Source organism: Vibrio sp. Of7-15 (assembly GCF_022347565.1).
Taxonomy (GTDB): domain Bacteria; phylum Pseudomonadota; class Gammaproteobacteria; order Enterobacterales; family Vibrionaceae; genus NORP241.
The window spans coordinates 1-461,373 of the sequence record NZ_JAKRGH010000002.1; the positions used below are offsets into that span (position 1 = coordinate 1).

General features: G+C 42.4%; 415 protein-coding genes, 15 tRNA genes, 2 pseudogenes, 3 riboswitches and 1 other annotated feature (1 of these 436 only partly in view). Of the genes and pseudogenes, 235 read left to right on the forward strand and 197 right to left on the reverse strand.

Going from position 1 to position 461,373, the window contains the following annotated elements; genetic code table 11:
• Positions 1–14: 14 nt before the first annotated feature.
• From MHO82_RS02495 to lolB, 10 genes are all read right to left on the reverse strand, one after another.
• A tRNA-Leu gene (locus MHO82_RS02495) sits at positions 15–99 on the reverse strand.
• A 67-nt stretch (positions 100–166) separates the two neighbouring features.
• Positions 167–243: transfer RNA gene (locus MHO82_RS02500), tRNA-Met, on the reverse strand.
• Between the two features lie 35 nt (positions 244–278).
• A tRNA-Gln gene (locus MHO82_RS02505) sits at positions 279–353 on the reverse strand.
• A gap of 37 nt (positions 354–390) precedes the next feature.
• Positions 391–475: transfer RNA gene (locus MHO82_RS02510), tRNA-Leu, on the reverse strand.
• A gap of 48 nt (positions 476–523) precedes the next feature.
• Positions 524–600, reverse strand: a tRNA-Met gene (locus MHO82_RS02515).
• A gap of 257 nt (positions 601–857) precedes the next feature.
• Complete coding sequence (gene ychF, locus MHO82_RS02520; RefSeq protein ID WP_239182281.1) at positions 858–1,949, reverse strand: redox-regulated ATPase YchF; 1,092 nt, start codon at positions 1,947–1,949, stop codon at positions 858–860.
• A 22-nt stretch (positions 1,950–1,971) separates the two neighbouring features.
• On the reverse strand, positions 1,972–2,562 hold the full coding sequence (pth, locus tag MHO82_RS02525; RefSeq protein ID WP_239182282.1) for an aminoacyl-tRNA hydrolase: 591 nt from the start codon (positions 2,560–2,562) through the stop codon (positions 1,972–1,974).
• Positions 2,563–2,723: 161 nt separating this feature from the next.
• Complete coding sequence (locus MHO82_RS02530; protein ID WP_239182283.1) at positions 2,724–3,671, reverse strand: ribose-phosphate pyrophosphokinase; 948 nt, start codon at positions 3,669–3,671, stop codon at positions 2,724–2,726.
• Between the two features lie 37 nt (positions 3,672–3,708).
• The gene (gene ispE, locus MHO82_RS02535) at positions 3,709–4,590 is read right to left on the reverse strand and encodes a 4-(cytidine 5'-diphospho)-2-C-methyl-D-erythritol kinase (RefSeq protein WP_239182689.1); all 882 of its coding nucleotides are present in this window, start codon (positions 4,588–4,590) and stop codon (positions 3,709–3,711) included.
• A 14-nt stretch (positions 4,591–4,604) separates the two neighbouring features.
• Positions 4,605–5,204, reverse strand: a complete 600-nt coding sequence (lolB, locus tag MHO82_RS02540; protein WP_239182284.1) for a lipoprotein insertase outer membrane protein LolB — start codon at positions 5,202–5,204, stop codon at positions 4,605–4,607.
• A gap of 261 nt (positions 5,205–5,465) precedes the next feature.
• Between lolB and hemA the strand changes: the two genes are divergently transcribed.
• The 6 genes from hemA to kdsA are packed head-to-tail and all read left to right on the forward strand — an operon-like array spanning position 5,466 to position 10,752.
• Positions 5,466–6,719, forward strand: coding sequence for a glutamyl-tRNA reductase (hemA, locus tag MHO82_RS02545; RefSeq protein ID WP_239182285.1), 1,254 nt, complete (start codon positions 5,466–5,468; stop codon positions 6,717–6,719).
• Between the two features lie 21 nt (positions 6,720–6,740).
• Positions 6,741–7,829 (forward strand): peptide chain release factor 1, encoded by a 1,089-nt coding sequence (gene prfA, locus MHO82_RS02550; RefSeq protein ID WP_239182286.1) that lies wholly within the window; start codon positions 6,741–6,743, stop codon positions 7,827–7,829.
• Positions 7,829–8,674, forward strand: coding sequence for a peptide chain release factor N(5)-glutamine methyltransferase (gene prmC, locus MHO82_RS02555; RefSeq protein ID WP_239182287.1), 846 nt, complete (start codon positions 7,829–7,831; stop codon positions 8,672–8,674). Before prfA ends, prmC begins: the two co-directional genes overlap by 1 nt.
• Positions 8,675–8,684: 10 nt before the next feature.
• On the forward strand, positions 8,685–9,068 hold the full coding sequence (locus tag MHO82_RS02560; RefSeq protein ID WP_239182288.1) for a SirB2 family protein: 384 nt from the start codon (positions 8,685–8,687) through the stop codon (positions 9,066–9,068).
• Between the two features lie 2 nt (positions 9,069–9,070).
• Positions 9,071–9,880 carry a SirB1 family protein gene (locus MHO82_RS02565; RefSeq protein ID WP_239182289.1) on the forward strand — a complete coding sequence of 270 codons (810 nt, stop codon included), beginning with the start codon at positions 9,071–9,073 and terminating at the stop codon, positions 9,878–9,880.
• A 17-nt stretch (positions 9,881–9,897) separates the two neighbouring features.
• Positions 9,898–10,752, forward strand: coding sequence for a 3-deoxy-8-phosphooctulonate synthase (kdsA, locus tag MHO82_RS02570; RefSeq protein ID WP_239182290.1), 855 nt, complete (start codon positions 9,898–9,900; stop codon positions 10,750–10,752).
• Positions 10,753–10,850: 98 nt separating this feature from the next.
• On the opposite strand, the gene MHO82_RS02575 is transcribed toward kdsA, so the two are convergent.
• Positions 10,851–12,731 (reverse strand): methyl-accepting chemotaxis protein, encoded by a 1,881-nt coding sequence (locus MHO82_RS02575; RefSeq protein ID WP_239182291.1) that lies wholly within the window; start codon positions 12,729–12,731, stop codon positions 10,851–10,853.
• A gap of 388 nt (positions 12,732–13,119) precedes the next feature.
• Here MHO82_RS02575 and ushA point away from each other — a divergent pair, with 388 nt between their 5' ends.
• From ushA to MHO82_RS02600, 5 genes are all read left to right on the forward strand, one after another.
• Entirely contained in the window at positions 13,120–14,784 is a 1,665-nt protein-coding gene (gene ushA, locus MHO82_RS02580) for a bifunctional UDP-sugar hydrolase/5'-nucleotidase UshA (protein WP_239182292.1), read from the forward strand.
• 154 nt (positions 14,785–14,938) lie between these two features.
• On the forward strand, positions 14,939–15,412 hold the full coding sequence (gene ybaK / locus MHO82_RS02585) for a Cys-tRNA(Pro) deacylase (RefSeq protein WP_239182293.1): 474 nt from the start codon (positions 14,939–14,941) through the stop codon (positions 15,410–15,412).
• 28 nt (positions 15,413–15,440) lie between these two features.
• The gene (locus MHO82_RS02590; protein WP_239182294.1) at positions 15,441–16,379 is read left to right on the forward strand and encodes a LysR family transcriptional regulator; all 939 of its coding nucleotides are present in this window, start codon (positions 15,441–15,443) and stop codon (positions 16,377–16,379) included.
• 81 nt (positions 16,380–16,460) lie between these two features.
• Entirely contained in the window at positions 16,461–17,084 is a 624-nt protein-coding gene (locus tag MHO82_RS02595; RefSeq protein ID WP_239182295.1) for a LysE family translocator, read from the forward strand.
• A gap of 112 nt (positions 17,085–17,196) precedes the next feature.
• Complete coding sequence (locus tag MHO82_RS02600; RefSeq protein ID WP_239182296.1) at positions 17,197–17,766, forward strand: hypothetical protein; 570 nt, start codon at positions 17,197–17,199, stop codon at positions 17,764–17,766.
• Positions 17,767–17,792: 26 nt separating this feature from the next.
• Here MHO82_RS02600 and smrA read toward each other — a convergent pair whose 3' ends face one another.
• The gene (gene smrA, locus MHO82_RS02605) at positions 17,793–18,377 is read right to left on the reverse strand and encodes a DNA endonuclease SmrA (protein ID WP_239182297.1); all 585 of its coding nucleotides are present in this window, start codon (positions 18,375–18,377) and stop codon (positions 17,793–17,795) included.
• A gap of 173 nt (positions 18,378–18,550) precedes the next feature.
• Positions 18,551–18,691 carry a DUF3149 domain-containing protein gene (locus MHO82_RS02610; RefSeq protein WP_239182298.1) on the reverse strand — a complete coding sequence of 47 codons (141 nt, stop codon included), beginning with the start codon at positions 18,689–18,691 and terminating at the stop codon, positions 18,551–18,553.
• A gap of 270 nt (positions 18,692–18,961) precedes the next feature.
• Here MHO82_RS02610 and MHO82_RS02615 point away from each other — a divergent pair.
• The 3 genes from MHO82_RS02615 to MHO82_RS02625 all read left to right on the forward strand — a co-directional run bounded on the left by MHO82_RS02615 (position 18,962) and on the right by MHO82_RS02625 (position 19,284).
• Positions 18,962–19,038, forward strand: a tRNA-Pro gene (locus MHO82_RS02615).
• Between the two features lie 46 nt (positions 19,039–19,084).
• Positions 19,085–19,161 (forward strand) — tRNA-Pro (locus MHO82_RS02620).
• A 46-nt stretch (positions 19,162–19,207) separates the two neighbouring features.
• Positions 19,208–19,284: transfer RNA gene (locus MHO82_RS02625), tRNA-Pro, on the forward strand.
• Positions 19,285–19,358: 74 nt separating this feature from the next.
• On the opposite strand, the gene MHO82_RS02630 is transcribed toward MHO82_RS02625, so the two are convergent.
• From MHO82_RS02630 to MHO82_RS02645, 4 genes are all read right to left on the reverse strand, one after another.
• Entirely contained in the window at positions 19,359–20,237 is an 879-nt protein-coding gene (locus tag MHO82_RS02630; protein WP_239182299.1) for a TraB/GumN family protein, read from the reverse strand.
• A gap of 77 nt (positions 20,238–20,314) precedes the next feature.
• Entirely contained in the window at positions 20,315–20,749 is a 435-nt protein-coding gene (locus MHO82_RS02635; RefSeq protein WP_239182300.1) for a DUF411 domain-containing protein, read from the reverse strand.
• Positions 20,750–20,844: 95 nt separating this feature from the next.
• On the reverse strand, positions 20,845–23,742 hold the full coding sequence (locus MHO82_RS02640; RefSeq protein WP_239182301.1) for a copper-translocating P-type ATPase: 2,898 nt from the start codon (positions 23,740–23,742) through the stop codon (positions 20,845–20,847).
• A 151-nt stretch (positions 23,743–23,893) separates the two neighbouring features.
• Positions 23,894–24,094, reverse strand: a complete 201-nt coding sequence (locus tag MHO82_RS02645; protein WP_239182302.1) for a DUF2986 domain-containing protein — start codon at positions 24,092–24,094, stop codon at positions 23,894–23,896.
• A gap of 130 nt (positions 24,095–24,224) precedes the next feature.
• On the opposite strand from MHO82_RS02645, the gene cueR reads away from it, so the two are divergent.
• A complete protein-coding gene (cueR, locus tag MHO82_RS02650) occupies positions 24,225–24,626 on the forward strand; it encodes a Cu(I)-responsive transcriptional regulator (protein WP_239182303.1) in 402 nt (133 codons plus the stop codon).
• Positions 24,627–24,679: 53 nt separating this feature from the next.
• Here cueR and MHO82_RS02655 read toward each other — a convergent pair whose 3' ends face one another.
• The 5 genes from MHO82_RS02655 to MHO82_RS02675 all read right to left on the reverse strand — a co-directional run bounded on the left by MHO82_RS02655 (position 24,680) and on the right by MHO82_RS02675 (position 29,361).
• Positions 24,680–25,132, reverse strand: a complete 453-nt coding sequence (locus tag MHO82_RS02655; protein WP_239182304.1) for an NfeD family protein — start codon at positions 25,130–25,132, stop codon at positions 24,680–24,682.
• 9 nt (positions 25,133–25,141) lie between these two features.
• A complete protein-coding gene (locus MHO82_RS02660) occupies positions 25,142–26,089 on the reverse strand; it encodes an SPFH domain-containing protein (RefSeq protein WP_239182305.1) in 948 nt (315 codons plus the stop codon).
• A 218-nt stretch (positions 26,090–26,307) separates the two neighbouring features.
• A complete protein-coding gene (locus tag MHO82_RS02665; protein WP_239182306.1) occupies positions 26,308–27,162 on the reverse strand; it encodes a co-chaperone YbbN in 855 nt (284 codons plus the stop codon).
• 401 nt (positions 27,163–27,563) lie between these two features.
• Entirely contained in the window at positions 27,564–28,391 is an 828-nt protein-coding gene (locus MHO82_RS02670; RefSeq protein ID WP_239182307.1) for an SDR family oxidoreductase, read from the reverse strand.
• A 55-nt stretch (positions 28,392–28,446) separates the two neighbouring features.
• Complete coding sequence (locus MHO82_RS02675; protein WP_239182308.1) at positions 28,447–29,361, reverse strand: TIGR01777 family oxidoreductase; 915 nt, start codon at positions 29,359–29,361, stop codon at positions 28,447–28,449.
• Positions 29,362–29,656: 295 nt separating this feature from the next.
• Between MHO82_RS02675 and yfcE the strand changes: the two genes are divergently transcribed.
• Positions 29,657–30,205, forward strand: coding sequence for a phosphodiesterase (yfcE, locus tag MHO82_RS02680; protein WP_239182309.1), 549 nt, complete (start codon positions 29,657–29,659; stop codon positions 30,203–30,205).
• 44 nt (positions 30,206–30,249) lie between these two features.
• Here the strand turns inward: yfcE and MHO82_RS02685 are convergent, their stop codons facing one another.
• From MHO82_RS02685 to MHO82_RS02700, 4 genes are all read right to left on the reverse strand, one after another.
• The gene (locus MHO82_RS02685; protein ID WP_239182310.1) at positions 30,250–30,528 is read right to left on the reverse strand and encodes a SelT/SelW/SelH family protein; all 279 of its coding nucleotides are present in this window, start codon (positions 30,526–30,528) and stop codon (positions 30,250–30,252) included.
• A gap of 14 nt (positions 30,529–30,542) precedes the next feature.
• On the reverse strand, positions 30,543–31,304 hold the full coding sequence (locus MHO82_RS02690) for a sulfite exporter TauE/SafE family protein (RefSeq protein WP_239182311.1): 762 nt from the start codon (positions 31,302–31,304) through the stop codon (positions 30,543–30,545).
• A gap of 127 nt (positions 31,305–31,431) precedes the next feature.
• Positions 31,432–31,974, reverse strand: a complete 543-nt coding sequence (locus MHO82_RS02695) for a regulatory protein ToxS (protein WP_239182312.1) — start codon at positions 31,972–31,974, stop codon at positions 31,432–31,434.
• On the reverse strand, positions 31,965–32,870 hold the full coding sequence (locus tag MHO82_RS02700; RefSeq protein ID WP_239182313.1) for a transcriptional regulator: 906 nt from the start codon (positions 32,868–32,870) through the stop codon (positions 31,965–31,967). The genes MHO82_RS02695 and MHO82_RS02700 overlap by 10 nt, the downstream gene beginning before the upstream one ends.
• A 207-nt stretch (positions 32,871–33,077) precedes the next feature.
• Between MHO82_RS02700 and htpG the strand changes: the two genes are divergently transcribed.
• From htpG to hemH, 3 genes are all read left to right on the forward strand, one after another.
• Positions 33,078–34,982 (forward strand): molecular chaperone HtpG, encoded by a 1,905-nt coding sequence (gene htpG, locus MHO82_RS02705; RefSeq protein ID WP_239182314.1) that lies wholly within the window; start codon positions 33,078–33,080, stop codon positions 34,980–34,982.
• A gap of 181 nt (positions 34,983–35,163) precedes the next feature.
• The gene (gene adk / locus MHO82_RS02710; protein ID WP_239182315.1) at positions 35,164–35,808 is read left to right on the forward strand and encodes an adenylate kinase; all 645 of its coding nucleotides are present in this window, start codon (positions 35,164–35,166) and stop codon (positions 35,806–35,808) included.
• Positions 35,809–35,911: 103 nt separating this feature from the next.
• A complete protein-coding gene (hemH, locus tag MHO82_RS02715) occupies positions 35,912–36,886 on the forward strand; it encodes a ferrochelatase (RefSeq protein ID WP_239182316.1) in 975 nt (324 codons plus the stop codon).
• Between the two features lie 69 nt (positions 36,887–36,955).
• On the opposite strand, the gene MHO82_RS02720 is transcribed toward hemH, so the two are convergent.
• Positions 36,956–38,344, reverse strand: a complete 1,389-nt coding sequence (locus MHO82_RS02720) for a peptide MFS transporter (RefSeq protein WP_239182317.1) — start codon at positions 38,342–38,344, stop codon at positions 36,956–36,958.
• A 417-nt stretch (positions 38,345–38,761) separates the two neighbouring features.
• Here MHO82_RS02720 and rfaH point away from each other — a divergent pair, with 417 nt between their 5' ends.
• Positions 38,762–39,256, forward strand: a complete 495-nt coding sequence (gene rfaH / locus MHO82_RS02725) for a transcription/translation regulatory transformer protein RfaH (protein ID WP_239182318.1) — start codon at positions 38,762–38,764, stop codon at positions 39,254–39,256.
• Between the two features lie 68 nt (positions 39,257–39,324).
• On the opposite strand, the gene asnB is transcribed toward rfaH, so the two are convergent.
• The 5 genes from asnB to nagB form a co-directional block, all read right to left on the reverse strand.
• Complete coding sequence (asnB, locus tag MHO82_RS02730; RefSeq protein WP_239182319.1) at positions 39,325–40,992, reverse strand: asparagine synthase B; 1,668 nt, start codon at positions 40,990–40,992, stop codon at positions 39,325–39,327.
• A gap of 222 nt (positions 40,993–41,214) precedes the next feature.
• Complete coding sequence (locus tag MHO82_RS02735; RefSeq protein ID WP_239182320.1) at positions 41,215–42,792, reverse strand: cation:proton antiporter family protein; 1,578 nt, start codon at positions 42,790–42,792, stop codon at positions 41,215–41,217.
• Between the two features lie 112 nt (positions 42,793–42,904).
• Positions 42,905–44,119, reverse strand: coding sequence for an ROK family protein (locus MHO82_RS02740; RefSeq protein WP_239182321.1), 1,215 nt, complete (start codon positions 44,117–44,119; stop codon positions 42,905–42,907).
• A gap of 2 nt (positions 44,120–44,121) precedes the next feature.
• On the reverse strand, positions 44,122–45,258 hold the full coding sequence (gene nagA / locus MHO82_RS02745) for an N-acetylglucosamine-6-phosphate deacetylase (protein WP_239182322.1): 1,137 nt from the start codon (positions 45,256–45,258) through the stop codon (positions 44,122–44,124).
• Between the two features lie 18 nt (positions 45,259–45,276).
• On the reverse strand, positions 45,277–46,077 hold the full coding sequence (nagB, locus tag MHO82_RS02750) for a glucosamine-6-phosphate deaminase (protein ID WP_239182323.1): 801 nt from the start codon (positions 46,075–46,077) through the stop codon (positions 45,277–45,279).
• 260 nt (positions 46,078–46,337) lie between these two features.
• Between nagB and nagE the strand changes: the two genes are divergently transcribed.
• Both nagE and glnS read left to right on the forward strand, forming a co-directional pair.
• Complete coding sequence (gene nagE, locus MHO82_RS02755) at positions 46,338–47,894, forward strand: N-acetylglucosamine-specific PTS transporter subunit IIBC (RefSeq protein ID WP_239182324.1); 1,557 nt, start codon at positions 46,338–46,340, stop codon at positions 47,892–47,894.
• A 164-nt stretch (positions 47,895–48,058) separates the two neighbouring features.
• A complete protein-coding gene (gene glnS, locus MHO82_RS02760; protein ID WP_239182325.1) occupies positions 48,059–49,723 on the forward strand; it encodes a glutamine--tRNA ligase in 1,665 nt (554 codons plus the stop codon).
• 86 nt (positions 49,724–49,809) lie between these two features.
• On the opposite strand, the gene fur is transcribed toward glnS, so the two are convergent.
• A complete protein-coding gene (gene fur, locus MHO82_RS02765; RefSeq protein ID WP_239182326.1) occupies positions 49,810–50,259 on the reverse strand; it encodes a ferric iron uptake transcriptional regulator in 450 nt (149 codons plus the stop codon).
• 219 nt (positions 50,260–50,478) lie between these two features.
• On the opposite strand from fur, the gene MHO82_RS02770 reads away from it, so the two are divergent.
• Positions 50,479–50,931, forward strand: a complete 453-nt coding sequence (locus tag MHO82_RS02770) for a DUF4442 domain-containing protein (RefSeq protein ID WP_239182690.1) — start codon at positions 50,479–50,481, stop codon at positions 50,929–50,931.
• A 75-nt stretch (positions 50,932–51,006) separates the two neighbouring features.
• Here the strand turns inward: MHO82_RS02770 and fldA are convergent, their stop codons facing one another.
• The 3 genes from fldA to MHO82_RS02785 form a co-directional block, all read right to left on the reverse strand.
• On the reverse strand, positions 51,007–51,534 hold the full coding sequence (fldA, locus tag MHO82_RS02775; protein WP_239182327.1) for a flavodoxin FldA: 528 nt from the start codon (positions 51,532–51,534) through the stop codon (positions 51,007–51,009).
• A 135-nt stretch (positions 51,535–51,669) separates the two neighbouring features.
• Positions 51,670–51,891, reverse strand: coding sequence for a DUF2788 domain-containing protein (locus MHO82_RS02780; RefSeq protein ID WP_239182328.1), 222 nt, complete (start codon positions 51,889–51,891; stop codon positions 51,670–51,672).
• Between the two features lie 60 nt (positions 51,892–51,951).
• Positions 51,952–52,722, reverse strand: coding sequence for an alpha/beta fold hydrolase (locus MHO82_RS02785; protein ID WP_239182329.1), 771 nt, complete (start codon positions 52,720–52,722; stop codon positions 51,952–51,954).
• A 101-nt stretch (positions 52,723–52,823) separates the two neighbouring features.
• Here MHO82_RS02785 and seqA point away from each other — a divergent pair, with 101 nt between their 5' ends.
• Positions 52,824–53,387 carry a replication initiation negative regulator SeqA gene (seqA, locus tag MHO82_RS02790; protein WP_239182330.1) on the forward strand — a complete coding sequence of 188 codons (564 nt, stop codon included), beginning with the start codon at positions 52,824–52,826 and terminating at the stop codon, positions 53,385–53,387.
• A 35-nt stretch (positions 53,388–53,422) separates the two neighbouring features.
• A complete protein-coding gene (pgm, locus tag MHO82_RS02795; RefSeq protein WP_239182331.1) occupies positions 53,423–55,069 on the forward strand; it encodes a phosphoglucomutase (alpha-D-glucose-1,6-bisphosphate-dependent) in 1,647 nt (548 codons plus the stop codon).
• Positions 55,070–55,136: 67 nt separating this feature from the next.
• Here the strand turns inward: pgm and MHO82_RS02800 are convergent, their stop codons facing one another.
• Positions 55,137–55,967: a DUF1853 family protein gene (locus MHO82_RS02800; RefSeq protein ID WP_239182332.1), complete on the reverse strand. Its 831-nt coding sequence runs from the start codon at positions 55,965–55,967 to the stop codon at positions 55,137–55,139.
• Between the two features lie 120 nt (positions 55,968–56,087).
• Here MHO82_RS02800 and MHO82_RS02805 point away from each other — a divergent pair, with 120 nt between their 5' ends.
• Together MHO82_RS02805 and MHO82_RS02810 are read left to right on the forward strand one after the other, a co-directional pair.
• On the forward strand, positions 56,088–56,288 hold the full coding sequence (locus tag MHO82_RS02805) for a DUF2517 family protein (protein ID WP_239182333.1): 201 nt from the start codon (positions 56,088–56,090) through the stop codon (positions 56,286–56,288).
• Between the two features lie 201 nt (positions 56,289–56,489).
• Positions 56,490–57,245, forward strand: coding sequence for a Nif3-like dinuclear metal center hexameric protein (locus tag MHO82_RS02810; RefSeq protein ID WP_239182334.1), 756 nt, complete (start codon positions 56,490–56,492; stop codon positions 57,243–57,245).
• Between the two features lie 58 nt (positions 57,246–57,303).
• On the opposite strand, the gene MHO82_RS02815 is transcribed toward MHO82_RS02810, so the two are convergent.
• The gene (locus MHO82_RS02815; RefSeq protein WP_239182335.1) at positions 57,304–58,593 is read right to left on the reverse strand and encodes a citrate synthase; all 1,290 of its coding nucleotides are present in this window, start codon (positions 58,591–58,593) and stop codon (positions 57,304–57,306) included.
• Between the two features lie 389 nt (positions 58,594–58,982).
• Between MHO82_RS02815 and sdhC the strand changes: the two genes are divergently transcribed.
• The 8 genes from sdhC (at position 58,983) to sucD (ending at position 68,536) form a co-directional block, all read left to right on the forward strand.
• Positions 58,983–59,384: a succinate dehydrogenase cytochrome b556 subunit gene (sdhC, locus tag MHO82_RS02820; RefSeq protein WP_239182691.1), complete on the forward strand. Its 402-nt coding sequence runs from the start codon at positions 58,983–58,985 to the stop codon at positions 59,382–59,384.
• Positions 59,378–59,725 carry a succinate dehydrogenase, hydrophobic membrane anchor protein gene (gene sdhD, locus MHO82_RS02825; protein WP_239182336.1) on the forward strand — a complete coding sequence of 116 codons (348 nt, stop codon included), beginning with the start codon at positions 59,378–59,380 and terminating at the stop codon, positions 59,723–59,725. Before sdhC ends, sdhD begins: the two co-directional genes overlap by 7 nt.
• Positions 59,726–61,492 carry a succinate dehydrogenase flavoprotein subunit gene (gene sdhA, locus MHO82_RS02830; protein ID WP_239182337.1) on the forward strand — a complete coding sequence of 589 codons (1,767 nt, stop codon included), beginning with the start codon at positions 59,726–59,728 and terminating at the stop codon, positions 61,490–61,492.
• 14 nt (positions 61,493–61,506) lie between these two features.
• Positions 61,507–62,220, forward strand: coding sequence for a succinate dehydrogenase iron-sulfur subunit (locus MHO82_RS02835; protein ID WP_239182338.1), 714 nt, complete (start codon positions 61,507–61,509; stop codon positions 62,218–62,220).
• 96 nt (positions 62,221–62,316) lie between these two features.
• Positions 62,317–65,127 carry a 2-oxoglutarate dehydrogenase E1 component gene (gene sucA, locus MHO82_RS02840; RefSeq protein WP_239182339.1) on the forward strand — a complete coding sequence of 937 codons (2,811 nt, stop codon included), beginning with the start codon at positions 62,317–62,319 and terminating at the stop codon, positions 65,125–65,127.
• Between the two features lie 27 nt (positions 65,128–65,154).
• The gene (odhB, locus tag MHO82_RS02845) at positions 65,155–66,354 is read left to right on the forward strand and encodes a 2-oxoglutarate dehydrogenase complex dihydrolipoyllysine-residue succinyltransferase (RefSeq protein ID WP_239182340.1); all 1,200 of its coding nucleotides are present in this window, start codon (positions 65,155–65,157) and stop codon (positions 66,352–66,354) included.
• Between the two features lie 143 nt (positions 66,355–66,497).
• Positions 66,498–67,664, forward strand: a complete 1,167-nt coding sequence (sucC, locus tag MHO82_RS02850; RefSeq protein WP_239182341.1) for an ADP-forming succinate--CoA ligase subunit beta — start codon at positions 66,498–66,500, stop codon at positions 67,662–67,664.
• Complete coding sequence (gene sucD, locus MHO82_RS02855) at positions 67,664–68,536, forward strand: succinate--CoA ligase subunit alpha (RefSeq protein WP_239182342.1); 873 nt, start codon at positions 67,664–67,666, stop codon at positions 68,534–68,536. The genes sucC and sucD overlap by 1 nt, the downstream gene beginning before the upstream one ends.
• Before the next feature lie 61 nt (positions 68,537–68,597).
• Here the strand turns inward: sucD and znuB are convergent, their stop codons facing one another.
• Both znuB and znuC read right to left on the reverse strand, forming a co-directional pair.
• Positions 68,598–69,383 (reverse strand): zinc ABC transporter permease subunit ZnuB, encoded by a 786-nt coding sequence (znuB, locus tag MHO82_RS02860; protein ID WP_239182343.1) that lies wholly within the window; start codon positions 69,381–69,383, stop codon positions 68,598–68,600.
• On the reverse strand, positions 69,376–70,143 hold the full coding sequence (znuC, locus tag MHO82_RS02865) for a zinc ABC transporter ATP-binding protein ZnuC (RefSeq protein WP_239182344.1): 768 nt from the start codon (positions 70,141–70,143) through the stop codon (positions 69,376–69,378). Before znuC ends, znuB begins: the two co-directional genes overlap by 8 nt.
• Before the next feature lie 88 nt (positions 70,144–70,231).
• Here znuC and znuA point away from each other — a divergent pair, with 88 nt between their 5' ends.
• From znuA to MHO82_RS02895, 6 genes are all read left to right on the forward strand, one after another.
• Positions 70,232–71,119, forward strand: a complete 888-nt coding sequence (gene znuA, locus MHO82_RS02870) for a zinc ABC transporter substrate-binding protein ZnuA (RefSeq protein WP_239182345.1) — start codon at positions 70,232–70,234, stop codon at positions 71,117–71,119.
• On the forward strand, positions 71,116–72,459 hold the full coding sequence (gene mepM, locus MHO82_RS02875) for a murein DD-endopeptidase MepM (RefSeq protein ID WP_239182346.1): 1,344 nt from the start codon (positions 71,116–71,118) through the stop codon (positions 72,457–72,459). The genes znuA and mepM overlap by 4 nt, the downstream gene beginning before the upstream one ends.
• A 399-nt stretch (positions 72,460–72,858) precedes the next feature.
• Positions 72,859–76,140 (forward strand): helix-turn-helix domain-containing protein, encoded by a 3,282-nt coding sequence (locus MHO82_RS02880; protein ID WP_239182347.1) that lies wholly within the window; start codon positions 72,859–72,861, stop codon positions 76,138–76,140.
• A 564-nt stretch (positions 76,141–76,704) separates the two neighbouring features.
• The gene (locus MHO82_RS02885) at positions 76,705–76,935 is read left to right on the forward strand and encodes a FeoA family protein (RefSeq protein WP_239182348.1); all 231 of its coding nucleotides are present in this window, start codon (positions 76,705–76,707) and stop codon (positions 76,933–76,935) included.
• Positions 76,932–79,214: a Fe(2+) transporter permease subunit FeoB gene (gene feoB / locus MHO82_RS02890; RefSeq protein ID WP_239182349.1), complete on the forward strand. Its 2,283-nt coding sequence runs from the start codon at positions 76,932–76,934 to the stop codon at positions 79,212–79,214. Before MHO82_RS02885 ends, feoB begins: the two co-directional genes overlap by 4 nt.
• The gene (locus tag MHO82_RS02895) at positions 79,211–79,453 is read left to right on the forward strand and encodes a FeoC-like transcriptional regulator (protein WP_239182350.1); all 243 of its coding nucleotides are present in this window, start codon (positions 79,211–79,213) and stop codon (positions 79,451–79,453) included. The genes feoB and MHO82_RS02895 overlap by 4 nt, the downstream gene beginning before the upstream one ends.
• A gap of 64 nt (positions 79,454–79,517) precedes the next feature.
• On the opposite strand, the gene MHO82_RS02900 is transcribed toward MHO82_RS02895, so the two are convergent.
• Positions 79,518–79,946, reverse strand: a complete 429-nt coding sequence (locus tag MHO82_RS02900; protein ID WP_239182351.1) for an HIT domain-containing protein — start codon at positions 79,944–79,946, stop codon at positions 79,518–79,520.
• Positions 79,947–80,119: 173 nt separating this feature from the next.
• Between MHO82_RS02900 and lpxM the strand changes: the two genes are divergently transcribed.
• On the forward strand, positions 80,120–81,061 hold the full coding sequence (gene lpxM / locus MHO82_RS02905) for a lauroyl-Kdo(2)-lipid IV(A) myristoyltransferase (RefSeq protein WP_239182352.1): 942 nt from the start codon (positions 80,120–80,122) through the stop codon (positions 81,059–81,061).
• Here the strand turns inward: lpxM and MHO82_RS02910 are convergent.
• Complete coding sequence (locus MHO82_RS02910; protein ID WP_239182353.1) at positions 81,058–82,077, reverse strand: GGDEF domain-containing protein; 1,020 nt, start codon at positions 82,075–82,077, stop codon at positions 81,058–81,060. The two genes, lpxM and MHO82_RS02910, sit on opposite strands and share 4 nt — an antisense overlap.
• 112 nt (positions 82,078–82,189) lie before the next feature.
• The gene (gene argS, locus MHO82_RS02915) at positions 82,190–83,923 is read right to left on the reverse strand and encodes an arginine--tRNA ligase (protein ID WP_239182354.1); all 1,734 of its coding nucleotides are present in this window, start codon (positions 83,921–83,923) and stop codon (positions 82,190–82,192) included.
• A gap of 375 nt (positions 83,924–84,298) precedes the next feature.
• Here argS and MHO82_RS02920 point away from each other — a divergent pair, with 375 nt between their 5' ends.
• Positions 84,299–84,889: a VOC family protein gene (locus tag MHO82_RS02920; protein WP_239182355.1), complete on the forward strand. Its 591-nt coding sequence runs from the start codon at positions 84,299–84,301 to the stop codon at positions 84,887–84,889.
• A 70-nt stretch (positions 84,890–84,959) separates the two neighbouring features.
• Here the strand turns inward: MHO82_RS02920 and purU are convergent, their stop codons facing one another.
• Positions 84,960–85,793: a formyltetrahydrofolate deformylase gene (gene purU, locus MHO82_RS02925; protein ID WP_239182356.1), complete on the reverse strand. Its 834-nt coding sequence runs from the start codon at positions 85,791–85,793 to the stop codon at positions 84,960–84,962.
• Between the two features lie 161 nt (positions 85,794–85,954).
• Between purU and MHO82_RS02930 the strand changes: the two genes are divergently transcribed.
• The 8 genes from MHO82_RS02930 to rnd all read left to right on the forward strand — a co-directional run bounded on the left by MHO82_RS02930 (position 85,955) and on the right by rnd (position 93,811).
• On the forward strand, positions 85,955–86,182 hold the full coding sequence (locus MHO82_RS02930) for a hypothetical protein (RefSeq protein ID WP_239182357.1): 228 nt from the start codon (positions 85,955–85,957) through the stop codon (positions 86,180–86,182).
• Positions 86,183–86,297: 115 nt separating this feature from the next.
• A complete protein-coding gene (locus MHO82_RS02935) occupies positions 86,298–88,214 on the forward strand; it encodes an ATP-dependent DNA helicase (RefSeq protein WP_239182358.1) in 1,917 nt (638 codons plus the stop codon).
• 45 nt (positions 88,215–88,259) lie between these two features.
• Positions 88,260–88,961 (forward strand): tRNA (adenosine(37)-N6)-threonylcarbamoyltransferase complex dimerization subunit type 1 TsaB, encoded by a 702-nt coding sequence (gene tsaB, locus MHO82_RS02940; RefSeq protein ID WP_239182359.1) that lies wholly within the window; start codon positions 88,260–88,262, stop codon positions 88,959–88,961.
• A 52-nt stretch (positions 88,962–89,013) separates the two neighbouring features.
• Positions 89,014–89,313 (forward strand): chromosome partitioning protein ParA, encoded by a 300-nt coding sequence (locus tag MHO82_RS02945; RefSeq protein ID WP_239182360.1) that lies wholly within the window; start codon positions 89,014–89,016, stop codon positions 89,311–89,313.
• Positions 89,314–89,331: 18 nt separating this feature from the next.
• Positions 89,332–89,895 carry a Slp family lipoprotein gene (locus tag MHO82_RS02950; protein WP_239182361.1) on the forward strand — a complete coding sequence of 188 codons (564 nt, stop codon included), beginning with the start codon at positions 89,332–89,334 and terminating at the stop codon, positions 89,893–89,895.
• A 17-nt stretch (positions 89,896–89,912) separates the two neighbouring features.
• Positions 89,913–90,767 (forward strand): alpha/beta hydrolase, encoded by an 855-nt coding sequence (locus MHO82_RS02955; protein ID WP_239182362.1) that lies wholly within the window; start codon positions 89,913–89,915, stop codon positions 90,765–90,767.
• A gap of 129 nt (positions 90,768–90,896) precedes the next feature.
• Positions 90,897–92,606: a long-chain-fatty-acid--CoA ligase FadD gene (gene fadD / locus MHO82_RS02960; protein WP_239182363.1), complete on the forward strand. Its 1,710-nt coding sequence runs from the start codon at positions 90,897–90,899 to the stop codon at positions 92,604–92,606.
• Positions 92,607–92,683: 77 nt separating this feature from the next.
• The gene (rnd, locus tag MHO82_RS02965) at positions 92,684–93,811 is read left to right on the forward strand and encodes a ribonuclease D (protein ID WP_239182364.1); all 1,128 of its coding nucleotides are present in this window, start codon (positions 92,684–92,686) and stop codon (positions 93,809–93,811) included.
• Between the two features lie 80 nt (positions 93,812–93,891).
• Here rnd and minE read toward each other — a convergent pair whose 3' ends face one another.
• From minE to minC, 3 genes are read right to left on the reverse strand one after another with little or no spacing between them, the layout of a single operon-like run.
• Positions 93,892–94,155 carry a cell division topological specificity factor MinE gene (gene minE / locus MHO82_RS02970; protein WP_239182365.1) on the reverse strand — a complete coding sequence of 88 codons (264 nt, stop codon included), beginning with the start codon at positions 94,153–94,155 and terminating at the stop codon, positions 93,892–93,894.
• A 3-nt stretch (positions 94,156–94,158) separates the two neighbouring features.
• The gene (gene minD / locus MHO82_RS02975) at positions 94,159–94,971 is read right to left on the reverse strand and encodes a septum site-determining protein MinD (RefSeq protein WP_239182366.1); all 813 of its coding nucleotides are present in this window, start codon (positions 94,969–94,971) and stop codon (positions 94,159–94,161) included.
• Positions 94,972–94,993: 22 nt separating this feature from the next.
• Positions 94,994–95,656, reverse strand: a complete 663-nt coding sequence (gene minC / locus MHO82_RS02980) for a septum site-determining protein MinC (protein WP_239182367.1) — start codon at positions 95,654–95,656, stop codon at positions 94,994–94,996.
• 193 nt (positions 95,657–95,849) lie between these two features.
• Here minC and MHO82_RS02985 point away from each other — a divergent pair, with 193 nt between their 5' ends.
• Positions 95,850–96,158 carry a YcgL domain-containing protein gene (locus MHO82_RS02985; protein WP_239182368.1) on the forward strand — a complete coding sequence of 103 codons (309 nt, stop codon included), beginning with the start codon at positions 95,850–95,852 and terminating at the stop codon, positions 96,156–96,158.
• A gap of 3 nt (positions 96,159–96,161) precedes the next feature.
• A complete protein-coding gene (locus MHO82_RS02990; RefSeq protein WP_239182369.1) occupies positions 96,162–97,133 on the forward strand; it encodes a lytic murein transglycosylase in 972 nt (323 codons plus the stop codon).
• 65 nt (positions 97,134–97,198) lie between these two features.
• Here MHO82_RS02990 and folD read toward each other — a convergent pair whose 3' ends face one another.
• Positions 97,199–98,056: a bifunctional methylenetetrahydrofolate dehydrogenase/methenyltetrahydrofolate cyclohydrolase FolD gene (gene folD / locus MHO82_RS02995; RefSeq protein ID WP_239182370.1), complete on the reverse strand. Its 858-nt coding sequence runs from the start codon at positions 98,054–98,056 to the stop codon at positions 97,199–97,201.
• Positions 98,057–98,324: 268 nt separating this feature from the next.
• On the opposite strand from folD, the gene MHO82_RS03000 reads away from it, so the two are divergent.
• Positions 98,325–98,401: transfer RNA gene (locus tag MHO82_RS03000), tRNA-Arg, on the forward strand.
• A gap of 326 nt (positions 98,402–98,727) precedes the next feature.
• On the opposite strand, the gene MHO82_RS03005 is transcribed toward MHO82_RS03000, so the two are convergent.
• Positions 98,728–99,327: a thiol:disulfide interchange protein DsbA/DsbL gene (locus MHO82_RS03005; protein ID WP_239182371.1), complete on the reverse strand. Its 600-nt coding sequence runs from the start codon at positions 99,325–99,327 to the stop codon at positions 98,728–98,730.
• A gap of 89 nt (positions 99,328–99,416) precedes the next feature.
• Entirely contained in the window at positions 99,417–99,770 is a 354-nt protein-coding gene (locus tag MHO82_RS03010) for a hypothetical protein (RefSeq protein WP_239182372.1), read from the reverse strand.
• A gap of 731 nt (positions 99,771–100,501) precedes the next feature.
• Between MHO82_RS03010 and tig the strand changes: the two genes are divergently transcribed.
• From tig to MHO82_RS03045, 7 genes are all read left to right on the forward strand, one after another.
• A complete protein-coding gene (gene tig / locus MHO82_RS03015; protein ID WP_239182373.1) occupies positions 100,502–101,806 on the forward strand; it encodes a trigger factor in 1,305 nt (434 codons plus the stop codon).
• Positions 101,807–101,911: 105 nt separating this feature from the next.
• Complete coding sequence (gene clpP, locus MHO82_RS03020) at positions 101,912–102,535, forward strand: ATP-dependent Clp endopeptidase proteolytic subunit ClpP (RefSeq protein WP_239182374.1); 624 nt, start codon at positions 101,912–101,914, stop codon at positions 102,533–102,535.
• A gap of 88 nt (positions 102,536–102,623) precedes the next feature.
• Complete coding sequence (clpX, locus tag MHO82_RS03025; RefSeq protein ID WP_239182375.1) at positions 102,624–103,904, forward strand: ATP-dependent protease ATP-binding subunit ClpX; 1,281 nt, start codon at positions 102,624–102,626, stop codon at positions 103,902–103,904.
• 136 nt (positions 103,905–104,040) lie between these two features.
• Positions 104,041–106,413: an endopeptidase La gene (gene lon / locus MHO82_RS03030; RefSeq protein WP_239182376.1), complete on the forward strand. Its 2,373-nt coding sequence runs from the start codon at positions 104,041–104,043 to the stop codon at positions 106,411–106,413.
• A 164-nt stretch (positions 106,414–106,577) separates the two neighbouring features.
• Positions 106,578–106,865 carry a nucleoid-associated protein HU-beta gene (hupB, locus tag MHO82_RS03035; protein WP_343299945.1) on the forward strand — a complete coding sequence of 96 codons (288 nt, stop codon included), beginning with the start codon at positions 106,578–106,580 and terminating at the stop codon, positions 106,863–106,865.
• Between the two features lie 206 nt (positions 106,866–107,071).
• On the forward strand, positions 107,072–108,943 hold the full coding sequence (ppiD, locus tag MHO82_RS03040; RefSeq protein WP_239182378.1) for a peptidylprolyl isomerase: 1,872 nt from the start codon (positions 107,072–107,074) through the stop codon (positions 108,941–108,943).
• 137 nt (positions 108,944–109,080) lie between these two features.
• Complete coding sequence (locus tag MHO82_RS03045; protein ID WP_239182379.1) at positions 109,081–109,401, forward strand: ComEA family DNA-binding protein; 321 nt, start codon at positions 109,081–109,083, stop codon at positions 109,399–109,401.
• Here MHO82_RS03045 and rrtA read toward each other — a convergent pair.
• Positions 109,398–109,955 (reverse strand): rhombosortase, encoded by a 558-nt coding sequence (rrtA, locus tag MHO82_RS03050; protein WP_239182380.1) that lies wholly within the window; start codon positions 109,953–109,955, stop codon positions 109,398–109,400. The two genes, MHO82_RS03045 and rrtA, sit on opposite strands and share 4 nt — an antisense overlap.
• A 12-nt stretch (positions 109,956–109,967) precedes the next feature.
• On the opposite strand from rrtA, the gene MHO82_RS03055 reads away from it, so the two are divergent.
• Positions 109,968–110,579 (forward strand): DTW domain-containing protein, encoded by a 612-nt coding sequence (locus MHO82_RS03055; RefSeq protein WP_239182381.1) that lies wholly within the window; start codon positions 109,968–109,970, stop codon positions 110,577–110,579.
• A gap of 15 nt (positions 110,580–110,594) precedes the next feature.
• Here MHO82_RS03055 and MHO82_RS03060 read toward each other — a convergent pair whose 3' ends face one another.
• The 3 genes from MHO82_RS03060 to MHO82_RS03070 form a co-directional block, all read right to left on the reverse strand.
• Entirely contained in the window at positions 110,595–111,962 is a 1,368-nt protein-coding gene (locus MHO82_RS03060; RefSeq protein WP_239182692.1) for an anti-phage deoxyguanosine triphosphatase, read from the reverse strand.
• A 29-nt stretch (positions 111,963–111,991) separates the two neighbouring features.
• Complete coding sequence (gene yfbR / locus MHO82_RS03065) at positions 111,992–112,576, reverse strand: 5'-deoxynucleotidase (RefSeq protein ID WP_239182382.1); 585 nt, start codon at positions 112,574–112,576, stop codon at positions 111,992–111,994.
• Between the two features lie 147 nt (positions 112,577–112,723).
• Positions 112,724–113,938, reverse strand: coding sequence for a pyridoxal phosphate-dependent aminotransferase (locus MHO82_RS03070; protein WP_239182383.1), 1,215 nt, complete (start codon positions 113,936–113,938; stop codon positions 112,724–112,726).
• 269 nt (positions 113,939–114,207) lie between these two features.
• On the opposite strand from MHO82_RS03070, the gene MHO82_RS03075 reads away from it, so the two are divergent.
• From MHO82_RS03075 to menE, 6 genes are read left to right on the forward strand one after another with little or no spacing between them, the layout of a single operon-like run.
• Positions 114,208–115,539 (forward strand): isochorismate synthase, encoded by a 1,332-nt coding sequence (locus tag MHO82_RS03075; protein WP_239182384.1) that lies wholly within the window; start codon positions 114,208–114,210, stop codon positions 115,537–115,539.
• Positions 115,540–115,550: 11 nt separating this feature from the next.
• Positions 115,551–117,278: a 2-succinyl-5-enolpyruvyl-6-hydroxy-3-cyclohexene-1-carboxylic-acid synthase gene (menD, locus tag MHO82_RS03080; protein WP_239182385.1), complete on the forward strand. Its 1,728-nt coding sequence runs from the start codon at positions 115,551–115,553 to the stop codon at positions 117,276–117,278.
• On the forward strand, positions 117,262–118,050 hold the full coding sequence (gene menH / locus MHO82_RS03085) for a 2-succinyl-6-hydroxy-2,4-cyclohexadiene-1-carboxylate synthase (protein ID WP_239182386.1): 789 nt from the start codon (positions 117,262–117,264) through the stop codon (positions 118,048–118,050). The genes menD and menH overlap by 17 nt, the downstream gene beginning before the upstream one ends.
• A 3-nt stretch (positions 118,051–118,053) precedes the next feature.
• Entirely contained in the window at positions 118,054–118,920 is an 867-nt protein-coding gene (gene menB, locus MHO82_RS03090) for a 1,4-dihydroxy-2-naphthoyl-CoA synthase (protein ID WP_239182387.1), read from the forward strand.
• Positions 118,921–118,935: 15 nt separating this feature from the next.
• Positions 118,936–119,910, forward strand: a complete 975-nt coding sequence (gene menC, locus MHO82_RS03095) for an o-succinylbenzoate synthase (protein ID WP_239182388.1) — start codon at positions 118,936–118,938, stop codon at positions 119,908–119,910.
• Positions 119,898–121,313 carry an o-succinylbenzoate--CoA ligase gene (gene menE, locus MHO82_RS03100; protein ID WP_239182389.1) on the forward strand — a complete coding sequence of 472 codons (1,416 nt, stop codon included), beginning with the start codon at positions 119,898–119,900 and terminating at the stop codon, positions 121,311–121,313. Before menC ends, menE begins: the two co-directional genes overlap by 13 nt.
• A gap of 17 nt (positions 121,314–121,330) precedes the next feature.
• Here the strand turns inward: menE and MHO82_RS03105 are convergent, their stop codons facing one another.
• From MHO82_RS03105 to MHO82_RS03115, 3 genes are all read right to left on the reverse strand, one after another.
• Positions 121,331–123,205 carry an MFS transporter gene (locus MHO82_RS03105; protein ID WP_239182390.1) on the reverse strand — a complete coding sequence of 625 codons (1,875 nt, stop codon included), beginning with the start codon at positions 123,203–123,205 and terminating at the stop codon, positions 121,331–121,333.
• A 341-nt stretch (positions 123,206–123,546) separates the two neighbouring features.
• Complete coding sequence (locus tag MHO82_RS03110; protein ID WP_239182391.1) at positions 123,547–124,143, reverse strand: TetR-like C-terminal domain-containing protein; 597 nt, start codon at positions 124,141–124,143, stop codon at positions 123,547–123,549.
• 150 nt (positions 124,144–124,293) lie between these two features.
• A complete protein-coding gene (locus MHO82_RS03115) occupies positions 124,294–124,689 on the reverse strand; it encodes a TM2 domain-containing protein (RefSeq protein WP_239182693.1) in 396 nt (131 codons plus the stop codon).
• Positions 124,690–125,024: 335 nt separating this feature from the next.
• On the opposite strand from MHO82_RS03115, the gene MHO82_RS03120 reads away from it, so the two are divergent.
• On the forward strand, positions 125,025–125,876 hold the full coding sequence (locus MHO82_RS03120; protein WP_239182392.1) for a TIM44-like domain-containing protein: 852 nt from the start codon (positions 125,025–125,027) through the stop codon (positions 125,874–125,876).
• Between the two features lie 219 nt (positions 125,877–126,095).
• A complete protein-coding gene (locus MHO82_RS03125; protein WP_239182393.1) occupies positions 126,096–126,353 on the forward strand; it encodes a TIGR02647 family protein in 258 nt (85 codons plus the stop codon).
• On the opposite strand, the gene MHO82_RS03130 is transcribed toward MHO82_RS03125, so the two are convergent.
• Positions 126,346–126,594 (reverse strand): YkgJ family cysteine cluster protein, encoded by a 249-nt coding sequence (locus MHO82_RS03130; protein WP_239182394.1) that lies wholly within the window; start codon positions 126,592–126,594, stop codon positions 126,346–126,348. The two genes, MHO82_RS03125 and MHO82_RS03130, sit on opposite strands and share 8 nt — an antisense overlap.
• Positions 126,595–126,791: 197 nt before the next feature.
• On the opposite strand from MHO82_RS03130, the gene MHO82_RS03135 reads away from it, so the two are divergent.
• Complete coding sequence (locus tag MHO82_RS03135; RefSeq protein ID WP_239182395.1) at positions 126,792–127,229, forward strand: YcgN family cysteine cluster protein; 438 nt, start codon at positions 126,792–126,794, stop codon at positions 127,227–127,229.
• A 51-nt stretch (positions 127,230–127,280) separates the two neighbouring features.
• Here MHO82_RS03135 and dusC read toward each other — a convergent pair whose 3' ends face one another.
• Together dusC and MHO82_RS03145 are read right to left on the reverse strand one after the other, a co-directional pair.
• Positions 127,281–128,231, reverse strand: a complete 951-nt coding sequence (dusC, locus tag MHO82_RS03140; RefSeq protein ID WP_239182396.1) for a tRNA dihydrouridine(16) synthase DusC — start codon at positions 128,229–128,231, stop codon at positions 127,281–127,283.
• 54 nt (positions 128,232–128,285) lie between these two features.
• Positions 128,286–128,984: an NAD(P)H-binding protein gene (locus tag MHO82_RS03145; protein WP_239182397.1), complete on the reverse strand. Its 699-nt coding sequence runs from the start codon at positions 128,982–128,984 to the stop codon at positions 128,286–128,288.
• A gap of 160 nt (positions 128,985–129,144) precedes the next feature.
• On the opposite strand from MHO82_RS03145, the gene MHO82_RS03150 reads away from it, so the two are divergent.
• Together MHO82_RS03150 and MHO82_RS03155 are read left to right on the forward strand one after the other, a co-directional pair.
• Positions 129,145–129,780, forward strand: a complete 636-nt coding sequence (locus tag MHO82_RS03150) for a YecA family protein (RefSeq protein WP_239182398.1) — start codon at positions 129,145–129,147, stop codon at positions 129,778–129,780.
• 1 nt (position 129,781) lies between these two features.
• Positions 129,782–130,192: a (deoxy)nucleoside triphosphate pyrophosphohydrolase gene (locus MHO82_RS03155; protein WP_239182399.1), complete on the forward strand. Its 411-nt coding sequence runs from the start codon at positions 129,782–129,784 to the stop codon at positions 130,190–130,192.
• A 57-nt stretch (positions 130,193–130,249) separates the two neighbouring features.
• Here the strand turns inward: MHO82_RS03155 and dsbB are convergent, their stop codons facing one another.
• A complete protein-coding gene (gene dsbB / locus MHO82_RS03160; RefSeq protein WP_239182400.1) occupies positions 130,250–130,762 on the reverse strand; it encodes a disulfide bond formation protein DsbB in 513 nt (170 codons plus the stop codon).
• Positions 130,763–130,934: 172 nt separating this feature from the next.
• Entirely contained in the window at positions 130,935–132,527 is a 1,593-nt protein-coding gene (nhaB, locus tag MHO82_RS03165; RefSeq protein WP_239182401.1) for a Na(+)/H(+) antiporter NhaB, read from the reverse strand.
• Between the two features lie 452 nt (positions 132,528–132,979).
• Here nhaB and fadR point away from each other — a divergent pair, with 452 nt between their 5' ends.
• A complete protein-coding gene (fadR, locus tag MHO82_RS03170) occupies positions 132,980–133,819 on the forward strand; it encodes a fatty acid metabolism transcriptional regulator FadR (RefSeq protein WP_239182402.1) in 840 nt (279 codons plus the stop codon).
• A gap of 81 nt (positions 133,820–133,900) precedes the next feature.
• On the opposite strand, the gene MHO82_RS03175 is transcribed toward fadR, so the two are convergent.
• From MHO82_RS03175 to MHO82_RS03185, 3 genes are read right to left on the reverse strand one after another with little or no spacing between them, the layout of a single operon-like run.
• Positions 133,901–135,427 (reverse strand): SpoVR family protein, encoded by a 1,527-nt coding sequence (locus tag MHO82_RS03175; RefSeq protein ID WP_239182403.1) that lies wholly within the window; start codon positions 135,425–135,427, stop codon positions 133,901–133,903.
• Between the two features lie 26 nt (positions 135,428–135,453).
• Entirely contained in the window at positions 135,454–136,725 is a 1,272-nt protein-coding gene (locus tag MHO82_RS03180; protein WP_239182404.1) for a YeaH/YhbH family protein, read from the reverse strand.
• 32 nt (positions 136,726–136,757) lie between these two features.
• The gene (locus MHO82_RS03185; protein WP_239182405.1) at positions 136,758–138,692 is read right to left on the reverse strand and encodes a PrkA family serine protein kinase; all 1,935 of its coding nucleotides are present in this window, start codon (positions 138,690–138,692) and stop codon (positions 136,758–136,760) included.
• A 461-nt stretch (positions 138,693–139,153) separates the two neighbouring features.
• Here MHO82_RS03185 and MHO82_RS03190 point away from each other — a divergent pair, with 461 nt between their 5' ends.
• Complete coding sequence (locus MHO82_RS03190) at positions 139,154–139,897, forward strand: MipA/OmpV family protein (protein WP_239182694.1); 744 nt, start codon at positions 139,154–139,156, stop codon at positions 139,895–139,897.
• Positions 139,898–140,020: 123 nt separating this feature from the next.
• A complete protein-coding gene (locus MHO82_RS03195; RefSeq protein WP_239182406.1) occupies positions 140,021–140,389 on the forward strand; it encodes a VOC family protein in 369 nt (122 codons plus the stop codon).
• Positions 140,390–140,407: 18 nt separating this feature from the next.
• Here MHO82_RS03195 and MHO82_RS03200 read toward each other — a convergent pair whose 3' ends face one another.
• On the reverse strand, positions 140,408–141,292 hold the full coding sequence (locus MHO82_RS03200; RefSeq protein WP_239182407.1) for a D-hexose-6-phosphate mutarotase: 885 nt from the start codon (positions 141,290–141,292) through the stop codon (positions 140,408–140,410).
• A gap of 144 nt (positions 141,293–141,436) precedes the next feature.
• A complete protein-coding gene (gap, locus tag MHO82_RS03205) occupies positions 141,437–142,432 on the reverse strand; it encodes a type I glyceraldehyde-3-phosphate dehydrogenase (RefSeq protein ID WP_239182408.1) in 996 nt (331 codons plus the stop codon).
• 334 nt (positions 142,433–142,766) lie between these two features.
• Between gap and msrB the strand changes: the two genes are divergently transcribed.
• Complete coding sequence (msrB, locus tag MHO82_RS03210) at positions 142,767–143,201, forward strand: peptide-methionine (R)-S-oxide reductase MsrB (protein ID WP_239182409.1); 435 nt, start codon at positions 142,767–142,769, stop codon at positions 143,199–143,201.
• 87 nt (positions 143,202–143,288) lie between these two features.
• Here msrB and MHO82_RS03215 read toward each other — a convergent pair whose 3' ends face one another.
• The gene (locus MHO82_RS03215) at positions 143,289–144,125 is read right to left on the reverse strand and encodes a DUF2989 domain-containing protein (protein WP_239182410.1); all 837 of its coding nucleotides are present in this window, start codon (positions 144,123–144,125) and stop codon (positions 143,289–143,291) included.
• Between the two features lie 199 nt (positions 144,126–144,324).
• Here MHO82_RS03215 and MHO82_RS03220 point away from each other — a divergent pair, with 199 nt between their 5' ends.
• A complete protein-coding gene (locus tag MHO82_RS03220) occupies positions 144,325–144,609 on the forward strand; it encodes a DUF1315 family protein (RefSeq protein WP_239182411.1) in 285 nt (94 codons plus the stop codon).
• 69 nt (positions 144,610–144,678) lie between these two features.
• On the opposite strand, the gene ansA is transcribed toward MHO82_RS03220, so the two are convergent.
• Entirely contained in the window at positions 144,679–145,689 is a 1,011-nt protein-coding gene (ansA, locus tag MHO82_RS03225) for an asparaginase (RefSeq protein WP_239182412.1), read from the reverse strand.
• A 90-nt stretch (positions 145,690–145,779) separates the two neighbouring features.
• Positions 145,780–147,627 (reverse strand): signal peptide peptidase SppA, encoded by a 1,848-nt coding sequence (sppA, locus tag MHO82_RS03230; protein ID WP_239182413.1) that lies wholly within the window; start codon positions 147,625–147,627, stop codon positions 145,780–145,782.
• A 160-nt stretch (positions 147,628–147,787) separates the two neighbouring features.
• On the opposite strand from sppA, the gene MHO82_RS03235 reads away from it, so the two are divergent.
• From MHO82_RS03235 to MHO82_RS03245, 3 genes are all read left to right on the forward strand, one after another.
• A complete protein-coding gene (locus tag MHO82_RS03235) occupies positions 147,788–149,797 on the forward strand; it encodes an NADPH-dependent 2,4-dienoyl-CoA reductase (RefSeq protein ID WP_239182414.1) in 2,010 nt (669 codons plus the stop codon).
• A gap of 114 nt (positions 149,798–149,911) precedes the next feature.
• Positions 149,912–150,460 carry an NAD(P)H nitroreductase gene (locus MHO82_RS03240; protein ID WP_239182415.1) on the forward strand — a complete coding sequence of 183 codons (549 nt, stop codon included), beginning with the start codon at positions 149,912–149,914 and terminating at the stop codon, positions 150,458–150,460.
• 100 nt (positions 150,461–150,560) lie between these two features.
• A complete protein-coding gene (locus MHO82_RS03245; protein WP_239182416.1) occupies positions 150,561–152,537 on the forward strand; it encodes a DNA topoisomerase III in 1,977 nt (658 codons plus the stop codon).
• 25 nt (positions 152,538–152,562) lie between these two features.
• Here the strand turns inward: MHO82_RS03245 and MHO82_RS03250 are convergent, their stop codons facing one another.
• On the reverse strand, positions 152,563–153,255 hold the full coding sequence (locus MHO82_RS03250; protein ID WP_239182417.1) for an SDR family oxidoreductase: 693 nt from the start codon (positions 153,253–153,255) through the stop codon (positions 152,563–152,565).
• Between the two features lie 64 nt (positions 153,256–153,319).
• On the reverse strand, positions 153,320–153,442 hold the full coding sequence (locus tag MHO82_RS25740; protein WP_275440480.1) for a hypothetical protein: 123 nt from the start codon (positions 153,440–153,442) through the stop codon (positions 153,320–153,322).
• A 158-nt stretch (positions 153,443–153,600) separates the two neighbouring features.
• Between MHO82_RS25740 and MHO82_RS03255 the strand changes: the two genes are divergently transcribed.
• Entirely contained in the window at positions 153,601–154,110 is a 510-nt protein-coding gene (locus MHO82_RS03255; protein ID WP_239182418.1) for a hypothetical protein, read from the forward strand.
• Positions 154,111–154,158: 48 nt separating this feature from the next.
• Here MHO82_RS03255 and MHO82_RS03260 read toward each other — a convergent pair.
• The 4 genes from MHO82_RS03260 to MHO82_RS03275 form a co-directional block, all read right to left on the reverse strand.
• Positions 154,159–154,249 (reverse strand) — tRNA-Ser (locus MHO82_RS03260).
• Between the two features lie 149 nt (positions 154,250–154,398).
• A tRNA-Pro gene (locus MHO82_RS03265) sits at positions 154,399–154,475 on the reverse strand.
• Positions 154,476–154,609: 134 nt separating this feature from the next.
• Positions 154,610–156,445: a DUF3413 domain-containing protein gene (locus MHO82_RS03270; protein WP_239182419.1), complete on the reverse strand. Its 1,836-nt coding sequence runs from the start codon at positions 156,443–156,445 to the stop codon at positions 154,610–154,612.
• Between the two features lie 40 nt (positions 156,446–156,485).
• Positions 156,486–156,713: a YejL family protein gene (locus tag MHO82_RS03275; protein ID WP_239182420.1), complete on the reverse strand. Its 228-nt coding sequence runs from the start codon at positions 156,711–156,713 to the stop codon at positions 156,486–156,488.
• A gap of 77 nt (positions 156,714–156,790) precedes the next feature.
• Here MHO82_RS03275 and yejK point away from each other — a divergent pair, with 77 nt between their 5' ends.
• The 4 genes from yejK to MHO82_RS03295 all read left to right on the forward strand — a co-directional run bounded on the left by yejK (position 156,791) and on the right by MHO82_RS03295 (position 162,536).
• Positions 156,791–157,804, forward strand: a complete 1,014-nt coding sequence (yejK, locus tag MHO82_RS03280) for a nucleoid-associated protein YejK (protein ID WP_239182421.1) — start codon at positions 156,791–156,793, stop codon at positions 157,802–157,804.
• A 136-nt stretch (positions 157,805–157,940) separates the two neighbouring features.
• Entirely contained in the window at positions 157,941–159,539 is a 1,599-nt protein-coding gene (locus MHO82_RS03285; RefSeq protein WP_239182422.1) for an Hpt domain-containing protein, read from the forward strand.
• A 16-nt stretch (positions 159,540–159,555) separates the two neighbouring features.
• Entirely contained in the window at positions 159,556–162,063 is a 2,508-nt protein-coding gene (locus MHO82_RS25850; RefSeq protein WP_239182423.1) for an ATP-binding protein, read from the forward strand.
• 122 nt (positions 162,064–162,185) lie between these two features.
• Positions 162,186–162,536: a nitrous oxide-stimulated promoter family protein gene (locus MHO82_RS03295; RefSeq protein ID WP_239182424.1), complete on the forward strand. Its 351-nt coding sequence runs from the start codon at positions 162,186–162,188 to the stop codon at positions 162,534–162,536.
• Between the two features lie 85 nt (positions 162,537–162,621).
• On the opposite strand, the gene nhaC is transcribed toward MHO82_RS03295, so the two are convergent.
• Positions 162,622–164,058, reverse strand: a complete 1,437-nt coding sequence (nhaC, locus tag MHO82_RS03300; protein ID WP_239182425.1) for a Na+/H+ antiporter NhaC — start codon at positions 164,056–164,058, stop codon at positions 162,622–162,624.
• A 706-nt stretch (positions 164,059–164,764) separates the two neighbouring features.
• Here nhaC and asd point away from each other — a divergent pair.
• The gene (gene asd / locus MHO82_RS03305; RefSeq protein ID WP_239182695.1) at positions 164,765–165,880 is read left to right on the forward strand and encodes an aspartate-semialdehyde dehydrogenase; all 1,116 of its coding nucleotides are present in this window, start codon (positions 164,765–164,767) and stop codon (positions 165,878–165,880) included.
• Between the two features lie 232 nt (positions 165,881–166,112).
• Positions 166,113–166,619, forward strand: a complete 507-nt coding sequence (locus MHO82_RS03310) for a hypothetical protein (protein WP_239182426.1) — start codon at positions 166,113–166,115, stop codon at positions 166,617–166,619.
• Between the two features lie 68 nt (positions 166,620–166,687).
• Here MHO82_RS03310 and MHO82_RS03315 read toward each other — a convergent pair whose 3' ends face one another.
• Together MHO82_RS03315 and MHO82_RS03320 are read right to left on the reverse strand one after the other, a co-directional pair.
• On the reverse strand, positions 166,688–167,542 hold the full coding sequence (locus MHO82_RS03315) for an ion transporter (protein WP_239182427.1): 855 nt from the start codon (positions 167,540–167,542) through the stop codon (positions 166,688–166,690).
• A gap of 95 nt (positions 167,543–167,637) precedes the next feature.
• Positions 167,638–168,276 carry a YchE family NAAT transporter gene (locus MHO82_RS03320; RefSeq protein WP_239182428.1) on the reverse strand — a complete coding sequence of 213 codons (639 nt, stop codon included), beginning with the start codon at positions 168,274–168,276 and terminating at the stop codon, positions 167,638–167,640.
• A 595-nt stretch (positions 168,277–168,871) separates the two neighbouring features.
• On the opposite strand from MHO82_RS03320, the gene adhE reads away from it, so the two are divergent.
• On the forward strand, positions 168,872–171,559 hold the full coding sequence (gene adhE, locus MHO82_RS03325; protein WP_239182429.1) for a bifunctional acetaldehyde-CoA/alcohol dehydrogenase: 2,688 nt from the start codon (positions 168,872–168,874) through the stop codon (positions 171,557–171,559).
• 130 nt (positions 171,560–171,689) lie between these two features.
• Here the strand turns inward: adhE and MHO82_RS03330 are convergent, their stop codons facing one another.
• From MHO82_RS03330 to sodB, 5 genes are all read right to left on the reverse strand, one after another.
• Complete coding sequence (locus MHO82_RS03330) at positions 171,690–172,373, reverse strand: SDR family oxidoreductase (RefSeq protein ID WP_239182430.1); 684 nt, start codon at positions 172,371–172,373, stop codon at positions 171,690–171,692.
• A gap of 430 nt (positions 172,374–172,803) precedes the next feature.
• Positions 172,804–173,313: a VC2046/SO_2500 family protein gene (locus MHO82_RS03335; RefSeq protein ID WP_239182431.1), complete on the reverse strand. Its 510-nt coding sequence runs from the start codon at positions 173,311–173,313 to the stop codon at positions 172,804–172,806.
• 175 nt (positions 173,314–173,488) lie between these two features.
• The gene (locus tag MHO82_RS03340) at positions 173,489–176,563 is read right to left on the reverse strand and encodes an efflux RND transporter permease subunit (protein ID WP_239182432.1); all 3,075 of its coding nucleotides are present in this window, start codon (positions 176,561–176,563) and stop codon (positions 173,489–173,491) included.
• Between the two features lie 41 nt (positions 176,564–176,604).
• Positions 176,605–177,708, reverse strand: coding sequence for an efflux RND transporter periplasmic adaptor subunit (locus MHO82_RS03345; protein WP_239182433.1), 1,104 nt, complete (start codon positions 177,706–177,708; stop codon positions 176,605–176,607).
• A 165-nt stretch (positions 177,709–177,873) separates the two neighbouring features.
• Positions 177,874–178,458, reverse strand: a complete 585-nt coding sequence (gene sodB, locus MHO82_RS03350; protein ID WP_239182434.1) for a superoxide dismutase [Fe] — start codon at positions 178,456–178,458, stop codon at positions 177,874–177,876.
• Between the two features lie 247 nt (positions 178,459–178,705).
• Here sodB and MHO82_RS03355 point away from each other — a divergent pair, with 247 nt between their 5' ends.
• From MHO82_RS03355 to MHO82_RS03365, 3 genes are all read left to right on the forward strand, one after another.
• Complete coding sequence (locus MHO82_RS03355) at positions 178,706–179,044, forward strand: Grx4 family monothiol glutaredoxin (RefSeq protein ID WP_239182435.1); 339 nt, start codon at positions 178,706–178,708, stop codon at positions 179,042–179,044.
• Positions 179,045–179,235: 191 nt separating this feature from the next.
• Positions 179,236–180,873 (forward strand): LruC domain-containing protein, encoded by a 1,638-nt coding sequence (locus tag MHO82_RS03360; protein ID WP_239182436.1) that lies wholly within the window; start codon positions 179,236–179,238, stop codon positions 180,871–180,873.
• Positions 180,874–180,881: 8 nt separating this feature from the next.
• Positions 180,882–181,340, forward strand: coding sequence for a hypothetical protein (locus MHO82_RS03365; RefSeq protein ID WP_239182437.1), 459 nt, complete (start codon positions 180,882–180,884; stop codon positions 181,338–181,340).
• A 13-nt stretch (positions 181,341–181,353) separates the two neighbouring features.
• Here MHO82_RS03365 and MHO82_RS03370 read toward each other — a convergent pair whose 3' ends face one another.
• The 6 genes from MHO82_RS03370 to rnt all read right to left on the reverse strand — a co-directional run bounded on the left by MHO82_RS03370 (position 181,354) and on the right by rnt (position 190,894).
• Entirely contained in the window at positions 181,354–182,823 is a 1,470-nt protein-coding gene (locus MHO82_RS03370) for a PAS domain-containing protein (protein WP_239182438.1), read from the reverse strand.
• An 85-nt stretch (positions 182,824–182,908) separates the two neighbouring features.
• Positions 182,909–184,204: a response regulator gene (locus MHO82_RS03375; RefSeq protein ID WP_239182439.1), complete on the reverse strand. Its 1,296-nt coding sequence runs from the start codon at positions 184,202–184,204 to the stop codon at positions 182,909–182,911.
• A gap of 158 nt (positions 184,205–184,362) precedes the next feature.
• On the reverse strand, positions 184,363–185,685 hold the full coding sequence (locus MHO82_RS03380; RefSeq protein ID WP_239182440.1) for a Na+/H+ antiporter family protein: 1,323 nt from the start codon (positions 185,683–185,685) through the stop codon (positions 184,363–184,365).
• A gap of 348 nt (positions 185,686–186,033) precedes the next feature.
• Positions 186,034–188,469 (reverse strand): VolA/Pla-1 family phospholipase, encoded by a 2,436-nt coding sequence (locus MHO82_RS03385; RefSeq protein WP_239182441.1) that lies wholly within the window; start codon positions 188,467–188,469, stop codon positions 186,034–186,036.
• 30 nt (positions 188,470–188,499) lie between these two features.
• Positions 188,500–189,756: an outer membrane protein transport protein gene (locus MHO82_RS03390; RefSeq protein ID WP_239182442.1), complete on the reverse strand. Its 1,257-nt coding sequence runs from the start codon at positions 189,754–189,756 to the stop codon at positions 188,500–188,502.
• Between the two features lie 454 nt (positions 189,757–190,210).
• On the reverse strand, positions 190,211–190,894 hold the full coding sequence (gene rnt, locus MHO82_RS03395) for a ribonuclease T (RefSeq protein WP_239182443.1): 684 nt from the start codon (positions 190,892–190,894) through the stop codon (positions 190,211–190,213).
• 222 nt (positions 190,895–191,116) lie between these two features.
• Here rnt and MHO82_RS03400 point away from each other — a divergent pair, with 222 nt between their 5' ends.
• Positions 191,117–191,998, forward strand: a complete 882-nt coding sequence (locus MHO82_RS03400; protein ID WP_239182444.1) for an OmpA family protein — start codon at positions 191,117–191,119, stop codon at positions 191,996–191,998.
• A gap of 79 nt (positions 191,999–192,077) precedes the next feature.
• On the opposite strand, the gene MHO82_RS03405 is transcribed toward MHO82_RS03400, so the two are convergent.
• Together MHO82_RS03405 and MHO82_RS03410 are read right to left on the reverse strand one after the other, a co-directional pair.
• Positions 192,078–192,533 (reverse strand): RNA methyltransferase, encoded by a 456-nt coding sequence (locus tag MHO82_RS03405; protein WP_239182445.1) that lies wholly within the window; start codon positions 192,531–192,533, stop codon positions 192,078–192,080.
• 391 nt (positions 192,534–192,924) lie between these two features.
• The gene (locus MHO82_RS03410; protein ID WP_239182446.1) at positions 192,925–193,368 is read right to left on the reverse strand and encodes a DUF2753 family protein; all 444 of its coding nucleotides are present in this window, start codon (positions 193,366–193,368) and stop codon (positions 192,925–192,927) included.
• Positions 193,369–193,542: 174 nt separating this feature from the next.
• Here MHO82_RS03410 and MHO82_RS03415 point away from each other — a divergent pair, with 174 nt between their 5' ends.
• Positions 193,543–193,992, forward strand: a complete 450-nt coding sequence (locus MHO82_RS03415) for a GNAT family N-acetyltransferase (RefSeq protein WP_239182447.1) — start codon at positions 193,543–193,545, stop codon at positions 193,990–193,992.
• Between the two features lie 55 nt (positions 193,993–194,047).
• On the opposite strand, the gene gloA is transcribed toward MHO82_RS03415, so the two are convergent.
• The gene (gene gloA, locus MHO82_RS03420; protein WP_239182448.1) at positions 194,048–194,464 is read right to left on the reverse strand and encodes a lactoylglutathione lyase; all 417 of its coding nucleotides are present in this window, start codon (positions 194,462–194,464) and stop codon (positions 194,048–194,050) included.
• A 31-nt stretch (positions 194,465–194,495) separates the two neighbouring features.
• Positions 194,496–195,422 (reverse strand): LysR substrate-binding domain-containing protein, encoded by a 927-nt coding sequence (locus MHO82_RS03425; RefSeq protein WP_239182449.1) that lies wholly within the window; start codon positions 195,420–195,422, stop codon positions 194,496–194,498.
• 96 nt (positions 195,423–195,518) lie between these two features.
• On the opposite strand from MHO82_RS03425, the gene MHO82_RS03430 reads away from it, so the two are divergent.
• Positions 195,519–195,713, forward strand: coding sequence for a hypothetical protein (locus MHO82_RS03430; RefSeq protein ID WP_239182450.1), 195 nt, complete (start codon positions 195,519–195,521; stop codon positions 195,711–195,713).
• Between the two features lie 63 nt (positions 195,714–195,776).
• On the opposite strand, the gene nth is transcribed toward MHO82_RS03430, so the two are convergent.
• From nth to MHO82_RS03475, 9 genes are all read right to left on the reverse strand, one after another.
• A complete protein-coding gene (gene nth / locus MHO82_RS03435; RefSeq protein WP_239182451.1) occupies positions 195,777–196,418 on the reverse strand; it encodes an endonuclease III in 642 nt (213 codons plus the stop codon).
• 74 nt (positions 196,419–196,492) lie between these two features.
• A complete protein-coding gene (locus MHO82_RS03440) occupies positions 196,493–197,182 on the reverse strand; it encodes an electron transport complex subunit E (RefSeq protein ID WP_239182452.1) in 690 nt (229 codons plus the stop codon).
• Positions 197,179–197,814, reverse strand: a complete 636-nt coding sequence (gene rsxG, locus MHO82_RS03445; RefSeq protein ID WP_239182453.1) for an electron transport complex subunit RsxG — start codon at positions 197,812–197,814, stop codon at positions 197,179–197,181. Before rsxG ends, MHO82_RS03440 begins: the two co-directional genes overlap by 4 nt.
• Positions 197,811–198,872, reverse strand: a complete 1,062-nt coding sequence (gene rsxD, locus MHO82_RS03450) for an electron transport complex subunit RsxD (protein WP_239182454.1) — start codon at positions 198,870–198,872, stop codon at positions 197,811–197,813. Before rsxD ends, rsxG begins: the two co-directional genes overlap by 4 nt.
• Before the next feature lie 2 nt (positions 198,873–198,874).
• The gene (rsxC, locus tag MHO82_RS03455) at positions 198,875–201,781 is read right to left on the reverse strand and encodes an electron transport complex subunit RsxC (RefSeq protein ID WP_239182455.1); all 2,907 of its coding nucleotides are present in this window, start codon (positions 201,779–201,781) and stop codon (positions 198,875–198,877) included.
• A gap of 8 nt (positions 201,782–201,789) precedes the next feature.
• Positions 201,790–202,371 (reverse strand): electron transport complex subunit RsxB, encoded by a 582-nt coding sequence (rsxB, locus tag MHO82_RS03460; RefSeq protein ID WP_239182456.1) that lies wholly within the window; start codon positions 202,369–202,371, stop codon positions 201,790–201,792.
• Between the two features lies 1 nt (position 202,372).
• Positions 202,373–202,954, reverse strand: coding sequence for an electron transport complex subunit RsxA (gene rsxA, locus MHO82_RS03465; protein WP_239182457.1), 582 nt, complete (start codon positions 202,952–202,954; stop codon positions 202,373–202,375).
• Between the two features lie 270 nt (positions 202,955–203,224).
• Positions 203,225–203,300, reverse strand: a tRNA-Asn gene (locus tag MHO82_RS03470).
• A 38-nt stretch (positions 203,301–203,338) separates the two neighbouring features.
• Positions 203,339–203,414: transfer RNA gene (locus tag MHO82_RS03475), tRNA-Asn, on the reverse strand.
• A gap of 685 nt (positions 203,415–204,099) precedes the next feature.
• On the opposite strand from MHO82_RS03475, the gene uvrB reads away from it, so the two are divergent.
• The 3 genes from uvrB to MHO82_RS03490 all read left to right on the forward strand — a co-directional run bounded on the left by uvrB (position 204,100) and on the right by MHO82_RS03490 (position 208,317).
• Complete coding sequence (uvrB, locus tag MHO82_RS03480) at positions 204,100–206,130, forward strand: excinuclease ABC subunit UvrB (RefSeq protein WP_239182458.1); 2,031 nt, start codon at positions 204,100–204,102, stop codon at positions 206,128–206,130.
• 365 nt (positions 206,131–206,495) lie between these two features.
• Positions 206,496–207,947 (forward strand): quorum-sensing sigma-54 dependent transcriptional regulator LuxO, encoded by a 1,452-nt coding sequence (gene luxO / locus MHO82_RS03485; RefSeq protein WP_239182459.1) that lies wholly within the window; start codon positions 206,496–206,498, stop codon positions 207,945–207,947.
• A gap of 10 nt (positions 207,948–207,957) precedes the next feature.
• Positions 207,958–208,317 carry an Hpt domain-containing protein gene (locus tag MHO82_RS03490; RefSeq protein WP_239182460.1) on the forward strand — a complete coding sequence of 120 codons (360 nt, stop codon included), beginning with the start codon at positions 207,958–207,960 and terminating at the stop codon, positions 208,315–208,317.
• On the opposite strand, the gene MHO82_RS03495 is transcribed toward MHO82_RS03490, so the two are convergent.
• The 3 genes from MHO82_RS03495 to MHO82_RS03505 all read right to left on the reverse strand — a co-directional run bounded on the left by MHO82_RS03495 (position 208,279) and on the right by MHO82_RS03505 (position 210,248).
• Positions 208,279–209,187, reverse strand: coding sequence for a YvcK family protein (locus MHO82_RS03495; RefSeq protein WP_239182461.1), 909 nt, complete (start codon positions 209,185–209,187; stop codon positions 208,279–208,281). The two genes, MHO82_RS03490 and MHO82_RS03495, sit on opposite strands and share 39 nt — an antisense overlap.
• A 114-nt stretch (positions 209,188–209,301) precedes the next feature.
• Entirely contained in the window at positions 209,302–209,874 is a 573-nt protein-coding gene (locus MHO82_RS03500) for an LON peptidase substrate-binding domain-containing protein (protein WP_239182462.1), read from the reverse strand.
• 155 nt (positions 209,875–210,029) lie between these two features.
• Positions 210,030–210,248 carry a hypothetical protein gene (locus MHO82_RS03505; protein ID WP_239182463.1) on the reverse strand — a complete coding sequence of 73 codons (219 nt, stop codon included), beginning with the start codon at positions 210,246–210,248 and terminating at the stop codon, positions 210,030–210,032.
• Between the two features lie 148 nt (positions 210,249–210,396).
• Positions 210,397–210,550: riboswitch (molybdenum cofactor riboswitch) on the forward strand.
• Between MHO82_RS03505 and moaA the strand changes: the two genes are divergently transcribed.
• From moaA to MHO82_RS03535, 6 genes are all read left to right on the forward strand, one after another.
• Positions 210,539–211,528 (forward strand): GTP 3',8-cyclase MoaA, encoded by a 990-nt coding sequence (gene moaA / locus MHO82_RS03510; RefSeq protein WP_239182464.1) that lies wholly within the window; start codon positions 210,539–210,541, stop codon positions 211,526–211,528. It overlaps the preceding riboswitch by 12 nt.
• A 66-nt stretch (positions 211,529–211,594) precedes the next feature.
• Complete coding sequence (moaB, locus tag MHO82_RS03515) at positions 211,595–212,107, forward strand: molybdenum cofactor biosynthesis protein B (protein WP_239182465.1); 513 nt, start codon at positions 211,595–211,597, stop codon at positions 212,105–212,107.
• Between the two features lie 8 nt (positions 212,108–212,115).
• A complete protein-coding gene (moaC, locus tag MHO82_RS03520; protein WP_239182466.1) occupies positions 212,116–212,595 on the forward strand; it encodes a cyclic pyranopterin monophosphate synthase MoaC in 480 nt (159 codons plus the stop codon).
• The gene (moaD, locus tag MHO82_RS03525) at positions 212,592–212,837 is read left to right on the forward strand and encodes a molybdopterin synthase sulfur carrier subunit (RefSeq protein WP_239182467.1); all 246 of its coding nucleotides are present in this window, start codon (positions 212,592–212,594) and stop codon (positions 212,835–212,837) included. The genes moaC and moaD overlap by 4 nt, the downstream gene beginning before the upstream one ends.
• Complete coding sequence (gene moaE / locus MHO82_RS03530) at positions 212,830–213,291, forward strand: molybdopterin synthase catalytic subunit MoaE (protein WP_239182696.1); 462 nt, start codon at positions 212,830–212,832, stop codon at positions 213,289–213,291. The genes moaD and moaE overlap by 8 nt, the downstream gene beginning before the upstream one ends.
• A 217-nt stretch (positions 213,292–213,508) precedes the next feature.
• The gene (locus tag MHO82_RS03535; RefSeq protein WP_239182468.1) at positions 213,509–214,045 is read left to right on the forward strand and encodes a hypothetical protein; all 537 of its coding nucleotides are present in this window, start codon (positions 213,509–213,511) and stop codon (positions 214,043–214,045) included.
• Between the two features lie 85 nt (positions 214,046–214,130).
• Here MHO82_RS03535 and MHO82_RS03540 read toward each other — a convergent pair whose 3' ends face one another.
• Positions 214,131–216,653 (reverse strand): glycosyl hydrolase family 18 protein, encoded by a 2,523-nt coding sequence (locus MHO82_RS03540; protein WP_239182469.1) that lies wholly within the window; start codon positions 216,651–216,653, stop codon positions 214,131–214,133.
• Between the two features lie 884 nt (positions 216,654–217,537).
• On the opposite strand from MHO82_RS03540, the gene MHO82_RS03545 reads away from it, so the two are divergent.
• The 6 genes from MHO82_RS03545 (at position 217,538) to MHO82_RS03570 (ending at position 225,480) form a co-directional block, all read left to right on the forward strand.
• Positions 217,538–219,169 carry an ABC transporter substrate-binding protein gene (locus tag MHO82_RS03545; RefSeq protein WP_239182470.1) on the forward strand — a complete coding sequence of 544 codons (1,632 nt, stop codon included), beginning with the start codon at positions 217,538–217,540 and terminating at the stop codon, positions 219,167–219,169.
• A 104-nt stretch (positions 219,170–219,273) separates the two neighbouring features.
• Positions 219,274–220,194, forward strand: a complete 921-nt coding sequence (gene oppB / locus MHO82_RS03550) for an oligopeptide ABC transporter permease OppB (protein ID WP_239182471.1) — start codon at positions 219,274–219,276, stop codon at positions 220,192–220,194.
• 18 nt (positions 220,195–220,212) lie between these two features.
• Positions 220,213–221,115: an oligopeptide ABC transporter permease OppC gene (gene oppC / locus MHO82_RS03555; protein WP_239182472.1), complete on the forward strand. Its 903-nt coding sequence runs from the start codon at positions 220,213–220,215 to the stop codon at positions 221,113–221,115.
• A 23-nt stretch (positions 221,116–221,138) separates the two neighbouring features.
• The gene (locus MHO82_RS03560; RefSeq protein WP_239182697.1) at positions 221,139–222,104 is read left to right on the forward strand and encodes an ABC transporter ATP-binding protein; all 966 of its coding nucleotides are present in this window, start codon (positions 221,139–221,141) and stop codon (positions 222,102–222,104) included.
• Positions 222,104–223,093, forward strand: coding sequence for a murein tripeptide/oligopeptide ABC transporter ATP binding protein OppF (gene oppF / locus MHO82_RS03565; protein ID WP_275440487.1), 990 nt, complete (start codon positions 222,104–222,106; stop codon positions 223,091–223,093). Before MHO82_RS03560 ends, oppF begins: the two co-directional genes overlap by 1 nt.
• A gap of 248 nt (positions 223,094–223,341) precedes the next feature.
• Positions 223,342–225,480: a methyl-accepting chemotaxis protein gene (locus MHO82_RS03570; RefSeq protein WP_239182474.1), complete on the forward strand. Its 2,139-nt coding sequence runs from the start codon at positions 223,342–223,344 to the stop codon at positions 225,478–225,480.
• Between the two features lie 72 nt (positions 225,481–225,552).
• Here the strand turns inward: MHO82_RS03570 and MHO82_RS03575 are convergent, their stop codons facing one another.
• From MHO82_RS03575 to MHO82_RS03595, 5 genes are all read right to left on the reverse strand, one after another.
• A complete protein-coding gene (locus MHO82_RS03575) occupies positions 225,553–226,701 on the reverse strand; it encodes a cupin domain-containing protein (RefSeq protein ID WP_239182475.1) in 1,149 nt (382 codons plus the stop codon).
• Between the two features lie 119 nt (positions 226,702–226,820).
• Positions 226,821–228,191 carry an adenylosuccinate lyase gene (purB, locus tag MHO82_RS03580; protein ID WP_239182476.1) on the reverse strand — a complete coding sequence of 457 codons (1,371 nt, stop codon included), beginning with the start codon at positions 228,189–228,191 and terminating at the stop codon, positions 226,821–226,823.
• A gap of 25 nt (positions 228,192–228,216) precedes the next feature.
• On the reverse strand, positions 228,217–228,834 hold the full coding sequence (gene hflD / locus MHO82_RS03585; protein WP_239182477.1) for a high frequency lysogenization protein HflD: 618 nt from the start codon (positions 228,832–228,834) through the stop codon (positions 228,217–228,219).
• Positions 228,835–228,846: 12 nt separating this feature from the next.
• The gene (gene mnmA / locus MHO82_RS03590; RefSeq protein ID WP_343299946.1) at positions 228,847–229,977 is read right to left on the reverse strand and encodes a tRNA 2-thiouridine(34) synthase MnmA; all 1,131 of its coding nucleotides are present in this window, start codon (positions 229,975–229,977) and stop codon (positions 228,847–228,849) included.
• A 112-nt stretch (positions 229,978–230,089) separates the two neighbouring features.
• Positions 230,090–230,722 carry a pseudouridine synthase gene (locus MHO82_RS03595; protein ID WP_239182479.1) on the reverse strand — a complete coding sequence of 211 codons (633 nt, stop codon included), beginning with the start codon at positions 230,720–230,722 and terminating at the stop codon, positions 230,090–230,092.
• Between the two features lie 143 nt (positions 230,723–230,865).
• On the opposite strand from MHO82_RS03595, the gene icd reads away from it, so the two are divergent.
• A complete protein-coding gene (icd, locus tag MHO82_RS03600; protein ID WP_239182480.1) occupies positions 230,866–232,119 on the forward strand; it encodes an NADP-dependent isocitrate dehydrogenase in 1,254 nt (417 codons plus the stop codon).
• Positions 232,120–232,277: 158 nt separating this feature from the next.
• Here the strand turns inward: icd and cspD are convergent, their stop codons facing one another.
• Positions 232,278–232,499: a cold shock domain-containing protein CspD gene (cspD, locus tag MHO82_RS03605; RefSeq protein ID WP_239182481.1), complete on the reverse strand. Its 222-nt coding sequence runs from the start codon at positions 232,497–232,499 to the stop codon at positions 232,278–232,280.
• Between the two features lie 454 nt (positions 232,500–232,953).
• Between cspD and clpS the strand changes: the two genes are divergently transcribed.
• Entirely contained in the window at positions 232,954–233,274 is a 321-nt protein-coding gene (gene clpS / locus MHO82_RS03610) for an ATP-dependent Clp protease adapter ClpS (protein WP_239182482.1), read from the forward strand.
• A 46-nt stretch (positions 233,275–233,320) separates the two neighbouring features.
• The gene (clpA, locus tag MHO82_RS03615) at positions 233,321–235,585 is read left to right on the forward strand and encodes an ATP-dependent Clp protease ATP-binding subunit ClpA (protein ID WP_239182483.1); all 2,265 of its coding nucleotides are present in this window, start codon (positions 233,321–233,323) and stop codon (positions 235,583–235,585) included.
• 78 nt (positions 235,586–235,663) lie between these two features.
• Here clpA and infA read toward each other — a convergent pair whose 3' ends face one another.
• The 3 genes from infA to aat all read right to left on the reverse strand — a co-directional run bounded on the left by infA (position 235,664) and on the right by aat (position 237,437).
• On the reverse strand, positions 235,664–235,882 hold the full coding sequence (infA, locus tag MHO82_RS03620) for a translation initiation factor IF-1 (RefSeq protein ID WP_001040192.1): 219 nt from the start codon (positions 235,880–235,882) through the stop codon (positions 235,664–235,666).
• Between the two features lie 84 nt (positions 235,883–235,966).
• Complete coding sequence (locus MHO82_RS03625; RefSeq protein WP_239182484.1) at positions 235,967–236,659, reverse strand: arginyltransferase; 693 nt, start codon at positions 236,657–236,659, stop codon at positions 235,967–235,969.
• A gap of 76 nt (positions 236,660–236,735) precedes the next feature.
• Positions 236,736–237,437, reverse strand: a complete 702-nt coding sequence (aat, locus tag MHO82_RS03630; protein ID WP_239182485.1) for a leucyl/phenylalanyl-tRNA--protein transferase — start codon at positions 237,435–237,437, stop codon at positions 236,736–236,738.
• A 36-nt stretch (positions 237,438–237,473) separates the two neighbouring features.
• Here aat and MHO82_RS03635 point away from each other — a divergent pair, with 36 nt between their 5' ends.
• The 3 genes from MHO82_RS03635 (at position 237,474) to aroA (ending at position 240,559) form a co-directional block, all read left to right on the forward strand.
• Positions 237,474–237,929, forward strand: coding sequence for a glycine zipper 2TM domain-containing protein (locus MHO82_RS03635; protein ID WP_239182486.1), 456 nt, complete (start codon positions 237,474–237,476; stop codon positions 237,927–237,929).
• Positions 237,930–238,054: 125 nt separating this feature from the next.
• Entirely contained in the window at positions 238,055–239,086 is a 1,032-nt protein-coding gene (locus MHO82_RS03640; RefSeq protein WP_239182487.1) for a pentapeptide repeat-containing protein, read from the forward strand.
• Between the two features lie 192 nt (positions 239,087–239,278).
• Positions 239,279–240,559 carry a 3-phosphoshikimate 1-carboxyvinyltransferase gene (gene aroA, locus MHO82_RS03645; protein WP_239182488.1) on the forward strand — a complete coding sequence of 427 codons (1,281 nt, stop codon included), beginning with the start codon at positions 239,279–239,281 and terminating at the stop codon, positions 240,557–240,559.
• 68 nt (positions 240,560–240,627) lie between these two features.
• Here the strand turns inward: aroA and MHO82_RS03650 are convergent, their stop codons facing one another.
• Positions 240,628–241,134, reverse strand: coding sequence for a M48 family metallopeptidase (locus MHO82_RS03650; protein WP_239182489.1), 507 nt, complete (start codon positions 241,132–241,134; stop codon positions 240,628–240,630).
• A 372-nt stretch (positions 241,135–241,506) separates the two neighbouring features.
• Here MHO82_RS03650 and cmk point away from each other — a divergent pair, with 372 nt between their 5' ends.
• The 6 genes from cmk (at position 241,507) to pyrF (ending at position 246,661) form a co-directional block, all read left to right on the forward strand.
• Positions 241,507–242,184: a (d)CMP kinase gene (cmk, locus tag MHO82_RS03655; protein ID WP_239182490.1), complete on the forward strand. Its 678-nt coding sequence runs from the start codon at positions 241,507–241,509 to the stop codon at positions 242,182–242,184.
• Between the two features lie 100 nt (positions 242,185–242,284).
• Positions 242,285–243,958, forward strand: a complete 1,674-nt coding sequence (rpsA, locus tag MHO82_RS03660; protein WP_239182491.1) for a 30S ribosomal protein S1 — start codon at positions 242,285–242,287, stop codon at positions 243,956–243,958.
• A gap of 70 nt (positions 243,959–244,028) precedes the next feature.
• Positions 244,029–244,313 (forward strand): integration host factor subunit beta, encoded by a 285-nt coding sequence (ihfB, locus tag MHO82_RS03665; RefSeq protein WP_239182492.1) that lies wholly within the window; start codon positions 244,029–244,031, stop codon positions 244,311–244,313.
• Between the two features lie 152 nt (positions 244,314–244,465).
• Positions 244,466–244,750 carry a lipopolysaccharide assembly protein LapA domain-containing protein gene (locus tag MHO82_RS03670; protein ID WP_239182493.1) on the forward strand — a complete coding sequence of 95 codons (285 nt, stop codon included), beginning with the start codon at positions 244,466–244,468 and terminating at the stop codon, positions 244,748–244,750.
• A gap of 6 nt (positions 244,751–244,756) precedes the next feature.
• Positions 244,757–245,926, forward strand: coding sequence for a lipopolysaccharide assembly protein LapB (gene lapB, locus MHO82_RS03675; RefSeq protein WP_239182494.1), 1,170 nt, complete (start codon positions 244,757–244,759; stop codon positions 245,924–245,926).
• A gap of 39 nt (positions 245,927–245,965) precedes the next feature.
• Positions 245,966–246,661, forward strand: coding sequence for an orotidine-5'-phosphate decarboxylase (pyrF, locus tag MHO82_RS03680; protein WP_239182495.1), 696 nt, complete (start codon positions 245,966–245,968; stop codon positions 246,659–246,661).
• A 99-nt stretch (positions 246,662–246,760) separates the two neighbouring features.
• Here pyrF and metG read toward each other — a convergent pair whose 3' ends face one another.
• Positions 246,761–248,821 carry a methionine--tRNA ligase gene (gene metG / locus MHO82_RS03685; RefSeq protein WP_239182496.1) on the reverse strand — a complete coding sequence of 687 codons (2,061 nt, stop codon included), beginning with the start codon at positions 248,819–248,821 and terminating at the stop codon, positions 246,761–246,763.
• A 147-nt stretch (positions 248,822–248,968) separates the two neighbouring features.
• Between metG and apbC the strand changes: the two genes are divergently transcribed.
• The 4 genes from apbC to MHO82_RS03705 all read left to right on the forward strand — a co-directional run bounded on the left by apbC (position 248,969) and on the right by MHO82_RS03705 (position 253,737).
• Positions 248,969–250,039 carry an iron-sulfur cluster carrier protein ApbC gene (apbC, locus tag MHO82_RS03690; RefSeq protein ID WP_239182497.1) on the forward strand — a complete coding sequence of 357 codons (1,071 nt, stop codon included), beginning with the start codon at positions 248,969–248,971 and terminating at the stop codon, positions 250,037–250,039.
• A 155-nt stretch (positions 250,040–250,194) separates the two neighbouring features.
• On the forward strand, positions 250,195–250,839 hold the full coding sequence (udk, locus tag MHO82_RS03695) for a uridine kinase (RefSeq protein ID WP_239182498.1): 645 nt from the start codon (positions 250,195–250,197) through the stop codon (positions 250,837–250,839).
• Between the two features lie 70 nt (positions 250,840–250,909).
• On the forward strand, positions 250,910–251,491 hold the full coding sequence (dcd, locus tag MHO82_RS03700) for a dCTP deaminase (RefSeq protein WP_239182499.1): 582 nt from the start codon (positions 250,910–250,912) through the stop codon (positions 251,489–251,491).
• Between the two features lie 113 nt (positions 251,492–251,604).
• Positions 251,605–253,737, forward strand: a complete 2,133-nt coding sequence (locus MHO82_RS03705; protein ID WP_239182500.1) for an AsmA family protein — start codon at positions 251,605–251,607, stop codon at positions 253,735–253,737.
• 62 nt (positions 253,738–253,799) lie between these two features.
• Here MHO82_RS03705 and MHO82_RS03710 read toward each other — a convergent pair whose 3' ends face one another.
• Positions 253,800–254,246: a CBS domain-containing protein gene (locus MHO82_RS03710; protein WP_239182501.1), complete on the reverse strand. Its 447-nt coding sequence runs from the start codon at positions 254,244–254,246 to the stop codon at positions 253,800–253,802.
• A gap of 137 nt (positions 254,247–254,383) precedes the next feature.
• Between MHO82_RS03710 and MHO82_RS03715 the strand changes: the two genes are divergently transcribed.
• A complete protein-coding gene (locus MHO82_RS03715) occupies positions 254,384–255,412 on the forward strand; it encodes a metal-dependent hydrolase (RefSeq protein ID WP_239182502.1) in 1,029 nt (342 codons plus the stop codon).
• Between the two features lie 2 nt (positions 255,413–255,414).
• Here MHO82_RS03715 and MHO82_RS03720 read toward each other — a convergent pair whose 3' ends face one another.
• Genes MHO82_RS03720 through dinG form a run of 3 tightly spaced genes read right to left on the reverse strand, consistent with a single transcriptional unit; the run spans position 255,415 to position 258,900 of the window.
• Positions 255,415–255,966 carry a primosomal replication protein gene (locus MHO82_RS03720; RefSeq protein ID WP_239182503.1) on the reverse strand — a complete coding sequence of 184 codons (552 nt, stop codon included), beginning with the start codon at positions 255,964–255,966 and terminating at the stop codon, positions 255,415–255,417.
• A gap of 37 nt (positions 255,967–256,003) precedes the next feature.
• A complete protein-coding gene (locus tag MHO82_RS03725; RefSeq protein WP_239182504.1) occupies positions 256,004–256,777 on the reverse strand; it encodes a TSUP family transporter in 774 nt (257 codons plus the stop codon).
• 44 nt (positions 256,778–256,821) lie between these two features.
• Positions 256,822–258,900 carry an ATP-dependent DNA helicase DinG gene (gene dinG / locus MHO82_RS03730; RefSeq protein WP_239182505.1) on the reverse strand — a complete coding sequence of 693 codons (2,079 nt, stop codon included), beginning with the start codon at positions 258,898–258,900 and terminating at the stop codon, positions 256,822–256,824.
• A gap of 522 nt (positions 258,901–259,422) precedes the next feature.
• Here dinG and MHO82_RS03735 point away from each other — a divergent pair.
• The 5 genes and pseudogenes from MHO82_RS03735 to MHO82_RS03755 form a co-directional block, all read left to right on the forward strand.
• Positions 259,423–260,409 (forward strand): porin, encoded by a 987-nt coding sequence (locus tag MHO82_RS03735; protein ID WP_239182506.1) that lies wholly within the window; start codon positions 259,423–259,425, stop codon positions 260,407–260,409.
• Positions 260,410–260,488: 79 nt separating this feature from the next.
• Positions 260,489–261,115 (forward strand): DUF2057 domain-containing protein, encoded by a 627-nt coding sequence (locus tag MHO82_RS03740; protein WP_239182507.1) that lies wholly within the window; start codon positions 260,489–260,491, stop codon positions 261,113–261,115.
• 177 nt (positions 261,116–261,292) lie between these two features.
• Positions 261,293–262,597, forward strand: coding sequence for an inosine/guanosine kinase (locus tag MHO82_RS03745; protein ID WP_239182508.1), 1,305 nt, complete (start codon positions 261,293–261,295; stop codon positions 262,595–262,597).
• Between the two features lie 161 nt (positions 262,598–262,758).
• Positions 262,759–264,171, forward strand: coding sequence for a mannose-1-phosphate guanylyltransferase/mannose-6-phosphate isomerase (locus MHO82_RS03750; RefSeq protein ID WP_239182509.1), 1,413 nt, complete (start codon positions 262,759–262,761; stop codon positions 264,169–264,171).
• A gap of 46 nt (positions 264,172–264,217) precedes the next feature.
• Positions 264,218–264,592: pseudogene (locus MHO82_RS03755) on the forward strand (phosphomannomutase CpsG); the annotation flags it as partial.
• 801 nt (positions 264,593–265,393) lie between these two features.
• Here MHO82_RS03755 and MHO82_RS03760 read toward each other — a convergent pair.
• Entirely contained in the window at positions 265,394–265,795 is a 402-nt protein-coding gene (locus MHO82_RS03760; RefSeq protein ID WP_239182510.1) for an H-NS family nucleoid-associated regulatory protein, read from the reverse strand.
• A 422-nt stretch (positions 265,796–266,217) separates the two neighbouring features.
• Positions 266,218–266,403, forward strand: a riboswitch (Lysine riboswitch).
• A 95-nt stretch (positions 266,404–266,498) separates the two neighbouring features.
• On the opposite strand from MHO82_RS03760, the gene MHO82_RS03765 reads away from it, so the two are divergent.
• The 10 genes from MHO82_RS03765 (at position 266,499) to hisIE (ending at position 276,833) form a co-directional block, all read left to right on the forward strand.
• A complete protein-coding gene (locus MHO82_RS03765; protein ID WP_239182511.1) occupies positions 266,499–268,097 on the forward strand; it encodes a Na+/H+ antiporter NhaC family protein in 1,599 nt (532 codons plus the stop codon).
• A gap of 137 nt (positions 268,098–268,234) precedes the next feature.
• Positions 268,235–268,813: a thymidine kinase gene (locus tag MHO82_RS03770; RefSeq protein WP_239182512.1), complete on the forward strand. Its 579-nt coding sequence runs from the start codon at positions 268,235–268,237 to the stop codon at positions 268,811–268,813.
• 606 nt (positions 268,814–269,419) lie between these two features.
• Positions 269,420–269,557 (forward strand) — a sequence feature (His leader region).
• Between the two features lie 55 nt (positions 269,558–269,612).
• Positions 269,613–270,509 (forward strand): ATP phosphoribosyltransferase, encoded by an 897-nt coding sequence (hisG, locus tag MHO82_RS03775; protein WP_239182513.1) that lies wholly within the window; start codon positions 269,613–269,615, stop codon positions 270,507–270,509.
• A 5-nt stretch (positions 270,510–270,514) separates the two neighbouring features.
• Entirely contained in the window at positions 270,515–271,810 is a 1,296-nt protein-coding gene (gene hisD / locus MHO82_RS03780; RefSeq protein WP_239182514.1) for a histidinol dehydrogenase, read from the forward strand.
• 9 nt (positions 271,811–271,819) lie between these two features.
• On the forward strand, positions 271,820–272,872 hold the full coding sequence (hisC, locus tag MHO82_RS03785; RefSeq protein ID WP_239182515.1) for a histidinol-phosphate transaminase: 1,053 nt from the start codon (positions 271,820–271,822) through the stop codon (positions 272,870–272,872).
• A gap of 40 nt (positions 272,873–272,912) precedes the next feature.
• Positions 272,913–273,989: a bifunctional histidinol-phosphatase/imidazoleglycerol-phosphate dehydratase HisB gene (gene hisB / locus MHO82_RS03790; protein WP_239182516.1), complete on the forward strand. Its 1,077-nt coding sequence runs from the start codon at positions 272,913–272,915 to the stop codon at positions 273,987–273,989.
• A complete protein-coding gene (gene hisH, locus MHO82_RS03795; RefSeq protein WP_239182517.1) occupies positions 273,989–274,612 on the forward strand; it encodes an imidazole glycerol phosphate synthase subunit HisH in 624 nt (207 codons plus the stop codon). The genes hisB and hisH overlap by 1 nt, the downstream gene beginning before the upstream one ends.
• 90 nt (positions 274,613–274,702) lie before the next feature.
• Positions 274,703–275,440, forward strand: a complete 738-nt coding sequence (hisA, locus tag MHO82_RS03800; protein WP_239182518.1) for a 1-(5-phosphoribosyl)-5-[(5-phosphoribosylamino)methylideneamino]imidazole-4-carboxamide isomerase — start codon at positions 274,703–274,705, stop codon at positions 275,438–275,440.
• Complete coding sequence (hisF, locus tag MHO82_RS03805) at positions 275,422–276,195, forward strand: imidazole glycerol phosphate synthase subunit HisF (protein ID WP_239182519.1); 774 nt, start codon at positions 275,422–275,424, stop codon at positions 276,193–276,195. The genes hisA and hisF overlap by 19 nt, the downstream gene beginning before the upstream one ends.
• Positions 276,192–276,833, forward strand: coding sequence for a bifunctional phosphoribosyl-AMP cyclohydrolase/phosphoribosyl-ATP diphosphatase HisIE (gene hisIE, locus MHO82_RS03810; RefSeq protein WP_239182520.1), 642 nt, complete (start codon positions 276,192–276,194; stop codon positions 276,831–276,833). The genes hisF and hisIE overlap by 4 nt, the downstream gene beginning before the upstream one ends.
• A gap of 82 nt (positions 276,834–276,915) precedes the next feature.
• Here hisIE and MHO82_RS03815 read toward each other — a convergent pair whose 3' ends face one another.
• From MHO82_RS03815 to MHO82_RS03830, 4 genes are all read right to left on the reverse strand, one after another.
• Positions 276,916–277,431 (reverse strand): YchJ family metal-binding protein, encoded by a 516-nt coding sequence (locus tag MHO82_RS03815; RefSeq protein ID WP_239182521.1) that lies wholly within the window; start codon positions 277,429–277,431, stop codon positions 276,916–276,918.
• 7 nt (positions 277,432–277,438) lie between these two features.
• A complete protein-coding gene (locus MHO82_RS03820) occupies positions 277,439–278,650 on the reverse strand; it encodes an EAL domain-containing protein (protein WP_239182522.1) in 1,212 nt (403 codons plus the stop codon).
• A 140-nt stretch (positions 278,651–278,790) separates the two neighbouring features.
• Positions 278,791–279,519 carry a UDP-2,3-diacylglucosamine diphosphatase gene (gene lpxH, locus MHO82_RS03825; protein WP_239182523.1) on the reverse strand — a complete coding sequence of 243 codons (729 nt, stop codon included), beginning with the start codon at positions 279,517–279,519 and terminating at the stop codon, positions 278,791–278,793.
• 41 nt (positions 279,520–279,560) lie between these two features.
• On the reverse strand, positions 279,561–280,055 hold the full coding sequence (locus MHO82_RS03830; protein WP_239182524.1) for a peptidylprolyl isomerase: 495 nt from the start codon (positions 280,053–280,055) through the stop codon (positions 279,561–279,563).
• 163 nt (positions 280,056–280,218) lie between these two features.
• Here MHO82_RS03830 and cysS point away from each other — a divergent pair, with 163 nt between their 5' ends.
• Complete coding sequence (gene cysS, locus MHO82_RS03835; RefSeq protein WP_239182525.1) at positions 280,219–281,601, forward strand: cysteine--tRNA ligase; 1,383 nt, start codon at positions 280,219–280,221, stop codon at positions 281,599–281,601.
• Between the two features lie 109 nt (positions 281,602–281,710).
• Here the strand turns inward: cysS and MHO82_RS03840 are convergent, their stop codons facing one another.
• From MHO82_RS03840 to MHO82_RS03865, 6 genes are all read right to left on the reverse strand, one after another.
• Positions 281,711–282,676, reverse strand: coding sequence for an alpha-L-glutamate ligase-like protein (locus MHO82_RS03840; protein ID WP_239182526.1), 966 nt, complete (start codon positions 282,674–282,676; stop codon positions 281,711–281,713).
• A gap of 5 nt (positions 282,677–282,681) precedes the next feature.
• Positions 282,682–284,190, reverse strand: a complete 1,509-nt coding sequence (locus MHO82_RS03845; protein ID WP_239182527.1) for an inactive transglutaminase family protein — start codon at positions 284,188–284,190, stop codon at positions 282,682–282,684.
• A gap of 41 nt (positions 284,191–284,231) precedes the next feature.
• Entirely contained in the window at positions 284,232–284,975 is a 744-nt protein-coding gene (locus MHO82_RS03850) for an ATP-dependent zinc protease (protein ID WP_239182528.1), read from the reverse strand.
• Between the two features lie 89 nt (positions 284,976–285,064).
• Positions 285,065–286,036 (reverse strand): tRNA 5-methoxyuridine(34)/uridine 5-oxyacetic acid(34) synthase CmoB, encoded by a 972-nt coding sequence (gene cmoB / locus MHO82_RS03855; protein WP_239182529.1) that lies wholly within the window; start codon positions 286,034–286,036, stop codon positions 285,065–285,067.
• Positions 286,037–286,116: 80 nt separating this feature from the next.
• A complete protein-coding gene (gene cmoA, locus MHO82_RS03860) occupies positions 286,117–286,845 on the reverse strand; it encodes a carboxy-S-adenosyl-L-methionine synthase CmoA (protein ID WP_239182530.1) in 729 nt (242 codons plus the stop codon).
• Between the two features lie 166 nt (positions 286,846–287,011).
• Positions 287,012–287,881 carry a DUF72 domain-containing protein gene (locus tag MHO82_RS03865; RefSeq protein WP_239182531.1) on the reverse strand — a complete coding sequence of 290 codons (870 nt, stop codon included), beginning with the start codon at positions 287,879–287,881 and terminating at the stop codon, positions 287,012–287,014.
• 242 nt (positions 287,882–288,123) lie between these two features.
• Between MHO82_RS03865 and aspS the strand changes: the two genes are divergently transcribed.
• The 3 genes from aspS (at position 288,124) to MHO82_RS03880 (ending at position 291,851) form a co-directional block, all read left to right on the forward strand.
• Complete coding sequence (aspS, locus tag MHO82_RS03870) at positions 288,124–289,902, forward strand: aspartate--tRNA ligase (RefSeq protein ID WP_239182532.1); 1,779 nt, start codon at positions 288,124–288,126, stop codon at positions 289,900–289,902.
• 109 nt (positions 289,903–290,011) lie between these two features.
• A complete protein-coding gene (locus tag MHO82_RS03875) occupies positions 290,012–291,037 on the forward strand; it encodes a GGDEF domain-containing protein (protein WP_239182533.1) in 1,026 nt (341 codons plus the stop codon).
• Between the two features lie 79 nt (positions 291,038–291,116).
• Positions 291,117–291,851, forward strand: a complete 735-nt coding sequence (locus MHO82_RS03880) for an RNA methyltransferase (protein ID WP_239182534.1) — start codon at positions 291,117–291,119, stop codon at positions 291,849–291,851.
• A 97-nt stretch (positions 291,852–291,948) separates the two neighbouring features.
• Here the strand turns inward: MHO82_RS03880 and fdxA are convergent, their stop codons facing one another.
• Positions 291,949–292,272: a ferredoxin FdxA gene (gene fdxA, locus MHO82_RS03885; protein WP_239182535.1), complete on the reverse strand. Its 324-nt coding sequence runs from the start codon at positions 292,270–292,272 to the stop codon at positions 291,949–291,951.
• A gap of 255 nt (positions 292,273–292,527) precedes the next feature.
• Between fdxA and MHO82_RS03890 the strand changes: the two genes are divergently transcribed.
• From MHO82_RS03890 to nadA, 16 genes are all read left to right on the forward strand, one after another.
• Positions 292,528–294,159 (forward strand): NAD(P)/FAD-dependent oxidoreductase, encoded by a 1,632-nt coding sequence (locus tag MHO82_RS03890; RefSeq protein ID WP_239182536.1) that lies wholly within the window; start codon positions 292,528–292,530, stop codon positions 294,157–294,159.
• A 213-nt stretch (positions 294,160–294,372) separates the two neighbouring features.
• The gene (ruvC, locus tag MHO82_RS03895; RefSeq protein ID WP_239182537.1) at positions 294,373–294,894 is read left to right on the forward strand and encodes a crossover junction endodeoxyribonuclease RuvC; all 522 of its coding nucleotides are present in this window, start codon (positions 294,373–294,375) and stop codon (positions 294,892–294,894) included.
• A 68-nt stretch (positions 294,895–294,962) separates the two neighbouring features.
• A complete protein-coding gene (ruvA, locus tag MHO82_RS03900) occupies positions 294,963–295,589 on the forward strand; it encodes a Holliday junction branch migration protein RuvA (protein ID WP_239182538.1) in 627 nt (208 codons plus the stop codon).
• Positions 295,590–295,603: 14 nt separating this feature from the next.
• Positions 295,604–296,608: a Holliday junction branch migration DNA helicase RuvB gene (ruvB, locus tag MHO82_RS03905; protein WP_239182539.1), complete on the forward strand. Its 1,005-nt coding sequence runs from the start codon at positions 295,604–295,606 to the stop codon at positions 296,606–296,608.
• Positions 296,609–297,081: 473 nt separating this feature from the next.
• A complete protein-coding gene (cydA, locus tag MHO82_RS03910) occupies positions 297,082–298,668 on the forward strand; it encodes a cytochrome ubiquinol oxidase subunit I (RefSeq protein WP_239182698.1) in 1,587 nt (528 codons plus the stop codon).
• A gap of 17 nt (positions 298,669–298,685) precedes the next feature.
• The gene (gene cydB, locus MHO82_RS03915; protein WP_239182540.1) at positions 298,686–299,822 is read left to right on the forward strand and encodes a cytochrome d ubiquinol oxidase subunit II; all 1,137 of its coding nucleotides are present in this window, start codon (positions 298,686–298,688) and stop codon (positions 299,820–299,822) included.
• Between the two features lie 12 nt (positions 299,823–299,834).
• Positions 299,835–299,942 carry a cytochrome bd-I oxidase subunit CydX gene (cydX, locus tag MHO82_RS03920; RefSeq protein WP_239182541.1) on the forward strand — a complete coding sequence of 36 codons (108 nt, stop codon included), beginning with the start codon at positions 299,835–299,837 and terminating at the stop codon, positions 299,940–299,942.
• Positions 299,935–300,240, forward strand: a complete 306-nt coding sequence (gene ybgE / locus MHO82_RS03925; protein WP_239182542.1) for a cyd operon protein YbgE — start codon at positions 299,935–299,937, stop codon at positions 300,238–300,240. Before cydX ends, ybgE begins: the two co-directional genes overlap by 8 nt.
• Positions 300,241–300,415: 175 nt before the next feature.
• Positions 300,416–300,841 (forward strand): tol-pal system-associated acyl-CoA thioesterase, encoded by a 426-nt coding sequence (gene ybgC, locus MHO82_RS03930; protein WP_239182543.1) that lies wholly within the window; start codon positions 300,416–300,418, stop codon positions 300,839–300,841.
• The gene (tolQ, locus tag MHO82_RS03935) at positions 300,831–301,514 is read left to right on the forward strand and encodes a protein TolQ (RefSeq protein ID WP_239182544.1); all 684 of its coding nucleotides are present in this window, start codon (positions 300,831–300,833) and stop codon (positions 301,512–301,514) included. Before ybgC ends, tolQ begins: the two co-directional genes overlap by 11 nt.
• A gap of 2 nt (positions 301,515–301,516) precedes the next feature.
• Positions 301,517–301,963 (forward strand): protein TolR, encoded by a 447-nt coding sequence (gene tolR / locus MHO82_RS03940; protein ID WP_239182545.1) that lies wholly within the window; start codon positions 301,517–301,519, stop codon positions 301,961–301,963.
• 19 nt (positions 301,964–301,982) lie between these two features.
• Positions 301,983–303,029: a cell envelope integrity protein TolA gene (gene tolA / locus MHO82_RS03945; protein ID WP_239182546.1), complete on the forward strand. Its 1,047-nt coding sequence runs from the start codon at positions 301,983–301,985 to the stop codon at positions 303,027–303,029.
• Positions 303,030–303,040: 11 nt separating this feature from the next.
• A complete protein-coding gene (tolB, locus tag MHO82_RS03950) occupies positions 303,041–304,393 on the forward strand; it encodes a Tol-Pal system beta propeller repeat protein TolB (protein ID WP_239182547.1) in 1,353 nt (450 codons plus the stop codon).
• 37 nt (positions 304,394–304,430) lie between these two features.
• Entirely contained in the window at positions 304,431–304,967 is a 537-nt protein-coding gene (pal, locus tag MHO82_RS03955; RefSeq protein ID WP_239182548.1) for a peptidoglycan-associated lipoprotein Pal, read from the forward strand.
• A 15-nt stretch (positions 304,968–304,982) separates the two neighbouring features.
• Positions 304,983–305,756, forward strand: coding sequence for a tol-pal system protein YbgF (gene ybgF, locus MHO82_RS03960; RefSeq protein WP_239182549.1), 774 nt, complete (start codon positions 304,983–304,985; stop codon positions 305,754–305,756).
• Between the two features lie 239 nt (positions 305,757–305,995).
• Entirely contained in the window at positions 305,996–307,057 is a 1,062-nt protein-coding gene (nadA, locus tag MHO82_RS03965) for a quinolinate synthase NadA (RefSeq protein ID WP_239182550.1), read from the forward strand.
• 75 nt (positions 307,058–307,132) lie between these two features.
• Here nadA and MHO82_RS03970 read toward each other — a convergent pair whose 3' ends face one another.
• Positions 307,133–307,726 (reverse strand): UPF0149 family protein, encoded by a 594-nt coding sequence (locus MHO82_RS03970; RefSeq protein ID WP_239182551.1) that lies wholly within the window; start codon positions 307,724–307,726, stop codon positions 307,133–307,135.
• Between the two features lie 347 nt (positions 307,727–308,073).
• Here MHO82_RS03970 and MHO82_RS03975 point away from each other — a divergent pair.
• Positions 308,074–308,161: transfer RNA gene (locus MHO82_RS03975), tRNA-Ser, on the forward strand.
• Positions 308,162–308,265: 104 nt separating this feature from the next.
• Here MHO82_RS03975 and MHO82_RS03980 read toward each other — a convergent pair.
• Genes MHO82_RS03980 through MHO82_RS03990 form a run of 3 tightly spaced genes read right to left on the reverse strand, consistent with a single transcriptional unit; the run spans position 308,266 to position 311,011 of the window.
• On the reverse strand, positions 308,266–309,285 hold the full coding sequence (locus tag MHO82_RS03980) for an iron ABC transporter permease (protein WP_239182552.1): 1,020 nt from the start codon (positions 309,283–309,285) through the stop codon (positions 308,266–308,268).
• Positions 309,285–310,223, reverse strand: coding sequence for an ABC transporter substrate-binding protein (locus MHO82_RS03985; RefSeq protein WP_239182553.1), 939 nt, complete (start codon positions 310,221–310,223; stop codon positions 309,285–309,287). Before MHO82_RS03985 ends, MHO82_RS03980 begins: the two co-directional genes overlap by 1 nt.
• 20 nt (positions 310,224–310,243) lie before the next feature.
• A complete protein-coding gene (locus MHO82_RS03990; RefSeq protein ID WP_239182554.1) occupies positions 310,244–311,011 on the reverse strand; it encodes an ABC transporter ATP-binding protein in 768 nt (255 codons plus the stop codon).
• 65 nt (positions 311,012–311,076) lie between these two features.
• Positions 311,077–311,257: riboswitch (cobalamin riboswitch) on the reverse strand.
• Between the two features lie 211 nt (positions 311,258–311,468).
• Between MHO82_RS03990 and MHO82_RS03995 the strand changes: the two genes are divergently transcribed.
• The 14 genes from MHO82_RS03995 (at position 311,469) to MHO82_RS04060 (ending at position 326,706) form a co-directional block, all read left to right on the forward strand.
• Positions 311,469–312,581: a GTPase gene (locus MHO82_RS03995; protein WP_239182555.1), complete on the forward strand. Its 1,113-nt coding sequence runs from the start codon at positions 311,469–311,471 to the stop codon at positions 312,579–312,581.
• Entirely contained in the window at positions 312,562–314,100 is a 1,539-nt protein-coding gene (locus MHO82_RS04000) for a GTPase (RefSeq protein ID WP_239182556.1), read from the forward strand. Before MHO82_RS03995 ends, MHO82_RS04000 begins: the two co-directional genes overlap by 20 nt.
• A 180-nt stretch (positions 314,101–314,280) precedes the next feature.
• Complete coding sequence (locus MHO82_RS04005) at positions 314,281–314,943, forward strand: response regulator transcription factor (protein ID WP_239182557.1); 663 nt, start codon at positions 314,281–314,283, stop codon at positions 314,941–314,943.
• Between the two features lie 9 nt (positions 314,944–314,952).
• Entirely contained in the window at positions 314,953–316,326 is a 1,374-nt protein-coding gene (locus MHO82_RS04010; protein WP_239182558.1) for a sensor histidine kinase, read from the forward strand.
• A gap of 183 nt (positions 316,327–316,509) precedes the next feature.
• Positions 316,510–318,600, forward strand: coding sequence for a TonB-dependent siderophore receptor (locus tag MHO82_RS04015; protein ID WP_239182559.1), 2,091 nt, complete (start codon positions 316,510–316,512; stop codon positions 318,598–318,600).
• A gap of 97 nt (positions 318,601–318,697) precedes the next feature.
• Complete coding sequence (locus MHO82_RS04020) at positions 318,698–319,501, forward strand: DUF3450 domain-containing protein (RefSeq protein WP_239182560.1); 804 nt, start codon at positions 318,698–318,700, stop codon at positions 319,499–319,501.
• Positions 319,501–320,919 carry a MotA/TolQ/ExbB proton channel family protein gene (locus tag MHO82_RS04025; protein ID WP_239182561.1) on the forward strand — a complete coding sequence of 473 codons (1,419 nt, stop codon included), beginning with the start codon at positions 319,501–319,503 and terminating at the stop codon, positions 320,917–320,919. Before MHO82_RS04020 ends, MHO82_RS04025 begins: the two co-directional genes overlap by 1 nt.
• Positions 320,916–321,455 carry a MotA/TolQ/ExbB proton channel family protein gene (locus tag MHO82_RS04030; RefSeq protein ID WP_239182562.1) on the forward strand — a complete coding sequence of 180 codons (540 nt, stop codon included), beginning with the start codon at positions 320,916–320,918 and terminating at the stop codon, positions 321,453–321,455. The genes MHO82_RS04025 and MHO82_RS04030 overlap by 4 nt, the downstream gene beginning before the upstream one ends.
• On the forward strand, positions 321,446–321,853 hold the full coding sequence (locus MHO82_RS04035) for a biopolymer transporter ExbD (RefSeq protein ID WP_239182563.1): 408 nt from the start codon (positions 321,446–321,448) through the stop codon (positions 321,851–321,853). The genes MHO82_RS04030 and MHO82_RS04035 overlap by 10 nt, the downstream gene beginning before the upstream one ends.
• Complete coding sequence (locus MHO82_RS04040) at positions 321,850–322,464, forward strand: energy transducer TonB (protein ID WP_239182564.1); 615 nt, start codon at positions 321,850–321,852, stop codon at positions 322,462–322,464. Before MHO82_RS04035 ends, MHO82_RS04040 begins: the two co-directional genes overlap by 4 nt.
• Positions 322,461–323,663 (forward strand): tetratricopeptide repeat protein, encoded by a 1,203-nt coding sequence (locus tag MHO82_RS04045; protein ID WP_239182565.1) that lies wholly within the window; start codon positions 322,461–322,463, stop codon positions 323,661–323,663. The genes MHO82_RS04040 and MHO82_RS04045 overlap by 4 nt, the downstream gene beginning before the upstream one ends.
• 459 nt (positions 323,664–324,122) lie before the next feature.
• Positions 324,123–325,040, forward strand: coding sequence for a leukocidin family pore-forming toxin (locus MHO82_RS04050; RefSeq protein WP_239182566.1), 918 nt, complete (start codon positions 324,123–324,125; stop codon positions 325,038–325,040).
• A gap of 74 nt (positions 325,041–325,114) precedes the next feature.
• Entirely contained in the window at positions 325,115–325,807 is a 693-nt protein-coding gene (locus tag MHO82_RS04055) for a topoisomerase I (RefSeq protein ID WP_239182567.1), read from the forward strand.
• 413 nt (positions 325,808–326,220) lie between these two features.
• The gene (locus MHO82_RS04060; protein WP_239182568.1) at positions 326,221–326,706 is read left to right on the forward strand and encodes a VOC family protein; all 486 of its coding nucleotides are present in this window, start codon (positions 326,221–326,223) and stop codon (positions 326,704–326,706) included.
• A gap of 93 nt (positions 326,707–326,799) precedes the next feature.
• Here the strand turns inward: MHO82_RS04060 and MHO82_RS04065 are convergent, their stop codons facing one another.
• Complete coding sequence (locus tag MHO82_RS04065) at positions 326,800–327,993, reverse strand: DEAD/DEAH box helicase (RefSeq protein ID WP_239182569.1); 1,194 nt, start codon at positions 327,991–327,993, stop codon at positions 326,800–326,802.
• 474 nt (positions 327,994–328,467) lie between these two features.
• Here MHO82_RS04065 and MHO82_RS04070 point away from each other — a divergent pair, with 474 nt between their 5' ends.
• The 3 genes from MHO82_RS04070 (at position 328,468) to MHO82_RS04080 (ending at position 332,172) form a co-directional block, all read left to right on the forward strand.
• Positions 328,468–330,093 carry a methyl-accepting chemotaxis protein gene (locus MHO82_RS04070; protein WP_239182570.1) on the forward strand — a complete coding sequence of 542 codons (1,626 nt, stop codon included), beginning with the start codon at positions 328,468–328,470 and terminating at the stop codon, positions 330,091–330,093.
• A gap of 45 nt (positions 330,094–330,138) precedes the next feature.
• Positions 330,139–331,359: an alanine racemase gene (gene alr, locus MHO82_RS04075; RefSeq protein ID WP_239182571.1), complete on the forward strand. Its 1,221-nt coding sequence runs from the start codon at positions 330,139–330,141 to the stop codon at positions 331,357–331,359.
• A 354-nt stretch (positions 331,360–331,713) separates the two neighbouring features.
• Positions 331,714–332,172, forward strand: coding sequence for a cupin domain-containing protein (locus MHO82_RS04080; RefSeq protein WP_239182572.1), 459 nt, complete (start codon positions 331,714–331,716; stop codon positions 332,170–332,172).
• A 123-nt stretch (positions 332,173–332,295) separates the two neighbouring features.
• On the opposite strand, the gene MHO82_RS04085 is transcribed toward MHO82_RS04080, so the two are convergent.
• Positions 332,296–333,405 carry a DSD1 family PLP-dependent enzyme gene (locus MHO82_RS04085; RefSeq protein ID WP_239182573.1) on the reverse strand — a complete coding sequence of 370 codons (1,110 nt, stop codon included), beginning with the start codon at positions 333,403–333,405 and terminating at the stop codon, positions 332,296–332,298.
• 287 nt (positions 333,406–333,692) lie between these two features.
• Here MHO82_RS04085 and MHO82_RS04090 point away from each other — a divergent pair, with 287 nt between their 5' ends.
• From MHO82_RS04090 to MHO82_RS04140, 11 genes are all read left to right on the forward strand, one after another.
• Entirely contained in the window at positions 333,693–334,316 is a 624-nt protein-coding gene (locus MHO82_RS04090) for a PepSY-associated TM helix domain-containing protein (RefSeq protein ID WP_239182574.1), read from the forward strand.
• A gap of 85 nt (positions 334,317–334,401) precedes the next feature.
• Positions 334,402–334,923, forward strand: a complete 522-nt coding sequence (locus MHO82_RS04095; protein ID WP_275440490.1) for a DUF2271 domain-containing protein — start codon at positions 334,402–334,404, stop codon at positions 334,921–334,923.
• A gap of 23 nt (positions 334,924–334,946) precedes the next feature.
• Positions 334,947–335,780, forward strand: a complete 834-nt coding sequence (locus tag MHO82_RS04100) for a DUF4198 domain-containing protein (RefSeq protein WP_239182575.1) — start codon at positions 334,947–334,949, stop codon at positions 335,778–335,780.
• An 80-nt stretch (positions 335,781–335,860) separates the two neighbouring features.
• Entirely contained in the window at positions 335,861–336,166 is a 306-nt protein-coding gene (locus tag MHO82_RS04105) for a hypothetical protein (protein ID WP_239182576.1), read from the forward strand.
• On the forward strand, positions 336,156–336,752 hold the full coding sequence (locus MHO82_RS04110) for a hypothetical protein (protein ID WP_239182577.1): 597 nt from the start codon (positions 336,156–336,158) through the stop codon (positions 336,750–336,752). The genes MHO82_RS04105 and MHO82_RS04110 overlap by 11 nt, the downstream gene beginning before the upstream one ends.
• Before the next feature lie 11 nt (positions 336,753–336,763).
• Complete coding sequence (locus tag MHO82_RS04115) at positions 336,764–337,717, forward strand: zinc ABC transporter substrate-binding protein (protein WP_239182578.1); 954 nt, start codon at positions 336,764–336,766, stop codon at positions 337,715–337,717.
• Positions 337,714–338,526 carry a metal ABC transporter ATP-binding protein gene (locus MHO82_RS04120; protein WP_239182579.1) on the forward strand — a complete coding sequence of 271 codons (813 nt, stop codon included), beginning with the start codon at positions 337,714–337,716 and terminating at the stop codon, positions 338,524–338,526. The genes MHO82_RS04115 and MHO82_RS04120 overlap by 4 nt, the downstream gene beginning before the upstream one ends.
• Positions 338,526–339,401, forward strand: coding sequence for a metal ABC transporter permease (locus MHO82_RS04125; RefSeq protein WP_239182580.1), 876 nt, complete (start codon positions 338,526–338,528; stop codon positions 339,399–339,401). Before MHO82_RS04120 ends, MHO82_RS04125 begins: the two co-directional genes overlap by 1 nt.
• Before the next feature lie 6 nt (positions 339,402–339,407).
• On the forward strand, positions 339,408–340,292 hold the full coding sequence (locus tag MHO82_RS04130; RefSeq protein WP_239182581.1) for a zinc ABC transporter substrate-binding protein: 885 nt from the start codon (positions 339,408–339,410) through the stop codon (positions 340,290–340,292).
• 397 nt (positions 340,293–340,689) lie between these two features.
• Positions 340,690–341,139 (forward strand): L-alanine exporter AlaE, encoded by a 450-nt coding sequence (locus MHO82_RS04135; protein WP_239182582.1) that lies wholly within the window; start codon positions 340,690–340,692, stop codon positions 341,137–341,139.
• 143 nt (positions 341,140–341,282) lie between these two features.
• Positions 341,283–341,370: transfer RNA gene (locus tag MHO82_RS04140), tRNA-Ser, on the forward strand.
• Positions 341,371–341,634: 264 nt separating this feature from the next.
• Here the strand turns inward: MHO82_RS04140 and MHO82_RS04145 are convergent.
• Entirely contained in the window at positions 341,635–341,991 is a 357-nt protein-coding gene (locus tag MHO82_RS04145) for a YibL family ribosome-associated protein (RefSeq protein WP_239182583.1), read from the reverse strand.
• Between the two features lie 462 nt (positions 341,992–342,453).
• Between MHO82_RS04145 and MHO82_RS04150 the strand changes: the two genes are divergently transcribed.
• Entirely contained in the window at positions 342,454–342,663 is a 210-nt protein-coding gene (locus MHO82_RS04150) for a cold-shock protein (RefSeq protein ID WP_239182584.1), read from the forward strand.
• A 289-nt stretch (positions 342,664–342,952) separates the two neighbouring features.
• A complete protein-coding gene (locus MHO82_RS04155; RefSeq protein ID WP_239182585.1) occupies positions 342,953–344,086 on the forward strand; it encodes a flagellin in 1,134 nt (377 codons plus the stop codon).
• 60 nt (positions 344,087–344,146) lie between these two features.
• On the opposite strand, the gene MHO82_RS04160 is transcribed toward MHO82_RS04155, so the two are convergent.
• The 7 genes from MHO82_RS04160 to MHO82_RS04190 all read right to left on the reverse strand — a co-directional run bounded on the left by MHO82_RS04160 (position 344,147) and on the right by MHO82_RS04190 (position 351,726).
• A complete protein-coding gene (locus tag MHO82_RS04160; RefSeq protein ID WP_239182586.1) occupies positions 344,147–345,163 on the reverse strand; it encodes a substrate-binding domain-containing protein in 1,017 nt (338 codons plus the stop codon).
• Between the two features lie 26 nt (positions 345,164–345,189).
• Positions 345,190–346,110, reverse strand: a complete 921-nt coding sequence (gene rbsK, locus MHO82_RS04165; RefSeq protein ID WP_239182587.1) for a ribokinase — start codon at positions 346,108–346,110, stop codon at positions 345,190–345,192.
• A 165-nt stretch (positions 346,111–346,275) separates the two neighbouring features.
• Entirely contained in the window at positions 346,276–347,154 is an 879-nt protein-coding gene (rbsB, locus tag MHO82_RS04170; RefSeq protein WP_239182588.1) for a ribose ABC transporter substrate-binding protein RbsB, read from the reverse strand.
• A gap of 37 nt (positions 347,155–347,191) precedes the next feature.
• Positions 347,192–348,181: a ribose ABC transporter permease gene (gene rbsC, locus MHO82_RS04175; RefSeq protein ID WP_239182589.1), complete on the reverse strand. Its 990-nt coding sequence runs from the start codon at positions 348,179–348,181 to the stop codon at positions 347,192–347,194.
• Positions 348,178–349,686, reverse strand: coding sequence for a ribose ABC transporter ATP-binding protein RbsA (rbsA, locus tag MHO82_RS04180; RefSeq protein WP_239182590.1), 1,509 nt, complete (start codon positions 349,684–349,686; stop codon positions 348,178–348,180). Before rbsA ends, rbsC begins: the two co-directional genes overlap by 4 nt.
• 61 nt (positions 349,687–349,747) lie before the next feature.
• On the reverse strand, positions 349,748–350,167 hold the full coding sequence (gene rbsD, locus MHO82_RS04185; RefSeq protein WP_239182591.1) for a D-ribose pyranase: 420 nt from the start codon (positions 350,165–350,167) through the stop codon (positions 349,748–349,750).
• A 365-nt stretch (positions 350,168–350,532) separates the two neighbouring features.
• Positions 350,533–351,726 carry a cystathionine beta-lyase gene (locus MHO82_RS04190; RefSeq protein WP_239182592.1) on the reverse strand — a complete coding sequence of 398 codons (1,194 nt, stop codon included), beginning with the start codon at positions 351,724–351,726 and terminating at the stop codon, positions 350,533–350,535.
• Positions 351,727–351,973: 247 nt separating this feature from the next.
• Between MHO82_RS04190 and MHO82_RS04195 the strand changes: the two genes are divergently transcribed.
• A complete protein-coding gene (locus MHO82_RS04195) occupies positions 351,974–352,327 on the forward strand; it encodes a hypothetical protein (RefSeq protein ID WP_239182593.1) in 354 nt (117 codons plus the stop codon).
• A 31-nt stretch (positions 352,328–352,358) separates the two neighbouring features.
• Here the strand turns inward: MHO82_RS04195 and MHO82_RS04200 are convergent, their stop codons facing one another.
• The gene (locus tag MHO82_RS04200; protein ID WP_239182594.1) at positions 352,359–354,125 is read right to left on the reverse strand and encodes an EAL domain-containing protein; all 1,767 of its coding nucleotides are present in this window, start codon (positions 354,123–354,125) and stop codon (positions 352,359–352,361) included.
• 170 nt (positions 354,126–354,295) lie between these two features.
• Positions 354,296–354,775 (reverse strand): hypothetical protein, encoded by a 480-nt coding sequence (locus MHO82_RS04205; protein ID WP_239182595.1) that lies wholly within the window; start codon positions 354,773–354,775, stop codon positions 354,296–354,298.
• A gap of 308 nt (positions 354,776–355,083) precedes the next feature.
• Here MHO82_RS04205 and yiaY point away from each other — a divergent pair, with 308 nt between their 5' ends.
• Positions 355,084–356,232: an L-threonine dehydrogenase gene (gene yiaY / locus MHO82_RS04210; protein WP_239182596.1), complete on the forward strand. Its 1,149-nt coding sequence runs from the start codon at positions 355,084–355,086 to the stop codon at positions 356,230–356,232.
• A gap of 69 nt (positions 356,233–356,301) precedes the next feature.
• Here the strand turns inward: yiaY and MHO82_RS04215 are convergent, their stop codons facing one another.
• Together MHO82_RS04215 and cls are read right to left on the reverse strand one after the other, a co-directional pair.
• Positions 356,302–357,927 (reverse strand): methyl-accepting chemotaxis protein, encoded by a 1,626-nt coding sequence (locus MHO82_RS04215; protein ID WP_239182597.1) that lies wholly within the window; start codon positions 357,925–357,927, stop codon positions 356,302–356,304.
• 80 nt (positions 357,928–358,007) lie between these two features.
• Positions 358,008–359,465 (reverse strand): cardiolipin synthase, encoded by a 1,458-nt coding sequence (gene cls, locus MHO82_RS04220; protein ID WP_239182598.1) that lies wholly within the window; start codon positions 359,463–359,465, stop codon positions 358,008–358,010.
• A 418-nt stretch (positions 359,466–359,883) separates the two neighbouring features.
• Here cls and MHO82_RS04225 point away from each other — a divergent pair, with 418 nt between their 5' ends.
• The 5 genes from MHO82_RS04225 (at position 359,884) to MHO82_RS04245 (ending at position 365,214) form a co-directional block, all read left to right on the forward strand.
• Positions 359,884–361,218 carry a sodium-dependent transporter gene (locus MHO82_RS04225; protein ID WP_239182599.1) on the forward strand — a complete coding sequence of 445 codons (1,335 nt, stop codon included), beginning with the start codon at positions 359,884–359,886 and terminating at the stop codon, positions 361,216–361,218.
• 236 nt (positions 361,219–361,454) lie between these two features.
• Positions 361,455–363,074, forward strand: a complete 1,620-nt coding sequence (locus MHO82_RS04230; RefSeq protein ID WP_239182600.1) for a methyl-accepting chemotaxis protein — start codon at positions 361,455–361,457, stop codon at positions 363,072–363,074.
• A 95-nt stretch (positions 363,075–363,169) separates the two neighbouring features.
• Positions 363,170–363,856: a TIGR01621 family pseudouridine synthase gene (locus MHO82_RS04235; RefSeq protein WP_239182601.1), complete on the forward strand. Its 687-nt coding sequence runs from the start codon at positions 363,170–363,172 to the stop codon at positions 363,854–363,856.
• Positions 363,857–363,942: 86 nt separating this feature from the next.
• On the forward strand, positions 363,943–364,173 hold the full coding sequence (locus MHO82_RS04240; protein ID WP_239182602.1) for a hypothetical protein: 231 nt from the start codon (positions 363,943–363,945) through the stop codon (positions 364,171–364,173).
• A gap of 96 nt (positions 364,174–364,269) precedes the next feature.
• Positions 364,270–365,214 carry a class I SAM-dependent methyltransferase gene (locus MHO82_RS04245; protein WP_239182603.1) on the forward strand — a complete coding sequence of 315 codons (945 nt, stop codon included), beginning with the start codon at positions 364,270–364,272 and terminating at the stop codon, positions 365,212–365,214.
• A 133-nt stretch (positions 365,215–365,347) separates the two neighbouring features.
• Here the strand turns inward: MHO82_RS04245 and MHO82_RS04250 are convergent, their stop codons facing one another.
• The 12 genes from MHO82_RS04250 to MHO82_RS04305 all read right to left on the reverse strand — a co-directional run bounded on the left by MHO82_RS04250 (position 365,348) and on the right by MHO82_RS04305 (position 376,681).
• Positions 365,348–365,737, reverse strand: coding sequence for a GspS/AspS pilotin family protein (locus MHO82_RS04250; RefSeq protein ID WP_239182604.1), 390 nt, complete (start codon positions 365,735–365,737; stop codon positions 365,348–365,350).
• Between the two features lie 71 nt (positions 365,738–365,808).
• Entirely contained in the window at positions 365,809–366,108 is a 300-nt protein-coding gene (locus MHO82_RS04255; RefSeq protein WP_239182605.1) for a YciI family protein, read from the reverse strand.
• 149 nt (positions 366,109–366,257) lie between these two features.
• Positions 366,258–366,662, reverse strand: coding sequence for an acyl-CoA thioester hydrolase YciA (gene yciA / locus MHO82_RS04260; protein WP_239182606.1), 405 nt, complete (start codon positions 366,660–366,662; stop codon positions 366,258–366,260).
• A gap of 9 nt (positions 366,663–366,671) precedes the next feature.
• Entirely contained in the window at positions 366,672–367,217 is a 546-nt protein-coding gene (locus MHO82_RS04265) for a septation protein A (RefSeq protein WP_239182607.1), read from the reverse strand.
• Between the two features lie 165 nt (positions 367,218–367,382).
• Entirely contained in the window at positions 367,383–368,639 is a 1,257-nt protein-coding gene (locus tag MHO82_RS04270) for a dicarboxylate/amino acid:cation symporter (protein ID WP_343299942.1), read from the reverse strand.
• Between the two features lie 448 nt (positions 368,640–369,087).
• The gene (trpA, locus tag MHO82_RS04275) at positions 369,088–369,894 is read right to left on the reverse strand and encodes a tryptophan synthase subunit alpha (protein WP_239182608.1); all 807 of its coding nucleotides are present in this window, start codon (positions 369,892–369,894) and stop codon (positions 369,088–369,090) included.
• On the reverse strand, positions 369,894–371,084 hold the full coding sequence (trpB, locus tag MHO82_RS04280; protein ID WP_239182609.1) for a tryptophan synthase subunit beta: 1,191 nt from the start codon (positions 371,082–371,084) through the stop codon (positions 369,894–369,896). The genes trpA and trpB overlap by 1 nt, the downstream gene beginning before the upstream one ends.
• Positions 371,085–371,094: 10 nt before the next feature.
• Positions 371,095–372,459 (reverse strand): bifunctional indole-3-glycerol-phosphate synthase TrpC/phosphoribosylanthranilate isomerase TrpF, encoded by a 1,365-nt coding sequence (trpCF, locus tag MHO82_RS04285; protein WP_239182610.1) that lies wholly within the window; start codon positions 372,457–372,459, stop codon positions 371,095–371,097.
• 2 nt (positions 372,460–372,461) lie between these two features.
• Positions 372,462–373,460 carry an anthranilate phosphoribosyltransferase gene (gene trpD, locus MHO82_RS04290; protein ID WP_239182611.1) on the reverse strand — a complete coding sequence of 333 codons (999 nt, stop codon included), beginning with the start codon at positions 373,458–373,460 and terminating at the stop codon, positions 372,462–372,464.
• Positions 373,461–373,473: 13 nt separating this feature from the next.
• The gene (locus MHO82_RS04295) at positions 373,474–374,073 is read right to left on the reverse strand and encodes an aminodeoxychorismate/anthranilate synthase component II (RefSeq protein ID WP_239182612.1); all 600 of its coding nucleotides are present in this window, start codon (positions 374,071–374,073) and stop codon (positions 373,474–373,476) included.
• Positions 374,073–375,671, reverse strand: coding sequence for an anthranilate synthase component 1 (locus MHO82_RS04300; protein ID WP_239182613.1), 1,599 nt, complete (start codon positions 375,669–375,671; stop codon positions 374,073–374,075). Before MHO82_RS04300 ends, MHO82_RS04295 begins: the two co-directional genes overlap by 1 nt.
• Complete coding sequence (locus MHO82_RS04305) at positions 375,668–376,681, reverse strand: bifunctional 3-deoxy-7-phosphoheptulonate synthase/chorismate mutase (protein WP_239182614.1); 1,014 nt, start codon at positions 376,679–376,681, stop codon at positions 375,668–375,670. The genes MHO82_RS04300 and MHO82_RS04305 overlap by 4 nt, the downstream gene beginning before the upstream one ends.
• 626 nt (positions 376,682–377,307) lie before the next feature.
• On the opposite strand from MHO82_RS04305, the gene MHO82_RS04310 reads away from it, so the two are divergent.
• The 5 genes from MHO82_RS04310 (at position 377,308) to rluB (ending at position 383,742) form a co-directional block, all read left to right on the forward strand.
• Positions 377,308–379,890: a VCBS repeat-containing protein gene (locus MHO82_RS04310; RefSeq protein WP_239182615.1), complete on the forward strand. Its 2,583-nt coding sequence runs from the start codon at positions 377,308–377,310 to the stop codon at positions 379,888–379,890.
• 226 nt (positions 379,891–380,116) lie between these two features.
• On the forward strand, positions 380,117–380,878 hold the full coding sequence (locus MHO82_RS04315) for an alpha/beta hydrolase (RefSeq protein ID WP_239182616.1): 762 nt from the start codon (positions 380,117–380,119) through the stop codon (positions 380,876–380,878).
• A 169-nt stretch (positions 380,879–381,047) separates the two neighbouring features.
• Complete coding sequence (locus MHO82_RS04320) at positions 381,048–381,932, forward strand: PHP domain-containing protein (protein ID WP_239182617.1); 885 nt, start codon at positions 381,048–381,050, stop codon at positions 381,930–381,932.
• Complete coding sequence (locus MHO82_RS04325; protein WP_239182618.1) at positions 381,929–382,549, forward strand: L-threonylcarbamoyladenylate synthase; 621 nt, start codon at positions 381,929–381,931, stop codon at positions 382,547–382,549. The genes MHO82_RS04320 and MHO82_RS04325 overlap by 4 nt, the downstream gene beginning before the upstream one ends.
• Before the next feature lie 170 nt (positions 382,550–382,719).
• A complete protein-coding gene (rluB, locus tag MHO82_RS04330) occupies positions 382,720–383,742 on the forward strand; it encodes a 23S rRNA pseudouridine(2605) synthase RluB (protein ID WP_239182619.1) in 1,023 nt (340 codons plus the stop codon).
• A gap of 80 nt (positions 383,743–383,822) precedes the next feature.
• Here the strand turns inward: rluB and MHO82_RS04335 are convergent, their stop codons facing one another.
• Complete coding sequence (locus tag MHO82_RS04335; RefSeq protein WP_239182620.1) at positions 383,823–384,566, reverse strand: YciK family oxidoreductase; 744 nt, start codon at positions 384,564–384,566, stop codon at positions 383,823–383,825.
• A 103-nt stretch (positions 384,567–384,669) separates the two neighbouring features.
• On the opposite strand from MHO82_RS04335, the gene sohB reads away from it, so the two are divergent.
• Entirely contained in the window at positions 384,670–385,731 is a 1,062-nt protein-coding gene (sohB, locus tag MHO82_RS04340; RefSeq protein ID WP_239182701.1) for a protease SohB, read from the forward strand.
• 63 nt (positions 385,732–385,794) lie between these two features.
• Here the strand turns inward: sohB and MHO82_RS04345 are convergent, their stop codons facing one another.
• Positions 385,795–386,040 (reverse strand): YciN family protein, encoded by a 246-nt coding sequence (locus MHO82_RS04345; protein ID WP_239182621.1) that lies wholly within the window; start codon positions 386,038–386,040, stop codon positions 385,795–385,797.
• A gap of 436 nt (positions 386,041–386,476) precedes the next feature.
• Between MHO82_RS04345 and topA the strand changes: the two genes are divergently transcribed.
• The gene (gene topA / locus MHO82_RS04350) at positions 386,477–389,119 is read left to right on the forward strand and encodes a type I DNA topoisomerase (RefSeq protein ID WP_239182622.1); all 2,643 of its coding nucleotides are present in this window, start codon (positions 386,477–386,479) and stop codon (positions 389,117–389,119) included.
• A gap of 87 nt (positions 389,120–389,206) precedes the next feature.
• Here the strand turns inward: topA and miaE are convergent, their stop codons facing one another.
• Both miaE and MHO82_RS04360 read right to left on the reverse strand, forming a co-directional pair.
• The gene (gene miaE, locus MHO82_RS04355) at positions 389,207–389,986 is read right to left on the reverse strand and encodes a tRNA isopentenyl-2-thiomethyl-A-37 hydroxylase MiaE (protein ID WP_239182623.1); all 780 of its coding nucleotides are present in this window, start codon (positions 389,984–389,986) and stop codon (positions 389,207–389,209) included.
• Between the two features lie 77 nt (positions 389,987–390,063).
• Positions 390,064–390,828 carry a DNA repair protein gene (locus MHO82_RS04360; RefSeq protein WP_239182624.1) on the reverse strand — a complete coding sequence of 255 codons (765 nt, stop codon included), beginning with the start codon at positions 390,826–390,828 and terminating at the stop codon, positions 390,064–390,066.
• Positions 390,829–391,225: 397 nt separating this feature from the next.
• On the opposite strand from MHO82_RS04360, the gene cysB reads away from it, so the two are divergent.
• Positions 391,226–392,200: an HTH-type transcriptional regulator CysB gene (gene cysB, locus MHO82_RS04365; RefSeq protein ID WP_239182625.1), complete on the forward strand. Its 975-nt coding sequence runs from the start codon at positions 391,226–391,228 to the stop codon at positions 392,198–392,200.
• A 62-nt stretch (positions 392,201–392,262) separates the two neighbouring features.
• On the forward strand, positions 392,263–393,453 hold the full coding sequence (locus tag MHO82_RS04370) for a methyltransferase (RefSeq protein ID WP_239182626.1): 1,191 nt from the start codon (positions 392,263–392,265) through the stop codon (positions 393,451–393,453).
• Positions 393,454–393,477: 24 nt separating this feature from the next.
• Here MHO82_RS04370 and MHO82_RS04375 read toward each other — a convergent pair whose 3' ends face one another.
• Positions 393,478–395,421: an EAL domain-containing protein gene (locus tag MHO82_RS04375; RefSeq protein WP_239182627.1), complete on the reverse strand. Its 1,944-nt coding sequence runs from the start codon at positions 395,419–395,421 to the stop codon at positions 393,478–393,480.
• Positions 395,422–395,523: 102 nt separating this feature from the next.
• On the opposite strand from MHO82_RS04375, the gene MHO82_RS25750 reads away from it, so the two are divergent.
• A complete protein-coding gene (locus tag MHO82_RS25750) occupies positions 395,524–395,649 on the forward strand; it encodes a hypothetical protein (protein WP_275440492.1) in 126 nt (41 codons plus the stop codon).
• Here the strand turns inward: MHO82_RS25750 and MHO82_RS04380 are convergent.
• A complete protein-coding gene (locus tag MHO82_RS04380; RefSeq protein ID WP_239182628.1) occupies positions 395,638–396,540 on the reverse strand; it encodes a DUF3943 domain-containing protein in 903 nt (300 codons plus the stop codon). The genes MHO82_RS25750 and MHO82_RS04380 overlap by 12 nt on opposite strands.
• A gap of 190 nt (positions 396,541–396,730) precedes the next feature.
• On the reverse strand, positions 396,731–397,939 hold the full coding sequence (locus MHO82_RS04385) for an aromatic amino acid transport family protein (RefSeq protein WP_239182629.1): 1,209 nt from the start codon (positions 397,937–397,939) through the stop codon (positions 396,731–396,733).
• Positions 397,940–398,266: 327 nt separating this feature from the next.
• Between MHO82_RS04385 and MHO82_RS04390 the strand changes: the two genes are divergently transcribed.
• Positions 398,267–399,499, forward strand: a complete 1,233-nt coding sequence (locus MHO82_RS04390) for a CinA family nicotinamide mononucleotide deamidase-related protein (protein WP_239182630.1) — start codon at positions 398,267–398,269, stop codon at positions 399,497–399,499.
• 236 nt (positions 399,500–399,735) lie between these two features.
• On the opposite strand, the gene yfaE is transcribed toward MHO82_RS04390, so the two are convergent.
• The 4 genes from yfaE to ubiG form a co-directional block, all read right to left on the reverse strand.
• Complete coding sequence (gene yfaE, locus MHO82_RS04395; protein WP_239182631.1) at positions 399,736–400,011, reverse strand: class I ribonucleotide reductase maintenance protein YfaE; 276 nt, start codon at positions 400,009–400,011, stop codon at positions 399,736–399,738.
• Positions 400,011–401,144: a class Ia ribonucleoside-diphosphate reductase subunit beta gene (nrdB, locus tag MHO82_RS04400; protein WP_239182632.1), complete on the reverse strand. Its 1,134-nt coding sequence runs from the start codon at positions 401,142–401,144 to the stop codon at positions 400,011–400,013. Before nrdB ends, yfaE begins: the two co-directional genes overlap by 1 nt.
• Positions 401,145–401,198: 54 nt before the next feature.
• Entirely contained in the window at positions 401,199–403,478 is a 2,280-nt protein-coding gene (gene nrdA / locus MHO82_RS04405) for a class 1a ribonucleoside-diphosphate reductase subunit alpha (protein ID WP_239182633.1), read from the reverse strand.
• 488 nt (positions 403,479–403,966) lie between these two features.
• Positions 403,967–404,677: a bifunctional 2-polyprenyl-6-hydroxyphenol methylase/3-demethylubiquinol 3-O-methyltransferase UbiG gene (ubiG, locus tag MHO82_RS04410; protein WP_239182634.1), complete on the reverse strand. Its 711-nt coding sequence runs from the start codon at positions 404,675–404,677 to the stop codon at positions 403,967–403,969.
• 314 nt (positions 404,678–404,991) lie between these two features.
• On the opposite strand from ubiG, the gene gyrA reads away from it, so the two are divergent.
• Positions 404,992–407,628, forward strand: coding sequence for a DNA topoisomerase (ATP-hydrolyzing) subunit A (gene gyrA, locus MHO82_RS04415; protein ID WP_239182635.1), 2,637 nt, complete (start codon positions 404,992–404,994; stop codon positions 407,626–407,628).
• A gap of 210 nt (positions 407,629–407,838) precedes the next feature.
• Entirely contained in the window at positions 407,839–408,921 is a 1,083-nt protein-coding gene (serC, locus tag MHO82_RS04420) for a 3-phosphoserine/phosphohydroxythreonine transaminase (RefSeq protein ID WP_239182636.1), read from the forward strand.
• Positions 408,922–409,000: 79 nt separating this feature from the next.
• Here serC and cydC read toward each other — a convergent pair whose 3' ends face one another.
• The 5 genes from cydC to ald all read right to left on the reverse strand — a co-directional run bounded on the left by cydC (position 409,001) and on the right by ald (position 416,305).
• Positions 409,001–410,722 carry a cysteine/glutathione ABC transporter ATP-binding protein/permease CydC gene (cydC, locus tag MHO82_RS04425; protein ID WP_239182637.1) on the reverse strand — a complete coding sequence of 574 codons (1,722 nt, stop codon included), beginning with the start codon at positions 410,720–410,722 and terminating at the stop codon, positions 409,001–409,003.
• Positions 410,715–412,499, reverse strand: coding sequence for a cysteine/glutathione ABC transporter permease/ATP-binding protein CydD (gene cydD, locus MHO82_RS04430; RefSeq protein ID WP_239182638.1), 1,785 nt, complete (start codon positions 412,497–412,499; stop codon positions 410,715–410,717). The genes cydC and cydD overlap by 8 nt, the downstream gene beginning before the upstream one ends.
• A gap of 153 nt (positions 412,500–412,652) precedes the next feature.
• Positions 412,653–413,615, reverse strand: a complete 963-nt coding sequence (gene trxB / locus MHO82_RS04435) for a thioredoxin-disulfide reductase (protein ID WP_239182639.1) — start codon at positions 413,613–413,615, stop codon at positions 412,653–412,655.
• A gap of 214 nt (positions 413,616–413,829) precedes the next feature.
• Complete coding sequence (locus MHO82_RS04440) at positions 413,830–414,990, reverse strand: patatin-like phospholipase family protein (RefSeq protein WP_239182640.1); 1,161 nt, start codon at positions 414,988–414,990, stop codon at positions 413,830–413,832.
• A 196-nt stretch (positions 414,991–415,186) separates the two neighbouring features.
• Positions 415,187–416,305, reverse strand: a complete 1,119-nt coding sequence (gene ald / locus MHO82_RS04445; protein ID WP_239182641.1) for an alanine dehydrogenase — start codon at positions 416,303–416,305, stop codon at positions 415,187–415,189.
• A 156-nt stretch (positions 416,306–416,461) separates the two neighbouring features.
• On the opposite strand from ald, the gene lrp reads away from it, so the two are divergent.
• The 5 genes and pseudogenes from lrp to serS all read left to right on the forward strand — a co-directional run bounded on the left by lrp (position 416,462) and on the right by serS (position 424,052).
• Entirely contained in the window at positions 416,462–416,956 is a 495-nt protein-coding gene (lrp, locus tag MHO82_RS04450; RefSeq protein WP_239182642.1) for a leucine-responsive transcriptional regulator Lrp, read from the forward strand.
• A 188-nt stretch (positions 416,957–417,144) separates the two neighbouring features.
• Positions 417,145–420,681: pseudogene (locus tag MHO82_RS04455) on the forward strand (DNA translocase FtsK 4TM domain-containing protein); the annotation flags it as partial.
• Positions 420,681–421,277: an outer membrane lipoprotein chaperone LolA gene (lolA, locus tag MHO82_RS04460; RefSeq protein ID WP_239182644.1), complete on the forward strand. Its 597-nt coding sequence runs from the start codon at positions 420,681–420,683 to the stop codon at positions 421,275–421,277. The pseudogene MHO82_RS04455 and the gene lolA, both read left to right, overlap by 1 nt.
• Positions 421,278–421,289: 12 nt before the next feature.
• A complete protein-coding gene (locus MHO82_RS04465; RefSeq protein WP_239182645.1) occupies positions 421,290–422,639 on the forward strand; it encodes a replication-associated recombination protein A in 1,350 nt (449 codons plus the stop codon).
• A gap of 105 nt (positions 422,640–422,744) precedes the next feature.
• Positions 422,745–424,052: a serine--tRNA ligase gene (gene serS / locus MHO82_RS04470; protein WP_239182646.1), complete on the forward strand. Its 1,308-nt coding sequence runs from the start codon at positions 422,745–422,747 to the stop codon at positions 424,050–424,052.
• 95 nt (positions 424,053–424,147) lie between these two features.
• Here the strand turns inward: serS and MHO82_RS04475 are convergent, their stop codons facing one another.
• From MHO82_RS04475 to pspF, 6 genes are all read right to left on the reverse strand, one after another.
• On the reverse strand, positions 424,148–424,972 hold the full coding sequence (locus MHO82_RS04475; RefSeq protein WP_239182647.1) for an ATP-binding cassette domain-containing protein: 825 nt from the start codon (positions 424,970–424,972) through the stop codon (positions 424,148–424,150).
• Positions 424,956–425,966: an oligopeptide/dipeptide ABC transporter ATP-binding protein gene (locus MHO82_RS04480; RefSeq protein WP_239182648.1), complete on the reverse strand. Its 1,011-nt coding sequence runs from the start codon at positions 425,964–425,966 to the stop codon at positions 424,956–424,958. Before MHO82_RS04480 ends, MHO82_RS04475 begins: the two co-directional genes overlap by 17 nt.
• On the reverse strand, positions 425,966–426,853 hold the full coding sequence (gene sapC, locus MHO82_RS04485; protein WP_239182649.1) for a putrescine export ABC transporter permease SapC: 888 nt from the start codon (positions 426,851–426,853) through the stop codon (positions 425,966–425,968). Before sapC ends, MHO82_RS04480 begins: the two co-directional genes overlap by 1 nt.
• Positions 426,840–427,805: an ABC transporter permease subunit gene (locus tag MHO82_RS04490; protein WP_239182650.1), complete on the reverse strand. Its 966-nt coding sequence runs from the start codon at positions 427,803–427,805 to the stop codon at positions 426,840–426,842. Before MHO82_RS04490 ends, sapC begins: the two co-directional genes overlap by 14 nt.
• On the reverse strand, positions 427,806–429,425 hold the full coding sequence (gene sapA, locus MHO82_RS04495; RefSeq protein WP_239182651.1) for an ABC transporter substrate-binding protein SapA: 1,620 nt from the start codon (positions 429,423–429,425) through the stop codon (positions 427,806–427,808). It abuts the gene before it with no gap.
• 132 nt (positions 429,426–429,557) lie between these two features.
• The gene (gene pspF, locus MHO82_RS04500) at positions 429,558–430,592 is read right to left on the reverse strand and encodes a phage shock protein operon transcriptional activator (protein ID WP_239182652.1); all 1,035 of its coding nucleotides are present in this window, start codon (positions 430,590–430,592) and stop codon (positions 429,558–429,560) included.
• Between the two features lie 169 nt (positions 430,593–430,761).
• Here pspF and pspA point away from each other — a divergent pair, with 169 nt between their 5' ends.
• The 8 genes from pspA (at position 430,762) to MHO82_RS04540 (ending at position 437,732) form a co-directional block, all read left to right on the forward strand.
• The gene (gene pspA, locus MHO82_RS04505) at positions 430,762–431,427 is read left to right on the forward strand and encodes a phage shock protein PspA (RefSeq protein WP_239182653.1); all 666 of its coding nucleotides are present in this window, start codon (positions 430,762–430,764) and stop codon (positions 431,425–431,427) included.
• A gap of 38 nt (positions 431,428–431,465) precedes the next feature.
• A complete protein-coding gene (pspB, locus tag MHO82_RS04510) occupies positions 431,466–431,693 on the forward strand; it encodes an envelope stress response membrane protein PspB (RefSeq protein ID WP_239182654.1) in 228 nt (75 codons plus the stop codon).
• Positions 431,693–432,079, forward strand: coding sequence for an envelope stress response membrane protein PspC (gene pspC / locus MHO82_RS04515; protein ID WP_239182655.1), 387 nt, complete (start codon positions 431,693–431,695; stop codon positions 432,077–432,079). The genes pspB and pspC overlap by 1 nt, the downstream gene beginning before the upstream one ends.
• Positions 432,080–432,262: 183 nt before the next feature.
• Positions 432,263–433,660, forward strand: a complete 1,398-nt coding sequence (locus MHO82_RS04520) for a YcjX family protein (RefSeq protein WP_239182656.1) — start codon at positions 432,263–432,265, stop codon at positions 433,658–433,660.
• Positions 433,657–434,694 (forward strand): TIGR01620 family protein, encoded by a 1,038-nt coding sequence (locus MHO82_RS04525; RefSeq protein ID WP_239182657.1) that lies wholly within the window; start codon positions 433,657–433,659, stop codon positions 434,692–434,694. Before MHO82_RS04520 ends, MHO82_RS04525 begins: the two co-directional genes overlap by 4 nt.
• Before the next feature lie 210 nt (positions 434,695–434,904).
• Positions 434,905–436,446: a transcriptional regulator TyrR gene (gene tyrR / locus MHO82_RS04530; protein WP_239182658.1), complete on the forward strand. Its 1,542-nt coding sequence runs from the start codon at positions 434,905–434,907 to the stop codon at positions 436,444–436,446.
• 97 nt (positions 436,447–436,543) lie between these two features.
• Positions 436,544–437,104 (forward strand): ribosomal protein S5-alanine N-acetyltransferase, encoded by a 561-nt coding sequence (gene rimJ, locus MHO82_RS04535; RefSeq protein WP_239182659.1) that lies wholly within the window; start codon positions 436,544–436,546, stop codon positions 437,102–437,104.
• Between the two features lie 40 nt (positions 437,105–437,144).
• Positions 437,145–437,732 (forward strand): HD domain-containing protein, encoded by a 588-nt coding sequence (locus MHO82_RS04540; protein WP_239182660.1) that lies wholly within the window; start codon positions 437,145–437,147, stop codon positions 437,730–437,732.
• 82 nt (positions 437,733–437,814) lie between these two features.
• Here the strand turns inward: MHO82_RS04540 and pyk are convergent, their stop codons facing one another.
• A complete protein-coding gene (pyk, locus tag MHO82_RS04545) occupies positions 437,815–439,260 on the reverse strand; it encodes a pyruvate kinase (protein ID WP_239182661.1) in 1,446 nt (481 codons plus the stop codon).
• Positions 439,261–439,599: 339 nt separating this feature from the next.
• The gene (queE, locus tag MHO82_RS04550; RefSeq protein WP_239182662.1) at positions 439,600–440,268 is read right to left on the reverse strand and encodes a 7-carboxy-7-deazaguanine synthase QueE; all 669 of its coding nucleotides are present in this window, start codon (positions 440,266–440,268) and stop codon (positions 439,600–439,602) included.
• Positions 440,269–440,483: 215 nt separating this feature from the next.
• Between queE and MHO82_RS04555 the strand changes: the two genes are divergently transcribed.
• A complete protein-coding gene (locus MHO82_RS04555; RefSeq protein WP_239182663.1) occupies positions 440,484–441,698 on the forward strand; it encodes an ROK family protein in 1,215 nt (404 codons plus the stop codon).
• A gap of 75 nt (positions 441,699–441,773) precedes the next feature.
• Here the strand turns inward: MHO82_RS04555 and MHO82_RS04560 are convergent, their stop codons facing one another.
• The 4 genes from MHO82_RS04560 to MHO82_RS04575 all read right to left on the reverse strand — a co-directional run bounded on the left by MHO82_RS04560 (position 441,774) and on the right by MHO82_RS04575 (position 446,838).
• The gene (locus MHO82_RS04560) at positions 441,774–442,712 is read right to left on the reverse strand and encodes an alpha/beta hydrolase (RefSeq protein WP_239182664.1); all 939 of its coding nucleotides are present in this window, start codon (positions 442,710–442,712) and stop codon (positions 441,774–441,776) included.
• A gap of 10 nt (positions 442,713–442,722) precedes the next feature.
• On the reverse strand, positions 442,723–443,925 hold the full coding sequence (locus MHO82_RS04565; RefSeq protein ID WP_239182665.1) for an MFS transporter: 1,203 nt from the start codon (positions 443,923–443,925) through the stop codon (positions 442,723–442,725).
• Positions 443,926–444,146: 221 nt separating this feature from the next.
• Complete coding sequence (locus tag MHO82_RS04570) at positions 444,147–445,727, reverse strand: CoA-transferase (RefSeq protein WP_239182666.1); 1,581 nt, start codon at positions 445,725–445,727, stop codon at positions 444,147–444,149.
• Positions 445,728–445,899: 172 nt separating this feature from the next.
• Positions 445,900–446,838 carry a LysR family transcriptional regulator gene (locus tag MHO82_RS04575; protein WP_239182667.1) on the reverse strand — a complete coding sequence of 313 codons (939 nt, stop codon included), beginning with the start codon at positions 446,836–446,838 and terminating at the stop codon, positions 445,900–445,902.
• Positions 446,839–447,197: 359 nt separating this feature from the next.
• Between MHO82_RS04575 and fabG the strand changes: the two genes are divergently transcribed.
• Positions 447,198–447,932 (forward strand): 3-oxoacyl-ACP reductase FabG, encoded by a 735-nt coding sequence (gene fabG / locus MHO82_RS04580; RefSeq protein WP_239182702.1) that lies wholly within the window; start codon positions 447,198–447,200, stop codon positions 447,930–447,932.
• A 278-nt stretch (positions 447,933–448,210) separates the two neighbouring features.
• Positions 448,211–449,725, forward strand: coding sequence for a trypsin-like serine protease (locus tag MHO82_RS04585; protein ID WP_343299947.1), 1,515 nt, complete (start codon positions 448,211–448,213; stop codon positions 449,723–449,725).
• Positions 449,726–449,810: 85 nt separating this feature from the next.
• On the opposite strand, the gene MHO82_RS04590 is transcribed toward MHO82_RS04585, so the two are convergent.
• Positions 449,811–451,358, reverse strand: a complete 1,548-nt coding sequence (locus tag MHO82_RS04590; protein ID WP_239182669.1) for a glutamate synthase-related protein — start codon at positions 451,356–451,358, stop codon at positions 449,811–449,813.
• Positions 451,359–451,527: 169 nt separating this feature from the next.
• Positions 451,528–452,775 carry a serine/threonine transporter SstT gene (gene sstT, locus MHO82_RS04595; protein WP_239182670.1) on the reverse strand — a complete coding sequence of 416 codons (1,248 nt, stop codon included), beginning with the start codon at positions 452,773–452,775 and terminating at the stop codon, positions 451,528–451,530.
• A 225-nt stretch (positions 452,776–453,000) separates the two neighbouring features.
• Between sstT and MHO82_RS04600 the strand changes: the two genes are divergently transcribed.
• Positions 453,001–453,948, forward strand: a complete 948-nt coding sequence (locus MHO82_RS04600; RefSeq protein ID WP_239182671.1) for a chemotaxis protein CheV — start codon at positions 453,001–453,003, stop codon at positions 453,946–453,948.
• A 15-nt stretch (positions 453,949–453,963) separates the two neighbouring features.
• Here the strand turns inward: MHO82_RS04600 and MHO82_RS04605 are convergent, their stop codons facing one another.
• Both MHO82_RS04605 and bioA read right to left on the reverse strand, forming a co-directional pair.
• The gene (locus MHO82_RS04605; RefSeq protein WP_239182672.1) at positions 453,964–454,548 is read right to left on the reverse strand and encodes an LON peptidase substrate-binding domain-containing protein; all 585 of its coding nucleotides are present in this window, start codon (positions 454,546–454,548) and stop codon (positions 453,964–453,966) included.
• Between the two features lie 334 nt (positions 454,549–454,882).
• On the reverse strand, positions 454,883–456,163 hold the full coding sequence (gene bioA, locus MHO82_RS04610; RefSeq protein ID WP_239182673.1) for an adenosylmethionine--8-amino-7-oxononanoate transaminase: 1,281 nt from the start codon (positions 456,161–456,163) through the stop codon (positions 454,883–454,885).
• Between the two features lie 104 nt (positions 456,164–456,267).
• On the opposite strand from bioA, the gene bioB reads away from it, so the two are divergent.
• Genes bioB through bioD form a run of 4 tightly spaced genes read left to right on the forward strand, consistent with a single transcriptional unit; the run spans position 456,268 to position 459,951 of the window.
• Positions 456,268–457,320, forward strand: coding sequence for a biotin synthase BioB (bioB, locus tag MHO82_RS04615; protein ID WP_239182674.1), 1,053 nt, complete (start codon positions 456,268–456,270; stop codon positions 457,318–457,320).
• Entirely contained in the window at positions 457,304–458,476 is a 1,173-nt protein-coding gene (gene bioF / locus MHO82_RS04620) for an 8-amino-7-oxononanoate synthase (protein WP_239182675.1), read from the forward strand. The genes bioB and bioF overlap by 17 nt, the downstream gene beginning before the upstream one ends.
• Positions 458,469–459,278, forward strand: a complete 810-nt coding sequence (gene bioC, locus MHO82_RS04625; protein ID WP_239182676.1) for a malonyl-ACP O-methyltransferase BioC — start codon at positions 458,469–458,471, stop codon at positions 459,276–459,278. Before bioF ends, bioC begins: the two co-directional genes overlap by 8 nt.
• Positions 459,271–459,951 (forward strand): dethiobiotin synthase, encoded by a 681-nt coding sequence (gene bioD / locus MHO82_RS04630; protein WP_239182677.1) that lies wholly within the window; start codon positions 459,271–459,273, stop codon positions 459,949–459,951. Before bioC ends, bioD begins: the two co-directional genes overlap by 8 nt.
• A gap of 91 nt (positions 459,952–460,042) precedes the next feature.
• On the opposite strand, the gene MHO82_RS04635 is transcribed toward bioD, so the two are convergent.
• On the reverse strand, positions 460,043–460,207 hold the full coding sequence (locus tag MHO82_RS04635) for a hypothetical protein (RefSeq protein ID WP_239182678.1): 165 nt from the start codon (positions 460,205–460,207) through the stop codon (positions 460,043–460,045).
• 486 nt (positions 460,208–460,693) lie between these two features.
• Between MHO82_RS04635 and htpX the strand changes: the two genes are divergently transcribed.
• Positions 460,694–461,373, forward strand: partial view of a protease HtpX gene (htpX, locus tag MHO82_RS04640; protein ID WP_239182679.1) — the 5' portion only. Its footprint extends 196 nt past the window's final position; 680 of the gene's 876 nt are visible here — the first part of the coding sequence; its start codon is at positions 460,694–460,696; the stop codon falls past the right edge of the window.

Consider the following 461,373-nt stretch of genomic DNA (forward strand, 5'->3'; position numbering starts at 1 on the left):
GAGTAATCTGAATATGGTGCGGAAGGAGAGACTTGAACTCTCACACCTTGCGGCGCCAGAACCTAAATCTGGTGCGTCTACCAATTCCGCCACTTCCGCGCTCTGTTTTTATAACAGAAATTCTTTTTAGTTACACTGAAAATTGGTTATTCAATGTAACGTTGTATGGTGGCTACGACGGGATTTGAACCTGTGACCCCATCATTATGAGTGATGTGCTCTAACCAGCTGAGCTACGTAGCCAAACAACAATGATCTTCATCAATGTGTTTAAATTTTGGCAGGGTTACCTGGATTCGAACCAGGGAATGACGAGATCAAAACCCGTTGCCTTACCACTTGGCGATAACCCTACAGCGATTAATCAGTTAATACTGAGTAATCTAAATATGGTGCGGAAGGAGAGACTTGAACTCTCACACCTTGCGGCGCCAGAACCTAAATCTGGTGCGTCTACCAATTCCGCCACTTCCGCATTTTATTCTTTCTAAATTCCCTAACTAAATAGGACACTTAGAAAGAATGGTGGCTACGACGGGATTTGAACCTGTGACCCCATCATTATGAGTGATGTGCTCTAACCAGCTGAGCTACGTAGCCATTTTTAACTGTTTTCTTCGCTTTGGAATTTCTTCCTCTGCGTTGAGAACGGAGCGCATTATGCTTATCTCCGTGAGATGCGTCAACCCTTTTTTTGAATAAATCACTAATCTTGACTCGTTCGGGTGTAATTTAAACAAAGTGCCTGATTTGTGATCACAAACTGGGAAGAAACCGGAAAAAAGCACGATTTCTCTGATAAAGAAAAGCCAGCGACAAAGGCTGGCTTTTAGATGCAATAACTTTTTGTTGGTTTTTTATACGTTAAAGCGGAAGTGAACTACATCGCCATCTTTAACGATGTAATCTTTACCTTCTAGACGCCACTTACCTGCTTCTTTTGCTCCGCTTTCGCCGCGGTGCTCAATGAAGGCATCGTAACCAACAACTTCTGCACGAATGAAGCCTTTTTCGAAGTCGGTATGGATCTTACCAGCCGCTTGTGGTGCAGTAGCTCCAACAGGGATTGTCCAAGCACGTACTTCTTTAACACCCGCTGTAAAGTAGGTTTGCAGTGTTAGCAGCTCGTAACCAGAGCGGATCACACGATTTAGACCTGGTTCTTCAATCCCCATGTCTGCTAGGAACTCTTCACGATCTTCATCGTCAAGCTCAGACAGCTCGGATTCAATTGCAGCACATACAGCAACAACCACGTTATTTTCTGCAGCTGCGTACTCACGCACTTGATCTAGGTACGGGTTATCTTCAAAACCGTCTTCATTTACATTAGCAATGTACATGGTTGGTTTAAGAGTTAGGAAGTTTAAGTAGCCGATAGCTGCTGATTCTTCTTTCGTTAACTCAACCGTACGTGCCATGCCACCTTCTGTTAATACAGGAAGTAGTTTTTCTAGGACCGTAATTTCAAATTTAGCGTCTTTATCGCCGCCTTTTGCTTTTTTCGCATTACGTTGCAGCGCACGTTCACACGAATCCAGGTCTGCTAGAGCAAGTTCTAGGTTGATCACTTCAATATCTTCGATTGGTGATACTTTACCTGATACGTGAACGATGTTTTCATTTTCAAAACAGCGAACAACGTGGCCAATGGCATCTGTTTCACGGATGTTGGCTAGGAACTTGTTACCTAAACCTTCACCTTTAGATGCGCCAGCAACTAGGCCTGCGATGTCTACGAATTCCATCGTAGTTGGTAGGATTTTTTGTGGGTTAACGATTTCTGCCAGTGCATCTAGACGAAGATCTGGCACAGGTACGATCCCTGTGTTTGGTTCGATAGTACAGAACGGGAAGTTTGCTGCTTCGATACCCGCTTTAGTTAGTGCATTGAAAAGTGTTGATTTACCTACGTTTGGTAAGCCAACGATACCGCATTTAAAACCCATGGTGGAAAACCTTTTAAGTCGTTTATTCTGCTTTGAATGAATGTAAGCGATTTTGCGCTTTGTTTAAGCCGTCTTTTAGTAAGATATCAAGACAACGGACCGACTCATCTACAGTGGCATCAATGTTTTCTTGTTCTTTCTGTGGGGCTTTATTGAGTACAAAACCGGCTACTTTGTCTTTGTGGCCAGGGTGACCAATACCTATACGTAGGCGGTAAAAGTCTTTGTTGTTGGCCATTTTACTGATGATGTCTTTTAATCCGTTATGTCCACCATGGCCACCGCCTTTTTTAAACTTAGCAATGCCCGGAGGTAGATCAAGCTCATCATGAGCAACCAGGATCTCTTCTGGTTTTATCTGGTAAAACTTCGCCAGTGCAGCAAGCGCTTTACCAGATAAGTTCATATAAGTAGTTGGGATCAGTAAACGTAGATCATGACCGTTAGCTTGAATTCTTCCGGTTAATCCAAAAAATTTACTTTCTTCTTTGAGAGAAACGTTATGTACGCGAGCTAACTCTTCTACAACCCATGCTCCGGCGTTGTGACGAGTTTTAGCATATTCTTGCCCTGGGTTTGCTAGCCCAACAAGAAGTCGAATTTGATTACTCAAGGTAGTGATCTCTGTAGTTGACTGGGAGCCCAAACAGGGTTTGGAAACCGAAAAAGCGCGCTATGTTACCATTAACTGGCTACAGCGCTCAAATAATGTCATCCGTTACCTACAAAAACGCCCCGCATATGCAGGGCGTTTTAGCTAAATTAAGGGAGTAATTAGCTTTCGAACATTGCTGAGATAGACTCTTCGTTGCTAATACGACGAATGGCTTCGCCTAGCATGCCAGATAGTGTTAGCTGAGTAACTTTACCTGTTGCAATCATCTCTTCAGACAGTGGGATGGAATCGGTTACGATCACTTCATCTAATACTGACTCGCTGATGTTTTGGGCTGCGTTACCAGAGAATACAGCGTGAGTCGCGTAAGCAAATACACGTTTCGCGCCACGTTCTTTAAGGGCTTCAGCGGCTTTACACAGTGTGCCGCCTGTGTCGATCATGTCATCAACGATGATGCAATCGCGGCCTTCAACGTCACCGATAAGGTGCATTACTTGAGAAACGTTAGCACGAGGGCGACGCTTATCAATGATTGCAATGTCAGTGTCATCTAACAGTTTAGCTGTAGCACGTGCACGTACAACGCCACCGATATCTGGAGACACAACCACTGGATCTTCAAGGTTTCTTGCTGCCATGTCTTCAAGAAGAACAGGGGTACCGAAGATGTTATCTACAGGTACGTCGAAGAAGCCTTGGATTTGCTCAGCATGTAGGTCAACAGTAAGTACACGGTCAACACCAACATTTGAAAGGAAATCAGCAATTACTTTTGCAGTAATTGGCACACGAGCAGAACGTACACGACGATCTTGACGTGCATAACCAAAGTAAGGAATTACAGCGGTAATACGACCAGCAGAAGCACGACGAAGTGCATCGATCATAACAACCAATTCCATTAGGTTGTCATTCGTTGGAGCACAAGTAGACTGGATGATGAAAACATCACTACCACGAACATTTTCGTTGATCTGTACTGCAACTTCTCCGTCAGAAAAACGGGAAACAGTTGCATCACCAAGTGAAATATATAGTCGATCAGCAATGCGTTGGGCTAGTTCAGGTGTGGCGTTACCAGCAAATAGCTTCATATCAGGCACGGTGGAAACCTCAGGGTTGCGTCCAAGTGATGTAAGTTTAGTTGTTTGTCTTGATTTTGTAGCTCTCTAATGTTTCAGTAAGAGGTGAGGTGTTTAAACCTTTTGCTACAAATCCAGCAATATTGTCAGGCAGACGGTTTAAAATTGCATTGGCTTCATTTTCACTGTTAAATTCAGCAAAAATACAAGCGCCAGTGCCAGTTAACCTCGACGGCGCGTATTCTAACAGCCATGAAAGTTGCTTATCAACCTCTGGGTACACACTTCTTACGATTTTTTCGCAATCGTTTCCGTAAGGCTGGCGTAACAGTGCTTCCAAATCTCTTTTTGGGGTATTTCTGGTCAACTCTGGATGAGTGAATACGTCTACAGTTGCAATACTGACTGATGGTTTTATAACCAAATACCATTTCTCTTGTGGTTGAGCAGGCTGTAATTTTTCACCAACACCTTCGGCAAAAGCGGCGAAACCACGAACAAAAACGGGAACATCAGCCCCCAGTTGCAGCCCTAAGTCGGCGAGTGTATCTAGGTTTAGGTTAAGCTGCCATAAATGGTTTAATGCGACCAGTGTGGTTGCAGCATCAGACGAACCTCCACCAAGACCTCCTCCCATTGGCAGGACTTTCTCTATATGTATCTGGGCGCCAAAAGGGCAATTGCAGTGCTCTTTTAAAATTTGAGCAGCTTTCCAAATTAAATTATCTTCGGTTTTTACCCCTTCAATGGCAGGAGATAAAGTGACGTTTCCCGATTCATTGGCTGTGATGGTGAGTTGATCACTGCGGTCAATAAACTGAAATAAGGTTTGAAGCTCATGATAGCCGTTGTCTTTTCTTCCTGTAATGTAAAGAAATAAGTTGAGCTTTGCCGGTGCTGGCCAGGTGGTGGTATCGGCTATGGGAGTATTTTTTTGCATGGTATTTACGTTGCTCATGGATTCGTTGTCCAGTTGGAAATCACAATCTTAAGAGAAGTGGCGCCTTGATGAAGCTGCATCTTATTGGGAAGCGGTAGTTGTTGGGTTTGTTCGTAAGCTTGGTAGTTTAATTGCCATTGTTGAGAATTGATGGACTTAAACAATTGCGCGACGGTTTGTTCTGGGTTTAAAGTGAAATCGTCAGCATTGGTTGGTAAGCCTTTTAACCAGTCACTGAGGTTACGAAAGGGAATGTTTAGCCCGGTGAGTTGGTAAACCAATTGCTCAGCACTAGCATGATGGTAAGTTTTATCATCACGAGTCACCACTTTTGCACCATGCTCATCAATGTCCATTTTTAAAACGGTCTGCCCGAGAAAGGTGGTGAGAATCAGTTGGCTGTTTTGTGTGTTTTGCTTCCATAAGAAGTTTAGGCTTTGGCGTTGCTTGTCGTCTTTATAACCAAGCTTTCCTCTGACTTGATAGTTTTGAAGTTTTTCTAAAGCTTGTTGATGCTGTTGCCAATCGACACTAAGTGGTGTGGTGGGCGTTGTGCTGCACCCCACAAGAGAAAGGAAAAAGAAGACACAGAAGCTTCTGATTGTGATGTTCATTTTGCTAAGTTTTACCTTTATCTGCATGTGATGCCTATTTACGTTCAATTTGATGGCTTGATCGTCACAAAAGCGGCGCTAGAGTGCAAGTTTTTCCATTGAACGTAAATCTTTCTCAATAATTGCCGGTTTTTCGCTATTTTATAGGCTTGTCAACGAGGAGTGGATCAAAACATAACGGCTATCGGCTTTCATTACTTGGGAGCATAAAGTAAACTTCGGGTCTTAATTGTTTATGTATGATCCTGGTAACGCCTTTCAATGTCCTTGCTTGCAATCGGAATAAATCACAATACAGCTTCAGTTGATCTTCGTGAAAAAGTGGCTTTCTCTCCTGAGAAACTCACCAGTGCGTTAGAGGAACTCAATCGAGATGCCAATATTCAAAGTGGTGTGATCATCTCAACCTGCAACCGCACTGAGATCTATTGTGATGTAGTTGGGGCTGGAACAGGAACCGTGGTTGATTGGTTAACAGCATTTCACCATGTTTCGGCGGAAGAGCTAATGCCTAGTCTGTACACTTATGAAGAGCAAGCGGCGGTGAAACATCTGATGCGTGTCTCTTGTGGGTTAGACTCTTTGGTTCTCGGTGAGCCACAAATCTTAGGGCAAGTAAAACAATCTTATGCGTCAGCACGTGAGCACGATGCGGTTGATGGTACGGTTGAGAAGTTATTTCAAAAAGCCTTTTCGGTTGCTAAGCGAGTCCGTACTGAAACGGACATTGGTGGTAATGCCGTTTCGGTCGCGTATGCCGCTTGTACATTAGCAAAACAGATCTTTGAGTCTATGGCGGATGCGACTGTTTTATTGGTAGGCGCAGGAGAAACCATTGAACTGGTTGCGAAACACTTAGTAGACAATGGTAGCTCAAATCTGATTGTGGCTAACCGAACTAGAGAACGAGCTCAAGGCTTAGCAGAACAGTTTGGTGCAGAAGTGATCAGCTTGGAAGAAATTCCTGAACATTTACCACGAGCAGATATAGTGATCAGCTCCACCGCAAGTCCGTTACCAATAATAGGCAAAGGCATGGTAGAAAGCGCGTTAAAGGCCCGTAAACATCAACCCATGTTATTGATTGATATTGCCGTTCCTCGTGATATTGAAAATGAGGTCGGTGAATTAAGTGATGCCTATCTTTATAGCGTTGATGATCTGCAAAACATTATTGATCGTAATATAGAACAACGAAAAGTTGAGGCTATCCAAGCGGAAGCCATTGTCAGTGAAGAAAGTGCTGCGTTTATGAGCTGGCTTCGTTCTTTGCAAGCGGTTGATAGCATTCGTCAGTATCGCGAACAGTCAAATAATGTACGAACTGAGTTGCTCAATCGTAGCCTTCAGGCTTTATCTGCTGGTGTTGCGCCAGAGAAAGTACTGCTTGAGCTGAGCAACAAGCTAACCAACAAATTAATACATGCCCCAACTCATGCCATGCAACAAGCGGCGAAAAATGGGGAACCTGAAAAACTATCAGTGATCCGTGCTAGCATTGGATTAGATAATTAAATACAAGTCTTAAAAACACCTATGAAACCATCGATTCGAATTAAGTTAGAAGCGCTTGTTGAGCGTTACGAAGAAGTTCAGCATTTACTTGGCGATCCTGAAATTATTGGCGATCAAGACAAATTCCGTGCTCTTTCACGTGAGTACTCCCAGCTGGAAGAAGTGACAAATTGCTTCCAAGCGTATCAGCAAGCACAAGAAGATCTGGAAGCGGCTCAGGAAATGGCCAATGAAGACGATCCAGAAATGCGTGAAATGGCGCAAGAAGAAGTAAAAGAAGCAAAAGAAGCCATTGAAAACCTAAATGAAGAGCTTCAAGTTCTGTTGCTACCTAAAGATCCGAATGATGAACGTAACTGTTTCCTAGAGATTCGTGCTGGTGCTGGTGGTGATGAGGCTGGTATTTTTGCGGGTGATTTGTTCCGTATGTACAGCAAATACGCAGAAAAGCGCGGTTGGCGTATTGAAGTGATGAGTGCAAATAACTCAGAGCAAGGCGGTTATAAAGAAATGATCGCAAAAGTAACTGGTGAAGGTGCTTATGGTGTACTGAAGTTTGAATCTGGTGGTCACCGTGTTCAACGTGTACCAGCGACTGAATCACAAGGTCGTGTTCATACATCGGCGTGTACATTAGCGGTAATGGCAGAAATTCCAGAAGCGGAAATCCCAGAAATTAAAGCCAGCGATCTAAAAATTGATACGTTCCGTGCCTCGGGCGCAGGTGGTCAGCACGTAAACACCACTGATTCTGCTATTCGTATTACGCACATCCCAACAGGCACGGTGGTAGAGTGTCAGGATGAGCGTTCACAGCATAAGAACAAAGCCAAAGCGATGGCGGTTCTTGCGGCTCGTATTATTAAAGCGGAAGAAGAGCGACGTGCCGCGGCTGAGTCTGATACTCGTCGTAACCTACTGGGCTCTGGTGACCGTTCAGACCGTATTCGTACTTACAACTACCCTCAGGGGCGCGTTTCAGACCACCGCATCAACCTAACCGTGTATCGCTTAAATGAAGTGATGGAAGGGGATCTGGACTGCTTAGTTGAGCCTGTGATTCAGGAACACCAAGCGGATCAGCTAGCGGCGCTTTCTGAGCAAAACTAATGAACCATTGCATTCAAGATTTATTACAGAATGCAATGGAACGTCTTAGCGAGTCGGGGAGTGAATCTCCCCAACTTGATGCTGCTGTTTTGTTGTGTCATGCCTTAGATAAACCACGTAGCTACTTGTTAACTTGGCCTGAAAAAATACCAGAGCCTGAACAAATAGATCTTTTTGAAAAGGTATTAGCTCGTCGTTTACAAGGAGAACCTGTTGCTTACATTTTAGGTGAGCGAGAGTTTTGGTCTCTTTCGTTAAAAGTTTCCCCATCCACGTTAATCCCTCGTCCTGATACTGAACGACTGGTTGAGCTTGCGCTTGATAAATTGTCGGTAGTATCAGGCGATGTTTTGGACTTAGGAACGGGAACAGGTGCTATTGCTTTGGCGATTGCTTCTGAATGCCCAACTTTAAATGTCATGGGCGTTGATATCCGAGAAGAGGCAAAAGCGCTGGCGACGGAAAATGCTGCGCGTTTACAAATTGCAAATGCCCACTTTCAAGCGGGTAGCTGGTTTGAACCTATTGCCGATGATCATAAGTTTGCCGTGATCGTCAGTAATCCCCCTTATATTGATGAAACGGATCCTCACTTATCCCAAGGTGATGTGCGTTTTGAACCCGCCTCGGCACTGGTTGCGCCTAACAAGGGGCTAGCGGATCTGGATTACATCAGTGAACACGCAAGAGAATTTCTACAAGCTGGTGGCTGGCTGTTAATGGAGCATGGCTTTGAGCAAGGCCCAGCTGTCAGAGATATTTTAATAAAACTTGGCTATGACCAAGTAAGTACAGCCCAAGACTACGCCGGTAATGATCGGGTGACGTTAGGCTGTTGGACTTAAGAGAGGAACTATGTACGCTGCAGTGAAGCACATTCATTTATTATCGATTGTCTTAAGCATATCGTTATTTGTTTTCCGTTATATATTGGTCATGCGTGCATCACCAATGTTAGAAAAACCGTTGCTGAAAAAAATGCCACACATGGTAGATACCGTTTTACTGGCCACGGGTATAGGCTTGGTGCTGATTACGGGTTTTACGCCATTTACACCTGCGGGGTTATGGCTAACTGAAAAGCTTACCTGTGTTATGGTCTACATTGCTCTAGGGTTTGTTACCTTGCATTATGGCAAAAACAAAGTATTTAAAACGTTCGCTTTTTTAGGTGCGTTAGGTTGGCTAATGGTTGCAGCGAAATTGGCCGTTACTAAAGTTCCAACATTCTTGGGGTAACCATGTTTCATTTCTTTGATGAAGATTTAGATAATATGGAGTTAGTTGAAGGTGCATTGGCATTAAATGCGGCCATTAACCCTTCAACATCCGTTAAGTGGGCTGAACTTAAGCTAGATAAATTAGTAGAAGAAGCTGAATTAGCGCTGATCAGTGAACGTGAGCCAAAACAACGATTTGATGCGTTATTGCGTTTATTTTATAACGAGTGGGAATTTAAAGGGGATGAAGAGCAGTACTTCTCATCGTCTAATGTCTTCGTTGATAAAGTAATTGAACGTCGTACTGGAAGCCCTGTGAGTCTAGGGGCTATTTTATTATTTCTGGCTCATAAACTTGATTTACCTGTATCGGGTGTGAGTTTTCCAACTCAGTTTATTTTACGAGTGGACTGGCCAGGAGAAGAGGCACTGTATTTAAATCCGTTTAATGGCGAATTTGTCGGAAAAAGCACCTTACAAGCGTGGCTGATTGGGCAAGATGGACCATTGGCGACGCTTAAACCTGAGCATTTAGCGGTATCGGATAATCCGACCATTATTGGTCGCTGGCTCGCGGTGATCAAAAGTGCTTTGCTGCGAGAAGAGCACTATTCTTTAGCATTGCGCTGTACGGATTTGGCATTGACGTTCTCGCCGGACGATCCTTACGAAATTCGCGATCGCGGTTTTATTTATCAGCAGTTAGAGTGCCATCAGATTGCGGCAAGCGACTATGAGTTTTTTATTGAAAACTGCCCGGAAGACCCTGCCGCGGAATTATTAAAAGCACAAGTCAAAGCTTTAAATGAGCGACCAACAACGCTTCACTAAATAGAAGAGTGATAAAAATGATAGAACAAAAAACAGTTAAAGTTGGTGATATCGATGTAGCCAACGATAAGCCATTTGTCTTATTCGCTGGTATGAACGTATTAGAGTCTCGTGATCTTGCGATGCAAATCTGTGAGCATTACGTAGAAGTGACCAACAAGCTTGGTATTCCTTACGTATTTAAAGCTTCTTTTGATAAAGCAAATCGTTCATCTGTGCACTCTTACCGTGGCCCTGGTATGGAAGAAGGTTTAAAGATCTTCCAAGAGCTAAAAGACACATTTGGCGTGAAAATTATTACGGATATCCACGAAATTGAGCAAGCTAAGCCAGTTTCTGATGTGGTTGATGTGATTCAACTTCCTGCTTTCCTAGCTCGCCAAACCGACTTAGTAGAAGCCATGGCAAAAACAGGTTCTGTGATTAATGTGAAAAAACCACAGTTCATGAGCCCAGGCCAAGTGGGGAACATCGTTGATAAGTTTGCAGAGTGTGGTAATGAAAATATCATTCTTTGTGAACGTGGTACCTGTATGGGTTACGACAATTTAGTGGTTGATATGCTAGGTTTTGGCGTCATGAAAAAAGCATCAAACGGCAGCCCAATCATTTTTGATGTGACCCATGCTCTGCAAAATCGCGATCCAAGTGGTGCTGCTTCTGGTGGTCGCCGTGAGCAAACAGTAGAGCTTGCTAAAGCTGGTCTTGCAACAGGCATCGCAGGCTTGTTTATTGAAGCGCATCCAAACCCAGACAAAGCACTGTGTGATGGCCCATCAGCATTACCGTTGGACAAGCTAGAGCCATTCTTAACGCAAATGAAAGCATTGGATGATGTGATCAAAGGTTTTGAGCATATCGAAATCAAATAGGCGCGAATAGTCATAGGGCGTTGATTGCTCCTTGCATGAAATGAAAAAGGGCTGCCATCATCGGCAGCCCTTTTTAGTACGTGCTATTTCATGGTAGCTTAAAGTTTAAAGCGATTAATTTCTTGTTTTAACTCTTCAGAGAGTTCAGACAGCTGACCCGCCTGTACCGCAGCTTGCTGAGTCTCGTCGGTTAATTCATTCGAAACATCACGCACCGCTTCAGTATTACGTGTGATTTCTGCGGTTACAGAAGATTGCTCTTCTGCTGCGGCAGCAATCTGAGTGGCCATATCATTAATTTGATTAACTGACGCTGTGATCTGCTCAAGGCTGGCAGAAGCGGATTGAGCATCACTGACGCTGGTATCAGCAAGGTGGCGGCTGTCTTCCATAATACCAACGGCTTTTTGGGTTGTACCTTGTAAGCCTTCAATCATTTGTTGAATCTCTTGAGTAGAGGCATGAGTACGTTGGCTAAGAACGCGCACTTCATCGGCAACTACGGCAAAACCACGGCCTTGCTCACCTGCACGGGCTGCTTCAATGGCTGCATTAAGTGCTAATAGGTTAGTTTGCTCAGCAATGTTTTGAATAGTAGAAAGAATAGTATTAATGCTTTGCGCATTGGTATGTAACTCTGTAATCACCGTTGTAGCGGTTTCAACTTCAGTGGCTAGATTACCGATAGACGCTTGGCTTTGGTGTACTTGCTGAGCACCGTGATTAGATACGGTAACGGTTTGCTCGGCAGTGCCTGCGGTATTATCTGCATTACCTGCGATCTCTTGAGTTGCTGCTGCCATCTCATTAATTGCAGTCGCTACCATGTTGATTTCATCCATTTGATGTTGGATGCGTTGGTTACGCTCTTCTGCACCCTGCGCTGTGGCTGTTGCCTGAGTCGCCAAAGTTTGTGAAATGTCACGTAAGCGGCACACCATTGCATGCATGTTGCCAACAAACTGGTTGAAATTGATAGCCAATTGGCCCACTTCATCGTCACTGTGTGGTTCAAGGCGCTGGGTTAAATCACCTTCACCTGTGGCGATCTCTTCTAATGCTTTTGATACGCGCAGTAGATCTTTAAATAAGAAGTTAACCAGAAGGGTCAGAGCAACGGCTATCAAGGCAGTTAAACCAGCACTAATGAGGAGTTCTTCTTTTAGTAGAGCACGGTGTGCCGCTTCCTCAGTACGCTTGGTCATCTCAACGGCGAAGATCCAGTTAGTGTTTGGCACATTGGCAAAATATACTAACTTTTCCACCCCATTAATCGTAAATACTTCGATGCGTTTTTGCTGAATAGCTTGTTTGATACGTTGTGGTGTTAGGTCATTTGAGTAGCGGCTAACTGGCTCTAAGAGCAGAGAAGAGTCAGGGTGTGCGAGGAAAGTTCCATCACCATCAATCAGGGTAGTAATGGCGTCTTTACCTGCATCTAAGCTGATCACATCACTGATGAGTTGATCGATAAGTACATCCGCACCAATGACACCTACAAGCTGGCCATTTTTATAAACTGGTTCCGCAATGGTTACCAATAGAGAATTAGTAATGGCATCTTGGTAGGCAGAAGTAATGATTTGTTTACCAGCACTGAGTGCTTCTTTATACCAAGGGCGCTGACGAGGATCGTAATCGGCACGGTTACGTTCAGGATGAGATCGGTACATTTCACCCTGTGGAGTACCTAAGAAAACATCATCAAAACCACCCGACTTGCGGGCTAGCTGCAAGTAAGAAACGATGTCTTCTTCTTTGCTGTAATCACCAGTTGCGTGAGCAATTTGAGATCGTATGCCTATCCAGCCTGATATGCCGACTGTTGCTGATGATGCCATACTTTCTGCTCTGGCATACACTCCATTTCGAGTTTGTTGAAATAACTGGCTTGATGATAGCCAAGTGAGAATGGAAGCAGTAATGATGACGGCGAGCAAACTGGCGCCGATCAGTTTTTGTTTTAAGGTCAATTTCATAGCAGCTTTTTGGTGATAGAGTCAGAGGGGTGAGTATTCTATGAATAGTGCTGTTTAATTGCACGTATAAATAGCCTGAATAGTCTATAAAAAGTGAAAAACGGAATTAGTGTTTCAAAATGTAAGCCTAAATGACGAGAGTAAACGTTTGCTTGTGATCTATCTGGTTTAATCGTGTTCAATGCGAGGAAAACTTGCACACCAAGCCTGTTGTAAAGGTGATCTAACCAGCAGATTCATGAAAGTCATATGATTGTGTCATATATTTCTTTTAAACTTCCTCATGTTTTCAACGCTACGCAGGGGATTAGCTCAATGATTAGTGCTAGTTCAACGGCCTCGCCGTAGCTTGACCTCCCTCGAAATATTTTAAGACAAGGTGATAAAAATGAAGGAACGCTTATCCGTTAAAGCCGCTGTTAGTGCTGCGTTAATTGCGACTCTTGCTGGTTGTGCATCTCAACCTGCTGAGCCTACGTGGGAGCAAGATACGACCTACAAATTAACGGTACTTCACACTAATGACCACCATGGTCGCTTCTGGCAGAACAAATACGGTGAGTACGGCATGGCTGCGCGCAAAACGTTGCTTGATGAGCTTCGTACAGAAGTCCGTGCAGAAGGTGGTAGTGTGTTGCTTCTGTCTGGTGGTGATATCAACACTGGCGTTCCTGAGTCTGATCTACAAGATGCAGAACCAGATTTTAAAGGCATGAATCTGCTAGGTTACGATGCAATGGCTCTAGGTAACCATGAATTCGATAATCCGCTTGAAGTTCTAGCTAAACAGCAAGATTGGGCAAACTTCCCAATGCTTTCTGCAAATATCTACGATAAGAAAACTGGTGAGCGTATGTTCCAGCCTTACCAGATCTTCAATAAGCAAGGCATTAAAATTGCGGTTATCGGTCTAACAACTGAAGATACAGCAAAAATCGGTAACCCAGAATACATCGGTGGCATCGATTTCCGTGACCCTAAAGCGGAAGCGAAAAAAGTGATTGCTGAGTTACGTGAAACGGAAAAGCCTGACTTAATCTTTGCTGCGACTCACATGGGACATTATGAAAATGGTAACCGTGGCGTGAATGCTCCTGGTGATGTGGCTCTTGCTCGTTACTTAGATGAAGGCGACCTAGACATGATCATTGGTGGTCACTCTCAAGAGCCTGTGTGTATGGAAGGCCCGAACCTAGTTAAGAAAAACTTCAAGCCAGGTGATGAGTGTAAGCCAGATTTCCAAAACGGCACTTGGTTAGTTCAAGCGCACGAATGGGGTAAGTATGTTGGTAAAGCTGACTACGAATTCCGTAACGGTGAGCTAGAGCTAGTAAGCTACGATTTAATCCCAGTTAACCTGAAGAAAAAGATTAAAGTTAACGGTGAGAAAAAACGTGTATTCATCCAAGATGAGATTGCACAAGACCAAGCGGTTCTTGATTTCTTAACGCCTTACCAAGAAAAAGGCCAAGCGCAGCTTAACTTTAAGATCTCTGAAAGCAACGGCAAACTGGAAGGCGATCGTAACGTTGTTCGTTTCAAGCAGACTAACTTAGGCCGTTTAATTGCAACTTCTCATATGGAGCGTGCTAAAGCTGACTTCGCTGTAATGAACTCTGGTGGTGTACGTGATTCAATTGCCGCTGGCGACATTACTTACAAAGACGTTCTGAAAGTACAACCATTTGGCAATATCCTTACTTACACAGACATGACTGGTGCTGAAGTGATGGATTACCTAAACGTGGTTGCAACTAAGCCGATTGATTCAGGTGCCTATGCACAGTTTGCTGGTATTTCAATGACTGTTGCTAACGGTAAAGTAAGCAATGTTAAAGTTGGTGGTAAAGCGCTGGATACCAACAAGACTTACCGCTTCACTGTACCAAGCTTCAACGCTGCTGGTGGCGACGGTTACCCTAAATTAACAGGTCACCCTGGTTACGTGAACACAGGTTTTGTTGACGCTGAGGTTCTTAAAGAGTACCTAGAAGTGAACAGCCCAATTGATGTAAACGCATACGCACCAAAAGGTGAGATGGTTTACAAATAATCTGAATAGTAGCAAGTGATTCAGTATGACAACGGCGCTTAATCAGCGCCGTTTTTTATTGGCTTTTTTATTTGACGAAGGGGGCGTGTGAGTTGGTCTTTGCCTTAGCTTGTAGTAACTTGTTATTTCGAAATAAAACGAAGAAGAAGATCCAATGACACCTGCCATCAATTTAGCCAAGAAGAAGAAAATAAAACATAGCGTCCATCAGTATCATCATGATCCTAGTGTTGAAAGTTACGGTACAGAAGCGGTTGCTGTATTAGGTCAAAATCCTCAGCAAGTATTTAAAACACTTTTATTTTCCATGAATGGTGATCCGAAAAAGTTGGGCGTAGCCGTTGTGCCTGTGGCCAATATGCTGGACTTAAAAGCCATCGCAAAAGCAGCAAAAGCCAAAAAGTCTGAAATGGCGGATCCGAGTATTGCTGAAAAAACGACAGGGTATGTTGTGGGTGGCATCAGTCCTCTTGGTCAGAAGAAAGCGCTGCCGACTTTTATTGATGATTCCGCACAGCAGTTTGAATCTATTTTTGTGAGTGCAGGCCGAAGAGGGTTAGAGATCGAGCTATCACCTCAAGATTTAGCAGGTCTGACTCGCGGCCAGTTTGCTGTTATTGCTAAATAATCTGAGTCTAGGGTGAATAGGCCATCGAATGAATCACTCTTTATCGAGCTTGAATTTAAATTTACTGGTGACTTTGCAAGTGTTACTCCGTTGCTGCCACGTAAGTCAGGCGGCAAACGAATTGAATATTACACAGTCGGCGGTGAGTAAGCAGCTTGCTCAATTGCGGGAGTGTTTTGATGATCCCCTTTTGGTGCGTGAAGGTAATACCTTATTGATGACGCCAAGGGCAAAAACGCTGTTAGCGGAATTGGATGTGTTACTGGGGCAAATTCAACATTTTATTGAACCCATGGAATTCTCGCCAAGCAAATTAACGGGCACATACACACTGGCGTCGTCAGATTATGTGGCTCAATTTTTATTGCCTGAGATTGTTAGCGAGTTGGTTGATAAAGCACCAAATTTAGCCATTAATTACCAGCTTTGGTCACCAGAGAAATTAGAGCTCCTAGCCGAATTAGACGTCGAGTTGGTGTCGACCATGTTACCGGATGTGCCTGCGGGATTACATGGCCAGTTGATGGGGAGCGATCAGCCTTGTTGTGTCATGAGTGCTCATCACCCGTTAGCGGAAAACGCATCGCTGACGTTGCCTGAATTGTTGGGGTTCCCTTTTGCTTCCGTCAGTGGCGGCGGTGATAAAGACAGCTTTTTTGATAAAGAGCTTTCTTCTTTGGGCTTAAAGCGTAATGTGCAGTTCAATGTGCCATTTTTTACATCGGCACTCACCACTGTCGCCTCTAGTGAAATGTTGTTGATCATCCCTGAGCACATAGCAGTGACCATGACGTCATTTTTTGATGTGGTTTATAAGCCCTTGCCAATGAAAGCGCCCACTTATAAGTATTGGTTGATTTGGCATCCCAAATACCACACAGATCCTAGTCACCGTTGGTTCCGAGAGCAAGTGATGGGGGTGATAAGAAGCTCTTCGTTTTCTATTGGCTATTCCTATAAGTCATAGCTTGTATGATAATTGATAATTTCAAATCATCACCTTCTGTTGTTACTGTGGCGATAACGTCATTAATCATGAGAAACATCAATGGAATTGGGAATTTGGTTATCGCTATTAACCGTTTGTTTATTAGGTGCAATGTCACCGGGGCCGAGTTTAGCGGTAGTCGTAAAGCACACATTAGGTGGTGGAAGAAGCCATGGTTTAACGACGGCATGGGCACACGCATTAGGTGTGGGTTTTTATGCGTTACTAACGATTCTGGGCTTGGCGGTATTGTTAGAGCAGTTTCCGGTTGCCTTTAAAGTCATTGCCTTATTGGGGGCAGCTTACCTTGCGTGGCTAGGTGTGAATGCACTGCGTTCTAAAGGGGGCATTGCGGCTAAATTGGCAGCAGGGAAATCCAGTACCTTTAGTGAGGCGGCACGTGATGGTGCAATGATTTCGTTATTAAACCCGAAACTTGCGTTATTCTTCGTAGCTTTGTTTAGCCAGTTTGTTGCTGTTGGCACAGGGCTGACAAGCCAAGCGATTATTGTGGCAACTCCTTTGTTGGTTGATGGTTTATGGTATACCTTGATTGCATTTATACTGTCTAACCCGAAGGTATTGGAAAGACTAAAAAGTAATGCCATTTGGATCGATAAATTATCGGGTGTTGTGCTTATTTTGTTAGCGCTTCGAGTTGTATGGCAATTATCCGTGATGTAGTGGGATAGCAGTAAGGTTTTTTCATAAGCACCAAGATTAATATTTGGTGCTTTTTTTTATTTTGTCTACCGTTAATAGAGGAACAGTGCTGGCTTCATTAAGGAGAAAGCTTATGGTAGACAAACGGATTCTTGTCTTAATTTTCACTGTGTTACTGTCTGGTTTTTCTTTTGCAGAAGAAAAAGTTGAAAAAGACATCAGTGTGAAGTTTGGTGGTTGGTCTCATCATTTTAAAGCGGCAGGTCCGCATAACGTGTACGAGCGAGAGGGCTATAACGAAAATCACCAAGGTTTGGGTATTGAATATAATCAACAGTTGTCTGAAGGGGGGCATCACCGTATTTCTACGGGATATTTTTACATGAAAGACAGCTTTACTCACCCAATGCACGTATTGAGTGTTGGCTACAAATACCGTTGGCGGTGGTCGAGTATTTATGGCTTAGATTTTTCTTTAAATTCCGGGTTAATCAATCGTACTTACCGTTCTTTTCGTATCACTGGCAATGATTATGAAGTCTCTTATCGTCGTGATACCCAAATGTTTATTCTTCCTTCATTAACCGTTCATTTTACTAAAAACTTTCACGCCGATGTGTCATACATCATGGAAAATAGTATTTCAGGCCAAGATAGCCCAGCTATTGCATTTTTTCGGCTAGGCTATGTGTTTTCTCTTTAAGTAAGAGAGAGGGCTGAAAAACGGCATTAAGACGAGCGCTTTTGGTGTATCTCTCTGTTTTCTAATTTCTTTGCTGGGCTTTTCTTAAGCATGACGTACAAAGCGCCAGTGCCACCATGAAAGCGTTGAGCTGAGTGAAAACACATGACTTCTTGAATGTGCTCTAACCAGTGGGCGACAAAACTTTTTAGTAAGGCTGGGCGCGTGGAATGTGCCGCGCGTCCATGAGCGATAACAACGGTACGGACATCCATGGCTTGGCATTTTCTTAAAAAGCTCAGTAACTCGTCTCGGGCTTCTTTTACCGTCTTTCTGTTCAAATCCAGTCGAGCTTGAATGTCATATTTGCCCAATCGGAGCTTTTTATAGACGCCTTCTTGCACACCGTCTCGTTTGAATTCAATGACATCATCAGGCTTGACCATGGGTGCATGCTCAATGGATAAGTAATCTGGATCATTGTGATTTAAGCTTTGCGCTGCAATTCTACGTGCTAATTGAGCTTCAGTGGCTTTATGTTTAGTAGGAGTTGGAAGTGTGGTGTCTTGCGTTAATGGCTTAACGTCTTCCATCATTTTTTGAAAAAGGCTGAAATCATCACTATTTGGCATAGGAAACAACAATAAATAAGCGGGATGATGGCCAGTATTATAGAAATGTTCCGGATGGAAATTAAGTTTTTTAACTATTTTTGAGAAAGGAAGCGAAAATATGAAGGGAGAAAATGAAAAAAACCAGAGTCAGGAACGAATTGACTCTGGTGCAAAACTAATCTGCAAGGGCTCTAGTGAGGAGATTTTGCCGTGATGACTTTATAGATAAAGAAACCGCCATAAAACAACATTAATCCAAGCGCGCCAAAAATAACAAGCATGGATGAGAGTCCTACCGCGTTACCAAATAAGAGATCTAACCAGAAATCCATAATATGTTTACCTATAAAGTTTTACGATAACTAGAGGTTACTCATGTTACGAAGTGATGGTTCTGATCTGGATCAATCGCGCTTCTTATGTTGACAATATGTTGAAAATGGTGAGATTCAGATCACATCCTATATAGAAGTGGTGAACTTATAGGCAAAAGAACGGAAATTCTTTAAAAAGAGTAATTAAGACTTGTGAATTTATTTGGGCTGAGTATTATAAGCGTCCGCTAAGGGCAATAGCTTCTAGCAATATTAGTTTCATACAGTCGGTGAATAGCGCAGCTTGGTAGCGCATCTGGTTTGGGACCAGAGGGTCGGGGGTTCGAATCCCTCTTCACCGACCACTTTCTCTTTGAAAGCAGAAAGTGTAAAATGAAGTAATAACACAGTCGGTGAATAGCGCAGCTTGGTAGCGCATCTGGTTTGGGACCAGAGGGTCGGGGGTTCGAATCCCTCTTCACCGACCACTTTCTCTTTAAAAGCAGAAAGTATAAAATGAAGTAACAACACAGTCGGTGAATAGCGCAGCTTGGTAGCGCATCTGGTTTGGGACCAGAGGGTCGGGGGTTCGAATCCCTCTTCACCGACCACTATTTAGAAGCCTCGTCTTAGGACGAGGCTTTGTTGTATCTAGTGCTTTGATTTTAGCTCCAAACTTATTTGTTTAGGAGCGTGATGAAAATAGGTCTGGGCATAAGGCTTTTTTACCTTGGGTGAGTGGTTTTATCGTGAACCCTTGTTGTGTTAACAGCTCTAGCACATTATCACTACCTACTAAGTGTAATGCACCCACTACAGCAAAGTAGTGGCCTTTTGGAAGCTCAAACTCGTTTTCTCCTAAGATCTTAGCCCATTCTTGATTGCGCTTAACCAGCAGTGCTTCATTAAATTCATCGCTAAGTTGACTTGAAGTTAAGATACTTTCGAGTTTCTGGGTATCACCGTAAAACCAAGATTCTACTAAGCATTGCATTTCACTATTGGCGGCTTCCCATTCTTCTATGGTGGGTTTTAATAGTTCATACCCATCATTTTTTAGGGATTTAAGCAGTTGGATTTGTGTTTCCATTCCTTCCAATTCATAGACAGGTAACTTTTTCTGGTGAGCTTGGGTTAGAAAGTGGTTATCAATGCCAAGTTGTGGTGTTAATCCTGCATTGGTTGCTTGTCCCATTTGCAAGGTAACAGCAGTCATCCAAGGTGGTGCTTGAATAAGGGCGTCGTAGGGTAATGCTAGCTCATTAGTGATTTTGATGAGCTGTTTTGACTGAGCTTGAGAGAGGTAATCTTGGGTTGTTTTGTAATCGGAGCCTAAGTCTAGATTAAAAGGCTGCTGGATATCTGCTTCAACAATAAGCCCTTGGCTGTTTTTAAAGGCGTTGGTTATAGGGGAAGGTAGAGGGTAAAAGCTTTGTTTACCTGCATGAATAGAGCCTAAAATTGTATAGCTGAGCCCCGCTTTTTCAGCTTGCCAGGCTAGCGGCGCTGAAACACTAAAAAAGCTGACAAGAGGGAGCAGTAAGCTCACTAACCATCGATTCATTGGATTCATTTCCGAGCAATTACAGTGTTTACTATATTGCCCGGAATTGAACGTTATTCAAAACTGTTTTTGCATAATTATTGATTGTAGCTGTTATAAACCGTGGTCATGCCATTTTTGGTAAACCCGATCACGTGGTACGGATCTTTTTCATTTCCATATTCCATGCCCGGTGAGCCCATTGGCATACCAGGGACTGCTAAGCCAGCTAAGCTCGGTTTTTCAGTAAGAAAGCGTTTGATGTCTTTTGCGGGTATATGCCCTTCAAAAACATAGCCATCAATGACCGCAGTATGGCAAGAAGCCAATTGTGGGGTTAATCCAAGCTTTTGTTTAATTGGGTTCATGTTTTCATGGTTTTCAACTTTAACGGTAAAACCTGCGTCTTCCATATGCTCTACCCATTCAGTGCAGCAGCCACAGTACGGTGATTTATAAGTTAGCACTTCTGTTGCAAAAGCAGAGGCAGAAAAAAAAGCTGCACCAGTGATCAGGAATTTTGATAGTTTCATGGAAGTGATCCCTATTTGTTTTTTGAATTTGGTATCACCCAGAACCAATATACGATGGCAATAATTAATATCAGGCCAATAAGATTTACCATGGTTTATTCCTCTGAGTGGTTTGCTGAAGTCGGTTGAAAGAGTCTTAAGCGGTTTGCATTGGAGACGACGGTAATGGATGACAGCGCCATCGCAGCTCCAGCAACGACAGGGCTTAATAACGAACCAGTAAGCGGGTAGAGTATGCCTGCGGCAATGGGAATACCCAGCACGTTATAAATAAAGGCCCCAAATAAATTTTGTTTCATGTTCTTTAATGTTGCTTTAGACAATTCAATGGCATCCGTTACTGTGACTAAAGAATGGCGGATCAATGTTATTTGGGCACTTTCAATGGCAACGTCGCTGCCACTGCCCATTGCGATCCCCACATCTGCTTGTGCGAGTGCAGGTGCATCGTTGATACCATCACCTACCATGGCCACTTTTTTTCCTTGTTGTTGAAGCTGTTCAATTTGGGCGGCTTTACCATCAGGTAAAACTTGAGCGATAACTTCTGTGATCCCTAGCTGTGTGGCGATGGCGTTAGCTGTTGCTTGGGTATCTCCGGTTAACATGACAACGTTCAGGCCTTGTTTTTGTAATTGTTTAACGGCGTGCTTTGAATCTTCACGTAGGGGATCACTGACCAAAAATAGCCCTGCTAATTTATGGTTAATCGCAACGATAAGTGGTGTCATTGCATTGTTTGAGGCTGCATTTAGATCGGCTTGTGCTTCAGTGATATCGATCGCCAGCTGCTCCATGAACGCAGAGTTACCAATAGCTATATTCTGATGGTTAATCGTTGCCTGGGCTCCTAATCCTAAATGTGCTTTGAAATCACTGTTAGCAAGTAAATCAACGGTGTGTTGTTGGGCATAATTTACAATTGCTTTAGCGAGTGGGTGCTCTGAGCTGGTTTCTGCGCTGGCACTGAGTTGGATTAGATCTGACTCTTTTACATTTGAGTACGTAATCAGCTGTTGTACTGAGGGCTTGCCTTGGGTAAGGGTGCCCGTTTTATCGAGAACAATGGTATCAATGTGGCTGGCTTGTTGAAGGACATCCGCATCTTTAATTAATAACCCAAGCTCTGCGGCTTTACCTACTCCTACAGTTACCGACATCGGAGTTGCTAGCCCAAGCGCACATGGGCAGGCAATGATCAACACGGTAGTTGCTGCGATAAGCATATAAATGAGAGTCGGTTCAGGACCAATGTTGTACCAAACTAAGGCAGACAAGACGGCGATGATCATGACCACTGGAACAAAAATGGCAGAGACTTTATCGGCTAATTTTGCCAGTGCAGGTTTGCTGCTTTGAGCTTGCCTTACCATAGTAATGATACGGGCCAGCATGGTGTTTTCGCCGATGTTATCAGCCGTAAATGTTAAGCTGCCTTGTTGGTTGATGGTGCCAGCATTGACAGTATCTCCCACCTGTTTTAAAGCGGGAATAGGTTCGCCTGTTAGCATGGACTCATCAATGTAGCTTTGCCCTTGGGTGATGGTGCCATCGACGGGAATTTTGCTGCCTGGCTTTAAGCGTAATGACATACCCGCTTTAACCTCTTCAAGAGGAAGTTCTTTTTCTTCTCCGTTGATTAAAACAATGGCGGTTTGTGGTTGTAAATCGAGGAGCTTCTCTAATGCTTGAGACGTGCGGCTACGGGCTTTGGTTTCAATGGCGTGACCCAAAGTGATTAACCCCAAAATCATTGCACTGGCTTCAAAATACACATGCCGAGCTTCTACAGGAAACAGGGTGGGGGCAAGAAGCACGAGCATGGAATATAACCAAGCAGAGCCTGTACCTAGGGCAACAAGAGTATCCATACTAGCGCGATGGTGAGTAAACGCTTTCCATGCATTTACATAAAAATGACGCCCAGCGGTGCAGAGCAGAGCAAGACAAAGAATACCGACGATACCCCAGCCTATTTGATCTTGTGGGGATTGGATCATCATGCTCCCCCCAGCTAAGCCCCATAACATTAGGGGAGCACCAAGCAGTAAGGCTAGGAAAGTGTTTTTCTTATGGCTTGCATATTGCCCTTGCTGCTGCGCTTTTTGTTGTTCACGACGCTGATGCTCACTCAGACTTACTTGAGCGCCATATCCTGCATCCTCGACGGCTTTGATAAGATCGTGTGCGCTGGCTTGCCCTGATACTAATGCGGTTCTTTCCGCAAGGTTAACTCTTGCCGATTGTACATGCTCAACAGAAAAAAGTGCTTTTTCAACAGAAGCAACACAGCTAGCACAGGTGATCCCTGAAAGGATTAGCTGAATGCTCTCGGTTTCTGTGGCGACTGCTTCTTCGGTAAGTGGTGTGTTTGCCTGTACAGTTGGCTGCTCAGTTTCTGGCTCAGATATTGGGGGCAGCGTCGTTGCACCAAAGCCTAATGATTCAATAAGCTCAATGATATCTTCACTGGAGCTGGTGGTCGTGATGATTGCTTGTTCTTTTGAAGTGTCGTAGTGAGAGATGCATGATTCCGCATCTAAAGCAGCATTCAGCTTTTCTACGCACTTTTGGCAAGATAAGCCAGTAAGGTACAGAGTGTAGTTGGTGGTTTCTGGAACTTGATAGCCAAGTTTCTCAATCAGAGCAACGAGTTCACTCTTGCTGATGGTACCTTGCACACTAAGTTGATGTTTTTCTACTTGGTGGCTGGTGATTGTACTTTGTTTGGCTAATGCAGCTTCTACTTTCGCTACGCATCGGCCACAGCTTAAGCCTGCAAGAGGCAAGTGATGTGTCTCTCCGGCTTGGTAGCCTAGTTCTTCAATGGCATTAAACGCATCTGTCAGTAAGAAGTTGCCAGATATTGTTGCAGTGTTGGTATCGACGGTGGCTTCTGTAACCCCATCTAGGGAGGTAAGGGCGTTGGATATTTTTTTTGCACACCCCATGCAACGAACTTTTTGTAGTGGGATCACAATACCATTGTCCATAATTACCTCCTGATAAAAGTCAATAAAGTGCAGTCCACCTGCCACTAATATTGAATACTAAACCTTCCATCAAGTGGAAGGTCAAGTGTCTAATTCACGAGGAGCTAAGTAAAGCTAATGGAATGAGAATAAAGCGATCAGAGTAGAGGTATTATGCGTTGTCTTCTGAAGGTGTTTCTTGGGCAGGAGCTACATCACTAGTGGCTTGATTCTCTGCATTCTGAGCTTCGAGTTCCATTTTTGCACGTTCTGCCTTTGAGATGTAACGGGGCTTATTGCTCTTGTGCAGTTTCGCATTCGCTTTTTTCATGCGCTTTTTTAAAATCTGGTTTACTTTCTTTTTACGGTTCATGGTGTCATTCCAATGGTGTTGATGGGCTGTGATTGTAAGGGCTTTTGACTGAATAACAAGTGTATTGACGTTCTAGCTACTGGAAGGTATACATTCGTCATCATGAGCCGATTTAGATCTAGGTGATAGAATGAACATTAGTGAAGTCGCAAAACTGACTGGATTAACAGCCAAAACCATACGTTTTTATGAAGGAAAAGGGCTGCTTACTGAGCCAAAGCGTGGGAATAATGGTTATCGATTATACAGTAATAAACACGTTGATGAGTTGGTATTGATACGTCGTTCCCGTTTAGTGGGGTTTAGCTTAGATGAATGCCAAGGGCTCTTGATGCTCGCGAAAAATCCAAACCGACGCAGTGCGGATGTAAAAAGCAAAACCTTAGATAAGGTGGCTGAGATTGACATTAAGATAAAAGAGCTTACAGAAATGAAGCAGACTTTACTTTCTTTAGCGGAAAGTTGCCCTGGTGATGAGGGGGCTGAGTGTCCGATTATTAATGGTTTATCGTGTTGCGATCCAAAGAAATAGAGCACCAATCGATGGTGCTCTATGTTATGAGGTGTGGCTATTGATTGCTAAGCCTAGGAGACAGGCTTGATGATAAGAATAATTCCCTCAACATCCACGACTTCGACTAAGGTACCGGCATCAATTTTTGTGTCGGTGCGAGCTGACCAACAGCTGTCACCTAATTGTATTCTGCAGTTACCTTTTTCAATGGTTTCTTCTAACCGTGTTGTTTGGCCTATCATTTGGCGATCTCGTTGGTTTAACACACGGTTCTTGTCTTCTGATTTATCTTTGCCGTGCTGGTATCGCCACCATAGCCAAGTTGTGATCAGAGAGAAGCTTGCAAAAGACATCCATTGCATTTGCCAGCTAAGTGGCATCAAAGAGATGATTAAGCCAACAAGCATGGCAGAGATCCCTAGCCAGAGTAAGTAGCCAGCAGTACCTAATAATTCCAGTAGCAATAACCCGAGGCCAAATGCTAGCCAGTGCCAGTAATTCGCTTGTTCAAGTAACTCAATCATATTTCCCCCTTAGCTTGAACGGTGTTGCTGGGTATCGTTAGCGCTGTCTTTGCTTGCTGTAAACATTTCTGCGATACCTGCAACCGAGCCCATTAAGCCAGTTGCTTCGAGTGGTAACATAATAATTTTACCATTTTCTGCTTGGCCGATAGATTTAAGTGCTTCGGTGTAGCCTTGTGCAATAAAGTAATTTACCGCTTGCATGTCACCTTGAGCAATTGCGTCCGATACCATGCTAGTTGCACGAGCTTCGGCTTCTGCAGCGCGCTCACGAGCTTCGGCTTGTAAAATAGCAGCTTGTTTATCACCTTCTGCTTTTAAGATCTCCGATTGTTTATGACCTTCTGCTTTAAGGATTTCAGCCTGACGTACACCTTCAGCTTCTAGAATGTCGGCACGCTTGTTACGCTCTGCTTTCATTTGTGCGTTCATGGCTGCGGTTAGATCCGCTGGTGGCTGAACATCTTTGATCTCAATACGAGTAACTTTAATACCCCAAGGGTTGGTGGCACCATCTACAATCGTCAGCAATCGGCTATTGATGTTGTCACGTTGACTCAGCATTTCGTCAAGTTCCATAGAGCCAAGTACTGTACGAATGTTCGTTAAAGTCAGGTTACGGATGGCATGCTCTAGATCGTTAACTTCATAAGCGGCTTTAGAAGCTTCAATAACTTGAATGAAACACACAGCATCGATGGTGACGTTGGCGTTATCTTTTGAGATGACTTCTTGAGCAGGGATGTCGAGCACCTGCTCCATCATATTGATCTTTTGACCAATAGAGTCGATGAAAGGAATAATAATATTTAGGCCTGGCTGTAGAGTTTTGGTGTAACGACCAAAACGTTCAACTGTCCAGTTATGTCCTTGAGGAACGGTTTTTACACCTGCTGCAATAATAACAATAGCGACAAGTATAAACACACCAAGGGTAATGAGAGTATCGTAAGGCATAGTATCTTCCTGATTTGTAAATAAATGGAACAAAACGTGGCTAATCAGAGGATACGCACTTATATGCTACTAATAAATAGTAATACCAATAATATTATAAAAAGTCTAACTATTTGTGTTTGTTGATATTTTTGTTACTTGCCTTGCTTTAAGAAAGTGAATTGATGAAAAATAAGCAGCCGACTTAAAAGTGGCTGCTTAGAGTTTGAATTAGGAGGTTAGTACAGTAATGAATACAGCTGTCGGCGGTACTTAGCTGCTATGGCATTCCCTTGTCCAAGAGCGGAAAGAATATCCAACATAGTTTTTTTAGCACTACCATCATTCGCATTTAAATCTTTTCGTAAGACTGTAATGAGTAACTCAAGCGCCTCTTCTTGGCGATTTACTTGGCTGTATTGTACTGCCAGTTCAAAAGCCACATCGTGATTGTTTGGATCGGCATGGTACGCATCTTCTAATGAACGAATTTCAGGTGTGTCTGCCGCTTGTTTATGAAGTTCTAATTTAGCAATTAAACCTTTGAACTTTGCGTCTTGATCTTGCATTGGGATCGTAGTTAATAACGTTTCTGCATCATCAAACTGCTGAGTTTCGACTAAACACTCGGCTATGGCCAATTTAACAATGCTGTTGCCTTGAAAGTGATCTAACAAGCTTTTTAGAGTAGGGAGAGCTTCGGTGTATTTCCCTGCATCGACTTGTTCTAGAGCAGCCTTTAGTTGCATTTCTTCTTGGCTAGGTAAATGTTTGTTTAACATTGCCTGAATAGCCTCAATTGGCTGAGGGCCGCCTAACCCATCAACGGGTTGACCATTTTTAAATAGTGCGATGGTTGGCAGTGCTTGAACGCCAAATTGTGAGGCGATCATTTGTTCTTGTTCGCAGTTTAAGAGCGCGAGTGTAAATTGACCTGAATATTGGTGTGCTAACTGTTGTAGGGCTGGGATGAGATCGGCGCTTTCTTGGCTCATTGGCGCCCAGAAATGGATCAAAACAGGGGCTTGGCGCGATCCTTCTAAAACTTGCTGGAAATTTTGTTCATTGAGCTCAACGATGTAATTCGGCTGCATGTAAATACCCTAAATGATTCAGTCTTTACATTGAATCTGAGGGTAAGTGGTCGTTTTTTCAAGGTTTGTGATTCTTTTTCGCTGTAGAAAGCACAAAACCGCTCTGAGTTGAGCGGCTTTGGGCTTAATGCAAGCAAAGGTGTGTTAGAAAATTAACACGACGGCCAGTGTAATACTGACACAAATCCAGTTTATATGGCGAAGCGTCATTTGACCTCCCACAGTTGTATGCCGTTTGTTTATTAGGCTTATTTTTGCTTTTTTTGGTCTATTTCATGGAAGCAAGTGTGGGCCTTGTTGATGATGAAATAGACTAAACTGTTTTTGTGACACTAATATGACTAAATGTAGATTTTCTCATTGTTTAGATTATTTTTTTACCTGTTGCCTGTTTTTGGTAGTTAATCACTCTTTGAAAGTAAATAATCGAGCTGTTTAGTCGGTAAAATACGACGAAGGAATGCAAAGACCTTTGTTGGTGTTGTGACTCGATAGCGTGGTTTTGCTCGTTTTGCCATCAATGCGTGAAGCAGAGGAGGAACGATTGAACTTGCGGGTAGGGTGAAGGCATTATTGGATTCTTTCTTTTCTAAGCGCGCTATTTGTTGCTGATATTTCAGGCGATGCTCACTGTTATCGATATTGACCCATTTTGTAAAAGCATTTAACGCATTGGCTCTAAATTGAGTTTCAATAGGGCCAGGTTCGATAAGGCTAATTTGAATGCCAGAACCTTGTAGTTCAAGCCTGAGAGTGTCTGTCCAGCCTTCTAAGGCAAATTTAGATGCGTTATAAGCACCGCGATACTTCATCGCAACAATACCGAGCACAGAGCTATTTTGAATAATTCGTCCTTCCCCTGCTTGGCGCATTATTGGTAATACTTCAGCTACGAGCTGGTGCCAGCCAAATAAATTTACTTCAAATTGTTCACGCAATGCTTGTCTAGGTAAGTCTTCCAAAGCACCAGGTTGACCATAAGCGCCATTATTGAATAAGGCATAAAGTTGGCCATTAGTGAGTTCTAACGTTTTTTGTACAGCTTGAGTGATACTTTCTGGGCTTTGTAAATCAAGCTGAAGACAGGTAAGTCCTTCTTGTTGCAATCGCTCTACGTCGGCTACTTTCCTGCATGAGGCGATCACTTGAAACCCTTGTTTATGCAGTGCGTGGGCACATTCATAGCCAATACCACTGGAACAGCCAGTGATCAAAATGGAACGAGTCATTGTTCTTCCTTAACATTACCAAATACAGAGTGTTTGCAAAGGCATCATAGAACTTTTAATTCTTTGATTGAAGTAAGTTCTCTAAGGCAGGGGGAAGGTAGGAATATTTAAATTCGAAGCCAATGTCCGTTAAGTTTTTGGGTTTAGCGCGCTGGCTATCAAGTAATAAAGAGGCAGACTCACCAAGCAGTAACTTTATCGCCCAGGTTGGTGTGAACAGCAGGTGTGGGCGATGCAGGGTTTTGGCAAGCATTTGGCTAAATTCTTTATTTGTAACTGGGTGTGGGGCACAGAGGTTAAAGGGGCCCTTGGCGTGAGGTGTATTTAACAAATGTAGGATGGCGTGAACCATGTCGTGCAGGTGTATCCACGGCATGTATTGTTGGCCATGACCAATTGGGCCTCCTAAGCCGAGTTGATAGGGCAAAAGCATTTTAGAAAGGGCCCCCCCGCACCTTCCCAGTACAATTCCGGTTCTGAGCAAGCATACTCGAGTATTTTCTGATTCGGCGTGCTTTGCGATTTCCTCCCATTTTGCACAAATATGATGAGCAAAACCGTGATGGTGAACAACGAGAGATTCATCAAAAGGATGAGCTTGTTGATCGGCGTAATAACCTACGGCTGAACCACTAATAAAGGTATGAGGTGGAATACTGCTGGCGTGGCATTTGGCAACGAGTTGTTCCGTGATCTTCCAGCGACTGTCGCAGATGACTTTTTTTTGTTGATTACTCCAGCGTTTATCTACGATGGGTTCGCCAGCTAAATTAATAATGGCATCAATATGGTTAAAGTCGCTCAGTTCATCTAATGCGTTAATGTAGTCAATATGGCCGATGTCGAGGTGGGCAAGGGTGTCTTTGGCCTTTTCTGTTGAGCGGGTTAACAGGGTTATTTGATGTTTCGCAAGATGAGCCAGTAATGCTTTGCCGATAAATCCTGTGCCACCTGTCACCAAAATATGCATGAGCTACCTCTGTCATTTGTGCATCTAAGTATAGATGAATCCTTGAATAAATTGTAAATCACTATAGCAAACAGTTGCATTTATCATCAGTGAAATATTTTTTATCTTGTGTGATAGCGGCTTTTCATCACGGTTTCTAAAAACTGTTCGATCTCTTCGCATTTATCTTATGGGGAAGGGAAGCTCAGGGTCAGCCACCGTTACTACGCTAAAAGTCATAGGAGGAAGTTTATTTCGCACTTGATGTTAACAGGCGTACAATTCCTTTTTTGTTTTATATTTATTGGAGTGCGTCTTGAAACTTTTTTTTGCTTCCGATCTTCATGGATGTTTACCAGCTGCGCACAAGGCAGTTGAACTGTTTTTGGCTTCAGGAGCTGAGCATTTTGTGGTTTTAGGAGATACGTTAAATCACGGCCCTCGTAACCCAGTACCTGAAGGGTATAATCCACCGGCGGTCGCTGAACTATTGAATCAGTACGCAAAACAGATTGTGTCAGTTCGTGGTAACTGCGATAGTGAAGTTGATCAGATGTTATTGTCATTTCCGATGATGTCGGATTATGTCTTAGTGCTGTTAGAGAATGGGCGTAAACTTTTTTTAACCCATGGTCATCTCTATAACCAAAATAAACGACCAGTGTTGAATGAAGGGGATGTGATTGCGCATGGACACACTCATGTTCCTGTGGCTGAGCGTAACGGCGAGCATTATATTTTTAACCCTGGTTCACTAACATTTCCACGTGATGGGTATGCGCCAAGTTATGGCCTGTTAGATAATAATGCGCTGTCAGTGATTGATGTAAATGGCAACGTTATTGTTACGACTCATCTAGAATAAGAATCACTACCGAGCTGTTGTTGCTCGGTAGAGCCAAGGTAATATTACTTACTATCAGAGTGGCCGAGATCCCGTTCAGGGTCGATAAGATCTCTCACTTTTTGCTTTAACACTTTGGCCTCTGGAAAACCGCCGTCTTTTTTTCGTTCCCAAATTTGCTGACTATTACAGTGGATCTCAAAACGGCCTCCGGTATCAGGGTGCAAAGAGATTGTTTCAATTTCTTCGCTGAAAGTATGTAGCAGCTCTTGGCTTAGCCATGTTGATCTCAGCATCCAGTTACATTGTCGGCAGTAATAAATATCGATGATGGCTTTATCCATGATGTTTCCTGTAGTTACATTCCAATAATGAGTTTTAGACCGACAGCAAAAGTCAGTATTTCAAAGCAGCGTTTAATGAGTTTATTGCTTCCTTTGTTTGCCAAAATAGCACCAAGATAGCCACCACAAAAAGAACCCAGTAATAAAACGGGTATCCAAGGCCAATGTATAGGGGCTCCAGCTTGATACATGGCCAAGCCGCCTAAGCCATTCCAGAATAGACCGACACTGACAAGGGTGAGAGCCACCGCTTGCTTGTAATCTAAACCAAACCATCGAACTAAAAATAGGGTGACAAACAATCCGGAGCCTGCAGTGAGGGAGCCGTTTAAAACGCCGATTAACCCTAATCCGATAACACCAATAGCAACCCCACTTTTATGTCGGTTTTTAGGTTCATTTAGCTGGCCGAGATCTTTTTTAATATAAGAATATAAACCTAAACCAATGATTAACAAGCCAAGGGCTGTTTCTGCAATTTGGTTGGGGACAAATAGGATCAAATTTGCGCCTATAACGACGCCTAAACTGCCCGCTAACGTTAAGTAAAACGTCAATTTCCAATCTAACGAGCCTGAACGGATGTGTTTTGCTGCTGCACCAATACCGAGTGCGACGCTGGCGACTTTATGCGTCGCGAGTGCCGTTGAAAAAGGAAGCCCTAAAAAGATCAATAAAGGAAATTGTAGCAAACCTGCACCGCCGCCAGAGAGAGAAGCAAGAGTATTGGCGACCAAAGAGCCAATGAATAGCCCGGTTGTATTAATGATATCCATATCGTTAACTAACTGATAAAACGAAGGGCTCAATGTAGCACAACTGGAAATGGTGATGGGTTTAGATTGAGGAGTATTTAGAATAATAAGTAGTAATCATAGGGAGGATGGCTCCTCCCTTAGGACATTAGTGAGAAAACAACACAGAAGAGCCGTGGTTTAGGCTTGTTAATAAAAGTGTTTTATCATTAATAACATCAATGCGGCGACTTTGCTGGGCATCCATTTTATAAACGCGCTTGATGATGCTCAGTTGAGCTTTGGTAAAGTCTTGATTCACATTAGATGTGATGTCTTTAAACTCTATTGGGTTACTTAATAAATAGCCACCGCTGACATCCCAAGTGCCGGATTCAGAAATGTGAATGTTCATAGGCAGCCCTTTTGTTGTTTCACTGTACAAGCTAAGAACAGTCACTTTCGAGTACGTTTTATTCGGTAAATACACGACGTTTGAGGTCATGTCTGAACGTTTTAGTGGACCCACATTGTCGATTTCTGCCTCAATACGTGTAACGGAATTAGACTGCCATTCACGAGACGTCAAGATTTGTTCCGTTTTAAAGTCACTGCCCCAATAAAACCAGCTGCTAGTCAGTAAAGAAATAGCTAAAAGAAGAAAAGGAAGGTATTTCTTATATGCTAAAAGTTGTTCTTTGTTTAACCACATACGTTCGTAACCTCTTTTTGGTTAATCAAAAGACGTACTGTGATATTTTCTTCTAAATGCTCTGTTGAGTGAATATAGTTCAGTACAAGTAATTGATTTTTTTGCCCACCAGTTGCAATAACTTCAACAGGGCCTTTATTACCTTCATGATGTTGTTGGTAGTTATTCACGCATTTCTCGATCAGTGGCTGCCAGCGGCTAATGTCTGGGTGGTTAGTTGGAACCATGACAGGTACGTTGTTATACACTGCGACTTGTTCAAAAGCGGACGATTTTGGGGTGAGCTGAGTAAACGCCAAAATCGGTAAGATGATGGCAATACAGATTAAGAACCACCCTAATGGGGTTATCTTATTTTGCACTTTTTTCGGTGTTTCTTCTGAGACTGTTTTGTCTGTATCAGCCGTGTTTTTATGGGCGATGTTAGCATCTGGACTGGCTGAAAAAGAAGGTGCATTGCTCACTTGGACAGAAGTGCTTGATACATTCTCAGCCACAAGGCTGCTGGCGCTATGGATGGATTCGAGTTTATTTTCGGTGGTGTGTTTTGGTTCTAGGGAGACCGCCGTTGAAATAAACTGATAACCACGTTTAGGCACGGTTTTGATAAATTCAGGGGATTTTGTAGGATCTTTTAGCAGCTTTCTTAAAGTAGAAATAGCTTGAGTTAGGCTTGAATCATCCACTTCAAAACCTTGTTCTCTCCATACATACTCATGCAGTTGTTGACGGCTAACGACACTTCCTGGTTCTTCGATTAGCAAGCACAAGACGCGACTTTCATTACTGCCTAGACGGATCACATCATCATCGCTATGTTGGTCGACTAGGCTGTTATCTTTGGGATCAAAGAGAAAGCGTTGTCCTATCATGATTTTTGTTGTAAATGCTGTCATTGATTGCTTACTCGGTAAATGAAACTAAATTTTTATACCACATTAAACTGAATGCTCTCTGAATATGTCTTGGAAATGTAAAAGAGCTAAGAAAATATCAAAAAAAGATAAAAAAGAGCATTTTTGAGCTAAGAAGGCCTTGAAAATAATTTATAGCCCCTTATCTAAGTTGATAATTATAGACAATCGAATTTATGCGGAGTTCTGATGAGCGAGCAAGTAATCAACAATAAAGAAACTCGTGGTTTCCAATCTGAAGTGAAGCAGCTACTTCATTTAATGATCCATTCTTTATATTCAAACAAAGAAATTTTTCTACGTGAGCTGATTTCTAATGCATCTGATGCTGCAGATAAATTACGCTTTCAAGCGCTATCAAACGCTGATTTATATCAAGGTGATGCAGAGTTAGGTGTAAAACTGTCTTTTAATGCAGAGGCAAACACACTAACGATCTCTGATAACGGCATCGGTATGAGCCGTGATGATGTGATTGAACACCTAGGTACGATTGCGAAATCAGGTACAGCGGATTTCTTCTCAAAATTATCTGATGATCAAACAAAAGACTCACAGCTAATTGGCCAGTTTGGTGTTGGTTTCTACTCTGCATTTATCGTTGCAGATGCGGTAACAGTACGTACCCGTGCTGCTGATCTAAAAGCAGATGAAGCGGTTGAATGGCACTCTGAAGGTGAAGGTGAATACAGCATTGAAACCATTACGAAAGAAGGCCGTGGTACTGAAATCGTGCTTCACATGCGCGAAGAAGGCAAAGAGTTCTTAAACGAGTGGCGTCTAAAAGAAGTGATCAGCAAATACTCTGATCACATTGGTATTCCTGTGTCTATCTTAACTCAAGTTAAAGATGAGGAAGGTAAAGAGACAGAAGAAACCAAGTGGGAGCAAATTAACAAAGCTCAAGCACTTTGGACTCGCAATAAGTCTGATATTAAAGAAGAAGAATACCAAGAGTTTTACAAGCACGTTTCTCACGACTTCGCTGATCCACTAGTATGGAGCCACAATCGCGTAGAAGGTAAAAACGACTACACAAGTCTTCTTTATATTCCGGCAAAAGCACCATGGGATATGATGAACCGCGATCATAAAAGCGGCCTGAAGCTATACGTTCAACGTGTTTTCATTATGGATGACGCTGAGCAGTTCATGCCGAGCTACATGCGTTTCGTTCGTGGCTTGATTGACTCAAACGATTTACCACTGAATGTATCTCGTGAAATTTTACAAGATAACAAAGTGACTCAGTCTCTTCGTAGTGCATGTACTAAGCGTGTACTAACTATGCTTGAGCGCATGGCGAAAAATGATGCTGAGAAATACCAGTCTTTCTGGCAAGAATTTGGTCAAGTACTAAAAGAAGGCCCTGCTGAAGATTTCTCTAACAAAGAGAAAATCGCCAACCTACTTCGTTTTGCATCAACAGAAACAGAGACTTCAGAGCAAACTGTTGGTTTAGCACAATACGTTGAGCGCATGAAAGAAGGCCAAGATAAGATTTATTATCTAACGGCTGATAGCTATGCAGCGGCGAAGAACAGCCCACACCTTGAGCAATTTAAAGCGAAAGGCATTGAAGTTGTTCTAATGTACGATCGCATCGACGAATGGCTGATGAACTACTTAACTGATTTTGATGGTAAGCAGTTCCAAGCGATCACAAAAGCGGGTCTTGATCTAAGTAACTTCGAAAACGAAGAAGACAAAGAAAAGCAAAAAGAAGCTGAAGAGCAATTTGCTTCTGTTGTAGAACGCACAAAATCCTACCTTGGCGATCGTGTGAAAGAAGTTCGTACAACGTTCAAGCTAGCAACGACACCAGCAGTTGTTGTGACGGATGAGAATGAAATGGGCACGCAAATGGCTAAATTATTAGCGGCTGCTGGCCAAGAAGTTCCAGAAGTTCAGTACATTTTTGAGCTGAACCCAGAGCACACTTTAGTTAAGCAAATGGCAGATGAAGCTGACGAAGAAGCATTTGGCCGTTGGGTTGAAGTTTTACTTGGTCAAGCGATGTTGGCTGAGCGCGGCGCGATGGAAGATCCATCACAGTTCCTAGGCGCAATCAACCAATTGTTGACTAAGGTATAATCGACAACGTTTGCGATTCTCGCTAACAATAATAGCCAAGCCCAGTAAATACGAATAGTGTGCTGGGCTTGATTGCTTTCACTAATCCGTGTATTTTGCACGTTTTTGTTATACCGAAGCTTATAGGCTTAACCTCTGTGAGGTTCGGTATAAATTTCAAATTAACTTTAAGGGGATTACAATGCGCATCATCCTTCTAGGCGCACCAGGCGCTGGTAAAGGTACACAAGCTCAATTCATCATGGAAAAATATGGTATTCCACAAATTTCTACTGGTGACATGCTTCGCGCAGCCATTAAAGCGGGCACTGAACTTGGTAAGCAAGCTAAATCAGTAATCGATGCTGGCCAACTGGTTTCTGACGACATCATTCTTGGTCTAGTAAAAGAGCGTATTGCTGAAGACGATTGTGCTAAAGGTTTCCTACTAGATGGTTTCCCTCGTACACTTCCTCAAGCTGATGGTCTTAAAGAGATCGGTGTTGAAGTAGATTACGTTCTTGAGTTTGACGTTGCAGATGATGTGATTGTTGAGCGTATGGCTGGTCGTCGTGCTCACCTTCCTTCTGGTCGTACTTACCACGTTACTTTCAATCCGCCACAAGTGGAAGGTAAAGATGACGTAACAGGTGAAGCGCTTGTTGTTCGTGATGACGACAAAGAAGAGACAGTACGTGCACGTTTAGGTGTTTACCACGAGCAAACTGCGCCTCTTATCGAGTACTACGGTAAAGAAGCTGAAGTGGGTAACACTAAGTACCTGAAGTTTGATGGTACTAAACCTGTTTCTGAAGTAAGTGCAGATTTAGAAAAAGCATTAGCATAAGTGAAGTTTCACTTGTAAATGATATAGTAACGGGGTGGCCAATAGGTCACCCCGTTTTTTATGTCTGAGTTTTTACTTCTTCTTTTTATAGGTTTTATCATCCATGAGCGACAAAAATAATAATTATGGAGTTCTGCTGGTTAACTTGGGTACGCCCGATGAGCCGACACCAGCAGGGGTTAGGCGTTTTTTAGGTGAGTTTCTTTACGATAAACGAGTGGTGGCTTTATCTCGTTGGTTATGGACACCTATTTTATTTGGGGCGATTTTACCCATTCGCTCTCCAAAGGTAGCGAAACTTTATCAATCGATTTGGATGGAAGAAGGCTCTCCTTTAATGGTGTATTCCAAGCGCCAAGTGAGTAAACTGAAGAACATACTTTCAGTGCCTGTTGAATTAGGGATGACGTATGGCACTCCGACGATCCGCTCAGGGGTTGATGCTCTAGAGGCTCAGGGGTGTAAAAAAATCGTTATTTTACCTCTATACCCACAGTATTCGGGGACAACAACAGCCGCAGTTTTTGATCGATTCGCCAAAGACCTGAAATTGAGTTCAGTGATCCCTGAATTTTCATTTATTCGAGATTATTATGATCACCCTAGTTATATTAAAGCGTTAGCTGCGTCAGTAAGGCAGTATTGGGAAGAAAATGGCAAAGGTGAGTATTTGCTGTGTTCTTACCATGGAATACCTAAGCGTTTGGCGGATCAAGGCGACATTTATCCGCAACACTGTGAGAAAACCACAGAGTTACTGGCTAAAGAGCTCGGATTAGATGAATCAAAAATTGGAATGAGTTATCAGTCTCGTTTTGGTCGGGAAGAGTGGTTGAAGCCCTACACGGATGAAACACTAGAAGGCTTACCAAAACAAGGGATCAAAAACTTAGATATCATCAGTCCTGCTTTTTCGGTTGATTGTTTGGAAACGTTGGAAGAGATCTCTGAGGAGTGTAAAGAGTTATATTTAGAGGCGGGTGGTGAGCAATACCAGTTTATCCCATGTCTTAATGATAACGATGAGCATATTGAGATGATGGCCCAATTAGTGAAAGGGCATTTACCTTCCGTATAGCTACTGTTGGGATTTAAAAAAGCCGAGTCATAAAGAGCTCGGCTTTTTTATGAAGCTAACTTTACTGAATTAAGCCGTTTGTGCCTGTGTTGGTTGTTGAGGCTCAGGCTTAGATTGCCCTTCAGCACCATGCATCCAATAGATTAATTTATTGGCACATAGAAGTAAGATAACACCAGCAATAGAAGCGGTGATGGCGATGCCGCCGAAGATAGCCAGAGCACCATAATTACCCACGTGTGCGCCAATGTAGCCAGCAACATAGTTTGCAATAGCATTAAAGCCGAACCATGCTCCCATCATTAAAGACGCTAAACGAAGCGGCGCTAGTTTGGTGATCATTGATAGGCCAATTGGCGATAGACATAGTTCTCCTAGAGTGTGAAAGAAGAAAGCGGCGATTAACCAAAACATAGAGGTTTTAACGGTCACATCTCCACCTTGTTCCATCACTGCGCCAACCATGAACACAAAACCGATGGCTAGGAAGAATAAAGCTAAAGCAAACTTCACTGGAGAACTTGGCTCTCTTGGCCCCATTTTTACCCAAATAGCAGCAATGACAGGGGCTAGGGTAATAATGAAAAATGGGTTTAATGACTGGAACCATGCAGCAGGGACTTCAAAGTTGCCGATCATACGATCAGTGTATTGCTGAGAGTATAAATTCATTAAACCGCCAGCTTGTTCAAAGCCAGCCCAAAAGATGATCACAAACAGTCCCATGATCATGATAACGCGCATGCGATCGACTTCTTCACGAGTCAGTGGAGCGTTGTTTTTGGATGAAGTGAGTTTTTTGGCACGCTGTGCTGCTGGAACTTTACCAATATCGCCTAGTAACTTTTCTGCAAAGAGAAATTGCATGCAAAGGCTCAGTAGCATACCAACACCTGCTGCGACAAACCCTGCTTTCCAGCCCATATCTTCGGTAATAAGGCCTGCTATGACACCAGCCATGAGTGCGCCAATGTTAATGCCCATATAGAAAATAGTGAAAGCGCCATCACGACGATTATCCCCTTCCGTGTAGAGATCACCGACCATAGTTGAAATATTTGGTTTGAATAAGCCGTTACCAATAATGAGTAAGGCTAGGCCAAGATAAAATACAATCTCTGGGCTTAGAGAAGTGAATCCATTAGGAAGCGCGAGGGTAAATTGACCAATTGCCATGAAGAGGCCACCAATCAGAATGGATTTTCGTTGGCCTAAATAGTTATCGGCAAGCCAGCCACCGATCAGCGGTGTAATGTACACAAAACCAGTATAGATTCCATAGAGTTTCAAGGCTTCTTCAGTGGTCCAGCCCATTCCTCCGTTGATGGTTTGATCTGTGAGGTAAAGGACCAGAATTGCTCTCATTGCATAATAGGAGAAGCGTTCCCAAAGCTCTGTTCCAAATAATAGAAACAGCCCTTTTGGGTGCCCTAATAGTGTGTTATTAATATTTTGCATATTATTCTCTGTATTTATAGCTATATTCTTATATTTAAAGCTGAATTATTTATACTATCTGGTTTTATATTCCGCAAATGTTAAATATTTCGATATTATTTTTTAACAATGTAAGGTGTTGAAAAATAAGGAATTGATATATCTTCATTTGATTGCTGAATATTCTTTAATTTTAGAGTTTGAATTGATGTCACAGGTTGTGGTATTGTTTATTTCTAATTTAACAGTGTTTTATTTTTGTTTTTTCCTTTTGTGTGGAATAGTGTGAATGAGAAATGGCTTTGTTCATGTTTTTTACAATTTAACGCGCAAGGCTGATATGGTGATTGAATAGTCATTTAACACTGTGCTTATTTTTATCAGTTCACTAAGCTGATAGGATGGAAGAGACAATAAGAGTTGGCTTAGGGTAGAAGTATGAAGCGTTGGTATTTGTTGTATTGCAAGCGCAGTGAGCAGCAACGAGCGGTAACTCATTTGGAACGTCAGGGAGTTGAGTGTTATTTCCCTGAGATCGACATTGAGAAAATGTCCCGAGGAAAAAGAACCAAAGCAAAAGAGCCTCTGTTCCCATGTTATGTGTTTGTCCGTTTTGACTATGAAGTTGGACCAACATTTACCACAATTCGTTCTACTCGCGGTGTCAGTGATTTTGTGCGTTTAGGTCCACATCCGAAAGAGTTAGAAGGCGATCTTATTTATTCGCTAAAAACTCTTTCAGGCGATGACGTCACTGAGTGCGCTGAAAGCCTTCCAGAGCCAGGGCAGAAAGTCGCGATTAAAGAAGGCCCATTTGTAGGGGTAGAAGCGATTTATCAAGAGCCAGATGGTGAGAAGCGTTCAATTTTACTGATTCAGTTGATCGGGAAAACAGTCAAGAAAGTAGTAGAGAATAAAGATCTAGAGTTTTAACGTATTACTCTTTTCTAAAAAATAAAGGCACCTTAGTAGGTGCCTTTGTGTTTTGAATTGAATGAAAATTAATCGTAAGCTTCGTTGTGTACTGCCTGAACTGCACGGCCTGATGGGTCTACGCAGTTTTGGAAAGACTCATCCCATTCAATGGCTTTAGCAGAAGAACAAGCAACAGAAGGGCCGCCCGGTACGCATTTTGCGGCGTCTTCTAGTGGGAATAGTTCCTCAAAGATTTCTCGGTATACGTAACCTTCTTTTGTTGTTGGGGTGTTGTATGGGAAACGATACTGCGCCGTTTCCATCTGCTGATCCGTTACTTTGGCTTCAGCTGTCTCTTTTAATGTATCAATCCAGTTGTAGCCTACACCATCTGAGAACTGCTCTTTTTGACGCCATGCAATAGATTCTGGTAGATAATGTTCGAAACACTCACGAAGGATGTGTTTTTCCATTTTTCCGTTACCACACATCTTATCTTGTGGGTTTAGTCGCATGGCTACATCAATAAACTCTTTGTCTAGGAATGGTACTCGGCCTTCGACGCCCCATGCCGCAAGAGATTTGTTAGCACGAGCGCAATCAAACATATTTAGAGCAAGGAGCTTACGTACTGTTTCTTCATGGAACTCTTTAGCATTTGGTGCTTTGTGGAAGTATAAGTAACCACCAAAAATTTCATCGGCACCTTCACCAGACAATACCATTTTTATGCCCATTGCTTTGATTTTGCGGGCAAGAAGGAACATTGGCGTAGAAGCGCGGATTGTCGTGACATCATACGTTTCAATGTGATAAATCACATCACGAATAGCGTCTAACCCTTCTTGAATGGTATAGGTCATTTCATGGTGGACTGTGCCAAGTTTATCGGCAACATCGCGTGCCGCTACTAGATCGGGAGCACCTTCTAAACCAATGGCAAATGAGTGTAATTGTGGCCACCAAGCTTCTGATTTTTCGTCATCTTCAATACGCATTGCAGCAAAACGTTTTGCAACGGCAGAGGTAATAGATGAATCTAGGCCACCAGACAGTAATACACCGTAAGGAACGTCGGTCATGAGTTGTCGTTTAACGGCGTCTTCAAGGGCTTGGGTTAAATCTTCTTTGCTTGTTAGGTTGTCTTTAACTGTGTTGTATTCCATCCAGTCTCGTACGTAATAACGTGTCGGCTCTGCTTGTTTGCTCGAATAAAAGTGGCCAGGAGGGAATTCACTGATGGTTTTACAAACCGGTACTAAGGCTTTCATTTCTGAGGCTACGTAGTAGTTACCGTGTTCGTCGTAGCCGTGGTAAAGAGGAATAATACCAATATGATCTCGACCGACTAAAAATTCATCGTTTTCCTCATCATATAGGGCAAAGGCAAAGATACCGTTGAGATCTTCAAGTAACGCGGAGCCTTTTTCACGGTATAGCGCTAAGATAACTTCACAATCAGAATCTGTTTGGAATTCATAGTTAGATGACAGATCTGCTTCTAGATCTTTATGGTTGTAGATCTCACCATTTACGGCTAGTACGTGCTTTTTATCTTTGCTATAGAGAGGTTGAGCACCGCTGTTTAGACCCACAATAGCTAAACGTTCATGAGCGAGAATCGCTTTATCTGATGAATAAATACCAGACCAATCTGGACCACGGTGGCGCAGTCTTTTAGACATTTCTAGTGCTACAGTTCTTAGTGGTTTTGGATCACTTTTTATATCTAGAATGCCAAATATTGAACACATAATTCCCTCTCTAATCTTTCCATAAACGTATTTGTAATGTGATGTAAATCAATTTGCCATTGTCGCTAAAAAAAGCAACCCATTAATACAAAATAAATTACAAATAGGTACTAGGTGTGGATTTTTTTTAATAAAAGGTAGGTTTTGTTGTTATTTATCTATGTGTGGTTCAAATAACATACAAAAAAGGTGGCCTGAGCCACCTTTTAAATAGAAAGTGAATTAGAATTTAGGTTTCAATTTATCGCATACATGGCGTGCAAACCCGCTGCCTGCCTCGTTATAAATATTAAATGCAGCATCCACACCTTGTTCGCGCAATATTTCAAGTTGATCACTATATGCAGCAATGGCGGCAACTTGACCTTGATAGTTTCTTGATTGTAATTGTTCTAAAGCAAATTGGTTTCCTTGGTGGTGAGGCATAGCAAGTAGAACTAGTTTTACTTTACCTGTATCTAAAATGCGCTCCCAAAAATCGGGGTCGGTGGCATCACCAGTAATGACATTCCGCCCTTCATTACGGTGTTCTTCTGCGGCTTCAGAGCGAAGCTCAATACCTAAAATAATATCGCCATAGCGTTGGCGTAACTCATCATATGCACCACTACCAATGCGGCCCATACCTAGGATGAGTATTTGTGCTTCTCCCGGGTTAATTAATCGATCTTTAGTGTGAAGATCTTCAGGTGCTTGTTCTTTTAACCATGCTGCTGATTGTTGGTAGATTTGATGGCCAAAGCGGTTTAATGGGGCGGCGATCAGGAAAGAGAGTGAGACAGCAATAGCAATTGACACTAATAAATCACCTGGTAGCCAACCCATTTTAAATGCTAACCCACCAACGATTAAGCCGAATTCGCTGTAATTGAATAGAGATAAGCTGGTCAGAAGTGAGGTACGAATTCGGAAATTAAACTTATTGATGATGATGAAATATAAAGCGCCTTTAATCGGCAACAAGAGGATTAAGACAATAGCCATCATTAACCCAGACAATGTTGGCTGCTCTGATAAACCAATGTTTAAGAAAAAGCAGACTAAGAAGAGTTCTTTTAGATTAAACAGAGATTTTGAGAGTTCTGAGGATTTTTTATGACCAGCGAGCAACATACCTAAGATTAGCGCGCCTAGATCAGGTTTCATTCCAACCAGTTCAAATAGGCCTGCACCTGCAACCAAAGCCAAGAATATACCGTATAAAACTAACATTTCACCATGGCCTGCCCAATCTAGAACCTTATAGAAGATAGGGCGAAGAAGTGGCAGAGCAAATAGGGCAAAGGCGGTTATTTCAGGGATTTTTCCAGTTGATGCAGTTAAAAAGATAACAGCAAAGATGTCTTGCATTACCAGAATACCAATAGCAAGCGTGCCATAGGTTGCGTTCATTTCGCCTTTTTCTTGGAGAGCTTTTACTGCAAACACAGTACTAGAGAATGAGAGAGCAAAGCTGAGTAGGACTAATTGGCCTAAATCCAATCCTTCTAGCATGCCAATACCAAGTGTTTTAAGCCCAAGTAGCGCAATCGTAAAAAAGGCGGTAGAAAGCAGGTTGTGAGCTGTAGCACCAAACCAAATTTCTTTGGCAAGTAGGGTCTTTATATCCAGCTTTAGGCCAATAGTGAACAGGAGTAATGTGACGCCCAAATCTGCGAGTAGTTGTAATGAATCATTGGATTGATAGCCCATGGCATGTAAGCCAAATCCAGCAAGCAAAAAGCCCACTAGGGGAGGGAGGTTACATTTGAGTGCAATAAAGCCCGCTATGAAGGCGGTGATGATGAGCATCAATTCCATAGAGCATTACGTCCTTACTAAGGCATGTTATTTAAATAGTGATAGATACAAGAACGGGCTGCACTTATTGAAGTGCAGCCCGCTGTATATTGTAACGTATTTTAGCGGCTAATTATTCTTCTAATAATTTTTGTAACAAAACACCGTTAAGCATGGCACGTTTGATCATTGCAAAGGCTCCCATCGTTGGCTGTTGATAAAGTTCTGAAGCAACAATAGGGAGATTGTTATGGAATGTTTTGAGTGATTGGTTTTCAATACAACGGCGAATTGCGTGAAATAGGATCTCTTGAGCTAGTGTAACATCACCTGCGATAACAATTTTTTGTGGGTTAAATAAGTTAATGGTCATGGCAATGGCTTTACCTAACTGGTTACCTACTCGCAGTAAAGTTTGGGTTGCGAGTTCATCACCATTGTTTGCGGCTTCACAAATAGCGGCCATTGTGACACTTTCTACGTTTGCCAGTGAAGTGGGGTAGCCTTGTGAGATTAAGTTGTTTACACGCGTGATAATGGCTGGGTTTGACGCTACCGTTTCTAGGCAACCAAAATTACCGCATTGGCATTTGTCACCAATAGGGTCAATTTGAACATGGCCGATTTCACCGACATTGCGGTTATAGCCTAAAAAGACTTGTCCGTTAACAATAATGCCTGCGCCAGTACCTCGATGGACACTGACTAGGATAGAATCTTTGCAATCACGACTGGCGCCAAAGTAATGTTCTGCTAGTGCCATACCTCGAACATCATTGCCGACAAAACATTCAACACCAAAGTTGTCTCGAATAGCATCAGAAAGAGCCAGTTTGTCGATGTCAGTGTTTGGCATGTATTCAACGACCCCTGTTTCAGGGTTGACAAGGCCAGGGAGGGTAATGCCAAAAGCAATAAGTTCTTTTAATTTGGCTTGGTTAGCGGCTAAGAATTGTCGGATATGTGCAATGATACCATCAAGTAATTGTTGCTGATTTTGATAGATAAACGGTTGGTATTCGCTTGCGAGTTCTTTACCGCTTAAATCGTATAGGCTCGTTTGAATGTAATCTCTGCCCAAACGAATAGCGATAGAGTGGAATGGATCAGTTTCTGTGGTTAAGGAGATGGCGCGTCGGCCTCCCGTAGAGGCTTGTTGCGCGACCTCTTTAATCAGGCCGCGCTCTAAGAGTTGGCGGGTAATTTTGGTAACGCTTGCTGGAGCTAGCTGGCTAACATCCGCAACTTGTATCCGTGATATCGGACCTTGCAAGTCAATAAGTCGGTATACAGCAGCACTATTTAGCTGCTTTACTAGATCTACATTACCAATTTGTCCGCCAGTCATAGTTAATTTTGCTCGTATTGTCCGTTAACAACAGTCGCTCGAACATTGAAGTCTCGGTCAAAGATAGCTAGGTTTGCAACCATGCCTTTTTTGATTAGGCCTAGTTTGTTATCTACACCAATAGCGCGTGCAGGGTATAACGTAGCCATACGTAGAGCTTCGTCCAAAGCGATTCCAACGTGCTCAACAGTATTTTGAACTGCCTCGATCATTGTGAGTGCTGAGCCGCCTAGTGTGCCATTTTCATCAACACACTTGCCATCTCGGTAATATACTTTCTTACCAACAAAAATAAAGTAATCCATGTCAGCACCTGCTGGAGCTGTGGCATCGGTCACTAATACGAGCTTTTCACCCTTGATTTTGTGAGCAATTCTGATGTTTGCGTAGTCAACATGAAAGCCATCTGCAATGATGCCAGCGTAAACTTCAGGAGTATCGTAAATAGCACCAACCACGCCTGGCTCGCGGCCTACCATTGGGGTCATGGCATTGAAGAGGTGTGTCGCGAAACTGATGCCAGCTTCAAACCCTTTACGTGCTTCTTTGTACGTAGCGTTAGTGTGGCCAATTGCTACAACCACACCTGCTTTATTCAAGCGTTCAATGTGCTCTGGGTCGTTTTGTTCTGGCGCTAACGTTACTTTGGTAACCAGATCTTTATTTTCACAGATCAAATCGATCATCGAGTCATCCGATGGGCGGATGTAATCGACGCTGTGAATGCCTTTTTTCATGACATTTAGGTATGGACCTTCAAGGTGTAGACCTAGAGATTGGTTTTCATACTTAGCGTGGTATTCACGAGCCGCCTCAATAGACTGGCGCATGTTTTCATCTGAAGACGTGATTAATGTTGGTAAGAAGCTTGTACAACCGGATTTTAGGTTGGCTTCGTGCATGATTTGCATTGTCTCAGCGGTGATTTCATCGTTTAGCATCACGCCACCACAGCCATTTAGCTGCAGGTCAATAAAACCAGGGCTTAGGTTTGCACCATCAAGGTTACGTATTTCAATACCAGTTGGCAGCTCAGATTCCGGGCAAATTGAGTGGATTGTCACGCCATCAATGATGACGGCGTGATTTTCCAGCACATCGCTACCGGTATAAATTTTACAGTTGGTCAGCGCGTACATCGTAGGAAGATTCCTTAATTATAGGTTTTTAATGTTTTCAGCTTCTAGCTCTTGGAAGTACTTCACGGTCTTCACTTTTAATTCTTGTGTCGCTGGTTCATCACAAACGATTACTGATTTTGGATGCAGCTGTAGAGCAGAAACAGTCCATAGGTGATTTACAGAACCTTCAACAGCAGCTTCAAGAGCAAGTGCTTTGTTGTGGCCTGTAATTAGGATCATGATTTCTTCAGAGTCAAGTAGAGTGCCTACGCCGATTGTTAGTGCGTATTTTGGCACTTGGTTCATGTCGCCATCAAAGAAACGAGAGTTCGCGATACGAGTATCTTCTGTCAGAGTTTTGATACGAGTGCGAGAAGATAGGGAGGATGCAGGCTCATTAAATGCGATGTGGCCATCGTTGCCTACGCCACCCATGAATAAATTGATTTTGCCGTAAGATTTGATTTTGTCTTCGTAACGTTGGCATTCCGCTGCATGATCGACAGTATTTCCGTCCAGAAGGTTGATGTTTTCTGCTGGAATATCAATGTGGTTGAAGAAGTTTTCATGCATGAAAGTGCGGTAAGATTCAGGGTGATCTGAAGGGATACCAATGTACTCATCCATGTTAAAAGTCACTACGTGTTTGAAGCTTACTTCGCCAGCTTTATAAAGCTCGATAAGACGCTTGTATGTGTTTAGCGGAGTACCACCAGTAGGTAGGCCAAGAACGAATGGGCGATCCGCAGTTGGCTTGAATTCATTGATGCGGTTAACGATATGACGCGCCGACCACAAACCTACTTCGTTAGCTTTATTAAGTGGAATCAGTCTCACAGTACACCTCTGTATAATTATCAAAATCTATGTGAATTTTATCGCTACGCGACCATTTTTTCGAATGATAAAATAAGTTTTATGATCTAGCTAGCAAAATAGTTCAAATATCATCCTATCGGGTGATTATGATCACAAATGATAAGGTTTTAATTTGCGGGGCGAAATTAATTACATAAACTGAGCTGGACTAAATCGAGTAGCGAAAAAAGTTACTTAGACAGAAAGATTCTAAGAAATCCTATAGGGGGAACATACTGGTGAATATTCTTGGATATGCGCAAAAATTAGGTAAAGCATTAATGCTTCCTATCGCAACATTACCTGTTGCGGCGCTTTTACTACGCTTAGGTCAAGGTGACCTATTAGACATTCCATTCATGGCTCAGGCTGGTGGTGCTATCTTCGGTCAGCTACCACTGCTATTTGGCCTAGGTATCGCAATCGGTCTTGCTAAAGACGGTTCTGGTGCAGCCGGTCTTGCTGGTGCAGTAGCTTATTTCGTACTTGATGCAACCGCGAAAACAATCAATGCTGACGTTAATATGTCATTCTTTGGTGGTATTATCGCTGGTATTATTGCTGGTCACTCTTACAACCGTTTCCACGCAACTCGTCTTCCTGAGTGGTTAGCGTTCTTCGCTGGTAAACGCCTAGTACCGATTATGTCTGGTATTTTTGCTCTAGTCGCGGGTGCGGTAGCTGGCGTTGTATGGCCATCAATCCAATCTGGTCTTGATGCATTTGCTCACGCAGTATCTAACTCTGGCGCAATTGGTCAGTTTGTTTATGGTACTCTTAACCGTGGCCTTATCCCTGTTGGTCTTCACCACGTATTGAACTCTTACTTCTGGTTCGGCATGGGTACTTGTCAGGTAATCAATGTTGAAGCTATCGCAGTTCTAAACGGCGCGACACAGCTTTGTGTTGACCCTACTCTTGCGAAAACGCTTGTTGCTGGTCAAGCTCATACTTTTGAGTTCGCTAACTCTGTTAACCCTGAAATTACGACAGTTGTTAAAGAAGTTACTGAAACAGTTAAGTCTGGTGACCTACACCGCTTCTTCGGTGGTGACAAAGGTGCAGGCGTATTCATGAACGGCTTCTTCCCTGTAATGATGTTCGGTCTACCAGGTGCTGCTCTTGCTATGTACCTTGCAGCTCCTGCAAACAAACGCGCTCAAGTTGGTGGTGCATTATTCTCAGTTGCATTCTGTTCTTTCCTAACAGGTATTACAGAGCCACTAGAGTTCATGTTCGTGTTCCTTGCTCCTGCTCTATACGCAATGCATGCAGTATTTACTGGTCTGTCTCTAGTTGTTGCTAACATGTTTGGTACTCTACATGGCTTCGGTTTCTCTGCAGGTCTTATCGACTTTGTATTGAACTGGGGTCTAGCGACTAAGCCACTAACTCTACTTCTAATCGGTCTAGCTTTCGGTGCTCTATACTTCTTCACATTCAGCTTCGCAATCCGCGCTTTCAACCTGAAGTCGCCTGGTCGTGAAGATGACGATGAAGCTGCTGGTGACGCAAATGCAGAAAGTGGTGACCTAGCTCGCCAATACCTAAAAGCACTTGGTGGTCACGGTAACCTAACAACAATCGACGCTTGTATTACTCGTCTACGTCTAACGCTGAAAGACCGCTCTGTTGCAAACGAAGCTGTTCTTAAGAAGTTAGGTGCTAAAGGTGTTGTTAAACTAGGTGAAAATAACCTACAGGTTATCCTTGGTCCTCTAGCTGAAATCATTGCGGGTGAAATGAAAAACATCCCTGCATCAGATGACCTTTCAGATGTGAATCTTCCAAAGTAATTTGATTACTTAAGGCATCAGAATAGAAACCGCTCCTTCAAGGGGCGGTTTTTTTTTGTTCATATAAAAAACTATTTGATTCTACTGGTTGAGTCTATGGTCATAATCGTGGATCATGTAAAGTTATCATTCTTGACAATACTAAAATGTATGAGGTGCTATTGATGAGTGAGTCTGAGGCTCGTCCGTCCAACTTTATCCGTCAGATCATAGATAAAGATCTTGCTGATGGTAAACATACCAGCGTGCACACCCGTTTTCCGCCAGAGCCGAATGGTTACTTGCATATCGGTCACGCTAAATCTATCTGCCTAAACTTTGGTATTGCTCAGGACTATCAGGGGCAGTGTAATCTTCGTTTTGATGATACTAACCCAGAAAAAGAAGACATTGAGTACGTAGAATCTATTAAGAACGATGTTAGCTGGTTAGGTTTTGAGTGGAGTGGTGATATTCATTACTCTTCTAACTACTTCGACAAGTTACATGGCTTTGCTATAGAGCTGATTTCTAAAGGTTTAGCGTATGTTGAAGAGCTAAGTCCTGAGCAGATCCGTGAATATCGTGGCACACTTACTGAGGCGGGTAAACACAGCCCGTATCGTGAGCGTAGCGTAGAAGAGAACCTTGAATTATTCGCTAAAATGAAAAATGGCGAATTTGAAGAGGGAACGGCTTGTTTGCGTGCCAAGATCGACATGGCTTCACCGTTTATGGTGCTGCGTGATCCTGTTTTATATCGTGTACGTTTTGCCCATCACCATCAAACGGGTGATAAGTGGTGTATATACCCAATGTACGATTTTACACACTGTATTTCAGATGCCTTAGAGGGAATCACTCACTCTATTTGTACTCTTGAATTCCAGGATAATCGTCGCTTATACGATTGGGTTTTAGATAATATTACGATTGATTGTCAGCCGCGTCAGTATGAATTTAGTCGTTTAAACCTTGAATATACGGTGATGTCTAAGCGTAAGCTTAACCAATTGGTAACTGAGAACTTAGTTAACGGTTGGGATGACCCTCGTATGCCAACTATCTCTGGTTTACGCCGTCGTGGTTTTACTTCTGCGTCTATTCGTGAGTTTTGTAAGCGTATTGGTGTAACTAAGCAAGAAAATACCATTGAGATGGGCTCGCTAGAATCATGTATTCGTGATGACCTTAATGACAATGCACCACGTGCAATGGCTGTACTTGATCCAATCAAAGTAGTGATTGAAAACTTTGACGGTGAAACAGAAACACTGAGCGTTAAGAATCACCCAAATAAACCAGAGATGGGTGAACGTGATGTTCCATTCTCGCGTGAACTTTGGATTGAGCGTGAAGATTTCCGTGAAGAAGCAAATAAGAAGTACAAGCGTCTTGTTCTTGGTAAAGAAGTTCGACTGCGTGGCGCGTATGTAATTAAAGCTGAACGTGTAGAAAAAGATGAAGAAGGTAACATCACGACTATTTTCTGTAGTTATGATGCAGAAACATTAGGTAAGAACCCTGCTGATGGCCGTAAGGTCAAAGGTGTAATTCACTGGGTGTCTGCTGAAAAAGGTGTGCCTGCTGAAATCCGTTTATACGATCGTTTATTTACGGTAGCTAACCCGGGTGCTGCTGATGATTTCTCGGCAACGTTAAACCCTGAATCACTCACTGTGGTTCGTGGTGTGGTAGAGCCAAGTCTACAAGAAGCAAAAGCCGAGGTGGGGTATCAGTTTGAGCGTACAGGCTACTTCTGTGCTGATAATAAAGATTCGTCCGCTGAGTCACTAGTATTTAACCGTACTGTTGGACTTCGTGATACATGGGCAAAAATTGGTGATTAAATAAATTGGCCGCTAATTAATGGGCCTGTTTATTTGGATGTAAAAAAACCAGCGTAATTGCTGGTTTTTTATTATTAGTTTAAATATTAGCTTTTTAGAACATGAGCTTGTTTATTACTTTCACAATCTTCAGTAATACAGTGTCCGTATAAATATAAGCTGTGGTTAGTTAGTCGAACATTATAGTTCTCAGCTACAATTTTTTGGCGTTCTTCGATGATGTCATCAGAAAACTCAATTACTTTGCCACAATCAAGACACACTAAGTGATCATGATGATGTTGTGTGGCCAGTTCAAAGACTGATTTACCACCTTCGAAGTGATGGCGAGTTACAATGCCTGCATCGTCAAATTGGTTTAAGACACGGTAAACGGTCGCAAGGCCAATTTCCTCACCGATATCAATCAGTTTTTTATACAGATCTTCTGCACTAATATGTTGGCAATCTGGGTGTTGTAAAATCTCAAGTATTTTTAAGCGAGGTAACGTTACTTTTAGTCCAGCTTGCTTTAGCGCCTGATTGTTATCTGACATTAGGTATTCCTGTTTGGCTATCCGCACCGCATAAGTGCGGCAGTCTGCATGTATTATTTTATTATAAGTTACCAATAGCAAACAATAAACCTTGAAATCAAAATGGTTATTAAAAAGTAAGTGTTGTTAAAATGTTAACTTATTGTGTTATATTAAGGTCTGACCAGTTTGCAAGGAGGCAGTGTGTTTAATAAATTCTATACGCCAAAGATCGTCAAAATGGCACTTAATCTATGGCCACCATTTTGGGGAGCAGGCATCGCAATTACCGAGATTGGTCCTAATTTTACTTATGTAAATGTGAGGCTTAAATTGCGTTGGTGGAATAAAAATGCAAACAGGACTCAATATGGCGGCAGTATTTTTTCAATGACTGATCCTATTTATGCCTTAATGCTAATGGGAATTTTAGGGAAAGAATATTACGTTTGGGATAAGCAGGCTGGGATTAACTTTATCAAACCTGGCAGTTCTGAATTAACAGCACGGTTTTGTCTTTCGGAAGAGACTATCGAATCAATTTATCGGGAAACTGAATCTGGTGAGAAGTACTTTCCAGAGTTTGTTACAGCTATTGTAGATACAAATGGGGAAGTGGTCGCGGAAGTGAAACGTACTTTATATATTAGAAAGAAACCAAAGTTTCGTGAGGCTGTTGTTTCTCAAGTTTGAATCATTTAGTAACAAAAACGCACCGAAGCAAAGTTAATATTTTGCTTTCGGTGCGCTTTTGTATGATGAAATGGATTAGTCTTCTAATTCAGCTAAGCACATTTCTTCATGGATTTGATTTACCCACGTAGTTACACGTTGATCAGTTAGCTCTGGCTGACGATCTTCATCAATACATAGGCCAACAAAGTTTGCATCGTCTACAAGTGCTTTTGATGCTTCAAACTCATAGCTTTCAGTTGGCCAGTGACCAACGATAGTACCGCCTTTTGCTTCAACGATATCGCGTACATTACCCATCGCATCACAGAAATATTCAGCGTAATCTTCTTGGTCACCACAACCAAAGATTGCAACTAGCTTAGTTGAGAAGTCTATACCTTCAAGCTCAGGGAAGAAGTCATCCCAGTCACATTGTGCTTCGCCGTAGTACCATGTTGGAATACCAATCAGCAGAAGATCGAAGTTATCGATGTCTTCTTTACTACTTTTTGCAATGTCTTGAACATGAACTAGTTTTTTACCTAGTTGTTTTTGAATCATCTTTGCGACTGCTTCAGTATTACCTGTGTCGCTGCCAAAGAAGAGTCCTACGCTCGCCATATGAAGATTACCTGTATATTAGTTCGTACTGTGACGTACGGTGTCAAATTGTCTAGGGCAAAGCCCACATCTACAATAATTAAATACTCGATAATAAAGGCTATCTGCCACTATTATGCTCTAATTGTATGGGGTTTATCCAATCCCTGCGCCTTCCCAGCTTAATTGAATTAAGCCTTTTGTGATAAAGCCTGCGCATCCTAAGAACAAGACAAGCCAAACAATACGTTGGCCGAAAATAGGGACGTTTCCTTGTTTTAAAACATCTTTTATCGCCATACCAATAAAGAAGAAGACAGAAGCAAATAACAGATCGAGGCCTATCGACTCTATCAATGCGAAATTTTCATACAGCATGGCGGTTCCTGAACTTAGTGGTTAATGGTCGGGCACTATAACATAGGTTTCAGGCTAAAGTTAATGTGCAGCTGTAACTAAGAAGCGTTCAATCACACGGTTAACGGCTTCCGGTTTTTCTGCATGTAGCCAATGGCCTGTATTGGCTACCATATGTGCTTTTGCATTCGGAAATTGTTTCATGATGGCTTCTTTATGATCAGCTTGGATGTAATCTGAATTCTGGCCTTTTACAAACAGGGTTGGCCCAAGGTATGGGGGGCATTCTTTCCAACCTGTAATTTGTTCGTATTGTGCTATTAATCCAGCGACATTAAAGCGCCATTCTAGCGTTTGTTCATTTTTAAACAGTGATTTACTTAAAAATTGTCTAACCCCGGGTTCTTGTATGTGCTGAGCCATGAGTGTGTCCGCATCGGAACGTTTCTCTGGTTGGCCTTGAATTACGGCATTCAAACCCGCAAATACATTATCATGACGTCGAACAAGGTATGGTACGGGTGCCATGTCTAAAATAGCAAGCTGAGTGATACGCTCAGGGTAAAGGGCTGCTAAGGTCATGGCGACTTTTCCTCCCATGGAATGACCCACAACTGAAAACTGCTGTATATTCAGGTGTTCCATTACGTGGAAAATATCGTTTGCCATTAGCTCGTAGCTGATTTCTTCTGAATGAAAAGAACGGCCATGGTTGCGTAAGTCAACACTAATGACATGGTGATCTTTTTCTAAATGGCGTGCGAGCAGACCAAGGTTATCTAAACTGCCAAATAAACCATGGATTAATAGGACAGTAGAGCCATTGCCCTGTTGCTTGAAGTTTAAAAGCACTGACTTTTCTCTTGCTTGTTATTGGTTTGACGTAGAGTATAACGAGATATCACGGTATAATCGTGTGCAGATTGACAAAATAGAAGAAAATGAACGATACGATGAAGACTATTGAGGTAGACGAAGAGCTATATTTATATATTGCTAGTCAAACCCAGCATATCGGTGAAAGTGCATCTGACATTTTACGCCGCTTACTAATGGAACCAACCACCCAAGAACCTAAAAAAGCAGCTATTTTACCGCCTGTAGTAAATTCACAAACTCCAGAGCCTAAAGGTATTGTTGTAAGTAAAGATGCGGGCATGGAGATCCAGTTAGATCGAGTAAAAGAGGTTCGCTCATTACTGATTTCGGATGAATTTGCAGCGCAAGATAAAGCGATTGGTCGTTTTATGACTGTATTATCGTCTCTTTATCGTATTGATCCTCAGGGCTTTTCTGAGGCAACAGCACTAAAAGGTCGTACTCGAGTGTATTTTGCAAATGACGCAGATACCTTACTTGCAAGTGGTAAAACGACCAAACCTAAAGCGATTCCTAATACGCCATTTTGGGTGATCACAAATACGAATACTGGTCGCAAACGTCAAATGATCGATCAACTAATGATAAAAATGGGTTTTAACTCAGACTTGATCGAGAAGGTTTGCGGCGCAATTTAACTTGGCATCGCGCCTCTTTTTACAAGGACACGTTAATGGCTAGTCATCCTCGCGCTGGGCAAAAGGCTCAGCAAGAAGATTTATACAATATCCCTTCTCTTGTTGCTAACTACTTCCAGGTTCAGCCTAGTGCAAGTAATGTTGAACATAAGGTGTTGTTCGGTACTTCTGGGCACCGTGGTAGTGCAGATAAAAGCACATTTAATCAGCATCATATTTGGGCAATTGCACAGGCTGTTGCTGAAGTTCGTGCTCAGCATGGTGTAAAAGGTCCTTTATTTTTAGGTAAAGATACTCACGCACTGTCTGAGCCAGCTTTCAGTTCAACCATTGAAGTGCTAGTTGCTAATGGTGTTGAAGTTATCATCCAACAAGACCAAGGCTATACGCCGACTCCGGGTATTTCTCACGCTATTCTTTGTCATAATCGAACAAGTGAAGCGAAAGCTGATGGCATTGTGATTACACCATCGCATAATCCACCTCAAGATGGCGGTATTAAATATAACCCGACTCATGGTGGGCCTGCCGAAGCGGAATTAACTCAAGCGATTGAAGATCGTGCTAATGAATTAATTGTGAATCATTTAGTTGATGTGAAACGTGTCTCGATTACAGAAGCACTAGCCAGTGATTTTGTTAAAGAGGTCGATTTAGTTAAGCCATATGTTGATGATCTAGTGAATGTCATTGATATGGAAGCGATTCAAAAAGCTAATTTGAAGCTCGGTGTTGATCCGCTCGGTGGTTCAGGGATTGAATACTGGCGTCAAATAGCTTCACGGTACGAATTAAATTTAACACTTGTGAATGAAGCCGTTGATCCTTCTTTCCAATTCATGTCGTTAGATAAAGACGGTGTAGTCCGTATGGATTGTTCATCTCCTTATGCGATGGCAGGTCTTCTTGCTTTAAAAGATGACTATGATTTAGCATTTGGTAATGATCCAGACTATGATCGACATGGTATCGTGACTCCTGCGGGCTTAATGAACCCAAACCATTTCTTAGCGGTATGTATTGATTACCTTTACCGCCATCGCCCTGACTGGAACGAATCTGTTGCTGTGGGTAAAACTCTGGTATCAAGTGCGTTAATTGATAAAGTTGTTGCTGATTTAGGTCGAGAACTGTGTGAAGTTCCAGTTGGCTTCAAATGGTTTGTTGATGGCCTATATAGTGGTGAGCTGGGCTTTGGGGGCGAAGAGAGTGCCGGGGCTTCTTTTTTACGTAAAGATGGCACACCTTGGTCAACAGATAAAGATGGTATTTTACTGTGTTTGTTAGCCGCTGAAATTACGGCTGTAACGGGAATGAACCCACAAGAGTACTATGAAAAATTAGCCACTCAGCATGGCGCTTCTCAGTATAATCGCTTACAAGCAGTGGCGAACTCTGAGCAGAAAAATATTCTTAAAAAGCTTTCACCAGAGATGGTTGCGGCAGATACATTAGCAGGTGATGCAATCACTGCGCGCCTGACACATGCTTCAGGCAATGGTGCTGCTATCGGTGGGTTGAAAGTTACTACAGAGAATGGCTGGTTTGCGGCTCGTCCTTCTGGTACTGAAGATATTTACAAAATTTACTGTGAGAGCTTTAAAGGTTCAGAGCACTTAAAAGCGATAGAACAAGAAGCACAAGAAATTGTAAGTAAAGTTTTTTTAGATGCAGGTCTGTAATTTTGTAAAATGTTGATAAGAGGCTGTGGGAAACTACAGCCTTTTTTGTTTATTCCCTCATTTATCACTATGTGATGTTTTGTGTATTACACATTTCCTCCCAATTATTTGGCACGATAAACCAAAAGTGCCCATGTTCGCTTTGCGCATGCACACTTCTTTCAATTGTTCCTATGCCGCTTTTAGGGGAAACATCAAGATGTTCTGTTTTCTCTAGATCTCCATTTAACCACTGTGCTCTTTCCAAGAGATAAAGTGGCTCAGTAATTAAGTGGGCTTGATTAGCAAAGCACCAAGAACCTAGTTCAAGTGCTGGGTTCAACTGATGATTCATGCAATGTGTCGGTACAGAGTCTTCTTCAAAAGGGTTGAGATACAGCCGTCCTTGCATGATCAGCCTAGGTAAAATGGACTGTGGATCTATTGGAAACTTGTCTTTAAACGCTGGGTGCTTCGTTAGTTTTAGCTGATGGTTAAGCATTCGACTTAGTTTTATATCTAAGCGGTCATTTCCATTAGGACCATGCCATAATCCTTTGTGTAGAAGATAAAATTTTACCGCTACCTCCCAATGCTCAATTTGATTGTTGTGTGTGTCTTCAACTAAAAAGTCTAATGCACCAATAGTCTTCGTTTTATCGTTAAGTTGTATCTCTTCCGCAATAAGTTGGTATCGACTTGATTGCTGAATTAAGTGGAGCCACAACCATTGGTAATAAAACCCGATTCTATTTGGTCCAGAATAGAGGTGATCTATGTTGCTGTGCTTAAACTCTTGTATCCAATCTATTTCACAAAAGGGGAGTGGTGGTGAAAATAGTGTAGGTGTTTTAATTACCCATTTTAAATTTTGGGAGTCTTGAGTGTTGTTTGTAAATATTTTGTTATTAAATGACATCTATAACCTTACATAGAGACTTTTGGCAAACTTTAGCTAAATATGTGTATGAAAACCGAGCAGGTGTAGTATTATTACCAAATTGGCTCGTGGTTGTTTTTCTTCGGTTGAGGTTTCAGTATGTATAAAACGTTTCCTTTATATACCATCATTTTTCGTCGTATTTTAGTGGTTCTTGCAGGGGTATTGGCTTTTCCTGTTATGGCGTGTTTACAATCACGTTCTCAGTTTTATAGCTATTTGCATCGTTCATGGCATAAAACCAGTACTAAACCAGTATGGTTGAAACAGACAGAAAAAGGCTCAAAAGAGTTATTCTGAGATGTTTTTTGAATAAAGCACCAGTTACCTGTAAATGGTGCTTTAAGTCGTTATGTTATATCACTTCACTATTCCCGTTCGGACTTTGCCGCTTTATTTCTGCCTTTTTAGTTAGTGCAATTTATCTATAGTAAATGAAACCTCGCCGAATTGTGTGTTTTGAGGTAGCTTAATAGCATCACTATATACACAGTAAACACGATGAATAACTTACAATTTGAATCAATATTAAACGAGCTCCTTTCTCCCCATACAATTAAAGACTATTGCCCAAATGGCTTACAGGTTGAGGGAAAAACTGATATTCGAAAGGTGATTACAGGTGTCACTGCTTCGCAAGATTTAATTGAGCAAGCTATTGAACATAAAGCGGATGCGTTACTTGTACACCACGGATTCTTTTGGAAAGGGGAGCCTTCTGAGCTCCGAGGGATGAAATTTCGTCGCATCAAGGCATTGATAGAAAATGGCATTAATTTATATGCTTACCACTTACCTTTAGATATTCATCCTGAACTTGGCAATAATGCTCAGTTGGCTAACCTGTTGGATCTTAAGACGATAGGGGGCTTGGAACCTGGTGATAATTCAGTTGCGATGTGGGGTGAGCTCAGCTTAGCCATGCCTTCTGAGGATTTTGCGGCAATAATAGAAAAGGTGCTTAACCGAAAACCTTTACATATTACTCATTCAGGATCTAATCTTATCAAAACAGTCGGTTGGTGTACTGGTGGTGGACAAGATTATATTGATCTAGCGGCTCAAAAAGGGCTAGATGCTTTTATTTCTGGTGAAATTTCAGAAAGAACAGTGCACTCAGCACGAGAGTTAGGTATCCACTACTTTAGTGCAGGGCACCATGCAACGGAGAGGTATGGTGTAAAAGCACTGGGTGAGTGGTTAGCTAAAGAGCATAATCTTGATGTGACTTTTATCGATATAGATAATCCAGTTTAGTGTGATTTCAATAAAAAAGCCGCGTTATGCGGCTTTTTTAGTTTTAGTTGTTTATTTCTTATTCACGATCGTGAAGAGGTTTAAAATCGCGTTGTTGCTTACCAGTGTATAGCTGACGAGGGCGACCAATACGGTTTAGTGGATCACTGTGCATTTCGCTCCAATGTGCAATCCAGCCAACAGTACGAGACATCGCGAAAATAACGGTAAACATAGAAATAGGGATACCAATCGCTTTTAGAATAATACCTGAGTAGAAATCCACGTTCGGGTAGAGCTTCTTCTCAACAAAGTATTCATCAGAAAGGGCAATACGTTCTAGCTCCATTGCTACATCAAGAAGTGGATCTTGAATGTTCAGCTCTTCTAGAACTTCATGGCATGCTTCACGCATTACCGTAGCGCGAGGATCGTAGTTTTTGTAAACACGGTGACCAAAGCCCATTAGACGGAATGGATCATCTTTGTCCTTGGCTTTCGCTACGTATTCAGGAATGTTGTCTACTGAACCAATTTCTTCAAGCATACGTAGACATGCTTCGTTTGCACCACCGTGAGCTGGGCCCCAAAGTGAAGCAATACCCGCAGCGATACATGCAAATGGGTTCGCGCCAGAAGAGCCAGCTAGACGTACCGTAGATGTTGATGCATTTTGCTCATGGTCAGCGTGCAGAGTAAAGATTTTGTCCATTGCACGAGCGACCACAGGGTTTACATTATATTCTTCACATGGGTTTGCAAACATCATGTGTAAGAAGTTTTCTGCGTAGCTTAGATCATTTCTTGGGTAGATAAATGGTTGACCAATCGAATACTTATAACACATTGCCGAAAGGGTCGGCATTTTCGATAGCAAACGGAATGCTGCAATTTCACGGTGGCTATCATTATTGACATCTAAAGAGTCATGATAGAAAGCGGCAAGAGCGCCCACTACACCACACATTACGGCCATTGGGTGAGCATCACGACGGAAGCCGTGGAAGAAGCTCGCAATTTGCTCGTGCACCATGGTGTGACGAGTTACCGTTGTTTTAAAAGATTCGTATTGTTCACGAGTTGGGGTTTCGCCATACAACAAAATGTAGCAAACTTCTAAGTAGTCTGCGTTGTTGGCTAATTGGTCGATAGGGAAGCCTCGGTGTAGTAGAACACCTTTTTCGCCATCAATAAAAGTGATTTGAGATTCACAAGAAGCTGTGGCAAGAAAACCCGGATCAAAAGTAAAGTAGCCATTTGCTCCAAGTTTACGAACATCAATGACTTCCGGCCCAATTGTGCCGCCAATGATCGGGAACTCAATTGGTGCTTTACCTTCAACATGAAGGGTTGCTTTCTTATCCGCCATAACATTCTCCTTTGTTTATTATTATCCTAATCCCGGATACTAGAGTTGCCAACGTTGTACCCATGATAGGCACTATTGTCAATTTTAGTGCGTTTTTGTGTGCACTTGTTAGGGTTTTTAATGAAAGAAAAGTTAAAAGTCTGTTCTGTGTTCTAGATTGTGTTACTGCAATTGTAATTGTATGTTACGCGGCGTATACTTTTGACGGGTCTCTGGACATGTCCCTATGTTTATAAGGGCTTGGAACAAATATCTAACTCGTATTTGGTAGAGAATGTTACTGCTTATCACAGTCTTCGATTAGTAGGATAAATGGTAAAAGTTAAAGTAATGTTAAAATCCAGCCCGAAATGGGAATTTCAGAGAGTTCAATAACAATAATAGGCTCAATGGAGCTGAGTGAGCAATCCGTGAACGTTAAAAAGCCAAGACCTGTTAATCTGGACCTACAGACGATTCGCTTTCCTATGGCAGCGATATCATCGATCTTACACCGTATCTCAGGTGTTATTACTTTTGTGTCGGTCGGCATCCTTTTATGGTTGTTAGGCCTATCACTATCCTCTCCTGAAGGGTATGCCCAAGCTGTCGATATTGTCGACGGTTTTTTTGTGACATTTATCCTATGGGGAGTTCTAACTGCCCTTGCTTACCATATCTGTGGTGGTATTCGCCATTTGCTGATGGATTTAGGCTATTTTGAAGAGCTTGAATCAGGTCAACAAAGCGCGAAAGTAACCTTTATCGCTACAGCAGTTCTTTCTCTTCTTGCAGGAGTTTTAGTATGGTAAACAATGTTTCCTCTTTTGGTCGCAATGGCGTACATGATTTTATCTTGCTACGCGCAACTGCGATTATTCTTACGCTTTACACCCTTTACATGGTCGGCTACTTCGCCTTTGGCGCAGAGCTAACTTACCAGCTATGGACTGAGTTTTTTAGCCAGACATCAACCAAAGTATTTACCATGCTGGCACTGATCTCTGTTCTCATCCATGCCTGGATTGGTCTGTGGCAAGTGTTAACTGATTACATTAAGCCTGCGGGTCTTCGTGGCTTACTTCAGTTTGGTGTTGTTGCCGCTCTTTTATCATACTTTTTCTCTGGCCTATTTATTTTGTGGGGTGCGTAAGTGAGCATTGCAGTTCGAGAGTTCGATGCCGTCGTTATCGGTGCAGGTGGTGCGGGCATGCGCGCCGCATTACAAATTTCTGAGCAAGGTCTATCGTGTGCTTTGCTTTCTAAAGTGTTTCCAACTCGTTCACACACAGTGTCTGCTCAAGGTGGTATTACGGTTGCGTTAGGTAACGCACATGATGATCACTGGGAACAGCATATGTACGACACAGTGAAAGGTTCTGATTATATTGGTGATCAGAACGCCATTGAGTATATGTGTAAAACGGGTCCTGAGTCTGTTATCGAACTTGAAAGAATGGGATTACCATTTTCTCGTTTTGATAATGGTAAAATTTATCAGCGCCCATTTGGTGGTCAGTCTAAGAATTTTGGTGGTGAGCAGGCTGCTCGTACTGCAGCAGCGGCTGACCGTACCGGACATGCACTTCTTCATACCCTTTATCAGCAAAATATTAAGCACAAAACCACCATCTTTTCTGAATGGTATGCCCTTGATTTAGTGAAAAACCAGGATGGTGCGATTTTAGGTTGTACCGCACTCTGTATGGAAACGGGTGAGATTTGTTACTTCAAATCAAAAGCTACCATTCTTGCAACTGGCGGTGCTGGTCGTATTTATGCCTCAACAACAAATGCTCATATTAATACGGGCGATGGTGTTGGTATGGCACTACGTGCTGGCGTTCCAATGCAAGACATGGAAATGTGGCAATTCCATCCTACAGGTATCGCTGGAGCCGGTGTTTTGGTGACAGAAGGCTGTCGTGGTGAAGGTGGTTACCTTCTAAATAAAGATGGTGAGCGTTTCATGGAGCGTTATGCTCCGAATGCGAAAGACTTGGCTGGACGTGATGTTGTTGCGCGTTCAATGATGGTTGAGATCCGTGAAGGTCGTGGTTGTGACGGCCCGTGGGGACCACATATCAAGTTAAAACTTGATCATTTAGGTAAGGAAGTTCTTGAATCTCGCTTGCCAGGTGTATGTGAATTATCTCGTACCTTTGCTCATGTAGATCCAGTGAAAGAACCAATTCCAGTTATTCCTACTTGTCACTACATGATGGGTGGTGTGCCGACTCAAGTTTCAGGCCAAGCGATTAAGCAAAATAGTGCAGGTCATGACGAAGAGATCCAAGGCTTGTTTGCTTGTGGTGAGATTGCTTCTGTATCTGTACATGGTGCGAACCGTCTAGGCGGTAATTCACTACTTGACTTAGTGGTATTTGGTCGTGCGACTGGCTTACATCTAGGTGAGACATTAGCAGCTCAAACGGAGGCTCGCCCTGCTTCTGAATCTGACATTGAGGCTTCACTTGAGCGTGTTAATCGTTGGAATAACACACAAACAGGTGAAGATCCTGTACAGATCAGAAAAGATCTACAAAGCTGTATGCAGAACAATTTCTCGGTATTCCGTGAAGGTGAAGCAATGGCGAAAGGTCTAGATGAGCTTAAAGTCATCCGTGAACGCTTAAAAGAAGCTCGCTTAGACGATAATTCATCAGAATTTAATACGCAACGTATTGAGTGTTTAGAGCTTGATAACTTAATGGAAACGGCGTTTGCTACGGCTGTTGCGGCTAACTACCGTACAGAAAGTCGCGGTGCTCATGCTCGATTCGACTTCCCTGAACGCGATGATGAGAATTGGTTATGCCATTCTATTTACACCCCTGAGACTGAAGAAATGTCTAAGCGTGATGTAAATATGGAACCAACTCATCGTGATGCTTTCCCACCGAAAGCTCGTACATACTAGGGGGAAGAAGAAAAATGAAACTATCATTTTCGATTTATCGTTATAACCCAGACGTAGATAACGCTCCTCACATGAAAGAGTACACGTTAGAGGTAGAAGAAGGCTCAGATATGATGGTGCTGGATGCACTAATCCTATTAAAAGAGCAAGACTCTACGCTGTCATTCCGTCGTTCATGTCGTGAAGGTGTCTGTGGTTCTGATGGCCTAAATATGAACGGCAAAAATGGTTTAGCGTGTATTACACCTTTGTCTGATTTAACAGATCAGGCACAGATTGTTATTCGCCCTCTACCAGGCTTACCTGTGATTCGTGATTTGATCGTGGATATGGCTCAGTTCTATGAAAATTACGAGCGCGTGAAGCCGTATTTAGTTAACGATGCTGCTGTACCACCGTCTCGTGAAAACCTTCAGTCACCTGATGAGCGTGTTCATCTTGATGGTCTGTATGAATGTATTATGTGTGCATGCTGTACAACATCATGCCCATCTTTCTGGTGGAACCCAGATAAATTCATCGGACCAGCAGGCTTACTGGCTGCGTATCGTTGGTTAATTGATAGCCGAGATACTGCAACAGAGGAACGATTATCTGATCTAGACGACGCTTTTAGTGTTTTCCGTTGTCATGGCATCATGAATTGTGTAAGTGTTTGTCCTAAGGGACTAAACCCAACAAAAGCAATTGGACATATTAAATCTATGCTGCTGAAACGAGCAGTGTAAATTATTAATATTGTCAATATATATCCGGCTCTTCGGAGCCGGCAGAAGTCCGGCAGAAGACCGGTACAAACGTGAAACTACTGGTAAGGGAACATAATGCAGAACGGCGTGATGAAGGCATGGCTCGAGTCTTCACACTTGGCTGGCGCCAATGCAACTTACGTGGAAGAACTCTACGAACTCTACCTCAGCGACCCAGATCTAGTGGGAGAGGAATGGAAGCAAGTTTTTGATGGTTTACCGATCAAGAATGACACTGTGGTTGAACAGCCACATTCGCGTGTCCGTGACTATTTCCGACGCTTAGCGAAAGAGACCAAGCAAGTTAGCGCACAAGTTAGTGATCCAGATGTAGATGCCAAACAGGTTAAAGTCCTACAGTTAATTAATGCGTATCGTTTCCGTGGACACCAAAGTGCAAATCTAGACCCACTAGGTTTGTGGCAGCGTGAAGCTGTAGCGGAATTAGATCCAGCATTCCATAACCTCACTGAAGATGATTTCGAAGAGACGTTCAACGTCGGTTCATTTGCAATCGGCCAAGAAACGATGAAGTTATCTGATCTCTATGATGCACTAAAAGCGACTTACTGTGGCTCTGTTGGTGCGGAATACATGCATATTACTAACACAGATGAGAAACGTTGGATTCAGCAACGTTTAGAATCTGTCGTTGGTCAACCAGCCTTCACTAAAGAAGAAAAGCAGACTTTCCTAGAAGAATTGACCGCAGCTGAAGGGCTAGAGCGCTATCTTGGTGCTAAATTCCCAGGTGCGAAGCGATTCTCTCTAGAAGGTGGCGATGCACTGATCCCTATGATGAAAGAGATCATTCGTCATTCAGGTGCAAATGGTGGCCGTGAAGTTGTTGTGGGGATGGCTCACCGTGGTCGTCTTAACATGTTGGTTAACGTATTAGGTAAAAAGCCCCAAGACTTATTTGATGAGTTTGCTGGCCGCCATGATGATACATGGGGTACCGGTGATGTGAAATATCACCAAGGTTTCTCAGCAGACTTTGCAACACCAGGTGGTGATGTTCATCTTGTTTTAGCATTTAACCCATCACACCTTGAAATTGTTAACCCTGTAGTTATTGGTTCAGTTCGAGCTCGTCAAGATCGTTTGCAAGATATCGATGGCTCTAAAGTACTACCAGTAACGATTCATGGTGATTCAGCTATTGCAGGTCAAGGCGTTGTTGCTGAAACCTTCAATATGTCTCAAGCACGTGGCTATAAAGTGGGTGGTACGGTTCGTATTGTTGTTAATAACCAGGTTGGTTTTACAACATCTAATCCACAAGACATGCGTTCAACACAGTACTGTACTGACATTGCGAAAATGGTACAGGCTCCGATTTTCCATGTAAATGCGGATGATCCTGAAGCAGTGGCATTTGTTAGCCGAATTGCATTGGATTATCGCAACACGTTTAAGCGTGATGTGTTGATCGACTTAGTGTGTTACCGCCGCCATGGTCATAACGAAGCGGATGAGCCAAATGCGACTCAGCCTCTTATGTACCAAAAAATCAAGAAGCACCCGACTCCTCGTAAGATCTATGCTGATGCATTGACTGATAAGAATGAGATGGACCTTGAAAACGCAACTCAAATGGTGAACGAATATCGTGATGCTTTAGATCACGGTGAAGTTGTTGTTAAAGAGTGGCGTCCGATGGCACTACATTCTGTTGACTGGTCACCATACATTGGCCATGACTGGACAGTAGAGTGGGCAAGTAAATTCAGTAAAGAACGTCTAGTTGAGCTAGGTGGCCGTTTGTGCCATCACCCTGAAAGTCACAAACTTCAAAGCCGAGTGAACAAGCTGTATAACGACCGTCGCTCTATGTTGACAGGTGAAAAAGCGGTTGACTGGGGCATGGCTGAAAACTTGGCTTATGCAACGTTAGTTGATGAAGGTAGCCGAATTCGTATTACGGGGCAAGATTCTGGTCGTGGTACGTTCTTCCATCGTCATGCTGTTTTGCATAACCAAACGGATGCAAGTACTTATGTTCCTCTGAGCAACTTGCATGATAAGCAAGGCCCATTTGAAGTTTATGACTCAGTGTTATCAGAAGAAGCTGTTTTGGCTTTTGAATATGGTTACGCAACGGCTGAGCCAAGTGGCTTAACTGTATGGGAAGCACAGTTTGGTGATTTTGCAAATGGTGCACAGGTTGTAATTGACCAATTCATCTCATCTGGTGAGCAAAAGTGGGGACGCATGTGTGGCCTGACAATGCTGTTACCGCATGGCTATGAAGGTCAAGGACCAGAGCATTCATCTGCTCGTTTAGAGCGTTATTTACAGTTATGTGCTGAACAAAACATGCAGGTTGTTGTTCCATCAACTCCCGCACAGGTTTATCACATGATTCGTCGCCAAGTTGTACGCCCAATGCGTCGTCCATTAGTGGTGATGTCACCGAAGTCTTTGCTTCGTCATCCGCTATGTACGTCGTCATTAGATGAACTTGCGGAAGGAAACTTCCAGCCTGCAATTGGTGAAATTGATAACTTAGATCCAGCCCAAGTTAAACGCGTTGTGTTCTGTTCAGGTAAAGTCTACTTTGACCTGTTAGAACAGCGTCGTAAGAATGAACAAACGGATGTTGCGATTGTTCGTATCGAGCAGCTGTACCCATTCCCGAAAGAGGATGTAGAAGCCGCGATTGCACAATACTCACATGTAACTGATTTTGTATGGTGTCAGGAAGAGCCTCAAAACCAAGGTGCATGGTATTGTAGCCAGCATAACTTCAGAGCCGCTCTGCCGCAAGGCGCTGGTTTGACGTACGCTGGTCGTCCTGCATCTGCATCGCCGGCTGTAGGTTATATGTCGGTACATATGAAACAACAAAAAGCGTTGATAGAAAGCGCTCTTACCCTCGATTAAGAACTAGAAAGAATAGGATAAACCGATATGACAATCGAAATTCTGGTTCCAGATTTACCTGAATCTGTTGCTGATGCCACTGTAGCTACTTGGCATAAAAAACCTGGCGAAGCCGTTGCACGTGACGAAGTTATTGTAGACATTGAAACGGATAAAGTGGTACTTGAAGTTCCGGCACCTGATGCTGGTGTACTGGAAGCTATTGTTGAAGAAGAAGGTGCTACGGTTCTTTCTAAGCAGCTTATTGCTAAGCTAAAGCCTGGTGCTGTAGCTGGTGAACCAACAAAAGATGTGCCTGCAGAAGCGGAAGCATCACCTGATAAGCGTCACACAGCATCTCTGTCTGAAGAGTCAAACGATGCTTTAAGCCCAGCAGTTCGTCGCCTTCTAAGTGAGCACGACATTCAGCCTAGCCAAGTAAAAGGCACAGGTGTTGGCGGTCGTATTACACGTGAAGATGTGGATGCGCACATTAAAGCAGCACAAGCTGCACCAAGCCCTGCTGTTGCTGAAGCGCCATTAGCACACCGTAGTGAGAAGCGTGTACCAATGACACGTCTACGTAAAACTGTGGCAAATCGTCTTCTAGAAGCGAAGAACAGCACAGCGATGCTGACGACGTTTAACGAAGTGAACATGAAGCCAATCATGGACCTTCGTAAGCAGTACAAAGATCAGTTTGAAGAGCGTCACGGCACTCGTCTAGGGTTTATGTCTTTCTACGTGAAAGCGGTAACGGAAGCTCTAAAACGATATCCAGAAGTGAACGCATCAATTGATGGTGATGATATTGTTTACCACAACTATTTTGACATCAGTATGGCGGTATCAACGCCACGTGGTCTAGTGACGCCAGTTCTAAAAGACTGTGACACACTAGGTTTTGCTGATATCGAAAAAGGCATCAAAGAGTTAGCGATTAAAGGCCGCGATGGCAAGCTAACTGTTGATGAGTTAATGGGTGGTAATTTTACTATCACTAATGGCGGTGTGTTTGGCTCTCTGATGTCAACGCCGATCATCAACCCACCACAAGCGGCTATTCTTGGTATGCATAAGATCCAAGAACGCCCAATGGCAGTTGATGGTAAGGTTGAAATCTTACCAATGATGTACCTAGCGTTATCTTATGACCACCGTTTAATCGATGGTCGTGAATCTGTCGGTTTCCTTGTAACTATTAAAGAGTTACTTGAAGATCCAACACGTCTGTTACTGGATGTGTAACCCCTGATTATTGAGCCGGAATGCTCAACATCCGGCTCATTATCAGTAGGCTTTTAGCCCGAAAAATGACGAAGGGGCAACAAAGAATGCCCTATGGATATAATAAATCCCATCGATGGGATTAGATAAATGGATAGAACATCATGAATCTGCATGAATATCAGGCAAAGCAGCTTTTCGCTGATTTTGGTCTGCCAGTACCTGAAGGTTTCGCATGTGATACAGCTCAAGAAGCTTTTGAAGCTGCTGGTCGTATTAGCACTGCAAAGAAAGTTGTTAAATGTCAGGTTCACGCTGGTGGCCGTGGTAAAGCGGGCGGTGTTGAACTGCATGACACTAAAGAAGGTGTTAAAGAATTTGCTCAAAAGTGGTTAGGTAAAAACCTTGTTACTTACCAAACAGATGCAAATGGTCAACCGGTTACTAAAATCTTGGTTGAAGAAGCATCTAACATTGCTAACGAATTATATCTTGGTGCGGTTGTAGACCGTGCAAGCCGTAAAATTGTATTCATGGCATCGACTGAAGGTGGTGTGGATATCGAGAAGATCGCGGAAGAAACACCAGAGCTAATCCATCAAGCAGCAATTGATCCTTTAGTTGGTCCTCAAGCATATCAAGGTCGTGAGCTTGCGTTCAAACTTGGCCTTGAAGGTGACCAAATTAAACAGTTTGTTAAGATCTTCATGGGTCTTGGCAATATGTTCTCTCAGTACGATCTAGCGCTACTAGAGATCAACCCTCTTGTTATTACTGGCGAAGGTAATCTACTTTGTCTAGATGGCAAGATCAACATCGACTCTAATGCACTTTATCGTCAGCCTAAGCTTCGTGAAATGCATGATCCTTCACAAGAAGATGAGCGTGAAGCACATGCAGCACAGTGGGAGCTAAACTACGTTGCACTAGATGGTAACGTTGGCTGTATGGTGAACGGTGCAGGTCTTGCTATGGGTACGATGGACATCGTAAACCTACATGGTGGTAAGCCAGCGAACTTCCTAGATGTAGGTGGTGGCGCAACAAAAGAGCGTGTAGCTGAAGCATTTAAGATCATCCTTTCTGATGACAATGTAAAAGCAGTACTTGTTAACATTTTTGGCGGTATCGTTCGCTGTGACATGATCGCAGAAGGTATTATTGGTGCGGTTAAAGAGGTAGGTGTGAACGTACCTGTTGTTGTTCGTTTAGAAGGTACTAACGCAGACCTAGGTCGTGAAGTACTTGCTAATTCTGATGTTGATATCATTGCTGCTGAATCGTTAACTGATGCTGCTCAAAAAGTTGTTGCTGCTACGGAGGGCAAATAATGTCTGTACTAATTAATAAGGACACGAAAGTAATTTGTCAGGGCTTTACTGGCGGTCAAGGTACTTTCCACTCTGAGCAAGCTATCTCATACGGCACCCAAATGGTTGGTGGTGTATCTCCTGGTAAAGGTGGTCAAACTCATCTAGGTTTACCTGTATTTAATACTGTACGCGAAGCGGTAGAAGCAACAGGTGCAACGGCAACTGTTATCTACGTACCAGCACCTTTCTGTAAAGATGCAATCCTTGAAGCGATTGACGCGGGTATTGAATTGATCGTAACGATCACTGAAGGTATTCCAACAACAGACATGATCGACGTAAAAGTGAAGCTAGAAGAAACTGGCGTTCGCATGATCGGTCCTAACTGTCCGGGTCTTATCACTCCTGATGAGTGTAAGATTGGTATCATGCCTGGTCATATCCACAAGAAAGGTAAAGTAGGTATTGTTTCTCGCTCTGGTACTCTAACGTATGAAGCGGTTAAGCAGACTACTGATGAAGGCTTCGGTCAGTCTACTTGTGTTGGTATCGGCGGTGACCCAATCCCAGGTTCAAACTTCATTGATATCCTAAAATTATTCCAAGAAGATCCTGAAACTGAAGCAATCGTAATGATTGGTGAAATCGGTGGTACAGCGGAAGAAGAAGCAGCAGCATTCATTAAAGAGAATGTAACTAAGCCAGTTGTTTCTTACATTGCAGGTGTTACTGCTCCTCCAGGTAAACGTATGGGCCATGCTGGCGCTATCATCTCTGGTGGTAAGGGTACAGCGGAAGATAAGTTTGCTGCACTAGAAGCAGCAGGCGTTAAGACTGTTAAGTCTCTTGCCGATATTGGCAAAGGTCTTCGTGAAATTACAGGCTGGTAACAGTCTAGTTTTTCAAAAAGCCAGTCGATTTTCGGCTGGCTTTTTTATTGCGTTGGCTTTATTAACTGGTTTGCTTTTTTAATTGGCTTAGCATAAATAAAGCTGCGCTACTGACAACAACGGAAGGGCCAGCAGGTGTGTCGTAATGCCATGACATCAGTAGCCCTGATACAACGGAAATACAACCAAGTAAGGAAGCTATTCCAGCCATCTGTTCAGGGCTTTTGGCAAATTTTCGTGCCGTAGCTGCTGGAATAATTAATAAAGAAGTGATGATTAATGCGCCAACAAACTTCATTGCCACAGCAATAACAAGACCAACCATAAGCATTAAGATCAATCGCATTAATCCTACGTTGACCCCTTCTACTTGAGCCAATTCTTCACTTACTGTCGTTGCAAGAAGAGGTCGCCAAAAAATAGCAAGCAGGAGTAGTGCAGAAATAACACCAGCATAAATATAGAGTAAATCAGTGTTATTTACAGCCAGTAAGTCCCCAAAAAGATAAGCCATAAGATCAACACGTACATTGTCTAAGAAACTCACTGCTACAAGACCAAGTGATAAGGAGCTATGAGCTAAAATACCCAATAAAGTGTCTGTGGCAACAAGTTTTTGCTGTTGTAAAGTCACCAGTAATACTGCAATAGCTAAACAGCAAACAATAAGAGCCAAGTTAAGGTTGATATCGAATAGAAAACCGAGTGATAAGCCAAGTAGAGATGCATGAGCGAGAGTATCACCAAAATAGGCCATTTTACGCCAGACAACAAAAGAGCCAAGCGGCCCTGCTAGTGTTGCAATACCAATACCGGCAAGAAAAGCGGGAAATAAAAACTCAATCATGTTGGTGGCCTTGGTTACAGCAAGAGTCGTCGACAGGTTTACCTGATAAATCATGTTCATGCTGATGTTGATGTTGATAAAATGCTAATTGCTCGCGCTCTTGCTGGCCAAAAAGGGCTAAATAAGAAGGGTGCTTTGTGATGGCTGCAGGAGCACCTGAACAACAAATATGGCGGTGTAAACAAATTACTTCGTCGGTTTTTGCCATCACAAGGTGTAGATCATGAGAGACCATAAAAATAGCACACTCGAAACGATGCCTTAAAGACTCAATTAAGCTATACAGCTCTATTTGGCCTTGCACATCTACTCCTTGTGCAGGCTCATCAAGTACCAATAAATCTGGGCGCTGTAATAAAGCTCTTGCTAGAAGAATACGTTGGTTTTCGCCACCAGATAAACTGTGCATATTGGCTAATTTTAGGTGCTCAGCACCAACCAGCTTTAATGCTTCTAATCGTTCTTGAGTACTGAACTTGCCAGCTAGTTTCATGAATCGGTCTACATTGAGAGGTAGCGTATCGTTTAAAGTTAGCTTTTGAGGAACGTAGCCAATACGGAGTTTTTGGGATTTTTTGATATTTCCGTGGCTTGGCTTTTGTAAACCTAAAATCGTTTTGACTAACGTAGACTTACCTGCACCATTTGGCCCTATCAGTGTGATAATTTGGCGTTTATGAATGCTGAAAGAAATGTTATCTAGAATGTTTTTATTACCAATCTTAACGGAAATATTGTCAAGTTGAATGAGCTGAGTCATAAATGTAACTAAGAGTCGTTTGCAATTTTGTATTGTTATAATGTAACATTTTGCACTATTCTATGCATTACATTTTTAGAAGGCTCGCATGCGTTTCTCATTTCCCAAGTTACTTAGTGTTTGTTCTGCTGCATTTTTGTTTACTCCGTCGGTTCAAGCCATTGAAGTCTTATCCACAGTAAAGCCGCTTCATTTGATTGTGAACGATCTAACGGATGGTATCGCAGACTCTGATTACTTGCTACCACCAGGAACTTCCCCACACGATTACGCTTTACGTCCTTCTGATGTAAAAAAAGTAAAAAATGCGGATGTATTAATTTGGTTTGGCCCAGATCTTGAGCGATTTTTAGAAAGTTTTACTCGAGATAAAGAAAATGTCGTAACGATCAGTGAGAGTAAAACGGTACAATTTCGTGAATTTGGGGATCATCATGATCACCATGGGCACGATCATGGTAGCATTGATGCGCATTTTTGGTTAGGTCCAGAACAAGCGGTTGCGGTTGCTCGTGATATTACGGTGGCACTTAGTCAGTATGATAAATTGAATAGTCAGGCGTATCAGGCTAACCTTGAGCGGTTTGAAGCAAATGTACAGAGCACGACTGCAAAACTGAAGACGGATCTCGCGCCTTATAAAGACAAAGGCTATTTTGTGTTTCATGATGCTTATGGGTATTTTGAAGAAACATTTAATTTAAATAATTTAGGCTCGTTCACCGTGAGTCCTGATCGTAAGCCAGGCGCTAAAACACTTATTAATATTAGAAAGTCATTACAGGCTAAAAATGCTGAATGTGTGTTTTCTGAACCACAATTTCAGCCTGCTGTTATCGAATCGGTAACGAGAAATACCTCAGTGAAGCGAGGAGAGCTTGACCCACTTGCTTCTAATATCGATGTTCAATTAGGTTCTTATTCTTTATTTCTTAAAGGGTTAGGCGATGAATTTATACGTTGTTTGAGTAAATGAAAAAAATAAAGGTAGCGATTTCGTCATTACGACGTCTTCCTAGATATCACCGCATTGCATTAATTTCCTTATCTTTGGCGACATTAGCCATATTTATATGGCAGCCAAATTTACATAAAAGTGGTGCGATCAGTAACCACAGTCGCATTGAAGTCGACATAGCTAACGATTTGCTTCAGCCATTGGCGGATCTTCACAGTGAGCCCCTTGGAGCAACGATTGATGCAAGTGACCCTGAGTTTGTCTCTCCGCAAGATGAGTTAGAAAAACAGCTGACAGCCGATGTGGATGCAGTGCATTCTCACCGGGTTGGGAGTGGTGAAACGCTAGGTGCTATTTTTGAGCAGTACGGTTTGCCTATTACGAATATGTATCAGTTATTAGCAAGTAACAAATCGGCTAGTAACTTACACATTGGCCAGACTTTAGAGTGGCGGCAGAATGAAGAAAACCGTTTAACAGAATTGCGAATCGATCGTAGTGCAAAGTTAACGGACATCTATCTTTGGAATGGTGAAAAATACCAATTTAAGCAATCGGAGGAGCAAGGTGAAATTAAACCGATTGTACTATCGGGGCGAGTTTCCAGCAATTTTTACAACTCCTCCCGTGCTGCTGGGCTAACACCGGGTCAGATCCAAACCTTGGCGCAAGCTTTACAGTGGAAGTTTGATTTTGGTAGAGAAGCTCGTAAAGGAGATAAGTTTGCCGTTGAAATTGAAAGAGAGTTTATTGACGGAAAAGCAGTGGGTCGTGGTGAAGTTACCGCTATTTTGTATTTAAATGGTAATCGAGAAATTACAGCAGTTAAGCATAGTGATGGTCGTTTTTATGATGAGGAAGGGAAAAGTTTAAATAGAGCATTAAATCGATATCCATTAGCAAAAAAATATCGAATTAGCTCTTCATTTAATCCTCGGCGTAAGCATCCAGTTACTGGGCGTATTTCACCACACAATGGAACCGACTTTGCGACGCCGATTGGTACTCCAGTGCTGGCTTCTGGTGATGGTGTGGTTGTAAAAGCAAGAAAGCACTCGTTGGCAGGCAACTATTTAGTGATTAAACACGGTAGGGAATACAGCACCCGTTACCTACATTTGCATAAGTTGCTCGTTAAGGCTGGAGATAAAGTTTCCATGGGGCAAAAAATAGCGTTAAGTGGCAATACTGGCCGTTCGACAGGGCCGCATCTACATTATGAATTGTTAAAAAACAATCGTCCTGTGAATGCAATGAAAGTTCCTTTACCACAGGCTGATCCCATCGTTAGTCGTGAACGTTCTGCGTTTAAATCTAAGGCGAAGCAATCTATTTCAGCATTAAGAGAGCAAATTTAGAAAGTATATAAGGCACGTTTACGTGCCTTTTTCATTTTAACGTTTCTAATTTTTTAGAATTAAGCCTACTAAAACTGAGAGCAGTTCTTGCCTAGTACTAATAAAGTAACGAATTAAGAATATGTTATTAGATTTTAATAAATAACATTTGTGGATTTTTAACTCTAATTATATGAATAAATGGCCTTTTATGAGTTATGATTCGGTCGGTTATTATTATAAGGGAATATAATTCACGTGCTTTCTCGGCTTAACTTCTTAATTTCATTTCTATTTTTGTGGCCATCCTTCGTTTTTTCGTTTGATTTTAAACCTATCTTTTACCCTGTTCCGTATCAAGCTCAAGGGAAGTATATTACGGCTAAAAAGTTGTTTCCAAGCCAGAGCAGTGGGTTTTGGATGCAAGATATTAAAGGGTTTCTTCACTTTTTTGATGGTAAACACTTACTGCCTTTTACGGATCAAAACGTGTCATTTCCTATTGATAAGCTAGCAAAATCAGGCTCCTATTTTTGGTATTTTAAAGATGAGCAATTAGTGCGAGTTCATTCGATGACTGCTGAAAGTGACGTTGTGGATAAAGCTGGTTTACCGACAATAGTGGATCGTGTGGGTAGTGAGCATGATTTTATTTGGTTAAGTAATAATGAGGCTTTTTATACTTATCATCGGGTGACTCAGCAGCTAATCGAGTATTCATTCCCTAACGCCAATACTGTGTTTCCTCCTTTTGTTGTTAATGATGCCAAACAAGTTAATGGCGTATGGTTTATAGCTACAAATCAGGGGGTATTCACTTCCTCTGATGATGATCAATTATTGCAAGATAATCCGTTTGGTGAAGAGCTAATTGAGCACTTGTACTATTCAGTATCGAGGAACGAGTTAGTCCTTGGTGGTATGAAAGGCGCGTGGGTTTTAGATCTTAAGTCAGAAGACATTGTTCAGCTACCTTTAAACCAACAACACGTTCTTACCATTGCAGAAACGCCTGCTGAGTACTGGTTTGGTACTGATAATGGTCTTTATAAATATCCTTTTTTGTCTGGCGATATGATTGAGCTCAATGCGAACTTTCGGGATAGCTATTCAATCGAAGGCAATCGAGTTTATGATCTTTTTACCGACGGGCAAGGGGGGATGTGGATCTCGACTGATAACGGTATCAGTTACTATTCAGTCATGAGCTCTTTATTTTCTAGAGTTCGATATGGTGTTGATCATGATAATTTACAAACTAATCAACTGAATGCTATTTTGCAAACGCCTAATCAAGTGGTTTGGGCTGCCACAGATACTGGGTTAAGTAAACTTAAGCTTGATCCCATTAAGGTTGAAACTTCTGTTATTGGGGAAGATGAAATCTTTGATTTTGCCATGGTTGGCGATCGGTTATGGCTAGGTGTTAGCACGGGGCTAAAAGTATTTAACTGGCGAACGGAGTTTTTTGAATCGGTCGAGCTTCCAATGGTTCTGCAAGGTAAAAAAATCACTCATGTCGCTTCCGATCAGCATGGTTCATTGTGGTTAAGCTCGGAAAATGGGGTAATGCGTTATTGGCCTGAGAATAATAAAGTCATTGAATTTGGCTTTTATTGGCAGATAGATAAAAACTCTTCATCTCGGATTACTCATCTTTATGCTGATTCATATGGCACAGTATGGTTTGGCACAGATCATGGTTTGTACGCATATCGCAATGGCAAAATTGTTTATGAAACGAGCAAAGCATCGTATCAAGGAAGTATGGTGGATATGGCGAGTGCAAACCAAGAGTTCTTATGGTTTGTTAAAAATCATGGGCTACAAATCGCGAAAGGTAGGAATACTGAAAATAAATCGAATATTGATTTAGTTGAAGAAAATATAACACCGCAATGTGTGGTGCCAACTCATCGTGGCGTATGGCTTAGTTCTTCAAAGGGGTTAAGTTTTTATCAAGCTGATGGAACGTTTGTTAAACATTTTGGGGCTCCGTTTGGCTTAGTGAATAATGAGTTTATTCCTGACCTATGTGTTAAAGGAGATGGTGATACGCTTATTTTTGGTAGCCAATTTGGTTTATTAATAGTCAATGAGGTGGATTTACTGGTAGCCAAAACACCTGCGTCTAATGTGATCATTAGTGAGGTAAGAATTAACCATAAGCTGAAAAAGCTAGCGGTTCACCAAGAGAAAAAAACACTTATTCCTTATAAAGCGTCGTTAAGTTTTCAGTTTGGTGTTTTGCCTGAGTTTGATTTTGACGTTTTAGAGTATCGTCTATTGGGCAGCAATGATGAAGAGTGGTCAAGCTTTCAAGGTGGTTTCTTAGTTTTTGAGTATTTGGCCCCAGGAAATTATACGTTAGAAGTGAAAGATCAAGATATTGGCCAGCAATCACGCCCTATTAGTCAGTTTCGCTTCTATGTTGCTCAGCCGTGGTATATGGCTCCGTGGTTTATTGTGCTGGTGGTCTTAATTTTCTTGAGTGTTTTATTTGTCATTATATCTTGGCGGTCTCGTTATATTCGTAAGGCCAATGTGGTTCTAAAAGAAGCTGTTACATTGAAAACGCATCAATTAAACCGACAAAGTAAAGCATTGGTATCAAGTAACAGTCAGCTACAAAAATTACTGACAATAAGGCAACACGTGATAAATCAATTTGCGGATGATATCACGACACCTATCGTTGAGCTTAAAGAGCAGATCAGTGCGCATGCAGCGCTTTCCGGCCATAAAGCCATGATATTGCAGAACACAGATTATGTGCTGCAAATGATTGAGCAGTTTAAATTACTGGAACCAGGTCCTGTTGCGGTTGAAGCGGAGCAAAGAGATGCGTTGTTAAGTCCTATTGTGCAAGCTACGGTAAAAGGTTGGCAGGCGGATGCTGAAAGTAAAGGGGCAAAAATTATGGTTGATGATCAAGCTAAGGGATTTAGCGTGTTGGCTCAGCCATACAGTCTGGATGTGATCATCAACAATTTGATTGCGGGTGCGTTAAAGCGGGTAACAGCACCAGAGAGCACGATTGAGCTTTCCGTTAAGGTGTCTGGAGAGTTTATTGATCTATCTATTCAAGACTTTGGCTCTCTTCTTAGCGAGCAATATTGTTTGGAGCTTGAGTCGGTAACTTCGAGTTCAGCGAATCAGCAGTCTGTCTTACTTGGTATTGGTCTTCTTAATGCCAAGCAGTTGGTACTACAAAATCAAGGTGTGTTCCGCTTAGCTTCCAATGATACCGTGTCAGGAGTTCGTATTGTTATTCGTTGGCCAGTGGCAAATTACGTTAATAGTTATGAGCAAAATACAGCGTTAGAAGATATTAGGCTAGAGCAACCTGTAGCCGATGTAACCACAGCAAAACTCGTGCATGAGGATCCATGGTTAACAAAAGTGTATGAGTTGGTTGAACAGCATTATCACTTACCTGAATTTGGAACCAGTGCAGCGGCCAAGCTGTTATTTATTTCTGAGCGTAGCTTGCAGAGAAAGTTCAAGCAGGTGACAGGGCGATCATTTAAAGACTATGTAATCGAAGTGAGATTAGAGCAGGCATGTAATCGGCTAATGAAAGGAGACAAAGTCTCGGACGTTGCTTTTGATTGTGGCTTCAATGATCCTTCGTATTTCAGTCAGCGTTTCAAGCTGCACTATGGGTTATCGCCAACGAAGTTTATGGAAAGCAGTGACTAACAATATCTCTTTAATAGAGATGCTCGTAGGAAAACATGATAGGGAGAAGGGTTAAAAAAAAGAGCGTGGTATAGCCGGGGGGACCATACCACGGGTGCCAACGACACCTTCGCTTGCTGCCGGGGTAGCATAACGTTTGCTATGCTACCTCTGGAATTTTTGGTGATAGGGAGATTTCCCTGTCGATGTAATATTTATACTTCAGACTAATTATTTTCTTTATAAAAATAACGACAACATTAGGTGACTAACCCGACATTCGCTATTTTTTAATTATAAGTTATTGTTATTGTTTGATTTGTTGTTTTTGTTTATTTTCGTGCAATGATTAACTTATTTCTAATGAAAATTCAGTTTTAACGTAATTAACGATAGAAAATTGACGTTGATTGCGAAACTTTGACACTTTTCGACTTATTCACCCAGTCTATTTCTCTTCACCCTCTTTTAAAGCTATGAAAATAGCGGATCTCTATAAAATTGATTTCGCTCAATTTGTCATATAAATTGCGGCGGTAAAATTAAAACAAATAAAAATAGTTATCATTTTATATAGGTTTGCGTATGAAATTGGCTCAATTACAGAGTGGCGTTGATGCCACCATTACCGATATGTCGGCCTTGCCAGCTGACACTAGAAAAAAATTGATGGTGATGGGCGTTCTCCCTAACACCCAGCTACAGCTTATTCGCCGAGCACCATTAGGAGATCCACTACAAGTGATGGTACGTGGAGTTGCTATTGCACTTCGTAAGCAATTGGCTGAACAAATTGATGTAAAGGTAGCAGTATGAAGTACCAGGTTTTAACTGTAGGTAATCCAAATAGTGGAAAGACAACGCTATTTAATGGCTTGACTGGCGCAAAACAGCAAGTCGGTAACTGGGCTGGTGTAACTGTTGAGAAAAAAACAGGTAGCTATGAATGCTCAGGAGATCAGTTTTCTTTAACGGATTTACCAGGCATCTATGCTCTTGATAGCGGTAATGATGTTAATAGCTTAGATGAAACGATTGCTTCTCGTGCTGTGTTAACCTACCCATCTGATTTGATCATTAATGTCGTTGATGCGTCTTGTTTAGAGCGTAGTTTGTACATGACGCTACAACTGCGTGAATTAGGCCGCCCAATGGTGGTTGTGCTTAATAAAATGGATGTTTTAAAAAGGCATAGACAAAGTTTAAATGTCAAAGGGCTAGAAGAGGTGTTGGGTTGTCCTGTTATCTCGTTATCAGCGAATGATAAAGGGCAAGTTAAACGCTTTAAGCAGAAATTACATAAATTGATTGTGCAAGGTGTTCAAAGTAAAAAGCTAGATTTGAACTACGGTGAAGATTTTGAACAAGCGATTGAAAAAGTACAGCCTTATTTCACTCATGAAACTGCAACCCCTCGTTCATTAGCGATCAGGGCTTTAGAAAGCGATGCGCTAGTGCTTAATAGTTTAGAAGAGAAAGCACTGAATACAGTGAGCCAGATTCGCAATCAATTGAATGTGAATACTGAGTCTGATCTGCATGTGGCAGATACTCGTTACACTTACTTGCATGATCTGTGTCAGCAATTACGTAGCCAAGATGGAAAGTTAAGTCATTCAATGAGTGACAAAATTGATCAAGTTGTCCTGCATAAATTTATTGGCGTGCCATTTTTCTTTTTAGTCATGTACTTGATGTTCATGTTCTCTATCAACATTGGCGGTGCGTTCATCGATTTCTTCGATATTGGTGTTGGAGCGTTATTGGTTGATGGAGCACATTACCTACTTGATGATCATATTCCCGTTTGGTTAGCAACATTGATCGCTGATGGTGTGGGTGGTGGTATTCAAACCGTTGCGACATTTATCCCTGTTATCGCCTGTTTATACCTTTTCTTAGCGGTACTAGAAAGTTCGGGTTATATGGCTCGTGCGGCTTTTGTGCTTGATAAAGTCATGCAAAAAATTGGCTTGCCAGGTAAAGCTTTTGTCCCTCTTGTTTTAGGATTTGGCTGTAATGTTCCTTCTATCATGGCAACTCGTACTTTAGAGCAGGAACGTGAGCGCAAGTTAGCAGCTGCCATGGCTCCATTCATGTCTTGTGGTGCTCGTTTGCCAGTTTATGCTCTTTTTGCTGCCGCGTTCTTCCCTCAAGATGGCCAGAATGTTGTTTTTGGTTTGTATGTACTTGGGATTTTTGCCGCCGTTCTTACAGGTATGTTATTACGTAATACACTCTATCCGGGGCGTAGTGACAGCTTTATTATGGAGATGCCAGACTACGAACTACCAACAGTTCAGAACGTTGTGATTAAAACATGGCAAAAACTGAAGCGTTTTGTATTAGGTGCCGGTAAAACTATTGTTATTGTGGTAACCATTTTAAGTTTTGTGAACTCTTTAGGTGTAGATGGTACTTTTGGTAATGAAGACAGTGAAAATTCTGTTTTATCTAAAGCTGCTCAAATCGCAACACCGCTACTTGCCCCTATTGGTGTTCAAGAAGATAACTGGCCTGCAACCGTTGGTATTATTACCGGAATTTTTGCAAAAGAAGCCGTTGTTGGTACATTAAATAACCTTTATTCTTCTCCAGATGCAGAGGAAGCTGAGTTTGATTTAATGGCAAGTTTAGAAGAAGCGGTAATGTCGATTCCAGATAACTTGATGGGGCTAAGCTATTCAGACCCATTGGGCGTAGATGTTGGTGATTTAACGGACTCATCCGCTGTAGCAGAAGAGCAGGAAGTTGATGCTTCTATCTTCGGGAACCTAAAAAGCCATTTTATGAGCAGTTCAGCGGCTTTCGCTTATCTTATCTTTATCTTACTGTACACACCGTGTGTTGCTGCCATGGGGGCTTACGTTCGTGAGTTTGGTAAAAAATATGCCGTGTTTATTGGTGCTTGGACCATGTTACTTGCCTATGTATTTGCGACTCTGTTCTACCAAGTTGCTCACTTCTCTGATCACCCAACAACCAGTGTCGGATGGATCAGTTTCTTCATTGCTCTGATGGGAGCGACGTTGATGATGTTAAAAATGCAAGGCAGAAAAAAAACGGATGAACAAGCTGAGGCTCTGTTGGTATGATTTTAACTCAGTTAAAAGAGTACATTGTAAAACATGGCCGAACCAGCCGCTCGGTATTGGCAAAACACTTTAGCATTAGTGAAGATGGGGTTGATGCTATGTTAGATGTTTGGCTTCGTAGGGGAATGCTAAGCCGGGAACTTGTTGGGTGTCGTCAAGAAACGTCTTGTCAAACAGCGAAAGAAGTTTGGTATCGTTGGCATACAGGCCCTGAATTGTCGATCACAGTCATTCGATAAACATATCCTTTTTATTTTATAGGGTATTTCATAGCAAGCGCAGTCATTACTGCGCTTGTTTTATTTAAGCAGCTTGAAATCCATCAATAGACTGAAGTTTCTTTTGTAACTCGTCGATGAGTGATTGTTGGGCTATGTCATTACGAATCTCACCGCTAGTATTTCCCCAAATTGGTCCCGGCCAAGCAATGTCAGACTTAAAGCGAGCAACATGGTGGATATGTAGTTGAGGAACTAGGTTGCCTAAAGCACCCACGTTAATTTTATCTGGTTGGTATGTGTTTTCTAGTATGGTTGAAAGCGCACTAGATTCAGTAATAAGTTGAATTTGTTGCTCATGAGGTAGGTGGTGGATTTCCACTAGGTCTTCTATTTTAGGCACCAATATTAGCCATGGGCCTATATTTTCTTTACTTAATAACACAGTGCAAAGTGGGAAATCACCGATATGTAATGTATCGGCCTTTAATCGAGGGTGAAGAGCAAAACTCATTGGTTACTTTCCTGTATTAAGACATTCATGCGATATGATCTACTAATAATAAACAATCGCAACTCTGTTTTTTATTAATGGATAAGTGAGTGGCATTTCTTAATAATTTTGATTGTTATACCATAGCCAGTCGTAGATTTTTCTAATGCAATTTCTGAGAGTAATAAACCTCTATGAGTAATGAAAAAGACAACGCTTTATATGAGCCAAAATTTCAGTGGTCATTTTTGCATCCTAAATATTGGCCAACGTGGTTAGGCATTGGAGTTGCGCTTTTATTGGCTTTTTTACCATTTAGGTGGCGTGATGCACTGGCTAATCGGTTATCTAAATACTTTGCTTCTGCAAATAACCGTGCTAAGCGTCGTGCAGTGATAAATATAGATAAGTGTTTTCCTGAGAAGTCTGAGCAGGAAAAGCAGACTATTTTAGAGCAATGTTACGCAACAGCCGCACAAGTTTTATTAGGTTTTGCTGAATTAACGGCAAGAAGCAGTAAGCGACTAGAAAGCCGCAGTAAGATCATCGGTGAAGAAAATTTATTCCCTTTATTAGAAAAAGGGGAGAAAGTCATCATGCTTGTGCCTCACTGTTGGGCTATTGATTTACCCGCGATGCTGTTTGCTTCACGTGGTATCAAGGTGGTTATTATGATCCGCCCACAAGCTAACCCGATTGGCGATTGGTTGATGTATGTTCAGCGAATGAAGTACGGTGGCCGAATTTACCCTCGTGATGCTGGCGTAAGGCCTTTTATTAAGTCTATCCGAGAAGGCTATCTAGCTTATTATTTACCTGATGAAGATCATGGCTTTGATCAGAGTGTTTTTGTTCCATTCTTAGGAACTGAAAAAGCGACATTAAAAGGGTTTGGTAAGTTAGCACGCCTATCGGGGGCGAAAGTCGTGCCTATGATGCCAAGTTATAATGCCGAATCGGGGCAGTTTGAAATTGAGATCAAGCCTGCACTTGAAAATATGCCTAGTGGAGACGAAGTCGCTGATGCTGTTGCGATGAATCAGGCTATCGAAGGCTTTATTCGTGAAAAACCAGAGCAGTACATGTGGATTTTGAATTTATTGCGTTCTCAGCCTGATGGCAGTCAACTGTACTAGCGAACGGGCATAACTCTATTTCGGCCGACCTCTTTCGCTTGATAAAGCAATTGGTCGGCTCTATCGACTAGAGCTAGTGGGAGCTCTTGGTTTTCTTGTTCAGCAACACCAAATGAAGCGGTTATATGGTCAATTTTTCTATTCTGCTTCTTATCTAGTACTGAGACTTTCTCAATAGTACGGCGAATGCCTTCTGCAAGCTGGAGTGTAACCGGGAAAGATTCTCCAGTGACAATGACAGCGAATTCTTCTCCGCCATAGCGATAAACTTGGGCTATTCTGCGGCATTTTTGTCGGATACGTTGAGCCACCACTTTGAGCACTTGATCCCCTAGTTGATGTCCATATTGATCGTTAAGTAATTTAAAATGATCAATATCGGCCATAATTAGGCAAACATTCTGCTTATCATTAATGGCGGCACGTAAATCTAAATCGAAGGCCCTTCGGTTCCAAAGCCCAGTCAGGCTGTCTTCATTCACTTCTCTTTGTGCTTTTTCTAGCTGCACTTTTAAGCATTGAATTTCTTTTTCAGTATGTACTAAATAATCAACAAAAAGCTGGGTTGAGCTTTGGATTTGGTCCGAACTTGAAATAAAGGAGGAGACGGCTTCTTTGAGTTCATTAATGCTATTGCCATTTGTATTATGTCGTTTTAGCTGGGAGACACTATTATCAATGGAATTTTGAAAGTCACCTGTGCTGGTGATCGTTTCTTTGAGTGCAGTATCCAGCTCAAGAACCATGGACGCCATGCTGCTTTTAGCAAGGTGTAAGTTGTTTTCTTCTTCAGAGGATAAGTACTGATAGTACAGAGTGTCGCATACCGCTTCACTGCAAAAACCTTGGGTCTCAATGTAGTTATTCATTGTGCTGGCCAAGTCTGAATCTGGCTCAGAAACATAGGCATACCATAATGAGTAATTATTAGGCGTTGGCGGGATCTTATATTTGATCATTAGCGCAATCGTCTGTTTAAAAATATCAGTAGGTTGCTCACTCTGAGTGTTGGGCATATTGGAGTCTCATCATCCTTTGATAGAATCAGTATAATTCATTGTCTGAAAAATAAAAAAGCCTTGTAACTAATTTAGCTACAAGGCCTTTTACATTAATTCATTAAATGAATCACATGCGTTCTAAAGTTTCAATACCTAATAAATCAAGGCCTTGTTTAATTGTTTTCGCAGTCAGTGCTGCCAGCTTTAAACGGCTTTGTTTAATAGCGTCATCTTCGTTATTTAGAATTGGGCACGCTTCATAGAAGCTAGAGAACTGACCTGCTAATTCAAATAGGTAACCACACATGATGTGAGGTTGGCCTTCACGAGCAACAGATTGAACCGCTTCTTCAAATTGCAGCAGTTTTGCAATTAAGGCTTTTTCTTTTTCTTCCGTTACTTTGATTTCACCTTCTAGCGAATCCATTGCAACGCCCGCTTTTGCAAAAATAGAGGCAACACGAGTGTAAGCGTATTGCATGTAAGGCGCTGTATTGCCTTCAAATGCAAGCATGTTGTCCCAATCAAAAATGTAATCGGTGGTACGGTGTTTAGAAAGATCCGCATACTTAACTGCTGCCATTGCTACTGTATTTGCAATTTTCGCTTTTTCTTCTGAATCTAAATTCGGGTTTTTGGATTCAATTAGTTTTTCAGCACGTTGCTCTGCTTCGTCTAGTAGGTCTTTTAGTTTTACAGAGCCACCAGTACGAGTTTTGAATGGACGGCCATCTTTACCTAGCATCATGCCGAATGCGTGGTGTTCCAGAGACACTTCTTCAGGAATGTAACCCGCTTTACGTACGATCGTCCATGCTTGCATTAAGTGCTGATGCTGACGTGAATCGATGAAGTAAAGTACACGATCTGCGCCAAGTTTTTCAAAACGATATTTAGCACATGCAATATCGGTTGTGGTGTAAAGGAAGCCGCCATCGCGCTTTTGTACGATAACGCCCATAGGCTCGCCATCTTTGTTTTTGTATTCGTCTAGGAAAACAACTTGAGCACCATCATCTTCTTGTGCCAGACCTTGTTCTTTTAGATCAGCTACAATTTCTGGCAGCATGTTGTTATACATGCTTTCGCCCATCACATCGTTTAATGATAGTGAAACGTTCAAACGATCGTAGTTACGCTGGTTTTGAACCATAGTGATGTCGACAAGCTTTTTCCACATCTCAGCGCAATACTCATCACCACTTTGTAACTTAACCACGTAGTTACGTGCTTTTTCTGCGAAGGTTTCATCTTCATCGTACAACTTTTTAGAGTCGCGGTAGAAAGCTTCTAGGTCTGAAAGCTCCATTGAAACTTCGCCTGATTCTTTCTGCATACGCTCTAGGTTTGCGATAAGCATACCGAATTGAGTTCCCCAGTCACCAATATGGTTTGCACGGATCACTTTGTGTCCAAGGAATTCAAGAGTGCGAGTAACTGCATCGCCAATAACCGTTGAACGGATATGGTGAACTGCCATTTCCTTTGCAACGTTTGGTGCAGAGTAGTCAGTGACAATCGTTTGAGCTTCAGCTTTTGCAACACCAAGGCGTGAGTCAGCAAGCGCTGCGTCTGCTTGTTGTGCTAAGAATGCTTCGTCTAGGAAGATGTTTAGGAAACCAGGGCCTGCGATTTCAACTTTAGAAGCGATACCGTCTAGGTCTAGAACGTCCAATACTTTTTGAGCAAATTCTCGAGGATTTGTACCTAGTCGCTTCGCAACGCCCATCACACCATTTGCTTGGTAATCACCAAATTGAGGCTTGGCGGATTGTCGAACCGCAGCAGGGCTACCTTCTGGTGCGCCAGCGGCTTCAAGAGCCTGAGATACTTTGTCATTAATTAGTGCTTGAATGTTCACACGCTTATCCTTCGAATCGCTAAAGTGCAGAGCTGTCTTGCTAGAATGAATTACCTAGAGCCTTAAGTTGTGACGAACGCAACTTGTTGTTTAAAGCAGTGTTAAACAGATTTCTGACAGGTCGAAATGGCTATGGATCTCGGGTTAATGCCGAGCTAGGTTTAATAGCACTAATAATACCCATAAAATAAGGTCTATTTGCAACCATAAAAACCAACTTAATGGCTTTTTTATGGTGTTTTTTTTATTCGTTGAATATTATGCAGCAATTCAATTCATACAAGGCTTACAGGATGGGCTTTATCAGTCCATTCATAGTTAAAGTATGGATAATTATGCGCTTGAAAAACTTTATGGTGTAAACGGAGATAAATAATGCAACAACTAAGTCAAGAAGGTTTAACTCCCGAGCAATTGATTGATGGTTTACCTCAGTTTATGGCACGTATATCAGAACTTAATGACGCATTAGGGATAGATTTGGGGTTGTACCAAGCGGACCACATAGCGGTACGAATTAATGAATTCACCGTCGCGCAACAAGCCCACCAACAATGGTTACTGCGCGCTAAGGAGTGGTCCAATACCGAAATTAATGGGCGTCCGATTATTGCACTCGGTTTTGATGAACCGATCTGTGCAGGGGAGTGGGAGATTGAATGCTTAGAGCTGCCTTACCCGGGCAATAAGACCTATCCAGAACAAGGGTGGGAGCACATTGAGTGGGTGATCCCATGTGACGCTCAAACACCAGAGCAATTTTTGGATGTGTTATTTGAGATTTTTCCAAAACTTGCACAGCGTTGGGATCAATTGTCTAACAATGGCATCAAAGTGAAATTAAGCTCGCCACAAGGGGAACATGAACGTTTGGCTAACCCAACAGTGGCGTTTAAGAAAAATGGAGTGTGTATTAAGCTTCACCCTCATTCGCTTAAAGCAGTCATTGAAAGCGAACAAGAGTAATTGAGTCGATTGATAGCGCCCGTAAGTAAAGTGACAGGGGCGCTATGACTTTGTCATTATAAATCTTTGGTTATAAGATCACTGTCTTGTTGCCGTAGACAAAAACATGATCATTGACGACTTTGTTCAGCGCTTTACTTAGCACCGACTTTTCCACGTCTTTCCCTGCTTTTGCCATGTCAACGGCACTAAAATTGTGATCAACCGGAATTACATCTTGTTTGATGATTGGGCCTTCATCGAGGTCGTTAGTGACAAAGTGAGCCGTAGCCCCAATGATTTTTACGCCTCGATCAAAAGCTTGTTGGTAAGGCTTTGCACCAATAAAAGCAGGTAAGAAGCTGTGGTGAATATTGATGATCTTATTCGGGAATTGGTGAACAAAATTCGGTGTTAGAACACGCATGTATTTAGCCAGCACTAGATAGTCTGCATCGTATTGATGAATTATATCCAGCATATTTTGTTCATGATCTTCACGGCTTACATCTTGGTGGCAAACGTGATGGAATGGAATATCAAACTTTTCGGTTAAATGAGCCAATGTATCGTAGTTACCAACCACTGCTGCAATATCCACATCTAAGCTGCCATCGTATGCTTTGATCAGAATGTCTCCCAAACAATGGGCTTCTTTTGTCACCAGAATCACGATTTTTTTTCGTGAAGAGCTGATTAATTCTCGGCGGCTTCCTTGCGGTAGGGCTTGGTCTAAATCGAGTAAAAATGTGTGGTCATTAAAAATCCCTTCCAGCTCCGTGCGCATGAAAAACTGTCCGGTCACATTATCCACATATTCATTATTATGAATAATATTGAGCTGGTGTTTGTAACAGATATTAGTGATTTTTGCTATAAGGCCACGTGAGTCAGGGCAATCTGTTAGCAGGGTCTTTCTTTCCATTTCTCATCCTTGATAAAAAAGTTGTGCTCTAGTTGTTGTTTTACCGATAAAAGCGGTTGGGGTCAAAGTGATTTTTTAACATTAAAATGAATATTTTTAGCAACCGTTTGCGTTCGTGGCTATGCTTAATAGTAGCAGTTGCGTACTTGAACGAGGTTGTTATGGACAGAGAAACGCTTGCTCATCGGTTATACCGAGAACGTATTGCAGAGTTACTAGGGATGTCGCCTGAGGAGTTAGATGAATCTTCTATTGGTGGACTTTGGGATAATAAAACTAACCCTATCGATGCTGCTAAAGAGATATCAATGTCTTCGTCGATAGAGGGTGATGGTGATCAAACTGGCTGGGTTGGACGTTTTTTAAGTCGACGTGGTCAAAATCGCTAATATTCAACTAGGTAGCTGAGTCCAGCTCCCATATTCTGATTCTTTTATTTTCAATAGTCGACCTTTGTGTAAATCTTGGCATAATTGCAACCATTAACCACTGTATGAATGAACAATGATTGCCAAGATTTTTTCTTCTGAAGGTGCTTTGGGTAAAACAATACCCGGCTTTCAACCACGCCAGCCACAATTGGATATGGCGCACGCGGTGCAAAACGCGATCAAAAATCAATCCCAATTGGTTGTAGAAGCAGGCACCGGTACAGGTAAAACCTTCGCGTATCTTGCACCTGCCTTGATCAGCGGAAAAAAGGTGATCATTAGTACAGGTTCAAAAAACCTCCAAGAACAGTTATTTCACCGTGACCTTCCACTTATGGTAGACGCGCTCGGATTCTATGGCCAAGTCGCTTTATTGAAGGGGCGCTCTAACTACCTATGCCTAGATCGATTAAGTCGTCAGATGATCGAAAGTCATGAACATGACGCTGATCCAGAACTTTTGTCTCAGTTAGTGAAAATTCGTACGTGGTCATCGGAAACGAAATCGGGTGATTTAGGTGAATGTGATGCAATCGCGGAAGACAGCTTTGTGATCCCAACCGTCACATCAAATAACGATAACTGTTTAGGGAAAGATTGCCCAAGCTACGAAGACTGTTTTGTCAATAAAGCGCGTAAAAAGGCGATGGATTCAGATGTGATTGTGGTTAACCATCACCTCTTTTTGGCGGACCTGGCCATCAAAGAAACCGGGTTTGGAGAGTTGATCCCTGAAGGTGACGTGTTTATTTTCGATGAGGCACACCAATTACCTGATATTGCTAGCCAATATTTCGGACAAAGCTTATCCAGCCGCCAGATCCAAGAGCTCGCCAAAGACATTGAAATTGGCTATCGTACAGAAGCAAGAGACATGCGTCAGCTGCAAAAAATGTCTAGCCGATTAAACCAAGCAGCGATGGAGTTACGGATTGTACTGGGAGAACCGGGCTTTCGTGGCAATTGGCGAGATGCGTATAATTCGGAATCCATTAAGCGTGAAGTCGTGCGCTTGCGTGATGCATTAGAACTTGCCCATGATGTCTTGAAATTAGCATTGGGCCGCAGTCAACTACTGGATGCGGCGTTTGAGCGAGCCACATTGCTCAAAGCGCGGTTAGATCGAGTTTGTGATGTGTCTATTACCGGATATTCGTATTGGTATGACTGCACGCCGCGCCATTTTAGTTTGCACATTACCCCTTTGTCAGTGGCTGAAAAGTTCCGAGAGCAGATGATTCAGCAATCTGGAGCATGGATTTTCACATCGGCGACGTTGGCAGTACAAGATGACTTTAGCCATTTTAGCTCGCGGTTAGGTTTGCAGCCCAAAGAGCAGTTTTCTTTGCCTAGCCCGTTTGATTACCAAGAACAAGCCCTATTGTGTGTGCCGCGTTTTTTACCTGAGCCAAACAGTTATGGTTTAGCGGATAAACTCGTTTCGATGTTACTTCCTATGATCGAAAGAAATAACGGCCGCTGCTTCTTTTTATGTACTTCTCACCAAATGATGAAAGACTTGGCTGAACGTTTTCGAGATCAATTTGATTTGCCCGTATTGGTACAAGGGGAAACGTCAAAGCAAAAGCTACTTGCTGAGTTCATGGAGCTGGGTAATGCGTTGTTAGTAGCGACGGGAGCATTCTGGGAAGGGATAGATGTTAGAGGCGACACCCTTAGCTGTGTTATTATCGATAAATTGCCTTTTACTGCTCCAGATGATCCGCTAATGAAGGCACGGATTGAAGATTGCCGATTACGAGGAGGAGACCCTTTTTCTCAGGTTCAAATCCCTGATGCGGTGATCACATTGAAGCAGGGCGTTGGTCGCTTGATTCGCGATCAGAAAGATAAAGGGGTATTGGTGATTTGTGATAATCGATTAGTAACAAGGCAGTATGGTTCTGTTTTTTTACATAGTTTACCGCCAATTCCTCGCACTCGTGATTTAGAAAAAGTATCAGAGTTTTTAGATAGCGTGAGCAATTAATAAGCTCACTGCCCAAATTGTTCGTTTATTCAGTCTGAGGCGTTAATGACTGCAAAAATTTTAGCTGTAGATACAGCAACTGAAAATTGCTCCGTGGCTTTGATCATTGATGGTCAAGTGATCAGCCGTAGTGAAGTGGCTCCACGTGAACACACAATGAAAATCCTGCCAATGGTGGATGAAGTATTGGCTGAAGGCGGCATACGTTTGCCACAGTTGGATGCGTTAGCGTTTGGTCGAGGTCCTGGCAGCTTTACTGGTGTTCGTATTGGTATTGGTATTGCGCAAGGCTTGGCGTTTGGTGCTGATTTACCTATGGTGGGTGTTTCTACACTTGCCGCAATGTCACAGGCTGGTTACCGTCTAAATGGCGCTGAGCACGTTGCTGCGGCTATTGATGCTCGCATGAGTGAAGTGTATTGGGGTATGTACCAACGCCAAGCGGACGGAGACTGGTCTACGGTTGGTGAGGAATGTGTTATTGTTCCTGCTCATTTAACAGAACAAGTTGAGCCATCGGAAGCCACTTGGTTAACCGTCGGAACTGGCTGGGGAGCTTATCAAGACGAGCTACAAGCTTTGCCTTTGACGACATCTGAAAGTGATATTCTGTTCCCTGAAGCTCAAGATATGGCAATGTTAGCGCAATTCGCCTTTGCTCGTGGTGAAGCTGTTGGCGCAGAACATGCTAGTCCTATTTATCTACGTGATACTGTTACGTGGAAAAAACTGCCTGGTCGTGAGTAGGCAATGGATGTGTGCTATGCGGTAACCTCCGCATAGCTTAGTTGAGGCAATTATGGTTTCGATTCAAGGTTTACCACCCGCGATCGTGCACAAGCAGCGCGCGGCACAGAAAAAAAAGTCGGTTGCAGAGGCGGAAACCAGCAAAGAGGTGAGCGCTGAGGCTTCCCAAGCAGCTACGGCATTGGCACACAGCGTGAAAACGATGGATCCTGCTGAATACGCTAAAGCTCAGGTGCAATACGATCTACCTGAAGGTAAGTCAAGAGATGCATTAGCACAGTACTTTGATGTGATGAATCAATCGAAAAGAGAGGAACTTGCTAAGTTAATGGGGGTCGATATTTATATCTAACTTATTGAGATGTATAAAATGAAGCCACTAATTATTGCCACACTTTCCCTTTTTATTCTCTCTGCTTGCTCATCACTGCCCACCGGTTTACAAAGTCGCGCAGAAAACCCTATTGTTGATTACCAAGACCTTGCCTCAGGTGTTCGAGCCGATGAATCAGTTGTATTCGATGTTCGTTTAGGAGGCGTGATCGCGAGCATTGATAATATGGCAGATAAAACCCGCATTGAAATCGTTAACTTACCTTTAACATCGAGTGGTAAGCCAGACATAAAGCAAGAACCAAATGATCGTTTTATTGCCTATGTTGATGGTTTTTTAGAGCCAGTGTCTTATGCTGAAGGCCGACTAATTACGGTTGTTGGCACAAGTGCTGGTTATGAAAATAATAAAGTGGGTGAATATTCTTCAACAGTTCCTGTCATTGAGGCGTACGGTCATCAATTGTGGCGAGTAGAAGAAACGGTCATCATCCATAATCATGACTCTAATTTTCCACCTTGTTATGGTCTGTATTGCCGCTATTACAGAAACTACTTAGGTGTGTCTAAAGGCACCGTGACACAGGAAGTAAAATTATAATTTCCTTACAACAAAGAATGATCGAAACGGAGCACCATGGCCTTGCTGCATTAGAGGCTGGAAAGAAAGGTGCAAAGACAGTATTTCTTTTTCTTCATGGTTGGCAAGATAATGCAGCTAGCTTTAGTTCAGTACTCAGTGACATGGTTACTAGTGACCCTGAGCACTACTATGTAGCCATTGACTGGCCCGGACATGGTTTATCTTCCCACAAAGCATCAGATAATTATTATCATTTTTTTGACTATATTGACGACCTACATCAGGTAGTGGTGAATTTATCAGCAAACAGATTAGTTATTGTTGGCCATTCCCTTGGTGCTTTAGTAGCGAGTTGTTATAGTGCCGCCTTCCCAGATAAGGTTTCTGCATTGGTGATGATCGAAGGGCTAGGGCCATTGGCCGAGTCTGAACGTAATGCTGCGAACCGATTACGAACTGGTATGCTTAGTCGTCAAAGGTTGAGAAAAAAATCACCACGTACGCTTCGGGATCAAAAGGAAGCGTTGAAGCTACGCATGGCAGCCAATCAGTTGCCAGAAACACTGTTGTGGCCAATCGTTGAGAGAGGAACTCGATTTGATGGCCAGCATTGGTATTGGAGTCATGATCCAAAATTGAAATGTGACTCTTTATATCGGATGGCAGAAGAACACGCTCACAGTCTAATGCGTGAGATTCAATGTCCATCACTATGTATTTTAGGTCAACAAGGGTTTCATCATCTAAAAGATCACTCTCAGCGCGCTATGTGCTTTAAAAATTTGCAGGTTACTTCCATTCCAGGTGGTCATCATTGCCATTTAGAGCAACCTAAGTCGACGGCAGAACTGATCTTTGCTTTACTTAACAAAATTCAAACAAGCGATTAAAACCTATGTGTTAATTGTTTGTTAAATGTGCTGTAATGGTGCTTATTAAACATACGTCATAAGATTAGAGTAATTACCCTACACGTACAATAAGCTGCCAAGTAGCAAAATAGATCAAGGAGAATTCACGTGGATAAAGTTTGGCTTTCCCGTTACCCAAGTGACATACCAGCAGAAATTAACCCTGACAGTTACTCATCGCTGGTGGATATGTTTGAGCAATCAGTACATAAATTTGCTGATCAAACGGCATTCATTAACATGGGTTCGGTTATGACCTTCCGAAAACTGGAAGAGCGAAGCCGTGCATTTGCTGCGTATTTACAAAATGAACTGAAGCTGAAAAAAGGCGATCGTGTGGCGATCATGATGCCAAATCTACTTCAGTATCCTATTGCGTTATTTGGTGTGTTACGAGCAGGGTTAGTGGTTGTAAATGTTAATCCACTTTATACCCCACGAGAGTTGGAGCATCAGTTAAATGATTCTGGCGCAAAAGCCATTGTTATTGTATCTAACTTTGCACATACCCTTGAAAAAGTGGTTAAAAATACCCCGGTTAAACACGTTGTTTTGACCAATCTTGGGGAGCAATTACCAAGGCCAAAAGGCACGATTGTTAACTTTGTTGTTAAGTATGTGAAGAAAATGGTGCCTAAATATAATTTGCCACATGCGACATCCATGCGTAAGGCGTTGAGTAAAGGGCGTCGTATGCAATATGTGAAGCCATTTATGAATGGTGAAGATATCGCTTTTTTGCAATATACCGGTGGTACCACAGGTGTGGCAAAAGGGGCGGTATTAACTCATCGTAACATGCTAGCCAATGTGATGCAGGCGAAAGGCACCTATGGGCCAGTATTAACAGAAGGCCAAGAACTCGTGGTAACGGCCCTTCCGCTTTATCATGTGTTTGCTCTAACGGTAAACTGCTTGCTGTTTATTGAGCTTGGTGGTCAAAACTTAATGATCACAAACCCTCGCGATATTCCTGGGTTTGTTAAAGAGCTGCAAAAGTATCAATTTACGGCGATCACGGGCGTAAATACGTTATTCAATGCCCTTGTAAATAATGAAGACTTCCACGAACTTGATTTTAGCCGTATGCGTTTAGCCGTTGGTGGTGGTATGGCTGTACAGCGCTCTGTTGCAGAAAAGTGGCAGCAGTTAACAGGAGTGCACTTACTGGAAGGCTATGGTTTAACCGAGTGTTCGCCATTAGTAGCAGCGTACCCATATGATTTAACAGAGTACAATGGGTCAATTGGTTTACCTGTTCCTTCAACGGATATTCGTATGATCGATGAAGAGGGGAATGTAGTTGGTAATGATCAAATGGGTGAACTTCAAGTTAAGGGCCCTCAAGTCATGCGTGGTTACTGGCAGCGCCCTGAAGCGACCAAAGAAGTGCTGACTGAAGACGGTTGGTTATCTACCGGAGATATTGTTCAGTTTGATGACGAAGGTTTCTTGCACATTGTCGATCGTAAAAAAGACATGATTTTGGTGTCTGGATTTAATGTCTATCCGAATGAAATTGAGGATGTGGTTGCTTTGAATGACAAAGTGATGGAAGTGGCTGCTATTGGCCAACCTCATGAAGTTTCTGGAGAGCTTGTTAAAGTTTGTGTAGTGAAGCGTGATCCAAGCCTTACAAAAGATGAGCTATTAGCTCATTGCCGTAAACACTTAACTGGTTATAAAGTCCCTAAGATTGTAGAGTTTAGAGATGACTTACCAAAAACCAATGTTGGCAAGATCTTACGTCGTGCACTGCGTGAAGAGTCACAAGAAACCGCAGACGTAAAAGCAGAGTCGGAAAAAGCTGAAGCCTAATTGGTTATTTAAGGTACAATTAACATCGCTATTTTAATGCCAGCATCTGCTGGCATTTTATTTTTCAAAGGTATGCCGTGAATTTTGAAATCATTGTAGAACAAGAGCGTTTACGCCAAGTGTGTGAATTAGTTTCTCAAAAACCGTATTTAATGGTCGATACGGAATTTGTTCGAACTCGAACCCTATACCCAAGGCTAGGCCTCATTCAAATTTATGATGGTGATATTCTGGCGTTGATCGATCCCATTGCATTGGAAGACATGACACCATTTTGGCAAGTTCTGCAAAATAAAAACGTCACTAAGGTGTTACATGCATGCGGTGAAGATTTAGAGGTCTTTCAGCACTATGCTGACTGTATGCCAACACCAATGTTAGATACTCAGGTTATGGCTTCCTTCTTGGGATATGGGATGTCTGCAGGTTTTGGTAGCTTAGTGAAAGACTTTTTAGGCATTGATCTCGATAAAGGTGAAGCTCGTACCGACTGGATGGCAAGGCCACTTAGCAATAAGCAACTTAATTATGCTGCAGCGGATGTTTTTTACTTATTGCCATTGTTCGAAAAAATTAAGCAAGAAGTTGAAAAGGTAAGCTGGTGGGAGGCCGTTGAGCTTGAAACGCAATTAGTGATGGAAAAACGTCAGCGTCAAGTGGATCCAGAGAAAGCTTATCTCGATATTAAAAATGCTTGGCAGCTACGACCAAGGCAGTTGGCTGTATTACAACAAGCAGCAAAATGGCGTTTATTAGAAGCCCAAAAAAGAGATCTAGCTTTAAATTTTGTCGTCAAAGAGCTTAATTTGTGGAAATTGGCTCGTTATAACCTACGCAGTCGTGAGCAGTTAGAAAAAGAAGGCTTTGAAAGAATGGAAATTCAGCGTCATGGGAATCGTTTATTAAAGATGGTTTATGATGCTGATGGATTAAATGAAGCTGACTTGCCAGCACCAATTACACGGTTGGTGGATATGCCTGGATATAAGCAAATTTTTAAATTATTAAAAGACCAAATAAAAGAGGTCTCTGAGCAAACGGGGCTCGCTACTGAGTTCTTAGCCTCTAAAAAGCAACTAAATCAGCTATTGTCATGGGACTGGAAATATAATCGATCAGCCGACGCCTTACCTGATGTATTATCTGGTTGGCGTAAAGAGTTATTGGAAGAGCGTTTATTGAAAGTGTTAGAACGTTCAAAATAAGAACATAATTTTAGCAAAAGTATTCCTAAAAAATAAGCCAGTATCTGCTGGCTTATTTTATTATTAAGAGTTAGCGAACTTTATTTAGTTTCATCTTCCGGTAGGGTAACATTTAACTCTAAAACGGAAAGATCTTCTTCTTTTTGCTCCAGCGATACAGTGACCATATCAGGGCTGACTTCTACGTATTTACTGATCACTTCGAGAATATCTTCTTTCAGTTTTGGTAAATAAGTAGGCGCTGGCCCACCGCTACGACGTTCAGCAACAATAATCTGCAGCCTTTCTTTAGCTATATTAGCGGAAGGTTTTTTAGGTGTTCTGAAAAACTCAAGCAGCGCCATTCTTTAGCCTCCAAATAATCGTTTTAGAAGGCCTTTTTTCTCTTCCTCAAGGAAACGGAAAGGGCGTTCTTCACCAATTAAACGTGCAACGGTATCTTCGTAGGCTGCACCAGCATCGGAGGTGGTATCAAAAATAACAGGAACACCTTTGTTGGATGCATTGAGCACAGACTGGCTTTCAGGGATAACGCCCAGTAAAGGAATATGAAGGATTTCTTCTACATCTTGTACACTTAACATTTCACCTAAGGTTACGCGTGCAGGGCTGTAGCGAGTCAGAAGCAAGTGTTGTTTTACTGGCTCTAACCCATTTTCGGCACGGCGAGATTTAGAATCAAGAATCCCCAAGATGCGATCTGAGTCTCTCACCGAAGAAACTTCTGGGTTAGTCGTGACAATGGCTTCGTCAGCAAAATACAGAGCCATTAGCGCACCAAGCTCTATACCTGCAGGTGAATCGCAAATAATGAAATCAAATTCCATGTCTTGGAGTTCATTAAGAACGACTTCCACTCCCTCTTTGGTCAGTGCGTCTTTATCGCGAGTTTGAGAAGCGGGTAAGATGAATAGGTTTTCAACACGTTTATCTTTTATTAATGCTTGGTTGAGTGTTGCTTCACCGTTGATAACATTTACAAAATCATAAACAACACGTCGCTCACAACCCATAATTAAGTCAAGGTTTCTTAAACCAATATCAAAGTCAATAACGGCGGTTTTTTTGCCCAGTAGTGCTAAGCCTGACGCGATAGCTGCACTTGAAGTGGTTTTACCTACACCACCTTTGCCTGAGGTAACAACGATAATTCGTGCCATCTCTATTATTCCTTATAAAATGTTATAGTGTGAGCGTTTCGATATGTAGATGATCATCTATCATAGTAATCATGACATTTTGATGCCAATGCTCACCATTAATCTGGTCACTCAGCCAATAATTACCCGCAATGGAAATCAGCTCAGCTTGTAAATTGTTACAGAAGATTTTGGCATCATGTTGGCCGCTTGCTCCCGCAATGGCTCGACCACGTAGAGTACCATAAATGTGAATGCTACCGTCGGCGATGACTTCTGCTCCGGGGCTTACGTGGTTTAAAATGACTAAATCACAGTTGCGAGCGTAAATTTGCTGGCCTGAGCGAACAGGGGTACGAATTACCTTCGTTGGTTCTAGAAGCGGTTTAGGCGCTTTAGTGGGCTTAACTGAGGTCATGACTGCAAACCCAGCTTCGGTTGCAGAAGCTTGCTTTTGTTCACATTGGCACCCAGTGATCCCTACTGGAATCATCCCTGCCTCTTCGACTCCTATCTTTAGCTGAGCAAAGTCAATTTCACCAGAAACATGTTCGATATTGATCACGACAGGAGCAGACGCGAAAAAAGAAGGCGCTTGAGCTACTTTTTGCTCAAGAACATCGAGTGCATTGGCAATATTGTCATCGGGTAAATGAAGTACTGAAAGCGTAAAGCTACTGCCTTTCAAGTCTGCTATTTTGGTCATGGTCTCAACTATGGTCTGAAATTGCCAACAGGGAATCTATTTGCATTATCACATGTGTCTTTGCATGTTATATTCAGATCTGACTATCAGCAAGTCATCTTATGGCCTGTGGCGCGTTTTCAGACAAAGTTCTCACGAAATGTGCGTTTTATCGGGTTTTGAGGCAATGATAACAACCGACACCTGCTAAATAATGATTGAGGAAAAACACGTGGTATTGTGTTCGATTTACAAAAGCGCAAAAAAAGAAGGCGCTTACCTTTATGTTCCAAAGAAAGATGATTTTTCTTCAGTTCCGAAAGATTTGCTAACAATGTTTGGGTCACCTCAGTTTGTGATGGTGATAAAACTAGAGGGGCGAACTTTGGCTCAGGTTGATGTCGAAAAGGTGAAGCAATCTCTTAAAGATGATGGTTTTTTCTTGCAATTACCACCACCGCCAGAAAACTTACTAGAAAAATACAAAGCAGATAAATTGAAACGGAAAACAGAAGAAGGATAATTCATGAGAAAACGTGTGTTAACTGCTCTGCTAGGGCTGAGCTTGACGGCTGCATCCAGCTCATATGCAGTCAGCTTTGATGAGTATATTCAGGGATTAAAAGAGCAAGCACGCGCAGAAGGTATTTCTGAGACCATTTTAACTCAGGCATTTGATGGTGTTGAATATAAGAAAAAAGCCGTAAAAGCGGACCGTAATCAGCCTGAAAAAAAATTAACATTGGATCAGTATCTACCAAGAGCTGTACCTGATTGGAAAGTAAAACAAGCAAAAGAGCTATATAAAAAACATTACACTGAACTGAATGAAATCGGGAATAAGCTGGGTGTTCAGCCTCGTTTTATTGTGGCTTTATGGGGTGTTGAAAGTAATTTTGGTCGTTTCACTGGTGGGTTTAGCGTGATAGAAGCGTTATCTACACTGGCCTATGATGGTCGTCGGGAAGCTTTTTTCCGTAAACAAACCATGGCTGCATTAACTATCTTGGAAGAAGGGCATATTGCGCCTGATAATATGAAAGGCTCATGGGCCGGTGCAATGGGGCAATGTCAGTTTATGCCCACGTCTTTTCTTGCTTATGCAAAAGATGGGAATGGAGACGGTAAAAAAGACATCTGGAATACAGAAGCGGATGTTTTTGCTTCAACAGCAAATTACTTAAAGCAAGTGGGGTGGGATAGTAACTACACATGGGGACGCCAAGTTCAGTTACCAAAAAACTTTAATTATCAGCTAAAGGGACTTAAAAAAGCCCAAGCTCAATCGTTGGCACAATGGCAAGAGTTAGGTGTTAGGCGCTTGAACGGAAAGGCGTTACCTGAGGTCGATTTGGATGCATGGTTAGTGCAGCCGGATGATAATAAAGGCCGAGCTTACCTTGTCTATGGTAATTACCAAGCCCTAATGAAGTGGAACCGTTCACACTATTTTGCATTAGCGGTGAGTCATTTAGCCGATCGTATAAAACATGGTTAGTTGAGAAAAAAGATAAAAAAGGCTCGATCATCGAGCCTTTTTTATAAAACTGCTAAAAGTAGAGTTTATTTACTGTGGTATTGTTCACATGCCAGCATGGTGTTTTCAATTAAACTTGCCACGGTCATCGGGCCCACACCGCCTGGAACTGGAGTAATGTAGCTGGCTTTCTCTTTGGCTATATCAAACTCAATATCACCAATAAGTTTACCAGAATCTAGGCGGTTAATGCCTACATCTACTACAATTGCCCCTTCTTTGATCCACTCACCTGGAATGAAATTAGGTTTACCAACCGCTACGACAACTAAATCAGCTTGACGAACGTGACCTTCTAGATCTTTGGTAAAGCGGTGGCAGGTTGTTGTGGTGCAGCCTGCGAGCAAGAGTTCAAGTGTCATTGGGCGACCAACAATATTAGAAGCACCAACCACAACGGCGTGTTTGCCGCGTAACTCAATATTGTAACGATCCAATAAGGTGATGATGCCTTTTGGAGTACAAGAACGTAGTTTAGGGATACGTTGACTTAAACGGCCAACATTATAAGGGTGGAATCCATCAACATCTTTTTCTGGAGTAATGTGCTCTAGAACTTTAGTGCTGTCGATACCCGCAGGGAGTGGAAGTTGAACTAGGATGCCATCAATTTCATCGTCTTTGTTTAGTTCGTCAACAAGTGCTAATAGCTCAGCTTCCGTTGCGCTAGATGGTAAATCGAAAGACTTAGAAACAAAGCCAACTTCGTCGCAAGCACGGCGCTTACTGCCTACATACACTTGTGATGCTGGATCTTGGCCAACAAGTACAACAGCTAACCCAGGGGCTCGCAGTCCGGCATCAATACGTGCTTTTACTCGTGCAGACACTTCAGAGCGAACAGTCTGTGAAATCAACTTACCATCAATAATTTGAGCGGCCATGATCTTCCTTTAATTGTGGTTGACAGATAAAACTGCAGGTATTGTCGCAGATATTAATTTGAATATCTACGAAGCAAACGTTTGCTTGTGGTGGCTTTGAAATTGCCTAGTAGAAATAAACTTAAGAAATGAATAGGATAGGAGCAGTAAGTCGTTTTAAAAAGCATCAGAGTGTTTTTTTTTTAAACGGTTGAACGTGTTTTTATTAAATAAGCCGATAAAATCATTGACCTGAAATATTCTGCTCTTATAATCCTCTCCCTGTAGCGCGCCCTTAGCTCAGCTGGATAGAGCACGTCCCTTCTAAGGATGTGGTCGTAGGTTCGAATCCTACAGGGCGTGCCATTATTTAGAAGGCGAAGTAGCTTAAAAAGTTACTTCGCCTTTGTCGTTTTTTCTCTTCCTGTGATGCAACCCTAAACCACATCGCTTATTTTCTTTTGCAGAGTTCATGTTAGTTAAATGCCTGTTGAATTACTTCTGAGTCTCTATTTCTTCACATTACCAGCTTTAAAGGCATGAAACCGTAGTTGGGATTGAAGCAAGATAGTTAGACTGATTTTTATGGGGCAATAAAGAAGGGCAAGTGGAAAATAAGTCATTAGAGTGGCGATTATGCTCTTATAATCGCCATGGGTTGTATATCAGAGCTGATTACTCATTAAAAGTAATTATAGCGTCAGTAAGTAATTAACCAGTTGGTTGTATTCATCATAACTTTTGATGTTGTTTGGCTTTACGATGTATTTGTTGTTTACCAGTACACCAGGGACGCCAGTAAGTGTGCTAGCCTCAAATTGTTTATCAAAACGTTTCTGCATTGAGCTGACTGTAAATCCTTGGTAGGCCGCATCAAACTTCTTAGCGTCTACGCCATGATCGATAAAGAGTTGGCGTAGCGCAGCTTCATCTTTGGGAGCTTGGCCCAATTGGTGAATTTGGTTAAACATTGCTGGCACCATTTTTTCTTCCACATCTAGTGCTACCATTGTCGCGTAAGATTTAGCCATTGGAACCGCCATGTTGTTGCCCATAAAAGCAACATGTACTTTTTCAAAGCGGGCCTCTTTTGGAAGTGATGGTTTTAGGTTCTCAACAACCGCTTCAAACTTATAGCAATGTGGGCAATAGAAAGAGAAGAATTCCGTTACTGTTGGCTTAGTTGCTTTTGCTACATCAAGTACTTGGTAGTGCTTCCCTTTTTCGAATTGAGTTGCCTGAACAGATAAGCTGATCATTAACGTTGTAAAAAGTGCAAATAGCTTTTTCATAATTAAATAATTTCCATAATGTAAAATGTATTACTGGGCTGCGCCTACCTTCATTAGTAAACACATGATTAAGAGTGTTGAGTTGGAAATTATAAAATAGGGGGGCGATAGAGCGTCTGAGCTCTAACAATCGGTTGTTGTATGCTATCCGGCTGAATTAATGCTAGGGTGTGCGGTTGCAGAGCAAGTTCTACAAAAGGTTTGTAAGTTGGTATCTTAAGTAGGCAAAGTGAGCTACAGCAATGGTGATTGGAGTTGTCACTGGATATAAGCTGCTGTTCAGGGCAGTTTGACTCAATATTGAGGGGGTGATGTTGTTCAGTTGTATGCTCAAGAGTAGACAAAGTCGCACCGTTTGTTTGAGCACTAACGATAAAGCTCGTTAATAGCATGGCAAACAGAGTGATGATCGTTATCCAAATTTTTTGAATTCGATTTGGCATGTTTAGGACTTTGTTTTTAGTGAGTGGCCATGATACATCAATTTTATTTTCGAATTAGCATTATCTACACTGAATTTGCCCCAAATTTCTTGGGGATACCGTAATCAGGGTGGATGAAGCGTAAGATTTAAACATCATACCGAGATTGAAATGGTAGCGGTATGGCTAAGAAACCGACCTTAAGTTACTAATGTAAAAGTGGGTGCTGACTGCCTGTAATATTATTCCGTCTTGAAAAGTATTGCTGATTGTATTGGAAGGTCAATGATTGGCTTTTTAGTAATATGGTCTGACAAGTGCATTACTTTCCTCTTATCACTGTTTACTTATAGCATTTCAGTGGTTTATGTTTTCACTGGTTTGATAAAGATCACACTCTATTTATTCCTATTAAAAAAAATAAGAAAAGATGGGCTTTCCGCTTGAAAATCGACTTTTCATCCCCAACTTTACTGGAAAGCTATGTTTAATAGGGCTCAACTCGACACGGGCAACCCATGCCGCTACAATGTCGCGTCTTAAATAGCCCTTGGGCTAAATAGATATGTTTTTGATTAAAATATGACTATTAGCCTGCTCTTATTAAGATAAGGGCATTTATTGCCGATGTGTATTTAGTTACATGTTATGAATTACAGACGTTACGGTTTTACCGTAGCAAAAAAGGATGCGGTCAATCTATATTGGCAACGCAACTCAGGAATCCTGAGTAAGTTTTGAGGTTTAAAATAATGCAAGTTACCGTTGAAACCAAAGAAGGCCTAGAGCGTCTTCTAAACATCACTGTTCCAGCTGCAAACATCGAAGATGCAGTAACAGCTGAGCTACGCAACATCGCTAAAAACCGTCGTTTTGATGGCTTCCGTAAAGGCAAAGTGCCTATGAAGATGGTTGCTAAGATGTACGGTAAGTCAGTACGTCAAGACGTAATGGGCGAAGTAATGCAGCGCCACTTCATCGAAGCTATCGTTAAAGAAAAGATTAACCCAGCAGGTGCACCTACTTTTGCTCCAGTAGAAGTAGAAGAAGGTAAAGACCTAGTTTTCACTGCTACTTTTGAAGTTTACCCAGAAGTAGAACTACAAGGCCTAGACAAAGTTGTTGTTGAAAAGCCAGCTGTAGAAGTTAAAGACGAAGACGTAACTGAAATGGTTGAAACTCTTCGTAAGCAACAAGCTGAGTGGGTTGAAGTTGAAGGTGAAGCTGCTGAAGGCACACGTGCAACTATCGATTTCACAGGTTCTATCGACGGTGAAGAATTCGAAGGCGGTAAAGCAGAAGCTTTCCCTCTAGAGATGGGCCAAGGTCGTATGATCCCTGGTTTTGAAGACGGCGTTGCTGGTAAAAAAGCGGGTGATGAGTTCTCTATCGAAGTAACTTTCCCTGAAGATTACCACGCTGAAAACCTAAAAGGTAAAGCAGCGACATTCGCTATTAAACTTCACAAAGTTGAAGCTCGTGAGCTTCCAGAACTTACTGAAGAGTTCGTATCTCGTTTCGGCGTAGCTGACGGTTCTGTTGACGGTCTTAAAGCTGAAGTTCGTAAGAACATGGAGCGTGAGCTTAAGCAAGCTGTTAAAGGTCGCATTAAAGAGCAAGTACTTAACGGTCTTGTTGAGCAAAACGACATCGACGTACCAGCTGCACTTATCGATCAAGAAATTGGTGCTCTACGTCAACAAGCTGCACAACGTTTCGGTGGCGATGTTAAGAACGCTCCTGAACTACCACGTGAGCTGTTCGAAGAGCAAGCTAAGCGTCGCGTAGTTGTTGGCCTTCTTCTTGGTGAAGTAATCAAGTCTGAAGAGCTAAAAGCTGATGATGAGAAAGTGAAAGCACTAATTACTGAAATGGCTTCTGCTTACGAAGATCCATCAGAAGTAATTTCTTACTACGAGCAAAACGAGCAACTAATGAGCAACATGCGTAACGTTGCTCTAGAAGAGCAAGCTCTAGATGCTCTACTTGCAAAAGCACAAGTTTCTGATAAAGAAGTTAGCTTCACTGAGCTAATGAATCAGCAACAACCTGCATAATTGCAATTTTATCGAGTAGATAGTTGACTTCGTTTCAATTGATCTGCTAACAATGGTCCGTATGAAGTGTTTCATTCGGACCATTTATTTTAGGGATATAACGTTATGAGCTACCAAGAAAAAAATGCAATGTCTCCAATCGTAGACGCGCTGGTTCCAATGGTAGTCGAGCAGACTTCTCGTGGTGAGCGCTCTTACGATATCTATTCCCGCTTGTTGAAAGAACGCGTTATCTTTTTAACAGGGCAAGTTGAAGATCACATGGCAAACCTTGTGGTTGCTCAACTTCTTTTTCTTGAATCTGAGAATCCAGATAAAGACATCTTCCTTTACATTAACTCTCCAGGTGGTTCAGTAACTGCTGGTATGTCTATTTACGACACGATGCAGTTCATTAAACCAAATGTAAGTACCGTGTGCATGGGACAAGCTTGTTCTATGGGGGCTTTCTTACTGGCGGGTGGTGAAAAAGGTAAGCGTTACTGTCTGCCTAATTCTCGAGTGATGATTCACCAACCACTTGGTGGTTTCCAAGGCCAAGCCTCGGATATTCAAATTCACGCTCAAGAAATTCTATCTATTAAAAATAAGCTAAACACATTACTTGCTGATCATACTGGCCAGCCACTTGAAGTTATTGAACGTGATACTGATCGTGATAACTTTATGTCTGCCGATGATGCTGTAGAGTATGGTTTGGTTGATGCTGTTTTGAACAAACGCGACTAAATTAGTTTGCTGCTTAAGGCGGCAAATTTGATTTAATTGTTATAAACTCAAAACAAAGATTATAGGCAATAGCTAAAGAGGTTAGCGAATGACAGATAAGCGAAAAGAGGGAAGCAGCGGTAAGTTGCTTTATTGCTCTTTCTGCGGCAAGAGCCAACACGAAGTTCGCAAGCTGATTGCTGGTCCATCTGTTTATATTTGTGATGAGTGTGTTGATCTTTGCAACGATATCATCCGTGAAGAAATAAAAGATGTACTGCCTAAACGAGATAGTAGCGAGCTACCTGTACCTCGTGAAATTCGTGAACACCTTGATGACTACGTTATTGGGCAAGATCACGCCAAGAAAGTTTTGGCGGTAGCGGTATATAACCACTACAAACGTCTTCGCAATGGCGATACTAACAGCGATGGTGTTGAGTTAGGTAAAAGCAACATCTTGTTAATTGGCCCAACAGGTAGTGGTAAAACACTACTGGCAGAAACGTTAGCGCGTTTTCTTGATGTTCCATTCACTATGGCGGATGCCACAACATTAACCGAGGCTGGTTATGTTGGTGAAGACGTTGAAAACATCATCCAGAAGCTTCTGCAAAAATGTGACTACGATGTCGCAAAGGCAGAGCGCGGTATCGTTTACATTGATGAGATCGATAAAATCTCTCGTAAATCAGATAATCCATCGATCACTCGAGATGTATCTGGCGAAGGGGTTCAGCAAGCACTCTTGAAGTTAATTGAGGGTACTGTGGCATCGGTTCCGCCACAAGGTGGCCGTAAGCATCCACAACAAGAGTTCTTACAAGTAGACACTTCTAAGATCTTATTCATCTGTGGTGGTGCATTTGCCGGTCTAGACAAAGTTGTGGACCAACGTGTCGCAACGGGTACTGGAATTGGCTTTGGTGCTGATGTTCGTTCTAAGAATGAAACAACAACCCTGAGTGATCTTTTCAAGAAAGTTGAGCCTGAAGATCTGGTTAAATACGGTTTAATCCCTGAGTTTATTGGTCGTTTACCAGTAACTACTACTCTGGGTGAGCTTGATGAAGACGCATTAGTTCAAATTCTATGTGAACCTAAAAATGCACTTACCAAGCAATACGGCGCGTTATTTGATCTAGAAGGCGCAGAGCTTGAATTCCGTGATGATGCACTTACGGCTATTGCGAAAAAAGCAATGGAGCGTAAAACGGGTGCTCGTGGCCTGCGTTCTATTCTAGAAGGCGTACTGCTTAATACAATGTATGAGCTTCCGTCAGCTGAGAACGTAAGTAAAGTTGTTATTGATGAGTCAGTAATTAATGGTGAATCTGAGCCATTATTGATTTATGAAAATAACGATAATCAAGCAGCAGGTGCTGAATAGATTGTAATTTAACCAATCTAGCGGAAATAAAAGGGGGCTTTCGCCTCCTTTTTCATTTATTGTTCGTTATGTCGTTGAATCTTACCACTAAGCCCCCATATACTCAGAAAGAGCCCCGAACGGAAGAGAGAATAATATGAACCTGGAGCGTTCCGAACGCATCGAGATTCCGGTTCTGCCGCTGCGTGATGTTGTGGTATATCCGCATATGGTAATCCCACTTTTTGTGGGCCGGGATAAATCTATTCGTTGCTTAGAAGCTGCGATGGATGCTAACAAGCAGATTTTACTAGTAGCCCAAAAAGAAGCGGCTACCGATGAGCCAGAAATTGATGACTTATACGATGTAGGTACCATTGCCTCCATTTTGCAGTTATTAAAATTGCCAGATGGTACTGTAAAAGTATTGGTTGAAGGTCAACAACGAGCTCAAATTAATCACTTCATTGAAGGCGATTTCTTTTCAGCAGAAGCTGAATATTTGATCACGCCTGAAATTGATGAGCGCGAACAAGAAGTGGTTGTTCGTACTGCAATTAATCAGTTCGAAGGCTTTATAAAGCTTAACAAAAAGATCCCGCCAGAAGTTCTGACTTCTTTAAATGGTATTGAAGAGGCAGCACGCCTTGCCGACACCATTGCTGCTCATATGCCATTAAAGCTTGCTGATAAACAGCAGGTACTTGAGATTGTAGATGTGAATGAGCGTCTAGAATTCTTAATGGGTATGATGGAATCTGAAATCGATTTGCTTCAAGTTGAAAAGCGCATTCGCGGTCGCGTTAAGAAGCAAATGGAAAAGAGTCAGCGTGAGTACTACCTGAATGAGCAAATGAAAGCCATTCAGAAAGAGTTGGGTGAACTTGATGATGCTCCTGATGAATTTGAAGCTCTGAAGCTGAAAATCGAAGAAGCAAAAATGTCTGCTGAAGCAAAAGAGAAAGCAGAGCAAGAACTTCAAAAGCTGAAAATGATGTCTCCGATGTCAGCTGAAGCGACGGTAGTTCGCAGTTACATCGACTGGATGATCAGTGTTCCTTGGTTTAAACGCTCTAAAGTTAAGAAAAACTTAGCGAAGGCTGAAGAAGTTCTAGATCAAGACCATTATGGCTTAGAGCGCGTTAAAGAGCGTATTTTAGAGTATTTAGCGGTTCAAAACCGAGTAAATAAACTAAAAGGTCCAATCCTATGTTTGGTTGGTCCTCCAGGTGTAGGTAAAACATCTTTAGGTCAGTCAATTGCACGAGCAACTGGGCGTAAATACACGCGTATGGCTCTTGGTGGCGTGCGTGATGAAGCAGAAATTCGTGGTCACCGTCGTACTTACATTGGATCTTTGCCTGGTAAGCTAGTTCAGAAGATGGCAAAAGTTGAGGTGAAAAACCCGCTATTCCTTCTTGATGAAATCGATAAAATGTCTTCAGATATGCGCGGTGACCCGGCATCGGCTCTGCTTGAGGTTCTTGATCCAGAGCAGAACAATGCATTTAGTGATCACTACTTAGAAGTAGATTACGATTTGTCTGATGTTATGTTTGTTGCGACATCTAATTCAATGAACATTCCAGGTCCGTTATTGGATCGTATGGAAGTGATTCGTCTATCGGGCTATACCGAAGATGAAAAACTGAACATTGCGAAGCGCCACCTGCTGACGAAGCAGATTAAGCGTAATGGCTTAAAAGACAATGAAATTGAGATCGATGATTCCGCAATTATCGGTATCATTCGTTACTACACTCGTGAAGCTGGTGTGCGTAGTTTAGAGCGCGAGATCTCCAAACTGTGTCGTAAAGCTGTGAAGAATATCCTGTTAGATAAAGAGCTGAAGACAGTCGTTATCAATCAAGAAAACTTAAAAGAGTTCCTTGGTGTTCAGCGTTTTGACTACGGTAAGGCAGATGACAGTAATCGAATTGGCCAGGTGACGGGTCTTGCTTGGACTGAGGTTGGCGGTGATTTGCTGACTATCGAAACAGAAGCGATGGTAGGTAAAGGTAAACTTGCTTACACTGGCTCTTTGGGCGATGTGATGCAAGAGTCTATTCAGGCTGCGATGACGGTTGTACGTTCTCGTGCTGAGAAATTGGGTATTAACTCTGACTTTTACGAGAAACGTGATATTCACGTGCATGTCCCTGAAGGAGCAACACCAAAAGATGGTCCAAGTGCAGGTATTGCTATGTGTACGGCATTAGTATCAAGCTTAACCGGTAACCCTGTACGTGCCGATGTTGCAATGACTGGTGAGATCACATTACGTGGTGAAGTTCTGCCTATTGGCGGTTTGAAAGAAAAGCTGCTAGCAGCTCATCGTGGCGGTATTAAGACTGTTTTAATTCCGAAAGAGAACGAACGTGATCTGGAAGAAATCCCTGCGAATGTTATTGCTGACCTAGTGGTGCGTCCGGTTCAGTGGATCGATGAAGTTCTTACTATTGCTTTACAAGATAACCCACTAGGGGTTGAATTGGTTACTTCTGAAAAGAGTGACGTGCAGCAAAAATAATGGACTTAAAACGTTGGCAAGTATGAAAAGGCTTGTCAGCGTTTTTTTACGCAGCTAACTTAACCAACCAGTTACAAAGCCTTTGTTAGCAAGGGTTGTTAGATACGTTAACAGGTCTTAAATACGGATTTATTTTCTGTCTACATAAATAGGTAGGCAGGTGCATAAGGGGAAGAAGAGTGAACAAGTCACAATTAGTCGATAAAATTGCAGATAATGCAGATATTTCTAAAGCTTCAGCTGGACGTGCTCTTGATGCATTCATTGAAGCTGTTTCAGATACCCTAAAAGAGGGCGATCAGGTTGCATTAGTTGGTTTTGGTACTTTTAGTGTTCGTGAGCGTGCAGCACGTACTGGCCGTAACCCTAAAACTGGTGATGAAATCCAAATTGCGGCAGCAAAAGTACCTGGCTTTAAAGCAGGTAAAGCTCTTAAAGATGCGTGTAACTAATCTGAACCTATTTGGGTTTGAAAAGTCTACAAAAGTTGACGTAAGACTAGTAAAATAGTCTAGATGAGTATTAGCGCATCGTTATGGATGCGCTTTTTTATTTTTAGTGATATCGGGTTTTTTGTGAGCTCTTTATTTTAAGCTCTATAGGTATTGCTCGTTAGAGCCATAGCCCACTTCAATATTTTTAGGAGAGACGACACATTATGATGGATCGAATACGCGAAGGTACGAATGGCCTCGCAGTTAAGATTATTCTCAGCCTAATTATCTTTTCGTTTGTTTTTGCTGGTGTCGGTAGCTACCTTGTGGGTGGTACTCAATCTATAGCGGCTAAAGTAGGTGATAGAGAGATTAGTCGTAACGAATTTGAGCAAGTGTATCAAAATGAACGTAATCGTATGCAATCACAGCTAGGGGAGTACTTCTCTACGTTACTAGGTGATCCGCAATACGTGCAGCAGCTTCGTCAAAATATCCTTGATCGTATGGTTAACGATGTTTTACTTGAACAGCGTGCAAGCACACTTGGCCTGCGTATTAGTGATGAGCAAATACGCCAAACTATCGTTACTATGCCTAGCTTCCAAAATAATGGGGCATTTGATAAAGATGTCTACGCGGCTGCCTTGCGTCGTGCTGGTTATACACCAGACAGTTTTGCAGAGTACTTACGTCAAGACATGACACGTACACAGCTAATTAGCGCACTACAAAGCAGCGATTTTGCATTACCAAGTGAAATCGCATTGCAAGGTGAGCTAGAGACTCAGCAGCGCGAAATTCGCACGATTACTCTTGATGTAGCGAAGTTTGCTGAGAATGCAGACATCAGTGAGCAAGATATTCAAGCTTATTATGATGAAAACCAAGAGCAGTTCATGCGCCCTGAGCAAGTGAAAGTGGCTTACATTGAATTGTCTGGTAACACATTAAAATCTCAAGTTAAAGTGACTGATGCAGAAGCAGACGACTATTACTTAGAGAGCTTAGATAAATACTCAACAGCTGAGAAGCGTAAAGTAAGCCATATTATGGTGGAAGGTGATGACGAAGCTCGTGCGCAATCATTACTGGATCGTGTAAACGCAGGTGAAGATTTTGCTGCTGTTGCAAAAGACAGCTCAGACGATACGTTCAGTGCGCAAGATGGTGGTGCTTTAGATTGGTTTGAGCGTGGTGTGATGGATCCAGCTTTTGAAGATGCTGCTTATGATCTTGCGGCGGCTGGTGATGTTTCAGGTCTTGTTAAGTCTGAGTTTGGTTATCACATCATTAAGCTTGATGACATTGAAAAACCAACGACTAAGCCATTTTCTGAAGTGAAAGCGGAAATCATCGCCCAACTTCAAGACGAAAAAGCGGTGGATCGTTTCTACGAGTTGCAAACAACATTAGCGGAAGTTGCTTTTGAAATGCCTGATTCATTAGATGATGCGGCTCTAGCGATTGATGCGACAGTTTCTAAAACTGAGTTCTTTGCTCGTGGTGGTGCTCCTGAAGTGCTTTCTGCTCCAGCAGTTCAACAGGCTATCTTTAGCCCTGAAGTTCGTGAAGATGGTTTGAATTCAGAGGTTATTGAAATCGCGCCTGAGCACGTTATTGTCGTTCGTGTAGAAGAGTTCCGTGATGAAACCATTCTTCCTTTAGAGGAAGTAAATGGTGATGTTCAGGCTCGTCTTGCCCAATCAAAAGGTGAGCAAGCCGCTCTTACTCTATCTCAAGCAGCATTAAGTGCACTTAACTCAGGTTCTGGCGAAGCGTTCTTGAAGGATAATGAGCTTGCATTTGGCGAATCAGAAGTGATTAACCGTCGTGCACCTTTGGCCAATGATGTATTCCGCTTCGTGAAGCCTGAACAAGGTCAGCCTGTTTACGGTCAGGCTAAAGATTACGCGGGTAATATTGTGCTAGTGTCACTAGATAAAGTGATCACAGAAGCTGATGAAGCAGCGCAAGAGCAAGTTGCGGCGAGCTTAGTTCGTACACAAACTCAGCTTGAGCTGTCAGCGACACTCGAAGTGCTTCGTAGTGATGAAACTATTAGCTTTCCACTTTTGGAAGAAGCAGTAAACTAACTGTAATTAACAAGTTAGTCAGATAGGCCGCCTAGTGCGGCCTGTCGTTTTTCTAGAGCAAACATAAAAAAGACAGTACCTTTCCTTAGCTGAAATTATTAGCCTATCTATATGTTTTATATATTAAAGGAATGCTTATGCACTTAAGGAAAACTGTTGTTACACTATTTTGCTCTCTCTTTTTTATGCTCATTTCCGTACCTGTTCATGCAGAGGCAAGCGCAGAGAAAGTTACCAAAGCGGATAAATATGAAGGGATAGAGGTTGTTGTTAATATTAATAAAGCAGGGGTAGAGGAACTCGATACCTTATTGGTTGGTATTGGCCCGAGTAAGGCGTTAGCGATTGTTGAATATAGAGAGCTGCACGGGCCATTTTCTCAATTGGATGATATTGTAAAAGTGAAAGGCATTGGTCCTGCATTTATTGAAAAAAACAAAGAAAGAATTTTGTTTTAATGAAAACCCCTTTTTTTGTATGTGATCGCCTTTTCAAGCAGTAGGGCGATTACTCCTCCTATCACACCTGCCAAGTGAGCCTCGACAGCAACACGAGCCTCAATTAACTCTGCGGAACTCGCTGCCCCGCCATATATTTGCTCTAGTACAACTTTCACTGACACTCCCATTAATAATAACCAGCCACTTTTGGTTCCTGATTGAATGTCTTTGACAGAGCCCCATAAGAAGAGGCCATGGAGTACACCAGATAACCCTGCATAGGCATTGATTTCTGTAAATTGGATACAGATTCCGATGAAAGCAGAAAGAAAACAAGTCAGCTTTAATAACTTCTTTCCTGTTAGGTGTTTTGAATGTATTTGGCATATGAGCAGTAAAACGACACTGTTCATTAAGTAATGGGACATATTGGTGTGTGTCAGGTTTCCTGTTAGTATTCGCCACCATTGCCCCTGCTCAATGAGCGTTCTTTGCCATAACAAAGTATCATGAACTTGTGGGAGTTGGGCAACAGCCATTAAGCTGATGAAAGCAATCAATATTCGTAACAAGAAGGTAACCTCATGGGGCGCTATTGCGATAGGTGTGAGAAGGCACTAAAAGCATGTATTTGTGCTTGGATTAAACCGCTTAAAAGCAGCACAGAACTTATTATCTTACAGCACCCAACGGAGGTGAGAAGGCCAATAGGAACAGCGCGAATTTTAACATTAAGTCTGGGTAATAGTCGCCGTTTTGTTGGAGAAGACTTTTCGGAACACCCTGAACTCAATACTTTGTTGTATGAAGACGGGTATCTTACATGCCTTGTTTACCCAGGTGAGCACAGTGTCGGCTTTTCTGGTATTAAGCAGGCGGCGAGCGACAAAAAGATTCGTGTCATTTTACTTGATGGCACATGGCGTAAAGCTTATAAAATGTGGCAAGTATCGAAAAACTTACATGCTTTACCCATGGTGCACTTAGATCCAGAGTTATTCGGGGACTATAAAATTAGAAAGGCACCAAAAGATAATGGCTTATCAACGGTGGAGGCTGGTTATCATTCCCTATGTGCGTTAGAGCCTGAACAAACTGAGTATTTTCAACCATTACTGGAAGCCTTTAATCACATGATTGAGTTTCAGATTAAACAAATGCCAGCGGGAGTCTTTGAAAAAAATTACTCTCGCTAGCAGAATGCAAGTTGACTAGTTAACACCAACTAACCCAAGTGATGATTCAGTTCCAGGGGAGAAAAGCTGAGCATATAAGCGTTGGGCGTAGCCATCTGTCATTGATGAAATGTAATCGGCAATGATTCTGTGCCCATTTCCCTCTTGTTCGCACATTGTGAGCCAAGTTTGTCGGCTTTCCTCTGGTAGTAATCGTTCAGGATCAGCACTGAATGCATCAAACAACTCCATGATAAGCTGCTGGCCTTTGTATTCCAGTAGTTGTACTTCCGGGATTTGCACTACATAGGTACTGACAAAACGTTTTAGTGTTTCTAGCGCATAAGCCATAGGGGCACTTAACATGGCATTCCAGTACAGTAGCGGGGACTCAAAGGGTATTTCACTTTCATGCGTGGTTTTTTGAATACTTATTTCAGTCAGAAGCGCATTGACGATTGCGCCGATGGCGTCTTTTCGCTGATGATGAAGCCCAGAAAATAGTTTGTCACTTATTTCATGAATGTGAGTTTCAAACCAGTTATCTCCACAGTCAGCAAGTTTACTGGCAACCGCTTCTTGCCACTGGTTTCGGGTCACAATGCCCATCACGATAGCGTCCTCTAAATCATGCACACCATAGGCGATGTCATCGGCCAGCTCCATAATGGAACAATCGAAAGACTTAAAGCGTGTTTTGGCGTGCAGAAACGGATCTTTGGCTTGGTAGCGCATGGTGCCTAAAAGGGTTTGGTCGGAAGTCGATAGAGGCTCGGTGATCCAAGTTAAAATATCACTGTCTTGTTGATAGACCCCTTTAGCAGGGTGCCAATCTTTGGCTTTTAAATGACGATAGTTAGTGACATCAGGCGCTCTTTGTTCTGCGTGGGTTTGCGAAATAAACGCCGGGTATTTGAGTAACCCTAGTAAGGTTCGCCTAGCGAGATTCATACCATAATCTAGTGTGTAGGGTTCTAGTTTGCTGACGATACGTAAGGTTTGGGCATTTCCTTCAAAGCCACCATGATCTCGCATCATGTAGTTGAGGGCGACTTCACCACCGTGACCAAAAGGTGGGTGACCGATGTCATGAGCTAAACATAAGCTCTCCATTAAGCTAGTTGAAGGAAACAAAGCTTGAAATTCAGGCTGACGGATCTTGAGCTGAGCGACGATTCCCGTACCTAGTTGTGATGCTTCAAGGGAATGAGTTAAGCGAGTTCGATAAAAGTCATTTAATCCCGCACCTAGTACTTGGGTTTTGGCTTGTAGGCGACGAAAGGCCGCAGAATGTAAAATACGTGCGCGATCACGCTGAAAGACACTGCGGTGATCATTACGACGCAGCTTTTTTTCATTATCAATTCGCTGTTCCCAGACCGTATTTAATGTGGATAAATCCATGTTTTCAAGTGTCTGCATGTTATTGGGCATTAACTAATTTCATCCAAAGTTAAGCTAAAACTGTTGGCAAATGTTGCCAAAAAATAATCCATTTCTGGGCTTTTTCTTTGCTCTAGAGTTCGCTCTAAACGTGCTTTTGCTTGTTCAAACTCATGATTACCTGCGGAAAGCTCTTCTAAACATTTTAAGTAAGCACACAGACTATCGGCCTGTTTTACGATGGCCTGATCTTCAGGAGCAATTTTTTCACTGACTAATAGGCATTGATAATCGTCTTGAAATTCTTCTGGCAGCATGGAAAGCAGCTTTTTCTCGGCGGCTAACTCTATTTTTTTATATTCCTTGGCAATATCAGGATTGAAGTATTTTATGGGGGTAGGCAGGTCTCCGGTGAGAACTTCGCTGGTATCGTGGAACATACCCAGTAGCGCAATTCGTTCTGGATTAAGGTTACCTGAAAACTTTTTATTTTTGATCAGTGCCAATGCATGAGCAACAAAGGCTACCTGTAGGCTGTGCTCAGAAATGTTCTCAGTAGATATACTTCTCATTAAAGGCCAGCGTTGAATGAGCCTCATTCTGGCTAAATGGGCAAAAAAGTGGCTTTGCTGCATTGGTTGCCTCTTAGATTGAAATGAATCTTATCTATTTAAGATAACACAGGAATAATAGAAATTTAGGTTAAATCAAAAGGATTCTAGGAAGGAAGGGCTTGGCGAGAAAACGTTAAGGCTCTGAATGAGAGCCTTAACGTTGAACTGTTATTGTCGGTAACTATGTAGGAAGTGTTCGAGACGTCCAATAGCCATTTCTAAATCATCTACGCGAGGTAGAGTCACAATACGGAAGTGATCGGGTTTTGGCCAGTTAAAGCCTGTACCTTGTACTAATAGCACTTTCTCTTGGATTAAAAAGTCGAGTACCATTTTTTGATCGTCTTTAATGTTATACATTTTTTGATCAATCTTAGGGAATAAGTACATGGCGCCTTTGGGCTTCACACACGTGATACCAGGGATCTGAGTGATGAGATCATATGCTTTATCACGTTGTTCTAATAAGCGCCCACCGGGTAAAATCAATTCATTGATACTTTGATAGCCACCAAGCGCAGTTTGAATCGCGTGCTGCATAGGGACATTTGCGCACAGCCGCATTGAGGCCAGCATTTCTAAACCGTCAATGTAGCCTTTTGCCACATGTTTCGGACCAGATAGGAACATCCAGCCACCACGGAATCCACATACACGATACGCTTTCGATAGGCCATTAAAGGTAACGGTAAGTACGTCATCGGATAGGGTTGCAATGGAGGTGTGAGTGGCACCGTCGTAAAGGACTTTGTCGTAAATCTCATCAGCAAAAATAATCAATTTATGCTGGCGTGCAATCTCAACGATTTCGAGTAGGAAATCTCGGCTATATACCGCACCTGTTGGATTGTTTGGATTGATTAAAACAATTCCCTTAGTTTGCGGTGTGATTTTTCGCTTAATATCGTCAAGATCTGGGTACCAGTCTGACTCTTCATCACAGATGTAATGGACAGGGTTACCACCAGAAAGCGACACTGCGGCCGTCCATAATGGGTAGTCAGGTGCCGGGACGAGCATTTCATCACCATTGTTTAGCAACGCTTGCATCGCCATTACTATCAGCTCTGATGCGCCATTACCGATATAAACATCTTCCACTTCAAGATCGAGCAAACCGCGTTTTTGGTAATGCTGAACGACGGCTTTACGTGCCGAGTAAATGCCTTTTGAATCACAATAGCCTTGAGATGTTGGTAAGTTTCGGATCACATCAACGAGGATTTCATCAGGGGCGTCGAAGCCAAATGGGGCGGGGTTACCAATATTCAGCTTTAGAATTTTATGCCCCTCTTCTTCGAGACGCTTAGCATGTTTGAGTACTGGACCGCGAATATCGTAGCAGACACTATTGAGTTTTGATGACATCCCAATATTATGCATTTATTTTACCTGATGTAATTAGAGTGATTACCTCCAAATTACACTATTTAGAACCTTGTGAGAACGGATTTTCAGGAATAAATCATGAAAAATCACTGATGGTGAAATTTAATCCTAAAATCAGAATAAATCCTTGTTGCACATGATTTTCGTATTTTTTTCCTCAGAAATCGTATTTTCTTGGTGGAAATTGATAAGAAACAAAGCAGGTATCCTTTTAGCGTGAATAATGAAGGCAAGACCTAACATCAAAACCTGAGGCTTAGTTCATGTTGAGAGAAGGTATTTTGTCTGCTTTACAGAGCGCGATTAGATCGTTACAACAAAAAATAGACTCAGCCCAGCCAGAGCAAACCCAAGCTGTGGTTCAGTTAAGCCCATTTAAAGAAAATAGCTTAATTGATTGGCTAGAAGCACAGCCTATTTTCCCTAAATTTTATTGGCAATCTCGTGATGGTCGAGATGAGGTGGTAGCACTAGGGCAGTTGAAAACCTTTATGGATCCTTCTGCGGCTAAGTCGGTATTAGCCAAAGGTCAACGGATATGGGGAGGGCGATCTTTTGATGGCCGCACTGCTCGTAATCGACGTTGTTTATCTTCTTTTTTCTTTTTACCGCAATTAGAGCTTTCAAGATGTAATGACCGGTGGCAATTGGTGGCCAATTTAAGTGCAGATAATACAGACGTTCAAGAAACCTTAAGTACATTGTCAGATAATGTAACGCCGTTAGCAGGGCTGCAGTGCCGAGTGCTTTCTCAAGTGCATGAGCCTGATTTTTCAGGTTGGTCTTCAATGGTAAATGGGGCGCTGGATGCGATCTCTCAACGTGTATTTGACAAAGTTGTATTGGCGCGGAAAACCACCTTAAAACTGAGTCGTCCGTTATCATCCGCGCAGTTTTTAAAGGCCAGTCGTCAGTCAAATAGTCATAGTTTTCACTTTATGATGGCGTTAGATGAGAAGCACTGCTTCATTGGCTCCACACCGGAGCGTTTATACGTACGTAATGGATCGGATATACACACAGAAGCCCTTGCTGGAACTATTGGACGGGGGGAGAGCATTGCAGAAGACAATAAGCTCGCATCGTGGTTGATCAACGATGAAAAGAACCGTTATGAGAACCGTTTGGTTGTGGACGACATTGTCAGTCGGCTAGATCCACAGTGCTCCATATTGGACATCGCTCAAGAGCCTGAGTTGGTCAAGCTTCGTAAGGTACAGCATTTAAAGAGAGCCATTTCAGGGCACCTTTCTTCTGGTTCAAATGATATTAGTTTATTGGATAGCCTTCAGCCAACAGCCGCCATCGCAGGGTTGCCGAGAGAGCCTGCGTTGAATTTTATTGCTGATAATGAGCCTTTTTCTCGTGGCTGGTATAGTGGAGCGATGGGCTTTTTAGGTGATGAGCGAAGTGAGTTTTGCGTTGCTATTCGCAGTGCTTTAGTGATGGATGATGAACTTCATTTATTTGCCGGAGCAGGTATTGTACCGGGCTCTCAGGCGCACAGTGAATGGCAAGAGTTAGACCGTAAAATGTCAACTCTGCTCACTCTGATTGAGCCGGAAGAAGTCCTTTCTGCTCAAAAGCTAGCGTAAAGGAGGGGATCATGATTAACCAGCAGGAATGCGAGCTCCAAGCTCCGCTAAACCGCTTATGGGCCAAACTGATTTTAGAAGAGCTAGCCAGATTAGGTGTTGAGCATGTGTGTTTAGCGCCAGGATCACGTTCAACGCCATTGACTCTGGCGGCGGAAGAAAATAATAAGTTAACGATTCACCATCATTTTGATGAGCGAGGATTAGGTTTTTTTGCACTTGGCTTAGCGAAAACAACACAAGAGCCTGTTGCTATTATTGTGACTTCCGGTACCGCTGTTGCTAATCTGCTGCCTGCGGTGTGCGAATCAGCATTAACTAAAGAAAAACTGGTATTACTGACGTCCGATCGGCCCCCGGAGTTAATCGGTTGTGGAGCCAACCAGGCCATTCATCAATTGGGCATCTTTTCTCAGCATGTGTGCTCAGCCGTAAATTTACCTGTTCCGCATTTGTCTATTACACCAAATTGGTTGCTCACCTCGGTTGATCAAGCTTATCAGGTTCAACGCCAGCAAGGTGGTTCAATTCATATCAACTGCCCTTACCCTGAGCCTTTATATGGTGGTGATGCCGATTTTTCGTCGTATTTACAAAGCGTGTCTTCATGGAGTGAACAAAGCGTACCTTACTTAAATATCTCTCTTCCCTCTGAAGGCAGCTTGTTACTTTCAAATGAGGAGTGGGCTGCGCTTACAATGAAAAAAGGCATGATTGTTGTCGGTAATGTAAAGCCGGGCGAATTGTCAGCCATTAAGGTGTTTGCGAAACAATTAGGATGGCCAATATTGGTGGACCCACAAGCAGGGGGAAGTAGCGAGTGGGCCCACTTTGATTTATGGCTACAAAATCCTACATGTCGTGAACATTTGTCTCAGGCGGACGTATTGATCCAGTTTGGATCTCGTTTAGTGTCCAAGCGGTTAGGGCAATTTATTGCGGCTCAGCAGTGGCAGTTTTATGGTTTAATTGATGAGCATTTAGGTCAATTAGATCCTCATCATCATTCACTTCATCGTTTTCTCTTATCTTCCCAACAATGGTTGAATGCTTATTCTGTTAATGGAAAGGGCTATGCTGGTGGCTGGGCGGATTCATTGAAATATGAGCGTTTATCGATTAAATCGTTGCTTTCTTTTGATGAAAATCCTGAAGCATTGACTGAGCTTCGCTTTGCCGCTCAGCTAAATGATTGCCTAACTACTGAGTATGCTTTGTTTCTTGGTAACAGCCTAATTGTACGCTTAGTGGATATGGTCAGTGATTTACGACCTGTCCCTGTGTATACCAATCGAGGGGCATCAGGTATTGATGGTCTGATTGCTACCGCTGCTGGTGTGCAGCAGGGGCTACAAAAGCCGTTGCTGTGTGTCCTTGGGGATACGTCATTACTGTACGATTTAAATTCGTTAGCCCTATTGGCCAATGTTGAACACCCTCTTGTGATTGTTGTTTTAAACAATGATGGAGGTGGCATTTTTGACATGCTGCCCGTGCCTGATGCTAAAAAAGAGCAGTTGTATCGAATGCCTCATGGGTTTGAGTTTTCTCATGCGGCAGCCATGTTTGGATTGGATTATTTAAAGCCAGAAAAGATGAGTGATGCGATTGAAGGGATTTGTGTAGGCCTTGCTTCTGCGAAAAAACCGTTGCTGGTGGAAATACAAACCCCAGCAGGTGAGGCTGGCCGGGATTTGAAGTCTCTATTCGAAGAGGTGAAAAATGCCACTTTACTTTGAAACTTATGGGCTTCCTTCTAAGAGTGGTTCTGAGTCTGTCGTTGTTTTTTTACATGGCCTACTGGGTTCAAGTAAAGACTGGGCTCCAGTATTGTCGCAGCTCAGTCGACATCATTATTGCTTAGCCTTGGATTTACCCGGGCATGGAGGTAGTAAATACGTTAAAACGGACAGTGCAGAGCATACCCTGCAATTGATCCTCGATACGTTAAAAGCACGGGGTATCCATAATGTGATTTTTGTGGGTTACTCATTGGGGGCGCGATTGGCGATGCAATTGGTAGTCAAAGCGGAAGAAGAGCACCAACCTTGTATTAAAGGTGTGGTGCTTGAAGGTGGCCATTTTGGCTTAGACTCTGAGCCAGAAAAGGAAGCAAGATGGGCGAATGATTGTCTTTGGGCTGCTCGCTTTGAGGGGGAACGGATTGAACAGGTTTTGTCCGATTGGTATCAACAAGCTGTCTTTTCTTCATTAAATCATGCGCAAAGACAAATATTAATCACCAAACGTAGTGCTAATCTGGGGGCATATGTTGCTTCAATGCTGAAGGCGACTTCATTAGCAAAACAGGCTTTTTTACTGCCTCTGCTACGAGTAAGCCGCAGCCCTATTTTCTATGTATGCGGCAGTAACGATAAAAAATTTCAGGATCTGGTTAAGCGCAGCGAGCTCAGTTATCACGTTGTCGAAAAGGCCGGTCATAACGTACATGTTGAGCAACCAGAAGTATTTAGTCAGTTACTCACACAATTTATTAAACAGTTGGACTAGATTATGGCAAGAACCGTTGGAATTACAGAGCAAGAACTTTACGCACCAGTTGAATGGCAAGATTGCAGTGGTCACTATGAAGATATTTATTTTCACAAGTCGTTAGATGGTATTGCAAAGATCACCATTGCGCGTCCACAAGTGCGAAATGCATTTCGTCCACAGACCGTGAAAGAGATGATCCATGCTTTAGCTGAAGCGCGTTATGACGAAAAAGTTGGCGTGATTATTTTAACAGGCCTTGGGGAAGATGCTTTCTGCTCGGGTGGCGATCAAAAAATCCGTGGTGACTACGGCGGTTATCAAGATGACAATGGTACACATCACTTAAATGTACTGGATTTCCAACGCCAAATTCGTACATGTCCTAAGCCTGTCATTGCGGCGGTTGCTGGTTATGCAGTCGGCGGCGGCCATGTGTTACATATGATGTGTGACTTAACCATCGCGGCTGAAAATGCTCAGTTTGGTCAAACTGGCCCGAAAGTCGGCTCATTTGATGGTGGCTGGGGGGCTTCTTATATGGCACGCATTGTGGGCCAGAAGAAAGCGCGCGAGATCTGGTTCTTATGCCGTTTTTATGATGCACAAGAAGCGTTAGACATGGGGCTCGTGAATACCGTTGTGCCTGTGGCTGATTTAGAAAAAGAAGCCGTTCGTTGGAGCCGAGAAGTACTGCAACATAGCCCGATGGCTCTACGATGTTTAAAAGCCGCCTTAAATGCCGATTGTGATGGTCAAGCGGGCTTACAAGAGCTAGCAGGTAATGCCACCATGATGTTCTACATGACAGAAGAAGGTCAGGAAGGGCGTAATGCATTTAATGAAAAGCGTCGTCCAGACTTCGATAAATTCCCTCGTAACCCTTAATAGAAAGGCTGCCTAATGCGTAGTGTAAAGCTGTATAAGTACCAGTTGCCAATGGACAGTGGTGTGATCTTACGTTCCCAGCGCTTAAGTGAACGTGAGGGCTGGATTATTGAATTACGCAATGGAGATGCCGTAGGTAGAGGGGAGGTTGCGCCTCTACCTGAATTTAGTGTTGAGAGTGCTGAACAAGCAGGTAAGCAGCTACAAGAGCTTGCCCAGATTTGGCAGGAATCTGGGTTGCTTGAATTGAACAACGCTTTTCCTTCTGTGGCGTTTGGCTTAAGCATGGCGTTACTTGGACTAAACAATGAGTTACCAGAACAAGGAAACTTTACGGTCGCGCCATTGTGTTGTGGCGATCCAGATGAGCTGATTCACCGTTTGAACCAAATGGAAGGTCAGAAGGTGGCGAAAATCAAAGTTGGCATGTACGAAGCAGTACGTGATGGAATGGTGGCTAATATGTTTTTAGAGGCAATTCCTGATCTGATGTTGCGCTTGGATGCAAATCGAGGTTGGACACCAACAAAAGCTCAGCAATTTGCGAAATATGTGCAGCCACAGTACCGAAGCCGTATCGACTTCTTAGAAGAACCTTGTAAAACGCCTCAAGATAGTCTTCATTTTGCTCATGAAACCGGCATTGCCATTGCGTGGGATGAAACTGTGAGAGATGCGGGTTTTCAGGTTGAAGCGCAAGAGGGGGTCTCTGCTTTGGTGATTAAGCCGACCTTAGTGGGCTCTGTTGAGCGTTGTTGTGCTCTTATCGAACAGGCCCATCAGCAAGGTTTATCAGTAGTCATCAGCTCAAGTTTAGAATCCAGCTTTGGATTACAGCAATTGGCACGTTTTGCTCATTGGAAAACGCCGGGTACAGTTCCAGGCTTAGATACGATTTCTCTTTTTAAGCAGCAGCTTGAAGTGTCTTGGCCAGGTAGTCAGTTGCCTATTATTACTCTGGCTGACTTAGAGCAACCATGGCAAATTTAAACGACCATTTTTCGTGCTGGCCATGGGAACATTGGGCGCAGTTAAGGCCAAGTGCTACTGCGCTTATTACTGAACACAAACATTTCACATGGCAGCAGTTATACGAGCTGGTGAAGGGCTATTCCGCTGGGTTAATAGCTCAAGGTGTCGCTCGTCATCAAGTGGTGGCAGCTGTATCAGCGAACTGTACGGAATTAATTTGGCTTCAGTTGGCGTGCTTGCGAGTGGGAGCTAGGCTGGTTGTTATCTCTTCTTCTGAGAATGAACTGAACTTACGAGTGAAGTTAGACACAGTGGGAGCATCACATGTGTGGTTTGCAAATCAAGAGTTGGTGACTTCTGGCTCTTGGCCATCGCTGAAATTGCAGCTTAAAGTCCCTGTTTCAATTCCAGTTACGTGGCAGCCATCCCACATAGCCAGTTTTGTGTTTACCTCTGGTTCTACAGGGGCTCCTAAAGCGGTTGCACATAGCATAGATAATCATTTATCTTCGGCGTCTGGGTTGCTTTCTTGGTTGCCTTTTTCTAGCCAAGATAACTGGCTTTTATCGCTACCTCTTAGCCATGTTTCAGGTTTGGCCATTGTATGGCGTTGGTTACTTGTCGGGGCTGCGTTAACGGTGAAACCAAAAACAGATTTGTTGACCGCTTTGCAAGGGGTTACGCATGTCTCTCTTGTGCCGACTCAGCTGCAACGAGTTCTTGATGTTTTACAGGCAAATAATCTGGAGATTAAGTTACATCAAGTGTTGCTAGGGGGAGCCGTGATTCCCGTAGAATTAACTTCCAGAGCAAAGCAAGCAGGCATCGAGTGTTGGGTTGGTTATGGGATGACTGAATTGGCCTCAACGGTAACTGCCAAACCTGCAGATGAGCACCCTGGGGTTGGGTATGTGATCCCGAATCGAGAGCTGATGATTAAAGATCGGCAGATATTTTTGAGAGGGAAAACATTGTGCCTCGGTTATTTTCAAAAAGGGGCGATAACTCCGATAGTGGATGAACAAGGCTGGTTCGCTACACGTGATTTAGGTGAAGTGGTCAATGGGGAGCTGCGGGTAATAGGGCGGGCTGACAACATGTTTATTTCCGGAGGGGAAAATATTTACCCTGAAGAAATAGAAAGGGCGCTACTATCTCATCCTCATATCCTTCAAGCGTTAGTTTTTCCTGTGCCCGACGCGGAGTTTGGAGAACGGCCCGTTGCTGTGGTTGAAGCTTCCCAGGACTTGGTTCCTCAAGAGGTGAATCAGCATTTACAGACTTTAATCGCCAAGTTTAAGTGTCCTGATGACTATTATACTTGGCCTGCTTCTTTACCTGTGGCTGGAATTAAGGTTGCACGTTCATCAGTGCAAAAGTGGCTGAATGAACAACGGCATTCACTTCAGCCACAAGAATGAGCTTTTATTTATCAGCCCTATTTATCTGCACCTCGAAGTGCGAGTACTTTTTCATACATAGAGCCTGATGTTGCCTCGACGGCGGGCACGGGCTCACCAGCAACAATTTCGATTTTCGACCAGAAACGCTTGGGCAGTTTCAAGCAAGCTTTACCGCCTTCGCGGCTGAAGTAACTCCCCCATAACCCTTTTAGCGCTAAAGGCACTACTGGCACAGGTGAGCGTTTTAAAATGATGTCCATGCCTCGCATAAATTGGCCCATTTCACCATCTCCAGTGAGTTGCCCTTCAGGGAAAATACAGACGATGTGCCCTTGTTGCAGCGCTTTTTCTACTTCATTAAAAGCGCGGCGAATAGTAGACCGACGTGTTGAGCAAATAGGAATGACTTGAGCGGTTTTAAAAGCGTATTTAAGCAAAGGGATGTTAGCTAAGTCTTCTTCCATAACAAATCGAATAGGACGAGGGCTTGCGCCTGAAAGCAATAATGCATCGACATAACTGACGTGATTACACACTAATAAAGCGCCACCTTCTTCTGGAATATTATCAATTTGACGGTGGGTAACTCGGTACATGGTGTGACTTAGTACCCACATAAAAAAGCGCAATGCAAATAGTGGGACCTGAGTAAATACGTATAATGCCACGAGAAAGTTTAATGCTGAGAGTACGAGGAAAAACTGTGGAATCGAAAGCTCTAGCACACTTAAGCATACAATGGCAGTAATGGCGCTGGCTACCATAAAAAGAGCGTTCATGATGTTATTAGCGGCAATAACTTGGGCGCGCTCTTTAACTTCTGCTCTTTGCTGCATCATAGCGTACAGAGGCACAATAAAAATACCACCAGACACACCCAATAACAGTAAGTTAATGAAAACTGGAAGTAGGGCTGGTTGATCTATAAAGGCGATAAAGGTGTCGGTAGTCGCTAAATTTGTTGGGGTAGCAAGCATTAAGTTGGCGCCAAAAATGGTAATACCAATGCTGCCCAATGGCACAATGCCTGGTTCAACTCGGTGGTTAGACAATCTATCGCATAATAAAGATCCGATAGCGATACCAACAGAGAACAGCGCTAGTAAAAAAGAGACAGCGCTTGCTGAGCCTTGAAGATGTAGTTTGGCAAAATTAGGGAATTGAGTGAGGTAACAAGCCCCAAGAAACCAAAACCAACTTATCCCAAAGATTGCTTGAAAAATCACATTATCTTTTCTCGCGATCTTCAATGTTTGTTTCGTTTGTTTAATTGGCTGCCAGCGAAAGCGGAGTTCTGGGTTAGCCGCTTCTGCATGGGGAATAAATCGGCTGGCAGTATAACCCAGCAGGGAAAACAGCATGACACTGGCTGCGGCAATATAGGTTGAGTTTGGTTGAGAGGCAATGACTCCGGCACCTAATGTACCTAATAATATGGCTAAGAAAGTACCGGTTTCGACTAGGGCATTCCCCGGGACTAATTGATCTTTTCGTAAATGTTGAGGAAGTAATGCGTACTTTACAGGGCCAAAAAAAGCGGATTGAACCCCCATTAAAAATAAAAGCAGTAATAACAATAAATAGCTTTCAGTAATAAATGCCATGGCTCCACAAGCCATAATGGCAATTTCTGCTAGTTTTACTTTTCGGATCAGCCATGATTTTTCATACTTATCGGCTAATACTCCTGCTGTAGCGGAAAAGAGAAAAAAGGGTAGGATAAAAACGCCAGCAGCCAAGTTAATAAAAAGGTCGGATGATACGCCAATTGCACCAGGCGCTGCAAAAGCCACTAAAAGCAGTAAGACGTTTTTATAAATATTATCGTTAAAAGCCCCAAGTGCTTGCGTAATGAAGTAAGGTAAAAATTTACGGGAGGCGAGCAAAGATGACTGGGGCTGAGAATTCATACCAATTCCATTAGTTATCGATACCCAAGTCACTTCAAGGTCGTAAATTCAATGAAAATGACTTGGTTTATGTATGCGGTAGTAATCTGGATTTACAGCTATTCGGTGCATTAAAATTATTCAACAGTATAGATACTAAGTCGCCCCGCTGTAGGGGGCTTACTTATGAATCTAGTATTACGGTAAATAAGGTTGCAGAGGAGTAACTATAAGTTCCAGCTATTTTCCTTAAATTTGAACTCACTGGTGAAACTGTTATAGCTTGCATTTGAGAGTTCTGGGGATATTCGTTTTATTGCTGTAAGCAACAGAATTATTCAGTTAATAGCGTTGGTATTGATTTATATACGCCAGCTAGAAAGATAATTTTCTAATAGGTTATCAATTAACGCTTTTCCGTCAACTGGAATATCGGTGAAGAGTTTATCATCAACACTCAGTAATGTAATACCGTGAACCCCTGCCCATAAAACACGGCTTGCTTCTAGCACTTCACTTTCATTTTTGTTTGGCGCTATTAGGCGGATCAGCTCTTCGAGCATTCCCGTCATATTATTAATTCGCTTTGCTTGCCATTCAGGCAGCTCTTCACCATTCATTTTATGTTGGAAAATCAGCTGCCATCGGTATGGGTGTTTACTAGCAAAAGTGAGGTAGCAGTGAGCCAGTGCTTTAAGTGCATTTTCAGGAGAATCAGACGCTTCAACCGCTTGAGCTGCTTCAACAGACAGCTCATCCATGGTTTGTGCAACCGCTTCTAATAGTAATAAGTTGTAGTTACCAAATACATTGACTAGTGTGCTCGGAACATAACCGATCATTGCGGCAATCTTACGTAAGCTCAAATCGTGATGTGGGTGTTCATTCAAAAAAGTTTTTACGTGATCCAGTGTCATTGCCACTAATTCTTCACGGGTATGGTCGTTTCTTCTTGCCATTAGAGTCTCTATATCTGGTATTCAATATCGAACAATGTTCTTTATTTTAGATTCTACTGATATATATCGCAAGAATTTTAACACTTATATTGGGCAACAGAGTAGCTGGGTGTGATTAAACTCTCATTACTAATGTCTATCTGACACAAACTATAAGAAACGACGTGCATTGATGCGTGATATCTTACTGTTTAAAGTCCAAAAATCGTAGAGTACCCCAATAAGAAAAAAGCCCATAGTGAGAAGGTACAGCACACCTGTGAACCACTTGCCCATGTACATACGGTGTATACCAAGGAAGCCAACGAAGGTGAGTAGGAGCCAGCTGACAGAGTAATCGAGTTTACCTGCATAGAATCTGCTGTCTGCTTCTCTATCCATTGAAGGAATTAAAAAAAGATCAATGAGCCAGCCTATACCGCATAAACCTAATGTAAAAAACCAAATCGTACCTGTAATGGGTTTTCCGTAGTAGAAGCGATGGGCACCAGTAAAACCAAAAAGCCAAAGTAGGTAGCCGATTAATTTACTGTGAGTATTGTCCATCATATCCTCCCGTATTGGTGGCAACAGTATAAATCTAATAATTAACAAAAAAGTTAATAAATTGAAATGTAACGCCAAATTTGTGACGCTGACAATTTTTATGCTTTTTGGTGCCGTTATTCAAGAGGCTAATTCCAGTTTTTTGAAACAGATTGATACGAAATAATTCACTTGTAAAAACGGAACATTGATAATTTAATTTATTGAATTATTGGGCTTTTATTATTGAATGAATTATATTTACAATATGTTGATAACAAAAGTGCTTACTGAACATTGACATTAACTGTTCTAGATTTAGCATGTTGGCTCATTGTTTATTCTGGGAATACTAAATGAAACGCTTTTTTTCGCTAGTTGCCTTGCTAGCTGTGTTTGTCGTTTCTGCACCTTATGCAGAAGCGAAAAAGTTTGGTGGTGGTAAATCTTTTGGTAAAAGCCATAAGACTGCGCCAGCACAAAAGCAGCAGCAACAAAATACAGATACGTTAAAACAAAAAGATACAAAACAAAGCTCAAGTAAAAAAGGATTGATGGGCGGCCTACTTGGTGGTCTGTTAGCTGGTGGTTTATTAGCGGCTTTCTTTGGTGGTGCGTTTGATGGTATCCAGTTTATGGATATTTTAATCATTGGCTTAATTGCTTTTGCACTATTTAAGCTGTTCAAGTACATGATGGCTTCTAAAGCTGCCAGTATGAACCGACAGCAACCAGCATACGCGGGCTCAAACCGAGAGCAAGCGCAGCAGAACCACGCGGAACGCCAAGCTGCAAATTCTGGTTTTGGCGGTGCTGCACAAAGTGATGTACCACATAACTACCCTAAAGGCTTTAATGTAAAAGCATTTGTGGATGGCTCACGTGAGCATTATCGTGCTATTCAAGGTGCTTGGAATCATAATCAGCTTGAAAAAATCCAAGAATATGTTTCTCCAAGCCTATTTGCTGATCTGAAAGAAGAGAGAGCTAAATTAGGCGGTGAGCAGCACACTGAAGTCATGTACGTTGATGCGGAAGTTGTGCGTGCTGACTGTAGCCCTCAGCTTGCTCAATTGAGCCTTCAATTCTCTGGTCGTTACCGTGATGCGACGGAAGGTGTTGAAGAAGATATTACTGATATTTGGCATTTAGAGCGCGACCTTACTAAGCCTAATGCGCCTTGGCTGATTGTTGGTATTCAAGCTTAAGTCTTTCACTTTGCTGATTGTTAAAGCCTCGTTTTTACGGGGCTTTTTTGTATCTGGTGCTTATGGTTAAGTGACTTGCAAAAGTGCTTTAGTTTAAAAATGAGATCTTACCCTCAGTTATATGGAGAATAATCTTACTTGTCATGATCTGAAGCGGTTTTTTTCTTAGAGGAAGTGGCTATGCTTATTGATAAGTAATTTATCTAAGAAGGGAATACAATGCCTTTTAATTCAGAAATGATGAGTGAAATGAGCCTATTAACACAGTTTTCATTAGAGAGCTCTCAGTCAGGTTTAAAAATACATCAAGATGCTTCCGCAGAGAGCATTGCAGCAATGCAACGCTTACATGAAAAAGGTTTAGTGACTCAGTCTGATGGCGGTTACTTAACTAGTCTAGGGCGCGACGCCGCTGAGCATGCCCATGGTGCTGTGCGTATCTTAAACTCTAAAGTATCCCCACTAATTATTAAGTAATATTTTCTAATTCAGTAATATTGTCTAAAGCTTGTTGAGTTGTTGTCCCACATACATCTGGGCAAGCTTTAAAATGATGGCAGACTTGTGGTCTTTCAGGTTTACCAAATAGAGCACAGAGGTTATTGTCATTGAGTTGAATACATCGTACTCCAGCAGGCTTTCCATTTGGCATTCCTGGTATAGCAGAAGAAATACTCGGGGCAATACAGCAAGCCCCACAACCTAATCGACAATCCATAACTACTCACCTTAATAAAATGGTGCCGCAACTTATCATTCCTTTTTGGTAAGATCAAAGCCATTTTACCTTCGTAATACGAGTGATTTTTATTCAATCAACAATTCATCCTTCTGCATTGATTTAAGCTTGCACTTTGCTATACAGATCGTTATAACACCGCCTCTCTAGTCTATTGATGATGTAAAGGTAACCCTATGACCCAGCAGTTTTGGCAGGAAAAAACGCTTGAAGAAATGACCGAGCAAGAGTGGGAATCTCTTTGTGATGGCTGCGGGAAGTGTTGCCTTCATAAGTTAATGGATGAGGATAGCGATGAAGTGTATTACACCAATGTAGCTTGCAGTTGGCTAAACAGTAAAACTTGCGGCTGTAAGGATTATCCGAACCGCTTTCAATCTGGTGAAGAGTGCTTGAAATTATCTCGTGACAAAATTAACGAGTTTAACTGGTTGCCAGAAACATGCAGTTACCGTTTACTTTCAGAAAATAGCCCACTTCCGGAGTGGCACCCATTAGTGACTGGCTCTAAGTCGGCGATGCATGCTGCGGGGGAAAGTGTTCGCAATAAAGTAGTTTATGAGATTGATGTGGTTGATTGGGAAGATCACATCTTGAATCACCCTAACCGATAACGGTAATCAGAAAAGTGGCGCTCAGTACGCCACTTTTAGTTTTTAAGGGCTTTAACAAACCGTGTTGCTTTGCCCTTCTTTGAGTGCAGTAATAATGGGCGCAGCTGTGTTTATTGTTCTGATTTTCATGAATAGTTCTTGCGCTTCAGGGTATTGTTTTCGTAAATAATTAAGCCACTGTTTCACCCTATTTGGGTAATATAACCCTTTATCTCCTTCAATTTCATAATCTGAATAATGCAGAAGCAGTTCTGTGACTTTTTCCCATGGCATTTGCGCATGGTTATGTTTAACGACGTTTCCTAAGTTAGGAACTGCGAGTACCCCTCGGCAAAGCATTAACGAGTCAGCACCAGTGGTTTCAATACATTGTTGGCTGTCTTGGTAACTCCAGATCTCACCATTGGTGATAATAGGAATGTCGACTTTCTCTTTAACTTTTTGAATGTAATCCCACTTGATTTCACTGGCTTTATAGCCGCCAGCTTTTGTTCTCGCGTGTATTGTTAATTCATCTGCTCCTGCTTGAGCAACGGCATCGGCAATTTCAAAGCACTCTTCTGGGCTTTCCCAACCAAGACGAATTTTGGCCGTCACAGGGCTGTCTTGCGGAACAGCATCACGACACGCTTTAATGATTTGGTACATCAATTCGGGATCTCTAAGTAGGGCTGCCCCGCCTTTACTCTTATTTACTGCTTTGGCAGGGCAACCAAAGTTGAGATCGATACCATTTGAGCCCAGTTCAATAGCTCTGTTGGCATTTTCTGCCATCCAGTTAGGCTCTTGTCCTAATAGCTGCAAACGTACAGGTGTGCCCGATTGAGTCATGCTGCTGTTATGTAGCTCAGGGCAGATGCGGTAAAACACCCGTTTTGGTAAAAGCATATCGACAACACGTACAAACTCAGTAACGCACAGATCGAAATCATTCACCTCTGTCAGTAGCTCACGCATTAAATGGTCGAGTACGCCCTCCATTGGGCCTAAAATTACACGCATAACACCTCTCTTTTTTGGAGGCGAGATTGTAGATGCTTATGAGTAGATTGTCATCTATTGTGCGATTTCTTCCATTCGTCGGCTGGATAAAATGACGGTTTTAGAGCTGTCGGAATGGAAGGGAGCATTGAGAGAATGAACCATTGCTTGAGCCACTTTTTGGGCCTGTATTGGTTTAATGTTAGCCAGTGGGCCCACCAAAAATGGTTGGAATAAAGACAACATGGTGGCGGTTACCACCTCATTTTTTCTAGGTATGGCTCGCTCACCGAGTAGGGGGCCGGGGCGTGTAAAGACAACTTGGTCGAATCCTATTTGGGTTAGTAGTTTTTCCATTTTTCCTTTGCAGCGAAGGTAATGCGAAGGTGACCAAGGGTGAGCAAACAGGCTAGAGACAACGGCAATGCGTTTTACGCCCAAGACTTTCATTGTGTGGGCAACTTGGCATACGAGATCAACGTCAATGTCTTTGAGTGCTTGCTTACTGCCTGCTTGCTCTAATGTTGTACCTAAGCAGATATAGCCTGTTTCAGGAATATGTTGCTCTTCGTTCCAGTTGGTGATCCTTAAGTTTAAATCAATGTGCTGTTGTAATTTATTACTATGTAGGGGGAGTGATTTTCGAACTAAGCAATGGATGGTGTCAATATCATCACTCTTTAACAGAGATTCTAAGACTTCACTGCCAATCAGCCCACTCGCTCCGGCAATAATGGTAATACTTTTATGCGTTTGTTGCTTAGAATTGAGCATATAACCCCCAAGATAAGAGAAGATTTACTGTCTCTATTGGGCTGAAAAAAGTCACCTTCTTTTTAGTCAAACTGTGCGTTGCTTACCAACTCTGCCTTTTTTGATGATTTTTGCGGTATAGTACGCTCACTTTAATGTGATTGTAGATTAATAAACCGATATGAATAAGTTGATAGAGCTGCCAAGCGAGTGGTGTGGTGAAAGTCCGTTTTTTTTAGAAGGTGCGATCTTAGCCGCTAACTTTTCTCCAAAACCTTTGGATCCAGATCTGTGGCTGCCTTCTATATTGTCTGTTGATGATATTCAGCAAGTTTCTTTATCTGATAAACGTTTAGTTTTAGATCGCTTAGAGGTTCAGTATCAGCACCTATTACGTAGTGAGTATGTTTTTTCTGACATGATTGGCTTCGAGCTAGACGCTAAAGCGAATGATGATTTGGCCGATGCTGCCGAAGGCTTTATGACGGTATGGCCAGTGGTAGAAGCACATTGGGCTGAGGTCTCTGTATCTGATGGTAGCATGAGAATGCTATCGGCGTTACTCACTACTTTGATGTTGGCGATTGACGAACAACAAACTCAACAACAGATGCATGATGCGGGTATCGAGTCGGCTCCCTCTTTAACCGATATGCTGCCACAGGTTGACAGTATGGTGACAGAAGTAGCATTGGCAGCTGATGAGGCATTACTGGGTGCTAAGGCGCAGGCTGTGAATCCATACAAAGGCATTAGTCGTAATGATAAATGTCCGTGTGAGAGTGGAAAGAAATTTAAGCAGTGCTGTGGGAAATAACGTGAATTCTCAAATTGATGTGGTTGCCGGCATTATTATTAATGATGGAAAAATACTATTGGCTCAGCGAGCTGCGACAGCCTCTCAAGCGAATTTATGGGAATTCCCTGGTGGTAAAATTGAGCATAATGAAAGCCCAGAGCAAGCACTTGAACGTGAGTTATATGAAGAGCTTGCCATTCGTACTACGGCAGTGTCTTGGGTTGCTGATAGCACTTTTGAGTACAATGATAAAACGGTGTGTTTGAAAGGTTATATTAGCCATTGGCTTTCGGGGGAGCTTATGCTTAATGAGCATCAAAATGCGGTTTGGGTACAACCTGATGAACTGCTGAACTATGCTCTGTGTCCTGCTGACATCCCCATTGTTGACAGGTTATTACAGGTACTTTCAGAGAGCTCTGAAAAATAAATAAAAAGGCACTTTAACGCTTCTATTTTATCTTGCGTGAAAGTGCCTATTTGAATGCTATTTTTTGCTTGGTAAGAATTGAGCAATCACCACAACGGCCAAAGCCACTAGATTACCTGCAAAGATAACCTCCAGCCATTGTGGCATAGTTAATGTTAAGAACTGCCATACGATCTTACTGCAATCACCATAGGCTTCGAACATCCAAGGTGCCCATTGATTCAGTGGAGCCCACGATGGAAAGGTCACGAATAAATCACAGGTCGCAAATGGAGATGGGTTTAGCTGATAACCCACATGCTCCATTGCCAGCTTTAGCCCCCATGCAGAACTGATTCCCCAACCAATTAAACCAGCCCAGCGAACAATTAGGTTTTGAGGCATAGCGAGTCCGACGAGGGCAGAAAAACCAATGCCTAACATAGCTACACGCTCATAGATACACATAACACACGGTGGAAGGTTCATGACATGCTGAAATATTAAAGCACAGCCTTCAAAGAAAATGACAAAAAGTAGCAGTAACAGCCAAGGAAGGCGTGTGCGAGATATGTGTTTAATGTATTGCATTGGGCTCTCTCAATTAAGGTTAACTAGCAAAGTTCATCATACTATCGGGACAAATCATTTTAGACTGATACAAACCCAATAAATATAACGAAGAACAAATTTAAATCATATAAAAAGGCCCTGTCGAAACAGAGCCTTAAATACATTAACTAAATAAAAGTTCTATTCTTTATTAGTGACCACCAGAAACCGGAGAAGTTGCACTGTCTACGACATGATGACTGATCCATCCCATATCGTAGAACCACGTCGTCATTGGATCGAGCAGGAAGCTAATACCAGCTAAACCAACAAACGCAAGAACAAGAGTATATGGCAGTGCCATGTAAACCATTCGGCCATACGACAAACGAACCAGTGGAGCAAGTGCCGATGTTAGTAGGAATAAGAAAGCGGCCTGTCCGTTTGGTGTAGCAACAGACGGTAGGTTAGTACCTGTGTTGATAGCAACAGCAAGCATGTCGAACTGATCACGGCTGATCACCCCTGCATCCAATGCCGCTCTTACTTCGTTAATGTATACAGAACCGACGAAAACATTATCCGACACCATAGAAAGAAGACCATTAGCGATATAGAACATAATCATTTGCTGATTACCTTCTAAGTGTAATACCCAATCAATAACTGGCTTAAAGAGCTGTTGGTCAATAATCACGGCTACGACAGAGAAAAATACGGCTAGCAGGGCGGTAAATGGCAACGCTTCTTCAAAGGCTTTACCTAGAGCATGCTCTTCGGTTACACCAGTAAAAGAGGTAGCAAGAATGATAACAGATAGGCCAATTAGACCTACTGCTGCTAAATGCAGAGCCAAACCAATGATTAACCAGACTGCAATAAGGCCTTGAACAATCATTTTTGCTTTATCTGCTGGCGTACGCTTTTTACGTTCTTCTTTATCGAAATCCATTAGGATGTGACGTACGTTTTCTGGAAGCTCTGCGCCATAACCAAACCACTTCATTTTTTCTACAAAAACACAAGTAGCAAGGCCACAAATTAAGACTGGTAGGGTAATTGGAAGCATACGCATAATGAATTCACCAAACAACCAGCCTGCTCGGTCTGCAATAATGAGGTTTTGTGGTTCACCAACCAGTGTCATTACACCACCCAGTGCAGTACCAACCGCAGCGTGCATTAGAAGACTACGTAAGAAAGAGCGGTAGTTTTCTAAATCATCACGAGTTAGTTCATCTTCAAGTTGGTCATCCGTCGTGTGATCATGGCTGTGGCTAGCACCTTGGCCTGAAGCCACTTTGTGGTAAATCGAGTAGAAACCAACCGAAACGCTGATCACTACAGCGATTACAGTCAGAGCATCAAGAAAAGCAGATAGGAAAGCGGAAGTAAAACAGAAAGCAACGGAGAGGGCTATTTTAGAGCGTATGCCAAGCAGTATTTTGGTAAAGATAAATAATAACAGTTGCTTCATGAAGTAAATACCGGCCACCATGAAGATCAGCAGTAGTAGTACCTCAATATTCGCGACAATCTCATGTTTTACGTGTTCTGCGCTGGTCATCCCTATGGCCACAGCTTGAATGGCCAGTAAACCACCGGGCTGGAGCGGATAACATTTTAAAGCCATTGCAAGAGTGAAGATAAATTCAATAACCAGTAACCAGCCTGCCGTAAATGGATCGACGTAGAAAAAGACCAGAGGGTTAATGATTAGAAATGCGATAATAGCAAATTTGTACCAGATTGGAGATTTACCAAGAAAATTCTTAATAAATGCATTCCCTAGTGACATTGGCATGAGTTGGATCTCTTTAAATGTTAAGTAATTGATAATCAGACAAACTCAGATAAATCTAAATATAGCCCAGCTCACTTAAATGGCGAGTGGGGTTATCAAGCAACAATTACTTAGAAAAACAATACATAAATCCATTGTACTGCTTTACCAAATAACTACTTTTGAGAGTTTGGCTTTTTGACCCGGCGACTTTACCGCTCATTAACAAATAGTCAATAAACTTGCAGTAAAAACACCCGTCTACAGCGTTATTTCAGCTTAATTCGGGATCAGGGCGACAATAGTTTATCACGTAATTTTTGACTTATTCAGCTTTTATATGCAATTAGTTATAACTTTGTTTTATTAACAAAATGGCAATAATTTACGCTTACTTCCAGTTGTTGTTTCTTGATATGGAGAAGTAGTGGTATGATGAGTGAAAAATACAGATGCAATAAGAAGCTATTTACATGGTCATTAAGGCAAAAAGCCCAGCAGGGTTTGCTGAGAAATACATAATTGAAAGTATCTGGAATGGTCGCTTTCCTCCAGGTTCAATTTTGCCAGCAGAGCGTGAGTTGTCGGAGCTGATTGGGGTTACACGTACAACTTTACGAGAAGTTTTACAGCGTTTATCTCGTGATGGATGGCTGACAATACAGCACGGGAAACCAACGAAGGTAAATGATTATATGGAGACATCCGGTCTTCATATTTTAGATACGTTAATGACATTAGATACTGATAATGCTACGAACATAGTTGATGACTTATTGGCAGCTCGTACTAATATCTCCAGTATTTATATGCGCCAAGCTTTTAAGGGCAATAAAGACAGCTCTATGTTAACGATAACTCGTGTTATTGAATCTTGTGAGCAACTGTTGGCTGCGGAAACGTGGGAAGCCTTTATTGAACAGTCTCCTTACGCAGAAAAACTAAAAGCGAATATCAAAGAAGACGTTGAAAAAGATGAACAAAAGCGTCAAGCAATTCTAATTGCAAAAACGTTTAATTTTTATGATTACATGCTGTTTCAAGGGCTTGCGTTTAAATCAGGAAATCAGATTTATGGTTTGATTTTTAATGGTTTGAAAAAGCTTTATGATCGAGTGGGTAATTATTATTTCTCTAATCCACAAGCGCGTTTATTGGCGATGGATTTTTACCGTGATTTACTTGTGTTGTGCCGAGAAGAACGCCGTGATGAATTGATGATTCGAATTCGTCAATATGGTATTGAAGGCGGCATGCTGTGGGCACAAATGAAAGATACGTTGCCAAGTAATTTTACGGAAGATGACAGTTAATGTTATCGGCTAGATATCAAATAGGCTCCTTAGGGAGCCTATTTTCGTTAGGGGAGGGTTGAGGTAGTACACATGAAATGATCAAATATGAGGATCATAACTTTCTCTTACCGGGCAGGTTGCCAAAATTTTCGCTTTCCCATCACTTTGCTCTTCTTCTAAGATGACGTCAAAACCCCATAAACGATGTAAGTGCTTTAATACTTCTTCATGGCTGTCAGCTAGTGGGATCCGGTTATGGGGTACATAACGCAGGATCAAAGAACGATCGCCACGCAAGTCTACATTCCACACCTGAATATTTGGCTCTAGATTACTGAGATTATACTGAGCGGACAGCTTCTCACGTATTGCTCTATAGCCTTCTTCATTATGAATTGCATCGACTTCAATGTAGTTATGCTGATCATCATCTTTGATGGCAAAAAGCTTAAAATCTCTCATGACTTTCGGAGATAAGAATTGACTAATAAAGCTTTCATCTTTGAAGTTCTCCATTGCAAAATGCAGGGTATCTAGCCAGTTGCTACCTGCGATATCGGGGAACCAATATTTATCTTCCTCTGTGGGTTCTTCACAAATACGTCGAATGTCTTGGAACATGGCAAAGCCAAGCGCATAAGGGTTGATACCGCTGTAGTAAGGGCTATTATACGGCGGTTGAGCAACAACATTCGTGTGGCTGTGTAAAAACTCCATGATGAAACGATCACTCACTAATTTCTCATCATATAAATGATTTAAGATGGTGTAATGCCAGAAGGTTGCCCAGCCTTCGTTCATGACTTGTGTTTGCTTTTGAGGATAAAAGTATTGGCTCACCTTCCTTACTACACGCACAATTTCTCGTTGCCATGGCTCCAATAATGGTGCATGTTTTTCAATAAAGTAGAGGATGTTTTCTTGAGGTTCAGAAGGAAACCTTGCCTCTTCTTTTTCCTTTTCTTTCTCCATGTTAGGAATGGTTCGCCACAAGGCATTCACTTGCGATTGTAAGTAATCTTCTCGAGATTTTTGGCGTGCTTTTTCTTCAATCAGTGAAATCTTTTGTGGTCTTTTATAGCGATCGACCCCGTAATTCATGAGTGAGTGGCAAGAGTCGAGCAGTTTTTCAACTTCATCAACACCGTACTTTTCTTCGCATTCGGTTATGTAGTTACGTGCAAACAGAAGGTAATCAATAATGGAACTCGCATCGGTCCATGTTTTAAATAAATAATTACCTTTAAAGAACGAGTTGTGGCCATAACATGCGTGCGCCATAACCAGTGCTTGCATGGTGATGGTATTTTCTTCCATCAAATAGGCGATACAAGGGTCAGAGTTGATGACAATCTCATAAGCTAGCCCCATATGGCCATGTTTGTAGCCTCGCTCTGTTTCAATAAACTTCTTACCAAATGACCAATGGTGATAATTAATTGGCATCCCAATGCTGGAGTAGGCATCCATCATTTGTTCTGCCGTAATCACTTCTATTTGATTTGGGTAAGTGTCTAGTCGGTAATGCTCTGCGACTCGCTTTATTTCTTGGTGATAATCATCAAGCAAGTTAAAAGTCCAGTCTGGTCCATCACTGAGCTGTTTGTTTTTGGTGGCTAAAGCCATAACGCACCCCCTTAGTTCGTCCTAAACTAGTCCACTTGCTTTTTAAATAGCTCACGGAATACTGGGAAAATATCGTCAACAGACCGAATATTTTGCATTGCAAAGTTATCGTATCCACTACTTAAAGATTCATATTCTCGCCACAAGGTTTGGTGAGCTCGACGAGTGATCTCTATATACGAGTAATAACGCGTTACTGGCAATAGATTTTTCTCTAGTAGCTGTCTACATGTTGGTGAATCATCTGCCCAGTTATCACCATCAGAAGCTTGAGCTGCATAAATATTCCATTCATTTGATGGGTAACGATCTTTGATCACTTCATCCATGAGTTTGAGTGCGCTTGATACAATGGTGCCCCCTGTTTCTTGTGAATAGAAGAATTCATGTTCATCCACTTCTTTGGCTTGGGTATGGTGTCGGATGAAAACAACATCCACGTTTTTGTAAGTACGAGTTAAGAATAAGTACAACAAAATGTAAAAGCGCTTCGCCATGTCCTTTGTTGCCTGATCCATTGAACCTGAGACATCCATAATACAAAACATTACCGCTTGGCTACTTGGTTGAGGCCGACGTTCATAGTTTTTGTATCTTAGATCGAACGTATCAATAAACGGGACACGGTCGATTTTTTGTCTGAGTTCTGCAATGGCTTCTTTGAGTTTCTCTTCTTCAAAAGGTTGAGCTGGCTCTTGACGTTTTAGTTGCTCAAGCTCCGCTTCTAAACCTCGAAGTTCACGCTTTTTACCTGCGCTCATGGCAGTACGTCTAGCCAGTGAGTTTTGTAGTGAACGAACAATGGCAATGTTTGCTGGAACACCACAAGCTTTGAAGCCAGAGCGGAATGTTTTCCACTCGACTAATTTATTAAGCTGATTTTTTTGTAAGTTGGGTAACTCGAGATCTTCAAACAAGAGATCTAAGTATTCGTCCTTTGAAATTTGAAAAACAAAATCATCTTGGCCTTCACCATCAGGGCTAGCTTGGCCTTCTCCTGCACCGCCGCCAGCGCCACCACCTTTAGGGCGTTCAATACGATCCCCTGGAATAAATTGGTCATTGCCCGGGTGGACAGCTTCACGCTGTCCACCCTTGCCTTGATGAAATGTCGGCTCACGAATGTCTCGTGAAGGAATAGTAATATCCTCTCCACTTTCAATATCTGTAATCGAGCGCTTGTTTACCGCATCAGCAATTGATTCTTTAATCTGTTGCTTATGACGGCGTAAAAAACGCTGTCGATTCACAGTACTTTTGTTCTTTCCGTTGAGCCTTCGGTCGATAAAATGTGCCATAAGCCCCCCCGTTCCCTAGTGTGCTAAGACAGTTATGACGACTTACGAACGCGTAAATACCATTCAGAAAGTAGGCGCACTTGTTTCCGTGTGTAGCCTTTTTCCATCATACGAGCGACAAAGTCATCGTGTTTTTTCTGTTCTTCAGTCGATGTTTTAGCATTGAAGGAAATAACAGGAAGTAACTCTTCGGTGTTCGAGAACATTTTCTTCTCAATCACAGTACGAAGCTTCTCGTAGCTGGTCCAGTTTGGGTTTTTACCCGCATTGTTTGCTCGTGCTCGAAGCACAAAGTTCACAATTTCATTACGGAAATCTTTTGGATTACTGATACCTGCTGGTTTTTCGATTTTCTCTAGCTCGTTGTTTAGGGCGGAGCGGTCAAATAGCTGGCCTGTTTCTGGATCGCGATACTCTTGATCTTGAATCCAAAAATCAGCGTAGGTGACGTAACGGTCAAAGATATTTTGGCCGTACTCAGAATAAGATTCTAAGTAAGCGGTTTGAATTTCTTTTCCGATAAACTCAACGTATTTAGGGGTTAAGTAGCCTTTCAAGAATTCTAGGTATTTATCTGCAACATCTTGTGGGAACTGCTCTCGTTCAATCTGTTGTTCGATAACATAGAATAAGTGAACCGGGTTTGCGGCTACTTCGGTATGGTCGAAGTTAAAGACACGAGAGAGGATCTTAAAGGCAAAACGAGTCGAAAGCCCATTCATACCTTCATCTACGCCCGCGTAATCGCGGTACTCTTGATAAGATTTGGCTTTTGGATCTGTGTCTTTCAGCGTCTCACCATCATAGACACGCATCTTTGAGTATACACTGGAGTTTTCAGGCTCCTTGAGGCGCGAAAGTACACTAAAGCGAGCCAAAATATCTAATGTGCTCGGTGAGCAAGGCGCATTAGAGAGCTCACTGCTTTGCAGTAATTTTTCGTAAATTTTAACTTCTTCAGAAATACGTAGACAATAAGGAACTTTCACAATGTAAACACGATCTAAGAAGGCTTCGTTGTTTTTGTTATTGCGGAAAGTTTGCCATTCTGACTCATTGGAGTGAGCCAAAATCATACCATCAAACGGTAGAGCAGATAATCCTTCCGTACCGTTATAGTTACCTTCTTGAGTTGCAGTAAGCAGGGGATGCAGCACTTTAATTGGTGCTTTGAACATCTCTACAAACTCCATTAAACCTTGGTTTGCTTTACAAAGCGCACCTGAGTAGCTGTAGGCATCAGGATCATCTTGCGAGAAGTGTTCTAATTGGCGAATGTCTACTTTCCCAACCAAAGAGGAAATGTCTTGGTTGTTTTCATCACCAGGTTCGGTTTTCGCAACCGCCACTTGATCGAGAATAGATGGTCTTACTTTTACGACTTTAAATTTGGTAATGTCGCCACCAAAGTCATGTAGCCTTTTCGCTGCCCAAGGCGACATGATTGAGCGAAGATATCGGTTGGAAATACCATACTCATTTTCGAGCAGCGCCCCATCTTCATTGACATCGAATAAGCAGAAAGGGTGATCGTTTACTGGGCTTCGTTCTCCATTCGCCGTTAATACGTAAATAGGTTGTTTCTGCATTAGGCTCTTTAGTTTTTCAGCAAGTGACGATTTACCACCGCCGACAGGGCCTAATAGATAAAGGATTTGTTTCCGTTCTTCTAGTCCTTGAGCTGCATGTTTTAGGTACGAAACAATTTGCTCGATGGCTTCTTCCATGCCATAGAAATCTTCAAAGGTTTTATAGCGAGATATCACTCGATTAGAAAACAGCCGACTTAGCCTTGGCTCTTGTGCTGTGTCGATCAACTCAGGCTCGCCAATGGCCATTAACAAACGTTCTGCAGCGTTGGCGTACGCACTTTTGTCTTCACGACATAAATTTAAAAACTCTTGTAGTGATAGTTCTTCGTCCTTGGCTTCTTCATAGCGCTGGCGATAGTGGTCAAAAATACTCATGACTTGTGCCCCCTCAATGGCTCCTACCTATACAGATAGGACGACAACGTGAAAATTTCACATCCCTCACTAATAAGGTTAGTCGCTATTAAGACTTTTGCTCAAAGACTAGTTTGTTTTTTCTATATTTTTTTCAATATGAGAGGTCAAAAGCGCATGAATACTTGGCTTGCGCTCTTTTTAAAATAAGGTTAATTTTTAATCTCAAATGTTATTTGTTAGCATTTGATTCCATTAACAACTTACTCAATAGAAGTAAGTTCGTGTAAGTCTTTTAACTATTTTACAGTGATTTTTGAAGCAATCTTTCAAATTTTTTTACACATGAATATTGTTATTTTATCTGGTATGAGGTTCTGTATAATGTGTGGTTATAAATTCTAATATGTCCCTAAATATCATTTCAGGTAACAAAGGATCTGTTACTCAAGCATAAAGGTGTCCTTGTGAAAAAAATATTTATGTCATTGCTCGTCGGTGCTGCGGTAATTAGTAGTGGTGCAGCCTCAGCAGCAATCTCTCAGTGGTCAGTGGGTGCCGCAGCTTCTTATTCTCCAGTGGTTTATACAGAAACTGACTCGAATAAGGTGGTTATTCCTACTTTAGGTTATGAAGGTGAACATGTCTTCTTACGTGGTTTTTCTGCTGGTGCTCGTTTATACCCAATAGGAACACCTCAAAATGTTATTTTTCGTTTGCTGTACGATCCTCGTACGTTAAAGCCTGAAGATTCAGATAACGCTGATATTAAGCTACTCGATGAACGTAAAGCGTCTATTCTTGGTGCTATTACTTACCAGGTATTAACTCCTGTTGGTGTGTTTGAAGTTGGTGCTGGTACTGACGTGGGCAATAAACACAATGGTTTATATGCTGAAGCGGCGTGGCGTTTACCTATTCGTATGAATGGTTGGGGGATCACGCCAGCAATTGGTTATTCATATAACAGTGAAGAGATTAATAATCACTTGTATGGTGTGTCTGCGGCGGAATCTGCTAGAACAAGCGGCCGTATTTCCGCTTTTGAGGCAGATTGGGATGGCCAGTACTTTGTTGGTCTATCTGGCTATTTCCACATTACAGATCGTGTTCGTGTAACTGGTGGGTTTCGTTATATGAACCTTGAGGGTGGGATTGAAAGTAGCCCCATTATTGAACATACGACAATCAGTACAGGTAATATAGGTATTTCTTACCTGTTCTAACGTGCCTTTTATTGGTCGCTTTATAACGCCTTGCTTTTTAATAATAAAGCAGGGCGTTTATTTATCTTGGATCCATGTCTCTGTTCTATGCTTAATTATATGGCACAGATGGAGGAAGGTAATATGGCGGTTTCCACTATTGAGCTAATTCAAATTCCAGTTAGAAATATCGAGACCTCTCTGGCATTTTATCGTCAAGCATTAGGCTTTGAGATTGTTCATGCTGAATATGGTGCCTTCCATTTACGCCGAGAAGGGGTGAATGGTATTGTCGCGCTAAGTGAGCAAATATCTGGTTTAGAGCCCGGTTCTGTGCAGGGGGTGGTGGTAAGTACGTCTAATTTAGCGATGTGTTACGCAAGACTGACTGCGATGGGGGTGGCTATTGATAATGTCGTGGAAGTCCTCGGTGGGAAGTTCGCGACTTTTACCGATCCTGATGGTAATGGTTGGGTGTTACTGGAAGCTGAAAGTACGGTAATGCAGGCTTAGGCCACATTACCGTGGTATTTATTTAATAGAAATTACGCTAACAAGTTCATGGTGTTCACCAGGCTGTAGTGTTATGCCTTTACTTGTGTTTGGTGCGTGAATGGTTGATTCAACACACAGCATGGTTTTGTAGCCGTTGTCATTCATATCTGCCATGCCTTTAGCGCCATCTTGCCATGGGTTCCAAATAACAGCGGCATTATGCCCTTGGTTAGTAACAACGAGCGAGCGGTTATGTTTTGGATCCGTAATGACTTGATCTGTTTCTGGCTGAGTATAAACGCGATCCACTGCGTCAGAAATTTTTAACTCCTTTCCGCCAGCAGTGATTTGGCCATCATTTAAACCATCGATGTATTCTGTGCCCATGCCGGTGATTACAGAGTCTGTTATTTCAGCAATATTAAGGTAAGTGTGCAGAGCGCCACTGCATGTCCAAGCACTGCTATCCGTATTGGTGACATCCAGAGTGATTTTTAGCTCCGCCCCAATTTCAAAGTTAAGTTTGGCAGAGAATTTGTGAGGCCATATAGCTAAGGTTTCTTCACTGTCTGTAAGATTTAGGCTAACCATTACACCATGGTCATTTTCTCTATGTTCAGCCAATGTCCAGTTACTGGTACGTGCAAAACCATGAGCAGGCGCTGCAATGCGGCCAAACCAAGGCCAGCAAATAGGTATTCCGCCGCGGATTGCTTTTGTTGAGTCGAAAATTGCGTCTTCACTTAGCCATATGACGTCTTCTTGGTTTTGAGGTTTAAACCAGATGAGGTGGCCACCATGTAAAGAGATCCCTGCTTCTGCAGTGTCGTGAATGATACGAATGATCTTAATGCCATTGTGTTCGCAGATAGTAATGGTGTTCGACAGTGTATTAAGGGTAGGTAAGTTACGCAAATCCATTGAAGAATCCTCATCGTAAATAATTGAAATACATACTCTGTTCATGTTTCAAAGAAAAAGGAAGAGAGTATTTACTTTCTTTTAGGTACAAAAAAGGCGGCTATCGTAGCCGCCTTTTATTATGCTTTACAGCTCAAGTAATAATTACTTAGAGATGTGTGCAGCAAGGTCAAGAACCTTGTTTGAGTAACCGATTTCGTTGTCGTACCAAGATACAACTTTAACGAATTTGTCAGTTAGAGCAACACCAGCTGCTGCATCGAATACTGAAGTTTGAACTTCACCGATGAAGTCTTGAGAAACAACTTGGTCTTCTGTGTAACCAAGAACGCCAGCCATTTCGCCTTCTGAAGCAGCTTTCATCGCAGCACAGATTTCTTCGTATGAAGCAGCTTCTTTAAGGTTAACAGTTAGGTCAACAACAGAAACGTTAGCAGTTGGTACGCGGAAAGCCATACCAGTTAGTTTGCCGTTTAGTTCTGGAAGAACAACGCCTACTGCTTTAGCAGCACCAGTTGAAGATGGGATGATGTTTTGAGAAGCACCACGACCACCACGCCAATCTTTAGCAGAAGGACCATCTACAGTTTTTTGAGTCGCTGTAGTTGCGTGAACTGTAGTCATTAGACCAGACTCGATGCCCCACTTGTCGTTAAGAACTTTAGCGATAGGAGCTAGACAGTTAGTAGTACAAGATGCGTTAGATACGATGTCTTGACCAGCGTAAGTTTCGTGGTTAACACCCATTACGAACATTGGAGTTGCGTCTTTAGATGGGCCAGTTAGAACAACTTTCTTAGCACCAGCTTCGATGTGTTGACGAGCAGTTTCGTCAGTTAGGAAGATACCAGTTGCTTCAGCAACAACGTCAACACCGATTTCGCCCCACTTAAGGTCAGCTGGGTTACGCTCAGCAGTAACACGTACAGTCTTACCGTTAACGATTAGGTTACCGCCTTCAACTTCAACAGTACCGTTGAAACGGCCGTGAGTTGAGTCATACTTAAGCATGTAAGCCATGTATTCAACGTCGATAAGGTCGTTGATACCAACAACTTCAATATCGTCACGTTCTACAGATGCACGGAAAACGAAACGTCCAATACGGCCAAAACCGTTAATACCTACTTTGATAGTCATTATGTTGCTCCACAACTTAATTTCTGTTTAAAGATAACTGGTAGTAAAATTACAGAATCCTGAGCCTGCCTGCAAGTAAAAAACGAACTTAAATTGTTCAAAGTCAAAAAAACGGTGGAATTTTTTAACATCCCTAACAACAAGTGTACGTTTTGTGTCGTAGTCGATTGGATTCTGAACACTTGGTGACAGATTACTACATAATGAGTCAGGTTAAGTGTCTTACTTTTTGTTAATTTCACTATTTTATGATTGAGAAGTATGTGCTACAGATTTACAAATAGGCAACTTTTGACTCAAAATAAGATATAAAAAAGCCTAAAAATGGAAAATTATGAAAAATAAATCAGAAACTAAAAAGGTCATTAAAAGCGACGACTATTGGCGTAAAACACTGACAAATGAAGAATATTTGGTTTGCCGTGAGCATGGTACCGAAGCACCTTTCTCTGGAAAGTTACTGCATAATAAAGAAAGTGGTGTGTATTTTTGTACTTGCTGTCAAGCTGCGCTATTTTCTTCTGAAAATAAATACGATTCTGGCTGCGGATGGCCAAGCTTTGATGCGCCGATTGATGACTCGGCAGTAAGGTATATTGAAGATAATAGTCATGGAATGCGTAGAACTGAGATTCGATGTACTGCTTGTGATAGCCACTTAGGGCATGTTTTTCCTGATGGGCCGAAAACCACAGGGGAGCGCTATTGTGTCAATTCTGTGTCGTTAGTTTTCAACAATTCCAGTAAAAATGACAGTGATTCTGCCTAGGTAATGTTGGTTTGTTACTATTTTAGTGCGTTCCATTGCTGAAACGCACTAAATGATTATTTATAAATGCGTCATAAATCAGGCACTTTAGTTAGTCGCAATTTCTTTGGGTAATAAACTGCGTTTAAATTCCCCTTCTTTAATGGCTTCAGCAATGGTATCTGCATGATTAGCCAGTTGAATTTTTTGTTCATCATTGAAGTTATACAGCAAACTAAGTTGCGATTCAGATGCAATAGGAAGATCAAATTCTTTACCTACTAGTGCCCATAAATAAGCACGTTGCTTGCTGCCTTCTTTTTGGTTAATACTCGCTAATGACTTGATTACTTCGGGCTTGACGCTATCAGCTTCAGTTAATTCAAGGCTACGATGAAGCAAGGTAATGGTTTTTTCGCTGTCTCGTGTTGCATAGAAAGTCGCAAGCGCGAATTGCATCTCAGCGGTTTGGAGTTTTCCTGTGCCTTCTAATCGTAAAAATTGTCGTCTTGCCTCGTTGTCACCTTGACTCCAGCGATAATAAAGAACGTTAACTTCCTCAGAGTTTTTAAGCTCTTCTTGTAAGCGTTCTTGTTCATCGTAGGTATGCAATAAGGCCGTGGAGCGAAGGCTTTTTACTTCTTTGCCTTGAATGGGCTCGATTCGTGCCGATAAATCTAAACACTTTTGATAGTCTTCAACAAACTTTAGTTCTTCAAGTTTATTTAGATCGGTTCCCTCTTTAAGAACTTCAAAGCGCTGCCAGATTAAATTGGTTCTTTGAATTCGACATTGGCTATCACGTAAATTTAGCTCTGAGCAGTTGAGAGCTTCGTGATCTTCACACAATTGAGCTGTCGTGATCCTTTTTTCAAAGCAGCCACTTAATAGCGGTAAAACAATCGTTGCAAGCGCAATAAACTTGATTGCGGGCTTATTGATCATAATATTTCCCTAGTATGAGCTTAATTTTATGCTCTTGTTATAACTATTAGCATAAGCTTGCCTAGTCATTGGATTAGTAGGACAAGTTTTGCATTGTAATGAGTTGTGATCGCAGACTCTTATTTTTCGGCATAAGCTTGACTAACCTTAGCGAAAAGTTATGTTTCCCTTAATGTAACCCATAAATGGTGGAATGTTAGTGGATATTGAGCATCTGTTAAATACAATGACCCCAGAAGTGTACGAGCGCTTAAGTTATGCCGTTGAAACAGGTAAATGGCCAGATGGTAGCGCATTGTCTCAAGAGCAAAGAAGTTCATGCATGCAGGCTGTGATGTTATATCAATCTCGTCATAATACTGAAGCACAGCATATGACTATTGCTGCGGGCGGTGAGATCAGTTTTAAATCAAAAGCAGAGCTAAAAAAGCAGTTTAGTGCAAAAGAAGTGGATATTGTTCGGGTGAGCGAGTCTGATTTATAGTAAACACTTGAACTGAAAGATAAAACAAGAGCCGTAGGTTATAGGGCTCTTGTTTTTATACGGGTAGAATTAATGTGTTAATTCACCACGTAAATTCTGCTGCATCATGGTACGAATTGATTCGTATGGAAGATCTTGGCTTAATAAGAAATGCAGTTTTGCGAGTGCAGCTTCAGGAGTCATATCGTAACCACTGATCACACCAGCATCAGCTAAAGCACAGCCTGTTGCGTAACCGCCCATATTTACTTTACCCGCTAGGCATTGGGTTAAGTTTACTACCACTACACCACGATCAGATGCTTCTTTTAATTGCGCAAGCAGCTCTGGATTTTGTGGAGCATTACCTACACCAAAAGTAAGTAAAATCATAGCCTTAACCGGTTGTCGCAGGGTGTTTCGAATCACTTCGTGAGAGATCCCTGGGTACATGGTAACCACGCCAATTGGTTGTGGCGTAATATCATGAACCTTGAAGTCTCCTTCTGGCTTTTGATTTACCTCTACACCATTAATTTGGATGTTAATTCCAGCTTCCAGCAATGGTGTTAGATTTGGTGAGCTAAAAGCGTCGAAGCCATCAGCATGGGATTTTGTGCTTCGATTACCACGGATTAATTTATTGTTAAAAAACAACGTTACTTCATTAATCGGATAATTTGCAGCAATGTGTAGAGCATTGAGCAAGTTGCTTTGACCATCTGAACGCAGCTCGGCCAGTGGGATTTGAGAGCCTGTTACAATCACAGGCTTGCTCAAATTTTCTAGCATAAATGAGAGCGCTGATGCGGTATAAGCCATGGTGTCCGTACCATGTAGAATAACAAATCCATCGTATTTATCGTAATTTGCACGAATGTCGTCAGCAATGCGCTGCCAATCCAGTGGCGTCATGTCTGAAGAGTCAATTAATGGCTCGTATTCGTGAATTGTAAAAATAGGCATTTCTGCACGATGAAATTCTGGCATTTGTTTAAGCTGATGCTGCATGAATCCTGACGCAGGAACATAGCCGTGATCTGACTTAAGCATGCCAATGGTGCCGCCTGTGTAGGCGATGTAGATATGTTTTCTTTCCATAACAACGGTACAGAGTTCATGGTTTGTGAAGGCATTATACGTAGGGAGGAAGGGAAAGGAAGCCCGACGAGTGCCGGGCTGATCAAACTTTTAAAAGTTAGTGCAATTTAAGCAGAATGCGTATTGTCCCTTTGGATCATTAAAGTTATTTAAAATGGAGATGTCCGTTACCAGTTCGGATACCGCTGGTTGCAAAACTGTTGTTAATTCAGGGAGTAAGCTTGAATTAACCGTGATGTTCAGCTCGCCAGTTAGCTGCTGTAAAATCTCTTCAGCAGGAGAAAGTGGCTCTTCAACCCAAAATAAGTTGTAGGTTTCTAAATTAGCAAGCTTTGCAGCAACCGCTACAGCATCATCGAAATCACCAAGTTGATCAATAAGCCCTAGTTTAAGTGCATCTTGACCTGTCCAAACTCGGCCTTGAGCGGCATTATCGGCTTGTTCAAGGCTAATATTACGATGTTTGCTGACTAAACCAATAAAGCGTTGATAACCGTGTTCGATACCCAGTTGCATAGCTTCCGATACGCCATCTGAAAGGCCACGGGTTAACCCAACACCTGAGAACGGGGTGGTACCAACACCATCGCTATTGATGCCCAAACGAGCTAAACCTTTTTCGAAGGTCGTTAGGATACCAAAGATCCCAATCGATCCCGTTAACGTGGTTGGTTGCGCTAAGATCTTATCGGCACTTAGCGAAATCCAATAACCACCAGAGGCTGCAATACTGGACATGGATACCACAACAGGTTTACCTGATTCTTTTAATGCAGCAATCTCATTCCGAATGACTTCTGAGGCAAAAGCGCTGCCACCAGGGCTGTCAACACGTAATACTACTGCTTTGATTTTATCATCAAGCCTTGCTTGGCGAAGTAGAGCAGCAGTGGAGTCCCCACCTATTGTGCCTTGTTGTTGATTACCATCTAAAATAGCACCGCTAGCAACCACGATAGCAATATCGTTAGCTTGAGGTTGAATGTGTGGGCGTAACGTGGCTAAGTAATCATAGTAGCTAACAGCGTTAAAGCTGTCGTCTCCATCGCTACCAAAGTGTTCAACCAGCTCATGGCGAGTTTGTTGACGAGTACTGAGTTGGTCAACAAGACCCATGTTCAAGGTGAGTTGACCTAAGTCACCGTTTACAGCTTTCAGGGATGTTAGGAATTCATCCATGTTAGGTGACAGCGCGGATGCGGTGATTTGACGATTATGGGCCACATCATCAACGTACGCGCCCCACAGTTGTGTTAACCATGCTGAAGCAGATTTTTTTGCTTCATCAGACATGTTATTGCGCAGATAAGGCTCGACAAATGATTTATACGTACCGACTCTAAATACATGGGTAGAGACATCCAATTTATCGAGTAAGTCTTTATAGTAAAGACGATAGGTGCCATATCCTTGCAGCATGACTGCACCATCGGGTGACATCATGATCTTATCCGCGTAACTGGCAAGATAATATTGGCTTTGGCTGTAATAATCGCCAATGGCGTACACTGGCTTACCTGCCGCTTTGAACTCATTTATGGCCTTAGCAATGTAACGAAGCTTTGTTAAGTTTGTTTCGGACATGTCTTTTAAGTTCAGAACTAAGCCCGTAATTTTTGCGTCGTTAGAAGCTTGGCGAATGCTGTCTACGATATCGAATAAGACATTTTCTGCTGGCCTCTTTTGTCCGAGAGCATCACCAGTAATTTTTTCAATAGGATCAATATAGGTACGTTGCTCCACAATTGGGCCGCGTAGATCAAGAAGCAAGGCTGATTTTGTTGTTACCTGAGGTGGCGCATCATCGGTTTGAAGAGCAAAAAAGATCCCTCCAATTATCGCGAAGAAAAATAAATTTAAGACTAATTGTCGGGTGAACGAGATGAGGGTCCACATTCCTTTAAATAACTTGCCAATCAGTCTGAACAGTCCTTTCATGAACAATCCTATTACATAAAACAATGTGTTTATCCTACTCGAACTCAGGCATGAATGACACTTGATAATGCGTAATGTTGCATTTTTGTAAACGAATGTTTGAAAAGTGTCGTTAGATGAAATACTCTGGTCAGACCACAATAAAAAAAGAATGGATGCTATGGCTGACGCATACTCAAATTTGTTGGCGCCTCTTGATCTTGGTTTTACTAGTTTACGTAACCGAGTACTGATGGGCTCCATGCACACTGGATTAGAAGAATCAAAAGATGGCTTTAAAAAGTTATCGGCTTTTTATGCTGCTCGTGCTCGGGGCGGTGTTGGGTTGATTGTTACGGGGGGATTTTCGCCAAACTTTCGTGGGCGACTTCATCCGTTTAGTGCGGAATTTAGTTCATCCCGTGCGGCTCGTGCACACAAGACCATTACCAAAGCAGTGCATGATGAAGGGGGAAAAATTGCCCTTCAGTTACTTCATGCTGGTCGTTATGCAATGCATCCATTTGCGGTAAGTGCTTCCGGGGTGCGCTCGCCGATCTCTCGTTTTACACCAAGTGAAATGAGTGAACGCCAAATTAAAAAAACCATTAATGCGTTTGCGAAAAGCTCTGAGTTAGCGCGCGAAGCGGGCTACGATGGCGTAGAGCTGATGGGCTCTGAAGGCTATCTGATCAATCAGTTCATCTGTGCTCGTTCTAATTCTCGTTATGATCAGTGGGGCGGTAGTTATGAAAATCGTATGCGCTTTCCTATTGAGATTGTAAAAGCCGTTCGAGAGCGGGTTGGACGTGATTTTATTATTGTGTTCCGTTTATCGATGCTGGATCTAGTTGAGCAAGGCAGTACCCATGAAGAAGTGGTTTTGCTTGCGAAGGAATTAGAAAAAGCGGGTGTAACGATTTTAAATACGGGCATTGGCTGGCATGAAGCCCGTGTTCCAACCATTGCGACACAGGTGCCAAGAGCAGCATTTAGCTGGGTAACAGAAAAACTGAAAAGTGAAGTCTCTATTCCTTTAGTGAGCTGTAACCGAATTAATACTCCGCAAGTTGGTGAAGACATTATTGCATCTGGTCAAGCAGACATGGTTTCTATGGCGCGCCCGTTTTTGGCAGACCCTGATTTTGTTTTGAAAGCAGAGCAAGATAAAGCCGATGATATTAATACCTGTATTGCGTGTAATCAGGCGTGTTTAGACCATGTGTTTAAAGGGAAGCGAGCCAGCTGCTTGGTAAACCCACAAGCGTGTTATGAAACGGAGTTGGTTCTGACGGCTGCGGAAAAAGGCCGTAAAGTCGCTGTGATTGGTGCTGGCCCTGCTGGTCTTGCGTGTGCAACGGCGGCGGCTGAGCGTGGCCTAGAAGTGGATTTGTATGAGCAACGTGATCACATCGGTGGCCAGTTTAACCTTGCGATGCAAATTCCAGGTAAAGAAGAGTTTAAAGAAACGGTGCGATATTTTAGTCGCCGTATAGAGCAAACAGGCGTGAACCTGAAACTTTCAACGGCAGCAACTCCAGAGCTTTTAGAAGGCTATGACGAAATTGTGATAGCAACTGGGGTGCAACCACGAATTCCTGCTATACCTGGAGCCGAACACCCTAAAGTCATCGATTATCAGACTTTAATTCGTGATCAGGTGGCACTTGGAAATAAAGTCGCAGTGATCGGTGCTGGTGGTATTGGTATCGATGTCGCCACAATGCTGACAGAGCCCGAAAACCAAACGTTAGATGGTTGGTTACAAGACTGGGGCATCGATAAGAGCATAGAACATGCTGGTGGTTTATTCCCTCATGAAGAGTACATTAGCCAGCGTCAGGTGTGGGTAATGCAACGTAAGCCTGGGAAAGTAGGTAAAGGCCCGGGGAAAACAACGGGGTGGATCCACAAAAAGACGTTGGAGAAACGTGGTGTAGAGCTACTTGGCGGCGTGAGTTACGACAAGATTGATGATCAAGGTTTGCATATTACGGTAGAAGGTCAATCACGGGTATTGGATGCGGATCATATCGTGTTATGTGCTGGGCAAACATCGGTGAATACCTTAGTTGAAAAGCTTGCGGACTCTAATCTGAGTGTACATGTGATTGGTGGTGCAGAATTAGCTGGGGAGCTTGATGCCAAACGCGCCATTCGTAATGGTGTGGAGCTTGCTGCTCGATTATAAGTTGCTGTTTATATCGATCTAAGCATCTCACTGATAACCCTAATAATTGGTAGGATTTTTTCTTAACTGTTCTGTGCTATCTTGTTAAGAATAATACGTATTTAGGAATTTGAAATGGATGCTTTAGATCTTTTATTAAATCGTCGCTCTTTACCACGTTTGGAAGCGCCTGCTCCTGCTGGTGAAGTGCTGGAAAATATTCTTCGTGCAGGGCTGCGTGCCCCTGATCACGCAGGGTTAACGCCATGGCGTTTTATTATTGCTGAAGGCGCGGGTTTAGATAAGTTAGGCACTGTGCTGGAAAACGCAGCAAAAGCTGATGGTGCAGAAGAAGCGGTAGTAACAAAAGCGAAAAATGCCCCTCATCGCGCACCAATGGTGATCACCGTAGTTGCGAATGTAACTGCGCACGATAAAGTTCCTGTTTTAGAGCAACACTTGTCAGCTGGTTGTGCTGTCCAAGCAATGCAGATGGCGGCCGTTGCTCAAGGCTTTAGCGGCTTTTGGCGCACGGGTAAATGGGCGTACCATGCAGCAGTTCGTGAAGCGTTGAATGTAACAGGCGATGATGAAATCGTTGGTTTCCTGTACCTAGGCACTCCAGGGTGTAATGCTGCGAAAGTACACGAACGCGATCTTGGTAAGTTTGTTGAGTATTTATAAGTTAATCTAACTGTTTATTTATACAGTTTTTATTGCTGGTGGTTTTTACCTTGGTGTAAAGTAGGCCATTATTTAGATTGAATAGTGGTAAATCACCAGCATGTCCCGCCTTTATATTGCAGAAAAACCCAGTTTAGGTCGCGCTATTGCGGCTGCACTTCCTCGTCCTCATAAAAATGAGCAAGGTTTTATTCGTGTGGCAAACGGCGATATTGTGACGTGGTGTATTGGCCATCTGCTTGAGCAAGTTGAGCCAGATGTCTATGACGATAAGTATAAAAGCTGGAAGATGCATGATTTACCCATCATTCCTGAGCAGTGGCAACTTCGCCCGAGAAAGTCCTCAAGCAAACAGCTTACGGTGATCAAAAAGCTATTAAAGCAGGCTGATGAAGTTGTGCATGCCGGCGACCCTGATCGTGAAGGCCAGCTACTGGTGGATGAAGTACTCGATTATTTGAAACTATCGAAAGCCAAAAAAAGCCAAGTACAACGTTTATTGATCAGTGACTTGAACTTGTCAGCAGTCAAAAGAGCGTTAAACCAAATGCGCAGTAACCAAGATTTTATTCCTTTGTCGGTTTCCGCGCTCGCTCGTTCTAGAGCCGATTGGCTGTATGGAATGAACATGACCCGTGCCTATACCTTATTAGGGCAAAAAGGAGGCTACCAAGGCGTTTTGTCGGTGGGCCGGGTACAAACACCTGTCTTGGGCTTGGTTGTACGTCGTGATGATGAAATTAATAACTTTGTTCCTAAAGCGTATTTTACACTAGATGCGCTAATCCCTTATCAAAATAGCGGGCTGAATCAAGGGAAAGCCTTTGATATTCGAGCAAAGTGGCAACCAAGTGAAGCGTGTAGGCCATGGCAAGACGAAGAGGGGAGAGTACTAAACCGTAAATTGGTCGAAAATGTCGCGAGCCGTATTCAAAACCAGCCTGCAGAAGTCATAGAGGCAGAACGTAAAGAATCTAAGCAGTCGCCTCCTTTGCCCTATTCGTTATCGTTATTACAAATTGATGCTGCTAAACGTTTTGGTTTAAGTGCTCAAGAAGTGTTGAATTGCTGTCAGGCTTTGTATGAAAAATATAAGCTCATTACTTATCCTCGCTCGGATTGTCGTTACTTACCTGTTGATCATTTTAAGCAAGCGGGGGACATATGTAAGGCGATTGGGCATAACGATCAAAGTTTATCTCAAGCGTGCTTAGGTGCTGATGTAGCTAGAAAATCGAAAGCATGGAATGATAAAAAAGTCGATGCTCACCACGCTATTATCCCAACTCCAAAGCAGGTTTCTGGATCTGGCATATCAGGCAATGACGCGAAAGTTTACCAGTTAATTGCACGTCAATACTTAATGCAATTTTACCCGGCTGCCATTTATGCTGATGCGAAATTGGTGTTTGATATTGCGGGTGGGCGTTTTTCGGCTAAAGGTCGTCAGTTAATGAGTGCTGGTTGGCGAGCTTTATTAGGGCAAGATAAAAAAGGTGATGATAACGATTTAGCTGACAAAGTACCGCCATTGAATAAGGGCGAAGTGCTGACGTGCCGAGAAGGTGACATTAAGGATAAGATGACAGAGCCTCCGAAGCATTTTACTGAAGCAACATTGCTGCAAGCCATGACAGGGATTGCCCGTTTTGTGGAAAATAAAGATCTTAAGAAAATTTTAAAAGAAACCGATGGGCTAGGAACAGAGGCTACACGTGCAGGGATTTTAGATACGTTATTTAAGCGCCAACTGTTAACCAGACAAGGGAAAAGTATTCATGGCAGTGAAGCGGGAAGAGGGCTCATTTATGCACTTCCTAATGAGGCTACTTACCCAGATATGACCGCGAATTGGGAGCATCAACTTCAGGGAATGGCGGAAAAGACCTGTTCATACGCTCCGTTTATGTCTTCTCTTGAGTCTAGCGTGAGTAAAATGATGGAAAATGTACAGCAAAGTGCTGTGCCTGAATCGTTGCGAGCATTAAAGTCGACAGGAAAACCTGCTTATAAGAAGCGCCGATCCAATTATAAAAAGGGTAGCGCTAGCGGTACACGTAAAAAGAAAAGCAGTTAAGAAGCTCTTGCCTGTTTTGGTTTACTTACCAGGGTAGCTCTTTACCCTGATAATTATAGAAATGGCCGGATTGATTAAGAGTCATGTTATCCAGTACTGCTTTTAATCCTGCGGCCGACTCTTCTGTTGAAATGAGAGCATTGTTACCACCCATTTCTGTTTGCACCCAACCTGGGTGTAGAGCGACTGCTGTAATGCCTTTTTCGGTTAAATCATTGCTGAGACTTTTTACCACAGAGTTTAATGCCGCTTTAGAGGAGCGGTAAATATAGCCACCACCACTGGTGTTGTCTGTCATGCTGCCAACGCGGGAAGACATGCAAGCAATGATCTTTTCATGGCTGTTTTGTACATGTGTGTGAAAAGCTTCTGCTAGTTTCAGTGGCGCAATGGTATTGACTTCCAGTACTTGACGCCATTCTTCCACATTCGTATGCCCAAAGCCGTAGCCTTTCGGGCCATAGTAGCCAGCATTATTGAATAAGATATCAATGGAAAATTCTTTTAGTTGTTGAGCGAGAGAATCTACCGCAGCGTAGTCAGTGACATCAAGCTCGTGAACGGTGAGCTTATGAAAAGTTTGAGTTAAGGCTGTTAGGTTTTCTGCCAAGAGTGTATTACGGCAGGTAGCGTGAACTTGCCAGCCGCTTTTTAAATAGAGTTGGGTTAAAGCTAGCCCGATTCCTCTATTTGCTCCGGTAATGAATAATGTTTTCATGACTTAGATGAGTACTGATAGGAGAATAACAAGCAGTGTAGTGATTTTTAAATAAAAGAACAGTCTAACTGAGCACCCACCGAATAAATAGCCAGCTGCATAACCCGATACCAAACATCATCACCGCAGCGCTAAATGCACCAAAAAGAGCGCCAGAAATGATGATTGCCGTCTTTTTCCCTGTCATGGTTACTCTATTCCATTTGAGCTTTTGATTGAGACGAGTGTAATATCTTTTCATTTAAATGCAATTAGTAATTATTATCATTCGTTGGGTTTGTTTCATGTTTAAGAGTTTTTTACTTACAATGGGCGATTACTTAATATGATGGACAGAATGATCCCATGCTTAACTCGGCCAGTAAATTAGCAAAACGTGATACTTTTTTAATTGATGGACAAGAATACAAAGGCTTACGCCAAGGGAAAAGGCTACGAATTACGGTACCAGAAGGTGAGTCTCCTCTGAGTGTTGGCGATGAAGTGATTGCTTTGGAAGGGCATCAGAAAATTGTGCTACAAGTTGTGGATTTAGAAGAGCGCCCTTCATTGGAGATGAGCGAATGTCTATTAATGATCACAGCGCAGCCTGTTAATAGTGATGCCGTGGTTTCACCTAAACGCCCAGCAGCGCTGGCAACCACATCGTTAGGTGTGCAGGCTTCAGCTTTTGATCCGCTAAGTAGTGCTTCTTTAAGTTCAGCATTAGACAGCTTTAGTGTGAATATGGATAAGAAAGAAACTCTAACGGTGGCTAATCTGATTGAAGCGATAGATAAATCAGGTGATGAAGAAGCGAAGCAGTTAGTGGCAGCTTTACTAGAAAATGGAACCGTTGCAAAGCTACTAAATTAAAAACCGACATATACGAAAAAGGCTTGCATTTCTGCAAGCCTTACAATGTGGCGGAGAGATAGGGATTTGAACCCTAGATACGCTACAAACGTATGCCGGTTTTCAAGACCGGTGCTTTCGACCACTCAGCCATCTCTCCGTACGGGGCGAATAATAGCGAGCCTTAAAAAACTTGTAAAGCCCTGATATGACTGTTTGCTCTTTTTTTGAGCGTTTAGCGTGACTTATTTATTAATAATGTTTCAATAAACAAATCTAGCCAGTATTTAAATGACTGGCTATTGAATATGGTCGGTTTGACTGGATTTGAACCAGCGACCCCTGACACCCCATGACAGTGCGCTACCAAGCTGCGCTACAAACCGATAATGGGATGGTATTGTGCAGCTAGGGGCCTAGTCAACGGTAATCATAAAAAATGTGACCCGAACTATTATATTATTGATTTTTCGACGACTTTATATACAAAAAGAGCAGCGATGTCGCTGCTCTTTATTATTTAATCTTCAGGGTGATAGAAACGTTTAAGTTCTGACAGCCCTTGCATTAATAACGATAGCTTGGGCTTTGCGCTTTTATCTCGTTGGTATTCTTGGTTATAGACTTTGTAATTACCAAATTTATCAATCACAGTTGTTTGCTCATCTGTGATTAAAACAATCTCACGACTGTCTCCAGCGAGTAACCAATTACGTTTTACTTTTGGATCAAATAAGTTCACACCACTACTGTAGTCATTACTTGGAGAATTTACACTTAATAGATTTTCCATCAAGGTCGGCACAATATCTAAATGGCTTGTTTTGTGCAGAACTACATCTGGTGTTTGGTTAGGCCAACGAATGATTAAAGGCACCTGTAATTGGTAGCGGCTGTAATTACTGTTGTTCCCCCAACTATTGGTATTGGTTTCATTAAATTCCATACCGTGATTGGAGGTGACAATAATAATGGTGTTATCTAATTGCTCGCTGCTTTCAAGTGAGTCAAAAATTGTCGCTAGTAATCCATCAACGTAGTAGGTTGAGTTTTTGTAGCTAGCAGTAAGCATGGCCGCTGGGTTTTGTTCAGCAGGTAAAAATTGTTCAGGTAGCTCTGCTGAATCCTCATAGTGTGTTACTGAGTCCAGCTCAATGTAGCTGAACCAAGGTGTTGAGCTGTTTTGCTGGCTCAACCATGTCTGCCAATTTGCAATAGCCTGCTCATCGCTTGGAGCAACTCCATTTTCTTCCGATTGTGAAGATGCAGCTTCCGGCTGAGTAAAAATAGCTTGATAATACAGTGGATCAGAGAAATTATTGCCGCTGAATAGCCCGAAGTTATAACCGCGTTTTTCTAATGTGCTTAATAAAATCGGGGGAGAACCGTCGGCCCGAATGCTATCTGCATAGCCGCCGGGTAAACCATAAAACAGGCCGAAGACACCAATCATGTCATTACTGGCACTGTAATGTTGGCGATAGTTAATGCTGTTTTTGGCAAAGCCCATCAGATTTGGCATAGTTTGACTGGCAAGCATATCGCTGCGTAAGCCATCCACCATTACCATCATTAGGTTGTACTTCTTACCTTGGTCTTTAAAAGAAAGTGGCTCGATAGGGTAGCGGATGATCTCGCTACTTTCAGCGCCTTGGCTTTCTCTTAAACGTTGATATTCTTTTTTATCTAATAAACCGTGCTTTTCCATAAAGGACTTTGCTGTCATAGGGTAAGACAGTGGGAAGTTCGCACGTTGGGCTGTAATTGGACGATATAAGTTTGCATCGGCCCAAATATGGATAAGGTGGCTTGATACGAAACAAACAAAAAAGATGATCGATAGAGGCTTACCAATGTGCTTATGAGATATTTTTCTTAATTGTTTCCAAACCCATTCGGACAGAAGGAGCTGGAGCAAGAAGATGATCGGCACGACAATAAATAAATATTGCCATTGAGCATTCATTTCCGTTTTTTCACCACTGAGTAACAGCTCCCAAACCAAAGGACTTAGGTGAAGGTGAATGCTTTCATAAGCTTGGGTATCCAGTAATAAGACTGTCATACCCGTTGTTCCGACTAAGACACCAACAAGTCTCATCAACCTCTGTGAAGGAATAATAAAACTGATTGGGAATAAAATCAGAATATAAAGCGCAAAAACAAGGAATCCGAAATGGCCGATCCAGCTCAATGCAAGATACAGCTGCCCTAAAAAAGTTTCAGGCCATTCTGATTGAATAATATAGCGAGTACCGATCAACATCGCAGCAATGATGTTGAAGAAACTGAACCAATGTCCCCAGCTAATTAAACGAGATACTTTGTCGCCGTATGAATTTCCGCTATCGACCATTTATTTTTTCTTATGTTGTGAGCCTAAGAACCAAGAATACTTAGTGTTTAGCTGGTTCGTTTACTGAAGATAATAGGGCTTGAGTAAATTTTTCAGCAATTACTTTACGTTGTGAAGCTGGAATTTCTTGATTTAAGATGTTGGTTGCAATATTTCCAACAATCATTAGAGATAGATCGGCAGATGCTTCATGTTTGTCTAAAACGTTGACCACTTCGGCCAGCATTTGTTCAATTTTTTCGTTACTGTATTTTGATGTAATTGGCATAGGATGTTTTGAATTAATGATAGTGAAAGCGACCTATGATAACCTACTATTAACGACAACTAAAAACCTTTTCCATTATGAGTCTTACCCTTTCTAACGTTATTTTGCACCAACTTGTCAAAAATGACCAAGATGAATTAGAAGTTCATCTTAGAAAACAAACGCTTGAGAATGACACATCCACAGAGCATTTAGTTTCTGAATTGCACCGTGTATTTAGTGCAAAAGGTGGCAAAGGATTTGGTACTTTTAAAGACGACAGTGAATTCGGTTCATGGCTTAAAAGCCTTCGTAAATCTGAACTGCCTTTTATTGATTTCTCCAATCAGTCGGCAGAGCGCTTAAAGCAAGAGTTGGTGAAATACCCGTTTGCGGAAGCAGGAATTTTGATCATCGCTGAGTATCAGTCGTTGGCGACGGAATATCTATTTGTTGGTTTATTGTCATCAAGCCAAAGCATGAAAGTCACTGAGCAGTTGGATATTAGTGCGACTGACTATCTAGATATCAGCAAAATGGACATCGCGGCACGAGTTGACTTGTCGACATGGGAAACGGACAGCGAGTCCAACCGTTACCTGACTTATATTAAAGGGCGCGTAGGACGTAAAGTGGCTGACTTCTTCTTAGACTTTATGCAAGCGGAAGTGGGCATGGACAGTAAGCAGCAAAACTTGGTGTTAATGCAGGCCGTGGAAGATTACTGTGCCGATTCTCGTTTGGATAAAGAAGAGAAACAGACTTACCGTAAGCAAGTGTATGATTACTGCAACGGTCAGCTGCAATCGGGCGAAGAAGTCACGGTGAAAGAGCTGTCCGGTGAATTACCATCAAGTGATGATGGCTCTGATTTCCATCAGTTTGCGACTCAGCAAGGGTATGAACTTGAAGAAAGCTTCCCTGCGGATCGAACCTCATTGAGAAAGTTGACTAAGTTCGTTGGTGCTGGTGGTGGATTATCGGTGAATTTTGATAGTCTTCTGTTGGGGGAGCGTGTGTTTTACGATGCGGAAACAGACACGTTAACCATTAAAGGTACGCCTCCAAATTTGAGAGAGCAGTTGACGCGTCGTTTATCGAGTGACGATTAGAGTGAAAAATAGCGCCCGTAGAAGGCGCTATTTTTTTATTAAATAATGTATATAAAAATAGGCAACTTAAGTCGCATAATAAAGAGTAGTTCACTACAGTTAGGGAAGGTGTGCTATTAGCTATGGAGAGGTGAAAATGGTTCGTCATGATGACAAAAGCATAACGTTAGAGCAGAATGAAACTCGTGTCCCCTTTTTCGAGCGGCAGACTATTATTTTTATTGCTGTTTTGGTGTTATTGGGCGGCGCTGCTCTTTCATTTTTATCTTACCAAAATAGTCAAGTGACCATCTTAAAAGAGAATGTGAGGCAGCTACAATCCTCCATTGCAGGAGTTACTCAATCGTTGTCTTTTTCAAGTTCCATTCACTCTCAAAATACGCAGCAGGTTGAGCAGTATGCGCAGCAGTTTGACGCAGCATTATTGGCCGTGAATAACGTGGATATCCCATTTGTTTTTAAACCGCGCACAGAGCAGTTTATTTTTACCAGTAAACTTTTTTCAGAGCAGCTCGATCAGCTTCTTGCAAGTCGAACCAGTATTAATCAGCTTGCACAAGTTATTAATAGCTCTTTAGCAAACCAAGACAAAAGTGATGCAGCCAAAGCGATTTATCTGAGGTTGTACAGTTATCTATTTTCATCTTTAGGAGGGGGCAGTAACCTTCCGCAGGCAACGGAAACCGAGCAGGGATATTACTACATTATGGATGATCTATTAGGGTTGGCGTCTCAGCTACCTAGAGAAGAACAACAGACCGTAGAGAAGTTGCTGCATACATTAGCCCCGTTACTCGCTCGATATAGCCAATTTCAAATGGCGATAAATGATTTATTAGAACACCCCACCAATAGTGAAGCAGAGCAGTTTTTAACGTTGCTTGAGCACTTTTCTGCTCAATATTACAAATACATGATCAGCATTATTTTAGGTGTAGCCCTGTTGATCGGGGGAATGTTGGTTGCGCGTATACGTATTTTACATCAGCTAGTACAAGAAGGAACTGAAGCTGTTCAGGGCACGAATGAAAATAAAAACTCGGCTGATGAAAATGGTGCTGTCACCTCAAGTTCAAAAGACCGTGAACCGAATGAAGAGGTTTTGCCTTGGCCTGAGATGGTGACTTCTGTGTCAGAGAATCAGGCTAATTTGAACAGTAATGAAGTCATTGGTTTAAAAAATAGTGAAGAACTTCAAAAAAACGAGCCAACTCATTCACTTTCATTTGATTTTGATAATAGTGTAAATAGTTTACCTCAAGAGCCTACCCATTCAGAAGCTAATGAGCCAGAGCCACTGACTTCCACAGAGTTGGATATTTCGGTAATTGACAAAGAAACTGTGGATGATTTAGTAACTCCACTAGGCCAAGATGGCAGCTATTTTTGCTTAGATTATATGATGGAGTGCATGGGAGGCGATTTAGAATCAGTCATTATGTTGCTTGAAATCTTTATTCAAGACCATAGTAATGATGATAAAAAACTTGCTGAAGCCATTCGGAATAATGAGTCTGAAATTGCGACCCGCATTGCTCATAGCTTAAAAGGTGTGGCTGGCAGTATTGGCGCTGAAGGGTTGAAAAAACAATCAGAGCTAGCCGAGAAAACCTTGAAATCAGGTGGTGTACCAGAACAAGCGGTATTAGATGAATTGGCACACCAACTGTCTGAAACGTCTGCAGGGGTAATGACATTTTTGGAGGCACAAACGTCTAATAACTCAACGGTATAAAGGATGTAGGTTGTCAGTGAAAGACGATAAAATTGCGTGGTATCAGTCTCTTAGTATTCGAGGCTTAGTTTTATTAGCTGTGCTCATTTCTGTGATGGGAGTTTCTATTATTGCGGTAATGGAAACCACAGGGCGTAAACTCACTATGCAGGCGTCTGAAAAGCGGCTACTAGCCCATACAGAGTCAGTGGCTCAATCTTTAATGCAAGTGAGTGCCAAGATTGAAGGGGTGGCATTTTCGTTTGCTGAGTTTGTCAGCACCTCGCCAGAAAATCATGTCGCGGTGGATTTTATCAGCCGTATTTTGACTAATAAGCAGAGTGGTCATTTAATTGCTGGCGGTGGCTGGTGGCCTGAGCCATACATGCGTAGCCCTGATAAAGTATTAGACAGCCTATTTTTTGCAAAAGATGGTAATAATCATTTGGTTCAGATGAATGATTATAATTTCCCAAGTACGCATCCGTATCAAAATGAAGAGTGGTATGTTCCTGCTAAATGGCTACAGCCAGGCCAAGCATATTGGTCTCAGTCTTATACCGATCCTTTCTCTGGTAAGCCCATGGTCACGTGCAGTGTGCCTTATTTTCTTAATGGCCAGCTCGCTGGCGTAGTGACTATTGATGTCTTGCTTGATGAGCTGCATGTTTATTTAAACCAAAAAGGCGAGTCGTTAGGCGGCTACTTGATTTTATTGGATCGTATGGGGCGCTTTTTATCTTACCCAAATCAATCTGAAGTGATTAATAATCAGGGTGATATTCCTCAGTATATTTTTAATAAAGATCTTGGTGAAACGAACGAATATTATAGTCCGATCGCTAAAGAAGTGATCAAAGTCATCGATCAAGCTCGAATTGAAAATCAGAAAAACACCCAAATTAAGCAACTGGCTCAACGTTTGACCCAAGATTCAATTATGATGGGGTTTGGCTATTCAATGCGAGTTGCTAATGATCTTCATACGAGCGTGTCTTCTTTTCAGCAGTCTGACGCTGTATTTGATCTGCTGTTAGAACAAGACCCTATTTTGGGGAAAGAAAGCTTTATTACTGGCGTGACGCTTCCTAAAACGAGTTGGATGCTGCTTGTTGGAGTCCCACTACATACCATGTTGGTGGAATCGGCCTCATTAGAATTTAAGCTACTTTCAGTATTGATCCCTGTTGCTTTGTTCATTTTAACGCTTAGTTTTGGGGCTATTCATTGGCAGCTGGTACGGCCGTTGCTCAAAGTGCGTAGGAGTATGTTAAAGCAAAAAGATAATGATGACTTTGTGCCTTTGCCTATCTACCATAACGATGAATTAGGCTCTTTAGTTAGCGAATTTAACCAGCGTAGTGCTACATTAATTGAAACTCGTGAACAAGCACTCAGTGCCGCCGCTGCAAAACAACAATTTTTAGCCAATATCAGTCATGAAATACGAACTCCCATGAATGGCATCATGGGGGCGGCAGAGCTGATGAAACAAGAGCAGTTAACCCATCAGCAAACGGAGTATTTGGCTATTATTCAACACTCCAGTAAAAATTTAATGTCGTTGCTCAATGATATTTTGGATTACTCAAAGTTTGATGCTGGAGGTATTACTTTAGAGGAAGTTAGGCTTAGCCCAGAGCTAGTTGGGCGCAATGTCTTTAATTTGATGAAACCGTCTGTGTCATGTAAACGGGTGGATTATCAGTACTATTGTGATCCGAGTATTCCGCAATATATTTTGGGTGATCCCACCCGGATTCAACAGATCATGCTGAACTTGTTAGGTAATGCCATCAAGTTTACCGAGTCGGGTTATATCCACTTCTCGATGAGCAGCATTCACGATGAGCATCAAAATAAGTTTATGCTGATTGAGGTGTCGGACTCTGGGATTGGAATTGCCGCAGATAAATTAGAGCGAATTTTTGATATTTTTTCCCAAGCCGATGAATCGACTACCCGTAAATTTGGAGGAACAGGACTTGGCTTGTCCATTACACGTCAGTTGGCTGAATTGATGGGAGGGGAGGTTCGTGTTGATAGTGTGGTAGGAAAAGGTTCGACATTCTGGGTTATGCTGCCACTGACGATGGCAGAAAAAAATGATGAACCGCCACATGAAAGTTCCTCTGATACTGAGATTGTTGTTCCTGAGAAACCGTTTTATGGCATGAAGTGCCTAGTTGTAGAAGACAATAATATCAACCGGATTTTGGCCAGTAAGTTACTCACACGATTTGGTTATCAGGTCAGTACTGCGGAGGATGGACTTGATGCGTTAGAGCGTTCCAGTGAAGAGCTGTTTGATGTGATCTACATGGATATGCAAATGCCAAGAATGGATGGTGTGGAGGCGACTCGTGCGATTCGAGCATCGAGTTCAGCCAATCAAAGTACTCCGATTATCGCCATGACAGCCAATGCAATGCAAGATGATATTTGGCGTTGTTTAGATGCGGGTATGCAAGGCCATATCGCTAAGCCCATTTCTGAAAATAACATTTACTCTGTAACACGCACGGTTTTGGAAGAGAATGCTTGATGTTAGGTTAGTCTTGTAACTATGGGTGGTGTTATAGCCAAACCACTTTTTAGTTAGGTCATAGCCTTGATCTCTATCAAAGGGATTTCTTTGTAGTGACGCATAATAGCGAAGCTATGAAAATGACTAATTTATCATCATCACAAATACAACGAGAGCTTGGCTCTATTCAGATCATGATCCGTTTGTATTGTCGAGTACTGCATCGTGGCGCTAAGTTATGCCCAGTATGTACAGAGCTAACAGAGTACGTTGAAAATCGTTTACAGCAATGCCGACAAGAAGAAGCCAAGCCACTTTGTGTTTCTTGTTCAGCCAGTTGCTATCAAGCAGCTAAACGGTTGGAGCTAAAGCATATTATTCGTTGGGCGGAGCCAAAAATGTTTCGCTACCATCCTGTATGGGCATTTCGTTACCAAGTATGTAAACAAATCAGACATGTTATGTCTTCTGTGCTTCGCAAAGGTGCTTAACTCTTTTGTCTTAAACTTTCTCATCATTGAAATAAAAAAGCGCTGAACAATCAGCGCTTTTTTGTATTTGATTATATTTTCCGGCTTATGCAGTTTGCGCAGACGTTACTTTTTCTTCTGAGCTTTCTGTTATTTCGGCCGTTGGTGGGCAGCGATCCACAAACCATCCCATGTAAGATGAAACAATCGTTACGATAATACATACAAAGCTCAACCACATGAATGGTGCGTAAGAGAAGGTAGCGACACCAAGAATGCTTGCCATATAGATGCCGTTATCACTCCAAGGAACCATGCCTGAAGTTAATGTACCGCCGAATTCAGCGTTACGAGACAGGTTTTTACGTTGGTAGCCTAAGCGGTCATAGTTTTTCGCACAAATCTTAGGCGTTAGGATCAGGGATACGTACATTGCAGAGCCAAATACGTTACCTAAGAAAGCGGTACCAATGGTAGACGTTGCTAGGCTGCCTGGGCCTTTCACGCGTTTTTCGAAAATTTTCGCGATGGTTTCTAATACGCCAACTTTATCCAGTAAGCCACCAAAGCCTAGGCCAAATACGATAACAGCCACAGAGCCCAGCATCGAAGACATGCCACCACGATTTAGGATAGAGTCAATGAACGCTACGCCAGACTCAATCGAGAATGGGGCCCATGCAGTGTTAAAGGCAACTAAGAAGTCAATGTCTTGTACCATTACAGCCCAAGCGATACCCAATAGTGACCCGAAACTGATCACAGGGAATGAAGGCATACGCATCGCTAACAAGCCAAGTACAATCACCACAGGGATAAATGAGAATGGTGTGATAACAAATTGGTTTTCCATCGCTGTGATCACAGATTCTACTTGGCTCATGTCTACATTACCTGCGTAATGGAAGCCGAAAGCAGTGAACATGATACCCGTGATAATATAGCTGATCAGAGCGATTGGTAGCATACCTTTGATATGCTCCATGACTTCGACCCCAGACATGGAAGAAGCAAGGATTACAGAATCTGACAGTGGTGACATTTTGTCGCCAAAGTAACAGCCAGACAGAACCGCACCCGCAGTAATTGGCGCAGGTACACCTAAGCCTTGTCCTATCCCCATCATGGCAATACCAGCAGTACCAGCTGCACCCCAAGAAGTGCCTGTTGCAAGCGCTGTTAGAGAGCAGATGATCATTGTGGCTAGTAAGAAAATAGATGGGTGGATAGCTTTAAGGCCATAGTAAATGATGGTAGGAACGATACCACCAGAGATCCAGGTACCCACAAGAGCGCCCACAGCTAATAAAATTAATACCGCTCCTAGACCATTAGATACGCCATTGAGGGCTGCTTTTTCTAGCGATTTATAATCATGCCCTAATTTAATACCTAGAGCGATGATCACAAACCAGCCGATGTATAGCGCTAGTTGGATCGGTAAATCAAGTTGTGCAGTAAATGAAAATGCGAGAGCTAGAAAAAAACCAAGTGCTAAGACCACCTGTATAAGAGAGGGCAGTCGTACCGTTTTCTGATTCATATTCAAACCTTGCTTCTAGTTAGTTATCGCGAAATACCGATCAAAAGTGATAGATAAAATGAAACAGCATTCGCTTTTATATGGTCATCTTCATTTCGTTGTTTGAAGATGGGCTCAGTGCGTACTTTATATGATCGTTGCCCAGCTATCGATAGATAGAATATTGTTCTGTGATATTTATCTTTGAGGTGGCAGTAAATGTATATTTACATGGTGAGTTTGTTGTGATTTTGTGTTTTATTTTGTGTTTATGTGTTCTGTGAATATTTTATTATTGATTATTTTTGTTTTGTAATTGTCTTTATTTTTTGTTTTTTGTGAAGTTTTATTCTTTATATTTTCCGTATGTGGTTTTAATTGTCATTAAATTTTTAAAATTGGTTCTTTAATCTTATGTGATTTTTGTCATTTATTTTTGTAATTTATGATAAATGATAGGTTGGTTCTCTTGTGGTTAATTGGTAGATATTAACGATATCATCCTTTCTTTTTTACGGGCGATTTTCCTTTTTGCTTTGCAGTCCTTGGGCAGACGATAGATCCATATTCATTAACGGAGTGTTAAGTCTCGGTTTCAGTCTTCTTCATTTGTTTTTTCTCTAATCATGTTTTTTCTGGCACTTTTGTTAAAAATAATCTTGTTTTCTTACGCTGAAACTTTTATAGATGGGGGAGATAAAACTAACATGGAGTGTATCAAGCAATGATGAGAGTAGGATTAGTAGGCTGGCGTGGTATGGTTGGCTCAGTATTAATGCAGCGTATGGTTGAAGAAAAAGATTTCGATCATATCGAGCCTGTATTTTACAGTACGTCTCAAATAGGTATTCCGGCCCCCAACTTAGGTAAAGATGCAGGTTTACTGCAAGATGCTTTTGATATTGAAAGCCTTAAAAAGCTAGATGCAATCATTACTTGTCAGGGGGGGAGCTATACGGAGAAGGTGTATCCTGCTCTGCGTCAAGCTGGTTGGAAAGGTTATTGGATTGATGCTGCTTCTACATTACGTATGAAAGAAGACTCAATTATTGCCCTTGATCCTGTGAACTTAGCGCAAATCCAGCAAGGTATTCAAACGGGCACTAAGACATATGTTGGTGGTAACTGTACAGTAAGCTTAATGTTGATGGCTTTGGGTGGTCTGTATGAGAAAGGCATGGTTGAGTGGATGAGCGCCATGACTTACCAAGCGGCTTCGGGAGCCGGCGCGAAAAATATGCGTGAGCTTATTTCTCAGATGGGTGTCGTAAATGACTGTGTAAGCTCAGAGTTGGCAAATCCAGCAAGTTCAATTCTCGATATTGATAAAAAAGTCGCAGATACCATTCGCTCTTCCTCTTTCCCTACGGATCAATTTGGTGCACCGCTTGCGGGTTCGCTTATTCCATGGATTGATGTGAAACGTGAAAATGGTCAAAGCAAAGAAGAGTGGAAGGCGGGTGTTGAAGCCAATAAAATCCTCGGCTTAGACGGTTCACCAATTCCAATTGATGGAACATGTGTTCGTATTGGTGCCATGCGTTGTCATGCTCAAGCTTTAACGATCAAGCTAAAGCAAGATGTACCAATGGACGAGATTGAAGAGATCATTGCCACTCATAATGACTGGGTGAAAGTGATTCCAAATGAGCGCGACATTACCGCGCAAGAGCTGACTCCTGCAAAAGTGACGGGTACGATGTCTGTTCCTGTTGGCCGTTTACGTAAAATGTCGATGGGTAACGACTTCTTGAATGCGTTTACGGTGGGTGATCAGCTATTGTGGGGGGCAGCGGAACCACTGCGTCGAACATTACGAATTATTCTAGCAGAAAAAGCATAATGATCTTTTTAGATAGAAGTTGTTATTGCTAGTCGAGTAATAATAAGAAAAACCGATACATATGTGTGTCGGTTTTTTGTATTTTATATGTTTTCATTTCGTTAATGTGCTTAATGGGCTTTTTATATAAGGTTACCTTGGTCCCAAAACTGGTTTGTTGATAGGAACAATTACGGCTTTTAATCAGTCGTAGTGATAGCTTTGTCACACGCAGTTAGGGATTGGTTTATTTATGAGTATTAGTAAAGGATTCACATTTTTAGAAATGATTGGTGCAACAGCTGTCGCTAGCGTTTTGGCGGTTACAGCTGCTCCTCGATTTATTGATTTCGCTGCGGAAGAAAGAGCGGCTGCAATTAATGGTGCGGTCGGTGTCATTAATTCAGTGGCAGAGAACACATACAATCAGGCTGTAATGAATGGCGCATTACCACTTCAATCTCAGCAGAGTAGCGATAATGTAGCTTTAGCTTTTGGTTACCCTGAAGCCTCCTCATCAGGCATTATCAGTGCTATTGAAAACAAAAGCTCGATCAATCGTGAAGGTGGTTGGACTTACCGTGTCGCTTCAACGTCCTCTCAGCGTTCAGTGATACTTACTTTAGCTAATATTGATTCTGCTTCTTCTCAACATTCATTTGATCAGATCCTTTCTAGTCACTGCTACGTGCAGTACATTCAGCCTCAAAACAACGTTGCATTAAGCTACCAAGTACAATCTGAGACTTCGGGCTGCTAAGCTTCGTGTGCTTTTATAACAAGCAGGGCGCATTGAATACGCCCTGTAAAGTGTAAGTACCGTTCTAACTACTGATTTTCTTTCTCGTTGGGTGGGATCACACGTAACTCTGGTGACGGTAATTCGCTGCCACAATGTTTACAGTGCAAGGCATCCGTATCATGACCACTTTTGGTGCAATTTAAACAACGTACTAGCTGTCGATGTGCATTCATTTCTTGGCTGAGTTCAGCCGTAATAATTCCCGTAGGAACCGCAAGGATCGAGTAACCTAATAACATGGTTAATGCCGCAATGGCTTGCCCTATCGGCGTTTGAGGTACTAAGTCACCATAACCGACAGTGGTAATGGTGACGATTGCCCAGTAAATACTTTGGGGGATGCTGGTAAAGCCATTCACTGGTCCTTCAATCACGTAAATCATGGAACCAAAAACGGTTACTAAAATCGCAACGGTACTAAAAAAGATAAAAATCTTTCTTTTCGCCATGAGCAGTGAACGTAATAGAATGTTGGAATCTTTTAAATAACGAACTAGTTTGAGTACGCGGAAAATTCTCATGACACGGAGTAAGCGGATCATGCCCATGTAGGTGGCGTCAGGGAAGAAGAAAGCCAAGTAGGTTGGCAAAATGGCTAACAAATCGATGATGCCATAAAAACTTTTTGCGTACGCCCAAGGCTTAGGTGAGCAATATAATCTAATCAGATACTCTATGGTAAATAGCCCAGTAAAAAAGTACTCCAAGAATTTTAATTGTGGCGCCCATTGAGCATGCACGCTGGGGATGGAATCTAAAATTAAAACAATTTCAGAGGCTAAGATTGTGGCAATTAAGCACAAATCAAACCAGCGTCCAGCTTTGGTATGAGTTCCAAAAATAACGATAAATAAGTAATGGCGTAAGCTGGCTCTGGGCATAAAAGGTCCTAACCTGTTATGAAAATAGGAAATAAGAAGCGCAAAAAATCCGCTTTAAGAGTTAAAGCGGATTCTATAGCGGTAAGTATAAGGAATTAAGCGAGCCCAGGGAATAGGTTACGCAACCCGTTTGCAATAAACTCAATACCTAGTGCCCCAAGAATAAGCCCCATAATACGTGTGATCACGTTGATGCCTGTTTGCCCTAAGAATCGCACAATCAGTGGAGCAGAGCGGAATAAAAGCCACGTACCTAATGCAAAAGCGATCATGGTTAATATTAGGCCGATTGTGTTGATCATCGTTGGGTAGCGAGATCCATACACAATAGTAGAACTAATGGCGCCTGGGCCAGCCATTAAGGGCATTGCTAGTGGTACAACACCAATTTGCTCTCTGCTTACATATTCAGATTTTTCTTGTTTGTTCTGTTTATCTTCACCCAGCTTTCCGCTCATCATTGAAAAAGCAATGCTCAGTAATAACAGCCCTCCTGCCACTCGGAATGAATCGAGTGAGATACTGAACATATCGAGTAACATTTGGCCAATTAATAGCGATACGATCAAAATAGAGGCTACAGCGATGTTGGCGGTGATGGCTGTTTTTTTCTTTTCTTCTGCTGACATATGTGCAGTAAGAGAGACAAATACCGGCATGATGCCCACTGGGTTAACCGCAGCAAAGAGCCCGAGAAAGAATTGAAGGTAAATCGCAAGTTCAAGGTTAAGCATTCAACTGACTTCTTTAATAGTAAGTGGGGCAAATTTTGAGGGTAATAGAAAGGTCTTTTTTGCGCCAATGAAAAAAAATAAAGTGAATGGCTAGGAAAACTAATATCTTTCTAACTTGTTAAAACTGTTACTACTAACACAAAAATGAGAAAAAATAGTGATTTAGGCTACCTCTTTATAGCTATGTTCTCAGGAGTGGATATACTCGTCCAGTAGCACATATTTTATGTATTGTCTTTTTAATATTTGTTCTTAAAAGTGAAAATTTATTACAAAATAATTTATGTGCATTTCATTTCTTATTGATACTTCCGCAAGTTATTTCGAGCTTGGTAATAAATAAAATTACATATAAATCAATATCATATGTTATTGATTGGTATGTCATTAGTACTTTAGTGGTAAATAGTTCATCAGAACTGATCTGAATCAACTTTTTCAAAACTATGAAAGATTATACTCAGTTTTGAAAACAATTTACTAAGAATGCATGTTGCAAGTACGTCACATTGAGGCGGTATAACTTGTCATGCAGAAGGAATTGAGCAGCATCCTTAATAAATAGTTTTTAATATTTTCTTTTAGGAGATTCATTATGCCTGTAACTAATTTAGCTGAACTAGATGCTCTTGTCGCACGAGTAAAAGCAGCTCAAGAAGAGTTTGCAACATATTCACAAGAGAAAGTCGATGCTATCTTCCGTGCAGCATCTCTGGCAGCTAACCACGCACGTATTCCTCTAGCACAGCAAGCGGTAGCGGAATCTGGCATGGGTATTGTTGAAGATAAGGTTATCAAAAACCACTTTGCGTCAGAATTCATCTATAACAAATACAAAGATGAAAAAACATGTGGCATTCTTGAAGAAGATGACAACTTAGGCACAATGACTATCGCAGAACCAATCGGTATTATCTGTGGTATCGTTCCAACAACGAACCCAACTTCAACGGCTATCTTCAAATCTCTTATTTCTTTGAAGACACGTAACGGCATCATTTTCTCCCCACATCCACGTGCTAAAAACTCTACAAACGATGCAGCGAAGCTTGTTTTAGATGCAGCAGTAGCGGCTGGTGCACCAAAAGACATCATCGGTTGGATTGACCAACCTTCAGTTGAGCTTTCTAATGCTCTTATGAAGCATGATGGTATTGCACTTATCCTTGCAACTGGTGGTCCAGGCATGGTTAAAGCAGCATACTCTTCAGGTAAGCCTGCCATCGGCGTAGGTGCTGGTAACGTGCCAATCGTTATTGATGAAACGGCGGACATTAAGCGTGCTGTTGCTTCTATTCTAATGTCTAAAACATTCGATAACGGCGTTGTATGTGCTTCAGAGCAAGCAGCTATCGTTGTTGACGAAGTATACGACGAAGTGAAAGAGCGTTTCGCATCTCACAAAGCTTACGTTCTATCTAAAGCCGAAGCCAATAAAGTACGTAAAGTGCTTCTCATTGACGGTGCACTAAACGCGAAAATCGTTGGTCAACCTGCTCCTGCAATCGCTGAAATGGCGGGTGTTAAGGTTCCTGCTGACACGAAAGTACTTGTTGGTGAAGGCTTGGGTAAAGTGTCTTACGATGACGAATTCGCCCATGAGAAATTGTCTCCAACTCTAGGTTTATTCCGCGCAGACGATTTCGAAGACGCCGTTGCTCAAGCGGTAACTATGGTTGAGATTGGTGGTATCGGTCACACATCTGGTCTTTACACTAACCAAGACACCAACACAGACCGCATTCGTTACTTTGGCGACAAGCTGAAAACGGCACGTATTCTTGTAAACATCCCATCGACTCACGGTGGTATCGGTGACCTTTACAACTTTAACGTAGCACCGTCTCTAACTCTTGGTTGTGGTTCATGGGGTGGTAACTCTATCTCTGAGAACGTAGGTCCTAAGCACCTTATCAACAAGAAAACTGTAGCGAAGCGAGCTGAAAACATGTTGTGGCACAAACTACCTAAGTCTATCTACTTCCGTCGTGGTAGCCTTCCAATCGCTCTTGGCGACCTAGAAGGTAAGAAACGCGCATTCCTAGTTACTGACCGCTTCCTATTTAACAATGGTTACGCTGATGACGTGGTTAGTTTACTGAAAGCACAGGGCATTGAAGTTCAAACTTTCTTTGATGTAGAAGCAGATCCAACGCTATCTGTAGTTGAGAAAGGCGCAGAAGCAATGAAGAGCTTCCAGCCAGATGTAATCATCGCTCTAGGTGGTGGTTCACCAATGGATGCAGCGAAGATCATGTGGGTAATGTATGAGCACCCTGAAACTCACTTCGGCGAATTAGCTATGCGCTTTATGGATATTCGTAAGCGTATCTACAAATTCCCTAAAATGGGTAAAAAAGCTGAGTTGGTATGTATCACAACTACATCTGGTACAGGTTCTGAAGTGACGCCATTTGCCGTTGTTACTGACGACAAAACCGGTGCTAAGTACCCATTAGCGGATTACGAAATCACGCCAAACATGGCTATCGTAGATGCTAACCTTGTTATGAACATGCCTAAGTCTCTAACAGCATTTGGTGGTTACGATGCAGTAACTCACGCATTAGAAGCTTACGTATCTGTTCTTGCGAATGAATACTCTGATGGCCAAGCTCTACAAGCGCTTAAAATGTTGAAAGAGTACTTACCATCAAGCTACGCAAATGGTGCTAATGACCCAATTGCTCGTGAAAAAGTACACAACGCGGCAACCATTGCAGGTATTGCGTTTGCGAATGCTTTCCTAGGTGTGTGTCACTCTATGGCTCATAAACTGGGTGCTGAGTTCCACTTACCACATGGTCTAGCAAATGCGTTATTAATCTCTGATGTAGTGCGTTACAACGCGAACGACAACCCAACTAAGCAAACTGCATTCTCTCAATACGACCGTCCACAAGCACGTCGTCGCTACGCTGAAATCGCTGACCATCTAGGTCTGACTAAAGCGGGTGACCACACTGCTGAGAAGATTGAACGTTTACTTGGTTGGTTGGAAGAGTTGAAATTGAACCTAGACATTCCAGCGTCTATCAAAGCGGCGGGTGTTCCAGAAGCAGATTTCATGGCGAAGCTGGATGAGCTATCTGTTGAAGCATTTGATGACCAATGTACAGGTGCTAACCCACGTTACCCATTAATCTCTGAGCTAAAAGACGTCTTAGTCGCGGCTTACTACGGTAAACCATATGTAGAAGGCGAAACGTTTGAAGGCACAACAGTGATTAAGAAAACGGAAAAAAAAGCAGCGAAAGCTAAGAAAGAAGAAGCTAAAGCATAACTCAATGAGAGAACATTTTCGCTAGCACGAAATGTAAGCTCAAACAGTAAGCAAGTCGTTAAAGCCCGCCTCTTTTGAGGTGGGTTTTTTTATGAGCGGAATATCGTGATGGTATTGTGATTGAAGGGCGTTAAATTTCTGCCTCAATCATTCTGCCATTAAAGTAGTCGTTTTGGACGATGTACTCGGTACTGCGAATAAGCTCATAATGGAGGCGGCTATCACTAGGGTGTACCCCCGAATGAGTTGAATTGTGGTGGCTCGGTGTAACACCACCAACTCGAATATTAAATTGGGTTAGCTCTTTTGCCCAACTAACGGTAAAACCGGTGAGCATGGCTCTTGTGTTCTCTAGAGTGCCGGAGTTGGTGTCTGATGAGTTAGCGGCTAAGTTTACGATTACGCCTTGTTTACTGTGCTCTCGCATATTTTTCGCGGCTTGTTTACCGTAGTTAAATAGTGCAGCAGACACTTCAGTCAAACGTTCACTGAACATATCCGCAGAGCCATTTTCAAGTAGGCCAGGTAACTCGTTACCGACCCAATTATTGATCAATACATCGACACCGTTTAAGAAGTGGCTGTCGATGTAGGTAAACAGTTGTTTGATGCTTGCTTTACTGTGATCCTCCAACAGGACGGTATGTACATTTTCATTCAGTACTTTGCAAAGTAGATACGCTTCGTTTAAGGCTTCGCTGTTGGTGTCCGCTAAAATAAGCTGAGCGCCTTGGGCTGCAAAGTGACAAGACATACTTTTACTTACGGGGCTACCTGCCGAAGTAACCAGAATTACTGAATGAGTGATATCCATGTTACGGTCCTATTTCAGTCTTTAAATCCGAGTAAAGATGCATTTAATGAATAGACCAGATCATGGAACCAATGCTTTCAATTGGGCATGGGTAGATGATAGTTATCTTTGGTCTTAAACCGCGATTAAATGCGATAGATAACATAATGGTAGATAAATGAAAAAACGGGTGTGAAAGGAGTCAAAAATAAAATGATAAAATGAGATAACTTCTCAAAATACGGCTTTGCTCACAAACGTAATGGATAGTCGTTATTAGTCGGTAATTTGTGCTAGCTGTTAGAGGTTATCGTTTTTATTTGTGTGGATTTTTTTTGATAAACAAAGAGTTATTTGTTTGATTGTAGTGGGTGTTTTTTTCTGTACAGGTTTGTATTACAAACTAACGTCGCAAAATTGAGAGTCATGGGCACTAAATTAGTGCGAAGATTTAAGCGTATAGGTTCATTTCTGCATTGCGCTTAGAAACAACCAGCTCGTTGTAAAGATCTTGTGGAATGGCATCCATGATTTTTGTTGCGTTATTTTCAAGGCTACGACGTTCATGGCCAGATAAGTTGTGGTATACCTCTTCAGGTAAATCGTAAGTGCCTTGAGGCATGTGGGCTACCGCATCAGGGCGTAAACCATGGTGAAGTTTTGCACTTGCAATGCCACCGTTATGGAAAGAGTCAGCTTGAGCTGCTGCACGGTGGTAAGACTCTTCATCAGAACGTAATGTTTGTGCATCAGCTACACCAAATTTACGTCGTAGAAGCTCTTCTGTCGTGTTGCTTTCAGCGATTTTTTCAACCGGAGTTTGCTCACGTAAATCGTTAGACAGCATAGACATCATCAGTGCGAAATCAGCACGACGACCAGCTTCAACGGCATGACTTAAATTGTCACCTAATTGAACTTCGTTGATTAATCTTGCTTTGTCTAAAGTATGAACTTGCATGGCTAAACTCCTGTGCTGATATACTCTTATCGGCGACAGTGAGAAAACCTTTAGCTTTTTTCGGAAAAAAATTGCCTCTTTTCGGAAAAAAAATGCCGTGTTAATTTAACTTTTTGAATATTAATAAAAAAGCCAGCGGTTAAACTGGCTTTTTTATTTGGTTTACAGCGTGTTTTTAGGCAGTTTTATTTTTAAAACTCATCCATACATCATTATTTTTTAGTTTTTCCATTGCCACATAAGCGATTGGAACCACAAATAATGAGAAGAAAGTGCCGGCAATTAAGCCCCCCACGAGTACTAAGCCAATGTTAATTCGGCCAATAGAACCTGGGCCTGATGCTAATGCCAGTGGTAAAGAGCCCAGAATCATGGTGATGGCTGTCATTAAGATCGGGCGCAGTCGTGATTGTGCGCTGCTTAATGCTGCGGCAATTGGTGTGAGCCCGCGTTTTAGTTCGGTGTTGGCAAATTCCACCAATAGAATACCGTGTTTGGTGACAAGGCCCACCAAGGTCAGGAGTCCAATGTTGGTGTAGATATTCATGCTTTGACCAGTAGCAGCTAACGTCAGTAGAGCGCCAACAATACACAGTGGAACAGTCAACAGAATGATCAAAGGATCAACAAAGCTTTCAAATTGTGCTGCCAGAATCAAGTAGACAAAGACAACAGCCAGTAAGAATAAGATCAGTGTTCCTTGTTGGGAGTCCATCAAGTCTTTTACGACACCGTTGTAGTGGTACTGCTGTGATCCTTGCAGTAAGTTTGGTACTTCTTTATCTATAAAGGTTTTGATGTCACTTGCGCTGTAACCAGGCATTAATGTTGCCGTGATTTTTGCGCTGTCTTCACCCATGTAGGTTAAGATGTTTGATTCTCCTGTTGTTTGTTCAATTGATACAAATTGCGATAGTGGCAGGCTTTGTCCGGATTCTGAATTGACGTAGATCTTGTTTAAGATGCTGAAGTCAGACAGTTGAGCACGATTAAGCTGTACTTGTACTGGGTAAGTAAACCCATCGGTAGATTGTAAATCTGTTGCTTTTACCGAGCCTAAGAACGTGGATAGGGCATTGGTAATGTCCCCGTAATTGACACCAGATAAGGCCAAAGCATTTCGATCTATGGTCAGGTCGTATTGCAGTTGATCTTTCAGCATAGAATTCGAAACGTTAGTGAGCCCTGGGTACTCTTCCAGTAGCTTCACAACGTTGTCCGCTGTTTTTGCCAGTGTTTCAGTGTCTCTGTCTAATGTGGTGACCTGTAAATCCAGGCCCGTCGCTACATTTAAACTATCAGCAGAGCGAACAGTGAACGACACATTGTAAGCGGAAAGATCTTTGTTGGCTTGGGCAATAAGATCGGCAATCACTTGATCAATGTCTTCAGTGCGCTCTCCCCACGGCTTAAGTAGGACATGGTTCGTTGGTGCGCCTTCAATGTACGATAAGTTGGTTTGAATTGAATTTTGTTCGGTGAAAATAGAGTTCAATTCAGCATTATGTTTCTCGTGATAGCTTCGGCCTGCGCCAGTTGGAGCATCGGAAGACACTTCAATGAAACCGGAATCTTCAGTTGGTAGTAGCACTTGTGGAATGTGCCAGTAAGCAGCACCTGCTAGCCCTAAAAGAACCATAGTAACGCTTGCCAATATGGCTTTACGGTTCAGCCACTTTTTTAATATGGAAATATAGCCATCAGTCACTCGATTTAAGCTCGCATCAATAACGGCAAACCAGCGTGGTTTTTTGGTTACTGGGCGCATTAAGCGAGCGCTCATCATTGGTGAGAGTGTCAGAGCCACTAGGCCAGAAATAATCACCGCCGCAGAAAGCGTAAATGAAAATTGCTTAAATAAGTTGGCTGTTAGACCGCTCATAAAGCCGATTGGCATGTACACCACGGCTAAGGTCAGCGTCATAGAAATAACAGGAAAGACAATTTCTTTACTGCCTTTTAAGGCCGCTTCTAGTGGGGTTGCGCCTTCTTCGATATGGCGATAACAGTTTTCAGCCACAACAATGGCATCATCAACCACTAAGCCTATCGCTAAGATGATGGCCAAAATGGTGAGCACGTTAATACTAAAGCCCAGTAAGTGCATGACCGCAAATACGCCGATCACACACACAGGAATGGTGATGATAGGGATAGACGCAATACGGATGTTACCAAGGAACAACAAAATGACCGCAGAAACAAGAACCACAGCTTCCAGAATGGTTTTGAAGCCTTCGCTGATGGCTGCATCAATGAAATCGGCTTGGTTATACACCATTTCCATGGTCATGTTGTCTGGCAGCGTGGTGTTGATTTGCTCGATCTTGGCTTGAACCGTTTCCGCCACTGTTACTGGATTAGCACTGGTTAATGGCAAAATTTGTAGCGACATGGCCGCCGAACCATCAACCGATAATTGACTTGGTGACAGGCTTTCTTCACCCATTTCCACTTTTGCTATGTCTTTAATACGAACAATTTTGCCATTATCAACACGTAGGACGAGGTTTTTTACATCATCAATGCTATCAAGTTGGTTGATCGGATTAATGGCGAAGTCTTTCACTTCCCCTTTGATGGTACCTGCGGTGAACGTGGCATTAAATGAGCTTAATGTGGACACCACCTGACTTGCACTGACGTTAAGTGCACTCATACGCTCTGGCTGTAGCCACACGCGAACCGCTTTGGATGAGCCACCGTATGGGCCCCACACGGCACCAACACCTGGCAGGTGCTTAATTTGAGGCACAAGTTGCTGACTAATGTGATCATGCATGGCCTGCTTTGCTTCAGGGCTGCTGTCGCTGGTGGTGAACAGAATGATGTTACTAGCACTGTTTGTTTTGCCTGAATCATCCGTTACCGTTGGCTTGTCCGTCATGCTTGGTGGGAAGTCGTTGATCGCATCAATGTTGCTTCTGAGTTTATTCATGGTGTTGTCGTAATCAACATCATCAAAGAAGCGAATATCCAAACTACAGCTGTTTTCGCTGCAGTTTGTTGTCATGGTATCAACGCCATCTAAGCCAGTGACGGCATTAATGAGCTTGTCGGCAACATTGCGAGACATGAACTCGGCACTGGCACCTGTAATATTGGCTTGAACGCTGGCGCTTGGCGTTTCATATTCTGGAAAATATTTTATATCGAGCTTTTGAAATGCGAGTAGGCCAAGTATGACAATGGCAATACTCAGCACGCTCGCAAATACAGGGTGTTTAATGCAGACTTCTGGTAATCGCATTGTTTTCTCCTGTGGGTGATTGAATTAGGGATTAAAGCTTATTATTTAGTTTCTTGTAGTTTCGCTTCTTGTGGCTTGGTTTCTTCTGTGTCGTGATTTTTTATGGCTACACTATCGCCTTGAGCCAGCTTTTGTTGCCCAGTTGCGACAACTTGTTCATCAGCAACTAAGCCGTTGGTGATGGCGACCATGCCGTTGTTCATGTTTTTCCCTAACTGCACTTGTTTCTGTACTGCTTGGTTATTTTCAATGACCCACACAAAACGTTGATCATTTTTTGCAAACACTGAGTTTTGCGGTACCGCTAATACACTTTGGCTTTGATCCAAGTGGTGAGTAATGTTGGTAAACATACCCGGTGCGAGTTTTCGGTCGGCGTTTTTAATTCGAGCAAAAACACTGATGCGACCTGAGTTGGCATCGACAGACGGTGCCACATACGTTACTTGGCCTTCAAATTCTTGTTCTGGGTAAGCTTCGACTGAAATAGTGACTTTTTGATCGGTATTGATTTTTCCAATCATCTCTTGGCCTAACGAGTACTGAACTTCAATTGGATCGAGGTTTACTAAATTGACTAAGGCCGTTGAACTTGAAATGTTGCTGCCAACAGACAAGGTAAAGCTGCTTAGTTGGCCATTGAATGGTGCAACAATTTTATAGTCATCTAAGATGGATTGCTTTTGCAGTAAGTCGGCCGTGGCTAGACGTACCTGCTCTTCAAGTTCTTCAAAATCTTGCTTAGATAAGGCGTCAGGTTGTTTCTTCAGTAAGTCGGTGGTTCGATTTAGCTTATTTTGGGCAATTTTTAGATTACTTTTAGCTTTATCGAGTTCGGCGGTGGCTTGGGTATTTTCTAGGTTGGCAATCACGTCGCCTTTTTTAACGTTAGCACCGTCAGCAAAGTAGATATTTTTTAGCTGGCCATTTGTTTTAAATGTCAGCTCTGCATAATCGATGGCATGCAATTTACCAACATCAGTCACTTGGGATGGTATTTGATGTTTTTTAACTGAAGTCACTGTTACAGGTACAGAATTTTGGCTAGTAGCTTCAACTGCCTCATTGGTATTTGCATTAGAAAGCAGAGGGAGCGTGATCATACCGGCTGCAAATAGAGCGAGAGCAAAAAGGCTTTTTGTCATTTTTATAACCTGAATCTATGGAGTTGGCGCAAGTATAAAAATGAGAGGGGTCTGTTAATGTCAGCGCTGAGTGAGAGAATGTCAGAAAATAGTTTCTTTACGTAAATTTACAAAAAAGACCAGCACGATGGCTGGCCTTGTAACGATTTCGTTAAGCAGGAGAAATTAAGCTGCTAGGTTTTTCGCTACGAATTCCCAGTTTACAAGTGCCCAGAAAGCATTCATGTAATCAGGACGTACATTGCGGAAATCAATGTAGTAAGCGTGTTCCCATAGGTCAACAGTTAGAAGAGGAGTAGTACCTTCTTCAGTTAGTGGCGTAGCTGCGTTAGACGTGTTCACGATTTCTAGAGAACCGTCAGCTTTCTTAACAAGCCAAGTCCAAGAAGAACCGAAGTTGTTGATTGCAGAATCAGTGAACTTCGCTTTGAACTCTTCGAAAGAACCAAATGCTTTGTTGATTGCATCTGCAACGTCGCCAGTTGGCTCACCGCCAGCGTTTGGCGCTAGACAGTGCCAGTAGAACGTGTGGTTCCAGATTTGTGCTGCGTTGTTGAATACACCACCAGTAGATGTTTTGATGATCTCTTCTAGAGATTTGCCTTCAAACTCAGTACCTGGGATAAGGCCGTTTAGCTTAACAACATAAGTGTTGTGGTGCTTACCGTGGTGGAAATCTAGAGTTTCTGCTGAGATATGTGGTTCTAGTGCATCTTTTGCGTAAGGAAGAGCTGGTAATTCGAAAGACATTGCTCGTTTCTCCATTATAGTGGGTAGGGATTTTAGCCCCTAACATTGCTTCCAGTGATTATTATTTTTTGTGTCTATTGTCTTTTACGACTGACTGAAATTTATTTTAGCAAGTTTTTACTTTATTAAAAGCCTAATCCGTAAATATTTGCCATATTAATGCCCCTATTAACGATAGGCATTTTTTTCTGTGGCGTTACAAAGTAGAATCAATCTAACAGTAACCAGTGACCATTTAGAGGAAACAATGGAAACTATCGAAAAGATCAAACAGCAGATTGCTGAGAACCACATCCTTCTTTACATGAAAGGTTCACCAAAACTACCTAGCTGTGGTTTTTCTTCTCAAGCATCTCAAGCACTTATGGGCTGTGGTGAGAAATTTGCTTACGTAGATATTCTACAAAATCCAGACATTCGCGCTGAGCTTCCAAAGTACGCACAGTGGCCAACTTTCCCTCAACTTTGGGTTGAAGGTGAGCTAATCGGTGGTTGTGACATTATTTTGGAAATGTTCCAAAAAGGTGAACTACAGCCAATTATTAAAGAAGCAGCAGAGCGCCACGCAGCATCAGACGCTGAGTAAAGATGCGTTAAGCTTTAACCTAATAGAAAGCCCTAGCTATTGAGCTGGGGCTTTTTTTATAAAGCAGATTATTTGTGATTTAGAATTGCAAAATGCAAAAGGATGTTTTTAATTGATTGAAAAATAAAGGTTAAAATATTGGCGGCTATTTTGCTGTCTGGCTTTTATCTCAATATGTAAAGGGAAGTCAGATGAATTTAAAGCAATGTAGTGTTTTATTTATTCCGTTTATAGCTAGCCCTTCTTATGCCATTACTTATGAGCACCCGTCTGGGGATCCCGAAATCGGGTATAGCCTATTGGGTAAACCAAGTTCTGCTGTAAATGTGAGCGCGAGCTTACCCAGTGATGTTCTTACCAACGTCTACTCTATGTTGCCTGAAGGGAAGGCGGTTAATTCGGATTACATCGCTTCTGATATTCAAACCAATATTAGTATTGATAGCGATTTAGTGGGTCATGCGACGGTGAAAGTCACTTTTCTGAATGAAGGTGCTTGGTATCGCAATAGCATGGGGTATTTTGTTTACCCGACGGATGCTCCACCGACCTCCATCGCAGACGTTGCCAGCCATAACATTATTTTTCCAAACGCCTCCAAACCACCTGAAGGGGAATTAGAAGAAGGGGATCAAGTTGAACTTGGCATTGAACTTCTTGCTGGGCAGAGCATTGGTTTTTTCATTATTCCTCATGGTTGGGGACTTGGAGGAACGTATGGAAACATTCAGTGGGATGGGCCGTGGAGCCAGCCATTCTACAGTTGGTCAAACTTAAATCCTGAAGTGGAATACATTAATAAGCGCCATAATGTGCTGTTTATCGATACTTTGAACCAGTTTTTGGTGATGGGGTTTGATGATCAAACTTGGGACTATGGTGATAAAGATTTTAACGATTTGCTTTTTACTGTGCATGTGACGCCTTTTAATGCCGTTGATGGCGTGAACATGGACGGTTCTTTAGATGCTGATGCTTATTATCCGTTAGAGCACAGCAGTGACGGCGAAGATGTTGTGAGCTATTACCCTTCGTTAACCGGTGTTGCCACACTAGCATTTGAAGACAATTGGCCCCATGAAGGGGATTATGACTACAACGACTTTGTTACCCAATATCACTTTACTCAGACTCACAATAGTCAGAATGAATTAAAGTCGCTTCAAGCAAGTTACACGGTTCAAGCTATTGGGGCCAATTATCATAATGGCTTTGCACTACGTTTACCCAATGTTGCAAAAACAAACATAAAGTCTGCCACTTTGACACTCAACGGCACCCCAGTAAGCCATGAATTTATCGATGCATTGAACGATGAAGCGGTCTTTATTATTTCAAATGATCTCTGGGAAGACGTGAGTACCGATTGTGGGATGTTCCGTACTTTTCAAGACTGCCGAGAAGCGGTCAGCTCTGAATTTCAGCTTAATGTCGAATTAACAACGCCAGTGGCAGCGTCGCTGGTGGGACGAGCTCCGTATGACCCATTTATTTTTGCGACCCCTGATATTTACCATGGTTTGTTTGGGCCGACTTATCCGCCAGGCCGTACTTGGGAGCTACACCTTAAAGGCTTTGATGGAACATCTGCGTTTAATGCTGGTTTTTTAGGAACCTATGATGATAAATCCGCCGGGGATTACTGTTTTATCAATGAAAACAATGTGCCTTGGGTACTCAATATTGCGGATCGTTGGGATCACCCTAAGGAAAACAGTGACATTATTCAAACGTATAACGATGTGTTGGAGTGGGTGAATAGCGATGGGTTTACTCATACCGACTGGTATAAACGTGAGCGTGGCGTGACGTCTCGTTTGTATGAATAGGAGGCATTATGAAGCAGGCAATATTATTGATAGGGATGGTTATTGGTGCGGTTTCTAGTTTGTCGGGGTGCGGTGGTGGCGATGGAGGTTCAACAACAGGATCGGCTTCATCCTCGCCAGTCGCTAGTGAACTGACAACGTCGGATGATCTTGTGGCATCGGCGGAATTTGATTTTCGTGTCGACAGAGAGATTACCGTCACGATTCAAGGAAAGTCTGATCAGCCTGGGGCGTATAGTATTTATTATGATTATTCCCACTACAATGAAGAATACGATCGTTATTACCCAGATAGTACAACCAAAATTGTGACCATTAACGGGGCAGCTACGCATATTCCAGTTAGCATTAATGATAACTGGAAGCACTTAGTCGTTGAGTGGCTGCCGTATTCAGGTAAAGAGCGAGAGCTATACCAGTTGGTGCCCATTAGCGAAAACGATAGTTACTTTATTGATATGCGCTAATTTTTCTTTGGTTTTACTTTTGCCCTGATTGAGAGATCAGGGCTTTTTCGATTTGGTTCGCGGCGTCTAAATCACCGAATAATTCAATGAGCTGTATTTTGTCTACTGGGATATTGTTGCTTTCGACTTCATTCAAATCAGGGAAAGGGATCATGTCAGGCGTGTTGTCGATCATTTCTTCCATCAGTTCCAGTTCAGTTAGGTACTCATCTTCTTGAGCATAATGTGCTTTTTGAGCATCTTGCACTATGGGCTTTGGGGTTTTGGCTTTGGAGTGAGCAGATAGCGCTGATGAAGGGGTATTTTTCGGCGAAGGTAGAATCGCTGTAATATGGCTAGGCTCTAGTGGCGACAGTGAAATTGACCAGATTTTATCGTGTTGTACTGGCGTTTCTAATGGCTCTTTATCGAGTAACACGAGTAGCACATCTTGTAAGTTTGTTTTGATCCATTGTGCTGATAATGCCAGTTCTTGCCACAATCTTTTTTCAATGAACAGCAGGCTTGCTTTAGTGGAAGCGACTTCAGTTGCCAGTTGTTCAAAGCTATCAAGGTGGTGGCAATAAGGGACGATGTGATGCAAGTTCAACGCGTTTATCAGGTCTGTAAACGTTGGCAGCTCATCCACAATAATAAGGGCATTTGGCTTGGATCTGTGGGGCTGTTGTGAATAAGAAACATTGAGCTCTGAGGCAATTTTAAGTTTATGCTCGGTTTGTTTTAGTTTTTCTTGAACATGAGCAAGCTGGTTTTGCAGTTCGGTGTTTGTTTTTTCACTTTCTTGAATCAGCTGACAGTACTTATTTTCGACTTCTTCTTGTCTGGTTATATCATTCATTGCAACGACTAATCCATTAGCTTCATGGTTAAGTAAATAGGGGTGCTTTTCATAGTGAAGATGATGTTCTTCTCCACGAATAAAACTGGTCATCTCTTGTGATGTCAGTGTATCTCCTTGTAGTACGAGCCGATCTTCTGTTTGATGTTTGGCGGACTGTATTGGGGTCAGGTAGGCCAATTCATGATCATCTTGGTGAATTATCTGTTCTGGTGATAACTGAAATAGTTGATAAAAAGCAGAGTTGGCGTTAATTGGAATTCCTTTGTGATCCTTAATTAGGATAGGCGATGGAACGATATTAAGAATGGTTTTATTAAGTTCTTTTAATGAGCGGTACTTTTCTTCTAAAGTTTGCTGTTTAAGTTTGGCTTGCCTCAGTTTTAGTATGACTTTACTTACCCAATATAGAGACAATAATAGGCAGAATATGCTGAACAGAGCCGTTATATGTACGATGCCAGCTTGAGGAAAAAAAGCTTGTAGTTCATTACTGGCCAATAAAATATATGAAAGAAGAGTATCGGTGGATTGGGTGAGAAATTGAATCGCTTCATGTCCATCAGTACTCACTGTTATGAGGATGCTGTTGGCAGGCATGAACAGCCCCAATCCGATGATAGATAACCAAATAACTCTTCCCATGTAGAACCTAATAATTTAAGGAATCATACAGTTAGTTTAGAAGAGTTTTACTTAGTCCGAGCTAATGAGTTTGGTTATTGCTCGTTTATCTTTTATTCAAAGCTTTAAGTTGTAAACGAGTCAGTAGGTTGGGTGTGCTTTCTAGTTGTTCTTCCCACAGTGTTTTTAATGTTTCAAGTTCTTCATTTAACCCCATGGTTCGGTAAACCCGGCAGACTAAAAAGGCACTTTCTATATCTTTAATGTACTCATTACTCATGTCTGAGATGGTACGGTTTGCATCACCATAGCGGTTAAACTTTAAGTACCACAAACTGGTGAGGGCGCGTTGTGCTCCTAAGCTTGGAATGCCTTTAATGCGGCCACGGACCTTAGCACTGATGCGTTGCCATGAGCTGTCTGCACGCCATTCTTCTAAGCGTTCTTCATCCGCTAAATTTAGATCTCCCCATACCGCTAAGGCTCGTTTTCCACCGCCATCCCAAATCGAGTTTGGTAACTGAGAAGCTGATTTTACTAGTAGATCGTAAGCATCATAATTAGAGCCGCTGGCTAAATAACACCAAATTAATAACTGATAGCGTTTGTTGCTGAACTCACTTAAATCAATGCATTTTTTCCACATGCGTATGGCGGTGTTTAAATCGTCGTTGTAAATACACAGCTCAGCTTTAATGTCGTAGAGCCGTAAATTGTTCTCATTTTTCTTTAATAAAATATCAGTGGCAGATAGAGCCTCTGAATATTTTTCTTGTAGTATGTCGAGCTCGATGAGTTTTATACGGGCTTCGAGGTGCTCATGTACCGACAATAAACCGTTTAGAACGGATTTGGCTTCATTGTAGCGTTTCACCAAAATTAACCGGCTGCCTAGCTTGGTCATGCCTTCTTTTAAAAACTCCGCATTCGGCGCTTTGAAAAAGAGCGGTTTAACACCGGCTAATCCATTTTTTGTGTAGGCACTGATCATGCTGGTGGCAAAAAGCCGTTTTTTTAAATCTTGGGTGACTAGCCGTAAAATTTCTTCAGGTCGAATGGGTTTATTCATGAAGAAAGAAGGGGTGTAGTCGGCGTAGGCAAGGGCAATGGCTTCTGTTTCATTACCTGTAATGATGTAAACCAAGGTATTGTCGTTGACGAGTTTAAGCTGCCAGAGTTGCTCTAGCATTTGCAGGCCAGTACTTCCTTGGCCAAGGTTATGGTCGACAAATAGGACATCAAATCGTTGTTTTTTACAGGCACCAACGGCAGCGCCGGCAGTTGGACAACAAGTAATATTATTGGTTGGAACGCCTAAACGGCTTAATGTAGCACGAATGGCATTTTGAATGACGCTGCTGTCATCAATAATGAGGTATAACGATTTTTTTATAATATCCATATAAGGAAGTATGGCTCTAACTGTCAAAAAAATGAGTGGGAACATGCGCTAAGCAATACTTATACCGCAAATTAGCTCACGCAATTCAAAGAGAAAATAACAATAAAAAAGAGGCTAAGAATATAGCCTCTTGAGAAGTATAGTTGAGTGACGCTAACTTAAAGCGTCATTGCTGCAATCCAACCAAAGATAATCAGTGGTAGGTTGTAGTGTAAGAAAGTAGGAACAACGGTTTCCCAAATGTGCTCGTGTTGACCATCCGCATTAAGGCCAGATGTTGGGCCCAATGTTGAATCAGACGCTGGGGAGCCTGCATCACCCAGTGCCGCAGCAGTGCCAACCAGAGCGATGGTTGCCATTGGTGAGAAACCAAATGCGATAGAAAGTGGCACGTAAATAGTTGCAATAATTGGTATTGTTGAGAATGATGAGCCGATACCCATGGTAACCAGTAAGCCCACAACCAGCATTAATAAAGCAGCCAGCGGTTTGTTGTCACCAATTGAAGAAGAAAGTGAAGACACTAAGGTTTCTACGCCGCCAGTGGCTTTCATTACTGCTGCAAAACCGGCCGCCGAGATCATGATAAAGCCGATCATTGCCATCATGTGAACACCGCGAGAGAAAACATCTTGTGTCTCTTTCCATGCGATAACGCCACCAAATGTGAATACCATAAAGCCGATAAGCGCACCAATGATCATCGAACCTGTTGCAAGTTGAACACCTAAAGCGGCAACAATCGCAATACCGGAAACGGCAATATGGCGCATGTTCACTTCTTTGTGCTCTGGTGCAATTTCTTGCAGTTTTTCTTCTGAGTAATCACGAGGCTTACGGTAGCTAATAAAAATCGCAATCATTAAGCCTGAAATCATACCCAGTGCAGGCAGTAGCATCGCCATTGGAACTTGGCTTGCAACCACATCTAGGCCGTTATCGTGTAAGTTCTTTAATAAGATGTTGTTTAGGAAGATCCCACCAAAACCAACCGGAAGCACCATGTAAGGGGTGATCAAACCAAAAGTAAGTACACAGGCGACTAAGCGACGATCTAAGCGTAATTTTGCAAATACACTCAGTAGCGGTGGAATAAGAATAGGAATAAAGGCGATATGAACCGGTATTACATTTTGGGAGGAAATAGTAATAAGTAAAATAACCGTTAGGACAAGGTATTTAAAACCAACAGCCGCCGTCGTATTTGGTGCGCCATTAATGCGTTTAATAACAGATTGTGCCAGTAAATCGGTGATCCCTGAACGAGAGATAGCGACCGCAAAAGTACCCAGCATGGCATAGCTAAGAGCGATCGTTGCCCCACCACCTAGACCGCCTTCAAACGCTGATACGGTTTCCGTTAAAGACATGCCACCAAGCAAGCCACCAATCATGGCACTTAAGGTCAGCGCAACCACCACATTGACTCTCATTAGAGCCAAAACCAGCATAACGCAGACTGAAATAATTATTGGGTTCATAAAAGTATCGTTTCCTCCGTTGTGTACATACTTTTTATCTTTATTATCATTTTTATGATTTGAATCTCAGTTTGCTGATATTTTGTGCCGTGTCGAGTGTTTTTTTACACTAACGCATCAAAAAGTACACTTTTGCAGATTTTTTACTATTTTTATAAGCACTTGGTGTAATAGAGCTACTTTAATAGTGCTTTAACATAGGTTTTTTGTCTAACGTTAACGTGAATTTTTGTATATACATTTAAGGACGGGATATAAAAGGAAAATCTTGGCAAGAAAAGGTATTTTCATACGGATGTAAAAAAGCCCGCAACGGTAAGTAGCGGGCTCTGAATTACGAAGTATGGATTAATTAGGAAGACGAATCACATTGTTTGTATTGTCAACAGTGAGTGCTTTTCCATCCCCATTTAGTAGCGATGAAATTTCATTGTGCATTTCAGTTGATACATTGCTATTAGCAGATGGATCAATCAGAGAATTATGTCCACCGGCATTAAATAAGACCGCATTTTTGATCATATTGGCCGATGCCTGCGTGCTGTTAACGGGTGTTAGACCCAGTAAACCAACCAGTGGATACGTACCCGCGAAAGCAGAGTATGGCTTCATTACTGGAATGCCAGGTGCAACAAGATCACCAAACGTTAGCTGGTTTGGTATGGTTTGATCGTTATCCACTTGGTTCAAGTACACCGCCGTGTTACTACTTACTTGTGCCGCATGGCTGATAGGGTCAACAGCATCTAACACCGTTTGAGCTGCGTAAGCAAACTGTGTAAAGCTAGAATACAAACCAGATAACGTTGCCGCATCGTTATTATTGATAAGTCCTTGCTCATAACCCGCATAACAGGTTTCAAGGTTAACTCCTTGTGCGTCACAACCTTGTTTAAAGGTTGAGCTTGTTGCTGCAACTAAGTTACCTTTTACAAAATTACCAAAGCTACCCGAGTTTAATAGTAGGTACGGGATGCTTCCCCCTGGGCTTGCTAGGGCTACACGATTAATATCAAAAATCAGTGCATCAGCTGTTGGATCAACAGAGCGGTTAGCCACGTTAGCCACAGCAGTACCTGTGATTGCACCCAACGAGTGCCCTGTTAGAGCTACGCCTGAAGTAGGACTTAAGCGACCAAGAACTCCTAAGCCATCAATAGTTGCTTGATCGCCTGAGGCAATGGCAGGGGCAAGAGCCGCAAAGACACGACCAATACTTGCTCGTAGGTTGATAATATCAATGATGCTTTGACGAAGGTTGTCTCGGCCAACGGTCAGCGCTTGCAGGTTAAGGTAAATTTCAGGGTTCGTTCCTGCCGTCATTTTATTGCCATTAGGTAACGTTAACCCTCGTTCACCATGTAATGGGTGATCAATGGCGAAAATAGCTTGGCAGTTTGAGCCGATAAGATTATCTGCTAACGTGTTGGCTGTTAGATGCTCTTTTTGGCCTGTAATACCATGTGAAAAAATAGAGACTTTGTTTATAGCTGTGGTATTACACCCTGTGCCTGGAAGAACCAATGTGAAAGGCACGGCTTCAACCGACTTTAACTTTGGTACTGGGCTATAACGAGTAATTAATCGTTCAGGATCTAATTGGCTACCATTAGCAAGAGTGAGTGTTTGACCGGTTAGTGCAGTAAGTACTTTCTTTTGAGTGGCAAGATCACTACTCACTTTACTTAAATCTTCGGTGGTAATACCCAGTGTGTTAAGTTGTGACAATAAACCTGCTTTATCCGCAGCAGTGCCATTTTCTAATGCGTACTTAATCTTAGCTAGGCTTGGCATGCCGCTTTGCCAAGGAGTCGATCCAAAGGTCGTTAAACTCGTTTCTAAGTAATACGGTAGATGAACATTACCTTTGTAAATAAGGTTATTAGCGGTTGTTGTTCCAGCTTGAGCGATATCTGTGAAGGTGAATGCTTTATTCAAATCATCTGACGTGACGCTATCGCTAACCGCCGTTCCTTTCCAAATGTTAGCAGCACCATTTTGAATGGCTAAAGCACTGGCTGATTTTGCAGCGTACAAAACATCACCAGCAGACGCTGTGGTGTACCAGCTAGAGTAGATGATGTTGTCAGTGCTCGCTACTTGCTGGGTGGCAAGCATAATAGCTTCAACTTGGTGAGTAATTAGCTGAGCGGTTTTTAGAGTGCCTTGTTGCTCGTATTTTTTTGTTTTTAATGTCGCATACGTTTCAGACATACCCAGTGGTACACCTTCACTGTCTTGTAAGGTGTCAGTTAGTGCAAAAATGTACTCGCTGTTTGGCTGGAATTTATTGCTAAGAGGTAAGACCGTAATGGTGCCACCGCTAGCTACAACTCTGTAGTCGGTACCCGCTACAAGCAGTTCTGGGTTGCTCATCACGCCATTTGTTACGGTGACTTTCGCAACTTTCACGCCGTCTGCCAAGGTTGCAGGATTAAACGCTAAGCCTGTTTTTAATTTTACATTGATGGTGTAAGGCTGTGTTGCACTCCAACCATCTGTATTGCCCATTGCGACTTGAGGGTTATCAAGGCCAGTACTTTGCCCAGCAGAAATAGGAATATTTAATGTGCCATCACTGGTATCCATCAAAAGGTAGCTTGGCAGAGGGATGTCGGCGTCTGAGCCTAATACTGCAAAGCTGACTTTGGATTGGCGAGCAAGAGACGTTTTAATGGCATCTTCGTAGTTATTTGTTGGCTCACCTGACGATGTTGTTTCATTACAACCAGTCAAAGAGATCGCGCCTGCCACAAGTAGGGCAAGTAGTTTTTTATTCATCATGTTTGGCTCCGGAGCTTTTGGCAGCTGCGATTAGTTAAAAGAGTGGTTAATCTGAATAGCGGCAATATAGGCGACACCTTCGGAATCAAAAGTGAAGGTATTACCTAGTGAGTTTTTCTCTTCAAAAGATCCATCTTTACTTTGCACTAGGCTAAATCCGGCATCAATGCTGGTATTGTCGCTGAACGCGTAAGTGGCACCGGTTGCGTACCAGAAACGATCACTGTCTGGAATGCTAAGGGTTGCTTCACCCGCTTGTTCATCGTAAGCAAGACCCGCACGGAGGGTTAATGCTGCGCTATAAGCGTAAGTAGCACCAATCGACCAACGCTTATTGTCCTCGTATTTCTCTTCTTTTAAGAAACAGATACCAGCACCACTGGTTGAGTTACAACCAGAGCCTGTTGCTCTTAGTTCTTTAAAGTCGCTCCATTGGGTCCACTGTAGGCTGTAGTGAGTCGCCCACTGTTCGTTAATTTGGTGGAAGCCAGAAAACTCCATGATGTCTGGTAAAGTAACGGCCAGTTTACCCGTAGTACTGGTACCAGGAGTGCCTGTGATGGTGGTTTTATGATCGGTGAATTTGCCATCATCAAAATCAATTTCGACAGATGAACGGTAGCCAAATCCAAAGCGGTTATCTTGGTCTAGTTCATACAACACACCCACATTCCAGCCATAAGCGAACGTATCGCCTTCCATGGAAATGAGTTTATCGCTAGGATTGCTACCAGTTATAGGAAGAACACCGACATGACGGTTTAGTTCTGCATGTGCATAAACAATGTTAAAGCCTGCGCCAAAACTCCACTGTTCATTGAATCGGTATGCCACATTAGGGTTCAGATTGACGGAAACTAAAGAAGTATCTCCAGCCATGTCACCTGCTGCAATATCATCGGGGTAGTCAGTTGCAACACCGTAAGTGGTGAATAAGCCTAAGCCCCAAGAAAATTTGTCATTGATTGGGCTGATGTAGTAAGCCGCAGGTACAATTTGCATTGGTGCCACGTCGTTAGACGATTGGTTATTCGTAGTGTCTTTAACATCAACGACAGGATCGATAATGGACAGCGCGCCAGAAAATTGTGCTGTATCAAAAAGAGTCATGGCGGCAGGGTTACGAGCTAGCACACTTGCGTTATCGGCAACAGCGGCCTCCCCAGAAAAGGCTCTACCTAAACCAGAGGCTGAATGTTCCGCTACTTGGAAGCCAGCACTGTGAACGTTGAATGAAATTAATGCTGCCAGTGCAGTTAATGGAATAGCTTTATTCTTGTTTAACATCTTTTGCCCCTCTAAGTGGCGAAATATTTATGTTTTTATAATTTTTGACGTGGCTTTATAAACTAAAAAATGGGTAATACAAGTCATACCAGTGAATGAGTGTAAGGCAAGGTTAATGAATTGTTAACACTGAGTCGCTGTGGAAATTCACATTAAAAAAGAATGAAATGACAATTTTTAGAGGGTTTACTTTAATTTTTTGTTTAAAACGGTCGTTTTAATTATGGGGTGGCAAGTCGTTAAGTATAGTAGAAAGAGGATTTATTTTAAGATTTCTCTAAAAATCCATTTTTTGAAAGATATTTTTTGTTTGAATTGAATAAGGTTTATAGAAAGTTTTGTGAATAGGTGATTTTACAAATATTTAACCTAGATCACGTTTGATATTATTTTGTCGGCTTAGATGGTTTATTGATAATTCCCAGCGCAGGTGGAACTGCGCTGGGAAAAACGGTTATTTTTTTTCTGCTTCTGCTTCTGCTTCTGCTTCGTCAGTATCGGCTGAGATGAGTGGCCAACCACCGAGCTCTTTCCAATGGTTGACAATTTTACAAAATAGTTCAGCGGTTCGTTCAGTGTCGTAGAGAGCTGAGTGAGCTTCTTTGCCATCAAAATCGATATTGGCGGCGCGGCAGGCTTTCGCCAAGACAGTTTGTCCAAAGGCTAAGCCACTTAAAGCAGCAGTATCAAAGGTACAGAAAGAGTGAAATGGAATTCGTTTTAGCTTTGAACGCTCAGCGGCTGCCATCACAAAACTGTGATCAAACGTGGCGTTGTGTGCCACCATAATGGCGCGCTGGCATTCTGCTGCTTTTTGCTCTTTACGGACAAGCTTAAAAATTTCTTTTAGTGCTTCTTGCTCGGTAACCGCGCCTCGTAAAGGGCTGAACGGATCACGAATGCCATTAAATTCTAATGCCGCTTTTTCGATGTTTGCGCCTTCAAATGGCAAAACGTGAAAATGGATGGTTGATGCTGGGTGTAAAAAACCTTCGTCATCCATTTTTAGTGTTACGGCACAGATTTCAAGTAAGGCATCAGTTTCTGAGTTAAAGCCTGCTGTTTCAACATCGATTACAACAGGAAAGTAGCCTCGAAAACGACTTTTTAATAGATTTTCTTCTTTAACTGGGTTCATTGTTCACAGCATCTAAGGTAAATAGCTGTGCATTATTACAGATTATGCCCATGACCTAAACTGCATTGTGGATTCATGATGTGACGAAGAAAGTAATAACTGGCGGACTTTTTGCATCAAGCATGCCAGATTCACTATTTTTTCATGTTGGCGATAAAAAAGGGAAGATGTTTGCCTCTTTTATATGTCAGTAAATGAAATCGTTCTGTTGTTTGGGTAACTATGAAAAAAGCCACTATTTATACCGCTCTGTTTGTTTCTGGCATGTTTGCCAATACAGCAATGGCAGCGACAAAACATTACGTTGCAAAGCCGGATCAATCACAATGGCGGATGACGGTGGACACGCCCCTAGAATGTCGGTTGGTTCATTCGATCCCAAATTATGGCAATGCGCTGTTTACTTCTCGTGCGAGTAAAAAAATCAATTTAGACTTTGAGCTTAAAATGCGTCTTCCAATGGGGGAAACACGTAACGTCAATTTGATTTCTATGCCGCCTAAGTGGATGCCAGGTGAAGCGGCAGATGCCATGACGACCCTGAAATTCTTTAAACAGTTTGACGGCTATATAGGGGGACAGACTGCATGGGGAATGCTTTCTGAATTGGAAGATGGCCGCTATCCAACTTTTAGTTATTCTGATTGGCACAATCGAGATCGGTTGATCGAAGTCTCTTTATCGTCGGTTTTATTTCAGCAACCGTATAATGATTTTAGCGCCTGTGTAGACAATTTATTGCCATACAGCTTTGAAGACATTGCCTTTACTATTTTGCATTACGATCGTAACAGCGATCAGCTAAACAAAGCCTCCCAGAAGCGATTGGCTCAAATTGCTGAGTTTGTACGTTATAGTGATGATATTGATTTAGTGTTGGTAGCCACTTATACCGATTCCAGCGGTGGTAAAAATTTAAACCAGCATTTATCAGATAAGCGTGCGAAGGTATTGCAAGATTACTTTAAATCGTTAGGCATGCCACAAGATCGTATTCAGGTTCAAGGTTACGGCAAGCGTCGCCCAATTGCAGACAACGGAACCCCTATTGGTAAAGACAAAAACCGACGCGTGGTCATCTCTTTAGGTCGTACGATTATTTAAAGTGTCAATTACGCCTTTTTACGAAAACGCCAGCTGTATTTGCTGGCGTTTTCATTGGTTTTTTGTTCGTTTCTCATTATTAGTGGTTAGAGAAGTTATCACCTTTAGCCATACGATCGTATAGGATCACATTGGTTGCTGCGGCTAAATTCATGCAGCCTTTGGTTGGAACGTAGATCGTTTCACGACAGAAATTGGTGATTTCTTTCTTCAGTGTTCCGTCTTCTGGGCCAAAAATATAGAAGGCGCGTTCTGGGTGCTTATATTCAGGTAGCGGTTTGGCCCCTTCAATCAAATCCACAGCAACAGGCACACAGCCTAGTGGAATGATGTCTTTAAGATCTTCAACACCGATCAATGGAATATCGTAATGAGCATTTTTTGTATCGGTACAAAACTGTTTTGCGATGTCGTAACGTCTACCAGTGTAAAAGACAGAGTTCACACCATAACAGCCCGCAGCTCGCATTACCGAACCAACATTTTCAGGAGTTTTTGGGTTAAATAGCCCAATACAAGAGTAGCCTTTGCTCATACCGTACTTCTTTTACAAAAAATGGAGCAAGATTATACGTTTTTAAGCGATGAAAAGCAGGTGTAATTTTTAATGTGGGTGACGTTATTTAAAATCAGAAGCTTGGGTGCAGTTTGTATCTCAATAACAAAAATGCGAGACCAGAAAAGTTAGGTAGTGGTGTGATGCTCACAAAGCCTAGAAATGGAGTGTTAATCTTCTTTTATTCTTTTTATGTAAAAAGATAAGGTGCCACTTCAAGATTTTTTGTACGTCAATGAACCTTGGTTAAATAAGGGTAAAAATAGGGTATAGCAAGGGGAACTCTGTGATGAATGGCGTTCTTTTACTAAAATCATGAGTGTCCCCAATGCGACATAGTGAAACAAGGTTGCTTGATGTTCTCGGCATACTAGTTGAGCCTAAACTTTGCGATGAGTTCGCATTGAGTTGCGGTATCAAGATGTTTTACTTGTTCTGCGACTAATGGATTTGGGTGTCGTTTCATAAAATCAACCAGTGCTTTTTTACACGTACCGAGTGATGAAATGTAAGAGCTACATTGACTGTTTGGGCATTGCGGGATTAATGTCAGTACTTTTTCAGAGGCGAGTTGCAGGTATTTTAATTCGTATTCATTGTCGCCATTTTTACGCCAGAAACGAGCTAAATTGTGACATGAGACTAAATTAATGGTTAAAATATCATCAATGTCGTAGCTCTCTTCTTCTTGCTCAATCATCTGCTCTGAAATAGAGAGCGCTTGCTGGTAATGGATGATAGAGCGTAAGTGATCTTGTTCTTTCATGGCGATGTCTGCTAAGAGTGTGTGTTCTTCCCACTTTTGAATACTCATCCTTTTTTCCTACTTCAAATGAAATTAAATAACGAAATTCAATAGTAAGTGATAATCATTATCATGTGAAGTTTTTTGATTAGTTACATGAATTTTTGAGAGATTAGATCTTGACCTAATAAGCTTTGTTAGCGGTTAATAACTACTGTTTGTAAGGAAATAGAAGGTTGTAACATGCAATGGAAGCAAGATAACTACCGCATCTCTACCGAGAAAAGAGAGCTAAATATAGATCTTATTCACCAGTATCTTTCACACTCTTACTGGGCTGAGGGGATTAAAAAAGATCTCATCATAAAGTCAATTTCGGGGTCTTTATGTTTTGGGCTTTATGATAAAAGTCGTCAGATAGGTTTTGCTAGAGTAGTAACAGATAAAGCCACATTTGCTCATCTGATGGATGTGTTTGTGATTGATGGTTATCAGGCGAAAGGACTCGGGAAGTGGCTGCTTCAATGCATCTGTGAGTGTGATGATCTACAAGGGTTGCGCCGATTTACATTAGGTACTCACGATGCCCACGGTTTCTATGAGCAGTTTGGCTTTAGGAGAATATCTTCACCCGAGAAAGGGATGGAGATTGTGGTCAAGTCGCCTTATTTAGAAACTGAAGCGGCTTCTTAATTAAAGGGGGACGAAATAAAAAGCCGGAAAACTTCTTCCGGCTTTAGAGTGAGGGTTACCCCTCTAATCCTGCAGAGGCTGATTTATTCTGGATGAGCTCAATCATGTAACCATCAGGGTCTTTTACGAATGCGATTTCAGTTGAGCCACCTTTAACTGGTCCTGGCTCACGGGTGACGTTGCCGCCAGCGGCTTTAATCGCATCACATGTGCTGTAAATATCGTCGACACCAATAGCAATATGACCAAAAGCAGAACCTAAATCGTATTCAGTGGTCCCCCAGTTGTAGGTGAGCTCAATCACTGCTCCTTGAGATTCATCGCCGTACCCCACAAAAGCGAGTGTGTACTTATACTCTTCATTTTTATTAATGCGCAGCAGTTCCATGCCCATGATAGAGGTATAAAACTCGATAGATTTGTCTAAATCACCTACACGTAGCATTGTGTGGAGAACGCGTCCAGTAGCCATATTTATTTCCTATTTATGCTCAACATCGTTGTTATGAATCAGATAAAGAAGTGAGTTGTTGTTTTTTAATGAGTTCAACTTCTTCATTCACCCATTCTTTAAATACATTAATTCTCTTGAGGCGAGGAGAATGTTCACTATGCAACAGAGTATACCTAACACCTGGGGTAAGTCCTATATCAAATGGTTTGACGAGCAAACCTTTTTCAATAAAATCTCCCGCTAAACTCATTGTACCAAGGCAAACTCCGTGGCCTGCCATTACGGCGTTTAAGCCCATATCAAATGTCGTTACTTCCATCCACAGTAGCTGTTTCTCATCATAAGGTACTTTTGCTTTTTCAAACCATTTGGCCCAGGTAAATGTGACGGAGTTTATACCATGAATAAGCCAGCATTTTGTTAGCTGCTCTGGTGTTGTGAGCTTGAGGGATGTGGCGAGCTCAGGAGAGCAAATGGGAAATACAGGCTCTTCATATAAAAAGTGATTGTGTAGATTCGGGGCGTTTACTTGCCCTTGGCGAATGGCAATATCAATCCCTGAATGACGAAGATCATCTTCAGTTGGTGTTGCGATGACTTTGATCGGTATGTCTGGGTATTTCATGGTAAAGCGCCATAGTTTGGGCATTAACCATCGAGAAGCAAAGGAAGGGGTTGTCGTGACGGTTAACGGGCCATCCAGGGGTTCACACTGTGCTCGGCTTAGCCCGGTTAAAATATGATCAAAGCCGGTGGTCACATGGTTCGCTAATATTTCCCCTTGTGCAGTAAGCAGCATTTCTCGGCCTTGTCGGTAGAATAATTTGCTGCCTAGTGCTTTTTCTAGCCCTCGGATCTGCTGACTGATTGCTGCCTGTGTAACGAAGAGATCCTCACCTGCTTTACTGTAACTCTTTAGCCGTGCTGCCGCTTCAAAGCAGCGCAGTGCATTTAAATGTCTTAGTCCGTTCTCCATAAGCTGAACTTATTGCCCCTTCGTTTTTTTATTGTTCGTAAATAACCTTGTTTGCTCAGACAATATCTTCAAAGACAACAACAAAAGGGTATTGATATGGAAGAGCATACTACGAATACATTGTTTCAACTCTTTCTTAGAGTGAACCATAAAATGAGTATTATCAATAGAAAAAGCAAAGCCAGAAGACAAAAGGGTATGTTTGGATACCTGTTATCAAGTCACTTAAAAAAAGATCTTGGTATTGAAACAAGGGAAAATGATGAGCGAGATTTTAGCCGATTTTTATGATTTCGAAAGAAAAAAGAGGGCAGTAACATAAGCTGTTATTGCCCTCTAGTAATCAGTTAAAGCTTATTCACCAGGGTAGATTTTATCTTTAAATTCACACAAATCTTCAATAATGCAGCTGCCACAACGTGGTTTTCTGGCAACACAGGTATAACGGCCGTGTAGAATTAACCAGTGGTGGACATCAACTTTGAATTCTTTTGGCACGACTTTAAGGAGCTTTTTCTCCACGTCATCCACATTTTTGCCCATCGCAAATTTAGTGCGATTGGAAACTCGGAAAATATGGGTATCTACCGCAATGGTTGGCCAGCCAAAGGCAGTATTGAGCACCACATTTGCTGTTTTACGGCCTACGCCAGGTAAGGCTTCTAGGGCTTCTCGGTTTTCAGGAATTTCACCATTGTGTTTGTCGAGTAAGATACGACACGTTTTGATGACATTCTCTGCTTTGGAGTTAAAAAGCCCGATGGTTTTGATGTACTCTTTAACGCCTTCAACACCTAAATCGAAGATGCTTTGAGGTGTGTTTGCGACAGGGTAAAGCTTATCTGTGGCCTTATTGACACTAACATCTGTCGCTTGAGCGGAGAGAAGAACTGCGATAAGCAGCTCAAATGGTGTCGACCAATTCAGTTCAGTTTCAGGGTGCGGGTTTTCCGCTCGGAGTCGTTCAAGGATCTCGACTCTTTTTTGATTATTCATTGCTTATGACTTCCAGGCTGTGGCTTCCACCCATTATGCTTTGGGTGGTAAGCCATCGAATAAGATCCAGTATTTTACGAAGAGACTCTAACGCGCTCTATGGTCGCTTTTTCTTTTTTGGGAGCTCTTTCTTTCATTTTTGTATCAATGACATTTTTTAATGCGATCAATAAACCGACGCCTAAAAAGGCACCAGGAGGGAGCATCGCTAACAAAAAGCTACTGTCGAAGCTAAATACTTCAATTCGCAATACGGTTGCCCAATCACCCAGCAATAATTCTGCGCCATCAAAAAGAGTGCCGTTACCCAGAACTTCTCGCATCGCTCCCAGTGCGACTAACACTGCGGTCATGCCGATACCCATCCATAAGCCATCTAAGACGGCGGGTTTTGGATCATTTTTTGAGGCATAAGCTTCTGCGCGACCAATGATGATACAATTGGTTACGATAAGAGGAATAAAAATACCAAGAGACTGATATAAGCCATACGCGAAGGCGTTCATGAGTAATTGCACGCAGGTTACTAATGATGCAATTATCATCACAAACACGGGAATACGGATTTCTTTAGGTACCCATTGGCGAACTAAAGAAACAATGAGGTTTGACCCCACCAAAACTAATGTGGTTGCTATGCCTAAGCCCAAAGCGTTAACGACTGTGGCAGAAACGGCAAGTAAAGGGCATAGACCTAATAATTGAACAAGCGCTGGGTTGTTATCCCATAGCCCATTTTTCATTAGTTCTTTGTTTACACTCATGAGTCCTCCTGACAGTTCAGAGGTTGGTTATAAATCGTGTCTCGATTCGCTTGGTAATACAGGACAACTTGTTTGACCGCTTTCACTACCGCACGAGGAGTGATCGTCGCACCAGTAAACTGATCGAAGTTACCACCGTCTTTTCTTACGGCCCAGCGCGTGTCTTTTTCCCCGTCAACAGTTTGGCCAGTGAAGCTTAAAACCCAGTCAGTGATTCGTAGATCGATTTTGTCACCTAGTCCTGGGGTTTCTTGATGAGAAAGAACACGAACGCCTGTTACCGTGGCATCGGAGGCTAGCCCCACGATGATTTTAATCGCACCGTTATAACCATCCGGTGCGATGGCTTCAATGGCCACACCGGTAGGTTGGTTATTTTTAGTGGCTAAGTACATAGGCATGTCATTGTCTGTGCCTAAATACTCAGGGGCATTGACTAAGGTGCAACTTTTAAAAAGTACATTATCGTGGCTTTCAGCTGGAATGACTTGGTTCAATACTTTTAGCAGCTGAGTTTGCTCTTGATGTTTAATTTGATCGGCCGTGAGTGCATTGGTAATAGCGACTACAGCGGTTGATGCTACGGCAAAAAGCGCTAGAACTGCCGCGTTTTTTTTCATTGCATGAATCATGATTTACCCTTTTGGTGACCATAGGTGCGAGGCTTGGTGTAGTAGTCGATTAATGGGACTGCCATGTTAGCAAGTAAAACTGCAAAAGCGACACCATCAGGGAAGCCACCCCAGCTGCGAATTAAGTACACAACCAGACCAATAAAGGCACCAAAAATAAGGCGGCCTTTAGGGGTTGTCGAGGCGGAAACAGGATCCGTTGCAATGAAAAACGCACCTAGCATGGTTGCTCCAGAGAACAAATGCATGAAGGGTGATGCCGTGCTGTCTGGATCCATAATGAAGAAAAGACTACTGATGATAAACAAAGTACTGATCATGGCGACAGGGATATGCCACTGAATGATTTTTTGTTTTAGTAGCACTAAGCCGCCGATCAAGAAACCGATATTTACCCACTGCCAACCGATGCCCGCAAAGGTGCTAAAGATTGGCTGAGTTAAAATTTCGCTGGTGGTTAGCCCGGTAGTCAATGATGTTTTGATGGTATCCAGTGGGGTCGCCATGGTAACGCCATCAATATTGGTACGTAACTGATGAATGGAAAAACCATCCATTGTATTTCCTGTAAAGATCACCCATAGCGTATCAGTAATGGTAACTGGCTCTATGAGAAGCTCTTTTGGTGGCAGCCAGCTGGTCATTTGTACTGGGAAAGAAATCAGCAAAACAACATAGGCGACCATGGCTGGGTTAAATAAATTTTGCCCTAAACCACCATATAAATGCTTGGCGATCACGATAGCAAAAATAGCACCAATGATTGCTATCCACCAAGGTGCTAATGGAGGAATGGCTAAGCCGATAAGAAGGCCAGTCAGAAGAGCGCTATTATCACGTAGGTAGGGCTGTACTGGGCGTCCACGCATGGTAACGATGACAGCTTCTGCCAACATTGAAGCAAGGACAGTTAAGGCAACTTGGATTAAAGAGCCCCAACCAAAAAAGTAGACTTGGGCCAGTAAGCCTGGAATGGTGCACAAGGCAACCAAGCGCATGATGGCACTGGTGCTTTTTTTATTATGTGCATGAGGGGAACTTGCGATAAAAAAGGCCACTGTTAGTTTTCCTTATTGTTCAATTGAGCTGCTTTGCGCGCTTTAGCACGGGCAATGGCAGCGGCCACGGCGGCTTTTTTCGGATCTGTTTCAGCTGGTGCTTCTTCAATCGGCGTTGGCTCAGTAGAGGAAGGTTCTTCTATTTCACCAGAGTCAGCTTTTTCTGAGTTTTCAGCTTGCTGAGCTGCTTTACGCGCTTTAGCACGAGCAATAGCAGCGGCCACGGCGGCTTTTTTCGGATCCGTTTCAGCGGGTGTTTCTTCAGCAGATGTCTGTTCAGAAGTAGACTCTTCTACGTCGTTAGAGTCAGCTTTTTCTGAGTTTTCAGCTTGTTGAGCTGCTTTGCGCGCTTTAGCACGGGCAATGGCAGCAGCCACGGCGGCTTTTTTCGGATCCGCTTCAGCGGGTGTTTCTTCAGCGGGTGTTTCTTCAGCAGATGTCTGTTCAGAAGAAGACTCTTTTATGTCGTTAGAGTCAGTTTTTTCTGAGCTTCCAGCTTGCTGAGCTGCTTTGCGCGCTTTAGCACGGGCAATGGCAGCGGCCACGGCGGCTTTTTTCGGATCCATTTCAGCGGGTGCTTCTTCAGCAGATGTCTGTTCAGAAGAAGACTCTTCTATGCTGTTAGAGTCAGTTTTTTCTGAGCTTCCAGCTTGCTGAGCTGCTTTGCGCGCTTTAGCACGGGCAATGGCAGCGGCCACGGCGGCTTTTTTCGGATCCGTTTCAGCGGGTGCTTCTTCAGTCTGCATCGCCTCAGAAGAAAGTTCTTCTATTTCACCAGAGCCAGCATTTTCTAAACTTTCAGTTTGCTGAGCTGCTTTACGCGCTTTAGCACGGGCAATGGCAGCGGCCACAGCGGCTTTTTTCGGATCCGTTTCCGCTGAAGAAGGAGCTTCGACTTCAGTGGTATCTGCTGTTTCTGAGTTTTCTGCTTGTTGTGCCGCTTTACGTGCTTTTGCTCGTGCAATGGCAGCAGATACAGCCGCTTTCTTTGGATCTTTTTCTGTTGAAGGTGTGCTGGAAGAATCTACCGTATTGCCATCATTGCCATCATTGCCATCATTGCCATCATTGCTTTCTTGTTGCGCCGCTTTACGTGCTTTTGCTCGCGCAATTGCGGCAGCTACAGCGTCTTTTTTCTCAACTTTTTCAGCAGATTCGGTGTTCAAAGAATCTGCTGTGTTTGCGGATTCTTGTTCTTTCGCTGCTTTTTTCTCTCTTGCTAAGCGTTTACGTTCTTCACGCAGTTTTGCCATTTCACTGTTATCAGGCTCTGTTTTACCTGCTTGAGCAGCGGCAGCTTGTTTTGCTTTTGCCCTTGCGATGGCGGCAGCAACTGCTGGTTTTTTTGCTGGTTCTTCGGTTTGTTGGGCCTGAGCCGCTTTTTGTGCTTTAACCCTTGCAATGGCAGCGGCTACCGCATCATCTCCGCCAGATGTTTTCATTTCTTGACGGCGATTATCAGCGGCTTTCTTAAAGCGATTTTCACGCTCTTGTTTATCACGCTCTAAACGAGCATTCTTTTCTTCAAAGCGTTGTTTTGCCCTTTCTGCATTAATTGCTTCTGTTTTGCGAGCTTTAATCTCAGATTTGGCTTGTCGATAATATTGTACTAATGGAATTTCGCTTGGGCAGACATAGGCACATGCGCCACATTCAATACAATCGGCTAGGTTATATTCTTCACATTTATCGTAATCTTCATCTTTGGCATACCATTGAAGTTGTTGTGGCAGTAAAGACACCGGGCATGCATCTGCACAAGCACTACAGCGAATACAGGCCATTTCGTGTTGAGCTGGAGCAATTTCTTTTTTGGTTGGGGCCAAAATGCAGTTTGCTGTTTTCGTGATCGGCACATCTGCATGTGGGAGGGTAAAGCCCATCATTGGTCCGCCTAAAATAAGGCGTGCATTTTTGCGTTCTGCTTTGTAATTGTATTGTTCCAGCAGGGCTTTAACAGGTGTTCCTAGTAGTACCCATGCATTACCTGGGTTCTTAAATGTTTTTCCTGTTAGGGTAACAACACGTTCTATTAAAGGCTCATCATCAATAATGGCCTTTTTCATGGCGTATATGGTGCCGATGTTTTGAACCATAAGGCCAATATCAGCAGGAATCTTTTGATATGGAACTTCTTGACCTGTAATGATTTTAATCAGTTGCTTCTCACCACCTGATGGGTATTTGGTGGGAATAACCCGAATCACAATGTCATGATTTTGACTAGCAACTTCAAGCGCTTTGATGGCTTCAGGTTTGTTATCTTCAATACCAATAACCGTAAGCTTGGGCTTGAGAATATGTTGAGCGATCTCTAAACCTGTGATGATGTCGTGCGCGTATTCTTGCATCAGACGATCATCAGCTGTGATGTAAGGCTCACATTCCGCGGCATTAATAATGAGGATCTCAGTTTGTGCTAGGCCACTTTGTAATTTTCTTGAAGTAGGGAAGCCAGCGCCGCCCATACCTGAAATACCAGCTTCACGTACTTTATTGATCAGCTCTTCAGGTGTGAAATCTTGGTAGTTTGCGCAGGGTGTTTTTTCTATCCAAGTGTCGTTAAAGTCCGGTTTGATGACGATACATAAGTCACTCAGCCCGGATGGATGCGCAATGGTGCGGTGCTCAATGGCAATGACTTCACCGGAAGTTGGGGCGTGAACAGGCACTACAAGAGCTAATGACGCTTTTGTTAATGGTTGCCCTTTTAAAACGGTATCGCCAACTTGAACGAGGATGTCACCTTTTTGGCCGATATGTTGTTTTAGAGGTAATACAATGAGTTCCGGAATATTAGCTCTTGTGATGGCAGATTGGCTTGAAAGTGTTTTATTTTCTGGTGGATGAATGCCGCCAGAAAAGTCCCACAGTTGGCCTTGTTTGATTTGTTCGATTAGTGTCAACATCGCACTGATTACTCCGCTTTACTCACTGTGGACTCTGAGGTTATTTCAACTACAGGGATCTGATTTAATGTCCATTTCCAGTTTTCTGGGGTAGTTTCTAGTGGGATCATTTCAATACAATCTGTAGGGCAGGGTGCAACACACAAGTCACATCCAGTACATTCATCTTTAATTACCGTATGTAGGGCTTTGGTGCCCCCAACAATGGCATCTACAGGACAAGCTTGGATGCATTTAGTACAACCAATACATTGATCTTCATGAATAAAAGCGACTTTCTTGATGCTTTTGTCTTCATCATGGGCAGATTCTTGTACTTCTACGCCCATTAAATCCGCAAGTTTTTCGATTGTCGCTTGACCGCCAGGAGGACATTTATTGATGTCATCACCGTTGGCAATGGCTTCAGCATATGGGCGACAGCCAGGGTAACCACATTGTCCACATTGGGTTTGTGGCAAGATGGTATCGATTTGATCGACAATAGGATCAGCTTCAACTTTAAATCTTACCGATGCGAAACCCAAAATTAGCCCGAAGATTGCAGCTAATATTGCAACGGCAAGAACAGCAATAAATATTGTGGTCATATTACAACTTCACCAAACCAGTAAAGCCCATAAAAGCAAGAGACATTAAGCCAGCAGTGATCATTGCAATAGAGGCTCCTTTAAAAGGCGCGGGCACATCTGCGGCTGCGATTCGTTCACGCATGGCAGCAAATAAGACTAAAACTAATGAGAACCCCGCTGCTGCACCAAAACCATAAATAATAGATTCAATGAAGTTATGATTTTCATTTACATTCAGTAGCGCCACCCCTAATACCGCACAGTTGGTGGTGATTAGTGGCAGGAATATACCTAATAATCGGTACAAGGTTGGGCTAGTTTTATGCACCACCATTTCAGTGAATTGCACAACGACCGCGATAACGAGGATAAAGCTCATGGTCCGTAAGTAGACAATACCTAGTGGAGCCAAAATATAGGTTTCGACTAAGTAAGCACTTACAGAAGCCAGTGTCAGGACAAAAGTGGTGGCTAACCCCATACCAATAGCCGTTTCCAGTTTTTTGGAAACTCCCATGAATGGACATAAGCCTAAGAATTTTACTAGCACAAAGTTGTTGACCAACACAGTGCCTACCAGTAGTAGCAGGTATTCAGTCATACCATCATTATAATGTTTATAAACAGATCTGCTTATTATCTGTTTTTGTTGCCTTCATAACAACCGTTGAGCATTAAGGTTTTTAGGTTGATTGAGGTAAATCAATGAGCAAAGGCCAGTATTTTATGACGAATTGATTATAAATTATGCATCAAGAAATCGAACCAGAGAAGTGAATAGATACAAAGGACTAAGGCTACGGCATCAAAAGGCTAGGGAGTTCAAAATAAGTATAAAAAAAGCCTCGTCGAGTGACGAGGCTTTAGTATGTGGCTCCCTGTGCTGGACTTGAACCAGCGACATACGGATTAACAGTCCGCCGTTCTACCGACTGAACTAACAGGGAACAATGTAATGTACTGATTTTATCAACACATTTAAATTTGGCTCCCCCTGCTGGACTTGAACCAGCGACATACGGATTAACAGTCCGCCGTTCTACCAACTGAACTAAGGGGGAATTGCTTGAAAGCGGGGCAGATATTAACGAGCTATTTTCTTGCAGTCAATAAAAAAAATAACACGATGATTTAAGTGTTGTTTTTTTGCTCTTTTTGTTTTGTTTTTCTGCAAGGTAACGATTCTACAGCAGGAAGGAGGTTTCCTTAATTATTTAGGTTTTAATGATCGCAAGTTAAATCGCTAGGATCTTTTAGGATCAACATAGAAGTCTTTGGGTCTCAGGTTTTAGGTTAGTTATCCACTGAAACTGTGGATAACTGTGTTAATGACCATTAGAAAAGTAGATATTCGCGAAATAAGTAAGGAAAGCTACATTTTATCCACAATAGTAATAAGTTGTATAGGTAGATAAATATCAAAGAGATAGCGTAATTTAGGGGCGATAATTAATTAGATGAAATTTGATTTTTTATGACTCAGTGGTGACATGGTCATATTTAATCCAATATTCAAAAACAGGGGAAAAGCAGTGGATTAACTCTTGACAACTTGGGTTATCAGTAAGAGAGATAGAAAAGAATGATTTGCTAGGGAGGGGAATACTACTCGAATGTATTTCAGAATGCTAGCACTTCTGCTCATTACAAATAAGTTTCCTACACTTCGATTGACTTCGTGATAGAACAGTCATCACAATAGTAGTGTATATACTTACAGTGTTGGTATTTTGGTGAGGTTTGTTCATGGATAAAAAATTTGAGTTAGCATCTGAATTTAAGCCAGCAGGTGATCAGCCTGAAGCTATAAATCAGTTGTTACAGGGATTGGATGCTGGTCTTGCACACCAAACCTTACTCGGTGTTACAGGCTCTGGTAAAACATTCACTATTGCAAACGTGATAGAAAAGGTGAATCGTCCAACGTTTATTATGGCTCCTAACAAAACATTAGCGGCTCAGCTTTATGGCGAGATGAAAGCCTTTTTCCCCAATAATGCGGTGGAGTATTTTGTTTCTTATTACGATTATTATCAGCCAGAAGCGTACGTTCCAACAACAGACACCTTTATTGAAAAAGACGCATCGGTGAATGCCCATATTGAGCAAATGCGCTTGTCTGCGACTAAAGCTTTAATGGAAAGGCGTGATGTGATCATTGTGGCATCAGTATCTGCTATTTATGGTTTAGGTGATCCTGATTCTTACTTGAAAATGATGCTCCACCTAAGGCGTGGGGATATTATTGATCAACGCGATATTTTACGTCGATTAGCCGAATTGCAGTATAGCCGCAACGACATGGCGTTTGAGCGTGGTACGTTCCGTGTTCGCGGAGAAGTGATTGATATTTTCCCAGCTGAATCTGAGCATGATGCCATCCGGATTGAATTATTTGATGACGAAGTAGATTGTATTAGTGTGTTTGATCCACTCACTGGTGTTGTCAGCCAAAAAGACATCCCTCGTTGTACTATCTATCCGAAAACGCACTATGTGACCCCTCGCGAAAAAATACTTGATGCTATTGAGCAAATTAAACAAGAGCTTGCTCAACGTCAAAAGCAATTACTTGAAAATAATAAACTCGTAGAAGAGCAGCGAGTCAGTCAGCGGGTTCAGTTTGATGTTGAAATGATGAATGAGCTGGGCTTTTGTTCAGGAATAGAAAATTATTCTCGTTATTTAAGTGGGCGTGCAGAGGGTGAGCCACCACCAACATTGTTTGACTATTTGCCTCATGATGGTTTGCTGATCATCGATGAATCTCACGTTACGGTTTCTCAAATTGGGGCTATGTACAAAGGCGATCGATCGCGTAAAGAAACATTAGTGGAATATGGTTTTCGTTTACCATCAGCGTTAGATAACAGACCCATGAAGTTTGATGAGTTTGAGTCTTTGGCTCCTCAAACCATTTATGTGTCAGCGACACCAGGCAATTATGAAGTTGAAAAGTCAGGAAGTGATATTGCAGAGCAAGTGGTTCGGCCTACTGGCTTACTGGATCCAGAGTTAGAAGTCCGCCCTGTTGCGACTCAAGTTGATGATCTGTTATCTGAAATTCGTATTCGTGAAAAAATTAATGAACGGGTGCTGGTAACAACATTAACCAAGCGGATGGCGGAAGACTTAACCGAGTACCTTGACGATCATGGTGTGAAAGTTCGTTATCTTCACTCCGACATTGATACTGTAGAACGAGTTGAGATCATTCGTGATCTTCGTTTAGGGGAATTTGATGTTCTTGTTGGTATCAACTTATTGCGTGAGGGCTTAGATATGCCGGAGGTCTCTTTGGTTGCAATTTTAGATGCAGATAAAGAAGGCTTTTTACGCTCAGAGCGCTCATTGATCCAGACCATTGGTCGTGCTGCTCGTAATGTTCAAGGTAAAGCCATTTTATACGCAGATAAAATTACAGGTTCGATGAAGCGTGCAATGGATGAAACGAACCGTCGCCGTGAAAAGCAACAAGCGTTTAATGCTAAAAATAACATTGTGCCTCAGAAGTTGAATAAAAGTGTGGCTGATATTATGGAGTTAGGCGATGTGACCAAACCTCGTTCTCGTAAGTCGGCCCCTAAAATGGAGCTTTCTAAAATTGCGGAGCAAAGCGCGGATTATTCGGTATTTACTCCTCAGCAGCTTGAAAAAGAAATTAATAAACTAGAAACAATGATGTACGAACACGCGCAAAATCTTGAGTTTGAAAAAGCGGCAGAAACACGGGATAAGATTGAAGAACTAAGAGCACAATTTATTGTGAATAGCTAATGAAGCAATCGACAAGATCGTACGTTTTTTGAACTAAAAAAGCTTCAGATAAAAAAATAGCCAACCGCAATGAATTCGGTTGGCTTTATTGTTTATGTGAATTAGGTATTCACTAACAACGTCAGTTGGCTAGGTGACCCTTTGGCTTTTAAAGGGTCATTTATATGTTTGCATGGTGCGTGCCAACTTTTTTTCCCTTTTTTCTGGTTAAAAATTGGATGTTCTCCTATTATTTGAAAAATGCTTTTGCAAAATGCAATGCAAATTGCGTAACCTTTACTAAAATGCAAAATGAAAGAGAATTGGTTTCTGGCAAAATTTATTATTAACCATATTAGTAATATAGCCTAGGCGAGAGAAATAGCATGGATGATACGAGTAATAAAAAATATGTATTGATGGTAGAAGATACGGCATCAGTAGCAGCTTTATACCGTTCTTACCTTAATCCTCTAGGGCTAAATGTTGAAATAGTAGCAACAGGGTCGGAGGCAATAGCCAAGGTAACTGCAAGGCAGCCTGATCTGATTTTGCTTGATCTACGCTTACCAGATATGACTGGAATGGATGTACTTACAGCGGTTCGAGATCTTCACCCTGAAACTCCCGTTGTTTTCATGACGGCTCATGGCTCTATTGATGTTGCTGTTGAAGCAATGCGCTTAGGTGCACAAGATTTTCTGATTAAGCCATGTGAAGCAGATCGCTTACGTGTGACTGTGAATAATGCACTGCGTAAAGCCAGTAAAAAGTTAGCCAATAAAGATTCTAAAGAGCAAGGCAGTAATCAATATCAAGGCTTTATTGGTAGTAGCTTGCCTATGCAGGCTGTTTATAGGGTGATTGATTCTGCGGCGCCGAGTCGTGCTACGGTATTTATTACCGGTGAGAGTGGGACTGGTAAAGAAGTCTGCGCGGAAGCGGTGCACGCAGGTAGCCCAAGGGGTGACAAGCCTTTTATTGCGATTAACTGTGCTGCAATACCGAAAGATTTAATTGAGAGTGAGTTGTTTGGTCACGTAAAAGGGGCGTTTACTGGGGCCGCGACCGAGCGTGAAGGGGCAGCTGAACTTGCCGATGGCGGGACCCTATTTCTTGATGAATTGTGCGAAATGGATTTGGATCTTCAAACTAAATTATTACGCTTTATTCAAACAGGTACATACCAAAAAGTAGGCTCTTCTAAAATGAAAACCGTGGATGTACGTTTTGTGTGTGCAACCAACCGTGACCCTTGGCAAGAGGTTCAAGAAGGGCGTTTTCGGGAAGATTTGTACTATCGCTTACACGTTATTCCGTTAGTTTTACCTCCTCTGCGAGATAGAGGTGACGATGTTATTGAAATTGCCCATGCCATTTTAGGTTACATCTCTCATGAAGAGGGTCGAGACTTTGTTAAGTTCGATCAAGCCGTTATCGAGCGGTTCCTTGAATATACTTGGCCAGGTAATGTGAGGCAGCTGCAAAACATCATACGTAATGTGGTTGTCTTGAATAAAGGAAGTCAGGTAACCATCGATATGTTACCGGCACCTTTGTCTAAAAAAACTGGTGTTGAAATTGCATCTGTAGTGAAAGTTGCATCAGTAGATTCTTCTTTTTCTAGGGCGGTGAATACTGAACAAGAACCAGTTGTTATTGAACGTCATGAACCAAAGGCTATTGAGCCTTTATGGGTCGTAGAAAAAAGAACGATAGAGCAGGCTATTGATGCATGTGATGGGAACATACCAAGGGCGGCGGGTTTGCTTGAGGTAAGTCCTTCAACTATTTACAGAAAACTGCAGTCTTGGCAGTCCGTAGCAGATTCGCAGTAGGAGAAATTACATGGCAAGTTGTGTCAATGAAGCGACGATTAAACAATTAGCATCAGAAGTCGGGGAAGAAACCATTGCATTACTGCTCAATGTATTTTGTGATGAGTTAGAACAATACAGCCAAAAGCTGATTTCCGAGCCAACGATTGGCGATGTAAGAGAAATTAGTCACTCAATTAAGAGTAGTGCAGGAAGCTTTGGCGCAGATCCGTTGGCAGCAATGGCGTTAGAGTGCGAAGAGCGCGCGAAGCAGGAGCAGAGCGAGTGGGTTGAGCACCACTTAGATGAATTTATTCAAGTAGTGCAAACCACAGGTACTGAGTTTCGTAAACTAGCAACTCAAAAGCAGCTGCTCGATAGCATTCTTTAGTTTATTGCGATCATGTCGCCAGTCATGATTTGCAGAGGCTAAATCCATTGTGATGCATTCGTACTCAGGGCCCAGCTCTGGGTACGATTTGTCAGTGAGTAAAGCATCCACTTTTCGTCCTCCACAGGCTCTTTCACACCATTCAAGCATCAGTGGTAACTGCATATCACCCGCTGGACCATGTTCTTTCGATAGATTTTCAACAAAAACTACTCGTGCCTTACTGGTGCCAATGGCTTTACCCAACTCAGGCAATAATAATGGTGGCATGATACTAGTTAAAAAGCTGCCAGGGCCAAGTAAAATTAAATCAGCATCTTTGATTGCTTCAATGGCTTCTGATGTGGCAGGAACGGTTGGTTCTAGGTAAAGGCGCTGTGGTATATCGGCCATGTCATCTACGTTAGTTTCACCATTAATATGTTGACCGTCACTTGTGATGGCCGCTAAATCCGATGTGTGTTCTGACATAGGAATTATTTGGGTTTCTACTTTCAGCATATCTCGAATGAGATTAATAGCTTCTAATGGACGAACGCTTAGGTTATCTAAGGCGGTGAGCATTAAATTTCCTAGATTATGGCCATTTAGCTCTCCGACGCCTTTAAAGCGATACTCAAACATCATCGAGCTGATGGAAGGCTCGGTAATAAGCTGATTAATGCAATTACGGGTGTCTCCCCAAGCGATTCCACCTTGGCACTGCCTAATTCGTCCTGTAGAACCGCCATTATCTGTTGTTGCGACAATCCCTGTAGCGTTTTTACCTAAGTGGCGTAAAGCGGCGAGCATGCGTCCTAGGCCATGCCCACCACCGATGGCGACGACTTTTTTATTATGCGTTGCATTTTTGTATTGTGTGTTGTGCATGCGATTTTCAACTGAACATTGTTTCCTTCAGTTTATACAAGAAGAAAGAACCGACAAACATTTTCATTAAAAATTAAATTTATCTCACATTTATTTGTCGGTTTTTTATCGCATTTAATGTGGTGTGAGCATTAGGCTCATTAAGTAATCACAAGTAGCAGAGCAGGATGCTGTATTAATTAAGGCTTGTTTTTCTTTGGTTGGCACTGGCAGTAATTCTAACCATCGTAAGCATAACCAACTTAAGTTATCGAATTCTTTATGGTGATGCATATTGTTTAGGTCGGGAAACTTATCAAACAGCTGTTGAAGTTTGTCGGCTAGAGGCTGCTGGTTTTCGCTTAGTTGGGCATTTGGCCATTGGGGAAGGGCTTCGCATTCCCCGAAGAAAACACCATCGCTATTCTTTTCAAACGAAGAAATTTCAAAACACTCATGGCCGTATACTGTAATGCCTAATGAACCATCATCGTTTGTGTAAAAGTCTTCTACAGTGACTCTAGTACCAATGACATAAAAGCGATTGTCATTTTCACGCTCTTCGTACATGCATACGCCAAAGCCATCAGGTGATTTTAATGCTTCTTTTAGAGAGGTCATCTGAAGCCCAGGGGCGATACGAATTGGAATTCGGCCAGAAGGTAAGACGTGCTGCTTATTAAATAGTAAAGGTAGTCTTATTGTCATAATGGCACTCACTCTTACATTGAATTGATAGTCAACCTATTGCAAGGTGAGTGCCTATTTTTTTCTGAAAATAAGTGGCTGTTTTAAGTCAATTATGTGCATAGTGCAAATATGCAGTTGCAAATTGCATTTCATTATTCGCAATTTAAAACAGTTTATTTCAAAAGAGGAAGAATTCCGTCACAAGGCAAAAGCGATAAATGCCCATTGTGATCAAAATACCAACCTTTAATGAACCCTTTATTTGCCATATCTTGGAACCCTTCTATTACTTGCTGGGCTTCAATATGGGCTTTCTCACTGCTAATACCATGCTCATGCTGTAAAAACAGAGCAATATCATCAACATTTGGGAATTCTGTAATATCAGACATGATTACCTCCAACCTTTGTATATGACTAAGGGAGTATGGTTAGTATTGTTCATTTTGGAGAGGATGGTAAAAAATGAAGAAATTTGGGGTGAGATCATAGAAAAGAGTGGTGGTATTGAGTATTTTAATAGATACAGCACCATTTTTATGGTTGCCATAACTCCGAGCTCTAACTGCTAAGTTGTTTACTTAACTATGAACCACTCAATATGTAGATAGAGCCAGTGACAATTCGGTCACAAGGGTTTGTTTGGAAATGAACAGGCCTCCCGTGTTTGGAAAGGTGTTCCGTGGCGCAACAATTTGAAGATAGTTATAGCCGAAAGTTCTATTACTTGCGGCTGTCCATTACAGATGTCTGTAATTTTAAATGTACTTACTGTTTACCAGATGGTTATAAACCGGACAATAAACATAAGTCTGCATTCCTTGATATTCATGAAATCAAACGAGTCGTGAGTGCGTTTGCCTCTTGTGGTACCTCAAAAGTTAGGATTACTGGCGGCGAACCAAGTTTACGCCGTGATTTTGTCGACATTATCAACACTGTTGCCTCCCAGTCTGGTATTAATAAGGTAGCTACTACGACTAATGGCTATCGTATGGAAAAACAGGTTGGGGCTTGGCGAGAAGCTGGTCTAACCAATATTAATGTTAGTGTTGATAGCTTAAACCCAAATATGTTTTACCAAATTACAGGTGAGAATAAGTTTCACGAAGTGATGGCTGGCATTGATAAGGCGTTTGAGGTGGGGTTTGAGCAAGTCAAAATTAATACGGTATTGCTTAAGGATCTTAACTCTCAAGAGCTTCCTCTTTTTCTTAACTGGATTAAAACCCGTCCGATACAACTGCGTTTTATTGAGTTAATGCAGACAGGTGAAATGGATAGCCTGTTTCAGAAGCACCATCAGTCAGGTGTCAGTATTCGAAATCACTTGATTGCTAACGGTTGGTTATTAAAAGCAAGAAGCAGTAACGATGGTCCAGCACAAGTCTTCATTCACCCAGACTATCTAGGTGAGATTGGACTCATCATGCCTTACGAAAAAGATTTTTGCCAAAGCTGTAACCGTTTACGTGTCTCTGCTAAAGGTAAGCTGCACATGTGTTTGTTTGGGGATCACGGTGTTGAGCTTCGTGATTTATTGGAGCATGACTCGCAGCAAGAAGTGTTAATAGAGCGTATCCAAGGGCAATTACAAAATAAAGCGGTGGGGCATTTCCTTCATGATGGAAATGCTGGTATGACACCACATTTAGCGTCAATTGGCGGTTAGTCCGTTCAAATAACATTTTAACCATAACCAAGATTATGGTCAGACAATAATTTAAAGGAAAGTAATATGGGTCATGCTGTCAATGAATTTGAGGCTGCACGCATTGCTGTGCTTACGGTTTCTGATACTCGCACTGAGGAAAATGATACATCAGGTCGTTATCTCGCTGAACAGCTTCAAGATACGGGACATATTCTAGCTGATAAGAAAATTGTTATTGACGATGTTTATCAGCTACGCGCTGTTGTTTCACAGTGGATTGCAGATGAATCCGTACAAGCCATTATGATTACTGGTGGTACTGGTTTTACCTCTCGTGATAGTACCCCTGAAGCGTTAACCCCACTGTTTGATAAGCAAGTTGAAGGGTTTGGTGAGTTGTTTCGTGCGGTTTCCTATGAAGAAATTGGCACATCTACTATTCAGTCTCGTGCGATTGCGGGCTTTGCAAATAATACAGTCATTTTTGCCATGCCAGGCTCAACCGGCGCTTGTCGTACAGCATGGACTAAAATCATTAAAGAACAGTTAGATGCAAGCCATCGCCCGTGTAACTTTATGCCTCACTTACGTAAATAGATTTTATTATGACAAATTTCACTCATATTAATGCTTCAGGTGAAGCAAACATGGTCGATGTGTCTGCTAAGGCAGAGACGGTTCGTGAAGCGCGTGCAGAAGCTTTTATTCATATGGCCCCAGAAACTTTAAAATTGATTGTTTCAGGCCAGCACCATAAAGGTGATGTGTTTGCTACTGCACGTATTGCAGGTATTCAAGCGGCTAAAAAGACGTGGGATTTGATCCCATTGTGCCATCCTTTATTGTTATCTAAAGTTGAGGTTCAGCTTGAAGCGATTGAAGCTGAAAATATGGTACGCATTGAATCATGTTGTAAGTTGGCAGGAAAAACGGGTGTTGAGATGGAAGCGTTGACTGCGGCATCGGTTGCTGCTTTAACTATTTATGACATGTGTAAAGCAGTACAAAAAGACATGGTGATCGGTCAGGTTCGTTTATTAGAAAAAACGGGCGGTAAATCAGGACATTTTAAGGCGGACGCATGATTAAAGTTTTGTTCTTTGCTCAGACCCGTGAGCTTGTTGGCGTTGATAGCCTAGAACTTTCAGCTAATTATTCAAGTGTTGAAACATTACGAGCTGAATTGGCTGATAAAGGTGATAAATGGCAGTTGGCATTAGAGCCAGGTAAATTGCTGGTGGCAGTTAATCAAACGATCAGCTCGCTAGAGTCACCGATTGAAGATGGTGATGAAGTGGCATTTTTCCCTCCAGTTACAGGTGGGTGATATGATTTCGGTTCAAACTCAAGACTTTTCATTGGCGGATGAATATCAGCATTTGTCTGAAGGTACTAGTGCAGGTGCCGTTGTTACTTTTATCGGAAAAGTACGCGACTTTAATCAAGGTGATGAAGTTCAGGGGTTAGCCCTGGAGCATTACCCGGGAATGACGGAAAAAGCGCTAGCTGACATTGTAAAACAAGCAAAACAGCGTTGGTCTTTATTGCAAGTGCGTGTGATTCATCGGGTAGGAGATCTTGACCTTGGTGATCAAATTGTTTTTGTGGGGGTTTCTAGCGCTCACCGTGGTGATGCTTTTGAGGCGTGTGAGTTCATTATGGACTACTTAAAAACAAAAGCGCCATTTTGGAAAAAAGAACGCGTGCAAAATAACACCAGATGGGTAGAATCTCGTGATTCAGATAGTCTGGCCGCAGAGCGTTGGCAAAATAATGACTAACTCAAAGGATTGAGCACTTAAAGTAGATAAACTAGAGAGTTTATTTATAACAGTGAAATGAAAGGGTAGCGATGGCTGCCCTTTTTTGTACCTGAAGGATTTTTAATGGTTTCTTTTTATGCATTATAGTGACTAAGATGTAGGCAATAACTTTGCTTTGTTATATAAATAAGCATAAAATTTGAATGAGTATTTATTGGTGTTGAAGGGGGATTTTATGATCAGGAGCGATCGTTTACTTTATGACATTGCCCCCGAAGGCTTCGGTGAGCGAAATTGTGAAGCATGGGGAGAATGGCGAGAAAGAGCCCATGATGCCTTACCGCAATTTCCCGATGAGGTTTTAGAGCAATGGGTATATCGGCATTGGAAAGCGGTGTTATGTAACTGGGGGTGGTTGGATTTTCAAGCGATGCAGTTTGAAAAGCAGTGGTGGTCGACGGAAGATGTGTTGGCTAAAATTCACAGCCCACATCAAGATGTGATTAGTAAACTGACCCGTAGAATGAGTAACCCTATTTTCCAGCGCAGCTGGCTTGTACAAAAAATGCAGGCTCAAGGCACTTGGCCCATTGCACCTATTGTGCTTGAGTGTTCAGAAGATTTGTTTGCAACGAATGGACGACATCTTGTAGCCCCTTATAACCTGCTGGAAGGTCATCACCGAATGGGTTACTTGAAAGGTCTTGTCGACAGTGGTCAGCATTGTGAGAAACAGCACCCTGTTTGGGTTGCGCAATTACCATTGCACTAAAAAATCATCAAGGTTCAGTATATAGAATACCGCATTTAAGCAAAAGGGCATCGCTATGATGCCCTTTATGTTATATCAATAGGTATTATTTACAGCTAGAAACACCTACTTCTTTCCATACTCCCCAAGGACCAGACTCTGCTGGGTTATCACCTTGAGTCCACCATTTCGCTTCCCAGACTTTACCAGCCCAAGAAACTTGTTCACCACCGTTATAGGCAACTGATGTATCCCATAAGTTGTCACATACTGGTGTAGTTCCACCAGATTTTTTAACGGTAACTGTTGCAGATGCACTTGAAGCTGCTTTTCCGTCACTCACAGAAACTGCAAATACTAGGTTAGTATCAGCTGTGTATTCCGCAGCAGTAAATGTTACTTTTGAACCTTGAACTGTAGCATTAACGCCCGCAGGAACAGTCCAATCATAAGTAAGTGTGTCACCATCTTTATCTGTCGATGAAGAGGCATCAACTACAACTACATCACCTGCGTTTGCTGTTGCTGGAGCAACTAGGTTAGCTACTGGCGCATTGTTTGGCTCAGTACCAGCAGCTTTAGCTGTTACTTGAACAACGTCAGAGCTTTTCGCACCTTTGTTATCAGTGACTGTTACGGAGAACTGGTAAACAGTTGTCGTGGCAACTTCACCTAAGTTAACAGTAGCTTGCACTGCATTTGCATTGCTGATGGTTACCGCAGGGCCTGAAACTTGTGTCCAAGCATAGCTAGCAATTGTGCCATCATGATCTTTTGATGCAGATGCATCTAGAGTGACAACTGCAGGAGCTGTTACGACTTGATCAACGCCCGCTTTTGCTACTGGATCCATATTTTGAGGAGGCGTTGTTGTTGCTAAGCTGTCTTGCATTGCATTTAGGATATCGCCGTTATCTGAGTCAATTTCCCAAGAGAATAAGCCAGCTAAGCCCATTTGACGAACATAAGCGCCTTTAGCAAGTACAGAGCGACGATCATCATAAGTGACTAGATCACCCGTTGCTGGATCGTAAACGTACGGTGCTTCTGCAACTTCATCGTAACCTTTTTCAACAGCGCTGTTGTTGATGTATTTGGTGACGACATCTTTATAGTCGATAACTCCTGGTTCCCAAGAACCTGCAACTTTTCCGTTACCTACACCTGTCATTGGGTTAGTTGGATCTGTCATGCTTTCACGTGTTACGCCTGTCCAGCCACGACCGTACATTGCAGCGCCAACAACAAGTTTCTTAGGATCAACACCTTGAGCAAGAAGAAGATCGATAGCGTTACTGGTTGTATAAGCAGGGCCTTTACGCGGCTCACCTTTGTCATCTACGCCAGTACCATCACATGCGCCTTGAGACAGGTGAGAGCCACAATGTAGTGCCGTTTGATGACCTACTTCATTACTCCAGCCACCATAGAAGTCGTATGTCATGGCAAAGATGTAATCCATGTACTGAGACGCAGCTGCGTAATCAACATCTTGGATCTTATCGTAGCCTGCACCGATTGCAGAAGTCAGCTCGTACTGACGGCCTGTTTCTGCTTCTAGCTCATCTAACATTGCACGCAATTCTTGCATTAGAGCAACATAAGCAGGGCCGTCTTTAACTGGATCCCCTTTTGTTGGGTGAGCACCATCACCACCAGGGAATTCCCAGTCGATGTCTACACCATCAAAGAACTTCCATGTTTGTAAGAATTTCTTAGTTGAAGCAACAAAGATGTCACGTTTTGACTTATCAACAAAGTCATAGAATGGGTCTGATAATGTCCAACCACCGATAGAAGGAACAATTTTTAGATCAGGGTAGCGTTGTTTTAGTGCCATCATCTGACCGTATGTACCTTTATATGGGGTACTGTGAGCGTGGCCAGATTGTGGATGTGGCATTTGAACAGCTGCCCATGGGTCATGGATGACTACTTCATAATCAGGTGTGCCAGCACAAGCTCGCTTAAGTGCAGCAAGGCTATTGCCGTTTTCTATTTCACCTAATGAATCATTTGGTCCACAAATAGGAACAAAACCATAAAGAATGTGAGTTAAGTTTTGTGCAGGCACTTTATCTACTGGGAACTTACGACCGTAAACACCCCATTCAACAAAGTAACTACCTACCACAGTATTTGGCGGTGTAACGTAGGTATTGTTGTTTGGATCTACGTTCATAGGCAGTGGATCTAAGTGGCTGCCATCCGTGTCAGCGACAACAATGTTTTTAGGAGCACTTTCAGTACATTGCTCAGCAGCACCAGTTCCATTACATAGTTGAACTGTTAAAGCGTATTGGCCACCTTTCGCTACATTTACAATTGCAGATGCTTTTTGTGATGCAGAAGGTGCAATAGCTTGTTCAAATGCTACTTGACCATTGAGCAATACTTTCCACTTTTCACCTGGTTCACCAGACCAACGATCCCATGCAACAGGAACTTCTGCCGCTGGTTTTACTGTTACTAGATCTTTGTAAGCAGAAGCCGCTTGGTTAACCTCAACGATTGCGAAGTCAGTGTCCATCCATTGAATTTGTGGAGCTCCAGGAGCGGCTGCGAAAGCTGGACTAGCAAGAGCAAGTGCGACAGCTGTAGCACAGAGGTTTAAAGATGTGCCTTTCATATTTCTCTCATTCCTTGATAAATGCATTTACACAAATAGTGGTAAATGAATTGGCTTGTAATGGCATCTACATGTAGAGCCGAGAGTGAACTTCATTTGTAGTGAAAAATTGCAGTAAGTTGTAGGGTTGCAATTTATTTATTTCAAATAAAATGAGGTACAAGCTCAGTGTTTGCTGTAATTCATAATTGTGCAAAATGGAATTTCATGCTTTTGAATCCAGCTAAAAGGAAATTGAAATAGGGGGTTAATTCGTTACAAAAAAAATCACTATGGATCGAAATTAATTAATTAAGGTTAGTTTTATAAAATCACAATTACTGAATGAAGCTCATCTTTTCTTTGTGTTTTTTAAGCGTTAAAAGTGAGGAATCGATGGTGTATTTTTGGCTATTTTTGACCGTTTTTAATGCAAAATATCGAAGTTCATTTTTTTGTTATGGTAAGAATCAAAAATTGATACCTATTAAATTTGATCGAGAAAAATCACATAATTGTAAATTAAAGCTTGCCTGAATAAATCTGGTTTGAGTGATAAATATAGACTAAATGTTATGTTAGTTATTTAAATTCAGAACAAGATGCTCCTTTTTGTATTTTAATTGGTCGATTTGGCGATTATTGCTACTTACTGAGTGCTAATTAAGCAAATAAACCATTTCAAAAGGTATTAGCGATATTTTGTATCGGTTTGGTGGGGTTTATTAAAAATTATTGCGTATTTTGTGACTATTTTGTGGCAAATTACTTCAATGCCTGATAGTGTTCTGGTCAATCTTTCATTGATGTTATGCAGTTCCGGATTGAATGTGTATAACAAGTGGCATACCGTTCCTGCCCGTGGAAGACGTCATGGATGCAAATAAATGTATTGGAGTTAATGCATGTATAAGAATAAAATCACCCAAGCGCTACTACTTGGCGCTGGTCTTACTGTAGCCGCAACATCATTTACTGCTGCTGCTGCTGATGTTCCTGCTGGTGTTAAACTTGCGGATAAACAAGAATTAGTTCGTGGTAACGGTACTGAAGTTGCTTCTCTTGATCCGCATAAAACAGAAGGCACCCCAGAATCTCACGTAATTCGAGATCTCCTAGAAGGCCTAGTGAACCAAGACGCCGACGGCAACACCATCCCTGGTGTGGCTGAAAGCTGGGAAACAGCAGACAACAAAACTTTTACCTTCCACCTTCGTAAAGATGCTAAATGGTCTAACGGCGATCCTGTAACGGCTGAAGACTTCGTATACAGCTTCAAGCGTGCTGTTGATCCTGCAACTGCCTCTCCATACTCTTGGTATCTTGAAATGACCACTATGGTTAATGCTGCAGATATCATTGCAGGTAAGAAAGACAAAGAAACGTTAGGTGTTAAAGCGTTAGATGATCACACTCTAGTGATCGAACTTGAAGGTGCAGTTCCATATTTCGTAATGATGATGGGCCACACAACAGTTAAACCAGTTCATAAAGGTACTGTTGAGAAGTTTGGCGACCAGTGGACGAAACCAGAAAACTTCGTAGGTAATGGTGCATTCCTTATCGACTCTTGGGTAGTGAACGAGCGTATTGTTCTGAAGCGTAATGAAAAATATTGGGATAACGAAGCTACCGTCCTAAACAAAGTTACGTACCTACCAATTGAAAACCAAGTTGCGGAAATGAACCGTTTCCTTTCTGGTGAAATTGACTTTACAAATGAATTACCAAATGAGCACTTTAAGCGCCTGAAGAAGCAACATGCTGAATCTGTTTCTATTCAAGGTAACTTGTGTTCTTATTACTATGGTTTCAATAACAAGAAACCACCATTTGATGATCCACGAGTACGTCAAGCACTGTCTTATACAATCGATCGTGACATCATTACTAAAGCACTACTTGGTCAAGGCCAGAAGCCAGCTTATTTCTTAACACCTGAGATCACAGCTGCGTTTAACCCTGAGCTACCAGCTTACGGTAAGTTATCTCAAAAAGAGCGTAATGCAGAAGCAAAACGTCTTCTTGAAGAGGCAGGCTACAATTCTTCAAACCCTCTAGAATTCACACTTCTTTACAACACAAGTGAAAACCACAAGAAAATTGCTGTAGCGATCGGTTCTATGTGGAAGAAGTCTCTAGGTGTTAAAGTTGCGCTAGAAAATCAAGAGTGGAAAACATACCTAGATACTCGTCGCCAAGGTAACTTTGATGTAACTCGTGCTGGTTGGTGTGGTGATTACAATGAAGCATCTAGCTTCTTATCATTAATGCAAAGTAATAATAGTTCAAATGATCCTAAGTACCATAGCTCAGAGTACGATAAGGTAATGAATCAAGCGCTTAAATCTACAAGTGAAGAAGAGCGTCAAGCATTATATATCAAAGCAGAGCAACTGCTAGCGAAAGATATGCCTATTGCACCTATCTATCAGTATGTTAAGGCTCGCCTAGTGAACCCTCATGTTGGTGGCTTCCCAGTCAACAACGCTGAAGATAAAATCTTCTCAAAAGATCTTTATATCAAAGCTGAGTAAATAATCAGCAAGAAATAAATATAAATACCAAAGCGCTACATGCAGAACTCCTGCATGTAGTGTTTACTTACATTTAAATTGTCACAGATTGGAAGAGTGAGTTTATGTTTAAATTCATCGCAAAACGGATATTTGAAGCAATTCCAACCATGTTGGTGCTGATTACAATATCATTCTTCCTGATGCGTTTCGCACCAGGTAACCCGTTCTCAAGTGAGCGTCCATTACCGCCAGAAGTCATGGCGAACATCAATGCGAAATATGGGCTTGATAAACCTGTATTTGAGCAATACACCACTTATTTAACCAACATCATTCAGGGTGATTTTGGTCCTTCATTCAAATATAAGGATTTCACCGTAAATGAGCTTGTTGCAGACGCATTGCCTGTTTCTGCAAAAATCGGTTTCCTTGCTTTTATTTTCACTGTGGTATTAGGGGTCTTTATCGGCACCATTGCGGCACTGCGGCAAAATACCTGGTTTGATTACATTATCATGTCTACCGCCATGCTCGGGGTGGTCATGCCGTCATTTGTTTTGGCTCCAGCTCTTATCTACGTTTTCTCTATCAACCTTGGTTGGTTGCCAGCAGGTGGTTGGAATGACGGTTCACTGCAATACATGCTACTGCCTATTTTAGGTATGTCTCTTCTTTACGTTGCCACTTTTGCACGTATTACTCGTGGTAGCATGATTGAAACACTAAACAGTAACTTCATTCGTACGGCACGTGCGAAAGGTTTAAGCTACAAATACATTGTTGTAAAACATGCTCTTAAGCCAGCAATGTTGCCTGTTGTTTCTTATATGGGCCCTGCATTCGTAGGTATCATTACAGGTTCTGTTGTTATCGAAACTATTTTTGGCCTGCCAGGCATTGGTAAGCTATTTGTTAACGCAGCTTTTAACCGTGACTACTCGCTAGTAATGGGTGTGACCATTTTAATTGGTTTCTTATTCATTCTATTCAACGCAATTGTTGATATTTTACTGGCTTATATCGACCCGAAAATTCGCTACTAGGGAAGAGGAACGGATTCTATGTTAACGAAAAAAGAAAATTTAGAAGCGATTGAGAAGTTCTCTGAAAACTTAGAGATCGAAGGTCGCAGTCTTTGGCAGGATGCTCGTGTACGTTTTATGCGTAATAAAGCGGCGATGGTGAGCTTATTCCTACTGTTTTTAATCACATTGGCCGTTATTTTTGTGCCGATGTTCAGTCAATACGCTTATGACGATACGGATTGGTATGCCTTGCATGCCGCGCCATCAGCAGAACACTTATTTGGTACTGATAGTTTAGGCCGTGACCTGTTTGTTCGTACTCTTATCGGTGGTCGTATATCACTGATGGTTGGTGTTATGGGTGCACTAGTAGCGGTTCTTATTGGTACTCTTTATGGTGCGGCATCAGGCTTTATCGGTGGTAAAACTGATCGTGCAATGATGCGTGTTCTTGAGATCCTTTACGCGATCCCGTTCATGTTCCTAGTGATCGTACTAGTAACATTCTTCGGCCGTAATATCATTCTGATCTTTGTTGCGATTGGTGCTATTGCATGGCTTGATATGGCTCGTATTGTTCGTGGTCAGACACTAAGCTTACGTAGTAAGGAATTCATTGAAGCTGCCCATGTATGTGGTGTGAGCAAATGGAAAATCATTACACGTCATATTGTACCGAACGTATTAGGTATTGTAGCGGTTTACTCAACACTACTTGTACCAAGCATGATTCTTACAGAGTCTTTCCTTAGCTTCTTGGGCTTAGGTGTACAGGAACCAATGACAAGTTGGGGTGCGCTACTTCAAGAAGGTTCACAAACAATGGAAGTGGCAATTTGGCAACTTGGTTTCCCTGCTGCATTTATGGTCGTGACATTATTCTGCTTTAACTATGTTGGTGATGGTTTGCGTGATGCGCTAGATCCAAAAGACAGATAAGAATAAAGATAAAGGAAGCAATGATGAGCTTATTAGATGTCAAAGATCTGCGCGTAGAATTCACTACCCAAGACGGTATTGTCACCGCAGTAAACGATTTAAACTTCTCACTAAAGCAAGGTGAGACACTAGGTATTGTTGGTGAATCCGGCTCTGGTAAATCCCAGACTGTATTCGCACTGATGGGCCTATTAGCAAAAAATGGTATTATTTCAGGCAGTGCTAAGTTTGAAGGAAACGAAATCCTTAACCTTCCTGAAAAATCGCTGAATAAAGTGCGTGCTGAACAAATTGCCATGATCTTCCAAGATCCAATGACGTCACTTAACCCATACATGAAGGTGAGTGATCAGTTAATGGAAGTATTGATGCTTCATAAAGGCATGGGTAAAGCAGAAGCATTTGAAGAATCTGTTCGCATGCTTGAAGCGGTAAAAATCCCAGAAGCACGTAAACGTATTTCGATGTACCCGCATGAATTCTCTGGTGGTATGCGCCAGCGTGTAATGATTGCAATGGCACTGTTGTGTCGCCCTAAACTGCTTATTGCTGATGAGCCAACAACAGCGTTAGACGTAACGATTCAGGCTCAGATCATGGATCTATTGAATGAGCTAAAAGACGAATTCAATACAGCAATTATCATGATTACCCATGATCTTGGGGTTGTGGCAGGTAGTTGTGACAAAGTACTTGTTATGTACGCTGGTCGTACAATGGAGTACGGTACAGTAAATGATATTTTCTATAACCCAAGTCACCCATACGCAGAAGGTTTGCTAAAAGCGATTCCACGTCTGGATACGGAAGGTGAGATCCTACCGACGATTCCGGGCAATCCGCCTAACTTACTTCGTCTTCCTGTTGGTTGCCCTTATCAAGAGCGCTGCCACCGTGTGTCGGATCAATGTAGAAAAGAAGCACCTATATTGACACCATTTGATGAAGGTCGTTCTCGCGCGTGTTTCTCTGATTGGAAGGCTTGGTAATGGATACAGAAAAGAAATTATTACTTGATATTAACGATTTAAAAGTGCACTTCAGCATTGCTTCTAAATCGGCTTGGCCATGGGCAAAACCTGCAAATTTAAAAGCGGTTGATGGCGTAAATGTTCGTTTGTATGAAGGCGAAACATTAGGTGTTGTTGGTGAGTCGGGTTGTGGTAAATCAACTTTTGCTCGTGCCATCATTGGTTTAGTTGAAGCTACGGAAGGTAATGTTGTTTGGCTTGGTCAAGATTTGACTAAGCTTGAGCATGAAGCGATGCGTGAAAAGCGTAAAGAAATCCAAATGATTTTCCAAGATCCTTTGGCATCGCTTAACCCGCGTATGACTGTTGGCGATATTATTGCTGAGCCACTACGAACTTTTTATCCTGATTTATCTAAGGAAGAAGTAAAAAGCCAAGTTAAATACATGATGGATAAGGTAGGTTTATTGCCTAACGTAATTAACCGTTACCCACATGAATTTTCTGGTGGCCAGTGTCAGCGTATTGGTATTGCTCGTGCATTGATTTTAAAGCCTAAGATGATCATTTGTGATGAACCAGTCTCTGCTCTGGATGTATCGATTCAGGCTCAGGTAGTTAATCTGCTGAAAGAGCTGCAAAAAGAATTAGGCTTAAGTTTAGTCTTTATTGCACATGACTTGTCAGTTGTTAAGCACATTTCAGATCGCGTTCTAGTTATGTATTTAGGTAACGCTGTTGAGCTTGGGGAGTCGGAGGCTTTATTTGCTGATCCTCAACACCCATACACGAAGGCGCTGATGTCTGCCGTTCCTATTCCAGATCCTAAGATCGAAAGAGGAAAATCGGTGCAAATGTTAGAAGGTGATTTACCGTCGCCAATTAGCCCACCATCAGGTTGCGTATTCCGAACTCGTTGCCCAGTGGCAACGGCAGAATGTAGCCAAACAAAACCTGGTTTGAAAGGGGATGACGTTCATTCTGTTTCTTGCTTATTGGTGAATTAATTCAGCCTGTGACAAGGCCTAAGCGCGGTAAACATTTTCCTACCGCGCTTTTTTTGGGTTGTTGTCAAATTAATAAGTCGAGCTTTTGTAAAAGGCAGTCAACAAAGTTACTATCGCTTTGTTAATTGCCTTTTTCTTATTAAATCAATTGACTAGCTTATGGATGTGAGCGCTATTAAACCAGTTTTATGCGTGCGCTATGAGATGGATAGTGTATGTAATTAACGCAGAGCACAAGGATGTCAGACATGCGATCGTTATCAGTTCAATGGAAAATTACTCTTATTGCAGGCTCCTGCCTTCTTTTAACTGCTATTTCTCTGATTGGCTTTTCTCTTTATTCCTCCATTTCAAATCAAGTTGTGATTCAAGAACAGAGTGCAGATTTTGTTTCCAATAAATCTCAACAGCTATTACTGAGTGAAGCCAGTGCTCAAGCAAGGGTGGTACAACAGTATTTAGATGAAGCGAGCTATCGTGCTGAAATGTTGGCGGAAAGCATCCTATTTATCCAACAAAATGCAGAAGAAAATTACACCAACAGTTCTGAATTACGTGGGTCTATTAGTGAATTGCTTCGTCGTTCTGTGGAGCGCTTCGAAAATATTTACGGTGCTTTTGTGATTTTTAAACCAGAGTTACTGGATGGAGAAGACAGCAATTATCATGATGCCGATTACGTGAGTTCAAATGGTAAAGGACGTTTTGCACCATATTGGTCGAAATTAGATAGCTCTAAAGAAGCTGTACTTAAGGTGATCACAGAGGCTGAAATAGCAGACTCTAGTATTGCCAGCAGCGGTGATGCAGCAAACGCATGGTATACATGCAGTTTGAACAATAATCGTATGTGTGTATTAAACCCCTATAAGTTTGATAATCAGAGCAAAGTTAATCTTATCAGCTCAATTACGGTTCCTTTAGTGAAAGAAGGGAAGGTAATCGGTGTGATGGGGATCGACCTTAAAGTTGATGCGCTGCAAGAGTACGTTCAAGTTGCCGATCAAGCTTTGTTTCATGGCGCTGGCTCTGTGAGTGTAGTGAGTGCGAATCGTGGATTAGTTGCCTGGGATTCGACGCCAGCTCGATTGGGGTCAGTTGTGTCTACGCAAGATGGTATGCCAGCTCAGTTAACGTCATGGATAAGTCAGGGTAAAAAACAAGCAAGATGGAGTGATGATGGAAAATGGCTCTATGTATTTACTCCGATTGAGCTAAGTGGCAGTTATTGGGGAGTGGTGATGAAAATGCCACGTGAGAGTATTTTGAGTGATGCCACTTCTTTAAACACCCTTATTGAAGAGCAAGTGGAAACATCCATCAGTACCCAGATGATTACTGGTGTCGTATTCACGACCCTTGGTTTATTAATTATCTGGCTGGCGTCGTTTAAATTAGTGACTCCAATTCGTGAAGTTGTCCGTCGTTTACAAGACATTGCAACAGGAGAGGGGGATTTAACACAACGCTTAGATGTAAAGTCGGATGATGAAATCGGTCAGCTTGCAACGTGGTTTAACCGCTTCTTAGATAAGCTTCAATCGACCATTAAGCAGGTTATCGACACTACCGATGAAATGGGAAATACTTCAACAGAAGCAACCAACATTGCCACAACGTCTCGAAGTGGCAGTGAGGCTCAGTTCCGTGAAATTGATATGGTGGCTACTGCGTCCGAAGAGATGACTCAAACCGCATCTTTAGTGGTGGATAATGCCGATATGGCTGTAAAAGCGGCTGGTGAAGCTGATGAGTCCGCGAAGTCTGGTCAATCAGTGGTTGAAGCATCTGCACAATCTATGCAAGAGCTTGTTGAGCGTATGGCTTTAGCAGTGCCTGTTGCGACGGAACTTGAGAAAAACAGCGTTAACATTAATGATATTTTATCGGTTATTGAAGGCATCTCAGAACAAACGAATTTATTAGCATTAAATGCAGCCATTGAAGCGGCACGAGCTGGTGAACAAGGCCGTGGCTTTGCTGTGGTTGCTGATGAAGTAAGACAACTTGCTAGCCGAACTAACGATTCTATTGGTGAAATTCGTCAAGTTATTGAGCAACTACAAGCTGGAACGCGAAGCGTAGTAACGGCCATTTCTGAAGGTAATCATTTAGCGGTAGAAACGGCTGAGCAAGTGAAACGTGCAGTGGATCGTTTAGGGGATATTTCTGAATCGGTTGCTGCGATACAAGATATGAATAGCCAAATTGTTCGTGCTGCAGAAGAGCAACAGTCAGTATCAACTGAAGTTAACTGTAATGTGTCGAATATACGTGATTTGAGCCAGCAGATCTTAGATCAGGCAGCAGCTTCTGAACGTGTAGGGCAAGATATTTCGGACCTTTCATCCAGGCAGCAAAGTTTGGTGGGGCAGTTTAAGGTATAACTGACTTCTAATAAGTCATTAATAAGCCGCTATGTTTTATGACAATAGCGGCTTTTTTATATCTGATTTGTGTTATTCGTCTGCAGGGAACCATAAGCCTTGATTAGCCAATTGGGTTAGCATGGCAATAAAGGCGGGATTGTCTAGGTGTGTTTCAAGTAACTCTTGGTTGATTAACTCATTATCACACAATGCTTTTGCTGCTGGTGCCAGTTCAGGTGGCAGTTGGTATTTTTCACCGTTGATATAAACAATATTCGCTTGATCTGGGTGGTAAAAAGCACGTAAACCGCCTAATCGGCTTAATGTCTCACCGCTGGCTAAGAAGTCGTATACTTCACTGTTCTGCCAAGGTGGTTCTGCGGCGATAATATCTAGCTCATGACGTGATTGACTTAGGTATTCACCCATGAAGTCTTTGATGCTGTTTTTATCTTCTAAGGCTTTGGAAAGCATTTCAGAGAGCATAGTAAGATCTGATGCTTGGATAGCTCCTGCATTAGTTTGTGTTTTTAACTCTGGGTTGTGGTAGTGCTCATCCCCTTGATCATTGGCAATGATAAAGTCGGCAAAACCACTGAGTAGTTCTTGTTCTTTAGGAGAGCGGAAGCCAACAGAGTAGCTCATTGATGGCTCTAAGGCATAACCATCATGCGGGAAGCCTGGTGGTATATATAAAATATCTCCCGGCTCTAAAACGTCATCAATGATCGGTTCAAAGCCTGTGATTTGTCTTAGCACTGAGTGACGGCAAGTTTCTTCGTATTGTCCTTCATCTTTGGCACCAACACGCCAGTGGCGCTTACCAATCCCTTGAGTAATGAATACATCATATTGATCGATGTGTGGACCTACGCCACCGTTAGGGACTGAATAGCTGATCATTAAGTCATCAATGAGCCAATTTGGAAGTTGGCGGAATGGAGAAACAAGTTTGGCTGCCGTTGGGTGCCAGTGGTTTACGGCCTGAACGATAATAGACCAATTCGTTTCTGGTAAATCATTAAACAGAGATTCATCAAACGGGCCATGTTTGGCCTCCCAATTATCATCGAGATTAGACACAAAACGAGAATCAATTTCTTCTTCCATTGCTAGTCCCGCTAGTTCATCAGGTGTGAGTGGATCTTGGAAGTCTTTAAAGCCACCTTTAATGATTGTTGGCTTTTTTTGCCAATATTCAGAAAGGAATTCTTCAAGGGAAAAAGAGAGTTGGTACATGAGAGATGAAGCCTAAGTCTTGATATAAGTGTTGGTAATTTTAACAGACTGGCTGAAGAATTGAGAATAAAAGAAAGGTTGGCCAAGTGACCAACCTTAATTATGAAGTTTGCGTAAGATTACAGCTTATCAGTTAGCTTAACAGCATCACCGATGTAATTTGCTGGTGTCATCTCTTTCATACGTGTTTTTTCATGTTCTGGCAGTTCTAGGCCGTCGATGAATTCACGCATACCTTCACCATCTACACGTTTACCACGAGTTAGCTCTTTCAGCTTCTCATATGGCTTTTCGATGCCGTAGCGACGCATTACTGTTTGCACAGGTTCAGCCAGTACTTCCCAGTTTTTGTCTAGTTCTGCTTCTAGTGCAGCTTGGTTTACTTCTAACTTGCTGATGCCTTTTAGCGTTGACGTGTAAGCAATGATGGCATAGCCACAACCAACACCTAGGTTACGAAGAACCGTTGAATCAGTTAAGTCACGTTGCCAGCGAGATACTGGTAGTTTCTGCGCTAAGTGGCCAAGTACAGCATTTGCTAGGCCCAAGTTACCTTCTGAGTTTTCAAAATCAATTGGGTTAACTTTATGCGGCATGGTTGACGAGCCGATCTCACCAGCAATGGTTTTTTGCTTGAAGTGACCTAGGGCAATGTAACCCCAAACATCACGGTCAAAGTCAATTAAGATTGTGTTGAAACGTGCGATTGCATCAAATAGCTCTGCAATGTAATCGTGTGGTTCAATTTGCGTTGTGTAAGGGTTCCATGTAACACCTAGAGACTCGGTGATGAACTCTTCACTGAATTGATGCCAGTCTACTTCTGGGTAAGCCGATAGGTGAGCGTTGTAGTTACCTACAGCACCGTTGATTTTACCTAAGATCTCAACGTTAGCGATTTGCTTGTATTGACGTTCCATACGGTAAGCAACGTTCGCCATTTCTTTACCCATAGTAGATGGAGAAGCAGGTTGGCCGTGCGTACGAGATAGTAGAGGGATATCGCGGTATTCTTCTGCTAGCCCTTTAATCGCATCAATTACGTTGCGGATTTCTGGCAGAATAACCGTATCACGCGCTTCTTTTAGCATTAATGCGTGAGAAGTGTTGTTGATGTCTTCTGAAGTACATGCAAAGTGAATGAATTCATTTACTGCGTGTAATTCAGGAACTTCAGCAACTTTTTCTTTTAGAAAATACTCAACTGCTTTTACATCATGGTTAGTTGTACGCTCAATGGTTTTGATGCGTTGTGCATCTTCTTCATTGAACTCAGCAGCAATTTTATCAAGAAATTGATTTGCTTCGGCGCTGAATGCAGGTACCTCTGCAATCGCATCTGTGGCTGCAAGCTTCTGTAACCAACGAATTTCCACGATTGTACGGTACTTTAGGAGACCATACTCACTAAAAATACTACGTAACGCAATCGTTTTACTTCCGTAACGGCCATCGACCGGGGAAACAGCAGTCAAAGCTGACAGTTCCATTTCGTCTCTCCTGAATTGTGAGTGTTTAGATTCTAGCTAGAATGATTTTGGCCTGATCAACCATCTGTTTACGGCCAAAAATAAGATGACGTCGCTTACCACCAACCTGTCGCCACAATACAGCGCAGCGGATACCAGAGAGTAATAAAGCTCTTACTTTATGCTGGTTTGTTGGTTGTTGTAAGACAGCAGGGGTGCCTGATACTTGAATTCGTGGGCCTAATGGGCTGACCACGTCTAAGTAGATGCTGGCAATGTTGCTCAGCATTTGTTCATCGTGCAAATCAAAGTGCATTAACTGGCGATCAGTGGTCTGAATACGATCGCCCAGTTGTGACATACTATCTCTACGAGCACTTAATTTGCGTTCTAAGGCCATTAAGCTGATCAGGTAGCGAGTTAATTCACTACCTGATGGTGAGTTGTCGAAATCTTTGACCAAACATTCCAGACCAACTCGTAAATTTTCCTCGCCATTAAATACAGCAGCAGTACTGTCTGGATTAGTGGCAAGAATCGCGCGTAAAGAGGTTTCTAGTGCATCTTGATCGCAGCGACCATCTCGGGCAACTTGCTGTACTAATGTTGCCGCTTGGCATAAGCCAGCAAAGGCGACAGTTCGGTCAAACAAAGTATTAGCCACGGTGGTTACTCCTTAAATACGCGCTTCAATAATGCCGCCACCTAGGCAGACATTGTCTTTATAGAATACAGCAGACTGTCCTGGTGTGACAGCGATTTGAGCTTCATCAAAAATGACTTTGATATTTTCATCATCAACCGGAATGATGGTGCATGGTACATCTGTTTGGCGGTAACGAGTTTTCACTGTACAAACTAATGGCTCTTTAATGGCTTTACGGTCAACCCAATGAAGTTGAGAAGCCAATAGGCCATTCGATTTTAGTAGTGGGTGATCTTTGCCTTGCACAGCAATCAGCACATTACGCTTTAAATCTTTTTCAGCAACAAACCATGGCGCTTCATTACCACCGCCACCTTTTTGGCCGCCAATGTGAAGTCCTTTACGTTGGCCAAGGGTATGATACATCAGCCCTTGGTGTTCACCGATCACTTTACCTTCAGGGGTTTCAATTTTGCCTGGCTGTGCTGGCAGGTATTTTGATAAAAACTCAGTGAATTTACGTTCGCCGATGAAGCAAATACCCGTAGAGTCTTTTTTCTTAGCTGTAATTAGCCCTTGTTCTTCAGCAATTCGGCGCACTTCTGGTTTTTCGATTTGACCGACAGGGAATAAGCTTCGGGCAATTTGCTCATGGCTTAATGTGTACAAGAAGTAGCTTTGATCTTTATTGCTGTCTTTGCCACGCAGCATTTGAGGTAGCTCGCCATCTTGAGTTGGGAAAGTGCGATCAACGTAGTGTCCCATGGCAATGTAATCTGCTTCTAACACTTCGTCTGCAAATTCAAGGAAAGCTTTAAATTTGATTTCTTTGTTGCAAAGAATATCTGGGTTTGGTGTACGGCCAGCTTTGTATTCTTCTAAGAAGTATTCAAAGACATTGTCCCAATATTCTGCAGCAAAGTTAATGGTGTGGAGTGTGATACCCAATTTGTCACATACAGCTTGAGCATCCGCTAAATCTTCTGCGGCTGTGCAATATTCTTCGTTATCGTCTTCTTCCCAGTTTTTCATGAACAGGCCTTCGACCTGATACCCTTGCTGTTTTAGCAGGTAAGCTGACACGGAAGAATCGACTCCGCCGGACATGCCGACGATTACTTTTTTCTGGCTGTTGTCTGACATTTTATCTCTATTAAATATCACATGAATTCCGAAAACGGATTCTATCAGAAACCAAACAAAGGAAACAGATAGAGATCGAAATCACACTATGATTATTTGTGAATGAGTGTGATTGGAAAGTTGTAGCCCTTTATAAAGTGACTTCTTTCCATTCGCCCGGAGCAAGATCCGCTACGGTCCAATCTGCCATTTTATAGCGAATTAAACGTAGGGTAGGGAAACCAATATAGGCTGTCATTCGTCGCACTTGACGATTTCTACCTTCGTGAATCGTAATTGCTAACCAAGTTGTTGGAATGTTTGCCCTGAATCGAACCGGAGGGTTTCTATCCCATACGTTAGGCTCCGCCATGATTTCCACTTTTGCAGGGAGGGTCATGCCATCTTTTAATTCGACGCCTCTGCGCAGTTTATCTAAATCCGCTTCGGTTGGTGCACCGTCAACTTGCACCCAGTATGTTTTAGGTGATTTAGATTTAGGCTGAGTTAACTTGGCCTGCAAAGCGCCATCATTTGTTAAAATTAAGAGACCTTCACTGTCTTTATCCAGTCTTCCCGCTGCGTAAACATCTTTTACGGGAATGAAATCTGCAAGTGTCGTATCACTCTCTTGGCCTGAGAATTGTGTCAAAACATTAAATGGTTTGTTAAATAAAATTATTTTTTGTGGGCCGCGTTGGCGTTTTTCAGTTTTACGTACACGAGATGGTCTGCGTCCATTTTTAGGGCGTGGTTGCTGGCTTGAGTGAACTTTTGGCTTCATAAGTAGTCGATTCTTTTAACATGTAACAAATGTGACGCGGGTATTATACGGAAATATCTTGATTGGCGTGTAGTTAAATTATCTGCTATGTTTTGCGCGCATCTTACAAAAAGATAACAAATGGACGCTAGGAGTATTATTAAATGGAAAGTAAAGTAGTTGTACCTGCCCAAGGTGAAAAAATCTCTGTAGACGGCAACGGTAAACTAATTGTACCTAACAACCCTATCATTCCTTTCATTGAAGGTGACGGCATCGGTATTGATGTTAGCCCGGCAATGATTAAAGTGGTTGATGCAGCAGTTGAGAAGGCATACTCAGGTGCTCGTAAAATCGAGTGGATGGAAATCTACACGGGTGAAAAATCAACTCAAATCTATGGTGAAGATGCTTGGCTACCAGCTGAAACACTAGATTTCGTACGTGACTACCATGTCGCTATTAAAGGCCCACTAACGACGCCAGTTGGTGGCGGTATTCGCTCTCTAAACGTAGCACTTCGTCAAGAACTTGACCTATACGTATGTCTACGTCCTGTACGTTACTACACTGGTACACCGAGCCCTCTGAAAAATCCAGAACTAACAGATATGGTTATCTTCCGTGAAAACTCAGAAGATATCTATGCTGGTATCGAGTATCAAGCAGATACTCCAGAAGCTAAAAAGGTTATCGAATTCCTGAAAGGTGAAATGGGCGCAACGAAGATCCGTTTCTCTGATAACTGTGGTATTGGTATTAAACCAACGTCTGAAGAAGGCACTAAGCGTCTTGTTCGTTCTGCTCTTCAATACACAATCGACAACGACCGTGACTCATTAACTCTTGTGCACAAGGGTAACATCATGAAGTTCACTGAAGGTGCGTTTAAAGATTGGGGTTACGAGATCGCAAAAGAAGAGTTTGGTGCTGAGCTGCTAGACGGTGGTCCATGGATGACGTTCAAAAACCCTAACACGGGTAAAGAGATCGTTGTTAAAGACTGTATCGCTGATGCGTTCCTACAGCAGATTCTACTTCGTCCAGCTGAGTACGACGTAATCGCAACAATGAACCTTAACGGTGACTATGTTTCTGATGCACTAGCGGCACAAGTTGGTGGTATTGGCATCGCACCTGGTGCAAACATCGGTGATGGTATTGCTCTGTTTGAAGCGACTCACGGTACCGCTCCTAAGTACGCAGGCCAAGATAAAGTGAACCCTGGTTCATTAATTCTTTCTGCTGAAATGATGCTTCGTCACCTAGGCTGGACAGAATCAGCAGACCTTATTATTAAAGGTATGGAAGGCGCGATTGCAAATAAAACAGTGACTTATGATTTTGAACGTCTAATGGATGATGCTCAGCTACGTAAGTGTTCTGAATTTGCAGACGACATGATTTCGCAAATGTAATTGAAATCGGTTGATTGTTTAAAAGCTCAGTAGTTTTTACTGGGCTTTTTTTATAAGAGGGGTACTAGCATTTAGTATGGGGGTTTTAGTCTTAAAAACAAAAAGAGAGCCGATAAGCTCCCTTTTAGTCAGTTTAGTTCTGCCTGCTATAGAACTGCCTATTTAGCGGCTTCACCCTCAAGAGGAGTGATTTCACTAGCATGGAAACCTTTTGGTCCTTCCTGAATTTCGTAAGAAACCGTTTGTCCTGCTTTTAACGTTCGGTAACCTTCCATTTGAATCGTGGAATAGTGCGCGAATACATCGCCATCTTCCCCTTCAGGACAAATGAAACCAAAACCTTTTGCATTGTTAAACCATTTTACAGTACCTGTTGCCATGCTATACATCCCTCTTGCATATCGAATCAGTAGCGCCCCAAGAATTGAATTTAAATGCGCTATAGATGCAGTTTATATCCACTACAGGTAACACTTTAGTAAAAATAGGCCAACAGTCAAGTGCAATTGCGGACATATTGAAACATTTCACCTAAGTATCACAGTTAGGAATAATCTAGCAGCATCAGATGAGACTTATATGATTTGTCATTGGGGATAAATACAAACGAAATCATGCTGACATAAAAGCGAATAACCCCACGGTTTTAGGCTAAAGTCGTAGAGCGGAAGATGAAGATAGAAATGTTTTATTTGCTGGAATACAATTGGTGCATTAGTCTGAGTATATAGGTGGATGTTTTTACTCAGCTACTTTGATATCAGTAGAATGAAATAAGAACTAACTGATTGTTAAGAATGAGATTCTCTACCTAAGTTATAAGTTGACACGATTATGAGTAAGTTATATGAATGGGTAACACCCGATTCTGATATTGCAGAAAAGGAAAAAACCAAAGTTAAGCCACCATCGATGTATAAGGTGATCTTAAATAATGACGATTATACGCCGATGGATTTTGTAATTGAGATCCTAGAAAAATTTTTCTCTATGGACTTGGAGAAAGCAACACAGTTGATGCTCTCCGTACATTATGATGGTAAAGCGATATGCGGAACCTATACCGCTGAGGTGGCAGAAACGAAAGTCGCTCAAGTAAATATGTACGCTAGAGAACATGAACATCCACTACTGTGTACGATGGAGCAGGCTTAGGCTTGTTCTGGCACGCCACCAAAGGTGGTTTTAAGGGGAGGTGCCTATGTTAAATAAAGAACTTGAAGCAAGCTTGAATGGTGCATTTGCTCGTGCAAGAGAAAAACGTCATGAATTTATGACGGTAGAGCATTTGCTGTTGGCACTATTAGAAAATATTGCAGCACGTGAAGCTTTGCTTGCTTGCCGAGCTGATATTGAAGCTCTTCGTAAAGAGCTTGATTCCTTCATCGATCAAACGACACCATTAATTCCTGCTGATGATGAAAGCAGAGAAACTCAACCGACATTGAGCTTTCAACGAGTGCTGCAACGTGCAGTGTTCCATGTTCAGTCTTCTGGGCGAAGTGAAGTAACGGGCGCCAACGTGCTTGTTGCTATTTTTAGTGAACAAGAATCACACGCTGCTTACTTACTTAAGAAAAACGATATTAGCCGCCTTGATATTGTTAACTTCATTTCCCACGGTACAACCAAAGAAAGTAATGATGATTTATCACAAAGCAACAATGAGTTAAGTGATGAATCCCGTGCAGAGACTCCAGCAGAAGAACGATTAGAGAACTTTGCCACGAACTTAAACCAGTTAGCAAAAGTTGGTGGTATCGATCCTCTTATTGGTCGTGACAAAGAGCTTGAACGTACTATTCAAGTCCTTTGCCGTCGTCGTAAGAATAACCCTCTATTGGTTGGTGAAGCTGGTGTTGGTAAAACGGCTATCGCCGAGGGGTTGGCATGGCGCATTGTTGAAGGGCAAGTGCCTGACGTTATCCAAGATTGCATTATCTACTCTCTGGATATCGGTTCACTTCTAGCTGGTACTAAATACCGTGGCGACTTCGAAAAACGTTTTAAAGGTATTTTGAAACAGCTGGAAAAAGAAGAGCATGCAGTGCTGTTCATCGATGAGATCCATACCATTATTGGTGCGGGCGCGGCGTCGGGTGGCCAAGTTGATGCGGCAAACCTAATTAAGCCATTATTAAGTAGCGGTAAATTGCGTTGTATTGGTTCAACGACTTACCAAGAGCACAATACGATTTTTGAAAAAGAACGTGCATTAGCCCGCCGTTTCCAAAAAATTGATATTGTTGAGCCTTCATTAGACGATACGACCAAAATCCTAATTGGTCTTAAATCGAAGTATGAAGCTCACCACGAAGTACGCTACACCAATAAAGCATTGCGTGCCGCAGTAGAGTTATCAGCGAAGTACATTAATGAGCGTCATCTACCTGATAAGGCGATTGATGTTATTGATGAAGCTGGTGCGCGTTGTCGCTTGGCTCCAGTGAGTCGCCGTAAGAAAACGGTGAATGTGGGTGATATCGAATCCATGGTCGCTAAAATGGCACGTATCCCTGAAAAATCAGTTTCATCGTCAGACAAAGATGTGCTGCAAAGTTTAGACAATAAACTAAAAATGTTAGTGTTTGGACAGAATCAAGCCATTGATGTTTTATGTGAGGCGATTAAGCTAAGCCGCGCTGGTTTAGGTGCAGAGAATAAGCCTGTAGGCTCTTTCTTATTTGCAGGCCCTACAGGGGTGGGTAAAACAGAAGTCACCGTTCAGTTAGCAAAATCGTTAGGTATTGAACTGCTTCGATTTGATATGTCTGAATACGGTGAGCGCCACACGGTTAGCCGTTTGATCGGTGCTCCTCCTGGCTATGTTGGGTATGATCAAGGTGGCTTATTAACGGATGCTGTAATTAAAACGCCGCACTCGGTTGTACTACTTGATGAAATTGAAAAAGCTCACCCAGATGTATTTAACCTGTTACTGCAAGTAATGGATAACGGCACTCTAACGGATAATAATGGCCGTAAAGCCGATTTCCGTAATGTTATTTTTGTGATGACGACAAATGCTGGTGTTGCTGAGACTGTTCGTAAGTCGATTGGTTTGATTCAACAAGATCACACATTAGATGCAATGAGTGAAATTAAGAAAGTCTTCACGCCTGAATTTAGAAACCGTTTGGATAATATCATTTGGTTTAATAGCCTTGAAAAAGAGGTGATTTCACAAGTTGTTGATAAATTCATTGTGGAACTGCAAGCTCAGCTAGATGCTCGTGGCGTTTCTATGGAAGTATCAGAGAAAGCAAAATCTTGGTTATCTGATCGAGGTTATGATAAAGCGATGGGCGCTCGTCCAATGGCCCGCGTCATTCAAGAAAATCTGAAAAAACCATTAGCGAATGAGTTACTTTTCGGTGAGTTGACTAATGGTGGCACAGTACGTGTTGATTTAGTGGAAGATGAATTGACCTTTGATTTTAGTAGTGAAAGCGAAGCTGTACACTAAGGTTCATTGATAATATCTCATAATAAAAAACCCGGTATGGACCGGGTTTTTTTATATTCTGTATTTTAATGCAGAAGATTAACGAGCACGGAAGACGATACGGCCCTTCGATAAGTCGTACGGAGTCATCTCCACTGTTACCTTATCGCCAGTAAGAATACGAATGTAGTTTTTACGCATTTTACCAGAGATGTGAGCAGTTACTACGTGACCGTTTTCTAATTCAACGCGAAACATAGTGTTTGGTAGTGTGTCTAGCACAGTACCTTGCATTTCAATTACGTCTTCTTTTGCCATTTAATCCTCTTAGACAGCTTAGCCTGTTTTTTGACTGGCAGATAATGCCTTCAAAATGGGGTGATGTAAAGTTTGGGCTGCATTTTAACCCTGCCATCCACCATTTACTAGCTTTTGATGAGGTTTAAAGCGCACTTTATAACTCATTTGGTGGCATTCATTGATTTGGTAGCCAGGATAGAGCCATTTTTTATTTTTTGTCTGACAATATTGCAGTTGCACTAAGATGCACAATGTCCCAATAGACAGTTTAATATCTGGATCAAAAAATGTGTACATTGCACTAACCGATTGCGGCATTACGTCTGTAACCGCAATTGCAATCAGCCTTCCATGTTTATAAATGTGCAAGAACTGAGTATTCATCCATTTACTGTGGCTAAACTCAAAAAATTGTTCTTTATTTGCAGGAAACATTGATCCACTCTGATGTCGAATACGAATGTATTTTTCGTAGAGATCAAACCATTGGTCATCGAGGGTGTCTTTCATTACCCAATCAAATTCTGAAATGACTTTTTGTAAGCGCTTTTGGCTCTTGGATGGGACAAAGTTGATAGCATCGATACGTAGTGGGGTACAAGCGTTGCAAAGTTCACACATTGGCTTATAGATGGCGTTACCACTGCGTCGGTATCCAGCGGAAAGCAGCATTTCGTAACCTGAGGTTGAATGCCAATGGCTGTCCATGACAACAGCAAGCCTTTCTCTTTGTTCAGGCAAATAGCTGCAGCTTTGTGTTGGAGTAACGCCAACATGTAAAGGGATCTGTTCCATAATTTAAGTATGTACCGAATTACTATTCCAGCAATAAAATAGTTTGTAATCTAGCAATACACAATAGATCAATATGTTAGTTCAGCCATTGTGAATGGTAACAGCCACTCTTGAGTGTGTGCTGTTGGTATTGTTGAAGTTTCTGTAAGAATTCATCACGTTCAAGCTCTATTGCTCCTAGAGAAGCAAGGTGGTCATTCATCACTTGGCAATCAATAAGTTGACCACCATGAGAAGAGAAATGATCGCAAAAATGCCATAGAGCGACTTTTGATGCATTCGTTGCTAATGAAAACATGGATTCACCACAGAAAATGCCGCCGACTTGAATGCCATATAAACCGCCTACCAGTTTGTCATCTTGCCACACTTCAACTGAGTGGCAGCGATGTAGGTTAGCAAGTGTTTTATAGGCTGCTTGCATGTCATGCGTAATCCATGTTTGTTCGATCCCCCGAGTTTCGGCGCATAAACGAATCACATCATGGGTCGCTTTATTTATGCTGATCCGATAGTCGGATTTTCTAAAAAATTTTTTGAGGCTTTTCGCTGGAGAAAACGTTGCTGGGTTAAAAATGGCACGTGGGGCAGGGCTCCACCATAGGATAGGTTCTCCTTCACTATACCAAGGAAAGATGCCCTTATGGTAAGCTGCTAAAAGGCGCTGTGGCCGTAAATCTCCACCAAAGGCAAGTAAACCATTAGGTTCATTCAAGGCCTTATGTGGGGATGGGAAATCTATGTTATCAGCTTGAAGTTCTGGTAAATAAATAGTCATAATTTACTCGTAGAAATAACAACCTAGGAATTATATATGAGAAGTTGGTTATTAGTCTTACTCCTTTTACCTCTAACTGTTTCAGCGGCTTATAACCGGAATGAAGCCCGTGTGGTGAATAAAGTCGTTTATGGTGAGGTTGATTCGGTTCGTTACATCACTCATCAAGAAATGGTTCAGTCAACAGTAAATGGTTGGGAAACATTACTAGGTGCTGCTGTAGGTGGTTTAATTGGCAATCAATTTGGTGATGGTCGAGGGCGAGAGCTTGCAACTGCGGTTGGAGCCATCGCGGGTGCTAGTGTTGCGCATCAAAAGCAGAATCAATTAACCAGTGTAAATTACAAACTGGTGGAGTTATTAGTTAAGACGGAAGAAGGGCAATTAGTCGATATTGTTCAAGACTTAGATTCGAATATGTTGTTTAGTCGTGGTGATGATGTGCGCATTTTATATTTCGATAAGGGAGTACGAGTGGATCAGGCATATTAACCATTATTGGTAGATGATGTTTCACAATGACCTGACTGCGATCTCGCGTTATTTTTCAAAACGTTGGGTCAAAGAATGGAGGTAAACCACCGACCTTCTATACTTTATGATTGCAGGAGGTGGTTATGTCAGAAATCCATGATAAAGAACAGCATGGCATTACGGAAGTAGAATCAGAGCAAGAGCCTTTATGTGGATACAATGATCCTGATGGTCATGTTTGTACTGAGCGGGCAAATGAAAATGGTTTTTGCTATTGGCATGATAAAACCATCATAAAAGATCACCCTGAAGACATTGCATTATTGGAAGCATACGCAAAAAAAGGCGGCTTATTACGAGGGATTAGCTTGCAGCGTGCGCAGTTGAGTAACGTCAACCTTGTCAACCACAATAGTAAAACAGGCTACGATTTAAGTCATGCTGACTTTTACCGGGCCAACCTAAGAGGGGCACACCTTTTTAATATTGATGTCCGTCATGGCAGCTTAATGAAAGCAGACTTACGAGATGCCAATATGCATTGTGCAAAGCTACAAGGTTGTAACTTACTGGGGATTCGGCTAACCAATACGAAAATCGATAACATTGAAGTTGGGAACGTTCTATTGCAGGAGGATTTGGGTCGAAAAGCAGAAAAGGATCATTGTCCGAGAGAGGAGGTTATCGACTTATATGAACAAGCTGAAGAAATTTATCGTGATTTAAGAAAAGCCTCTGAGATTCAGGGGATCTTCACTATGGCTGGCGTTTTTTTGCAAAAAGAGCTAACGATGAGGCGTTTTCAAATGCCGAAATTTTCTGCACGTAGAGCCATGTCTAAAACGGTGGACTTATTCTGTGGTTATGGAGAAGACCCGATACGGGTAGTGCTTTTTTCATTGTTATTGATTTTTATTTCTGCGTTGTTCTATTTTTTCTTTGGAATTGTGTTTGATGGTTCTGTAGTGCAATTTCGGACTGAACAAAGTTTTAGTGCGAATGCCTTAGCTTTAGCTGAATGTTTATATTACAGCGTTGTCACCTTTACAACGTTAGGGTATGGCGATTTCACCCCTATAGGATTTTCCCGTTTGGTCGCGGCAACAGAGGCTTTTACTGGGAGTTTTACCATTGCTCTTTTTGTCGTTGTCTTTGTGAAAAAAATGACTAGGTAAAGTGTGTTGGTCGACTTTTTCGCTATTTTTTTGATTCGAATTTATCTAGTAGCACAAACGTTAACTTTTCGATACTCTGGGTGCATGAAGGACCAATTTGGTATTGAAGCGCAATAGAGAAATAGAACGTACTTATATAAAAAAACATTGAATCAATATCAATAATGATAAGACAGGAAGACAACGAAAGTAATGGATAGTTTAACGTTACAACCAATTTCAAAAGTTCAAGGGGTAGTAAACCTACCTGGTTCAAAAAGTGTTTCAAATCGCGCGTTATTATTAGCCGCTTTAGCTCAGGGAACAACTCGTCTAACTAACCTTCTAGATAGTGATGATATACGCCATATGTTGACAGCATTGGAGCAGCTTGGTGTTCGTTATACATTATCCGAAGACAAAACAGTTTGTGAGGTTGAAGGTCTTGGTCAGGCATTTCAGGCTGAAGAAGCGTTAGAGTTGTATCTTGGCAATGCGGGTACGGCAATGCGTCCGTTAGCTGCAGCCTTGTGTCTCGGTTCTGGTGAATACGTATTAACGGGTGAGCCAAGAATGAAAGAGCGTCCAATTGGTCATTTGGTTGATGCTCTTCGTACCGCAGGTGCGCAAGTCGAATATTTAGAAAATGAAAGCTATCCACCGCTGAAAATTACAGGATCAGGCCTTCAAGGTGGGGATGTTGAAATTGATGGCTCTATATCTAGCCAGTTTTTAACCGCATTTTTAATGTCGGCTCCATTAGCGAATCAAGAAACACGTATCTGTATCAAAGGCGAGCTTGTTTCTAAACCATACATTGATATTACCTTGCATATCATGGCGCAGTTTGGTGTAAAAGTAATAAATAATGATTATCAAGAGTTTGTGGTTCCATCTGGGCAGCAATATACAGCACCAGGTGATTTCCTTGTTGAAGGGGATGCGTCATCGGCCTCTTACTTTTTAGCTGCTGCGGCAATTAAAGGTGGAGAAATTAAAGTTACTGGTATTGGTAAAAAAAGTATCCAAGGTGACATTCAATTTGCGGACGCTCTAGAAAAAATGGGGGCAGAAATTGAATGGGGAGATGATTATGTCATTTCACGGGTTGGGAAATTGACCGCAGTGGATATGGATTTTAACCATATTCCAGATGCGGCAATGACTATTGCCACGGCTGCTCTATTTGCTAAAGGTACAACTTCTATCCGTAATGTCTATAACTGGCGTGTAAAAGAGACTGATCGTCTGGCGGCAATGGCAACGGAACTACGTAAGGTTGGTGCTGAAGTGGATGAAGGGAATGATTACATCACCATCACTCCGCCTGCGTCATTAACACATGCTGCTATTGATACTTACGATGATCACCGTATGGCGATGTGCTTCTCGTTAGTGGCATTAAGTGATACGCCTGTCACGATTAATGACCCAGGCTGCACCTCAAAAACATTTCCTGATTATTTTGATAAATTAGCCTCATTAAGCCAGTAGGGCTGAATTTATAAAAGACAAAAATGCCAGTGCGAAGCTGGCATTTTTTATAGCTGGTGGTTATTGGACTAGGTATATAGTGGCCCTATAGCGTCTAAGTGGGTCAGATATAAACGAGTATCAAATTCTAACTGATGGTAATCTGGCTCCATATACTGACATAATTTGTAAAATGCCTTGTTGTGATCTTTTTCTTTGATATGTGCCAGCTCATGTACAACGATCATTTTTAGGAAAGCCTCAGGGGCGTGCTTGAAGACGGTCCCGATCCGAATTTCATTTTTTGATTTTAACTTCCCACCTTGTACACGAGTAACATAAGAATGAAGCCCTAAGGCTTTATGTACTGTTGCTATCTTGCCGTCATATATGACTTTACTGATTGGCGCTGATTTCTTCATTGATTGATTTTTTAAACTAATTACATAGTCGTATAGAGCTTTTTCTGTCGTGTAGGAATGCACTTTAGGGTATTTTTTCAGTAGAACCTTACTTAGATTCCCGTTATCTATGAGTGTTTGTACTTGTTGAGTGAGCTCTTGTGAATAGCCACTTAGGTATTGTAAATGAGTCATATCAGCCGAGTGAGATGCAAGGTTATAGCAGTATACTAAGAGATGGTGAGGTAAGAGCCAATAAGTTATTCAGCAATAAGGCCTAAAAGAAGAAAAGGTGTTTTTTTACCATTTAGTATTTTTTTTATCCTAAATGTTGATAAAAGTGGCTAACTTATGGAAATCAGCTATATTTTTTATAAGGTAGCACACGGTCAATTACCTGTTTTTGTAAAGAAATTAAAGAAAAGTAGTGTTAGAGGGCAAAATAATTTGGTATCGGAATCCGGTTTATCGCGTATAATATGCAGCCGAAAAATAGCACGGCAATAAATTGACTTTATAGTAAGTCGTAAAGTTGATGCTTAACGTTGAATAAACTGGAGAAAGACTATGTCTGCCAACACGCCAGTCATTACTGTCGATGGTCCAAGCGGCGCAGGTAAAGGCACATTATGTATGTTACTTGCTAATAAACTGGGTTTGCACTTATTAGACTCTGGTGCAATTTATCGAGTGTTAGCTTTAGCTGCGTTGCATCATGGTGTAGATATTGAATCTGAAGATGCTTTAGTTCCTTTAGCTGCGCATTTAGATGTGCAATTTAAGGCGGAAGGTGACTTAGTTAAGGTTATTCTTGAAGGTGAAGACGTTTCTGGTGAATTAAGAAAAGAAGAAACGGGAAATGCAGCTTCAAAAGTAGCCGCTTTACCTCGCGTTCGTGAAGCTTTACTCCGACGCCAGCGAGCATTCAGTGAAGCGCCTGGCCTAGTTGCTGATGGCCGTGATATGGGAACGGTTGTTTTCCCAAGTGCGGAAGTAAAGATTTTTCTTGATGCAAGTGCTGAAGAGCGAGCAAATCGCCGCATGAAACAGTTGCAAGAGAAAGGCTTAGATGTTAACTTTGCCCGTCTTTTAAGCGAAATTCAGGAACGTGATGATCGTGATCGCAATCGTGCGGTGGCACCATTACGTCCGGCAGATGATGCTTTGATACTTGATTCAACGGTATTAACCATCGAACAAGTAACAGAACAAGCGTTGTCTTATATCGAATCTAAGCTTGCCTAAAGGGTAAGCTGGAGTGTTAGTTGCAAGGATGATAACTAACTTTATTATCAACCCCATGCGGTAGGATACCCATGGACGTTTATTTATTAGAAGATTAATAATGACTGAATCTTTTGCTCTACTCTTCGAAGAGTCACTGAACGAAATCGAAACACGCCCAGGTGCTATTGTTAAAGGTACTGTTGTAGCTATCGAGAACGGTTTTGTTCTTGTTGACGCTGGCCTTAAATCTGAATCAGCTATCCCTGCTGAGCAATTCAAGAACGCTGCTGGCGAACTTGAAGTTGAAGTAGGTACTGAAGTAGACGTAGCTCTTGACGCAATCGAAGATGGTTTCGGTGAAACTCAACTTTCTCGTGAAAAAGCTAAGCGCCACGAAGCTTGGATCCAACTTGAGAAAGCATACGAAGACGCTGAGACAGTTATGGGTGTTATCAACGGTAAAGTTAAGGGCGGCTTCACAGTTGAACTTAACGGTATCCGTGCATTCCTACCTGGTTCTCTTGTTGACGTACGTCCAGTACGCGACACTCTTCACCTTGAAGGTAAAGAGTTAGAGTTCAAAGTAATCAAGCTAGACCAGAAGCGTAACAACGTTGTTGTTTCTCGTCGTGCAGTTATCGAATCAGAAAGCAGCGTTGAGCGTGACGAACTGCTTGCTTCTCTACAAGAAGGTATTGAAGTTAAAGGTATCGTTAAGAACCTTACTGACTACGGTGCATTCGTTGACCTAGGCGGCGTAGACGGCCTACTTCACATCACAGATATGGCTTGGAAGCGTGTTAAGCACCCATCTGAGATCGTAAATGTTGGTGACGAAATCAACGTTAAAGTTCTTAAGTTCGATCGTGAGCGCACTCGTGTTTCTCTAGGTCTTAAGCAACTAGGCGAAGATCCATGGGTAGCAATTGCTAAGCGTTACCCAGAAGGTCACAAGCTTTCTGGTCGTGTTACTAACCTTACTGACTATGGCTGCTTCGTTGAAATCGAAGAAGGCGTTGAAGGTCTAGTACACGTTTCTGAAATGGATTGGACGAACAAGAACATCCACCCTTCTAAAGTTGTTAATGTTGGCGACGAAGTTGAGGTTATGGTTCTTGATATCGACGAAGAGCGTCGTCGTATCTCTCTAGGTCTGAAACAGTGTAAAGCTAACCCATGGCAGTCATTCGCTGAAGCGCAAGCTAAAGGCGACCACGTTACTGGTAAGATCAAGTCTATCACTGACTTCGGTATCTTCATCGGTCTTGACGGTGGTATCGACGGTCTTGTTCACCTATCTGACATTTCTTGGAATGCTTCAGGCGAAGACGCAGTACGCGAATTCAAGAAAGGCGACGAGATCTCTGCTGTAGTTCTAGCAGTAGATGCAGAGCGTGAGCGTATTTCTCTTGGTGTTAAACAAATGGAAGAAGACCCATTCAATAACTACCTAGCAGAAAACAAAAAAGGTGCTCTAGTAACTGGTACTGTTACAGCTGTTGACGCTAAAGGCGCTACAGTTGAGCTAGCAGATAGCGTTGAAGGTTACATCCGCACTTCTGAAGTTGCGCGTGACCGTGTTGAAGACGCATCTCTAATCCTAAGCGTTGGTGACAGCGTTGAAGCGAAGTTCACAGGTGTAGACCGTAAGAACCGCGTAATCAACCTATCTATCAAAGCTAAGGATGAAGCTGACGAGCAAGAAGCAATGGCTTCACTGAACACTAAGTCTGAAGACGGTGGTTTCGGTAACGCTATGGCTGATGCTTTCAAAGCAGCTAAAGGCGAATAATAACCAAGGGGGCCTTTTTATAGGGCTCCCTTTTCTTTCGGTAGAGCTTGAGTAATTACGAGGGGTGTTTATGACCAAGTCTGAATTAATTGAAAGGCTATGCAGTCAACAAACCCATCTTTCTGCCAAACAGGTGGAAGATGCCGTCAAGGAAATTCTTGAACAAATGGCTACAACTCTTGAAGGCGGTGATCGCATCGAGATTCGTGGTTTTGGTAGTTTTTCTCTTCATTACCGGGAGCCGCGTCTTGGACGTAACCCGAAAACTGGAGACAAAGTAGAGTTGGATGGAAAGTACGTTCCTCACTTTAAACCAGGTAAAGAGTTACGCGATCGCGTGAATATTTATGGTTAAAGCCAATATTGCATAAAAAAGCGGCATACTGTTAAAGTATGCCGTTTTTTTATGTCTATTGAGTCATGTTTTGTAGGTCATAATCATGGTCTGATGAGTAAAATTACTGCATAATCGACAAATTAAAACAACTACCGACTAAGGAATGCCCTGTGAAAATTATAACGTCGTTGCTACTCGCTGCTATTTTTATTCTTGCCTTGGCTTTGGGAGCGCAAAATCAAATCGTAGTTAATTTTAATTACTTGATTGCTCAAGATGAGTTCCAGCTGTCTACGCTTCTTGGTATTACCTTTGGTGCTGGTTTTGGTCTTGGGTGGTTAATTTGCGGTATGTTATACTTCAAAGCTAAGTTCACTGCTCGTCGTTTAAATAAAAAAGTGCAGAAACAACAAACAGAACTAAGCAAGCTTCGTGCTGAACCAGTTAAGGAATAATCTTTAATGTTAGAGCTGTTATTTCTATTACTGCCCATAGCAGCTGCTTACGGCTGGTATATGGGTAATAGAAATGCTCGTCATGAACGTCAGAAGCAATCCCATCACCTGTCACGCCAGTATGTGACAGGCTTAAACTTATTGCTTTCTGATCAGTCTGATAAAGCAGTAGATCACTTCATAGAATTACTTCAGGTTGATAGTGAGACTATTGATACTCACTTGGCATTAGGAAACCTTTTCCGAAGCCGAGGTGAGGTTGATCGCGCCATTCGAATCCATCAAAACCTCATTGCTCGCCCTAATTTAACTGTTGAACAGCGTAACCTTGCCATGCAGCAGCTGGCTAAAGACTATATGGTTGCAGGCTTTTTTGATCGCGCTGAAAAAATCTTTGAAGAGCTAGTGGAAGAGCCTGAACATAGAGAAGCGGCACTTCAACAGCTTGTTACTATTTACCAACAAACACGTGAATGGAGCAAAGCGATTGCCCGAGCAAGTGCGTTGGTAAAATTAGGTAAAAACAAGCTAAAACCCGATATCGCGCACTATTGGTGTGAATTGGCGATGGGTGAAATTACAGACAGTAAACCTGATAAAGCAAAGCAGCACCTCAAACGAGCTCTGGCAGTCGATAAAAACTGCGTACGCGCCAATATAATTTCCGCTAGATTATTGATCGATCAAAAAAATGATAAGGCTGCGGTTAAACAATTAGAGCAAGTGCTAGAGCAAGATGCAGACTTTGTTAGTGAAGCTTTGCCATTGATTGTTGAGTGCTATGAACGTTTAGATAAAGAAGTTGCCTTACTTCAGTTCTTGCAGTTAGCCATTGAAAAAGGAGCAGGGGTGAGTGCTGAGCTCATGCTCTCAGACTTAATTGCACGGCATGAAGGGCCTATTTTGGCTCAGAGTTTCATGACTAAGCAGCTGGTAAAAAATCCAACCATGAAGGGTTTTTACCGTCTTATGGATTACCATTTGGAAGAAGCGGAAGATGGTAGAGCCAAAGACAGTTTAAGCACGTTGCAAAGCTTAGTTGGAGAGCAGCTTAAGATTAAGCCACATTATCGTTGTCGTAAATGTGGCTTTGCGACTCATTCTTTATATTGGCATTGTCCGTCGTGTAAAGGGTGGGGATCAATTAAGCCGATCCGAGGTTTGGACGGCGAATAACGACATCAAACTAAACATCAGGATATATCAGGAGAACCAATGCTTGACCCTAAAGTGATCGTTGCACTTGACTACAATAACCAATCAGACGCTTTGGCATTTGTAGACCGTATAGACCCTTCAACTTGCCGTTTAAAAGTCGGTAAAGAGATGTTCACTTTACTTGGACCTGATTTTGTAAGAGAGCTGCATAAGCGTGGCTTTTCTGTTTTTCTCGATTTGAAATTTCATGACATTCCAAATACGTGTTCGAAAGCGGTTGCGGCAGCGGCTGAATTAGGTGTGTGGATGGTAAACGTTCATGCAAGTGGTGGCGAGCGTATGATGACAGCATCTCGTGAAATTTTAGAGCCTTATGGTAAAGATCGTCCATTGCTGATTGGTGTGACTGTTTTAACGAGTATGGAGCAGTCTGATCTTGCGGGTATTGGATTAAATATTGAACCACAAGAGCAAGTTAAACGCTTAGCTTCGTTAACAAAAAACAGCGGCCTAGATGGAGTCGTGTGTTCTGCTCAAGAGGCAAGTATGCTAAAAAGTGACTTAGGGAAAGAGTTTAAGTTGGTGACGCCTGGCATTCGTCCAGTTGGTAGTGCTGTAGGGGATCAAAAGCGTATTATGACACCTCCGCAAGCGATTATTGCTGGTTCTGATTATTTGGTTATTGGTCGTCCGATAACCCAAGCAGCTAATCCAGCTGATGTTCTAACAGACATCAATGCTAGTCTAGCGTAGTATCCTATTTCTATGTAATGGTAGAACGCTAACCTGCTATTATTGAGATACAAAAATGCCGAGCGAAGTAGCTCGGCATTTTTATGGTTGGCTGTAAAGTTACATTACACGCATACCAGGTTGAGCACCTTCGTGCGGCTCAAGGATCCATAGATCGCTGCCACCTGGGCCTGCTGCTAGGATCATGCCTTCAGACATACCAAACTTCATCTTACGAGGCTTAAGGTTTGCTACCATAACAGTTAGCTTGCCTTCTAGTTCTTCAGGTTTGTATGCCGACTTGATGCCAGAGAATACTTGGCGAGTCTCACCACCGATGTCCAGTTGGAACTTCAGTAGCTTGTTCGCTTTTGGTACTTCTTCACAAGAGATGATACGAGCAATACGCATATCAACTGCTGCAAATGCATCGAACTCAATCTCTTCTGCGATTGGATCTTTGTCTAGTTCCGTTTGGCTTGCTTTGTTCTTTTCCGCTTCTGCTTTTTCTTTCGCTGCAACTTCTGCTGCTGCGTCTTCTTTAGAAGCTTCAATCATCGCTTCAACCTTTTTAGGGTCGATACGGCTGAATAGCGCTTTGAACTTAGTGATCTCGTGACCAGTTAGTGGTGCTGCCATGCCTTCCCAAGTTAGTTCTTGGTTTAAGAATGCTTCAGTGCGTGCTGCCAGCTCAGGCATTACTGGTTTCAGGTACGTGATAAGAACGCGGAATAGGTTAATACCAACAGAACAGATGTCTTGCAGCTCTTGGTCTTTACCTTCTTCTTTCGCCACAACCCACGGTGCTTTTTCGTCAACGTATTGGTTTGCTTTGTCTGCTAGTGCTGTGATTTCACGGATTGCACGACCAAATTCGCGAGTTTCGTAAAGCTCAGCAATACGATCAGCTGCAGCAACAAATTCGTTGTATAGCTCAGGCTCTGCAAAGTTGTCAGATAGCTTGCCTTCAAAACGCTTAGTGATAAAACCAGCGTTACGAGATGCTAGGTTAACAATCTTGTTTACTACATCAGCGTTAACGCGCTGAGTGAAGTCTTCAAGGTTAAGGTCTAGGTCATCGATACGGCTGTTTAGTTTTGCTGCGTAGTAGTAACGCAAACATTCTGGATCTAGGTGATTTAGGTAAGTCGCCGCTTTGATGAATGTGCCTTTCGACTTAGACATTTTTGCGCCGTTTACGGTTACGTAGCCGTGTACGAATACGTTGTTTGGCTTACGGAAACCAGAACCTTCTAGCATTGCTGGCCAGAATAGAGAGTGGAAGTACACGATGTCTTTACCAATGAAGTGGTAAAGTTCCGTCGAGCTGTCTTTTTTCCAGTACTCATCGAAGTCTAAGTCATCACGTTTGTTACACAGGTTCTTGAAAGAAGCCATGTAGCCAACTGGGGCATCTAGCCATACGTAGAAGAACTTGTCTTTCTCGCCTGGGATTTCAAAACCGAAATAAGGTGCATCACGTGAGATGTCCCACTGTTGTAGGCCAGATTCAAACCACTCTTGCATTTTGTTTGCGGTTTCAGCTTGTAGAGAGCCAGAGCGAGTCCACTCTTGCAGCATGCTTTCAAACTGAGGCAGATCGAAGAAGAAGTGCTCAGAATCTTTCATTACAGGTGTTGCGCCAGAAACTGCTGATTTAGGGTCAATCAGTTCTGTTGGGCTGTACGTTTCACCACAGCTGTCACAGTTGTCACCGTACTGGTCTTCTGACTTACATTTAGGACATGTACCTTTTACGAAGCGATCCGGTAGGAACATTTCTTTCTCAGGGTCGAACAGCTGAGAGATAGTACGGCTAGAAATGAAACCGTTCTTCTTAAGTTCTAGATAAATGTGTGAAGCCAGCTCACGGTTCTCTTCTGAGTGTGTGCTGTGGTAGTTATCAAAGCTAATATCGAAGCCAGCAAAATCTTTTTGGTGTTCTTCGCTAACGGCTGCAATCATCTCTTCTGGTGTAATACCCATCTGTTGAGCTTTAAGCATGATTGGTGTGCCGTGAGCATCGTCAGCACAGATGAAGTTTACAGTGTTACCACGTAGGCGTTGGTAACGAACCCAGATGTCAGCTTGAATGTGCTCAAGCATGTGGCCTAGGTGAATCGAACCGTTAGCGTACGGAAGGGCACAAGTTACCAGCAGTTTCCTTGGGTCATTTGCCATATTTTTAATTTCGCTCATGTAATGATGGGTAAAAATTTAGTCATAAATAGTACCTGATACAACGCCCTATGCCTAGCTGATAAGAGGCTACATTATGGTAGGATGGTAAGAAAATAATCAGAACAACAAAAAGGAATAGAATTCATAATGAGATTTGAATCAGTGAGTGATATTACTCAATGGCTAAATGGTTTTGAACACCCTTGGCTACCTGAAGCATGGGCTGAGGTAAAAGGTGTTGTTAATGTGAAAGCAACTGGTGAAATTCATATTCAAATTCCTTTTGCTGCGGCATCTTTACTTGAACAGTTAACCCAATGGGTAGAGCTACAGCAACAAAACGGTATGGCTAAAAATGTGAGTTTTACGTTCAGTTGCCGTGTGGCCACATTAAAGGCAGGTGAGAAAACTCAGTTAAAAGGGGTGAAAAATATCATTGCAGTGAGCTCTGCAAAAGGTGGAGTCGGTAAATCCACAACGTCGGTGAACTTAGCTTTGGCGTTAAAAGCACAAGGTGCAAAAGTGGGGATGCTGGATGCAGATATTTATGGTCCATCGGTGCCGATGATGTTGGGCGCTATGGATGAATCCCCGGCGTCTCGCGATGGTAAGTTGATGGAGCCCGTTGAAGCACACGGTATTTATACAAACTCCATTGGTTATTTAGTGGACGCTCAGGATGCCACTATCTGGCGTGGCCCTATGGCGTCAAAAGCACTTGCTCAGTTGATGAATGAAACCCGTTGGCCTGATTTGGATTATTTAGTCATTGATATGCCTCCGGGCACTGGCGATATTCAACTGACCTTAGCTCAACAAATACCTGTTACCGGGGTAGTTGTGGTTACAACGCCGCAAGACTTAGCACTCGCTGATGCTATCAAAGGCGTCAATATGTTCGCGAAAGTAGAAGTTCCTGTTGCTGGTGTTATCGAAAATATGAGTTTCCATACTTGCTCTAATTGTGGCCATCATGAAGCTATTTTTGGTTCAGGCGGAGCAGAAGAAATGGCGAAAGAGTATGGGGTTCCACTGCTTGCTCAGTTACCTCTTCATATTAATATTCGCGCTGATATTGATAATGGCACACCGACAGTGGTTGCTCGCCCAAATGAAGAACAGGCCAAAGCGTATCTTTCCTTAGCTGGCAATGTTGCTAGCCGACTTTATTGGCAAGGGGACGTCATGCCAGATCAAATTATGTTTACCGCTTTGTAATCAGCTAAGATTTGTTTAACGGCGTTATATTTTGAGTAGATAGTAGTCAAATGAATTAGATGTTTTATTTTTTCTGGCATCTAATCCATTAACTACCTATAATCAGGCGGTTTATTTTATGCTTCTCGCCCCCGTTGTTTTAGGTACTTTTTAATATGTCAGAGAACTCTCACAAATGCGTCATCGTTGGTATCGCAGGCGCATCTGCATCAGGTAAAAGCTTAATCGCTACCACTATCTATAACGAATTACGAGAAAAAGTGGGTGATCACCAAATCGGTGTGATCACTGAAGATTGCTATTACCGCGATCAAAGTAACCTGACCATGGAAGAAAGGGTTAAAACAAATTATGATCATCCAAATGCATTAGATCATGATTTATTGTGTGAACATTTAGAGCAATTAATTGAAGGTAATGCGGTGGAAGTGCCGAATTACAGTTACTCAGAGCATACTCGTACCGATGAAACAAGTACGATGACACCTAAGAAGGTGATCATTCTTGAAGGTATTTTGCTGCTTACGGATCCACGTTTACGCAAGTTAATGCACGCAAGCGTATTCATGGACACACCTTTAGATATCTGTTTGCTTCGCCGTGTTAGCCGTGATGTTCAAGAGCGTGGCCGTACGATGGAATCGGTATTGTCTCAATACCAAAAAACAGTTCGTCCAATGTTCATGCAGTTCATTGAGCCTTCTAAGCAATATGCTGACATTATCGTTCCTCGTGGCGGCAAAAACCGCATTGCGATTGATGTGTTAAAAGCACATATTGCCAAATTGCTCAGAGCATAATGTGATTTTTAAGGGCTGACTCATAATGTCAGCCTTTTTTATATTTGTTTAATTTTGGAGAGTATCCGCAGTGAGACTGTGTGACAAGGATATAAAGACCTATTTAAATGAAGGCAAAATTGCCATTGAGCCTAGCCCTTCAGAAGAGGCAATTAGTGGCTTGACTGTTGATGTAAGTCTAGGAAATAAATTCCGAGTGTTTAACGACCACGGTGCACCTTATATTGATTTATCAGGACCAAAAGAAGAAGTCGCCGACCAACTTGAAAAAGTAATGAGTGAAGAGATTGCGGTGGAGGACGACCAAGCGTTTTTCTTGCACCCAGGCCAATTAGCGCTTGCTGTGACGCATGAATCTGTGACTTTACCAGCTAATATTGTGGGTTGGTTAGACGGACGCTCTTCTCTTGCAAGATTGGGTTTGATGGTACACGTAACGGCTCACCGTATTGATCCAGGTTGGTCTGGCCGAATCGTGTTAGAGTTTTATAACAGTGGTCGTTTGCCGTTAGCCTTGCGCCCTAAAATGCCAATAGGCGCATTAAGTTTTGAAGTGCTGTCTGATTTTGCAGAAAAACCGTATAACAAACGTGATAACGCAAAATATAAAAATCAGCAGGGTGCTGTTGCTAGCCGAATTGATAAAGATTAAATTGTTATCATGACTGATAAAGAGTGGTACTCACCACTCTTTTTATTTTTCCATTACACTTGTTATTACCCTTCCGGTGTCTACCTTCTTATCAGGATGAGGGAACGAAGACGATGAAAAAAATTGCACTGTTCTTATTTATACCTATTTTTGCCGTTATTATTGCTGTTTTAGCGTTAATTTTATTCGTGAATCCAAATCAATTTAAACCTGTTATTGTTGAGCAAGTTCAAAAACAGACCGGTCTTGAATTGGTTATTAGCGGTGATATTCATTGGAATTTATTTCCTAGCATTGGTTTCAGTTTAGGAAAAATTGAGCTGCGTAATCCAAGTGGCTTCGATGAAAAAAACTTAGTGCAGTTTGATAAAGCTGAACTTGATGTTAGCGTTCGACCACTGTTAAACAACACACTAGAAATTGGCCAAATTACCTTAGATGGTGCTCGTGTATATATTCAAACCCTTGCGGATGGCACATCTAATCTAGATAGCCTAACAAAAGCGGCGGCTAAGTCAGAACCTACTCCTGCGGAAAAAGATCAAGTGGCGAATCCTGAAGATGCGTCACCATCTGTTGAAACAGAGCAAAAAACAGCGGCACAATGGCAAATTACCCTAGCTGGTATTGAAGTTATCAATGCGAGTGCTGTGATTAAGGATGCGACAACAGCATCGTACACCGAATTGTCTCAGCTGAACTTTCACTTAGATAAATTTGCCCCTGGTGAGTGGAGTCAGATCTCGTTTGATTTAGCCGGAAAAACGGCAGAGCAGAATTTTACTGCAAAGGGTGAGACGGCGCTTAATATCGCTAAAACCTTAGACAATGTCATTGTTAAAAATCTTGCTTTAGCAGCAACGTATGCTGATAAAAGTAATACTATTAAAACGGCGAATATCTCTTTAGATCAATTTGAGCTTGGTGAGTGGGCCAATATTAATTTTGATGTTACTGGTAATAATGCGGAGATGTCCTTTGATGCTAAAGGCGCTACGCAATTACGAGTAGAAAAGAATTTAAATTTAGCTGAAGTTAAAGGGTTAACACTGGCGAGTAATTTAGTCGGTGATGTGCTTCCGAAAGGAAAAATGGCGATTAAAGCCGCCGCCGATGCAAATTATAATATGCCAGCAAGCACAGCCACACTTGAAAGTTTAAAGTTGGAATTGGATAGTATTGTTCTTGATGGTAATGCTTCTGCTGAGTTACTTGAAATACCTAAAATCCGTTTTAAGTTTCATAGTCCTAATATTGATTTGGATGAGTTTCTTGGTTTAGCAAATACACCTAAAGTAGCGGGCTCAGTTCCTAGTTCTGAAGAGGAAGGTTCTCAAACATCGCCTAAGCCTCAACCTTCAGAGCAAGAGCCTGATTTATCTGCTCTAAAAACACTGGATTTAGCTGGTACATTTACGATTGATAAATTTAAGGCGAGTAATGCCCGCTTATCTAGTGTGGTGACGGATCTTTCTGTTAATCGGGGTGTTATTAAGCTGAAGAAGTTTTCTTCTAAATTGTATGAAGGATCTATTTTAGCGACGGCAACCATTGATGCCCGTAAATCTGTTGCGACGTATAGCGTAAAGAAAAACATTAAAGGTGTGCAAGTACAGCCACTACTTGAAGATGTCATGGGCGATGGTATTGTGGCTGGGCAGGGTAATATAGATGTTAATGTATCAGGTAAAGGGTTAGCGCAAACGACACTGAAAAAGAACTTAAAGGGACAAGTAAACATTAATTTTGCCGATGGTGCTGTATATGGCATCAACTTACCGCAATTGATCCGTGAGAACTACGCAAAGTTCACGGGGAAGAAAAGTGAAGAAACGGCTCAGGAGCAAAAAACAGATTTTAGCGCACTGACTGCAACGTTAAACTTAGCGGGTGGTGTAATGAAAACAAATAACCTGAGTGTAGCGTCTCCTTTGCTTCGAATTCACGGAGAAGGGCAAGCAAATTACATTAAGGAAGATGCTGATTTCTTAATCAGAACATCCATTGTAGGGTCACTAAAAGGCCAGGGTGGCAAAGATATTGATGATCTTAAAGATGTGACGATCCCGGTTAGAGTGAGTGGTCTTTGGGCTAAACCGAAATTTAAACTTGAGTTTGACGATGTATTGAAAGCGAAAGCGAAAAAAGAAGCTGAACGTGGTTTAAATAAGTTATTGGGTGATAAGCTGGACGATAGCCAAAAAGGTGAAATAGCAGATAAATTGCTGAAGGGGTTATTTAATTAAATTTTCTTGCCTTTCTTAGTGAAAAGCCCCGCCTAAATCTAGGGTGGGGCTTTTTATTTGGGTTAGTTTAGTTTCTTCTTATTACTTTTTTGATGCTCTAAGGTATCTTTAAAAGCTTGTAGTAAATCCACGGCAGACAACATACCAACTAAATCACCAGCTTTATCGAGGACAGGAGCTGCACCAATATTATTATCTAGAATGGTGCCGACTGCCTTAGTCAGTGTATCGTAAGTATGTACATTAATGATCTCTCTTACCATTAAGTCACTCACAGTGAGGTTATCAGTGATTCGGTATTCATGTTCAATATCTGGTGACTCATCTGCCCAATTCGGTCTTCTTAATTCCCGATCACTAATGAAGCCAATCATTTCGTTTTCACTGTTTATGACGGGTAAATGGCGAATAGTTTCATCGCGCATCAAGAAGTAGGCTTCACGTGCTCCTGCATTTTCATCAATGGTGATTACTTTGCGAGTCATATATTCAGATACTTTGGTTGGCATAAATATGATTTCCTCTGGAGTGAATTACTTTAACCCTACTAAATTTATGAAAATAGAGATGCGACAAATTGCACGTTTTTACAGTTGGTGAAGTTTCTTCCTTATCGCTATCATAAGGCTGCATTTATGGAGGGATTATGGATTCGATAACACAAGCTGTATTAGGGGCCACTGTTGCAGGTGCTGTGGCAGGAAAAAAGTGCTCACCTAAAGTGTTAGCTGCTGGGGCTTTATTAGGTACAGTACCAGATTTAGACGTATTGATTAGCTATGGTGATCCGGTTTCAGATGTTGTAAAACACCGGGGTTTTAGCCATTCAATTTTTGTATTACTGCCTTTTTCATTGCTTTTAGCTTATGCATGGCAGCTTTGGCAGAAAACGGATTGGCCATTTTTGCAATTATGGGCTCTGGTGGCTCTCGCGCTTATTACTCATCCATTACTCGACTCTTTAACAGCCTATGGAACTCAGCTTTTTTGGCCTCTGCCGGTTGAAAATGTTGCCGTTTCAAGTTTGTTCATTATTGATCCACTCTATACATTACCGATGTTGGTGTTGGTTCTTTGTTCTTTAATGTGGCGTGATAAAGCCAGTAAATTGTGTCGAATCGGGCTATTGGTTTCAAGCGGCTATATTATTTGGTCTGTGGGAGCACTACACAGTATTGAAAGTCGTATTGAGCAGCAGTTGGTAGGAACAAAACTGGAAGGAAGCCCTATTTTTATTACTCCAACGCCCGTTAATACTATTTTGTGGCGTGTAGTGGTGTTAGATGGAGAACAATATTGGGAAGGCTTAACTTCCTTATTAGACAAAGATACAAATATTGATTTATTGGCAATGCCAAGAGGGAGTTGGTTAGGTAAAAAAGACATGGAAAGCTACCAGCAGCTACAGCATTTTACGCAGGGGTTTATGCGATATGATGTGGAAAATAATAAACTAAAAGTAACGGATTTACGTTTAGGTATGGCTGGGTATCATCCATTTGCCTTTTATCTCGCTGAGCAGAATGAATCTGAGCAATGGCAAGCGATCATGCCAGAACGAGTAGATTCTAAAACGGTTGAGATTAAGCATGTACCAGCTTGGTGGCTAAGGGTATTAGGCAATCAAGATATTAATGCCGAGTTATGTCATGTGAATGAGTGTCCAAAATCATAAATTTAATCATTTTGTTCACGGTAAGTAATTCGTTGTTCTAGCTTTATCATGGCAGCTCGGCATCGTACTAAGCGTTGCTCAGTTGCCAGTAATTCTTTTTGTCGTTTCTGTTGCTCAGTATAGGAAGCACAAGATGCCACTTGCTTTTCTTTTTCTCGCACCATCTGATCTAATCGGCGTTCCCACTCTTGGTGCTGAGCTAAATCTTGGTACAGATCACTGATCGGCTTTTTGTAGTGGCTAGAGTGTTTGGGTTCTGCTCGTCGGATAGCCTGAGTTTTCAGCTCTCTTTGAATCGCTTCAATTTGGGCAACGAGTTTCTCGCTTAAATGCTGCGCTCGCTCGGAGTTTAAAATGCCAGCTTGTTGTTCATTGATCATTGATTTAAGCATGGCTTGGGTCTCGTTTACACAAGGAACCAGTAATCGGCTGCGACAAGCGAATAAGCGAACATCAAATAAAAAGTGCGTTTGCTCACCTCGGCGGCGATCGACCTCTGCTGCCGAGTGAGCAAGTTGCTCTAATATAGGTGATAAGCGGGTTAAATCCACCATACTGGTTACCTTATTTTGATAGGCGAGAGGTAATGAATTACATAAACCATGCTTCGTAAGCCAGTTTAATCGCTAATACACTGACGACTGTGATGAATACTGGGCGAATAAATTTTGCGCCAAAACGGATCGCTGAGTGTGCGCCAATAAAAGCGCCAGCCATTAAGCATACCCCCATGGTTAATCCCAGAACCCAATCAATATGGCCAAGTATGGCGAAAGTAACTAAAGAGGTAAAGTTACTGGTGAAATTCATGGCTTTAGCAAGGCCAGACGCGAGTAATATATTCAGTCGATACAAAGCCATACTGCTGACTGTCCAAAAAGCGCCAGTTCCAGGGCCAGCAACGCCATCATAAAGACCTAAGCTAATACCTTGCAGCCACTGGCAGCGCTTGAGCTTTGGGCACTTTTTTGGAAGTTGATGATTTTCAGACTTTGGATGTGGGTGCCAAATTGTATAAGCAGCCACGGCCAGAATAATGAGTGGGAGTGCTTTTTCCAGCAGCTCTGTACTAATTAAGTCGACAATAAGTGTACCTGTTATTGCACCAATTAAAGTCGCAATAAAAGAAGCTCGCCAAAATTTGGGATTAAATAATGATTTTCGGTAATACGTGAATGCCGCGGTTGAAGACGCAAATGTTGCGGCCAGTTTATTTGTACCCAGTGCAATATGTGGTGGTAACCCCAAAGACAATAAAGCAGGTACGGTAAGCATACCGCCGCCACCTGCGACAGCATCAATAAAGCCAGCGATAAAAGCCACAAAGCCAAGTGCAATAAGCATACTTGGTTCAATAAATTCCATAGATCAGTTCGTTTCTTATTTTAATTAATATTGATGAGTAGATTTTACTCAATCACACGTGAAAATGGCGGCAATGAGTCTAATAAAGACTTGCCATAGCGACGTGTGATTATTCGGCGATCAAGCAGCACAACTCTACCAGAATCTTGTTCTTTGCGCAGTAACCGACCAACAGATTGAATCAATTTTTTACTGGCTTCAGGTACCGATATTTGCAGGAATGGGTTTCCTCCTCGGCGTTCAATGTATTCGGCATGGGCTTCTTCAACAGGAGAGGTTGGAACGCCAAAAGGAATTTTAGTGATAATTAGGTTCTCTAGTAAATTTCCTGGTAAATCAAGCCCCTCAGAAAAGCTACCAGTACCAAGAAGAATACTTGTTTTACCTTTTTTACAGTTGTCTTGATGTTTTTTGATGATTTCCTGGCGAGAGCTTTTTCCTTGAATGAGTAGATCCCACTTATTTTTTTTCGCCAATAATTCGATGCCCTCAGCCACCTTATTCATTTGCCAGTAAGATGAGAACAGAACTAAGCTGGATTTTTCGCCTTCTAAATATTCCGGTAAGCGATCGATAAGCAAGTCCGTAAAGCCTTCGGCTTGTGGTTCCAAGGGCAATGCAGGTACAACTAAGCGGGCATTATTGGCGTAATCAAATGGGGAGGCTAGAGCTAGGAAACGGACCCCATCTTCGCTTTTTTCACTGATCCCCGCTTGTTGGCAAAAGAAAGTAAATTTATTGAGGGCTCGTATAGTAGCCGATACCAGTACAGCACCTGCAGCGCGGCTCCAAAGTTGTTGATCTAGCTGCCAGCCAACTTCAAGAGGAGATACCTGAATAATAAAGTCGCCTTCTCGGTCTGGGCTAACTTCTAGCCAACGAGCAAGGGGGGCGCCTTTGTCGCTATTGGGTCTTGCCATTAGTGCCCACACTTTGGCTAAGTTTTCTAAACGTTGCAGGTAAAAGCCTGATTCAGCGAGGGCTGGTTCTGCTAATCGAGAAGGTATTTCATTTTCTTTTAACCGTTCACTGATTAAATCACTGATTTTAGCAAGAGCTTGGTGGGCTTTTTTGCTTAACTCTTTAAGATCTTTTGCTTCTTCTTCTAACCATGTAGGTAGCTCACCATGTTCGAATCGATATATCCCATCTTGGTTGAAATGAGTTGGGTCAAAACGTTTAGCCAAAGAGGTTAAAGAAGGAATAAGTTGCTGAATATTATCTTGTAAACTACTTTGGAAGCGGCCGACACGTTTAGCATCCGCAAGATTTGCCCATTTAGAAGTAGACTGGTTCAATTTTTCTAACCAAGTTGCCGCCCCTTTAAAGCTAGCCGCAGCCGATGAGTGATCTCGGGCAACTTGAGGTAAATGGTGTGCTTCATCGACAACATAAATGGTTTGTTCAGGTTCAGGTAAAATAACCCCTCCACCTAATTCAATATCTGCCATGACTAAGCTGTGGTTGGCAATGATAACGTCTGCTTTATCTAAATGTTCACGAGCTTTTTGAAATGGGCAGTTGCGGTGTAAGGGAAGGGCGTTGTTACAGCTGTGCTTATCACCAACAATGGCTTGCCATACATGAGAAGGAATAGCCGATGGCCAGCTGTCGATATCGCCATCCCACTTTTGCTCACTGTATGCTTTGTACATACGTTTTAATAAATCTAAATCACTTTTTTTAGGTTTTTTTTCAAATAAAGCGATTTGGCTATCGTCATGGCTTTCGCAACAATTTGATAAACGATGGGCGCAGCAATATCGTTGTCTGCCTTTAGCCAGAATAAAATTAAAAGGTTTTGCTGCAATACGGCGGTATAAAGGCAGGTCTTTATGGATTAGCTGCTCTTGAAGTGCAACCGTTGCGGTAGAAATCACCACCTTACGATCATTAAAGAGTGCATAGGGAATAGTACTGATTAAATAGGCTAAAGATTTACCAATCCCCGTCCCAGCCTCAGCCACAAGCATACGATGGGTATCACTGTACTCACCAGCAAGGGATTTGGTTATTTCTGCAACTAAATAGTTTTGAGCTCGGCGAGGAATGAAGCCACCCAATTCTTGTTGAAGATTTTCATAACTCTTTTTAATGTCTTGTTTTATCTGGTTATGTAACATGAGTTTAATGTGCTTGTGATAAAGACGCATTCTAGCACGATTGTCTAAATGTGATCTTCCCCATAATTCAGAATCCTTTTTTATTGAACCGAGATCTGTATCACAAATTAAGTTTGAACCTTACATTTATTGTTACCATTAGAACTATTAACTGGATTTATCTTCCATATAACTACTAATTTTAACTAAATATCAGTGTTTTTCACTGTATTCATTGGTTTTTTTGATTTTTATTGTTTGTATGATGGCTGTTTAATATCCATCTTTTTTGTGGGTTTTTTTGTATGAAATAACAACAAAAAATGATGCTTTTATTTTAAGTGTTTGAATTTATAGTGTTTATGTTTTTTTTGATATCTTTTTTTAGGGATTTGACACGCAGCATAATCTCTTGCAGGATTAAACACGAAATTTTGAGGCGCTGATAAAGTTTCTCGTAAGAAGATGCTTATCAGTGACACTTATAAAAATGGAATCCGGAAAACGGAATTCCAGTCTAAAAAGAAAAGGCAGTGGATTAACATGAAAAAGTCTCTATTAGCTCTAGCAGTTCTTACTGCTGCGGGTTCTGTAAACGCGGCAACTATCCTTGATTCTGATGGTGTTAAGGTTGACGTAACTGGTGCTGCAGAAGTTCAGTACTACAAAGATTTCTCGAAAGACAAAAATGCTTACCTACGTATGGACGATGGCGACATTAACTTCGCAACAACTGTAGAAGTTGCTGACGGTCTGTCTGCTGTTGCTGGTATCGGTTTTGAGTTTGAAAAAGGTGCGACTAGCAACACTGGTTCAACAATTGGCGGTACTAATGGTAATGTTGAAAATGACGAACTATTTGTTGGTCTAAGCTCTAATTTCGGTACGACTACTTTCGGTCGCCAGATCACAGTTTCTGATGACGCTGGTATTGGTGAAGACTACGAGCTTGGTACAGAGAGCCTTGATTTTTCTATCACTGAAGGTGAAGAAGTAATCAAACACAAATTTGAAGGCGAAAACTACTGGCTAGCTGGTTCTATTGCATCTACTGGCCAAGGTTCTAAAGGCACTACTCAATCTGCTTTTGACTTCGGTGCTGGTGTTACTTTTAACGCTTTTGAAGCTCGTGTTTTCTTCCAGTCTGCATCTGACGTAAATAACGTTGCTGGTGCTGATCTAACGGCTTGGAACCTAGAAGGTGTTTACAGCGTAGATGATGCACTATCTCTTGCTGCATCTTTCGGTACAAGTGAGCTAGAAACAAATGGCACTACTACAAATGAAGTTGATGTAATTGCTTTTGCTGCAACATACCAAATGGATGATAAGAACACTATCGCTGGTGGTCTTAACTTAGGTGAGCAAACTGTAGGTTCTGCTGCAAGTGTTGATGCTACAAACTTCTACGTGAACATCACTCACAAACTACACAGCAATGTTAAAGCATATGCTGAGCTAGGTTTTGTAGATATCGACAACCAAGATCACGACACTGGTTACCTAGCTGGTCTAGAAGTATCTTTCTAAGATTGATTTCTTAAAAAATACTCTTTAAAGCCGCCTTCGGGCGGCTTTTGCATTTCATTATTTTAGAGAGAAATTTATTGTGAAAAATGTCTTTTTAATTGCTGCGTTGGTTTCGTTTTCTTCTCAAGCTATTGAAGTTGAGGTAGGCGAAAATATTGAATTTATGGTAGCTAATGGTAAAGAAGTTGGATCATTGATGACACCAGCTAAGACGTTGGATTTACCACAAGGTAAGCATCAATTAGTAGTACGCTACAATGCTTCAGTGAAAGATGGTTCTCGTAATAAGTTTTTCACTTCTCGTCCATACATTTTTGAAGCAGATATTCAGCAAGCAACGGTGATCAATCTTCCTAAAATGAAGCGTTACTCACAAGTTGAGTCTCATTTTCAGAGTGGCCCTAAATGGACGTTTGAATATCAAGATGGGACCTCAGCTCCAGTTTCTTACGATAAGTTAGTGGGTAGCGGCTTTTCTCCATACGGCGATATGGAAGGATTAGTTGCTGAATATAATAAAGAGAGAGGCATTAGCTTTACTAATAATCAGTTTGAAAAGTTAACCGATGTTGCAGTCTCTGTGTCAGATACTGGTGAAGTAAATATTACGGGCGATGCCACGACTCAATTAAAGCTATGGTATACCAAAGCTACAGCAGAAGAGCGTAAAACATTTAAGCTGTGGATGGTTGAGCAAGATATGTAATACCTGCTTCTGTTGATAAGGCGGTTTGAGTGATTCTCAGACCGCTTTTTTATTTGAGGATATTTTTTGTTATACAGTTTGCTATTTCTATATCACATTATAGGATTCATGCTTGCAGGCTGTTACATCGGAAGCTAAAATTCACCTGTCTTCTCACTGCCAATAAATGATAACTTTATGAAATTTCCAGGCCAACGTAAGTCTAAGCATTACTTCCCTGTTCACGCCCGCGATCCATTAGTCAGCCAAGCTCAAGAAACTAAAAAAATGACTCGTACTCACATAGTCGGTATTGATCAAACATTGGTTGATATTGAAGCAAAAGTGAGCGATGAGTTTTTAGAAAAATACGAGCTAAGTAAAGGGCATTCATTAGTTATTGATAATGATAAAGCTGAAGCGCTTTATAATGAGTTAAAAGAGAATGATTTAATTACCAATGAGTTCGCTGGCGGCACTATTGGTAATACATTACACAACTATTCAGCTTTGGCTGACGACAAATCAACGTTATTGGGTGTAATGAGTAAAGATATTCAAATTGGCAGCTACTCTTATCGTTACTTATGTAATACATCCAGTCGTATGGATTTGAATTATCTTCAGCCTGTTGAGGGTGCCATTGGGCGCTGCTTTGCGTTAATCAGTGAAAATGGTGAGCGTTCATTTGCAATCAGTGAAGGGCAAATGAACCAACTGCGTGCAGAAAGTATTCCTGAATCTATTTTTGAAAATGCCTCTGCATTGGTTTTAACGGCTTATTTAGTACGTTGCAAAGATGGTGACCCAATGCCGGAAGCAACAATGAAGGCCATCGAATATGCTAAAAAGTATGATGTGCCAGTTGTTTTAACTTTAGGTACTAAGTTTGTTATTCAAGATGACCCTCAATACTGGCGTGATTTTTTAAGTGAGCACGTTACGGTTGTGGCGATGAATGAAGAGGAAGGCGAAGCGTTAACGGGAGAACATGACCCTCTATTAGCTTCAGACAAAGCGCTTGATTGGGTAGATTTAGTACTATGTACCGCTGGCCCTGTTGGTTTATATATGGCGGGTTATACAGAAGGTAGCTCAAAACGTGAGACCAGCTTACCGCTGCTGCCTGGTGCAATTGCGGAGTTTAATCGCTATGAGTTTAGTCGCCCTGCAACGAAGTCTCAGTGTGAAGACCCGATTAAAGTATATTCTCATATAGCGCCATATATGGGTGGACCAGAGAAAATTAAAAATACAAATGGTGCTGGAGATGGTGCCTTGTCTGCTTTATTACATGATATGTCTGCAAATCGATATCATCGTGATAATGTTCCAAATTCTAGCAAGCATCAGCACCCATATTTAACGTACTCTTCTTTCTCTCAAGTATGTAAGTATTCAAACCGAGTAAGCTTTGAGGTATTAGCCCAGCATTCTCCTCGTTTATCTCGTGGGTTGCCTGAACGTGAAGATAGCCTAGAAGAAGCGTACTGGGAAAGATAAATTAGGCATCATTCGTTATTGTTAAAATGAGCACTGAGCTAGTCATAGCTCAGTGCTATTTTTTTCCCTATTTTATGACTTTGCTTTTTTATGCTTAGCTCGCAACATTGCTTTTTTTCTCCTACTCTTAGGCTATCACACTCCATAATTAGGTGATTGATATGGATATTATCCCAGTAATTATGGCTGGCGGCTGCGGTAGCCGTCTATGGCCACTTTCCCGTACTTTGCATCCCAAACAACTTTTAAAACTCACGAGTGATTATTCATTATTACAAGAAACTGTACGTCGCTTAGAAGGATTAACCACGATCAAGCCTTTGGTTATTTGTAACGAAGAACACCGATTTGTTGTTGCGGAGCAGCTTCGAGAATTAGATCAACTTGGTACGATTATATTAGAGCCAGTTGGTCGAAATACAGCACCAGCGATCGCCTTAGCTGCTATTGAAGTACTTAAAAATGAAAATCCAGATGCATTAATTTTAGTGTTAGCAGCTGATCATGTAATCGAGAAAACAAGTGTTTTTCAGCAGGTTGTGAGAGCTGCTTCAGCAAGAGCTAAAGCTAATGATTTAGTGACATTCGGTATTCTTCCTGATCATCCTGAAACGGGTTATGGCTATATCCGCCGTGGTTCCCCATTATCTGATGCTGGATTTGAGGTGGCTGAATTTGTTGAAAAGCCCGACTTATACCAAGCACAACATTATATTGAGAGTGGCGATTATTTTTGGAATAGCGGCATGTTTCTGTTTAAACCTAAACGTTATTTGGAAGAGCTTGAAAAATTTCGACCTGATATTTTACGAGCATGTCAAAAAGCGATGGAAGCAGTGCAGCTAGATTTAGACTTTATTCGTATTGATCGTGATGCTTTTTGTCAGTGCCCAGATGACTCTATTGATTATGCTGTTATGGAAAATACAGATTCAGCAACTGTGATGCCAATGGGGGCTGGCTGGAGTGACGTTGGTTCTTGGTCGGCATTGTGGGAAGTTAGTGAGAAAGATGAACTGGGTAATACCTTGAAGGGTGACGTGATAACACATGGAACTCAAAACTCTTATATCAATACTCAAGATAAGTTAGTGGCAACAGTAGGGCTTGATAACATTGTTGTTGTTGAAACGAAAGATGCGGTGTTAGTTGCTCATAAAGATAAAGTCCAAGATATTAAAAAAATTGTAGAAGAATTGAAGTCTCAAGGCCGTAATGAGGTGGATCTTCACCGTGAAGTCTATCGACCTTGGGGTAAATATGATTCCATTGATACGGGAAGTCGCCATCAAGTTAAGCATATAACGGTTAAACCCGGTGAAAAGCTTTCTATTCAAATGCATCACCATCGTGCTGAACATTGGATTGTCGTGTCTGGCACTGCAAAGGTGACAAAAGGCAAAGAAGTATTTCTGCTCACTGAGAATGAATCAACTTATATTCCTGTTGGTGAAAGGCATGCATTAGAAAACCCTGGGAAAGTACCACTTGACCTAATAGAGGTTCAATCTGGTTCTTATTTAGGTGAGGATGATATTGTTCGCTTTGAAGATAGATACGGACGAATAAAATAAAGTTTCGGCGACATTTTTTGATTATTTTAAAAATAAAGGGATTTGCATGGAAAGGCTGACTTGCTTTAAGGCTTATGATATTCGAGGAAAGTTAGGGGATGAGTTAAACGATGATATCGCTTATCGAGTAGGTCGTGCGTTTGGTCAAGTACTCTTTTGTTCTGGAATGCAGAGTCAAAGCGTGGTGGTTGGGGGCGATGTCCGTTTAACCTTTGAGTCTCTTAAAATGTCTCTAGCAGCAGGTTTGATGGACTCAGGTATCAATGTTATTGATATAGTTATGGTTGTTGGAACAGAAGAAGTTTATTTTGCGACTAAATATTTAAAAGTATCGAGTGGGGTGGAAGTGACCGCAAGCCATAATCCACTAGATTATAACGGTATGAAATTGGTGTGTGAAGATGCGAAACCTGTCAGTGGGACAGCGGCGATTTAACTTACGAAATTCTAGCTATATTACGAAGTAATTAGTATTAGGTTTATAGTGAGAATTACTGCTATGTGGCCCGAAGCTGAAAGTTTTCTATACATATCTATAATATCCCTAAAACTCTTGTGTTTAATTGAAGTTGATGACTGAGGTCATACTCGGGTAATTTGGATTACGAGCAAAACGAAAATGCAACTGATAGAGCATTGTGGCTATTATCGTTATTCAATAATAAAGATTGATATATTGCAATTGTGATATGTTCTAGGTGTATTGATACATTAAATAGTGATACATGTAGTACTTTTGTTGTTTTAATAGGTCTTGTTATCTGAGGCAAAGTGAATTTTAGGTTTTTAATGCCTACAATTTTGGTTCATTTTTTGATATTTCAGAATAGAGTATGGCTAGTATTTGAGTAGGGTGTAACCACTTTCGATAGTATATATTTTGACTCTTATGAGCCCACTTTTATCTCTTTGAATTCTTATTAATGACAGTGAAGTATGGTTTTTAAGACATTAGGTGAAGGTATAGTACGTAGTAATTCGTGTTATTACAGGTAATTTAATTATGAAACCACGTCATTAAAGGGGGAATAAATATTATATTAATATTTGAACTTTATTGTGGGTTTATAATCCAAGGGTGGCTTATATGTAATTTGTAAATTATTCTTTTGTTAGCTTGTTATGTGAGGAGATGGTTGGGTGTGGCTAAAGGCGGTGTGGTATGTTCTTATTACTAAAATAAAAAGCCCCAAAAAGGGGCTTTGTTGGATAAAGTAGAGAATTAAATTTCGAATTCTTCTAGCTTTTTACCTTGGTCTAATTGTGCTTGTAGTGCAGATGGAGTACGGCCTTGGCCTGTCCATGTTTTCTCATCGCCATTGTGGTCGGTAAACTTATATTTAGCAGGGCGAGGAGCACGTTTAGATTTAGGTTTAGATTGCTTAGAAAGAGCAGCAAGTAGCTCTTCCGGATCAATACCATCTTGTTCTAGCATTTCACGATATTGAGCAAGTTTCTGCTCACGTTCTGCATTTTTTGCTTTTTCTTCTGCTTCTGTTTCTTGACGTTCAGTAACAACAGTTTGTAATTTTTCTAAGCTTTCTTCTAGCTGCTCAAGTGTCATTTCACGAGCTAAAGCACGTAGACTACGAAGATTAAGAAGTGTTTTAATCGTATCAGACATTTCTATTTCCCAAATTAATTACTTTACTTGCTAATTTTAGCAGTAATAGAACATTGATGACAATCAAATAAATTCATTGATTTGATTATTCTAGCTAATAATAAATACATTTTTACAAAATTGAGGTTTATTTTAGATTGTTTTAGTCGAGTCCTAATATATTAATTTGAAAATTATTGGTGTTTTTTAAGTGTAATCAAACTGTCTTATGCGCATGAATGAATTCAAACTGATGAATAATGAAGCATAGCACTTCTGGTGCGCATTAATATTCTGAATGGATTTTATATGCAATTTAGATTCACTACGTTTTAGCTGAAGAGGGGAGCTATTCACCAGAAATGGGAATTATTTTGTTGCTTGATGTTGCAAATATGTTCCATATCCGTAGAATAGCGTCCACCTTAATTAGACTCATTGAGTCTAGGTGTAGAGGTGCACTGTCTATCAGTAACGTATTTTAGGGTGATGCCGATTATAATACATGAAAGGAGCCAGTGCCGAAGTTGATGAGGATTATCTGTCCTGTCAGCTGGGGTTATATCCGAATAGGTATAACACTGCCATAGTCTTATTTTGTTGTTAAACTATGGAGCGCTACTGTGGGGTTAGAATACAATTTAATTGTTATTCTTTCGCTTATCTACAAACGGGTAACCGTGTCTACAGTAGATCTCCAACCAGAAAATGGTTGTTGAAGATCATGAATTTAGCTGATTTCTCTCATTCTGCTTTATCTATATTACCTCCGTTAGTAGCCCTAGGGCTCGCTATTGTTACTCGTCGAGTTCTTATTTCTTTAGGGGTCGGTATTCTGCTTGGTGCAATGCTATTAGCTGATTATTCTGTTGCTGGTGCAGCAGGGTATATTGGCAGCACTGTTAAAGGCGTATTTATTGATGACGGTTCAATAAATACTTGGAATATGAGTATTGTTACTTTCTTAGTATTACTTGGCATGATGACAGCACTGCTGACTCTATCTGGTGGTACTCGAGCATTTGCTGAGTGGGCACAAAGCCGAATTAAAAGCAAACGTGGTGCAAAATTATTAGCCGCCTTTTTAGGGGTATTCATCTTTGTTGATGATTATTTTAATAGCCTGGCGGTAGGCTCTATTTCTCGCCCAGTAACTGACCGCTTCTATGTATCTCGTGCGAAATTGGCATATGTTTTAGATTCAACTGCTGCACCTATGTGTGTATTAATGCCTGCTTCTAGCTGGGGTGCATACATTATTACGTTAATTGGCGGTATTTTAGTCACACATGGTGTTACTGAATACTCTGCATTAGGTGCATTTATTCGTTTAGCACCGATGAACTTCTATGCTGTATTTGCATTATTAATGGTGTTTGCCGTTGCTTGGTTCCAGCTTGATGTTGGCTTAATGAGAAAGCATGAAGTTGCTGCTTCAAAAGGTCGTGGTTTTGAGAATAAAGCCTCTGATGATGAATCTGAAGCTCGCGATTTAAATGATGAACTAGATATTGTTGAGAGTGAGCACGGTCGAGTATCTGACCTTATCTTTCCTATTGTGACGCTGATTGTCGCAACAGTATCATTTATGATTTACACCGGTAGTCAGGCTTTGGTCGCTGATGGTAAACCATTTAATATTCTTGGTGCATTTGAAAATACAGATGTGGGCATGTCACTTTGTTACGGCGGCTTAATTGGTTTATTAAGTTCGATCGTTACCGTACTTCGCCAAAAAATTCCAGCAAGCGATATTTTAGCCACCATGTGGATTGGTGCTAAATCGATGTTTGGTGCAATCTTGATTCTATTATTTGCTTGGTCTATTGGTTCTGTTATCGGTGACATGCAAACGGGTAAATACCTTTCTTCAATGGTGGAAGGCAGTATTAATCCTCATTGGTTGCCTGTTATTCTGTTTTTGTTATCTGGCCTGATGGCGTTTTCTACAGGTACATCATGGGGTACGTTTGGAATCATGTTGCCTATCGCTGGTGATATGGCTGCGGCTACAGATATTGCTTTAATGCTTCCTATGCTTGGTGCTGTACTTGCTGGTTCTGTATTTGGTGATCACTGTTCTCCAATTTCAGATACAACGATTCTATCTTCAACAGGTGCACGCTGTAATCATATTGATCATGTATCCACACAGCTTCCATACGCATTATCAGTTGCGCTTGTATCGTGTGTTGGTTTTATCTCGCTAGGTTATACTGCTTCTTTAGCGGTATCGTTCTTGGCAGCAACAGCGACATTCATTATTGTGTGTGGTGCGATGTTTTGGGTATCGCGCTGTAAAATGGAAACAGCGAGTAACTAAGTTGTTTCTAACTTTATAAATATTAAGGGCTGGCAGGTTGTCAGCCCTTTTTCTTTATGACTTCACCTTGCTTGCCTCTTGCCTTTTCTGTAGCATCTCGGCCTGTTTTTATACCTATAATTTTCGGGGAATTGGCTGTGGCTCAAATGTACTTTTATTACTCTGCAATGAATGCGGGTAAATCAACCACCTTGTTGCAATCTTCCTTTAATTACCAAGAACGTGGTATGACTCCGCTGATTTTTACTGCGGCTATTGATACACGCTATGGGGCTGGTAAAGTGAGCTCTCGTATTGGTTTAGAGGCGGATGCTCAGCTATTTTCACCAGAGTGTGATTTATTTGATGACATTACTCGGTTATCTGAGCAGCAGAAAATCGACTGTGTGCTGATTGATGAATGCCAATTCTTAACAAAAGCACAGGTTTATCAATTAACGGAAGTTGTCGATAAGCTGAATGTACCTGTTTTGTGTTATGGACTACGTACTGATTTCTTAGGGGAATTGTTTGAAGGTAGTAAATATTTATTGTCGTGGGCGGATAAATTGGTTGAGTTGAAAACCATCTGTCATTGCGGCCGTAAGGCGAATATGGTGATTCGAACGAATGAAGATGGCGTGGCGATTGCGGATGGTGATCAAGTTGCTATCGGCGGTAATGAGCTTTATGTGTCAGTATGCCGTTTACATTACAAAGAAGCTCTAGGAAAATAATTCAGCTAGCTTCACCCTAACTTCTTTTCAAGGCTGGTATTACACTGGCCTTTTTCATATAAAACACTCCGTTAGAGTTCTGCTCGTTTTTTGCTCAAGTTTTTTCTTCTTACGTCGATATAGTAATTGAGAGATGAGGCTATCGTGGAGGTTTCCATGAACTGGTTTAATAATATTGATATGAGGATGCCTACTCACATTCACAAGTTGAAAAAAATGCGGCGATTAAATGATCGGCGTCATCAGCGTGTTGATTTAGAAGGTAAAGATGAATCTAAAGAGAGGGAAGCCGAGCACAATTCGCGACGGCGAGGGTTATTAGATATTTACGTTTGAGGCTTTGAGGTGCGAAATCTTAAAAGAAGAGCTATCAGTATGGGTGGCTCTTTTTCTTTATTTGACTATACAAATTCCTTCCTTCTTTATAGATCTTTACTTAGCAAAAACAATCACTTCTTTAGTTAAAAACACACATTTAACTTTTTTTTCATTTCCTTCATTTTTTTGTTGAAAAAGAGAACTAGCTTAGTTAGTGTGAATGGCAAGCCAATAAAGAAACTGTTTATCCAGAGAGAAATAAATTATGCGTATTCAAGGTATGAATCTTCATCATCATCACCATCCTGAGTAGTCTTTCGGGAGGATACGTATCATCCGGAAGGCACTTTAAGAGCACTTCCGATGGATTAGTAAGAATATAGAATTCAGACCCTCGGAAGCTAAAACTTCCGAGGGTTTTTTCGTTTTAGTTCAATCAGTTTTTTGTATAAGAATTTAAAAATCGCACAGGGATAATGCAATGCAAACACAACGACTAAGAATCGCAATTCAGAAAAAAGGCCGTTTAAGTAAAGAGTGCCAGAATTTATTTAAAAGCTGTGGAATGAAATTCAATATCGCGGGTGAACGCTTAGTTGTTCATTCTGAAAATATGCCCATTGATTTACTACTGGTACGTGATGACGATATTCCTGGTTTGATTATGGATGGTGTGGTTGATTTAGGTGTGATTGGGGAAAATGAATTAGAAGAAGTTAGCCTAGATCGCCAAGCGCTAGGTGAGCCGAATGAATATGTTCAATTGCGTCGTCTTGATTTTGGTGGTTGCCGGTTGTCTATCGCCATTGATAAGGATGAAGAGTACAACGGTCCACAGGACTTAGCTGGAAAACGTATTGCGACGACGTACCCTCAGCTTGTAAAGCGCTATATGGATGAGCAAGGTGTCAATTTTAGCACTTGTATGCTGAATGGCTCGGTTGAGGTGGCACCAAGAGCGGGCCTTGCTGATGCCATTTGTGACCTAGTGTCAACAGGCGCTACGCTGGAAGCGAATGGTTTGAAAGAAGCTGAAGTGATTTTCCGCTCCAAAGCGACATTAATTCAGCGTACGGGTGAATTTGATGCTGATAAAGCGGCCTTGATTGAAAAGCTGTTAACACGCATGCAAGGTGTGATTCAGGCAAAAGAGTCCAAATACATTATGCTGCATGCGCCAACGGAACAATTAGAGCAAATTGTCGCGTTATTACCTGGAGCTGAAGATCCTACCGTACTTCCTTTAGCTCACGAGAAAAATCGTGTGGCGGTTCACCTAGTGAGTACGGAAAACTTATTCTGGGAAACCATGGAGCAGCTAAAAGAGTTGGGTGCAAGCTCTATTCTTGTGCTTCCTATTGAAAAAATGTTGGGGTAATCGCTATGAAAACAGTGGTATGGCAGTCTCTTAGTGACTACCAACAAGACTCGATTTTACAGCGCCCAGCTATCTCCGAAGGGGCAAACATTACGGCTGCGGTGACGGATGTTATTACTAAAGTACGCAGCGAAGGTGATACGGCACTTTTTGAATTAACAGAGAAATTTGATGGTGTAAAACCTGAATCGATCAAAGTTTCTTCGGCGGATATTGATGCGGCGTGTGAGCGTTTATCCGACAAAATGAAAGAAGCGTTGGAACAGGCTTACAAAAATATTTCTGTTTTTCATAAGGCCCAAAAGCCTCAGCCACTACGTGTTGAAACTCAGCCTGGTGTGGTTTGTGAGCAAGTCACACGCCCGATTAATAACGTTGGTTTGTACATTCCTGGCGGCAGTGCACCATTACCTTCAACGGTATTAATGTTAGGTGTGCCAGCTCAAATTGCAGGTTGTCGTAAAGTGGTGCTGTGCTCTCCACCACCGATTGCGGATGAAATTTTATACGTTGCTAAATTATGTAACATTGATGAAGTGTATAATGTTGGTGGCGGTCAAGCTGTTGCTGCTATGGCCTATGGTACTGAGTCAGTAAAAAAAGTAGATAAGATTTTTGGTCCGGGTAATGCGTACGTAACTGAAGCAAAGCGTCAGGTCAGTAATGACTTTCGTGGTGCAGCAATTGATATGCCAGCAGGCCCGTCTGAGGTTTTAGTCATTGCGGACGACAGTGCCGATCCCGATTTTGTTGCGGCGGATTTATTGAGCCAAGCAGAGCACGGCCCAGATTCTCAAGTTGTTTTGGTGACACCATCGCCAATTCTAGCGGATCAAGTGGCAGATGCAGTTCAAAAGCAGCTCAAAGAGCTATCGCGTGCCGATATTGCACAAAAAGCGCTTGGAGCCAGTTTACTGATTATTGCTGACTCTCTGACGCAATGTGTTTCTATTTCAAATTATTACGGACCTGAGCACTTAATTGTCCAAACGAAGAACCCGAGAGAGTTATTGCCGTTGTTAGATAACGCAGGCTCTATTTTCTTAGGTGATTGGTCGCCGGAGTCGGTAGGGGACTATGCATCAGGAACGAATCACGTTCTTCCTACTTACGGTTATACACGTACTTACTCCAGTCTTGGATTGGCTGATTTTTCGAAACGAATGACAGTACAAGAGCTTTCTGTTGATGGCTTAAAAAGCCTAGCGCCAACAGTGGTGACGATGGCGGAAGCAGAAGGGCTTGATGCGCACAAACGAGCTGTGACGATCCGTGTCGAGAAGCTGGCTGATAAAGCATAAGGAAAAGTCATGGAAAAATTAGCTCGAAAGCAAGTTCAAACGTTAACACCTTATCAATCAGCCCGTAAACTCGGTGGCGCGGGAGATGTATGGCTGAATGCCAATGAATCCCCGTTTAACAATGAGTACAAAACAGAATTTGGACGTTTAAACCGATACAGTGAATGTCAACCAGTGGAGCTAGTGCAAACTTATGCGCAATACGCTGGTGTAAAACCAGAACAAGTACTGACTTCTCGTGGTGCTGATGAAGGTATTGAGTTGCTCATACGCGCATTTTGTGAGCCAAATGAAGATGCTATTTTGTTTTGCCCACCAACGTATGGAATGTACGCGATTAGTGCGGAAACTTTTGGTGTGGAAAGAAAAACCGTTCCCTTAACAGCAGAATGGCAATTGGATTTACCAGAGATTGAGCGCAATTTAGACTCGGTCAAATTGGTGTTTGTATGTAGCCCGAATAACCCAACGGGTAACCTTATCAAGCGTGAAGACATTGTTTCTCTTCTTGAAATGACGGCAGATAAAGCCATTGTGGTGATGGATGAGGCATACATTGACTTTTGTCCTGAAGCGACCACCACAGATTTATTAGAACAGTACCCTAACTTAGCGATTCTTCGTACGTTATCTAAAGCATTTGCTCTTGCTGGTCTGCGTTGTGGTTTTACGATTGCTAATGCTGACATTATAAATGTCTTACTCAAAGTGATTGCGCCATACCCTGTTCCTGCCCCTGTTACCGACATAGCCACTCAGGCGTTGTCTGAAGCGGGTTTAGCTCGAATGAAGTATCAGGTACTTGATCTCAGTGCTAACCGTGCTTATTTGCAAGCAGGATTAAGCATGCTTGATGGTGTCACGGTGTTTGAGGGGTGGGGTAACTACCTGTTGGTTAAATTCCCTAACGCTGAAGCCTTGTTCGAAGCCTTGTGGGATAACGGTATTATTTTGCGTCGTTCGCCAGTACAAGACTGTATTCGAATTAGTGTAGGTAACCGAGAAGAGTGCGAAAAAACATTGTCGTTTATTCGTAATCAATTAGCTCAATTTGCTGCTTAATGAGTAAGTAAGCCAAGCTGTAAATTATAAGGATGTCGTTGTGAGCAGTAATAAACAAAAGATTTTATTTATCGATCGTGATGGGACATTGATCGTTGAACCGCCTGTTGATTTTCAAGTCGATCGCTTAGACAAGCTTAAGCTAGAACCTTTGGTGATCCCTAGTTTATTAACATTACAAGATGCTGGCTATCGCTTAGTTATGGTAACCAACCAAGATGGTCTTGGCACTGATTCGTACCCACAAGATGAATTTGATGCACCGCATAATATGATGATGGAGATCTTTGAATCTCAAGGCGTTAAATTTGATGATGTTTTAATTTGCCCGCACTTTGACGAGGACGGTTGTTCTTGCCGTAAGCCTAAATTGGGAATGGTAAAAGAGTACTTACAAAGTGGTAGGGTCGATTTTCAAACGTCAGTTGTTATTGGTGATCGTGTTACGGATCTGCAATTAGCGGAAAACATGGCTATTCGTGGTATTCAATACAACCCAGAAACCATGAATTGGGCGCAAATAGTTAAAGACTTAACCACCAATCCTCGCACCGCCGAAGTTGTGCGAACAACCAAAGAAACCGATATTCGTGTTGCGGTAAATCTTGATGAGTCGGGCGGTAATTCCATTGAGACTGGTCTTGGCTTTTTCGATCATATGTTGGATCAAATTGCGACACACGGCGGTTTTCAGTTGAAGTTAGCAGTGAAAGGGGATCTTCACATTGATGATCACCACACTGTTGAAGATACCGCGTTAGCATTAGGTCAAGCCTTGAAAGATGCTTTAGGAGATAAGCGTGGTATTGGACGGTTTGGTTTTAGCTTGCCGATGGATGAATGCTTAGCCCAGTGTGGGTTGGATTTATCTGGTCGTCCATATTTGAAATTTGATGCGAAGTTTAGTCGTGAGCAGGTTGGTGACTTATCGACAGAAATGGTGGTGCACTTTTTCCGCTCTTTAACAGATACACTGGCTTGTACGCTGCATTTATCTTCTCAAGGCGATAATGATCACCACATTGTAGAAAGTTTATTTAAGGCGTTTGGTCGAACACTACGCCAAGCCATTAAAGTTGATGGAAATGAATTACCAAGCAGTAAAGGAGTACTGTAATGGCTTTGGATCAGCAAACGAATGTTGTGATTATTGATACAGGTTGCGCTAACGTTTCTTCCGTTAAGTTCGCCATTGAGCGTTTAGGGTATGCTGTTGAGATCAGTAAAGAGCCTGCTGTCGTTCTAGCGGCGGATAAGCTGTTTTTACCTGGTGTAGGTACGGCTAGTGAAGCAATGAAAAACCTAGCGCAGCGTGATTTGATCGCTTTAGTAAAGCAAATCGAGAAGCCAGTACTGGGTATTTGTTTAGGTATGCAGTTGCTGGGCCGTGTTTCACAAGAGAAAGGCCAAAGAGCGGATGAATTGGTTGAGTGTTTAGGTTTGTGTGAAGGCGAAGTGAAAAAGCTGGAAACAGGGAGTTTACCTCTACCACACATGGGCTGGAATACAGTGAAACCATCTAATTCCCATCCACTGTTTAAAGACATTCCAGAAGACAGCTATTTTTACTTTGTTCATAGTTTTGGTATGCCAGTTGGGGATTACACCGTGGCTTCGTGTGAGTACGGCCAGCCTTTTACTGCCGCTTTACAGAGTGGTAATTATTTTGGGGTGCAATTCCACCCTGAACGCTCTAGCAAAGCAGGTTCAAAACTAATTCAAAACTTTTTAGAAATGTAACTTACGGTTTGTTAACTAATAGCAATACAGGTTGATAGTTAACAGAAGAAGTCATGATGATAAATATAAAGTGACGTAAAAGGATTTAAAATGATTATCCCAGCACTTGATTTAATCGATGGGCAAGTGGTTCGCCTGTTCCAAGGTGATTATGGCCAAAAGACAGAATACAAAGTTGATCCTGCTGAGCAATTTAACTTATATCATCAAGCAGGAGCAAATTGGTTGCATTTAGTGGATCTGACAGGAGCAAAAGATACCACGGCTCGTCAGCTTCAATTAATCGCTAAGTTACTGGCGAGTACCCCTGCCAATATTCAAATTGGTGGTGGCGTTAGAACTGAGCAAGATGTTATTGATTTATTAGAAGCAGGTGCTCAACGTGTAGTGGTTGGTTCGACAGCCGTTAAACAGCCTGAATTGGTAAAAGGCTGGATGGAAAAATACGGCGCAGAAAAAATTGTATTGGCGTTAGACATTAATATTGATGATCAGGGTGTACGCAACGTAGCGATTTCTGGCTGGCAGGAAGACTCAGGTGTCACAATTGAAGCGCTATTAGAAGATTACTTATCTGTTGGATTAAAGCACGTACTATGCACGGATATCTCACGTGATGGCACGTTAACAGGCTCTAATGTGGAGCTGTATGTTGATTTGTGTAAACAGTACCCACAAGTGCAGTTCCAGTCTTCTGGTGGTATTGGCAGTTTAGCGGATATTGAAGCGTTAAAAGGATCAGGGGTATCAGGTGTGATCGTTGGTCGGGCTTTATTGGATGGAAAGTTTAGTGCAGAGGAGGCATTTGCATGCTGGCAAAGCGAATAATTCCTTGTCTGGACGTTCGTGATGGACAAGTCGTAAAAGGGGTTCAGTTTCGTAACCATGAAATTATTGGTGACATTGTTCCATTAGCTCAACGCTATGCGGAAGAAGGTGCCGATGAGCTGGTCTTTTACGATATTACGGCATCAAGTGATGGTCGTGTGGTAGATAAGAGCTGGGTAGCACGTGTTGCGGAAGTGATTGATATTCCTTTTTGTGTGGCTGGTGGTATTAAATCTGCGGAGGATGCTGCTCGAATTTTAGAGTTTGGTGCAGATAAGGTATCGATTAATTCTCCAGCTCTTGCAAATCCTGAATTGATCACTGAGCTTGCGGATAAGTTCGGTGTTCAGTGCATTGTTGTGGGCATTGACTCTTATTTTGATTCGGAGACTGGTAAATATCAGGTTTATCAGTTTACTGGGGATGAAGAGCGAACTAAGGCAACCAAATGGGAAACCAAAGATTGGGTAAAGGAAGTTCAACAGCGCGGTGCCGGTGAAATTGTATTAAATATGATGAACCAAGATGGTGTGCGTAATGGTTACGATCTCACCCAACTGAATATGGTACGTGAAGTTTGTAATGTGCCTTTGATTGCTTCTGGTGGTGCCGGAGCGATGGCGCATTTTGCCGGTGCATTCCACAACAGCAATGTTGATGGAGCGCTAGCAGCGTCCGTTTTTCATAAACAGGTCATCAATATCGGTGAGTTGAAGCAGTATTTAAAACAACAGCAGGTGGAGGTCCGACTATGAGCAACTTTACAACCTTAACGTCAGTAGATGAATTAACCGCAAGAATTGATTGGGATAAAGTTGATGGTTTAGCACCTGTTGTTGTGCAAGACTTCAATAGTGGTCAAGTGCTCATGATGGGGTACATGAACCCAGAAGCCTTATCAAAAACACTTGAAACTGAGCAGGTTACTTTTTTCTCTCGTACGAAGCAGCGCTTATGGACGAAAGGCGAAACGTCTGGCAACGTGCTCCAACTGCGAAATATTGCTTTAGATTGTGATAATGACACCTTGTTGGTGAAAGTTGAGCCAATTGGCCCGACTTGCCATACAGGTACAACGACGTGTTTCGATGCGGATAAGCAAGAAGAATCCTCTTTGGTGTTCCTTCATCAACTTGAACAATTGTTGGCATCAAGAAAAAATGCAGACTCAGATTCTTCCTATACCGCGAGCCTTTACGCTCGTGGCACCAAGCGTATCTCGCAAAAGGTTGGCGAAGAAGGCGTTGAAGTCGCGCTTGCGGCAACGTCGGGGGATAAAGCGGAGCTAGTGTGTGAATCAGCAGATTTGATGTATCACTTGATTGTATTGTTACAAGATCAAGGTTTATCGCTGAACGATGTGATTAATAAATTGAAAGAAAGACATAAGTAGAAGAGGTTAATAGATAGCAAGGCGAGCGTGCCTTGCTATTTACTTTGAGAGAGTTGTTATTTTCTGCTTGTATAGCGGGAAGTTAACCGCAGCACTTCTTATATTTTTTACCACTACCGCATACACAAGGGTCATTCCGGCCAATTTTATCACTTTGTGCTGGGGCGGTATTTTGCTTTTTATCTGGGGTGACAACTTCAGCTTCAGCGGCTTGTTCTGGGTACTCGCCATCAATATAAAACCATTGTTGATCTTCTCTTACAAAGCGTGAGTTTTCATGTAGCACATAGTCATTTCCTTCTTCTGAAAAATGTGCTTTGAACTCTACAAAACCTTCATTTTCTGAACGGATTGAGGAACTTAATACCTCAAGACCACGCCACTCACTGTTGATGGATTCTGCTATACCTTCACGGTGCTGTTCGGCATTACAGCTAGAGTGGTAGGTTTGGATCACAAAGTCGACTAAACCAAGAACATGAGCACAGTAGCGAGCCCGCATCAGTTGTTCTGGTTTTTTGGCGTTTAGTGGGGAAATATGAACAGGTTCGCAGCAATCAGAGTAATTTTTCTGATTGCCGCATGGGCAGTTTTTCATGAGCTATCTAGTTATCTTCTTGAGTAAATACATCTACCCATTCTACAGATTCTGCATATTGCTCTGCAATGAGCTGTTCAGAAATGTTCAATATTTGACAGTAATGGCTAACTTGCTCCCAGTTGGCTTTCTCATAGGCTTGCACCGCATTCAATAGGTAACCTAAATCACCACTACCTGCGGTCAGGGCAAGCTTGATTTCTTCACTAATGGGTAATCTGCCGAGTAAAAGAGGTAAGGGCTGATCCAACAATGACTCAAGTAATGAAAACATACCCATTAAAAAAGCTTGGCTTGGCTCTACTTCAAGTGAGCTATTAATAGCAAGTAACTCACAAATACGAGCTCGTTGAATAGAAAGAGTATAAAGGGATTGAGGCTTATGTTGACTGGCATGTGCCACTGCAACCAATGAGATAAATTGGCGTAACTTGTTCTGCCCGAGATAAACCAGAGCTTGTTTAAACGAAGTAATCGGTTTGCTGATCACGGATGAAGAGTTAACGTACCTGAGCAGCTTATAAGACAGTGAAACATCACTCACGACTAAGCGTTCTACCGCTTCATAATCTACATCTTTGCTTGAAATTTCTTTGCACAGTTGAAGAACCGCTAATTGAGAAGGCTCGATGGAGCGTTGTTGCAGTAGCTCTGGTCGGCTAAAGAAGTAGCCTTGAAAATAATCAAAACCAATTTCTTTTGCATGTAGGAACTCTTGGTGGGTTTCAACTTTTTCAGCTAAGAATTTGATATTGAATTTAGCGCATCGGTGAATGAATAGCTGAGCTTTTTCAAGGGGGACTAATTGGATATCAAACTTAATAATATCAATATAGGGTAAAAAGCGTTTCCAAAGAGGGTCGGGAATAAAATCGTCTAAGGCTAGCTTATATCCTTTCTTCGATAAGGCCTTAACGGCGTCTAATAGTTCATCGGTAGGTTCACAGTCTTCGAGAATCTCTACAATAAGATTTTCTTTTGGGAAAAGCGTTGGTAGTAATTGAATTAAGCTTTGGTATGGGAAATTAACAAAGCCTAATTTATCTCCTGTAGGATCACAGTGAGAGTTTAAGAACTGATCGGATAGAAGTCGGCTGGTCGCTTTTTCAGGTTCCATGTCTGGAAACGTATTTTTGGGGCCATCACGAAATAATAGTTCGTAACCGATGGTGTTTTTATCTGTATCTAAAATTGGCTGCCTTGCAACATATGAATACATATATAACCGTTCTTCCCATGTGGACTGTGTGGAAACTTATTTTTTGTAAACAATAACGATAATATCGCGGCGACATAAAAAAACTATGATGGCACGCTAAATTATTCATCTTAATATGTCGATAAAGTGTCGAATCAGAGCTAAATCATAAAGTTTCTACTTTCTAGTGATTTACTTTCTTTCGTGCACACTAAAACGGAGCCTTGTTCATACCAATCACCGAGAACAATACGCTGTGCTACTTTTTCTTTCAGTTGAACTGAGTGTAGTGCTGGCCTATGTGTATGTCCATGAATTATTAGATTTGTTTCATACTGTTCTAAAACTTTGACAACCTCTTCTGGTGTTACATCCATTATGGTCATCTGTTTTTGTTCTTTTTGATCTTTACTGCTGCTTTTGATGTTACCAACCACTTTATGACGCCATTTTAGTGGGAGATGCAAGAACAGCCATTGAACCCAAGGCTTATGTACGGTTGCTCGGTATTTTTGATACCCTTCATCAAGCGTGCATAAGGTATCTCCATGCATAATGAGCGTTTTGGTGCCGTACAAGTCGATGGTGCAGATTTCGGGCAAGATTGTGACCCCGGTTTCGTCACCAAATCGTTTTCCCACTAAGAAATCTCGATTACCTTCAATGAAGTAACAAGCAACGCCTGAAGAGGTGAGCGTTTTAAATGCGGCTTTTATCTGTTGGTTAAAGGGACTGTTATCGTCATCGCCAAACCATGTTTCAAACAGATCACCTAATACGTATAACGCATCGGCGTGAATGGCTTCATTCTGCATAAAACGGAGAAAACAGTCGGTGATGTCTGGGCGGTCGGGGGTGAGGTGAAGATCTGAAATAAATAGTGTGGTCATAAAATAAAGAAGGGGTGAAGAGCATCACCCCTATACCCATATTACTCTTCGATAGTTGCGCCAGTAATCACAACTTCGTCAACTGGTACGTCTTGGTGGTAACCGTAGTTGCCAGTTGAAACTGCTTTGATCTTGTTTACAACGTCCATGCCTTCAACAACTTCAGCAAATACACAGTAACCCCAACCGCTTGGTGTTTCTGATTTGAAGTCAAGGAATGTGTTGTCATTTACATTGATGAAGAACTGAGAGCTTGCAGAGTGTGGTTCGTTAGTGCGAGCCATTGCAAGTGTGCCTGTTTTGTTGCTTAGGCCGTTGTTTGCTTCGTTCTTGATTGTTGCACGAGTTTGCTTCTCTTCAAGACCAGATGTCATGCCGCCACCTTGGATCATGAAACCGTCGATTACACGGTGGAAAAGCGTGTTGTCATAGAAACCGTCACGGCAGTATTGCAGGAAGTTTGCAGAAGTTAATGGTGCTTTTTCTTCGTTTAATTGAATTTTAATATCACCAAAAGAAGTGTGAAGGATTACCATGATATTGTCCTTGTTGGAGGTTTTGCATTAAAAGCAAGATTCTATAGCAAGTTTAGTTTGGATCAATAGGGAATTCCCCTGATATTTTCTTGCTATCGAACCACATAACGGGTGTAATAACACGTTCAGTGTAATCCCATATTTAATTGAGTGTAAAAAGAGCATGTTGAAAATATATAACTCACTTACCAGACAAAAAGAGGAATTTAAGCCAATCGAGCCAGGGAAAGTTGGCATGTACGTCTGTGGGGTTACCATTTACGATTTATGTCACATTGGCCATGGCCGTACGTTTGTTTCGTTTGATGTGGTTTCACGTTACCTACGTTTCCTTGGTTATGATTTAACGTTTGTTCGTAACATCACAGACATCGATGACAAAATCATCAAACGTGCCGCTGAAAATGATGAAAGCTGTGATTCGTTAACAGAGCGCCTTATTGCAGAAATGCACGCTGACTTTGATGCTCTAGGCATGAAGCGCCCGGATATTGAGCCTCGTGCGACTGAATACATTCAAGAGATCATCGCGTTGGTTGAGCGTTTAATTGAGCGCGGCTTTGCTTATGTGGCAAGTAACGGCGATGTGATGTTTGAAGTGAAAAAGTTTGACGAGTACGGCAAGCTTTCTAAGCAAGACTTAGAGCAGCTTCAAGCAGGTGCTCGTGTTGATGTTGAGACGGCTAAACGTAGCCCTCTTGATTTTGTGCTTTGGAAAATGTCTAAACCAGGTGAGCCAACATGGGAATCACCATGGGGTGCTGGTCGCCCGGGTTGGCACATTGAATGTTCAGCAATGAACTCATCGATTCTTGGTGATCACTTTGATATTCATGGTGGCGGTTCAGATCTTATGTTCCCACACCATGAGAATGAAATTGCTCAGTCTTGTTGTGCACACGACAGCAAATACGTTAATACGTGGATGCACAGCGGGATGGTGATGGTTGATCGTGAAAAGATGTCGAAGTCATTAGGCAACTTCTTCACAATTCGCGACGTGCTAAGCCACTATGACGCTGAAACAGTTCGCTATTTCTTAATGTCAGGTCATTACCGTAGCCAGCTTAATTACAGCGAAGAGAATCTAAAACAAGCGCGTGCGTCACTTGAGCGCTTGTACACTTCTTTGCGTGGTCTTGATTTTTCTATGGCTCCGGCTGGTGGTGAAGAGTTTGTTGGTCGCTTTACAGAAGCAATGAACGATGACTTCAATACACCAGAAGCTTATTCTGTGCTGTTTGATATGGCTCGTGAAGTGAACCGTATTAAGACTGAAGATTTAAGTGCAGCTTCTAAGCTGGGCGCCCTGATGCGTGAACTTGCAGAAGTACTTGGCTTGTTATCTCAAGACCCAGAAACTTTCCTACAGGGTGGGGCTGGTGAAGATAATGACGTTGCGGAAATTGAAGCGTTAATTAAAGCTCGTAATGATGCTCGTGCAGCAAAAGATTGGGCTGCGGCAGACGAAGCGCGTGATGCGTTAGCGGCTTTAAACATAGTACTTGAAGATGGTGCTGGTGGCACAACTTGGCGTCGTAAGTAACCTTTGTTGTTATAGAAGAGCGCTTAACAGCAATTAGTATGAAACGAATAAAAAGGGCTTGGTGGTGCATCAAGCCCTTTTTTTATTGAACCATTTATAATGGAGTTGATTATTGAACTTTCACACCAAATTGTTTGGCGGAATAAGCCACTCGCTCTTCTGGTTTCGGGTATTCCGCTGGGATCCCCATATTTTCAATATGATGTAGGCGGGGCAATAAACCACAACCATTGGCGATTTGGATTGCAAGACCAGGGCGTGCATTGAGCTCAAGCACCATAGGGCCTTGCTCTTTATCTAAGACCATATCGGTTCCTAAGTAGCCAAGCCCTGTCATCTCCCAAGCGCTGGAGGCTAGGGTTAATAGCTTATTCCAGTGAGGTACTTGTAATGTGCTGAGGTCTTTCCCCGTATCAGGGTGCTGTAAAATTGGTTTATCAAACTGCACTGCGCGCACGGCTTTTCCGGTCGCGATATCAATGCCAACCCCCACAGCACCTTGGTGAAGGTTCGCTTTACCATCGGACGCTGCGGTTGATAGGCGCATCATGGCCATGACAGGGTAGCCTTTAAAGACAATTACACGGATATCTGGGACACCTTCATAACTGAAGCCTTCAAAGACATCATCAAATTGGATCAGGTTTTCAACGACAGCCACATCATTTTTGCCACCAAGGGAAAATAACCCCGCCAAGGCATTGGTTATATGGCGTTCTACATCCTGTTTGCTCATGGTGGCACCTGAAGGTTTGGAATATACCCCATCTTGATGCGACGTGCAGACCAAAATGCCTTTTCCGCCACTGCCTTGCGCTGGTTTTATCACAAAGCCGGGCCAGTTTTTGACCATGTCATGAATGCCTTTGACTTCCGCTTGATGGCTGATTACGCCGATCAGCTCTGGCACTGTTGCCCCCGCTTTTTCGGCGATAATTTTCGTTTTTAGCTTATCGTCAACCAAAGGGTACTTTGTACGATCATTGTAGCGGCCAATGTAACTGATGTTACGCTGGTTCATGCCCATGATGCCTTTATCATGTAACTTAAACGGTGACGTTAATCGACTGAACATCGCGTTTAGTCCTCCGCAAGTGGTTTAAAGCGGCGTAGTTCACTTAAACGGTAGCCAGTGTAGTTACCTAGAATCAGGATCATTGCCAAGATAACCAACTGTAAGCCAATGAAGTTAAAGGTTAAGTGCTGTACAAATGGGTTTGTCATCGCAAGGTATACGAGAATGGCTGTAAACAGAGAACCACCACCTTGGATTAATACTTCTTTCCAGCCTTCTTCTTCCCATAAAATAGACATGCGTTCGACTGTCCAAGATAGGATGATCATAGGGAAGAAAGTAATTGCGAGCCCTTCTGTTAAGCCAATCTTAAAAGCCACCACAGTAAAGACGGAAATGATCATGATTACGGTAATGATCACCGCAGAGATTCTTGCGACTAGTAGTAAGTTCAATCGAGATAAGTAACCACGAATAAACAGGCCCGTACCAACAATCAGTAAAAAGCCAATAATGCCCGTAACGAGCTGGGTTTGAACAAACGCAACGGCGATCAACACGGGCATGAAGGTTCCCGAGGTTTTCAGGCCAATAAGCACTCGTAAAAACACCACAATTAAAGCACCAATTGGGATCAACATGATGGTTTTAAACATCGATTGCTCTTCAAGTGGCAAGCTATGAATGGAAAAATTCAGCAGGTCATCACTACTGATTTTTTTACTGGTGGCTTGTTTTGGCGAAATGTTTTGAGCAATCATAGAGAAATGAATTTGGCTCTGTTTACCACCGACTACATCCAGCAGAGAAACATTCGACTTATCCCAAATGACTAAGTTTTCAGGTTTACCTTGTTCACCATTGACGGGGTTAAACAGTTGCCAATGATCACCATCCCATACCTCAATCATCGGCATGACACTTTGACGGCGGCGGCCGTCTTCTAGCCATAATGTGCCGACGGTTTTACTGTGAATCTTTTCCATGGTTAGCAAGGTGGAAATGGCTTTTTCTTTGCTAAATTCGTTCAGTAATAATGAGGCATTTTGGTTGTCTGGGTCATTAAATTGTTTGATCAGCTCACGAGTAAGGGTGATGTTATCTGCCGAGCGTTGTCTCGCCTGGTCTAATAAAGAGTGGGCAGCCGATTCTTGAGGGCCATCTAAACTAATGCTTCGAAATACACCTTCTTCAGGTGCGATAGGCTCCACATTGGCTTGGTCGTCAACCAATAACTGTGTTTTGTAATACAGCACTTGCGGGCCTTCGGCATGGCGAATCGACCATTCCGCACGACGGCCATGCTCTGTATTTAAAAATGCTACGCCATAACCAGGTGAAGAGGTTGTTTCATCTGTGAGCGTGAAGCCTTCTTGTGTTTGTGGTGCTGCCATGGACACTTTTACTGGTTCACCCAGCGCATCAAACTTAATTCTGGCTTCTACATCCCAGACTTGGCGAGTTTCACCGGGTGTCCAAGGTACGCTGTAGGTGGTATGTCTAAACCAACTTAAACACACCCCCACCACAACGAGCATAGTGATCAAAATATAAAAGGGTACTCGTGATGTCATAATATCCTCGGTATCAAAAACGTAGCATTTTGAATTTATAATTATTTGTTCGGTTTTGTACTTTGAATGAAATCTTTGCTGACATCAACTAAAGCTATGTCTTTAAAAAATTCACGCCCGAGTAAGATAGGGTGTGTCATGTGGGAGCGATCCGCTAATGTGAATAGCGTTTTTTCGTGAAGATCACCAAGTTTGATCCACAATTCGATGACTGGACGACGATCGAGGCCATCACTGGAAGCTTGGCGAATTTTGATATGACGGATAATTGGGGCTTCAATCCACTTTCTGTCTTCTGGGGCAATATTTTTATCGGATAGATGGAAGCGTGCCCAGTTTTTTCCATTACGTTCAAACTCTTGAATATCAATGGCATTGAGCGATGAAGTCGCTGCACCAGTATCGACACGTGCTTCAAATCCTTGTTTAACCGAGTCTAAAACGACCCATTCTCTAGAGCCAAGAACGATAGAGCCTTTGTACGTGTTTTCAGCTTTGGTTTGAGGAGCCACTGCCAATGCTACTTTTTCGGGCTCTTTGGCTTGATTGTTTTGTTGGCGTATCTGTTCCATATCTTCGGCGATATCAGCTAACTCTTTTTCTAAGTTAGCAATATAGGCCGTTTGCTCATTCATGGTGACTTCCATGCTGTCTAAACGTGAATAAACATTGCTTTCCATGCTTTCAATGGCGTTAACAGTTTTTTGGGTATATTGGCTACCGTCCATTAAGGTGCAGCCGGAAAGTAAAGTGAGTAAAGAGAAAGGAACGTAGAAACGTCGCATCAGAAATCCTAAGCTTAACGATTTAAGTTATTGTTCTCTTGCAGTTTAGCTTAGAAATAGGGATGCGTGAAGCACCCCTATGTCATCTTTTAGTCAGGGTTTCTGGCGATTAAAACAGCACGCTTAGGAGCAGGGTGCCCTTCTGCGGTTTTAGTGGGATCATTTGGGTCTAGGTAATCTGGCAGAGAATTATGTGTCATCCACTCAGTCGTGCGCTGTTCATCAGTGGTTGTTACGCATTCGTCGACAATTTTCACGTCCACAAATCCGCATGTTTCTAACCAGCTTTTTAATGCACGAGCTGATGGGAAGAAGTACACATTACGCATTTGGGCGTAGCGGCCAGTCGGGACTAATACCGCATTTTCATCGCCATCAATTACTAAGGTTTCAAGTACTAATTCGCCGTCTTTAGTGAGCTGGTTTTTAAGTTGGATTAAGTGATCCAGTGGTGAGCGACGGTGGTATAACACGCCCATGCTAAACACCGTATCAAAGGCTTTGGATTCTGGTAGCTGCTCAATACCTAGTGGCAGTAAATGAGCACGTTGATCGTTGCCCATGAGTTTACGAACCGCTTCAAATTGCACTAAGAATAAGTGTGATGGGTCGATACCGACGGTCAACTTTGCCCCTTCACCTAGCATTCTCCACATATGGTAGCCATTACCACAGCCCACATCGAGTACATAGCGCCCTTTAAGTGGTGAAATATGAGGAAGGACACGATCCCATTTCCAATCTGAGCGCCACTCCGTATCAATGTGGATATCGTGCAAGTGATATGGGCCTTTACGCCAAGGGTGGAATGTACGTAGAAGGTTTTCTAGTTTGGCTTTTTCACCAGCAGGAAGAGGTTCGTTGTTACCGATTTTTACCGCAGACTGAAGATCAATGTTATCTGGCTGAGTCGTTGGGATTTTCTTTAGTACGCGTAACCAGCGAGGCATATCACCATGCTCGGCGTTTTGCCATTCAGTCAGTTGTGAAGGTAAGTGGTTGAGCCAAGGACTTAAGCGGTTCTTGGAAATAAGTTGGTAAAAATCAGAAAAATCAAACATAAGTCTTAACGGTGTTCTTTTAATAAAAAATGAAGAAGGCTGACCAATAAGGCCAGCCATTCAAAAAAGGCGGTTAGGTGTTATTTAACGGCAAACATGGAGCCAAAGTTAAAGCATTGGAACCACACGTCATAGCTGCTAAAACCGAGCTCTTTAAAGCGCGCCTTATGAACATCAATGCTATCTGGGCGCATGACATTTTCGATGGCGCTGCGTTTTTGGCTGATCTCAAGTTCGCTATAGCCATTTGCTCGTTTGAAATCGTGATGGAGATCGATCAGTAGTTCGTTCGATGCTTCATTCTCAAACACATACTTTTCAGACACGATTAAAATGCCACCCGGGCGTAACCCTGCGTGGATTTTAGATAACAGCTGGTATCTGTCTTCTGGTGAAAGAAATTGAAGGGTGAAATTCAGCACCACAACAGAGGCATCTTGAATGTCGATGTCGCGAATGTCGGCCTCGATCACGGAAACAGGGGTATCAGAACGATAGGCATCAATGTGTAATCGGCAACGTTCGACCATGGCGCTGGAGTTATCTACGGCAATAATTTTGCAGCCTTCTTGCTGAATATGGCGGCGCATAGATAAGCTAGCGGCACCTAAAGAACAGCCAAGGTCGTAGACGTTTGAATGAGGTTTAGCAAAACGTTCTGCTAACATGCCAATGGCTGAAATAATATTGCTGTAGCCAGGAACGGAACGCTGGATCATGTCTGGAAAAACTTCAGCCACTCGTTCATCGAAAGTAAAATCACCTAATTTTTCGATAGGCGCTGCAAAAATGTTGTCGTGATTAGCCATCAACACCAACCTCACTAAGTTAAAGAACAGTACAACTTTTCCGTCTTGCCTTACTAAGCGTCCGTGTTACCAGAAGACATTGCTGTGGAAAAGGGGCACATTGTAGTGAAAAATGGAGGTATTGTCTGCACTGCATCACAGAATTACCATTAATTGAGTTAATAGCTTACAGCAAAGGCAATTGATTACTGGGTGGCTCTGGGCATATAGGAGTAAGATCAGGCAATGTAAGTCTTTGCTGTAGTTGTTGGTATAGACGATCAGCTAGCTCGGGTGCTTCTACGTTATCTGGCGTGTGAATAAATACAAAAGGCTGTTTTCCTTCTTTCACCCAAGTTTCTAGTTTAGTCAGCCAAGGAGTAAAAAAAGCGTCATTACTGGCCATGTCTGGGTGGCCGATAAAGCGCATCATTGGTGTATTAGCCGTGGAAATGGCATGAACAGGTACTTTAGGCTTATTGTTGTGTGCTTCAATAACGGCCTCAGTGATAGGCGGCGCGGAAAACACAGGGCGGCTGTCCATGATAATTCGATCGACGTGTTTCTCAATGAGCATTCTATTGAGCTTTTGTTCTTGCTCACCTTTATCAAAAAAGCCCAAATGGCGGACTTCCACTCCAAGGGGTAAGTGCTTCGGAAAGCGGTCAATAAACCGTTCTAATATTGGTAATGAGTGAGGGGTAAACGCCGCGGGAAGCTGAATTTTCCATAAACCAATTTTTTGGTGCAGCGGTTCCATTAAATGAATAAATTCGCTGACGAGTTGATCGCAGTGACTGAGCTTTTGCTGGTGGGTGATCGTGCTTGGTAATTTAAAGGTAAAGCGAAAGTCGTCTGGTGTTGCTGAATTCCAGTTATTCACCGTAGAAGACGATGGGCTAGCGTAAAACGTCGTATTGCCTTCGACGGAGTGAAAGACTTGGGCATAGCGAGCGAGACGTTCTCCGGGTTTGGTCCCTGAACCGTAAAAGGAGTGTTGCCACTGATTGTGGGACCACATGGTTAATCCAAGCCGGATCGGATATTTATTACTCATTTCTTAATTTACCTTATTCGGCTTAGTGTCCGAAATTAACCCCTAGCTAATAATTTCCACAAATAGTGGCATAAATTTAAGTTATTTTCAGTGTAGTGCTTTGCTGAAAGCTTACCTTTTCCATTATAATGCTCGGCTAGATTACGTTTTGACAATGCAAGGTTAAAGCGTATTAACAGGATTTTTACAGCAAATCTGCGTGATATTGCTGTTGGTATTTAAATTAGATTGGGAAATTCATCATGCGCACCCATTATTGTGGTCACCTGAACAAGTCCCTTGCAGGACAAACTGTAGAACTATGCGGCTGGGTTAACCGTCGTCGTGATTTAGGCGGTCTTATCTTTATTGATATGCGAGATCGTGAAGGTATCGTTCAGGTTGTTGTCGACCCAGATATGAAAGACGTATTTGAGGTTGCTAACCAACTGCGTAATGAATTCTGCATCAAATTAACCGGTGAAGTTCGTGTTCGTCCTGAGAGCCAAGTAAATAAAGACATGGCAACAGGTGAAGTTGAATTACTGGCAACTGGCCTAGAAATTATCAACAAATCTGACGTTCTTCCTTTGGATTTCAACCAAACGAACACGGAAGAGCAGCGTCTAAAGTACCGCTACATCGATTTACGTCGCCCTGAAATGAGTGATCGTATTAAGTTGCGTGCTCGTGCTTCAAGCTTTGTGCGCCGTTTCCTTGATGAAAACTTATTCTTAGATATTGAAACGCCAGTACTAACAAAAGCAACACCAGAAGGTGCTCGTGACTACCTAGTACCAAGCCGTGTTCACAAAGGCAGTTTCTACGCACTTCCACAATCACCACAGCTATTTAAACAGCTGCTGATGATGTCTGGTTTTGATCGTTACTACCAAATCGTTAAATGTTTCCGTGATGAAGATTTACGTGCTGATCGTCAGCCTGAATTCACTCAAATCGATATCGAAACCTCATTCATGAGCGCAGAGCAAGTACGTGAAGTGACTGAGCGTATGGTTCGTGAAATGTGGCAAGAGCTGTTAAATGTTGATCTTGGCCAATTCCCAATTATGCCATTCTCAGAAGCGATGCGTCGTTTTGGTTCGGACAAGCCAGATCTACGTAACCCATTAGAGCTAGTGGATGTTGCTGACCTAGTTAAAGACGTTGACTTTAAAGTGTTCTCTGGCCCTGCAAACGATGAAAAAGGCCGTGTGGCTGTGATTCGTGTACCAGGTGGCGCTACGCTTTCTCGTAAGCAAATCGACGAATACGGTAAGTTTGTTGGCATCTACGGCGCGAAAGGCCTTGCATGGATGAAAGTGAACGATCGTGATGCAGGGTTTGAAGGCATTCAATCTCCTGTTGCTAAGTTCCTAAACGAAGAAGTGGTTGCTGGTCTTCTTGATCGCACAGAAGCGCAAACGGGCGACATCATTCTGTTTGGTGCTGATAAAGCCAACATCGTTGCAGAAGCCATGGGTGCACTGCGTCTGAAGCTGGGTGAAGATCTAGAACTAACAGACAAAAATGCATGGGCTCCACTATGGGTTGTTGATTTCCCAATGTTTGAAGAAGATGGCGAAGGTAACTTGCACGCAATGCACCACCCATTCACTTCTCCATTAGGTGTGACTGCTGAAGAGCTAAAAGCAAACCCTGCTGCTGCAAATTCTGATGCGTACGACATGGTAATTAACGGTTATGAAGTGGGCGGTGGTTCTGTTCGTATTCATAACGCAGAAATGCAAACTGCGGTGTTTGGTATTTTAGGTATTGAAGAGCAAGAGCAGCAAGAGAAGTTTGGCTTCTTGCTTGATGCGCTAAAATACGGCACACCACCACACGCAGGTTTAGCATTCGGTCTTGACCGTTTAGCAATGCTACTTTGTGGTACAGAAAACATTCGTGATGTGATTGCATTCCCGAAAACAACAGCGGCTGCGTGTCTTCTGACTGATGCTCCAAGCCTTGCAAACCCTGCTTCTTTAGAAGAGCTAGCGATTGCAGTAACGGCGGCTGAAAAGAAAGAAGAAAAGTAATTTAGAAATCTGAGTTACTAAACAAGACGCCATTTCATATTGAAGTGGCGTTTTTGTATCTGCTGATATAAAGTTTGAAATCCACTAAGTCAGTTAGTATGTCAGATTTATGAAAACACTACATGTAGATGCAACAGAGCAGCTTAGGCGCAAAGTGCTTATTGGTATGTGTGTTAATCTTGGAGGCGCAGCGTTGCTTCTCGGGGTGGCCAATATTTTCTACTTTGAGATTCAAGCTTTGGCTCTTGGGAGCATGGAAATTGTTTATTTTTTTATTTCTGTGTGTATGTTGGTCTATATCCGTAAGCACCCACAACCTAAATGGTTTCTTGCGCTCCATAGTTTTATTCTCGCATGCTTGGTTATTTGGGGGAGCTATACCAAAGCTATAGAAGAAACCCTATTTATATGGGCTGTGGCATTGCCAACGATTTTTTATGTAGCAATGGGGAAACGAGTGGGCTTATATTGGAGCCTTACGTTTTTAATACTAGAGGTTATTGCACTTCAACCCGCGTTGAGTAAAACGGTATTGATTCCATCTACGATGTTTGCAAATTTTATTTTGGCGTACCTCTGTGTTTGGGTGGTTTCGCATGCCTATGAAACAAGCCGTGTCAAAGCTGTCGACAATTTAAAAACGTTGGCATTACATGATGCTTTGACTGGTGCGCAGAATCGCCTAGCTCTCTATTCTTTTGTTGATAAAGAGCAAAAAAATGAGATAACTAGATATGTATTGATTATTGATATCGATGATTTCAAGCAATTTAATGACCTGCATGGCCATGACGTTGGCGATACGGTATTAATAGAAGTGGTTAATCGAATTGAGAATATTGTTACAGCGGCCAATACCTATAGGATAGGTGGAGAAGAGCTGGTGGTATTACTTGATGGTAATGATCCTGACATTGGGTCGACAATATCAAGGTTACATTACGCAATCAGTGATAAAAGTGTTTTGTTTGGTGAGCTTGAATTAGACGTTTCTTTCAGTGCTGGTTTAGAAAAGTATCGGACCACCGAAAATTTTGATGCTGTATTAGCTAGAGCAGACGCTGGGTTGTATCAAGCGAAAGAAGCAGGGAAAAGCTGTACCTTTTATCAAGGAAGGGTGTTTGCCCGATTTTAGTGAGTTGCTTTGGGTTAACTGGCTTTTGGTTATCCAACCTTTGCTCTATAATGCGCGGGCTTATATCTAGGATAAAAACATGATTTCAAAAAACCAATTAAAACTCCTTCGCGCTTTGGGCCAAAAGAAACAACGTAAAGCCCATGGCCTGTTTCTAGTTCAAGGTGAAAAGAACGTTCTTGAGCTTTTCAATAGTGACTTAGTGGTGAAAAACGTTTTTGCTACGGCCGATTTCTTATCTGAAAATCATGCATTATTGAGCGGGTTTGATTGTGTTGAAGCCTCATTGAATGACTTAACGAAAGCGAGTACTTTGGTCAGCAATAATGCAGCGATTGCTGTGGTTGAGATCCCAACCATTGAAGTACCAAAAGCAACGGGCTTGATGATTGCACTCGATGGTGTGTCTGATCCTGGCAACCTAGGTACGATTATTCGTGTAGCAGACTGGTATGGCATTAAGCATATCGTTGCCAGCAGTGATTGTGCAGACCCATATAACCCAAAAACCATCAGTGCGACCATGGGTAGCTTTGGCAGAGTTCACGTAAGCCAAACGGACTTACCCGCTTATTTAGAGCAATCAAACTTACCTGTCTACGGTGCTTTCTTAGAAGGTGAAAGTGTTCATAAGACTGATTTTACCGCCAACGGGATTTTACTAATGGGCAGTGAATCTCACGGTATCCGTGAACACGCAGCTAAATTCGTGACTGATAAGATCACCATTCCGGCATTCGGTGGTGCAGAATCTCTGAACGTAGCAATGGCAACGGGCATTATTCTCGACAACATGCGCCGTCAACACAGCTAGATCTTATAAACTAATTCGCCAACCGAAAGTGTTTAGATATTAAAAAAGGCGCAGTGATTACATCATTACGCCTTTCTATTTGAGTTCTTGTTAATATTTATTTTTCTAGCATGGCCAACTTGTCTGGCACACCATTCCACTTTTCAGCGTCGTCCATCGCGGGTTTAACTTCTGTTTGTACCGGCCATATTTCTGCAAGTTCAGCATTGAGTTCAATATACAACTGCTGGTCTTCTGGTACTTCATCTTCTTGGAAGATCGCTTGAGCATCACATTCAGGCACACATAAACCACAATCAATGCATTCGATTGGATTAATTACCATGAAATTTGGGCCTTCATGGAACGCATCTGCGGGGCATACTGCCACACAGTCTGTGTATTTACATTGAATACAGTTATCGCCTACGACAAATGCCATGATGCTCTGCTCTATAAGTTAGTCAAAATTGAAGAGTGGGGATAATACTCATCCCAAAGCAAAATTCAATATCACATTGCTCTAAATATTTTGTCTATTTGCTTCATGCTTCCGAATTAGTATGACAGATAAATCAATTTCTCGTAAAATGCGCGCCATTGTGAGCTTATCGCTTCTTTTTACATCAGCGTTTACCCCAAACTCTGTATTTAGAAGTGGTTTAGCTAAGACACCTATTAAGCACGAGACATCGAAATGATACGTTTAACCGAAATTAAACTCCCTCTAGACCACGAAGAGTCTGCCATTCAAGATGCAATTGAAGCGAAGCTTGGTATTAACTCGGATCAGGTACTTTCTTTTAATATCTTTAAACGTGGCTACGATGCTCGTAAGAAATCGAAGATCTTACTTATCTACACGCTTGATGTTCTCGTTGAAAACGAAGCAGAGTTGTTAGAGCAATTTGTTAACGATCCGCACGTAAGAGTCACTCCTGACATGGAGTACAAATTCGTCGCAAAAGCCGTTGAGAACCAAACTGAGCGTCCTGTTGTGATCGGCTTTGGTCCATGTGGTCTATTTGCAGGTTTAGTGCTTGCTCAAATGGGCTTCAACCCGATTATTGTTGAGCGTGGCAAAGAAGTTCGTGAACGTACTAAAGATACTTTTGGCTTCTGGCGTAAACGCACACTAAACACAGAATCAAACGTACAATTTGGTGAAGGCGGCGCGGGCACATTCTCTGACGGTAAGCTATACAGTCAAGTTAAAGATCCAAAGCACTACGGCCGTAAGGTAATTGAAGAGTTCGTTGCTGCTGGTGCACCAGAAGAAATCCTATACGTAAGTAAGCCTCACATTGGTACCTTTAAGCTGGTAACCATGATCGAAAAAATGCGTGCTTCCATTATTGAGTTGGGCGGCGAAATTCGTTTCAGCACTCGTGTAGATGATCTTCATATGGAAGATGGCCAAATCACTGGTTTAACACTTTCTAACGGTGAAGAGATTAAATCTCGCCACGTGGTGTTGGCTGTTGGTCACAGTGCTCGTGATACTTTCGAAATGTTGCATGACCGTGGCGTTTACATGGAAGCTAAGCCATTTTCTGTTGGTTTCCGTATCGAGCATAAACAATCAATGATCGATGAAGCTCGTTTTGGTCCAAATGCAGGTAACCCAATCCTTGGTGCCGCTGACTACAAACTGGTTCACCACTGTAAGAATGGTCGTACCGTATACAGCTTCTGTATGTGTCCTGGTGGTACCGTGGTTGCTGCAACGTCTGAAGAAGGCCGCGTAGTAACCAACGGCATGAGCCAATACTCTCGTGCAGAGCGTAACGCCAACAGTGCCATCGTTGTAGGTATTGACCCAGAACGTGATTACCCAGGTGATGCACTGGCTGGTATCCGTTTACAACGTGAACTAGAAAGTGGCGCTTATGTATTGGGTGGCGAAAACTACGATGCCCCTGCACAGAAAATTGGCGACTTCTTGAAAGGCCGCGATCCAAGTGCATTAGGTGATGTACAGCCGTCATTCACACCAGGCATCCACCTTACTGACATTTCAAAAGCGCTGCCTGACTTTGCAATCGAAGCAATTCGTGAAGCAATCCCTGCGTTCGAGAAGAAGATCAAAGGTTTCTCTACACCAGATGGCCTACTAACAGGCGTTGAGACTCGTACGTCTTCTCCAGTGTGTATCAAACGTGGTAAAGACTACCAAAGCATTAACCTTAAGGGCTTCTTCCCAGCAGGTGAAGGTGCTGGCTACGCTGGTGGTATCCTATCTGCTGGTATCGATGGTATTAAGGTTGCTGAAGCACTAGCGTTGTCTATGGCAGAGCAGAACCAAGCGGAAAAGCTTGGTATCGCCTAACCGTAAGCGATAAGTCAAAATTAAAAATCCAGTGCCTTCTATATAGACACTGGATTTTTTTATCCCTAAGTTCAAGCTGTTTACTGTTAAGCGTAAAACGTATGCAGTCAGTAGGTAGTGGAACAGGGAGTTAAGGAAACTGTTGGTTATCGGCGTTGACAAATCATAGAATGACCTCATCTGACGCTATTTATGCAGTAATCAAATAAAAATATGTCAATTATCTTAGGGATTGATCCCGGCTCACGCATCACAGGTTATGGTGTTATTCGCCAAGAAGGCCGTCATTTACATTATCTAGGCAGTGGTTGTATTCGTATGTCAGAACCCGCTTTACCTGGTCGTTTAAAGCAAATTTACGCAGGGGTGAGTGAGCTTATTACTCAGTTTCAGCCTGATGAATTTGCGATTGAGCAAGTGTTCATGGCAAAAAATGCCGATTCCGCTTTAAAGTTGGGGCAGGCTCGTGGTAGCGCGATTGTTGCTGCGGTTAATGCGGATTTGCCCGTGTATGAATACGCAGCAAGGTTGATCAAACAAGCGGTCACAGGAACGGGTGGGGCAGATAAGTCCCAAGTTCAACACATGGTGATGTCGATGTTGAAGCTGCCCGGAAAACCACAAGCAGATGCCGCCGATGCTTTAGGCGTGGCTATTTGTCATGCTAATACCAATAAAACTATGATCTCCTTGGCTGGCAAGGCTAGTGGCGCAAGGCGCGGTCGATATAGATAATACTGGATATGTATCCAGCTCTTTATTATCATCCTCTTATTCAATTTTGAAAACAAAGTGAGAAAATAGTGATTGGTCGTTTACGTGGATTATTAATTGAAAAGCAGCCACCTGAAATTTTAATTGAGGTGAGTGGCATTGGTTATGAAGTACAAATGCCAATGAGCTGTTTTTACGAGCTTCCTGAAGTTGGGGAAGAGGCGATCATTTACACTCACTTTGTGGTTAGAGAAGACGCACAGTTATTGTATGGCTTTAACTCCATTAAAGAGCGTGCATTGTTCCGTGAAGTGATTAAAGCAAATGGTGTTGGCCCTAAACTTGGTTTGGCTATTCTTTCTGGTATGACGGCTGCACAGTTTGTTTCTTGCGTTGAGCGTGAAGATGTTTCTACCTTGGTAAAATTACCGGGTGTTGGCAAGAAAACCGCTGAGCGTTTAGTGATTGAAATGCGTGATCGCTTAAAAGGGTGGGGCGCTGGTGACCTATTTACCCCTGCAACCGATGCCGCACCGATGGACAATGGTACGGACGGATTGGTGACCGCACCACAAAATGCGGAAGAAGAGGCCGTGAGTGCATTAGTTGCATTGGGCTATAAACCTGCTCAAGCAACAAAGATTGTTTCGCAAGTGAAGCAACCTGACATGAGCAGTGAAATGCTGATCCGTGAAGCCCTACGAGCTATGGTGTAAAAGAGTAGATAATTATGATTGAAGCTGATCGCCTGATTGCTGCAGAGAGTCCTTCTTTTCGTGAAGAAGATGTGATTGACCGAGCCATACGACCTAAGAAGCTAGAAGATTATCGTGGTCAGGATCATGTTCGTGATCAAATGGAAATCTTTATTAAAGCGGCGCAAATGCGTGAAGAGGCACTCGATCATCTACTCATCTTCGGACCGCCTGGGCTGGGTAAAACAACGTTGGCGAACATTGTTGCTAATGAAATGGAAGTGAATATTCGCACCACTTCCGGTCCTGTTTTAGAAAAAGCTGGGGATCTAGCGGCTTTACTGACGAACCTTGAAGAAAATGATGTGCTGTTCATTGATGAAATCCATCGCTTGAGCCCTATGGTTGAAGAAGTGCTGTATCCAGCAATGGAAGATTATCAGTTAGACATCATGATCGGTGAAGGACCAGCAGCACGCTCGATCAAAATCGATTTACCGCCTTTTACATTAATTGGGGCAACTACCCGCGCTGGCTCTCTGACCTCTCCATTGCGTGATCGCTTTGGTATTGTTCAGCGATTAGAGTACTACAAGGTTGAAGATCTCCAGTTTATTGTGCAGCGTAGTGCAAATTGCCTGAATTTGTCTATGGACGCAGAAGGGGCGCTAGAAGTGGCCCGCCGTGCTCGTGGTACGCCTCGTATCGCGAACCGATTATTACGTCGAGTTCGTGATTACGCAGAAGTAAAAGGAAACGGTCATATTTCAGCGGAGATTGCCGACAAAGCGCTGAACATGCTTGATGTCGATGTTCAGGGTTTTGACTATATGGACAGAAAGCTTCTGTTAGCCATTATGGAAAAATTTGGCGGTGGGCCTGTTGGTTTAGACAATTTAGCCGCTGCCATTGGTGAAGAAAAAGACACCATAGAAGATGTTATTGAACCTTACCTTATTCAACAAGGTTATCTGCAACGAACTCCTCGTGGTCGAATTGCCACAGACCGCGCTTATCTGCATTTCGGACTTGAAAAATAAGTTTTCATATTTATTAGCTTAAAATAATAGGGCTGAATTTGATTATTCATCACATTCAGCTTTTTCTTCACTTTTTTCAATTAATTATAATATTTTTTCTTTTCTTACCTATTTTTCATTTTTAGCGCCACTATTAACGGCTATCTTTATTACGATTGATTTAGATCAATAAATTGCATTTTGTATAAATATCAACCGTTTTTGTTTGATATTTATCAAAGCTTTTTTTGAATAAATCTTTTGAACCTGTGCTCCTTTAGCAGTAATATTAGTTTTATCTATATTAGTTGTTACTTAACAATTACCTAACGTATTCGGCACAATTTTGTAACACAAATGGAAGTCATTGTTTTTGTTGATTTTTATCGAGTGTGCAAGGTTGTGGTATTTTGTTGCACATATTTTGTGCGAAGCCTAAGTTCAGGTGTTTTGACATCTGGTGTCCTTCAACCGACACAACAGGAGTTATCATGATCACTGATGTTGTTGATCTGTCGCGGTTACAGTTTGCATTTACTGCGATGTATCACTTCCTATTCGTTCCATTAACGCTCGGTATGGCCTTTCTACTAGCGATTATGGAGTCTCTTTATGTAATGACCGATAAGCAAATCTACAAGGACATGACCAAGTTCTGGGGTAAGCTTTTCGCAATTAACTTTGCTTTAGGTGTTGCTACCGGTCTAACCATGGAGTTCCAGTTCGGTACTAACTGGTCTTACTATTCTCACTATGTTGGTGATATTTTCGGTGCGCCTTTGGCCATTGAAGCATTGATGGCCTTCTTCCTTGAATCCACTTTTGTTGGCTTGTTCTTTTTTGGTTGGGATCGTCTATCAAAGCGTCAGCATTTAGCGGTAACTTGGTTAGTTGCACTGGGTTCTAACTTCTCTGCACTTTGGATCTTAATTGCCAATGGTTGGATGCAAAACCCAGTAGGGTCTGATTTCAACTTCGAAACCATGCGTATGGAGATGGTGAGCTTTGCAGATGTAGTACTTAACCCTGTAGCACAAGTGAAATTTGTTCATACCGTTGCTTCTGGTTACGTATGTGGTGCGATGTTCGTTCTGGGTATCAGCTCTTACTACCTATTAAAAGGTCGCGATATTGCCTTTGCTCGTCGTTCCTTTGCCATTGCAGCGTCGTTCGGTATGGCGTCTATCTTATCTGTTATCGTACTGGGTGATGAGTCTGGTTATGAGCTGGGTGAAGTTCAGAAAGTGAAGCTAGCAGCGATTGAAGCTGAATGGCACACAGAAGAAGCACCAGCAGCCTTTACTGTATTTGGTATTCCAAACCAAGAGACAATGGAAACGGATTATGCGATTAAGATCCCTTATGTAATGGGTATTATTGCAACTCGTTCTTTTGATAAAGAAGTGACGGGCCTACGTGATCTTAAAGACGAGCATGAAGTACGTATCCGTAACGGTATGGTGGCTTATGAGCTGCTTGAAAAACTGCGTGCTGGTGAGAAAACGCCAGAAAACATGCAGGCATTTGACGAGATCAAGCACGATCTGGGTTATGGTTTACTACTGAAACGTTATACAGACAACGTTGTTGATGCAACGGAAGAGCAAATTAAAGCGGCGGCGGATGACTCTATTCCTCAGGTTGCGCCTTTGTTCTTTAGCTTCCGTATCATGGTTGGCTTAGGCTTTGCCATGTTGTTTGTATTCGCAGCGGCCTTTATTCAAACTTGCCGTCAGAAAATTGAGCAAAAACGTTGGGTTCTTAAAGCAGCCCTGTTCAGCATTCCTTTCCCATGGATTGCGATTGAAGCAGGTTGGTTTGTTGCTGAATACGGCCGTCAGCCATGGGCTGTAGGTGAAATTCTACCTGTTCATGTTGCAGCCTCTGCACTAAGTGCGGGTGAAATCATTACTTCTATGTTGATGATTTTAGCGCTATACACGGCTTTCTTGATTGCTGAAGTGTACCTAATGGTGAAGTTTGCTCGTAAAGGGCCAAGTAGCTTAAAAACAGGTCGTTACCACTTTGAGCAAAACGGTGAAGATTCAGAATCAAAACTGACTCGCCAAGTAGAAGCATAAGCAGGAGAGCATAAGCAATGTTTGAATATGAAGTATTGCGTCTAATTTGGTGGGTTCTGGTCGGCGTTTTGCTGGTTGGTTTCGCTGTAACAGACGGTTTCGACATGGGTGTTGGTACCCTTGTCCCAATTATTGGTAAAAATGACTCAGAGCGTCGTGTGATGATCAACTCCATCGCGCCGCACTGGGATGGTAACCAAGTATGGTTAATTACAGCGGGTGGTGCACTGTTTGCTGCATGGCCTTTGGTATACGCAACCTCGTTCTCGGGTTTTTACGTAGCCATGTACTTAACTTTGGCAGCATTATGGCTGCGTCCAGTTGGTTTCGATTACCGTTCTAAGATTGAAGATCCGCGCTGGCGTAACATGTGGGATTGGGCAATCTTTGCTGGTGGCTGCATTCCTCCAATTATTTTTGGTGTGGCTTTTGGTAACTTACTGCAAGGTGTTCCATTTGAGCTAAACCAGTTCCTAATGTCGAAGTACCACGGTAATTTCTTTGGTCTTTTAAATTCATTTGCTTTGCTTTGTGGGTTCATCAGTCTATTCATGTTTGTAATGCAAGGTGCTACCTGGCTACAAATGAAGACGACTGATGAGTTGCACAGTCGTGCTCGTGTGGTTGCTCAAATCAGTGGTATCGTGACTATTGTTCTTTTTCTGATTGCGAGCTTTTTGATTCGTGATATGAATGGCTATGTTGTTGTTAGTACCATCGTGAAAGATGCGGCTTCAAACCCTCTTCTGAAAGAAGTAGAGACAGTAAAAGGTGCGTGGTTAAACAACTACAATGAGTACCCATTACTGTGGATTGCTCCAGCTTTAGCGGTATTCATGCCTTTACTTACGATTCTTGCTTCTCGTTTTGAAAAAGCGGGTTGGGCGTTCTTCACATCAAGCTTAACGAACGCTGGTGTGATTCTAACGGCTGGTTTTGCAATGTTCCCATTCATCATGCCATCAAGCAAATTCCCGAATCATAGTTTGACTATGTGGGATGCGACATCAAGTGAGCTAACTTTAAACTTGATGACTGGTGTGGCAATGATCATGGTGCCAGTTATTCTTGGTTACACAACGTGGACGTACTACAAAATGTTTGGTCGTCTGGATTCTAAGTTCATTGAAGAGAATAAGACCTCTCTATACTAAGGAGTTAACACTATGTGGTATTTCGCATGGATTCTAGGTGTTCTGTTGGCTTGTTCTTTTGCCATTGTTAATGCGCTATGGCTTGAACATACCGAGATGATGGACAAAGACAGTGAGTAGTATCACTGGCCTAATAGAGAAGCTGCATCAGCCATTGGATAATATTTACCTTCGGGGTTTATCCATTGTGCTTGCGGTGTGGCATGCCGGTTTATTAATGTGGAGCCCAATTCAATACGCTGAAGCGGTTGGTGGTTTTTCTGGATTAATGGGGCCAGCTTTGGTGTGGGGCGTGTGTGCTAGTTTTGTCTATGGCATTGGCTTTAAACCAAGGTTTTGGTTATGGCAGGTTTTCTTTAGCCCATATTTCTCGTTGGTAATTCTTATTGGATTATCGGTACTGCAATTAGATTTGTAGCGATACAAATAAGTGCCAGCACCTAAAACTGCCCGTTATATGACGATTGTGTTCTATAGCGGGCGTTTTTTTATCCAACTGACGCAAACTTTTACTTTATCACCTCCTTCCTCATAAAAATTTCGGTTATAGTAGCCACTGTTTAATATATTCTAATCCTTCTAGGGTGGTAAAATTGCAGGAAGTTTTGAACTCTCAACACGCTTTTCATTGGCCGATCACGGTTTATTATGAAGACACAGATGCAGGTGGTGTTGTTTACCATTCTAACTATATTAAGTTTTTTGAGCGGGCCCGAACGGAACTTCTACGTTCTAAAGGGGTCAGTCAACAAGACTTACGTCAACAGCAGCTCGGATTTGTTGTTCGTCATATCGATATTGATTTTTTACGTGGTGCTGTACTTGATGAGCAACTTACCGTTACCACTTTCGTAACTGAAGCACGTAAAGCCTCTCTGACCTTTTGTCAGGAGTTGGTTAATCTTGATGGGATCGTTTTATGTAAAGCGACAGTTAAGGTAGCCTGTATTCATACAGAACGAATGAAACCCCGCGCCATACCAAGTTCATTAATTTCGGAGATAACCAGTGACAGGTGAATTGTCTATTCTTGATCTGTTTTTACAGGCTAGCTTACTTGTTAAGATCGTAATGCTGATCCTATTAGGGATGTCAGTTGTTTCATGGGCAATGATAATCAAACGTTCGCGAGTGCTTTCAGAAGCCGCGTCTTATGCTGAACGTTTTGAAGATAAGTTTTGGTCTGGCGTGGATTTGTCTCAGCTTTACCACGAAGTACAAGCAAGAAAAGACAATATCTCGGGATCAGAGCAGATTTTTTATGCGGGTTTCAAAGAGTTTGCTCGACTGCATCGCGCCAATGGTTCATCGCCAGATGCTGTGATGGAAGGAACAGGCCGTGCGATGCGTGTAGCCGTTTCTCGTGAAGTAGAAGAGCTAGAAACTAACTTACCATTTTTAGCGACCGTGGGTTCCATTAGCCCATACATTGGTCTTTTTGGAACAGTGTGGGGGATTATGCACTCTTTCATTGCTCTTGGTGCTGTAAAACAAGCCACATTAGCCATGGTAGCTCCGGGTATTGCAGAAGCATTGGTGGCAACTGCCATGGGCTTATTTGCGGCAATCCCAGCAGTTATTGCTTATAACCGTCTTTCTACTTTAGTGTCTAAATTAGAGCACTCTTACGCGGCCTTTATGGAAGAGTTTTCGACTATATTGCACCGTCAAGCTATGTCTTCTCAGGAGTAATCATGGCTGTTTACCACCCAAAGCGTCGAAAAATGACGGCTGAGATCAATGTCGTACCTTACATTGATGTAATGTTGGTACTGTTAATCATCTTTATGGTAACCGCACCTTTTGTTACTCAAGGGGTTGATGTTGATTTACCTGAAATGAGTAATGCAAAAACGGCTCAAGAATTGGCTGGGGATAATACCCAAGCCAGTTTCATCATTGTTGAAGTGGACAAATCTGGCAACCTTGGTGTCAGTGTCAACAACGAAGAGATGAGGCGAGGGCTAAGTATTACCGACATCATTATTCGGGTTAAAGCTGAATTGCAGATTAACCCAACCTCTCCGGTTGCGGTGGGTGGTGATGCAAGCACACCATATTCAGAAATTGTTCTAGTACTGGATGAATTAAGTCGTGCTGGCGTGGATAAAGTGGGTTTGTTAACAGACCTAAAGGAATAGAGAGCCGATAAGCTAGCCAATGAAGAATAAAAACAATTATACGGTTGCCATTTTAGTCTCAGTGACTCTGCACGCCTTATTGGTTGCGGCTTTACTGTGGGGCTCTGATTTTTCCATGTTGAAAAAGCCACCGGCAGGTTCAACGATTCAGGCTGTGGTGATTGATCCGGCCGTGATTGAACAGCAGGCTAAGCGCATTCGCCAGCAAAGAGATGAAGCCAAAAATGCAGAGCAAGATCGTCTTGAACGATTACGTAAACAAGCAGAAGAGCTTGAAAAGAATCGTCAGCAAGAAGAAGCTCGAATTCGTAAATTAAAAGCGGATCAAGTAAAAGCCGAAAAGGCCGCACGTGAAGCTGAGAAAAAACGCTTAGATAAAGAACGCGAACAGAAAAAAGCCGCTGAAAAAGCGCGGTTGGAAAAAGAGCGTGCAGCGAAAGCAGAAAAAGAGCGCTTAGCTAAACAAAAAGCGGCAGAAATTGCGGCTGAGAAGGCCCGTGAAGAGAAAGAGCGCTTAGCAAAAGCTGAAGCTGTTCGTAAAGCAAAAGAGCTCGAAGCGAAAAAAGCGGAAGAGCAAGCTCGTTTAGAGAAAGAGCGAGCGGCGAAAGCGGAAGCTGAACGTGTAGCGAAAGAAAAAGCGGCAAAGGCAGCAGCAGAAAAGGCGCGTAAAGAGAAAGAGCGCCTAGAAGCCTTAAGAAGAGAGCGTGAAGAAAAAGAAGCGGCTCTCAATGATATTTTTGCGGGGTTAGAATCGGAAACTCAGCAAAACAGCTCAGCAAAGCAGCGTTTTATTTCTGATGAAAAGCAACGCTTTGGGGCCATTTACACTCAAATGATCAATCGTAACTATCTTCGAGATGACAGCGATATCGGTAAAGAGTGTCGTGTAAAAATTAAACTATCAAACTCAGGTTTATTGCTGGATGTGACTGCCGATGGGGGGGACCCTGTTGTGTGTCGTAAAGCCAAAAGTGCGGTAACCAAAGTGAGTACTTTTCCGATGTCCGATGATCCTGATATCGCGAAAGAGCTTAAAAATATTAGCTTAACCGTTAGACCAGAATAAGGAATTGATTCGTGCTTAAACGTTGGATAGTTGGGCTATTTATAGTCTGTATGAGCATTAGCCAGTTCGCTCGAGCTGAGTTAGAGCTGATCATTACTGAAGGGGTCGATTCTGCACGCCCGATTGGTATTGTGCCATTTAAATGGACAGGGGCTGGGAAATTACCCCAAGATATTGCTCAGGTAGTGGCTTCTGATTTACGCCGTAGTGGTAAATTTAATCCAGTGGCAATTAATAAAATGCCACAAACGCCTTATTTGGATACGGACGTTGATTTTGCTGCGTGGACTGCCCTTGGTGTTGATGCGTTAGTTACTGGTGAAGTAAAGCTTAATGCTGAAGGTAATTATGTAATTACGTATCAGCTAATTGACGTAATTCGCGGCCAGTTAACGGGGGGCAACAGCAAAGGGCTTAGCTCTGATGGCCAGCTGGTTCTAACGAAAGACCACATTTTATTAAATAACGTCGCGACTGTTAAAGGTAACCGCCTGCGTGAATACGCGCATCGTATCTCAGATGTTGTTTATGAAAAGCTGACTGGTGAACGTGGGGCTTTTTTAACGCGCATTGCTTATGTTGTGATTAATGACAAAGCAAAATATTCATATCAATTGCGCATCGCTGATTATGACGGCTATAACGAACGCTTGGTTCTTAAGTCGAAACAGCCACTGATGTCACCCGCTTGGTCACCTGATGGTAGTAAGCTGGCTTATGTAAGCTTTGAAAACAAGCAAGCCCAAATTTTTATGATGGACATCTATACTGGCAAGCGTGAAATGCTAACGTCATTCCCTCGTCATAATGGTGCGCCAAGGTTTTCTCCAGATGGAAAAGAATTGGCACTTGTTTTATCAAAAAGCGGTAGCTTGCATGTGTACGTCCTGAACTTACAAACACGCAAAATGCGTCAAATCACGTCGGGTCGTGCCAATAATACGGAACCATTCTGGGATCCTAGCGGCAACTCCCTGATTTTTACCTCGGATCGGGGTGGTAAACCGCAGATATATCGAGTAAATTTAGCGGATGGTTTGACCAAGCGCCTTACTTGGCAGGGCAGCCAGAACCTTGGTGGTCAAATTACTCCAGATGGTCGTTTCCTTATCATGGTGAATCGCACTGATTCTGGATTCAATCTGGCAAAACAAGACCTGCAAAACGGCGCGGTCCAAGTATTAACTAAAACGCTTCTGGATGAGTCACCAAGTATTGCACCAAACGGTGGAATGGTGATTTATAGCTCTATTTATCGAAAAGATAATGTGTTGTCTTTAGTTTCTATTGATGGTCGCTTTAAAGCGAGGCTACCTGCAACAAATGGGCGTGTTCGAGCCCCAGCTTGGTCACCGTATTTGTAGCAACTAAGTTATTTAGCAATATAAAAAGGAAAAAATGATGCAACTGAATAAAATTCTTAAAGGGCTCGCAATTGCGCTACCAGTTTTAGCTCTATCAGCATGTAGCTCTAGCGACAGTGCTACAGATAGCTCTGCAGGTCAAACTACAAACAATGGTGGTACGGGTTCTTCTGAACAAACTACAGTTGTTAGCCCAATTGATGCGGGTTCTAAGCTGGGTGAGAAAGAAATCCGTGATCAGCAACTACGTCAAGAGCAAACAGTATACTTCGCATTTGATAACTCTACTATTAGTGCAGAATACCAAGATATGCTAGCTGCACACGCTACTTTCCTAAGTGCACGTCCATCAACTAAAGTAATCGTTGAAGGTCACGCTGATGAGCGCGGTACTCCTGAGTACAATATCGCACTAGGCGAGCGTCGTGCAACGGCAGTAGCTAAATACCTACAAGCACTAGGTGTTCAGGCTGATCAAATCTCAATCGTAAGCTACGGTGAAGAGAAGCCTCTTCTTCTTGGCCAAAGCGAAGAAATCTACGCGAAAAACCGTCGCGCAGTTTTAGTTTACTAATATTAGGTAAACTGTATGAACAGTAACTTAAAGCGTTTAATACCGCTGACGTTGCTGGTAAGTGCGGCGGGCTATGTGGTCGCCGCTCCTGCCCCTGTATCTGATCTAAATGCCTCTTCTCACACTGCTACTTCAGCAGGCCCGATCTCTGAGAGCAGTATTGAACGACTAGAACGTTTGTTAAGGAACCGTACTCAGGTTCAACTACAAATGCAGCAACAGCTGGATCAAATCGCACAAGAGCTTTCTGAATTACGTGGTACGGTTGAGCGAAATAGTTACGATCTGAATCAGATGCTAGAACGTCAACGTGAGCTATATCGTGAATTGGAAAATGTGCGTAGCCAGCCTACTACGGCTGAAACCACACCAAAGAAAAAAGATGAAAAGCCATCTGGTGGTGCTTACACAAGCAATGCCAGTGAAAATGCTGAATATCAAAGTGCCGTTGATCTGATCCTTAAGGAAAAAGATTACACTGGTGCTATTGCTTCATTTAAAGCTTTCTTAACGAAATACCCGAAATCAGTTTATACCCCAAATGCTCATTACTGGCTTGGTCAGCTTTTCTATGCCCAGAAAAAAGACGTAGAAGCTGCGAAAGATTTTGCCGCTGTGGTGGCGTTTACTGATTCGAATAAACGTGCAGATGCTTTACTGAAGTTAGGTGATATCGCTAAACGTAATAAGAATAACGCGGCAGCGAAAAAATATTACCAGCAGGTTGTTGATGGGTACCCTGATACAACAACAGCACAACAGGCGAAAAAGAATTTGAAATCTCTTTAAAGTTTCATTGCTGATATCATCGCAGAATTCGTTTAACTACGTTTACTTAACAGATTGTGAGTTAATGTTAGTCTGCGGTGATAATATCTTTTCAAATCCCATTCGCCTATCTTCAGCTTATTGCTAGTCACTTCCTTTCCCCTTACCTTTAAACTCGTGCCGTGTGTTGAACTAGGCATTTCGAGAGCTCTTGGGTATAATGACCGGATTATTTGAAGGATGCGTCTAGAGCACGAGCAATGAGCCACATTTTAGATTCGATTGATACTGTATATCCATTCCCACCTAAGCCAGTACCATTAACGGAAGCTGAGCAAAAAGATTATAAAGAAAAAATTAAAAAGCTTTTAGTTGAGAAAGATGCAGTACTGATCGCTCACTATTACACTGATCCTGAAATCCAAGCATTAGCTGAAGAAACTGGCGGTTTTGTTGGTGATTCTTTAGAGATGGCGAAGTTTGGTAACCGCCATCCAGCAAAAACGCTGATCATTGGTGGTGTGCGTTTTATGGGAGAATCTGCAAAGATTTTAACGCCAGAAAAACGTGTACTTATGCCGACACTTGAAGCTGAGTGTTCGTTAGATTTAGGTTGTCCTGAAGATAAGTTTACTGAGTTTTGTGATGCGCACCCTGATCATACCGTGGTGGTTTACGCTAATACCTCTGCTGCTGTCAAAGCACGTGCAGATTGGGTTGTAACATCAAGTATTGCTTTAGAAATTGTTGAGCAGCTTGACAGTGAAGATAAAAAAATCATCTGGGGACCAGATCGTCACTTAGGTTCTTACATTGCGAAACAAACTGGCGCGGACATGTTGATGTGGCAGGGTGAGTGTGTTGTGCATGATGAGTTTTCTGCCAAAGCATTAAAAGATACGAAAGCACTTTATCCAGATGCGGCGATTCTTGTTCACCCTGAATCTCCAGCAAGTGTGGTTGAATTAGCCGATGCGGTTGGCTCAACAAGTCAGCTGATTAAAGCGGCCAAAGAACTACCTCATAAACGCATGGTTGTTGCTACAGATAAAGGTATTTTCTTTAAAATGCAACAACTTGTACCAGAGAAAGAGCTGATGGAAGCGCCAACAGCAGGGGCTGGTGCTACTTGTCGTAGCTGTGCTCATTGTCCTTGGATGGCGATGAATGGCTTGAAAGCGATTGAGTCAGCATTAAGCGGTGCAGGGGAAGGGCATGAGATCTTTGTTGATGATGCGTTAAGAGAGAAAGCGTTGATCCCACTTAACCGTATGTTGGATTTTGCTGCAGAGCTTAATATTAAAGTGAAAGGTAACGCATAAGTTATTTTGGCTTTTATAATTCTAATAAAAAGGCGGCTGAATTAGCCGCCTTTTTGTTTGTGTCATCTCTGTGGATTATTCATCTTCAGATTGATTTGCACTTTCTACCAGCATGCTGCCTTTTTGAGTTAGGCCACACAGCATGGTTGGAATAGCGTTATAGATTTCTTCAAACTGCTCTAACCCTTCAATGCCTTGCTCAGATAGAGTGGCAATTGAAGTTTCAGGATCAAAAATCATGCTAACAGAAAGAATAACACCACCTAGTAAGGCATTTTCTTCGCTGTCTTCAGGCATGAGTGTTTCCCAGTCATCACGTGCTAATTGCCAACCTTGTAATAAACCTTCCGTAAATAGACGTGTATCGTTAGTCACGATGTCTGCGTCGTCTAATTGACAACCTACTGGCCATGCCCATTCACCAGTCAGTAATTGTTCACGATAGGTGTTCCATAAATTGATGATGGCGTTAGCGTATTGTTCTAGTTGTTCACTGCTTGAAAATGGTGATACTTCTTCACCGCCCCATAAAAAGGCAAGCCATTCAGCAGGATCGATTAAAACGGGTGCTGCGGCCATTGCTGCTACAAAACCTTGGGTTTGAGCTTCACCCAGTAGTTTATTTTCTAATTCTGGAAGGGCTAGAATTTGGCCTAGTTCAGTGGTCATAAATACATTCTCAAGTTTAATTTGGCGCTATTTTAACAGCTAAATCATACAATGCTAATGACTGTTACTCTCATGGTGTCTGGTCGTGGCCGTTCTCTATCATAGAGTATTTTTTGTATAGCCGACTTTAACTATTGACACATTTAGCGTATTAAAATTTGGTGTTTTACCAAGCTGTTTTCAGGAAATTGCTACGGATCGTACTGTGCAAGGCAGATTTTGATCAATTCGATTAGATACTGAACGAACAGTTAAGGTTTTTCTTATTTATGCTTGACCAATATTAAGCAGAACATTATATTAGCCGCGTTCCCAAGCACAGGATGTTCGGGAAGACAATTAGAAATGGTGAGGTGTCCGAGTGGCTGAAGGAGCACGCCTGGAAAGCGTGTATACGGCAACGTATCGAGGGTTCGAATCCCTCCCTCACCGCCATATTAAAAACCCTAGCAGAAATGCTGGGGTTTTCTCGTTTTGGAACCGTATAAAAGGTCAAGCAAAACCTATGCTATACAGCAAAGGTTTTGATGTTATGTATTTTATTTTTTCGCCATTAGATGAATAAAGAACCCACCACCTAATACGGCAGTAACAATTCCTACGGGTAGATCTTGTGGTGCAATAATGGTTCTGGCCAGAGCATCGGCCCAAAGAAGCAGCAAAGCACCCACGAGCGCACTTACTGGTAATACTTTTGCGTTATCTGCTCCTACTAAGAGTCGAACGGTGTGGGGCACCATTAAACCAACAAAACCAATTGCACCACTGAAAGCCACCATGACGCCAGTTAACAGAGCACACAGAACAAAAACGGCAATGCGTGTTTGGGTTACATTAATACCGAGTGTGGTGGCGGTTTCATCTCCAGCCATAATGGCGTTGAGTGTGCCTGACCAATAATACATCCAAGCAAACACGATAATGAGCACCAAACATGGGTAGAGTAGCTGGCCCCATTGCGCTGAGCCCAACCCACCTAGCATCCAAAACATGGCGGAGCTGGCGGCTTGCTGTTTTCCTGAAAAAATCAAAAAGTTGGTCATCGACATTAAAATGAAATGAACGGCCACTCCACTTAAAATCAGTTTTTGTTGTGATAGCCCCTGGCCTTTATAAGCGACCAGTAACACCAGTAGCATTGAAATAAGAGCACCAGTAAATGCGGCTAAAGGTAGGCTAAAAGGCCCTAAAAACATGCCAAGGTGCAAAATAACCAATACGGCACCAAAAGAAGCTCCGGCGGAAGCACCAAACAAGTAAGGGTCTGCCATGGAGTTTCGAGTGACTGCCTGCAAGCACGTACCCACGATGGCTAAACCTGCCCCAACAAAGACCGCGAGTAGTACACGTGGGAACCGAATCTGCCAGATAATAGCTTCTTTACCTTTACTCCATTCCACCTCCTGTAAAGAAGGGGCCAGTTTATGCAGTACGATAGAAAAGACGGTTCCCGGAGATACATTAGCCGAGCCGATAGCCACGGATAAGCAGATTGAAATGAGTAATGCGATAAAAAGCAGGCCCAGTAACGAGCCTGTCTGTATACGTGAAAGTAGCATTATTTTTTAAACAGCTCTGGGTATAGGTTACTGGCCAGTTTCTCAACAGAATCAATGTTTTCAATGCCCGGTGTGGCAGCGGCATAACTTAATACTGTGAAACTGTTATTACGAACGGCAGTGATATTTGCCGTGGCTGGAAAGCGTTTTAAGAAATCAATTTTATCGGCAGCAACTGGTGTTGAATAATCGATGATCACAATGTGTTCAGGATCAGCTTCAACAACCGATTCCCAGTTCACTTGAGTCCAGCTTTTATGAACGGACTCCATGACATTCGTGCCACCCGCCGCTTTAATAATGGCGTTAGGCACCGCAAGGCCGCCAGCAGTGAAAGGTTTATCTTCACCGCTGTCGTACACAAAAACGGTTTTGCTTTTTTGATTTTGCACTCGTTGTTGAACCAGTTCTAACCGTGCTTGGTAACCATCGATTAGCTTATTGGCTTTATCTTCAATATCGAAAATTTTGCCAATAGCGTTAATGTCATAAAACGTATCCGATAGACTGACGGTTTCTCGCTGCTGAACGTGTGAGCATGACTCTTTAATTACATAGGTTTTAATATCGTAAGCGGCTAGCTTTTCTGGTGTGACAGGCCCGCCGACATTCATGCCATAGTTCCAACCCGCAAAGTAGAAATCGGCATCAACGTTTAATAGGTTCTCAATGGTTGGTTTTCTTTGAGCGATATTGGGCAAATCACTTACTTTAGCGATAATTTCTGGTGATGTTTTTTCGTAGGCAGATACGCCCGAATAGCCCGCCATGTTGGGTTTTAAACCAAGCTCAAGCATGATGCTGAGCATGTTAATGTCGTTTGCTACAGCACGCTCAGGCACTTTATCAAATGTTACTTTTTTCCCACACACATCCAGTTCCACTTGAGCATGTGCGCTTGTTGCCATTATTGCCGTGGCTAAAATCAGCTTTTTCACTTTAATCTTCCTTAATCGTGTTATGAAATTGGTTCGAGGTAGTTAATTCGTGGGACAGGGCTATGAACTTGTTGATCAACGGTGGCGGCCATAGAAAAGTTATCAGCCAGAACCTCTGGAGTGAGTACCTGTGAGGGTGTGCCTTGTTGAGTTATGTTTCCGGCTTGCATAACATACAAATAGTCACAGTATCGCGCTGAAATATTCAAATCATGTAGGGTAGCTAATACGGAAATACCCAGTGATTTCACCAAATCCAATAATTCAAACTGGTAGTGGATATCTAAATGGTTGGTTGGCTCATCAAGAATGAGTAGCTCAGGCTCTTGCACCAAAGCACGAGCTAGTAAGCAGCGCTGCTTTTCTCCGCCAGACAAAAGATCAAAACTTTGCGCTCGAATGTGGGCTAACCCCACTTTATCTAGAGCTTCTATGACGCGTTTTTTACCTACCCCGACACTGGAAAATAGCGATTGATGAGGGGTAAGGCCCATCTTCACCACTTCTTCGACCGTAAAGCCAAACTCCGCAGGGAACTCTTGTTGAACCACAGCAACATGACGAGCAAACGTCTTTGCTGGCATGGTGTGAATATCTTTCTGATTGAGCAATATTTGCCCGCGAGAAGGTTTATGGCGTCGGTAAGCGCAGCGTAATAAAGACGATTTTCCAGAGCCATTTGGGCCAATTAGGCCAACAAACTGCCCTTGAGCTACGTTCAGGTCTATGTCATTTAAAATAGACTTATCACTGACTGACCAAGTGAGATTGGTGATTTGTAGGTGCATTGAGTTAGCGCCCCACAAATGGTGTGAACAAAAACATACATCTCCTTTTAGGGAACACCCCGTCCCATGTTTTGTGAATGTATGGCTGGTCTCCTGGCTTGCGAGTGTTCACTGTATTATCACCTTCCCGGTTTTACCCAGTGGCATGCAGATAAACAGCTCTTCGCTTACAGTTGCGGGGGCAGCCACGGCTTAACCGTGTTCCCAATTAATGCCGTTATGGCAACCAATACGGCGGCGAGTCTAGCAGAGAAAAAACAAGGGATGAAGTATTTATATGGCTTATGATATTCGAAAATTGCAACATAACATTAATAATATCAGTGGTCTTGTTCATGTTCTGGTTTCAGGTGTATGAGGGATTAGAAATAGTTCAACCCCATAAAAGAGTGGTATGGTGTGGGTACTTTTGTTGAAAAGTAAGCGTTCAATATAGATAAAGGAAAGGATATAAATCATGAGCTTATTTGATCGGGTGAAAGCGTTTGTAAACCCGCCAGCAAATCCAGATATTGAACCTGCGTTTGCTCATCAAAGTCAGCATTTGCCAACTCTGTGGTTAGTGGGCAAAACGGGTGCCGGAAAGTCTTCCTTTATTCAAGCTGTAACGGGAGATAGCCAAGTAGAGATCGGCAATGGCTTTCGACCGTGTACCATGACTTCTCACCACTACGATTTTCCAGCAGACAAACCGTTATTGCGCTTTTTAGATACCCGAGGTCTTGCTGAAGCCAATTATGATGCAAAAGAAGATATTGCGGCGTGCCAAAATCGCAGTCATGCTCTAGTGGTCGTAATGAAAGCCGATGAACCAGAACAAAGCAGTGTGGTAAATGCACTGGCACAGATACGCAGAGAGAGTGATATCAAGCAGCTGCTTGTGGTTCATACCGGGGTGGAATTAATTGAAGGTGATCAAGCAAGGGATCAGTGCATTGCATACAACCAGCAGCAGATAGAAGCGGTGTGGGGTGAGACGTTTTATTCTGTCTCTGTCGATTTTGAGCGGGAAGATGGCTCTGTATTCGGGCTTGAGGCGCTTAAAAGCCAGTTAGCAGAATTATTGCCCATTGCTGCGCAGCTTCGAACCGATCAAGAGCATACCAACTTAGAAGAAAAAAACTTCGCGAGATTGAAAACAGACGTGCTGTGGTACAGCGGCGCTGCTGGTGCTAGTGATGCAATTCCTGCCGTTGGGCTTGTTTCTGTTCCCGTAATACAAGGAAAAATGCTCCATAGCTTAGCCAATCAATATGATATGGAATGGGATAAAAAAGCCATGTCGGAATTTGCAGGCGCATTAGGCGCAGGGTTTGGCATGCAGTATGCCTCTCAGTTGGGCATTCGTCAGCTGGTGAAAATTATTCCTGTGTATGGTCAAACGGTAGGGAGTGCTACCGCGGCGGTAGTGAGCTTTTGTACTACGTATGCCATTGGTAGGGTGGCGTGTAAGTACCTGTACCATAAAAGCAAAGGCGAAGCGATTTCCGAGCAGGAGATGAAAGACATGTATAAAAAAGCATTCGACAGCATTAAAGAGGTAGCAAAAAGTGAAACGAACAACCGCTAGTGTCAAAGTCGCCAGTCAGCTATCTGGTGGTGTGGTCCCTTTTTTAATGGCCGCGATTGCGATGCCTGTTTTTGTGCTGGTGGGTTTTGGGTTATATGCAATTTACCAAAATGGCTACACCTTATACTTTGTGGCATTTTTAGCGTTAAGCGCCTTATTGAGTGCGTTACCTGTGATGTGGCTAAAGAGAAAAGCACGCACAGAAATGGACGAACAGCTGAGCGACAGTTTAGTGCAAGCTTCCAATGAGTGGGGATCATTTGATCAGCAAATTTGGCAAGAATTAAACGAACATATTCTCGTGCAGTTGGATAAAAACAGTGAATGGGAAGGGCTGAAAGAGCATGGCTTAGAGCTGATTACACTGACCTCTGCACATTATCATCACAGTAATAGCCGTAAAGAGTTAGCGTTTTCTGCCCCTGAATTATTAAAGATGATTGAAGAGATCAGCCGTCGATATCGTTATCTTTTAAAATCTCATGTCCCGATGGTTGAAAAAATCAATATTTCGACTTTTAAGCTGTTTTATGACCATAAAGACAAAGCTGAGGTGGCAAAAAAAGCGTGGGATGTTTACCGAGCGTACCGCGCTTTTACACCTGCGGGTTTAATTGCGGAACTAAGAGGCCAAGTTCTGGGTAAAGTGTTTGATGAAGTGGGTGATGAACTGCAATTTAAACTCAAGCAAGCACTGCTTCAAGAAGTTCTGTCTGTTGCAATAGATTTATACAGCGGCCGTTTTGTCGCGGACGATGACGAGCTAGAGAGCAGTAATATCGCTCGTTTGGATCAAGAGAACAAAGTGGCCGAACTAGAACCGTTACGTGTTTGCTTGTTAGGTCAGATCAGTTCGGGGAAATCGACTCTAGTGAATGTATTAACCAATAATGTTGTGGCTGAGGTGAGCTTATTACCGGCAACGGACGCGGTGTCGGTGCATCAATGCATGGTCGACGGAATTGAAGCCATGAACTTAGTGGATTTACCTGGCGTAGACGGTGAAGAAAAAACGCACCAGCAACTGATAGAGCAGGTCGCTAACAGTGATTTGGTGCTATGGGTGTTAAAAGCAGATCAACCCGCACGATCGCTAGATACTGATTTTATGGAAAAGTTGAACGGCTATTATGAGCTTGAGAAAAACCGTTCACGTAAAAAGCCCACAATCATTGGTGTGCTGAATCAGGTGGACCGTTTAAAGCCTACGCGTGAGTGGCAACCCCCTTACGATCTAACTGATACCACGTCAGCGAAGGTGAATATGATTAATGAAGCAACTCATTACAATCAGGAGTTATTAAGCTTAGAGCATTGTGTCCCCCTTTCTGTTAGTGAAAATAAACCTCATTTTAACCTTGAGCAGTTAACCGAATTATTAGACAGCAGCTATGAACAAGGCATCCAAACTCAGCTTAATCGTCGCCGTATGGAAGCGGGGGATAAGCTGGAATTAACGGAACAAGCCAAACGGGTTTATCAAGCTGGGAAATCCTTGTTTAAGCTGGCAGTGAAGTAGCTAGGTTATTTATAAAAGTGGTGGCGGCTCACTGTCGCTGCTTTTATAAAAGTAGGGGAACTTTTAAACTTAACCCCGATCAATAAAGTTGTAACAAAACCCTTCATTTTTTCTTTTTTCTTGCAATTGTCTCAAAAATAACAATGATACCGATTCTTATTTGTGTTGTGAGTTATTGCTATGCCATCCATTCTCGTTGCTGATGATGATCAGCGTCTGTGTGAATTACTTAAATCTGTGTTGTTAGAAGAAGGCTATGATGTCTCGGTAGCGAATGATGGCGAGCAGGCAATTGATATTCTGGCTGAATCAGCGGTGGATTTACTGTTGCTTGATGTCATGATGCCAAAGTTAAATGGACTACAAACGGCACGTCGGGTGTGTCAGCGTTTTTCTACGCCGATTTTAATGTTAACGGCATTGGCCGATGAGGCGTCTAAAATCGAAGGTTTTGAAGCTGGAGCTGATCAATATCTGGCTAAGCCTTTTAGTGTGCCTGAGCTGCTTGTTCGTATTAAAGCCATGCTACGCCGAGTGGCATTAGAGCAAGAGCGCAGTAACACTCACTTGCCTGTAAATTCATTAGCCGAGCAAATGCGCCGTTTGCCTTTTACTCAAACAGAATTTGATTTAATCGAGTATTTAATGGAACGTGAGCGTACAGCCGTTTCGAAGGCCGATTTACAAAAGAAAGTGTTGAAAAGGGAGCTTTCTCCGTTTGATCGTAACTTAGACATGCATATTAGTAATATTCGCCGAAAATTAGTCCAAGCTGGCTTGTCTCGTAACATTATTCGTACGGCCCGTGGGGTGGGTTATATCTTTGAGCAACCATTGCACTAGTTGGCTGTTATGAATGTTATTCAACGCTTTTTAGGTCGTAGCTTAACTACGCGATTGTTCAGTTACTTTAGTGCAGCTCTTCTATTGATTTTGTCTGTCTCTACTGTGATTGAATTGATGGTTATTGAGTCTTTGTTAATGCTTCCTCATGAGATCAAACATGAGTTTCGAGACTTAGCGGTACAGGCCGATGAATATTTAGAAGAGCAAGATCTTAATGGATTACGCAAGTGGGAAGAGATCCAGAACTACACGTTATTTGTGGTTGATGCCAATTATAAGAGCGTGACGTCTCGCGATGTTCATCCTCATATTGAATTTAAGATGAGTATTAGCCGCCATCTTGAAGGGCCGATGGGAGAAACCACCAGTAAGCCAATGATCTCGTTAGATTTGAGTCACGGCCATCATCTAATGATTCAATTGCCTTGGCAGTTGCACCCCGCAGAAAAAGCGAAGTATTACCTATGGGGAGTTCGGGTACTTGTTGCTGCCTCGTTGCTTGGTTTTATTTCATGGTTGCTATCTAGCCAGTTACAAAAGCCACTGAAACGACTGCAAACCGCCAGTCATCGGTTGGCAGAAGGGGACTTATCTGTTCGTGTGTCGGATACTGTTCAAACGGATGTGCGTGAGTTTTTAGGTTTAGCACATGATTTTGATCATATGGCGCACCGAGTTGAAAGTTTGGTGATGAGCCACAAACAGCTATTACGCAATGTTTCTCATGAACTGAGAACGCCTTTAGCTCGGCAAACGTTGGCAATGCACTTACTGAAAAGCCGATTAACACCAGAGCAAATGGTGTGGTTCTCTCAAATTGAGAACGACGTGGATGAAATGAATAATTTGATCCAGCAAATCTTGGAATTTAGCCGCCTAGAAAGCAGCCATTATCAAACCTCGTTAATCCCAACAGAGCTGGATCCTCTGCTGCGTATGATAATTGAAGAATTAGCTCTGCAAGCTGGGGATAATCAAAGCATCGAATACGTGAGTCACTGCAAAAGTGGTTGGGTATTGGGAGATCGAGGCTTAATTAATAGCGTGGTACAGAATGCCATTTCAAACAGCTTTAAATATGCAGGTGAAGATTGCCGCATTGAGATCAGTATTTATGAGCAAGATAATGGTTTGGTGATACAAATCAGTGATGATGGTGTTGGGGTCTCTGAGCAAGATTTGCCTCATCTGTTTGAGCCATTTTCTCGTATAGACGATACGAGAGGTAAAGACGTTGAAGGTTATGGTTTAGGGATGTCGATAATGAAACTGAGCATGGAACAAATGGGCGGTTCTATACGTGTTTGTTCTCAAAAAGATAAGGGCTTTACGCTGTATTGTTGGTTGCCAGCTTTTGAAGGGAATAACCATACAACATAGGTCTCATATGGTTCGTTTGTTATTGATTCTTTACGTAACTTTACAAATGCAAAGAATGTAAATTTAATACAAATAACAATAATTCTCAGTTAGATTGCACCCAAATTATTTATTACTAAGCCGTGACCTATTTGCAGTGGTGTAAACAAGGAAAGCGGAAAAATAAGACGGAGCTGTCTATCCATGCACGCTAAGAGCCATCTTGCCATTTTAATTGGCGCTGTACTTGCCTCTTCCCCAGCTATTGCTGAAACTGTAGCCGCAGAAACTGATGAACATATGGTTGTTTCAGGTCGTGACTACGGTTTCAAAGCCGACACCAATACTACCGCGATGAAAATCGAAGCAACCCAGCTAGAAACTCCGGGGCAGGTATCGGTTATTGATGAAACATTAATTGATGAGCAGCGTGCATCGACACTCGGTGAAGTACTGAAAAACGACTCAAGTGTGAGTGCAGGTTCCACAGCAACAAACCGTGAAAAGTTCTTGCTGCGTGGTTTTGAACTGCAAAGCTCAAGTGGCTATTTACGTGATGGTAACCCTCACTGGTCCCATTACCGTCAGCCAATCGAATTATTAGAGCGTGTTGAGGTACTTAAAGGCCCAGCGGGTTTACTTTACGGTAAATCGGCACCAGGTGGCTTAGTGAATATGATCGCTAAAAAGCCAACTCACAATACGCAAGTAACAGTGAGCCAAGATATTGGTTCTAACGATTACCAACGTACTATGGCAGACGTCAGCGGTTCATTAAATGATGAGCAAACACTGCGCGGTCGCGTGATTGTTTCTACAGAAAATCAAAACTCATGGCGTACTCGCTTTGATGGCTCAGACGTTGAAAGAGAGCGTTTTGTGGGTGGTGTTTTTGTTGATTACGATCTGACCGACTCAGTGATGCTGTCTGCTCACTACGATCGTACTGATGAGCAAAGCGATTTAGACAACGGTTCAAAAGTGGATGCTAATGGCAACGTGATTGATCCAAAAGTTGTGAAAGATCTGCACTGGGCAGAAACAGACAATGACGTTGCAAACTATGGTGTGAACGTACAAGCGCACTTGTCGGATTCTTGGTCTTTACATGCAGGTGTAAACCGTCAGTTCTACGAGCGTCGTCGTACAGAATCTGATATTCACCTTGATAAAGGAACACATTATAAGTCATCTGACCGTCATGATGAGTGGACGTTTGATACTGCGAATGTTGACTTTGTTGGTGATGTCGATGGTTTTGGCGTGAATCACCGTCTTCTAGCGGGTGTGAATGGCTTACATTACGATTACAAGATGCTGTACTCAAGCTTCAATAGCTGTAGTGCGGATCCAACTGCGTGTGAGAACGGCTTTGAAAAACCGCCTGAGCTAGATTACACCAATGACGACACATTATCTCACAGTAAAAGCCAACACTACGGTTTCTACTTGCAAGATTTGGTGACATTTAACGACCAATGGCAAGTATTGGCTGGTCTTCGCTTTGCGATTGATAAATCAGAATCAAGCAAAGGTAAGAAAGACGATCACAGCAACATTCTTCCTAAGTTCGGTGTGATTTATCACCCAGCAGCTAATGGCTCTATTTACGCCATGTATTCTGAGAGCTTTGAACCTCTTGGTGACATCACTGATGAAAGTGATGCAAGTTTTGGTGCTGAGCAAGACCCAATGAAAGGCTACTTGTATGAGCTAGGCTCTAAGTGGGAACTACTGGATGATAAGTTATTTGTGTCTGGTGCATTGTTCCAAATCACACAAGAGAACATTCAAGTAAAAGAAGACCTAACTGGCTCTACGTTTGATACTCGTACAACTCAAGCGGGTGAGCAGGTTCATAAAGGTGCTGAGCTATCGGCAACAGGCCTAATTACCGAATCATTATCGTTAAGTGGTTCGATGACGTACCTAGACGCAGAAATTAAAGACCCATTTGATGCAAGTATTGATGGCAAGCGTCCAGCAGAGGTGGCTGAATTTACTGCAAGCATTTGGACTCGTTACCAAATTCAACCACGCACTAGCCTAAACCTAGGTGCAGTACATGTGGGCGATCGTTACGGTGATGATAAAAACACATTTGAGAAAGACGCGTACACACGTGTTGATGCGGGTGTTGCTCATAACCTGAAATACAATGACGATCTAGAATTTGTCTTCCGCGCTAATGTTGAAAACTTGTTTGATAAAGACTACTTAGCTGGCGGCAGTGCATCTCGTGTTGTAGTTGGCGCACCACGTAGCTACAAAGCGACATTACAAATTAAGTACTAATCACCATATAATATGATGCGGTAATCCACTGCCATGTGATTACACCATATCGGGGAGTTTATTAACTCCCCCTTTTTTCGTTAATAGAATGTGGACCATGAAATTACAGTTATCCCGCTCCATTTTTAGTCAGTCGCTCATCTCGTTGGCTTTGTTATCTGCGCTTTCGACAAATAATGTTGTAGCGGATGAACTCGATCAAGCTCGTGCCATAGAGCGTAGTAGCAACAAAGCTGCTCAGCTTAGTCAAAAAAAGATTGATAGAGATGCTGAAGCGATTTTTGAGTTAAAAGCAGAAATCGAGCGAATGGAAGAGCAAGTCTCGAACCTGACTTTGTATCGTGATCATTTACAAAAATTGGTCACGAGCCAAGACCAAGAAGTGATCAGTTTAGAAAGCCAAATAGAAGGCATTGCCCAGACACGTCAAGGGGTAGTGCCTTTGATGTATCACATGCTTGGTGCGCTAGAGCACATTGTTTTATCAGACATTCCTGTGCGTGAAGAAGCCAGAGATAAGCGCTTGATCGATTTAGGCAATTTAATGGCCCGAGCAGATGTGAGTGATGCGGAAAAATACCGCCGAATTCTAGAAGCTTATCAAATTGAAATGGACTATGGCACTAAGCTGGGGGCTTATAAGACCACTATTAAGGTCAGCGAGAGTGAAACGCGCCAAGTTGAAGTGTTGCACTTAGGACGAGTGGTATTGGTTGCCAGAAGTCTAGATACCAAAACGCATTGGCGTTGGTCTAAGGCAGATAACGCATGGTTGGATACCTCGGCAGAGCAAGGTTTAGCCATCAATCAGGCATTTGCTATGGCTGAAAAGCAGCAAGCTCCTGCGATGGTTTCTCTGCCTTTAGCCCTTGAAATTGATAAAGCATGGGAAGTGAAATAATGTCTTTTGAGCATAAACATTCTGTGATGAAAACAAAACTGACCACGCTGGGCTGCACTGTACTATTCATGTTAGCCACACTATCGCCAGCGGTTGCTAACATCAGCCAACTTGATGATAAAGCGCAGGCAACGGCACAAGCTGAGAAAGTGCATAACCAAGAGCGAGAGCTGATTGTTAAGCAAGAACGTAAAGCACTGCAAGCTAAGCTTGATCAACTACAGCAGCAAGAAAAAGCACTAGAGCAAGAAAACGAGCGTTTGAGCCAGTCTTTTTCAGATAACGAAGCCACACTGGCGCAACTTGAACAAAAGCTGCAACTGGAAACGGGCAGTTTAGGTGAGTTATTTGGTGTTGTTCGACAAGCGGCGAAAGAGCTGAATCAAGACTTTGAGCGTTCATTTGTTACCGCCGATAAAGCCGATTATTTGCCGCAGATTGAACAGATCATCAGCACTGAAACACTGCCTTCCTTAGAATTGCTGCATTCGTTGTGGTATGCCATGGAGCAAAAAGTACGTGCCAGTGGCGAAGTGCTGCCCGTAACGGTGGAATACGTTAATGGTGCAGGCCAAAGTACACAAGCCCAGGCGTACCGTTTAGGTGATGTAGCTTTGGTTGGTGAACAAGGGTATTTGAAGTGGGATAGCCGAGTTCAACAAAGCCAAGACTACCTTGCTCAACCAGAAACCGCGCCTACTGTGGCAACACTTGCGCAAAACAGTTTGTCAGTGTTGCTTGATCCTAGTCGTGGTCAGTTACTTGAACAGTATGCGAATAAACCAACGTTGCAGCAGCGAGTAGAGCAAGGTGGCGTTGTCGGTCAAATTATCCTTGGTCTATTAGTTGTCGGGCTGTTGATTGCTCTGGTTCGTGGTGCCATTTTACTCAAAGCCCAAGGGCAAATTTCTCGTCAGCTAAAACAGCCTGAAAACCCGACAAATAATCCACTTGGTCGAATTTTAAAGGTGTACAGCAAAGAGCGTAACCAGTCTATTGAGTCGTTAGAGCTACGTTTATTGGAAGCCATTATTGATGAGCAGCAAGGGCTTGAAAAAGGGCTTTCTATGCTGAAGTTAATGGCGGCTTTAGCACCAATGTTAGGTTTGCTTGGTACAGTAACAGGCATGATTGAAACTTTCCAAGTGATCACCCAATTTGGTAACAGCGATCCGAAAGTGATGGCTGGTGGTATTTCCATGGCATTGATCACCACCGTGCTTGGTCTGGTTGCTGCTATGCCACTTCTGTTGGCGCATAATTTGTTGTCTAGTCGTGCAGAAGCGATTCGCAGCACGTTAGAAAAGCAAAGTGTCAGCTTGGTGGCAGAGCGTGCAGAAAAAGATTTGTTAGCTAAACAAGACGGTATGAAAACACCAGTAGCAACCGCAGCAGTATCTGATGGAGTAGCCGCATGATAATGGAGTGGTTATCACTCTATTTCCCAACCCTGAGCGAATTTATGGCTCGGGGAGGGGACATATTGTGGTGGTTAGCTGGGGTCATGTTGGTGTGTTGGACACTCATTCTAGAACGAATGGTTTTTTTATTATGGGGTTACCCAAAACAGAAAAAAGCATGGATTGTGGAATGGAGAAACAGAACAGAACATGAATCTTGGTATGCGCAGGCTCAAAAGCAAGGTTATTTGCAACGAGCACATTTAGGGCTGCATCAACATTTAGACTTCATAAAAGCCTTGGTGAGCCTATGTCCAATGTTAGGTTTGCTTGGTACGGTAACCGGAATGATCACCGTGTTTGATTTGATGGCTCAGCAAGGTAGCAGCGAACCTAAATTAATGGCATCGGGCATTTCGATGGCGACGTTACCAACCATGGCGGGCATGGTGGCGGCACTGGCTGGGTTATTTGCCCATTCACGGTTGGTTAAAGCCGTTAATCGCCGTGAATTTCATTTAGAACAACAATTAAGGAGTGGCGAATGCGCTTAATTCGTCCAACAAAATCGAAAGAAGAAGCCCAAGTTGATTTAACGTCGATGTTAGACATTGTGTTCATCATGCTGATCTTTTTCATTGTGACCAGTTCATTTGTACGTGAATCGGGGGTGGAAGTGAATCGTCCTCAAGCTTCACACTCAACCAGCCAGAAAGACGCGGGCATTTTTATTGCTATTACGGCAGCGAACGATGTCTACATTGATAAGCGTCGTGTGGATGTTGAACGTGTGGAAGCCACCCTTGAGCATTTGTTGCTTGATCAGCCGGAAGCCAGTTTGGTCATTCAGGCGGATGAACACTCTTATAACGGAACCGTGATCGCCGTTATGGATGCAGCAAAAGGGGCGGGCATTGAAAGAATTGCGTTAGCGACGGAGTCGAAATCATGATTCGGTTGTTGTTGGTTTTTCCAATGGCAGCCGTTGTCGCATTTGGTTTATTTAGCTTCATGGCATGGATGGTGGCCGATCCTAGCCATGGGCTTTCTGACAAACAGTCACCAGTAATGTTTGATATGGTGATGGTTGAGCCAGAAGCTCAAACCCAGCGTCGTCAACGTGTGGTGCCTGATCCACCAAAAGTGCCAGAGCAACCAAGCGCAGCAACAAGCTCGGAACCCACAATGGCAAAAGCATCGATACCGAATACCTTGCCAAATATTGATGTGGCCATGTCAGACATGGGCGTGAATCTTTCACTGCCATCCATGGACTCTATTGGGCAGAATCAGCAAGTGATGCCCTTGTACCGAGTGGAACCTAAGTATCCACCTAAAGCCATGAGGCAAGGGCTAGAAGGGCAGGTTGTTCTCTCTTTCACCATTGATGAACAAGGGAAAACAACAGACATTAAGCTGGTGGAAGCGAAACCAAGTCGTATGTTTGTCAGGCCCGCTATTCGTGCGTTGAAACGATGGAAATACCAACCAAAAATGGAAGCGGGAAAAGCGGTAAAACAGTTTGGTCAAACCGTGACTTTGGAGTTTAAAATCGACTCATGATGAAGTTTTTATTACCTTTGGTGAGCGTTCTTTGCTTTTCTTTTTCAGTCAGTGCCGCTCAGCTTAGCTCGTTTACTGCAAACAAAGTACAAAAAGCAACTCAGCTTCAGCAAGAAGAAAAGCTAGGGGAGGCCATTACCCTATTGGCAGACTTAACCCCTTCGTCAAACTACGACAAAGCTTTTGTTGGGCGCATTCTCGGCGTTTATTACTGGCAGGCCGAAAAACCAGAACAGGCGAGTAAAGTGCTAGCACGTGCCGTTGCTTTGCAGGCGTTAGAGCCACAAGATCAGTGGAGTACGCAGCGAATGTTGGCCGATGTGCTGTTCTCGGAGCAAAAGTTTGAGCTGGCATCTAAAAATTATCAGGCACTTTTAGTTTCAAACTATGTGCCGAGCAAAGAGAGCGAAAAGCTAAAATTACAGAAAGATAAAAATGAGTTGCATCTTCGTATTGCAACGTCATTTTATCAGCTACAGCAGTGGGAATCCGTGATTACCCATGCGCGGCATTATCAGTCAGCGACATCACAAGAGACCATTCAAGCATTGCGCTTAACCGTTGTGGCGCAATTACAGTTAAAACGTTGGTTTGATTCAGAACAAACGCTCTCTGATCTGATTCGTCATGAGCCAAACAACATAACTTGGTGGCACCAACAAATATCGACGCAGCTACAGCAGAATAAATCGTCCCGCGCATTAGAAACTTATGCGCTAGCGAAACACCAAGGTGTTGAATTCTCACAATCAGATTATAAAACGTTAGCGCAGTTGTATGCTCAGCATAAAATGCCAGAGCGCGCAGCCAGAATCATCCAAGAGTTAATGGATGAGTTTCCTGAATCGAAAACAGAAAAGCTGTGGAAGTTACAAGCAACGTATTGGCAAGTGGCAAAAGAGTGGGAAAGCGCGTTATCCGCGTGGAAAAATGCCATGGATAAGAACCCGAAACACAGTTGGTCTTTGGCGAAACTTCAGATCCAACAAGGAGATTATCAAGCAGCATTAAAAACGATGGCGCGGGCAGAAAAGTACGCTAAGCCGGAGCAATATGGCCTCGCTAAAATTCGTCTTTTCTATAAGTTAGGTCGAATACATGATGCATTGGCAACGGCGAAAAGGCTGGATGAACGCCATCCTTCACAAGCGGCGGCAGGCTGGGTTCAGTATTTGCAGCATCAAGTGAAAATGAATTAGCTGACAAAGTCGTTTGAACAACTGAGCCATTTTTCCGGCTATGCTGACATCGAGTGATATTTTTTGAATGGGGCGGCTAGGCCCCTACCTATGTTGAGAAGAGCGAATTTTTGGTTTCATTGCGTATGAGTTGGAAGAGATGTTATTTCCATAATAAAGTACATGATTCTGTTTTTATTGAAGATCAAACATCTTCAATGAATATGAATACATACCTCTTATTTGCATAAGTATCAATATGATTGATTAATAATCGATCAAAACTTGAACTAATCTCCCAGCGACATATTCTTCGTCTTTTTTTATAAAATCCAGTAAAGCATTATGTGGACGAATGTTCGTTTATTGAGCATTTATGTGTTTAATTAATAAGCGCTATAAATTCATGTCCACATAAAAATAGTCATGACGTTCATTAGGGTTTAATGATGTTTATGAGAAAATATACAGGATAATATAATGAAAAAAAGACACATCACGGCAAGTGTTGTCACACTGACTTTGCTTGGAGCTGTTGCTCCCGTACATGCTGCAGACACGTTAAAGGCTTATACTTCTACTCTTCTAGAATTGGATGACAGCGATGCTCGCGCAAAAAAAATTCGCTTAATTTATTCTTTGGAAAACGTGTGGAATAGCTCGCTATTACCAAGCGGGGCTAAAGAGGCCAAACTGCTTTTGAACGGTGGATCTGGTTTTGACATGACCAATGTACCAAATAAAGAGCAAATTTACGGTTTCTCCACAGGCGGTGATTACCGTTATACCGTCCCAACAGCTTTTAAGTTGGCACTTAGCTATCTTAATGGCGCTCCGTTACGTCACATGAGTCATGCTCCAGAAAACACCATTGCTACCGCTTCTGTTAGTGAATCTTTAGACTTTAATTTAGGGTTCACTGCTTCTCAATCTCCGTCTATAAATGCTGGTGTTTCATGGAGTAACAGGGTGACTTATGATCAGCCTGAGTTCCAAACTGTTGCCGACTTTGATCAGAATAATGAGAGCATCAGTTGGTTAATCGAAAATCAGACCATTCGCAATCATTCGCCTGCAAAATCTTGGTTACTTTACCGCTGGACCAGCTGTGGGATGGGTAACTTAATCGATTATAGCGACTTGCCTGTTGTTATGCGTTCAGACTTTAAGCCACAGGTTGGGGCGGTTTACCGTAAGCAAAATATTGATGATGGTCAAAATACGACGGACATTAAGCTAGTCGCAGGCTGGCGTAAGACTAACTACTATTTCGGACGAGACTGGTGTAGTTGGTACACAACGCCAGAGAACACGTGGAAGAAAAACAGAGATAGCAGCCATTGGACTGAGACAAGCCGCTCAGTGACCATTGCTTGGAACGATAGCCTCTATCATTAATCTGTTGGTCAGTTACCACAAGCAAAGTCGTCGGTGGTAACTGACGTTTTAAACCAGACTACAAGGGTTTATCTATGATGATCAGAAAACGATCTGTTATTGGTGCGTTGTTCTTCGTCTCCGTGCTTATTATTGTGAATGTATATAAAGAAGAAGAGAGCACAGTAAGCACGCCGCTTCCTGTTGAGTCCGATACCACGGAACAACCTAAGCCTTTTATCGCCACAACGCCACTTAAACCGTCCATTCAAAAAACCAAAGTGGTTGAAGATACAGTTGCAGAACAGAGTGATATTAAAACACAGCCTACGTTCGAAACTCCTTGGCTGTCGGACCCTATTAATGAGCTAAGCAATGAGCTTTATGACTTTATAGAGTCTGAACAAGTGCGTTACATTAATACCACCGATTATCCGTTTGATGAAGAAAAGCAGACGCAGTTGAGCACGTTAGCAAAATCCGGTGATCTTATTATGTTTGATAATACGGACCCGGACTATTTAGATAATTATGGGGTGAGTGAAGCTGAAGTGGTATCCGAATATTTTGGTACTGCATCTGAAGGGGATGTCATTATCGCGACGGCTGTGCTTACAAAAGGCGGTGGTATTCATTACCTTGTTTTACCGATCAAAAGTGAAAACTCGACAGACAATGAAAAACTACTTGATGATGTGAAGCAAGCCGTTACCTTATTGAAAGAGCAAAAGTCGGATTTAGTGAAACCAAAGTCTTCTCAAACAGCGGATTCTAATACCACGGCTTAACCGTAGCGTGTTTATTTCTAATGCTGTTTCATTACCTTTAGCGGGACTCTGACAACCTGTTGCCTTATGCCTATATAGCTTAGTGTCAAAATATGCTCTGAATGTGTTTTTATGACAAAAGGCGAAGTGGATAGGTGACAGGTATTTACAAGTACGATGAATATTGATCTGATCTTGGGAAAAGAAGCCAATGATTGTTCATCAGCCCTTGTATGATCATTTCAACCAACAAACTTGATTCTGTAGTGAATAAAGTCATTTACTTGTTTCAGTTCAAGTCAGCTTTCATTTTATGATAACAATAAATTATTATTAATATAAATTATGATAATTTCTAATAATCTAAGAGTCTCCATATACTCATTTCCATCGAAACGAGATAACGAATTAGCGAAACGTATTTGGAGCACATTATGAAAATGAATCACGTAGGTATCATGGTTGGCGATATGGACAAAGCGGTTGAGTTTTACACTCAGGCGTTAGGCCTTAGAATTGTCATGAATAACACTAAAGTTATCGAAGAGCGTGAATCTGCCATTGGTCGTATGTGTATTGCCGTATTTGGTGAAGGTTTTAAAGGCTTCAACATTGCCCACTTAGTCACTACAGATGGTATTGGTGTTGAACTGTTTGAAATGAAAGAACGTCAAGAGCGTCATGAAGTGGATTTTTCTCGTTTAGGGATTTTTCACTTTTGCCTACAAACGGATGACTTTGAAGGCGTGATGGAAAAGGTAGAACAGCTTGGCGGTAAAGTACGTATGGATGTGATGCGCTATCATCCTGAAGATGACAGTAAGCCCGCGAAAATGGTGTATTTAGAAGACCCATTTGGCAATCTATTTGAACTTTACTCGCACACATACGAAGAAACGTACGCATCTGATTACGAGTAAGCGTTTTTTGTAAACGGTCTTCCTTCTATAAAAAAAGGATTGGTGTAGTGCCAATCCTTTTTTGTGTTATGAAAAGTATAGTGAACCGAGCAATTACTTTTTGTTGTTGCGTTTGTTCTTTGGTACGTAATTTAAAATTGAAATCGGTACTTCTTTTCTTGGGGCGAAGCCTTCAATTTCTTTTCGTACAATTAAGTGCCCTAAGCGGCTTTCGATCATGCACAGGTTTTTAAAATCATCTTTTGAGACCAGTGAAATCGCTTCACCTTGTGCGCCAGCACGGCCAGTACGACCAATGCGGTGAACATAATCATCAGCAGGGTAGGGTAAATCGTAGTTAACCACACGAGTGAGATCTTCGATATCAATACCACGTGCCGCAACACCAGTGGCCACAAGGAACTTAAATTTACCCTCTTTAAAATCCGACAAAAGGCGCTCACGAACTTCTTGGCTGCGGCCACTGTGGAAAGATTCTGCTTTAATGCCACGTTTTTCAAGCTGAGTGACCAGCTTGGCAGCACCGTGTTTGGTTTCGATAAAGATAAGGGTTTGATCCCAATTATTTTCTTTGATTAGGTGGCTCAGTAGTGCCGACTTTTTATCTTTATCCACCGTGGTTAGCCACTGATCAATGTTTGGTTTTGAAGCGTCGTGCTTTGCAATGGCAATTTCTTCTGGGCTATCAATAGCGGTTCTGGCTAGTTCTCGAACCGGGTTTGACAAGGTGGCAGAGAACAATAAGTTTTGAATGTTTTCTGGTAAACGGGCAATGATCTTATTGATGTCTTCAATAAAGCCCATGTCGAGCATTCTGTCGGCTTCATCTAATACCAGCATTTCTACTTCATCAAAGTGCACGGCACGTTGGCCATACATGTCGATAAGTCGGCCCGGTGTCGCGACCAGAATATCGACTCCTTCAATCAGCTGCTGTTTTTGTGCTTTGTAATCTACCCCGCCATACATTGCCAAAGAGGTGAGGTTTAGGTGCTTACTGTATTGGGTGATGTTTTCTTCAACCTGAATAGCAAGCTCACGGGTTGGCGTAATAATCACAGCACGAATACGTTTTTTACGAACGGTTTGCCCTTTACTCAGCATCTCTAATATAGGTAATACAAAACTAGCGGTTTTACCTGTACCTGTTTGTGCTGCCGCGATCAGGTTCTTTCCTTTTAAGATCACCGGAATGGCTTTTTCTTGAATTGGTGTTGGTGCGTTGTAACCAAGCTCTTTAACGGCTTTTAAAATCGGATCGCTTAATCCCAGTTTGGAAAATGGCATGTGAAATCTCAGGTAGATGATTAATAAACACACTGTTGCAGCAAAAGCTATAACAGAAAGGCATAGGAAGGCATTCTAACATGAAGGAAGTAGGGCTGGGGATTTGTCTGTTGCTATTAAGTTGGTATGAAATAATGGAATATGAAAAACAAGTAAATGAATCAACTTATTCTTTTATAGGCATTTAGTTGGTTATTTTTAGAGAAAATAAAAGTATCAGTAACCATAAGCATTTAGTTTCTTTTGTCTATTAATTATGTTCTATATTTTTGTTTATTCTATGTTTTTCTATTCTAGTTCTACTCTTATTTTTAACATTAAAGTCAAAAAACACCGTTTAATATAAATTAAAACACTGTTCATCTATTTTTTATTTATAAACTAATTTTAATTTGTATATTCATTATGTATGATTCTTCGCCTGTTTAATTATGTTGCTGATGGATGTAGCCTAACATTTAAGGTTATCAACTTATGTTTAAAAATAGTTTAAAGGCGAAGTTGTCTCTCTGCTTTTTAATATTCTCTTTATTAATTGTATCGGCTCTTTCTACTTATTCTTATTTCACTATCTCTAAAACAGCCATTGCAGGATTAGATTCAAACTTAACCACATCTGCATATGCACTAAATAGAATTATTGGCGATAATACGCATGATGTTTTGCCTGAAAAAGCAAATAATTATGAACAGATCAGTAATGAATTAACTCGGTTTGCTCAAGAAGCAAAAGTCGACTGGGCTTATTCTACGGTTAAAAGAAATGGCCGTATTCTTTATACCTATATAAATAAATCAAAAGAAGAAGTTCGTTCAGGAACTTATCAAAGCTGGTATTTAGAAGAATATGAAATTGTCCCTCAAGGTTTAGAAAAAGCATTTACGACAGGGCGTATACAATTTGAAGAATATGAAGGTGAGTACGGCTTATGGCGTTCAGTATTTTTACCTTTTCGTAATGCAAGTGGTGAAGTGTATGTCGTGGGGATTGATGTCGCATTAAACCACGTTCAAGAAATGAAAGCCGATGTATTAAAAATTGTTGCTGCGGTTGCTTTGATTGTCATGCTGTTTTCTTTATTAGTGGCATCGCTTGTCGCTAAAAAAATGACGCGCCCAATTAATAATTTAAATGTTGAATTGCAAAACTTAGCCGATGGCGATTGGAATTTAACTAAAGCAGCACCTGTAGAAAGCAGTGATGAGATTGGTCGTATTGCGTCTTCATTTAATACGTTCATATCAGCATTACGTTCACGCATGCTGGAAATTAATCAAGGTTCAACTTCTATAGAAGAAGTGACATCTCAGCTTGATGTGTTAACTAATGGGGTTAGTTCACGCTCGGTTTCTCAAGCAGAAGATGTACGCAGCTGTGCTGCCGCCATTGAAGAGCTGGCTTCTAGCGCACAAAGTGTGTCGCAAACGGCGCAGTACTCGAATGATCAATTGGCTGAGTTTGAGGTGAAAACTCGTTCAACAATGGAATGCATTGAGTTGTCTGTAACGGGAATGGGCTCAGTACAAAGTGAAGTGCATTCTTTAGGAGAGAAGCTGGAACAGCTTGATCTGCGTGCTAGCGAAATTAATAGCATTGTTACTGTAATCAAAGACATTGCTGATCAAACGAATTTATTGGCCTTAAATGCGGCAATTGAAGCTGCACGTGCTGGTGGCCATGGCCGTGGTTTTGCTGTGGTGGCTGATGAAGTACGTAAACTTTCGGAAAGAACCGCGACAGCCACTGTTGAAATTGGTGACATGATTGGCCGTGTACAGCAAGACACGGCGAATGCAAAAGAAAGCATGGAAGTGTCTATAAACAGTGTTGATATTAGTGTGAATCACGCTAAAGCAGCAAATACCTCATTAATTGGGTTTAGCAATGAAATTTCAGAGGTGATCTCTGGCATGAATGGCATTGTTGAATCGGTTCAAGAGCAGGCTCAAGCCTCTCAGTATTTATCGGAAAATGTGTCGTCATTAAGCAGCAGTGCTGATGATAACCGTCAAGCGACTGAACAATCTAAGGAAGGGGTTGGTGAATTAAAAGTGCGGGCAAAAGCACTTCATCAAATTGTCGGTCAATTTACCCTTTAAAAGCACTCTCTATTTACAATAAATTGTGCACAACAGAGAACTATTATGAAGTTAAAAAAATCCCTTATCGCGTTATCTATTTCATTATTAAGTGCTAATGCAGCAGCGGCTCCATTATTAGTGACTTACGATGACATGCCTTATGAATACATGACAATGCAGCCAAATGCATGGTTAGATATTGATACGACGATTTTTGAAAACAATATTCGTCACGCACAAAATGCAGTAAGTGAAAATACTAAAATCTGTGCGATCATGAAGGCAGATGCGTACGGTAATGGTATTGAAAACTTAATTGGATCTGTTATCGCTAGCGGTATTCCATGTGTTGGTATCACCAGTAATGAAGAAGCTCGCGTTGTTCGTGAAAAGGGCTTTGATGGTCAGCTAATGCGTGTTCGTGCGGCAGCTCCTCATGAAATCGAAGCTGCACTTCAATACGACATTGAAGAGTTAGTAGGTACTGTAAAGCAAGCAAAAATTATTTCTCGCATTGCTAAGCGTAACCACCAACGTGTGTCTGTTCACCTTGCTCTAGATTCTGCTGGCATGGGTCGTAATGGTCTAGACATGAGCACACGTCAAGGTAAGCGCGATGCATTAAAAATTGCAGACACTAAGCGTCTTAACATTGTTGGTATGATGACTCACTTCCCAACAGAAGATCTAGACAAAACACGTGCAGGTCTTGAGCAGTTTAAATCAGAAACTAGCTGGTTAATTCGTAACTCAGATCTAAACCGTGAAGACGTTACGCTTCATGCTGCGAACTCTTACACAACACTGATGCTTCCTGAAGCACACCTAGATATGGTTCGTCCAGGTGGTCTACTGTACGGAGATACAACGCCACTATTCCCAGAATACAAGCGTATTTTCTCTTTCAAAACTCAAGTAGCGTCTGTTCATAAGTTTAAAGCGAACACGACAGTAGGTTACGGTAACACGGCGGTATTAGAGCGCGATTCATTACTAGCGAACTTACCAATGGGTTACTCTGATGGTTACCCACGTTCACTAAGCAACAATGGTTACGTATTAATTAATGGCCAGCGCGCTAAAATCGTGGGTAAGATCTCTATGAACACCATGATGGTAGACGTAACGGACATTAAAGGTGTACGTCCAGGCTCTGAAGTGACACTATTTGGTAAACAAGGTGGTGATGAAATTACCATTACTGAAATGGAAGATAACTCAGGCCGAATCCTACCAGATCTTTACACTATTTGGGGTGTATCAAACCCTAAATACATTAAGTAATCATTCAAAGACAGTTTGGCACGTAACTAAAAAGTAGAGTGCCAGCTATGATTATTACTGTAATAATTATTCGTTAATTATATATTTAAATCCGATCGTAAAGGTCGGATTTTTTATATGCACTTTTTATTTCATGATATTTGGTAATAGTATTCTAATATGTCTGATTATTTAATGATGTTATCGTTATTTATTATGGCTTTGATTATTTATTAATAATTAACACTTTCCTGACAAAGAATAAAGTATGTGCCGATATTCTTCCGTCGCCTTAAATATTAAACAGTGATCGTTTCTTTATTTATTCGGCTGTCTCTATTATATAATTAATAAATAAAAGTCAGGAAAATTTCTATGAAAAAGTTACTGCTAAGTACTTTATTTTCAGCGTTGCTAGCTGGTCAGGCTGTAGCCAATGAAAATTTTGAAGTTAAAGTAGAAGAGCTTGCAAAATCGACAGCGAGCTGGGAAGGCTCTGCATTGCCCGCTTATGGTAAAGGTGAACCTGAAATCACTATCTTAAAAATTACGATCCCACCTGGTATTCAATTGCCATTACACATGCACCCAGTTATTAATGCAGGTGTTCTGACAAAGGGGCAGCTGACGGTATTTACGAAAGGTAAAAAGAAAAAGCTGGAAATGAAAGCGGGGGATTCAATCGTTGAAATCGTCAATCAGTGGCACTACGGCCGAAATGAAGGGGATGTTCCTGCTGAAATTATTGTGTTCTACGCTGGTACTAAAGATAAAGCTGTGACAGTGGCAGCACCAGTGACACTTCCTGCTGACTCTCCGGTTGTGACAAACTAATCAGTCGCTTCATATAAACAACAGCATATAAACAGCAGTGGGTTTGCTAAGAAACAACCCACTGTATGAAGCTTCGTTTATTGGCTACAAGCCGCAACGTTCAATATAACGAAGACGAAGTATTTAATCAGAACGCCCACGTCCTGCGATTTTCCATGTTTCCACAATATCGCCATTACGCATACCATATAAGGTATCAAAATTGTTTAAGGTGGTGTCACAGTGGCTTGGGATGATCATTAGCTGCTGCCCAATATTCCAAGTTTGTGGGTTATCCGGCAAATTTAAAATACCGTGTTCATCTCCCCCTGTTTGATATTTCACTTCAGGAAAGGCTTCAACTTCTGGCATTCCTAAATCGATAGAAAGGCTTTTCATGCCTGCATCCACAACCGCGCGTTGTGGTGTCGGGTGGCTGATGACGGTGGTCCACACTTTCAATGCAGGTAGAAATTGTTTATTGGTGGCGTCGCTGACTTCATCCCCAATTCTACGGTAGGAAGCATCCATGAAAATATAAGATCCCGCCTGCATTTCGGTAAATCCTAAACCTTGGTATGCCTCAAAGGTACCTGTACCCCCTCCGCTTACCACTTCAGGTGCTAACCCCATTGGGCGTAGTGTCTCTTCAATAAAGTGAAATAGGTTTACGACCGCGTCACGGGCTTGGGCATTTCGATTTTCATAGCCTTTCACTTGTTGAAGGTGGCCACTGTAAGCCTGAATGCCACGGTAGTTGACCCCCGGTGTTTGTAGGATCAGTTGGATGAGCTTGGTAAGGTCATTACCCACTGTTACACCACAGCGCTGTTGACCACTTTCTACTTCGATAAGGAGATCGACACTAATTCCTGCCTGTGCAGCCAGTGATCCAATGGCGATAACATGATCTGCATGATCAATAACTTGGCTGAACTTTCCTTCAGGATGGCGAAGATGAAGATCGATCAAACGCTGATACTTCATTGGGTTGGCAATGGGAGTGGTGATCAAAATATCTGTGATTCCGCCAGCTGCCATTATTTCGGCTTCCCCTAGCTTAGAAGTGCATACGCCTTCAGCGCCGTGAGCTATTTGCTGTAAAGCCAGCTCTGGTGTTTTATGAGCTTTTGTATGAGGGCGTAATTTCATGCCCAGTTGATTAATGCGACTTTGCATAGAGCTGAGGTTTTTCTCGACGACATCAAGATCCACAATAAGGGCTGGAGTATCGAGTTGGTTGAGTTTCATCATGATAATAAAGGGGGTGTAAAAAAGGATGTGCCAACATAGCATAATAAAGTGAACGGTGAATGAGTTATTACTTAGATTGAATAAATAAAAAACAAACTATTACTGTGATTTATTTATAGTGGCTAAAGTGATTCATGGAAATAATCTTTTTCGATATTTTCTGGTTACTTTCTTTTAAAGACTCTACTTATTTTTAGCAAGTGTAAACATTGTAAATTAAATACAAATAATAACTCTTCTCATATAAATTCCTTGCATTATTCATTAATTACTCTGTCGTGCGGTTTATGTTGTTAAAACGCAGAGGCGTTCAATTGTGGGCGCGTCGGTTACATATTTATGTGTCTATGGCCCTGTTGGCTTTGGTGCTTTTTTTTGCCATCACAGGTGTGACGTTAAATCGTCCTGAGTTATTTGTCGCAGAGCCTACCTCGGCGAGTTATGAAGTTCAGGTTCCGATGGAATTACTGTTTTCAGAATCAAAAATTAATGTGGACCAAAATGGGTTGGTAGCTTTTTTAAAACAAGCTACGCCATTAAAGGGGGCAGCGTCAGGCTTTGACTCTTACACCGAGTACGAAGACGGTGAATTGATAGAAGGTGAGTTATCTGCCGATTTTAAAGCGCCAGGCTATAACGGCTCGCTGTTTCTTGATTTAAGTAATCAAATCGCCCAAATCGATACGACAGACTATGGCCTGATCGCTGAGCTTAATGACCTGCATAAAGGGCGTCATTCTGGGGAAGTGTGGAAGTGGGTTATCGATCTCTCTGGCGTTTTAATGGTGTTGTTTGTGGTGACGGGTGTATGCCTTCTTGTCCCTAAAAAGAAAACGTTCAGTACCGCGATCAATTGGGCGGTACTCGGTTTGATTTCAACTCTGGCGGTGTATTGGGCAGCGGTGCCGTAGAGGCTATTTCCCCCACATACATGCCCTCAAAAAATTCAGACGGTTCCACCATGGAATTGGGTTTGTTCTACCACAGGAAAGAATCATGAAGATTGTTCGTTCTGGCTTATTGGCTCTGGCTTTATTCAGCGCCGGCTATGTAAACGCTCAAGAGACAACGTTACCCGAAGGGGCTCAGTTAGATATTCACTTTGAATTACCTAAATTAGACGTCGCCATGTACGCCAGACCTTATGTGGCTATTTGGGTTGAAGACGATGCAGGTAAACCCGTTCGTACCATTGCACTTTGGCAAAAAGACGATACGTGGCTGAAAGACATTCGTCGCTGGTGGCGAAAAGTTGGCCGTTACGATCGTGAGTTGGTGGATGCTCGTACTTCTGCAACACGCTCTGCGGGGAAATACCGTTTGAGTTGGGACGGTAAAGACGATGATGGCCAGCTAATTGAAGCGGGTAAGTACACATTATTCGCCGAGGTTGTTCGTGAGCATGGTGGTCGAAACACGGTTCGTCAAGTCCTTGAATTAGGTGATAGCCCTTTTAAAGCCTCTATTGAGCCAACGGAAGAAACTGGCTTGATCAAACTTCATTATCAAATTAAATAAAATCAAATAAAGGAATACAGCAGATGGCTTCTTTCTCTTTAAAGCGCGTCGCGTTGGGTTGTGCATTAGCGAGTGGTTTAGTAATGGCGACTCAAGCCGTGGCTCACCCGCGCTGGGTATTGCCGAATGAATTTACGGTATCTTCAGAAGAAGGTGCGTGGATCACCACAGATGCAACGGCTTCACACGGCACCTTTGTATTTGATAAATCATTGACGATCAGTAACGGCGTTGTGATCACGCCAGACGGTGTTAGTAAGCGTTTGTCTTCTTTTACTAAACATCGCCGTAAATCGACGTTTGATTATTTCTTCCATCAAGAAGGCACACATAAGATTTTAATCGCTAATCCGCCTTACTACCGCACGACTTACACTGTGGGTAAGCGTGATACTAAGCGCCGTATTCAAGCGAATAAAGTAGAGCGTGAGGCCATTGTTCCTGAGTCGGCAAAAAACGTTCGCACAATTAAGTCTTACAACCGCACAGAAGCTTATGTCACGGTGAATAAGCCTTCAGACAAGGTACTTGAGTTAGAAGGTACATTCTTAGAACTTGTGCCAGTTACACACCCATCAGACATTGTTGAAGGTGAAACGGCAAAATTTCAGTTCTTCTTTGAAGGTAAACCACAAGCAGGCGTAGAAGCGGAAATTCGTCAAGACGGCACTCTATATCGTAACCAGCAAGAAGCGGTGATTCTGACCAGTGATAAAGAGGGCTTTATTGAGTTTAAGCCAGAGCAAGCAGGCCGATACCTTCTGATTGCGCACCATGAAGGTGAGGTTGAAAATGATCCAATGGCAGACAGTGCATCGGGCAGCGTTCACTTAACGTTTGAAGCTGTACTGCAATAACACGGCTGTTATAGAAATAAGTGAAATAAAAGTAACTGCGTCAGAGTCTAGGCTCTGACGTAATATTTTCGGGGGAAAGTATGAATACCAAAGTGTTAATTTCAGGCATTGTCATGAGCTTATTTTCTGGCTCGGCGCTAGCGCATTTTCCTGTAATGGAATGCAGTAAATCAGACAATACGATAACTTGTGAAGCGGGCTACAGCGATAGCAGCCCCGCACTGAAAGAAACCATCCGTATGTACGATTATGACGATGTTCTTTTAGCCGCAGAGAAAACCGATAAATTTTCTAAGGTCACGTTTACGGCACCAGAAGGGGATTATTACATTATGTTTGATCCTGGCCATGAATCACCAGTCGAGGTGGATGGCGTTGAACTCTAATCCTACTGGTTATGTTGTTCAGCAAGTGAAATCGAACGATGGTAGCCAAGAAGGCTGGTGGGTGTTTATTACCATTGTTGTGATTTTACTTTGTGCAGGGGCAGCGCTTGTTAGCCGTTATTATTTGAACACTCATGACATTGCATCTCCTTTATCTCATCAAAAAAGCATTGTGGAACTGACTGATAAAGAAAAAGCTATGGTGATGGAACTGCGCTTAGCTCATCAAGAAATTGTGGCTCTATTTGAAGAGCATGAGCAAAACCAGTGGCCAACGGTTAATGAGCTACAAGATTGGTTAATTTCACCTTTTCATCAAGATGCCGCATGGGAATTCCGTGGAAAACATCAATGGTATTCCATGAACAACGGAATTTATGCTGGGGTGGCTGAAAATACCGATGGGGTTTCACACTTAGTGCTGTTTAGCCACAACGATCAGGCTGATATTTGGCTCGCCTCTGATTCAGTTCCCAACATGAGCGGTTTTATTCGGCATTTAACCTCTGAGAATGAACATTCAGAACATTATGATATTAATCAACGCCACCTCGCAGAGCAGGGTTGGCATCAACTAACGCCTTAGTGAGTCATATTATGCTTTTCCGTGCTTTCTTTTTACGCAGAGTATGTTCTGTTTCTGCAAGCTTATTATTGTGCTCCTTGAGCTTTTTTACTCAGGCGGCTGAAAAACTAAACATTGGTATTACCCTTCACCCTTACTACAGCTATGTTTCTGCGGTGGTGGGAGATAAAGCCAATATTGTTCCTTTAGTAGATTCTGGCTTTAATCCGCATAACTACCAACCTCAACCCGCTGATATGCTGCGTCTGCAATCGATGGATGTCATTGTGGTGAACGGTATTGGTCACGACGACTTTGCGATGAAAGTGTTAGCGTCTGCTAAGCGTGACGACTTACCCGTTATTTACGCGAATAAAGACGTCCCCCTGCTAGCGGCGATGGGCGCAGCAGTTGGAGACAGTGCCAAAAATGCACATACGTTTGTGGGGATCTCCACCACAATCCAAAAGGTGTACACCATCGCGACTGAGCTTAGCAAAATTGATCCTAATAATGCGTCAAGTTATCGAAAAAATGCCCGTTTGTTTGCGAAGAAGATGCGTTTGCTAAAAAACCAAGCGATGACGGCGATTGGTGAAGCCGACACCAGCAAGCTGAAAGTAGCCACCACCCATAATGCGTACAATTACCTGTTGCAAGAGTTTGGTATTGATGTGGAGTCGGTAATTGAGCCTGCTCACGGTGTTGAACCAAGTGCTAGCCAGTTACAGGAAACCATCGAAAAAATTAAAAACTCCGGCATTAATGTTCTGTTCTATGAACTCGATATGCCAAATCGTTTTGTGGATACCATTGAAAAGGAAACTGGGGTTCAGCTTTATCGTTTCTCTCACATGACACATGGTCAATATGAGGCGGATAAAGTGGTACGAGAAATGACCAGCAATGTGTCTACACTCATCGAGGCTATTCAGTTTGCGGCCAGTCAAGCCGATTCTCGCACCACGGCAAAGGCGGCATTATGATGGGCCCAAAAATTGAACTGAATAGTGTGACACTACGTTACGGGGATCACACTGTACTTGAGCCTATTAATCACACTTTTTCTGCTGGTCAGTGCCATATTTTAATGGGACCAAATGGTGGCGGTAAAACGTCATTACTGCGCTCTATTCTTGGTTTAACGCCCTTTCGTGGTGACATTAATATTTATTGGCCAGAGCGTGAAAGCAGTGGTGAAGTGAGTGCTGAAACGGCATCTGGCGTGATTGGGTATGTGCCACAAAAGGCCATGTTTGAAGGGAGTTTGCCTTTGAGTGTGATGGATTTTGTGATGCTCAACATGACCCGCACACCGCTTTTTTTCAGTCGTTGGTCTAAACAGTATCGTGAAAATAAAGCACGAGTGCTTGAAAGCTTAGATCGGGTCGGTATGGCCAATCGAGCGTCATTACGCATGGGGCAATTGTCGGGTGGTGAGCAGCAGCGCGTATTGTTTGCTCAATCGTTATTAGACTCCCCAAAGTTACTGATTTTAGATGAGCCAACTACAGGTATGGATGAGCAGGGGGTGCGTTATTTAGAGCAGCTGATTCATGAGCTGACCCAACAAGGGACAACCATTTTAGCGGTTCATCATGATATTTCAGCGGTACGCCGAATTCTGAGCAAAACAGAAGGCTCCGTACACGTGATTAACCGCCAGTTGGTGGATTCTGGTTCAGTATCGGAAGTACTTCATGCCGATAAGATTGAGCGACTGTTTAATCATTATAGTGGTCACATGGCCCTTGAGCCTGAATGCTCAACGATGAATAAAAACGAGGCGGCGTAATGGATTGGTTATACGCTCTGGCCACACAAGCGGTTGAGCAAGGTTGGTTAAATGAAAGCTTTGGTTATGCTTTTATGGTCAATGCTGTTGTGGCGGCAATGGTGCTTGGGCCGTTATTGGGCGGGCTGGGTACATTGGTTATTGCAAAAAGATTGGCCTTTTTCTCAGAAGCGGTAGGCCATGCGGCGATCACTGGTATTGCCATTGGTATTTTACTGGGTGAATCTCCAGACTCTCCTGTCATTGGACTGTTTAGTTTCTGTTTAGTGTTTGCGATTTTGCTTCACTTCGTGCGTAACCGAACACAGGTTCCTTACGACACGTTAGTGGGGGTGTTTCTTGCTGTGGCATTAGCCATGGGAGCCGCACTGCTGATGTATGTGGCACGCAAGATTAATGTTCACCTATTAGAGAATGTGTTGTTTGGCTCAATCCTTACGGTAACTCAGCAAGATATTGCTTTACTGGCTGGTATCTGTGCCTTGGTACTAGTGGTTTTATTGTTCACCTACAACCGTATTCTGCTTTCTTGTATTAGCCCAGACATTGCAAGAGTTCGTGGTTTCTCTGTGAACTTTTATGATTACCTGTTTGTATTGATGATTACTCTCGTCACCATTGTGTCCGTAAAAGTGATTGGTGCGGTGTTGGTGGGGGCACTTCTTCTTATTCCTGGGGCAACAGCACGTTTAATGACGAAAACGAATGGCTCATTTGTGTTGATGTCTGCATTTTTAGCAACGTTAGCGTGTTTGGGAGGAACCCTGATCCCAATGGCATTTATGTTACCGATTCCATCTGGGGCCGCCATTATCATGGTGTCGGCGAGTTTCTTCTTTGTTGCAACGTTATATCGAATGATAGTGAAAGGCTAATTCATCATGTTTACTTTTATTAACAAACGTGTGCTGGCTCTTAGTATGGTTATTGGCAGTGTGTTACCCGCGGTGGTGAATGCTGCTGACGTACTAACGTCAACACCCACGACTTATATGCTGGCCAGCCAGCTGCTTGACGAGACTTCTATTACCGTTAGTCAACTGACGCCAAAACGTTATGGCTTACATCGTCAGCCAAATTGGTTTGATGGTAAAGGTGCTGAATTTGTCGCTCAGGCAGCAAAGGAGGCTGAAGTGGTGATCAGTATGAAATCAGTGTGGGCACAAGACCCGATTTATGATCACACCAGAATGAGTAATATTCGTTTGATTGAGGTTGATGCCAGCCAAGCGATTTCACCGAGGGCTGAATCAGTTGCTTCGATTAAGCAAGTTGATGGCGCTGTTTCACCCTATGTCTGGTTAAACCCTGCTAACTTAGTGAGAATGACAAATATCATTGCTTCAGATTTAGTGCGAGTATGGCCTGAACATCAGCAAAAAATCAGAGACAACCAGCGTTCTTTGTCTGCTTTGATACGTAATCAACAGCGAGAAACATCCGCAAAGTTAGCGAGTCATCAGGTGGATGCGGTGATCGTGTTGAATGAATCCCTCATGGATTACAGTGCTGGGCATAATCTGTTTGTTGTTGATGCTTTATTTAAGCCTGAGTTGGAATGGTCTGAGCAAGAGAAAAACAACTTACGATCTCAACTTAAAGAAGATCCGACGTTATGGCTTTTAACCACACGTAAGCCAAGTGCAGCACTGAAGCAGTTGTTAGGGGACTTTTCACAGTACCTTGTGGTGGATCCTATCGATCGGTGGGGAAGAGGAATTGATGGTACTGACCCATTGGCTCGTTGGCAGTCTTCTTTAATGTAAAAACACAGCTTAATAGCAAAATATTCTTTTAAGTGCTCTTTTCTTTTGAAGAATAGAGCATTTTTAGTTTTTAAACCTGAGATAAATAAGGTTTTTACTCATCTAACTCTTTAAATCGACTTGCCTTTTACTCTTAAAGTTGAGTTTTAACTCTATCTTTCCTTGAATCGACTCTACTTCTTTTCTAGACAGTCTTTTATGTATCTATCTAGCAAGATGTTCTGCATCTCATCTCAAATTTAGTTGTAAATTTACTACATTTATTTAAATTTGAAATCTAAAACTGGTTTTTGTGTGATTTAATACTCACTATCACTGGGTTGGTGTTAATTACCTGGTGTTTATGACTGCTTACTAGCTTTTTATTTGTTATTTAGTTCTATTGGAGAAGAAAAGAATGTCAAGAACAGGGCCATTTTGTGTTCGTAATGCCGCTGCGGATACCTTTGCAATGGTAGTGTTTAGCTTTGTTGCTGGAATGGCGATTGAGATTTTTGTTTCAGGAATGACATTTGAGCAGTCTTTGGCATCACGAATGCTATCTATCCCCGTGAATATTGCTATAGCATGGCCTTACGGTGTATTCCGTGATTACATGCTGCGCCAAGGTGCGCGCTTGTCTCCAGGTAGCTGGATGAAGAACTTAGCGGATTTATTAGCTTATGTATTATTTCAGTCGCCAGTGTATGCCGCTATTTTGTGGACAGTAGGGGCAGATATGGATCAGATCATTACAGCGGTTACCAGTAACGCGGCAGTATCTTGTGTTATGGGTGTGATTTACGGTTATTTTCTTGATGTTTGTCGTAAAATGTTCCGTGTTCCAGGATATTATCAACAAGCGTAATTGTATGTAATTTACTTACATAACTCGGGTTTTGGCTTATTTGGTATTTTTTCGGTTATTTTCAGTAAAATAGCTTGACCATAGCACGGATATTCATTAAATTAGCGCTCCGTTACAGAGCAGAGCCTGTAGCAACACAATATGGTGAGGTGTCCGAGTGGCTGAAGGAGCACGCCTGGAAAGCGTGTATACGGCAACGTATCGAGGGTTCGAATCCCTCCCTCACCGCCATATTCAAAAATAACCGTCCTAGTGACGGTTTTTTTGTGCCTGAAATTTGTCTTTGTTGTTATCTGTTCTTTTTAATGTTGTACGAGTGTAGCGTATGAGAGTGAGAAGAATGATGTGGCGTGGGGTATGGCTACTATATAAGAGACGTTATGCAGGTAGATCAGAAAAGATGTGACCAAGTTATTTAGTAGCGACAGGGCCGCTACTAAATAACTTGGTCACAAAGAAGCGTTAAGTTGAACGCTGCGTGACGGAGGGCTGTGATTAGAACTGCTTTGGTGCGAAGCCTGTGACTTCTTTTATGCCCATTTCACGACCAAGTGCTGTCATTGGGTGAACGACAACTAAGCCACGTACTGATTTTTTCAGCTTACCCATGTCTGCTTGCTCTGCTTTAGTCAGAACACGTTTAAAAGCTAACCCTTTAACTTCTTTGCCTTTTTGGCTTGTTTGGAAAGTTTGCTGGCCTTTGGTTTTTGCAATCTTCTTAGTAAGAGCAGCAATGTCTCTTTCAAACTGCATGATGATTGGTTTGTCTTCACGCTGTTTGGCAGCTTCTAGTTTACGGCGAGATTTGTCTAGTTTGTTATTAAGCTGCTGAAGTTCTTGTTTTAAATTCATGTTGTTACCTTAAAATACGCGCTCACAACACCGATTATTGACTGAATTGACAATGCCTCTGTGTTGGCCTGCGGCCATTATAGCAGCTATTGAGAAGGTTACTAAACATAAGCGAGTTTCGGTTATCTGTCTTTCTAGACAAAGCGGGTCAAAACGGCCTGTGGCATGATTTATCTTCTTCAATTGATGCTTTAATGTACAGTGACTTACAGGGTATAAATTAATTTGCAGTAAAAGGGCTGCTTTTAGAATTTTAAATTGCATTTTCTAAGAGATGGACCTAATATTATCCGCAGGCCTGTATTATGGACCGATAATGCTGCAATATGTAATTCGAAAACTCAGACGTAAAGCATCAAAGTGTTTCCTGAAGAGCTTCTTATTCAATTGTCATCGTAAGTCATTCATTCTGGCTCACACGCATGAAGCGTATTCATATAAATAAAGTTCTTAGGAGACATCATGTCTAAATCAACTGGTATCGTTAAGTGGTTTAACGAAGAGAAAGGTTTTGGTTTCATCACTCAAGATAACGGCGGCGCTGACGTATTCGTTCACTTCCGTGCTATCGTTGGTGAAGGTTTCAAAACTCTAGCTGAAGGCCAAAAAGTTTCTTTCGAAACTGAGCAAGGTCAAAAAGGCCCTCAAGCTGCTAACGTTGAGCGTATCTAATAACTTTACCATTAACCCGGATACGTCTGGTTTAATCTAAAGTATTGTAAAGGAGTGCCTAGGCGCTCCTTTTTTTGTATCTGAATTTCTCTTCTTCTCTCCTTTTTCTCTTGTCTTATTCTCTTCGTTGATATTTTTTAATCTAATTTTGCTTCTTTGTTAAACAGTTAACCCAGTTTCGTAATAAAACGGAGTGAATTGATTAAAGTTATTGATGGCCTGGCCGCTAGTTGTTTTGAACGTAGTTATATTGTAGGGCGAACTGGGCCCTTAGTTATTAGGAGATCGTGTGTCCGTCATCGTTAATACCAACATATCGGCCATTACAGCAAAACGCTATTTAGATAAGTCGACTGATGGCTTAAATAAGTCGATGGAGCGCTTATCTTCAGGCTATCGCATCAATAAAGCGAAAGATGACGCTGCTGGCCTTCAGATTTCAAACCGTTTGATGGCACAAACCCGCGGTTTGGATGTTGCTACCCGTAATGCCAATGAAGGCTTGTCTATGATGCAAATAGCAGAAGGTGCTATGTCTGAGACTACCCATATTTTGACTCGGATGCGGGATCTTTCTATACAGTCAGCAAATGGTTCGAATAACGATGGCGACAGAGAAACCATTCAGAATGAAATCAAGTCGTTAAAAGATGAGATGAACCGAATTGCTGAAACGACCTCGTTTGGTGGTATGAAGTTGCTTAATGGTCAGTTTATCGAGCGAGCTTTTCAGGTTGGGGCCGATTCAGGTGAGGCTGTATTGCTGTCTTTGACAAACATGCGGGCGGATGAGCGTGAAATGGGCGGGAGGCTTTATACTTCCGACAGTAAACAAGACTCTGATTGGACAGTAAGCGAAGATAATCGTGAATTGTTTATTTTTTATGTGGACCAAAATGCTAAGCCCCATGGAATATCCATAACGGCTCCGGCTGGCGATGATATTGAAGAGTTGGCCACTTACATTAATGGTCAAAGTGATAAGCTAGACGCCTCTGTGACCGAAGAAGGGCGATTACAGGTTTATGTAAAAGAGAGAGATGTTCCTGAGATGCTTACGTTCTCCGGTAGCTTAGCAGATGAATTAGGTATGGCTGGTGGAGATCTTGAAACGGTTCAAGATGTGGATGTTTCTACGGTTGGTGGCGCACAGCGTGCGATAGCGATTATGGACTCCGCTATCAAATACGTGGATATGCACAGAGCAGAAGTTGGGGCCGCGCAAAACAGAATGCTGCATTCGGTGACGAACTTAGCCAATATGAACGAAAATGTCTCGGATTCACGGAGCCAGATTAAAGATCTCGACTTTGCTAAAGAGTCGACTGAAATGACGAAGCAAAAAATTAAGCAGGAAGCAGGTACTTCTATGTTAGCCCAAGCCAAACAAGCACCTTCTGCTGCTGTGGGGCTTCTTGGTTAGGCATTGATAGAATCAGTTTTAACAAAGGCAGGTGGTGATTACCTGCCTTTTTTATTGGTGTTAATTCGAATAGGTTGTGAGCTGTTTGACGCTGTTTCTTGTGACCAGAGTTGGCTCTAATTGGATCACTTGATTTGAGGTGCGCTTACTGCTTATCTTGTCTAGCAACGTATCCACTGCCATTTGGCCTAGACGGTGTTTAGGTTGGTGAATGGTGGTGAGCGATGGCGTAATGTATTTTGCGATTTTTATGTCATCGTACCCAATAACTGATAGATCTTCTGGGACGTTGAGGCCGTATTTATGTGCGGTATTAATGACACCCATAGCCATCATGTCATTACTGACAAAAAGGGCGGTTGGCAATTCACCATGAGATCGTATTTCTTCAAAGGCTTCTTCGCCACCCTCACACTCGAAGTTACCGGAAGCTATCCACTCCTGTTTTATGTCTAGCCCTGCTTCTTCCATTGCTTGAATAAAACCGGAGAGGCGCTGTTGAGCTGGTAATTTATCTAATGGGCCAGTAAGGCAACCGATCTTAGTATGACCTTGCTCAATCAAGTGCTTGGTGGCTAAGTAGCCGCCGTGGTGAGAGTTATCTTGGATCTTGTCACTGTCAAAGCCAATTGGGCCCCAGTCCATGACAACGGTCGGTACTGGCTGGTGGCGTGAAAACAGATCAAACGCATCTTCTTCCAGTTCGCTACACATTAGCAATAACCCATCAACACGTTTTTGCAATAGGGTATCAAGCGTGGACTTCATGCGCTCAGGATCCCCTTCGGTGTTACATAAAATTAGGTTGTAGCCTTGTTCGTAACAGCGACGTTCCACCCCTTTTAATACTTCGCCAAAAAATGGGTTGGTTGAGGTGGTGACGAGCATACCAAAGGTGCGTGTGTGATTGACCTTTAAACTACGAGCGAGGGCGGAGGGAGCATAGTTCAGCTCATTAACCGCCACCATCACTCTTTCAGAAATATCATCGCTGACAAAACGGGTTTTATTGAGAACGTGGCTGACGGTAGAGGTGGATACTCCAGCATGTTTTGCAACGTCTTTGATGGTGGCCATGTATGTTCCCTGCCTAATATAAAGTATTAATTGTGTTCAATCAGAAAGCGTTGAACTTCGGTTAAGTGTGGAATAGAGCTTTGTGCTCCCGCTCGCGTCACTGAGATCGCTGCTGCCGCGTGAGCGAACATGATCGCATCATGTATTTTTTGGCCGCTCTGCATGGCAGTGATAAACGCTCCGTTAAAAGTATCACCCGCCGCGGTTGTGTCGGTGGCTGTTACTGTAAAGCCTTTGACCTGCTGGCCTTTATTGTTCTCACTGAGCCACACGCCTTCACTGCCTAAAGTGATCATCACGGTTTTAATACCTTGCTGGTGCAGAGCATTGGCCGCTTTTTGAGCGGATGCCATGTCAGTGACAGCGATGCCAGTGAGTAGCTCAGCTTCCGTTTCATTGGGAGTAATAATATCAACGAGTTGTAATAAGTCACTTGTTAATTTTTGAGCTGGGGCAGGGTTTAGGACAACTTGTGTATTGGTGTCCTTCGCAACTTGTGCCGCAGCTTTAATGGTGTCAATTGGGGTTTCTAGCTGCATCAATAGGGTATTGGCGTTTCGGATCAAATCTAAGTGTGGCTCAATGCGCTCTGGAGTCAGGCAGGCGTTGGCTTCAGCAGCAATACAGATGCTGTTCTCACCTGTGGCTGCCACTTGGATCATGGCAATGCCCGTTGGCGTGTTTTCTTCCACCATAACGCCCGTCGTATTAATGCCTTGAGCTTCGAACTCTTGTTTGATGTTAATACCAAAACTGTCGTCACCAACGCTGGCAATAAAGGCAATATCGGCACCTAATCGCGCTGCGGCAACCGCTTGATTTGCTCCTTTACCACCAGGTATTACGGCATAGCTGTGGCCATGAAGGGTTTCACCTGGGCGAGGGAAAGAGGCAACTTGAAGAACGTGATCAGCATTAACGCTACCTAAGACAACTAATTTATTCATGTTAAGACCTTTGAATGCGTGGCGAAGTGCCTAGTCAAAAAATATGGGTTAACCATGATGAGAGAAGAGGCTTCATGATTAACCAATAGTTTCTGAGTGATTTAGCTACTGGAGAGGAAGTGCCTATGTATAGGGTAAGGCACTTCCTGCTCTAAGTTTTATGGATTACTTTGTGACTACTTTTAGCGGTACAGGAATGTATTTTTCAACGGCTTCTTTATTCAATGCTTTTACGGCTGTTTCCACACCCAGCGCACCAATCATGTCTGGCTGTTGAGCAACTGTTGCGCCAAGCAGGCCACGGTTAACAGCGGCAATGCCATCTTCAGTACCGTCAAAACCGACGATTAATACGTCTTTGCCTGAGGCTCTTACTGCTCGAAGTGCACCTAATGCCATTTCATCATTCTGAGCAAATACGGCTTGTACGTCTGGGTTTGCTGCCAACATATTTTCCATTACGTTCAAGCCTTTAGCACGGTCAAAATCAGCAGGCTGGCTAGAAAGTAACGTCATGTTGCTGTTATCAACGGCTTTAAGGAAACCTTTACCACGTTCACGGGCAGCTGATGTACCAGGAATGCCTTCTAGTTGCATTACACGTGCTTTTTCACCCACTTTTTCCATGATGAATTTACCTGCCGCTTCACCACCTGCCACGTTATCAGAGGCGATATGGCTAACCACTTCACCACGGCTTGCACCACGGTCGAGTGTCAGTACAGGAATGTCTGCGCGATTTGCCATACGAATCGCATTGGAAACGGCATCTGAATCTGTTGGGTTAATGAGAATCGCTTTAACGCCACGAACCGTTAAATCTTCAACATTTGAAAGCTCTTTACTTGGATCATTTTGTGAGTCTAAAACAATCAGATCATAACCCAGCTCTTGTGCTCGGGCTTCCGCGCCTTCCTTCATGGTGACGAAGAACGGGTTATTGAGCGTTGAGACTACCATCGCCATTGTGTCTTGTGCTGACGCCGTAGCAGTAAAAGAAGCTGATAACACAGCAGCAGAAATAATAGAGGCAAGTTTGTTCATTGTTATGTTCCTTGTATACGTAGAGTAGTAATCTGAGTTACTTATTTTTGTTATCAACCAATACTGCCAGCAGAATCACCACCGCTTTGGCAATCATTTGGTAGTAAGAGGAAACGTCTAGTAGGTTTAGTGCGTTGTTCAAGAACCCGATAATGAGTGCGCCGATCAAGGTACCCATAATTCGACCACGACCACCCGCTAGGCTTGTACCACCGAGAACCACGGCGGCAATGGCATCTAGCTCATAGCCCATACCTGCGGTTGGTTGCGCAGAAGACAAACGAGATGCAACGATGATCCCAGCCAGTGCTGCCAGCAAACCACAGATGGCATAAACACCGATTTTCACGCGGTCTACATTGATGCCAGATAGGCGAGTGGCAGATTCATTACCACCTAGCGCGTAAACATAGCGGCCAAAGCGAGTGTGTTGCAGTAGGTACCAAACCGCAGCAAATACAATCACCATTAACCAGATAGGAACAGGGATGCCAAATAGGTAGCCAGTACCAAACCACGCAAATGCATCAGCAGTGTCGGTAAAACCAGTAGAAATAGGACGACCATCGGTGTACACCATGGTGACACCACGTAGTAAAGTCATGGTAACGAGCGTGGCAATGAAGGCCTGAACTTTACCTTTGGCGATGATGGCACCACTAATGGCCCCAAGTGCCGCACCTGCAAGCAAGGCGGTAGGCACGGCAATGATTACGGGAACCTCAAGGGCAATCATGGAAGCAGCCAGTGCCCCACATAACGCCAATACAGAGCCGACACTTAAGTCGATGCCTGCCGTTAGAATTACGAGGGTCATACCCACTGCGATGATGGCATTCACGGATGTTTGACGAAGAATGTTCAGGATGTTGTCGACAGTGAAAAAGTTCGCGTTTAAAAAGGACACCGTCACAATCAATAAAATTAAGGCGATCAGTGATTTTTGTTCAATTAACCACTCTTTACTGAAGAGTTTAGGGCCGTGTGAAGGCTGTTTTTGGTCTTTGGTCATTACTTCGCTGCTCATGCTGCTACCTCATTTATCTTTTTACCTACAGCGCAGGCCATTAGTTTTTCTTGGTCGGCGTCTTGTGCCATAAACTCACCACTGATGCGGCCTTCATGCATAACTAAAATACGATCACTCATTCCTAGTACTTCTGGCATTTCCGAAGAGACTAAAATGATGCTCATACCTTCTTGTTTAAATTGGTTGATCAGTTGGTAGATCTCTTTTTTGGCACCCACATCAACACCACGGGTTGGCTCATCTAAAATCAGTACCTTAGGCCTAGTCATTAACCCTTTAGCGATGGCGACTTTTTGTTGGTTACCGCCAGATAAATTGCCAATAATTTGTTCACGAGTCGGTGTTTTGATGTTGAACAGCTGAATAAAGTCATCCACAGCTGTGATCTCTTCGTCGTGTTTAATGGAGCTGTTCGCTCGACTGAAGGTTTCTAAAGAGCATAAAGACATGTTCTCTTTTACTGAAAGCCCTAGAATTAAACCGTCGCCTTTACGGTCTTCCGAAATATAGGCAATCCCGTTTGCGAGTCCATCTTGTGGTGACTGTGGGTTAATGGCTTTGCCGTTAAGGAGTATCTCTCCAGATTCTTTAGTTAGAGCGCCATAAATCACTTTCATGAGCTCAGTGCGTCCTGCACCCATTAGGCCAGACACCCCTAAAATTTCACCGCGCGTAAGTTGGAAGCTCACATCATGAACGCCAGAGCCCGTTAGGTTTTTCACTTCTAAACAGGTTTCGCCATGCTGAACATCAACTCGTGGATATTGCTCATCTAAGCGGCGGCCAACCATCATTTCAATGAGGCTGTCTTCATCCAATTCAGGGACGGTTTTTTGGCCAATGAACTTGCCATCACGCAGTACAGTGACATCGTTACAGATTTCAAAAATTTCTTTTAAGCGATGCGAGATATAAACGATGCCGCAGCCTTGATCGCGTAGCTCATTAATCACACTAAATAACGATTCAGTTTCTGTATCCGTGAGGGCATCAGTTGGTTCATCCATGATGATGACTTTGGAGTCAAATGAGATGGCTTTGGCGATTTCTACCATTTGCTGCTCACCAATACTGAGTTCACCCAGTAATTTCGTTGAGCGATGTTTTACATTAAGGCGCGCCAATAATGCATCGGCTTCTTTGTGCATTTGAGCCCATTTTATGCCCCCAAATGCGTTGGTTTTTTCTCGCCCTAAAAAGATGTTTTCAGCAATGCTCAGCTCAGGAATTAAATTCAGCTCTTGGTGAATAATGCTGATGCCAGCTTGCTGTGAATGACGAGGCCCTTGAAAAGCCGCAGGCTCTCCTTCGTAGTGAATGGTGCCCTTGTCCATTTGGTAAATGCCCGTTAATACTTTCATTAACGTGGATTTCCCTGCGCCGTTTTCACCCATGAGTGCCATTACGCGACCTGGGTAAACATTTAAGCAGGCGTTATCTAATGCTTTTACACCGGGAAAGGCTTTTTCTATGCCTTGGAGTTGTAATATCGGCTGGCTCATGCCTGCTCCTTTCAACTGCGAATGAATCAACACCGGCTAGGGTGTGGATGAAAATAGGGAATTAAAAAACAACGCCCGCTTGGAAAATAACATTGGCATAAGGAGTAAATTCGCCAGTACGCACAATGGCTTTACTGTGGGCTGTTTGTGTTTTGAAATCTTCATGCGGAAGGTAAGTAATACGAATTTTTTTACCCGTTTGTGATTGCTCGTTGTCCAGAAGAGCCATTAATTCTTGGTGGTGGTTTGGGCTCACTTGTTGAAATTCTTCTGCGATAACCACGCCTTCTACGGCCATTTCACTGAGTAGTGCTTTTACGGTTTCAATGAAAGTAGGTACACCAGGAATGAGCGCCAAATCAACACGTTGGTTTGCATCTGGAATTGGAAGACCGGCATCACAAATTGTGATTTCATCGGTGTGTCCCATGGTTGCAGCAAGGTAAGAGAGCTCAGAATTAATTAATGCGCTTTTTTTCATGATACCGCCTTTCGCCGTCGAGTTTATGACTCTTCTTCTTATGATGCCGACCGTGGCAAAAACTGCTGTCCGTTTCTCGTTGTGTTGCTTTATTGTTCATCGAAACGTTTACGCAAACGTTTCGATGGGGTGAATTTAGTCTGAACTTTTATTTATTGCACTTGGAGTTGTTACGAAGTGTGAACAGGATCTACTTTGAGGTTTTATGGAAAAGACAAAAAGTAAGCTGGATCACAGTTATTGTTAGTTGTGTTAATTGCTTTTTTGGGAAGAGAAAAATGAAAGAGAAAGGGGGAGGAGAAATATAAAGTAAAGCCCAACATAAAAGATCGGTTGGGCTTTTGAATCAAATCAGTGAGTTTATTTTAAGAAGCATTTAGGGCTGCTTGGTAGCGGTTTAAGCCTGCCTCTAAATCGGCGATCAGATCATCGACATTTTCTAGGCCAATATGAACGCGAACTAAAGTACCTTCAAAGTTTGGGTTAGCAACAGTACGCAGCGCATTAAAGCTGGATGGTTCATTGGCTAGGATTAGGCTTTCAAAACCACCCCATGAGTAACCCATACTGAAGTGTTCCATATCATCCAGCAGTGCAGTTGTTGCTGTGGTATGACTTTGTTTAAGTACAAAAGAGAATAGGCCATTACAACCATTGAAATCACGCAGGTAAAATTCATGGCCTGGGCAACTTGGTAAGGCAGGGTGGCGAACATGATCAACCAGCGGATGTTCAGCAAGCCATTTTGCCACTTTGACACTGTTTTCTTCATGCTGTTTGAGTCGGACGCCCATGGTTCTTAGGCCACGCATGGCAAGATAAACATCGTCTGGTGAAACGCACTGACCCATTAAGTAGCTTTGCTCACGAAGTTGATCCCAGCAGCGTTCATTAGCTACCGCCGTCCCTAACATGACATCTGAGTGACCAACAATGTACTTGGTGGCAGCTTGAATGGAAATGTCCACACCGTGTTCAAAAGGTAGGAAGTTCACTCCAGCAGCCCACGTATTATCAAGCATGACAATAATGTCGCTTTCATGGGCAATGCGTGCAAGTGTTGGGACATCTTGCACTTCCATCGTTATTGAACATGGTGATTCAGTGAATAAGATAGTGGTGTTAGGCTGAATAAGATCACGAATGCCTTCGCCAATGGATGGGTCATAATAAGTGGTTTCGACCCCCATCTTTTTCAGTATGACTTCGCAGAAATCACGCGTAGGTTCATAACAGCCGTCCACCATTAAAATATGATCGCCTGTTTTCACAAAAGAGAGAATGGCGTTAGTGATGGCTGCGGTGCCACACGGGTAAAGAGCGCAACCCGCACCGCCTTCAATTTCAACCATGGCATCTTGGAAAGCAAAGTGGGTTTGAGTACCACGACGACCATAAAAAAGGGTTTTATTGGTGCGATTAATGGCCGCTTGGCGTTTTTCTTTTACGCTATTAAAAACGACGGTAGAGGCGCGTTGCACACTAGGGTTCACGACACCATTAGTCCATTTTTTATCACGACCAGCCGTAACCAGTTTTGTTTCTGTTTTTTCTGACATCTTGATTCAATTCCTTTGATAAAAACGTTGATATTACGCCAGCTATTTTTTCTATACCGCTATTTAAAACACGCTCCGAGCTGTGATGGCAAGTGAAAAGTCGTAGAAAACGAAATTAAGGGCACAACCATAATATAAAGAGGTAAAAATACTCATAATCATGGGGTGTAAGATGGTACTTATCGATTATCCCGTTAACTGGTAAACTGCGCGCCATCTAGCAATACTGAGAATAAAGGGGCAAAAAATGAAACATGATTACTTCGTAAAACTGGTAAAAAGGTTGGATGAAAAAGAAACGTTACCAGAGGTACTTGAAGCGTTACGTAGCCTTTCCGATAGTACTATCTCAGAATGTGCGAAATCTTTAACGGGTCAATTTAGCTTATGTGAAATTGAAGGTGAAAAACGCATTTACCACGTGGAAGTTCGTGAATCTGAGGATCCAGAGCAGGAAGCTGAAGAATACGCAGAATGGATCATGAACGAAGGTGATGATGTTATTAAGTTCATTGCTTGGTTCTTCGATGCCATGTTCAGCATTGAAAAGAAAGAAGTGTACGCTGCAGCAGGTAAAGCATACACGGAAGAAAGCGCTTAAATCGCGAATAATCATGGATCTTGGTGGGAGATTACCTGCCAAGATCCGATTTTATGTTATTGGCGATACTGTTTAGGTTATATTTTCCAAAACAATAGGCTTGCTGTTCAAATTCAGCGAGAGATAAGGGAAGGGAAAATAAAGCCCCTTGAGCAAATTGGCAGTCAGCGGATTTGATTGCTTCCAGTTCTTCTTCACTGCCAAGTTCTTTGGCGCAGACATCAATGTTGAGAGATGCGGCTAAATTGACTAAAGCGTTTAGGTACGACAAATCTCGGTTATTGGTAATCGAAATGATGTTGGAGCATACCTTTATCCGGTTTGGTGTCGATTGCAGTAAGTGGTTTAGTGGAGATATTTCAACACAAAAATCATCTAAGCAGACAGGCACGTGGTGTTTTTTTAGCTCGTTGATTATTTTTTGATACTTTTCTATTTTTACCAATTCTTCATTTTCAGTTATTTGTACGCCAATTTGTTGTGGTGTTAGCCCTTCTTTGGTTGCTGAAAGTAACAGTTGATCCACGTTGAGTGTGGGGAATATATTAAACCAAAGGGTAAATGAAGGAGACACATGCTTTTTCCATGATGACCTAATTTTAATTATTCTTGATAAAATCCATTGATCGAGTAGTAACGTATTATTACTATTTTTTGCCGCTTGAAATATATCAATGGGCTTTATTTTTCCATATTTAGGGTGGTTCCAATACAATAATGCTTCTACACTCTCACATTCTTTAGTCGAGCTAAAAACGATAGGTTGAAATAAAAAATCAAGTTGTTCAGATTGAAGTGCAGGAGCTAAGTCTTTTTGTAATTGTTTAGCGCGCTTAAAATATGAGTTCATAGAGTCATTAAAGACTTTATATCGATTTTTTCCTTTTTTCTTGGCGTTATACATGGCAATGTCAGATTGCTGTATGAGTTCTTTACTGTTAATTCGCCCTTTTTTATTTTGATAACTGATCCCAATACTTGCTGAAATAGTAATGTTGTGGTTGTTGATAGAAAAACTTCTATTTAAAGATGCAATTAGATTTTCGGCTAATTTTTCAAATTCCTCATTAGTCGATATATCATCATGAAATAAAGAAAACTCATCACCACCTAATCGAGCTGCCATGGTACCTGGTGGGGCTAATCTTGCAATGCGTTGGGAGACTTGTTGTAATAACGTATCACCAATGTTATGGCCTAAAGTATCATTGACATCTTTAAATCCATCTAAGTCAATTAGCATAAAACCGACGGAAGTATTTTTACTGCTATCCATTGTGTTATATAAGCAGTGGCGATTAGGTAACCCTGTTAAACTGTCTTGGTTAGCCACGAGGTTATGATAATTTGTTTCTCGAATCAGGATATAGATGATCAGTAAGGCGGCAATACTTTCTCCTATAATGAGCAGTTCTAGAAAAAACTCTAATTCGAAAATAGATTCTTGTACTTGGCTAAAAAGCTCATCAGAGGTTTTAAAGTTTTTATTGAAAAAAGAATATAAATACAACAGGTTGTCGTGGAACTCTGTGCGAATGTCTGCGAGGTTTTCTCGGGAGTTTTCCAACGAGTAAAAGCGGTCTTCTGCTTCTTTTAAATGATCAAATAGGTAGGTGATAGACTTTTTTGCATCCGGTATTGCAGCAACGGCTCTTCCTTCGGTGCTGTATAATAGTACATTAAATCGGCTCCAAAGAATCTCATATTGGGTTGAGAGTTCATTATAACTGATCCCATCGGTTTCAAACCTTGCAAGAGTATAATTAAGCTGATGGTACTCCTTAGAGAGTTGGAGCATGGACCAGATAGCCTCATTATGATGCTCTGAGATTAAGGTAGCTGTCGTTTTTAACTTTTCAATGGTTAATATTATTCCACCAGAGAAAATAATAACTAATAAATATAAAGAGAAGTTTTTCCATCTTCTTTTTTTATTAATTATTTTTATTTGGTTCTCAAATTTTTTATTCATGGCATTAGGTTGATTTTATTTAGTTGCCAAATCATTTTTGAATAATGCTTTTTTGACCAGAGTTCATGATGATCATCCAGTGGATATACTAGCCAAAGTGGACCAAAATCTCTTATTTTCATCTTTTGTCCATTGTGATGAAAGGCAATAATAGGGCTGTACGAATCGACATCTTCTTTCGGAACTTCAATTATGTAATTATTTAGTGCGGTTAATTCCATATCTTGTAACGGAATTTGGTAGTGATTAAATAAATCTTTGATAGAAACCCCTTCAAAATCGCTGATATCTGTCCATGGAGTATTTGTTTTTATTTTCGACTTAGGAAGTTTATTTAAGTCTTGATAAGTTAATTTAAGAGGAAAATTTAATGCCGAGGAGTGAATGGTTAAGATGACACTTTCATTTGCATTGGTGATAAAGCTTATCGGAACAATGAAGATTAGGCTAAATATAAACTTTCGTATGAGTGACATCAATAAAACACTCCAGTAAGTATTAAATTATTTTTATAACTAGTTAATAAATTTTAGTTGATTATAAGATTGCTTCCATATAAATTAATTATGCAATTTGATTCATTGTTTTTTTTGTCAATGTCCCTACCTAGATAAAATATGAATATACAAGTCGCTAAAGTGAGTAATACTTTAGAGGTGCATCACGCTTCTATTCTTTGAATTGCATTACTTTGCATTGTTTGTCTTAGATCAAGAACGCGCATCCTCTCCAAGTGATAAAAAAGATAAAAATTATTTATAAAAATATATTGGAGCATATGAATATGAGCACTGCGTTTTTTATTCCAACCGTGAACCTGATGGGTGCAGGCTGTTTAACTGAAGCTGTTGAGAGCATTAAATCTCAAGGATTTAAAAAAGGGCTGATCGTAACGGATAAAGTGCTTAACCAAATTGGTGTGGTTAAGCAAGTTGCGGATTTATTGTCTGACAGAGGTGTCGATACGGTCGTTTTTGATGGCACTCAACCTAACCCAACTATTGGAAATGTGAATGCAGGTTTAGATATTCTCATGACAAATGAGTGTGATTTTGTTATTTCCCTTGGTGGTGGTTCACCACACGATTGCGCCAAAGGTATTGCGTTAGTGGCGTCGAATGGCGGTAAAATTGCGGATTACGAAGGTGTGGATCAATCTGCGAAACCACAATTGCCTTTAATCGCTATTAACACTACCGCGGGTACTGCGTCTGAAATGACGCGTTTCTGTATTATTACTGATGAAGAACGACACATTAAAATGGCCATTGTAGATAAGCATACAACGCCATTAATGTCGGTCAATGATCCTGAATTAATGCTAGCAAAACCAGCATCGCTAACAGCGGCAACAGGTATGGATGCCTTGACTCATGCTATTGAAGCTTATGTGTCTGTAGCGGCGACACCAATCACTGATGCGGTAGCCATTAAAGCGATTGAGCTGATTCAAGCACATTTACGCACTGCGGTGAACGATGGCCAAAACTTAGAAGCTCGTGAGCAAATGGCGTATGCACAGTTTATGGCGGGGATGGCGTTTAACAATGCGTCATTGGGTTATGTTCATGCAATGGCGCATCAGTTAGGTGGTTTCTACGATCTGCCTCATGGTGTGTGTAATGCCGTGTTATTACCACATGTTCAACGCTACAACGCGCAGGTTTGCCCTGAACGTTTAAAAGATGTTGCTCGTGCAATGAATGTCGATGTGGCTAACTTAACAGACGAACAAGGGGCAGAAGCTGCACTTGAAGCCATCATGCAGTTATCTAAAGACGTAGGTATTCCAGCAGGTCTCACAGAGTTAGGTGCAAAAGCGGAAGATATTAATGTTCTGACGGAAAATGCACTGAAAGATGCTTGCGGTTTGACTAACCCTAAACAAGCGACTCATGAAGAAATTGCTGCGATCTTTGAAGCTGCTTTATAAGTTTACAGGTTAGAAAAACGTAAGTTAAGGGCTCTCTATAGAGCCCTTTTTGTTGGCTATGTTGGTTGATTAGATAGTAAAGCGCGCTGCTTCTTGCTCCATATTTTGCGCCACCGATCTGAGTTCTTGAGCTGAAGATTGCAGTTGTGATGAGGACGCAACAGATTGTTGCGAAATGCCAGTTACATGATTAATGGTTTCAGCAGTGTGGTGGGTTACGTTATTTTGTTCAGTGCTTAAATGATCAATTTGTGTATTAATTTCTCTAATTGTATCCACGGCTTCTACGATTTGATTAAGAGCGCTACCTGCATTCATAGCGGCTTCACTGGTTTTTGACACTTGTTCTCGGCCTTTTTCGGTGGCAACGGTTGCTTCGTTGGCAAGCGATTCGAGTTGCGTCACGATGGTCACGATCTCTGTCGTAGATTGCTGAGTTCGTTGAGCCAGTGAACGTACTTCGTCAGCAACAACAGCGAACCCTCTACCTTGTTCTCCTGCACGCGCTGCTTCAATTGCCGCGTTTAATGCTAATAAATTGGTCTGTTCTGCAATCTCATTAATCACATTTAGGACAGTATTGATTTCTTTACTTTGGCAGACGAGTTTATCAACGCTTTCCCCAACAACAAGGGTAGTTTCTTCTACGTCTTTCATTCTTTCAACCACATGGCTGACTTGATATTGCCCTGCGTTAGCGTGTTGCTGTGCTTGTTCCGCGGCATTGGCACCTTGCTGTGTTTTCTCCGACACTTCACTTACGGCGCTTGTCAATTCGTTCATGGCCTGAGACGTTTTTTCTAACTCTTGTTGTTGTGTAGCCATGTTGTTTTGTGCATGGTCAGTTACTGTCATCATTTCGTGCGATGCGGAATTTACTGAACTAGCGGAATTTCGAATCTCAGTGATAGCATGAGAAAATTCATCGGCCAGAGCATTCACAGCTTGTGCTACATCGCCTAATTCGTCTTTTTTGTAATACCCAACACGTTTCGATAAATCTAGAGACGATCGCATGGACTCTAAAGCGTGTTTTAATGAATTAATCGGTAGTTGAATGGCTCTGATTACCCAATATAAAGAAAGAAGAAGCAGGGTGATCAGCACAATACAAACAATAATAAAGGCGAATGTCGTTTTTTCGCCTGCTTGAGTATCTTGCTCTACTTGTTGTTTCGCCAGCTGAAGTTGGGTGTCCACCAGCTCACTTATTTGCTCGCTTATGGGCTCTATGACATCGTAAAGGTCGATGATTTCTTGCTCTAATTGCCCTGACATCATTCCAGAGTTGCTTTGATGTTGGCTGGCAAAGTCGTCTAAGTAGTTATTGGCATCATCAAAGCTGGAGTTAATGTAAGCGGCTAGTTCTTGTTCTTGTTCGGTTAAGACTCGGCGGTTATAGCTAAGCCACAAGGGCTGGATTTCACTACGAGCTTGGTTGGTAATGTTAACTGCTTGACTAGGAGAGATGATCCCAGCATTCGCTTTGTTAATGGCGTTTACAATCGAAACAATATACAGATCTGAAATCCGTTTCATTTCTGTAATGGGTAAAATACGGGAAGAATACAGTTCTTGCTCTGCTTTGGTGGCTTTATTCATTAAACTAACCGAAATAAACCCCAATGTGATTAGCAGTACAATAGGAAAGAGAGTATTAAGTAGTAGTTTTTGTTTTATCGAGGTGCTTAGCATTTCTGGTCCTTGTGCCTGAATTTATCCCGTATTGAGTATAGACAGGTTGAATCAGAAGTTTATTGCACAAAATAACGCCTTTATAGCAATGGACTGAACATATAGAAAAACCGTTCGATAAACCGATCAAGCAGAGAGCGTTTTTTCCATTGCTCCCAATCTACGGGCTCTGATTGTTTTATGTAGTCGTCTTGAATCCAACTGAGTTGTTTGGTGAATTCAGGATCGTCGACTGATAAGGTGACTTCAAAGTTGAGCCATAGGCTTCTCATGTCTAAGTTAACCGTGCCAATAAGGCAGTTTTTCTTGTCGACCACGACTGATTTAGTATGCAACAAACCACCCGTAAAGCGGTGGATGATCACACCAGCTTCTAATAAATCATTAAAGAAAGCGCGACTTGCCCATTCGACCATGATGGAGTCATTCACTTTTGGGACAATCAGCTCGACTCGCACACCTCGGTAAGCGGTCATTTTTAAGGTGTGCAGTAAATGATCGCTAGGTACAAAATAAGGCGTTGTGATGGTAATGCTTTCTTTGGCTTGGTTAATGGTTAAGATCAATACTTGCTGAATAATGTCTTCGGGCATTCCCGGGCCAGATGGAATGACTTGTACAGCGTGGTGGGCGTGTGGGTGCTCTTCAATGCTGCATTCCGGTAAAGAGGGCAGTGCTCGTTTTCCTGATTCAACCTCCCAATCCCAAGCATGAATCGAGCTTAATACGGCCACATTAGGGCCAGTAATACGTACCATTACATCAATCCATTGTCCTACCCCTGCATCAGTTTTGAAGTGCCTTGGGTCTACTAAATTCATTGAACCTGTGTACGCAACATTGTCGTCAATGATGATGATTTTTCGGTGTTGACGGAGATCTAATCGTCTAAAAAACATCCTAAGTGGCGTCACGGCTAAGGCTTCAACCCACTCAATGCCTGCAGTGGTGAACATTTCTGGCCAGTGACTGCGAAAGAACCGCATGCTGCCCGCTGAATCGAGCAATATTTTGACTTCCACCCCTCGTTTCGCTGCTTGAATGAGTGAGGCTGCAACAGAATCGGCTAGTCCACCAGGGTGCCAAATATAAAACTCCATTTGAATGCTGTGTTTGGCGCTCGCAATATCGTCGATGATAGAAAGCAGGATGTCGTTAGGTGAGTTTTGTAGTGACAGTGTGTTACCGCTTAAAGAAGGAATGCTTAAGCGGCGTGAACATAAATCGTGTACAGGGAGCATGTGCTTGGCTAAATATTCTGGTTTATGGCTAGGGCACTGGTGTAACTGTTTAAACCATTCTCTGTATGGACCAAACATCTCTTTTGCTCTTTCGGCTCTTTTACGACCTAAATTGAGCTCACCAAACAGTAAATAACAGATAACCCCAACAACAGGAATGATGTAAATAACCATTAGCCAGGCTAAAGAAACCCCAACCGCTTTTCTTTTAAAAACAACCCTTAAGGTGACACCTGCGACTAGAATCCAGTAGATAACCAGACTGATGAGAGCAAAGAGTTGAACCAGTTTTTCCATGGGGGATATGAGTGCCTAAAAGTTAAGTAATGCCAGATGTAGCATATTTATCATATTCATACCTACTATCCTAATTTATCCGTCAGAATTTATGAAATAACGAATATGGCAAGTAAAAAAAGAAATGTAACAGAGTGAAATTAAGGGATATTACTTGTAGTGAATATTACTAATAATAGAGGAATATTGAGTGATATATGTTCGTTTGTTTCATTTTTGTTAATCTTATGTCGGCTAATGTCGCATAAAATCGAATAAAATAAAAAAATAGACCCTCGGGGGTTCTAATTTTATTCCTAAACTGTTTTACTTGCCACACCTAGCGCGTTAATTAACTTTTGTAGAGTGTAAATTATTTTTTACAGTTCCTTTTCGACGCCTAATACACTAAAAATAGACACAACGACGGAATATAAAAATGGCGAGTAGTTCGAGAGCTCAGTTCACATCTAGAATTGGCTTCATCATGGCCGCTGCGGGGTCAGCAGTCGGTCTTGGTAATATTTGGGGGTTCCCAACACAAGCAGCAAGTAACGGTGGTGCTGTTTTTTTAATGGTTTATTTATTGATGGTTTTTGCGTTGGCATACCCACTTTTAGTGGCTGAGTTGACTATTGGTCGTCATATTCAAGCTAACCCTATTCGCTCTTTAAAATCAGTGTGGCCAACACAAAAGCTAGCAGCGGCAGGCATTGGTATTGCTGGTATGGTTGCAGTATCGATGATTCTAAGCTTTTACGCCATTGTTGCAGGCTGGTTAATTGGTTCGTTTGTCGGCCCAATTTTCGAAACACTGGGTCTTCAAGCGGCGGCTGACTGGGTGACAGGGTTTGGTACTACTCGTAATTTAACCTTGATGGTTATTTTCATGCTCATGACCGTGCTGGTTGTGCGTAATGGCGTTGCGGATGGTATTGAACGTTGGTCTACTCGATTAATGCCAGTACTATTTATTTTATTTGGTGTCATGATTGCGTACATCCTCACTCAAGAAGGGGCTATGGAAGGTCTTAAAATGTACTTAGTACCAGACTTTTCACACCTTAGCCCTGATCTGGTTGTGAGCGCGATGGGGCAAGCCTTCTTTTCATTGTCGTTGGGGGTCTGTGTGATGATGGTGTACGGCTCTTATTTGAATAAAGACACAAATCTGCCAAAAACAGCGGCTCATGTATCTTTAATTGATACTGGTGTTGCGTTTAGTGCTGGCCTTCTGATTATGCCTGCAATGTTTGTGGCTCAAAACAATGGCGTTGAGATTTACAGTGATACTGGTGCACTACTAAGCTCAGACACTTTAGTTTTTGCTGTTCTTCCTGCTATGTTCGATACCATGGGATCAATGGGGGTAATTGTTGGTGTGTTGTTTTTTACCTTAATGGTGATTGCGGCCCTAACGTCTTCAATTTCTATGCTAGAAGTGCCAGTGGCATGTGCAACAGAAGAGCTAAACCAAGATCGTAAGGTTGCAGTATGGTGGATCGGAGGTTTGATCACATTAATTTCAGGTATCATCGTTCTTAATTTTGGTGACCTGTTTGGTTTAGTGATTGAAGCCACAACGGTATACGCACAACCTATTTTAGCTTTGTTATTTGCTCTGCTTGTGGGTTGGGTATGGAAGCGCGATAAGGTTCTGGCTGAAATTAGTGAAGGCTGCCCGGAATTAAAGCAAAGTTTGTTCTGGAAAATCTGGCCTTGGTATGTTCGTGTGGTTTGCCCTGTACTTATGATCTTCGTATTTACAGCTTAACTAGCCTGTTCTACCTTTTATTAAATAAAGCTGATGATACTTTCATCAGCTTTTTTTATGTTTATGAGATGACGTAGTTAGAAGTAGTACTGTTAATAAATGGCTCTAAAAAGTCGTAACTAAATGTATTTAACCATTAATAAGATATGGTTAAATACATTTTATGGTGTACTATTCCATATTTTCAATGATATTAAAAACAGTGATGTTTATGTGAAATGCATGTTGGAGAATATATGCAGTTAAATCTCAGAAAAAAGTTTTTGCTTTCCTTTCTTTCTATTATTTTTCTGATGCTAGTCACCGCAGTAGTTAGTTTGTGGTTGGAAGATAAGGCGAGAAAAATTGCCCAAGAGATTGAATTAGATGATGTTCCTGGGACGGTACTTTATTTAAATTTGATTGATGAAAAAGGGGATATGGTCCTTAATGTTTTAGAATACCTGACCGGTGAAACAAGCGAAAAGAGTAAGTTTGAAGAAAACTACCAAGCGTTTAATAGACACTTAAATAAGCTTATTCCACTTGAATCTTCGCGACCTTCTGATCATGAAAAAATGCGTCAAATCGAGCAATATATCCAGGATTTCTACTTGTCAGTGCAGCGTGATATTTTTTCATTATCCATTGATGATCCAGTGAAGTTAAAACAGGCGTATCAGCGTTTAGACGAACTGGAAAATGGGATTATTAAGCCGCTGGAAAAAATATTGGATGTGGCTGCGGAAGAAGAAGTGCGAGATGCGACGAGCGCTTTGTCCAATTTAAGTGCCGAGTTATCTACTTTAGGGAATGTGATTGTTGGTTTAACAGCTGCGGCTTTGATTGCCAGTATTCTGATTGCGTATCGCTTATCCAGCTCGATTACGACCCGAGTCGAAAACCTGGTTGCAGCTTCTACGAAAGTGGCGAGTGGCGATTTAACTGCTGAACCTATTAAAGACAGCAGTGGGGATGAGTTAGAGACACTTGCTAACTCTGTGAATACCATGCAGTCATCACTGAAAACATTGTTGTCCTCTATATCAAGTGTGGGTAATGAAGTGAATGTCGTGACCACTGATATAGATGAATCGAGTAAGCAAGTACTAAAAGGAGCACAGCAGCAAGCTGACAAGGCCAGTATGATTGCTACGGCTTCTGAAGAGTTAAGTGCTACGATTGCGGAAGTGGCATTACAAAGTACCACCACAGCAGACATGGCGAGCGAAGCGGGTAAATCTGCTCGTCATGGTGGTGATGTAATTACTGAAGTTGTCAACAGTACTCAGCAAGTCTCCACTCAGATGAATGAAATGTCGGACCAAATGCAGCAGCTTGGTCGGCGTGGTGATGAAATTGGCAGTGTGATCAAAGTTATTAATGATATTGCTGAACAAACCAATTTGTTGGCGCTTAACGCAGCCATTGAAGCGGCGCGTGCTGGGGAATTTGGTCGCGGCTTTGCCGTGGTAGCAGATGAAGTCAGAGCGTTAGCAGAGCGTACCTCAAAAGCCACTCAAGAAGTGGGTGATCTGATTGGAGCGATTCAGTCTGGTACATCACAAGCGGTATCTCAAACGGAGCGCAGTGCTTCACTGGTTGCTGAAGGGGTCTCTTTGAGTGCAGGAGCAGGATCCGCGCTTAATGATATTGTGGAAAGTGCAGAAAATGTTCAGAGCATGATTCAAACTATTGCGACGGCAACAGAAGAGCAAACCGCGGTAACTCAAGATATTGCGACGGATATTTCTGTTATCAACGATATTGCTGCGGATTCAGTGCGTTTAACAGAATCGAGTTCAAGCCGAGTTCGTGACTTACGTGAAAAAGTCACAGAGCTAGAAGGCTTACTAGCTTCATTTAAGTTGAATTAATACAGCAATATATTTATTAACAGAATAATTGATAGTAAAGGCTTCTGTTTTAGCGAACAAATCTATATACTCTGCGCGCTAAAATAGGAGCCAGTATGTTCGACATTCTTCACCTCGATCCTGATTTTATTGTTATCAACAAACATCCTAACGTAAGTGTTCATAAGGATGATGGTGATACTTCCCTTCTTATTGAACTGGCCAAATACACCCAAGATGAGCAACTGTTTTTGATTCATCGCCTCGACAAGATGACCTCGGGCATTTTATTAATTGGGCGCAATAGCGAAGCGGCTAGCCAGTTATCCCAGTTATTTTCAAACCGACTTGTTCAAAAATATTACTTAGCGATTGGTAATAAAAAACCGAAAAAGAAACAAGGGCTGATAGTAGGAGACATGGAGCGCTCAAGGCGATCCAGTTGGAAATTACTTAATTCGAAAGATAACCCCGCGATCACCCAATTCTTTTCTTTGCCAGCAGGCGAAGGTCAACGTCTCTTTTTATGTAAACCCCATACCGGAAAAACCCACCAAATTCGAGTCGCTTTAAAAAGCATTGGCTCAGCCATTCTCGGCGATCCTATCTACAGTCATGAATCTGAATCCGACCGCGGTTATTTGCACGCTTATGCGTTGTTGTTTTCGTATGCTGGTAAAGATTGGCAGTTTGTTTGTCCTCCCGAATCTGGCTCTCAGTGGTTACGGGAAAATGTGATGGCAGGCATTGAGCAGTGGCAGCAGCCATGGCAACTGGCTTGGCCAACACTCAGCAAGAAATGAATTGATTCGTCAGGGCACTTAAAAAGAAAGTGACTCTACTAAGCTTGAATTACACTTAATATCAAATGTATCAGTAAAGAGGGATTATGCGTTTAGGCCGTTTATCATTACATCGTTGGCGCACAAAACAGAAAACACGTCAGTCTCGGTTTTGGGGAATGACATCATTAGGTAATCGGCGTAAAAAAATCTCTAAAACTCGTGCTTTAACGGCAAAGCGCAACCGAAGAGTCGAATATGTAGTATTAGCTGCATGTCGTAATGAAGAGGATTTTGATGGTATTACACAAGTTGTAATCGATAAGAAAACCGATTAATTGCGATAATCTTCCCTCTAGGGTAATACGATTGATTAACCCTTTGCTCTGATTAGTATAAAATAGCGCCTTTGTGTATTTTTAAAGGCGCTCCACATGCAATCTAATGCGTTATCTGCATTCTTTTCTCATCTGACTGAATCCTTAACTGATACTCCAACAGAAGTCCGACGTGTGTTTCACGGGCGTGGTCGCTGTTGGGAAGGATTAGAGCAGTTAACCGCAGACTGGTTGCAAGGGCAATTGCTGGTGGGCCTATTTAAAGAACCAAGCGATGATTTTTTACAAGCATTAGTAAGCGGCTTACAGGCATTTTCAGAGTCAGAGGTGTGGAAAAAGGCAAATGGTCAATCCATTTTAGTTCAGCACCGTTCACGAGATGGCGCTCCAACAGAGTTGATCTGTGGTGAATTAAATGATTTTCCGGTGGTGTCTGAAAATAGCTTACGTTATCAGCTGGAACTGGGGAAAAATCAGAATATGGGTATCTTTTTGGATATGCGTTATGGCCGAAAGTGGGTGCAATCGCAATCTGAAAACAAAAAGGTACTTAACTTATTTGCTTATACATGTGGGTTCTCAGTGGCTGCTATTGCAGGTGGCGCACAAAAAGTGGTGAACTTAGACATGGCGAAAGCGGCATTAAGCCGAGGCCGTGATAATCATCGACTAAATGATCATGATTTATCTAAAGTGTCTTTTTTAGGGCATGATTTGTTCAAATCGTGGGGAAAAGTAAGAAAACTGGGCCCTTATGATCTAATCGTGATTGACCCACCATCTTTTCAAAAGGGCAGTTTTGCTCTTACAAAAGATTATCAAAAAATCTTACGCCGTTTACCTGAACTATTAACTGAGCAAGGTACGGTTCTCGCTTGTGTCAATGATCCGGCTATCAGCCCTGATTTTTTAATAGAGGGCATGAAAACAGAAGCACCACAGCTTCAATTTACAGAGCGCTTAGAGAATCCGCCAGAGTTTGCTGATATTGCCAATGACAGTGGTTTAAAAGCATTAGTATTTCAGCGCATAGCTGAGTAGTTTAACGGGCTAGTGCTTTTGGGACTGTACCTGGGATCATTTGGAGTAATAAAGGGTAGGAGACACGTTGGTGAAAGTGGATGTCAGTACTGATATCCACTTTTGACTGAGTATTACAACGGAGCCAGCACTCTTAAAGCACTTCGGTACAAGTCTGTGATGTAATGAATTGATCGACTTGAAGCTGGCCTCGGGCATTTCTGACCATAATTCGGTAGCTCAGCCCTTCTTCTAGGAGCGGGCGTACTTCCATGTCCGTGCAATAACTTTTTACGCTGGTCTCAACCATCTGTTTTGTGGAAATGGAGCCATTACCACTGTCAATCATCATGATTTCTACCACGCTGCCTTTGGCTCTTGCTTTCATTATTGATAAAGGGCCGAATTCAACAGGTACTTCTTTGGCAAGAAGGTTTGCTCGTTTTTGCGCGAGAAGCTCTAAGGCTTGTTGTTTTTCACGTTCAGGAGAAGCGCAGCCGGCGACGGTTGCAAGAACGAGTAGGGAAAGCAGATATTTTTTCATAGTATCTCGCAGTGAACATTAGAATTGAATAAGCACGATGAAGGGGACTTACATCGCGCTTTTATGTACGGCTATGGTAGGACTTTTTTAAATGGTTTAACAATCACTTTTTCGTACACTCCTGCCTCAATGTATGGATCGGCATCTGCCCATGCTTGCGCATCTTCCAGTGAATTGAACTCAGCAATGACGGTTGAACCTGTAAAACCAGCTGTACCTGGATCTTCTGAATCAATGGCAGGCATAGGGCCAGCGACTAGAAGGCGACCTTGGTCTTTTAATTCGTTTAGTCGTGCAAGGTGTTTATCTCTCACACTCAGGCGGCGCTCTAGGCTATTTTCAACATCTTGAGAAAAGATCACATACCACATGGCTAGGTTCCTTATTAATTGATTTCAATCCACAATATCAACATTTAATGTTTATAAATGGTATTAAAAAAACGCTTCCGTGGGTAACGAAAGCGCTTTTTGTGATTGCTATAGCATTTCTTTATAAAAGCGGAAAAATCTTTGAACGATTAGCCGTTTTTTTCAATTGGGCGAGGGCGGCCATTGGTGTCTACAGCCACGTAATGAAACGTTGCATCACAGACTTGAAATCGCTCGCCAACGCCGTCTTCTTTTACTGGCTTAACCCAGACATCAAGATCGATAGACATAGACGTTCGGCCGATTTTTGTACACTCACCATAGCAGCACACAACATCTCCGACTTTTACTGGCTTTTTAAATGCAATACTCGAAACCGACACGGTTACGATACGACCACCAGAGATCTCTTTTGCTAAAATTCCCCCAGCTAAATCGAGCTGAGACATGATCCAGCCACCAAAAATATCCCCATTGGCGTTAGTATCGGCAGGCATTGCCAGTGTTCTAAGTAGCAGTTGTCCTTTCGGTGCTGTGTTTTCTTGTTTGTTCATAGTGCTTGGTTATTCTTCTGATGCTTTTTCGTCTTTTGGTAAGTGACGATAAATGTAAATACCTGTTGCTAGTGTATAGATAAATGTAATACCTAACAAACCAAAGACTTTAAAGTTTACCCATACATCAAGAGGTAAATTAAACGCGATGTACACGTTCACAATGGCGCAGGTAACAAAAAAGCCAACCCAAGCAAGATTGATCTTGTTCCAAACTTCATCTGGTAGACTGATTTCTTTACCTAACATGCCTTTTATTAGCGGCTTGTTCATGATTTGACTGATTAATAAACCAAGCGCAAATACGGCGTAGACAATGGTGACTTTCCACTTAATGAAGTTTTCATCATGAAGAAGTAATGTCATGCCACCAAAAATAGTCACCATTGCAAAAGTGATGAGCTGCATTTTCTCTACTTTACGGTAAATTGCATACGTTAAGCCGATTTGAATTGCGGTTGCGATAATCAGTGCGCCTGTACCAACGTAGATGTCGTACATTTTGTACAAAGCAAAGAAGACAATAAGAGGGATAAAATCCAGAAGTTGCTTCATGAGTGTTAACACTACCTTTCTATAAAGTTTCCGACAGTCTAACCAAAACTGGCTCTGGGGCAAAATGGTGAGAGCGAGATTGCCATAAAAAAGGCCACTCATTCATTAAGTGGCCTTATTATGATGATCAGATTTTAGCAGTGAAAATACAACTCACTCAGCATCTTAGCTTGCTTGGTGGATTTTTACTTTCGCTTTTTCTTCATCTGTTTTTGTCATGTGGTCAACAATAACAGCACATGCCGCATCGCCCGTGATATTAAGTGCAGTTCGGATCATGTCGAAAATACGGTCTAGAGCGAACAACAGTGGTAGGCCTTCAATTGGGATACCAGCAGCAAGAAGTACGGCAACTACTAGGAAAGATGGCCCAGGAACACCAGCTTGACCAACGGCACCTAACGTGGCAGTCACAATGATTGCAACGTAAGCGGATGTGCTTAGATCAACGTTAAACAGTTGAGAAAAGAAGATAGCGACTAAACCGTAGTAGATCGCGTTACCACTCATGTTAATGGTTGCGCCTAATGGCAGAACAAATGACGCGGTAGAGTTACGTACACCTAATTCTTCTTCACAGGTTTCCATGGTAACAGGAAGAGTTGCCATTGAAGAGGCTGTAGAAAGAGCGACAGCTTGTGGCTTTTTCATTGCAGAGAGGAATTTGATCACTGAAACGTTAGTAAACAGTTTGATCATTAGTGGGTAGCAAACAAAACCGAAGACCAAGATAGCAGCGATGTAAACCACAAACAGTTTGAATACAACCATAAGTGCGCCAAAGCCGAATGTACCTACTGCGTCAGCCATTAAGCCGAATACACCGATAGGAGCAATGATCATCACTTTGTTGATCATCCATACCATAGCGTCAACAACTGCGTTTACACCGTTGATAAGAGGATCACGGCGTTCTTGTTCTAGCTTAGAAACAGCGATACCGAAGAACAGACAGAATACTAAGATTTGAAGGATGTTCGCTTCGTTCAGTGACTGGAATACGTTTGTTGGGATCATGCCTAAAATTGTGGCCCAGAATGTTGGCATTTCACCTTTCGATGCGTATTCATTTGAGAACATGCCTTGAACACCTGAAACATCAACTCCGATGCCTGGTTCAAACACTTCACCCATAAATAGAGCTAAAGCAACCGCTAACGCTGAAGTCAGGGCAAAGAAGCCTAACGTTAATACGCCAACTTTACCAGCTGATTGGCTATTACCTAGACCTGCAGCACCTGAGATCAGTGCAACCGCAACTAATGGGATCACTAGCATTTTAATTAAATGAATGAAGATGCTACCTAGTGGGGCAAAAATACTGGCGTCTTGACCCATGGTGGCACCAACAAATGTACCCACAATCATTGCGATGACAACTTGGACACCGATGTTGCCCAATAGTCCTTTCTCTTTTAACACTTCCGTTACCTCTGTGCTGTAGTATTAACAATTGTTAGAATTAACCTCTGATAGGGGTTAATTTATCGAATCTTTATATTGCTCAGCTTTGTACACGTAAAATTCACATATGGCAACATATGGTGTAACCAATCGGTCCATTTCTATTAAATAAAATGAAATGATGTGCTGTTTTTAATTTTTGCAAACGTTTGCTATTTTTATTGTGAATATGATTGCCTAGGCTGGGTAAATAAAGGAAGGCGACTGAGCTACACGAAATGTAAAGCTTTTGTAATGGTATTGGTGGGCAACTAAATGCTTATCAAGAGGTGTTGTTTACCAGTATTTAACATATGGTGATTTTAGAACTGCTGATGGGCGATAAATAGGGTGTGTTTTGAGTGTAGTGTTAGAGTGGGGGTAAAAAAATGAAGCTTCAGCCCGCACGAACTGAAGCTTCAGAAGGTTATTTCTGAGTTGCCGCTTTCATATTTGAAACAAACTGTCCAAGTTGAGATAGCATTTCTTGAGGCTGTTCTTGGTTCGCCTCAATAATTTTTACGATGGCTGAGCCTGAAATTGCTCCCGCCGCCCCTGCTTCAACCGCTTCCTTTACTTGTGTTGGCTCTGAGATACCAAAACCAAGTAATGCTGGCGCTGCTTCATATTGGTTAAGACGATCCAGTAAATGAGAAACAGGCATACCTGCTTTGGTTTCTGCACCAGTTACGCCAGCGCGAGAAAGTAGGTAAGTGTATCCGCCACCTAATCTCGCCACATCTGCCAGCGTGGAATCATCGGCATTTGGTGGGGCAATAAAGATTTGGTGCAATCCATGGTTTTGGGCTGCTTTTGAGAAATCTTCACTTTCACCTGTTGGTACATCGGCGATCAGGATGGAATCGACTCCTGCTTCTTTACAACGAGCGTAGAAGCTATCCACACCATTTGCATACACTAGGTTTGCATAAAGCAATAAACCAATCGGTGTGTCTGGGTATTTCGCTCTGATTTTGCTTAGTATGTCAAAACAGATAGTTGGGGTCGTTTTTGAATCCAAAGCTCGAATATTAGCCGATTGAATGGTTGGGCCATCAGCCAGAGGATCCGAAAACGGGATCCCAAGTTCTAGAGCATCGGCCCCAGACTCCACTAATGTTTCAATGACTTGTAAAGATTGCTCTGGGTTTGGATCGCCAATGGTGACGAAAGGAACAAAGGCACCTTGGTTTTTTTCTGCTAGGCGTTGGAAGAGAGCTTGATAGCGATCCATTATATTACTCCTTTCTCTTCTAGAATTTTGTGTACGGTGAAGATGTCTTTATCGCCACGACCTGATAGGTTCACAACCAGCAGTTGCTCTTTTTCAGGTTCTTCTTTAATCATTTTTAGGGCATAAGCAAGCGCATGAGAAGATTCAAGCGCCGGGATGATACCTTCATTTTTGGCAAGAGCTTGGAATGCTTCTAGCGCCTCATCATCTGTGATTGATCCATATTCCGCTCGGCCGATTGCTGCTAAGTGAGCGTGTTGCGGGCCGACGGATGGAAAATCTAGGCCAGCAGAAACAGAGTAAGACTCTTCAATCTGACCATGCTCGTCTTGCATCAGAGGCGCTTTCATCCCGAAGAAAATACCCGTTGTGCCGTGTTTCAGCGGAGCACCGTGTTGGTCGGTATCAATGCCTTTACCCGCAGGCTCAACACCAATTAGGTTCACACTTGTTTCATCGATAAAGTCAGCAAACATACCAATGGCATTCGAGCCTCCCCCCACACAAGCGATAACGGCATCAGGCAGTTGGCCTTCACGAGCTAAGATCTGTTGCTTCGTTTCTTCACCGATCACGCGTTGGAACTCACGCACAATTGTTGGGAATGGGTGAGGGCCAGCCGCCGTACCCAGTAGGTAATGCGCGTCTTCATAAGTGGCAGACCAATCACGCATCGCTTCGTTACACGCATCTTTTAGTGTTGCAGAGCCTGAATGCACAGGAATCACTTCGGCACCCATAAGCTTCATACGGAATACATTTGGGCTTTGACGTTCAACGTCTTTTGCACCCATGTAAACACGACATTTTAGATCAAGCAGCGCACAAGCGAGTGCAGTTGCTACACCATGTTGGCCAGCCCCAGTTTCTGCGATGATTTCTTTCTTGCCCATGCGTTTAGCCAGTAAAGCTTGGCCTAGCACTTGGTTCGTTTTATGTGCACCACCGTGTAATAAATCTTCACGTTTTAGGTATAGCTTTGCGTTTGTGCCTTTAGTTAGGTTTTGGCATTTAGTTAGAGCAGTAGGGCGTCCTGCATACTCTTGTAATAAGGTAACAAATTCTGAGCGGAACTCAGGATCATCTTGGGCGTCAATGAATGCTTGTTCAAGTTGCTCAAGTGCTGGTACTAAAATTTGAGGGACGTATTGACCGCCGTATTCCCCGAAGTAGGCATCTAGTTTTGCCATGATGTTTTCCTTAATAATTTCTTACCGCAGCAAACGCGGCCTGTAATTTTTTATGATCTTTTTTACCAGGAGCTTGCTCTACACCAGAGTTGAAATCTAACCCGATACAGCCAAGGGTAGCGGCTTGTTGAGCGTTGTCCGGTGATAGGCCACCAGCAAGCATAATGTTGTTATTTTCACTTAATAGTGACCAGTCAAATGCTGTACCAGTACCACCAGACTGATTACCAACTTGGCTGTCTAATAAGTGGCGATCAGCTTGAATGTTTGAAAGCTCCGGTAATGAATCGGTGACGCCGTGTGCCTTCCAGATTTTGCATTGCTCTGGCAGCATGGGATCGAGTTGCTCTATGTATTCTGTGCTTTCATTACCGTGAAGTTGTACGGCGGCCAGATCTAGGCTGTGCGCCAAATGTGCCACTTCTTCAAGGGTGTGGTTTTGGAATACACCCACGTAGTTTAATGGTGCACCGCACATGGTTAATCGCGCTGACTCTTCATCGACATAACGAGGGGATTTTTCAACAAAGATTAAACCACCGTAGACGGCGCCCGCTTGGTACGCTGAAGCGGCATCATCGGCATGGGTTAAACCACATACTTTGTTTTCGCCTAATGTGACTTTGCGTGCTGCTAGCTCTAAGTCTTTTTCAGCCATTAATGAGCTGCCGATTAAAAAACCATTGGCGTATTTAGACAGATCACGCACTTGTTGATGCGTATAGATACCGGATTCAGAAATAATCACGGTGCCTTCAGGGATCTTAGGTGCTAACTCTTTGGTCCGATTTAAATCAGTACTTAAATCACGTAAGTTACGGTTGTTAATGCCGATCACAGGAGCCTGTAAGTCGATAGCACGTACTAGCTCTTCTTCATTACTGACTTCCGTTAAAATTCCTAACTCTAGTTTTTGAGCGACTTCTGCGAGCTCTTTATATTCAGCATCGTTCAATACCGACAGCATTAATAAAATGGCATCGGCATTGTAGTGACGAGCCAAGTAAACTTGGTAGGTGTCAATCATGAAGTCTTTACACAATACAGGCTGCGTGACTTGATTACGTACTTGAGGCAAAAACTCAAAATTACCTTGGAAGTACTTCTCGTCAGTTAAGACGGAAATAGCACTAGCGTGGTTTTTATAAACTTTTGCAATGTAGTCTAAATCAAAGTCATTACGGATCAGGCCTTTTGATGGCGATGCTTTTTTACACTCCAGAATAAAAGCGGTTTGATCGCTAGAGAGTGCCGCATAAAAATCACGATCGCTCGGTGTTAATTCGTTCACAAACGTTTCTAAAGGTTGAGCCTGCTTACGAGCCTCAACCCAAAGCTGTTTGTCGGCAACAATTTTAGCTAAAACGGTTTCCATGATTATCCTCGTGTTGCCAGTTGTTCGACTAACTCAAACGCTTTACCTGATTGCATGATTTCAAGCGCTTTTTGCGTGTTTACTTTAAGATCTTCTTGGCCGAACAGACGAAGCAATAGGGCAACATTGACGGCGACCGCTCCTTGTTGAGCGTCAGTGCCTTTGCCAGTCAGAATGTTGGTAATAATTGTTCGGTTTTCCTCTGGCTCACCACCTTTAATTGCTTCCAGCGGGTGAGTCTCAAGGCCAAAGTCCGCAGGCGTTAGCGTGTATTCGGTGATTTCGCCGTTAATGATTTCTGCTACGTACGTTTCACCGTGAATCGCGACTTCATCAAGGCCTGAGCCATGAACAACAGCGGCGCGTTTCATTCCCATGCTGGCCATTGCTTCGGCGATAGGGCGAACCAGCGATTTGTCATACACACCCATTAATTCAATGTTTGGCTTAGCTGGGTTAATGAGTGGGCCAAGTAAGTTGAAGATGGTGCGTGTTTTCATGGTTTGGCGTACAGGCCCTGCATGACGGAAACCGCTGTGGTATTCCGGAGCAAATAGGAAACAAACGCCTAAATCATCCAAAGCACCGCGAGCGCATTCTGGTGTCATCGCTAGGTTGATGCCAAAAGCAGATAACAGATCGGAAGAGCCTGATTTGCTTGATACACCACGGTTACCGTGTTTAGCCACTTTCACGCCACAGGCTGCTGCAACAAAAGCGGCTGTGGTTGAAATATTGATTGTGTTTGCGCCATCGCCACCTGTACCTACGATGTCGGCAAAATCGTAGTCTGGGCTTGGAAATGGGCTCGCATTTTCACGAAGTGCCGTGGCGGCACCGGCAATTTCTTCAGGTGTTTCGCCTTTTAGCTTTAGTGCTGTTAATCCGGATGCTAAAAGAATTGGATCAAGCTCACCTTTAATTATGGTGTCGAACAGTTGGTGACTTTCTGCTTTTGTTAGCGATTGTTGCTCATACAGCTTTTTAAAAATCATATCCATGTTGAAAAGTCCTTTACTGTTCGTCATCGTGAGTGATATTGATAGCCCAGTTCAAGGTGTTGGTAAGTAGCTGAGCACCTTGGGTCGTTAAGATAGATTCTGGGTGAAATTGAAAACCGCAGACTTTATCTTGTTCATTCATGACTGCCATGACCAGTCCATCAACATCGGCAGTGGTTTCTAATGTAGTTGGAATCTGAGTCGCCACTAACGAGTGGTAACGAGCTATTGATACCGGATTAGGCAGCTGTTTGTAAATAGCGTGATCGTTATGGTTCATCATGGAAGCTTTACCGTGAACAATATCACCCGCGCCTTCTACTTTGCCGCCATACGCTTCAACAATCGCCTGGTGGCCAAGACAAATACCAATCATTGGGGTTTTGCCTTTTAAACGTTGAATCACTTCAGGCATACAGCCCGCGTCAGCTGGGGCTCCTGGGCCTGGTGACAGCACGACAACAGGGTTAGTGAGCTTGTCAACGGCTTGCTCAATGGCTTCGGCTGTGAGGCTATTACGGTAAATGGTTACTGGGTAGCCAAGCGAGCGAAATTGATCCACTAAGTTGTAGGTAAAGGAGTCAAAATTATCTAATAGAACAATATGAGCCATTATTTTAACTCCTTATTCGCAGGTTGCTGAATTGGTTGCTGGTGGGCATGCTGAATCGCACTTATTACCGCTTGGGCCTTACCACGGGTTTCATCGGCTTCCGCTTGAGGGACAGAGTCGTACACAACACCGGCTCCAGCTTGTACTTGGGCAATGCCATTTTCGACATAAGCAGATCGGATCACGATACAGGTATCCATATCCCCTTCACCCGTCAGGTAACCTACCGCGCCACCGTAGCTGCCACGTCGTGTTTTTTCGACATCACGGATCAGCTGCATGGCACGAATCTTTGGTGCGCCAGTTAGCGTGCCCATATTCATACAAGCTTGGTAAGCATGCAGCGCATCGAGATCGTTACGAAGCTGGCCAACAACACGAGAGACTAAATGCATTACATGGCTGTAACGATCGACTTTGAGTAAGTCAGCCACATGACGAGTGCCTGGTTCACTAATACGAGCGACATCGTTACGCGCCAGATCCACTAACATCATGTGCTCAGCTTGCTCTTTGGTATCGCAACGCAGTTCTAGTTCAATGCGGCTATCCAAATCACGGTTAATGGAACCATCGGCATTTTTACCACGATGACGAGTACCTGCGATTGGGTAAATCTCAATTTGATTTGAGTCGCTGCAGTACTTCAGGGCACTTTCAGGGGAAGCGCCAAATACCGTGAAGTCCGCGTCTTTTAGGAAGAACATGTACGGACTTGGGTTGCTGATTTTTAATTGTCGGTAAGCGGCCAGTGGTGCAGGGCAGGGCAGCGTAAAACGGCGCGATGGCACCACTTGGAATACATCGCCACTGACGACATATTTTTTAAGATCGACAACGGTTTGGCAGAAGTCTTCATCGCTGATACTTGGTATTACTTCACAGTTATCGAGTGGGGTGACACTCGGAATTGCATTTGGAGATAAGCACGACTCTTTAATGCTTTGCAGACGTCGGCTTAATTCAAAGTAACTTTCTTGGTATTTGTCACCACCAAAGAGGCTGGCTTGCAGTTTGCCCTTTTTCTTCTGATGATCGATAACCAGCAAAGTTTCTGCGATATAAAACAGGTAATCCGGACATTTATTTATGGCATCAGCATCACCTAAATTTTCGAAGTTCGCGACTAAGTCGTAGGCAAATAAGCCACCAATGAACAGTGCATTTTTAGGTAGGCCCGCTAAGTCAAATGCATGTTGGACAAAACGCAGAGCATCGAACGAAGAAGGTTGGCGAAGGCGGCTGTCTTCATCCAAGTCTTGGTTAATGTCTGGGAACGTTAGGCTTAATGTGCTTTCTTGCTGCGTTACCTGAATAGTGTGTGGAATCTTTTGTACCAAAGTTTGAAGTACATTTGCGCCGTTATCACTGAGTGCTTCAAAGGTCACTGTGCTACCAAAACAAACAATGCGTACCGCTGCATCCACCAGCATCAAACTTTGTAAATCTTGTTTGGAATCGATCTCTGCTGATTCCAATAATAAACTGTATGGTCGCTCACCACAGACAGAGTGGTATAACTCTGTCGGGTCAGCGACATAAGGGACATCTAGGCTCAGTACATCTAACTGGCCAATTTCTAAAGCTACGGTTTTCACAAAGACCTCCCTGCCGCTTCAACAAATGGTTTTAATTCCTGCATAAGTTGCTCAAACATTGGTGCGGTTAATGCCTGATGACCATCCGATAAGGCTTCACATGGGTTTAAGTGTGATTCGACAATAATGCCATCAGCACCTACAGCAGCAGCGGCTCGTGAGAGTGGAATGACTAACTCACGAACTCCGGTTCCGTGGCTTGGGTCAACTAAAACAGGTAAATGAGTTCGCTGTTTTAGTAACGCAACGGCATTTAAGTCTAATGTGTTGCGAGTGGCCGTTTCATAAGTACGAATGCCTCGTTCACACAATATGATGTTTGGGTTGCCAGAGTCGTAAATGTATTCTGCTGCTAACAAAAACTCTTCAATGGTGGCAGATAATCCGCGTTTTAACACAACGGGTTTGTTTGTTTCACCAACGGCTTTGAGAAGAGCGTAGTTTTGCATGTTACGCGCACCAATTTGTAAGCAGTCCACATAGTCGCACATTACATCCACTTGGCCTACTTCCATCACCTCTGAAACTGTTGGAATATTAAGCAGTTGATTGGCTTTTTGCAGCAGTTTGAGGCCTTCAACGCCTAAGCCTTGAAAATCATACGGGCTAGTGCGTGGTTTAAATGCTCCGCCTCGTAAAGCAACAGCACCGCATTTTTGCACCATTTCAGCCACGGAAAGAAGTTGTTGTTCATTTTCTACTGCACATGGGCCTGCGATAACCGCAAAATTACTGCCGCCTACAGAAGTGTTTCCGATTCGTACTACGCTGTCGTGAGCTTGGACTTCTCGGCTAACAAGCTTGTATTTTGACAAGATCGGTTTGATCTCTTCGACGCAGGGGTAAGCATCAAAATTGAGTTTTTGTAGAACGCGTTCGTCACCCAGTGCACCGAGTACAGTACGTTCAATGCCAGGCATGAAGAGGGGTTTTAACCCGGCGTTTTCAATTTGTTTTAAAATTTCTTGTGCTTGTTGTTCTGTTGCTGATGGCTTTAATACGATGATCATGTGTTATTCCTTTAAATTTATTTTAGATATAAAAAAGCCCACATTCAGGTCGTGGGCTTGTGCATGATTGCGTTGTTGCAAAAACACTACCCAAACAAACCTCGCCACCAACGCTTCTCGCTAGTTTGAATAGAAGTGATCATCATTGATGTTTGCTGGAGTTTTGTTTGCAATAACATAAAGCAACCTATGCCTTGTTTGTGTGAACTTGTGTACTAGTAAACTAGTTTGGTGGTATCGAGTCAAGTAAAAAATGCATTTTTCTTATTAAGTGCGATTTCACTCGTTCATTGATTTTATGTGAATTTTTGTACTGGGTTACTTGTCTAGTGTGGGTTTTGGGGATGGAGGAGGAGCTGAATAGTTAAATGTGGCCTTTTACTTCCAAAGAAAACTGGGTGAAAAATAGGAGTTAAGTGGGTATTTGGGAAAAATGTAGGGGCAGATTGCTTAATCTCGTACTTTCTATGCTGATCTTATTTGAGTATAAACTCTAAATTGATTGTTTAGTATAAGCAATTGATATATATGTGATTAGTATCTTTATATTTTATATTAAACATTGTGCCTATTGGGTGAGTATTGTAATTTCCTCGCGTTTTATAAATATATGGAATGAGTGGAAAATGTGTAACGTAAAATTATTTTCAACAGTTGGCTTAACTGTCGCTTTAGCTGCTTGTGGTGGGGGGAGTGATTCTTCAAGTCCGACTACGTCGTCATCTCAATATAATACCTCTGTAGCTCCTTCTTTTGCTTCTGTGTTTACGCAAGAAGTACATGCACTTGAGAAAAAGTCAGAAGTTCAAGTGATGGTTGCAAATCAGTCTTTGTCTGGTGAGGCTAAGACATATCAACAAGATCAGAGGTTTACTGGAACCTTGAAGGTGACTCATCTACAAGGTGGAAAAGTGGAGAACCTTGATTGGACAGTCACGCTAAGAGCTAATGGTGATGTTGAATCCCACGGTGCTCTTGCTTTGCCTCCAGGAACCTACGATTTTGTCATGTTGCTTGAACGATCTGGTCGACAATACGTAGCACAGTCATTGGCTCAGGAAGTGAAAGCTGATAACAACTCGACAATTGATCTGACGCTGTTACCTAATTTGGGCGAGAGTATCAGCGATATCGACCAAGTTGAGTACATTTCAAAAGTTCAGCTTAATTATCCATCTTCAGACTTGATGAATTTTCAGGAACCTAAGTTCGGTATTTCCATCAACAAATCTGATGAGTTGATCTTCGACATCAACAAAGAACTGGGCACTGCCGAAGTAGTATTAAATGTAGAAGAAGGGACGCACCAGCTGTCGCTTAATTTTTATGAAGGCAATTTGATGGTGGGGCAAAATAAGGATCAGACCACTATTAACTTGAGTGAAGGGGAAAATGTAAAAGTTGACATAGTACCTCTTCAGGCTGACGTGAAATTTCAGCTCGATAGGCTCAATGACAGTGGTGTGTTTACCTTCAATATTCCGAAAGTGATCGTTGATGAAGTGGGCGGGATGAACCAGCTTTCGGTGTTGGCAAGATTTAACATCGGTTCTCACCAGGTTCAGGAAAAGATCCTTAATGTTGAAGAGCTAGATGGAGCATTCTTTGCTTCTGATACGTTTAATACCTACGGAGAAGAGAAAGTATCGGTTTACTTGGCGTTTTATCCTAGTAGCCAAATGGGTCAAGGTTTCGAAGAAGCGCCATTTACCAGCTGTTCGACGACAGTGAATGTGGAAACGCGACAGGTACTTGGTTGTAAAGTTGAATTGAAACGAAGCAGTGTGGTTAGCGGAAGGTTACTCAGTACGCTTATGTTAAATGTTCGAGAGCCAAATGGTGTGCCAGCGAAGGGGGCTGAGGTTTACCTGAACAACAACCTGATTGGATTGACTGGTGATCAGTACCAAGAAGGCTCGCTTAAAACGTATATTATCGCAGGAGAGCATGATCTTAAGGTGATCCATAACCTACAAAATTATCAGTCAAGCATGACAATTGCTCCTCTTACTGTTGTGAACAAGCCCGTGAATTTGGAGCAGACCCCCGTTTCTGCTGCCACATTTGAAGACTCTGCACAAGAGTTGGCTACGCAGGCTTGGTCTTCATTTACCGCTGGGGATTTCAATAATGATGGTTTTGTCGATTTCTTCGATGGAAAGTGTAATAGCACTAACACGTTGTGGAGTAATGACGGAACCGGAAAATTCACTCCTAAGAACAACGTTATTGGGCCTAACTTCAAGTGTTCCTATACGTCTGCCGTTGGGGACTTTACTGGTGATGGGCTGATTGATCTTGTGGTCTCTACGTCGCGCGCAGAACCAGAGAACAAAGGTGGTACTGAGCTACGTAAAAATTTGGGTAATGGAGAATTCGAGCGGATGGGGTGGTTTGGCGTCGACCTCTATGATGTTTCTGCGAAAGACATTGTCGTTGCTGATTTTTCTGGGAATGGGCATCTGGATGTATTGTTGCATGGTGATTACAATACATATCTGTTTGTAAATGACGGCAGCAATCAATTTGAGCGCTCACCGGATAGGCATTGGAACGGCGATGGTGACAAGAGAATTTGCCCTTCGCTGAATAAAAGCGGTAGGGCTGCCGCATCCGCACGAGATATTACTTACGCCGATTTCAACAAAGACGGTCATCTAGACCTTGCAGTAGCATGTGGTGATGCGTTTGGCAATGAGGCAGACAGTGCTCATGCTAGTACGGTGTGGTTTGGTACTGGCAGTGGCGATTTCACTATGTCTCAACAAGCGATTGGAAACAGTTACAGTAGTGATGTGATCGCTGAAGACTTTAACAACGATGGCTATACCGATCTGTTCTACAGAACGCGTACTGGAGGAGAGATCTGGCTGAACGATAAGTCTGGGGTATTTTATGCGTCGGGTTATTCACTAGGGATTGGTAAATCTACTGGTGTTTCTGTTGCCGATATGAACCGAGATGGCTACCTAGACTTAATTGTTAGTGTGCACACAGAATACGACACTCGCGGGTTTCCACTCAAGAATGACAATACCATTCATTACAACAACGGGAGTGGAGATTTTACCGTATTCCAAGAGCTGATTAGCCATACCCTCTCAAAAGGTGTTCGAGTGGTTGACTTGAACAACGATGGTAAGCTGGACCTTCTTGAAATGGGCTGGAACTATCGTAGATCAAAAGTACTGATGAACGCCTCTGAATAACAAATAGGAATGTATATAAACGCCCGCAAAGTCGCGGGCGTTTTTTTGGTCGAATTATCACCTGAAACTTCATTGAGTACTTCCCGCAAGAGTCAAACCGCAGCCAAAGAAAAAAGATAATTCCGGAGCTAAAAAGCTTTGGTAGATTTTAGAGCGGCCTGTTAACGATATGCAATTAAGGCGCTATGCTATGTGGCAAGAATATTGAGAAAAGGGAGTTGATTTGATGAAAGGTTTATTAGTGGTTGTGGTACTCACGTATCTTGGATCGTGTTTGGCATTGTATACGATGCAGCGAGACTTGCTGTATTTGCCTGCTCCTGTGGAAGGTAAGCCAGAAGCCATGGAAATGAGTGTTGAAGTGGACAGTGAAACATTACAAGGGTGGGTTGTGAATGAAGGTCAGCCTAAAGCGCTGATTTATTACGGAGGAAACTCAGAAAATATTGCCAATAATATTACCTTTTTTGAGGAAGAGTTATCAGATTACACGGTATATTTGATCCCTTACCGTGGTTATGGCAACAGCACGGGAGAACCTACTGAGCAAGGGTTATATCAAGATGCGCTTTACGTATTTGATAAAGTAAAAGGAAATCATACAACGGTTTCTTTAATTGGACGAAGTTTAGGCTCGGGTGTGGCAACGTATGTGGCTGCACAAAGGGAGATTGAAAAGTTGGTTTTGATCACACCGTTTGACAGTGTCGAAAATGTGGCCAAAGAGCGTTACTGGATGTTCCCTGTGTCATACTTAATTAAAGATAAATTCTTGTCTTTGTCGCGTGTAAAAAATATCACCGCTAAAACGTATATTTTTATCGCTGAAACAGACAAAGTGGTTTCTCATGATAGAACGAATAATCTAATCGAGCAGTTTTCAAAGCAGCTCATGAAAACCAGTGTGATTGCAAAAGCAGAGCACAACACCATTACAAATTCCCCACAATATATTTCAGAGCTGAAGCAAGCGCTTAATGAATCTTAATATCTCGGCCATTTACTCAATAAAAGTAGGGATAATCTCGTGACATTAAGGTTTAGTAAGTTGTGCGTGAGATTGCTATGATGGGACGAGATAAGAAGTTTTACTTCGTCCTTTCATGCTTATAGTAATCTTTAAGTATCTGATCTTGTTTTATTGAAGTTTAAAAATTATGAGAATTGATCTGCACAGCCATACTACCGCGTCAGATGGCCGTTTTTCACCATTGCAGCTGATAGAGCGTGCTGTGGAATTTAACATTGATGTATTGGCTATTACGGATCATGATACGGTCGCAGGTTTATCCTTGGCCAGAGAAGCCATTGCCGAGTTAGATGCTCCAGTCCATCTTATTGATGGTATTGAAATCTCAACATTATGGAGCAATATGGACATTCATATTGTTGGTTTGAATGTTGATCCTGAGCACCCAGCATTATTAGAACTGATTGAGCAACAGGCAGTCAGAAGACAGGTTCGTGCAGAAAAAATTGCTGAGCGCTTAGAAAAAGCCAATTACCCGGGTGCCTTAGCGGGTGCAAAAGAAATTGCCGGTGATGCAACGCTAACCCGAGCTCATTTTGCAAAATGGTTAGTCGATCAAGGCCATGTAAAAAACATGCAGGCCGTGTTTAAGAAGTTTTTGACTCGTAATAATACGGGGTACGTACCGCCTGAGTGGTGTTCTATGGCAGAAGCGGTAGAGGTGATTCATCAAGCGGGCGGTCAAGCCGTTTTGGCTCACCCTGGCCGCTATAAGTTAACGGCAAAGTGGATAAAACGTTTATTGGCCGCGTTTGTTGAAGCCAAAGGGGATGCGATGGAAGTGGCCCAGCCTCAACAAGCACCTCAAGAAAGGCGCCAATTGGCAGATTATGCAATACAATACAAACTATTAGCCTCACAGGGCTCAGATTTTCATTACCCCTCTCCTTGGTTAGAGCTTGGGCGTAACTTATGGTTACCCGCAGGTGTTGATGCCGTTTGGCAACATTGGGAATTACCAGAACCCAAAGAGGTGGTTGAAACCAACTTATCGTCGAAGGAGGACGAATGAGTCAATTTTTCTATATACACCCTGAAAACCCTCAAGCTCGTTTAATTAGCCAGTCCGTAGCTATTATTCGTAACGGTGGCGTTGTGGTTTATCCGACGGATTCCGGTTATGCATTAGGCTGTCAGCTTGAGAATAAACAAGCGCTTGAGCGAATTTGCCGTATTCGTAAACTGGATGAAAAGCATAACTTCACACTGTTGTGCCGCGACTTGTCAGAGCTTTCGTTATACGCTCGTGTTGAAAATAGTGCGTTCCGTTTATTAAAAAATCATACCCCAGGCGCTTATACCTTTATTTTTAAAGGGACAAAAGAAGTGCCTCGTCGACTCATGAATCCAAAGCGTAAAACCATTGGTATTCGAGTGCCTGATAATAAAATTGCCCTTGAACTGTTAGAAGCGCTTGGTGAACCACTCATGTCGACGACGTTGATCTTACCAAAAAGTGACGTAGCAGAATCCGACCCTGAGCAAATCCGTGATCAGTTAGAGCACAGTGTTGACCTAATTTTAAACGGTGGTTACTTAGGTGAGCAGCCAACCACAGTGATTGATTTTAGTGAAGGTGAAGCGGTGGTAGCGCGTGTTGGTGCTGGAGACCCAGAACCTTTTGAATAAAACCATCAGGTTCTTGTATTCGTTATTTAACATTAACTACCAATTTCTATCGTAATTTGCGATAATGTTCGGCTGCCTCGGTGTTTACATTTCGGACAAATATCGAGATGCAGCACCGTTGGGTTTTATGCAGATTAATCGACGCCTGTGAAGGCGACAAAGGTAAATAAATGAGCGAAAAGTTACAGAAGGTATTAGCACGAGCAGGTCACGGCTCTCGTCGTGAACTCGAATCTATGATTCAAAGTGGCCGTGTTAGTGTGGGTGGTCAGGTTGCTAAGTTAGGTGATCGCCTTGAAGACCTGAATGCAATTATACGTATTGATGGTCATACTGTTTCTATCAAAACTTCAGAAGAGGTTGTGTGCCGTGTTTTAGCGTACAACAAGCCTGAAGGTGAACTTTGTACTCGCCATGATCCTGAAGGGCGTCGTACTGTATTTGACCGTTTACCTAAAATCCGTGGCTCGCGCTGGGTATCAGTAGGTCGATTGGATGCTAATACTGGTGGTTTGTTGCTGTTTACGACAGATGGCGAGTTAGCAAATCGACTAATGCACCCAAGCCGCATGGTTCAACGTGAATATATGGTGCGTGTTTTTGGTGACGTAAACGAAGAAATGGTTCGTAACCTTGTAAAAGGTGTGAAGCTAGAAGATGGCATGGCACGTTTTGAAGATGTTGTTTATGCTGGTGGTGAAGGCATGAACCATACGTTCTACGTGGTGATTAATGAAGGCCGTAACCGTGAAGTTCGTCGTTTATGGGATTCTCAAGGTGTTACTGTTAGCCGCCTGAAACGTGTTCGCTATGGTGAAATCTACTTAGAAAAAGCTTTGCCTCGCGGTGGGTGGATGGAACTTGAACTAAAAGAAGTAAACTATCTTCGTGAGCTTGTTGAGTTATCACCAGAAAAAGAATCTATGTTAGCGGTGGATGGTGAGTCGAAAAAGCGTGCTAAAAAATCACGTACACAAAAAATCCGTCGTGCTGTTAAGCGTCATGAAGGTCGTGAAGAAAATAAAGGTCGTGGTAACCGTTCTCGCCGCAGCACTCGTAATGCGGGTCAGGAAGAGTCGGGTAAAAAGCCAACGTCTAGTCGTCGCCAAAATACGAAGAGTGGTGGAAAAGCTACGGGTAATAAAGGCCCACAAGGTAGAAAACCACAAGCGAACAAAGGTCGTCAGCGTTAATTGATGCTTTTGTATCCTTGATAGCTAGTTGAATGAAAAGAGCGCCTAATGAGCGCTCTTTTTTGCTTTAAGATGCTATTTTATTTCTTTGGTTGTGCGTCAATGCACTGCCCATTAACCTCAATGCCTTCTGGAGCCATTAAGTAAACGTAAAGTGGCATAATATCTTCTGGAGTTTTCAGTAAATTTGCATCTTCCGCTGGGAACGCTTGAGCTCGCATACGAGTGCGTGTGCCGCCTGGATTGATGGCATTTGTCTTCACGTTGGTGTTACTTAGCTCATCGGCTAATACTTGCATCATACCTTCAGTAGCGAACTTAGAAATGGCATAAGCGCCCCAGAAAGCGCGCCCTTGGTGACCGACGGTTGATGTGGTAAATACAATACGGCCATCTTCAGACTTTTGCAGCACAGAATAAAGTGCTTGGGTCATTAAAAATTGTGCCTTTACATTTACTTGCATGATCTCATCAAACATGTCTTCTTCAAATTGATCGAATGGGCTGATCATGCCAAGTAAACCTGCGTTATGCAGTAAGCCATCGAGTTTGCCAAACTGTCCTTCAATGGTTTCCGCCATATCAATGTAGTTTTGCTTGGTAGCCCCTTTCAGATCCAACGGGATAATCGCAGGTTGAGGGTAGCCAGCAGCTTCAATTTCATCGTAAACAGCTTCTAATTTCGCCACTGTACGCCCTAGTAAAATAACCGTTGCGCCGTGCTTTGCGTAGTTAATCGCCGCTTGTCTTCCGATGCCATCTCCTGCACCTGTTACTAGAATAACTCTGTCTTTAAGTGTGTCAGGGGCGACTTGATAGTTCACGTTGTATTTCCTTATCAATTTTTATGTTTGATATTAATTGAATTAGCACCTTAGGTGACAAGTTAGGTACAATACACTAATTCGTCAAATAGAGGATATGACATTGGAATTTTTGTTTGATTACGGTCTCTTTTTAGCCAAAGTTGCTACTGTGGTTGTGGCCATTGTGGGTATTTTAGTCTTAGTAAAAGCGTTAAATGGAAAGCATGGAGCTGCAAAAGGTGAATTAGAAATTACTGATCTTACAGAGCAGTATAAAGACACCGTTAGTCAGTTAGAAACTCATTTGTATGATGATGCATTATTAAAAGCTCGTCATAAAGCAGAAAAGAAAGACGAAAAAGAAAAAGAAAAAGCACGTCAAAATGAAGTGAAAAAAGCGGCTAAGTCGGGTGACTTAAAAGTTGAGCGTGAACCTCGTTTATTTGTGCTGGATTTCAAAGGCAGCATTGATGCTAAAGAAGTGGCTTCCCTGCGTGAGGAAGTGAGCTCAATCTTAGCCATCGCTATTGAAGGTGATGAAGTTATGGTTCGTTTAGAAAGTGGCGGTGGCATGGTCCACGGCTATGGCCTTGCTTCATCTCAGCTTGCTCGCCTTAAAGATGCTGGCATTAAGTTAACCGTTTCAGTCGATAAAGTGGCTGCAAGTGGTGGTTACATGATGGCATGTATTGGTGATTCTATTTTGGCTGCACCTTTTGCTATTGTTGGCTCAATTGGTGTTGTTGCTCAGTTACCAAACTTCAATAAAGTACTTAAAAAACATGATATTGAGTTTGAACAGTTAACCGCTGGTGAATATAAGCGAACATTGACTATGTTCGGTGAAAATAGTGATAAAGCACGCGAGAAATTCCAAGAAGAGCTAGAAGAAACTCACGTGTTATTTAAAGACTTTATTCATGAATACCGCCCTGATTTAGAGTTGGAAAAAGTGGCGACTGGCGAACATTGGTTTGGTAAGCAAGCTCTGAAACTTGGGCTTATTGATACGATCTCAACCAGTGATGATTACCTAACGTCTGCATGTAAAGATCGTGAAGTGCTGTTAGTTCGTTACGTACAAAAGAAAAAGCTAGCTGAAAAATTGGCCGGTGTTGCTGGTGAAACTGCCGACAATGTACTGTTAAAGTGGATTAGTCGTGGACAACGCCCGATCGTATAAAGTACAGTGAAAAGACAAAAACCCACGTACTGACGTGGGTTTTTTTATGGTAACTAAAAGCGTTTATTTCACCGTAAATTCTTTAGATAAATGGTGAGCAAGGTATTTGAACATGTTAAAAACGGCGGTGGTTTTTTCTGTAGGCAAACCTTGGTCCGTTAAGAAATATTCTCCTTTAAATACCAACACATCGTCTTTTTCTTCTACACTAGTGGCACGCATACCATCTAGGTAGTTTTCATGTTCTTGGATTAATTGGTTCGCAATTAGTAGTAGATCTACTTCTGAAATAGGTTGCTTCTGACTCATAAGATTACATGACAAAATGAACGAAGTACTTAGTGTAAACAGCTCATATAAAAAGCACAAACTTGATGTGGATAAATAGTAACCAGCGAGTTGTTCGGTGGTACAAAGAATGAAAAATTCTGTGACTCATCACAAAAAAAACAGTTAATAAATGGTCACAGGAAGGGGATAGGTGATAAAGGTAGCGCCTTTGATAGCGTTGGCTTATTTGAAAGCTATCGTAATAAGTACAATTTAATTCATTGAGTGGGATTGACAGGCAACACTTGTTTAACAACTGAGGAAGAGTCGAGCAATTAACCCTTTTTTAGTAAAAACAGGTTGACCTTATGAAAGAGTCGCTCAATAGTGTAAATAAACGTTGCCGTGCCAAATAGTTTTACGAGCAACAGATCAATTGGCATTTTTGCGAGCACGAGGACGTAATCGAGTCATTATGGGTAAATCTCTAGTTATTGTGGAGTCACCTGCCAAAGCGAAAACGATAAATAAATACTTAGGCAAGGACTTCGTTGTGAAATCGAGTGTAGGTCACGTTCGTGATTTACCAACTGGATCGAGCAGCAATGGTAAAAAAGCACCAGCAGTATCAACTAAAGGGCTGAGTGCTGAAGAAAAAGCACGTATTAAAAAAGAAAAAGATCGTAAATCTCTAATTAATAAAATGGGTGTGGATCCATACAATAGTTGGGATGCGAACTATCAAATTCTGCCAGGTAAAGAAAAAGTTGTCGCTGAGCTGCAAAAACTAGCTGAAGATGCCGATTATGTTTATCTCGCAACCGATTTGGACCGCGAAGGGGAAGCTATTGCATGGCACCTGCGGGAAATTATTGGTGGTGATGAAGATCGTTATAAGCGTGTTGTATTTAACGAAATTACGAAAAATGCAATTCAGCAAGCCTTTGAAACTCCAGGAGAGCTTAACCTAGATGGTGTAAATGCGCAGCAGGCACGACGCTTCTTAGACCGTGTTGTTGGCTTTATGGTTTCTCCATTATTGTGGAAAAAGGTTGCTCGTGGGTTGTCGGCTGGCCGAGTTCAATCGGTTGCTGTGAAAGTTTTGGTTGAACGTGAACGTCAAATTAATGCGTTTATTCCTGAAGAGTTTTGGGATGTACACGCTGACACATTAACTAATGCGAAAGAAAACTTCCGTCTACAAGTTGCTCAGAAAAATGGTGAAGCATTTAAGCCGCTTAACCAAGCTGAAACGGAAGCCGCAACTTCTATTTTAGAAAAAGCAGAATACGAAGTATGCAAGCGTGAAGATCGCCCAACCCAAAGTAAACCATCGGCCCCATACATTACCTCGACACTTCAGCAAGCGGCGAGTACTCGATTAGGGTATGGCGTAAAACGCACCATGGGCTTAGCTCAGCGTTTGTATGAAGCGGGTTATATCACTTATATGCGTACTGACTCTACGAATTTAAGTGCCGAAGCGGTTGATGCGGCTCGTAGCTTTATTGGCAGTGAATATGGTGATAACTATTTACCTACAGCGCCAATTAAATATGGCAGTAAAGGCAATGCTCAAGAAGCGCATGAAGCCATTCGCCCATCGGATGTAACGGTTCAAACCGAAGATCTAAAAGGCATGGAACCAGATGCCCAGAAGTTATACAACTTGATCTGGAGCCAGTTTGTTGCATGTCAAATGGTGCCGGCAAAATACGACTCCACAACAGTGAGTGTGAAAGCTGATGAATTTACCTTAAAAGCAAAAGGCCGAATCTTACGCTTTGATGGTTGGACCAAAGTTCAGCGTCCTCTTGGCAAAAATGAGGATCAAATCCTTCCTGCTATCCAAGTGGGGGATAAACTGTCATTAGAGAAGCTAGACCCTAAGCAACACTTCACTAAGCCCCCAGCGCGCTTTACAGAAGCTGCATTGGTAAAAGAATTAGAGAAGAAAGGCATTGGTCGCCCGTCAACTTATGCTTCTATTATCTCTACGATCCAAGATCGTGGTTATGTTCGTGTTGAGCAGCGTCGTTTCTATGCAGAAAAAATGGGTGAGATCGTAACGGATCGCTTAGATCAGAGTTTTGCTGATTTAATGGACTACGACTTCACGGCTCGCATGGAAGAAAACCTCGATCTTATTGCCGAAGGTGACGCTAATTGGAAAGATGTGTTAGATAAATTCTTCACAGATTTCACTGGTGAATTGGCAACCGCTGAGTTGGATGAATCTGAAGGTGGTATGTTGCCAAACAGCATCGTCGAGACTGATATTAAGTGTCCGACGTGTGAACGTAACATGGGAATTCGTACCGCTTCTACAGGTGTTTTCCTTGGTTGTTCAGGTTACGCATTACCGCCAAAAGAACGTTGTAAAACAACCATCAATCTTGGTGACGAAGAAGGTATTATCAATGTACTTGAAGAAGACGTTGAAACTGCCGCTTTACGAGCTAAAAAGCGTTGTCCAAAATGTGAAACCGCGATGGACGCTTACCTGATTGATCAGGAGCGTAAGTTACATGTGTGTGGTAACAACCCAAATTGTGACGGTTATGTGGTCGAGCATGGTCAATTCCAGTTGAAAGGGTATGACGGTCCAGTAGTTGAGTGTGATAAGTGTGGCTCGGATATGGTGCTAAAAAATGGCCGTTTCGGTAAGTACATGGATTGCACCTCTGAGACTTGCAAAAACACACGTAAGATTCTGAAGAATGGTGAAGTTGCGCCACCGAAGGAAGATCCAGTGCATTTGCCAGAGCTGCCTTGTGAAAATTCAGACGCTTACTTCGTGTTGCGTGATGGGGCTTCTGGTCTATTTATGGCTGCGAGTACTTTCCCTAAATCTCGTGAAACACGAGCACCGTTAGTGGAAGAATTGGTTCGATTCTCCGATCGTATTTCAGATAAGTTTAAGTATCTGACAACCGCACCAACGGAAGACCCGGATGGTCGCAAAACGGTAGTACGTTTTAGCCGTAAATCAAAAGAGAACTATGTCCGTACTGAGAACGATGGCAAACCATCGGGCTGGACAGCTCTGTATGTAGACGGTAAATGGGAAGTGACTGACAAACGTAAAAAGCCAAAGGCTGAAAAAACGGAAAAATAGCAGTTTCTGTTGATTAAATAAAAGGGCGACCAGAAATGGTTGCCCTTTTTCGTACCTATGAGTGCAAAGATAGTGAATATGAGAGAACTAAGCGGCCGCAGGAATACCGCTATGGAATCGAAATTCTTTTTCTTCACGTAGAATCAGTTCTGCTTCATAACGTCCGATTTCCTGCACTCGCTCCGAGATATCCTCACCTGCAATGTCGGTTGCTAACTGCAAATAATCCATGTAGTGGCGAGCTTCAGAACGAAGCAGTGACACATAGAATTTGTGCAGCTCTTCGTCTAAGAAAGGGGCTAATTTAGCAAAGCGTTCACAGGAGCGAGCTTCAATGTACGCTCCCATAATTAGTTTATCGATAAGCGCTGCTGGCTCGTAAGTTCTTACGTGCTTCATTAAGCCTTTTGCATAGGTGCCTGCTGTGAGGTTTTGGTATGGAATATCACGGTTGTCCATGATTTCTAGGACTTGTTCGAAGTGATGGAACTCTTCTTTGATTAATCGGACCATTTTATCGATAAGATCTTGGCCACAAGGAAAACCTTCTTTTAAGGTTAATTCGCTAGACTGCATGTGTTTCTTTTCAGGAAATACAATATCGCGTTGCTTTCGATACACAAAGTCTTCGTACGGTTTAGCCCAAGATAAGATCTTTTCGCCACTTTCTTTATCAACCGCGTACTTTCGCACTAGCCACATCGCGGTTTGACTGGCTTTCAATTCACAGTTGCAGTGATCAACCAAAAGGGCTGTGAGGTTTTCAGGTTTTTTGGCTTCTTCTATCCAAGCATCTGGGGTTGCGCATTGTAAGAATGCATTCACTGGCTCAAGTAGAGCGTGGATTGTGTCGTTATCTGTTCTCATAAACCTAGTACGAATAAATAGAGTGTAGAAAAAAGGCCGCAATCGCGACCTTTAATGGAATGATGATAAGTAATATTCTACCATTTTTTCTTTGGTTGGAAGAGTACATCAATGTCATCATCTTTATGTTTGTCTTGATGTTGTTTACGCTCTTCGTCATGTTGTTGTTTTTTCTTATTATCTATCTCATCAAGCATAGATTGAAGACGAGCACGTGCTTTATTTGAGTAACCGTCATTTTTGGTTGAAAGAGCATCAATCCCTTTTTTCAACAACTGTTTTGCGGTACCCACTTGGCCACGAGTGATTGCATCGTTAGCGCGTTTTACGACGTTTTCGATATTGATTCGAACCTGAATGGATTCTAAGCGAGCATTTTCAGCCACAAAAACCTGTGTATTCACTCGGCCTTTTTTATGCTCAGAGCGTAATGTGTCGCGCAGGCGTTTAACCAGCTTTAACATCATGATCGCTTGTTTATCATTACTTGGTACTTTCAAGTTGGTGCTTTCACCACCAGCGTAATTTTCTTTTAGCTGACGGAGTTGCTCTTCCATGTTCGCAATACGCTGCGCAAGAGTGCGGTTCGTTGGGTCGATGTCGTACATTGCTTGTAGGGCATCGAGTACACGTTGGTTTAAGCAAACGAGTAATTCTTTACTGTAAGGCAGGTGGTGCGCATTACCCATTAACTCTTCTGTTGTTTCGATTACGGCAATATGCTTCGCTGCTTCTTGTTTTTTTGCAGATTCAATACGAGAACGATATTGAATAATCACGTTATAGCCAATAATAAGAGCGAGTAAAAGGGCGAACAACCCGACAATCAAAGCAATATTCATAAGAAAAGTCTACATTCCATGCAATTGGTGCAAACAGTTAGGATACACTATACATATTACCACTGGTAGCACCTTGTTTTCATTATTGTAATTTATAATGCTTATTGTGATAAATAAGCACATCCATTTAGTATACGTGAGTTTGTCATCTTTTTAGCAGTTATTCATTATTTTCTAAGCACCCGCGATCATTTTATGTGAAGGCGAATCCAGCTTTTATTATAGTAATGACTTAAAAATAAACTAAAAAGATAGAATATGATTATTTATCATGAGTTTTGCGCCATTATTAACCGTAAAACAAGACAATTACTAGGAAAAATAGCCATTTCGAGATATAACTATATCGAATACAGCACAGTGCTGGTATGCAGTAATGGATTACGAGGCGATAGAGATGAAATTACAACAACTCAAATATATTGTTGAAGTGGTAAACCACAATTTAAATGTTTCTTCTACCGCAGAAAGCTTATACACGTCTCAACCTGGGATCAGTAAGCAAGTACGTTTACTTGAAGATGAACTCGGTGTGCAAATTTTCGAGCGAAGTGGAAAACATTTGACCAAGGTCACTAGTGCTGGCGAAGACATCGTTCGTATTTCTCGTGACATTCTTTCCCGTGTTGAAGGTATTAAGGCTGTAGCTGGTGAGCATACTCACCCAGAAGTCGGGACACTTAATATTTCAACCACTCATACTCAAGCTCGTTATGCTCTGCCTGATGTCATCAAAGGGTTCACTGCTCGTTACCCGAAAGTTTCATTACACATGCACCAAGGTACGCCAAGCCAGATGTCGGATGCTGTCGCGAAAGGGACTGCTGATTTTGCTATTGCAACGGAAGCGCTTCATTTGTATCAAGATGCGGTGATGTTGCCTTGTTACCACTGGAATCGCTCTATTGTGGTTACAAAAGATCACCCTCTGGCGCAAAAGTCATCAGTGACTATTCAAGATCTTGCTGCGTATTCTTTAGTTACTTATGTGTTTGGCTTTACTGGTCGTTCTGAGCTGGATACTGCATTTAATAAATCAGGCTTGACCCCTAAGATTGTGTTTACGGCAACGGATGCGGATGTTATTAAAACGTATGTTCGTTTAGGCGTTGGAGTGGGTGTGATTGCAAGTATGGCGATTGATCCTGAAACCGACACTGACTTAATTGCCATTGATGCTAGCCATATTTTCGGGGCAAGTACAACCAACATCGGTTTTAGAAAGGGCACTTTTTTACGTACTTATATGTATGATTTTATGGAACGTTTTGCACCACATCTAACACGCCCTGTGGTTGAGCAAGCGGTGGCACTTAAAAACAATGCAGAAATTGAAGAGATGTTTAAACACATAGAGCTTCCAGTTCGTTAATCACAACACTGGATTTTTTGAGTAAGCCTCATACAATACACACTCATTCTTTGAGGCTTACTATGCACCGTCGTTTTTCTACTTTAGATTCCCTCCTGTTCGAATCTCGCGTTTTTTGGCAACATTCACTTTATCACTATCTTGATTTCCCGTGGCGTGAGCAACTTCCTGAGTTATGCGAGTGGCTTGATAGCCAGACGTTACAGCACGTTATTGATTTGAAAAATAACCCTGATCAGCTGACTAATGAGATTAGCCAGTGGATCCCTTATGCGAAACAGTTACGGGATCTTTGTGAGTTACCTGATCTTCCCACATCTAATAAGGAAGTAAGGCGAGGGTTAGATGTTGGAGTTCCTGGCCGAAAATGGCATCAAATTAACGAGTTTGCTGCGGCTGCGGAACAGTCGGGCAGTGAAAATTGGCTAGAGTGGTGTGCAGGAAAAGGGTATTTAGGGCGTTTATTGGCTTCTAGGCCAACCTCAACGGTAACTAGTCTTGAGATACAAGCACAGTTGTGCACGGATGGTCAGGCGTTTGCGAATGAACAATCGCTGGATATGACTTTTATTGAAGCTGATGCTTTTTCTTCTTCGAGTTTGCAGTACATACAAGAAAAGCAGCATGCGGTGGCCCTACATGCGTGTGGTGATCTGCATGTTACATTACTTAAAAAAGTGGCAGAGGTGAGATCTGAAGCCGTAAGTATTTCTCCGTGTTGTTATCACTTGATTCAAACAGAACATTATCAGCCGTTGTCATATGAAGCCAAAGCCTCTTTGCTGCGCTTAGATAAGCAAGATTTGCGGTTGCCCTTACAAGAAACGGTGACGGCTGGGCAAAGAACGGTACAGCATCGTATTCAGGAAGTGACCTATCGCCTTGGTTTTGACTCGTTGCAGCGTGCAATCAATCAGAGTTCATGCTATTTACCCGTTCCTAGTATCAAAAAGTCGCAGCTTTCTGAAGGGTTTTCAGCATTTTGTTTGTGGGCGGCGAATAAAAAAGGTATCACACTTCCTGATGACACTGATTTTTCATATTGGTTGAAATGTGGTGAACAGCGATTTGAGTTAGTTGAAAAAATGGACTTGGTACAGCAAGTCTTCAAACGCCCTTTAGAGCTTTGGTTAGTCTTAGATCGCGCTTTATTTATGAAAGAAAAAGGCTACGAGGTCCAGCTGGATCACTTTTGCGAACGTGAATACACTCCACGAAACATTTTACTCAGAGCCCGGTTAGCGAATAAATAAATGAGGTTGGTTAAGGCAACGTTATCAGCATAGTAAGCGTTGCTCATCAATGCTTTTCGCTGACATGGGCCTGCCTAGAAAGTAACCTTGGCAATAGTGAAAGTTGCATTGACGAAGGTACTCGAGTTGCTCTGATGTTTCGACTCCTTCGGCAATGAGCTTTAGCGATAAACTTTTACAAATCGCTTGGGTTGCTTCAACAATGGCTTTTCCTGAGCTATCAAACTGTTGTACAAAGCTTTGATCGAGCTTAACAGTGCTAATAGGTAAATCTTGGAGCTGCGAAAGTGAAGAGTACCCGGTGCCAAAGTCATCTAAATAAAGTTCTAAGCCTAATTCTGCTAACTCGTTTATGCATTGTTTCGCTTCATTAAAATCTTTAAGCATGGCGGACTCTGTGAGCTCTAACGCTAATTGCTCTGGTAAAATATCGTATTTATTCATTAGATCGGCAATGTAAGAGCTTAACCCTGCTTGTAGTTGAGTCCGAGATAGATTAACGCTCATCATAAGGCGTGTATTGTGCTTCTTGTGCCAGTGGTTCAATTGTTGGCAAGCAGAGCGTAATATCCAGCTCCCTAAAGGTACAATTTGCCCCGTCTCTTCTGCTAATGGGATGAACTCACCCGGCGAAACAAAGCCGAGCTCTTCGTCATTCCAGCGTATAAGGGCTTCAAAGCCTTTAAGCGCTCTTGAGTTAATATCGTAAATAGGCTGAAAGTGGAGCTGGAGTTGCTTTGTGCCAATGGAGCATGAAAGCCTGTGCCTCAATCGCATTTTTCTTTGCAGATCCGCAGCCATTGCGGGGCTGAAGTGGTGACAGCGATTGCGGCCTCTTTGCTTTGCTTCGTACATGGCCATATCGGCTTGGGCAAGAAGCGTTGCAATATCGGGAGCATCAGCAGGGTAGTGAGCTAAACCAATACTGCACCCAATGGAAAGAGGGTCGATGTCTGGTAGATTAAATGGCTGATTAAGAGTTTGGATTAATAATTTAGCTAATCTTTCTGGGCTTTTAAATTGCTCTGTTTTGATTAAAACAACAAATTCATCACTGCCTAAACGGGCAATGTGACCTTTATTAAACAGCTTGTGATTTAATCGTTTGGCTACTTGGTTAAGTAGTTTATCACCAACGTCATGGCCGTAGCCGTCGTTGATGAGTTTAAATCCTTCGAGATCAATAAAAAGAAGTGAGAAGGGCTGATGTTGGCTTTGCAGTGTTAACATGGTTTGGGTTAAACCAGCTCGGTTTAGTAATCCAGTTAACTTATCGTGCTCGGCTTGATATTTTGCATCAGCAATTTGTTGTTTTTGTTCATTAATATCTATTAGAGTGAGCAAAAGCTGTTGGCGCTTATCCAGCCATACGCCTTGTACTTGAAACCACGAATATTGTGTGCCTGTCCAGCAATAGCATTCTTCTAAAAAAGCTTTGTCTCGCTGAACGGTGTTTAGCCAGTTGGTTGCCTTTTCTGCGTCAGTCGTGAAAGTTTGTAAAGACGTAAGTGTACGACCAAAGCGTTTATCAAAAGTACGGTTAGAGCTGGTGAGTTTTCCTGTTGCATTGAATAGCAGAGCTAATCCAGAGTTATTTGAAAGGGCAATATCTCCTTTCAAGGTATTTTCATCACCTAATACTTCCACCAACATAGCTAAACGTCCATCATCTAACGTGACGCCCGAAAAGTGGCAAAGCAGTGTTTTGGTGGTATCCGTAGGGGAAAGTGACCACCAGGTTTTTATTACTTGCTGTTTTTCAAATTGCTTACGGTAAGACTCAAGGGTGGCAGCAACGGCTTCTGACATGTCACTTCCCATGTCACGCTGTAAAAGCTCATCTAATGATGGAGAGTTCCATATACTTAGGGATTTTTCGTTGGCCCAGTGTATGCGTTTGTTATCAAGGTCAAAGATCCAAATAGGAGTCGATAAGGAGTTTAGAGAAGCGTAGCAACTTACAGACATGAACTTGTTAACCTAACACACACAAAAGTGGCCAGAATTATAGCAAAAGATACGCTGTTTTGTATTTTAGGGAGAAAAATTGTTGAAAGGAATGTCTGCTTTGTGGCACAAGATCAACAAAATGAAATAAATGTTATAAAAATTAATAAAGGATATGAGAGGTTGTTGACCCATGCCTTCAAAAGTATGAATGATAAAGGCATGGGAGACTATAGCTTAGAAATTTAGTTTGAACTCTAAACCAATAAATTGTGAGTCGTATGGGGCTCCTGCATCAAGAGCGTAACTGGCTGCAGATTGATTGCCAAACCAAGGGCTGTAGTTCATATTTACTTCGGTATCATCTCCCCACCAATCAGTGATCCAGTAGTGGATATGACCTACTGGGTTTAGGAAGAATAGGCTGATATCTCCCAAGGTTTTAGACCCCATAACTTCCCCACCTTCTGCTACGATCTCTTGCTCTGTTTGGAACATCAATTCACCTACTGCGGCACCAAATAGCGGGGTGACAATAATATCTTGAGTTGATGGAACTTCGGCAAAAGCTTCAACACCATACTCCCAAAAGAAAGTCGACATCGTGAAAGAGTACAAGAACGATTCAAATTCATTGAAACCTGAATGACGTGCTGCAGTGTAATACACACCACCGAAATACGGGTGAGCAACATAGTTTAGGAAATGTTCGTCACCGTCCCATACTGGGCCAGCGGAAACATTATCTGTCCACTTTTTACCTAGGTTACTTAGATCTCGTGCTTCTGCATCCCACTTAGTGATGCTCTCTGGCAATAAGGTCATTAAGCCGACAGTAGCGACACTCAGACCAAGAATGGTATATGACTGCTCTAATAAGTAGTCCCAGTTTTTTTCGTCAGACAGGGACAAATGCAGAGGAAGATCGGTACCAGCTGTATCTTCGGCTTTTACTTTTTGTTCAGGAGAGCCTTTAGTCAGTGATAACTCATAAGGTGAATTTACGCAGTAGCTATTATAGATATCAGAACTACAGCTTACTTGGTAGGACAGTTCAATATGGGAAGCGTGATCCCAAGCCAGTGCTTGTGATGAAGCTGTACACCCTAGTAGCAGCGCTGCGAATTGTTGTTTCCTCACTGAGGAGCTCCTGAAGTTGATAAAGAGAAAATGATCTGACTCACAATTATCTACGATTTTACTTAAAAAGCCACAGATTAATCTGATTTTCAGTTTGAAATTATGGTGATTTTCAGGAAAGAAAAAGAAATAAAAGCCTCTTATCAGCGAATTTGATAAGAGGCTCAGAAATACTTAATAAAGTAATAAATTACCCTAAGGCAGGGAGTACACCAAATGTAATAAGTAATTGGGCAATGATAATGGAGACACCCGAACCACCAGCAATAGTTAGTGCTGTTTTGCCACCGATGGCTTGGTAAGAGTTCTCATGCGATGCATTTTTTATGCGAGCAACACGGATCATCGCCACTGGCAATAAAATAGCGAGGATTGCCAGAGCAATAGCGGCATAACCTAAAGCGGTAATGAAGCCTTGTGGGTAAAAAAGAGCAAAGCCCAATGGTGGAGTAAAGGTGATAAAGGCCACCATTAAACGCCCTTTAGCGGTATTGCTTTTTTTGATGCTGTCACCAAGAAAATCAAATAAACCTAAGCTTACGCCTAAAAAGGAAGTTACAAGGGCTAAATCCGCAAAAATAGACACAGTGTTGGCAATGGTTGGGTTATGCAGAGCCGTTGATAAAGTGTGGACTAAAGCGCTTACCCCTTGTTGAGAAACTAACTGCTCTTGGCTAACCACCCCTAAAGTAGCAAGCTGCCATAATACATAGATCATCAGTGGCATAGCAGAGCCAATAATGATCGCTTTACGTAATGATTTAATATCGAGATCTAAATATTTTACGACAGCAGGAATGCTGCCATGAAAGCCAAATGAAGTAAAAATAACCGGTAAGGCAGAGATAATCAGGCCTTGCTGAATAGGCATACTCAGTAAGTTAGTTTGCTGAATGTTTGGTGTGAGTACTGTCAGCATTACGATCATTGTGACTATTTTTAAGCTGAATAAGACTCGGTTTACGATGTCCACAGAGTGAGTGCCTACCGCAACAATCGTAGCAATAATGATAGTGAAAAGAACCGTACCGAGTTCAGTTGGAATATCGAGTAAAAACCACTGCTGTAGTTTTTGGTTAAATTGAGCACTACCACCCGCAATGTAAGCGGCACATAACGCATAAAAGAGAAACAGCATTGCAAACGTTGCTACCCATTTCCCTTTTTCGCCAAGAAATTGTTTTGCCAACGTATGCAGCGTTGCGTTTTTATCTGAATACTGATGAAGCTCAAGCATAAGAAGAGCGGTATAAGCCATTAGCGCCCACATGCCAAGCATAATCAGTAGTGATGTCGTGAAGCCTAATCCTGCAGAGGCAAGGGGAAGAGCCAGCATTCCGGCACCAATTGTGGTTCCTGCAATAATTAAAGTACTGCCAAGTAGTTTAGTATTTTTCATAGGTGTCACTCAGTAGTGTTCATTTATCTTTACGTTCGGTGCCAGTTAATCAATGATGCAAAATAGATATGAGTGCTTTATAAGAGAATATTATTCAATTTATCTCATAAAAGGCGTGAAAATTAACTGACTGTGGCTATTTTGCAGATATATTTTCTTAATACAAGCTATATGTACTAAAAAATTTACTGTTTTTGTAATTATTTCTTTACGGTTTTATTGGAGTAAATAATAGTGTATAAGAAAGCGCTGAGCAGATGTTTTCACTGCTAGCTTTAAATTGTTCTATCATTTGATGTTTTGGTCTTAAGAAGAGAGGTAATGTGCATGTTGCAAGTTGCAATGATCAGCACCGGAGAAGAAGTTTTACATGGTGATATTGTTGATACCAATGCAGCATGGCTATCTCGCCTTTTTTATCAGCATGGGTTTGCCCTTACTCGACGCTCTACGGTTGGCGATCAACTGGCGAGTTTAGCGGCAGAAATTGAGCTTCAAAGTCAGCAATCTGATGTGGTTATCGTAAATGGTGGTTTGGGGCCAACAACGGATGATTTAAGTGCTGCTGCTGCTGCACAAGCTGCAAATGTTGGTCTTAATTTATCAACCTTTTGGCTTGATCAGATGCAGGCGAAATACCAAAAGCTTAATCGCGTGATGCCTGAGAGTAATTTAAAACAGGCGATGCTTCCGGAAGGTGCTGAATTAATTGATAATCCTGTAGGTACTGCCTGCGGCTTCTATCTTACTTTAAATGACGCTAAAGTGTTTTTTACACCGGGTGTTCCGAGTGAATTTAAAGTCATGATTGAAAATCAAATCTTACCGCGCTTACGACAATGGAACCCAACGCTAACAGCGAGTGAATGTAGCCGTTTATACACATTTGGTCTTTCTGAATCTGGTATTAATGACATGCTCAGTGAGATTCGTCTACCACTTGGTTATGAAATTGGTTACCGCTCTTCATTACCGTTTATCGAAGTGAAGCTATTTGGCCCTAGTCATGATGATGGCCGAATGCGCTTGCTGGAAGCGATATACACTAAATTAGGTGATAATGTCGTCAGTGTTGATGAGCCTATGTTGGCGAATGTTGGGGCATTACTGGCGGAGTTTAAGGTCAACATCACGGTTGCTGAACAATCGACAGGTGGTTACTTAACGAACTGGATGCAAGAAGATGAACAAAGCCGAGAGCATATCAAACAGGGCTGGATTTTATCTTCTAAGGTTGAGCAACAATTGGCTAATCAAGATCCTCTGGCTGCTGCGTTAGCATTAGCTGCTGCGACACGCGAGCGAACACAAACGGCGTTTGGTTTGTCGTCTGGTCCTGTTATTGATGGAATGGTTGCTGTTGCGTTGTCTACGACTTATGGGGAGTGGGGGCAATTAGTTAAACTAAAGCGTAATTATGATCATAAAGATACGCGAACTGTGCTTTCGGCGTTAATGCTCGATATGTTGCGTCGTTGTTTAGAAAAGAAACCGATGTTTGGCCACTATGAGTCCATCCATCGCGAGTCTGAAATTTACGTGCCTCAATCCGCGTTATAGCGTTTAATTTTTTGTAATTATGGCAAACATTAAAGGTCGGTTTTCCGGCCTTTTTTAGTTACCTATATTTAATGATTTTGTCTTTCCGGTATTGTCAGCCTAATAGGTGATCTTATCAGTAAAATTTAAAGTCTGACTGTCAAAGTAAATGAAATGGTTGTCATGATGTGGATGTTTGTATGCCAATGGTTTACATAGAATAAGGGCCTACAACATCGCGTTATAGGCCCTCCACATTATGCTTGTTTTTTGATCATTTCAAAATGCACATTTTCCAGCACCACGTCGGTTTTTGCTTTACAGGCACAGGGTAAAATCTCTCCTGGATTTAAAAAAGCAAGAGGGAAACTGTCATACTCCACCTCTCCTGACACTAAGGTACAACGGCACGCGCCACAATGGCCACTCCGGCAGTGGTATTCTGCTTGCAGACCTTGCGATTCCATCACTTCAAGTAGAGACTTGTCGGATGTTGTAGTTAGTGTTGTGATGCGGTTAATGTGAATTTTCATTACAGCTCAAAATCTCCTAGATCATCAGCGCTGACTTCATTATCAATTTGGCCGACAAGGTAAGAGCTAATTTCAGCCTCTTGAGGGGCAACTTGCACATTGTCAGAGGATAACCAAGTGTTGATCCATGGGATTGGGTTTTGGCTGGCTTCCGCGTAGGCAGGGGCTAGACCCACCGCTTGCATACGAAGGTTTGTAATGTACTCAACGTATTGGCATAAGATGTCTTTGTTTAAGCCAATCATTGAGCCATCTTTGAATAGGTACTCAGCCCATTCTTTCTCTTGCTCTGCGGCTGCTTTGAATAGATCGAAACAGTCTTGCTCACACTCTTTAGCGATTTCGACGAAGTCTGGGTCGTCTTGGCCTGTGCGAAGCAGGTTAAGCATGTGTTGGGTGCTGGTTAAGTGCAGAGCTTCATCGCGTGCAATAAGCTTGATGATTTTTGCATTGCCTTCCATCAGCTCACGCTCAGCGAAAGCGAATGAACATGCAAAACTTACGTAGAAACGAATAGCTTCTAATGCGTTAACTGACATTAGGCAGCGGTACAGTTTCTTTTTCAGTTCACGCTTATCGACGGTGATGGATTCACCATTGATGGTGTGTTTGCCTTCACCGAGGCGGTGGTAGTCATTGGTTGCTTGGATGAGATCGTCATAGTAGTGAGCAATATCACCCGCACGTTTTAAAATTTCTTCATTTTCAACAATATCATCAAAGACCAGCGCAGGATCGTTGGTGATATTACGGATAATGTGTGTGTAAGAACGTGAGTGAATGGTTTCAGAGAACGACCACGTTTCAATCCACGTCTCTAATTCAGGTAGAGAGACCAATGGCAGTAGGGCAACATTTGGGCTGCGGCCTTGGATTGAGTCCAGTAATGTTTGATATTTTAGGTTACTGATGAAGATGTGTTTTTCATGATCAGGCAAGTTTGCATAATCAATGCGATCACTGGATACATCAACTTCTTCTGGACGCCAGAAAAAGGACAATTGTTTTTCGATCAGCTTTTCGAAAATCTCAAATTTTTGTTGGTCGTAGCGAGCAACATTGACCGATTGACCAAGAAACATCGGTTCTTTAAGTTGATCGTTTTTCGTTTGGCAAAAAGTGCTGTAAGCCATGGTGTCCTCAAAATACGAAAGGGAGCACTTAGGCTCCCTAAATAAAAAACAAGATTAAATTTTACATGCGCCGCCTGCACAATCATCATCTTGCTGAGCGAGATCTGATTGAGCATCATCTGCACCATCACGAGTGTTGTGGTAGTACAGGGTTTTTAAGCCAAGCTTATAAGCGGTTAGCAAATCTTTAAGCAGCAGCTTCATTGGCACTTTGCCATTTGGCTGACGGCTCGGATCGTAGTTTGTATTTGCAGAAATCGATTGGTCGATGAATTTTTGCATAATACCAACAAGTTGTAGATAACCGTCGTTAGAACCAATGTTCCACAGTAGCTCGTAGTTATCTTTCAGCTCTTGATATTCAGGTACAACTTGCTTAAGGATACCATCTTTAGAAGCTTTAACCGAAACATATCCACGTGGTGGTTCAATACCGTTGGTTGCATTTGAAATCTGAGAGGATGTCTCTGATGGCATTAATGCAGACAGTGTTGAGTTACGTAAGCCGTGAGTTTTGATCTCTTCACGTAATGTTTCCCAATCCAGCTGAAGAGGCTCATCACAAATCTTGTCTAGTTCAGATTTGTAAGTATCAATTGGCAAAATACCTTGAGCGTAGGTTGTTTCATTGAAAGCAGGGCAAGCACCTTGCTCTTTGGCTAGGCCAACAGACGCTTTTAGTAGGTAGTATTGAATCGCTTCAAATGTCTTATGAGTCAGGCCATTTGCGCTGCCATCGGAGTAGCGAACACCGTTTTTCGCTAGGTAGTAGGCATAGTTGATCACACCAACACCAAGAGTACGGCGGTTAACCGTTGCTTTTTGGGCTGCTGGAAGTGGGTAGTCTTGATAATCAAGTAGGGCATCAAGAGCACGAACGGTTAGATCGGCTAATTCATCTAATTCGTCTAGAGACTCTAGCGCGCCTAAGTTGAATGCAGACAGAGTACATAATGCAATTTCACCACTGTCATCAGCTACGTTGTTGAGTGGTTTTGTCGGTAGAGCAATTTCTAAGCATAAGTTCGATTGGCGAACTGGCGCTACCGCAGGGTCAAATGGGCTGTGTGTATTACAATGGTCAACGTTTTGAATGTAAATACGGCCAGTTGATGCACGTTCTTGCATTAGTAGTGAGAACAGCTCGATCGCTTTGACTGTTTCACGCTTGATGGATGCATCTTGTTCGTATTTCTCATACAAACGCTCAAACTCATCTTGATCTGCGAAGAAAGCATCATATAGACCAGGCACGTCAGATGGAGAGAATAAGCTAATGTCTCCACCTTTGATCAGGCGAGTGTACATCAGTTTGTTGATTTGTACGCCGTAGTCCATATGACGAACACGGTTCTCTTCAACACCACGGTTATTTTTCAGAACCAGTAGTGATTCTACTTCGCGGTGCCAAATTGGGTAGAATAGGGTTGCGGCACCACCACGTACACCACCTTGAGAACAACATTTTACGGCTGTTTGGAAGTATTTGTAGAAAGGAATACAACCTGTATGAAAGGCTTCGCCACCACGGATTTCAGAACCTAGTGCACGGATACGACCAGCATTGATACCAATACCTGCACGTTGAGATACGTAACGAACAATGGAGCTTGCTGTTGCGTTAATAGAATCTAGGCTGTCATCACACTCAATCAGTACGCAAGAGCTGAATTGACGCGTAGGTGTACGCACACCAGACATAATTGGTGTTGGTAGTGAAATTTTGAATGTGGATACCGCATCGTAAAAACGTTTAATGTAGTCTAAACGTGTGTCTTTCGGGTACTTAGCGAATAGGCAAGCCGCAACTAATACGTATAAGAACTGCGCGCTCTCGTAGATTTCGCCAGAAACACGGTTTTGTACGAAATATTTACCTTCTAGCTGTTTCACTGCTGCGTAAGAGAAGCTCATGTCGCGGTCGTGAACAATGAAGCTGTCCATTTGCGCAAATTCTTCTGCGCTATAATCTTCGATAAGGTGCTTGTCGTATTTGCCCATATCAACAAGACGGTTGACGTGATCAAATAGCGCTGGTGGCTCAAACTGACCATACGCTTTTTTACGAAGATGGAAAACGGCTAATCGAGCGGCAACATACTGATAATCTGGCGTCTGCTCTGAAATAAGATCAGCAGCAGATTTAATGATGGTTTCGTGAATGTCCGATGTCTTCATACCGTCGTAGAATTGAATGTGGGATTTCAGCTCTACCTGAGAAACAGAAACATTATCTAGACCTTCAGCAGCCCAAGTAATGACACGGTGGATTTTTTCAAGATCGATATTTTCTTTACGTCCATCACGCTTAGATACGGTCAGTTGTTGATTCATTTTTCGTCGTTTTCCTAACTTTACAGCGTTAGACCGTTTATTCTGTAACTTTTGCAATTCTTTAGAACGGTCATGTGATCTACCCCTATTTTCAATATAGTACAAATAACACTACATATAGGGGGCTATAATTGAATTGGTTACAAGATAGTGAGGTTTCGTTCTATTTTCAAGTTCAGAAATAATCTGTGCCTGTGGATAAGATGGGGAATAAAAAAAATATGTAAGTAGCCGCTAACTGAGGCAAATAGGTCACGAAAAGTGATCAAAAAATCAAGGTAATATTTTGATGTCGTTTTATACAGTTAAAAATTATTTTTCTTGATTTTTTTCTGGTTTTTATTTCTTATTTCATCTAACAGATGTGTGGTTATTTCTTATCCAAAAGAGTAGCTAGATTGTTATAATATGTGAGCGTATTGTGTGTTCTGTGCGATAAAAAAGAAAGGCACTCGAAAGTGCCTTTATCGAAAATATTACCCAGTTTATTAAATGTCTTTTACAGTATGAACAATGTAGTTTACGTCTACATTGTTACCCAACCAGTAATTTTCTGTTAGTGGGTTATAGTGTAAGCCTGTCATTGCTTGTTCTGTTAATGGTGTTGAATCTATCATTTTTATTAGCTCTGAAGGGCGAATAAATTTGTCATGATGATGAGTACCTTTTGGAACTAACTTTAGTACTTGTTCTGCACCGACAATCGCAAACAGATAAGATTTCAGGTTGCGGTTAAGTGTGGAGAAGAATACATGACCTCCCGGCTTCACCATTTTGGCACATGAAGCAATCACAGACGCTGGATCTGGTACGTGCTCTAGCATTTCCATGCAAGTGACCACATCATAAAGCTCTGGGTGTAATTCTGCATGCTCTTCAGCTGTGCGCTGTACGTATTCAAGCTGGGTATTGGTTTCAAGTGCGTGCAAACGAGCCACAGTAAGAGGCTCTTTCCCCATGTCTAAGCCTGTAACGTCTGCCCCTTGTTTTGCCATGCTTTCAGCTAAAATGCCGCCACCGCAGCCAACATCGAGCACTTTTTTCCCGAAGAGGCCATTTGCTTTATCTAGAACAAAGCTCAGGCGCAAAGGGTTGATCTGATGGAGTGGTTTAAATTCACCTTCGAGATCCCACCAGCGGGATGCCATGTCTTCAAATTTTTTTATTTCTGCCGGGTCGACATTTTGCTGCTTGGTCATAATTACGCATTTCCCTCTAGTCTATTCGGGCATTATAACTTGTGCGCATTATAACTAAAGCAGTGAAAAAAACAGGGCTTAGAAGACAAAGAGAGAAAGAAGTAGACCTAATGTATGTTTTTTCATCAATTATCAGTTCTTTTTCAAGGTAATAGCCTTTTCGGTTGTAATTTGATCGTGAATTGATAGAAATCTTGCTCTGGGCGTAGTAAAAGAAGAGGAAAGTGGTGCCGAAGGGAGTGAAATTATGGTATATTCTCGCTCCTTGCACGTATAACTTTATACGACAGAAATGATTGAGGGATATTGGCTCTATGAGCGATCTTGCTAAAGAGATCACGCCCGTAAATATTGAAGATGAGCTTCGAGGTTCGTACCTTGACTATGCGATGTCAGTTATCGTTGGTCGTGCTCTTCCCGATGTGCGTGATGGCCTAAAACCAGTACACCGCCGCGTTTTGTTCGCGATGAATGTACTAGGTAATGATTGGAACAAACCATATAAAAAATCTGCCCGTGTTGTTGGCGACGTAATTGGTAAATATCACCCGCATGGTGATAGTGCTGTATACGATACCATTGTTCGTATGGCTCAGCCGTTCTCCTTACGTTACATGCTAGTTGACGGTCAGGGTAACTTTGGTTCGATTGATGGTGACTCAGCAGCGGCAATGCGTTACACCGAAGTACGCATGTCAAAAATTGCTCATGAGTTACTTGCCGATTTGGACAAAGAAACTGTTGATTACGTACCCAACTACGATGGTACTGAGCAAATTCCAGCAGTTTTACCAACAAAAATTCCTAACTTACTGGTTAACGGTGCTTCTGGTATCGCGGTAGGTATGGCGACGAACATTCCACCACATAACTTAGGTGAAGTGATCGATGGCTGTTTAGCGTACATCAATAATGAATCAATCACGATTGATGAGCTAATGGACTACATTCCGGGCCCAGATTTTCCAACTGCGGCGATGATCAGTGGTCGTAAAGGGATCATTGATGCTTATAAAACGGGCCGTGGTAAAGTTTACATGCGCTCGAAAGCGGATATCGAAACGGACAAGAATGGTAAAGAAACCATTGTTGTTACCGAAATCCCATACCAAGTAAACAAAGCTCGTTTAATTGAAAAGATTGCCGAGCTAGTAAAAGACAAAAAAGTTGAAGGTATCAGTGCACTGCGTGATGAGTCTGATAAAGACGGCATGCGCATTGTTATTGAGTGTAAGCGTGATGCTGTGGGTGAAGTTGTTCTAAACAATCTTTATTCTCAAACTCAGCTGCAAACGACGTTTGGTATTAACATGGTTGCCCTAGATAACGGCCAGCCTAAGCTGTTCAACTTAAAAGACATGTTGAAGTGCTTTGTTAATCACCGCCGTGAAGTGGTTACTCGCCGTACTATCTTCGAACTACGTAAAGCGCGTGAGCGTGCACATATCCTCGAAGGTTTAGCGTTAGCCCTAGCCAACATCGATGAAATTATTGAACTAGTTCGAAATGCACCAACTCCAGCTGAAGCGAAATCTGCTTTAGTTGCTCGTGGTTGGGATTTAGGTAACGTTGCCGCTATGCTTGAGCGTGCAGGTACTGATGCGGCTCGTCCTGATTGGTTAGAGCCCCAATATGGTATCCGCGAAGGTCAGTACTTCCTGACTGAGCAACAAGCACAAGCGATTCTGGACCTTCGTTTACATAAGTTAACGGGTCTAGAGCATGAGAAGATTCTTGATGAGTACAAAGCGCTTCTAGAAGAGATTGCAGAGTTAATGCATATCTTGGCAAGCACAGAGCGTTTAATGGAAATCATCTGTGAAGAATTAGAGCAAGTTAAAGAAAACTTTAACGATGCTCGCCGTACTGAAATCACAGCGGCAAGCCACGATATCGACTTGGAAGATTTGATCAACCAAGAAGACGTGGTAGTTACTTTGTCACACGAAGGCTACGTGAAGTACCAAATCCTGAGTGACTACGAAGCTCAGCGTCGTGGTGGTAAAGGTAAAGTTGCCACTCGAATGAAAGATGAAGATTACATCGAGCGCTTGTTAGTTGCTAATACACATGACTCTATTTTGTGTTTCTCAACGCGTGGTCGTATGTATTGGTTGAAAGTGTACCAGTTACCATTGGCGAGCCGAACAGCTCGTGGTAAACCAATCGTTAACTTACTTCCACTGGAGGAAGGTGAGCGCATCACTGCTATCTTGCCAGTGAAAGAGTACGCAGAAGATAAGTTTGTCTTTATGGCAACCGCTGACGGCACGGTTAAGAAAACGCCGTTAACTGATTTCAGCCGCCCTCGCAGTGCCGGTATTATCGCGGTGAACTTACGTGATGGTGATTCACTGATTGGTGTTGATATTACGAAAGGTAATGATGACATCATGCTGTTCTCGAAAGAGGGTAAAGTGGTTCGCTTCATGGAAGATCAAGTTCGTGGTATGGGCCGTACTGCTGCTGGTGTACGTGGTATTAAATTAAAAGACGACGACAAAGTTGTTTCATTAATTGTTCCACACACCGATGGCGATATCTTAACGGTGACTGAAAACGGTTACGGTAAGCGTACTATTCAATCTGAATACCCAGCGAAGAGCCGTGCAACTCAAGGCGTTGTGTCTATCAAAGTGTCTGAGCGTAACGGTAGCGTGGTGGGTGCTGTTCAAGTTGATGACGGTGATGAGTTCATGATGATCACTGATGGCGGAACGTTAGTACGTACTCGTGTTGCAGAAGTTAGCCAAGTGGGCCGTAATACCCAAGGTGTTACTCTGATCCGTACAGCCGAAGACGAGCACGTTGTTGGTCTTCAACGTATCGATGAGCCAGAAGAGCAACTTGTTGAAGGAGAAGAAGTTGATGCAGGTTCAGAAGGCGATTCTGAAGCGGTAGCGGCGGCACCTGTTGCAGATGATTCAGCTGATGATGCTGTGACTGAATAAGTTTAGTCATTTATAAAAATACAAAAGCGTAGCCATAGGGTTGCGCTTTTTTTATGCCTAAACATTTCTTATTAAGGCGTTGAGCAAGAAAATTAGCTGAAAAAAGAGAAATAGATCACTTTCCGCTTTTCTCTTTGGTGTGAAACGTGTTAAATCAAATAATAGTAATGTCATTTCTAATCTCGCACCTAGCAGGAGCAATAAAAAATCATGGAACAGGTTTATAACTTTTGTGCTGGTCCAGCAATGTTACCAGCAGATGTTTTAAAGCAAGCCCAACAAGAATTAGTTGACTGGAATGGCTTGGGCACGTCAGTGATGGAAATTAGCCACCGAAGCAAAGAATTCATTCAAGTTGCCGAGCAATCCGAGCAAGACTTACGAGATTTATTATCCATTCCTGATAATTATAAAGTGTTATTTTGTCAGGGGGGCGCTCGTGCGCAATTTGCCGCGGTACCATTAAACTTATTAGGTGACGCTAAGAGCGCAGATTATGTTGACGGTGGTTATTGGGCACAAAGCGCAGTAGAAGAAGCAAAAAAATACTGTCAGCCAAACGTGTTGGACGTAACCTGTGAGCGTGATGGTAAAAAAGCGATTGTACCAGCGTCGGAGTGGAAGTTTAGTGAGTCAGCTGCGTATGTTCATTTCTGCCCGAATGAAACTATTGATGGCATTGAAATTCGTGATCTGCCTGTTACCGATAAGCCTATTGTGGCTGATTTATCGTCCACAATTTTGTCTCGTGAAATCGATGTTTCTAAATATGGTGTTATTTATGCGGGCGCACAAAAAAATATTGGCCCAGCGGGTTTAGCCATTGTGATTGTTCGTGATGATTTACTGGGGGTGGCAAAACAAGCGCTACCAAGCATCTTGGATTACACGGTACTGGCAGCTAAAGATTCCATGTTTAATACGCCACCAACTTACTCATGGTATCTGGCTGGTTTAGTGTTTAAGTGGCTAAAAGCCAACGGTGGTATTAAAGCGATGGAAAAGCGTAATATCGAGAAAGCTGCTCTGCTTTATGACTACATCGATAATTCTTCTTTCTACCATAATGGTGTTCACGCAGATAACCGTTCCTTAATGAATGTGCCTTTTCAATTAGCAAATGCTGAGTTAGATAGTCAGTTTTTAGAATTGGCAGATAAAGCAGGTTTGAAAGCACTGAAGGGCCATCGTGCTGTGGGGGGGATGCGTGCTTCTATTTACAATGCAATGCCACTAGAAGGTGTGCAAGCGTTGGTGAATTTCATGCGTGAATTTGAGCAGCAGTACGCTTAATTTTCTTATTTGGTTGTTATATAAAAGAAAAACCGCAGTGATTGGCTGCGGTTTTTTGTTTTAGGCTAGTGGTTCTTTGTTATACACGTTGCCAGAGCTGGTGGTAACGACCTTTTAGAGCCAGTAATTCATCATGAGTACCTTGCTCTGTGATCTCTCCTTGTTCCATTAAACAAATGGCGTCCATGGCGTTGAGCCCGACGAGGCGGTGAGTAATAAAGATAACTGTTTTATCTTGTGTATGTTCATTGAGAACGTTAAGCACTTGCTGTTCTGTTTTTTGATCTAACCCTTCAGTTGGTTCATCCAGCAGCACAATCGGCGCATTGTGTAATAGAGCACGGGCAATCCCAACACGGCGGCGTTCTCCACCTGATAGCTGGCGGCCACCGTCACCTAGCCAAGTGTCTAAAGCGGTATACTCTAACAAGTCTTCAAGGCCCACTTTATTTAACACGTCTGATAGCTCTTTATCGTCTGCGCTTGGTTTCGCTAAGAGTAGGTTATCTCGAAGAGAGCCATTTAAAATATCGACGCGCTGGCTAACCAGAGAGACGGCTTGTCTTAAAGCAGGCTCAGACCATTGGTTAAGCGTTACCCCATCCAGTTTTAATTGGCCATGACTTGGATCCCAGTGGCGAGTGATGAGTTGGATTAAGGTTGATTTCCCTGATCCCGTTTGGCCTACAATAGCTAATTTTTGCCCGGCTTTGATGTCTAAATTGATGTTATCAAGGGCATTGGTATCGGCATCATGGTATTTAAAATGCACACCGGAAAAAGAGATATTGCCTATTGCTGTCTCAGAGTGGCCATTTTCATCAAATTCAGTATCGGGCTTGGCTTTGATTATTTCATTCAAACGTTTAGCTGAAGTCAGAGTTTGTCCTAAATATTGGAATGCCCCAGCAATTGGCATAATTAGCTCGAAGCTTGCCATTGTGGCAAAGGCGACCATAGCAACGAGAGGGTCTGGTGCTTGTCCTGCAATGCCGTCGGCGCTGATCCAAAGCAGTAGTACTAAGGTCCAGCCATTTGCAAGCAGTAACAACCCATTAGCCATACCCGTGAGTGACGCCATTTTTCTCTGATTAAGAACCAGCTCTTCTTGAGCAGTCAGAACCTTACTATGATGCTCTTTTTCTGCATTGAAGATCAGAAGCTCGGCATGGCCTTGTAGCCAATCAAGTGTACGCACACGAAGGCTGGCTTTATTCAATGTTAGATGGTGGCCATTTTCTTTTCCTAATTGGTAAAAAATAACAGGCCAAATAAGAAGAAGAGCTAACAGAATTGAGCCGAGTGTGAGGCCTATTGTAGGGTCGAACCACCAAAGAAAAGCGGTTAAACCAGCAATACCCAAGATACCGACAATAATAGGGCTAACTAGTCGTAAATAGACGTGATCCATCGCATCAACATCGGCCACTAAGCGATTTAATAAGTCAGCATCACGCAGCTTTGAGAAGCGGCCAGGAATGAGTGGGATCAGTTTTCGGAAAAAGAAAATTCGTAGTTCAGTCAGTAATTTGAAAGTGGCGTTGTGGCTAACAACACGTTCCCCCCATCGTCCTGCTGTTCGAGCCATTGAAAAACCACGAACACCGCCACCTGGTAACATATAGTTAAATGTTTCACGTGCGATGGTTAAACCTGCTACTGCTGATGCGGCAATAAACCAGCCAGATAGCGTTAATAAACCAATGGCCGCAAACATGGTAGCAAAAGACAATACCATACCAAGGGTCAGGCCAAACCAATGTTTACGATATAAAGCTAAATAAGGAAGTAAATCACGCATCCAGATCGCCCTTATTTTGGTGAGTTTGTGTTTGTTTTGCTTTTAACATCACAGAGAAAAGACCGTGTTCTTTGAGTTCATCAAAGGTGCCGTTTTGAACTAGGTTACCTTGCTCTAAGACAAGAATTTGATCGGCATTGTTAAGCTGGTCAAGGTGATGGCTGATTAGCAGCGTAGTCTTTTTTTGTGTTTGGGATTCCAAACTTTTTAGCAGTAGTTTTTCACTGTTGGCATCCAGACTGGCTGTGGGTTCATCCAGTAACCAAAATTGCCCTTTTTGTAGCATGGCACGTGCTAACGCAATACGTTGGGCTTGGCCGACTGATAAACCACCAGAGCGATCGCTGATGGTGTAGTCATAGCCTAATGAGTCAATGAATTCGTCAGCATAGGCTTGTTTTGAGGCTGTATCGAGATCTTCATGGCTGACAGAAGGTTTACCTAAAGTAATGTTGTCTTTGATTGAACCGTGAATTAGAAGAGGATTTTGCCCCACCCAATTAATGGTTTGACGCCATTGGCTAATGTTCAACTCAGAAAGTTCAACGCCGTTTACTTTTAAGCTGCCTTGGTACGGAAGAAAACCGAGTAGGGCATTGATTAGGCTTGTCTTACCTGCACCACTAGGGCCGACCAAAGCGGTTTGTTGGCCTGGTTGAATCGTAAAGCTTACTGGGCCTACTAATGTTTTCCCTTCTGTGCTGAGTACAGATAAGTTATTGGCTTCAATCTGGATATTTTCGGGAGTCGGTAGTGATTGCTCACCGTGGCTCACTGTATCTGCTTTTGCATCTAGGAAATTAACAATGGATTCTGCGGCACCAACGGCTTGGGCTTTAGCATGGTAAAACGTCCCTAAATCTCGTAATGGTTGATAGAACTCAGGGGCTAAGATCAGAATAAATAGGCCTGAGAATAGGGTAATGGTTGCGCCGTAAAAACCGAAATTGAGCTCACCAATAAAGGTAAAGCCAAAATAAACCGCCACAATAGCGATGGAGATCGAAGTAAAGAACTCTAAGACCGCAGAAGATAGAAAGGCTAAGCGGAGAACTTCCATAGTACGTTTACGGAAAATTTCAGATGCACTGTGTAAAAATTCGGTTTCGGATTCAGCTCGATTGAATAATCGGATGGTGGTCATTGCTTGCAGTCGGTCATAAAAATGGCCCGATAGGCGCTGTAAGGCTTTAAAATTACGACGGTTAGCGTCTGCTGCTCCCATACCGACCAAAGCCATAAATAATGGCACAAGTGGAGCCGTAAAAAGGAAAATAAGCCCGGCAGCCCAGTTTAGTGGGAAGACAACCAAAAGAATGACAAAAGGGATCAAAACTGACAGTGACATTTGAGGAAGATAGCGGGAGAAGAAGTCCTGCATATCCTCTACTTGCTCTAATATAAGTGTTGCCCAGCTGCCTGCGGGCTTACCTTTAATATGAGCAGGGCCCAGTTGGCGAAGCTTTTCTAAGATCAGAGCTCGAATGTACAAACGAACTTGTTCACCACAGCGGTAGCCCGATATTTCTCTTGCCCAGCTGCATAGTGCTCGGCCTGCGACTAAAACGATAATTCCGATAAAATGCCAGATTAGCTCCTGCTTATCTGTGCCTTCGATGATCAATTGGTGAAGAATGTCAGCCAGTAGTGCTGCTTGGCCTAGCAGTAACACTCCTGATAAGAAACCAAATCCAACAGCCAGCATTAGCCAGCGTTTAGCGATTTTACTTTGACTTTTTAGCCACTGATTCAATGAGCGTTGCGTTTTTTTATCCATAGAACTCAGGCTTGATTAATTCAATAAGGAAGAGAGTATATGCCAGTTATGGTGCTAATTCAGTGATAGAGCAGGTAAGGGGCGAATACTTATATGGTTGTAAAAAGTAGTAAAGCCGATGAAGAACACCGGCTTTGTTTATTGGTTTTTTTGTTACTTCGTTTGCTCTAGAGCATCAAGGAAACGTTCTGCATCAAGGGCGGCCATACAACCTGTTCCTGCAGAAGTGATTGCTTGACGGTAGGTATGGTCCATCACATCACCAGCAGCAAAAATACCTTCTACGCTAGTTTGTGTAGCATTACCTTCAAGACCAGATTTAACTTTGATATAGCCATTGTTCATTTCTAGCTGACCATCAAAAATAGCGGTGTTTGGCTGGTGGCCAATGGCGATGAATGCGCCCATTACCGCAAGCTCTTCAGTGGCATCCGATTTAGTGTCTTTTAAGCGAAGGCCAGTTACACCCATTTCGTCGCCCAGAACTTCATCTAGAACACGGTCTGTGTGAAGGATGATGTTGCCGTTTTCAACTTTATCCATCAAACGATCGATCAAAATCTTTTCGGAACGGAAAGAATCACGACGGTGGATAAGGTGAACTTCAGAAGCGATGTTAGACAGGTATAGTGCTTCTTCAACAGCAGTGTTACCACCACCCACAACAGCCACTTTTTGGTTACGGTAGAAGAAACCATCACATGTTGCACAAGCAGACACACCACGGCCTTTGAAGTTTTCTTCAGACTCTAAGCCTAAGTATTTTGCAGAAGCACCAGTCGAGATGATTAATGAATCACACGTGTATTCGCCGCTGTCACCCTTTAAACGGAAGGGACGTTGGCTGAAATCTGTTTCGTTGATGTGATCAAAGATAATTTCAGTATTGAAACGCTCAGCATGATCTTTCATCTGCTCCATTAAGCCAGGGCCAGTCATGTCTGCTGCACCGCCTGGCCAGTTTTCAACTTCAGTTGTTGTGGTTAGCTGACCACCTTGTTGCATTCCAGTGATCATCACTGGGTTTAGGTTTGCGCGTGCTGCATAAACGGCTGCTGTATATCCAGCTGGACCAGAACCAAGGATCAGAAGTTTAGAATGCTTTACGTTGCTCATGAGCTCTCCGAGCTAGATAAAAATATTTAGGTGATTGTATGGAAAATAACAACGTAAAGGAAGACTTGTATGATGGATGGGTTTAAAGAAAATGTTATAGGTTATGTCTTTATCGCGGTGGGCATCATTTATGGGGGATTATGGAAATGAGCAATAAAAATCAAATGCCCAGGGGGAGGAATGAGCATTTGATTTGATCGATAAAGTTTACTGGTTATGACGCTTTTTTATTTCGTGGTAAAGCATTTACATTACTTGGCTTTTCTTCCAGCCATGATCCCGTTTTATGTTTACGGTGAACGTGAGTTTGTAAGTCTTGCGGGCGTTTTAGCCAAGGGGATTCTTCTAGGGCTTTTTTCATGTCTTCATAGCCACTTTCTCGGCGAATTCTGATGGAGCGTCGGGAGAATTCTGTATCGCTCAGTGGAATGTGGCCCGCTGCTGCCTCGTAGGTGATATGAACAATATCGATTTTGTTGCCAACTTTAAGTGCTGAGATATCAGACACTGCCTCACTGTCGACAATGTTTTGGGTTTGATTTTTCAGGTGAGCTAGGTTTTTATGGGCGACGACGGCATCAATATGTTGGCATGTACGGCTGGCGTATTGAATTTCTTTCTGACGCCATAGGACATCATTCATGGTTTTAGGGGCTTCACCATGAGCATTCCAAAGATCAACCATAAAGATTAGTAAATCTTCATCGTCGGCCAAATCAAGAATGCCGTTAAGAGGGGTATTTGAAACTACGCCGCCATCCCAGTAAAGATCGTCGCCGACTTGTGTTGCAGGGAAGCCTGGTGGCAGAGAGCCACTTGCGACCGCATGCTCAGGGCCAAAAGTAGTACTCTTGTTATCGAAGAAGATCAGCTCACCGTCGGTGACGCGTGTTGCTCCTACCGTTAAACGTACCTTGTCACTATTAATCAGGCTAAAGTCAGACATTTCTTCAAAGGTGTTGAAGATAGGTTTTGTATTGTAAAAGCTAGTAGCCGCTTCTGTTCCTGGGAAGGCGAAAAACGGGTTAATAGGGCGAGGTGTAAAGAAATTTGGTTGGCCAAAAATTAACGCTTGTGAAGCACTCGCAAGGTTGTAAGTTTCAGCAAATTCATTAGGAATATTGACATCAGTGCCTGGCCAAGAGATTTTGTCCCAGAACTTTTCTAGTTGAGACAAACGCTTTTCTGGTGGATTACCCGCTAAAATTGTTGCATTAAAAGCACCAATAGAAATACCCGCAAACCATTCTGGGGTTAACCCTGCTTCTTCTAACGCCTGATAAGCACCAATATGGTAAGCTCCAAGAGCACCACCACCCTGTAAAACTAAACACACTTTTGGTTTCTTATCTTTTGTCGTTGCTTTCCTGACCATAAATATTCCCTATCAATATGAGTTAGATTGCTCATATATTTATAGTCTAAATTTGTCAGAATGAAAGAAAAGTCAGTAAATTAAGTCATTGTTACAATTGATTATTTTGACATTAGTGTTGACTGGGGAAGTAGATGGAGCGGAAATAAAAAAGGGCATCGTAGTGATGCCCTTAAATTTGTAATAAAAAGAAGAATTAACCTTCAAGTGCTACACGTGGTGCAACATAGTCTAGGTTGAAGCTTTCTGCTACTTCTTTACATGTTACTTGGCCATTGATTACGTTTAGGCCTTCTAGGAAGCCTTCGTCTTCAAGAAGCGCTGCTTGGTAACCTTTGTTTGCTAGCTTAACAATGTAAGGCAGTGTTGCATTGTTTAGAGCAAATGTAGAAGTACGTGCTACCGCGCCTGGCATGTTAGCCACACAGTAGTGAACTACATCGTCGACGATGTACGTTGGATCAGCGTGAGTGGTAGCGTGAGATGTTTCAAAACAACCGCCTTGGTCGATTGCAACGTCAACAACAGCTGCACCTGGCTTCATCTTAGCAATGTGCTCTTTTGTTACTAGCTTAGGTGCAGCAGCCCCTGGGATTAGAACTGCACCGATTACTAGGTCTGCGTCTAGAACGTGTTTTTCGATAGCATCTTCAGTTGAGTAAACCACTTTCGCACGACCTTGGAATTCTTCATCTAGTCGACGCAGTGTGTCTACATTGCGGTCTAGGATTGTTACGTCTGCACGTAGGCCAACTGCCATACGAGCTGCGTTTGCTCCAACAACACCACCACCAACAACAACAACTTTAGCTGGCTCAACACCAGGTACGCCACCTAGAAGTAGGCCACGACCGCCGTGAGATTTCTCTAAAGTTTGTGCACCTGCTTGAATAGACATGCGGCCCGCAACTTCCGACATAGGCGCAAGTAGTGGCAGACGACCCATAGAATCTGTTACAGTCTCGTACGCAATGCAGACAGCTTTGCTTTTAATCAGGTCTTCTGTTTGTGGAAAATCTGGTGCAAGGTGTAAATATGTGAACAATATTTGCCCTTCACGAAGCATAGCTCGCTCAACTGCTTGCGGCTCTTTAACTTTTACAATCATTTCTGCTTTAGCAAAAACGTCTTCAGCAGTAGGAAGAATGGATGCGCCTACAGCGATGTAATCATCGTCTGAGAAGCCAATACCTGAACCAGCGTTGGTCTCAACAAATACTTGGTGTCCGTGTGCGATTAGTTCGCGAACGCTCGCTGGGATCATACCAACACGGTATTCGTGGTTTTTGATTTCCTTAGGTACGCCAATGATCATCCTAATTCCTCTTGTTTTTTTGGTTGTTTTTACTAGTTGTAGGGTACTAGTATCGAATTAATAGCTAGTATAGTTTGTAAAAAGCAGAATTTGATGCTAAATATTAAAAAGTTGTAGTATATTTTTTTGCAAGGAAGTAATAAGGTGGAATAAAAAATGGTAGATAACTACAAAAAGCCCTCCAAGGAACTGGACCGCATTGATCGCAACATTCTTAACGAGCTTCAGAAGGATGGTCGCATCTCTAATGTTGAGCTCTCAAAGCGCGTGGGCCTTTCTCCTACGCCGTGTTTGGAACGTGTGCGTCGTTTGGAGAGACAAGGGTACATTAGTGGTTATACCGCATTATTAAACCCACAATTCTTGGATGCATCACTACTCGTATTTGTTGAAATTACGTTAAATCGTGGTGCGCCAGATGTGTTTGAGCAGTTTAATACCGCAGTGCAACACCTAGAAGATATCCAAGAATGTCATCTAGTATCAGGAGATTTTGATTATTTGTTAAAAACTCGTGTGTCCGATATGTCGGCATACCGAAAACTTTTAGGTGATACTTTACTTCGTTTACCTGGAGTGAATGACACCCGTACTTATGTTGTTATGGAAGAAGTGAAGCAAACTAATCATTTGGTGATCAAAACCCGATAACTATTAGGTAATCCCTTACTGGTTTTGGTAAGGTTACAGTTTACTGTCATCCGAGCGGCTTTGTGCCGCTCGGCTTGTTTGAATAGTGGTAAAATGCTTTGCTGTCACGTGTAAAAAACTTAATGCCTAACAAAAATAATGGAGTTGTACCCTTGAGCCAGGATAGTGATATTCAGAGTGAAAGCAGACGACTTAATGGTACTCAACGTCTTAAAGAGTGCACATTCATCCTTGGCCTGCTGGTTTCCATTTTTATTATGGTTTCTCTTCTCAGTTTTAACCCGGCTGATCCCTCTTGGTCTCAAACGTCATGGGCTGGGCCTGTTCAAAATGCAGCGGGTTCCACAGGCGCTTGGATTGCCGATACGCTTTTCTTTAGCTTAGGATCATTGGCTTACCCTTTACCTGCAGCTTTATTATTGGGTACATGGGTGTTTTTCCGTCGCCGTAGCTCCGAAGAGCCAATGGACTATATGGTGCTAGGTACACGCATTCTGGGCATGGTGGTTTTATTTCTGACAAGCTGTGGTTTAGCAGACATTAACTTTGATGACCTATGGTACTTCTCATCAGGTGGTGTCGTTGGCGACGTTATCACGAGTTTTACGTTACCGATTTTTAATTTGTTGGGTTCAACCCTGATCTTTATGTTTTTATGGGGAGCTGGTTTTACACTGTTTACTGGCATTTCTTGGTTAACGATTGTAGATACACTTGGCGAATGGACGCTAGACAGTTTTACTTGGGGTGTGAATAAAGTCCGAGGTTCAGAAGACACTACTGTTTCTGCTCATGATTCGTTCGATATGGAAAAACCACAATACGATGAGGTTGTGGAGCCAAATGTGAACAGCTTTAAGGTGAGAGGGGCAGAAAGCAGTGATGTGGTCGAGCCAACCTTTGATAAGACTGCCATGCAAGACCCACTGATTGATAACTATTCAATGTCGAATATTGATGCCAACAGTATTGAGACAAACAGTGAAAGCGTCGATCTTGCCCCAGACTTGAGCACAGAAACAGAGCCTAAGAGGCAGTTTAATATTCATATGCCAGCAAATCGGGTTGTGACAGAAGGTGATACGCCAGAAGTAGCAACTACAGAGCATAGGGCTGCTTTTGAGTCTATGGCAAAGCAACACGTAGAAGCGCCAGCAACGGCGATGGAGCCGGAGCCCGCTGAGTCCCCGAATCCAACTGAGCCTCCTTCTCAAACAACAGTGACAGAACAAACTGAGGCTGAAGCGGCTCGCTCAGAAGGCATGGGGCACTATGAAGAATACTTTGATATTCACTCACAGCTTAATGCCAAGATTGATGAGCTTGACAAAGCGGCCGTTGCGTATGAGCAAACACATGATGTTGCTCCACAAGCGGCATCGGCGCAATTTATTGCTCCTGATATTAGCTCAGAAGATACTTTAGAAGAGTATCCGGTACCTGAATCTAAGTCAGTGGCTTCTGAGCTTGAAGTGTCTGAATCGGTTTCAACGCCATCAACGCTGACTGTTGAGCAAGCCTTACAACAGCTGGATAGTGAAGCCAGTGAACAACAAGTTTCTCTTGAAGAATTCGCGTCTGAGCATGTTGATGAAGCATCTGATTCGTTAGACACACCTGCTTTTGAGCCAGTTGCTGTGCCTGAGCCTGTTAAGGCTAACGAAAAAGTAGCTGTAGAGCCTATTCTTGAACATGAAGAGCTGGATATCGCTGTTAGTGATAATACTGAAGCTACAACAGTGGAACCAAATACTCACGAGTCGGTAGCGCTGGCAGAGCCTGAAGTTGTGGAACCTACTTTTGAGGCTGAACAGGTTGAAAAAGAGCAGGTTGTAGAAGAGGTGGTGGAACCAGCCTTTGTCCCTGAAGAGCAAATACCTTCGGATGCTCCGTTCACAGAACCTGCTAAATTTGAACCAGTGGTTGAAGACGTTATTGACCAAACAGTAGAATCTATCGCTGCTGAGCCTGAGCCTGAGCCTGAGCCTGAGCCTGAGCCCGAGCCAGTGATAGAGGAAGTGGTTACTAATGCAGTACCTCAGACGGCAGCTGCTACTCCAGCTTCTTCTGCAACAGCGGCACAGCCAGAAGTGCCACAGACACCACAATCGACACATGCAGACGCGGATGTCGCAGCGTTTCAGGATATTGTGTCTAAAGCGCAAGCAAATATGGCCGCTCAACAGAACCCATTCTTAGTGCAGCAAGAGGTGAATCTACCTGTACCAACGTCACCAATGCCTACTCTTGAACTGCTGCATAACCCTGGTAAGCGTGAAAGTATGATCAGCCGAGAGCAACTGGAAGATACTGCTCGCTTGGTTGAAGCGAAATTAGCTGATTATAAAATTAAAGCGACGGTTGTTGATATTTTCCCAGGTCCTGTAATTACTCGCTTTGAACTGGATTTAGCGCCTGGCGTGAAAGTGAGCCGAATTTCAGGCTTATCTATGGATTTAGCTCGTGCATTGTCTGCAATGGCCGTTCGTGTGGTTGAAGTGATCCCAGGTAAACCATACATCGGTTTAGAGCTACCAAATATGAACCGTGAGACAGTTTACATGTCTGATGTTATTGGTAGTGAAAAATTCCAAGAAGCAACGTCGCCGACAACCATTGTCTTGGGTCAGGATATTGCGGGTGAAGCCGTAATTGCAGATTTGGCCAAAATGCCTCATATGTTGGTGGCAGGTACAACAGGTTCAGGTAAGTCGGTTGGTGTGAACGTAATGATTCTGAGTATCTTGTATAAGGCGAAGCCTGAAGATGTTCGATTTATTATGATTGACCCGAAAATGTTGGAATTATCGGTTTATGAAGGTATTCCGCACTTATTAGCGGAAGTGGTTACCGATATGAAAGATGCGGGTAATGCACTGCGCTGGTGTGTAGGAGAAATGGAGCGCCGTTATAAGCTTATGTCGGCACTGGGTGTTCGTAACATTAAAGGCTTTAACGATAAGCTGAAAATGGCCAGTGATGCAGGTCACCCAATCCATGATCCACTTTGGAAGCCAGGTGATAGCATGGATGAAATGCCACCGATGCTGGAAAAACTGCCATACATTGTTGTGATCGTGGATGAATTTGCCGATCTGATGATGGTCGTAGGTAAAAAAGTAGAAGAGTTGATTGCCCGTTTAGCACAAAAAGCGCGTGCTGCTGGTATTCACCTTGTATTGGCGACGCAGCGCCCATCAGTAGACGTTATTACTGGACTGATTAAAGCGAATATTCCAGCTCGTATTGCCTTTACCGTATCGACCAAAACTGATTCAAGAACCATCCTTGATCAAGGTGGCGCAGAGTCGCTACTTGGAATGGGTGATATGTTGTATTTACCACCAGGATCAAGTCATACCATGCGTGTACATGGTGCCTTTGCTTCTGATGACGATGTTCACAACGTGGTTAACGATTGGAAAGCACGTGGGAAGCCTCAATATATAGAATCTATTATTAGCGGCGATCAAGGTGCTGACAGCTTACTACCCGGTGAATCCCCAGATGGTGAAGAAGAGCTCGATCAGCTGTTTGATCAGGTCGCTGCTTTTGTCGCTGAATCACGCCGAGGCTCGGTTTCAGGCGTGCAACGTAAATTTAAAATTGGTTATAACCGAGCGGCGCGAATTGTAGAGCAGTTAGAAGCTCATGGTATTGTGAGTGCTCCGGGCCATAACGGTAACCGAGAAGTACTAGCGCCGCCGCCAGTAAGAGAAGATTAATGAAAAAATTATTACTTTTAGCATTGTGCTTTAGTGCGAATGCGTTTGCATCGCCACAGTCGGAGTTAACTGAGCGCTTAAATAAATACGATGGTTTTAGTGCGCAGTTTGAACAAAAAGTAACGAGCCTTGAAGGTGAAGTTATCGTAGAGGGAGATGGCGATGTGGCTATCTCTCGTCCTAATCTATTCCGTTGGTACACCAAAACACCAGATGAAAATGTGTTAGTGACTGATGGCACAACCCTGTGGTATTACAATCCATTTGTGGAGCAGGTAACGCTATTGCAATTGGAGCAAGCAACAGCGCAAACCCCATTTGTGTTGCTCACTCGTAATAACCCTAAAGATTGGGATAACTACACAGTCACTCAGCAAGACAACCAATTTACGCTCTCGCCAAAGCTACAGGAAAATACCAGCCAGTTTATTATTGATATTACGTCATCAGGAGTGGTGAAAGGTTTTAGTGTGATAGGGCAAGATGGGCAGAGCAGCGTATTTGCTTTTAATCAGTTTGTGGCGAAAAAACCAGACAGTGAAACCTTCATGTTTACTATTCCTGAGGGAGTAGATGTTGATGATCAACGTAATTAAGAGCGATAAACAGTGAGTAACTTCAGTTTAGATTTTTCTTCTGATGAAGACTTTCGTCCTCTTGCTGCTCGTATGCGTCCACAAACGGTTGAGCAATACATTGGTCAGCAACATGTATTAGGGCCGGGGAAGCCTCTGCGTCGTGCATTGGAAGCTGGCCAGTTACACTCTATGATTTTATGGGGGCCTCCTGGAACCGGGAAAACCACCCTAGCAGAAGTAGCTGCTAATTATGCAAATGCTGAAGTTGAGCGAGTGTCTGCGGTGACATCGGGTGTGAAAGACATTCGAGCTGCGATTGAAAAAGCGCGCGAGAATAAGCTGACTGGGCGACGCACGATTTTATTTGTGGATGAGGTACATCGCTTTAATAAAAGCCAGCAAGATGCATTCTTGCCTCATATTGAAGACGGTACCGTTACCTTCATTGGGGCGACAACGGAAAACCCTTCTTTTGAACTTAATAACGCTTTGTTATCACGAGCTCGGGTATACAAGCTGAAATCACTAGCTCAAAGTGATATTGAACAGGTGATTGAACAAGCCATTTCAGATGATGAGCGTGGTTTAGGTAAAGAATTTCTGCTGTTTCCTGAGCAAGTGAAACAACGCTTAGCTGAGCTGGTTAATGGTGATGCACGTATGTCACTGAATTACCTTGAACTGCTGGTGGACATGGCAGAAACCAATGATTCTGGTGAAAAGGTGATCACGCTTGAACTGTTAGCTGAAGTGGCTGGTGAAAAGCTCGCGCGTTTCGATAACAAAGGGGACATGTGGTACGACTTAATTTCAGCCGTGCATAAGTCTATTCGTGGCTCTAATCCTGATGCCGCTCTTTATTGGGCTGCACGTATGATAAGTGCCGGGTGCGACCCGTTATATATAGCGAGACGTTTGCTCGCTATTGCTTCTGAAGATATCGGAAATGCCGATCCTAGAGCCATGCAAATCGCCCTGTCTGCTTGGGATTGTTTTACTAGAGTCGGGCCCGCAGAAGGCGAAAGAGCCATTGCTCAGGCCATTGTCTACTTGGCGTGCGCGCCTAAAAGTAATGCAGTGTATACCGCTTGGAAGCAAGCCCTTACTGACGCACATAATTCGCCTGATTATGAAGTGCCAGTGCATTTACGTAATGCGCCAACCTCTTTGATGAAAGATTTGGGTTATGGTCAGGAGTACCGTTATGCTCATGATGAGCCTGGAGCATATGCGGCGGGTGAGAATTATTTCCCACCGGAAATGAAACAAACGCGCTATTATTTCCCGACTAATCGAGGTTTAGAAACTAAGATCAGCGAAAAGTTAGATTATCTGGCGGATTTAGACACAAAAAGCCCACAAAAGCGCTATGAAAACTAATGTCTTTTCGTTATCGTTACCCAAGTAAATATTCCAATACGCGTAGTTCTGATAAAAAATGGAAGCTAACGCGTTTTTTCACAACTAAAAAGCATAGGATTAGCAATGCTGGATTCTAAATTACTTCGTACTGAGCTGGATGAAACAGCTGCAAAATTAGAGCGTCGAGGTTTTACCTTAGACGTAGAGACAATTCGTCAACTTGAAGAACAACGTAAGTCCATTCAAGTAGAAGTTGAAAATTTACAATCCACGCGTAACTCCATCTCCAAGCAAATCGGCCAAAAAATGGCGGCTGGTGACAAAGAAGGCGCTGAAGAGATTAAAAAGCAAATTGGTACCCTAGGTAGCGATCTAGATGCCAAGAAAGCAGAGTTAGCTGAAATTCAAACTAAGCTTGAAGACATCACGTTAACAGTACCAAACTTACCAGATGATTCTGTACCAACAGGTAAAGATGAAGATGAGAACGTTGAGATCTCTCGCTGGGGTGAACCAAAAGCTTATGATTTTGAAGTAAAAGATCATGTAGATTTAGGTGAGCTGTCTGGTGGCCTTGATTTCGCAAGTGCGGTTAAAATTTCAGGTTCACGCTTCATCGTAATGAAAGGCCAGTTTGCTCGTCTACACCGTGCTTTAGCTCAATTCATGCTTGATCTGCACAGTGACGAACACGGTTATACAGAAATGTATGTACCGTACCTTGTAAACCCAGATAGTTTACTTGGTACAGGTCAGTTACCTAAATTTGGTGAAGATCTATTCCACACAAGTCCGCTAACTGAGCAAGTAAGTGATGTTCCTCTTAAGAAACTATCACTTATTCCAACAGCAGAAGTGCCGGTAACTAACATGGTACGTGACACCATTTCAGATGAAGCTGATCTGCCTCTGAAAATGACAGCTCACACACCTTGTTTCCGTTCTGAAGCAGGCTCTTATGGTCGTGATACTCGTGGTCTTATTCGTATGCACCAGTTCGACAAAGTTGAGCTAGTACAAATTACGAAACCAGAAGATTCTATGGCGGCGTTAGAAGAGCTAACAGGCCATGCTGAGAAAGTTCTACAACTTCTAGAGCTTCCTTACCGTAAAGTGATTCTGTGTACAGGTGATATGGGCTTTGGTGCAACAAAAACATACGACTTAGAAGTATGGGTTCCTGCACAAGAGACTTACCGTGAAATTTCTTCATGTTCTAACATGTGGGATTTCCAAGCTCGTCGTATGCAAGCGCGTTTCCGTCGTAAAGGCGAGAAGAAACCAGAGCTAGTACATACTCTAAACGGTTCAGGTTTAGCGGTTGGCCGTACTATGGTTGCTATCTTAGAAAACAACCAACAAGCTGATGGTCGCATCGAAATCCCTGAAGTATTACGTAAATACATGGGTGGCGTGACTCACATCGGTTAATTCTGTTGTCATAGCGATAAATACTAAAAAGCTCGGTCTGATGGCCGAGCTTTTTTATTGCGTGTTGTTTTAGAGTAGGGTGTTAAAGAATAGAGTTAACAGACGATTTTAGGGGTTGCTCGATTGACACGAAGTCTTCTGTCATGAGTTGGCGCATTAAAGTGAGACTCAATCAAACGCTGTGTAATGGTGTGCTGAGGATCAGAGAACACTTGGTCTGTTGGGCCTTTCTCAACCACACAGCCTTCATGCATTACCATCACTTTATCAGTAATGTGTTTAACAACCCCAATATGTTGAGACACATAAATAAAGGACAACGCCATTTCTTCTTGTAGCTCTAAGAATAGGTTGATGATCTGAGAGCGCATTGCCATATCTAACCCATTTAACGCTTCATCGGCCACAATGATACAAGGCTGAAGAATGAGCGCACGAGCCAAGCAAATACGTTGTTTCTGGCCTGTTGCTAACATTTGAGGGTAAAAGTAAGCGTGTTCTGGCAGTAAACCAACTCTTTTTAGTGTCTCTTTCACACGACGCTCACGTTCTTGCGGTGTCATATTGGTATTTCGTTTTAGAGGTCCTTCTAAAATTCGACCAATTTGAATACGAGGGTTAAGAGAAGTGTTGGGATCTTGAAAGATCATTCTGATCAGCTTGCAGCGAGTTTTGTAATCTTTATGTTCAAGTACTTCACCATTTACTTTAATGATCCCTTGAGAGGGTTCAACCACTCCCGCCAGCATTCGAGCTAATGTGGATTTACCTGAGCCATTTTCACCAATAAAGCCGACAGTTTGCCCTACTTCTAGCTGAAAAGAGACGGGTTTTACCGCTTCTTTGACACGCTTTGTAAAAATGCCTGTGCGGTACTTATAGTCTTTTTTCAGATCTGTTACTTCAAGCAGAGCGGTCATGTTTTTTCTCCTCAAAGTTCAGTGGGAAATGGCAATTAAATTTGTGATCTTTTACGTTACGGCGAAAAGGAACTTCAACACATTTTCGCTGGGCATAAGGGCAACGAGGGCCAAGACGACAGCCAATTGGTAAGTGCTGAAGCGGTGGAATAGAGCCCGGTAGGGATTCCAGCTTGGACTTGTGGGGAATGCCTTGGCTGAAATCAGGCATCGCATGCAGCAATGCCACAGTGTATGGGTGTTTAGGTTGCTCTAGAATTTGTTTACGGCCAGCTGATTCAACGGATTGGCCGCAATACATAACGGTAATTCGGTCAGCCCATTGAGTTACCGTGGTTAAATCATGGCTGATCAAAAGGATCGTCGTGCTGTTATTTTGGTTCATGCGGCTTAACAGCTTAAAAATTTGCGACTGAGTAATAGGATCAAGATCGTTAGTTGGCTCATCGGCAATTAATAAACGGGGTTTATTAGCAATAGCCATAGCAATCATGACCTTTTGGCATTCACCATCGGTTAGCTCATACGGGTAACTGTTGATGACTCGTTGGTGATCCTTAATACCGACCTTATGGAGTAGGGCAATGGCTTGTTTACGACGCCATTGCCAGCGTTGCCACCAGTGACCAGTAAAGGTATTTGAAGGAATGGTTTCTTCCAGTTGGTAGCCAACTTGCTCAGAGGGATCGAGGCAACTTGAAGGCTCTTGGAAAATCATAGCAAGCTCGCGGCCAATAATTCGGCGTCGCTCTTTTGCTGAAAGGCTCAGCAAATCGATGTTTCCTAAACGCATTCGATCAGCAGAGACACGCCAAGTATCTTTGGTGACTCCTACAATGGCTTTAGCTACCAAGCTTTTTCCGGAGCCAGATTCTCCCACTAAACCTCGGATCTCACCTTCGTTTATGGTTAAGCTCATGCGGTCAACGGCTTTAACACGCCCATGAGGTGTATCTATTTCAATGGTTAGGTGGCGTATATCGAGTAAAGGCATTATTCCGTACCTGCATTAAGTGCTTGGCGCAGGCCATCGCCCACTAAGTTTACAATTACAACGCTAAACATAATGATTAAGCCCGGTAAGGTCACTGTCCATGGAGCGAGGTAGATCAGCTCCACGGAGTCGCCAAGAATTGCACCCCACTCAGGGCTTGGAGCTTGTGCGCCTAAGCCTAGAAAACCAAGTGCGGCGATGTCTAAAATCGCGACAGAAATGGCTTGGGTGATTTCCGCAACAATGACGGTCAGGATGTTTGGCAAAATGGAGTGCCACAATAGATAAAAGTCGTTCGCTCCATCAAGTCTTGCAGCAATGATGTAATCTTTTTCCACTTCGTCGTGAACAGCGGTATAAACAGAGCGGATAAAGCGTGGGATAAGCGCTAGCCAAATCGCGAGTAAGATATTCATCTCACCTGGTCCTAAAAACGCCACAATTATGATGGCAAGCAATAGGGAAGGGATCGACATGACAGTATCAAGTAAGTGGTTAAGCACGCTGGATGTTAAGCCACTCGTCATTCCTGCAAAAACGCCAATAAGACAGCCAATAAATGCAGATAAAAACGCAACCAATAGAGCGTAGCCAAAAGTGAGCTGAGAGCCTGAAATTAACCGCGATAAAATGTCACGGCCTAAGTCATCAGTGCCTAGGAAAAACTCAACTTGCCCTGCTGGATCCCACGACGGTGGCATAAGTAAGTGTCCAGACTGCCATTGAGGATCGTAAGGTGAAATCCATGGTGAAACGGCAGTTAAGATGATCAGTAGCATCAAGCACCAAAACCCAAACATGGCTAAGGAGTTGGCGCGAAAGCTATTCCAGAAACGTTCGATCTGGGTTGGAATACGGGATTCTTGATAAACGTTATTTGATAGCATACCACTCTTTCCTTACCAGTGGATTAACAAGTGCACCGACGAGATCTGATAAAATATTGGCAATAAGAACAAAGCTAGCAACGGTGATCACACCGGCTTGTATAGCAACATAATCTTGTTCTGCGATGGCATCTAACAGCCAGCGACCAATTCCAGGCCAGTTAAAAATAGACTCGGTAATAATGGCAAAGGTCAGCATGCCTGAAAGTTGAATGCCTACTTTTGGAATGATTGGCGGCAGGGCATTTCTTAGTACGTGGCGCATAACAATTTCAAATTTAGATAAACCTTTGGTTTGTGCTGCTTTAATGAAGTTTTTTGTCATGACATCAGCAACTGATGCTCTCATCATGCGAATCACTTCCGTTGTTGGTGCTAGGGCCAATACTAAAGTGGGAAGGATTAAATGTTGCAAGACACTTTGTATAGCTTCTGAACGATAGGGCTTATCGGAAAGAAATACGTCAATGATGGCAAACCCTGTTTGTGGTTCAATTTGGTAGAGTAAGCTATAGCGCCCTGCGACGGGTAACCAGCCAAGGTGCAATGAAAAGAACATGATGAAAAGCAGGGCAATCCAAAACAGAGGCGTGGAATAGCCGAGAAGTGCAGTGGATGAGATAACGGTATCCCAAAATTTTCCTTGTCTCATACCAGCAACTGTCCCTAATGGGATACCTACCAGTAAAGAGAGAATCATAGCAAAAAAGCACAGTTCCAGTGTGGCGGGGAATACAGACATGATTTCAAATAAAATCGGTTCCCCTTGCTGATTCGCGCCAAGGTTGCCTATAGATAACTGTTCTAAATACAGTAACCAACCATCAAAAAATGGCATTTGTACCCACATCGCAGTGGTATCTAAACGCAGTAGGCTGTAACCAATGACCGTCAAAATGGTCAGCGTAATTAAGAATAAATTTAAGCGTCTAATGGTATAAATAAATAACATTTATTCGCTCCGGTATACTTGTGAAAAAGAGCGAGTGCCAAATGGGCTCATTTGAAAGCCTTGCAAAGATTGGTGGCTTGCTTGGTATTGAATACCATGCGCGATAGGAATGATAGGCATGAGCTCATTCAACACATTTTGTGCCTGATGATATAAGTTTAGTCGGTGGCGTAGCTGATTGGTTTCTCGCGCTAAATCAAGAAGGGTATCAAAATCAGGGTTACACCACATGGCGACATTTAATCCGGCCTGCTTTGCATTACACGACAGTAATGGGCGTAAGAAGTTATCGGGGTCACCATTATCGGCTATCCAGCCTGTTAAGATTAAATCGCTTCGATTCTCATCGGATAAATGAGTACGCTCAAACCTGTCTTGGGTGACGAGTTCTAATTCAATGCCCACATCAGCAAAATCAGCTTGGATCAGTTCAGCTGCCTTTCTTGGGCTTGGGTTATAAGGACGTGATTCTAAAGGCACCCACATGGTCAGTGATAAGCCACTTTCATAGCCCGCTTCAGCAAGCAGTGCACGAGCGAGTTTCATGTCATAGCGAATTTGAATGCTGTCTTGCTGATATGCCCAAGAGCTAGGTGGGAGAATGGTTCGAGCTTGGGTTCCAGTGCCGTAGTAAACCGAATTTAAGATATTTTCTCGGTTAATGGCGAGATTCAGCGCTTTTCTGACTCTAGGGTCTTTCAGGGCTTTGTGATTGGTATCTAACGCAATGAAAGCTACGTTCATTGCTGTTTGTGCTTCTAGGTTAAATTTGCGTTCTTTGGTAATTGCTGGCAATTGGCTCGCTACAGGAGCCGAGAGTACATCACACTCCCCACTGAGGAATTTTGCCAATGTTCCTGTGCCACGAGAAGAAATATCAAAAACGATCTGCTCCATTGGCGGCATGCCTCTCCAGTAGGACAAATGACGTTTAAGACGGATTAAATCACCAGATTGATATTCTTCTAAGTAAAATGCACCGGTGCCCACGGGATGACTATCAAGAAAGTTTTTACGATCAGCGGCAATCAGGTTTTGAGCGTACTCTTTGGAATGAATGACAGCATAGCCTGTGGCGATATTGGATAAAAACGTATTGTCAGGGCGAGTGAGATGAAATTCGATCTCATGGCTGCTAATGGCTTTAATCTCCGCCACTGAGCCTTTGAAATCAATACTTTCAAACCACGGATAGCGAGTATTCCCCACATGATAATAGGCATTATCTGGGTTAATTAGACGCTCAAAGCTGAATACCACGTCATCAGCATTTAAGGTTCTGGTTGGAGTGAACCACTGTGTTTTTTGGAACTCCACTCCTTTACGTAAAGTAAATGAGTAGACGGTTCCTTCTTCGTTTACAGACCAGCCTTTCGCAAGGTTTGGCATTGGCTGATGGCTGACCGGGTCCAGCTCTAGAAGGCGATCAAAGATCTGGGCTCCAAGAGTTTCTACTGTGATACCACCATCGGTCAATTGGGGGTTAAAAGTCGTTGGGTTACCTTGCCCGCAGTATACAAAGCCTTGTTGGCGAATATCGCGGTTTTGCTCTACGTCATTGCACCCAGTAAGTGCAATGACCCCAAAACTGGCCACTAGTAAACGTATTAATGCGCTCATAACGACGGCTATCGATTGAAAAATAAGTCTTTTAATTTACCACTTTTCTCCGAGTGCTACCAAACAAGTATCGGTTAAATAAGTAAATGCTCTATAAATAGTCCTTTGTAGAGCATTATTTGTAAAAAGAGGCTAAGAATTGGATGCGGAATCTTCATTTTCACCCACAATATGATGCTTTCTTAATATGCCTCTTAGTTGATGGTAGCTTAAACCGAGTAAGTCAGCGGCTTTACGTTGATTAAATTTTGCTTCAGACATGGCCATTTGAATCATTTCGACTTCTTGTTCTTGCAACCATGATTTCAAGTTAGTCGGTAAACTTGGCAGCGTAGAGGAGTGATTAGGTGTGGCGTTAGCACTCGGTGGTGAAGACGCTGGTGAGGTATTGTGCCAAGGTGCAGTGAAGGGATCTAAGTCGATATCTTCAATTTCACCTGTGTTGGTACTGTGTCTGAAAACAGCACGTTCAACGACATTTTTAAGCTCACGTATATTACCCGGCCAAGAGTAGGTTTCTAACGCTTTAGTGACCTTGGTACTGAATCCAGCAAAGTAGGTTAGGCCAAGCTCTTGACACATTTGCATCGCGTAATGTTCGGCTAACAACATAATATCAGCTTGTCGGTGGCGAAGCGGTGGCAGGTGAATCACATCAAAAGCGAGTCTATCGAGTAAGTCTGCTCGAAAGCGGCCTGAATTAGCTAAGTCTGCGACATTTTCGTTCGTGGCACAAATCAGTCTAACATCAGCATTAATGGTTTTTGTGCCACCGACACGTTCATATTCACCGTATTCAATCACTCTGAGAAGCTTTTCCTGCACGCCAGCCGGAGCGGTGGCCAGCTCATCAAGAAACAACGTACCACCTTCAGCACGTTCAAATCGGCCTTGATGGCGACCTTTTGAGCCTGTAAACGAGCCTGACTCATGACCAAACAGTTCGGAATCGATAAGTCCTTCACTTAATGCTGAGCAGTTTAGGCTGATCAGTGGTTCATTCCAGCGTTTGGATAAGTAGTGTAAGCGCCGTGCGATGAGCTCTTTACCCGTTCCTCGTTCTCCCAGAATCAGAATCGGGCGCTCAATAGGGGCTAGTCGGGATACTTGATCTAAAACGGCAAGGAAAGATTCGGATTCTCCTAGTAAGTTCTCAGGTTTTCTCATTGGTTAATCTCGCCAAAAAGTGGTGAAATTAATCATATCATAAGTCTACTATTAATGCTGATTTGATTAACTTATTGTTAATTAACGATTTTAAAAGTTGGCATGGAACCTGATATAACTATAGTCAAGAACACAATAACTAACGACAAAACTACGAAGGAGTAGGATTATGGGTATTTTTTCTCGATTTGCAGACATCGTAAATGCTAATGTGACATCACTGCTCGATAAAGCAGAAGACCCTGAAAAAATGATCCGTCTGATCATTCAGGAGATGGAAGACACATTGGTTGAAGTTCGTACTACTTCAGCAAAAGCGCTAGCTGATAAAAAAGAGCTATCTCGCCGCATTAGTGCGATGGAAGCTCAGTGTGAAGATTGGCAAGAAAAAGCCACACTTGCATTGCAAAAAAGCCGTGAAGACCTTGCACGTTCTGCGCTGATTGAAAAACAAAAGCTACAAGATGTACTTGGAAGCCTACAAGCGGAATTTACATTAGTAGAAGAGACAATTCAGAAATTAACCAGTGAAGTCACTGAGCTTGAAACGAAACTAAATGAAACACGTGCACGCCAGCAAGCACTTGTGATTCGCCGTCAAGCTGCGGGTAACCGTCGTGATATTCGTCGTCAGTTAGATTCAGGTAAAACTGATGAAGCATTGGCGAAGTTTGATCAATATGAACGCCGCATCGATGAGCTAGAATCTCAAGCTGACAGCTATGGTTTGGGTAAATCTAAATCACTAGAGCAAGAGTTTGCAGAGCTGCAAGCGCAAGATGATATTGAAAAAGAGCTTGCTCGTTTAAAAGAAAACATGAAAGATAAATCATAACCGTATTAAATAGTTAGGCGCAGAAAAGGAGTGAAAGAATGTCGATGGCATTTATCGGAGTACCACTGATTGTATTTATGATTTTTGTGGCACCACTTTGGTTAATACTTCACTACCGAAGTAAGCGCCGAACCGGTGCTGGTTTAAGCGGCCCTGAAATGGAACAGTTACAAGAGTTGGTTGCTAAAGCGGAAACCATGCAAAAACGTGTGGCGACCTTAGAAAAAATTCTTGATGCAGAAGTTCCAGAATGGAGGCAACGTTAATGGCAGAAGGACTTTACCGTGATCCTAGTAACGGTAAGCTTGGTGGTGTGTGTGCTGGGTTTGCTGCTTACTTAGGTGCTGAAATTTGGTTAGTCAGAATCTTAGTGGTTTCGGCGTTTTTATTGGGCGGTGGGTTGTTGGTTGTAATGGCTTACCTCGCTGCGTGTCTATTTTTAGATAAAGTGCCTATCGAGCATGTTCAACAAGCCTCGTTTGTGCGTGGCCATAAAATGAAAAATAAGCCATGGCAGGCTGGTCAGGCTCCTGGTGAATTGCTTAAACAGCTCGATGGCGAGTTTAGAGAAATGGAAAATAAAGTGCGTGACATGGAAGCGTACGTGACTTCTTCTTCATTTAAAGTTAATAGAGAGTTTAAACACCTTTAGGCTGTAACAGATACTTTGATAAATGCCGATTTACATCGGCATTTTTTGTTTGTGTTATTTACTTAATAGATAAATGCACAGTAATGGACATAATCATACTGGGCAGATGAAGCCTTTGTTCATGATGAGTTAATCTTCACTTGGGTATATTACTTTTAGCAAATGAATCAGTCAGGAAAAGCTATGAATCGTATTGGTAGTGAGTTGAATAAATGGGTAAACCGAGGGATGGATCGCCATGTTCGTTTAGCGGTGACCGGGTTATCTAGAGCAGGTAAAACGGCATTCATTACTTCTTTAGTAAATCAGCTACTCCATTCTGGTACTAATCCTCGTCTGCCTTTATTTTCTGCTGTGCGTGATGGTTGTTTATTAGGCGCTAAACGTGTGCCTCAAACTGATTTGTGTGTCCCTCGTTTTGGTTACGATGAAGGCATGCAATCTTTGCTGTCTACACCACCTGCATGGCCATCGCCAACCAAAGATGTGAGTGAAATTCGGATGGCACTGCGTTATAAACCGTCGAAAGGGCCGATGAAGCTGATCCAAGATACCGCGACTCTGTACGTTGATATTGTCGATTACCCTGGGGAGTGGCTATTGGATCTGCCATTGCTGGACATGGACTTCATAGCGTGGTCTAAACAACAAGCCCAAATTTTAGTGGGCACACGCCAGAAGTTGGCTCAAGAGTGGCTCGATAAAGCGGCGGATTTTGACCCGTTTGCGCCCGCAGACGAGCGTGTAATTGCAGAGTTATCTGGTGTTTTCACTGAATACCTTCACCAATGTAAAAATGAAGAAGGATTACATTGGGTACAACCGGGGCGATTTGTTTTACCGGGTGAATTAGCGGGTGCGCCGGTCTTGCAGTTTTTTCCGTTTGTATGGCTAGACAAATATTCTGAGCATGAACTTTCTCAGGCGAATGAAGAATCAAACTTTGTCATGCTGAAGAAACGGTATGAATATTATCAACAGAAAGTGGTTAAGGCGTTTTATCGAGAACACTTTTCGACATTTGATCGTCAAATTGTGTTGGTAGACTGCTTACAGCCATTGAACGCGGGGCCTGAATCGTTTAACGACATGAGATTGGCGATAGATCAGTTAATGCAAAGTTTCAAATATGGCCGCAGTTCCCTGCTTCGTCGTTTATTTGCCCCAAGTATTGATAAGGTGTTGTTTGCCGCGACAAAAGCCGATCATGTTACGCCAGAGCAGCACCCTAATTTAGTGGCTTTGTTGCAGCAAATGATTCATGAAGCGTGGCAAACCGCCGCGTTTGAAGGCATCGATATGGATTGTATGAGTTTGTCGTCGATTCAAGCGACTAACCCCGGCTTTGTTCATTCTGGCGGGGAGAATATCCCGGCCTTACGTGGTCATGATTTTGATGGCAATGCCATGACCTTATTTCCGGGTGAGGTGCCCAAACGTTTACCCAATGAACAGTTTTGGCAAGAAAACAGTTTTGACTTTATTAACTTCAGGCCACTGGACAATGAAAGCGATGAGCCTTTACCTCATATCCGAATGGATAAAGCGTTACAGTTCCTACTAGGAGATAAATTAGTATGAGCCAATTAAAATCAAAGCGTATTTTTACAGAAGCGGATGAGCAAACTCAGGAATCAGCACTGAATCAGGAGCAAGAGTTAACTCTTCAACGCCAGTTTCAGCAACAAGATGAGTTCTTACCTCAGCCTGTTCAGGCAGAAAGTGAATCAGATATAGAACAAGACCTGACAAAAGAGCTTACGAAACCAACAGGTAAAAGGCGATCTCTTTTATTTGGTCTGGCGGCGTTTGGTGGATTAGCTCTGTGGCAGTCGGTAGATCAAGTGTATAACGAATGGCTGGCAAGTGATTGGCTTGCGTTGGGGTGGGCTGGTTTACTTTCTTTTGTTGCCACAATGGGGGTTGGGGCGCTGACAAAAGAGTGGCTGAAATTAAGAACACTGAAAAAACGCATATCACAGCAAGAGCAAGCGGCCAAATTAGTGGATATGAATGGAATAGGACAGGGGAAGCCTTTTTGTGTTGCATTGGCCAAACAAAGTGGATTAAGCACTGAGCACCCAGGATATGATCGTTGGTTGCACTCTTTAGCTGCGACTCATAATGATACTGAAGTTTTAGAGTTGTATGATCAAATGGTGCTTTCTCATCAAGATAAGCAAGCCAAAGCTTTAGTAGGTAAGTATTCCAGCGAAGCTGCTCTGATGGTGGCTGTGAGTCCATTAGCCACGGTAGACATGCTGCTGGTGGCATGGCGTAATTTAAAGCTGATAGAACAACTTTCTAAAGTCTATGGTGTAGAACTAGGGTATTGGTCTCGTATTCGTTTATTAAAGTTGGTGCTGACGAACATGGCATTAGCTGGCGCTTCGGAAGTGGTAGCCGATGTAGGCATGGATCTCTTATCGATGGACTTAGCAGGACGTTTATCAACGAGAGCTGCACAAGGTGTGGGAGTAGGGTTACTGACAGCTCGCCTTGGTTTAAAAGCCATTGCGTTGGTGCGCCCATTACCTTGGATGAATAACAATAAGCCAAAATTGAGTGAAGTAAGAAAGAGTTTATTATCACAATTAAGTTCGAAAAATAACTAATCCAAGTAGAGTTTTTTATATCTCTGCCTTAGAGCCCAGATTATGGATAAAAAGTAATCTGGGCTTTGTGTATCCGTCTTTCAAATCTTGACGAAGTTCAGCTCTTATCGCACTATAGCGAAGTGTCAACTTTTCATGACACATTCAAATTTTGAATACTATTCTTATTAAAATGACCACGCTAGTGTGCTGACGTCAAAGGAAAATAATGTGCGGCTTGAAGTATTTTGCGAAGACCGTTTAGGTCTAACACGAGAATTGCTGGATATCTTAGCAACTCAACATATTGACTTGCGCGGTATTGAAATTGATACCAGTGGCAAAATATACCTAAATTGCCCTGAAATTGAATTCGAACAGTTTAGAGAGTTAATGGCTCAAATCCGCCGAATTTCTGGGGTAACAGACGTTCGTAAGATCCAGTTTATGCCAAGTGAACGTGAGCACACTGAGCTAAGAGCATTACTGACTACACTACCTGATCCTGTGTTCTCATTTAATTTAAATGGCAAAGTTGAAATTGCTAACCATGCAGCGTTGTCTTTATTCAACCTTTCACATGAGCAGATGATGGAGCAATCATCGAGTGCGTTGCTACCGCACTTTAACTTTTCTCGCTGGTTAGAGCAGAGTAAAGCGCGTCAAAAGTCGAACATAGTAGTGAATGGGTTGGATTACTTGATGGAAGTAATGCCCGTTTACATTACCGATGACAGCAATACGTCTGTTTTAGCCAGTGCCGTGGTGCTTTTAAAATCGGTATCAGAAGCGAAGGCAATGGCACCGTCTTTACCAGATGATAGCGTTCATGGCTTTGAGCATTTTGTGGGTAGTTCAAACCGTCACAAGCAGCTTATCTCACAAGCGAAAAAATTGGCCATGCTTGATCAACCCTTATTGATCCAAGGTGAAACGGGAACGGGTAAAGAAATGCTGGCGAGAGCTTGCCATAACCGCTCCCACCGTGATGGCGATTTTTTAGTGGTTAACTGTGCCTCCATGCCCGATGATGTCGCGGAAACGGAATTATTTGGTTATGCGCCAGGTGCTTTCCAAAATAATGAAGAAGGTAAGAAGGGTATTTTTGAGCAAGCTGATGGGGGTACGGTTTTCTTAGATGAAATCGGTGAAATGAGCCCTCATTTGCAGATCAAAGTACTGCGTTTACTGCAAGATGGTACGTTCCGCCGTGTAGGGGAAGAAAAAGAAATTCATGTTGATGTGCGCGTTATAGGCGCAACTCAAAAAGATTTAAGTGAGCTGATAAATAAAGGCTCATTTAGAGAAGATTTGTACTATCGCTTGAATGTGTTGTCGTTAACCATTCCGCCATTAAGAGACAGAGTGAGTGATATTCCCGCGTTACTGGATTTATTTATTGCCCAATTTGCTCAAGAGTTAAAAGTGATGAAGCCGTCAGTACCTGAAGCTACTATTGAGTTATTAAGCCAGTATGTGTGGCCGGGGAATGTGCGACAGTTAAGAAACACCATCTTACGCGCGATGACTCAGGTCGATGGCAATACGCTAGATGCGTCATTGATTGAGCTACCAAAAGCAGATATGGCAGTGGCGATGCCTGAAGCAAACATTGATGGTTCGTTAGATGACATCATGAAGCGCTATGAGTCCGGAATCCTTGAAAATCTGTATCAAACGTACCCTTCCACGCGAAAATTAGCGAAACGCTTAAATGTGTCGCACACTGCGATAGCGAATAAGCTGCGTGAGTACAGTATTGGTCGACGGTAAGCGGTCTCTATTTTGATAAAAACGGGCTCAGAATTGGGCTCGTTTTGCTATGTTCAATTTAAGAAATTAAAAAGATGTAACTGTGTCACGTATGGATATGACAAAAAGAAATTACCTCGTTGTTGATAATTTGATCATTCGTCCTGCCGAGCAATCCGACAGTAGTGTTATTTCTCAGTATTTTTATCGAAATAAATCACACTTATCGCCTTGGGAGCCAGTGAGAGGGGAAGATTTTTATACTTCAGCGGGCTGGCGGCAGAGGCTGATCAAGTTGGTTGAATTACATCAACTTAATCTGGCGTATTACTTTATCATTCAGCAAGCAGGCAGTGATGAAGTGATTGGCACCATTAGTTATAGCAATTTGGTTCGTCACCCTTTTCACGCATGCTATGTGGGCTATTCACTGGATGAAGAAATGCAAGGCAATGGCATTATGCGCCGGGCCCTGATGAAAACAAACGAGTGGCTGTTTCAAGAGCAAAATTTACACCGGATCATGGCGGCGTACATTCCTAGAAATAAGCGCAGCGGTAATGTACTTGAAGCGGCGGGGTTTGAGTATGAAGGTTTGGCTAAAGATTACTTGTTTATTAATGGCCAATGGGAAGACCATGTTCTTACGGCACTTGTGAACAGTGACTGGCAAGAATAAAGCAAGGGACAAGAGACTTTAGGCAAAGGTGGGCAAGGAAATGGAAAGACTAGAACAACAGCTAACATTGTTAATGGAGCTGGATAAACTAAAGTCCGTTCTGAGAAGAACACGAGTTGTGAGTGCGGAAAAAAGATTAGAAAACAGTGCTGAGCACAGTTGGCATGTCGCATTAATGGCTCTATTGCTGGAAGAGCACGCTAATGAACCTGTAGACATTACCAAAGTCGTAAAAATGTTGCTTTTGCATGATGTGGTTGAAATTGATGCGGGTGACACCTTTGTATACGACGTACAGGCGTCAAAAGATCAAGCTGAGCGAGAGTTAAAAGCGGCGCACCGTTTATTCGGCTTGTTGCCAAAAGAGCAAGGAGATGAACTGCTGGCGCTGTGGCTAGAGTTTGAAGAAGCACAAACCCCAGAAGCTAAATTTGGCAAAGCGTTAGACCGACTTATTCCCATGCTATTGAATTATCATAATCAAGGTCAGAGCTGGATAGAGCATGGGGTTACTTCTCAGCAAGCATTAACGATTAATAAAAAAATTGAAGCAGGCTCAGAAACGTTGTGGCAAAAAGCACAGCAGTTGATTTCAGAAGCGGTGGCTAATGGTTGGCTTAAAGCGTAGTTTTAATAATATTCAGCAAAAATAAAGCCGCGGCATTATATTGCTCGCGGCTTTTCATTATGTGTTTTGATAGGCTGAAAAATTATTTAACAGTAACAATACGCATGCAGTTCGTAGAACCAATGGTATCCATTACGTCACCCTGTGTAATGATCACCATATCGCCACTGTCCAGAAGACCTTGTTCTTTTAATGTCTCTAATGCTTTATGGGTGGATGGTAGTCCAGAGTCTGCATCGCTTGTGAAATAAACAGGGGTTACACCACGGAATAGAGCAGCGCGGTTTAGTGTTCCTTCATTACGAGAAAGCGCAAAAATCGGAAGACCAGAGCTTAAACGAGACATCATTAATGGTGTACGGCCCGATTCGGTTAACGTCACCATGCCTTTTACCCCTTTGAGGTGGTTCGCTGCAAACATGGTTGCCATAGCAATGGTTTCTTCCGGTAACTCAAATTCACGATCCATACGGTGGTTCGACACGTTGATGGATGGCATTTTTTCTGCACCCATACACACTTCTGCCATGGAGGTAACCGTTTCTACAGGGAAGTCACCAGCAGCCGTTTCCGCAGAAAGCATTACTGCATCAGTACCATCAAGTACGGCATTAGCCACGTCCATTACTTCTGCACGTGTTGGCATTGGGCTAGTGATCATCGATTCCATCATTTGAGTGGCTGTAATCACAGTACGGTTATGGCTACGAGCACGACGAATTAATTGTTTTTGAACACCCACTAATTCTGGATCACCAATTTCTACACCGAGATCACCACGAGCAACCATCACAGTATCAGAGGCAAGGATAATATCATCCAATGCTTCTTCGGTCGCCACGGTTTCAGCTCGTTCTACTTTTGCGACCAATTTCGCTTCTAGGCCAGCGTCGCGTGCTAAACGGCGCGCGTAATGCATGTCTTCGCCATTGCGTGGGAAAGATACGGCAAGGTAATCTACTTTCATTGATGCCGCAGTAATAATGTCTTGCTTGTCTTTGTCTGTTAGGGCGTCAGCGGATAAACCACCGCCTTTTTTGTTGATGCCTTTGTTGTTAGATAAAGGGCCTGCCACTGTGACTTCAGTGTGCACTTTATTGCCTTCTACAGCGGTAACACGCAGTTGTACGCGGCCATCGTCCAGTAATAAAATATCGCCAGAGCTAACATCTTTTGGTAGTTCTTTATAATCTAGGCCAACGCACTCTTGGTTACCTTCTCCTTTTGGTAAATCACTGTCTAGAGTGAATTTATCACCAATAGCTAACTGTATTTTGCCATCTTTGAATGTTGAAACACGAATTTTTGGGCCTTGTAAATCACCTAAAATAGCGACATGTGTTCCCAGTTTTGCCGCAATTTCACGGACTTGTTTTGCACGAGCAATATGGTCTTCTGCACTACCATGTGAAAAGTTCATTCTCACTACGTTGGCACCAGCGGCAATAATTTTTTCTAAGTTATTATCACGGTCAGTGGCTGGACCTAGTGTAGTTACAATTTTTGTACGTCGTAGTTTTGTAGACATGCGTCACTCCAATTGAGGATTCAAACTTTTCGTCAAGAATGGTTCAAAAACTTTGAGCCAAATTTAAATTTGTTTTTACATTTATTACGTAATTTTACTACATGCATAGAGCACAACTCTGTTCTTAATCAAGTTTAGAATGAAAAACGAAGAGTGATTACATTCAAAGGTAGATTAAAGAGCGGCCCTTTAGATCAATAATGGCAGTAGCTTGATTTATCAAGTAGGCAGATGAGAAATAAGGAAAAATAGCGCGAATAAGAAAAGAGAGAGCAAGGTGAGAAGCCAAACCGCCTTAATTTAGTTAAAAAGCGATTTGGATCAATCAAAGGTTATCTATTAGGCGATGGCTAAGTATTTATGTGTTTGGATTGATAAGCGCCAGTTACGTTGAATACAGGTTTCAATGCATAACTCTGTCGCACGTTGCTTTTGGCTGATTGGCTGCAAGGCTATCATTACGTTAGGAAGTAGGGTTTTGTCTTTTAGCAGTTCATCGAGCTGGTCTATGTCTTTTTGCGTGCCAACAGGGTGCTTGATTTCATTGGCGCGTTCTAGCGCTTGAGCAATGACAGGCATTTTGGCTTTCATATTGATCTTTGGTGAGACTGTGACCCAAGTATTGTCTGTTGCTAGAACGTCGAAGGTACCACTGGTTTCAATTTGACACTGATAACCTGCAGTTTCAAGTGCTTGAGTTAACGGCATTAAATCGTATGAACACGGCTCTCCACCAGTAATCACAACGTGCTTGGCTGTGTAACCTTGATCTTGCAGAAGCTTTACAACGTCGTCAGAGTCCAAGTTTGTCCACTGTGGATTATCTTCTGTTTTTGCTAATACATCAGCTAATGAAGCGTGATCAATAGGATTAGCATCCCATGTTTGTTTGGTGTCACACCACGCACAGCCAACAGGGCAGCCCTGTAATCGAACAAAAATGGAGGGTGCGCCAGTAAAGAAACCCTCACCTTGGATGGTTTCAAACACTTCATTAACTTTGTACACGGTGTTCCTCTGTCTTGGGTATTTTTTTCATTGAAATAAAAAAGTCTGTTCGCTTATTAGCCTAAAGAGGTATTACCTCTCAAATATTGCTTTTAATTCACACTCAACGTGATGCATGTCACGTACTTTATAGAATTAACTTCACAATTACTTCGCAAAGTAAAAAAATTCAGAGCCAAAATAACTATAGAGCCTTTGAACTCTGGAGATAAGCAATGTTCGTAGCCCAGCCAGGTCATATCGACCATATAAAACAAATAAACGCAGGGCGGGTGTATAAATGTATTGATCAGCTAGGCCCTATTTCTCGCATTGAGTTGTCTAAAATAAGTCAATTAGCTCCTGCAAGTATTACTAAAATTACACGTGAGCTGATCGACGCACACCTTATCAAAGAAACGCAGTTTCAAGAAGCAAATAGTCGTGGTCGCCCTGCAATTGGCCTTCAAACAGATAATGAAGGATGGCAGTTTCTTTCAATGCGCTTAGGGCGTGGCTACCTCACCATCGCTTTACATGATCTGGGTGGCACTATTCTTGTTGAAGAAAGGCAGGACATTGATGAACGTGGTCAAGAAGAAGTGCTTAATAAGTTATTGGCTGAAATCGATAAGTTTTTTCAAGCTCATGCAGATAAATTAGATCGAGTCACTAGCATTGCGATCTCTTTGCCTGGGTTAATTAATTCAGTTGATGGTGTTGTGGTTCAAATGCCGCACTATGACGTAAGTAATTTACCTTTAGGCCCAGAAATTCATAAAGCCACTGGATTGCCAGTGTTTATTGGTAACGATACACGTGCATGGGCTTTGGCCGAGAAGCTTTTTGGTAATTCTCAAGGAGTCGATAACTCTATTTTGATCTCTATTCATCACGGTGTAGGAGCTGGAATTGTTTTAGATGGCCGAGTACTAGAGGGAAGAATTGGTAATATTGGTGAGCTTGGCCATATACAAATTAAACCATTTGGTAAGCGGTGCCACTGTGGCAACAACGGGTGTTTAGAAACGGTAGCAAGTTCAAAGGCCATTTGTGAACAAGTACATTCTTTGATTAATGAAGGGCATCCTACTGTACTTGCGGAGCAAGAAATCACGATTGAATCTGTGTGTGATGCGGCGGTAGCAGGGGATGCGCTAGCGGCGAGAGTGGTGACGGAGCTGGGGCATCACTTAGGGCAAGCCATTGCTATTATGGTCAACTTGTTTAATCCTGAACGAATATTGATCGGCGGTGAGATTAACCGAGCTCGCTCAATCTTGTACCCAGCCATTCAAGAATGCATCCGTACTCAATCTTTGCCTGTTTATAATGATGATCTGATTTTGCAACAGAGTCGTTTTTATACTCAAGCGACCATGCCGGGAGCTGCGTTAGTGAAACAGGCCATGTTTGATGGTTCGTTGCTGATGAAAGTGGTTGAAGGGTAATTATGGATTCAGTTTTAGCGAAAAAGGTGAGTAGATTACTCACCTTTTTTTGTGCTTACTTTTAAACTAAGGTGATTAGTGCTGGTTTAAAAAATTCGCAATGGTTTGATATACCGAGTCACACTCTTCTTTGACTAAATCTTCCATATTTAAAAACGCGTGGATCATGTCTGAAAAATGCACATGTTGCACAGAAACGCCTGCCTGTTTTGCCTTGTCACAATAGGCAATACCTTCATCACGTAATGGGCAAAACTCTGCGGTAAAGAGTAATGTTTTTGGTAGATTGTCAGTGAACTCACAATACAGTGGTGATGTCAGTAAAGGGTCTTCCCCATGCTGAAAGTAATTCTCAAAATACCATTCTATTTTACTTTTCTCTAAAAGGTAGCCTTTTGCATTTTGTTCGATAGAAGCGGAGTTCATGGTGTAATCCAAGCTTGGGTAAATCATGACTTGCTTGTTAATGTTCACCGTCTTGTCGTTTTGAGCTCGTTGGCTTACGGTTGCCACTAATGCGCCGCCGCCAGAATCGCCAGCGATGGAAATGGTTTTTTGATAAGGAATATTACGGTTATTTAATGTTGTCCAGATATTTTGAAGAACAGTATAAGCGTCGTTTACTCCGGAAGGGTAAGGGCATTCTGGTGCTAAGCGGTAATCAACCGAAACGACAATATGTTGCGTTGCGTTGGCCAGCTTACGGCAAATAGGATCGTAGACCGTAATGCTGCCTGCCATGTGACCACCGCCATGATAGTAAATCAGAACAGGTAAGGACGATTCTGGATCTGGGTGGTAAATACGTACGGGAACATCAAATTCGGTACCAGTGACTAAATCGTCTTGTATCCATGCAATGTCCGGTGCAGCCGTAACTAACGCCTTAGTTAGATTGGCTAAGCCTTCACGAGCATTGGTTGGGGTTGATTTAAATCCACTGTCAATTAACTGCTGTATTTGTTTATTAAAGGCATCTAACCATGGCTGTAGTTTAGGACTTACTTGTCGCATGATGCTCTCCTTAAGCTTTGTTATTGATTGGTTGAGTTAATTCCGGTTTTTCTCCTGTCTCAGGTAAAAATAGACTGGCAAAAAAGAAAGTTGAAGAACAAGCCACAGCAAATGTTGCTGAAATTGCAATATTTCCCGTTATGTCGGCAAGTGTTCCTGAAATGTACATCAAGATTGTTTCGATAATGTAAGAAATGGACCAAAACATACCAAAAATCACCGTGATACGAGCTGGTGTCATATCGGGTAGCTCTTGAGGTAATGTAATTAGGGCTGTCATTGGCATAAACATAAAGAATCCGGCTGTAAAAGCAGCAGCGTATGCAATGGTTGGGTTCGAAGTGCTGATCATAATAGCGGCGAATAAAGTCATGGCTAGTCCACAGAAACGGATCACAGGGATACGAAGTGGGTAGCGTTTGGTGATCATAATACCAGCTACGGTTCCGACCATACCGGCAGCAATCATGATAGAAGATAGGTATTTAGCTTCAGCCGCGAAGCTGGGAACTAATGGGAAAATGGTAAAGATAGAAATGTAGCAAAAGAGCAAGCCAGAATAAGCGATGGGTAGCCAAAAATTGATGGGCTCTTTAAAGCCATCGCGGAGGGTATATATACGTTGAGGCTCACTATTATTGGTGTTCCCTGTGAGTGAAAAATTGTCACTGACCAGCCACCAAGCGATCAGTACAACGAAGCTGGTGGCTGAAATGGCTAAAATAACAGATTGCCAACTTTGAAAAGTGGATAGTAATGAACCAGTCAGTAAAATCGCCAGTAGGTTACCTGTATTGAAAGCAGCAGCATTGATGCCATTGACCATGGGACGTTCTTCAGCAGAGAAGTACTTCACGACAATAGGGTTAAAGTAAACAATGACAAATGCACCGCCAAATCCCATTACTAGCCGTGAAAAGACATATAGTGGGTAGCTAGAGGCAAAAGCGCCAATGATGCCCGCAACAATTAATAAGGAGGCGAAAGCAAAAGCTTTTTTAGGGCCCAGTTTCATGAGTAACCACGCGGCTGAAAGGTTACCAATTATTTTGGCAATAGTAATAGCATTGGTCATCCAAGTCGCAGCAGCCATGCCTTCGATATGGTAAAAAGCCATGATGTCTTTTGTCATCATTGAGCCTGCTACCCATGACATAGCAAACAACGCATATGTCATGAAGATAATAAGTTCAATCCAATGTTTTTTGTTCATGTAAAATCCCTTTAATAAGAGGTAAAGCATAGTTCCATTGTTTGCATATTAAACTGATTTTATCCGAGAGATTCTCCCATATTTGCAATAAATAATTTCATGTTACTGGTAGTAATATTCATTTAACTGTCTGTTATTGATGAAATAAATCTATCTCCGACTACTCATTCCTTATTGTTGTTTGGTTATGTTGAACCAGAAGGTCATAGAGATAAAAACGGTTAGGCTGCACAGCTTGATTGAACTTTTGATGTGAACGTTAATCCCATCAGTTCGTCTCTGAATATTCGTGAATCCATGGTTTTAAGGGTTGGGCTTATTTTGGGTAGAAAGGCCATTTGATGAAGGATGTCACGTTCAAGATCAATGCCGGGCGCAATTTCAATAAGCTCTAAGCCTTGTTCAGATAGCTGAAATACAGCGCGTTCTGTGATGTAAAGGACCGGTTTGTTATTCTTTCTTGCGGTATTAGCAGAAAAGGTAATTTGTTCAACATGGCAAATGAATTTATGAATGTGACCTTCTTGTAGAATTTTTAACTGCCCATTCCCTGTGTCTATTTTTAATTTTCCAGCCGTAAATGTGCCGCAGAAAAATACTTGTTTGGCATTTTGAGTGATATTAATAAATCCACCACAGCCTGCTATTTTAGGGCCAAACTTGGATACGTTAAGGTCGCCATTTTGATCGCACTCAGCCAAGCCTAGAAAAGCCTGATCGATCCCGCCACCGTCATAGAAATCGAACATTTGATCTTGGGTTATGACAGCTTCTGGCATGGAAGAAGCACCAAAGCTCAGTCCGCCAGCGGGGGTTCCCCCAATGGCTCCGGGTTCAACGGTAGCGATCATTTGGTCATGAATCCCTTCCTCTTCGGCTATTGAAGCGATGATTTCAGGTACACCAATGCCATAATTAAGAATGGCTCCGGGTTTAAGTTCAAGAGCAGCACGGCGTGCAATGATCTTTTTCGCATCAAGGGGGCGTACCTGAGGTGTTTCTTTAACGAATGTTCCTTTACCACAATAAACAGGGTTCATTGGCTCGGCGAAGGTTTGCATGTGTTCTTGTTCTGAAGCAACTACCACTGTATCGACAAAAATGCCAGGTATACGCACATGTTGTGGATCTAATGTTCCCGCTTTGACGACTTTTTTTACCTGAACAATGACAGTGCCACCCATGTTGGTAACAAGTTGAGCTGCGGCTAGGTTTTCAAGGAATAGGCATTCATCTTCCATGGTTATATTGCCATGCTCATCGGCTGTAGTACCGCGTAAAATTGCAACATTGGCATCAATACGTTTGTAAAACAGGTATTCATTGTTCTCTATATTTAATAAGGAGACGCGATCTTGGGTGGTGCTTTTATTAATTTTTCCGCCATTGATTCTAGGGTCGACAAAGGTACCAAGACCAACATGAGAGATAGTACCGGGCTTTCCTGCGGCAGAGTCGCGAAGTAAGTGGGTAATAATGCCTTGAGGAAAGTTATAACCTTGTATGTGTTCGTCGTTAGCCAGCTGCTGTAAATGAGGAATTAACCCCCAGTGGCCGCCCATCGCCATAGACACCATTCCGTGGTGGGCTAAATGATTGACCGCACGATCTTTACCATCGCCTTGGCCTGCTGCGAAATACAGTTCGAGCTTATTAGGGTGACCCGTTAATAAAAAGCGTTCCCCAAGTGCTTTTTCGATGGCTTCTGGGACCACCGCGCCAATAAAGCCACCAAGAATTACTTTGTCATGATCTTTGATCAAAGATGCTGCTTGCTGAGCGGATAAAACGTTCACCTTCATTACACTTTCCTTCGGTAGGGTATTGTTTTTAGTTGTGCAAACTAATGTGAGCTGATTGAGTAATGAAAGTGTATGAATTGAAGATTAATGTGAATATAGATGAATAATGAAAAGATAATTGCGTAAATGGGATAATGATGTCTATGGCTTTGAAAATAAGATAAATTTATCTTTAAGTTAGGTCGGAGTTATGATTCAAATACGCTTCTTTATCGTTGATTTCTCGTACACGGCTAATTAGATAATCTTTGAAATTGGCACACCTAGCTGGCATTTGTTTGCGTGGGCGGAAGTACAAATTAAATTCAAATTTGCTATTAATGTAGTCTTCCAAAACGGCAACTAAGCTGCCTTCATTCAGCTCTTTTTTGATTAAGCTGACAGGTAAATATGCGATGCCACCGCCAGTGAGAGCCACGGATTTTAAGAATTCACTGTTTTCAACTTCCACTGTTTGTGCGATTTCAACAGTGGTGAATTCCCCATTACTTTCAAATACCCATTTATTGCCACCTACTAGAGTTGAAGCGTACAAACAGTTGTGTTTTTTTAAATCTTCGGGCTTTTCTGGTGAGGAATAGCGTTCAATATAGCTTGGAGAACAGCATGCTTTGAGAGGGTAATGAAGTAGAAATCGCTTAACAAGTAGGCTGTCTTTTTCTTGATAACCTTGATAGGTGGCGTTGGCTCGAATAGCAAAATCAATTTCATCAATATGATCCATGTCGAAGGCGGTCTCAATTACACGAAACGAAACATGGGGGTGGTCTTTTAAATACTCTCCGATAATTCGGCTTAAAAAATGTTTGGCAAATAATGGTGTGCAGGCAATGCGAATAAGACCACGATCATCATTACCTAAATTTTGTATTTCGGTAAATATATCGTCAATTTCTGCGTTTACGTGGCTAAAGCGGTCGTATAAGCGTGTGCCTGCTTGAGTGGGTACGACTTTACGGGTGGAGCGCTTAAGTAAACTTACGCCCATATTTTCTTCTAATTCAATGATCCATCGGCTGCCAGCAGAAGCAGAAATTCCATATTGTTTGGCGGCTTCACTGAATGAACCTGTTCGTACAACATGAAGAAAGTAAACAATTTTATCAAGCATAGAAAACGACCGATCTCACGGGGTAAATTGAATGATAATTGATGCATATATACTTCATGATTCTTCTTTATAGAGGTAATTATTTGAGATTGCGACTAAGGCCCTTAAAAATAGCTTTTAGATCACAAAATGGGTGTTGATATTTTTTCTTCATATTTGCGTCTTTATTCATTGTTATTATTGTTTTCACTGTCCCAAAAGTCATGGTTCTAGGTAACAATTATCCTTTTTATGCAATAGTGTTTCTTTTCATTGCAGTTAAACATTATTTTTATTCCTTCTAGAATGAAAGAAAAATTAAAAGAATATGTTCCCATTTCTGGGTTGATGTTATTGATATTTAAAAAGGTGGTTCAATGATGCTGACAAATAAAATTTGTATTGTAACGGGTGGTGCTCAAGGAATTGGCCGTTGTATTGTGGAAACATTTGCTCGTCAGGGGGCAGAAATGGTTTATGCCTGTGACATGAATTTGTCTGCGATGGAAGATTTGGAGCATGATTATTCAAATGTAACGGCTAAGCAATTGAACGTGTGTGATCGAGAAGCTATTCAAGTGTTTGCTACGGAATTGAAAAATCAACATGGTCAGATAGATGTTCTTGTTAACAATGCTGGAATCACTCGTGACAATTTACTAGATAAAATGAGCGAAGACGAGTGGGACATGGTTGTCAACGTTAATCTGAAAGGCGTGTTTAATATGACACAAGCTGTTGCCCCTATCATGATGGATAATGGTGTTGGCTCGATCATCACTATGTCTTCGGTAGTGGGTACGGATGGTAATATTGGTCAGAGTAACTATGGGGCGACCAAAGGCGGTGTGATTGCCATGACAAAAGGTTGGGCAAAAGAGTTTTCACGTAAAGGAGCTCAGGTTAGAGCCAATTGTGTTGCTCCAGGTTTTATTGAAACACCTATGACGGTTAACTTGCCTGACAAAGTCATTGCATACATGAAAGAAAAAACACCGCTAGGGACTATGGGAAAACCACAAAATATTGCTGACGGCGTCCTTTTTTTAGCAAGTGATAGCGCGAGTTTTATTACTGGGCAAACACTAAAAATTGATGGTGGCTTGGTCATTTAATTAAAAGTGCTGGTTCTATAGGTTGATATTGTTTTATTGATTAACCTGTTACCTAATTTTATGTAAAATAAATACTGTGAATGCAATCATTTTCATATGTAAGTGATTGCAATTTTTGGTGTTTATTTTTCATACTCAATCGCAACAAGGGAAGTGATTTTATAAATTACCTTGGGTGTTTGATTTTTATCTGCTTGTTTATTTAGTGCACACATGAGTGCCTCCATAAACCAGAGGATTAAAAATTGAAAACAATAAGGAAATTGTCGCTGTTAAGTATTTTGCTTACGCCAAGCCTAGTGCTAGCAGACGATCATTCACAGTTGCAAAAAACAGATATAACGCCACGTATTGTGGGTGGAAAGCCAGCAGCAGCAGAGGATTGGAAGTTTTATACTCAAATCGTGAGTCGAAACAGCAATCGTTCTTTTTGTGGTGCTAGTTATATTGGCGATGGCTTCGTTCTTACCGCGGCCCACTGTGTGGATGGTGATTTACCAAGCCAGATTGCCGTAAAAATTGGCGGCATACGTTATAACGGTACCGATGGTGTTCGCGCTAACGTCAGCCAGATATTTATTCACCCAGCTTATAGTACGCGTGACTTATCCAATGATATCGCGCTCTTGAAGCTGTCTTCTGTACCTCAAGGTGTTGTGGCCGTTGATATTGCTGCAGGTAGCCTGAGCCAATATGCGGCGAATGGAGACTGGCTAACCGTAGCTGGTTTAGGTAGAACGTCTGAGGGTGGTAGTGCACCATCGGTACTGCAAGAAGTAGATGTTCCTTTAGTGTCTGATGCGATTTGTCGCCAGTCGGGAGGTAACTATACCACGGTGGGAGACGTGTCGTTTTGTGCTGGGGTTCCAGAGGGCGGGATTGACTCTTGCCAAGGAGACAGTGGTGGCCCAATTGTGATTAATCGTTCAGGTACGGTGACTCAGCTTGGTATTGTAAGTTGGGGAATTGGTTGCGCCCGCCCTGGAAAATATGGTGTTTACAGTGATATTGCGGCATTACGTAGCTTTGTGGATGGCGTGGTAGGTACAACCACACCTCCAGCGGATAATGTGTCTGTGGGATACACTCAAAACCAAACATTGGCTTCCTTTAAGGTTGGGGAAACTAAACAGCATTCTTTTGCTATTAAAAATACAGGCACAAGTGCATTTACGGTTGAGCGCTTGAACGTAACTGGTTCTGGTGTTGCGACGACGCCTGTCATTGCGAATGACCTATGTTCGTTGACGACATTAACTCAGGGTCAGCAATGTACGGTTTCTGTCGAATTTGGTGCTTCAGCAGCGGGTACAGCACAAGCGCTTATGTCGTTTGAAGTGGATAAAACAACATCGACCTATCGTTCAACGGTTTCGGCGACTGCATTTGATACAACGACACCACCAACAGGAAGTTGTGACAACGAATGGCAGGTTGGTAGCGTGTATAACACTGGCGATAAAGTAAGCTGGGCAAATCAGGTGTGGCAAGCACAGTGGTGGACACAGGGTGATAACCCATCAGACTCTGGCCCTTGGGGTGTTTGGCAAGCAGTGGGTAGCTCAGATTGTTCTGGTACTCAGCCACCGACAGAACCAACGCCTCCCACACCACCGACTGGTGGCAGCGCCTACCAAGCGGGTGCTAATTACAGCGCAGGTGATGTGGTAACGAACAATGGGGTTAGCTACCAATGTAAGGCGTGGCCGAATAGCTTATGGTGTGGGTCAACACCAAGTGTTTATGAACCAGGCGTAGGTACGAATTGGCAAAGTGCATGGACTCAGCTTTAATATGATCTAAAAAAGCCTCCAGTATCGGAGGCTTTTTTTATGTTTGTTTAGTTTGTTACTTCTAGAAAACAGCTTACTACGAAGTTTATAAATAATGATCGTGATAACCTGAATAAGCAATCCCAGCTAGTTGACTCATGTTGTAGTGCCAAGTGGCTAAATCATCTTTATCAAATTGACTTAAATGATGATGTCCACATGCTCTGGCCATCACTTGCATGAGCTCGATGGATGCCTTAAAAAAATTGTTCAGCTGTACAGCCGATTGCTCCACATTGAGCCGAGTTCGGAGTTCTGGTTTTTGAGTTGCGATACCAGCAGGGCAATTATTGGTATTGCACATTCTGGCTCCTACGCAGCCAATGGCTTGCATGGCACTATTAGCAACGGCAATTCCGTCTGCACCAAGGGCTAAGGCTTTAACAAAGTCTATTGGTGTACGAAGCCCGCCAGTAATAATTAAAGTAATTTTTCCTGATAGCCCTTTATGATCTAAGTAGCGCCGTGCTCTCGCTAAAGCGGGTATGGTCGGTACGCTAATATGATCACGAAAAATCTCTGGAGCCGCCCCCGTGCCACCACCACGGCCGTCTAAAATGATGTAGTCAGCACCCGCATCAAGGGCGAACTGCATGTCCTGTTCAATATGATTAGCGCTGAGTTTAAACCCGATAGGGATCCCTCCAGTGACTTCTCGTACGCGTTCGGCAAAGCGTTTAAAATCATCACTGCTTTTTAGGTGTGTAAAGGTAGGGGGAGATACGGCAGGCTGCCCAGCGGGAATCCCTCTAACTTGGGCAATCTTTTCGGTGTTTTTAGATCCAGGTAAGTGTCCTCCAGTGCCTGTCTTTGCCCCTTGTCCACCTTTAAAGTGAAAGGCTTGTACTAAAGGAAGTATCTCTTCCGTATAGCCAAATTTTGCGCTGGCCAGTTCATAAAAGTAACGGGAATTACTGTGTTGCTCTTCGGGGAGCATCCCACCCTCCCCAGAGCATATTCCTGTGCCTGCCTGCTCAGCACCTTTGGCAAGCGCCGTTTTAGCTTCTTCTGAAAGGGCACCAAAACTCATATCAGAGACAAATAAAGGTATATCGAGTTTGAGCGGTTTTTTTGCATTAGGGCCAATAATAAGTTCAGTACCAACGGTTTCATTTTCAAGCAGTGGTTTTCGTGCCATTTGTGCCACCATGATTTGAATATCATCCCAGTGAGGAAGCTGGTGGCGTGGTACCCCCATTGATGTCATTTGCCCGTGATGACCAAGTTTAGACAGTCCGTTTTTGGCTAGTTCATGAATATAAGCAACGGTGGGTTCTTCTGGGGTAGGTGTGGCAATAGGCGCTTGGTTGGTTTGAACTTGAACTCCAGGGCCTTCCTTTCCTACTTGCTCTGAGGTGAACAGTTTATGGCTGCCATCGCAAAAAGGTATGTTGGCGCTGTGTTTACAGGCACATAAGTAGGCTGTTTGGGTTTCATCTGCAATGAATGCTTTAGGCTTAAACGTACTGCCTTTATGAGAACCATCGCAAAATGGCTGATTGTTGGATTTACCACAGGTGCAAAAGTAATATTCACTGCCTTGTTCTAATTCAACGGCTTTGGGCTTGTTGTTAGCGATAACAGGTTTGTTCATATTGCTCACCTTAATTGTTCTTATTGAGTTAAAACAAAATAAGCTTAGGCAATGACATTCAATATGTAAGTGAAAGGTGGCTTAGGAATGTATTTGAGAAAGAAATGAGACGATCAAAAAAGGGCTGACAGTGCAGCCCTTTGGACATTTTTTTCTTAAGGTAACTTGATTATAGAGTTACTTTTTTAACCAGTGGCATTGATTGATCTTTTTCTGCTGCTTTACATGCTGCAGCTGTAAAAATCACATCCGTAGAGCTGTTTAGGGCGGTTTCTGCTGAGTCTTGAACAACACCAATAATGAAACCTACAGCAACAACCTGCATTGCGACTTCATTTGGAATGCCAAACAGGCTACATGCTAATGGGATAAGTAGGAGTGAGCCACCAGCCACACCTGAGGCACCACAAGCGGATACCGCTGATACAAGGCTTAGTAGTACTGCTGTTGCAATGTCTACTTCTACGCCCATAGTGTGAACGGCTGCTAGCGTTAGTACCGTAATTGTAATTGCTGCACCAGCCATGTTGATGGTCGCACCAAGTGGAATAGACACAGAATACGTATCTTCGTGCAGATCTAGGCGCTTACATAGATCCATGTTAACAGGAATGTTTGCCGCAGAACTACGAGTAAAGAACGCTGTTACACCACTTTCGCGAATACATTTAAGTACTAGTGGGTATGGGTTACGTTTAGTTTTTACAAAGACGATAATTGGGTTAACGATAAATGCAATGACTAACATTGAGCCTAGTAGCACACCCAGTAAGCGAGCGTAGTCTTTTAGAGCTTCAAAACCAGTATCAGCGAATGTGTAAGCCACTAAGCCGAAAATACCAATTGGTGCAAAGCGAATCACAAATTTTACGATAGATGAGATACCGTTTGAGATATCTACAAATACTTTCTTAGTCGCATCAGATGCTTTGTGAAGGGCTAAACCAAGTGCTACTGCCCATGCAAGAATACCGATGAAGTTACCAGACATTAGTGCGTTGATTGGGTTATCAACCATTTTGAACAGTAAAGTGTGTAGGACCTCAGTAATGCCTTCAGGTGGTGCTACTGAGCTGTTATTGGTGACAAGCGTTAATGTTGTAGGGAACATAAAGCTCATGAACACCGCAGTTAAAGCAGCGGTGAAAGTGCCAAAAAGGTACAGTAAAATGATTGGACGCATGTTGGTATGCGTTCCACGTTTTTGGTTAGCAATGGAAGCCGCAACTAAAACAAAAACCAGAATAGGTGCAACAGCTTTTAATGCACTAACAAACAGTTGGCCAAATAAACCAAATGACGTGGCAACATCAGGGGCGATGACAGCAACGGCAACACCTGCAATGATACCAAGAAGGATTTGTGTGACTAAGCTACCTGTGACTAAACGGGCTAAAAGAGGTTGTGATTGACTCATGTTTTTTCCTGAACTACGGATATTTTTTATATTGATGCACTTTATAAAAAGTGTCCGAAGGTTTTACAGATGAATTACTCAATTGTCTAGCAATCTTTAATATAAAATTGCTGTATTGGTTACAATGTTATTATATCTATTAACTTTTCATCGTGACTTTAGCGGCGACAGACACCATACTTAGCCAGAAGAAGAATATGATAATTACAGAAGTGTTAGCAGGTTATGTCTGGAATCTTAAGTAGTGTTGATCAACGAACACAGCTAGTTGGTGAGAATCGCTTAGAATTATTGCTATTTAAGCTAAATACACACCAGCTTTTTGCAATCAATGTTTTTAAAGTGAAAGAGGTCTTGAAAGTGCCTCCACTTGCCAAGCTGCCAGGCTCTCATTACAACATTACCGGTGTGGCGACGTTACGTGGTATGCCTGTACCTATTATTGATCTGCGTGGTGCCATTGGTATGAGGACCATGGGGCCAGATGAAGACTCAAATTTAATTATTACAGAGTACAATCGTACGATTCAGGGTTTTCTAGTTGGGCAAGTTCGCAACATTGTGAATATGACGTGGAGTGATATACAGCCGCCACCAAAGACAGTGGGACGTGCGAATTATTTAACCGCGATCACTCAAGTTGAAGATGAAGGCGAGAAAAAAATCGTTGAGATTATTGATGTAGAAAAAGTACTCGCAGAAATTATTGAGTATGACATCAGTATTTCAGAAGATGTGTTAGACAATGAACTATTGAATCAAATGTATGGCCGTAAGGTGCTTATTGTTGATGATTCGTCTACGGCTCGTACTCAAGTTCGCGAAACCCTTGCTCAACTTGGGTTGGAAGTGATTGAACGTTGCGATGGTCTACAAGCGTTGACTTTGCTGAAAGAGTGGTGTGATGAAGGTAAGGTGATCACCGATGAATTATTGTTGATGATAACCGATGCTGAAATGCCGGAAATGGATGGCTATAAGCTAACTCATGAAGTGCGTTCAGATCCTAGAATGAGTGATTTGTACATTACGTTGAATACGTCGTTAAGTGGTAGCTTCAATGAGGCGATGGTTGAAAAAGTAGGCTGTGATCGCTTTATCTCAAAATTTCAACCAGATCTGTTAGTTGGGGTTGCCCAAGATCGTTTAAGGGATATTCTATCTAAAAAATAACACACAATGTGTAATTTAATGTGAATCATTGAGATTCTGTATGACAGTATGAAGGAACTGAATGGCTTTCTTACTGTCATTTTGACTGAGTAGCCATTGCTTGTGCTGTAATGGTAAAGGCAGGATCTCTAACCACCTCTGACATACCCAAGTAATATCATCGTACATGGGTAGAACGTAATGGGCAGACAACTGTGGGAACTCAAGAAATACTTGCTTTAGGGTTTCTACTAATAGCTCATTATCTGACGTTGCGGGAATAGGCATCCACTTCATCGTTGGGTTTATAGTACCAAACTGCAAGTTGTCTTTTTCTGTCCAAGTTTCTATGATTTCAAAGCTTTCAATACCTTGAATGGTAATCCCTAATGTTTTGTCTGGTAGTGACTCAAAGTCTGTGATGAGTACTCTGGTGCCATAACGGGCAATTGTTCCTTTGTCTTCCATGCATACCCCAAACCCTAGATCATTACAGGATGCAATTTTGACTAACCGTTGATACCTAGGCTCAAAAATTCTGAGTTGATTAATACCATCAGGGAAAATAAAAATGGGTAAAGGAAACAATGGCAGTTGATTGGTTTGAAATTCAGTTTGCATTATAAAATCTCAGATTATCCTACAGCATACAGGATAATTAACTGTTTAATATTTGTGACAACTTTGTACTAATAAGATAGTCTAATTTATTAAGGTGTGGCTAATGATAGCTAGCCTGAAGGACAAGGATTACGTTCTCGGTTTATTTGATTAAGAAGGTAATATTGTTCACATGCTCTGGATGACATCTAAGCTTGTTATTACATTAGTAGTGTTAGCGTATAAAAGATATCAAAAAAGACGTGAAGAAAATGAAGTTGATGTTTAAGCTTCTAATTATGAATGAGAAAGGGAGGTTTAGTGACCTCCCTTTTTTATATAAGAAAAACGAGAGTTAATACAAAGTAGTCAGTGCTGATCGAATCGCTTTAGTGAGTTTTAGTAACTGTTCTGGTTTTGTTATAAACGGAGGCATCATGTAAATGAGTTTACCGAATGGCCGGATCCAGACACCTTGATCGACAAAGTGTTGTTGAATGGCCACCATATCGACCGGTTCTTTTAACTCAACGACACCAATTGCTCCTAGCCAACGCACATCTTGCACAATATCCAGTTCTAGCAGTTCAGGTAAAGTCTGACTAAATTGCGTTTCAATATCTGTAACTTGCTGTTGCCAGTGGTTTTGTTGCAATAAGCCAAGGCTAGCATCAGCCACTGCACATGCTAGCGGGTTCCCCATAAAGGTTGGTCCATGCATGAAGCAACCTGCTTCACCACCACACACAGTATCGGCCACGGTTTTGGTGGTTAAAGTTGCCGAAAGCGTCATATAGCCACCGGTCAGCGCTTTCCCCACACACATGATATCCGGTTCAATATCAGCGTGTTCACACGCAAACATCTTGCCTGTGCGGCCAAACCCAGTAGCAATTTCATCGGCAATGAGCAGCAAATCATGCTGATCACATAGCTCTCTTACTGCCTTTAAGTAATTGGGGTGATAGATGCGCATTCCGCCCGCACCTTGAACTATGGGTTCAAGAATAATAGCGGCCAGTTCACCTTTATGTGCTTCTAGCTGCTCTTTTAGGGAGTCAAGATCACTTTCATGCCACTCTCCGCCGAATTGGCTTACTGGCGATTCAGCAAACACATGCTCAGGCAAAAAGCCTTTGTATAAGCTATGCATAGAGTTATCTGGGTCAGTCACCGACATGGCGGCAAACGTATCCCCATGATAGCCATGACGAACCGTGAGAAACTTAGATCGCGGGCTTCCTTTACTGTGCCAATACTGTAATGCCATCTTTAAACTGACTTCTACGGCGACAGATCCTGAATCAGCAAGAAACACATGTTGCAGTTGTTCAGGACTGAGCTGAATAAGTTTTTTGCATAACTCAACTGCCGGTTCATGAGTCAGCCCCCCAAACATGACATGCGACATTTTTTTAAGCTGCTTTTCTGCGGCTTGGTTTAATACTGGATGGTTATAACCATGTACGGCAGACCACCAAGATGACATGCCATCAATGAGCTCAGTACCATCATCTAATGTAATGGTTACGCCATCGGCACTTGCGACAGGGTAACAAGGAAGTGGATTAATAGTAGAAGTATAAGGGTGCCAAATGTGGTCCCGGTCGAAATCCAAATCAACCAAATTGCTCATATTTTATCCATATGTAAACTTGAAGGTGAAAACTATGTTGACAGTCTACTGACTAGAAGTAGACTAGCCAAGCATAACTACTCTAAATCGTTAAGGAAGCGCACGTGGAAGTACGTCATAACTGGACTGTTGAAGAAGTTCAAACGTTATTAAATAAACCATTTATGGATTTGTTGTTTGAAGCTCAACTTGTACATCGTCAATTTCAACAGCATAACTATGTTCAAGTAAGTACCTTACTTTCAATAAAAACCGGTGCTTGCCCAGAAGACTGTAAGTACTGCCCGCAAAGTGCTCACTACCGCACTGATGTAGAACGTGAACGTTTGATGGAAGTAGAGCGTGTACTAGATGCCGCGAAAAAAGCGAAAAATTCAGGTTCAACGCGCTTCTGTATGGGAGCGGCTTGGAAGAACCCAAAAGAAAGAGACATGCCATTGCTGCTTGATATGGTACGCGGCGTAAAAGATATGGGCTTAGAGACTTGTATGACGCTGGGTATGATCACAGCAGATCAAGCGGATGATTTAGCAGAAGCAGGGTTGGATTATTATAACCATAACCTAGATACGTCTCCGGAGTACTACGGGAACATTATTACCACCCGTACGTATCAAGACCGTTTAGATACACTGTCTCACGTACGTGATGCAGGAATGAAGATTTGTTCTGGTGGAATAATCGGTATGGGGGAAACGGATCGTGACCGTGCGGCTTTGTTTGTTGAACTTGCAAACTTGCCACAGCACCCAGAAAGTGTACCAATTAACATGTTGGTTAAAGTGAAAGGTACGCCGCTAGAAGAAGTGGATGATGTTGAGTCTTTCGACTTTATTCGTTTAATTGCTGTTGCACGTATCATGATGCCAGAATCCGCAGTACGCTTGTCTGCTGGTCGTGAGAACATGAATGAGCACATGCAAACCTTATGCTTCATGGCTGGTGCTAACTCTATTTTCTATGGTTGTAAGCTACTGACTACGCCAAACCCAGATGAAGATACCGATATGCAGCTATTTAAGAAGCTGGGTATTAACAGTCAGTCTGTTGTTCAGAAACCTGATGAAGTTCAAGAAGGTCAGTTACTGGAAAAAGTAGCAGAGCGCGTAGCATCACGTCCAGGTAAAGACGATCTGTTTTATGACGCAAGCGTTTGATCAACGAATCAGTTCGGCGTTGCAGCAGCGACGCCAAACTGGCTTAACACGGCAGCGAATACTGGTAGAAAAGGGTAATCAAACCTTTTTAACTTACGGTGAACGATCGTATTTGAATTTTTCCGGTAATGATTATTTAGGCTTAGCCAATACCCCTGAGGTTATTTCAGCGTGGCAAGAAGGCTTATCGTTATTTGGTGCAGGCAGTGGTGCATCTCCTTTAGTAACGGGCTATTCAGCACCACATGCTTATTTAGAAACGCAACTAGCTGAGTGGTTAGGCTTTGATAATGCGGTGTTGTTCAATTCAGGTTTTAGTGCAAATCAAGCCGTGTTGTTTTCATTGCTTCAAGCCGATGATGTGCTACTGCAAGATAAGCTAAACCATGCGTCGTTAATGGAAGCGGGGATGCATTCACCTGCTCAAATGCGCCGATTTTCTCATAATGATTGCCAGCAACTGGAAACATTACTCAGTAAATCTAACAAGAATACTCTGGTCGTTACTGAAGGGGTGTTTAGCATGGATGGTGATTGCGCACCTTTACCAACTATTGCTCAATTAACTTCTCAACCACATTATTGGTTGATGGTGGATGATGCTCATGGTTGTGGTGTTTTGGGTGAAGGTGGCCGCGGAAGCTGTGATTTGGCCGATATACAACCTGATATTTTGGTTGTTACGTTTGGCAAAGCATTTGGCCTTTCAGGGGCCGCTGTTTTGTGTAATGCAGAGTGTGCTGATTTTTTAAGTCAGTTTGCCCGTCATCATGTTTACTCTACAGCGATGCCACCAGCCCAAGCTCATGCTTTATCTCAGGCTTTGTCTCTGATTCAGACTCAAGAATGGCGGCGAGAGAAGTTGTTGGAATTGGGAGCTGAACTTGAACAAAAGCTACACAGCACACCAGGATTAGTTCATACCCAGACTCCGATTAAGCCTTTTATTATTGGTGATGCAGAGCAGACAGTGCATGTTGCAGATCAATTACGTCAGCAAGGTATATGGGCGACGGCAATTCGACCGCCAACGGTTCCGGTAGGTAGTGCACGGTTACGTCTAACCTTGTCTGCAAACCATTCGGTTGAACACATCACGCAACTGAGTACGGCATTGATGTCTATCATGGATAACCTAGGAGAAAGTCATGGCTGAAAATGCATACCAGACAACGGAGTTATTCAGCGACAAATTGGCCATTGCAGCAGCATTTAGTCGAGCCGCTCAAACTTATGATCGCTCAGCGGCTTTTCAGCGAGATGTTGGGCTGCGATTACTTTCTCGTTTACCGAAAGACTTAACAGGAAAGTCCGTATTGGATTTAGGTTGTGGCACAGGTTTTTTTACAAAAATGCTAGCGGAAAGAGGCGCAGAGGTGACGGCGTGCGATCTCTCTGAGGCTATGTTAGCGAAAGCCCAAGAGCGCTGCCAAGGTCTAGATATTCGTTATGTTCAAGCGGACGCGGAAGCCTTACCATTTTCGCCATACGAGTTTGATATTGTTTTCTCAAGTTTGGCTCTGCAATGGTGTATTGATTTTTCAGTCCCAGTAAGAGAAGCAAAACGGGCATTAAAACCAAAGGGGCAGTTCTTTTTCTCCACTTTAGCGGATGGATCTTTGTGTGAGTTGCGTCATGCATGGGCAGAAGTTGATTCACATCAACATGTAAATGATTTTATTACACCATGTGGGCTAAACATTGCGTTAGCTCAAGCCGATAGCTACGGCCATCAATTAGACTTCGAGGCCATTCAAGTATGTTACCCCTCTGCGATGGCACTGATGAAAGATTTGAAAGGCATTGGTGCGACTCATTTACAGCAAGGTCGAACCCAAGGCCTGCAAGGTAAAACAAAGTTAGTTGCAGTTGAAAAAGCATACAGTAAGTATAGAAATAAAGACGGTCAGTTACCTGCAACGTATCAGGTCTGCTTAGGAGTTATTAAAAATGATTAATGCATTATTTATTGCAGGTACGGATACCGAAGTTGGAAAAACAGTAGCATCAAAAGCTATTTTACAAGCCTTGGCTCACAAAGGGTATGTAACAGCAGGGTACAAGCCTGTTGCAGCAGGTTGCGAGCAAACAGAGCAAGGGCCACATAATTCAGATGCGCTGCATTTACAAAAAGCCGCAACGCTCGATTTATCTTACGAAGAAGTCAATCCATACCCATTAATGTTACCAGCATCGCCTCATATTGCTGCCAAACATGATGACGTTTCTATTTGTTTTGATGTCTTATCTGAAGGTTTAGCAAAGCTGAAAGAAAAGTCAGATGTCGTTTTGGTGGAAGGGGCTGGTGGATGGCGCGTGCCGGTGTCAGATCAAGAGTGTCTTTCACGTTGGGTGAAAAAGGAGAAGCTACCTGTCGTATTGGTGGTAGGGGTTAAACTTGGTTGTTTAAGTCATGCCATGCTGACAGCTGAAGCCATTATGCAAGACGGACTAGAGATCGTTGGCTGGGTAGCAAATCGTATTAATCCAGGAACAGAGCATTACGCTGAAATTATTGAAATGCTAGAAGATAAGATTCCAGCTCCAAAATTAGGTGAGATCCCTTACGTGCCAAGTGCTAAGCGACAAGACATTGGTAAATATATTGATGTATCAGAGTTAAGCGCATAAGGCATTTGGGGTGCCACTGAAAAGAAATGAAAAGGGCTTACAGATTCTGTAAGCCCTTTTTATATGTTTGATTTAACCAGTCTACGGCTGATTAGCTGCGGCTTGCGCTCATGATGGACTCTTGAGTATCCACAACTTGTTTCTGTATTGAGTCTTGTGAATCAATACCAAGTTGCTCGCGAGCTTCTTCTACCGTTAGTCCTAAATGGCAACGAAGTAGATCAATCGCCATTTGGTAGTTTTCCTTTTCAACCATTGTTCGTCCCTTTGGTTTAATCAGTAATTTTAAGACACAAGAAAGATAGTCTTAGTTTTCGAGTAGTGCAATACTACTAAGGTCTAATATGCCATACCGGAATACGGTTTTAAGTATTGAGGCATAAAAACAGAACACTTAACGTTATGAATTTTAATATGTTTAGTGATGTATATCGAAAAACCCTTGCCACTTCAAATTTATGAAAAAAAATTAAAAAAATTCAGTTTTAGTTTGGTTGCAATAATGTAAATTTATCTCGTTGATTAATGTGAGAGCTATTATTAATGGGTGGAATGTGTCGGTATTTATGCTGCTAAGGTACATAAAATGTTGCAATTTGCTACTTTCACTTCTGATTAAAATGTTCGACCATATTAAGAGTACTAATGTGAGTAGTTATGTTGCCAGTCAACAAAAAATAAAATTATAGATAACTATTTGTATATATCAGGATAGCTTCCATTGAATGGAGAAAAGTGAAATATGAAGCGAGTAATGTTGTTCTTGGCAACGAACTTAGCAGTAATGCTGGTGTTCAGTATTGTCTTGAATATTGTTTATGCTGTAACTGGAATTCAAGCGGGCAGCATGTCTGGCTTAATCGTCATGGCGGCGCTGTTTGGTTTTGGCGGATCCCTGTTTTCTTTGTTAATTTCTAAGAAAATGGCGCTACGTTCTGTGGGTGGTCAGGTTATTGAACATCCAAGAAATGAAACAGAACACTGGTTAATTGAAACAGTGTCACGCCAGGCACAGCAAGTTGGTATTGGGATGCCAACAGTTGCCATTTACGATTCAGTTGATATCAACGCGTTCGCTACGGGGGCAAAACGTGATGATTCTTTAGTTGCCGTTTCAACGGGTCTGCTTCATAACATGACAAGAGATGAAGCAGAGGCAGTTTTGGCTCATGAAGTCAGCCATATTGCTAATGGTGATATGATCACCATGACGTTAATGCAAGGTGTTGTGAATACCTTTGTTATTTTCTTATCACGTTTGATTGCTAATGCGGTGAGTGGGTTTATGTCCAGTGACGAAGATGGTAGAGGAGAGGGAGGAAGTTTCATGACTTACTTCATTGTTTCGACCATTCTTGAGCTTGTATTTGGCTTCCTTGCGAGCTTCCTAACTATGTGGTTTAGCCGCCATCGCGAGTTTAA

Coding starts and splice junctions, on each gene's coding strand:
- MHO82_RS04600 (WP_239182671.1), top strand. CDS start 453,001: ATGTCTGGAATCTTAAGTAGTGTTGATCAACGAACACAGCTAGTTGGT.
- MHO82_RS04390 (WP_239182630.1), top strand. CDS start 398,267: ATGTTGCAAGTTGCAATGATCAGCACCGGAGAAGAAGTTTTACATGGT.
- fabG (WP_239182702.1), top strand. CDS start 447,198: ATGCTGACAAATAAAATTTGTATTGTAACGGGTGGTGCTCAAGGAATT.
- rsxA (WP_239182457.1), bottom strand. CDS start 202,954: ATGACTGAATACCTGCTACTACTGGTAGGCACTGTGTTGGTCAACAAC.
- minC (WP_239182367.1), bottom strand. CDS start 95,656: ATGACCAAAATAGCAGACTTGAAAGGCAGTAGCTTTACGCTTTCAGTA.
- MHO82_RS03405 (WP_239182445.1), bottom strand. CDS start 192,533: ATGAGCAAAGGCTACTCTTGTATTGGGCTATTTAACCCAAAAACTCCT.
- MHO82_RS02990 (WP_239182369.1), top strand. CDS start 96,162: ATGAGAAAACGTGTGTTAACTGCTCTGCTAGGGCTGAGCTTGACGGCT.
- MHO82_RS03970 (WP_239182551.1), bottom strand. CDS start 307,726: ATGACCACTGAACTAGGCCAAATTCTAGCCCTTCCAGAATTAGAAAAT.
- sapA (WP_239182651.1), bottom strand. CDS start 429,425: ATGAGCGCATTAATACGTTTACTAGTGGCCAGTTTTGGGGTCATTGCA.
- cmk (WP_239182490.1), top strand. CDS start 241,507: ATGTCTGCCAACACGCCAGTCATTACTGTCGATGGTCCAAGCGGCGCA.
- MHO82_RS04010 (WP_239182558.1), top strand. CDS start 314,953: ATGAATGTTATTCAACGCTTTTTAGGTCGTAGCTTAACTACGCGATTG.
- MHO82_RS02685 (WP_239182310.1), bottom strand. CDS start 30,528: ATGGATAAAGCCATCATCGATATTTATTACTGCCGACAATGTAACTGG.
- MHO82_RS02645 (WP_239182302.1), bottom strand. CDS start 24,094: ATGAACCGTAAAAAGAAAGTAAACCAGATTTTAAAAAAGCGCATGAAA.
- ruvB (WP_239182539.1), top strand. CDS start 295,604: ATGATTGAAGCTGATCGCCTGATTGCTGCAGAGAGTCCTTCTTTTCGT.
- clpP (WP_239182374.1), top strand. CDS start 101,912: ATGAGCTACCAAGAAAAAAATGCAATGTCTCCAATCGTAGACGCGCTG.
- MHO82_RS03440 (WP_239182452.1), bottom strand. CDS start 197,182: ATGAGTGTAAACAAAGAACTAATGAAAAATGGGCTATGGGATAACAAC.
- MHO82_RS04200 (WP_239182594.1), bottom strand. CDS start 354,125: ATGCTCCAACTCTCTAAGGAGTACCATCAGCTTAATTATACTCTTGCA.
- MHO82_RS04190 (WP_239182592.1), bottom strand. CDS start 351,726: ATGTCAGAAAAAACAGAAACAAAACTGGTTACGGCTGGTCGTGATAAA.
- purU (WP_239182356.1), bottom strand. CDS start 85,793: ATGGAAAGAAAGACCCTGCTAACAGATTGCCCTGACTCACGTGGCCTT.
- folD (WP_239182370.1), bottom strand. CDS start 98,056: ATGGCCGCTCAAATTATTGATGGTAAGTTGATTTCACAGACTGTTCGC.
- serC (WP_239182636.1), top strand. CDS start 407,839: ATGGAACAGGTTTATAACTTTTGTGCTGGTCCAGCAATGTTACCAGCA.
- MHO82_RS04590 (WP_239182669.1), bottom strand. CDS start 451,358: ATGAACAAACCTGTTATCGCTAACAACAAGCCCAAAGCCGTTGAATTA.
- MHO82_RS03535 (WP_239182468.1), top strand. CDS start 213,509: ATGATCAGGAGCGATCGTTTACTTTATGACATTGCCCCCGAAGGCTTC.
- MHO82_RS03710 (WP_239182501.1), bottom strand. CDS start 254,246: ATGCCAACCAAAGTATCTGAATATATGACTCGCAAAGTAATCACCATT.
- MHO82_RS03060 (WP_239182692.1), bottom strand. CDS start 111,962: ATGGATTTATCCACATTAAATACGGTCTGGGAACAGCGAATTGATAAT.
- ychF (WP_239182281.1), bottom strand. CDS start 1,949: ATGGGTTTTAAATGCGGTATCGTTGGCTTACCAAACGTAGGTAAATCA.
- menE (WP_239182389.1), top strand. CDS start 119,898: ATGGCAAATTTAAACGACCATTTTTCGTGCTGGCCATGGGAACATTGG.
- MHO82_RS02655 (WP_239182304.1), bottom strand. CDS start 25,132: ATGATTGAGTTACTTGAACAAGCGAATTACTGGCACTGGCTAGCATTT.
- sucC (WP_239182341.1), top strand. CDS start 66,498: ATGAATCTGCATGAATATCAGGCAAAGCAGCTTTTCGCTGATTTTGGT.
- infA (WP_001040192.1), bottom strand. CDS start 235,882: ATGGCAAAAGAAGACGTAATTGAAATGCAAGGTACTGTGCTAGACACA.
- MHO82_RS03505 (WP_239182463.1), bottom strand. CDS start 210,248: ATGTCTGATATTACAGAATTCCCAAATGTTGATGATATTGCTCTGTTT.
- MHO82_RS02740 (WP_239182321.1), bottom strand. CDS start 44,119: ATGACTGGCGGACAAATTGGTAATGTAGATCTAGTAAAGCAGCTAAAT.
- MHO82_RS03635 (WP_239182486.1), top strand. CDS start 237,474: ATGAGAAGTTGGTTATTAGTCTTACTCCTTTTACCTCTAACTGTTTCA.
- MHO82_RS04020 (WP_239182560.1), top strand. CDS start 318,698: ATGAAATTACAGTTATCCCGCTCCATTTTTAGTCAGTCGCTCATCTCG.
- MHO82_RS03735 (WP_239182506.1), top strand. CDS start 259,423: ATGAAAAAGTCTCTATTAGCTCTAGCAGTTCTTACTGCTGCGGGTTCT.
- MHO82_RS03130 (WP_239182394.1), bottom strand. CDS start 126,594: ATGGATTGTCGATTAGGTTGTGGGGCTTGCTGTATTGCCCCGAGTATT.
- nadA (WP_239182550.1), top strand. CDS start 305,996: ATGAGCCACATTTTAGATTCGATTGATACTGTATATCCATTCCCACCT.
- cueR (WP_239182303.1), top strand. CDS start 24,225: ATGAACATTAGTGAAGTCGCAAAACTGACTGGATTAACAGCCAAAACC.
- MHO82_RS04310 (WP_239182615.1), top strand. CDS start 377,308: ATGTGTAACGTAAAATTATTTTCAACAGTTGGCTTAACTGTCGCTTTA.
- bioF (WP_239182675.1), top strand. CDS start 457,304: ATGACGCAAGCGTTTGATCAACGAATCAGTTCGGCGTTGCAGCAGCGA.
- fdxA (WP_239182535.1), bottom strand. CDS start 292,272: ATGGCATTTGTCGTAGGCGATAACTGTATTCAATGTAAATACACAGAC.
- odhB (WP_239182340.1), top strand. CDS start 65,155: ATGACAATCGAAATTCTGGTTCCAGATTTACCTGAATCTGTTGCTGAT.
- MHO82_RS04375 (WP_239182627.1), bottom strand. CDS start 395,421: ATGTCTGTAAGTTGCTACGCTTCTCTAAACTCCTTATCGACTCCTATT.
- trpD (WP_239182611.1), bottom strand. CDS start 373,460: ATGGATATGATTTTTAAAAAGCTGTATGAGCAACAATCGCTAACAAAA.
- gyrA (WP_239182635.1), top strand. CDS start 404,992: ATGAGCGATCTTGCTAAAGAGATCACGCCCGTAAATATTGAAGATGAG.
- aroA (WP_239182488.1), top strand. CDS start 239,279: ATGGATAGTTTAACGTTACAACCAATTTCAAAAGTTCAAGGGGTAGTA.
- bioC (WP_239182676.1), top strand. CDS start 458,469: ATGGCTGAAAATGCATACCAGACAACGGAGTTATTCAGCGACAAATTG.
- MHO82_RS02770 (WP_239182690.1), top strand. CDS start 50,479: ATGGCACTTAATCTATGGCCACCATTTTGGGGAGCAGGCATCGCAATT.
- MHO82_RS02695 (WP_239182312.1), bottom strand. CDS start 31,974: ATGTGGTTAAACAAAGAACAACTTTTAGCATATAAGAAATACCTTCCT.
- lpxH (WP_239182523.1), bottom strand. CDS start 279,519: ATGACCACACTATTTATTTCAGATCTTCACCTCACCCCCGACCGCCCA.
- sppA (WP_239182413.1), bottom strand. CDS start 147,627: ATGAAAGGACTGTTCAGACTGATTGGCAAGTTATTTAAAGGAATGTGG.
- dusC (WP_239182396.1), bottom strand. CDS start 128,231: ATGCGTGTAATTTTAGGCCCAATGGAGGGCGTACTCGACCATTTAATG.
- hisG (WP_239182513.1), top strand. CDS start 269,613: ATGCAAACACAACGACTAAGAATCGCAATTCAGAAAAAAGGCCGTTTA.
- MHO82_RS04130 (WP_239182581.1), top strand. CDS start 339,408: ATGTTTACTTTTATTAACAAACGTGTGCTGGCTCTTAGTATGGTTATT.
- rimJ (WP_239182659.1), top strand. CDS start 436,544: ATGACAAAAAGAAATTACCTCGTTGTTGATAATTTGATCATTCGTCCT.
- MHO82_RS02945 (WP_239182360.1), top strand. CDS start 89,014: ATGGTTTCGATTCAAGGTTTACCACCCGCGATCGTGCACAAGCAGCGC.
- htpG (WP_239182314.1), top strand. CDS start 33,078: ATGAGCGAGCAAGTAATCAACAATAAAGAAACTCGTGGTTTCCAATCT.
- MHO82_RS04540 (WP_239182660.1), top strand. CDS start 437,145: ATGGAAAGACTAGAACAACAGCTAACATTGTTAATGGAGCTGGATAAA.
- moaD (WP_239182467.1), top strand. CDS start 212,592: ATGATTAAAGTTTTGTTCTTTGCTCAGACCCGTGAGCTTGTTGGCGTT.
- menB (WP_239182387.1), top strand. CDS start 118,054: ATGGCAAGAACCGTTGGAATTACAGAGCAAGAACTTTACGCACCAGTT.
- rnt (WP_239182443.1), bottom strand. CDS start 190,894: ATGAACCCAGTTAAAGAAGAAAATCTATTAAAAAGTCGTTTTCGAGGC.
- MHO82_RS03330 (WP_239182430.1), bottom strand. CDS start 172,373: ATGGATATCACTCATTCAGTAATTCTGGTTACTTCGGCAGGTAGCCCC.
- luxO (WP_239182459.1), top strand. CDS start 206,496: ATGGATGATACGAGTAATAAAAAATATGTATTGATGGTAGAAGATACG.
- MHO82_RS03105 (WP_239182390.1), bottom strand. CDS start 123,205: ATGAATTCTCAGCCCCAGTCATCTTTGCTCGCCTCCCGTAAATTTTTA.
- ald (WP_239182641.1), bottom strand. CDS start 416,305: ATGATCATTGGCGTACCTAAGGAAATCAAAAACCACGAATACCGTGTT.
- miaE (WP_239182623.1), bottom strand. CDS start 389,986: ATGAGAACAGATAACGACACAATCCACGCTCTACTTGAGCCAGTGAAT.
- MHO82_RS04135 (WP_239182582.1), top strand. CDS start 340,690: ATGTCAAGAACAGGGCCATTTTGTGTTCGTAATGCCGCTGCGGATACC.
- MHO82_RS04205 (WP_239182595.1), bottom strand. CDS start 354,775: ATGTCACTCATACGAAAGTTTATATTTAGCCTAATCTTCATTGTTCCG.
- MHO82_RS04160 (WP_239182586.1), bottom strand. CDS start 345,163: ATGGCCACCATCAAAGACGTTGCAAAACATGCTGGAGTATCCACCTCT.
- icd (WP_239182480.1), top strand. CDS start 230,866: ATGGAAAGTAAAGTAGTTGTACCTGCCCAAGGTGAAAAAATCTCTGTA.
- MHO82_RS03500 (WP_239182462.1), bottom strand. CDS start 209,874: ATGACAATAAGACTACCTTTACTATTTAATAAGCAGCACGTCTTACCT.
- lpxM (WP_239182352.1), top strand. CDS start 80,120: ATGAGTAATGAAAAAGACAACGCTTTATATGAGCCAAAATTTCAGTGG.
- MHO82_RS04230 (WP_239182600.1), top strand. CDS start 361,455: ATGCAGTTAAATCTCAGAAAAAAGTTTTTGCTTTCCTTTCTTTCTATT.
- MHO82_RS03415 (WP_239182447.1), top strand. CDS start 193,543: ATGCAATGGAAGCAAGATAACTACCGCATCTCTACCGAGAAAAGAGAG.
- MHO82_RS04070 (WP_239182570.1), top strand. CDS start 328,468: ATGTTTAAAAATAGTTTAAAGGCGAAGTTGTCTCTCTGCTTTTTAATA.
- MHO82_RS03345 (WP_239182433.1), bottom strand. CDS start 177,708: ATGACAAAAAGCCTTTTTGCTCTCGCTCTATTTGCAGCCGGTATGATC.
- ybgF (WP_239182549.1), top strand. CDS start 304,983: ATGAACAGTAACTTAAAGCGTTTAATACCGCTGACGTTGCTGGTAAGT.
- MHO82_RS03190 (WP_239182694.1), top strand. CDS start 139,154: ATGTCATTGCTCGTCGGTGCTGCGGTAATTAGTAGTGGTGCAGCCTCA.
- trxB (WP_239182639.1), bottom strand. CDS start 413,615: ATGAGCAACGTAAAGCATTCTAAACTTCTGATCCTTGGTTCTGGTCCA.
- apbC (WP_239182497.1), top strand. CDS start 248,969: ATGAGATTTGAATCAGTGAGTGATATTACTCAATGGCTAAATGGTTTT.
- MHO82_RS04080 (WP_239182572.1), top strand. CDS start 331,714: ATGAAAAAGTTACTGCTAAGTACTTTATTTTCAGCGTTGCTAGCTGGT.
- aat (WP_239182485.1), bottom strand. CDS start 237,437: ATGACTATTTATTTACCAGAACTTCAAGCTGATAACATAGATTTCCCA.
- MHO82_RS03575 (WP_239182475.1), bottom strand. CDS start 226,701: ATGTACCAACTCTCTTTTTCCCTTGAAGAATTCCTTTCTGAATATTGG.
- ubiG (WP_239182634.1), bottom strand. CDS start 404,677: ATGACCAAGCAGCAAAATGTCGACCCGGCAGAAATAAAAAAATTTGAA.
- MHO82_RS04115 (WP_239182578.1), top strand. CDS start 336,764: ATGCTTTTCCGTGCTTTCTTTTTACGCAGAGTATGTTCTGTTTCTGCA.
- MHO82_RS04025 (WP_239182561.1), top strand. CDS start 319,501: ATGTCTTTTGAGCATAAACATTCTGTGATGAAAACAAAACTGACCACG.
- MHO82_RS04065 (WP_239182569.1), bottom strand. CDS start 327,993: ATGCCATTTTCCAAACTGGGATTAAGCGATCCGATTTTAAAAGCCGTT.
- MHO82_RS04040 (WP_239182564.1), top strand. CDS start 321,850: ATGATTCGGTTGTTGTTGGTTTTTCCAATGGCAGCCGTTGTCGCATTT.
- MHO82_RS04150 (WP_239182584.1), top strand. CDS start 342,454: ATGTCTAAATCAACTGGTATCGTTAAGTGGTTTAACGAAGAGAAAGGT.
- lolA (WP_239182644.1), top strand. CDS start 420,681: ATGAAAAAATTATTACTTTTAGCATTGTGCTTTAGTGCGAATGCGTTT.
- trpA (WP_239182608.1), bottom strand. CDS start 369,894: ATGGATCGCTATCAAGCTCTCTTCCAACGCCTAGCAGAAAAAAACCAA.
- MHO82_RS03175 (WP_239182403.1), bottom strand. CDS start 135,427: ATGGCTTTAGCCACCAAAAACAAACAGCTCAGTGATGGACCAGACTGG.
- MHO82_RS02950 (WP_239182361.1), top strand. CDS start 89,332: ATGAAGCCACTAATTATTGCCACACTTTCCCTTTTTATTCTCTCTGCT.
- MHO82_RS02690 (WP_239182311.1), bottom strand. CDS start 31,304: ATGGATATCATTAATACAACCGGGCTATTCATTGGCTCTTTGGTCGCC.
- MHO82_RS03560 (WP_239182697.1), top strand. CDS start 221,139: ATGAGCTTATTAGATGTCAAAGATCTGCGCGTAGAATTCACTACCCAA.
- znuB (WP_239182343.1), bottom strand. CDS start 69,383: ATGATTGAGTTTTTATTTCCCGCTTTTCTTGCCGGTATTGGTATTGCA.
- MHO82_RS02565 (WP_239182289.1), top strand. CDS start 9,071: ATGTTTCATTTCTTTGATGAAGATTTAGATAATATGGAGTTAGTTGAA.
- MHO82_RS03335 (WP_239182431.1), bottom strand. CDS start 173,313: ATGCAAGTTCATACTTTAGACAAAGCAAGATTAATCAACGAAGTTCAA.
- cydB (WP_239182540.1), top strand. CDS start 298,686: ATGTTTGAATATGAAGTATTGCGTCTAATTTGGTGGGTTCTGGTCGGC.
- sdhC (WP_239182691.1), top strand. CDS start 58,983: ATGGAGCTGAGTGAGCAATCCGTGAACGTTAAAAAGCCAAGACCTGTT.
- MHO82_RS04100 (WP_239182575.1), top strand. CDS start 334,947: ATGGCTTCTTTCTCTTTAAAGCGCGTCGCGTTGGGTTGTGCATTAGCG.
- prmC (WP_239182287.1), top strand. CDS start 7,829: ATGAACCATTGCATTCAAGATTTATTACAGAATGCAATGGAACGTCTT.
- kdsA (WP_239182290.1), top strand. CDS start 9,898: ATGATAGAACAAAAAACAGTTAAAGTTGGTGATATCGATGTAGCCAAC.
- MHO82_RS04090 (WP_239182574.1), top strand. CDS start 333,693: ATGTTGTTAAAACGCAGAGGCGTTCAATTGTGGGCGCGTCGGTTACAT.
- MHO82_RS03995 (WP_239182555.1), top strand. CDS start 311,469: ATGAGCTTATTTGATCGGGTGAAAGCGTTTGTAAACCCGCCAGCAAAT.
- MHO82_RS04525 (WP_239182657.1), top strand. CDS start 433,657: ATGAGCCAATTAAAATCAAAGCGTATTTTTACAGAAGCGGATGAGCAA.
- bioA (WP_239182673.1), bottom strand. CDS start 456,163: ATGAGCAATTTGGTTGATTTGGATTTCGACCGGGACCACATTTGGCAC.
- ppiD (WP_239182378.1), top strand. CDS start 107,072: ATGATGGATCGAATACGCGAAGGTACGAATGGCCTCGCAGTTAAGATT.
- MHO82_RS04125 (WP_239182580.1), top strand. CDS start 338,526: ATGGATTGGTTATACGCTCTGGCCACACAAGCGGTTGAGCAAGGTTGG.
- MHO82_RS02810 (WP_239182334.1), top strand. CDS start 56,490: ATGAATAACTTACAATTTGAATCAATATTAAACGAGCTCCTTTCTCCC.
- MHO82_RS02895 (WP_239182350.1), top strand. CDS start 79,211: ATGATTTTAACTCAGTTAAAAGAGTACATTGTAAAACATGGCCGAACC.
- nagA (WP_239182322.1), bottom strand. CDS start 45,258: ATGTACGCGCTGACCAACTGTAAAATTTATACCGGTAGCGATGTGCTG.
- fur (WP_239182326.1), bottom strand. CDS start 50,259: ATGTCAGATAACAATCAGGCGCTAAAGCAAGCTGGACTAAAAGTAACG.
- pyk (WP_239182661.1), bottom strand. CDS start 439,260: ATGTCTACAAAACTACGACGTACAAAAATTGTAACTACACTAGGTCCA.
- rbsB (WP_239182588.1), bottom strand. CDS start 347,154: ATGAACAAACTTGCCTCTATTATTTCTGCTGCTGTGTTATCAGCTTCT.
- MHO82_RS04145 (WP_239182583.1), bottom strand. CDS start 341,991: ATGAATTTAAAACAAGAACTTCAGCAGCTTAATAACAAACTAGACAAA.
- hisH (WP_239182517.1), top strand. CDS start 273,989: ATGGCTTTGGATCAGCAAACGAATGTTGTGATTATTGATACAGGTTGC.
- MHO82_RS02835 (WP_239182338.1), top strand. CDS start 61,507: ATGAAACTATCATTTTCGATTTATCGTTATAACCCAGACGTAGATAAC.
- clpS (WP_239182482.1), top strand. CDS start 232,954: ATGAGTAAGTTATATGAATGGGTAACACCCGATTCTGATATTGCAGAA.
- MHO82_RS02670 (WP_239182307.1), bottom strand. CDS start 28,391: ATGACTCGTTCCATTTTGATCACTGGCTGTTCCAGTGGTATTGGCTAT.
- MHO82_RS04250 (WP_239182604.1), bottom strand. CDS start 365,737: ATGAAAAAATATCTGCTTTCCCTACTCGTTCTTGCAACCGTCGCCGGC.
- MHO82_RS03540 (WP_239182469.1), bottom strand. CDS start 216,653: ATGAAAGGCACATCTTTAAACCTCTGTGCTACAGCTGTCGCACTTGCT.
- nhaC (WP_239182425.1), bottom strand. CDS start 164,058: ATGAATCAGAAAACGGTACGACTGCCCTCTCTTATACAGGTGGTCTTA.
- MHO82_RS04265 (WP_239182607.1), bottom strand. CDS start 367,217: ATGAAGCAACTTCTGGATTTTATCCCTCTTATTGTCTTCTTTGCTTTG.
- MHO82_RS03425 (WP_239182449.1), bottom strand. CDS start 195,422: ATGGAGAACGGACTAAGACATTTAAATGCACTGCGCTGCTTTGAAGCG.
- mepM (WP_239182346.1), top strand. CDS start 71,116: ATGAAAAAAATAAAGGTAGCGATTTCGTCATTACGACGTCTTCCTAGA.
- pspC (WP_239182655.1), top strand. CDS start 431,693: ATGGCAGAAGGACTTTACCGTGATCCTAGTAACGGTAAGCTTGGTGGT.
- MHO82_RS03340 (WP_239182432.1), bottom strand. CDS start 176,563: ATGCGATTACCAGAAGTCTGCATTAAACACCCTGTATTTGCGAGCGTG.
- MHO82_RS04015 (WP_239182559.1), top strand. CDS start 316,510: ATGCACGCTAAGAGCCATCTTGCCATTTTAATTGGCGCTGTACTTGCC.
- serS (WP_239182646.1), top strand. CDS start 422,745: ATGCTGGATTCTAAATTACTTCGTACTGAGCTGGATGAAACAGCTGCA.
- MHO82_RS04055 (WP_239182567.1), top strand. CDS start 325,115: ATGATGATCAGAAAACGATCTGTTATTGGTGCGTTGTTCTTCGTCTCC.
- MHO82_RS02910 (WP_239182353.1), bottom strand. CDS start 82,077: ATGCCCAACACTCAGAGTGAGCAACCTACTGATATTTTTAAACAGACG.
- gloA (WP_239182448.1), bottom strand. CDS start 194,464: ATGGCTACTGGACGCGTTCTCCACACAATGCTACGTGTAGGTGATTTA.
- MHO82_RS04235 (WP_239182601.1), top strand. CDS start 363,170: ATGTTCGACATTCTTCACCTCGATCCTGATTTTATTGTTATCAACAAA.
- hemH (WP_239182316.1), top strand. CDS start 35,912: ATGAGCGACAAAAATAATAATTATGGAGTTCTGCTGGTTAACTTGGGT.
- MHO82_RS03545 (WP_239182470.1), top strand. CDS start 217,538: ATGTATAAGAATAAAATCACCCAAGCGCTACTACTTGGCGCTGGTCTT.
- cspD (WP_239182481.1), bottom strand. CDS start 232,499: ATGGCAACAGGTACTGTAAAATGGTTTAACAATGCAAAAGGTTTTGGT.
- MHO82_RS03075 (WP_239182384.1), top strand. CDS start 114,208: ATGTTGAGAGAAGGTATTTTGTCTGCTTTACAGAGCGCGATTAGATCG.
- MHO82_RS02880 (WP_239182347.1), top strand. CDS start 72,859: ATGCAAGATATTAAAGGGTTTCTTCACTTTTTTGATGGTAAACACTTA.
- MHO82_RS03285 (WP_239182422.1), top strand. CDS start 157,941: ATGGTTCGTCATGATGACAAAAGCATAACGTTAGAGCAGAATGAAACT.
- topA (WP_239182622.1), top strand. CDS start 386,477: ATGGGTAAATCTCTAGTTATTGTGGAGTCACCTGCCAAAGCGAAAACG.
- adhE (WP_239182429.1), top strand. CDS start 168,872: ATGCCTGTAACTAATTTAGCTGAACTAGATGCTCTTGTCGCACGAGTA.
- MHO82_RS04225 (WP_239182599.1), top strand. CDS start 359,884: ATGGCGAGTAGTTCGAGAGCTCAGTTCACATCTAGAATTGGCTTCATC.
- ybaK (WP_239182293.1), top strand. CDS start 14,939: ATGACACCTGCCATCAATTTAGCCAAGAAGAAGAAAATAAAACATAGC.
- MHO82_RS03270 (WP_239182419.1), bottom strand. CDS start 156,445: ATGGTCGATAGCGGAAATTCATACGGCGACAAAGTATCTCGTTTAATT.
- lapB (WP_239182494.1), top strand. CDS start 244,757: ATGTTAGAGCTGTTATTTCTATTACTGCCCATAGCAGCTGCTTACGGC.
- MHO82_RS04490 (WP_239182650.1), bottom strand. CDS start 427,805: ATGTTATTTATTTATACCATTAGACGCTTAAATTTATTCTTAATTACG.
- MHO82_RS03715 (WP_239182502.1), top strand. CDS start 254,384: ATGGATTCGATAACACAAGCTGTATTAGGGGCCACTGTTGCAGGTGCT.
- MHO82_RS03865 (WP_239182531.1), bottom strand. CDS start 287,881: ATGAGTAATAAATATCCGATCCGGCTTGGATTAACCATGTGGTCCCAC.
- MHO82_RS04195 (WP_239182593.1), top strand. CDS start 351,974: ATGAAACATGATTACTTCGTAAAACTGGTAAAAAGGTTGGATGAAAAA.
- MHO82_RS03315 (WP_239182427.1), bottom strand. CDS start 167,542: ATGCCCAGAGCCAGCTTACGCCATTACTTATTTATCGTTATTTTTGGA.
- MHO82_RS03365 (WP_239182437.1), top strand. CDS start 180,882: ATGAAGCAGGCAATATTATTGATAGGGATGGTTATTGGTGCGGTTTCT.
- feoB (WP_239182349.1), top strand. CDS start 76,932: ATGAAGTACCAGGTTTTAACTGTAGGTAATCCAAATAGTGGAAAGACA.
- cydC (WP_239182637.1), bottom strand. CDS start 410,722: ATGCGTGATTTACTTCCTTATTTAGCTTTATATCGTAAACATTGGTTT.
- hemA (WP_239182285.1), top strand. CDS start 5,466: ATGTCCTTGCTTGCAATCGGAATAAATCACAATACAGCTTCAGTTGAT.
- MHO82_RS04050 (WP_239182566.1), top strand. CDS start 324,123: ATGAAAAAAAGACACATCACGGCAAGTGTTGTCACACTGACTTTGCTT.
- MHO82_RS02600 (WP_239182296.1), top strand. CDS start 17,197: ATGGTAGACAAACGGATTCTTGTCTTAATTTTCACTGTGTTACTGTCT.
- sodB (WP_239182434.1), bottom strand. CDS start 178,458: ATGTCTTTCGAATTACCAGCTCTTCCTTACGCAAAAGATGCACTAGAA.
- lon (WP_239182376.1), top strand. CDS start 104,041: ATGAACCTGGAGCGTTCCGAACGCATCGAGATTCCGGTTCTGCCGCTG.
- MHO82_RS03650 (WP_239182489.1), bottom strand. CDS start 241,134: ATGACTCATTTACAATACCTAAGTGGCTATTCACAAGAGCTCACTCAA.
- pspB (WP_239182654.1), top strand. CDS start 431,466: ATGTCGATGGCATTTATCGGAGTACCACTGATTGTATTTATGATTTTT.
- MHO82_RS25740 (WP_275440480.1), bottom strand. CDS start 153,442: ATGACAGGGAAAAAGACGGCAATCATCATTTCTGGCGCTCTTTTTGGT.
- tolA (WP_239182546.1), top strand. CDS start 301,983: ATGAAGAATAAAAACAATTATACGGTTGCCATTTTAGTCTCAGTGACT.
- clpA (WP_239182483.1), top strand. CDS start 233,321: ATGTTAAATAAAGAACTTGAAGCAAGCTTGAATGGTGCATTTGCTCGT.
- lolB (WP_239182284.1), bottom strand. CDS start 5,204: ATGAACATCACAATCAGAAGCTTCTGTGTCTTCTTTTTCCTTTCTCTT.
- ushA (WP_239182292.1), top strand. CDS start 13,120: ATGAAGGAACGCTTATCCGTTAAAGCCGCTGTTAGTGCTGCGTTAATT.
- MHO82_RS03240 (WP_239182415.1), top strand. CDS start 149,912: ATGGATGCTTTAGATCTTTTATTAAATCGTCGCTCTTTACCACGTTTG.
- MHO82_RS02800 (WP_239182332.1), bottom strand. CDS start 55,967: ATGTCATTTAATAACAAAATATTTACAAACAACACTCAAGACTCCCAA.
- MHO82_RS03745 (WP_239182508.1), top strand. CDS start 261,293: ATGAAATTTCCAGGCCAACGTAAGTCTAAGCATTACTTCCCTGTTCAC.
- MHO82_RS02675 (WP_239182308.1), bottom strand. CDS start 29,361: ATGCATATTTTGGTGACAGGTGGCACAGGATTTATCGGCAAAGCATTA.
- rbsK (WP_239182587.1), bottom strand. CDS start 346,110: ATGAATAAATTAGTTGTCTTAGGTAGCGTTAATGCTGATCACGTTCTT.
- MHO82_RS03875 (WP_239182533.1), top strand. CDS start 290,012: ATGAAAACACTACATGTAGATGCAACAGAGCAGCTTAGGCGCAAAGTG.
- MHO82_RS03725 (WP_239182504.1), bottom strand. CDS start 256,777: ATGGAATTTATTGAACCAAGTATGCTTATTGCACTTGGCTTTGTGGCT.
- MHO82_RS03495 (WP_239182461.1), bottom strand. CDS start 209,187: ATGCACAACACACAATACAAAAATGCAACGCATAATAAAAAAGTCGTC.
- trpCF (WP_239182610.1), bottom strand. CDS start 372,459: ATGGAAACCGTTTTAGCTAAAATTGTTGCCGACAAACAGCTTTGGGTT.
- MHO82_RS04345 (WP_239182621.1), bottom strand. CDS start 386,040: ATGAGTCAGAAGCAACCTATTTCAGAAGTAGATCTACTACTAATTGCG.
- bioD (WP_239182677.1), top strand. CDS start 459,271: ATGATTAATGCATTATTTATTGCAGGTACGGATACCGAAGTTGGAAAA.
- MHO82_RS04085 (WP_239182573.1), bottom strand. CDS start 333,405: ATGATGAAACTCAACCAACTCGATACTCCAGCCCTTATTGTGGATCTT.
- oppC (WP_239182472.1), top strand. CDS start 220,213: ATGTTAACGAAAAAAGAAAATTTAGAAGCGATTGAGAAGTTCTCTGAA.
- ispE (WP_239182689.1), bottom strand. CDS start 4,590: ATGCAAAAAAATACTCCCATAGCCGATACCACCACCTGGCCAGCACCG.
- MHO82_RS02720 (WP_239182317.1), bottom strand. CDS start 38,344: ATGCAAAATATTAATAACACACTATTAGGGCACCCAAAAGGGCTGTTT.
- MHO82_RS02660 (WP_239182305.1), bottom strand. CDS start 26,089: ATGCCTTACGATACTCTCATTACCCTTGGTGTGTTTATACTTGTCGCT.
- MHO82_RS04440 (WP_239182640.1), bottom strand. CDS start 414,990: ATGGTCAGGAAAGCAACGACAAAAGATAAGAAACCAAAAGTGTGTTTA.
- dsbB (WP_239182400.1), bottom strand. CDS start 130,762: ATGCAATACATTAAACACATATCTCGCACACGCCTTCCTTGGCTGTTA.
- MHO82_RS02630 (WP_239182299.1), bottom strand. CDS start 20,237: ATGAATCGATGGTTAGTGAGCTTACTGCTCCCTCTTGTCAGCTTTTTT.
- pspA (WP_239182653.1), top strand. CDS start 430,762: ATGGGTATTTTTTCTCGATTTGCAGACATCGTAAATGCTAATGTGACA.
- MHO82_RS04475 (WP_239182647.1), bottom strand. CDS start 424,972: ATGACCGCTCTGCTTGAAGTAACAGATCTGAAAAAAGACTATAAGTAC.
- MHO82_RS03360 (WP_239182436.1), top strand. CDS start 179,236: ATGAATTTAAAGCAATGTAGTGTTTTATTTATTCCGTTTATAGCTAGC.
- MHO82_RS03005 (WP_239182371.1), bottom strand. CDS start 99,327: ATGAAAAAGCTATTTGCACTTTTTACAACGTTAATGATCAGCTTATCT.
- MHO82_RS02920 (WP_239182355.1), top strand. CDS start 84,299: ATGCAACAACTAAGTCAAGAAGGTTTAACTCCCGAGCAATTGATTGAT.
- MHO82_RS04295 (WP_239182612.1), bottom strand. CDS start 374,073: ATGGCTCATATTGTTCTATTAGATAATTTTGACTCCTTTACCTACAAC.
- MHO82_RS02935 (WP_239182358.1), top strand. CDS start 86,298: ATGATTGCCAAGATTTTTTCTTCTGAAGGTGCTTTGGGTAAAACAATA.
- MHO82_RS02700 (WP_239182313.1), bottom strand. CDS start 32,870: ATGACAGCATTTACAACAAAAATCATGATAGGACAACGCTTTCTCTTT.
- MHO82_RS03200 (WP_239182407.1), bottom strand. CDS start 141,292: ATGGATTTGCGTAACTTACCTACCCTTAATACACTGTCGAACACCATT.
- MHO82_RS03185 (WP_239182405.1), bottom strand. CDS start 138,692: ATGAGTATTTTTGACCACTATCGCCAGCGCTATGAAGAAGCCAAGGAC.
- minE (WP_239182365.1), bottom strand. CDS start 94,155: ATGGCGCTGCTTGAGTTTTTCAGAACACCTAAAAAACCTTCCGCTAAT.
- MHO82_RS03595 (WP_239182479.1), bottom strand. CDS start 230,722: ATGAAGCCAAAAGTTCACTCAAGCCAGCAACCACGCCCTAAAAATGGA.
- nth (WP_239182451.1), bottom strand. CDS start 196,418: ATGAATAATCAAAAAAGAGTCGAGATCCTTGAACGACTCCGAGCGGAA.
- MHO82_RS03880 (WP_239182534.1), top strand. CDS start 291,117: ATGATTTCAAAAAACCAATTAAAACTCCTTCGCGCTTTGGGCCAAAAG.
- nrdA (WP_239182633.1), bottom strand. CDS start 403,478: ATGAATCAACAACTGACCGTATCTAAGCGTGATGGACGTAAAGAAAAT.
- MHO82_RS03760 (WP_239182510.1), bottom strand. CDS start 265,795: ATGTCTGATACGATTAAAACACTTCTTAATCTTCGTAGTCTACGTGCT.
- MHO82_RS03255 (WP_239182418.1), top strand. CDS start 153,601: ATGCTTAACTCGGCCAGTAAATTAGCAAAACGTGATACTTTTTTAATT.
- gap (WP_239182408.1), bottom strand. CDS start 142,432: ATGACTATCAAAGTAGGTATTAACGGTTTTGGCCGTATTGGACGTTTC.
- MHO82_RS03845 (WP_239182527.1), bottom strand. CDS start 284,190: ATGACATCACGAGTACCCTTTTATATTTTGATCACTATGCTCGTTGTG.
- seqA (WP_239182330.1), top strand. CDS start 52,824: ATGAAGACTATTGAGGTAGACGAAGAGCTATATTTATATATTGCTAGT.
- MHO82_RS03295 (WP_239182424.1), top strand. CDS start 162,186: ATGACTAATTTATCATCATCACAAATACAACGAGAGCTTGGCTCTATT.
- MHO82_RS02900 (WP_239182351.1), bottom strand. CDS start 79,946: ATGAGTTTTGCTCTTCACCCTCGATTAAAGGCCGATACATTACATATC.
- MHO82_RS02955 (WP_239182362.1), top strand. CDS start 89,913: ATGATCGAAACGGAGCACCATGGCCTTGCTGCATTAGAGGCTGGAAAG.
- MHO82_RS03310 (WP_239182426.1), top strand. CDS start 166,113: ATGAGTATTAGTAAAGGATTCACATTTTTAGAAATGATTGGTGCAACA.
- MHO82_RS02665 (WP_239182306.1), bottom strand. CDS start 27,162: ATGCAGCCGAATTACATCGTTGAGCTCAATGAACAAAATTTCCAGCAA.
- yfbR (WP_239182382.1), bottom strand. CDS start 112,576: ATGCAGCAAAGCCACTTTTTTGCCCATTTAGCCAGAATGAGGCTCATT.
- MHO82_RS03320 (WP_239182428.1), bottom strand. CDS start 168,276: ATGCTTAACCTTGAACTTGCGATTTACCTTCAATTCTTTCTCGGGCTC.
- MHO82_RS03115 (WP_239182693.1), bottom strand. CDS start 124,689: ATGGACAATACTCACAGTAAATTAATCGGCTACCTACTTTGGCTTTTT.
- lrp (WP_239182642.1), top strand. CDS start 416,462: ATGGTAGATAACTACAAAAAGCCCTCCAAGGAACTGGACCGCATTGAT.
- minD (WP_239182366.1), bottom strand. CDS start 94,971: ATGGCACGAATTATCGTTGTTACCTCAGGCAAAGGTGGTGTAGGTAAA.
- dinG (WP_239182505.1), bottom strand. CDS start 258,900: ATGTTACATAACCAGATAAAACAAGACATTAAAAAGAGTTATGAAAAT.
- MHO82_RS04120 (WP_239182579.1), top strand. CDS start 337,714: ATGATGGGCCCAAAAATTGAACTGAATAGTGTGACACTACGTTACGGG.
- adk (WP_239182315.1), top strand. CDS start 35,164: ATGCGCATCATCCTTCTAGGCGCACCAGGCGCTGGTAAAGGTACACAA.
- MHO82_RS03980 (WP_239182552.1), bottom strand. CDS start 309,285: ATGCTACTTTCACGTATACAGACAGGCTCGTTACTGGGCCTGCTTTTT.
- ansA (WP_239182412.1), bottom strand. CDS start 145,689: ATGGAAAGAAAACATATCTACATCGCCTACACAGGCGGCACCATTGGC.
- moaC (WP_239182466.1), top strand. CDS start 212,116: ATGACAAATTTCACTCATATTAATGCTTCAGGTGAAGCAAACATGGTC.
- MHO82_RS04560 (WP_239182664.1), bottom strand. CDS start 442,712: ATGCGACAAGTAAGTCCTAAACTACAGCCATGGTTAGATGCCTTTAAT.
- pal (WP_239182548.1), top strand. CDS start 304,431: ATGCAACTGAATAAAATTCTTAAAGGGCTCGCAATTGCGCTACCAGTT.
- rpsA (WP_239182491.1), top strand. CDS start 242,285: ATGACTGAATCTTTTGCTCTACTCTTCGAAGAGTCACTGAACGAAATC.
- znuC (WP_239182344.1), bottom strand. CDS start 70,143: ATGACTCAGCTCATTCAACTTGACAATATTTCCGTTAAGATTGGTAAT.
- znuA (WP_239182345.1), top strand. CDS start 70,232: ATGCGTTTCTCATTTCCCAAGTTACTTAGTGTTTGTTCTGCTGCATTT.
- tsaB (WP_239182359.1), top strand. CDS start 88,260: ATGACTGCAAAAATTTTAGCTGTAGATACAGCAACTGAAAATTGCTCC.
- trpB (WP_239182609.1), bottom strand. CDS start 371,084: ATGGCAAAACTAGATGCCTACTTCGGGGAATACGGCGGTCAATACGTC.
- MHO82_RS04325 (WP_239182618.1), top strand. CDS start 381,929: ATGAGTCAATTTTTCTATATACACCCTGAAAACCCTCAAGCTCGTTTA.
- MHO82_RS03390 (WP_239182442.1), bottom strand. CDS start 189,756: ATGTTAAACAAGAATAAAGCTATTCCATTAACTGCACTGGCAGCATTA.
- MHO82_RS03375 (WP_239182439.1), bottom strand. CDS start 184,204: ATGGATATTATAAAAAAATCGTTATACCTCATTATTGATGACAGCAGC.
- MHO82_RS02595 (WP_239182295.1), top strand. CDS start 16,461: ATGGAATTGGGAATTTGGTTATCGCTATTAACCGTTTGTTTATTAGGT.
- MHO82_RS03380 (WP_239182440.1), bottom strand. CDS start 185,685: ATGAACCCAATAATTATTTCAGTCTGCGTTATGCTGGTTTTGGCTCTA.
- MHO82_RS04315 (WP_239182616.1), top strand. CDS start 380,117: ATGAAAGGTTTATTAGTGGTTGTGGTACTCACGTATCTTGGATCGTGT.
- MHO82_RS04240 (WP_239182602.1), top strand. CDS start 363,943: ATGCGTTTAGGCCGTTTATCATTACATCGTTGGCGCACAAAACAGAAA.
- hisF (WP_239182519.1), top strand. CDS start 275,422: ATGCTGGCAAAGCGAATAATTCCTTGTCTGGACGTTCGTGATGGACAA.
- MHO82_RS03250 (WP_239182417.1), bottom strand. CDS start 153,255: ATGAAAACATTATTCATTACCGGAGCAAATAGAGGAATCGGGCTAGCT.
- MHO82_RS03570 (WP_239182474.1), top strand. CDS start 223,342: ATGCGATCGTTATCAGTTCAATGGAAAATTACTCTTATTGCAGGCTCC.
- MHO82_RS04255 (WP_239182605.1), bottom strand. CDS start 366,108: ATGTGGTATGTGATCTTTTCTCAAGATGTTGAAAATAGCCTAGAGCGC.
- prfA (WP_239182286.1), top strand. CDS start 6,741: ATGAAACCATCGATTCGAATTAAGTTAGAAGCGCTTGTTGAGCGTTAC.
- yciA (WP_239182606.1), bottom strand. CDS start 366,662: ATGAACAAACAAGAAAACACAGCACCGAAAGGACAACTGCTACTTAGA.
- asnB (WP_239182319.1), bottom strand. CDS start 40,992: ATGTGTTCAATATTTGGCATTCTAGATATAAAAAGTGATCCAAAACCA.
- MHO82_RS04030 (WP_239182562.1), top strand. CDS start 320,916: ATGATAATGGAGTGGTTATCACTCTATTTCCCAACCCTGAGCGAATTT.
- MHO82_RS03815 (WP_239182521.1), bottom strand. CDS start 277,431: ATGAAAAACTGCCCATGCGGCAATCAGAAAAATTACTCTGATTGCTGC.
- MHO82_RS04215 (WP_239182597.1), bottom strand. CDS start 357,927: ATGCTAAGCACCTCGATAAAACAAAAACTACTACTTAATACTCTCTTT.
- MHO82_RS03120 (WP_239182392.1), top strand. CDS start 125,025: ATGAAACGCTTTTTTTCGCTAGTTGCCTTGCTAGCTGTGTTTGTCGTT.
- hisD (WP_239182514.1), top strand. CDS start 270,515: ATGAAAACAGTGGTATGGCAGTCTCTTAGTGACTACCAACAAGACTCG.
- MHO82_RS03245 (WP_239182416.1), top strand. CDS start 150,561: ATGTCCCGCCTTTATATTGCAGAAAAACCCAGTTTAGGTCGCGCTATT.
- MHO82_RS04575 (WP_239182667.1), bottom strand. CDS start 446,838: ATGCTTGATAAAATTGTTTACTTTCTTCATGTTGTACGAACAGGTTCA.
- MHO82_RS03430 (WP_239182450.1), top strand. CDS start 195,519: ATGGAAGAGCATACTACGAATACATTGTTTCAACTCTTTCTTAGAGTG.
- rluB (WP_239182619.1), top strand. CDS start 382,720: ATGAGCGAAAAGTTACAGAAGGTATTAGCACGAGCAGGTCACGGCTCT.
- MHO82_RS04035 (WP_239182563.1), top strand. CDS start 321,446: ATGCGCTTAATTCGTCCAACAAAATCGAAAGAAGAAGCCCAAGTTGAT.
- MHO82_RS04095 (WP_275440490.1), top strand. CDS start 334,402: ATGAAGATTGTTCGTTCTGGCTTATTGGCTCTGGCTTTATTCAGCGCC.
- cls (WP_239182598.1), bottom strand. CDS start 359,465: ATGGAAAAACTGGTTCAACTCTTTGCTCTCATCAGTCTGGTTATCTAC.
- MHO82_RS03145 (WP_239182397.1), bottom strand. CDS start 128,984: ATGCTCAATTCTAAGCAACAAACGCATAAAAGTATTACCATTATTGCC.
- MHO82_RS03830 (WP_239182524.1), bottom strand. CDS start 280,055: ATGGTAATCCTTCACACTTCTTTTGGTGATATTAAAATTCAATTAAAC.
- MHO82_RS03045 (WP_239182379.1), top strand. CDS start 109,081: ATGCACTTAAGGAAAACTGTTGTTACACTATTTTGCTCTCTCTTTTTT.
- MHO82_RS03640 (WP_239182487.1), top strand. CDS start 238,055: ATGTCAGAAATCCATGATAAAGAACAGCATGGCATTACGGAAGTAGAA.
- MHO82_RS02735 (WP_239182320.1), bottom strand. CDS start 42,792: ATGGAATTGATGCTCATCATCACCGCCTTCATAGCGGGCTTTATTGCA.
- fadR (WP_239182402.1), top strand. CDS start 132,980: ATGGTCATTAAGGCAAAAAGCCCAGCAGGGTTTGCTGAGAAATACATA.
- rbsA (WP_239182590.1), bottom strand. CDS start 349,686: ATGAGCCAGCCGATATTACAACTCCAAGGCATAGAAAAAGCCTTTCCC.
- cydX (WP_239182541.1), top strand. CDS start 299,835: ATGTGGTATTTCGCATGGATTCTAGGTGTTCTGTTGGCTTGTTCTTTT.
- clpX (WP_239182375.1), top strand. CDS start 102,624: ATGACAGATAAGCGAAAAGAGGGAAGCAGCGGTAAGTTGCTTTATTGC.
- MHO82_RS03400 (WP_239182444.1), top strand. CDS start 191,117: ATGAAAAAAGCCACTATTTATACCGCTCTGTTTGTTTCTGGCATGTTT.
- yejK (WP_239182421.1), top strand. CDS start 156,791: ATGAGTCTTACCCTTTCTAACGTTATTTTGCACCAACTTGTCAAAAAT.
- MHO82_RS03125 (WP_239182393.1), top strand. CDS start 126,096: ATGCCTTTTAATTCAGAAATGATGAGTGAAATGAGCCTATTAACACAG.
- MHO82_RS03070 (WP_239182383.1), bottom strand. CDS start 113,938: ATGCATAATATTGGGATGTCATCAAAACTCAATAGTGTCTGCTACGAT.
- hisA (WP_239182518.1), top strand. CDS start 274,703: ATGATTATCCCAGCACTTGATTTAATCGATGGGCAAGTGGTTCGCCTG.
- aspS (WP_239182532.1), top strand. CDS start 288,124: ATGCGCACCCATTATTGTGGTCACCTGAACAAGTCCCTTGCAGGACAA.
- fldA (WP_239182327.1), bottom strand. CDS start 51,534: ATGGCGAGCGTAGGACTCTTCTTTGGCAGCGACACAGGTAATACTGAA.
- alr (WP_239182571.1), top strand. CDS start 330,139: ATGAAGTTAAAAAAATCCCTTATCGCGTTATCTATTTCATTATTAAGT.
- MHO82_RS04245 (WP_239182603.1), top strand. CDS start 364,270: ATGCAATCTAATGCGTTATCTGCATTCTTTTCTCATCTGACTGAATCC.
- cydD (WP_239182638.1), bottom strand. CDS start 412,499: ATGGATAAAAAAACGCAACGCTCATTGAATCAGTGGCTAAAAAGTCAA.
- MHO82_RS02805 (WP_239182333.1), top strand. CDS start 56,088: ATGTATAAAACGTTTCCTTTATATACCATCATTTTTCGTCGTATTTTA.
- menD (WP_239182385.1), top strand. CDS start 115,551: ATGATTAACCAGCAGGAATGCGAGCTCCAAGCTCCGCTAAACCGCTTA.
- MHO82_RS04565 (WP_239182665.1), bottom strand. CDS start 443,925: ATGAACAAAAAACATTGGATTGAACTTATTATCTTCATGACATATGCG.
- hisIE (WP_239182520.1), top strand. CDS start 276,192: ATGAGCAACTTTACAACCTTAACGTCAGTAGATGAATTAACCGCAAGA.
- MHO82_RS03275 (WP_239182420.1), bottom strand. CDS start 156,713: ATGCCAATTACATCAAAATACAGTAACGAAAAAATTGAACAAATGCTG.
- yiaY (WP_239182596.1), top strand. CDS start 355,084: ATGAGCACTGCGTTTTTTATTCCAACCGTGAACCTGATGGGTGCAGGC.
- asd (WP_239182695.1), top strand. CDS start 164,765: ATGAGAGTAGGATTAGTAGGCTGGCGTGGTATGGTTGGCTCAGTATTA.
- MHO82_RS03765 (WP_239182511.1), top strand. CDS start 266,499: ATGAATTTAGCTGATTTCTCTCATTCTGCTTTATCTATATTACCTCCG.
- MHO82_RS02575 (WP_239182291.1), bottom strand. CDS start 12,731: ATGAAATTGACCTTAAAACAAAAACTGATCGGCGCCAGTTTGCTCGCC.
- MHO82_RS03235 (WP_239182414.1), top strand. CDS start 147,788: ATGGCTGACGCATACTCAAATTTGTTGGCGCCTCTTGATCTTGGTTTT.
- MHO82_RS04635 (WP_239182678.1), bottom strand. CDS start 460,207: ATGGTTGAAAAGGAAAACTACCAAATGGCGATTGATCTACTTCGTTGC.
- pyrF (WP_239182495.1), top strand. CDS start 245,966: ATGCTTGACCCTAAAGTGATCGTTGCACTTGACTACAATAACCAATCA.
- MHO82_RS02640 (WP_239182301.1), bottom strand. CDS start 23,742: ATGGACAATGGTATTGTGATCCCACTACAAAAAGTTCGTTGCATGGGG.
- yfaE (WP_239182631.1), bottom strand. CDS start 400,011: ATGAAAATTCACATTAACCGCATCACAACACTAACTACAACATCCGAC.
- pgm (WP_239182331.1), top strand. CDS start 53,423: ATGGCTAGTCATCCTCGCGCTGGGCAAAAGGCTCAGCAAGAAGATTTA.
- MHO82_RS04555 (WP_239182663.1), top strand. CDS start 440,484: ATGTTCGTAGCCCAGCCAGGTCATATCGACCATATAAAACAAATAAAC.
- MHO82_RS03055 (WP_239182381.1), top strand. CDS start 109,968: ATGGGGCGCTATTGCGATAGGTGTGAGAAGGCACTAAAAGCATGTATT.
- MHO82_RS03820 (WP_239182522.1), bottom strand. CDS start 278,650: ATGTATTCATATGTTGCAAGGCAGCCAATTTTAGATACAGATAAAAAC.
- rsxB (WP_239182456.1), bottom strand. CDS start 202,371: ATGACCACAATATTTATTGCTGTTCTTGCCGTTGCAATATTAGCTGCA.
- pspF (WP_239182652.1), bottom strand. CDS start 430,592: ATGAGAAAACCTGAGAACTTACTAGGAGAATCCGAATCTTTCCTTGCC.
- sapC (WP_239182649.1), bottom strand. CDS start 426,853: ATGCTATCAAATAACGTTTATCAAGAATCCCGTATTCCAACCCAGATC.
- MHO82_RS03010 (WP_239182372.1), bottom strand. CDS start 99,770: ATGCCAAATCGAATTCAAAAAATTTGGATAACGATCATCACTCTGTTT.
- udk (WP_239182498.1), top strand. CDS start 250,195: ATGTCAGAGAACTCTCACAAATGCGTCATCGTTGGTATCGCAGGCGCA.
- hisC (WP_239182515.1), top strand. CDS start 271,820: ATGGAAAAATTAGCTCGAAAGCAAGTTCAAACGTTAACACCTTATCAA.
- sucA (WP_239182339.1), top strand. CDS start 62,317: ATGCAGAACGGCGTGATGAAGGCATGGCTCGAGTCTTCACACTTGGCT.
- ruvC (WP_239182537.1), top strand. CDS start 294,373: ATGTCAATTATCTTAGGGATTGATCCCGGCTCACGCATCACAGGTTAT.
- cmoA (WP_239182530.1), bottom strand. CDS start 286,845: ATGGCTAATCACGACAACATTTTTGCAGCGCCTATCGAAAAATTAGGT.
- MHO82_RS02635 (WP_239182300.1), bottom strand. CDS start 20,749: ATGAAACTATCAAAATTCCTGATCACTGGTGCAGCTTTTTTTTCTGCC.
- MHO82_RS03135 (WP_239182395.1), top strand. CDS start 126,792: ATGACCCAGCAGTTTTGGCAGGAAAAAACGCTTGAAGAAATGACCGAG.
- MHO82_RS03150 (WP_239182398.1), top strand. CDS start 129,145: ATGAATAAGTTGATAGAGCTGCCAAGCGAGTGGTGTGGTGAAAGTCCG.
- tig (WP_239182373.1), top strand. CDS start 100,502: ATGCAAGTTACCGTTGAAACCAAAGAAGGCCTAGAGCGTCTTCTAAAC.
- MHO82_RS02815 (WP_239182335.1), bottom strand. CDS start 58,593: ATGGCGGATAAGAAAGCAACCCTTCATGTTGAAGGTAAAGCACCAATT.
- MHO82_RS02930 (WP_239182357.1), top strand. CDS start 85,955: ATGGACAGAGAAACGCTTGCTCATCGGTTATACCGAGAACGTATTGCA.
- MHO82_RS03990 (WP_239182554.1), bottom strand. CDS start 311,011: ATGCACCTACAAATCACCAATCTCACTTGGTCAGTCAGTGATAAGTCT.
- moaB (WP_239182465.1), top strand. CDS start 211,595: ATGGGTCATGCTGTCAATGAATTTGAGGCTGCACGCATTGCTGTGCTT.
- msrB (WP_239182409.1), top strand. CDS start 142,767: ATGAAAAATAAATCAGAAACTAAAAAGGTCATTAAAAGCGACGACTAT.
- MHO82_RS03410 (WP_239182446.1), bottom strand. CDS start 193,368: ATGAGTATTCAAAAGTGGGAAGAACACACACTCTTAGCAGACATCGCC.
- MHO82_RS02610 (WP_239182298.1), bottom strand. CDS start 18,691: ATGGATTTCTGGTTAGATCTCTTATTTGGTAACGCGGTAGGACTCTCA.
- MHO82_RS03750 (WP_239182509.1), top strand. CDS start 262,759: ATGGATATTATCCCAGTAATTATGGCTGGCGGCTGCGGTAGCCGTCTA.
- MHO82_RS04305 (WP_239182614.1), bottom strand. CDS start 376,681: ATGATCATCGTATTAAAGCCATCAGCAACAGAACAACAAGCACAAGAA.
- MHO82_RS03850 (WP_239182528.1), bottom strand. CDS start 284,975: ATGCGACGTTTCTACGTTCCTTTCTCTTTACTCACTTTACTTTCCGGC.
- sucD (WP_239182342.1), top strand. CDS start 67,664: ATGTCTGTACTAATTAATAAGGACACGAAAGTAATTTGTCAGGGCTTT.
- tolR (WP_239182545.1), top strand. CDS start 301,517: ATGGCTGTTTACCACCCAAAGCGTCGAAAAATGACGGCTGAGATCAAT.
- rsxG (WP_239182453.1), bottom strand. CDS start 197,814: ATGATTCATGCAATGAAAAAAAACGCGGCAGTTCTAGCGCTTTTTGCC.
- MHO82_RS02590 (WP_239182294.1), top strand. CDS start 15,441: ATGAATCACTCTTTATCGAGCTTGAATTTAAATTTACTGGTGACTTTG.
- smrA (WP_239182297.1), bottom strand. CDS start 18,377: ATGCCAAATAGTGATGATTTCAGCCTTTTTCAAAAAATGATGGAAGAC.
- rbsD (WP_239182591.1), bottom strand. CDS start 350,167: ATGAAAAAAAGCGCATTAATTAATTCTGAGCTCTCTTACCTTGCTGCA.
- MHO82_RS04370 (WP_239182626.1), top strand. CDS start 392,263: ATGCACCGTCGTTTTTCTACTTTAGATTCCCTCCTGTTCGAATCTCGC.
- MHO82_RS02885 (WP_239182348.1), top strand. CDS start 76,705: ATGAAATTGGCTCAATTACAGAGTGGCGTTGATGCCACCATTACCGAT.
- uvrB (WP_239182458.1), top strand. CDS start 204,100: ATGGATAAAAAATTTGAGTTAGCATCTGAATTTAAGCCAGCAGGTGAT.
- MHO82_RS03890 (WP_239182536.1), top strand. CDS start 292,528: ATGATACGTTTAACCGAAATTAAACTCCCTCTAGACCACGAAGAGTCT.
- MHO82_RS04320 (WP_239182617.1), top strand. CDS start 381,048: ATGAGAATTGATCTGCACAGCCATACTACCGCGTCAGATGGCCGTTTT.
- MHO82_RS04480 (WP_239182648.1), bottom strand. CDS start 425,966: ATGCCTTTACTCGATATACGCCACCTAACCATTGAAATAGATACACCT.
- oppB (WP_239182471.1), top strand. CDS start 219,274: ATGTTTAAATTCATCGCAAAACGGATATTTGAAGCAATTCCAACCATG.
- sdhD (WP_239182336.1), top strand. CDS start 59,378: ATGGTAAACAATGTTTCCTCTTTTGGTCGCAATGGCGTACATGATTTT.
- ihfB (WP_239182492.1), top strand. CDS start 244,029: ATGACCAAGTCTGAATTAATTGAAAGGCTATGCAGTCAACAAACCCAT.
- nhaB (WP_239182401.1), bottom strand. CDS start 132,527: ATGCCAATGTCACTAGGGAATGCATTTATTAAGAATTTTCTTGGTAAA.
- MHO82_RS04360 (WP_239182624.1), bottom strand. CDS start 390,828: ATGAATATTGCTTTGATTGTCGGGTTGTTCGCCCTTTTACTCGCTCTT.
- MHO82_RS04005 (WP_239182557.1), top strand. CDS start 314,281: ATGCCATCCATTCTCGTTGCTGATGATGATCAGCGTCTGTGTGAATTA.
- MHO82_RS03840 (WP_239182526.1), bottom strand. CDS start 282,676: ATGTTCAGTCGATTAACGTCACCGTTTAAGTTACATGATAAAGGCATC.
- MHO82_RS02985 (WP_239182368.1), top strand. CDS start 95,850: ATGATTGAGGAAAAACACGTGGTATTGTGTTCGATTTACAAAAGCGCA.
- rbsC (WP_239182589.1), bottom strand. CDS start 348,181: ATGAGCAGCGAAGTAATGACCAAAGACCAAAAACAGCCTTCACACGGC.
- cmoB (WP_239182529.1), bottom strand. CDS start 286,036: ATGTTTGATTTTTCTGATTTTTACCAACTTATTTCCAAGAACCGCTTA.
- MHO82_RS03355 (WP_239182435.1), top strand. CDS start 178,706: ATGGAAACTATCGAAAAGATCAAACAGCAGATTGCTGAGAACCACATC.
- MHO82_RS03720 (WP_239182503.1), bottom strand. CDS start 255,966: ATGGTGGATTTAACCCGCTTATCACCTATATTAGAGCAACTTGCTCAC.
- MHO82_RS03180 (WP_239182404.1), bottom strand. CDS start 136,725: ATGGCACATTTTATCGACCGAAGGCTCAACGGAAAGAACAAAAGTACT.
- MHO82_RS02780 (WP_239182328.1), bottom strand. CDS start 51,891: ATGCTGTATGAAAATTTCGCATTGATAGAGTCGATAGGCCTCGATCTG.
- menC (WP_239182388.1), top strand. CDS start 118,936: ATGCGTAGTGTAAAGCTGTATAAGTACCAGTTGCCAATGGACAGTGGT.
- MHO82_RS04520 (WP_239182656.1), top strand. CDS start 432,263: ATGAATCGTATTGGTAGTGAGTTGAATAAATGGGTAAACCGAGGGATG.
- rsxC (WP_239182455.1), bottom strand. CDS start 201,781: ATGTTGACACTAATCGAACAAATCAAACAAGGCCAACTGTGGGACTTT.
- glnS (WP_239182325.1), top strand. CDS start 48,059: ATGAGTGAGTCTGAGGCTCGTCCGTCCAACTTTATCCGTCAGATCATA.
- metG (WP_239182496.1), bottom strand. CDS start 248,821: ATGGCAAATGACCCAAGGAAACTGCTGGTAACTTGTGCCCTTCCGTAC.
- MHO82_RS04060 (WP_239182568.1), top strand. CDS start 326,221: ATGAAAATGAATCACGTAGGTATCATGGTTGGCGATATGGACAAAGCG.
- MHO82_RS03625 (WP_239182484.1), bottom strand. CDS start 236,659: ATGGAACAGATCCCTTTACATGTTGGCGTTACTCCAACACAAAGCTGC.
- MHO82_RS03215 (WP_239182410.1), bottom strand. CDS start 144,125: ATGATCAATAAGCCCGCAATCAAGTTTATTGCGCTTGCAACGATTGTT.
- MHO82_RS04570 (WP_239182666.1), bottom strand. CDS start 445,727: ATGAAGGTGAACGTTTTATCCGCTCAGCAAGCAGCATCTTTGATCAAA.
- MHO82_RS02560 (WP_239182288.1), top strand. CDS start 8,685: ATGTACGCTGCAGTGAAGCACATTCATTTATTATCGATTGTCTTAAGC.
- cysB (WP_239182625.1), top strand. CDS start 391,226: ATGAAATTACAACAACTCAAATATATTGTTGAAGTGGTAAACCACAAT.
- MHO82_RS03195 (WP_239182406.1), top strand. CDS start 140,021: ATGGCGGTTTCCACTATTGAGCTAATTCAAATTCCAGTTAGAAATATC.
- MHO82_RS04045 (WP_239182565.1), top strand. CDS start 322,461: ATGATGAAGTTTTTATTACCTTTGGTGAGCGTTCTTTGCTTTTCTTTT.
- MHO82_RS04605 (WP_239182672.1), bottom strand. CDS start 454,548: ATGCAAACTGAATTTCAAACCAATCAACTGCCATTGTTTCCTTTACCC.
- cysS (WP_239182525.1), top strand. CDS start 280,219: ATGTTGAAAATATATAACTCACTTACCAGACAAAAAGAGGAATTTAAG.
- MHO82_RS03385 (WP_239182441.1), bottom strand. CDS start 188,469: ATGATGAATAAAAAACTACTTGCCCTACTTGTGGCAGGCGCGATCTCT.
- MHO82_RS03370 (WP_239182438.1), bottom strand. CDS start 182,823: ATGGGAAGAGTTATTTGGTTATCTATCATCGGATTGGGGCTGTTCATG.
- menH (WP_239182386.1), top strand. CDS start 117,262: ATGCCACTTTACTTTGAAACTTATGGGCTTCCTTCTAAGAGTGGTTCT.
- oppF (WP_275440487.1), top strand. CDS start 222,104: ATGGATACAGAAAAGAAATTATTACTTGATATTAACGATTTAAAAGTG.
- rfaH (WP_239182318.1), top strand. CDS start 38,762: ATGAAGCGTTGGTATTTGTTGTATTGCAAGCGCAGTGAGCAGCAACGA.
- MHO82_RS03490 (WP_239182460.1), top strand. CDS start 207,958: ATGGCAAGTTGTGTCAATGAAGCGACGATTAAACAATTAGCATCAGAA.
- purB (WP_239182476.1), bottom strand. CDS start 228,191: ATGGAACTGTCAGCTTTGACTGCTGTTTCCCCGGTCGATGGCCGTTAC.
- MHO82_RS04385 (WP_239182629.1), bottom strand. CDS start 397,939: ATGAAAAATACTAAACTACTTGGCAGTACTTTAATTATTGCAGGAACC.
- MHO82_RS03110 (WP_239182391.1), bottom strand. CDS start 124,143: ATGGCAAGAAGAAACGACCATACCCGTGAAGAATTAGTGGCAATGACA.
- MHO82_RS04105 (WP_239182576.1), top strand. CDS start 335,861: ATGAATACCAAAGTGTTAATTTCAGGCATTGTCATGAGCTTATTTTCT.
- nrdB (WP_239182632.1), bottom strand. CDS start 401,144: ATGGCTTACAGCACTTTTTGCCAAACGAAAAACGATCAACTTAAAGAA.
- sstT (WP_239182670.1), bottom strand. CDS start 452,775: ATGAGTCAATCACAACCTCTTTTAGCCCGTTTAGTCACAGGTAGCTTA.
- MHO82_RS03705 (WP_239182500.1), top strand. CDS start 251,605: ATGAAAAAAATTGCACTGTTCTTATTTATACCTATTTTTGCCGTTATT.